Annotated in this window: 440 protein-coding genes, 5 tRNA genes, 3 pseudogenes and 1 riboswitch (2 of these 449 cut by a window edge); of the genes and pseudogenes, 172 read left to right on the top strand and 276 right to left on the bottom strand. The window is 70.8% G+C overall.

Going from position 1 to position 457,959, the window contains the following annotated elements:
• The 5 genes from KALB_RS09865 to KALB_RS09845 form a co-directional block, all read right to left on the bottom strand.
• On the bottom strand, positions 1-1,265 hold the 5' portion of the coding sequence (locus KALB_RS09865; RefSeq protein WP_025355557.1) for an FGGY-family carbohydrate kinase. Its footprint begins 202 nt before the window's first position; the window shows 1,265 of its 1,467 coding nt (coding positions 1-1,265); it begins with the start codon at positions 1,263-1,265; its stop codon lies beyond the left edge, outside the window.
• Positions 1,262-2,263, bottom strand: a complete 1,002-nt coding sequence (locus KALB_RS09860; RefSeq protein WP_025355556.1) for a 2-hydroxyacid dehydrogenase — start codon at positions 2,261-2,263, stop codon at positions 1,262-1,264. The genes KALB_RS09865 and KALB_RS09860 overlap by 4 nt, the downstream gene beginning before the upstream one ends.
• 12 nt (positions 2,264-2,275) lie before the next feature.
• A complete protein-coding gene (locus tag KALB_RS09855; RefSeq protein ID WP_025355555.1) occupies positions 2,276-3,181 on the bottom strand; it encodes a 1-phosphofructokinase family hexose kinase in 906 nt (301 codons plus the stop codon).
• Complete coding sequence (locus KALB_RS09850) at positions 3,178-3,939, bottom strand: DeoR/GlpR family DNA-binding transcription regulator (RefSeq protein WP_025355554.1); 762 nt, start codon at positions 3,937-3,939, stop codon at positions 3,178-3,180. Before KALB_RS09850 ends, KALB_RS09855 begins: the two co-directional genes overlap by 4 nt.
• Before the next feature lie 158 nt (positions 3,940-4,097).
• The gene (locus KALB_RS09845) at positions 4,098-5,105 is read right to left on the bottom strand and encodes a DUF2891 domain-containing protein (RefSeq protein WP_025355553.1); all 1,008 of its coding nucleotides are present in this window, start codon (positions 5,103-5,105) and stop codon (positions 4,098-4,100) included.
• A 55-nt stretch (positions 5,106-5,160) separates the two neighbouring features.
• Here KALB_RS09845 and KALB_RS09840 point away from each other — a divergent pair, with 55 nt between their 5' ends.
• Positions 5,161-6,549 carry a class II 3-deoxy-7-phosphoheptulonate synthase gene (locus tag KALB_RS09840; RefSeq protein WP_025355552.1) on the top strand — a complete coding sequence of 463 codons (1,389 nt, stop codon included), beginning with the start codon at positions 5,161-5,163 and terminating at the stop codon, positions 6,547-6,549.
• On the opposite strand, the gene KALB_RS09835 is transcribed toward KALB_RS09840, so the two are convergent.
• Positions 6,505-6,978 carry a hypothetical protein gene (locus tag KALB_RS09835; protein ID WP_025355551.1) on the bottom strand — a complete coding sequence of 158 codons (474 nt, stop codon included), beginning with the start codon at positions 6,976-6,978 and terminating at the stop codon, positions 6,505-6,507. The two genes, KALB_RS09840 and KALB_RS09835, sit on opposite strands and share 45 nt — an antisense overlap.
• 134 nt (positions 6,979-7,112) lie before the next feature.
• On the opposite strand from KALB_RS09835, the gene KALB_RS09830 reads away from it, so the two are divergent.
• On the top strand, positions 7,113-8,078 hold the full coding sequence (locus tag KALB_RS09830; protein ID WP_201771900.1) for a ribose-phosphate diphosphokinase: 966 nt from the start codon (positions 7,113-7,115) through the stop codon (positions 8,076-8,078).
• Here the strand turns inward: KALB_RS09830 and KALB_RS09825 are convergent.
• The 5 genes from KALB_RS09825 to KALB_RS09805 all read right to left on the bottom strand — a co-directional run bounded on the left by KALB_RS09825 (position 8,069) and on the right by KALB_RS09805 (position 13,335).
• A complete protein-coding gene (locus tag KALB_RS09825; RefSeq protein ID WP_025355549.1) occupies positions 8,069-9,520 on the bottom strand; it encodes a sensor histidine kinase in 1,452 nt (483 codons plus the stop codon). The genes KALB_RS09830 and KALB_RS09825 overlap by 10 nt on opposite strands.
• Complete coding sequence (locus tag KALB_RS09820) at positions 9,517-10,236, bottom strand: response regulator transcription factor (RefSeq protein ID WP_025355548.1); 720 nt, start codon at positions 10,234-10,236, stop codon at positions 9,517-9,519. Before KALB_RS09820 ends, KALB_RS09825 begins: the two co-directional genes overlap by 4 nt.
• A gap of 671 nt (positions 10,237-10,907) precedes the next feature.
• Positions 10,908-11,933, bottom strand: a complete 1,026-nt coding sequence (locus KALB_RS09815; RefSeq protein WP_025355547.1) for a 6-phosphofructokinase — start codon at positions 11,931-11,933, stop codon at positions 10,908-10,910.
• Between the two features lie 102 nt (positions 11,934-12,035).
• Entirely contained in the window at positions 12,036-12,539 is a 504-nt protein-coding gene (locus KALB_RS09810; RefSeq protein ID WP_025355546.1) for a polyadenylate-specific 3'-exoribonuclease AS, read from the bottom strand.
• A gap of 115 nt (positions 12,540-12,654) precedes the next feature.
• A complete protein-coding gene (locus KALB_RS09805) occupies positions 12,655-13,335 on the bottom strand; it encodes a lysophospholipid acyltransferase family protein (RefSeq protein ID WP_025355545.1) in 681 nt (226 codons plus the stop codon).
• Between the two features lie 184 nt (positions 13,336-13,519).
• Between KALB_RS09805 and KALB_RS09800 the strand changes: the two genes are divergently transcribed.
• On the top strand, positions 13,520-14,002 hold the full coding sequence (locus KALB_RS09800) for a hypothetical protein (protein ID WP_025355544.1): 483 nt from the start codon (positions 13,520-13,522) through the stop codon (positions 14,000-14,002).
• Here the strand turns inward: KALB_RS09800 and KALB_RS09795 are convergent.
• The 6 genes from KALB_RS09795 to KALB_RS09770 all read right to left on the bottom strand — a co-directional run bounded on the left by KALB_RS09795 (position 13,953) and on the right by KALB_RS09770 (position 18,293).
• Positions 13,953-14,915, bottom strand: coding sequence for an ROK family glucokinase (locus tag KALB_RS09795; protein WP_025355543.1), 963 nt, complete (start codon positions 14,913-14,915; stop codon positions 13,953-13,955). The two genes, KALB_RS09800 and KALB_RS09795, sit on opposite strands and share 50 nt — an antisense overlap.
• Positions 14,916-14,923: 8 nt before the next feature.
• Positions 14,924-15,301 carry a hypothetical protein gene (locus KALB_RS09790; RefSeq protein ID WP_025355542.1) on the bottom strand — a complete coding sequence of 126 codons (378 nt, stop codon included), beginning with the start codon at positions 15,299-15,301 and terminating at the stop codon, positions 14,924-14,926.
• Positions 15,302-15,305: 4 nt separating this feature from the next.
• Positions 15,306-16,517, bottom strand: a complete 1,212-nt coding sequence (locus tag KALB_RS09785; protein WP_025355541.1) for an ArsA family ATPase — start codon at positions 16,515-16,517, stop codon at positions 15,306-15,308.
• A gap of 14 nt (positions 16,518-16,531) precedes the next feature.
• On the bottom strand, positions 16,532-16,972 hold the full coding sequence (locus KALB_RS09780; RefSeq protein ID WP_025355540.1) for an SRPBCC family protein: 441 nt from the start codon (positions 16,970-16,972) through the stop codon (positions 16,532-16,534).
• A gap of 20 nt (positions 16,973-16,992) precedes the next feature.
• Positions 16,993-17,781, bottom strand: a complete 789-nt coding sequence (locus KALB_RS09775; RefSeq protein ID WP_025355539.1) for a metallophosphoesterase family protein — start codon at positions 17,779-17,781, stop codon at positions 16,993-16,995.
• A gap of 77 nt (positions 17,782-17,858) precedes the next feature.
• A complete protein-coding gene (locus tag KALB_RS09770; RefSeq protein ID WP_042220304.1) occupies positions 17,859-18,293 on the bottom strand; it encodes a hypothetical protein in 435 nt (144 codons plus the stop codon).
• A 57-nt stretch (positions 18,294-18,350) separates the two neighbouring features.
• Here KALB_RS09770 and KALB_RS09765 point away from each other — a divergent pair, with 57 nt between their 5' ends.
• Entirely contained in the window at positions 18,351-20,162 is a 1,812-nt protein-coding gene (locus tag KALB_RS09765; RefSeq protein ID WP_025355537.1) for an AMP-dependent synthetase/ligase, read from the top strand.
• Positions 20,163-20,353: 191 nt separating this feature from the next.
• Positions 20,354-23,044: an AfsR/SARP family transcriptional regulator gene (locus KALB_RS09760; protein WP_025355536.1), complete on the top strand. Its 2,691-nt coding sequence runs from the start codon at positions 20,354-20,356 to the stop codon at positions 23,042-23,044.
• Between the two features lie 65 nt (positions 23,045-23,109).
• On the opposite strand, the gene KALB_RS09755 is transcribed toward KALB_RS09760, so the two are convergent.
• The 6 genes from KALB_RS09755 to KALB_RS09730 form a co-directional block, all read right to left on the bottom strand.
• On the bottom strand, positions 23,110-24,213 hold the full coding sequence (locus KALB_RS09755; protein WP_025355535.1) for a glycosyltransferase family 4 protein: 1,104 nt from the start codon (positions 24,211-24,213) through the stop codon (positions 23,110-23,112).
• Positions 24,214-24,223: 10 nt separating this feature from the next.
• Positions 24,224-25,513 carry a peptidase MA family metallohydrolase gene (locus KALB_RS09750; RefSeq protein ID WP_042220303.1) on the bottom strand — a complete coding sequence of 430 codons (1,290 nt, stop codon included), beginning with the start codon at positions 25,511-25,513 and terminating at the stop codon, positions 24,224-24,226.
• Between the two features lie 51 nt (positions 25,514-25,564).
• The gene (locus KALB_RS09745) at positions 25,565-26,785 is read right to left on the bottom strand and encodes a lipase family protein (RefSeq protein WP_025355533.1); all 1,221 of its coding nucleotides are present in this window, start codon (positions 26,783-26,785) and stop codon (positions 25,565-25,567) included.
• A 110-nt stretch (positions 26,786-26,895) separates the two neighbouring features.
• Positions 26,896-27,945 carry a C40 family peptidase gene (locus tag KALB_RS09740; RefSeq protein ID WP_025355532.1) on the bottom strand — a complete coding sequence of 350 codons (1,050 nt, stop codon included), beginning with the start codon at positions 27,943-27,945 and terminating at the stop codon, positions 26,896-26,898.
• A gap of 81 nt (positions 27,946-28,026) precedes the next feature.
• The gene (locus KALB_RS09735; RefSeq protein WP_025355531.1) at positions 28,027-29,073 is read right to left on the bottom strand and encodes an NlpC/P60 family protein; all 1,047 of its coding nucleotides are present in this window, start codon (positions 29,071-29,073) and stop codon (positions 28,027-28,029) included.
• A gap of 300 nt (positions 29,074-29,373) precedes the next feature.
• Complete coding sequence (locus KALB_RS09730; protein ID WP_025355530.1) at positions 29,374-30,738, bottom strand: NYN domain-containing protein; 1,365 nt, start codon at positions 30,736-30,738, stop codon at positions 29,374-29,376.
• Positions 30,739-31,324: 586 nt separating this feature from the next.
• On the opposite strand from KALB_RS09730, the gene KALB_RS09725 reads away from it, so the two are divergent.
• Positions 31,325-33,043 (top strand): DEDD exonuclease domain-containing protein, encoded by a 1,719-nt coding sequence (locus KALB_RS09725; protein ID WP_025355529.1) that lies wholly within the window; start codon positions 31,325-31,327, stop codon positions 33,041-33,043.
• On the opposite strand, the gene KALB_RS09720 is transcribed toward KALB_RS09725, so the two are convergent.
• Positions 32,972-33,502, bottom strand: coding sequence for a GNAT family N-acetyltransferase (locus KALB_RS09720; protein ID WP_025355528.1), 531 nt, complete (start codon positions 33,500-33,502; stop codon positions 32,972-32,974). The genes KALB_RS09725 and KALB_RS09720 overlap by 72 nt on opposite strands.
• Positions 33,503-33,770: 268 nt before the next feature.
• On the opposite strand from KALB_RS09720, the gene KALB_RS09715 reads away from it, so the two are divergent.
• Positions 33,771-34,055 (top strand): Lrp/AsnC family transcriptional regulator, encoded by a 285-nt coding sequence (locus KALB_RS09715; protein ID WP_025355527.1) that lies wholly within the window; start codon positions 33,771-33,773, stop codon positions 34,053-34,055.
• A 62-nt stretch (positions 34,056-34,117) separates the two neighbouring features.
• On the opposite strand, the gene qcrB is transcribed toward KALB_RS09715, so the two are convergent.
• Genes qcrB through ctaE form a run of 4 tightly spaced genes read right to left on the bottom strand, consistent with a single transcriptional unit; the run spans position 34,118 to position 38,400 of the window.
• Entirely contained in the window at positions 34,118-35,788 is a 1,671-nt protein-coding gene (qcrB, locus tag KALB_RS09710; RefSeq protein ID WP_025355526.1) for a cytochrome bc1 complex cytochrome b subunit, read from the bottom strand.
• Positions 35,785-36,909, bottom strand: coding sequence for a cytochrome bc1 complex Rieske iron-sulfur subunit (qcrA, locus tag KALB_RS09705; protein ID WP_025355525.1), 1,125 nt, complete (start codon positions 36,907-36,909; stop codon positions 35,785-35,787). Before qcrA ends, qcrB begins: the two co-directional genes overlap by 4 nt.
• Positions 36,906-37,745 (bottom strand): cytochrome bc1 complex diheme cytochrome c subunit, encoded by an 840-nt coding sequence (gene qcrC / locus KALB_RS09700; RefSeq protein WP_025355524.1) that lies wholly within the window; start codon positions 37,743-37,745, stop codon positions 36,906-36,908. Before qcrC ends, qcrA begins: the two co-directional genes overlap by 4 nt.
• Before the next feature lie 46 nt (positions 37,746-37,791).
• On the bottom strand, positions 37,792-38,400 hold the full coding sequence (ctaE, locus tag KALB_RS09695; protein ID WP_025355523.1) for an aa3-type cytochrome oxidase subunit III: 609 nt from the start codon (positions 38,398-38,400) through the stop codon (positions 37,792-37,794).
• Positions 38,401-38,520: 120 nt separating this feature from the next.
• Here ctaE and KALB_RS09690 point away from each other — a divergent pair, with 120 nt between their 5' ends.
• The 3 genes from KALB_RS09690 to trpD are packed head-to-tail and all read left to right on the top strand — an operon-like array spanning position 38,521 to position 40,348.
• Positions 38,521-38,871 carry a hypothetical protein gene (locus KALB_RS09690; RefSeq protein ID WP_042220301.1) on the top strand — a complete coding sequence of 117 codons (351 nt, stop codon included), beginning with the start codon at positions 38,521-38,523 and terminating at the stop codon, positions 38,869-38,871.
• A gap of 26 nt (positions 38,872-38,897) precedes the next feature.
• The gene (locus KALB_RS09685) at positions 38,898-39,308 is read left to right on the top strand and encodes a hypothetical protein (protein WP_025355521.1); all 411 of its coding nucleotides are present in this window, start codon (positions 38,898-38,900) and stop codon (positions 39,306-39,308) included.
• Positions 39,305-40,348 (top strand): anthranilate phosphoribosyltransferase, encoded by a 1,044-nt coding sequence (trpD, locus tag KALB_RS09680; protein WP_025355520.1) that lies wholly within the window; start codon positions 39,305-39,307, stop codon positions 40,346-40,348. Before KALB_RS09685 ends, trpD begins: the two co-directional genes overlap by 4 nt.
• A gap of 186 nt (positions 40,349-40,534) precedes the next feature.
• Here trpD and KALB_RS09675 read toward each other — a convergent pair whose 3' ends face one another.
• The 4 genes from KALB_RS09675 to ctaC form a co-directional block, all read right to left on the bottom strand.
• Positions 40,535-41,740, bottom strand: a complete 1,206-nt coding sequence (locus KALB_RS09675) for a DUF1501 domain-containing protein (RefSeq protein ID WP_025355519.1) — start codon at positions 41,738-41,740, stop codon at positions 40,535-40,537.
• Positions 41,737-43,011, bottom strand: coding sequence for a DUF1800 domain-containing protein (locus tag KALB_RS09670; protein ID WP_025355518.1), 1,275 nt, complete (start codon positions 43,009-43,011; stop codon positions 41,737-41,739). Before KALB_RS09670 ends, KALB_RS09675 begins: the two co-directional genes overlap by 4 nt.
• A gap of 141 nt (positions 43,012-43,152) precedes the next feature.
• On the bottom strand, positions 43,153-43,551 hold the full coding sequence (locus KALB_RS09665; protein ID WP_025355517.1) for a cytochrome c oxidase subunit 4: 399 nt from the start codon (positions 43,549-43,551) through the stop codon (positions 43,153-43,155).
• Positions 43,552-43,561: 10 nt separating this feature from the next.
• The gene (gene ctaC, locus KALB_RS09660) at positions 43,562-44,467 is read right to left on the bottom strand and encodes an aa3-type cytochrome oxidase subunit II (protein ID WP_030108456.1); all 906 of its coding nucleotides are present in this window, start codon (positions 44,465-44,467) and stop codon (positions 43,562-43,564) included.
• Positions 44,468-44,795: 328 nt separating this feature from the next.
• Here ctaC and asnB point away from each other — a divergent pair, with 328 nt between their 5' ends.
• Positions 44,796-46,724, top strand: a complete 1,929-nt coding sequence (asnB, locus tag KALB_RS09655; RefSeq protein ID WP_025355515.1) for an asparagine synthase (glutamine-hydrolyzing) — start codon at positions 44,796-44,798, stop codon at positions 46,722-46,724.
• Between the two features lie 48 nt (positions 46,725-46,772).
• On the opposite strand, the gene KALB_RS09650 is transcribed toward asnB, so the two are convergent.
• The gene (locus KALB_RS09650) at positions 46,773-47,789 is read right to left on the bottom strand and encodes a carbohydrate kinase family protein (protein ID WP_182838277.1); all 1,017 of its coding nucleotides are present in this window, start codon (positions 47,787-47,789) and stop codon (positions 46,773-46,775) included.
• A 108-nt stretch (positions 47,790-47,897) separates the two neighbouring features.
• Between KALB_RS09650 and KALB_RS48220 the strand changes: the two genes are divergently transcribed.
• Positions 47,898-48,071 (top strand): hypothetical protein, encoded by a 174-nt coding sequence (locus tag KALB_RS48220; RefSeq protein ID WP_169743528.1) that lies wholly within the window; start codon positions 47,898-47,900, stop codon positions 48,069-48,071.
• A gap of 399 nt (positions 48,072-48,470) precedes the next feature.
• Here KALB_RS48220 and KALB_RS09645 read toward each other — a convergent pair whose 3' ends face one another.
• Both KALB_RS09645 and KALB_RS09640 read right to left on the bottom strand, forming a co-directional pair.
• A complete protein-coding gene (locus KALB_RS09645; RefSeq protein WP_025355513.1) occupies positions 48,471-48,842 on the bottom strand; it encodes a HesB/IscA family protein in 372 nt (123 codons plus the stop codon).
• Positions 48,843-48,936: 94 nt separating this feature from the next.
• Positions 48,937-49,971 carry a glycerate kinase family protein gene (locus tag KALB_RS09640; protein WP_025355512.1) on the bottom strand — a complete coding sequence of 345 codons (1,035 nt, stop codon included), beginning with the start codon at positions 49,969-49,971 and terminating at the stop codon, positions 48,937-48,939.
• Between the two features lie 53 nt (positions 49,972-50,024).
• Here KALB_RS09640 and KALB_RS09635 point away from each other — a divergent pair, with 53 nt between their 5' ends.
• Positions 50,025-50,666 (top strand): DUF3043 domain-containing protein, encoded by a 642-nt coding sequence (locus tag KALB_RS09635; protein ID WP_025355511.1) that lies wholly within the window; start codon positions 50,025-50,027, stop codon positions 50,664-50,666.
• A gap of 47 nt (positions 50,667-50,713) precedes the next feature.
• Complete coding sequence (locus tag KALB_RS09630) at positions 50,714-51,700, top strand: aldo/keto reductase family protein (RefSeq protein ID WP_025355510.1); 987 nt, start codon at positions 50,714-50,716, stop codon at positions 51,698-51,700.
• A gap of 86 nt (positions 51,701-51,786) precedes the next feature.
• On the opposite strand, the gene KALB_RS09625 is transcribed toward KALB_RS09630, so the two are convergent.
• Entirely contained in the window at positions 51,787-51,984 is a 198-nt protein-coding gene (locus tag KALB_RS09625; protein WP_025355509.1) for a hypothetical protein, read from the bottom strand.
• Between the two features lie 25 nt (positions 51,985-52,009).
• On the opposite strand from KALB_RS09625, the gene cobU reads away from it, so the two are divergent.
• Genes cobU through KALB_RS09605 form a run of 4 tightly spaced genes read left to right on the top strand, consistent with a single transcriptional unit; the run spans position 52,010 to position 54,910 of the window.
• Positions 52,010-52,534 carry a bifunctional adenosylcobinamide kinase/adenosylcobinamide-phosphate guanylyltransferase gene (gene cobU, locus KALB_RS09620; protein WP_025355508.1) on the top strand — a complete coding sequence of 175 codons (525 nt, stop codon included), beginning with the start codon at positions 52,010-52,012 and terminating at the stop codon, positions 52,532-52,534.
• 10 nt (positions 52,535-52,544) lie between these two features.
• Entirely contained in the window at positions 52,545-53,621 is a 1,077-nt protein-coding gene (gene cobT / locus KALB_RS09615) for a nicotinate-nucleotide--dimethylbenzimidazole phosphoribosyltransferase (RefSeq protein ID WP_025355507.1), read from the top strand.
• Complete coding sequence (locus KALB_RS09610; protein WP_025355506.1) at positions 53,621-54,352, top strand: adenosylcobinamide-GDP ribazoletransferase; 732 nt, start codon at positions 53,621-53,623, stop codon at positions 54,350-54,352. The genes cobT and KALB_RS09610 overlap by 1 nt, the downstream gene beginning before the upstream one ends.
• A 36-nt stretch (positions 54,353-54,388) precedes the next feature.
• Positions 54,389-54,910, top strand: coding sequence for a GNAT family N-acetyltransferase (locus KALB_RS09605; RefSeq protein WP_025355505.1), 522 nt, complete (start codon positions 54,389-54,391; stop codon positions 54,908-54,910).
• Positions 54,911-54,915: 5 nt separating this feature from the next.
• Here the strand turns inward: KALB_RS09605 and KALB_RS09600 are convergent, their stop codons facing one another.
• The 4 genes from KALB_RS09600 to KALB_RS09585 form a co-directional block, all read right to left on the bottom strand.
• Positions 54,916-56,016 carry a branched-chain amino acid aminotransferase gene (locus tag KALB_RS09600; protein ID WP_025355504.1) on the bottom strand — a complete coding sequence of 367 codons (1,101 nt, stop codon included), beginning with the start codon at positions 56,014-56,016 and terminating at the stop codon, positions 54,916-54,918.
• 75 nt (positions 56,017-56,091) lie between these two features.
• Positions 56,092-56,709: a ribonuclease FAU-1 family protein gene (locus tag KALB_RS09595; RefSeq protein ID WP_030109262.1), complete on the bottom strand. Its 618-nt coding sequence runs from the start codon at positions 56,707-56,709 to the stop codon at positions 56,092-56,094.
• Positions 56,706-57,809 carry a glycine cleavage system aminomethyltransferase GcvT gene (gene gcvT / locus KALB_RS09590; RefSeq protein WP_025355502.1) on the bottom strand — a complete coding sequence of 368 codons (1,104 nt, stop codon included), beginning with the start codon at positions 57,807-57,809 and terminating at the stop codon, positions 56,706-56,708. The genes KALB_RS09595 and gcvT overlap by 4 nt, the downstream gene beginning before the upstream one ends.
• Positions 57,806-59,008, bottom strand: a complete 1,203-nt coding sequence (locus KALB_RS09585) for an APC family permease (protein WP_025355501.1) — start codon at positions 59,006-59,008, stop codon at positions 57,806-57,808. The genes gcvT and KALB_RS09585 overlap by 4 nt, the downstream gene beginning before the upstream one ends.
• 120 nt (positions 59,009-59,128) lie before the next feature.
• Here KALB_RS09585 and KALB_RS09580 point away from each other — a divergent pair, with 120 nt between their 5' ends.
• Complete coding sequence (locus KALB_RS09580) at positions 59,129-60,622, top strand: leucyl aminopeptidase (RefSeq protein ID WP_025355500.1); 1,494 nt, start codon at positions 59,129-59,131, stop codon at positions 60,620-60,622.
• A gap of 55 nt (positions 60,623-60,677) precedes the next feature.
• On the opposite strand, the gene KALB_RS09575 is transcribed toward KALB_RS09580, so the two are convergent.
• Positions 60,678-60,887, bottom strand: a complete 210-nt coding sequence (locus KALB_RS09575) for a DUF5988 family protein (RefSeq protein ID WP_025355499.1) — start codon at positions 60,885-60,887, stop codon at positions 60,678-60,680.
• Positions 60,888-61,042: 155 nt separating this feature from the next.
• On the opposite strand from KALB_RS09575, the gene KALB_RS09570 reads away from it, so the two are divergent.
• Positions 61,043-61,486, top strand: coding sequence for an OsmC family protein (locus KALB_RS09570; protein ID WP_030109045.1), 444 nt, complete (start codon positions 61,043-61,045; stop codon positions 61,484-61,486).
• 23 nt (positions 61,487-61,509) lie between these two features.
• Positions 61,510-61,815, top strand: coding sequence for an ArsR/SmtB family transcription factor (locus KALB_RS09565; protein WP_035969490.1), 306 nt, complete (start codon positions 61,510-61,512; stop codon positions 61,813-61,815).
• Positions 61,816-62,000: 185 nt separating this feature from the next.
• On the opposite strand, the gene KALB_RS09560 is transcribed toward KALB_RS09565, so the two are convergent.
• A complete protein-coding gene (locus tag KALB_RS09560; RefSeq protein WP_025355497.1) occupies positions 62,001-62,336 on the bottom strand; it encodes a hypothetical protein in 336 nt (111 codons plus the stop codon).
• Positions 62,337-62,529: 193 nt separating this feature from the next.
• Here KALB_RS09560 and lpdA point away from each other — a divergent pair, with 193 nt between their 5' ends.
• From lpdA to lipB, 4 genes are all read left to right on the top strand, one after another.
• Positions 62,530-63,900: a dihydrolipoyl dehydrogenase gene (lpdA, locus tag KALB_RS09555; RefSeq protein ID WP_025355496.1), complete on the top strand. Its 1,371-nt coding sequence runs from the start codon at positions 62,530-62,532 to the stop codon at positions 63,898-63,900.
• A gap of 54 nt (positions 63,901-63,954) precedes the next feature.
• The gene (sucB, locus tag KALB_RS09550; protein WP_025355495.1) at positions 63,955-65,703 is read left to right on the top strand and encodes a 2-oxoglutarate dehydrogenase, E2 component, dihydrolipoamide succinyltransferase; all 1,749 of its coding nucleotides are present in this window, start codon (positions 63,955-63,957) and stop codon (positions 65,701-65,703) included.
• A gap of 104 nt (positions 65,704-65,807) precedes the next feature.
• Complete coding sequence (locus KALB_RS09545; RefSeq protein WP_025355494.1) at positions 65,808-66,698, top strand: TIGR01777 family oxidoreductase; 891 nt, start codon at positions 65,808-65,810, stop codon at positions 66,696-66,698.
• An 11-nt stretch (positions 66,699-66,709) separates the two neighbouring features.
• A complete protein-coding gene (gene lipB / locus KALB_RS09540) occupies positions 66,710-67,450 on the top strand; it encodes a lipoyl(octanoyl) transferase LipB (RefSeq protein WP_025355493.1) in 741 nt (246 codons plus the stop codon).
• A gap of 109 nt (positions 67,451-67,559) precedes the next feature.
• Here the strand turns inward: lipB and KALB_RS09535 are convergent, their stop codons facing one another.
• Positions 67,560-68,204 (bottom strand): TetR/AcrR family transcriptional regulator, encoded by a 645-nt coding sequence (locus tag KALB_RS09535; protein ID WP_025355492.1) that lies wholly within the window; start codon positions 68,202-68,204, stop codon positions 67,560-67,562.
• Positions 68,205-68,333: 129 nt separating this feature from the next.
• On the opposite strand from KALB_RS09535, the gene KALB_RS09530 reads away from it, so the two are divergent.
• Together KALB_RS09530 and lipA are read left to right on the top strand one after the other, a co-directional pair.
• On the top strand, positions 68,334-68,834 hold the full coding sequence (locus KALB_RS09530; RefSeq protein WP_025355491.1) for a hypothetical protein: 501 nt from the start codon (positions 68,334-68,336) through the stop codon (positions 68,832-68,834).
• 83 nt (positions 68,835-68,917) lie between these two features.
• Entirely contained in the window at positions 68,918-69,922 is a 1,005-nt protein-coding gene (lipA, locus tag KALB_RS09525) for a lipoyl synthase (RefSeq protein WP_025355490.1), read from the top strand.
• Between the two features lie 4 nt (positions 69,923-69,926).
• Here the strand turns inward: lipA and KALB_RS09520 are convergent, their stop codons facing one another.
• Positions 69,927-71,240, bottom strand: coding sequence for an FAD-dependent monooxygenase (locus KALB_RS09520; protein WP_025355489.1), 1,314 nt, complete (start codon positions 71,238-71,240; stop codon positions 69,927-69,929).
• A complete protein-coding gene (locus KALB_RS47515) occupies positions 71,237-71,599 on the bottom strand; it encodes a hypothetical protein (RefSeq protein WP_158510731.1) in 363 nt (120 codons plus the stop codon). Before KALB_RS47515 ends, KALB_RS09520 begins: the two co-directional genes overlap by 4 nt.
• Positions 71,600-71,617: 18 nt before the next feature.
• Here KALB_RS47515 and KALB_RS09510 point away from each other — a divergent pair, with 18 nt between their 5' ends.
• Positions 71,618-72,127 carry a CGNR zinc finger domain-containing protein gene (locus KALB_RS09510; protein WP_025355487.1) on the top strand — a complete coding sequence of 170 codons (510 nt, stop codon included), beginning with the start codon at positions 71,618-71,620 and terminating at the stop codon, positions 72,125-72,127.
• Here the strand turns inward: KALB_RS09510 and KALB_RS09505 are convergent, their stop codons facing one another.
• The 4 genes from KALB_RS09505 to KALB_RS09490 all read right to left on the bottom strand — a co-directional run bounded on the left by KALB_RS09505 (position 72,128) and on the right by KALB_RS09490 (position 77,670).
• The gene (locus tag KALB_RS09505) at positions 72,128-73,171 is read right to left on the bottom strand and encodes a saccharopine dehydrogenase family protein (RefSeq protein ID WP_025355486.1); all 1,044 of its coding nucleotides are present in this window, start codon (positions 73,169-73,171) and stop codon (positions 72,128-72,130) included.
• An 83-nt stretch (positions 73,172-73,254) separates the two neighbouring features.
• Positions 73,255-74,376, bottom strand: a complete 1,122-nt coding sequence (locus KALB_RS09500) for a hypothetical protein (RefSeq protein WP_025355485.1) — start codon at positions 74,374-74,376, stop codon at positions 73,255-73,257.
• A 74-nt stretch (positions 74,377-74,450) separates the two neighbouring features.
• Positions 74,451-75,260: a M48 family metalloprotease gene (locus tag KALB_RS09495; RefSeq protein ID WP_025355484.1), complete on the bottom strand. Its 810-nt coding sequence runs from the start codon at positions 75,258-75,260 to the stop codon at positions 74,451-74,453.
• An 82-nt stretch (positions 75,261-75,342) separates the two neighbouring features.
• Positions 75,343-77,670 carry a penicillin acylase family protein gene (locus KALB_RS09490; protein WP_025355483.1) on the bottom strand — a complete coding sequence of 776 codons (2,328 nt, stop codon included), beginning with the start codon at positions 77,668-77,670 and terminating at the stop codon, positions 75,343-75,345.
• A gap of 85 nt (positions 77,671-77,755) precedes the next feature.
• On the opposite strand from KALB_RS09490, the gene KALB_RS09485 reads away from it, so the two are divergent.
• Positions 77,756-78,907, top strand: coding sequence for an acetyl-CoA C-acetyltransferase (locus KALB_RS09485; protein ID WP_025355482.1), 1,152 nt, complete (start codon positions 77,756-77,758; stop codon positions 78,905-78,907).
• Between the two features lie 259 nt (positions 78,908-79,166).
• Here the strand turns inward: KALB_RS09485 and KALB_RS09480 are convergent, their stop codons facing one another.
• Positions 79,167-80,018 (bottom strand): DUF4436 family protein, encoded by an 852-nt coding sequence (locus tag KALB_RS09480; protein WP_025355481.1) that lies wholly within the window; start codon positions 80,016-80,018, stop codon positions 79,167-79,169.
• Positions 80,019-80,252: 234 nt separating this feature from the next.
• On the opposite strand from KALB_RS09480, the gene KALB_RS09475 reads away from it, so the two are divergent.
• The gene (locus KALB_RS09475; RefSeq protein ID WP_042220300.1) at positions 80,253-81,512 is read left to right on the top strand and encodes a GGDEF domain-containing protein; all 1,260 of its coding nucleotides are present in this window, start codon (positions 80,253-80,255) and stop codon (positions 81,510-81,512) included.
• A 68-nt stretch (positions 81,513-81,580) separates the two neighbouring features.
• Here KALB_RS09475 and KALB_RS09470 read toward each other — a convergent pair whose 3' ends face one another.
• From KALB_RS09470 to KALB_RS09445, 6 genes are all read right to left on the bottom strand, one after another.
• A complete protein-coding gene (locus KALB_RS09470) occupies positions 81,581-82,945 on the bottom strand; it encodes an FG-GAP repeat domain-containing protein (protein ID WP_148309413.1) in 1,365 nt (454 codons plus the stop codon).
• A 76-nt stretch (positions 82,946-83,021) separates the two neighbouring features.
• Positions 83,022-83,654, bottom strand: coding sequence for a TetR/AcrR family transcriptional regulator (locus KALB_RS09465; RefSeq protein ID WP_025355478.1), 633 nt, complete (start codon positions 83,652-83,654; stop codon positions 83,022-83,024).
• A 70-nt stretch (positions 83,655-83,724) separates the two neighbouring features.
• Positions 83,725-84,303, bottom strand: coding sequence for a TetR/AcrR family transcriptional regulator (locus KALB_RS09460; RefSeq protein WP_030108224.1), 579 nt, complete (start codon positions 84,301-84,303; stop codon positions 83,725-83,727).
• Positions 84,293-85,123, bottom strand: a complete 831-nt coding sequence (locus KALB_RS09455) for an oxidoreductase (RefSeq protein WP_025355476.1) — start codon at positions 85,121-85,123, stop codon at positions 84,293-84,295. The genes KALB_RS09460 and KALB_RS09455 overlap by 11 nt, the downstream gene beginning before the upstream one ends.
• A 54-nt stretch (positions 85,124-85,177) precedes the next feature.
• Entirely contained in the window at positions 85,178-85,726 is a 549-nt protein-coding gene (locus KALB_RS09450; RefSeq protein WP_148309412.1) for an NADPH-dependent FMN reductase, read from the bottom strand.
• A 34-nt stretch (positions 85,727-85,760) separates the two neighbouring features.
• Complete coding sequence (locus KALB_RS09445; protein ID WP_025355474.1) at positions 85,761-86,216, bottom strand: winged helix-turn-helix transcriptional regulator; 456 nt, start codon at positions 86,214-86,216, stop codon at positions 85,761-85,763.
• 77 nt (positions 86,217-86,293) lie between these two features.
• Between KALB_RS09445 and KALB_RS09440 the strand changes: the two genes are divergently transcribed.
• Positions 86,294-86,992, top strand: coding sequence for an SDR family oxidoreductase (locus KALB_RS09440; protein WP_025355473.1), 699 nt, complete (start codon positions 86,294-86,296; stop codon positions 86,990-86,992).
• 446 nt (positions 86,993-87,438) lie between these two features.
• Here KALB_RS09440 and KALB_RS09435 read toward each other — a convergent pair whose 3' ends face one another.
• Genes KALB_RS09435 through KALB_RS09425 form a run of 3 tightly spaced genes read right to left on the bottom strand, consistent with a single transcriptional unit; the run spans position 87,439 to position 91,084 of the window.
• The gene (locus KALB_RS09435; RefSeq protein ID WP_052360444.1) at positions 87,439-88,059 is read right to left on the bottom strand and encodes a TetR/AcrR family transcriptional regulator; all 621 of its coding nucleotides are present in this window, start codon (positions 88,057-88,059) and stop codon (positions 87,439-87,441) included.
• 8 nt (positions 88,060-88,067) lie between these two features.
• Positions 88,068-89,579, bottom strand: coding sequence for a flavin-containing monooxygenase (locus KALB_RS09430; RefSeq protein WP_030108225.1), 1,512 nt, complete (start codon positions 89,577-89,579; stop codon positions 88,068-88,070).
• The gene (locus KALB_RS09425; protein WP_025355470.1) at positions 89,579-91,084 is read right to left on the bottom strand and encodes a flavin-containing monooxygenase; all 1,506 of its coding nucleotides are present in this window, start codon (positions 91,082-91,084) and stop codon (positions 89,579-89,581) included. The genes KALB_RS09430 and KALB_RS09425 overlap by 1 nt, the downstream gene beginning before the upstream one ends.
• A gap of 159 nt (positions 91,085-91,243) precedes the next feature.
• On the opposite strand from KALB_RS09425, the gene KALB_RS09420 reads away from it, so the two are divergent.
• The gene (locus tag KALB_RS09420) at positions 91,244-91,492 is read left to right on the top strand and encodes a DoxX-related protein (protein ID WP_025355469.1); all 249 of its coding nucleotides are present in this window, start codon (positions 91,244-91,246) and stop codon (positions 91,490-91,492) included.
• 217 nt (positions 91,493-91,709) lie between these two features.
• On the opposite strand, the gene KALB_RS09415 is transcribed toward KALB_RS09420, so the two are convergent.
• Positions 91,710-92,417: a CAP domain-containing protein gene (locus KALB_RS09415; protein WP_052360443.1), complete on the bottom strand. Its 708-nt coding sequence runs from the start codon at positions 92,415-92,417 to the stop codon at positions 91,710-91,712.
• 112 nt (positions 92,418-92,529) lie between these two features.
• Here KALB_RS09415 and KALB_RS09410 point away from each other — a divergent pair, with 112 nt between their 5' ends.
• The 5 genes from KALB_RS09410 (at position 92,530) to KALB_RS09390 (ending at position 98,994) form a co-directional block, all read left to right on the top strand.
• Positions 92,530-93,834 carry a sigma-70 family RNA polymerase sigma factor gene (locus tag KALB_RS09410; RefSeq protein WP_025355466.1) on the top strand — a complete coding sequence of 435 codons (1,305 nt, stop codon included), beginning with the start codon at positions 92,530-92,532 and terminating at the stop codon, positions 93,832-93,834.
• A 163-nt stretch (positions 93,835-93,997) separates the two neighbouring features.
• Positions 93,998-95,866: a family 20 glycosylhydrolase gene (locus tag KALB_RS09405; RefSeq protein WP_025355465.1), complete on the top strand. Its 1,869-nt coding sequence runs from the start codon at positions 93,998-94,000 to the stop codon at positions 95,864-95,866.
• Positions 95,867-95,873: 7 nt separating this feature from the next.
• Positions 95,874-96,809, top strand: a complete 936-nt coding sequence (locus KALB_RS09400; RefSeq protein ID WP_025355464.1) for a hypothetical protein — start codon at positions 95,874-95,876, stop codon at positions 96,807-96,809.
• Between the two features lie 124 nt (positions 96,810-96,933).
• Positions 96,934-97,488, top strand: a complete 555-nt coding sequence (locus tag KALB_RS09395) for an HAD family acid phosphatase (RefSeq protein ID WP_025355463.1) — start codon at positions 96,934-96,936, stop codon at positions 97,486-97,488.
• Between the two features lie 228 nt (positions 97,489-97,716).
• On the top strand, positions 97,717-98,994 hold the full coding sequence (locus KALB_RS09390) for a cytochrome P450 (protein WP_025355462.1): 1,278 nt from the start codon (positions 97,717-97,719) through the stop codon (positions 98,992-98,994).
• Between the two features lie 1,166 nt (positions 98,995-100,160).
• Here KALB_RS09390 and KALB_RS43750 read toward each other — a convergent pair.
• Entirely contained in the window at positions 100,161-100,760 is a 600-nt protein-coding gene (locus tag KALB_RS43750; RefSeq protein WP_025355461.1) for a TetR family transcriptional regulator, read from the bottom strand.
• A gap of 95 nt (positions 100,761-100,855) precedes the next feature.
• Here KALB_RS43750 and KALB_RS50165 point away from each other — a divergent pair.
• Positions 100,856-101,523, top strand: a pseudogene (locus KALB_RS50165) (VC0807 family protein).
• Between the two features lie 10 nt (positions 101,524-101,533).
• On the top strand, positions 101,534-103,204 hold the full coding sequence (locus KALB_RS09375) for an amidohydrolase family protein (protein WP_158510730.1): 1,671 nt from the start codon (positions 101,534-101,536) through the stop codon (positions 103,202-103,204).
• Between the two features lie 93 nt (positions 103,205-103,297).
• Here the strand turns inward: KALB_RS09375 and KALB_RS09370 are convergent, their stop codons facing one another.
• The 5 genes from KALB_RS09370 to KALB_RS09350 all read right to left on the bottom strand — a co-directional run bounded on the left by KALB_RS09370 (position 103,298) and on the right by KALB_RS09350 (position 106,252).
• Positions 103,298-103,696, bottom strand: a complete 399-nt coding sequence (locus KALB_RS09370; protein ID WP_025355459.1) for an RNHCP domain-containing protein — start codon at positions 103,694-103,696, stop codon at positions 103,298-103,300.
• Positions 103,697-103,705: 9 nt separating this feature from the next.
• Positions 103,706-104,071 (bottom strand): RNHCP domain-containing protein, encoded by a 366-nt coding sequence (locus KALB_RS09365; RefSeq protein WP_025355458.1) that lies wholly within the window; start codon positions 104,069-104,071, stop codon positions 103,706-103,708.
• A gap of 281 nt (positions 104,072-104,352) precedes the next feature.
• Complete coding sequence (locus tag KALB_RS09360) at positions 104,353-104,676, bottom strand: putative quinol monooxygenase (protein WP_025355457.1); 324 nt, start codon at positions 104,674-104,676, stop codon at positions 104,353-104,355.
• A gap of 15 nt (positions 104,677-104,691) precedes the next feature.
• Positions 104,692-104,913: a hypothetical protein gene (locus KALB_RS09355; RefSeq protein WP_025355456.1), complete on the bottom strand. Its 222-nt coding sequence runs from the start codon at positions 104,911-104,913 to the stop codon at positions 104,692-104,694.
• Between the two features lie 100 nt (positions 104,914-105,013).
• On the bottom strand, positions 105,014-106,252 hold the full coding sequence (locus KALB_RS09350) for an MFS transporter (RefSeq protein ID WP_025355455.1): 1,239 nt from the start codon (positions 106,250-106,252) through the stop codon (positions 105,014-105,016).
• Positions 106,253-106,628: 376 nt separating this feature from the next.
• Between KALB_RS09350 and KALB_RS09345 the strand changes: the two genes are divergently transcribed.
• The 6 genes from KALB_RS09345 (at position 106,629) to KALB_RS09320 (ending at position 113,834) form a co-directional block, all read left to right on the top strand.
• On the top strand, positions 106,629-107,504 hold the full coding sequence (locus KALB_RS09345; RefSeq protein WP_025355454.1) for an alkaline phosphatase family protein: 876 nt from the start codon (positions 106,629-106,631) through the stop codon (positions 107,502-107,504).
• Positions 107,505-107,563: 59 nt separating this feature from the next.
• The gene (locus tag KALB_RS09340) at positions 107,564-108,817 is read left to right on the top strand and encodes an MFS transporter (RefSeq protein ID WP_025355453.1); all 1,254 of its coding nucleotides are present in this window, start codon (positions 107,564-107,566) and stop codon (positions 108,815-108,817) included.
• Entirely contained in the window at positions 108,814-109,803 is a 990-nt protein-coding gene (locus tag KALB_RS09335; protein ID WP_025355452.1) for a TolB-like translocation protein, read from the top strand. The genes KALB_RS09340 and KALB_RS09335 overlap by 4 nt, the downstream gene beginning before the upstream one ends.
• A gap of 80 nt (positions 109,804-109,883) precedes the next feature.
• Positions 109,884-112,058, top strand: a complete 2,175-nt coding sequence (locus KALB_RS09330; RefSeq protein WP_025355451.1) for a tetratricopeptide repeat protein — start codon at positions 109,884-109,886, stop codon at positions 112,056-112,058.
• Positions 112,055-113,047, top strand: coding sequence for a hypothetical protein (locus KALB_RS09325; protein WP_025355450.1), 993 nt, complete (start codon positions 112,055-112,057; stop codon positions 113,045-113,047). Before KALB_RS09330 ends, KALB_RS09325 begins: the two co-directional genes overlap by 4 nt.
• Complete coding sequence (locus tag KALB_RS09320; protein WP_025355449.1) at positions 113,025-113,834, top strand: nucleotidyl cyclase domain-containing protein; 810 nt, start codon at positions 113,025-113,027, stop codon at positions 113,832-113,834. The genes KALB_RS09325 and KALB_RS09320 overlap by 23 nt, the downstream gene beginning before the upstream one ends.
• 24 nt (positions 113,835-113,858) lie before the next feature.
• On the opposite strand, the gene KALB_RS43740 is transcribed toward KALB_RS09320, so the two are convergent.
• The 4 genes from KALB_RS43740 to KALB_RS09295 all read right to left on the bottom strand — a co-directional run bounded on the left by KALB_RS43740 (position 113,859) and on the right by KALB_RS09295 (position 118,175).
• Positions 113,859-114,788: a TIR domain-containing protein gene (locus KALB_RS43740; protein ID WP_268872267.1), complete on the bottom strand. Its 930-nt coding sequence runs from the start codon at positions 114,786-114,788 to the stop codon at positions 113,859-113,861.
• 62 nt (positions 114,789-114,850) lie between these two features.
• Positions 114,851-115,840: a hypothetical protein gene (locus KALB_RS09305; protein ID WP_148309410.1), complete on the bottom strand. Its 990-nt coding sequence runs from the start codon at positions 115,838-115,840 to the stop codon at positions 114,851-114,853.
• 172 nt (positions 115,841-116,012) lie between these two features.
• Positions 116,013-116,780: a Crp/Fnr family transcriptional regulator gene (locus KALB_RS09300; protein WP_158510729.1), complete on the bottom strand. Its 768-nt coding sequence runs from the start codon at positions 116,778-116,780 to the stop codon at positions 116,013-116,015.
• Between the two features lie 153 nt (positions 116,781-116,933).
• Positions 116,934-118,175, bottom strand: a complete 1,242-nt coding sequence (locus KALB_RS09295; protein ID WP_042220299.1) for an alpha/beta hydrolase family protein — start codon at positions 118,173-118,175, stop codon at positions 116,934-116,936.
• Between the two features lie 79 nt (positions 118,176-118,254).
• On the opposite strand from KALB_RS09295, the gene KALB_RS09290 reads away from it, so the two are divergent.
• On the top strand, positions 118,255-118,662 hold the full coding sequence (locus tag KALB_RS09290) for a hypothetical protein (protein ID WP_081789844.1): 408 nt from the start codon (positions 118,255-118,257) through the stop codon (positions 118,660-118,662).
• A gap of 11 nt (positions 118,663-118,673) precedes the next feature.
• Complete coding sequence (locus KALB_RS09285; protein ID WP_025355444.1) at positions 118,674-118,892, top strand: helix-turn-helix transcriptional regulator; 219 nt, start codon at positions 118,674-118,676, stop codon at positions 118,890-118,892.
• Between the two features lie 116 nt (positions 118,893-119,008).
• Here KALB_RS09285 and KALB_RS09280 read toward each other — a convergent pair whose 3' ends face one another.
• Positions 119,009-119,392: a phospholipase A2 gene (locus tag KALB_RS09280; RefSeq protein WP_025355443.1), complete on the bottom strand. Its 384-nt coding sequence runs from the start codon at positions 119,390-119,392 to the stop codon at positions 119,009-119,011.
• Positions 119,393-119,537: 145 nt separating this feature from the next.
• On the opposite strand from KALB_RS09280, the gene KALB_RS09275 reads away from it, so the two are divergent.
• Positions 119,538-122,354, top strand: coding sequence for an AfsR/SARP family transcriptional regulator (locus tag KALB_RS09275; protein WP_025355442.1), 2,817 nt, complete (start codon positions 119,538-119,540; stop codon positions 122,352-122,354).
• 171 nt (positions 122,355-122,525) lie between these two features.
• Here the strand turns inward: KALB_RS09275 and KALB_RS09270 are convergent, their stop codons facing one another.
• Positions 122,526-123,272: an SDR family NAD(P)-dependent oxidoreductase gene (locus KALB_RS09270; RefSeq protein WP_025355441.1), complete on the bottom strand. Its 747-nt coding sequence runs from the start codon at positions 123,270-123,272 to the stop codon at positions 122,526-122,528.
• A gap of 110 nt (positions 123,273-123,382) precedes the next feature.
• Between KALB_RS09270 and KALB_RS09265 the strand changes: the two genes are divergently transcribed.
• Entirely contained in the window at positions 123,383-123,742 is a 360-nt protein-coding gene (locus KALB_RS09265) for a TetR family transcriptional regulator C-terminal domain-containing protein (RefSeq protein WP_201771899.1), read from the top strand.
• A gap of 384 nt (positions 123,743-124,126) precedes the next feature.
• Here KALB_RS09265 and KALB_RS09260 read toward each other — a convergent pair whose 3' ends face one another.
• From KALB_RS09260 to KALB_RS09250, 3 genes are all read right to left on the bottom strand, one after another.
• Entirely contained in the window at positions 124,127-124,603 is a 477-nt protein-coding gene (locus KALB_RS09260; protein WP_025355440.1) for a hypothetical protein, read from the bottom strand.
• 561 nt (positions 124,604-125,164) lie between these two features.
• Positions 125,165-125,878 carry a DUF2306 domain-containing protein gene (locus KALB_RS09255; protein ID WP_042221882.1) on the bottom strand — a complete coding sequence of 238 codons (714 nt, stop codon included), beginning with the start codon at positions 125,876-125,878 and terminating at the stop codon, positions 125,165-125,167.
• Between the two features lie 267 nt (positions 125,879-126,145).
• Positions 126,146-127,177, bottom strand: a complete 1,032-nt coding sequence (locus KALB_RS09250) for a medium chain dehydrogenase/reductase family protein (protein ID WP_025355438.1) — start codon at positions 127,175-127,177, stop codon at positions 126,146-126,148.
• 270 nt (positions 127,178-127,447) lie between these two features.
• Here KALB_RS09250 and KALB_RS09245 point away from each other — a divergent pair, with 270 nt between their 5' ends.
• Positions 127,448-127,711, top strand: a complete 264-nt coding sequence (locus KALB_RS09245) for a hypothetical protein (protein ID WP_025355437.1) — start codon at positions 127,448-127,450, stop codon at positions 127,709-127,711.
• Between the two features lie 11 nt (positions 127,712-127,722).
• On the opposite strand, the gene KALB_RS09240 is transcribed toward KALB_RS09245, so the two are convergent.
• From KALB_RS09240 to KALB_RS09235, 3 genes and pseudogenes are all read right to left on the bottom strand, one after another.
• Complete coding sequence (locus tag KALB_RS09240; protein ID WP_025355436.1) at positions 127,723-128,298, bottom strand: GNAT family N-acetyltransferase; 576 nt, start codon at positions 128,296-128,298, stop codon at positions 127,723-127,725.
• 171 nt (positions 128,299-128,469) lie between these two features.
• Positions 128,470-128,661: pseudogene (locus KALB_RS46410) on the bottom strand (integrase core domain-containing protein); the annotation flags it as partial.
• A 62-nt stretch (positions 128,662-128,723) separates the two neighbouring features.
• The gene (locus tag KALB_RS09235; protein ID WP_201771897.1) at positions 128,724-129,287 is read right to left on the bottom strand and encodes a TetR/AcrR family transcriptional regulator; all 564 of its coding nucleotides are present in this window, start codon (positions 129,285-129,287) and stop codon (positions 128,724-128,726) included.
• A 187-nt stretch (positions 129,288-129,474) separates the two neighbouring features.
• Here KALB_RS09235 and KALB_RS09230 point away from each other — a divergent pair, with 187 nt between their 5' ends.
• Genes KALB_RS09230 through KALB_RS09220 form a run of 3 tightly spaced genes read left to right on the top strand, consistent with a single transcriptional unit; the run spans position 129,475 to position 131,767 of the window.
• The gene (locus tag KALB_RS09230) at positions 129,475-130,506 is read left to right on the top strand and encodes a medium chain dehydrogenase/reductase family protein (protein WP_025355438.1); all 1,032 of its coding nucleotides are present in this window, start codon (positions 129,475-129,477) and stop codon (positions 130,504-130,506) included.
• 3 nt (positions 130,507-130,509) lie between these two features.
• Complete coding sequence (locus tag KALB_RS09225; RefSeq protein WP_030108655.1) at positions 130,510-131,133, top strand: TetR/AcrR family transcriptional regulator; 624 nt, start codon at positions 130,510-130,512, stop codon at positions 131,131-131,133.
• A gap of 43 nt (positions 131,134-131,176) precedes the next feature.
• On the top strand, positions 131,177-131,767 hold the full coding sequence (locus KALB_RS09220; protein WP_035968312.1) for a hypothetical protein: 591 nt from the start codon (positions 131,177-131,179) through the stop codon (positions 131,765-131,767).
• Positions 131,768-131,867: 100 nt separating this feature from the next.
• On the opposite strand, the gene KALB_RS09215 is transcribed toward KALB_RS09220, so the two are convergent.
• The 7 genes from KALB_RS09215 to KALB_RS09185 all read right to left on the bottom strand — a co-directional run bounded on the left by KALB_RS09215 (position 131,868) and on the right by KALB_RS09185 (position 138,078).
• The gene (locus KALB_RS09215; RefSeq protein ID WP_025355433.1) at positions 131,868-132,998 is read right to left on the bottom strand and encodes an alanine racemase; all 1,131 of its coding nucleotides are present in this window, start codon (positions 132,996-132,998) and stop codon (positions 131,868-131,870) included.
• Positions 132,995-133,930 carry an ornithine cyclodeaminase family protein gene (locus KALB_RS09210; RefSeq protein WP_201771896.1) on the bottom strand — a complete coding sequence of 312 codons (936 nt, stop codon included), beginning with the start codon at positions 133,928-133,930 and terminating at the stop codon, positions 132,995-132,997. Before KALB_RS09210 ends, KALB_RS09215 begins: the two co-directional genes overlap by 4 nt.
• The gene (locus KALB_RS09205) at positions 133,927-134,580 is read right to left on the bottom strand and encodes a helix-turn-helix transcriptional regulator (RefSeq protein WP_025355431.1); all 654 of its coding nucleotides are present in this window, start codon (positions 134,578-134,580) and stop codon (positions 133,927-133,929) included. Before KALB_RS09205 ends, KALB_RS09210 begins: the two co-directional genes overlap by 4 nt.
• On the bottom strand, positions 134,577-135,722 hold the full coding sequence (locus KALB_RS09200; protein ID WP_025355430.1) for a threonine synthase: 1,146 nt from the start codon (positions 135,720-135,722) through the stop codon (positions 134,577-134,579). Before KALB_RS09200 ends, KALB_RS09205 begins: the two co-directional genes overlap by 4 nt.
• Before the next feature lie 146 nt (positions 135,723-135,868).
• The gene (locus KALB_RS09195) at positions 135,869-136,897 is read right to left on the bottom strand and encodes an alpha/beta fold hydrolase (RefSeq protein ID WP_025355429.1); all 1,029 of its coding nucleotides are present in this window, start codon (positions 136,895-136,897) and stop codon (positions 135,869-135,871) included.
• A 29-nt stretch (positions 136,898-136,926) separates the two neighbouring features.
• Complete coding sequence (locus KALB_RS09190; protein ID WP_025355428.1) at positions 136,927-137,427, bottom strand: DinB family protein; 501 nt, start codon at positions 137,425-137,427, stop codon at positions 136,927-136,929.
• 24 nt (positions 137,428-137,451) lie between these two features.
• The gene (locus tag KALB_RS09185; RefSeq protein ID WP_025355427.1) at positions 137,452-138,078 is read right to left on the bottom strand and encodes an SAM-dependent methyltransferase; all 627 of its coding nucleotides are present in this window, start codon (positions 138,076-138,078) and stop codon (positions 137,452-137,454) included.
• 88 nt (positions 138,079-138,166) lie between these two features.
• Between KALB_RS09185 and KALB_RS09180 the strand changes: the two genes are divergently transcribed.
• Together KALB_RS09180 and KALB_RS09175 are read left to right on the top strand one after the other, a co-directional pair.
• The gene (locus tag KALB_RS09180; RefSeq protein WP_025355426.1) at positions 138,167-138,775 is read left to right on the top strand and encodes a helix-turn-helix domain-containing protein; all 609 of its coding nucleotides are present in this window, start codon (positions 138,167-138,169) and stop codon (positions 138,773-138,775) included.
• 646 nt (positions 138,776-139,421) lie between these two features.
• A complete protein-coding gene (locus KALB_RS09175; RefSeq protein ID WP_025355425.1) occupies positions 139,422-140,429 on the top strand; it encodes a helix-turn-helix transcriptional regulator in 1,008 nt (335 codons plus the stop codon).
• Between the two features lie 64 nt (positions 140,430-140,493).
• Here the strand turns inward: KALB_RS09175 and KALB_RS09170 are convergent, their stop codons facing one another.
• Positions 140,494-142,002, bottom strand: coding sequence for an FAD-dependent monooxygenase (locus KALB_RS09170; RefSeq protein ID WP_236650210.1), 1,509 nt, complete (start codon positions 142,000-142,002; stop codon positions 140,494-140,496).
• A gap of 165 nt (positions 142,003-142,167) precedes the next feature.
• On the bottom strand, positions 142,168-143,649 hold the full coding sequence (locus KALB_RS09165; RefSeq protein ID WP_025355423.1) for an MDR family MFS transporter: 1,482 nt from the start codon (positions 143,647-143,649) through the stop codon (positions 142,168-142,170).
• 92 nt (positions 143,650-143,741) lie between these two features.
• On the opposite strand from KALB_RS09165, the gene KALB_RS09160 reads away from it, so the two are divergent.
• Positions 143,742-144,302: a TetR/AcrR family transcriptional regulator gene (locus tag KALB_RS09160; protein WP_025355422.1), complete on the top strand. Its 561-nt coding sequence runs from the start codon at positions 143,742-143,744 to the stop codon at positions 144,300-144,302.
• Between the two features lie 114 nt (positions 144,303-144,416).
• Here KALB_RS09160 and KALB_RS09155 read toward each other — a convergent pair whose 3' ends face one another.
• Both KALB_RS09155 and KALB_RS09150 read right to left on the bottom strand, forming a co-directional pair.
• Positions 144,417-145,565, bottom strand: coding sequence for a sensor histidine kinase (locus KALB_RS09155; RefSeq protein ID WP_051912940.1), 1,149 nt, complete (start codon positions 145,563-145,565; stop codon positions 144,417-144,419).
• A 29-nt stretch (positions 145,566-145,594) separates the two neighbouring features.
• Positions 145,595-146,260, bottom strand: a complete 666-nt coding sequence (locus tag KALB_RS09150; protein ID WP_025355421.1) for a response regulator transcription factor — start codon at positions 146,258-146,260, stop codon at positions 145,595-145,597.
• A 187-nt stretch (positions 146,261-146,447) separates the two neighbouring features.
• Here KALB_RS09150 and KALB_RS09145 point away from each other — a divergent pair, with 187 nt between their 5' ends.
• Positions 146,448-146,765 (top strand): hypothetical protein, encoded by a 318-nt coding sequence (locus tag KALB_RS09145; RefSeq protein ID WP_025355420.1) that lies wholly within the window; start codon positions 146,448-146,450, stop codon positions 146,763-146,765.
• Between the two features lie 260 nt (positions 146,766-147,025).
• Here the strand turns inward: KALB_RS09145 and KALB_RS09140 are convergent, their stop codons facing one another.
• Positions 147,026-148,219: an FAD-dependent monooxygenase gene (locus KALB_RS09140; RefSeq protein WP_025355419.1), complete on the bottom strand. Its 1,194-nt coding sequence runs from the start codon at positions 148,217-148,219 to the stop codon at positions 147,026-147,028.
• A 132-nt stretch (positions 148,220-148,351) separates the two neighbouring features.
• Between KALB_RS09140 and KALB_RS09135 the strand changes: the two genes are divergently transcribed.
• The gene (locus tag KALB_RS09135) at positions 148,352-148,840 is read left to right on the top strand and encodes a MarR family winged helix-turn-helix transcriptional regulator (protein ID WP_025355418.1); all 489 of its coding nucleotides are present in this window, start codon (positions 148,352-148,354) and stop codon (positions 148,838-148,840) included.
• Positions 148,841-149,411: 571 nt separating this feature from the next.
• On the opposite strand, the gene KALB_RS09130 is transcribed toward KALB_RS09135, so the two are convergent.
• From KALB_RS09130 to KALB_RS09120, 3 genes are all read right to left on the bottom strand, one after another.
• Positions 149,412-149,483 (bottom strand) — tRNA-Val (locus tag KALB_RS09130).
• A gap of 39 nt (positions 149,484-149,522) precedes the next feature.
• Entirely contained in the window at positions 149,523-149,981 is a 459-nt protein-coding gene (locus KALB_RS09125; RefSeq protein WP_025355417.1) for a peroxiredoxin, read from the bottom strand.
• A gap of 73 nt (positions 149,982-150,054) precedes the next feature.
• Positions 150,055-150,486, bottom strand: coding sequence for a DUF3052 domain-containing protein (locus tag KALB_RS09120; protein WP_025355416.1), 432 nt, complete (start codon positions 150,484-150,486; stop codon positions 150,055-150,057).
• Between the two features lie 288 nt (positions 150,487-150,774).
• Between KALB_RS09120 and aceE the strand changes: the two genes are divergently transcribed.
• Positions 150,775-153,591, top strand: a complete 2,817-nt coding sequence (aceE, locus tag KALB_RS09115; protein ID WP_025355415.1) for a pyruvate dehydrogenase (acetyl-transferring), homodimeric type — start codon at positions 150,775-150,777, stop codon at positions 153,589-153,591.
• A gap of 69 nt (positions 153,592-153,660) precedes the next feature.
• A complete protein-coding gene (locus tag KALB_RS09110) occupies positions 153,661-154,620 on the top strand; it encodes a polysaccharide deacetylase family protein (RefSeq protein ID WP_025355414.1) in 960 nt (319 codons plus the stop codon).
• Here KALB_RS09110 and pnuC read toward each other — a convergent pair.
• The 3 genes from pnuC to KALB_RS09095 form a co-directional block, all read right to left on the bottom strand.
• Positions 154,521-155,156, bottom strand: a complete 636-nt coding sequence (gene pnuC, locus KALB_RS09105; protein ID WP_025355413.1) for a nicotinamide riboside transporter PnuC — start codon at positions 155,154-155,156, stop codon at positions 154,521-154,523. The two genes, KALB_RS09110 and pnuC, sit on opposite strands and share 100 nt — an antisense overlap.
• Before the next feature lie 71 nt (positions 155,157-155,227).
• A complete protein-coding gene (locus KALB_RS09100) occupies positions 155,228-156,007 on the bottom strand; it encodes a mechanosensitive ion channel family protein (RefSeq protein WP_025355412.1) in 780 nt (259 codons plus the stop codon).
• Between the two features lie 305 nt (positions 156,008-156,312).
• Entirely contained in the window at positions 156,313-157,851 is a 1,539-nt protein-coding gene (locus KALB_RS09095) for an alpha/beta fold hydrolase (protein WP_025355411.1), read from the bottom strand.
• Positions 157,852-157,964: 113 nt separating this feature from the next.
• Here KALB_RS09095 and KALB_RS09090 point away from each other — a divergent pair, with 113 nt between their 5' ends.
• From KALB_RS09090 to KALB_RS49105, 7 genes are all read left to right on the top strand, one after another.
• Positions 157,965-159,164, top strand: a complete 1,200-nt coding sequence (locus KALB_RS09090; RefSeq protein ID WP_025355410.1) for a PucR family transcriptional regulator — start codon at positions 157,965-157,967, stop codon at positions 159,162-159,164.
• Positions 159,165-159,239: 75 nt separating this feature from the next.
• Positions 159,240-159,626 (top strand): hypothetical protein, encoded by a 387-nt coding sequence (locus KALB_RS09085; RefSeq protein ID WP_025355409.1) that lies wholly within the window; start codon positions 159,240-159,242, stop codon positions 159,624-159,626.
• A gap of 145 nt (positions 159,627-159,771) precedes the next feature.
• Entirely contained in the window at positions 159,772-160,713 is a 942-nt protein-coding gene (locus tag KALB_RS09080) for an ACP S-malonyltransferase (protein WP_081789260.1), read from the top strand.
• Positions 160,710-161,696: a beta-ketoacyl-ACP synthase III gene (locus tag KALB_RS09075; RefSeq protein WP_025355407.1), complete on the top strand. Its 987-nt coding sequence runs from the start codon at positions 160,710-160,712 to the stop codon at positions 161,694-161,696. The genes KALB_RS09080 and KALB_RS09075 overlap by 4 nt, the downstream gene beginning before the upstream one ends.
• A gap of 56 nt (positions 161,697-161,752) precedes the next feature.
• Entirely contained in the window at positions 161,753-161,992 is a 240-nt protein-coding gene (locus KALB_RS09070) for an acyl carrier protein (protein ID WP_025355406.1), read from the top strand.
• Positions 161,989-163,221, top strand: a complete 1,233-nt coding sequence (locus tag KALB_RS09065; RefSeq protein WP_025355405.1) for a beta-ketoacyl-[acyl-carrier-protein] synthase family protein — start codon at positions 161,989-161,991, stop codon at positions 163,219-163,221. The genes KALB_RS09070 and KALB_RS09065 overlap by 4 nt, the downstream gene beginning before the upstream one ends.
• A 142-nt stretch (positions 163,222-163,363) precedes the next feature.
• The gene (locus tag KALB_RS49105; RefSeq protein ID WP_025355404.1) at positions 163,364-163,696 is read left to right on the top strand and encodes a carboxyl transferase domain-containing protein; all 333 of its coding nucleotides are present in this window, start codon (positions 163,364-163,366) and stop codon (positions 163,694-163,696) included.
• Between the two features lie 462 nt (positions 163,697-164,158).
• Here the strand turns inward: KALB_RS49105 and KALB_RS09055 are convergent, their stop codons facing one another.
• Together KALB_RS09055 and KALB_RS09050 are read right to left on the bottom strand one after the other, a co-directional pair.
• A complete protein-coding gene (locus tag KALB_RS09055; RefSeq protein ID WP_025355403.1) occupies positions 164,159-164,770 on the bottom strand; it encodes a hypothetical protein in 612 nt (203 codons plus the stop codon).
• A 34-nt stretch (positions 164,771-164,804) separates the two neighbouring features.
• Positions 164,805-165,308, bottom strand: a complete 504-nt coding sequence (locus KALB_RS09050; RefSeq protein WP_025355402.1) for a DUF3145 domain-containing protein — start codon at positions 165,306-165,308, stop codon at positions 164,805-164,807.
• Between the two features lie 268 nt (positions 165,309-165,576).
• On the opposite strand from KALB_RS09050, the gene KALB_RS09045 reads away from it, so the two are divergent.
• On the top strand, positions 165,577-166,905 hold the full coding sequence (locus KALB_RS09045) for a hypothetical protein (RefSeq protein WP_025355401.1): 1,329 nt from the start codon (positions 165,577-165,579) through the stop codon (positions 166,903-166,905).
• Here KALB_RS09045 and KALB_RS09040 read toward each other — a convergent pair.
• Positions 166,895-168,073: an alpha/beta fold hydrolase gene (locus KALB_RS09040; RefSeq protein WP_025355400.1), complete on the bottom strand. Its 1,179-nt coding sequence runs from the start codon at positions 168,071-168,073 to the stop codon at positions 166,895-166,897. The genes KALB_RS09045 and KALB_RS09040 overlap by 11 nt on opposite strands.
• A 59-nt stretch (positions 168,074-168,132) precedes the next feature.
• On the opposite strand from KALB_RS09040, the gene KALB_RS09035 reads away from it, so the two are divergent.
• Complete coding sequence (locus KALB_RS09035) at positions 168,133-168,825, top strand: TetR/AcrR family transcriptional regulator (RefSeq protein WP_025355399.1); 693 nt, start codon at positions 168,133-168,135, stop codon at positions 168,823-168,825.
• On the opposite strand, the gene KALB_RS09030 is transcribed toward KALB_RS09035, so the two are convergent.
• From KALB_RS09030 to KALB_RS09000, 7 genes are all read right to left on the bottom strand, one after another.
• Positions 168,822-169,433: an FMN-binding negative transcriptional regulator gene (locus tag KALB_RS09030; protein ID WP_025355398.1), complete on the bottom strand. Its 612-nt coding sequence runs from the start codon at positions 169,431-169,433 to the stop codon at positions 168,822-168,824. The two genes, KALB_RS09035 and KALB_RS09030, sit on opposite strands and share 4 nt — an antisense overlap.
• Positions 169,434-169,437: 4 nt before the next feature.
• Positions 169,438-170,469 (bottom strand): serine/threonine-protein kinase, encoded by a 1,032-nt coding sequence (locus KALB_RS09025; protein ID WP_025355397.1) that lies wholly within the window; start codon positions 170,467-170,469, stop codon positions 169,438-169,440.
• 16 nt (positions 170,470-170,485) lie between these two features.
• Entirely contained in the window at positions 170,486-171,865 is a 1,380-nt protein-coding gene (locus KALB_RS09020; protein ID WP_201771895.1) for a dihydrolipoyl dehydrogenase family protein, read from the bottom strand.
• Positions 171,866-172,099: 234 nt separating this feature from the next.
• A complete protein-coding gene (locus tag KALB_RS09015; RefSeq protein ID WP_030111012.1) occupies positions 172,100-172,855 on the bottom strand; it encodes an SDR family NAD(P)-dependent oxidoreductase in 756 nt (251 codons plus the stop codon).
• Between the two features lie 57 nt (positions 172,856-172,912).
• Complete coding sequence (locus tag KALB_RS09010; RefSeq protein ID WP_025355394.1) at positions 172,913-173,491, bottom strand: TetR/AcrR family transcriptional regulator; 579 nt, start codon at positions 173,489-173,491, stop codon at positions 172,913-172,915.
• A 32-nt stretch (positions 173,492-173,523) separates the two neighbouring features.
• Positions 173,524-174,519: a D-cysteine desulfhydrase family protein gene (locus tag KALB_RS09005; RefSeq protein WP_025355393.1), complete on the bottom strand. Its 996-nt coding sequence runs from the start codon at positions 174,517-174,519 to the stop codon at positions 173,524-173,526.
• 19 nt (positions 174,520-174,538) lie between these two features.
• Positions 174,539-175,180, bottom strand: coding sequence for a TetR/AcrR family transcriptional regulator (locus tag KALB_RS09000; RefSeq protein ID WP_236650208.1), 642 nt, complete (start codon positions 175,178-175,180; stop codon positions 174,539-174,541).
• A gap of 272 nt (positions 175,181-175,452) precedes the next feature.
• On the opposite strand from KALB_RS09000, the gene trpS reads away from it, so the two are divergent.
• Positions 175,453-176,511 carry a tryptophan--tRNA ligase gene (gene trpS / locus KALB_RS08995; protein ID WP_025355391.1) on the top strand — a complete coding sequence of 353 codons (1,059 nt, stop codon included), beginning with the start codon at positions 175,453-175,455 and terminating at the stop codon, positions 176,509-176,511.
• Positions 176,512-176,559: 48 nt separating this feature from the next.
• On the opposite strand, the gene KALB_RS08990 is transcribed toward trpS, so the two are convergent.
• On the bottom strand, positions 176,560-177,549 hold the full coding sequence (locus tag KALB_RS08990) for a sigma-70 family RNA polymerase sigma factor (RefSeq protein WP_025355390.1): 990 nt from the start codon (positions 177,547-177,549) through the stop codon (positions 176,560-176,562).
• Between the two features lie 137 nt (positions 177,550-177,686).
• On the opposite strand from KALB_RS08990, the gene KALB_RS08985 reads away from it, so the two are divergent.
• Complete coding sequence (locus KALB_RS08985; protein WP_025355389.1) at positions 177,687-178,088, top strand: DoxX family protein; 402 nt, start codon at positions 177,687-177,689, stop codon at positions 178,086-178,088.
• Between the two features lie 29 nt (positions 178,089-178,117).
• Complete coding sequence (locus KALB_RS08980) at positions 178,118-178,519, top strand: VOC family protein (protein WP_025355388.1); 402 nt, start codon at positions 178,118-178,120, stop codon at positions 178,517-178,519.
• A gap of 151 nt (positions 178,520-178,670) precedes the next feature.
• Here KALB_RS08980 and KALB_RS08975 read toward each other — a convergent pair whose 3' ends face one another.
• The 8 genes from KALB_RS08975 to KALB_RS08940 are packed head-to-tail and all read right to left on the bottom strand — an operon-like array spanning position 178,671 to position 188,505.
• On the bottom strand, positions 178,671-180,215 hold the full coding sequence (locus KALB_RS08975) for a class I adenylate-forming enzyme family protein (protein WP_025355387.1): 1,545 nt from the start codon (positions 180,213-180,215) through the stop codon (positions 178,671-178,673).
• A complete protein-coding gene (locus KALB_RS08970) occupies positions 180,212-181,612 on the bottom strand; it encodes a CoA transferase (RefSeq protein ID WP_025355386.1) in 1,401 nt (466 codons plus the stop codon). Before KALB_RS08970 ends, KALB_RS08975 begins: the two co-directional genes overlap by 4 nt.
• Entirely contained in the window at positions 181,609-182,385 is a 777-nt protein-coding gene (locus tag KALB_RS08965; RefSeq protein WP_063750763.1) for a class I SAM-dependent methyltransferase, read from the bottom strand. The genes KALB_RS08970 and KALB_RS08965 overlap by 4 nt, the downstream gene beginning before the upstream one ends.
• A gap of 10 nt (positions 182,386-182,395) precedes the next feature.
• Positions 182,396-183,943: a class I adenylate-forming enzyme family protein gene (locus KALB_RS08960; protein ID WP_030111014.1), complete on the bottom strand. Its 1,548-nt coding sequence runs from the start codon at positions 183,941-183,943 to the stop codon at positions 182,396-182,398.
• Positions 183,944-183,954: 11 nt separating this feature from the next.
• Entirely contained in the window at positions 183,955-185,289 is a 1,335-nt protein-coding gene (locus KALB_RS08955) for a protoporphyrinogen/coproporphyrinogen oxidase (protein WP_030111015.1), read from the bottom strand.
• A complete protein-coding gene (locus KALB_RS08950; protein WP_030111016.1) occupies positions 185,286-186,215 on the bottom strand; it encodes a UbiA family prenyltransferase in 930 nt (309 codons plus the stop codon). The genes KALB_RS08955 and KALB_RS08950 overlap by 4 nt, the downstream gene beginning before the upstream one ends.
• 14 nt (positions 186,216-186,229) lie before the next feature.
• Entirely contained in the window at positions 186,230-187,342 is a 1,113-nt protein-coding gene (locus KALB_RS08945; RefSeq protein ID WP_030111017.1) for a DegT/DnrJ/EryC1/StrS family aminotransferase, read from the bottom strand.
• Entirely contained in the window at positions 187,339-188,505 is a 1,167-nt protein-coding gene (locus KALB_RS08940; protein ID WP_030111018.1) for a DegT/DnrJ/EryC1/StrS family aminotransferase, read from the bottom strand. Before KALB_RS08940 ends, KALB_RS08945 begins: the two co-directional genes overlap by 4 nt.
• A gap of 203 nt (positions 188,506-188,708) precedes the next feature.
• Between KALB_RS08940 and KALB_RS08935 the strand changes: the two genes are divergently transcribed.
• Genes KALB_RS08935 through KALB_RS08910 form a run of 6 tightly spaced genes read left to right on the top strand, consistent with a single transcriptional unit; the run spans position 188,709 to position 194,221 of the window.
• Complete coding sequence (locus KALB_RS08935) at positions 188,709-189,719, top strand: Gfo/Idh/MocA family protein (protein WP_236650207.1); 1,011 nt, start codon at positions 188,709-188,711, stop codon at positions 189,717-189,719.
• Positions 189,709-190,545, top strand: a complete 837-nt coding sequence (locus tag KALB_RS08930) for a sugar phosphate isomerase/epimerase family protein (RefSeq protein ID WP_025355380.1) — start codon at positions 189,709-189,711, stop codon at positions 190,543-190,545. Before KALB_RS08935 ends, KALB_RS08930 begins: the two co-directional genes overlap by 11 nt.
• The gene (locus tag KALB_RS08925; RefSeq protein WP_025355379.1) at positions 190,542-191,789 is read left to right on the top strand and encodes a M20/M25/M40 family metallo-hydrolase; all 1,248 of its coding nucleotides are present in this window, start codon (positions 190,542-190,544) and stop codon (positions 191,787-191,789) included. Before KALB_RS08930 ends, KALB_RS08925 begins: the two co-directional genes overlap by 4 nt.
• Positions 191,786-192,853: an Ldh family oxidoreductase gene (locus KALB_RS08920; RefSeq protein WP_025355378.1), complete on the top strand. Its 1,068-nt coding sequence runs from the start codon at positions 191,786-191,788 to the stop codon at positions 192,851-192,853. The genes KALB_RS08925 and KALB_RS08920 overlap by 4 nt, the downstream gene beginning before the upstream one ends.
• A complete protein-coding gene (locus KALB_RS08915) occupies positions 192,850-193,758 on the top strand; it encodes a Gfo/Idh/MocA family protein (RefSeq protein WP_025355377.1) in 909 nt (302 codons plus the stop codon). Before KALB_RS08920 ends, KALB_RS08915 begins: the two co-directional genes overlap by 4 nt.
• Complete coding sequence (locus tag KALB_RS08910) at positions 193,751-194,221, top strand: DUF6917 domain-containing protein (RefSeq protein ID WP_025355376.1); 471 nt, start codon at positions 193,751-193,753, stop codon at positions 194,219-194,221. Before KALB_RS08915 ends, KALB_RS08910 begins: the two co-directional genes overlap by 8 nt.
• On the opposite strand, the gene KALB_RS08905 is transcribed toward KALB_RS08910, so the two are convergent.
• The 6 genes from KALB_RS08905 to KALB_RS08880 all read right to left on the bottom strand — a co-directional run bounded on the left by KALB_RS08905 (position 194,182) and on the right by KALB_RS08880 (position 201,965).
• Entirely contained in the window at positions 194,182-194,715 is a 534-nt protein-coding gene (locus KALB_RS08905; RefSeq protein WP_025355375.1) for an EF-hand domain-containing protein, read from the bottom strand. The genes KALB_RS08910 and KALB_RS08905 overlap by 40 nt on opposite strands.
• Before the next feature lie 40 nt (positions 194,716-194,755).
• The gene (locus KALB_RS08900; protein WP_025355374.1) at positions 194,756-196,006 is read right to left on the bottom strand and encodes a nucleotide sugar dehydrogenase; all 1,251 of its coding nucleotides are present in this window, start codon (positions 196,004-196,006) and stop codon (positions 194,756-194,758) included.
• Between the two features lie 23 nt (positions 196,007-196,029).
• Positions 196,030-196,341 (bottom strand): hypothetical protein, encoded by a 312-nt coding sequence (locus KALB_RS08895; RefSeq protein WP_025355373.1) that lies wholly within the window; start codon positions 196,339-196,341, stop codon positions 196,030-196,032.
• A 235-nt stretch (positions 196,342-196,576) separates the two neighbouring features.
• Positions 196,577-198,163, bottom strand: coding sequence for a S53 family peptidase (locus KALB_RS08890; RefSeq protein WP_025355372.1), 1,587 nt, complete (start codon positions 198,161-198,163; stop codon positions 196,577-196,579).
• Positions 198,164-198,248: 85 nt separating this feature from the next.
• A complete protein-coding gene (locus tag KALB_RS08885; RefSeq protein WP_025355371.1) occupies positions 198,249-201,056 on the bottom strand; it encodes an ATP-binding protein in 2,808 nt (935 codons plus the stop codon).
• A 240-nt stretch (positions 201,057-201,296) separates the two neighbouring features.
• Positions 201,297-201,965: a hypothetical protein gene (locus tag KALB_RS08880; protein ID WP_035977205.1), complete on the bottom strand. Its 669-nt coding sequence runs from the start codon at positions 201,963-201,965 to the stop codon at positions 201,297-201,299.
• Between the two features lie 363 nt (positions 201,966-202,328).
• Here KALB_RS08880 and KALB_RS08875 point away from each other — a divergent pair, with 363 nt between their 5' ends.
• Together KALB_RS08875 and KALB_RS08870 are read left to right on the top strand one after the other, a co-directional pair.
• Positions 202,329-203,000, top strand: coding sequence for a hypothetical protein (locus tag KALB_RS08875; RefSeq protein WP_025355369.1), 672 nt, complete (start codon positions 202,329-202,331; stop codon positions 202,998-203,000).
• Between the two features lie 941 nt (positions 203,001-203,941).
• Positions 203,942-204,427: a MarR family winged helix-turn-helix transcriptional regulator gene (locus tag KALB_RS08870; RefSeq protein WP_025355368.1), complete on the top strand. Its 486-nt coding sequence runs from the start codon at positions 203,942-203,944 to the stop codon at positions 204,425-204,427.
• Here the strand turns inward: KALB_RS08870 and crcB (KALB_RS08865) are convergent.
• The 5 genes from crcB (KALB_RS08865) to KALB_RS08845 all read right to left on the bottom strand — a co-directional run bounded on the left by crcB (KALB_RS08865) (position 204,409) and on the right by KALB_RS08845 (position 208,548).
• Positions 204,409-204,765, bottom strand: coding sequence for a fluoride efflux transporter CrcB (crcB, locus tag KALB_RS08865; RefSeq protein ID WP_025355367.1), 357 nt, complete (start codon positions 204,763-204,765; stop codon positions 204,409-204,411). The two genes, KALB_RS08870 and crcB (KALB_RS08865), sit on opposite strands and share 19 nt — an antisense overlap.
• Positions 204,762-205,214, bottom strand: a complete 453-nt coding sequence (gene crcB / locus KALB_RS08860) for a fluoride efflux transporter CrcB (RefSeq protein WP_030111719.1) — start codon at positions 205,212-205,214, stop codon at positions 204,762-204,764. The genes crcB (KALB_RS08865) and crcB (KALB_RS08860) overlap by 4 nt, the downstream gene beginning before the upstream one ends.
• Before the next feature lie 64 nt (positions 205,215-205,278).
• Positions 205,279-205,776 carry a peptidylprolyl isomerase gene (locus KALB_RS08855; protein ID WP_025355365.1) on the bottom strand — a complete coding sequence of 166 codons (498 nt, stop codon included), beginning with the start codon at positions 205,774-205,776 and terminating at the stop codon, positions 205,279-205,281.
• Between the two features lie 52 nt (positions 205,777-205,828).
• Positions 205,829-207,775 (bottom strand): glycoside hydrolase family 31 protein, encoded by a 1,947-nt coding sequence (locus KALB_RS08850; protein ID WP_025355364.1) that lies wholly within the window; start codon positions 207,773-207,775, stop codon positions 205,829-205,831.
• 365 nt (positions 207,776-208,140) lie between these two features.
• On the bottom strand, positions 208,141-208,548 hold the full coding sequence (locus KALB_RS08845) for a subtilase-type protease inhibitor (protein WP_030111718.1): 408 nt from the start codon (positions 208,546-208,548) through the stop codon (positions 208,141-208,143).
• A 282-nt stretch (positions 208,549-208,830) separates the two neighbouring features.
• On the opposite strand from KALB_RS08845, the gene KALB_RS43735 reads away from it, so the two are divergent.
• On the top strand, positions 208,831-209,346 hold the full coding sequence (locus KALB_RS43735) for an RNA polymerase sigma factor (protein ID WP_025355362.1): 516 nt from the start codon (positions 208,831-208,833) through the stop codon (positions 209,344-209,346).
• A gap of 77 nt (positions 209,347-209,423) precedes the next feature.
• Here the strand turns inward: KALB_RS43735 and KALB_RS08835 are convergent, their stop codons facing one another.
• Positions 209,424-210,140 (bottom strand): hypothetical protein, encoded by a 717-nt coding sequence (locus KALB_RS08835; protein ID WP_025355361.1) that lies wholly within the window; start codon positions 210,138-210,140, stop codon positions 209,424-209,426.
• A 238-nt stretch (positions 210,141-210,378) separates the two neighbouring features.
• Here KALB_RS08835 and KALB_RS08830 point away from each other — a divergent pair, with 238 nt between their 5' ends.
• From KALB_RS08830 to KALB_RS08810, 5 genes are all read left to right on the top strand, one after another.
• A complete protein-coding gene (locus KALB_RS08830; protein WP_025355360.1) occupies positions 210,379-211,638 on the top strand; it encodes a bifunctional glycosyltransferase family 2/GtrA family protein in 1,260 nt (419 codons plus the stop codon).
• Positions 211,635-213,800: an ArnT family glycosyltransferase gene (locus tag KALB_RS08825; RefSeq protein WP_025355359.1), complete on the top strand. Its 2,166-nt coding sequence runs from the start codon at positions 211,635-211,637 to the stop codon at positions 213,798-213,800. The genes KALB_RS08830 and KALB_RS08825 overlap by 4 nt, the downstream gene beginning before the upstream one ends.
• 55 nt (positions 213,801-213,855) lie before the next feature.
• Complete coding sequence (locus KALB_RS08820; RefSeq protein WP_030109774.1) at positions 213,856-214,584, top strand: response regulator transcription factor; 729 nt, start codon at positions 213,856-213,858, stop codon at positions 214,582-214,584.
• Positions 214,584-216,065, top strand: a complete 1,482-nt coding sequence (locus KALB_RS08815) for a sensor histidine kinase (protein ID WP_042220297.1) — start codon at positions 214,584-214,586, stop codon at positions 216,063-216,065. The genes KALB_RS08820 and KALB_RS08815 overlap by 1 nt, the downstream gene beginning before the upstream one ends.
• 408 nt (positions 216,066-216,473) lie before the next feature.
• Positions 216,474-217,448, top strand: a complete 975-nt coding sequence (locus KALB_RS08810) for a LacI family DNA-binding transcriptional regulator (protein ID WP_025355356.1) — start codon at positions 216,474-216,476, stop codon at positions 217,446-217,448.
• Here the strand turns inward: KALB_RS08810 and KALB_RS08805 are convergent.
• The 5 genes from KALB_RS08805 to KALB_RS08785 form a co-directional block, all read right to left on the bottom strand.
• A complete protein-coding gene (locus KALB_RS08805) occupies positions 217,431-219,890 on the bottom strand; it encodes a DUF2961 domain-containing protein (RefSeq protein WP_030108841.1) in 2,460 nt (819 codons plus the stop codon). The two genes, KALB_RS08810 and KALB_RS08805, sit on opposite strands and share 18 nt — an antisense overlap.
• A gap of 457 nt (positions 219,891-220,347) precedes the next feature.
• Entirely contained in the window at positions 220,348-221,172 is an 825-nt protein-coding gene (locus tag KALB_RS08800; RefSeq protein ID WP_025355354.1) for a YceI family protein, read from the bottom strand.
• A gap of 10 nt (positions 221,173-221,182) precedes the next feature.
• Positions 221,183-221,932 carry an MSCRAMM family protein gene (locus KALB_RS08795; RefSeq protein ID WP_025355353.1) on the bottom strand — a complete coding sequence of 250 codons (750 nt, stop codon included), beginning with the start codon at positions 221,930-221,932 and terminating at the stop codon, positions 221,183-221,185.
• On the bottom strand, positions 221,929-222,393 hold the full coding sequence (locus tag KALB_RS08790; protein ID WP_025355352.1) for a MarR family winged helix-turn-helix transcriptional regulator: 465 nt from the start codon (positions 222,391-222,393) through the stop codon (positions 221,929-221,931). The genes KALB_RS08795 and KALB_RS08790 overlap by 4 nt, the downstream gene beginning before the upstream one ends.
• Positions 222,394-222,404: 11 nt before the next feature.
• Complete coding sequence (locus KALB_RS08785) at positions 222,405-224,822, bottom strand: MFS transporter (RefSeq protein ID WP_081789841.1); 2,418 nt, start codon at positions 224,820-224,822, stop codon at positions 222,405-222,407.
• A gap of 165 nt (positions 224,823-224,987) precedes the next feature.
• Here KALB_RS08785 and KALB_RS08780 point away from each other — a divergent pair, with 165 nt between their 5' ends.
• Positions 224,988-226,955, top strand: coding sequence for a DUF6351 family protein (locus KALB_RS08780; RefSeq protein WP_030108946.1), 1,968 nt, complete (start codon positions 224,988-224,990; stop codon positions 226,953-226,955).
• A gap of 67 nt (positions 226,956-227,022) precedes the next feature.
• Positions 227,023-227,598, top strand: coding sequence for an N-acetylmuramoyl-L-alanine amidase (locus tag KALB_RS08775; RefSeq protein WP_025355349.1), 576 nt, complete (start codon positions 227,023-227,025; stop codon positions 227,596-227,598).
• On the opposite strand, the gene KALB_RS08770 is transcribed toward KALB_RS08775, so the two are convergent.
• From KALB_RS08770 to KALB_RS08720, 11 genes are all read right to left on the bottom strand, one after another.
• On the bottom strand, positions 227,599-228,150 hold the full coding sequence (locus tag KALB_RS08770) for a hypothetical protein (RefSeq protein ID WP_030108945.1): 552 nt from the start codon (positions 228,148-228,150) through the stop codon (positions 227,599-227,601).
• Positions 228,147-229,220 (bottom strand): hypothetical protein, encoded by a 1,074-nt coding sequence (locus KALB_RS08765; protein ID WP_052360442.1) that lies wholly within the window; start codon positions 229,218-229,220, stop codon positions 228,147-228,149. Before KALB_RS08765 ends, KALB_RS08770 begins: the two co-directional genes overlap by 4 nt.
• Positions 229,221-229,228: 8 nt before the next feature.
• A complete protein-coding gene (locus KALB_RS43730; RefSeq protein ID WP_025355346.1) occupies positions 229,229-229,642 on the bottom strand; it encodes a hypothetical protein in 414 nt (137 codons plus the stop codon).
• Between the two features lie 8 nt (positions 229,643-229,650).
• The gene (locus KALB_RS08755; RefSeq protein ID WP_030111756.1) at positions 229,651-231,021 is read right to left on the bottom strand and encodes a DUF8832 domain-containing protein; all 1,371 of its coding nucleotides are present in this window, start codon (positions 231,019-231,021) and stop codon (positions 229,651-229,653) included.
• Positions 231,022-231,068: 47 nt separating this feature from the next.
• Complete coding sequence (locus KALB_RS08750; protein ID WP_158510728.1) at positions 231,069-232,121, bottom strand: HNH endonuclease signature motif containing protein; 1,053 nt, start codon at positions 232,119-232,121, stop codon at positions 231,069-231,071.
• 272 nt (positions 232,122-232,393) lie between these two features.
• On the bottom strand, positions 232,394-232,876 hold the full coding sequence (locus KALB_RS08745; RefSeq protein WP_030111759.1) for a hypothetical protein: 483 nt from the start codon (positions 232,874-232,876) through the stop codon (positions 232,394-232,396).
• Between the two features lie 48 nt (positions 232,877-232,924).
• Positions 232,925-235,780 (bottom strand): AfsR/SARP family transcriptional regulator, encoded by a 2,856-nt coding sequence (locus KALB_RS08740; protein ID WP_030111760.1) that lies wholly within the window; start codon positions 235,778-235,780, stop codon positions 232,925-232,927.
• Positions 235,781-235,789: 9 nt separating this feature from the next.
• On the bottom strand, positions 235,790-236,404 hold the full coding sequence (locus tag KALB_RS08735) for a GTP-binding protein (protein WP_042220296.1): 615 nt from the start codon (positions 236,402-236,404) through the stop codon (positions 235,790-235,792).
• Positions 236,388-236,843: a DUF742 domain-containing protein gene (locus tag KALB_RS08730; protein WP_025355342.1), complete on the bottom strand. Its 456-nt coding sequence runs from the start codon at positions 236,841-236,843 to the stop codon at positions 236,388-236,390. The genes KALB_RS08735 and KALB_RS08730 overlap by 17 nt, the downstream gene beginning before the upstream one ends.
• Positions 236,840-237,268, bottom strand: a complete 429-nt coding sequence (locus KALB_RS08725; RefSeq protein ID WP_025355341.1) for a roadblock/LC7 domain-containing protein — start codon at positions 237,266-237,268, stop codon at positions 236,840-236,842. Before KALB_RS08725 ends, KALB_RS08730 begins: the two co-directional genes overlap by 4 nt.
• Entirely contained in the window at positions 237,265-239,703 is a 2,439-nt protein-coding gene (locus KALB_RS08720) for a sensor histidine kinase (RefSeq protein ID WP_025355340.1), read from the bottom strand. Before KALB_RS08720 ends, KALB_RS08725 begins: the two co-directional genes overlap by 4 nt.
• Before the next feature lie 715 nt (positions 239,704-240,418).
• Here KALB_RS08720 and KALB_RS08715 point away from each other — a divergent pair.
• The 3 genes from KALB_RS08715 to KALB_RS08705 are packed head-to-tail and all read left to right on the top strand — an operon-like array spanning position 240,419 to position 245,410.
• The gene (locus KALB_RS08715; RefSeq protein WP_025355339.1) at positions 240,419-242,530 is read left to right on the top strand and encodes a molybdopterin oxidoreductase family protein; all 2,112 of its coding nucleotides are present in this window, start codon (positions 240,419-240,421) and stop codon (positions 242,528-242,530) included.
• Positions 242,527-244,020 carry an FAD-dependent oxidoreductase gene (locus KALB_RS08710; protein ID WP_025355338.1) on the top strand — a complete coding sequence of 498 codons (1,494 nt, stop codon included), beginning with the start codon at positions 242,527-242,529 and terminating at the stop codon, positions 244,018-244,020. The genes KALB_RS08715 and KALB_RS08710 overlap by 4 nt, the downstream gene beginning before the upstream one ends.
• Position 244,021: 1 nt before the next feature.
• Positions 244,022-245,410 carry an MFS transporter gene (locus KALB_RS08705; RefSeq protein WP_025355337.1) on the top strand — a complete coding sequence of 463 codons (1,389 nt, stop codon included), beginning with the start codon at positions 244,022-244,024 and terminating at the stop codon, positions 245,408-245,410.
• Positions 245,411-245,458: 48 nt separating this feature from the next.
• Here the strand turns inward: KALB_RS08705 and KALB_RS08700 are convergent, their stop codons facing one another.
• Complete coding sequence (locus KALB_RS08700; RefSeq protein WP_025355336.1) at positions 245,459-247,258, bottom strand: S8 family serine peptidase; 1,800 nt, start codon at positions 247,256-247,258, stop codon at positions 245,459-245,461.
• Positions 247,259-247,420: 162 nt separating this feature from the next.
• A complete protein-coding gene (locus tag KALB_RS08695) occupies positions 247,421-250,294 on the bottom strand; it encodes an nSTAND1 domain-containing NTPase (protein ID WP_158510727.1) in 2,874 nt (957 codons plus the stop codon).
• Between the two features lie 326 nt (positions 250,295-250,620).
• Between KALB_RS08695 and KALB_RS08690 the strand changes: the two genes are divergently transcribed.
• The 10 genes from KALB_RS08690 to KALB_RS08645 all read left to right on the top strand — a co-directional run bounded on the left by KALB_RS08690 (position 250,621) and on the right by KALB_RS08645 (position 261,316).
• Complete coding sequence (locus tag KALB_RS08690; protein WP_025355335.1) at positions 250,621-251,838, top strand: MFS transporter; 1,218 nt, start codon at positions 250,621-250,623, stop codon at positions 251,836-251,838.
• Between the two features lie 66 nt (positions 251,839-251,904).
• Complete coding sequence (locus tag KALB_RS08685) at positions 251,905-253,158, top strand: ATP-grasp domain-containing protein (protein ID WP_025355334.1); 1,254 nt, start codon at positions 251,905-251,907, stop codon at positions 253,156-253,158.
• A 39-nt stretch (positions 253,159-253,197) separates the two neighbouring features.
• Positions 253,198-254,928, top strand: coding sequence for a GH3 auxin-responsive promoter family protein (locus tag KALB_RS08680; RefSeq protein WP_201771894.1), 1,731 nt, complete (start codon positions 253,198-253,200; stop codon positions 254,926-254,928).
• A gap of 22 nt (positions 254,929-254,950) precedes the next feature.
• Positions 254,951-255,820: an alpha/beta hydrolase gene (locus KALB_RS08675; RefSeq protein ID WP_042220295.1), complete on the top strand. Its 870-nt coding sequence runs from the start codon at positions 254,951-254,953 to the stop codon at positions 255,818-255,820.
• A complete protein-coding gene (locus KALB_RS08670; protein WP_025355331.1) occupies positions 255,817-256,980 on the top strand; it encodes an enolase C-terminal domain-like protein in 1,164 nt (387 codons plus the stop codon). Before KALB_RS08675 ends, KALB_RS08670 begins: the two co-directional genes overlap by 4 nt.
• Positions 256,977-257,723, top strand: coding sequence for an SDR family oxidoreductase (locus tag KALB_RS08665; RefSeq protein WP_025355330.1), 747 nt, complete (start codon positions 256,977-256,979; stop codon positions 257,721-257,723). The genes KALB_RS08670 and KALB_RS08665 overlap by 4 nt, the downstream gene beginning before the upstream one ends.
• A 35-nt stretch (positions 257,724-257,758) precedes the next feature.
• Positions 257,759-258,046: a YciI family protein gene (locus KALB_RS08660; RefSeq protein ID WP_030110880.1), complete on the top strand. Its 288-nt coding sequence runs from the start codon at positions 257,759-257,761 to the stop codon at positions 258,044-258,046.
• Positions 258,047-258,076: 30 nt separating this feature from the next.
• On the top strand, positions 258,077-259,414 hold the full coding sequence (locus KALB_RS08655; RefSeq protein ID WP_236650206.1) for an aminotransferase-like domain-containing protein: 1,338 nt from the start codon (positions 258,077-258,079) through the stop codon (positions 259,412-259,414).
• Between the two features lie 51 nt (positions 259,415-259,465).
• Positions 259,466-260,425, top strand: a complete 960-nt coding sequence (locus KALB_RS08650) for a TauD/TfdA family dioxygenase (protein WP_025355327.1) — start codon at positions 259,466-259,468, stop codon at positions 260,423-260,425.
• A gap of 33 nt (positions 260,426-260,458) precedes the next feature.
• On the top strand, positions 260,459-261,316 hold the full coding sequence (locus KALB_RS08645; RefSeq protein WP_025355326.1) for a fumarylacetoacetate hydrolase family protein: 858 nt from the start codon (positions 260,459-260,461) through the stop codon (positions 261,314-261,316).
• Between the two features lie 374 nt (positions 261,317-261,690).
• Here KALB_RS08645 and KALB_RS08640 read toward each other — a convergent pair whose 3' ends face one another.
• Positions 261,691-262,062, bottom strand: coding sequence for a phosphotransferase (locus KALB_RS08640; protein WP_025355325.1), 372 nt, complete (start codon positions 262,060-262,062; stop codon positions 261,691-261,693).
• A 188-nt stretch (positions 262,063-262,250) separates the two neighbouring features.
• On the opposite strand from KALB_RS08640, the gene KALB_RS08635 reads away from it, so the two are divergent.
• The 3 genes from KALB_RS08635 (at position 262,251) to KALB_RS46400 (ending at position 268,911) form a co-directional block, all read left to right on the top strand.
• A complete protein-coding gene (locus KALB_RS08635) occupies positions 262,251-263,480 on the top strand; it encodes an FAD-dependent monooxygenase (RefSeq protein ID WP_025355324.1) in 1,230 nt (409 codons plus the stop codon).
• A gap of 469 nt (positions 263,481-263,949) precedes the next feature.
• The gene (gene rph / locus KALB_RS08630; protein WP_236650204.1) at positions 263,950-266,595 is read left to right on the top strand and encodes a rifamycin-inactivating phosphotransferase; all 2,646 of its coding nucleotides are present in this window, start codon (positions 263,950-263,952) and stop codon (positions 266,593-266,595) included.
• A 1,095-nt stretch (positions 266,596-267,690) separates the two neighbouring features.
• Positions 267,691-268,911 (top strand): hypothetical protein, encoded by a 1,221-nt coding sequence (locus KALB_RS46400; RefSeq protein WP_148309406.1) that lies wholly within the window; start codon positions 267,691-267,693, stop codon positions 268,909-268,911.
• A 160-nt stretch (positions 268,912-269,071) separates the two neighbouring features.
• Here KALB_RS46400 and KALB_RS08620 read toward each other — a convergent pair whose 3' ends face one another.
• Complete coding sequence (locus tag KALB_RS08620) at positions 269,072-270,199, bottom strand: NsdA family TPR-like regulatory protein (protein ID WP_236650203.1); 1,128 nt, start codon at positions 270,197-270,199, stop codon at positions 269,072-269,074.
• 555 nt (positions 270,200-270,754) lie between these two features.
• Between KALB_RS08620 and KALB_RS08610 the strand changes: the two genes are divergently transcribed.
• Positions 270,755-271,066 (top strand): hypothetical protein, encoded by a 312-nt coding sequence (locus KALB_RS08610; RefSeq protein WP_025355319.1) that lies wholly within the window; start codon positions 270,755-270,757, stop codon positions 271,064-271,066.
• Positions 271,067-271,324: 258 nt separating this feature from the next.
• Positions 271,325-272,170 carry a hypothetical protein gene (locus KALB_RS08605; RefSeq protein ID WP_148309405.1) on the top strand — a complete coding sequence of 282 codons (846 nt, stop codon included), beginning with the start codon at positions 271,325-271,327 and terminating at the stop codon, positions 272,168-272,170.
• A 30-nt stretch (positions 272,171-272,200) separates the two neighbouring features.
• On the opposite strand, the gene KALB_RS08600 is transcribed toward KALB_RS08605, so the two are convergent.
• The 6 genes from KALB_RS08600 to KALB_RS08575 form a co-directional block, all read right to left on the bottom strand.
• Entirely contained in the window at positions 272,201-272,782 is a 582-nt protein-coding gene (locus KALB_RS08600; RefSeq protein WP_025355317.1) for a GNAT family N-acetyltransferase, read from the bottom strand.
• 286 nt (positions 272,783-273,068) lie between these two features.
• Positions 273,069-275,201 (bottom strand): cell division protein FtsK, encoded by a 2,133-nt coding sequence (locus tag KALB_RS08595; RefSeq protein WP_025355316.1) that lies wholly within the window; start codon positions 275,199-275,201, stop codon positions 273,069-273,071.
• The gene (locus tag KALB_RS08590) at positions 275,198-275,995 is read right to left on the bottom strand and encodes a hypothetical protein (protein WP_148309915.1); all 798 of its coding nucleotides are present in this window, start codon (positions 275,993-275,995) and stop codon (positions 275,198-275,200) included. The genes KALB_RS08595 and KALB_RS08590 overlap by 4 nt, the downstream gene beginning before the upstream one ends.
• 71 nt (positions 275,996-276,066) lie before the next feature.
• The gene (locus tag KALB_RS08585) at positions 276,067-276,396 is read right to left on the bottom strand and encodes a hypothetical protein (RefSeq protein ID WP_025355314.1); all 330 of its coding nucleotides are present in this window, start codon (positions 276,394-276,396) and stop codon (positions 276,067-276,069) included.
• Positions 276,393-276,731, bottom strand: a complete 339-nt coding sequence (locus KALB_RS08580) for a WhiB family transcriptional regulator (RefSeq protein ID WP_025355313.1) — start codon at positions 276,729-276,731, stop codon at positions 276,393-276,395. The genes KALB_RS08585 and KALB_RS08580 overlap by 4 nt, the downstream gene beginning before the upstream one ends.
• Positions 276,728-277,009 (bottom strand): helix-turn-helix domain-containing protein, encoded by a 282-nt coding sequence (locus tag KALB_RS08575; RefSeq protein WP_025355312.1) that lies wholly within the window; start codon positions 277,007-277,009, stop codon positions 276,728-276,730. The genes KALB_RS08580 and KALB_RS08575 overlap by 4 nt, the downstream gene beginning before the upstream one ends.
• A 167-nt stretch (positions 277,010-277,176) precedes the next feature.
• Here KALB_RS08575 and KALB_RS08570 point away from each other — a divergent pair, with 167 nt between their 5' ends.
• On the top strand, positions 277,177-277,554 hold the full coding sequence (locus KALB_RS08570) for a hypothetical protein (RefSeq protein WP_025355311.1): 378 nt from the start codon (positions 277,177-277,179) through the stop codon (positions 277,552-277,554).
• Between the two features lie 179 nt (positions 277,555-277,733).
• On the top strand, positions 277,734-278,867 hold the full coding sequence (locus KALB_RS08565) for an NsdA family TPR-like regulatory protein (protein WP_025355310.1): 1,134 nt from the start codon (positions 277,734-277,736) through the stop codon (positions 278,865-278,867).
• On the opposite strand, the gene KALB_RS08560 is transcribed toward KALB_RS08565, so the two are convergent.
• From KALB_RS08560 to KALB_RS08550, 4 genes are all read right to left on the bottom strand, one after another.
• On the bottom strand, positions 278,814-279,401 hold the full coding sequence (locus KALB_RS08560) for an NUDIX domain-containing protein (protein ID WP_025355309.1): 588 nt from the start codon (positions 279,399-279,401) through the stop codon (positions 278,814-278,816). The two genes, KALB_RS08565 and KALB_RS08560, sit on opposite strands and share 54 nt — an antisense overlap.
• A gap of 186 nt (positions 279,402-279,587) precedes the next feature.
• Positions 279,588-280,457 carry a hypothetical protein gene (locus KALB_RS46395; protein ID WP_148309404.1) on the bottom strand — a complete coding sequence of 290 codons (870 nt, stop codon included), beginning with the start codon at positions 280,455-280,457 and terminating at the stop codon, positions 279,588-279,590.
• A gap of 20 nt (positions 280,458-280,477) precedes the next feature.
• On the bottom strand, positions 280,478-281,755 hold the full coding sequence (locus KALB_RS08555) for a tyrosine-type recombinase/integrase (RefSeq protein WP_025355308.1): 1,278 nt from the start codon (positions 281,753-281,755) through the stop codon (positions 280,478-280,480).
• A gap of 90 nt (positions 281,756-281,845) precedes the next feature.
• A tRNA-Ile gene (locus KALB_RS08550) sits at positions 281,846-281,923 on the bottom strand.
• Positions 281,924-282,197: 274 nt separating this feature from the next.
• Here KALB_RS08550 and KALB_RS08545 point away from each other — a divergent pair.
• Together KALB_RS08545 and KALB_RS08540 are read left to right on the top strand one after the other, a co-directional pair.
• Complete coding sequence (locus KALB_RS08545) at positions 282,198-282,968, top strand: IclR family transcriptional regulator (protein WP_025355307.1); 771 nt, start codon at positions 282,198-282,200, stop codon at positions 282,966-282,968.
• A gap of 49 nt (positions 282,969-283,017) precedes the next feature.
• Entirely contained in the window at positions 283,018-284,058 is a 1,041-nt protein-coding gene (locus KALB_RS08540) for a sphingomyelin phosphodiesterase (protein ID WP_025355306.1), read from the top strand.
• 212 nt (positions 284,059-284,270) lie between these two features.
• Here the strand turns inward: KALB_RS08540 and KALB_RS08535 are convergent, their stop codons facing one another.
• Positions 284,271-284,792: a lamin tail domain-containing protein gene (locus KALB_RS08535; RefSeq protein ID WP_148309403.1), complete on the bottom strand. Its 522-nt coding sequence runs from the start codon at positions 284,790-284,792 to the stop codon at positions 284,271-284,273.
• Positions 284,793-285,470: 678 nt separating this feature from the next.
• Positions 285,471-285,543, bottom strand: a tRNA-Asn gene (locus KALB_RS08530).
• Positions 285,544-285,697: 154 nt separating this feature from the next.
• Between KALB_RS08530 and KALB_RS48210 the strand changes: the two genes are divergently transcribed.
• Positions 285,698-285,868 carry a hypothetical protein gene (locus KALB_RS48210; protein WP_169743526.1) on the top strand — a complete coding sequence of 57 codons (171 nt, stop codon included), beginning with the start codon at positions 285,698-285,700 and terminating at the stop codon, positions 285,866-285,868.
• Here KALB_RS48210 and KALB_RS08520 read toward each other — a convergent pair whose 3' ends face one another.
• The 3 genes from KALB_RS08520 to dnaG form a co-directional block, all read right to left on the bottom strand.
• On the bottom strand, positions 285,869-286,636 hold the full coding sequence (locus KALB_RS08520) for a trans-aconitate 2-methyltransferase (protein ID WP_025355304.1): 768 nt from the start codon (positions 286,634-286,636) through the stop codon (positions 285,869-285,871). It abuts the gene before it with no gap.
• A gap of 75 nt (positions 286,637-286,711) precedes the next feature.
• Complete coding sequence (locus KALB_RS08515; RefSeq protein ID WP_025355303.1) at positions 286,712-287,209, bottom strand: hypothetical protein; 498 nt, start codon at positions 287,207-287,209, stop codon at positions 286,712-286,714.
• Positions 287,206-289,101, bottom strand: a complete 1,896-nt coding sequence (dnaG, locus tag KALB_RS08510; protein WP_025355302.1) for a DNA primase — start codon at positions 289,099-289,101, stop codon at positions 287,206-287,208. The genes KALB_RS08515 and dnaG overlap by 4 nt, the downstream gene beginning before the upstream one ends.
• 57 nt (positions 289,102-289,158) lie before the next feature.
• Here dnaG and sigJ point away from each other — a divergent pair, with 57 nt between their 5' ends.
• A complete protein-coding gene (gene sigJ, locus KALB_RS08505; RefSeq protein WP_025355301.1) occupies positions 289,159-290,067 on the top strand; it encodes an RNA polymerase sigma factor SigJ in 909 nt (302 codons plus the stop codon).
• On the opposite strand, the gene KALB_RS08500 is transcribed toward sigJ, so the two are convergent.
• The 8 genes from KALB_RS08500 to KALB_RS08465 all read right to left on the bottom strand — a co-directional run bounded on the left by KALB_RS08500 (position 290,048) and on the right by KALB_RS08465 (position 297,894).
• The gene (locus tag KALB_RS08500; RefSeq protein WP_025355300.1) at positions 290,048-290,620 is read right to left on the bottom strand and encodes a carboxymuconolactone decarboxylase family protein; all 573 of its coding nucleotides are present in this window, start codon (positions 290,618-290,620) and stop codon (positions 290,048-290,050) included. The genes sigJ and KALB_RS08500 overlap by 20 nt on opposite strands.
• Before the next feature lie 36 nt (positions 290,621-290,656).
• A complete protein-coding gene (locus KALB_RS08495) occupies positions 290,657-291,763 on the bottom strand; it encodes a serpin family protein (protein WP_025355299.1) in 1,107 nt (368 codons plus the stop codon).
• 320 nt (positions 291,764-292,083) lie between these two features.
• Positions 292,084-293,343, bottom strand: coding sequence for a deoxyguanosinetriphosphate triphosphohydrolase (locus tag KALB_RS08490; RefSeq protein WP_025355298.1), 1,260 nt, complete (start codon positions 293,341-293,343; stop codon positions 292,084-292,086).
• Positions 293,340-293,984: a YdcF family protein gene (locus tag KALB_RS08485; RefSeq protein ID WP_025355297.1), complete on the bottom strand. Its 645-nt coding sequence runs from the start codon at positions 293,982-293,984 to the stop codon at positions 293,340-293,342. Before KALB_RS08485 ends, KALB_RS08490 begins: the two co-directional genes overlap by 4 nt.
• Before the next feature lie 46 nt (positions 293,985-294,030).
• Positions 294,031-294,636: a response regulator transcription factor gene (locus KALB_RS08480; protein WP_025355296.1), complete on the bottom strand. Its 606-nt coding sequence runs from the start codon at positions 294,634-294,636 to the stop codon at positions 294,031-294,033.
• Complete coding sequence (locus tag KALB_RS08475; RefSeq protein WP_051913300.1) at positions 294,633-295,694, bottom strand: sensor histidine kinase; 1,062 nt, start codon at positions 295,692-295,694, stop codon at positions 294,633-294,635. Before KALB_RS08475 ends, KALB_RS08480 begins: the two co-directional genes overlap by 4 nt.
• Positions 295,691-296,785, bottom strand: coding sequence for a sensor histidine kinase (locus KALB_RS08470; RefSeq protein WP_052360441.1), 1,095 nt, complete (start codon positions 296,783-296,785; stop codon positions 295,691-295,693). Before KALB_RS08470 ends, KALB_RS08475 begins: the two co-directional genes overlap by 4 nt.
• On the bottom strand, positions 296,782-297,894 hold the full coding sequence (locus tag KALB_RS08465) for a sensor histidine kinase (protein ID WP_236650202.1): 1,113 nt from the start codon (positions 297,892-297,894) through the stop codon (positions 296,782-296,784). The genes KALB_RS08470 and KALB_RS08465 overlap by 4 nt, the downstream gene beginning before the upstream one ends.
• A 75-nt stretch (positions 297,895-297,969) precedes the next feature.
• Between KALB_RS08465 and KALB_RS08460 the strand changes: the two genes are divergently transcribed.
• The gene (locus KALB_RS08460) at positions 297,970-298,698 is read left to right on the top strand and encodes a Type 1 glutamine amidotransferase-like domain-containing protein (protein ID WP_025355294.1); all 729 of its coding nucleotides are present in this window, start codon (positions 297,970-297,972) and stop codon (positions 298,696-298,698) included.
• A 145-nt stretch (positions 298,699-298,843) separates the two neighbouring features.
• Positions 298,844-299,818, top strand: coding sequence for a hypothetical protein (locus KALB_RS08455; protein ID WP_025355293.1), 975 nt, complete (start codon positions 298,844-298,846; stop codon positions 299,816-299,818).
• On the opposite strand, the gene KALB_RS08450 is transcribed toward KALB_RS08455, so the two are convergent.
• The 3 genes from KALB_RS08450 to KALB_RS08440 all read right to left on the bottom strand — a co-directional run bounded on the left by KALB_RS08450 (position 299,788) and on the right by KALB_RS08440 (position 302,300).
• Positions 299,788-301,173, bottom strand: coding sequence for a glycine--tRNA ligase (locus KALB_RS08450; protein ID WP_025355292.1), 1,386 nt, complete (start codon positions 301,171-301,173; stop codon positions 299,788-299,790). The genes KALB_RS08455 and KALB_RS08450 overlap by 31 nt on opposite strands.
• 81 nt (positions 301,174-301,254) lie before the next feature.
• The gene (locus KALB_RS08445; protein WP_025355291.1) at positions 301,255-301,893 is read right to left on the bottom strand and encodes a class F sortase; all 639 of its coding nucleotides are present in this window, start codon (positions 301,891-301,893) and stop codon (positions 301,255-301,257) included.
• Between the two features lie 14 nt (positions 301,894-301,907).
• Positions 301,908-302,300: an antibiotic biosynthesis monooxygenase family protein gene (locus KALB_RS08440; protein WP_025355290.1), complete on the bottom strand. Its 393-nt coding sequence runs from the start codon at positions 302,298-302,300 to the stop codon at positions 301,908-301,910.
• Between the two features lie 83 nt (positions 302,301-302,383).
• Between KALB_RS08440 and KALB_RS08435 the strand changes: the two genes are divergently transcribed.
• The 3 genes from KALB_RS08435 (at position 302,384) to KALB_RS08425 (ending at position 303,598) form a co-directional block, all read left to right on the top strand.
• The gene (locus KALB_RS08435; protein ID WP_025355289.1) at positions 302,384-302,662 is read left to right on the top strand and encodes a DUF6703 family protein; all 279 of its coding nucleotides are present in this window, start codon (positions 302,384-302,386) and stop codon (positions 302,660-302,662) included.
• Positions 302,663-302,747: 85 nt separating this feature from the next.
• Positions 302,748-303,179: an ArsR/SmtB family transcription factor gene (locus KALB_RS08430; RefSeq protein ID WP_025355288.1), complete on the top strand. Its 432-nt coding sequence runs from the start codon at positions 302,748-302,750 to the stop codon at positions 303,177-303,179.
• Complete coding sequence (locus KALB_RS08425; RefSeq protein ID WP_025355287.1) at positions 303,176-303,598, top strand: Fur family transcriptional regulator; 423 nt, start codon at positions 303,176-303,178, stop codon at positions 303,596-303,598. Before KALB_RS08430 ends, KALB_RS08425 begins: the two co-directional genes overlap by 4 nt.
• Positions 303,599-303,601: 3 nt before the next feature.
• Here KALB_RS08425 and KALB_RS08420 read toward each other — a convergent pair whose 3' ends face one another.
• The 10 genes from KALB_RS08420 to KALB_RS44800 form a co-directional block, all read right to left on the bottom strand.
• Positions 303,602-304,387, bottom strand: coding sequence for a TIGR03943 family putative permease subunit (locus KALB_RS08420; protein ID WP_025355286.1), 786 nt, complete (start codon positions 304,385-304,387; stop codon positions 303,602-303,604).
• Positions 304,384-305,406: a permease gene (locus KALB_RS08415; protein WP_025355285.1), complete on the bottom strand. Its 1,023-nt coding sequence runs from the start codon at positions 305,404-305,406 to the stop codon at positions 304,384-304,386. Before KALB_RS08415 ends, KALB_RS08420 begins: the two co-directional genes overlap by 4 nt.
• Positions 305,407-305,440: 34 nt before the next feature.
• A complete protein-coding gene (locus tag KALB_RS08410) occupies positions 305,441-305,866 on the bottom strand; it encodes a YbjN domain-containing protein (RefSeq protein ID WP_025355284.1) in 426 nt (141 codons plus the stop codon).
• Positions 305,863-306,681: an isoprenyl transferase gene (locus tag KALB_RS08405; RefSeq protein ID WP_025355283.1), complete on the bottom strand. Its 819-nt coding sequence runs from the start codon at positions 306,679-306,681 to the stop codon at positions 305,863-305,865. Before KALB_RS08405 ends, KALB_RS08410 begins: the two co-directional genes overlap by 4 nt.
• A gap of 50 nt (positions 306,682-306,731) precedes the next feature.
• Positions 306,732-307,310 carry a GNAT family N-acetyltransferase gene (locus tag KALB_RS08400; protein WP_025355282.1) on the bottom strand — a complete coding sequence of 193 codons (579 nt, stop codon included), beginning with the start codon at positions 307,308-307,310 and terminating at the stop codon, positions 306,732-306,734.
• On the bottom strand, positions 307,307-308,104 hold the full coding sequence (gene recO / locus KALB_RS08395) for a DNA repair protein RecO (protein ID WP_025355281.1): 798 nt from the start codon (positions 308,102-308,104) through the stop codon (positions 307,307-307,309). Before recO ends, KALB_RS08400 begins: the two co-directional genes overlap by 4 nt.
• A gap of 10 nt (positions 308,105-308,114) precedes the next feature.
• Positions 308,115-308,498 carry a DUF2752 domain-containing protein gene (locus tag KALB_RS08390; protein ID WP_025355280.1) on the bottom strand — a complete coding sequence of 128 codons (384 nt, stop codon included), beginning with the start codon at positions 308,496-308,498 and terminating at the stop codon, positions 308,115-308,117.
• Entirely contained in the window at positions 308,495-309,244 is a 750-nt protein-coding gene (locus KALB_RS08385; RefSeq protein WP_025355279.1) for an RDD family protein, read from the bottom strand. The genes KALB_RS08390 and KALB_RS08385 overlap by 4 nt, the downstream gene beginning before the upstream one ends.
• A 131-nt stretch (positions 309,245-309,375) precedes the next feature.
• Complete coding sequence (gene era, locus KALB_RS08380; RefSeq protein WP_025355278.1) at positions 309,376-310,278, bottom strand: GTPase Era; 903 nt, start codon at positions 310,276-310,278, stop codon at positions 309,376-309,378.
• Positions 310,279-310,298: 20 nt separating this feature from the next.
• Complete coding sequence (locus KALB_RS44800; RefSeq protein WP_025355277.1) at positions 310,299-310,715, bottom strand: TIGR03667 family PPOX class F420-dependent oxidoreductase; 417 nt, start codon at positions 310,713-310,715, stop codon at positions 310,299-310,301.
• Between KALB_RS44800 and KALB_RS45140 the strand changes: the two are divergent.
• Positions 310,714-311,313, top strand: a pseudogene (locus tag KALB_RS45140) (LysE family translocator); the annotation flags it as partial. The gene KALB_RS44800 and the pseudogene KALB_RS45140 sit on opposite strands and share 2 nt — an antisense overlap.
• On the opposite strand, the gene KALB_RS49090 reads toward KALB_RS45140, so the two are convergent.
• The 8 genes from KALB_RS49090 to KALB_RS08335 form a co-directional block, all read right to left on the bottom strand.
• Entirely contained in the window at positions 311,245-312,054 is an 810-nt protein-coding gene (locus tag KALB_RS49090; protein ID WP_025355276.1) for a rhomboid-like protein, read from the bottom strand. The pseudogene KALB_RS45140 and the gene KALB_RS49090 sit on opposite strands and share 69 nt — an antisense overlap.
• Positions 312,055-312,084: 30 nt before the next feature.
• The gene (locus tag KALB_RS08365; RefSeq protein ID WP_025355275.1) at positions 312,085-314,448 is read right to left on the bottom strand and encodes a helicase-associated domain-containing protein; all 2,364 of its coding nucleotides are present in this window, start codon (positions 314,446-314,448) and stop codon (positions 312,085-312,087) included.
• A gap of 113 nt (positions 314,449-314,561) precedes the next feature.
• Complete coding sequence (locus KALB_RS08360) at positions 314,562-314,897, bottom strand: hypothetical protein (protein WP_025355274.1); 336 nt, start codon at positions 314,895-314,897, stop codon at positions 314,562-314,564.
• A complete protein-coding gene (locus tag KALB_RS08355; protein WP_030111918.1) occupies positions 314,894-316,162 on the bottom strand; it encodes a hemolysin family protein in 1,269 nt (422 codons plus the stop codon). The genes KALB_RS08360 and KALB_RS08355 overlap by 4 nt, the downstream gene beginning before the upstream one ends.
• Before the next feature lie 28 nt (positions 316,163-316,190).
• A complete protein-coding gene (gene ybeY / locus KALB_RS08350; RefSeq protein WP_025355272.1) occupies positions 316,191-316,757 on the bottom strand; it encodes an rRNA maturation RNase YbeY in 567 nt (188 codons plus the stop codon).
• Between the two features lie 5 nt (positions 316,758-316,762).
• Positions 316,763-317,863 carry a PhoH family protein gene (locus tag KALB_RS08345; RefSeq protein WP_025355271.1) on the bottom strand — a complete coding sequence of 367 codons (1,101 nt, stop codon included), beginning with the start codon at positions 317,861-317,863 and terminating at the stop codon, positions 316,763-316,765.
• Between the two features lie 123 nt (positions 317,864-317,986).
• The gene (locus KALB_RS08340) at positions 317,987-318,337 is read right to left on the bottom strand and encodes a histidine triad nucleotide-binding protein (RefSeq protein ID WP_025355270.1); all 351 of its coding nucleotides are present in this window, start codon (positions 318,335-318,337) and stop codon (positions 317,987-317,989) included.
• A 505-nt stretch (positions 318,338-318,842) separates the two neighbouring features.
• Positions 318,843-319,433: a TetR/AcrR family transcriptional regulator gene (locus KALB_RS08335; RefSeq protein WP_025355269.1), complete on the bottom strand. Its 591-nt coding sequence runs from the start codon at positions 319,431-319,433 to the stop codon at positions 318,843-318,845.
• A 70-nt stretch (positions 319,434-319,503) separates the two neighbouring features.
• Here KALB_RS08335 and KALB_RS08330 point away from each other — a divergent pair, with 70 nt between their 5' ends.
• Entirely contained in the window at positions 319,504-320,034 is a 531-nt protein-coding gene (locus tag KALB_RS08330; protein WP_025355268.1) for a hypothetical protein, read from the top strand.
• A gap of 208 nt (positions 320,035-320,242) precedes the next feature.
• Here the strand turns inward: KALB_RS08330 and KALB_RS08325 are convergent, their stop codons facing one another.
• The 4 genes from KALB_RS08325 to hemW all read right to left on the bottom strand — a co-directional run bounded on the left by KALB_RS08325 (position 320,243) and on the right by hemW (position 324,548).
• Entirely contained in the window at positions 320,243-320,977 is a 735-nt protein-coding gene (locus tag KALB_RS08325) for a 16S rRNA (uracil(1498)-N(3))-methyltransferase (RefSeq protein ID WP_025355267.1), read from the bottom strand.
• Positions 320,977-322,143 carry a molecular chaperone DnaJ gene (gene dnaJ / locus KALB_RS08320; protein ID WP_025355266.1) on the bottom strand — a complete coding sequence of 389 codons (1,167 nt, stop codon included), beginning with the start codon at positions 322,141-322,143 and terminating at the stop codon, positions 320,977-320,979. The genes KALB_RS08325 and dnaJ overlap by 1 nt, the downstream gene beginning before the upstream one ends.
• A gap of 86 nt (positions 322,144-322,229) precedes the next feature.
• Positions 322,230-323,252, bottom strand: a complete 1,023-nt coding sequence (hrcA, locus tag KALB_RS08315; protein ID WP_025355265.1) for a heat-inducible transcriptional repressor HrcA — start codon at positions 323,250-323,252, stop codon at positions 322,230-322,232.
• Between the two features lie 78 nt (positions 323,253-323,330).
• Complete coding sequence (gene hemW, locus KALB_RS08310; protein ID WP_025355264.1) at positions 323,331-324,548, bottom strand: radical SAM family heme chaperone HemW; 1,218 nt, start codon at positions 324,546-324,548, stop codon at positions 323,331-323,333.
• Positions 324,549-324,675: 127 nt separating this feature from the next.
• Here hemW and KALB_RS49775 point away from each other — a divergent pair, with 127 nt between their 5' ends.
• From KALB_RS49775 to KALB_RS08255, 13 genes are all read left to right on the top strand, one after another.
• Entirely contained in the window at positions 324,676-324,798 is a 123-nt protein-coding gene (locus KALB_RS49775) for a putative leader peptide (RefSeq protein ID WP_268872240.1), read from the top strand.
• Positions 324,799-324,919: 121 nt separating this feature from the next.
• Positions 324,920-326,602, top strand: coding sequence for a nitrite/sulfite reductase (locus KALB_RS08305; protein WP_025355263.1), 1,683 nt, complete (start codon positions 324,920-324,922; stop codon positions 326,600-326,602).
• A complete protein-coding gene (locus tag KALB_RS48205; protein ID WP_169743525.1) occupies positions 326,599-326,745 on the top strand; it encodes a hypothetical protein in 147 nt (48 codons plus the stop codon). Before KALB_RS08305 ends, KALB_RS48205 begins: the two co-directional genes overlap by 4 nt.
• The gene (locus tag KALB_RS08300; RefSeq protein ID WP_025355262.1) at positions 326,742-327,428 is read left to right on the top strand and encodes a phosphoadenylyl-sulfate reductase; all 687 of its coding nucleotides are present in this window, start codon (positions 326,742-326,744) and stop codon (positions 327,426-327,428) included. Before KALB_RS48205 ends, KALB_RS08300 begins: the two co-directional genes overlap by 4 nt.
• Positions 327,421-328,329, top strand: a complete 909-nt coding sequence (gene cysD, locus KALB_RS08295) for a sulfate adenylyltransferase subunit CysD (protein WP_025355261.1) — start codon at positions 327,421-327,423, stop codon at positions 328,327-328,329. Before KALB_RS08300 ends, cysD begins: the two co-directional genes overlap by 8 nt.
• Positions 328,329-329,648 carry a sulfate adenylyltransferase subunit 1 gene (locus KALB_RS08290; RefSeq protein WP_025355260.1) on the top strand — a complete coding sequence of 440 codons (1,320 nt, stop codon included), beginning with the start codon at positions 328,329-328,331 and terminating at the stop codon, positions 329,646-329,648. The genes cysD and KALB_RS08290 overlap by 1 nt, the downstream gene beginning before the upstream one ends.
• 32 nt (positions 329,649-329,680) lie before the next feature.
• A complete protein-coding gene (locus KALB_RS08285) occupies positions 329,681-330,760 on the top strand; it encodes an ABC transporter substrate-binding protein (protein ID WP_025355259.1) in 1,080 nt (359 codons plus the stop codon).
• A gap of 29 nt (positions 330,761-330,789) precedes the next feature.
• On the top strand, positions 330,790-331,584 hold the full coding sequence (locus KALB_RS08280; protein WP_025355258.1) for an ABC transporter ATP-binding protein: 795 nt from the start codon (positions 330,790-330,792) through the stop codon (positions 331,582-331,584).
• Positions 331,571-332,443, top strand: coding sequence for an ABC transporter permease (locus tag KALB_RS08275; RefSeq protein WP_025355257.1), 873 nt, complete (start codon positions 331,571-331,573; stop codon positions 332,441-332,443). The genes KALB_RS08280 and KALB_RS08275 overlap by 14 nt, the downstream gene beginning before the upstream one ends.
• Positions 332,443-333,192 (top strand): sirohydrochlorin chelatase, encoded by a 750-nt coding sequence (locus KALB_RS08270; RefSeq protein ID WP_025355256.1) that lies wholly within the window; start codon positions 332,443-332,445, stop codon positions 333,190-333,192. The genes KALB_RS08275 and KALB_RS08270 overlap by 1 nt, the downstream gene beginning before the upstream one ends.
• Positions 333,193-333,384: 192 nt before the next feature.
• Positions 333,385-334,464, top strand: coding sequence for a YeiH family protein (locus KALB_RS08265; protein ID WP_025355255.1), 1,080 nt, complete (start codon positions 333,385-333,387; stop codon positions 334,462-334,464).
• 84 nt (positions 334,465-334,548) lie between these two features.
• On the top strand, positions 334,549-334,974 hold the full coding sequence (locus KALB_RS08260) for an Hsp20/alpha crystallin family protein (RefSeq protein WP_025355254.1): 426 nt from the start codon (positions 334,549-334,551) through the stop codon (positions 334,972-334,974).
• 168 nt (positions 334,975-335,142) lie between these two features.
• Positions 335,143-335,772 carry a hypothetical protein gene (locus KALB_RS08255; protein WP_025355253.1) on the top strand — a complete coding sequence of 210 codons (630 nt, stop codon included), beginning with the start codon at positions 335,143-335,145 and terminating at the stop codon, positions 335,770-335,772.
• Between the two features lie 199 nt (positions 335,773-335,971).
• On the opposite strand, the gene KALB_RS08250 is transcribed toward KALB_RS08255, so the two are convergent.
• A complete protein-coding gene (locus tag KALB_RS08250) occupies positions 335,972-336,346 on the bottom strand; it encodes a hypothetical protein (protein ID WP_025355252.1) in 375 nt (124 codons plus the stop codon).
• 49 nt (positions 336,347-336,395) lie between these two features.
• Here KALB_RS08250 and KALB_RS08245 point away from each other — a divergent pair, with 49 nt between their 5' ends.
• Entirely contained in the window at positions 336,396-337,169 is a 774-nt protein-coding gene (locus KALB_RS08245) for an enoyl-CoA hydratase family protein (RefSeq protein WP_025355251.1), read from the top strand.
• Between the two features lie 154 nt (positions 337,170-337,323).
• Here KALB_RS08245 and KALB_RS08240 read toward each other — a convergent pair whose 3' ends face one another.
• Genes KALB_RS08240 through KALB_RS08230 form a run of 3 tightly spaced genes read right to left on the bottom strand, consistent with a single transcriptional unit; the run spans position 337,324 to position 338,322 of the window.
• Positions 337,324-337,605 carry a barstar family protein gene (locus KALB_RS08240; protein WP_025355250.1) on the bottom strand — a complete coding sequence of 94 codons (282 nt, stop codon included), beginning with the start codon at positions 337,603-337,605 and terminating at the stop codon, positions 337,324-337,326.
• Positions 337,602-338,066: a guanyl-specific ribonuclease gene (locus KALB_RS08235; protein ID WP_025355249.1), complete on the bottom strand. Its 465-nt coding sequence runs from the start codon at positions 338,064-338,066 to the stop codon at positions 337,602-337,604. Before KALB_RS08235 ends, KALB_RS08240 begins: the two co-directional genes overlap by 4 nt.
• Positions 338,067-338,076: 10 nt before the next feature.
• Positions 338,077-338,322: a hypothetical protein gene (locus KALB_RS08230; protein ID WP_025355248.1), complete on the bottom strand. Its 246-nt coding sequence runs from the start codon at positions 338,320-338,322 to the stop codon at positions 338,077-338,079.
• Between the two features lie 66 nt (positions 338,323-338,388).
• On the opposite strand from KALB_RS08230, the gene KALB_RS08225 reads away from it, so the two are divergent.
• Together KALB_RS08225 and KALB_RS08220 are read left to right on the top strand one after the other, a co-directional pair.
• The gene (locus KALB_RS08225) at positions 338,389-339,354 is read left to right on the top strand and encodes a quinone oxidoreductase family protein (protein WP_025355247.1); all 966 of its coding nucleotides are present in this window, start codon (positions 338,389-338,391) and stop codon (positions 339,352-339,354) included.
• Between the two features lie 70 nt (positions 339,355-339,424).
• Positions 339,425-340,819 carry an amino acid permease gene (locus KALB_RS08220; RefSeq protein WP_025355246.1) on the top strand — a complete coding sequence of 465 codons (1,395 nt, stop codon included), beginning with the start codon at positions 339,425-339,427 and terminating at the stop codon, positions 340,817-340,819.
• Here the strand turns inward: KALB_RS08220 and KALB_RS08215 are convergent.
• On the bottom strand, positions 340,803-341,864 hold the full coding sequence (locus KALB_RS08215) for an NAD(P)H-dependent flavin oxidoreductase (RefSeq protein ID WP_025355245.1): 1,062 nt from the start codon (positions 341,862-341,864) through the stop codon (positions 340,803-340,805). The genes KALB_RS08220 and KALB_RS08215 overlap by 17 nt on opposite strands.
• Positions 341,865-341,874: 10 nt before the next feature.
• Complete coding sequence (locus tag KALB_RS08210; RefSeq protein WP_025355244.1) at positions 341,875-342,555, bottom strand: M50 family metallopeptidase; 681 nt, start codon at positions 342,553-342,555, stop codon at positions 341,875-341,877.
• A 47-nt stretch (positions 342,556-342,602) separates the two neighbouring features.
• On the opposite strand from KALB_RS08210, the gene KALB_RS08205 reads away from it, so the two are divergent.
• The 3 genes from KALB_RS08205 to KALB_RS08195 all read left to right on the top strand — a co-directional run bounded on the left by KALB_RS08205 (position 342,603) and on the right by KALB_RS08195 (position 344,181).
• Entirely contained in the window at positions 342,603-343,058 is a 456-nt protein-coding gene (locus KALB_RS08205) for an HD domain-containing protein (protein ID WP_042220291.1), read from the top strand.
• A gap of 36 nt (positions 343,059-343,094) precedes the next feature.
• Positions 343,095-343,490 carry a DUF3224 domain-containing protein gene (locus KALB_RS08200; RefSeq protein WP_025355242.1) on the top strand — a complete coding sequence of 132 codons (396 nt, stop codon included), beginning with the start codon at positions 343,095-343,097 and terminating at the stop codon, positions 343,488-343,490.
• Positions 343,491-343,701: 211 nt separating this feature from the next.
• Positions 343,702-344,181 (top strand): hypothetical protein, encoded by a 480-nt coding sequence (locus tag KALB_RS08195; protein ID WP_025355241.1) that lies wholly within the window; start codon positions 343,702-343,704, stop codon positions 344,179-344,181.
• Between the two features lie 3 nt (positions 344,182-344,184).
• Here KALB_RS08195 and KALB_RS08190 read toward each other — a convergent pair whose 3' ends face one another.
• The 7 genes from KALB_RS08190 to lepA all read right to left on the bottom strand — a co-directional run bounded on the left by KALB_RS08190 (position 344,185) and on the right by lepA (position 350,707).
• Positions 344,185-344,391 carry an ABC transporter permease gene (locus KALB_RS08190; protein WP_025355240.1) on the bottom strand — a complete coding sequence of 69 codons (207 nt, stop codon included), beginning with the start codon at positions 344,389-344,391 and terminating at the stop codon, positions 344,185-344,187.
• Positions 344,392-344,409: 18 nt separating this feature from the next.
• Positions 344,410-345,354 (bottom strand): daunorubicin resistance protein DrrA family ABC transporter ATP-binding protein, encoded by a 945-nt coding sequence (locus KALB_RS08185; protein WP_025355239.1) that lies wholly within the window; start codon positions 345,352-345,354, stop codon positions 344,410-344,412.
• Positions 345,351-346,556, bottom strand: coding sequence for a cytochrome P450 (locus tag KALB_RS08180; protein WP_025355238.1), 1,206 nt, complete (start codon positions 346,554-346,556; stop codon positions 345,351-345,353). The genes KALB_RS08185 and KALB_RS08180 overlap by 4 nt, the downstream gene beginning before the upstream one ends.
• A gap of 37 nt (positions 346,557-346,593) precedes the next feature.
• Positions 346,594-347,430, bottom strand: coding sequence for a DUF4097 family beta strand repeat-containing protein (locus tag KALB_RS08175; protein WP_025355237.1), 837 nt, complete (start codon positions 347,428-347,430; stop codon positions 346,594-346,596).
• 52 nt (positions 347,431-347,482) lie between these two features.
• Positions 347,483-347,989, bottom strand: a complete 507-nt coding sequence (locus KALB_RS08170; protein ID WP_025355236.1) for a toxin-antitoxin system HicB family antitoxin — start codon at positions 347,987-347,989, stop codon at positions 347,483-347,485.
• Positions 347,990-348,199: 210 nt separating this feature from the next.
• The gene (locus KALB_RS08165; RefSeq protein ID WP_025355235.1) at positions 348,200-348,760 is read right to left on the bottom strand and encodes a Uma2 family endonuclease; all 561 of its coding nucleotides are present in this window, start codon (positions 348,758-348,760) and stop codon (positions 348,200-348,202) included.
• Between the two features lie 102 nt (positions 348,761-348,862).
• Entirely contained in the window at positions 348,863-350,707 is a 1,845-nt protein-coding gene (lepA, locus tag KALB_RS08160; RefSeq protein ID WP_025355234.1) for a translation elongation factor 4, read from the bottom strand.
• Between the two features lie 89 nt (positions 350,708-350,796).
• Between lepA and KALB_RS08155 the strand changes: the two genes are divergently transcribed.
• Positions 350,797-351,216 (top strand): type II toxin-antitoxin system PemK/MazF family toxin, encoded by a 420-nt coding sequence (locus KALB_RS08155; protein WP_025355233.1) that lies wholly within the window; start codon positions 350,797-350,799, stop codon positions 351,214-351,216.
• 3 nt (positions 351,217-351,219) lie between these two features.
• Here the strand turns inward: KALB_RS08155 and KALB_RS08150 are convergent, their stop codons facing one another.
• On the bottom strand, positions 351,220-352,155 hold the full coding sequence (locus tag KALB_RS08150; protein ID WP_201771971.1) for an NADP-dependent oxidoreductase: 936 nt from the start codon (positions 352,153-352,155) through the stop codon (positions 351,220-351,222).
• A gap of 88 nt (positions 352,156-352,243) precedes the next feature.
• Between KALB_RS08150 and KALB_RS08145 the strand changes: the two genes are divergently transcribed.
• The gene (locus tag KALB_RS08145; RefSeq protein ID WP_030111508.1) at positions 352,244-353,188 is read left to right on the top strand and encodes a GlxA family transcriptional regulator; all 945 of its coding nucleotides are present in this window, start codon (positions 352,244-352,246) and stop codon (positions 353,186-353,188) included.
• 39 nt (positions 353,189-353,227) lie between these two features.
• Here KALB_RS08145 and KALB_RS08140 read toward each other — a convergent pair whose 3' ends face one another.
• The gene (locus tag KALB_RS08140; protein WP_025355230.1) at positions 353,228-353,674 is read right to left on the bottom strand and encodes a winged helix-turn-helix transcriptional regulator; all 447 of its coding nucleotides are present in this window, start codon (positions 353,672-353,674) and stop codon (positions 353,228-353,230) included.
• A gap of 53 nt (positions 353,675-353,727) precedes the next feature.
• Here KALB_RS08140 and KALB_RS08135 point away from each other — a divergent pair, with 53 nt between their 5' ends.
• Positions 353,728-354,930 (top strand): MFS transporter, encoded by a 1,203-nt coding sequence (locus tag KALB_RS08135; protein WP_236650200.1) that lies wholly within the window; start codon positions 353,728-353,730, stop codon positions 354,928-354,930.
• Here KALB_RS08135 and KALB_RS08130 read toward each other — a convergent pair.
• The 7 genes from KALB_RS08130 to KALB_RS08100 all read right to left on the bottom strand — a co-directional run bounded on the left by KALB_RS08130 (position 354,870) and on the right by KALB_RS08100 (position 362,120).
• Complete coding sequence (locus KALB_RS08130) at positions 354,870-355,712, bottom strand: transglutaminase family protein (RefSeq protein ID WP_025355228.1); 843 nt, start codon at positions 355,710-355,712, stop codon at positions 354,870-354,872. The genes KALB_RS08135 and KALB_RS08130 overlap by 61 nt on opposite strands.
• Positions 355,709-356,656: an alpha-E domain-containing protein gene (locus tag KALB_RS08125; protein WP_025355227.1), complete on the bottom strand. Its 948-nt coding sequence runs from the start codon at positions 356,654-356,656 to the stop codon at positions 355,709-355,711. The genes KALB_RS08130 and KALB_RS08125 overlap by 4 nt, the downstream gene beginning before the upstream one ends.
• On the bottom strand, positions 356,656-358,281 hold the full coding sequence (locus KALB_RS08120) for a circularly permuted type 2 ATP-grasp protein (RefSeq protein WP_025355226.1): 1,626 nt from the start codon (positions 358,279-358,281) through the stop codon (positions 356,656-356,658). The genes KALB_RS08125 and KALB_RS08120 overlap by 1 nt, the downstream gene beginning before the upstream one ends.
• 53 nt (positions 358,282-358,334) lie before the next feature.
• On the bottom strand, positions 358,335-358,736 hold the full coding sequence (locus tag KALB_RS08115; RefSeq protein ID WP_025355225.1) for a VOC family protein: 402 nt from the start codon (positions 358,734-358,736) through the stop codon (positions 358,335-358,337).
• Positions 358,737-358,754: 18 nt separating this feature from the next.
• Positions 358,755-359,609, bottom strand: coding sequence for a DMT family transporter (locus KALB_RS08110; protein ID WP_025355224.1), 855 nt, complete (start codon positions 359,607-359,609; stop codon positions 358,755-358,757).
• 184 nt (positions 359,610-359,793) lie between these two features.
• Positions 359,794-361,374 carry a hypothetical protein gene (locus tag KALB_RS08105; RefSeq protein WP_025355223.1) on the bottom strand — a complete coding sequence of 527 codons (1,581 nt, stop codon included), beginning with the start codon at positions 361,372-361,374 and terminating at the stop codon, positions 359,794-359,796.
• The gene (locus KALB_RS08100; protein WP_025355222.1) at positions 361,359-362,120 is read right to left on the bottom strand and encodes an ABC transporter ATP-binding protein; all 762 of its coding nucleotides are present in this window, start codon (positions 362,118-362,120) and stop codon (positions 361,359-361,361) included. Before KALB_RS08100 ends, KALB_RS08105 begins: the two co-directional genes overlap by 16 nt.
• 133 nt (positions 362,121-362,253) lie before the next feature.
• On the opposite strand from KALB_RS08100, the gene KALB_RS08095 reads away from it, so the two are divergent.
• Positions 362,254-363,132 carry an SPFH domain-containing protein gene (locus KALB_RS08095; RefSeq protein WP_025355221.1) on the top strand — a complete coding sequence of 293 codons (879 nt, stop codon included), beginning with the start codon at positions 362,254-362,256 and terminating at the stop codon, positions 363,130-363,132.
• Between the two features lie 192 nt (positions 363,133-363,324).
• Here KALB_RS08095 and KALB_RS08090 read toward each other — a convergent pair whose 3' ends face one another.
• From KALB_RS08090 to KALB_RS08075, 4 genes are read right to left on the bottom strand one after another with little or no spacing between them, the layout of a single operon-like run.
• Positions 363,325-364,920, bottom strand: a complete 1,596-nt coding sequence (locus tag KALB_RS08090; protein ID WP_025355220.1) for a peptide-N4-asparagine amidase — start codon at positions 364,918-364,920, stop codon at positions 363,325-363,327.
• Positions 364,921-364,930: 10 nt separating this feature from the next.
• Positions 364,931-365,998 carry an LLM class F420-dependent oxidoreductase gene (locus KALB_RS08085; protein ID WP_025355219.1) on the bottom strand — a complete coding sequence of 356 codons (1,068 nt, stop codon included), beginning with the start codon at positions 365,996-365,998 and terminating at the stop codon, positions 364,931-364,933.
• On the bottom strand, positions 365,998-366,504 hold the full coding sequence (locus tag KALB_RS08080; protein ID WP_236650199.1) for an SRPBCC family protein: 507 nt from the start codon (positions 366,502-366,504) through the stop codon (positions 365,998-366,000). Before KALB_RS08080 ends, KALB_RS08085 begins: the two co-directional genes overlap by 1 nt.
• Positions 366,505-366,564: 60 nt before the next feature.
• Complete coding sequence (locus KALB_RS08075; protein ID WP_025355217.1) at positions 366,565-367,368, bottom strand: TSUP family transporter; 804 nt, start codon at positions 367,366-367,368, stop codon at positions 366,565-366,567.
• A 405-nt stretch (positions 367,369-367,773) separates the two neighbouring features.
• On the opposite strand from KALB_RS08075, the gene KALB_RS08070 reads away from it, so the two are divergent.
• Together KALB_RS08070 and rpsT are read left to right on the top strand one after the other, a co-directional pair.
• Positions 367,774-370,089, top strand: a complete 2,316-nt coding sequence (locus KALB_RS08070; protein WP_025355216.1) for a glycoside hydrolase family 3 N-terminal domain-containing protein — start codon at positions 367,774-367,776, stop codon at positions 370,087-370,089.
• A gap of 115 nt (positions 370,090-370,204) precedes the next feature.
• Positions 370,205-370,468, top strand: coding sequence for a 30S ribosomal protein S20 (gene rpsT, locus KALB_RS08065; RefSeq protein ID WP_025355215.1), 264 nt, complete (start codon positions 370,205-370,207; stop codon positions 370,466-370,468).
• A 63-nt stretch (positions 370,469-370,531) separates the two neighbouring features.
• Here rpsT and holA read toward each other — a convergent pair whose 3' ends face one another.
• Positions 370,532-371,512 (bottom strand): DNA polymerase III subunit delta, encoded by a 981-nt coding sequence (gene holA, locus KALB_RS08060; RefSeq protein WP_025355214.1) that lies wholly within the window; start codon positions 371,510-371,512, stop codon positions 370,532-370,534.
• A 103-nt stretch (positions 371,513-371,615) separates the two neighbouring features.
• Positions 371,616-371,721, top strand: a riboswitch (SAM riboswitch).
• A gap of 10 nt (positions 371,722-371,731) precedes the next feature.
• Between holA and thrC the strand changes: the two genes are divergently transcribed.
• The 3 genes from thrC to KALB_RS08045 all read left to right on the top strand — a co-directional run bounded on the left by thrC (position 371,732) and on the right by KALB_RS08045 (position 375,171).
• Positions 371,732-373,003 carry a threonine synthase gene (gene thrC / locus KALB_RS08055; RefSeq protein ID WP_025355213.1) on the top strand — a complete coding sequence of 424 codons (1,272 nt, stop codon included), beginning with the start codon at positions 371,732-371,734 and terminating at the stop codon, positions 373,001-373,003.
• 315 nt (positions 373,004-373,318) lie between these two features.
• Positions 373,319-374,506, top strand: coding sequence for a sensor histidine kinase (locus tag KALB_RS08050; RefSeq protein ID WP_030108555.1), 1,188 nt, complete (start codon positions 373,319-373,321; stop codon positions 374,504-374,506).
• Positions 374,503-375,171, top strand: a complete 669-nt coding sequence (locus tag KALB_RS08045; protein WP_025355211.1) for a response regulator — start codon at positions 374,503-374,505, stop codon at positions 375,169-375,171. Before KALB_RS08050 ends, KALB_RS08045 begins: the two co-directional genes overlap by 4 nt.
• A 95-nt stretch (positions 375,172-375,266) precedes the next feature.
• On the opposite strand, the gene KALB_RS08040 is transcribed toward KALB_RS08045, so the two are convergent.
• From KALB_RS08040 to rsfS, 6 genes are all read right to left on the bottom strand, one after another.
• Entirely contained in the window at positions 375,267-377,579 is a 2,313-nt protein-coding gene (locus tag KALB_RS08040; RefSeq protein ID WP_025355210.1) for a ComEC/Rec2 family competence protein, read from the bottom strand.
• Positions 377,576-378,244 (bottom strand): ComEA family DNA-binding protein, encoded by a 669-nt coding sequence (locus tag KALB_RS49085; RefSeq protein ID WP_025355209.1) that lies wholly within the window; start codon positions 378,242-378,244, stop codon positions 377,576-377,578. The genes KALB_RS08040 and KALB_RS49085 overlap by 4 nt, the downstream gene beginning before the upstream one ends.
• A gap of 127 nt (positions 378,245-378,371) precedes the next feature.
• A complete protein-coding gene (locus KALB_RS08030; RefSeq protein WP_042220290.1) occupies positions 378,372-379,241 on the bottom strand; it encodes a DegV family protein in 870 nt (289 codons plus the stop codon).
• An 11-nt stretch (positions 379,242-379,252) separates the two neighbouring features.
• Positions 379,253-379,972 carry a diglucosylglycerate octanoyltransferase gene (gene octT, locus KALB_RS08025; protein ID WP_042220289.1) on the bottom strand — a complete coding sequence of 240 codons (720 nt, stop codon included), beginning with the start codon at positions 379,970-379,972 and terminating at the stop codon, positions 379,253-379,255.
• Positions 379,969-380,580: a histidine phosphatase family protein gene (locus KALB_RS08020; RefSeq protein ID WP_025355208.1), complete on the bottom strand. Its 612-nt coding sequence runs from the start codon at positions 380,578-380,580 to the stop codon at positions 379,969-379,971. The genes octT and KALB_RS08020 overlap by 4 nt, the downstream gene beginning before the upstream one ends.
• On the bottom strand, positions 380,577-380,981 hold the full coding sequence (rsfS, locus tag KALB_RS08015; protein WP_025355207.1) for a ribosome silencing factor: 405 nt from the start codon (positions 380,979-380,981) through the stop codon (positions 380,577-380,579). Before rsfS ends, KALB_RS08020 begins: the two co-directional genes overlap by 4 nt.
• Before the next feature lie 368 nt (positions 380,982-381,349).
• Between rsfS and KALB_RS08010 the strand changes: the two genes are divergently transcribed.
• On the top strand, positions 381,350-381,736 hold the full coding sequence (locus tag KALB_RS08010) for an NUDIX domain-containing protein (RefSeq protein WP_025355206.1): 387 nt from the start codon (positions 381,350-381,352) through the stop codon (positions 381,734-381,736).
• On the opposite strand, the gene nadD is transcribed toward KALB_RS08010, so the two are convergent.
• Positions 381,724-382,305 (bottom strand): nicotinate-nucleotide adenylyltransferase, encoded by a 582-nt coding sequence (gene nadD, locus KALB_RS08005; protein WP_030109396.1) that lies wholly within the window; start codon positions 382,303-382,305, stop codon positions 381,724-381,726. The two genes, KALB_RS08010 and nadD, sit on opposite strands and share 13 nt — an antisense overlap.
• A 103-nt stretch (positions 382,306-382,408) precedes the next feature.
• Between nadD and KALB_RS08000 the strand changes: the two genes are divergently transcribed.
• Both KALB_RS08000 and KALB_RS07995 read left to right on the top strand, forming a co-directional pair.
• Positions 382,409-383,098, top strand: a complete 690-nt coding sequence (locus tag KALB_RS08000) for a nitroreductase family protein (RefSeq protein WP_025355204.1) — start codon at positions 382,409-382,411, stop codon at positions 383,096-383,098.
• Positions 383,099-383,117: 19 nt separating this feature from the next.
• Complete coding sequence (locus KALB_RS07995) at positions 383,118-383,996, top strand: LysR family transcriptional regulator (protein WP_025355203.1); 879 nt, start codon at positions 383,118-383,120, stop codon at positions 383,994-383,996.
• Here the strand turns inward: KALB_RS07995 and KALB_RS07990 are convergent.
• The 6 genes from KALB_RS07990 to KALB_RS07965 form a co-directional block, all read right to left on the bottom strand.
• Positions 383,984-384,703 (bottom strand): SDR family oxidoreductase, encoded by a 720-nt coding sequence (locus tag KALB_RS07990; protein ID WP_025355202.1) that lies wholly within the window; start codon positions 384,701-384,703, stop codon positions 383,984-383,986. The two genes, KALB_RS07995 and KALB_RS07990, sit on opposite strands and share 13 nt — an antisense overlap.
• A gap of 108 nt (positions 384,704-384,811) precedes the next feature.
• Positions 384,812-385,042 (bottom strand): ferredoxin, encoded by a 231-nt coding sequence (locus tag KALB_RS07985; protein ID WP_025355201.1) that lies wholly within the window; start codon positions 385,040-385,042, stop codon positions 384,812-384,814.
• Positions 385,043-385,056: 14 nt separating this feature from the next.
• Positions 385,057-386,244, bottom strand: coding sequence for a cytochrome P450 (locus KALB_RS07980; protein ID WP_030108669.1), 1,188 nt, complete (start codon positions 386,242-386,244; stop codon positions 385,057-385,059).
• A gap of 5 nt (positions 386,245-386,249) precedes the next feature.
• On the bottom strand, positions 386,250-387,455 hold the full coding sequence (locus tag KALB_RS07975; RefSeq protein ID WP_025355199.1) for a cytochrome P450: 1,206 nt from the start codon (positions 387,453-387,455) through the stop codon (positions 386,250-386,252).
• 94 nt (positions 387,456-387,549) lie between these two features.
• Positions 387,550-388,128 (bottom strand): TetR/AcrR family transcriptional regulator, encoded by a 579-nt coding sequence (locus KALB_RS07970; RefSeq protein ID WP_025355198.1) that lies wholly within the window; start codon positions 388,126-388,128, stop codon positions 387,550-387,552.
• Positions 388,129-388,150: 22 nt separating this feature from the next.
• Positions 388,151-389,419: a glutamate-5-semialdehyde dehydrogenase gene (locus KALB_RS07965; RefSeq protein ID WP_025355197.1), complete on the bottom strand. Its 1,269-nt coding sequence runs from the start codon at positions 389,417-389,419 to the stop codon at positions 388,151-388,153.
• Positions 389,420-389,640: 221 nt separating this feature from the next.
• Here KALB_RS07965 and KALB_RS07960 point away from each other — a divergent pair, with 221 nt between their 5' ends.
• Positions 389,641-391,734 carry a RecQ family ATP-dependent DNA helicase gene (locus KALB_RS07960; RefSeq protein ID WP_025355196.1) on the top strand — a complete coding sequence of 698 codons (2,094 nt, stop codon included), beginning with the start codon at positions 389,641-389,643 and terminating at the stop codon, positions 391,732-391,734.
• A 7-nt stretch (positions 391,735-391,741) separates the two neighbouring features.
• Here KALB_RS07960 and KALB_RS07955 read toward each other — a convergent pair whose 3' ends face one another.
• Entirely contained in the window at positions 391,742-392,251 is a 510-nt protein-coding gene (locus tag KALB_RS07955) for a hypothetical protein (RefSeq protein ID WP_025355195.1), read from the bottom strand.
• A gap of 202 nt (positions 392,252-392,453) precedes the next feature.
• Entirely contained in the window at positions 392,454-393,818 is a 1,365-nt protein-coding gene (locus tag KALB_RS07950) for a lipase family protein (RefSeq protein WP_025355194.1), read from the bottom strand.
• Positions 393,819-393,979: 161 nt separating this feature from the next.
• Here KALB_RS07950 and KALB_RS07945 point away from each other — a divergent pair, with 161 nt between their 5' ends.
• Together KALB_RS07945 and KALB_RS07940 are read left to right on the top strand one after the other, a co-directional pair.
• Positions 393,980-394,996, top strand: coding sequence for a DUF2891 domain-containing protein (locus KALB_RS07945; protein ID WP_042220287.1), 1,017 nt, complete (start codon positions 393,980-393,982; stop codon positions 394,994-394,996).
• Positions 394,997-395,183: 187 nt separating this feature from the next.
• The gene (locus KALB_RS07940) at positions 395,184-395,903 is read left to right on the top strand and encodes a G1 family glutamic endopeptidase (protein ID WP_025355192.1); all 720 of its coding nucleotides are present in this window, start codon (positions 395,184-395,186) and stop codon (positions 395,901-395,903) included.
• A gap of 25 nt (positions 395,904-395,928) precedes the next feature.
• On the opposite strand, the gene proB is transcribed toward KALB_RS07940, so the two are convergent.
• The 6 genes from proB to KALB_RS07910 form a co-directional block, all read right to left on the bottom strand.
• The gene (gene proB, locus KALB_RS07935; RefSeq protein ID WP_025355191.1) at positions 395,929-397,044 is read right to left on the bottom strand and encodes a glutamate 5-kinase; all 1,116 of its coding nucleotides are present in this window, start codon (positions 397,042-397,044) and stop codon (positions 395,929-395,931) included.
• Between the two features lie 3 nt (positions 397,045-397,047).
• Positions 397,048-398,508: a GTPase ObgE gene (gene obgE, locus KALB_RS07930; protein WP_025355190.1), complete on the bottom strand. Its 1,461-nt coding sequence runs from the start codon at positions 398,506-398,508 to the stop codon at positions 397,048-397,050.
• Positions 398,509-398,648: 140 nt separating this feature from the next.
• Entirely contained in the window at positions 398,649-398,921 is a 273-nt protein-coding gene (rpmA, locus tag KALB_RS07925) for a 50S ribosomal protein L27 (protein WP_025355189.1), read from the bottom strand.
• A gap of 14 nt (positions 398,922-398,935) precedes the next feature.
• Positions 398,936-399,244, bottom strand: a complete 309-nt coding sequence (rplU, locus tag KALB_RS07920) for a 50S ribosomal protein L21 (protein WP_025355188.1) — start codon at positions 399,242-399,244, stop codon at positions 398,936-398,938.
• A 283-nt stretch (positions 399,245-399,527) separates the two neighbouring features.
• Positions 399,528-402,266 carry a translation initiation factor IF-2 N-terminal domain-containing protein gene (locus tag KALB_RS07915; protein WP_025355187.1) on the bottom strand — a complete coding sequence of 913 codons (2,739 nt, stop codon included), beginning with the start codon at positions 402,264-402,266 and terminating at the stop codon, positions 399,528-399,530.
• Between the two features lie 163 nt (positions 402,267-402,429).
• Positions 402,430-403,302 (bottom strand): TIGR03936 family radical SAM-associated protein, encoded by an 873-nt coding sequence (locus tag KALB_RS07910; protein WP_030109883.1) that lies wholly within the window; start codon positions 403,300-403,302, stop codon positions 402,430-402,432.
• A gap of 180 nt (positions 403,303-403,482) precedes the next feature.
• Here KALB_RS07910 and KALB_RS07905 point away from each other — a divergent pair, with 180 nt between their 5' ends.
• Positions 403,483-404,976, top strand: a complete 1,494-nt coding sequence (locus KALB_RS07905; protein ID WP_025355185.1) for a S8 family peptidase — start codon at positions 403,483-403,485, stop codon at positions 404,974-404,976.
• A gap of 111 nt (positions 404,977-405,087) precedes the next feature.
• On the opposite strand, the gene KALB_RS07900 is transcribed toward KALB_RS07905, so the two are convergent.
• Complete coding sequence (locus KALB_RS07900; RefSeq protein WP_025355184.1) at positions 405,088-407,055, bottom strand: TIGR03960 family B12-binding radical SAM protein; 1,968 nt, start codon at positions 407,053-407,055, stop codon at positions 405,088-405,090.
• 75 nt (positions 407,056-407,130) lie between these two features.
• On the opposite strand from KALB_RS07900, the gene KALB_RS07895 reads away from it, so the two are divergent.
• Positions 407,131-407,400, top strand: a complete 270-nt coding sequence (locus tag KALB_RS07895) for a type II toxin-antitoxin system Phd/YefM family antitoxin (RefSeq protein WP_025355183.1) — start codon at positions 407,131-407,133, stop codon at positions 407,398-407,400.
• Positions 407,360-407,794, top strand: coding sequence for a type II toxin-antitoxin system VapC family toxin (locus KALB_RS07890; protein WP_338033867.1), 435 nt, complete (start codon positions 407,360-407,362; stop codon positions 407,792-407,794). The genes KALB_RS07895 and KALB_RS07890 overlap by 41 nt, the downstream gene beginning before the upstream one ends.
• 531 nt (positions 407,795-408,325) lie before the next feature.
• Here the strand turns inward: KALB_RS07890 and KALB_RS07885 are convergent.
• From KALB_RS07885 to folC, 11 genes are all read right to left on the bottom strand, one after another.
• Positions 408,326-409,153, bottom strand: coding sequence for an ABC transporter permease (locus tag KALB_RS07885; protein ID WP_025355181.1), 828 nt, complete (start codon positions 409,151-409,153; stop codon positions 408,326-408,328).
• Positions 409,154-409,161: 8 nt separating this feature from the next.
• Positions 409,162-409,989: an ABC transporter permease gene (locus tag KALB_RS07880; RefSeq protein WP_025355180.1), complete on the bottom strand. Its 828-nt coding sequence runs from the start codon at positions 409,987-409,989 to the stop codon at positions 409,162-409,164.
• A 91-nt stretch (positions 409,990-410,080) separates the two neighbouring features.
• On the bottom strand, positions 410,081-411,016 hold the full coding sequence (locus KALB_RS07875) for an ABC transporter ATP-binding protein (protein ID WP_025355179.1): 936 nt from the start codon (positions 411,014-411,016) through the stop codon (positions 410,081-410,083).
• Between the two features lie 42 nt (positions 411,017-411,058).
• On the bottom strand, positions 411,059-411,589 hold the full coding sequence (locus KALB_RS07870; protein WP_025355178.1) for a GNAT family N-acetyltransferase: 531 nt from the start codon (positions 411,587-411,589) through the stop codon (positions 411,059-411,061).
• Positions 411,586-411,996, bottom strand: coding sequence for a nucleoside-diphosphate kinase (gene ndk, locus KALB_RS07865; protein WP_025355177.1), 411 nt, complete (start codon positions 411,994-411,996; stop codon positions 411,586-411,588). Before ndk ends, KALB_RS07870 begins: the two co-directional genes overlap by 4 nt.
• A gap of 50 nt (positions 411,997-412,046) precedes the next feature.
• Positions 412,047-414,608, bottom strand: a complete 2,562-nt coding sequence (gene pulA / locus KALB_RS07860; RefSeq protein ID WP_025355176.1) for a pullulanase-type alpha-1,6-glucosidase — start codon at positions 414,606-414,608, stop codon at positions 412,047-412,049.
• Between the two features lie 48 nt (positions 414,609-414,656).
• The gene (locus KALB_RS07855) at positions 414,657-416,168 is read right to left on the bottom strand and encodes an alkaline phosphatase D family protein (RefSeq protein WP_025355175.1); all 1,512 of its coding nucleotides are present in this window, start codon (positions 416,166-416,168) and stop codon (positions 414,657-414,659) included.
• Positions 416,169-416,231: 63 nt separating this feature from the next.
• A complete protein-coding gene (locus KALB_RS07850) occupies positions 416,232-416,654 on the bottom strand; it encodes a type II toxin-antitoxin system VapC family toxin (protein ID WP_148309400.1) in 423 nt (140 codons plus the stop codon).
• The gene (locus KALB_RS07845; RefSeq protein WP_201771892.1) at positions 416,647-416,889 is read right to left on the bottom strand and encodes an AbrB/MazE/SpoVT family DNA-binding domain-containing protein; all 243 of its coding nucleotides are present in this window, start codon (positions 416,887-416,889) and stop codon (positions 416,647-416,649) included. Before KALB_RS07845 ends, KALB_RS07850 begins: the two co-directional genes overlap by 8 nt.
• 26 nt (positions 416,890-416,915) lie before the next feature.
• A complete protein-coding gene (locus KALB_RS07840) occupies positions 416,916-417,284 on the bottom strand; it encodes a DUF4233 domain-containing protein (protein ID WP_025355172.1) in 369 nt (122 codons plus the stop codon).
• Complete coding sequence (gene folC, locus KALB_RS07835) at positions 417,281-418,648, bottom strand: bifunctional tetrahydrofolate synthase/dihydrofolate synthase (protein WP_025355171.1); 1,368 nt, start codon at positions 418,646-418,648, stop codon at positions 417,281-417,283. The genes KALB_RS07840 and folC overlap by 4 nt, the downstream gene beginning before the upstream one ends.
• Before the next feature lie 266 nt (positions 418,649-418,914).
• Between folC and KALB_RS07830 the strand changes: the two genes are divergently transcribed.
• Complete coding sequence (locus KALB_RS07830; RefSeq protein WP_148309399.1) at positions 418,915-419,412, top strand: DUF6294 family protein; 498 nt, start codon at positions 418,915-418,917, stop codon at positions 419,410-419,412.
• Here the strand turns inward: KALB_RS07830 and valS are convergent.
• Both valS and KALB_RS07820 read right to left on the bottom strand, forming a co-directional pair.
• Positions 419,397-421,883: a valine--tRNA ligase gene (valS, locus tag KALB_RS07825; protein ID WP_025355169.1), complete on the bottom strand. Its 2,487-nt coding sequence runs from the start codon at positions 421,881-421,883 to the stop codon at positions 419,397-419,399. The genes KALB_RS07830 and valS overlap by 16 nt on opposite strands.
• A gap of 6 nt (positions 421,884-421,889) precedes the next feature.
• A complete protein-coding gene (locus KALB_RS07820; protein WP_025355168.1) occupies positions 421,890-424,523 on the bottom strand; it encodes a valine--tRNA ligase in 2,634 nt (877 codons plus the stop codon).
• Positions 424,524-424,633: 110 nt separating this feature from the next.
• On the opposite strand from KALB_RS07820, the gene KALB_RS07815 reads away from it, so the two are divergent.
• Together KALB_RS07815 and KALB_RS07810 are read left to right on the top strand one after the other, a co-directional pair.
• The gene (locus KALB_RS07815) at positions 424,634-425,188 is read left to right on the top strand and encodes a hypothetical protein (RefSeq protein WP_025355167.1); all 555 of its coding nucleotides are present in this window, start codon (positions 424,634-424,636) and stop codon (positions 425,186-425,188) included.
• A 33-nt stretch (positions 425,189-425,221) separates the two neighbouring features.
• Positions 425,222-427,522 carry an FdhF/YdeP family oxidoreductase gene (locus KALB_RS07810; protein WP_025355166.1) on the top strand — a complete coding sequence of 767 codons (2,301 nt, stop codon included), beginning with the start codon at positions 425,222-425,224 and terminating at the stop codon, positions 427,520-427,522.
• A 134-nt stretch (positions 427,523-427,656) separates the two neighbouring features.
• Here the strand turns inward: KALB_RS07810 and KALB_RS07805 are convergent, their stop codons facing one another.
• Positions 427,657-428,100: a MarR family winged helix-turn-helix transcriptional regulator gene (locus tag KALB_RS07805; RefSeq protein WP_148309398.1), complete on the bottom strand. Its 444-nt coding sequence runs from the start codon at positions 428,098-428,100 to the stop codon at positions 427,657-427,659.
• A 49-nt stretch (positions 428,101-428,149) separates the two neighbouring features.
• Between KALB_RS07805 and KALB_RS07800 the strand changes: the two genes are divergently transcribed.
• Positions 428,150-429,373, top strand: a complete 1,224-nt coding sequence (locus KALB_RS07800) for an MFS transporter (RefSeq protein ID WP_051913430.1) — start codon at positions 428,150-428,152, stop codon at positions 429,371-429,373.
• Here KALB_RS07800 and KALB_RS50160 read toward each other — a convergent pair.
• Both KALB_RS50160 and KALB_RS07795 read right to left on the bottom strand, forming a co-directional pair.
• Positions 429,345-429,452: an MFS transporter small subunit gene (locus tag KALB_RS50160; RefSeq protein ID WP_420811818.1), complete on the bottom strand. Its 108-nt coding sequence runs from the start codon at positions 429,450-429,452 to the stop codon at positions 429,345-429,347. The two genes, KALB_RS07800 and KALB_RS50160, sit on opposite strands and share 29 nt — an antisense overlap.
• Positions 429,449-430,792, bottom strand: a complete 1,344-nt coding sequence (locus KALB_RS07795; protein WP_025355163.1) for an L-lactate MFS transporter — start codon at positions 430,790-430,792, stop codon at positions 429,449-429,451. Before KALB_RS07795 ends, KALB_RS50160 begins: the two co-directional genes overlap by 4 nt.
• Positions 430,793-430,940: 148 nt before the next feature.
• Here KALB_RS07795 and fdhD point away from each other — a divergent pair, with 148 nt between their 5' ends.
• Together fdhD and KALB_RS07785 are read left to right on the top strand one after the other, a co-directional pair.
• Positions 430,941-431,765, top strand: a complete 825-nt coding sequence (gene fdhD / locus KALB_RS07790; protein ID WP_025355162.1) for a formate dehydrogenase accessory sulfurtransferase FdhD — start codon at positions 430,941-430,943, stop codon at positions 431,763-431,765.
• On the top strand, positions 431,762-432,949 hold the full coding sequence (locus tag KALB_RS07785) for a CaiB/BaiF CoA transferase family protein (RefSeq protein WP_025355161.1): 1,188 nt from the start codon (positions 431,762-431,764) through the stop codon (positions 432,947-432,949). The genes fdhD and KALB_RS07785 overlap by 4 nt, the downstream gene beginning before the upstream one ends.
• A 164-nt stretch (positions 432,950-433,113) precedes the next feature.
• Here the strand turns inward: KALB_RS07785 and clpX are convergent, their stop codons facing one another.
• The 4 genes from clpX to KALB_RS07765 all read right to left on the bottom strand — a co-directional run bounded on the left by clpX (position 433,114) and on the right by KALB_RS07765 (position 437,047).
• Positions 433,114-434,394 carry an ATP-dependent Clp protease ATP-binding subunit ClpX gene (clpX, locus tag KALB_RS07780; RefSeq protein WP_025355160.1) on the bottom strand — a complete coding sequence of 427 codons (1,281 nt, stop codon included), beginning with the start codon at positions 434,392-434,394 and terminating at the stop codon, positions 433,114-433,116.
• Positions 434,395-434,599: 205 nt separating this feature from the next.
• Complete coding sequence (locus KALB_RS07775; RefSeq protein WP_025355159.1) at positions 434,600-435,229, bottom strand: ATP-dependent Clp protease proteolytic subunit; 630 nt, start codon at positions 435,227-435,229, stop codon at positions 434,600-434,602.
• A gap of 128 nt (positions 435,230-435,357) precedes the next feature.
• A complete protein-coding gene (gene tig, locus KALB_RS07770; RefSeq protein ID WP_025355158.1) occupies positions 435,358-436,722 on the bottom strand; it encodes a trigger factor in 1,365 nt (454 codons plus the stop codon).
• Positions 436,723-436,973: 251 nt separating this feature from the next.
• Positions 436,974-437,047 (bottom strand) — tRNA-Pro (locus tag KALB_RS07765).
• Positions 437,048-437,132: 85 nt separating this feature from the next.
• Between KALB_RS07765 and KALB_RS07760 the strand changes: the two genes are divergently transcribed.
• From KALB_RS07760 to KALB_RS07750, 3 genes are all read left to right on the top strand, one after another.
• Positions 437,133-437,206, top strand: a tRNA-Gly gene (locus KALB_RS07760).
• Positions 437,207-437,276: 70 nt separating this feature from the next.
• Positions 437,277-438,038 (top strand): exonuclease domain-containing protein, encoded by a 762-nt coding sequence (locus KALB_RS07755; RefSeq protein WP_025355157.1) that lies wholly within the window; start codon positions 437,277-437,279, stop codon positions 438,036-438,038.
• 90 nt (positions 438,039-438,128) lie between these two features.
• Positions 438,129-438,596, top strand: a complete 468-nt coding sequence (locus KALB_RS07750) for a DUF4262 domain-containing protein (RefSeq protein WP_025355156.1) — start codon at positions 438,129-438,131, stop codon at positions 438,594-438,596.
• Positions 438,597-438,628: 32 nt separating this feature from the next.
• On the opposite strand, the gene KALB_RS07745 is transcribed toward KALB_RS07750, so the two are convergent.
• Both KALB_RS07745 and KALB_RS07740 read right to left on the bottom strand, forming a co-directional pair.
• Complete coding sequence (locus tag KALB_RS07745) at positions 438,629-439,501, bottom strand: IS5 family transposase (RefSeq protein ID WP_025355155.1); 873 nt, start codon at positions 439,499-439,501, stop codon at positions 438,629-438,631.
• Positions 439,502-439,644: 143 nt separating this feature from the next.
• Positions 439,645-439,983 carry a hypothetical protein gene (locus tag KALB_RS07740; RefSeq protein ID WP_025355154.1) on the bottom strand — a complete coding sequence of 113 codons (339 nt, stop codon included), beginning with the start codon at positions 439,981-439,983 and terminating at the stop codon, positions 439,645-439,647.
• A 67-nt stretch (positions 439,984-440,050) separates the two neighbouring features.
• Here KALB_RS07740 and KALB_RS46390 point away from each other — a divergent pair, with 67 nt between their 5' ends.
• A complete protein-coding gene (locus KALB_RS46390; protein WP_025355153.1) occupies positions 440,051-440,452 on the top strand; it encodes a hypothetical protein in 402 nt (133 codons plus the stop codon).
• Here the strand turns inward: KALB_RS46390 and KALB_RS07730 are convergent.
• The 5 genes from KALB_RS07730 to KALB_RS07710 all read right to left on the bottom strand — a co-directional run bounded on the left by KALB_RS07730 (position 440,411) and on the right by KALB_RS07710 (position 445,770).
• Positions 440,411-441,601, bottom strand: a complete 1,191-nt coding sequence (locus KALB_RS07730) for an MFS transporter (RefSeq protein WP_025355152.1) — start codon at positions 441,599-441,601, stop codon at positions 440,411-440,413. The two genes, KALB_RS46390 and KALB_RS07730, sit on opposite strands and share 42 nt — an antisense overlap.
• 58 nt (positions 441,602-441,659) lie before the next feature.
• Positions 441,660-442,472 (bottom strand): ABC transporter ATP-binding protein, encoded by an 813-nt coding sequence (locus tag KALB_RS07725; RefSeq protein ID WP_025355151.1) that lies wholly within the window; start codon positions 442,470-442,472, stop codon positions 441,660-441,662.
• Between the two features lie 28 nt (positions 442,473-442,500).
• Positions 442,501-444,054, bottom strand: a complete 1,554-nt coding sequence (locus KALB_RS07720) for an amidohydrolase (RefSeq protein WP_025355150.1) — start codon at positions 444,052-444,054, stop codon at positions 442,501-442,503.
• Between the two features lie 125 nt (positions 444,055-444,179).
• Positions 444,180-444,389, bottom strand: a complete 210-nt coding sequence (locus KALB_RS07715) for an MbtH family protein (RefSeq protein ID WP_025355149.1) — start codon at positions 444,387-444,389, stop codon at positions 444,180-444,182.
• 34 nt (positions 444,390-444,423) lie between these two features.
• On the bottom strand, positions 444,424-445,770 hold the full coding sequence (locus KALB_RS07710) for a lysine N(6)-hydroxylase/L-ornithine N(5)-oxygenase family protein (RefSeq protein ID WP_025355148.1): 1,347 nt from the start codon (positions 445,768-445,770) through the stop codon (positions 444,424-444,426).
• Positions 445,771-445,907: 137 nt separating this feature from the next.
• On the opposite strand from KALB_RS07710, the gene KALB_RS07705 reads away from it, so the two are divergent.
• The 3 genes from KALB_RS07705 to KALB_RS07695 all read left to right on the top strand — a co-directional run bounded on the left by KALB_RS07705 (position 445,908) and on the right by KALB_RS07695 (position 449,347).
• Positions 445,908-446,855 (top strand): methionyl-tRNA formyltransferase, encoded by a 948-nt coding sequence (locus KALB_RS07705; RefSeq protein ID WP_025355147.1) that lies wholly within the window; start codon positions 445,908-445,910, stop codon positions 446,853-446,855.
• Positions 446,856-446,952: 97 nt separating this feature from the next.
• Positions 446,953-447,855 (top strand): carbohydrate kinase family protein, encoded by a 903-nt coding sequence (locus KALB_RS07700; RefSeq protein WP_025355146.1) that lies wholly within the window; start codon positions 446,953-446,955, stop codon positions 447,853-447,855.
• Positions 447,856-448,120: 265 nt separating this feature from the next.
• On the top strand, positions 448,121-449,347 hold the full coding sequence (locus tag KALB_RS07695) for a choice-of-anchor A family protein (RefSeq protein ID WP_025355145.1): 1,227 nt from the start codon (positions 448,121-448,123) through the stop codon (positions 449,345-449,347).
• 61 nt (positions 449,348-449,408) lie between these two features.
• Here the strand turns inward: KALB_RS07695 and KALB_RS48455 are convergent, their stop codons facing one another.
• A complete protein-coding gene (locus KALB_RS48455) occupies positions 449,409-449,873 on the bottom strand; it encodes a hypothetical protein (protein ID WP_025355144.1) in 465 nt (154 codons plus the stop codon).
• Between the two features lie 222 nt (positions 449,874-450,095).
• On the opposite strand from KALB_RS48455, the gene KALB_RS43720 reads away from it, so the two are divergent.
• Positions 450,096-451,001, top strand: a complete 906-nt coding sequence (locus KALB_RS43720) for a hypothetical protein (protein ID WP_148309396.1) — start codon at positions 450,096-450,098, stop codon at positions 450,999-451,001.
• On the opposite strand, the gene KALB_RS07680 is transcribed toward KALB_RS43720, so the two are convergent.
• On the bottom strand, positions 450,971-452,968 hold the full coding sequence (locus KALB_RS07680) for an NB-ARC domain-containing protein (protein ID WP_025355142.1): 1,998 nt from the start codon (positions 452,966-452,968) through the stop codon (positions 450,971-450,973). The two genes, KALB_RS43720 and KALB_RS07680, sit on opposite strands and share 31 nt — an antisense overlap.
• Before the next feature lie 198 nt (positions 452,969-453,166).
• Between KALB_RS07680 and KALB_RS07675 the strand changes: the two genes are divergently transcribed.
• Positions 453,167-454,453, top strand: a complete 1,287-nt coding sequence (locus tag KALB_RS07675) for an MFS transporter (protein ID WP_030111225.1) — start codon at positions 453,167-453,169, stop codon at positions 454,451-454,453.
• Between the two features lie 9 nt (positions 454,454-454,462).
• Here the strand turns inward: KALB_RS07675 and KALB_RS07670 are convergent, their stop codons facing one another.
• Genes KALB_RS07670 through KALB_RS07660 form a run of 3 tightly spaced genes read right to left on the bottom strand, consistent with a single transcriptional unit; the run spans position 454,463 to position 457,518 of the window.
• On the bottom strand, positions 454,463-454,930 hold the full coding sequence (locus KALB_RS07670; RefSeq protein WP_030111224.1) for a vitamin K epoxide reductase family protein: 468 nt from the start codon (positions 454,928-454,930) through the stop codon (positions 454,463-454,465).
• A gap of 18 nt (positions 454,931-454,948) precedes the next feature.
• Positions 454,949-456,061 carry an amidohydrolase family protein gene (locus KALB_RS07665; RefSeq protein WP_025355139.1) on the bottom strand — a complete coding sequence of 371 codons (1,113 nt, stop codon included), beginning with the start codon at positions 456,059-456,061 and terminating at the stop codon, positions 454,949-454,951.
• 2 nt (positions 456,062-456,063) lie between these two features.
• A complete protein-coding gene (locus tag KALB_RS07660; protein WP_025355138.1) occupies positions 456,064-457,518 on the bottom strand; it encodes a type I glutamate--ammonia ligase in 1,455 nt (484 codons plus the stop codon).
• Between KALB_RS07660 and KALB_RS07655 the strand changes: the two genes are divergently transcribed.
• A protein-coding gene (locus tag KALB_RS07655; protein WP_035976528.1) for an HAD family hydrolase crosses the window boundary here: on the top strand, positions 457,517-457,959 show its 5' portion. The gene runs 241 nt beyond the window's last position; only the first 443 of its 684 coding nucleotides appear in the window; its start codon is at positions 457,517-457,519; its stop codon lies off the right edge, out of view. The two genes, KALB_RS07660 and KALB_RS07655, sit on opposite strands and share 2 nt — an antisense overlap.

Here is a 457,959-nt window from a genome sequence, read left to right as displayed (position 1 = left end):
GTGTCGGTGATCTCCACGTCCACGCCCAGCCCGTCGGCGAACAGCTGCGGCCACACCGAACTGCGCGCGCCGCCGCCGGAAAGCCTTGCCGTGCCGTGCATCGGGAACGCCTCGCGCAGTGCGCCGACGTGCGTGCGGTGGTTGCACACCACGCCCTGGTAGAGCGCGCGCAGCAGGTGCCCACGGGTGTGCCAGCCGCGCAGGCCGAGGAACGAGGCCGAGGCCTCGGGCCCGTGCGGGGAGCCGTACAGGAACGGGTGGAACACCACATCGGACCGCTCGGCGAGCACCTCGCCGATCTCGGCGTCGATCTGCTCGTGCGGGACCGGGCCGATCACCGTGCGCAGCAACCAGTCCAGGTTGGTGGCCGAGGCCGGTGAGGTCGACATGTTCAGCCACCGGCCCGGCAGCAGGAACGCGCGGGCCTGCCAGCGCGGGTCCACGGCCACCGCGTCGGAGATCACCTGGTTGATGCTGAACGTGCCTGCCACCAAGGCGAGCTGGCCCGCCGAGAGCACCCCGTCGCCGACCGCGGCGGCGTCCACGTCGTGCGCCCCGGTGACCACCGGCGTGCCCGCGCGCAGCCCGGTGAACCCGGCGGCCTCGGCCGTCACCTCGCCGACCACCTCGGCACAGCCTCGGATCGGCGGCAGCTTGTCCCGGATTTCGTTGAGCCCGAACAACTCCAGCGCCCGTTCGCTGTACTGCCCGCTGCGCACCTCGCAGAACGAGGCGCTGGCCTCGGTGCGGTCGGTGGCGATCTCCCCGGTCAGCCGCAACCGCAGCCAGTCCTTGCAGAACAGCAGCCAGCGCGCGGATTCCAGCACCTGTGGCTCGTGCGCGGACAGGTGCGCCAGCAACGCGGAGGGCGAAGCCTCGAACGGCACCTGCCCGGTGAGCGCCAGCAGTTCCTCGAAGATCCCCGCGGTGCGCCAGCGCTGGACCTCTTGGTGCGCCCGGGAATCCATGGCAGTGATCCCCGGGCGCACCGGCTCACCGGCCGCGTCCACCGCGTACAGCCCGTCGTTGTGCCCGACCACCGCGACCGCCAGCACCTGCCCGGGGTCGATCTCGCCGAGACAGCCGCGGATCGCCTCCCCGGCAGCACGCCACACCTCGTTGAGGTCCCGTTCCACCCACCTCGGCCGCGGGCTCACCGTCGGGCACCGCGCGGCCCCGACCGCCACGGCCCGTCCGGTCAGGTCGAACAGCACCGCCTTGGTGGAGGTCTGCCCGGCGTCGACTCCGAGCAGGTAGCCGGTCACGGCTGGGCCAGCGCGGCGATCCGCTCGGCCACCAGCCGCGCGGAGGTCCTGTTGGTGGCCAAGGTGTCCCCGGCGTAGTGCGGGGTGAGCGTCACGTTGTCCAGCTTGCGCCACGGCGAGTCCACCGGCAGCGGCTCCTCGTCGTACACGTCCAGCGCCGCGCCCGCGATCCGCCCGGCGGCCAGCACCTGGTACAGGTCCTCGTACCGTACGAGCCTGCTGCGCCCCACGTTGAGGAAGTACGCACTGGGCTTCATCAGCCCGAGCAGCTCCGCCCCGATGAACCGCTCGTTGTCCGGGGTCACCCGCGCCTGCACACTGAGGAAGTCCGCCTGCGCGAAGACTTCCTCCATGCTGGCGGCCTGCGCCCCGTACTCGGCCAGTTCTTCCTCGTACACGAAGGGATCGTGCACCAGCAGTCGCGGCGCGAACCCCGAGAGCTTGCGCGCCAGGTGCCTGCCCACGTGTCCGAAGCCCACCAGCCCCACCGTGGAGCCCGAGATCTCCTGTCCCGGTGCGGGGAACTGCTTGCGCCAGCCGCCCGCCTTGATCGACGCGTCGGCCCTGGCGATGTCCCGCGCCTCGGACAGCATCAGCCCGATCGACAGCTCGGCCACCGCACTCGCGTTGCGCCCCGCGACGCCCATGACCTCGATACCGCGCTCCTTCGCGGCAGCGAGGTCCACGTTCTCCAGACCCGCCCGCGCCACCGCGACGGCCTTCAGGTTCGGCGCCGCGTCCATCACCGCCGTGGGCACCGGCGCGAAGTGCAGCGCCAGCACCTCCGCCTCGGCCGCCGCCGCGACGATCTCCTCGGGCACCGGGACCGCGTCAGGCCCTTCCCACTCCATGCGTTGCTGCGCCTCGTGTTGCGCAGCCTTGTCCCCCGCCCACTGGACTGTCCTCACCGGACCGAAGTTCGGTCCACATGCGACACCCAGGGCGTCCACGTAGTACTCGGCGGGGATGAAGTGGTCCCCGATCACCAAGGTGTGCAAGCCGGTCTCCTCTCAGCGAGCCAGTCGGCGGTCGAACTCAACCGCATGGTGCAACCGCACCGCCGCCCGGTGCTCCTCGGTCACCGGCGGGGCCTGCGTGCCTGGACTGCTCACCGCGGCCGCCGCGTACGCCAGCGCCTCACCGAGATCGCCGTTGGCCAGCAGTCCCGCCAGCAGCGCATCCCCCGCACCAACCGTGTTCCGAACGTGCTCGACGCGGACTTCTCCATGCACAGCACCGGATTCGTCCACCAGCAGGGCCCCGTCGGCGCCGAGGCTGACCAGCACCGCGTTCGCCCCCGCGAAGCGCACCTGGTCGGCGGCCTGCACCACCTCGCCGATCGTGCCGGGCCGCCGCCCGACCAGTTCCGCCAGCTCGTCCAGGTTCGGCTTCACCAGGGCGGGTCGCGCCGGGATCGCCGCCGACAGCGCCACCCCCGAGCTGTCCACGACAACCGACACCTCGGCCGTGCGGACCAGTTCCGCGTAGAACCCCGACGGAACCCCTGGTGGCAGACTCCCGCTCAGCACAAGCACATCGGCACCCCGCGCCGCCCGCAGCGAGGCCTGCGCGAGCTCGTCGCATTCCTCAGTGGACAGTCGCGGCCCCGGCTCGTTCAGCTTCGTCACCGTGCCGTCCGGCTCCACCACGCTGGCGTTGACCCGCAGACTGTCCACAATAGACACTGCTTCGCACGGCACGTCCAGCATGGCGCGGAGCTGTTCGCCCACGGCGCCGCCCACCGGCAGCACTGCCAGTGCCGCGTGTCCGTTGTGCACCAGGGCCCGCGCCACGTTCACGCCCTTGCCGCTGGGTTCCAGCACCGCTTCGCCCACCCGGAGCACCTCACCGCGCACCAGGCGGTCCACGGTCACCGTGCGGTCCAGGCTCGGGTTCGGCGTCAGCGTGACGATCACGCGCGCACCACCCTCGGCCCGTGCGACTCCAGTTCCTCGGCCAGCTCCGGCGCCAGCCCCGTGTCGGTGATCACCACGTCCACGTCACCGAGATCGCCGTACCGGTGCAGCCGCACCACACCGATCTTGGAGTGGTCCACCAGCAGCACCCGGTGCCGGGCCGCCCGCAGCATCAACGCCTTCAGCTCGGCCTCCGCGTGGTCCGGCGTGGTCAGCCCGCGCGTGGCCGACAGCCCGTTCGTGCCCAGGAAGGCCACGTCGGCGTAGACCTCGCGCAGCCGCTGCACCGCCCAGCCGTCCACCTCGCCCAGGGTCGTCGACCGGACCCGCCCGCCCAGGGTCAGCACCGTCAGGTTCGGCCTCGCCGCCAGCAGCTGGGCCACCGGCAGGGCGGGCGTGATCACCGTGAGCTCGCGGTCCCTGGGCAGCAGTTCCGCGAACCTCGCCGGGGTCGAGCCGGACTCGATCAGGATGGCGCCCTGCTCGGGCAACTCCGCCAGCGCCGCCTCCGCGATGCGGGCCTTCTCCTGGGTCATGACCACCTCGCGGGCGGCCAACTGGTCCTCCAGGCCCCACAGCTCCACCGGGATCGCCCCGCCGTGCACCCGGCGCAGCAGGCCGTGCTCCTCCAGGGTCGTCAGGTCCCGGCGGATCGTCTCCGGGGTGACCCCCAGCTCCGCGGACAGCGGGGCCACGTCCACCCGCCCCACGTCCCTGGCCAGCCGCACGATCTGCCGCTGCCGCTCCCTGGCGTACACCGAGGGCACCCGCCTCTGTTGGTTTCGGTGTTGGTTTGCTTCTGTCTACTTCTGCTTGCCCCGCTCGTCAAGGCCCCAAACGCCGTGAAGGTGGCTTTCACTGCGCCCAGCGCAGTGAAAGCCACCTTCACGGCGGCAGGACGGCGACCGCGGGCCGCTCACTCCGCCGAGTAAGCGCCGATCTCCAGGTAGGCCGCGAACGTGCCGAGCCAGTGGTCGGCGCCGTACCCGTTGCCGAAGACGAGGTCCCAGCCGGCGGCACGGTGCGTCTCGGCGGCGGAGGCGGCCAGCGGGGCGAACCGGTGACCGGCGGGCAGGGCTGCGCCGAGTGAGCGCCAGCACCAGGACCGGGTCAGCGCGAGGCCGATCAGGTGCGACTCGTACGGGTCGGTGGGGTCGGCGACGGGCACCGGCTCACGCAGCGCCTGCCAGCGCGGGCCTGCCAGGTCGGGCAGGAACGCCTCCAGCCAGGCGGTGAACTCCGCGCCGCCCAGGACCCGGTTCATCAGGTCGGCCTCGACGAGCGCGGGCGAGAAGAAGTCGAAGGCGTCGGGCTCGTAGGCGCCGTAGTCGCGGTCGGCGGCGAACCAGCGCAGCGCGGCCTCGGCGCAGGCCTCGGCGAGTTCGGTGTCGCCGGTGGCGCGGGCGGCGTCGAGCACGAGGCCGGTGGAGAAGGCGCTGTTGGTGTGCGTTCCGACACGGATGGGCAGCCGCGCGGCGCGGATCCAGTCCAGCCAGCGGCGGCGCAGCACGGCGGTCAGCGGGCGCAGCGCCTCGGCCCAGGGCAGCTCACCGACCCGCAGTTCGGCGTCGAGCACGAACAGCCAGGCCCAGCCGTAGGGCCGCTCCCAGTGCCTGCCCGCATCGCCCGCGAAGAACTCGGCCTCCACCGCGCAGCCCTCGGCGGTGATCAACCGGTCCAGCACCGCCCTGGCCTGCGCGGCGCCCTCGACCTGCGGGTACAGCCGGAGTAACCGGGTGACCAGCCAGGTCTGGTGCACGCAGGAGTGCCAGTCGAAGGAACCGGCGAACACGGGATGGCGCACCCGCTGCGGCACCAGCTCGGCCTCGCTGGAGATCACGTGCGTCCAGTGCACGGGGTAGTCACGCTGGAGGTTGGCCACGGCGAGGGCGAGTAGGCGTTCGGGGTTCACGTCGGCCATCATGACCCATCCCAAGGTTCGGCCGTTCCGTCCAACCTGCGGGCTCTAGACTGAACCGGTGAACTGGACCGTGGACGTGCCGGTGGACACCCTTCCCGAGTTGCCACCGCTGCCGCCGACGCTGCGCAAGCTTCTCGACGACGCACTGGCCAGGCCCGCCGCCCAACAGCCGGAGTGGCCCGACCCCGAGCACACCCGCATGGCGCGCACCGTGCTGGAGAGCGTGCCCCCGATCACCGTGCCCGCGGAGATCGACCTGCTGCGCGACCGGCTGGCCGAGGTCGCCAGGGGCGAGGCGTTCCTGTTGCAGGGCGGGGACTGCGCCGAGACCTTCGCCAGCAACACCGAGCCGCACATCCGCGCGAACGTGCGCACCCTGTTGCAGATGGCTGTCGTGCTGACCTACGGCGCGAGCCTGCCGGTGGTCAAGGTGGCGCGCATCGCCGGGCAGTACGCCAAGCCCCGCTCCAACGCGCTGGACGCACTGGGTCTGCCCGTGTACCGCGGCGACATCGTGAACTCGCTGGTGGCCACGCCCGAGGCGCGGGTGCCCGACCCCTCGCGCATGATCCGCGCCTACGCCAACGCGAGCGCGGCGATGAACCTGCTGCGCGCCTCCACCGCGACCGGCATGGCCGACCTGACCAAGGTGCACGACTGGAACAAGGACTTCGTGCGCACCTCACCGGCCGGTGAGCGCTACGAGGCGCTGGCCGGGGAGATCGACCGCGGCCTGCGCTTCATGGCGGCCTGCGGGGTGGAGCACAACACGCTGCACACCGTGGAGATCTTCGCCAGCCACGAGGCCCTGCTGCTGGACTACGAGCGCGCGATGCTGCGCATGGACACCAGCGGGGACACCCCCAAGCTGTACGACCTGTCCTCGCACTTCCTGTGGGTGGGTGAGCGGACCCGCCAGCTGGACGGGGCGCACATCGCCTTCGCCGAGCTGCTGGCCAACCCGATCGGCCTGAAGATCGGTCCGGGCACCTCGCCGGAGATGGCCGTGGAGTACGTGGAGCGGCTGGACCCGCACAACGTGCCCGGCAGGCTCACGCTGATCAGCCGCATGGGCAACCACAAGGTGCGCGACGTGCTGCCCGGGATCGTGGAGAAGGTCACCGCCTCGGGTCACCAGGTGGTCTGGCAGTGCGACCCGATGCACGGCAACACCCACGAGTCGACCACCGGCTACAAGACCCGCCACTTCGACCGCATCGTGGACGAGGTGCAGGGCTTCTTCGAGGTGCACCGCAAGCTGGGCACGCACCCCGGTGGCGTGCACATCGAGCTGACCGGTGAGGACGTCACCGAGTGCCTTGGCGGCGCGCAGGAGATCTCCGACGCCGACCTGGCAGGTCGTTACGAGACGGCCTGCGACCCGAGGCTGAACACCCAGCAGTCACTGGAGCTGGCCTTCCTCGTCGCCGAGATGCTGCGCGCCTGAGGCGGGCGCGATCCTGGTCAGCGCCAGGTAGGTCGCGCTGGCGCCGACCAGGATCATCAGCACCAGGGTCACCACGCCCAGCAGGGACCGCCAGGTGACCAGCAGCAACGCGCTGGGCAGCAGCGAGGCCAGCACCACACCGCGCACCACCTGGTAGAACCGCAGCCTCGGCTGCCGCACGCGGGGCGCCAGCAGGGCCCAGGTCAGGGTCAGCGCGCTGATCGCGGCCACGCTGACCGGCACCGACCAGTGCGGTTCGAAGGCACAGAAGTCGTCGGGGGCGGAGAACACGACCAGCCCGATCGGTCCCAGCACGGCATTGCTGAGCGTGGTCGCCGCAAGGGACAGCAGGTAGGCCACGGCCAGCCGCCACGCGCGCGGTCCGCGCCGGGCTCCTCCGGCCGGGCGCAGCGCCGACTCGATGGCCATGGTGGTGTTCCCCCTGCGGCGGCGGTGGTGACTTCACCGCCAAGCTCACAGCACGGGGATGAGAACAGCTTCGAGATCAGCTCAGAGTTGACTGGGAGCTTGTTGTACCGTCAACTTCTTTGGCTCTCGGTAGCATGTGGCGAGTGCGGGACATCGTGATCTTCAGCGGCAGTGCCCACCCCGAACTCGCAGCCGAGATCTGCGCCCACCTGGAGGTCCCGTTGCACCCGGTGCGGGTGCGGCGGTTCGCCAACGACTGCCTGGAAGTGCAGTTGCAGGCCAACTGCCGGGAACGGGACGTGTTCCTGATCCAGCCACTGGTCAAGCCCGTGCAGGACAACCTGGTCGAGCTGCTGCTGATGATCGACGCGGCGCGCGGCGCCTCGGCGGCCCGGGTCACCGTGGTCATGCCGCACTACTCCTACGCCCGCTCGGACAAGAAGGACGCCCCGCGGATCTCCATCGGCGGGCGCCTGGTGGCCGACCTGCTGGTCGCCGCGGGGGCGAGCCGGGTGCTGACGATGACCCTGCACTCCCCGCAGGTGCACGGGTTCTTCAGCGTGCCGGTGGACCACCTGCACGCCCTGCGCGAGCTCGCGGCGCACTTCCGCCGCTACGACCTGTCGAACACCACGGTGGTGTCACCGGACCTGGGCAACGCCAAGGAGGCCTCGCACTTCGCCCGCATGCTCGGGGTGCCGGTGGCCGCCGGGGCCAAGCAGCGCTTCGCCGACGACAAGGTCGCGATCAGCTCGGTGATCGGCGAGGTCTCCGGCCGCGACATCATCGTGCTCGACGACGAGATCGCCAGGGGCAGCACCGTGCTGGAACTGCTGGACCGCCTGCGCGACCTGGGCGCCAGGACCGTCCGGGTGGCCTGCACGCACGGCCTGTTCGCCGGGGGCGCGCTCAAGCGCATCAGCGCCCAGCCCGAGGTGGCCGAGATCGTCTGCACCAACACCGTGCCCATCCCGGAGGAGGAACGCGTGCCCGGACTCACGGTCCTGTCGATCGCGCCCGCGCTGGCCGAGGCCGTGCACCGCATCCACGACGGCGAGTCCGTCAGCGCCCTGTTCGACCAGGCCCCGGCTCAGAGCTGACTGGACACCGGCCGCTTGGCCGAACGGGTCGGCGCTGGGCCGTCCGCGCCGCCCGTCGCGGGCAGCCGCACCCGCAGCCAGGCCCCCTCCTGGTGCGGCACCACGCTGGCGTCCCCGCCGTGCGCGGCGGCGATGGCCGCCACGATGCTCAGGCCCAGGCCGGTGCCCTCGCCAGGACCACCGGTGCGCCGCCGCGAGGCGTCCCCGCGGAAGAACCGCTCGAACACGCGTCCGCGCTGCTCCTCGGCGATGCCGGGGCCGCTGTCCACCACGTCGATCAGCTCGTACTCCCCGGCCCGCGAGATGCGCAGCTCGGCCGGGGTGCCCGCGGGCGTGTGCGCCCGCACGTTGGCCAGCAGGTTGGCCACCACCTGGTGCAACCGCGCCCGGTCCCCGCACACGGTGTGCTCCCCCGGCTCGGCCCGCACCCGCACGACCCGGTCCGGGGCGGCGACCCTGGCGTCGGCCACCACGCCCCCGGCCAGCTCCACCAGGTCCACCGGCTGGCGCTCCAGCGGGCGGCCCTGGTCCAGGCGGGCCAGCAGCAGCAGTTCGTCGACCAGCGCCGCCATGCGCTTGGCCTCCTCCTCGACCCGGCGCATCGCGTCGGCGAGCTTGTCCGGGTCGCTCAGCGCCCCGTGCCGCACCAGCTGGGCGTAGCCGGTGATCGAGGTCAGCGGGGTGCGCAGCTCGTGGCTGGCGTCCGCGACGAACTGGCGCAGCCCCTCCTCGGCGGCCTTGCGCTGCGCGAAGGAGTGCTCGATGCGGCCCAGCATCTGGTTGAGCGAGCCGCCCAGCCGGGCCACCTCGGCGGGCGAGCCGGTGACGTCCACGCGGTGCTGCAACGCGCCGTCGGCGATCAGCTCGGCGGTGTCGGTCATCCGGTCCAGCGGGCGCAGCACGAAGCGGCTCACCCGCAGCGCCAGCACCGCGGCCAGCACCAGCGCCAGCGCGGTGACCACCGCCTCGATGGCCATCAGCTGGTACACCGTGGCGTCCGACCACTTCAGCACCTGCGAGACCATCAGGAACCGCCCGTTGGGCAGCTCGGCGAAGGCCGCGCGGAAGTTGTTCTGGTCCCCGGTCAGGGTCACCGGCGCGGAGGTCGCCGCGTAGCCGCGCAACTGGTCCAGGCCGGGCACCGGCACCCCGGTGACGTTGCCCAGCCGCTGGGCGACCACGCCCTTGGCGTCGATCACGATCACGGTGCACAGGTCATCGGTGGGCCCCTTGCCCTGCACCCGGCCGTCCGCGCCCACCTTGGCCCTGGACTGGCCCAGCGCGTCGGAGATCTGCGAGTCGGTGCGCTTGTCCAGGTACGAGCTGAGCGCGACCACGCCCACCACGTCGGCGGTCAGCAGCCCGGCCGCGGTCACCGCCAGCACCCCGACCAGCAGCCGGGAGCGCAGCGAGGTCAGCTTCGGCAGTCGCACCCCGATCATCTCCCCCCGCTGGTCTGCACCGCGGAGGCCCGCAGCAGGTAGCCGACCCCGCGCACGGTGTGGATCAGCGGGTTGTCCTGGTCGTCCAGCTTGCGCCGCAGGTAGTAGATGTAGGTCTCGACGATGCTCGAATCGCCCTGGAAGTCGTAGTTCCAGACCTGGTCGAGGATCTGCGCGCGGGACAGCACCCGGCCCGCGTTGGTCATCAGGTAGCGCAGCAGCTGGAACTCGGTGGCCGACAGCCGGACCAGCTCGCCGTCCTTCCACACCTCGTGGGTGTCCTGGTCCAGCTCCACCGCGCCCACCCGCAGCCGGTTGCTGGCCTGCCGCTCGGTGCGACCGCGCTTGAGCAGCACGTTGACCCGGGCGATCAGCTCGTCCAGGTCGAAGGGCTTGGTGACGTAGTCGTCCCCGCCCAGGGTCAGCCCGTGCACCTTGTCCTCGCTGGCGTCGCGCGCGGTGAGGAACAGCACGGGGGCGTCGATGCCCGCGTCGCGCAGCCGGGTGCACACCCCGAACCCGTCCAGGTCGGGCAGCATCACGTCCAGCACGATCACGTCCGGCCGGTAGGCGACCGCCTGCTCGAGGGCCTCCCGGCCGTTGACCGCGGCGGCCACGTCGAAGCCGACGAACTTCAGCGCCGTGCTGAGCAGGTTGACGATGTTGGGCTCGTCGTCGACCACCAGGACCCTGGTCTGCGCGGAGGAAGTGGACACCCCTCCATTAGAGCAGCCCCGTCGTCCGACGGGGCTGCTCCAGGACAGATCACTTGCCGACCGGCCAGGGCTTGGGGAACGGGCCCAGCGCGCGGAGGCAGCCGCCCACCCTCAGGAGGCGCATCTTTGTCATCGTTTTTTCCTCCTTTCGGGCAGGACGAACATTCGCATCACCGAAATCGTTCGGAACGCGAATCAATGATGGGTAAAAGTCGGGTCGAAGTGAGCAGAAGGGTCCGCTCTTCCAGGTGAGCAACCAGCCACGACAACGCCACCGCCAGCGCTCGGGCAGGACGGGATTCGAACCCGCACAGACCCCCAGCACGCACACGCACCACTTCGACCCGACCGGCATCGCCCGGATCACCTCATCGGTGCGCAGGGCTCCTCTCGGCCGAGCACCAGGAACTTTCCTTCGCTCGCCATGACACAAGAATGCCCGGATCCGAGGATCCGGGCAATCTCTTTTTCAGAACTCGTTGTCAGCCGATGGCTGATTAGCCGCTGCGCCGATCGTTCGGCTTCGCAAGCTCAGCCACTGCGCCCGATCGTTCGGCTTCGCAAGCTCAGCCACTGCGCTCGATCGTTCGGCTTCGCAAGCTCAGCCACTGCGCTCGATCGTTCGGCTTCGCAAGCTCAGCCACTGCGCTCGATCGTTCGGCTTCGCAAGCTCAGCCGAAGAAGACCTCGGCCTCTTCGTACCGGTGCAGCGGCACGGTCTTCAGCTCGGCGGTGGCCTCCGACAGCTTCACCCGGACGATATCGGTGCCGTGCAGGGCCACCATCACGCCGAAGTCGCCCTCGGCCACGGCGTCCACCGCGTGCAGGCCGAAGCGGGTGGCCAGCACCCGGTCGTAGGCGGTGGGGGTGCCGCCGCGCTGCACGTGGCCGAGCACGACCGCGCGGGACTCCTTGCCGGTGCGCTGCGCGATCTCCTCGGCCAGCCAGGTGCCCACGCCGCCGAGCCGGACGTGCCCGAAGGCGTCCTTCTCACCGGAGGTCAGCACCTCGGCCCCGCCCTCGGGCATGGCGCCCTCGGCCACCACGATGATCGGGGCGTACTGGCGCTCGAAGCGGCGCTGGGTCCACTCCACGACCTTGTCCACGCTGAACTGGCGCTCGGGCACCAGGATGACGTTGGCGCCGCCGGCCAGGCCCGAGTGCAGGGCGATCCAGCCCGCGTGGCGGCCCATGACCTCCACGACCAGCGCGCGGTGGTGCGACTCGGCGGTGGTGCGCAGCCGGTCGATCGCCTCGGTGGCGATGTGCACCGCGGTGTCGAAGCCGAAGGTGTAGTCGGTGTTGCCCAGGTCGTTGTCGATCGTCTTGGGCACGCCGACCACCGGCACGCCGTCGTCGGTCAGCCGCTTGGCCACGCCGAGGGTGTCCTCGCCGCCGATGGCCACCAGCGCGTCGACCCCGTGCTCGGCCAGCACCTTCTTGATCTGGCCGACCCCGCCGTCGACCTTGTACGGGTTGGTCCGCGAGGACCCGAGGATCGTGCCGCCCCTGGCCAGGATCTCCTCGACCTCGTCCAGGCCCAGCTGCTTGGTCAGGCCCTCCATCGGACCCTTCCAGCCGTTGCGGAAGCCCACGACCTCCCAGCCGTGCACCTCGATGCCCTTGCGGACCACAGCGCGGATCACCGCGTTCAGGCCGGGACAGTCGCCACCGCCGGTGAGCACACCGATGCGCATCTACTCGCCTCTCTCAACAGTCCAAGGGGGTGTGGTCGGCATCACTGGCGACCTGTTAACACAGGGTTTCACGGACTGTATCGGTGCAGCAAGCATGACCTGCTAACGGTGCGGAAAACCCCTCCTCAGCCGCTCCTGCTCCATCACCTGCCAGCGCGCCAGGTTGTGCTTGGCATCGGCCAGGGCGTCGTGCGCGTCGGTGGGCGCCGAGGGCAGCTTCGGACGGCCCACGTCCTCCCAGCGCTGGCGCAGATCCCTGGTGAACCGGGGCAAGGACCTCGGCAGGGCGGGCATCGCGCCCCACAGCTGGGCCAGCGCCACGTGGTCGTAGGCCGCGTACCAGGCCCACAGCTCCGCGTTCTCCCCGTTGGGCGAGAGGAACTCCAGCAGCTCATCGCGGATGCGCGAGCGGCTGCGCCAGGCCCTGTCCGCGGGCGGCGGCAGCTTCGGCAGCACGTTGTTGCGCACCCACTGGCCCGCCCGACCCGGGTCGAACTCGGTGGACACGGCGTAGAACTCGCGGCCCTCCTCGTCGACAACCCCGATCGAGACCAGTTCGATGGTCAGACCGTCCTCGATGAACTCGCAGTCGTAGAAGAACCGCACGTCGCCAGCCTAGGGGCCACCCGTCAAGGGGCCGGTGCCGGGCCCATCTCGCGTGTCATGACAGTGCCGTTGCTGACGTCTGGTGTCGCGAACGGCACTGTCATGACACGTCGGCTCAGGCCGCCTGGGCCTCCTTGACCTTCGCCGCGTAGACGTCCACGTACTCCTGCCCGGACAGCTCCATCAGGGCGTACATGATCTCGTCGGTGATCGAGCGCTCGATGAACCGGTCCCCGCCAAGCCCCTGGTAGCGGGAGAACTCCAGCGGCTTGCCGATGTGCACCTGGATCGGGTACGGCCGCCACATCTTGGAACCGATGGGATTGGCCTTGTCGGTGCCGACCATGGCCACCGGGATGACCGGCACCCCGGCCTCCAGCACCATGCGGGAGATCCCGGTCTTGCCCTTGTAGAGCCGCCCGTCCGGGGAGCGGGTGCCCTCGGGGTAGATGCCGACGATGTGCCCCGCACGCAGCAGCCGCACGCAGGTGTCCAGCGCGGCCTGTGCCGCGGAGGCCCCGGACCGGTCGATGGGCACCTGGCCGACCCCGGTGAAGAACCAGCGCTTGAGCGTGCCCTTGACCCCGGTGCCAGTGAAGTACTCGCGCTTGGCCGGGAAGGTGATCCGCCGGGGCACCATCAGCGGCAGGAAGAACGAGTCGGCCACCGACAGGTGGTTGCTGGCCAGGATCACCCCGCCCTCGGCGGGTATGTGCTCCAGGCCGCGCACCTTCGGCCGGAAGAACACCCGCAGCAGCGGGCCGAGCAGGACGTACTTCATCACCCAGTAGAGCACCGCTTACGGCTCCTCCCGCCGGTCACCGGATCGATCAGCGTAGAGATCCGGCGTACTGCTGCACAACGACCGCTCATGGACCATCGGAGCGAGAAGTGATCCGCTGAACTCCATGTGGCGCTCGCCTCGTGCGAGTATGGAGTGACCACGCGGCTCGTCGGCCGAGTCAGCGAGTGGAGGCCGGGTGACTGGGCGATCAGGCAACACCGATGGACCGGAGGACGTCGACGCGGCGTTCGCCGAGATCGTGGCCGGACTGGAGCGCGACGGCGTCGGCGCCCGGTGGCCGGAGGACCAGCCCGCCACCGGGCAGGACAGCGCGGCCGCGGCGGCTGAGGCCGCGGAGGACGGCAGGCCGGTGGAACCACCAGCACCGGCCTCGAGCTGGCGTGCCGGTGAGAAGGACTGGGACTGGGCGCTGGGCTCCGACGAGGAGCACTACGTGCCGCCCGACCCGCCACCGTTCCCCAAGCCCCGGGTGACCACCGTGGTGGCCGTGGTCCTGCTGCTGATCGGGGTCGGGCTGATCGCGGTGCCCGGCGTGGTCGGCCTGGAGACCGCGCAGGCCACCCCGCTGGCGCTGATCGCGCTGACCAGCGGGGTGGGCTGGCTGGTGCTCAGGATGCGCCAGGGACCGCCGTCCGACGACCACGGGGCGCAGCTGTAGCCCCGGCCAGGTCGCGGGCGAGCGCGGCGGCGCCGACGATGCCCGCGTCGTCGCCGAGCTGCGCGGTGCGGATGCGGGCCAGCGGCCGGTGCCCGGAACCGGTGACCGCGCTGGCGTAGCGCTGACGTGCCTCGTCCAGGAACAGCGGGGCGGACTCGGACACGCCGCCGCCGATCACCACCACCTCGGGGTCGTACACGTCGGCGACCAGCGCCAACCCCTCACCGAGCCACTTGGCCAGTTCCGCCATGGCCCGCTGGGCCACCGGATCGCCCTCGCGCGCGGCACCGGCCACCCGCCGCCCGGTGACGGCCGGACCGTCGGCGAGCACCGTGGGCGCGTCGGGGTAGCGGCGCATCAGCTCCTCGGCGGTCGCGCTCAACGCGGTCCCGCTGCAGTACCGCTCCCAGCAGCCCTGCTTGCCGCACGGGCAGGCCCGCCCGCCGGGCACGACCCGCAGGTGGCCCAGCTCGGGCGCGACCCCGTAGGCCCCGCGGAACAGCCTGCCCTCGACCAGCAGCGCCCCGCCGATGCCGGTGCCCAGCGCCACCAGCACGGCGACCCGCGCGCCGCGGGCGGCCCCGAACCGGTGCTCGGCCAGTGCCGCCGCGTTGGCGTCGTGCTCCAGCACCACGGGCATGCCCAGGCGCTGGCTCATCACCTCGGCCACGGGGGCGTCCCGCCAGGCCAGGTGCGGGGCGAAGCGCACGGTGCGCTGGTCCTCGCTGACGAACCCGGCCACGGCCAGGCCCACCGCGGACACCTCGTGCCGCTGGGCGAGTTCGGTGACGGCGGCGGCGATGGCCTCCTCCAGCGGGGCGCCGCCGGAGGGGGTGCTGGTTCGCGTGGTGTCGAGCACGGCGCCGCGGGAGTCCACCACACCCGCCCGAACACTGGTGCCGCCGACGTCGATGCCGACGGTCAGCACCGCGGCTCCGCACCGCCGCGCTGGACCACGATGCGCTGCACCCTCGGCGGGGGCTGGTCCTCGGGCTGCGGGGCGGGCTCCGGCTCACTGGCCGCGGGCTGCTGCTGCACGGCCGCCCGCAGCACGGACAGCAGCCCGGCGGCGTGTTCGGCGGCCTTGGCGGCCAACTCGGAGTGCTCACCGCGCAGCACGGCGGCCACCGCGCAGACCGGGCACCAGTCGCAGGTGCCGGGGGCGTGCGCCGCCTGGCCGCCGCCCTCGCCGGTGCTCAGCCGCTGCAACCAGGGCTCGGCCTTGTCCGCCACCGCGTCGAGCAGCAGCCGGAACTCCGCCTTGACCTTCGCGCTGGGGTCCTGTTCGGAACTGGTCACGCCATCACCGCATCCACAGCCGGGGGTCGGGCCGGAACCCCACCACCAGGCCCTCGTCGTCCAGCCGCGCCCCGGTGACCTCGCAGCGGCGCAGCACCGCGGGCAGCGCGACCAGCCGCCGCCTGCCGTCCACCGTGATCGACAGCTCCTCGTCCACCCTGGCCAGGTCCAGATCGCTGTCGGCGGCCAGCGGCAGTGCGACCCGCAGCTCGTAGCTGGCGTCCAGCCCGCGCCCGCCGTCACCGGTGACGGTGAGCAGCCGCGCCTCGGGTGCGGCCTCGGTGGCCAGAGGCTCCCCGTCCGGGTACAGCTCGGCGGCCAGTTCGCGCAGCGCGGGCAGGCCCACCGGCTCGCAGGCCCGGTGCCCCACGGTGCGCACCGGCAGTTCGGCGGCGCGCAGCTCGGCCAGCACGGTCTCCTGCTCGGCCCGGCGGGTGCGCAGCCAGCCCGCGGCGGCCCCCTTGGCCGCTCCCGCGTCGGGCACCAGCCGGTTGGCGATCATGCCGTCCACCCGGATGCCCTGCAGGGCCAGCGCGGTCAGCGTGCGCCGGGTCTCCGCGGCGACCACCCGCTCCGGGGTGAGCACCAGCCGCACGCTGGTCCGCTCGTGGTCCACCAGCAGCTGGCGCACGGCGGCCAGGTGTTCGCTGAGCCGACCGATCGCGTCGGCGGCCGAGTCCCAGCGCTCCACCGTCGCCGACCCGGCCATGCCCGCGAGCAGGCCGCGCACGACCCGGCGGTGGGTGGGGAACAGCCGCTCCAGGTAGCCCGCGACGGCCTCGGGCAGCGCGAGCAGCCGCAGGGTCTCGGCGGTCGGCCCGCAGTCCACCACGACCACGTCCCACAGCCCGGACGCGGCCAGCCGGTGCACCTCGGTCAGGGCGAGCAGTTCCTCGACCCCGGGCAGCACGGTGAGCTCCTCGGCGTCCAGCTCGTCCACCCCGGCCCCGGCCAGCAGGGTGCGCAGGTGGTCGCGGATCTCCTGCCAGGCGCCGTCGACCAGGCCCCTGGTGTCGATCTGCGCCCCGCAGAGCCCGTCGCCGATCTCGGTGGGCGCGCTGCCCAGCTCGTGCCCGATCGCGTCGGCCAGCGAGTGCGCCGGGTCGGTGGACACCACCAGCGCCTTGCGCCCGCCCTCGACCAGGGCGGCGGCGGTCGCGGCGGCCAGGGTGGTCTTGCCGACCCCGCCCTTGCCGGTGAACAGCAGGACCTTCACGTGCTCGTACCCGTTCAGCCCGCGTTCTCGACGCGGCGCTTGAGCTCCTTGAGCGCGGTGTCCATGATCATCTTCTCGGCCTTGCGCTTGAACAGCCCGATCATCGGGATGGCCAGCTGCACGGCCAGCGAGTAGGTCACCTCGGTGGAACCGCCCGAGGGGGTCAGCCGATAGCTGCCGGTCTGCGCCTTCTGCATCTGGCCCTTGACCAGCTTCCAGGTCACCGACCGCCCGTCGGCCGCCCAGGTGTAGGCCAGGGTGTACTCGTCCTTGACCGGGCCCTGGTCGAGCTGGAAGCGCACCTGCTCGGCCCGCCCGTCGCCGTCGGCGGAGAGCACCTCGGTCGACTTCACCCCGTTCGCCCACTCCGGGTACGCGGCGAAGTCCGCGATCACCGCCATGATCCGCGCGGGTTCGGCGTCGATCACGATGGACTGGGTGGACTCGTCGGCCATGTCCGGGAGGCTACCCGTTCTCAGAAGCGCAGGACGTACGGCGTACCCGTGCGCTGGAAATGCCCGACGTTGACGCACTCCGTGCTGCCCAGCCGTACCCTGCGCGACAGCGGCTGGTGCACGTGGCCGAACAGCGACCACCTCGGCCGCGTCCGGCGGATGGTCTCCAGCAGGGCCACCGAACCGATCTCCGGCCGACGCGCCACCACGTCGTAGGTCAGCTCCGGCACCGCGGGCGGCACGTGCGTGCACAGCACGTCCACCTCGCCCAGCGCCGCCAGCGGGTCGACCATGTCCTCGTCGAAGCGCAGGTAGGGCTGCCACACCCCGTTGCGCCGGACCTCGGCGCCCGGTGGCAGCAGCGCGCCGCCCACGAAGCCCACCCGCAGACCGCCCACCTCGGTGGTCTGCCCGTCCAGCACCGTGACCCCTGCCCCGGCGAACTCCGGCCACAGGCTCGGGTCGTCCACGTTGCCCGGGGTGGCGTAGGTCGGCGCGGTCATCGCCGAGAACAGGCGCTTGTACTGCTCGCGCACCGCCTCGCGGACCACCTCGGCCTGCCCGCCGAGCCCGGCCCACAGGGAGCGCACGAAGGCCACCGCCTCGGCGTTGCGCCTGCCCTTGCGGTACTCGGCGAACCGGGCCACGTTCTCCGGTCCGAACACCGCGCCCATGATGCCGCCGGAGTAGTCGTGGTAGTCCACGAAGTCCAGCAGGTCACCCAGCACGAACAGCGCGTCGGCCCCCTCACCGGCCCGCGCCAGCGCCTCGGAGTTGCCGTGGACATCGGAGACGACGTGGACCCGCACGGGGTCCACCTTATGCCGAAGATCTGCTTGCCAGGGTCGAGCATCAGCGTGGCAGATCTGCTTGCCAGGGGCGGGCATCAGCGCGGCGGCAGCCCCGGTTCACGACCCTGTTCCAGCTCGGCCTTGAGGTCCAGCGCCACCGCCTTGGCCGCGTGCTGGCGCTGCCGCAGGGCCCGCAACCGCTGCTTCTGACCGCGGAAGGGCACGGGCGGGTCGGCCCGCAGGAAGTAGTGCAGCAGGGTGCCGTCCAGCATCGGCTCCAGCCACACCTCCTGGGTGCCGACCAGCGCGCCGGCCACGGTCCAGCGCAGGCCCTCGTCCCCCCGATCGGCGTACACCGCCAGGGTCAGGTCCGGCCAGAACCGGGGCCAGTTCGCGGGCTCGGCGAACACGGCGGCGACCGCGGCGGGCGGCACCACCAGGAAGGTCTCGTCGACGAGGTCAAGAGCGGGCACGGGCAGCAGGGTGCCACGACACGACTGCGCAACCACCGGGCGGCCTACCGTTGACATCGTTCGGCACGCTAGGTTTCCTCACCGGTAACATCGTCAGTTCCCGGAGGGTGAACCGTGCGCGAGTTCAGCGTTCCCGCCACCGCCACAGTGGCCGAAGACGAGAACCTCACCGACATGGTGTGGGCGAACGCGGAGCGGTTCAGCAACGCGATCAGCTTCCGACGACGGGTGGACGGCACCTGGGTCGACGTCACCGCCAAGGACTTCGCCGCCCAGGTCACGACCCTCGCCAAGGGCCTGCTCGGGGCCGGTCTTCAGCCTGGGGACCGGGTCGGGCTGATGTCCAAGACCCGGTACGAGTGGTCCCTGCTGGACTACGCGATCTGGGCGGCCGGGCTGGTGTCCGTGCCGATCTACGAGACCTCCTCGGCCGACCAGGTGGAGTGGATCCTCGCCGACTCCTCGGCCAGGGCCGTCGTGGTGGAGACCACCACGCACCGCGCCGCCGTGGACTCGGTGGTCGACCGGCTGCCCGAGCTGCGGCACGTCTGGCAGCTGGAGGGCCCCGGCGGGGACGGCGCCCCGGGCGCGGTGGACGAGCTGGTCGCGCTGGGTGCCGAGGTCACCGAGGAGCAGGTGCGCACCGCCCGCAAGGCCGTGGCCGCGAGCGACACCGCCACGCTGATCTACACCTCGGGCACCACCGGGCGGCCCAAGGGCTGTGAGCTGACCCACCGCAACCTGCTGGCCGAGGTGCGCGCGGCCATGGCGGCCTTCCCGGAGCTGATGCAGCCCGGTCACGCCGTGCTGCTGTTCCTGCCGATGGCGCACGTGTTCGCGCGGGTCATCGGGCTGTGCTCGGTGTACGCCCGGTCCACGCTGGGGCACACCCCCGACGTGCGCAACCTGGTGCCCGACCTGGGCTCGTTCCGGCCGGACTTCGTGCTGGCCGTGCCCAGGGTGTTCGAGAAGGTCTACAACACGGCCAAGCAGAAGGCGCACTCCGAGGGCAAGGGCAAGATCTTCGACGCGGCCGAGGCGACCGCGGTGGCCTACAGCCGCTCGCTGGACACCGGCGGCCCTGGCCTGGGCCTCAAGCTCAAGCACACCCTGTTCGACAAGCTGGTCTACAGCAGGCTGCGCGCCGCGCTGGGCGGGCGCTGCGAGGCGGCCGTGTCCGGTGGCGCCCCGCTGGGCGAGCGGCTGGCGCACTTCTTCCGCGGGGTGGGCGTGCCGGTGCTGGAGGGCTACGGCCTGACCGAGACCACCGCGGCGGCCTTCGTCAACGTGCGCTCGGCGTTCAAGGTGGGCACCGTGGGCCGTCCGGTGGCGGGCACCTCGGCGCGCATCGCCGAGGACGGGGAGATCCTGATCAAGGGCGACGTGGTGTTCCGCGGCTACTGGAACAACCCCGAGGCCACCGCCGAGGCCATCCAGGACGGCTGGTTCCACACCGGGGACATCGGCGAACTGGACGAGGAGGGCTTCCTGCGGATCACCGGCCGCAAGAAGGAGATCATCGTCACGGCGGGCGGCAAGAACGTCTCCCCCGCCGTGCTGGAGGACCGGCTGCGCGCGCACCCGCTGATCAGCCAGTGCATGGTCGTCGGCGACAAGCAGCCGTTCATCGGCGTGCTGGTGACCATCGACCCGGAGTTCTTCCCGTCCTGGCTCAGCGCGCACGGCAGGCCGGAGGCCACCCCGGTCGCCGACATGCTGACCGACCCCGAACTGGTCGCCGAGGTGCAGGCCGCCGTGGACGAGGCGAACAAGGCGGTGTCCAAGGCCGAGTCGATCCGCAAGTTCCGCATCCTGCCGGTGGACTTCACCGAGGCGGGCGGGGAGATGACGCCGAGCCTGAAGCTGCGCCGCACGGTGGTGGCCAAGACCTACGCGGCCGACATCGACGCGATCTACGCGAAGTAGGTGCTGACGGATGGCCCGCGCGAACGCGGGCCATCCGACCCCCAGTGCTGGAAGGGCCACGCTGCCCCGCGCGGCTCACACCACTTCCCGTCCCGGACCTTCCCCTAGACCGGGACTCGCTCCAGCCTGCACGACCCCGCTGACGTATCGCTGTCGCCTCGGCGCCGCCGGGCCGTGGTTAGTCTTGCCGCATGACAGAGCGGCACCCGTGGTTCGGCGTGCTGGGACCGCTGCGGGTGCTGGTCGGCGGGGAGCCGGTCCCCGTGCGGGCGGGCAAGCAGCGCATCCTGCTCGCGGCCCTGTTGCTGCGCGCGAACTCGCCGGTGCCCGCGGACGAGTTGATCGAGCACCTGTGGGGCCAGGACCCGCCGTCCGGGGCCAGGGACACGGTGCGCGCCTACGTGATGCGGCTGCGCCACCTGATCGGCGACCCCGAACTGATCGAGACGACCCCCGGCGGCTACCTGGCCAGGCTGGGCGCCGAGCAGCTGGACCTGTCACAGGCACGGGCACTGCTGGACCAGGGCCGGGTGCACGAGGCGCTGGCCCTGTGGCGCGGGCCCGCGCTGGCCGACGTGCCCTCGGACAGCCTGCACCGGGACGAGGCCCCGCGGCTGGCCGAGCTGCGCCTGCACGCGCTGAGCCAGCGGGTGGCCGTGGACCTCCAACGCGGCAAGCACGCCGAGCTGGTACCCGAACTCGTGGCGCTGACCGCCGAGCACCCGCTGCACGAGGGCCTGTGCGGTCAACTCGTGCTCGCGCTGTACCGGTGTGGGCGCACCGCCGAGGCGATGGAGCAGTACCACCGGTTGCGCGGGCGGCTGGCCGAGGAGCTGGGCACCGATCCCGGTCCGCGGCTGCGCAAGCTGTACCAGCAGGTGTTGGCCACCGATCCCGAGCTGAGCGCACCCGAGGACACGGCAAGACCGGTGCCCAGGCAGCTGCCCGCCTCCCCGCAGCGGTTCACCGGGCGGCAGGCCGAGCTGGACCGGTTGGACCGGGGCGGGCCGGTGGTCATCTCCGCGATCGACGGCACCGGCGGCATCGGCAAGACCTGGCTGGCCCTGCACTGGGCGCACCGCAGGCTGGAGCTGTTCCCGGACGGGCAGCTCTACGTGAACCTGCGCGGGTTCGACCCCGCGGGCAGCCCGCTGACCCCGGAGGTCGCCGTGCGCGGTTTCCTGGAGGCGCTGGGTGTGCCGCCCGCGGGCATCCCGGCCGAGTTGGACGCGCAGGTCGGGCTGTACCGGAGCCTGGTCGCCGACAAACACATGCTGGTGCTGCTGGACAACGCCCGCGACACCGCGCAGGTGACCCCGCTGCTGCCCGGCAGCCCGAGTTGCACCGCGCTGGTGACCAGCCGCCTGCAACTGGCCGGGCTGGTGGTCAACCACGGCGCCACGCTGATGACCCTGGACCTGCTCGGCGACCAGGACGCGCGCCGGGTGCTGGTGAGCAGGCTGGACGAGCGGCGAGTCGCCGCCGAGCCCGAGGCGGTGGCCGAACTGGTGCGCCGCTGCGCCGGTCTGCCGCTGGCCCTGGCCATCGTGGCCGCGCGGGCCGCGATGCAGCCGGACACCCCGCTCGCCGTGCTGGCCGAGCAACTCGGCGAAGTGTCCCGATTGGACGGTTTCGATGCCGGGGAGCTGACCGCCAACCTGCGCGCGGTCTTCGCCTGTTCCCTGCACGCCCTGTCCCCCGAGGCGGCCCAGGCGTTCCGGCTGCTCGGGCTGGTGCCCAGCGCCGACATCGGGCGGCACGCGGTGCGCAGCCTCACCGGGTGCGGCCGGGCGCAGCTGGACGAGTTGTGCCAGGCCCACCTCGTGCAGGAGCACGAGCCCGGCCGGTACCGGATGCACGACCTGGTGCGGCTGTTCGCGGGCGAGCAGGCCGCGGCGCTGGCGGACACCGAGGCCGTGACCCGGCTGGTGGACCACTACCTGCACACCGCGGAGCAGGCCGACCGGTGGCTGCAACCGGCCCGGGAGGAACTGGCCTGGGGCACGCCCGCACCGGGCTGCGTGCCCGAGCCGATCGCCGACTCGGCCCAGGCGCTGGCGTGGTTCGACGCGGAGCTGTCCTGCGTGCTGGCCGCTCAACGGCTGGCCCTGGACCACGGGCTGCACCGGCAGGCCTGGCAGTTGGCCTTCGCGCTGCGGATCTACCAGTGGCGGCGGATGCGGATGCGGGAACGGCGGCTCGGGCTGGAGGTGGCCGTCGCCGCGGCCGAACGCACCGAGGACCAGTACGCCAAGGTGCTCACCCGGCACTTCCTGGGCTTCGCCATGGCCTGGGACGGGGAGTTCGAGCCGGGCGAGGCCATGATCCACGAGGCCGCCGCGCTGGCCGAGCGGCACGGGTTCCGCGGGCAACTGGTGTCCGCGACGCACAGCCTCACCACCTGTGCCGCCTTCCGCAAGGACTTCGCCGAGGCCGTGCGGTACGCCGCCAAGACCATCGAACTGGCCGAGGGCGGGCCCGCGGGCCCGCTCGCCATGGCGCACGGCGCCTACGCGGCCTACTCCCTGCAACTGGGCAGGACCGAGGTCAGCCTGCGCCACAGCCAGATCGCGCTCGAGCTCTACCGGTCCATCCAGCACCGTGACGGTGAGGCCGACGCCCTGGCCGGGGTCGCCCGCGTCCTGCTCGCCACCGGCCAACCCGAGCGTGCCGTCACCATGCTCCGCGAGTCCGTGGAGATCGCGCTGGAGGTCGGCAACACGCACAACGCCGCCACCATCTACGAATCGCTCGGCACCGGCCTGTGCCAGCTCGGCGACTCCGCCGCGGCACACCTCGCGTGGCAGCGCTCCGTGGACATGCACACCGCCCACGGCCGCACCGCGGAGGCCGACCGCGTCCGCGGCCTCATGGGCCCGTGAAGGTGCCATGAAAGTGCCGTTCCTGGCGTTGAACGCCAGGAACGGCACTTTCATGGCACCGGCCGTCACGGGCTCGGTGGCCGCCGACCGTCGACGAGCGCCGCCAACCGGGTCGCGCGGTCGTGCCAGCGCCAGGAACCGGCCATCCACTCCCGGCCGGCCAGCCCCATCCTCGCGGCGGCACCGGGATCGGCCAGCAGCCCGGCGAGCTGACCGGCCAGGTCCGGACCTGCCACGTGGCCGGTGACCCCGTCGAGCACCGCCTCGGGTGCACCGCCGAACCGGCCGGTGACCACGGGCAGCCCACTGGCGGCGGCCTCCAGGTAGACCAGCCCCAGGCCCTCCACGTCCAGCCCCCGGCCGAGCGTGCGGCAGGGCATGGCGAACACGTCACCGGCCGCGTAGTAGGCGGGCAGCTCACCGGCGGGCACGGCCCCGGCGAACACCACCCCGTCACCGGCCAGCGCGGTCAGCCGGGCGCGGTCCGGTCCGTCACCGACGAGCAGCAGCACGGCGCCGGGGACCCGCCTGCGGATCTCGGGCAGCGCGCGCAGCAGTTCGTCCTGGCCCTTGCGGCGGACGAGCCGGGACACGCACAGCAGCACTGGCCGCGCGCCGAGCCCGTGCCTGCGGCGGATGTCCTCGCGGGCGCCCGCGTCGGGGCGGAACAGGTCCGTGTCCACGCCCGCGGGCAGGTGCTCCAGCGCGGCGAGCGGCCCGAACGCGGCGGCCGTCCTGGACCTGGTGTAGCGGCTGACGAAGGTCAGCACGTCGCAGTCGGCGCCGATGCGGCGCAGCGCCTGCCGCGCCCCGGGCAGCATGGACCAGCCCACCTCGTGGCCATGCGTGCTGGCGATCACCCGTGCCGCGAGCAGGTTCGGCGCCAGCAGGGCGAGCGGGGCACTCGCCCCGAACCACACCGCGTCACAGCGGTACGCCCACAGCACCTCGCTGACCCGGCGGCGCACCCGGGCCGTGGGCAGCACGAGCGGGGACGGGTCGCGCACCACGGGGAAGGGCTGGCGGGCGTCGAACGCCTCGCAGCCGGGCCAGCTCGGCGCGTAGACGACGAGGTCCGGGTGCAGCTGTGTGGCCAGCGCGTACAGGTAGGACTGGATACCGCCGACCCGTGGCGGGAAGTCGTTGGTGACCAGCAGGGTCCTGCGCACTCCGGTCAGGCTACAGCTCGGCGCGCAGGTACTCCTGCCAGCCTCGCACCAGGCCCTGGGTGTCCACGCCGAGCACCTCGCGCAGCGCGTCGTCCAGCGGTGCCTTGGGATCCCCGCCCGCCACGCGCTGGTAGAGCCGCACCAGCGCAGGCTGTCCGAAGGTCTCCGCCACGTACTGGTTGACCGTCCACGCCTCCTGGTAGGCCAGGTTGATCCGGCCGCCGCCAGCGGCGAAGTCGGCGTTGGAGGGCAGTTCGGTGGGCGGGGTGCCCGCACGGACCAGCCGCGCCACCTCGGCGGCGGCCTGCGGCATCGGGACGCCGCTGTCCCGGTAGCCCACGTAGTCCGCGAACCCCTCGAGCAGCCACATCGGCGTGCCGTCCACGGTGACCCCGCGCGCGGCGATGTGCGTCATCTCGTGCCGCAGCACCACGCTGAGCGAGGTGGCCGACAGCTTGCCCGCGTTGGCCGGGTTGAGCACCACCCGCTGGCCGACCGCCGAGCGGCTGGCGTGGTCGACCCGGTCCGCGACCGCGACCGCCGCGATCGCGTCCACCGCGAACTCCGGCCCCACCAACGCCTTCAGCTCCGCCGACGAGTCGGGCAGCAGCACCGCGACCCGCTGCGGCCACTGCTTGCCCCACACCTGGCTGACCGCACGGACATCGGCGTCCAGTTCGGCCGCGATGCGCCTGCCCAGGTCGGCGTTCCCGGGGTGCGCCAACACAAATCCGTTGGCGGCGCGCAGCAGCACCAGCGGCCCGAAGTCCCAGGGTCCGCGCCAGGTCTGGTGCGACAGCGTGCTGTCCGAGGCCAGGTACCAGTTCTGGCCGCGCCGCGCGAACAGGTAGGCCATCGGCTTGGCCGTGGTGCCCGGGTCCACTCCCGCCAGCGAGTAGTTCAGGTCGACCTGAGGGGCCCACAGCTCGTCCGCGGAGAAGGCTGTCGGAGCCTGGCTCACCTGGTTCGGGTCCAGCCGGTAGGTCCACGCCGAGAGCGGGACCCCGTCGAGGTTGTCGAACAGGGACCGTTGCGCCGCACGGAACTCCGGGCTCGCCTGCGGGTCCACAGTGGACAGGAACTCGGCTCGGTCGCGGTGCAGGACCGCGTCGGAACGACGGCGCAGCAACTCCGTGACCGCCGCGGTCCGGGTGTCGGTGAGCGCCGGTGCCGCCTGCACCGAGGGCGTGGTCAGGGCGGGCGTCAGCGGCCCGGCGACCGGCTGCCGCAGGAGCAGCACGACAGCGCCGAGCAGTGCCAGGGCCACCGCGGCGACCAGCCACGCCCGAAATCGAGCCATAGAGGCCAGATCCTAGGGCCAAGCGGGTCGCCGCGGTGTGTGCGAACCGCCTCAGAACTGGCCGCAGGTGCTGGTCGCGGCCTGACCGGTGAACCGGTCGTTGAGCCAGGTCGCGGAATCACCGGCGGCCCCGAAGGCGGCCAGCGCGTGCGAGAAGAAGAGCGTGAACGAGGCGAGGTCCTTGAACTGCACGGTGCCGCCGAGCGAGCACCAGTCCTTGGCCAGCTGCTTGCCCTGCGCGTAGGGCAGGATGTCGTCGAGCGGGCTGTGTTCCACCAGCGTGGGCACCGAGGGCTTGACCGTGCCGAGCTTCAGGTCGGCCACCACGGACCTGAACGGTTCCTGGTCCAGGTAGGCCGACACCGGCCTGCCGTCCTTGGTGAGGCTGCTGGACTGCTTGAACGCGAACTTGAAGATCGCGTCCATCGTGCAGGACTTGCTGGCCTGTACGAACAGGTCGGCACCGGTGGAATTGGCCAGGTCGAGCATGTGCGTCTCGGGATAGGCCGTGTTGATGCCGATCAGTGAGAAACCGAGGAATCCGAACGCGTACGAACCGTCCAGGCTTTTTGCCAGCACCGACTTGTCGGCGGGCGGCGCTCCCACGTAGGCGCCCTTGACGTTCAGTTCCGGCGCGTAACTGGCGGCCAGTTCGGCGGCCGCGGCCGAGGCCCCACCGCCCTGCGAATAGCCGGTGATGCCGACGGGGCCGTTGGCGGGCAGTCCGGTGCCGGGCAGTCGCTGGGCCGCGCGCAGCACGTCCAGCACGGCATGGCCCTCGGCGGCGCGGATCACGTAGGTGTGCTCACCGGGTGTGCCCAGGCCCTGGTAGTCGGTCTGCGCGACGGCGATTCCCTTGTCCAGCAACGGGTTGATGAACGAGCCCTGCACGCTGGCGGTGATGTCCGAACTGCCGTCCCCGGCCAGGGTCTTGGACGGGGCGCACTGGTCGCCCATGCCCGCGGTGAACGGGGCGTAGGCCACGATCGGCCGCTGCCCCGGTCCGGTCCACGGCTTGCTTGGCACCAGAACGGTTCCGGTCACCGGGATCGGCTGATTCTTCGCGTCCCGTGACAAATACATGATGCGGGTCGCGGTTGCCCCGTTGTACTTCGAGGGCTGCGACTTGAGCACATCACCGTTCTGCCCGGCGGGCAACGGCGAGGGCGGGGTGTAGAACGCCTCGTCAGCGCTGGCGGGTACTGCCGCGACGGCCAGCAGGACGGCCGTCGCGGATGCCGTGACAAGAGCACGGCGAACCATAACGCGCATGCTTGCTCCCCATTGAGTGGCAATTCCGACCTGACGCGTCGGCACCACACTGGTGGGTAGCGGCAAAACCCGTCAAGACAGCACGGGAAAATGCGTGCGCTGCGACAAAATCAGCCGACGATACGCTTGGCGCCGAAGTAGTTGCTGCTGGCCTGGGCCAGCGGAACCACCTTGACGTTCTGGCCGGTGGTCGGCGCGTGCACCACCATGCCGTCACCGACGACCATGGCCACGTGGTAGATGTTGGACGCCGTGGTGCCGAAGAACACCAGGTCCCCCGGCTGCAACTCACCGCGGGACACCGACTTGCCCACCCCGTACTGGGCAGCGGCCGAGCGCGGCAGGCTCACCCCGGCCATGCGGTAGGCGTACTGCATCAGCCCCGAGCAGTCGAAGCCACCGCCGGGGGTCTCCCCGCCCCACACGTAGGGGACGCCCCGCTGGCCCAGCGCGGCCTGCATGGCCACCCCGGCGGCACCCGAGGGCCCGATGAACGAGCCGAGGTCACCGGCGAAGCCCAGCGCCTCGCGGTCGGCCCCGGTGACCTTGGACAGCGCGGCCTTCGCCTCCGTGGCGGCCTTGTCCGCGTCCTTCTTCTTCTGGTCCAGCTCGGCAAGGAGCTTCTGCGCCGCGTCGGTGGCCGACTTGGCGCGCTGCTGCGCGTCGGCGGCCCGGGACTTGGCGTCGGCGGCCTTGGTCACCGCGGCGTCGTAGGTCTTGAGGATGTCCACGTTGCGCGAGGCCAGCATCTCCAGCGCGGTGGACTGGTCCAGGAAGTCCTGGGCGGAGCGCCCGGAGAGCAGGGCGGACAGCTGGGTGAAGTTCGCGCCCTCGTAGGTCGCGGCGGCCAGCTTGTCCACCTGGCCGCGGAAGCGCTCCTCCTCGGCCTGCGCCGCGGTGAGGTCGCGCTGGGCGGTGGAGATGTCCGCGGTGGCCTTGTCGAACTCGGCCTGGTGCGCGGCGACGGCGTCCTTGGCGGCGAGGTACTGCTGGCCGATCTGCTCGGCCTGCTTGGCGACCTCGTCCAGGTGCTTGCGCGCGTCGGAGACCGGGGCCGGGTCGGCGGTGGAGGGGGTCGCGCCCAGGCCGACACCCGCGGCGGTCACGGCCGTGACCGCCACCGCAGTGCGCATGACGTGCTTGAGTCGGGGGGTAGCCACGGCGGGCAGGCTACTCCCGGCCACAGAACGCACCGGAGCCGACACCCCCGGTGAGGGTGTCGGCCCTGGTGACAGCCTTGATCAGCCGACGATGCGCTTGGCGCCGAAGATGTCGCTGCCGGACTGGCCGATCGGCACGATCTTCACGGTCTCGCCCTCGGTGGGGGCGTGCACGACCTTGCCGGAACCCACGTACATGGAAACGTGGTGGATGTTGGAGGCGGTCGAGCCGTAGAAGACCAGGTCGCCGGGCTGGAGGGAGTCCATGGAGACGGACTTGCCCACGGTGTACTGCGCGGCGGCCGAACGCGGGATGGTGACCCCGGCCTGGGCGTAGGAGTAGAGCATCAGGCCCGAGCAGTCGAAGCCGCTGGGCGTGGTGCCGCCCCACACGTAGGGCACGCCGCGCTGGGCGACCGCGACGTTCATCGCGGTACCGGCCGCACCGGCGGGGCCGACGAACACGCCGTTGTCGCCGTTGCTGTTCAGCCCGTTCCTGGCCGCACCGGACAGCTGGTTGTAGGCGGCCTGGGACTTCGCGACGGCCGCGTCGGCGTCCTTCTTCTTCTGTTCCAGGTCAGCCACGATCTTGGCGGCCGCGTCGGCGGCGTCGCTGGCGCGCTTCTGCGCGTCGGCAGCCTTGTTCTTGGCCTCGGTGGCCTTGTTGACCGCGGCGTCGTAGGTGCCGAGGATGTCGGCGTTGCGCGAGGCGATCATCTGCAACACGGTGGACTGGTCCAGGAAGTCCTGCGCGGACTGGCCGGACAGCAGGGCCGACAGCTGGGTGAACTGCGCGCCGTCGTAGGTCGCGGCTGCGAGCTTGTCCACCTCGCCCCGGAACTGGCCCTCCTGCTTCTGGGCCGCATCGAGGTCCTTGCCGTACTTCTCGATGTCGTGCGTGGCCGTGTCCTTGGCGTCCTGCTTGGCCTTCAGGTCGTCCTTGGCGGCCAGGTACGCCTGCTGGGCCTTCTCGGCCGCGGCACTGGCGTCGTTGAGCTGCTTGAGCGCGTCCTGCTGGTTGGCGGGCGGGTCTGCGACCGCGGAACCGGGGTTCATGCTGACCACGGCGGCCACGGCGGTCATCGCCAGTGCACCGCGCATCGCGTACTTGAGTCGGTCCGACGCCACTGCGGTGGTGTCTCCTCACATCGTTCGCCCGCACCGGTTCCCCCGATGAACCGAGATGGCGGTGACTGCGTGTCACCGGCCACCACGACCGGCTGGTCCCCACGAAGTCTCGGGTAGGTTACGAAAAGTGAGGCCGCTCGTCCACTAGCGGCTGTCAGCAAACAGGACGAACGGTCCACTAACTCGTTCGGAGTAGGGGTCGGATACCTGTGGTGGTGAACACACCCAGGCCGTTCACCTGGTCATGCGAACCGCTCACCGCGAAACCCCGTATGCGCAAGCCAGGGCACAGTTAACTGTTCACACGCGCACGAGGCGGGCCAACAGCACCGCGGAGGGCACCGGGTGTGCACCCCGCCTGCGCACCGAGTCGGCCACCGCGCGGTCGGAGGTGACCACAACCACAGGCCGCCCCTCCGGCTCGGCGGTCACCAGCGCGCGGATCACGTCGTCGGCGAGCACCCCGGGGTCGCTGAACAGCACCCGCACCCCGCGCGGGCTGGCCGAGGGCACCGCCACCACCCCGGCCCCGTCGAAGACCACCGTCACCTCGGCGCCGGTCCTGGCCGCCAGCACGGCCATCTGGTGCACCAGCCGGTCCCGCTGGTCGGCCAGCGGCAGCTCCGGGTAGCCCGTCTTGGTGACGTTGTAGCCATCCACCACCAGGTGCACCGCGGGCAACGCGAGCAGCCGGTCCAGGGCCGCCGGGTCCTCCACCCGCCCCACCGCGCCCTGTGCGGCGGTCGCCCCCCGCACCATGTCGGCCGGACGCGGACCCGTGCCCCCGCCCAGCGCGAGTTCCCTGCGCAGCCCCGTCACCGCCCCGTCCAGGGTTTCCACCAGCAGGGCGAGCCGCACCTCGTCGGCCTGCCGCGCCTCGCGCGCCGACTGCCTGGCCACCTCCGCCTCGGCCGCCGCCCGGCGGGCCTTCGCCCGCTCCAACTCCGCGCGCTCCCGCTCCCGGTCGCGCTCCGCGGCCAGCGCCTTGACCTCGGCCTGTGCCTGCGTGCGCGCCCGATCCGCCTCGGTCGTCGCCGCCTCGGCCCGGTCCTTGGCCTCGCGGAGTTTGACGCCCTGTTCGCGCAAGCGTTTGCGCAGCCGCTCCAGCTCGGTGTCCCGCTCCTGCGCGAGCCGTGCCTCCGCGCCCTGCGTGGCGTCCAGTTCGCCGCGCAGCCGCTCCAGCTCCGACTCCAGCCGTTCCGCCCTGGTCACCGCGTTGTCCCGCTCCAGGCGCAGCTGTGCCTCGCCCGCCCGGCGCGCGACCAGTTCCAGGTAGTGCACCGCCACCGGGTCGCCCAGCAGCACCGCGGCCGTCGCCGCCGCGACCGGATCCGGGGCCGTCAGGTCCAGCACGCTGGGCCGGTGCTCCCGGCACCACTCCAGCACCGCCGTGCGGAACGCCGCGGAGTCGCGCAGACCCGCCAGCAGCGCGCCGCCCCCCAGCCGTGCCCGCTTGGCCGGGGCGAACCTCGCCACCGCCTTGACCTGCTGCGGGACGTCGACCCGCGCGAGCGCGCCCACCGCCTCGGCGCCGATCTCCGCAAGCCGCGAGCGCACGGCGTCGGGCAGCGCGGACCAGTCCACTGTGGACGGCTCCTCCGCACCGTCCACGGCGGACAGCTCAGGCTCCTGACCCGGCTCATCGGGCTCGGCTGACGGCGACACCCCACAAGGCTAGTGGTCACGCCTCGCCCCCACACCCCGCGAGTCCCGTCCTGGCGCACGCGAGTCCCGCTGAGCCGCACACGAGTCCCGCCCAGGGGCGCACGAGTCCCGGTGAGCAGCACGCGAGTCCCGGCCGGGGGTGCACGAGTCCCACCCACCGACGCACGAGGCCACCCGACTCGCCCACCCCGCCCCCGCGTCTTCGCGCCGGTCTCTGGACCGCCGGCCCGAGATGATCACATCTGTCCAGTGATCATCTCGGGACAGGGAAGAGACCGGACCTCAGCGAAGACGCCGCGCCCCGGAGGGGCGCCAAGAACACAGCGGGCCCGCGTCTTCGCGCCGGTCTCTGGACCGCGGGCTCAGGTCGACCGCATCTGTCCAGCGGTCGACCTGAGACAAGGGAAGAGACCGGACCTCAGCGAAGACGCCGCGATCCGGAGGATCGCAGAGAGCGCAGCGGGCCCAGCATCCGACCAGGCCCGCTCGGGGCGCCCGCGTCAGTCCAGCGGGCGCCCCGAGCACCCCCGCCAAGCGACCGCCGCACACCGGAAACTGTCAGACCCACCCACTAGCGTCCCCACCGATGACCACGACTGCCACCGACGACTCCCAGCTCTCGTTCGACGAGCTGGGCACACCGCTGCGCGAGACCACGTTCGTCGTGGTCGACCTGGAGACCACCGGGGGCAGGCACGGCGAGGACGCGATCACCGAGATCGGCGCGGTGAAGGTGCGTGGCGGCGAGGTGCTGGGCGAGTTCGGCACCCTGGTGAACCCGGGGCGGCCCATCCCGCTGGAGATCGTGCGGCTGACCGGGATCACCGAGGCGATGGTCTATCCGGCTCCGCCGGTGGCCGAGGTGCTGCCCGCGTTCCTGGAGTTCGCGGCGGGTGCGGTGCTCGTGGCGCACAACGCGGGCTTCGACACGGGCTTCCTCAAGGCGGCCTGCACCCGGCACGGCTACGCGTGGCCGAAACCGCCGGTGCTGTGCACGGTGAAGCTGGCCAGGCGGGTGCTCACCAGGGACGAGGCGCCCAGCTGCAAGTTGTCCGCGCTGGCGGCGATGTTCAGCGCGTCCACGACCCCGAACCACCGCGCGCTGGACGACGCACGGGCCACTGTGGACGTGCTGCACGCCCTGCTGGAACGGCTCGGGCCGCTGGGTGTGCACTCGCTGGAGGAGCTGTTCGACTACTTACCCGAGGTGACGCCCGCACAGCGCCGCAAGCGCACGCTGGCCGCGGGCCTGCCGAGCGCCTCCGGTGTCTACATGTTCCGGGGACCGTCGGAGGAGGTCCTGTACGTCGGGACCGCGAGCGACCTGCGCAGGCGGGTGCGGCAGTACTTCACCGGCAGCGAGAGCAGGGGCCGCATCCGGGAGATGGTCGCACTGGCGACGCGGGTGGACACAGTGGTCTGTGCGCACTCGCTGGAGGCCGAGGTGCGTGAGTTGCGACTGCTGGCGGCGCACCGTCCCCAGTACAACCGGCGGTCGAAGAACCCGCAGGCGGGCTGGTGGGTGGTGCTCACCGAGGAGGCGTTCCCCCGGTTGTCGGTGGTGCGCCGGGCCAGGGACGGCGCGCTCGGCCCCTTCCGCACCCGCGGTGCCGCCGACTCGGCGGCCGCCGCGATCAGTGACGCCACCGGGCTGCGGACCTGCACCCAGCGGATCCCCGCCAAGGGGGCTCGGGGCACGCCCTGCGCGCTGGCCGAGTTGGGCCGCTGCGGCGCACCGTGCGCGGGCCGACAGGACGTGGCGTCCTACGCCCTGGGCGCACAGGTCGTGCAGGACCTGGCCTCGGGGCAGAGCACCGCCCCGTTCGAACGGCTGGCCGCCCAGCTGGCGGAGTTGGCCGCCACGGAGCGGTTCGAGGAGGCTGCGCTGCGCCGTGACCGGCTCGCCAACCTGGTGCGCGCCGTGGACCGCGGCCAGCGCATGGCGGCGTTGGCGGCGCTGCCGGAGGTCGTCGCCGCCCGTCCGGACGAGCACGGCGGCTGGGAGTTCGCCGTGGTGCGGCACGGCAGGTTGGCCTCAGCCGGAGTGGCCAGGCGGGGTACACCGCCCATGCCGGTGGTGGCGGCACTGGTCGCGGCCGCGGAGACCGTGCTGCCCGGTGAGGGCCCGCTGCGTGGTGCGCCCGCGGAGGAGACCGGGGTGGTGCTGCGCTGGCTAGCCAGGCAGGGCACCCGGCTGGTGCACTGCGACCAGCCCTGGTCGGTGCCTGTGCGGTCAGCGGCTGCCTGGCTGGACTGGGTGGACCGCGCCGTCGCGGGGAGAGGGGGCTACCAGGGCGCCAACTGATCGGCTGAGTTCCACCCCGCCACCGCGCGGGCCGAAACCGAGGCTCTCGTAAAGGCCCCGGCCGTCTTCGGTGGCGTGTAGGTCGAGCGCGGGCACCTCGCGGGCGTCCAGTTCGGCGAGCAACGCCACCATGACCGCACGCGCCATGCCGTGCCGCCGCCACTGCGGGTCTGTGCAGACGTTGCTGATGTGCGCCGACACCCCGGTCGGGTTGCCGGGCCCGGGCACGCCCCGGCGCAGCTGTGCGAGCGCGGCACAGGCCAAGCCCTGACCCTCGGGCACGTCGATCACCAGGCACACGAAGTCCGCGCCGCCCAGTTTGCGGGCGAAGTGGTCCACGCAGGGCTGACGCCACGAGGTGTCGGCCAGGTCCACACCCATCGCGGCGAACATGTGCTCACGCAGCCGCACCAACTCGTCGGCATCATCCGCGACCGCCGGTCGCACCGCCCAACTCATGGGCCCACCGTATGACCCCACCACCCCGCGAGTCCCGCGCACAGGAGCATGAGTCCCGCCCAGCCGCCGCCGAGTCCCGCAGTGGTCTCGGGTGGATCAGCACCCAGGCACGACGGAGAGCGGGATTCGCCCCCTGGAGGGCGGGACTCGGGCGCCCCAGAACGGGACTCGCCACCCAGACGACGGGACTCGCGCGCTGCGGGGCGGGACTCGGGGTGGGTGGGGTGGCGCCTAGGATCGGAGGCCCACCAGCTGAGGAGGTCCCGTCGTGATCACGGCGATCGTGTTGATCAAGGCTACCGCGGAGACGATCCCCGACGCGGCGCAGGCGATCGCCGACGTCGAGGGCGTGCAGGAGGTCTACTCCTGCGCGGGCGACGTCGATCTGATCGCGCTGGTGAAGGTCGCCCAGCACGAGGACCTGGCAGCGCTGGTCCCCGGCGAGATCAGCAAGGTGCCCGGCGTGCTGTCCACCGACACGCACATCGCCTTCCGCTCCTACTCGCGGCGGGACACCGAGGACACCTTCTCGGCGGGCCTGGACGGCGCCTGAGACCGCACAACGAGTGAGGCCCCCAGCCGCAGTGGCTGGGGGCCTCACTCGTAGCAGGAGCGTCAGTCCTTGGGGGCCTGAGCCTTGCCAGCCAGCTGCTTGGGCTGGTCCGCGGACTCCTCGTCGCTGTGCTGCGCGGCACGGGCCTTGGCCAGAGCAGCGGTCTCCTCGGCCGGGTCGGGGCTGAGGAAGCCACCCGCCACCGGCTCGCCCGCGGCACCGAGCTTGTTCATCTTCTTGGGCACGGGAGCGCCCTGGTAGGCCAGCTCCACCGGGTGGCCGTGGTCGTCCACCGGGCCCAGCGGCTGGTGCAGCTCGATGAACTCACCGTGCGGCAGCCGCTTGATGATGCCGGTCTCCACGCCGTGCTCGAGCACCTCGCGGTCACCGCGCTGCAGGCCGATGCAGATCCGGTAGGTCACCCAGTACGCCAGCGGCGGCAGGACCAGCAGGCCGATGCGGCCGATCCAGGTCGTCGCGTTCAACGAGATGTTGAACTTGTCGGCGATGATGTCGTTACCGCCGGCCAGCAGCGTGACCATGAAGAACGTGATGGCCATCATGCCCAGGCTGGTGCGGACGGGCACGTCGCGCGGGCGCTGCAACAGGTTGTGGTGCGCCGTGTCCCCGGTGAGCTTGCGCTCGATCCACGGGTAGGCCGCGGCCAGACCGGTCAGCAGCGGGAGGCCCGCGATGAACGGCCAGAACGGCGCCGGGATCGTGTAGTCCCCGAGCGGGCCCAGGTGCAGGTAGGTCTCCCAGGCGGGCCACAGTCGGACCAGGCCGTCGGTCCAGCCCATGTACCAGTCGGGCTGCGAACCGGAGGAGATCTGCGCCGGGTTGTACGGGCCGAAGTTCCAGATCGGGTTGATCTGGAACAGGCCGCTCATGGCCGCCAGCACGCCGACCACGATGGCGAAGAAGCCGCCACCCTTGGCCGCGAACACCGGCATAATGCGCACGCCGACGACGTTGGTCTCCTTGCGGCGCACGCCGGGGAACTGCGTGTGCTTCTGGTACCAGACCAGCCCCAGGTGCACGGCGATCAGCGCGAGGATGATGGCCGGCAGCAGCAGGATGTGCAGCGTGTACATCCTGGGCACGATGACCGTGCCGGGGAACTCCGAACCGAACAGCAGGTACGCGGCCCAGGTGCCGATCACCGGGATCGACTCGATCAGGCCGAACATGACGCGCAGACCGGTACCGGACAGCAGGTCGTCGGGCAGGCCGTAGCCGAAGAAGCCCTCCATCGCGCCGAGCATGAACAGCACGACGCCGATGACCCAGTTGACCTCGCGCGGGCGGCGGAACGCACCGGTGAAGAAGATCCGGAGCATGTGCGCCACGATCGCCGACATGAACAGCAGCGCCGCCCAGTGGTGGATCTGCCGCACGAACAGACCGCCGCGGACCTCGAAGGACAGGTCCAGCGCGGACTGGAAGGCCCGCGACATGTTCACGCCGCGCAGGTTGGTGAAGGGACCGTTGTAGGTCACTTCCTGCATCGACGGGTCGAAGAACAGCGCCAGGTAGGTGCCGGACAGCAGCAGCACGATGAAGCTGTACAGCGCGATCTCACCGAGCAGGAAGGACCAGTGCGTCGGGAAGACCTTGTTCAGCTGGCGCCGCATGCCCTTGGCGAGGTGGTACCGGTCGTCGGCCCACTTCGCGGCGCCACCGGCGATCCGGGTCGCCGCGTTCACCGGCTTGGTCGGAGAGGTGCCGCTCATGAGTTGCGCTCCCAGAAGGCGGGGCCGATCGGCTCGTTGAAGTCGGCCCTTGCCACGAAGTATCCGCTCTCGTCAACCGTGATCGGAAGCTGCGGCAGTGCGCGGGCCGCCGGGCCGAACACCGGCTTGGCGTACTCGAACACGTCGAACTGCGACTGGTGGCACGGGCAGAGCAGGCGCCCGGTCTGCTGCTCGTACAGCGAGGTCGGGCAGCCGAGGTGGGTGCAGATCTTGGAGTAGGCGTAGTAGTCGCCGTAGTTGTAGTCCTCCTGGCCCGCGCGCTTGGTCACGGCCTGGTCCGGGCGCAGCCGGATGAGCATGACCGGGTTGTCGGCGCGGTGCAGGGCGGCGGAGAGCTTCTCCTCGTCGTGCCGCTCCGACTCGCGGAACGGGAACACGGTCTCGAAGCCGCCCGCGTCCAGGTCCTCGGGGCGGATCAGCACGACGGCCTTCGGGTCACCGGTGTTGCGGCGCAGGTAGACCTTCTCGCCGTTCTGCGGCTTCCACCCGGTGTGCAGCAGCGAGTCCGGGGACTCCTTGTCCGCCCACGGGTTCTTCAGCATGCCGCCCAGGGGCAGCGCGACCAGGCCGAGACCCATCACGCCCGCGCCGAGACCGGCCGAACGCTTGACCAGGTTGCGGCGGGTGATGCCGCTGCGCACACCGGCGTCGGCCAGCTCGGCCAGCACCGTCTCCTGGTCGACCTTGTCGGAGCCGCCGTCGTGGCGGTCCTGCACGGCCAGCTCGTGCGGGATGAACTTCTTGGTGTAGGTCAGCGCGCCGACACCCAGCGCCAGCACGGTCAGGCCCAGGAACAGGCCCACCAGCGGGGTGTAGAGGCTGTAGAGCAGGTGCCCCTCGGCGTTGGGCGACTCGTACTCCCAGGGCCAGAACAGGAACACGCCGAGGAAGGCCAGCCCGAACAGGGCGGCAAGCAGGAACCAGATGGCCACGCCGCGCTCGGCGCGCTTCTCGGCCTTGGTGCCCTTGACCGGCCACGGGTCCTCGTAGTGCACCAGCTCGACCCCGTCGAGCTTGGTGCCCAGCCGGACCAGCTGGTCACGGTCCATCTCCGCGAGCTCTGCCTCGGTGGGCAGCTTGTCCTCCTGCTCGCCACTCATGCCTTGGCTCCGATCCACAGGGTCACGCCGACCAGCGCGGCGATGCCCACGATCCACCCGATCAGGCCCTCGGAGATCGGGCCGAGCCCGCCGAGGGCGTTGCCGCCGGGGTTGTTGTTGCCGTCACTGACGGACTTGATGTACGCGATGATGTCCTTCTTCTCCGCCGGGGTGAGCTGGCGGTCGCCGAACACCGGCATGTTCTCCGGGCCGGTCAGCATCGCGGTGTAGATCTGGTCCTCGGTGACGCCCTCGAGCTCGGGCGCGAACTTGCCCGAGGAGAGCGCGCCGCCGCGGCCGGTGAAGCTGTGGCAGTTCGCGCAGTTGAGGCGGAACAGCTCGCCACCGCGTGCCGGGTCGTCACCGCGCAGCGCCTCACCGGTCTCGGTGGGCTTCTCCTTGCCGCCGCCGTGCGCCTGGATGTACGCGTCGATCGCGTCGATCTCCTCAGGCGTGAACTTGGCGGGCTTGCGGTTGGCCTCGGCGGTCTGCGCGGCCAGCGGCATGCGGCCGGTGGACAGCTGGAAGTAGGAGGCCGCGGAACCGACGCCGACCAGGCTGGGGCCGCGGTCCTTCACGCCCTCCAGGTTCTGGCCGTGACAGGTCACACAGGTGTTGTTGTAGAGCTGCTCGCCCTTCTGGAGGAGGGCGGAGGTGTCGGAGGCCTGCGCGGTCTGCGGCTCCGGCACGAACCCGGCGTACAGGGCCCCGGCGCCCAGCAGGGCGACGCCCAGGGCGAGCACACCGGAGATCCGCCGCTTGAGCTTCGACCGCGAGCGGGCGCGGCGGCCAGCCTTGGTCGTGCCCCCTGGCGAGGCGCTTGGCGTGGTGGTCATTGTTGCGGCAACCCTTGCTAGTCAGTTCGGGGCTGAACGCCCTACGTCAGGGGATCAGGTAGATGACGGCGAACAAGCCGATCCACACGATGTCGACGAAGTGCCAGTAATAGGACACGACAATCGCGGAGGTCGCCTGGGCAGGCGTGAACTTGCTCAGCTTGGTCCTGATGAGCAGGTAGACGAATGCGATCAGACCGCCGATGACGTGCAAGCCGTGGAAACCGGTTGTGAGGAAGAACACCGTGCCGAACGCGGAGCCCGCGATCGTGGTGCCCTCCTCGGCCAGGTTCCGGTACTCGTTGGCCTGGCCGAGCACGAAGATCGCACCCATCACCAGGGTCAGCAGGTACCAGCGGCGCAGGCCGAACACGTCGCCCTTCTCCGCCGCGAAAACACCCCACTGACAGGTGAAGGAGGAGGCCACGAGGATGACCGTGAACGGCAGCGCGTACGCCTTGTCCAGGTGCGTGGGCTCCGGCGGCCACACACCGACGTTCTGGGCCTTCACGGTGAAGAACATCGCGAACAGACCTGCGAAGAACATCAGCTCGCTGGACAGCCACACGATGGTGCCCACGCTGACCATGTTGGGGCGGTTCAGCGAGTGGACTCGCTGACCGATGGGGGGCGCTGCCGTTGTCACGTCTCGCATTATTGCTTGCGGGAGATCGGCCCGCCCGGTCGGGTGGGTCGGTGCGCGGAGATCACGCAGAGATCACGGAGGGCACGGGTGCTCAACCGACTCCGGGCGCTGTGGCGTCGACCCCGGGAAATGCCGCTGGACGTGCGGGATCCCGATCTGGTGGTGGTCGCCGAGGCGTTCGACCTGGCAGAGGCCGATTCAGCGGTGCTGGCCCGTTCGGAGCAGTGGCGCGCCGAGGAGCAGGCCGTGCTCAGGCACCACCTGGTGCTGCCCGCGCGCGAGGTGGACCGGGCGCGGGAGGTACTCGCGCAGGACGGCTGGACGCTGGTGGAGTCCGGGCAGGGCGAGCCGGTGCCGCTGCACGCACTGCGCGCGCAGCGGTTGGACGTGCTCAGCTGCGCCCAGGAGCGGTCCCGGATGGCTGGGCTGGCACAACGGCTGGGCGGGGACTGGCTGGGGTGGGACGCACTGCAGACCTGAAGGTGTGACACAGCTAGCATCCACCTATGAGCGCGCAGACGTGGAAGATCCTGGTGTTCAGCCACCGGCCGGAGGTCCGCGAGGCGATCATCAACGCCGTGGGCCGGCGCCCGGCGCCCGACCTGGGCAGGGTCGACTACCTGGAGGCCGCGACCATCACCGAGGTGCTCTACCACGTCGACGCGGGCGCGGTGGACCTGGCGATCCTCGACGGTGAGGCGCAGCCGACCGGCGGCATGGGCGTGTCCCGGCAGCTGAAGAACGAGATCACCAACTGCCCGCCGGTGGTCGTCGCGGTGCGTCGCAAGGACGACCGCTGGCTGGCCACCTGGTCGCAGGCCGACGCGGTGATCGTGCACCCGCTGGACCCGCTGGCCAGCGCGGAGACCGTGGCCGAGGTGCTGCGCTCCGTGCGGTTGCCCGCCGTCCAGGGATGAGCGCGCCCACCTGGCCCGGGCTGCTGGGCAAGCTGCTCGGCGGTGAGGACCTGGCAGGCGAGGAGTCCAGCTGGGCCATGGACCAGGTGATGTCCGGGCTGGCCACGCCCGCGCAGATCGCCGGGTTCGCGATCGCGCTGCGGGCCAAGGGCGAGACGCCCGAGGAGGTCGGCGGCCTGGCCGCCGCGATGCTGTCGCACGCGCGGCGGGTCGAGGTGGACGGCCAGGCCATCGACATCGTCGGCACCGGCGGGGACCAGGCGGCCACGGTCAACATCTCCACGATGGCCGCGATCGTCACGGCCGCGGCCGGGGTGCCCGTGGTCAAGCACGGGGCGCGGGCCTCCTCCTCCAAGTCGGGTACCGGTGACGTGCTGGAGGCCCTCGGCGTGGCCATCGAGCTGTCCCCGGAGGCCGTCCGGCGCTGCGTCACCGAGCTGGGCATCGGCTTCTGCTTCGCGCCCGCCTACCACCCGGCGCTGCGCTACACCTCCGGTCCGCGCCGCGAGCTGGGTGTGCCGACCGCGTTCAACTTCCTCGGCCCGCTGACCAACCCCGCGCAGCCCAAGTACGGGCTGATCGGCTGCGCCAACCAGCGCATGGCCCCGGCGATGGCCGGGGTGTTCGCCCGGCGCGGGGCCGAGGTGCTGCTGGTGCGCGGTGATGATGGTCTCGATGAGATCACCACCACGACCACCACTGCGGTGTGGATCACCAGCGGTGGCGCCGTGCGCACGGACAGCATCGACCCGTCCCGGCTGGGCGTGTCCCCGGCGACGCCCGAGCAGCTGCGTGGCGGCGACCCCGAGGTCAACGCCGAGGTGGTCCGCGAACTGGTGGCCGGGCGGACCGGTCCGGTGCGCGACGCGGTGCTGCTCAACGCGGCCGGTGCCGTGGCGGTCTACCGGGGTCTGGGCGCGGACCTGCACGCCGACCTGGCCGCGGCGCTGGACGCCGTGGCCGATGCCGTGGACTCCGGCGCCGCGGCGGCCCTGCTGGAGCGCTGGATCACCCTCTCCAGCAAGCTGCACGAGGCCTGAGCCGCCACACGGGGTTTCCCCGCGTGTCGGACGTTGCGGTACCGCGTGTCGGCGCTTCCGGAGCGGTGTGTTCGCGCTTCCGGGACATGCTCTCGGCAGCTGGGAAACTGCCTCCGAGGCGCCGACACGCGGTACGCGAAGCGCCGACACGCGACGTTGGTGGCCACGCGTGTCGGCGGCTCCGGGTCAGGTGGCCAGCACGCCGTCGACACGGCCCTGGTGGCCGGCCAGCACCGCACCGGGGTCGGTGCCCAGCACGTCCTGGAGCAGGGTGGCGTAGACGTCACGGAAGTCGGTCGTGACGCGCAGATCACCGTTGTCCAGGTCGGTCAGGCTGGGCTGGTCCCCGTAGAAGCCGCCGCGCACGGTGTCGCCGACGAGGAAGACCGGGCCCGCCGTGCCGTGATCGGTTCCGTCGCTGGCGTTGGCGTGCACCCTGCGGCCGAACTCCGAGTACACCAGTGTGACGACCTGCTTGCCCCGGTCCGTGCGGCGCATCCTGGCGACGAAGCCCGACAGCGCGGAGTCCAGCTCGCCGAGCAACCGCTGCTGGGTGCCGCGTTCGTCGGCGTGGGTGTCGAAGCCGCCGAGCGACACGGAGTAGGCCCGGGTCGGCACACCGGCTTCGACCAGGCCCGCGACCACGTCCAACTGGGCGGCCAACTGCCCCTTGCCGCCGTCGTGGTCGTGTGCGGACCCACCGAGCTTGGCGGCAGTGGTGTGCAGGTCCGCCACCGAGCGGGCGGCCCGTGCCACCAGCGGGGACTCGCCCTGCTGGGGCTGGCCGAGCGCCTGGTAGGCGGCGCCGAGCGCACCTGTGGGCAGCTTGAGCCCGCTGACCGGCAGGCAGGCACCGGCCGCGCGCTGACCCGCCAGCAACGGGGGCAGCACCGGCTCGACCGACACGGCGCGCAGCGGGTCGTCCCCGGTGGCGTCCAGCCAGCGGCCGAGCCAGCCGGTCTGCGAGGCGGTCTGCGGGGAGGCGGTCTGCCAGATCGCCATGGACCGGAAGTGGCTGTGATCGGGCTTGGGGTAACCAACGCCACGCAGCACGGCCAGCCGCTTGTCGTCCCAGAGCTTCTTGAGGCCCTTCATGCCGGGGTTCAGGCCCAGGTCCTCGCCCAGGTCCAGCACCTCTTCCGGCTTGTACGCCAGGTCCGGCCGCGCGTCCTGGTACGCCTTGTCCGCCGCGGGCACCACGGTGTTCAGGCCGTCGTTGCCGCCGTAGAGCGTGACCACGACCAGCACCCCGGCGTCCGGGGACAGGGGGTTCTGCGCGGCGGCGGTCATCAGCTGCGACCAGTCCACCCGGCTCGCGCCCAGCGCCAGCACCCCGGCCCCGGCCACGCCGGTGGCCAGCAGGAAGCCGCGCCGACCGAGTTTGCGCGTCATGTGCTCACCACGTATTCCGGCGCGCAGGCCGCCACGGCGACCAGGGCAGCGCCCTTGAGCTTGGACAGGGCGGCCGAGGTGCGCTGGCTCCAGGCGTCCACGCCCAGCAGGCGGCGTGCGTCCTCGGCGTTGGCCACGTGCGCCAGGTCGGCGTGCTGGGTGATCAGCTGGGCCAGGTGCAGCCTGGCCAGGTCCGCCGAGGTGGTCAGCCAGGACTGACCGGCGGGCCAGCCGCCGACGCTGGGCGGCTCGAACGGGACCTGGCCCATGCCGCGCAGCTCGGCCAGCAGCTGCGTGCTCGGCAGCTTGCTCGGGACCACGTCGAGCGCCCGCATCAGGCCGACGGCCCACTCCACGGGCTGCTTGACCAGCGCGGTGCCCGGGTCCCTGAACGCCGGTTCGGCGACCAGCGCCCGCAGCAGGCCCGTCACGTCCCGGCCGGGCCCGTACCCGGCGACGAGCCGGTTCAGCGCGTCAGCCGGGACCGGGTCACTGCTGACGAGCCGGAACCACAGCCTGGACGCGATGAACCGGGGCGAATCCGCACGGCCCAGCAGCACGTCCACCAGCGAGTTGGCGTCCAGCGGCCCGGTGGTGCCCAGCACCGTCTTGGCCCCGCCGTCGTGCCGTTTGGCCACGAGGTTGGCCTTGACCGCCGCGCGGTCCACGGTCCAGCCGGTCAGCGCGCGGGCCGCCTCGCGCACGTCGTTCTCGGTGTAGTGCCCGATGCCCAGCGCGAACAGCTCCATGAACTCGCGGGCCAGGTTCTCGTTGGGCGAGCCCGAGCGGTTGTCCTGGCCGTCCAGCCACAGCAGCAGCGCCGGATCGGTCACCATGGACTTCGCCAGCGCGGTGAAGGAGCCGGCGCCGAGCTGCCGCTGCTGCTGGTTCTGCCGCAGCATCAGCCGAGGGCCCCGCACCTTCTGCTCGCCGGTGGCGAAGTGGCCGTGCCAGAACCAGGTGAGCCGTTCCGGCAGCGCGGCCTTGACCGTGACCATGCGGTCCAGCCACCACAGGCCCGCCTTCAGCTCCTGCTGCCGCAGCGCCTGTTGCGCCTGCTTGCGCTCGGCGGGGCTGGCCTGCTTGCCCGGTCTGCCGGGATCCGGTCCCAGGTCGGGCATTGTCACGGGGTCAGGGGTCGCTCCGAGCACGGTCTGCACCGCCGCGGTGAAGCCGCCGGCCGCCAGCTGGTCCAGCTCCGCTGGCCGCGGGCCGAAACCCAGCCGGTCCAGCAGTCGCCGCGTGGCGGCCCGTTCGTCGAGTAAGGGCACCAGCCAATGCTCGCCAACCCCGCCGCCGGACGCAGCGCCGTACGCCCTTCGCTCAGCAACCCTTCAGGAGCCCAAACGCCGTGAAGGTGGCTTTCGCTGCGTTCAACGCAGCGAAAGCCACCTTCACGGCACGAGGAGGGGTCAGTCGTGGTTGGGGCCGGTGTGGTACTCGAACACCAGGCCGCCGACCATGATCAGGATGATGATCACCGAGATGACCAGCATCCAGACCTGGAAGAAGGCCAGGGACAGGCCACCCATGGCGGCGGCCAGTGCCAGGCCGAAGGGCCAGTAGCTGCCCGGGCTGAAGAAGCCCAGCTCACCGGCGCCGTCGCTGATCTCGGCCTCCGGGTCGTCCTCGGGACGCTCGGTGATGCGGCGCGAGATGAACCGGAAGTAGGTGCCCACGATCAGGCACAGGCCGCCGGTCAGGGTCAGGCCGACGATGCCGACCGGCTCCTTGGCCCACAGGCCGTAGAAGATGGCCACCAGGAAGCAGAAACCGGCGACGATCTCGAAGAGGCGCGCTTCGATCTTCATGGACGGTGCCTCAGCTTCCCGTGCGAGCGGTGCGGTCGGTGTTGAACGGGTGCGTGGTGACCGCCACCGGGCTGCACAGCTCACCGCAGTTCATCGCGGACAGCGCCTCGGCGGCCGAGTACGGCTTGCCGGTCTTGGCGTTGATCTGCGTGCGCAGCTTCATGAACTTGTCGAACAGCTCCGGCGAGAGCGCGCGGACCTCGAAGTTCATCGCCGAGTGGTACACACCGCACAGCTCGGCGCAGCGGCCGACGAAGGCCCCCTGCTGGTCGATCGTGTTCTGGAAGGCCCAGTCCTGGTTGTTCTTCTCCGGCGAGGGGAACACGTCGCGCTTGAAGTTGAACTGCGGCACCCAGAACGAGTGGATCACGTCGGTGGAGCGCAGGTTGTACTGCACCCACTTCGTGGTCGGCAGCACGAGCAGCGGGATCTCCGAGCTGGAGCCCACGGTGCGCACCGGCTGACCGTCGGGGGTCTTGTAGCCGGGGTACTCGAACTGCCAGTTCCACTGGAAGGCCACCACGTTGACGTTCACGTCCGGCGTGTGGCTCTTGTCGGTGACCGAGTTCTCGGTCGTGGCGGTGAAGTAGAACAGCACGGCCACGATGACCACCGGGATGACCGTGTAGACGATCTCCAGCGGGTGGTTGTACTGCAACTGCTTGGGCAGTTCCTCGCCGCGCTTGCGGTGGAACACCACCGGCCACAGGATCAGCACCGCGGTGATCAGGCCGATCACCAGGGCGGCGATGACCGCGCCGGTCCACAGGTTGCGCATGTCGTCGGCCTGCGGGGTGACGCCCTGCGGCCAGCCGAACCTCAGAACCTCATCAGTGGAACAGCCGGTAGCCGCCACCGCGACCAGGCCCACCAGCCCGGCTACCTTGGCGATCCGGGCCGCCCGCGTGCCTTCCATCAGGCCCACAGCGCGATGCCTCCTTGGTGATAACCACTCTCGCGGCGCGGGAACGGACGCCGTGACGAGCTGTGACGGCACCCAGCCGTCAGTCATGCGGGAGCCTAACCCAGACCACCCACACCCACCCCTCGGGGGTGATCGCCAGGGGTGGCCCCGTTTGCCCTGGCTGTGGCCCCGCTCACTGTCCCGCCCCACCTGGGACAACCACCGGGCACCGTGAGCCGTCCTGCATGCGACGACCAAGCGAACCCGGTGCGGCGGTCACCGGCATACTGGGCGCCACACCAGGGGTTCGCTAGCTCACACAGGAGAGGTGCGTTTAGGCGTGTGCGGTCTGCTTGGACTGATCTGTCCCACCGAGAACGCCGCCCAGCAGGCGCGTTCTGCGGTCGCCGAGGCACTGCACTGCCAGCGGCACCGTGGCCCGGACGAGGCCGCGACCTGGCAGGGCGGCGAGGTGGTGTTCGGCTTCAACCGGTTGTCGATCATCGACCTGGAGCACTCCCACCAGCCGTTGCTGTGGGGCCCGCCGGGTGAGGAGGGCCGCTACGCGCTGGCCTTCAACGGTGAGATCTACAACTACATCGAGCTGCGCGCCGAGCTGATCGAGAAGTACGGCGCCCAGTTCAACACCGACGGTGACGGCGAGGTCATCGTGGTGGCGTTCCACTACATGGGCGCCGCCGCGGTCAGCCGCCTGCGCGGCATGTTCGCCTTCATGATCTGGGACAGCCAGCGCAAGGTGGTCTTCGGCGCGCGCGACCCGTTCGGCATCAAGCCGCTGTACTACGCGGTCGGCCAGGGCGGCCTGGCCATGTCCAGCGAGAAGAAGAGCGTGCTTGAGCTCGCGCCGACCCTGGGCGTGGAGCCGAAGCTGGACCGCAGGGCGCTACAGCACTACCTGATCCTGCAGTACGTGCCGGAGCCGGAGTCGCTGAACACGCACGTGCGCAGGCTGGAGTCGGGCACCTCGTTCACCTACTCCCCCGGCGGGGAGCTGGTCACCGAGCGCTACTTCGTCCCGCGGTTCCGCCCGCGCGCGATGCACGGCCCCGCCGACGCCACCAAGCTGCACGCCGACATCGCTGACGCCCTGCGCGACTCGGTGGCCAAGCACATGCGCGCCGACGTGACGGTCGGCTCGTTCCTGTCCGGTGGCATCGACTCCACGGCCATCGCGGCGCTGGCCAAGGAGCACAACCCGGACCTGATCGCCTTCACCACCGGCTTCGAGCGGGCCGGCTACTCCGAGGTGGACGTGGCCGCCGAGTCGGCCGCCGCGATCGGTGTGAAGCACGTGGTGCGCACGGTGACGGCGGCGGAGATGATGGAGTCGCTGCCGCTGATCGTCTGGTACCTGGACGACCCGGTGGCCGACCCGGCCCTGGTGCCGCTGTGGTTCATCGCCCGCGAGGCCCGCAAGCACGTCAAGGTGGTGCTCTCCGGTGAGGGCGCCGACGAGCTGTTCGGCGGGTACACGATCTACCGCGAGCCGCTGTCGCTGGCCGCCTTCGAGAAGGTGCCCGGCTCGCTGCGCGGGATCATGGGCAAGGTGTCCACCCGCATCCCCGAGGGGGTGCGCGGCAAGGACCTGCTGCGCCGCGGCGCGCTCACCCTGGAGCAGCGCTACTACGGCAACGCCCGGATCTTCCGCGACGACCAGCTGCGCCAGGTGCTGCGCACCTACAGCCCGGCCGTCACGCACGCCGACGCCACCGCCAAGCCGTACCGCGAGTCGGCGGGCTGGGACCCGGTGAGCCGGATGCAGCACGTGGACCTGTTCACCTGGCTGCGCGGGGACATCCTGGTCAAGGCGGACAAGGTCACCATGGCCAACTCGCTGGAGCTGCGGGTGCCGTTCCTGGACAACGAGGTGTTCCGGGTCGCCTCCCAGGTGCCGCTGGAGCAGAAGCTCACCAGGGAGACCACGAAGTACGGGCTGCGCCAGGCGCTGCGCGAGATCATCCCGGGGCACGTGCTCAACCGGCGCAAGCTGGGCTTCCCGGTGCCGATCCGGCACTGGCTGCGGGAGGACATGCACGGCTGGGCCGTGGACATCGTGCGCCAGTCGCAGACCGACCACCTGATCGACAAGCAGGCCGTGCTGGCGATCATCGAGGAGCACCGCGCCGGTGTGCTCGACCACAGCCGCCGGATCTGGGCCCTGCTGGTGTTCATGATCTGGCACGGCATCTTCACCGAGGGCCGGATCCGCCCGGAGATCCCCGAGCCGCAGTACCCGGTCAAGCTCTGAACACGCGGAAGGGCCCCTCCGATCGCGGAGGGGCCCTTCGCCGTCGGGTCAGGCGGGCAGGATCGCCGCGATCTCGGCGGTGGCCTCGGGGCCGAAGGTCTCACCGAAGCGGCTCAGCGCCGACTCCTTGGTGAAGCTCCACTCCTGGGCGCCCTCGGCCTCCAGCACGTGCACGGCCACCAGCGAACCCAGCTGCGCGGCCCGCTCCAGGCCCAGCCCGGCGTCGATCGCGGCGAGGAACCCGGCGCGGAAGCCGTCACCGACCCCGGTCGGGTCGGTCTTGGCCAGCTCGGGCACGGCGGGCACCTGGAGCGAGGCGACGTCCTTGCCGACGATCTCCACGCCCTTCTCGCCCAGCGTGGTGATGCGCATGCCGACCTTGTCCAGCACCTCGGCCTCGGTCCAGCCGGTCTTGCGCAGCAGCAGTTCCCACTCGTAGTCGTTGCTGAACAGGTACTTGGCGCCCACGATGAACTGCCGGACCTGCTCCCCGTCCATCCAGGCCAGCTGCTGGGACGGGTCCACGGCGAAGGTGTAGCCGCGCTGGCGGCACTCCTCGGCGTGCCGCTGCATGGCCGCCGGGTCGTCCGGGCTGATCAGCACCAGGTCCAGCCCGCCGACCCGCTCCGCGATGGGCGCGAGCTCGATCTGGCTGGCCTCGGCCATCGCGCCCGCGTAGAACGAGGCGATCTGGCACATCTCCTCGTCGGTGGTGCACACGAAGCGGGCGGTGTGCTTGAGCTCGCTGACGTGCACCGCGGAGCAGTCCACCCCGTGGCGCTCCAGCCAGGAGCGGTAGTCGTCGAAGTCCTTGCCCACGGCGCCGACCAGGATCGGGCGGTGGCCCAGCACGCCAAGGCCGAAGGCGATGTTGGCGCCGACCCCGCCACGGCGCATCACGAGGTCGTCGACGAGGAAGCTCAGCGAGACGCGGTCCAGCCGCTCGGCGACCAACTGCTCGGAGAACTTCCCGGGGAAGTGCATCAGGTGGTCGGTGGCGATACTGCCGGTGACAGCGACGGGCACGGGCAACTCCCCGGTTCGGTGGGTCGTGGGGCGGAACATGGTGCAGGGCCGATGGTGCCACCCGGTCGGGTGGTCATCGGCCCAGAAGGCCAGACTACCGATTGGTAACGGATTCCACTGTTGGACGCCTGGATTTACGGTCACGGGATGACCGCCCCCGAAGCCACCTCACTCGACGAGCTCATCAGCGACTGCGCGGACATCCCCAGTTCGCTGCACGCTCGTACCGTGCCGCTGCCCACTCCCCGGGACGCCGCCCCGTGGGAGGTGGACGAGGTCTGCACCGCCCAGGTCAGCGACCTGGACGACTACGGCCTGTAGTCCCCCACACATGCGAAGGGGCGGCACACCGACTGGTGTGCCGCCCCTCGTCGGCTTTCCCCGCCTCGCGCAACCGCGTCTTCGCGCCGGTCCCGCGTCTTCGCGCCGGTCTCTGGACCGCAGGCCCACGATGATCACATCTGTCCAGTGATCATCGTGGGACAAGGGAAGAGACCGGGTCAGAGCGAAGACGCCGCGCCCCGGAGGGGCGCAGAGAGCGAAGCGGGCACAGCCATCAGTACCGAACCCACGCCCGCTCGGGAGAGCCCGCATCAGTCCAGCGGGCGACCCGAGCACCCCGTCGGAGACCGGGACTCGCGTGCGTCAGAGCGGGACTCGCCCGCCCGTGGACGGGACTCACGCTCCCACGAGCGGGACTCGCGTGCCTGTGACCGGAACTCAGTGGAACGAGTCTCCACACGCGCAGGACCCGCCCGCGTTCGGGTTGTCGATCGTGAAGCCCTGCTTCTCGATGGTGTCGACGAAGTCGATCGTCGCGCCCTGCACGTACGGCGCGCTCATCCGGTCCACGGCGACCTCGATGCCGCCGAAGTCGCGCAGCAGGTCCCCGTCGAGCGAGCGCTCGTCGAAGAACAGCTGGTAGCGCAGACCGGCGCAGCCACCGGGCTGGACGGCGATGCGCAGGCGCATGTCGTCGCGGCCCTCCTGGTCCAGCAGCGCCTTGGCCTTGGCCGCGGCCGCGTCGGTGAGCGTGACGCCGTGGGTCTGCTCCTCGGTCTTGGTCGCCTCGGCGGCGGTCTCCTGGCTCATGACTCTCCTCGACGTCCTGCAAAGGGCATGTACACCTGTGGCAACACCGGTGCACGCGTGCGCATTCCCTCCCATGGTCGCACAACCTCGCGGCTCACCGGCGTGGCGTGCTGGACCACTGCCCCGCGACGTGCTCGGCGAGGCCGCGCAGGGTGCCCGCCGGGTCGTCCAGCGCGGCCCGCACGGAGCCGACGTGCTGGGCGACCGCGTAGGCCGCCTCGACGCCCACGGCCCCCATCTCGCGGCGGCCCACACTGACCTGACCTGCGAGGACGAGGCAGGGCACACCGCGCTCGGCGGCACCGGAGGCCACGGCGGTGACGAGCTTGCCCCGCAGTGACTGCCAGTCGAAGCTGCCCTCCCCGGTGACGGCCAGCTCGCAGTCGTCCAGCGCGGCGTCCAGCCCGGTGAGCTCGCGCACGAGCCCGGCGCCGGAGGTCAGCTCGGCGCCCAGCGCCAGCAGGCCCGCGCCGAGCCCACCGGCGGCACCGGCGCCCGGCAGGTTCCGCACGTCCCGGCCCGCGAGCTGGGCCAGTTCCCCGGCCCAGGCCGTCATGCGGGCTTCGAGTCGCCGCACCGCGTCCGGGTCGGCGCCCTTCTGCGGGCCGAACACGTGGGCGGCCCCGTGCGGCCCGAGCAGTGGGTTCTGCACGTCGGAGGCGGCGACCAGGCGCAGGCCGGGCCGTTGACGGCCCAGCGCGGCGATCATGCCCGCGCCCCCGTCGGTGCTGCCCGAGCCGCCCAGCCCGATGACGGCGGTGTGCACGCCCGCGGCCCGCACGGCGGCGAGCAGCTCGCCAACGCCCCGGGTGTCGGCGCGTTCCGGCTCGCGGCCACCGGTGAGGTGCAGGCCGCACGCCTGGGCCGACTCCACGTAACCGGTGCCCTCGTGTTCCAGCCAGGTGGCGGTGACCGGCTCGCCGAGCGGCCCGGTGACGACCAGCTCGTGCCGTTGGCCGCCCAGCGCGGTGTGCAGCACGTCCACGAACCCGGGGCCGCCGTCGGACAGCGGCCGGAGCAGGAGCTGGTCCGCGGGGGCCGCGGACCGCCAGCCCTCGGCCATGGCCTGGGCGGCCTCGCGGGCGGTCAGCGTGCCGCCGAAGCAGTCCGGAGCGAGCAGTACGCGCACGCTCGGGGAACCTACCGGCAGTGGCCGGGGACACCCTGTCCTACCCTGGACAGGTGAGGTTCTTGCGCCGCAACCAAGCCGACAGCACCACCACCGCCGAAGAAGGGGCGGTGGACATCGAGCCGTCGGCAGACGGGGCCAAGGGTCACACGCCGGGCAAGGGCAGGCCGACCCCCAAGCGCCGCGACGCCGAGGGCCGCAGGCGTGGCCCGGTTCCGCCGCCCCCGCGCACGTTCCGCGAGGCCAGGGCGCGCGGCACGCTGACCAAGGAGCAGCGCCGCCAGGAGGCCGCCGACCGCCGTCAGAAGATGATGGCCGGTGACGACCGCTACCTGATGCCCAAGGACCGGGGCCCGGCCAAGGCGCTGGCCCGCGACATCATCGACTCGCGGCGCAACCTGATGGGCCTGTTCCTGTTCATGGCCCTGGTGGTGCTGGCCACCTACCCGATCAACATCATCTGGCCGGAGCTGTACATCCAGTCCTACGTGATGCTGGCCTGCATCGCGTTCCTGCTGGCCATGGTGATCGAGGCGGTCATGCTGGGCCGGATCGTGGCCAGGAAGGTGCGGGAGAAGTACCCGGACGACCTGACCAGGACCACCTCCTTCATCTGGTACACGTTCACCCGCGCCAGCCAGGCCCGCAGGCTGCGGGTGCCCAAGCCGAGGGTGCGTGCCGGCGAGGCGGTCTGAACCACAATTCGTGAGCTGGGCTAACGAACTCGGACTAGGCTTCGGGCATGGAGTTCCGTCGTCTCGGCCGTAGCGGCCTCTCGGTCAGCGAGATCTCGTACGGCAACTGGATCACTCACGGCTCACAGGTCGAGGAAGACCGGGCCAAGGCTTGTGTGCACGCGGCGCTGGACGAGGGCATAACGACCTTCGACACCGCCGACGTGTACGCCAACACGGCGGCCGAGTCGGTGCTCGGCCGCGCCCTGGCCGGTCAGCGCCGGGAGAGCGTGGAGATCTTCACCAAGGTCTTCTGGCCCACCGGCCCGGGCGGTCCCAACGACAAGGGCCTGGGCCGCAAGCACATCATGGAGTCGGCCAACGCCTCGCTGCGCCGGCTGGGCACCGACTACGTGGACCTCTACCAGGCGCACCGCTTCGACCGGACCGTGCCGCTGGAGGAGACCTTCCTGGCCTTCTCCGACCTGGTCCGCCAGGGCAAGGTGCTCTACGTGGGCGTCTCGGAGTGGAACGCCGAGCAGATCGCCAGGGGCGCGGCCATCGCGCGTGAGCTGAACGTGCCGCTGATCTCCAACCAGCCCCAGTACTCGATGCTGTGGCGGGTCATCGAGTCCCAGGTGGTGCCCACCAGCGAGCGCGAGGGCATCAGCCAGATCGTCTGGTCCCCGATCGCCCAGGGCGTGCTGACCGGCAAGTACCTGCCCGGCCAGCCCGCGCCGGAGGGCTCGCGGGCCACCGACGAGAACGGCCGCAACTTCGTGTCCCGGTTCCTGCGCGACGACCTGCTGGAGAAGGTCCAGCAGCTCAAGCCGCTGGCCCAGGAGGCGGGGCTGAGCATGGCCCAGCTCGCGGTGGCCTGGGTGCTGCAGAACCCGAACGTGGCCTCGGCGATCATCGGCGCGACCCGCCCCGAGCAGGTCAGCGAGAACGTCAAGGCGGCCGGGGTGAAGCTGGAGCCCGAGCTGCTGGAGCGCATCGACAAGGTGCTCGAGGGCGTGGTGCAGGACGACCCGAGGCTGACCGTCAGCCCGTAGTCGCGAAGTCGGGAGGGCCGGTCCGCGCGGACCGGCCCTCCTCGTCATGCCGGGTCAGGCCAGTTCCTCCTTGCCGGACAACGCGGTCACGGCGCGTGCAGGCTCATCGGGCCGTAGATCACGTCCGCGCCCTCGAGCAGCGTGACCTGGTCGACGCCCGCGTCGGCCAGGTCCGAGAACTCGGCGCTGAGCCAGTCCTCGGCCTCCTGCCTGTCCTCGAACACCTCGTCGGGACCGGGCACCTCGTTGCCGTCGAGATCGCTGTACCGCCACCGGAACGCCATACCGGCAAAGGTAGCCTGACCACCTGTGCGATCAGTGCGGACACTCGTGCTCGGTGGCGCGCGGTCCGGCAAGTCCGCGCACGCCGAGGGACTCGTCTCGGCGGACGAGCAGGTCACCTACGTGGCCACCGGCAGGCGTGATCCCGGCGACGCCGCCTGGCAGGCCCGCATCGCGGCGCACGTCAGCCGCAGGCCCGCGCACTGGCGCACGGTGGAGGCAGGCGACCTGCCTCCCGTGCTGGCCGCGGCCACGGGAACGCTGCTGGTGGACGACATCGCGACCTGGCTGACCGGGGCCCTGGACGACACCGGGGCCTGGGACGGGGACCTGTCCGGGGCGCGGGCTCGCTGCGAGGAACTGGTCGCCGCCGTGCGGACCTGCCCGTCCAAGATCGTTCTGGTGTCCGCCGAGGTCGGGTTGGGCGTGGTGCCCGCGACCCCCTCTGGCAGGCTCTTCCGCGACGAGCTGGGCTCGCTCAACGCGAGGCTGGCCGAGGTGTGCGACGAGGTGCTGCTGCTCGTCGCCGGTGTCCCGCTGCGGCTTCGCTGAGAGGATTGCCTTGACCGAGATCGAGTTCCCCGCCGTCATGCCGCCGGACGCCGCTGCCCGGCGGGAAGCCGTGGCACGGCACGAGAAGCTCACCAAGCCAGCCGGTTCACTTGGCAGGCTGGAGGAGCTGGGCGTGTGGGTCGCGGCCTGCCAGAGCAGCTGCCCGCCCAAGCCGTTCGCGCGGCCCAGAGTCGTGGTGTTCGCGGGCGACCACGGCATCGCCAGGCACGGGGTCTCGGCCTACCCCAGCGAGGTCACCGGCCAGATGGTGGCCAACTTCCTCACCGGGGGCGCGGCGGTCAACGTGCTGGCCGGGGTCGCGGGCGCCACCGTGCGCGTGGTGGACCTGGCGGTGGACGCCGACACCCCGGAACGGGTCAGCGCGCACAAGGTGCGGCGTTCCAGCGGGTCCATCGACCGCGAGGACGCGCTCACCGAGGAACAGGTGCACGCCGCGCTGGTCGCGGGCAGGGCCATCGCCGACGAGGAGGTCGACGGCGGGGCCGACCTGCTGATCGCGGGCGACATGGGCATCGGCAACACCACCCCCGCCTCGGTGCTGATCGCCGCGCTGACCGGTGAGGAGCCGGTGGCCGTGGTGGGCAGGGGCACCGGCATCGACGACACCGCGTGGATGCGCAAGGCCGCCGCGATCCGCGACGCGCTGCGCAGGGCCCGCACCGTGATCAGTGACCCGGTCGCCCTGCTGCGCACCGCCGGTGGCGCCGACCTGGCCGCGATGGCCGGGTTCCTGGCGCAGGCCGCGATCCGCCGCACGCCGGTGCTGCTGGACGGGCTGGTCGTCGGCGCCGCCGCGCTGGTCGCCGAGGACCTCGCGCCCGGCGCCCGCGAGTGGTGGGTCGCCGGGCACCGCTCCGCCGAGCCCGCGCACGGCTTCGTGCTCAGCCACCTCGGGCTCACCCCGGTCGTCGAGTTCGGCATGCGCCTGGGCGAGGGCTCCGGCGCACTGGTCGCACTGCCCGTGCTGACCATGGCCACCAAGGTGCTCAGCGAGATGGCCACCTTCGAAGACGCCGGGGTGTCCACCGCCGAGGCCGAACTCACCTCCGGCCCCGTCGAGGAGTGATGCGCGGCCTGCGGCTGGCCCTGTCCTGGCTGACCGTGCTGCCGGTGCCCGCCCCCGAGGTGGACGGGCGCAGCGGGGCCCGGGCCATCAGCTGGGCGCCGGTGGTCGGACTGCTGCTCGGCGGGCTCGCTTCCGGGCTGTTGCTCGGGCTCGGCCTGCTCGGCGCCCCGCCACTGCTGGCCGGGCTGCTCGTGGTCGCCGCGCTGGCCCTGCTCACCCGGGGCATGCACCTGGACGGGCTGGCCGACACCGCCGACGGCCTCGGTTGCTACGGGCCGCCCGAACGCGCGCTGGCCGTCATGAAGGACGGTGGTGCGGGGCCCTTCGCCGTGGTCACGCTCATCCTCGTGCTCGGTGTGCAGGCCACCGGCATGTCCGCCGACCGCTGGGGCGCCCTGCTGCTCGCCGTCACCACCGGGCGGATCGCCTTCACCTGGTGCTGCCGCCGCGGGGTGCCCGCCGCCCGGCCGACCGGCCTCGGCGCGCTCGTCGCCGACACCCAGCCGCTGGCCGTACCCGTGTCCTGGACCCTGGCGGCTCTCGGTGGCGCCTGGTTAGCCGTACCCGGACACCCCTGGCTCGGCCCCGTCGCCGTGCTGCTCGCGACCGGCGTGCCGGTGCTGCTCGTCCACCACGTCCGGCGCCGCTTCGGCGGGGTCACCGGCGACGTGCTCGGCGCCGCCTGCGAACTCGGCACGACGGTGGTGCTGGTGGTGTGCTCGCTGGGTTAGCGCTACTTGTCAGACCCCCGGCCTAGCGTCGGGTGCATGACAGAGATCCGGCTGAGGCCGTGGGCAGCGCAGGACCTGCCGCTGCTGCGCGCGCAGAACACCGCGGAGATGACGGCTCACCTGGGCGGGCCGGAGGCGGAGAGCGCGCTGCTGGACCGACATCGCAGGTACCTGGACACGACCGAGCCGGGCCAGATGTACGTGGTGCTGCTCGACGAGGTGGCGGCGGGCGGGATCGGCTACTGGGAGAGGCAGTGGCGGGGCGAGCTGGTCTACGAGACCGGCTGGCATGTGCTGCCGGGGTTCCAGGGACGCGGCATCGCCTCGCGGGCGGCCGCGCAGGTGGCCCGGTTGGCGGCGGCCGAGGGCGTGCACCGGGAACTGCACGCGTTCCCGCCGGTGACCAACGGAGCCTCGATCGCCGTGTGCCGGAAGGCGGGGTTCAGCCTGCGCGGGGAGTGCGACTTCGAATACCCGAAGGGCACCTGGATCCGTTGCGAGGACTGGTGGTTGCCGCTGACGCGTGCCCCTCAGGGACCTGCGGGGCACGCGTCATGACGGCATCAGCCCAGCGGGACCATCCAGCCGTGCTTGTCGGCGACGACCCCGCGCTGCAGGCCGGTGAGGGTCTCCCGCAGCTTCATGGTCACCTCGCCCGCCTGGCCGCCGCCGATGGCGAACTCGCCCCCGGCGTGCTTGGCGCTGCCCACGGGGGTGATCACGGCGGCCGTGCCGCAGGCGAACACCTCGGTCAGCTCACCGGTCTCGGCCTTCTTCTCCCACTCCTCGGTGGAGATCTTGCGCTCCTCCACGGCGTAGCCGAGGTCGCTGGCCAGCCGCAACAGGGAGTCGCGGGTGATGCCGGGCAGCAGGGCGCCGGACAGCTCGGGCGTGACCACCTTGGCGCCCGCGCCGGAGCCGAGCACGAAGAACAGGTTCATCCCGCCCATCTCCTCGACCCAGTGCCGCTCCACGGCGTCCAGCCAGACGACCTGGTCACAGCCCTGCGCGGCGGCCTGGGCCTGGGCCTGCAGCGAGGCGGCGTAGTTGCCAGCGCACTTGGCGGCGCCGGTGCCACCGGGCGCGGCGCGCACGTACTCGGTGCACAGCCACACGCTCACCGGCTTGAGGCCACCGGAGAAGTAGGACCCGGCGGGCGAGGCGATCAGCGTGTACAGGTACTCCTTCGCGGGCCGCACCCCCAGCCCCTTCTCGGTGGAGATCATGAACGGCCGCAGGTAGAGCGACTCCTCCTGCTGGGTGGGCACCCACCGGCCGTCCACGGCCAGCAGTTCCCGCAGCGAGCCGAGGAACAGCTCGTCGGGCAGTTCGGGCATCGCGAGCCTGCGCGCGGAGGCGCGGAAGCGCTCAGCGTTGGCCTCGGGGCGGAACGAGGCGATGGAGCCGTCGGCGTGGCGGTAAGCCTTGAGCCCCTCGAAGATCGCCTGTCCGTAGTGCAGCACCATGGCCGCCGGATCGAGCTCCAGCGTCTGGTAAGGCCGCACGGTGGCGTCGTGCCAACCCTGCTCCGTGTTCCAGCTGACCGTCACCATGTGGTCGGTGAAGTGCTGTCCGAAGCCCGGCTTGGCCAGTACCTCGGCCACCCGCTCCGGGGTCGCCGGGTTGGGGTGCGGGGTACGGGTGAACAAGCTGCCTGGCGTCATGCGCTCAGGCTAACCCCTCACCGGCCAGCAGAAAATCGTCATCCCGAGGATCGGACGTCCAACCATCTCATCGAGCTACCACCCGGTGGCGGGCAGCGTCGGCGCAGGCCAGGACGGGTCGGGCCGGAAGTCGCACCAGGTGCCGTCGAAGGGGAACCGGGCCGCCTCGGCCAGCGCGATCAGCCGCTCCCCCTCCGCGCGCAGCTGCGCGAGGTGCTCGGCGGTCATCCGCCCGGCGTCCACCGAGGCGTCGGCCTCGTCCTCGTCCTTCCACTCCCACCGGCGGTCCGGCTCGACCCACACGTCCAGCGCGCCGTCCACCCGGTCCACAGTGGACTCACCGCGGCCCAGCGGGATCTCCAGGTTCACGTACCAGCCGAGGAACTCGCCCGCCGAGTCGAAGAACCACCAGGTGCTGGACCACTCGTTGTCGTCGACCACCCGCAGGGTGGAGGTGCGCCGCCAGGTGTCCGGGAAGCGCTTGCGGGGCGTGGTGAACCGGACCTCCAGCGGCAGGTCCCTGGGGTCGGTGCCGTCCTCCAGCCGGGTGCCGACGATCGGCGTGTCCCTGGGCAGCCAGCCGACCAGCCGCTGACCGTCGTCGGAGAGCACGCGCAGCGGGTGGACCTGGCCCAGCGAGCCGTCGAGCCGGCAGAACCGCAGCAGCGCGGTGTCCCCCTCGGTCCAGATCACCGGACGTGCGATTCGACGAAGGGCGGCTTCACGACCTCGCAGCGCAGCGAACGGCCGCGCACGTCGAGCACCAGCTCGGTCCCCGGGGGCACCGCGCCGTCCAGCAGGGCCAGCGCGATCCCGGTCCGCAGCGTGGGCGAGAACGTGCCGGAGGTGGTCTCGCCGATCCTGCCGCCGCCCGTGTCCAGCACCGCCATGCCCGCCCTGGGCACACCCCGGTCCAGTGCGCGCAGCCCGTGCAGGCGCCGCGCGGGCCCGTTCTCCTTCTCCGCGCGCAACGCCTCGTGCCCCCAGAACCCCGGCTTCTTCCAGCCCACGGCCCAGCCCGCACCGGCCTGCACCGGGCTGATCTCCAGCGAGAGGTCCTGGCCGTGCAGGGGGTAGCCCATCTCGGTGCGCAGCGTGTCCCGCGCGCCGAGCCCGCACGGCTTGCCGCCCAGCGGTTCGGCGGCGGCCAGCAGGGCGTGCCACAGCGCGGTCGTGTCGGCCCAGCGCGGCAACAGCTCGTAGCCGTGCTCCCCGGTGTAGCCGGTGCGGCACACGCGGACCGGGGTACCGGCGAAGCTCGCGTCGGCGAAGGCCATGTACTCCAGCTCGGTGGGCAGGCCGAGCGCGGCGAGGACCTCAGCCGAACGCGGGCCCTGCACGGCCAGCACCCCGTGCTCGCGGTGCTGGTCGGTGACGGTGATCCCGGCGGGTGCCTGGGCGGCGAGCAGCTCGCAGACCCGCGCGGTGTTGGCCGCGTTGGGCACCAGGAACACCTCCTCGGCGCCCACCAGGTAGGCGATCAGGTCGTCCACCACGCCGCCGGACTCGGTGCAGCACAAGGTGTACTGCGCCTTGCCGGGTGCGATGCGGCCCAGGTCGTTGGTCAGCGCGGAGTTGACGAACTCGGCGGCGCCCGGCCCGGCGACCAGGGCCTTGCCCAGGTGCGACACGTCGAAGACGCCGACGGACTCGCGCACCGTTGTGTGCTCGGCGACGACACCGCCCTCGGCGTACTGGATGGGCATCTGCCAGCCGCCGAACGGGGCGAACGTGGCCTTCAGCTCGGTGTGGGCGGCGTGCAGCGGGCTCAGCAGCAACGAGGTGTCCGTCACGCCACGCGACGGTACAGGCCCAGGGCGCCCGCACCGAGGAGAACCGCCAGCACGGTGACGCCGAGATAGGTGGGCGCCATGGTCATGCCCAGCAGCACCGACAGGCCGAGCCCGAAACAGGCGCTGCGCATCGGCCAGGTGCGGTCCTCCTTGAGCAGGATCCGGGCCGCGGCGTTGGTGAAGGCGTAGTAGGCGAGCATCGCGCAGGCGGCGAACCCGATCGCGTCGGGCGTGCCGACCAGCAGGACCAGCACGGCGACGAGGGCGCCGCAGACCCAGCCGGAGACCCGGGCCGAACGCAGCGGGCCGGGCAGGTCCCCGTCGGCGGCCACGGCCGACACGGTGCGGCGCAGGCTGGACAGGACGAGCAGCAGGGAGGTCACGGCAGCCACGGCGGCACCGGCCACCACCAGCGGCCCGAGCCAGGCCCCGTCGGCGGCGACCACGGCCTCGCGCAGTGGCACGCGGGACAGCGCGAGCCTGGTCGGCCCGAGCTGGCGCAGCAGGGCACCGCCGACGGTCAGGTAGCAGGCCAGCACGACCAGCAGCAGCACCGGGATCGCCACGTGCAACCTGCGCGCGGAGTGGCTTGGCTCGTCCAGGTCGGGCGCGGTGATCCGCTCGAAACCCAGGTAGGCGAACAGCATCGTGCCCGCGGCGGGCAACAGCCCCCGGGGGTCGTCGGCGTCAGGCGCGTTCACGACCTCGGGCGCGGGCACGGCGAAGCAGGTCGCCACGACCAGCGCCAGCACGACCAACACGACCAGGACCGCGATCCAGCTCAGCCGCGTGCTCAGCTTGACCCCGGTGACCTCCAGCGCGACGGCCACCGCCAGCACCCCGAGCGCGCCCAGCAGCGGCCGGTCCGGGGTCACGTAGGCGCCGAAGGTGCCCGCGACGGCAGCCGCGGCGGCGGCCCGGCCGGCGATCGAGGCGCTGCCCGCCATCCGTCCCGGCCAGCGTCCGAGCTGGCGCGCGGCGTACCGGTAACCGGCGCCCGACCCGGGGTAGGCGCGGGACTGGTCGGCGGTGGAGAAGGCGCTGCACAGGGCGAGCAGCCCGGCCACGACCACACCGACGAGCAGGTAGCCGCCCGCGGCGGCGGAGGCGGGGGCGAGCCCGGCGAACAGACCGGCCCCGAGCGTGCCGCACAGCCCGGTGACCACAATGCCGGGAACCGACAGGTCCGTTCGGACCATTCGCGTCACCCTCACCACATTGTCAGACACGGACTGTGCGGCACAGCCACCTGTCGCGTGACACCTGAGCAGAAGTAGTTAGCATCGGTCACCGTTCTCAATAACCGTCGAGGAGCTACCGTGACCGCGCCGAAGCTAGCACTGACAGAGAGTGACCTCGTTGGCCTGGCGGCCGACGCAGTGGTCATCGGCACCCTCCAGGGAACCGGTGGGGTCACCCTGGCTCCGGGAGCCGAGGCCGTCGCGGCGGCGTTCGACGGCGGCCTGCCCAAGCTGCTGGAGCTGCTGGGTGCCACCGGCAAGGCCGAGGAGGTCGTCCGGGTGCCCGCGGGCGACAAGCTGGCCACCGATCTGCTGATCGCGGTGGGCCTGGGCAAGCCGGAGGCAGAGGGCGAGGTCACCGCCGAGCAGGTGCGCCGCGCCGCGGGCGCCTCGGGCCGGGCCGTCGCCGGGCTGAAGAAGGTGGCCTCCGCGCTGTCCGCGCTGGACCTGGGTGCCGCCGTGGAGGGCACGGTGCTGGGCGCCTACACCTTCACCCAGTACAAGTCCGACGCGGGCAAGGCCCCGGTCGGCAAGGTGGAGTTCCTCGCCGCGGGCGGGGCCACCAAGGAGCACAAGGCCGCGCTCAAGGCGCACACCGCCATCGCCGAGGCCGTGGCCACCGCGCGCGACTTCGTCAACACCCCGCCGAACGACCTGTTCCCGGGCAGCTTCGCGGACCGGGCCGCCGAGCTGGGCAAGGCCGCGGGCCTGGAGGTCGAGGTCCTGGACGAGAAGGCCCTGCGCAAGGAGGGCTACGGCGGCGTGCTCGGCGTGGGCGGCGGCTCGGAGCGCCAGCCGCGCCTGGTCCGGCTGCGCTACGTGGGCCCGAAGGCGCGCAGGAAGGTCGCGCTGGTCGGCAAGGGCATCACCTTCGACACCGGCGGCATCTCGATCAAGCCGGCCGCGGGCATGGAGGAGATGAGCTCGGACATGGGCGGCGCGGCGGCGGTCATCGCCACCGTGGTGCTCGCGGCCAAGCTGAAGTACCCGCTGGAGGTCGTGGCCACCGTGCCGATGGCCGAGAACATGCCCTCCGGTGCGGCCTACCGCCCCGGTGACGTGCTGACCATGTTCGGCGGCAAGACGGTGGAGGTGCTCAACACCGACGCCGAGGGCAGGCTGATCCTGGCCGACGCGATCGTGCGGGCCTGCCAGGACGACCCGGACTACCTGATCGAGACCTCCACGCTGACCGGCGCCCAGGTCGTGGCGCTGGGCAAGCGGACCTCGGGCGTCATGGGCTCCGAGGAGTTCCGCGACCGGGTCGCCGAGCTCGGCAGCGCGGTGGGCGAGAACTCCTGGGCGATGCCGCTGCCCGAGGAGCTGCGGGCGGACCTGGACTCGCGGCTGGCGGACCTGGCCAACATCACCGGCCACCGCTTCGGCGGCATGCTCGCCGCCGGGGTGTTCCTGCGCGAGTTCGTGGCCGAGGGCGTGCAGTGGGCGCACATCGACGTCGCGGGCCCGGCGTTCAACTCCGGTGGGGCGCACGGCTACACCAGCAAGGGCGGGACCGGGGTCCCGGTGCGCACGATGGCCGCCGTGCTGGCCGACATCGCCGCGAACGACTGAGCTGACGACAGGACACCCCGTGGGACGCGGTCCGCCGCGTCCCACGGGGGAAGTCCTACTCGGCGATCCTGGTGCGGCCCGTCCAGCCGTAGAGCGGCACCGACCCCTCGCCCAGCTGCCGGTTCACACCGGTGTACCGGAAGTGTTCGTAGCCGTTTCCGCGGTGGAATTTCAACACGTGATCCAGGTTGTCGACGTGCTGCACCGCGTCGATTTCCTGAGAATCGACCGGCCCACCTGAGAGCAGTACCCTGATCGTTTCCACTGTGCTGACTCCTCGCGCTCAGGAAACGGTGTTCTCGCTGTGATCCGTTTCACTTGCACGATCGAGATTAAAGACGGGTGAACGGGGCCACAACCCCTAGAGGACCCCTGAAGCACCCCCTGCCCAGACTTGTATACAGCTGGCATACTGGCTGCATGCGATCACACGGATACCAGGTCGAAGTGGTCTGGACGGGCAACACCGGCAGCGGGACGGCCTCGCCACGCGGCTACGAACGGGCGCACGAGGTGCGCGTTCCCGGCAAGCCGGTGCTGCTCGGATCCTCGGACCCGGCCTTCCGGGGCGATCCCGGCAGGCACAACCCGGAGGACCTGCTGGTGGCCTCGCTGTCCCAGTGCCACATGCTGTGGTTCCTCGGGCTGGCCGCGGCCGAGGGCGTGGTCGTCACGGCCTACACCGACCGGGCGGTGGGCACGATGGTCGAGCAGGCCGACGGCAGCGGCCGGTTCACCGAGGTCGTGCTGCACCCCGAGGTGGTCTCGGACGCGAATGCGGAACAACTCGCACGGCTGCACGAAACCGCGCACAACAAGTGCTTCATCGCCAACTCGGTGAATTTCCCGGTCCGCCTCGGATAACCGGTATCCTCGGCCCCGTGCGGATGTTGCCGGAACCCGAGGTCGACGAGATCGAGCTGCCCGCGGTCCTGTTCGCGCTCAGCGACCCGTTCCGCCTGGCGATCGTGTCCGCGCTGCGCGACGGCGGGGAGCGGCCCTCGGGCGAACTGGCCGGGGACACGCCCAAGTCCACGCACAGCCACCACCTGCGCACCTTGCGCGAGGCCGGGGTCACCCGAACCCGCCAGGTCGGTACCCGGTGCATGATCTCGCTGCGCGCCGACGCACTCCACGCGCGCTTCCCCGGACTGCTCGACGCCGTGCTGACGGCCACCCCCGTCACCGCCTGACCCCAAACACACCGCGTGTCGGCGCTTCCCGGCCCGCGTGTCGGCGCTTCCGGGCGGCGTGTCCGCGCTTGACGGCATGTTTCCCAGATCACGGGATTTCGCACCGGAAATGCGAACACACCGCGTCGGAACGTCCGACACGCGATACCGGAAGCGCCGACACGCGGCGCCACACCGTGAGCCGGTCAGTCCTCGGTGCGGCGGCGCTCGGCCTTGAGCCGCGCGGTGTACTCGCGCATGCGCTTGGGGTAGCCGATCCGTGACACCTCGTAGACCGGGATGCCGAGCTTGCGGCCCAGACGGAACGCGCCCTCCACCCCGTCGATGCGGCGGCGGGTCCACTCCCCGTCGTGAGCGACCAACACCACAGTGGTCTCGGTCACCGTGGTCTTGGGCTCCACATACCCCTCGACCCCGCGCCGGGTCCCGGCCCAGGCCTCCAGGTGGGCGGTGTCCTGGGAACTCGACGTCCTGGTCGTGCCGGCACGCCCCGTCCTGCGGAAACGATCGAACAAGCCCACAGCGGCCTCCTCCAGCGCTCCTCCAGGGTAGATCCTGCCAGCAGCGACCTCGTCTGGGTGTGAAACCGGGCAGTTCCCTCCCCCGGTCGGGGCAAGCGCGGCCACGTGGTGACAAGATGGGTAAGAGATCGCGCGCGCACACGCGCGACACATGCAGACCCGAATTGCCACTGTTGCCAGTCGAGGAGAACCCGTGACCGACACCTCCGCCGACCTTGTGATCCTGGGCGGCGGCTCGGGCGGATACGCCTGTGCCTTCCGCGCCGCTGAGCTCGGCCTGTCCGTGATCCTGGTCGAGAAGGACAAGCTCGGGGGCACCTGCCTCCACCGCGGGTGCATCCCGACCAAGGCCCTGTTGCACGCCGCCGAGATCGCCGACGTCGCCCGCGAGGGTGACAAGTTCGGCGTGAAGAGCGCGCTGGAGGGCATCGACATCGCCGGCGTGAACTCCTACAAGGACACCATCGTCGCCGGGCTCTACAAGGGCGTGCAGGGTCTGTTCAAGGCCCACAAGGTCACCGTCGTGGAGGGCGCGGGCACCGTCGTCGGCCCGAACACCGTCGAGGTGAACGGCCAGCGCTACACCGGCAAGAACCTGGTGCTGGCCACCGGTTCCTACGCCAAGAGCCTGCCCGGCCTGGAGATCGGCGGCCGGATCATCACCAGCGACCAGGCGCTGAACCTGGACTACGTGCCGGAGAAGGTCGTCGTGCTGGGCGGCGGCGTGATCGGCGTGGAGTTCGCCAGCGTGTGGGCCTCCTTCGGCGCCGAGGTGACCATCGTCGAGGCCCTGCCCCGCCTGGTGCCCGCCGAGGACGAGTGGGCCTCCAAGCAGCTGGAGCGTGCCTTCCGCAAGCGCGGCATCAAGTTCAAGACCGGCGTGCGCTTCACCGGCGCGACGCAGACCGAGACCGGCGTGACCGTCAGCGTGGAGACCGGCGAGCAGTTCGAGGCCGACCTGCTGCTGGTGGCCGTCGGCCGCGGCCCGAACACCGCGGGCCACGGCTACGAGAACATCGGCCTTGCCATGGACCGCGGCTTCGTGCTGACCGACGAGCGGCTGCGCACCAACGTGCCCGGCGTGTACGCCGTCGGCGACATCGTGCCCGGCCTCCAGCTGGCGCACCGCGGTTTCCAGCAGGGCATCTTCGTGGCCGAGGACATCGCGGGCCGCAACCCGAGGGTCATCGACGAGGCGGGCATCCCGCGCGTCACGTACTGCAACCCCGAGGTCGCCTCGGTCGGCCTGACCGAGGCCGCCGCCAAGGAGAAGTACGGCTCGGCCGAGACCTACGTGCTCAGCCTGGCCGCCAACGGCAAGTCGCAGATCCTGAAGACCTCCGGCGGGGTGAAGCTGGTCAAGTCCCCGGAGGGCTCCGTGGTCGGCGTGACCCTGGTCGGCGAGCGGGTCGGCGAGCTGATCGGCGAGGCCCAGTTGATCTACAACTGGGAGGCCACCGCCGAGGACGTCGCGCCGCTGATCCACGCACACCCCACCCAGAACGAAGCCCTCGGCGAGGCGTTCCTCGCCCTGGCCGGCAAGCCGCTGCACGTGCACGGCTGACACGTCGGCACAAGTCAGCCACGCGAGCAACGAGCACGAGGAGTCAGAAAACCCATGGCCTTCTCCGTCCAGATGCCGGCACTCGGCGAGAGTGTCACGGAGGGCACCGTCACCCGCTGGCTCAAGCAGGAGGGTGAGCAGGTCGAGGTCGACGAGCCCTTGCTGGAGGTCTCCACCGACAAGGTGGACACCGAGATCCCGTCCCCCGCGGCGGGCGTCCTGCAGAAGATCGTCGTCCAGGAGGACGAGACCGTCGAGGTCGGCGCCGAGCTGGCGCTGATCGGCGACGGTGCCGCCCCCGCCGCACCGGCCCCGGCCCCCGCACCGGCACCGCAGGCCGCCGCCCCGGCCCCGGCCCCGGTTCAGGCCCCGGCGCCCGCCGCCGCGCCCGCTCCGGCTCCGGCCCCGGCCGCGCCCTCCGGTCCCGCCGAGGGCACCGAGATCACCATGCCCGCGCTCGGTGAGAGCGTCACCGAGGGCACCGTCACCCGCTGGCTCAAGCAGGTCGGCGACAAGGTGGAGGTGGACGAGCCGCTGCTGGAGGTCTCCACCGACAAGGTGGACACCGAGATCCCCAGCCCCGCGGCGGGCGTTCTGCTGGAGATCACCGCGGGCGAGGATGAGACCGTCGAGGTCGGCGGCAAGCTGGCCGTGATCGGCTCCGGCGCCCCCGCCCAGGCCGCTGCTCCCGCACCTGCCCCGGCACCGGCTCCGGCCGCCGCCCCGGCACCTGCCCCCGCTCCGGCACCGGCCCCGCAGGCCGCTGCCCCGGCTCCCGCCCCGGCACCGGCTCCCGCCCCGCAGGCGGCTGCCCCGGCTCCGGCCGCCGAGGAGGAGTCGGCCAACGGCGCGCCGTACGTCACTCCGCTGGTGCGCAAGCTGGCCTCGGAGAACAAGATCGACCTGAACTCGGTGAAGGGCACCGGGGTCGGTGGCCGCATCCGCAAGCAGGACGTCATCGCCGCCGTGGAGGCCGCCAAGGCCCCCGCTCCGGCACCGGTCGCCGCTGCCGCCCCGGCTCCGGCCGCGGCCAGCTCGGCCCCGTCGGCCCCCGTGGCCCCGTCCGCCGAGGCCGCGGCGCTGCGCGGCACCACGCAGAAGATGACGCGCATCCGGCAGACCATCGCCAAGCGCATGGTGGAGTCGCTGCACGTCTCCGCGCAGCTCACCACCGTGGTCGAGGTGGACATCACCCGCATCGCGCGGCTGCGCGACCGGGCGAAGCGGGCCTTCGAGGCGCGGGAGGGCGTGAAGCTGTCCTTCCTGCCGTTCTTCGCCAAGGCGGCCGTCGAGGCGCTCAAGCAGCACCCGCAGCTCAACGCCTCCATCAGCGACGAGACGATGGAGGTCACCTACCACGGTGCCGAGCACCTGAGCATCGCGGTGGACTCGCCGCGCGGCCTGATGGTGCCGGTGATCCACAACGCCGGTGACCTGAACATCGCCGGGCTGGCCCGCAAGATCGCCGACCTGGCCGAGCGCACCCGCGGCAACAAGATCAAGCCCGACGAGCTGTCCGGCGGCACGTTCACGCTGACCAACACCGGCAGCCGGGGCGCGCTGTTCGACACGCCGATCCTGAACCAGCCGCAGGTCGGCATGCTCGGCACGGGTGCGGTCGTCAAGCGCCCGGTCGTGGTGGCCGACGAGGCGGGCGGCGACACCATCGCCATCCGCTCCATGGTGTTCCTGGCCCTGTCCTACGACCACCGCCTGGTGGACGGCGCGGACGCGGCCCGCTTCCTCACCACGGTCAAGCACCGCCTCGAGGAAGGCGCTTTCGAGGCCGACCTGGGCCTGTAAGCACATGCCATGAAAGTGCCGTATGAGACATCTGATGTCTCATACGGCACTTTCGCGTCACACCCTGTTGTGCGGGGCCCGGGGTGGTGCACCACGATCAGTACATGCGAGTGGTGATCGCGGGCTCCTCGGGCCTGATCGGTACGGCCCTGGTGCTGGCGCTGCGACAGGCCGGGCACGAGGTGGTCCGCCTGGTGCGCAGGCGGCCGAACGCCCCCGACGAGCGGTTCTGGGACCCGCCGGCCGGTGAGCTGGCCGAGGGCGCGCTGGACGGTGCGGACGCGGTGGTGAACCTGTGCGGCACGGGCATCGCCGACAAGCGGTGGAGCCAGGCCCGCAAGCAGGCCCTGCTCGACTCGCGTACCGAGCCGACCGAGGTGCTGGCCGCCGCCGTGCTGGAACACGGGGTTCCGGTGCTGGTCAGCGGTTCGGCCGTGGGCTACTACGGGGACTGCGGCGCGCGGGTCGTCGACGAGTCCTCCCCTTCGGGCAAGGGTTTCCTGGCCGAGCTGTGCCGCGAGTGGGAGGCCGCCGCCTCGCCCGCCGCGCAGAACCGCCTGGTGCTGCTGCGCACCGGGCTGGTGCTGTCCGAGTCCGGTGGGCTGCTGGGCAAGCTGCGCCCACTTTTCTCCTTGCTGCTGGGCGGCAAGCTCGGTGACGGCAGGCAGTACATGCCGTGGATCTCCCTGGACGACCACGTCGCCGCGATCCGCTTCGCCCTGGAGCACGAGCAGATCAGCGGGCCGCTCAACCTGACCGGGCCCACGCCGGTGAGCAACGCCGAGTTCACCCGCGAACTGGGCGCGGCGCTGGGCAGGCCCGCGCCGTGGGCCGTGCCCGGTTTCGCCATGCGCGCGGTGCTCGGTGAGCTGGCCGACGAGGCGCTGCTGTCCGGCCAGCGCGCGGTGCCCGCGGCCCTGCTGGCCCAGGGCTTCACCTTCCAGCACGAGACGCTGGCCACGGCCCTGGCGGAGGTTGTCGGAGCTCAGGCGTAGTGTCGACAGACGTGAGCCGAGCAGACACCTCCTGCCGCGCCTGGGCCGAACCGGTGCAGGTGCGCGACCTGGGCACCATCGACTACCTCGAGGCCTGGGAACTGCAGCGGGAACTGGCGCACGCGCGTGCCGAGGGCACCGGCCCGGACACGCTGCTGCTGCTGGAGCACCCGTCCACCTACACCGCCGGCAAGCGCACCGAGCCCGAGGACCGCCCGCAGGACGGCACCCCGGTGATCGACGTGGACCGCGGCGGCAAGATCACCTGGCACGGGCCCGGCCAGCTGGTGGGCTATCCCATCGTGCAGCTGTCCGACCCGGTGGACGTGGTCGACTACGTGCGGCGCATCGAGCAGGCGCTGATCCACGTGTGCGACCAGCTGGGACTGGCCACCGGCCGGGTGGACGGTCGCAGCGGGGTGTGGCTGGCCGCCACCGAGTCCCGGCCGGAGCGCAAGATCGCCGCGATCGGCATCCGCGTGCAGCGCGGGGTCACCATGCACGGCCTGGAGATCAACTGCAACGCCGACCTGGCCGCCTTCGACAAGATCGTGCCCTGCGGCATCCGCGACGCCGGGGTCACCTCGCTGTCGCTGGAGCTGGGCCGCGAGGTGACTGTGGCTGAGGTACAGCCGCTCGTGCGGGAGGCGGTGCTCGCCGCACTGGAGGGCAGCCTCCAGGTCAGCGAGCGCTTCATCCCGCGCGAGGGCGGCCCGCAGGCCGCCGGGGTCACCTTCGCCCTCCAGGGCTGATCAGACCGCCTGCGGCACCAGTTCCGACGTGGTCCAACCAGCACCGCGTGTCGGCGTCTCGTGGCGTGCGTGTCGGCGGGCGCCGACACGCCGCACCGGTGCGGGCGGGTCAGCGGTGGCGCCGCCGGGACCGGCCGGTGGACTCCTCGGCTGCCACGGCGGCCTCGGGTTTGCGCAGGCCCTCGATCACCCGGATGGTGGACCGGATCACGTCCTCACTGGTGCGGCGCGGGTCGGCCGCGCTGGCGATCATCGAGGCCCCCGCGGACAGCGCCCCGTAGAGCAGGCGGGCGGTGACCTCCAGCGGCAGCTCGTCGATCTCCCCGGTCTCGATCAGCGCCTGCACCGTGGAGCGGATCATGCCGAAGCTGAAGTGCTCCTCGGCCTCCCGCCAGCGGGCCCAGCCCATCACCACGGGGGCCTCGTGCACCACGATGCGCTGGAACGAGGGGTCCAGGCAGACCCGCACGTAGCCGCGTAGCCCGGCCATGGCCACCTCCCACGGGTGACCGGGACCGCTCACGATCTCGCCGAGCCGGCTCATCGCCTTGGTCTCCACGGCGTCGAAGGCGGCCTCGAACAGGGCCTGCTTACCGCTGAAGTGGTGGTAGAGGGCGCCCTTGGTCACCCGCGCCCGCTTGGCGACCTCGTCCAGGGACGTGCCCGCGTAGCCGCGCTTGGTGAACAGTTCCACGGCGCTGTCCACCAGGGCGTCCCTGGTGGATTCGGAGTACTCGAGTCGTCTGGACCGCACTGTCGCCACGCTCACAACTGTAACGACATACCGCCGGTACGTACCCATGGTATGTTGTGCGTGTTGGACCGTACCGAGGGTATGCCGAAGACTGAAGGTATGACCCCGGTCACGAGGGAGGAGGTAGCCATGAGCTGGAACGACTTCTACCGCCGGCGTGACGTGATCGACGCGACGCTGCGGCAGGCCCGTCGCAATCCTGACGGCGCCGTGGCCTTCGAGGAGATCCCGCACGCCGCCGAGGTGTTCACCGGCACCGAGGAACTGCTGGCGGCACTGCACTACAAGTGGACGCAGCTGCTGACCGGCCACATCGGCCTGGCCCTGTCGGCCGCCGAGCAGAGCCCGAACGCGGACCGGGTCGAGGCCGTCGCCTCGGCGTGGCGCCGCGCGGCGAACGAGAACCAGGCCCTGCGCCGGGTGCTCGAGGCCAACGCGGGGCCCGCACTGGACGCCGCGAACGCCCGTGAGCAGCGCATGCTCGCCCTGTCGGCCGGGCTGGCCGAACTGACCGAGCCCGCCGAGGAGATCGAGCGCATCGGCGCGGCGTTCCTGGCCCTGGTGCACAGCACCCCGGCCGCCCCGAGCAGGACCACCGGCAAGCGCGGACTGGCCCGGCTGCTGGGCTGAATCCCCGGACTGAGCTGGGACGCACGCTCCAACGAGGGGGCGTGTGACCCCGCACACCCGACCGGCCAGCGTAAGGTAATCGTGTGACTGTGGTGCCCGAGGGTCGGAAGCTGCTGCGGCTGGAGATCCGCAACAGTCAGACACCGATCGAGAAGAAGCCCTCCTGGATCAAGACCCGCGCCAAGATGGGCCCCGAGTTCCGGGAGCTCAAGGGCCTGGTCAAGCGCGAGGGCCTGCACACGGTGTGCGAAGAGGCCGGTTGTCCCAACATCTACGAGTGCTGGGAAGACCGCGAGGCCACCTTCCTCATCGGCGGCGACCAGTGCACCCGGCGCTGCGACTTCTGCCAGATCGACACCGGCAAGCCCGCGGAGTTCGACCGCGAGGAGCCCCGTCGGGTGGCCGAGTCGGTGCAGGCGATGGGCCTGCGCTACTCCACCGTCACCGGGGTGGCCCGCGACGACCTGCCCGACGGCGGCGCCTGGCTGTACGCCGAGACCGTGCGCCAGATCCACACGCTCAACCCGGGCACCGGCGTGGAGCTGCTGATCCCCGACTTCAACGCGGAGCCGGGCCAGCTCGCCGAGGTGTTCTCTTCGCGCCCCGAGGTGCTCGCGCACAACCTGGAGACGGTGCCGCGCATCTTCAAGCGCATCCGGCCCGCGTTCCGCTACGAGCGCTCGCTGAAGGTCATCACGATGGCCCGCGAGGCCGGGCTGGTCACCAAGTCCAACCTGATCCTGGGCATGGGCGAGACCCCCGAAGAGGTCACCGAGGCGCTACGCGACCTGCACGAGGCGGGCTGCGAGATCATCACGATCACCCAGTACCTGCGGCCCAGCCCGCGCCACCACCCGGTGGAGCGCTGGGTCAAGCCCGAGGAGTTCGTCGCGCACTCCAAGGACGCCGAGGAGATCGGCTTCTCCGGGGTGATGGCCGGTCCGCTGGTGCGCTCCTCGTACCGCGCTGGTCGGCTCTACGCCCAGGCCGTGCAGCGGCGTGGCGAGCAGCTGCCGGAGAACCTACGGCACCTGTTGCAGGCCGGTTCGGCGGCCCAGGAGGCCAGCTCCCTGCTCGCCCCGCGCTGACCCACTACGAGGACAGGAGCTGCGCCACCACCTGGCGCAGCTCCTTCGTCGTTGTCGGACCCGTTGAGCACCAGGCGATGTAGCCGTCCGGCCGGACCAGCACCGTCTTGTCCCCGTAGGGGATCTCGGTGAATCCCGGCCCAATCTTGTCCACTGTGGACACACCGCCGCCGAGCCACACGTGCGGCGCCCGGTGTCCGACCTGGACGGTCGGCACGTAGCCTTCGGTCGGGAGCCGAGGCTGCTCGCCGTACACCGCCCCCAGCAGCAACTCATCGTCAATGCGGTAGCCGCCACGGGCCCTGCTGTTCGCCAGCGAGATGTCGATCACCTGACGGGCGATCGGACGCCGCTCCGCTTCGTAGCCCTCCAGCAACGCGGGCTCCGCCCAGCCGGAGGTGACCGCGGCCAGCCGCCACGCCAGGTTCGCCACGTCCCCGATCCCGGTGTTCATGCCATGGCCGCCGGTCGGCGGGATCGTGTGCGCCGCGTCCCCCGCCAGCAGCACTCGCCCGCGCCGGTAGGCCGCCGCGAGCTGTGCGTCCATGCGCCAGGTCATCGTGTCGCGGATCGTCACCGGCAGGTCCGGGATGCCCGCCGCCCCGCGCACCAGTTCCACGAGGTCACCCGGCTCGGGACCCAACGGGTACTGGTAGATCCAGTGCCGGTCGTTGTCCACCGCGAGGAAGCCGCCCACCGCCGGTGGCGTCAGGAAGTACGAGGCGCTGGCCCGGTCGGCCACCACCTCGCCCAGCGGCGCCTCGAAGCGGACGCTCAGGTAGCGCCCCAACCCGGTCGGCCCCACCATCTCGATGCCCGCCGCCGCCCGCACCCCGCTGGCCGCTCCGTCACAGCCCACCAGCCAGTCCGCTTCGAGGCGCCGCCCATCGGTGAGCACTGCTCGCAAGCCAGTGCGGTGCTCACTGAACTCCGCGAGCCGTGCGCCGAACCAGCCCTCCGCATGGCGGCGCAGGATCGGTTCCAGTGCGTCCTGCGCGCAGACCAGCCCTGGCGACGGGGTGTTCCGCTGCTCCGTCGGTGTTGTGCCCGTTCGCGTGTAGTCCGGGTCCACCAGGCTCCGCCCCCGGTAGAAGTGCACGCTTGAGGCTGGTAGGCCCGCCGCACGGATCTCCGCTTCCAGGCCGCAGCGGCGGAACGTCTCCATCGAACTCGCCGCCACACCGCGCGCCTTCGGGTGCGCTGAGGGCTGCTCACGCGCTTCCAGCAGCACGTGGTCCACACCGTGCCACTTGAGCAGGATCGACAGGGTCAACCCCACCGGCCCGCCACCCACGATCAGGACCGCAGTCCGTTTCACTTCACCACCCCCGTAACGCCAAACTTCCAGTTTGACGTTACCACGCGCGGTGAGCGCGCCACGACCGCCGCGAAGGTGGCTTTCACTGCGCTGAACGCAGCGAATGGTCCTTTCGCGGCGTGTTTCGGCGGCGCCAGGAGGGTGGCCTTTATGACGTTGGGCGTCTCGAACGGCACCTTCGTGACACGGGCGCGGGGCGAGCGGGCAGCCCGCTTGCGGTGCGGCACCGCCGCGAAGGTGGCCTTCGTGGCGCGCGGCGCGTGTCTCCACGCCGTAACGAATGTGCCCTTTGAGACGTTCAACGTCCCGAACGGCACCTTCCTGGCGTCCGCGCGCGCCGTAACGGCAAACAACAACATGGGCGTTACGATCACGGGGTGAACCCCCGGGGCCTGTACTTCCTGGTCGAGTTGGCGAACTCCCCCGCCGCCTCGACGGACGAGCTGAGGGCGCTGTTGCGCAAGCACGGCGACACAGGGCCCGAGCTGACGGAGTTCGGCGCGGACAGGTTGCGCCAAGCGGCGAGCGAACTGGTGGCCCTGCTGTCGTTGCGGGACGAGGACGAGATCGCGGCGGGCATCAACGCACTGCTGGACAGGTACGGCACGCGCCCACACCTGGTGCGCATGCCGGGGCGTCCGTGGTCGATGCACGCCAAGGAACCCTCGACCACGGACCGGGCGGAGTGGTTACTGTCCACGGCAGCTCTGGCCCTGGGCCTGTGGATGAGCGATCGCGGCTACCCGGCGTGGGGGTCCTGCGCTGCACCGGACTGCGGTCGGTTCTTCGTGGACACCGGACGTCGTGCCCGCCAGGTGTACTGCTCGACGCGCTGCGGGACGCGGGTCAGGGTCGCCGCCCACCGGGAAAAGCGCCAGGACGGCTGATCAGCCGGTGACCAGTTCACCGACCCGCACGCCGTCGAGCTCGCGGACGAAGTCGGCGCCGAAGGCCGTGGAGGGCGTGTGCGCGCCGGGGGCCACCTCGCCGGCGAGCAGGTGGCCGACGGCGCGCAGCACGGCGTCGGCGGTGAGCGAATAACCGTTGGGCCCGCTCAGTGTGAGCGAGGCCCGCTTGCCTTCGGCGTCGCGGACCTCTCCCCACACCTCGCTGCGGCTGGACTGCCTGGCCTGCTGGCTGGGACCGGGCAGCAGGCTGATGACCCGCTTGGCAACGGCCTGGCTGACGGGCAGTCGCAGCAACGGGGCGAGCAGGCCCTGTGCGGTCCCCGCGGCGGAGGGCAACGCCGTGTAGGTGACGATGTTGGGGATCCCGGTGGAGCGGTAGGCGGTGCTGACGTCGCCCCACGGGATGGACGCGACCGAGCGCGGCCTGCTCGGGAACTCGGCGACCAGTCGTCGGCTGCCGACCGGGTCGGGCCGCAACTGGCCGTCGACGCGGACCCGGCCGCCGGAGGCCATGCCCTCCACGGAACTCTTGAGCGTGCCGGGGCTGATGCCGCCGCCGACCAGGAACGCGAGGTCCAGGTGGGTCGCGGTGGGCAGCGCCTTGGCCAGCAGCGCGGCGATGCCGTCGGTGGGCACCACGTCGAACCCGGCACCGGGCAGCAGCACCACGCCCGCCTGCTCGGCCTCCCCGGCGCGGGCGAAGACCTGCTCGAACACGTCGATCTCGCCGGTGATGTCCACGTAGTGCGTGCCGGTGGCCAGGCAGGCGTCGACAACGGGCCGCGCGGTGGCCGAGAACGGGCCCGCGCAGTGCACGACCAAGTCCACATCGGACAGTGCCGCGCGCAGACCGGCCGGGTCGGTCAGGTCCGCGATCCGCTGCGGCAGACCGAGTTCGGCCGCCAGCGGGGCGATCTTCCGCGCCGAACGCCCGGCCAGCAGCGGTTGTTCACCGCGCTGCACGGCCAGGCGCGCGACCAGTTCTCCGGTGTAACCGTTCGCGCCATACACCATCCACGCCATACCGCGAGTATGGCACCGGCCTCTGTGTCATGAAAGTGCCGTTTGAGACACCAGATGTCTCAAACGGCACTTTCATGACATCTCTAGGGGGCGGTGGCGCGGAGGATGGCGAGGCCGGGGGTGCCGAGGGTGCGGACCTTGGTGTTGGTGATCACGGCCCAGGCGGTGTTACCGCTGGGCGTGGCGGCGACGGCGATGGCCACGGTCTGCCCGCCGGCGAGCGCGGTGGGCAGGGCGTAGTTGGTCCAGGCGTGGCCGTTCCACCGGTCGAGCGAGCCGAAGGTGGGGCGGGGGCTGCCCGACGGCGGGTAGGTGCGGCCCGCGGCCCACAGGTTGCCGCTGGGGTCCCCGCTGATCGAGTCCACGCTGCGGCGCTTGCTCGGGTCGGTGGGGATGGCGGGCAGCGTGGTCCAGGCACCGCCGCTGCGCTGGGCGATCTCGCGCGCGGCGACGGTCCACACGCGGCTGCCGCTGACGGACAGGCTCTCCGCGTCGAACAGCCCGGCGGGCGAGCGGTCGGTCCAGCCGTGGCCGTCCCAGTGCTGGACGGCGGCGACCAGGTCCGTGCCGGTGCCGATGGTCTTCCAGCCGCTGGCCCACACGTCGTTCGGGGCGGTGGCGGAGATCGCGGTGAAGTAGAGCCGACTCGTGCCGCCCGCGGGCACGGGCACGGTGGCCCAGGCGTGGCCGTCGTAGTGCAGCACGAGCGGGGTGGGGTCGTCGAAGGTGCGACCGCCGACGGCCCACACGTCCTTGGGGCCGGAGGCGGACACCGAGTTGAGGAAGCCGTCGGCGAAGCCGGGCACGCTCACCTCGGTGACGCCGTGGCTGGACCCGTGCACGATCACGGGCTGTACCACGGAGTTGCGGCTGCCCACGGCCCACACCTCGTCGGCGGCGACCGCGCTGACCGAGGCCAGGTAGCCATCCGTGCTCGGCGCGGGCACGAGGCTCCAGGCGTGGCCGTCCCAGCGTTCGACCAGGGCGCCGGTGGGTGTGGCGCCGACGACCCAGGCGTGGTTCTCACCGAAGGTGGTGACAGCACTGAGCGTGCTGCCCTCGGGCAGTGCCGGTGAGGGCACGACGCGGAAGCTCGGGCCGGGACCGGCACCGGCCGTCGGGCCGGTCACCCCCAGCGCGGTTGCGGCTCCCACCACGGCGACAACGAGCAGGCGGCCGATCCGGCCGGACGCGGCAGATCCCATTGGGACACCATGACAAATCGGGACAGGTCCGGACAGGAGCGCAAGGGCAGCCGGGAAGTGCGTTCGAGCAGAGCTCAGTCGCGGGGGCCGAACCAGCCGCAGGTCCGCTCGGGGTCGAGAACGGCGTTGCGGCGCAAGGACAACGGCGGGTGGCTGACCTGAGCCCACAAGCGCAGCAACGGGTTCGCGGTGCGCAGCCGACCGAAGGTCTCAATGGCGGCTACGGCCGACCGCTGTCCGGCGCAACGGCTGCCGATCCGATCGCAGTCCAGTTCCCGCGACCAGGTGTAGGTGGTGGCAAGCCCCAGCACGGCGAGTACACCGACCGCCCAGCCCGCGGGCGGCAGCACCCACACGGTCAGCGCGAGCGTGGTGACCAGGTAGACGGCCACCACGGTCTGCCGCAGGCTGTCGTGCCTGGCGACGTGGCCGAGTTCGTGCGCCACCACGAAAGTAGTGGCAAGTGGGACCTGTTCCAGCAGCCCGTCGTTGAGCAGGACCACGGCGTGCCTGCCCGCGCGGTAGGAGCGGCCGACGGCCCGGGTGCCGACCCGCACCCGGACGTCGGGGATGCCCGCCAGCGCGACCCCGGCCGCCAGTTGCGGTGCCAGCAGCGCGGGCCGCAAAGCCCTGCTGCGGCACACCTGGCGCAGCCGGGCGAGCCGGATGATCACCGCGAGCGCGAGCAGGGCCATCGGCACGTCCACCGCGAAACCCAGTACCCGCAGGGCTTGCGCCCCGGATAGCCAGGCCAGCAGCGCCGCCGCGGCCAGGTAGGTCAGGCTGACGGCGAGCAGCCAGCGGACGAGCTGCCCGTCCTTGGGCAGCGCGGCGCCGACCACCTGTTCGTCAGCCGGTACCGGCTGTTCCTCCACCGTCGCCACTCCGGCAGCGTACTTCCGTTCGGACTAAAACAGCCTCCGCGACCAAGACGTTATGAAGTCGATTCGCGACACAGGGTGACGCTCACCCTCGGGTTCGCAAAATCGTCGTGCTCAGGTGCGGATCCGCAACGATCTGGGCTTGACTGAACTTTTCCTGCACCCAAAGTCCCCTGCCGAACAGGTCGGTTTGGTCCCCGTGGTGCGGGGAGTCAGGATTGGCCGACTGGGAGTAGGTCAGCAGGGTCCTGGCCACCGGACCGCTCTGGCGCAGCTCCACCGACATCACGAAGCTGGAGCCGAAGCTGATCGCTGGGAAGCGCCCGTCCGCACCGAGCAGTTGCGCACCCCCGAGGCCGCTGGTGATGTCGTAGCAGCCCTCGCCGTTGCCACAGCCGGGAACTGCCTTGTCGTCCCCTGCGGCAGCCGTGTACTGGGCCGCCGACAACGGGGCGTCCAGCGGCACGTGCAGTGCCCGCATCCGTTGCACCGCATCGGCCAACGCGGTGCGCATGGCGGGGCTCGCGGTGTTCAGTGTGTTGGGCGTGGTGGCCGGGTGAGCCGGGTCGAAGGGCACGGTCCACAGGTCGGTGGCGCGGGTGGCGGGCAGCCAGAACTGGCGCCACAGCACGGCTCCCCTGCTGTCCAGGTTGCCGCGCAGGTCCCAGTTGGCCAGCGCGGTGCACGCCTCGCGCACGTCGACCTGCTCACCGTTGCTCGCGGTCAGCGTGGACTGGCCGCGGCACAGGGACACCACCGAGTCGCGGGCCAACTCCCCGCTGAGGTTGCGGTTGCCCATCAGCGCCTGCCAGGTGGTCGGCCCGCTGAAACCGGGGGCGCCGAGCCCGTCGGTCCCGTTGAGCCGGCGCGCGATGGTGTCCAGGCCCAGCCGGGTGCGCGGGCTGCGCTGGGTGCCGGACAGGCCGTAGATCTTGGGCAGGCCGGTGATCGGCGCGGCCGGGTTGGTCAGCCAGAAGCTGTCGTTGCTGTTGGTGACGTAGTCCGCGCGCTGCAACGAGGGGTTGGCACGCGGCCCGAAGATGCCGGAGGTGACGGCATCCGGGTCGCTGCCCCACTGACAGTCCGAAGTGGACCCGTCCAGCACGGTCAGCGCCGGGTAGACCTGTTTGCCGTACGGGCTGTTCACGCAGCGGGCGGCCTGGGCGTCGGTCACGTGCGGCACCACCGAGGCGTCGGCGTAGTAGGCGGTGCCGGTGCTGTCGCTGGCCATCGTGTTGACGAACGGGATGCCCTGGTAGCGGTCCTGCGCGGCGCGCAGCTGGGCCACGGAGTCGGACTGGGCCATGGCCAGCCACTCGTTGCTCGACCGTCCATTGTCGACACTGGCCCCGCGCACGGCGTAGGCCGTGTCGGCGGTCCAGTTGCCGCCGAGCACCGGGCCGTAGCGGGAGTCGTGCACGGTGCGTGCGGCCGTGCCGCCGCCGGGTAGCGGCACCCGCACGGTGCGGGCGGCCATGCGCTCCGCCTTGCCGTCCACCAGGTAGCTGGTCGGGTCGCCGGGCACGAGGTGCAGTTCGTACAGGGTGAAGCGCTGCGCGGTGGACACGGTGTGCGTCCACGCCAGGTGCTCGGTGTGTCCGATCGCGACGAACGGCAGGCCGTAGAGGCTGGCCCCGCTCACGTTGAGCACGCCGGGGATCGTCAGCTGCACCTGGTAGAACCGGTTGGCGCCCAGCCAGGGGAAGTGCGGGTTGGCCAGCAGCACCCCGTAGCCGCCCTGGCTGCCCTCGCGGCCGACGGCGATGCCGTTGCTGCCCAGGTCGGGGTTGACGGCGCTGTGCGGGACCGTGCCCGGGGCAGCCGGGGCCGAGTTGGCGATCTGCCGCTGGAAGCGGTCCAGCCCGCCGAACTGGTTGAGGTAGTACAGGAGCAGGTCCAGGTCATCGGTGGTGATCGGCCGCACCCAGGGCTTGGCGCGGCAGGTCGGGTCGGGCAGGTTGGCCACGCCGGTCCGCGCCAGGTACTCGTTGACCCCGGCCACGTAGCCGCTGATCATCTGGCGGACCTGCCGGGTGGGCCCGAGCGGGGCGGGCTGGGCCATCGCGCGCCGCGGCTGCCCGGTGTCGTTGACCGAGCGGTGGAACACGTCGCTGTCCAGGTTGCTCAGCGGCCCGCTGAGCTGGTCCCCCGCGTCGGCGTCCGGGCCCAGGTAACGGGAGCGCTCGCCGGTGACGGTCAGCACGGTGTCGGCCAGGGTGCACAGGTTGTCCTGTGCGAAGGCGTAGCCGTAGCCGTGGCCCAGGTCGGTGAAACCGCTCGCGGTGATGTGCGGGATGCCGTACTCGGTGCGCTGGATCAGCACCCCGCGCGAGCCGTCCTCGGTGGCCGCCGCGGTGCCCGCGGTCAGCGTGACGGCGGTCAGCGCGGCGAGCAGGGCACGGACGAACCTCATGCTTCCCCCAAGTGTTCGCACGATCGCCGAGCGTAGCACCGCACGCCCTTTCGTAACCAAGCAAGTGCTTGGTAGCCTGGCTGGCATGGCGGAGGCATACCTGGTGGACGCGGTGCGCACCCCCGTCGGCAGGCGGGGCGGCGGCCTGGCCGGGGTGCACCCGGCCGACCTGGGCGCGCACGTGCTGCGGGAACTGGTCCGGCGCACCGGGATCGACCCCGCGGCCGTGGACGACGTGGTGTTCGGCTGCGTGGACGCGGTCGGCGCGCAGGCGGGCAACCTCGGCCGCACGGCCTGGCTCGCGGCCGGACTGCCCGAGCAGGTCCCGGGCGTCACGGTGGACCGCCAGTGCGGCTCCTCCCAGCAGGCGGTGCACTTCGCCGCACAGGCGGTGCTGTCCGGCACGGCGGACCTGGTCGTGGCCGGTGGGGCGCAGAACATGTCGGCGATCCCGATCAGCTCGGCGATGACCCTGGGCAGCGGTCTTGGCTTCCCGGAACCGTTCCGGGGCAGCGCCGGGTGGACGGCCCGCTACGGCACGCAGGAGATCTCGCAGTTCCGCGGCGCGGAGCTGATCGCGCAGCGCTGGGGCCTGAGCCGCGAGGTGATGGAGCAGTACGCCGTGCGCTCGCACGAGCGGGCCCTCGCGGCGCGCCGTGACGGCATGTTCGACCGGGAAATCGTTGCGCTCAACGGGGTCGCGCGCGACGAGGGACCTCGCGAGCCGGACTGGGACAAGATCCGGTCGCTGCCACCGCTGCGGCCCGGCGGGCGGTTGACCGCCGCGATGGCCAGTCAGATCAGCGACGGGGCCGCGGCCCTGCTGGTCGCTTCGGAGCGGGCACTGAGTACGCACAACCTCGTGCCACGAGCCCGTTTGCACCACATCTCGGCGCGCGGGGCCGACCCCGTGCTGATGCTCACGGGGCCGATCCCGGCCACGGAGTACGCGCTGGCCAGGGCGGGCATGTCCATCGGGGACATCGACCTGGTGGAGATCAACGAGGCGTTCGCCCCCGTCGTGCTGGCCTGGCTGGCCGAGACCGGGGCCGACCCGGACAGGGTCAACCCGGTCGGCGGGGCGATCGCACTGGGCCACCCGCTGGGGGCCACCGGTGCGCGGCTGATGACCACGCTGCTCAACCAGCTCGAACGCACCGGTGGCCGCTACGGGTTGCAGACCATGTGCGAGGGCGGCGGCACGGCGAACGTGACGATCGTGGAGCGCATGTCATGAAAGTGCCGTATGCGACATCTGATGTCGCATACGGCACGCGACACTGACGGGGCCTTCGGCGACCTGGACGAGCCGCAGGAACAGCTCTACGCCGCCGAGGGGCCGCCGGACCTGACCGATCCCAAGTCCTGCACCGATCTGTGCCCGAGGGGGTCCCCGGCGCCTCGATCACCGAGCGGGTGGAGTACCGGGTGCCGCAACTGCCCGGCTGGGCCACCGGCAGGCCCAGTGGCCCAGTCCCGTCAGCTGGGCATGCTGCTCAGGACGCCCTGGCCCGGACTCCCTTGAGCGTCACCATGACCAGGGACAGGGTGATGATCGCCTCGGCCCAGAAGAAGGCGCAGTAGTCGATCAGCGAGCCGATCGGCGGCAGGCCGGGCGCTGCGTTGCGGAAACCCACCAGCGCGAACAGGGTGGCCGCCATCCAGCCCAGCGCGGGCCAGACCAGCCCGAGCTTGCGCCGCATGATGTGCACCGCCCCGCCGAGCACCGACAGGCCCAGCGCCCACATCACGATGCCCTGGAACCAGGCCAGGAAGAACGTGCTGCGCGAGCGCTTGACCTCCAGGTCCGCGGTCACCTCGCCGTCACCGGTCTGCTGCGCGGTGGGCCTGGTGATGAACCCGGGGTCGTGGTCGCTGACGGTCAACAGCACCGGCGCGGGCACCCCGGCCGTCTCCGCGCCGAAGTAGAGCTGGGTGGTGTACCGGTCGAAGGGGAAGAAGGACACGACCCCGTTCAGCGGTACGCGCAGTTCCCGCGCGGTGATCCGCTCGTGCGCCTTGAAGGTCAGCGGAGCCGTGGTCAGCGAGGAGGTCTCCACCACCAGGTCCTTGGCGGGTGCGGTCTCGTTCCCGTTGTCGGCGTAGGAGCCCCGGGGCATGACGAGCACCTGGAGCACCATCTCGCGCGGGGCCGCGTCCACCCGCTGCACGGTCGTCAGGACGTTGACGGCGTTGCCCGGGTGCGACTCGTCACCGATCGTGTAGTCCACGTTGCGGCTGGAGAACTCGCTGAAGAAACCGAGTGCGCCCAGACCCACCGCGAGCACCACCCCGATGGGCACAACGAAGTAGGGCCACCTGCGCCGTTTGACCTCTTGCTCGGACACGGCGCTCAAGCTAGGGCAGTCGGGCGTCCCGCGCCAACGCCGCGGCGGACCACGGCGTCGGCGGGTTCGGGAGCGGGTCTCACCAGATCTTGTCGCGCATGGCGGCCACCTCCCCGCTGGCGGCTTGGGTGTCGGCTTCAGCACATGGTCGGCAACCTGGTTGGCGGCTGACACCTGTTCAACGCGCAATTACCGTCCGATCCGGCACCGCGTGGATCACTCGGGGGGCTGAAGATGCGCGCTTGGGCACTGTGGAAGCTGCCTCGCACAGCGGTGGCCTACGTGCTGCTCATCGAGCTGATCGCGCTCGCGTTGATCGCCGTTACCGCAGGTCAGCCGGTACGCGAGGAGCAGTGGATCAGCGCTGGCGCCGTGCTGGCCGCGGCCGTGGCGCACCTGCACCTGAGTCACTCCACCGAGCGGATCCGCCGCGACCACAGCCACCTGCCGCACGTGGACCTGTGCTCGATCTGGACGCTGGCCGGGGCGCTGCTGCTGCCCGCGCTGCCCGAGGTCCTGCTCGTGCTCGCCATCTACGCGCACCGCTGGTGGCTGGTGGGCCGCTGGGACGCGAGCAGGCCGCCGCACCGCACCCTGTTCACCGCTGCGATGATGATCGTCACCGCACTGGCCGTGGTGGCGGTCAGCTCCGCGACCGGGCTGTCGTCGCACCTGGCCGCCGGCCGCCTCGCGGGCTGGGGCCCGATGGCCGCACTGCTCGCCGCGATGGCCGTGCAGTGGCTGGTGAACACCGCGCTGGTCGCGGGCATCATCCTGATCACCGCGAAGCTGCGCCGCAGGCGGGACGCCGTGGGCAGCGGCCCCGACAACCTGCTCGAACTGGCCCAGTTGGTGCTCGGCGGGTTCACCGCGCTGGCCACCGCCTGGTGGCCGGGCTTCGCGCTGCTGATGGCCGTGCCGATGGTCGCACTGCACCGGACCGTGCTGCTGCACCAGCTGCAACTGGCCGCCCGCACCGATGACAAGACGGGCCTGCTCAACGCAACGACCTGGCACCAGCAGGCCCAGGTCGAACTGGTGCGGGCCCGGCAGGAGAACCGCCCGCTGGGCCTGCTCATGATCGACCTGGACCACTTCTCCCAGGTCAACAACGTGCACGGGCACCTCGCCGGGGACGCCGTGCTGCGGGCCGTGGCCAGGCTGCTCGGCGGGGCGGTGCGGCGCGGGGACTCGGTCGGCCGGTTCGGCGGTGAGGAGTTCGCCGTGCTGCTGCCCGGTATCGACCAGGCCGGGGCGCTGGCCGTGGCCGAACGCATCCGCGCCCAGGTCCGCGCGCTGGTGGTCGACTCGATCAGCGGGTTCACCGTGTCGGTCGGCGTGGCCGTCCACCCGGCCGTGGACGAGGACTCCGTGGACGGCCTGATCGCCGCCGCCGACACCGCCCTGTACGCCGCCAAGGACGCCGGCCGCGACCTGGTCCGCCTCGCGGGCGGCCACCGGGGCCTCCGCTGGCTGCCCACCAACCGGAACTGACCCGCGCGCGGTGTCATGAAGGTGCCGTTCACGGCGTTGAACGCCGTGAACGGCACCTTCATGACATGTCAGCGGGCCGAGTTGGCGGGGGTCGTCGGCACGAGCGCACCCGGTGTGGCGGCCCAGGTGGCGAAGTCGCCGATGTAGGTGTTGGTCACGGAGTAGGAGCCGTTGCCGTTGGAGAAGGCCACGGGCAGGGTGTTCCAGCCCGGGGTGCCGGTCAGCGCGATGTCGGAGCGCCGGTCCCCGTTGAAGTCGCCGACAATGACGCGCGCGCCGGTGGCCGCCCAGGCAGCGAAGTCGCCGACGTAGTTGTTCGTGACGGAGAACGAACCGTTGCCGTTGGAGAACGCAGTCGGCAACGTGTTCCACCCCGCAGTACCGGTCAACGCGACATCAGTACGGCCGTCACCGTTGAAATCACCCGTCACAACACGAGCACCGGTTGCCGCCCACGCGGCGAAGTCACCGATGTAGGAATTGCTCACCGTGTAGGAGCCGTTGCCATTGGAGGTGGCAATCGGCAGGGTGTTCCAACCGGACGTGCCGGTCAGCGCGACATCGGTCTTGCCGTCCCCGTTGAAGTCACCGGTCAGCACGCGCGCGCCGGTCGCCGCCCACGCGGCGAAATCGCCAACGTAGTTGTTCGTGACGGAGAACGAACCGTTGCCGTTGGAGAACGCAGTCGGCAACGTGTTCCACCCCGCAGTACCGGTCAACGCGATATCCGTGCGGCCGTCACCGTTGAAATCGCCGGTGACCACGTGGGCACCGGTTGCCGACCAGGCGGCGAAATCACCGATGTAGGTGTTGGTCACGGAGAACGAGCCGTTGCCGTTGGACAGCGCCACGGGCAGGGTGTTCCAGCCGGAGCCGCCGGTCAGCGCGATGTCGGTGCGGCCGTCACCGTTGAAGTCACCGGTCACGGCCTTGACGCCCGGTGTGGCGGCCCAGGTGGCGAAGTCGCCGATGAAGGCGTTGGACACGGTGTAGTCGCCGTTGCCGTTGGAGGTGGCGATCGGCAGGGTGTTCCACCCGGCGACACCGGTCAGCGCGACATCGGTCTTGCCGTCACCGTTGAAGTCACCGGTCAGCACCGTCACGCCAGGACTTGCCGCCCAGGTGGCGAAATCACCGACACGGGAATTGGTAACGTTGAACGAACCGTTGCCGTTGGAAAAGGCGGTCGGCAACGTGTTCCACCCCGGAACACCGGTCAGCGCGACATCCGTTCGGCCGTTGCCGTCGTAATCCGTTCCGACCAGAGCGGGCACGGCCGCCTGCTTGGCCGGTACGGCACCTGCCATTCCTGTTGAACCTACAACAATGGGAATCGCCGCGGCGAGCAGTACAGCGGCAACACGTCTGAGTGCAGTCATGGGTCCATCCCCTTGATGGTCTGGTGACCTGCGAACGCCCTTGACGAGGGCCACCACCAATCCTGCCCAGGCGGGACAGTCCGGAACAATCAACCAAATCCCCGATCGCGCCTGCGGCGAACGGTCTCGGTCATCGCCAGGAACGCAGCCCAGCGGTCAGTTCGTCCATACAGCGCACCACGAGCCGTGATGGCGAGCCCGCGCCGATGTCCGGGGCGTCGGTGGCGGCCCACGCCTGCATGGTCACCCGCACAGCGGTCACGGCGGCGGCAGCGGTCAGCCGCAGCGTGACCGGGTCCACGTCCTCGCCGACCCGCAGCGCCAGCGCCTCGACCAGCTGTTCCTCCGCGTCGTGGTTGACCTTGAGCCACACCGCGCGCAACGCGTGGTCGGCCTGCACGGCGCGGAGCAGGCCCCTGGTGCAGCGCATCACCTCGGCGGACTCGTCCCCGGTCGGGGTCAGGCCCCGTACCGCCGCCTGTTGCAGGGCGAGCCGCAGCGACTGCTCCGGCGGGACCTCGGCCAGGTACGACACCCAGCGGCACGCCGTGTCCGCGAGCAGCGGCAGTACGGCGTCCTGTTTTGTGGGGAAGTAGCGGTAGTAGGTGCGCAGCGAGATGCCCGCGGCACGCGCGATGCTCTCCGCCGTGGTGCCGTCGGCCCCGCGCTCGGCGAACAGAGCCGCGGCCACCTGAGTGATCTCTGTCTGGGTCGTGGCACGGCGACGCTCGGTCAGCGACGGGCGGTGGTGGAACTCGGCCACGGACGGACACTCCTCGGCGGATCGGCGAATCACTCGATCATGTCACGCCGTGTCACGGTGTCGTGGAATGTCACCTGCCCAATCCGGCCAGCGCGGCCTCGGCGATGGCCCCGGCCTGCTCGGGGCCGATCGGGGCGACCCCGCTGACCAGCCGGTAGATCACCGGACCGAACAACAGGTCGATGGCCACCTCCACGTCCACCTCGGCGCGCACCTCACCCCGCGCCAGCGCGCGCCGCCACAGCACGCGGATCGCCTCGCGCCGTCCCGCGAGGAACCGCTCGCGCAGCAACCGCCCGGCCTGCGGGTCGGCGGTGGCACCGGCCAGCAACTGGGCGAACACGGCCCCGGCCGGGCTGGCGTGGAACGCGCACACCAACCGGAGCTGCTCGGTGAGGTCACCGCGCGCGGACCCCGTGTCCGGCAACGGAACCGTACGGGCCATGTGCTCGGCGAACGCGTCGATCGCCACGCAGGTGCGGTTCGGCCAGTGCTTGTAGATCGTCGCCTTGCTCACCCCGGACCTGGCGTTGATCGCGTCCACCGTGGCGGCGGTGAGCCCGCCCGCCATGAGCAGCTCACCGGCCGCCTTGAGCACCGCCGCGCGCACCCGTGCACTACGCGAGCCGGGCTTGGGTTCAGCCGTCATGGCCGGTGGACAGCGCGAGCTCGCGCCACTGGTCGAGCTCGCGCGCCACGTGGTCCAGCTTGGCCTGCACGCGCTGCACGCTGTCGGCGCCCAGTTGCAGGCGCAGCGGCGGGTCGTCCACGGTGCCCACGGTGATGATCGCGGCGGCGGCCTTGACCGGGTCGCCGGGCTGGCCGTGGTTGTTGCCCGCCACGCCCGAGGCGACCCTGCCCGCGGTGCCCGCGTAGTCCTCGATCGAGTTCGCGGCCCGGTGCAGGGAGCTTCCGTCGAGGAAGTCGGTACGGAACGCGCCCGGCTCCACGATGATCACGCGCACACCCAGTGGGGCCAGTTCCTCGGCCATGGCCTCGCTGAGCCCCTCCACGGCGAACTTCGTCGCCCCGTAGACGCCCCAGCCCGCGCGCTGGGTGAAGCCGCCGACCGAGCTGATGTTGATCACCCGCCCGGAGCGCTGCGCGCGCAGCACCGGCAGCACGGCGCGGGTCACCGCGAGCAGCCCGTGCACGTTGGTGTCGAAGACCGCGCGCACCTCCGCGTCGGTGGCCTCCTCGACAGCGCCGAGCAGGCCCCGGCCCGCGTTGTTGACCAGCACGTCGATACCGCAGAAGCGGGTCATCGCGGCGTCCACGGCAGCGGCGGCCGAGCGCTCGTCGGTGACGTCCAGCGGCACCGCGAGCAGTCGGTCACCGCCGCCCAGCGCCCGGTCGACCGCACGCGGGTCGCGCGCGGTGGCCACGACGTTGTCGCCGCGGTCCAACGCCTGCCGGGCAATCTCCAGACCGAACCCACGCGAGGCGCCGGTGATGAACCAGGTAGTCATGCCCCACCCTCGAACTGAACTGAACGTTCAGTTTTAGTTCGGCGTGGACGGGCGTCAAGCCTGGTACGGACGGGCCGCCCGCGCCGCGCTCAGCGCCTCGGCCCACCAGAGCAACTGGTCCAGCACCGTCTTGGCCGCGGTGGCGCAGCCCTCGGCGTGCCGCGGGTCGCCCTGCTCGTCGAACTGCTCCCAGACGTTGTGGAAGCTGACCGTGTCGCGCACGGTGGCGGCGTGCATCTCGGCGAACACCTGGCGCAGGTGTTCCACGGCGCGCAGGCCGCCGGAGATGCCCCCGTAGCTGACGAACCCGATCGGCTTGGCACGCCACTGCGTGTAGTGCCCGTCGATCGCGGCCTTGAGCGGGGCCGGGTAGCTGTGGTTGTACTCCGGGGTCAGCACGACGAACGCGTCGGCGGCCTCCAGCCGCGCGCCGATGTCCGGATCGTCCGGGGCGTGCTCGGCCAGGTCGACCAGGTCCAGCTCGAACCCGGCGTGCTCGCGTACCCGCTCGGCGAACCACCCGGCGACGACCGGAGCCCTGCGGCCAGGCCGGGTGCTGCCGATGATCACTGCGAGCTTGAGTTGCTTGTCCTGTGCTGTCATGGAAAACAGCATCGGACTTCAAGTAATGTAGAGGTCAAGTCGCCGGCTGGACCCAGGTGCTCCGCACCGAGTCCAGGCCGACCTCGCGCCCCCGGTCGTCCACGAAGGCCACGTGCAGCGGGCGGCCGGTTTCCCTTGCGTGGCGCTCGACCTTCGGCACGCCGGACATCGGCAGGTGCTTGTCCCCCCACTGCCACAGCGCGGCGAGTGTGATGTGCAGCTCGCGCCCCGCCTCGGTGAGGTGGTAGTCGAAGCGCTGACGGCTGCCCGGCTCCTGGTAGGGCTCGCGGGTCAGCACCCCGTACTCGACGAGCGTGGCGAGCCGGTCGGTGAGCACGTCGGGCGCCACGCCCAGCGCGTCACGGAAGCCCGCGAACCTGGTCGTGCCGCTGATCGCCTCGCGCAGGATCAGCAGGGTCCAGCGCTCACCGAGCACGCCGAGGCTGCGCGCGACGGGGCAACTGGAGTCCAACAACTTCGCAGATGCCATGACGCCATCCTACCCCTCAGTTGCCAATTCCAACCCAGATGGATAAGTTGGAACTACCAACCCAGAGGGAGCGCGTCATGGACCTCACCGGAAGCACCGCACTCGTCACCGGCGCCAACCGCGGCCTCGGCAGGCACTTCGCCGCGCAGCTGCTCGGCAGGGGCGCCACCGTCTACGCGGCGGCCCGCAACCCCGCCTCGATCGACCTGCCCGGGGCCATCCCGGTGGCGCTGGACGTCACCAACCCCGAATCCGTTGCGGCAGCGGCGAAATCCGTCTCCGGCCTGTCGCTGCTCGTGAACAACGCGGGCTCGTCCACCGGCTCCTCGCTGCTGCACGGCTCACTGGACGACATCCGCCTGGAGATGGAGACGCACTACTTCGGCACCCTGGCCGTGACGCGGGCGTTCGCCCCGCAACTGGCCGAGCAGGGCGGCGGGGCCGTACTGAACGTGCTGTCGGTGCTGTCCTGGTTCACCTCGCCCGCCACCGCGGCCTACTCGGCGGCGAAGTCGGCCGCGTGGTCGCTGACCAATGCGCTGCGCCTGGAACTGGCCGAGCAGGGCACGCGGGTCAGCGCGCTGCACGTGGGCTACATGGACACCGACATGGCGCGGCACGTGGACGGCGCCAAGACCGACCCGGCGGCCGTGGCCAAGCTGGCCTTGGACGGTGTGGCGGCCGGTGAGCTGGAGATCCTCGCCGACGAGGTGAGCCGCACCGTGCGGGCCGGGCTGGCCGGTGGGGCGAAGGCGCTGTACCCGCAGTTCGCGTAGCGACGGGGTTCACGTGGCGACGGGGTTCGCGGGCCGGTGAGCGGGATTCACGCGCTGGTGAGCGGGACTCGCCGACCACAGAGCGGGACTCGCGGGCCGGTGGGCGGGACTCGCGGGTCAGCGACCGGGACTCGGCGGTCAGTGGGCGGGACTCGCGGGCGCCAGGGCGGGACTCGCCGGTCAGTGACCGGGACTCGCGGGTACCAGGGCGGGACTCGCGCGTGGCAGAGCGGGACTCGCGGGAGCCGGGGTCCTGCCCGCGCTGAGCCGGAGGGTCGAACACGCCGCACCGGAACGTCCAACACGCGCGGCCGGATGCCCCAACACACCACACCCAAACGTCCAACACGCGGGGCCGGAACGTCCAACACACCACCCCGGAAACGCCGACACGCCATACCCGAACGGCCGACACGCGGGGCTGGAAGGTCCGACACGCCCTGGGGTCAGTGGGCGATTCCGTCGAACATGACGCGGGTGCCGGCGCGGATCCAGCGGTCCCGCTCGGCGACCGGGTCGGCGGCGGTGAGCAGGGACAGCCCGCAGGAGATGATCACGCCGACCAGGGCGTGCGCGGTGACCTCCACGTCCAGGTCGGCGGGCAGGAAGCCCTTGTGCACGCCGTTGCGCAGGTACAGCGCCGTGCCCTCGGCGATGGCCCGGTGCGTGCCCAGGGTGAGTTCGGTCAGCTCCGGGTCGGCGGCCAGCCCCTCCACGAACAGCAGGCGCACCAGTTCCGGGGACTCCGCGAACAGGGTGAACAGCCGGTGGCAGATCCGCTCGGTCTGCGCCCGGTACTCGGCCAGCGAGTCGGTGTCCCCCGGCTCGTCGAAGTCGATCACCGACAGCAGCCGCTGGGCCGCGTCGGCCAGCACGTGCACCAGGATGTCCCGCTTGTTCTCGAAGTAGCGGTAGAACGTGCCGTGCCCGATGCCCAGCTCACCGGCGATGTCGGCGATGCCGGTGGCGTGGTAGCCGCGCTGGGTGAACACCTTGAAGGCAGCGTGCACGATGTCGGCGCGCCGCTGCTCGGCCCGCTCGGCCGCACGATCCGCTGCTGTGCTCACCCCGCTCATCATTCCAGGCGGAATTCGTAGTGTTCCAGCGGGAACCGGCGGCTCGCCCACCGCGCCTGCACCACAGTGGACGGCCGGATGTAGGGCACGTCGCCCTGCGAGTTCAGGTAGTAGCTGCGCACGCCCCGGTTGAGCACGCGGAAGTAGTGCGCGATGTTGCGGCCGTGCCTGCGCACCCGGTTGTGGTACGCGTCGTGCGCGCGCTGGCCGATCTCCACCGCGGTGGCCCCGCGCCGCCTGGCCTCGGTGATCACCCGCACGGCGTGCCGCGCGGTGATCTCCACCAGCGCGTGCCAGCCGGTGCCCGTCCACGAGTACGGCCCGACCAGCGTCCACCGGTTGGGCAGCCGCGGCACGCTCACGCTCTCGTAGGCCTGCAACCCGTTCTCCGCGTAGAACTCGCCGAGGTCGAAGCCGCGGCGACCCACTACCGTACCGGGCCGGTAGCTCTCCGGGTCGGAGAACAGCTCGTAGCCGGTGGCCAGCACGATCACGTCGTACTCGCGCTCGACCCCGTCCCGCGTGCGGATCCCACGCTCGGTGAACCGGTCGATCGCCGTCGTGACGAGCCTGGTGTTGTCCCGGTTGAACGCGCGCAGGAACGTGTTCGACAGCGTGGGCCGCTTGCCCAGCGGGCCGTAACTGGGCAGCAGCGCCTCGCGTGCCGCCGGGTCGCGCACGACTTTGCCCAGGTACCAACGATATGCGGCACGGGCCGAGCGGTCCATCAACCGCATCGCGGGCACGGCGACCGGCAGCGGGGCGTAGACGGCAGGCCACAGCAGCAGTTCCACGAAGCCGAGCATCAGCCCGTGCAGCAAGGGCATGACCCCGGGCAGGCGCAGCACGGACTGCGCCGCGGGCGGGATGGTGAAGTCCGGCTTGGGCAGGCACCACACGGGGGTGCGCTGGTATACGTCGAGCGCGGCGACCTCCGGCGCGATGGCCGGGGTGATCTGCACGGAGCTCGCGCCGGTCCCGATGACGGCGACGCGCTTGCCGTGCAGGTCGTGTTCGTGGTCCCAGGAGGCGGGCCGCTGCACCTTGCCGCCGAACTCGTCCAGCCCGGGGATGCCCGGGTCCTGTTTGGGCGTCAGGAAGGCGCCGACCGCGCTGATCACGAACCGCGACGTCAACACCGAGCCGTCGCCCAGATGCAGGCGCCACAGGCGGTTCGGCTCGTCCCACTCCTCGCGCAGCACGGTGGTGTTGGTGCGCAAGTGCTTGTGCAGCCCGTAGCGCTGGGCCACCGAACGGTGGTACGCCAGCACCTCCGCTCCCCTGGCGAAGACCCGGCTCCAGGAAGGGTTGCGCGCGAAGGAGTACTGGTAGGCCAGGGACGGGATGTCCACGCCGATACCGGGATAGGTGTTGTCCCGCCAGCTGCCGCCGAGGTCCTCGGCCCGCTCCAGCAGGGCGAAGTCGGCGATGCCCGCGGTCTTGAGCGCCACGCCCGCCGCGATGCCGCCCGGACCGGCCCCGATGACCACGACCTCGTGCCGCGGCCTCATCACTGGCCCACCGTGCGGTAGGTGTAGTCGTCCAAGGAGAACCTCCTGCTGGCCCGCCACGCCTGCCAGGCCGTTGTCGGCCGCAGCAGGGAGAAGTCCCCGTGGTGGTCGATGTAGTAGGTGTTGGCCCCGGTGCAGTTGTTGGTCATGATCAGTGAGCCGGTGGCCCTGCGGTGCACGAAGCGGAAGAACCGGTCGTTGGCCCGCTGGCTGACCTCCACGGCGGTGGCCCCGCGCCGCCGCGCCTCGGTGATCACGCGGATCGCGTGGTGCGACTGGGTCTCCACCATGACGTGCCAGGAGCTGCCGGTCCAGGAGAACGGCCCGAAGATGAAGAAGCTGTTGGGCAGCTTGGGGATGCTCACGCCCTCGTAGGCCTGCACCTTGTTGCCCGCGTAGAACTGTGCCAGGTCGAAGCCGTCCCGGCCGCGCACCGGCACTTTTCGATAGTTCTCAGGATCGTTGGACAAGCGGAATCCCGTGGCCAGGATCAGGGTGTCCACCTCGTGCAGACGCCCGTCTCGTGAGCGCACGCCCGTGGCGGTGATCCGCTCGATGCCCTCGGTGACCAGGTCCACGTTCGGGCGGGTGTAGGTGCGGTAGTACGTATTGGACACGCTGGGCCGCTTGCAGCCGAAGCCGTAGTCGGGGGTCAGCTTGGCGCGCAGCACCGGGTCGGCGACCTGTGTGCGCAGGTAGGCGCGGATACCCGTCTCGGCGATCTTGGCCACGACACTGCCCGGCTTGCCCAGCACCACCGTGCCGACCAGCAGGGCCTCGACCACGGCCGAGGTCACCGCGCGGACCGCCCGCTGCACGGCGGGCACCCTGGCGAACAGGGTTTGCAGCACGGGCGGGATCTTCAGGTCCGGTTTGGCGAAGACCCAGATCGCGCGCCGCTGGAACACGGTGAGCCTGCTCGCGACCCGCGCCACCTTCGGCACCAGCTGCACGGCGGTCGACCCGGTGCCGATCACCGCCACCCGCTCGCCGCTCAGATCGTGCCCGTGGTCCCAGCGCGCGGCCTGCACGACCTTGCCGGTGAACTCCGCCAGCCCGGGGAGGTCCGGCCGCTTGGGGTCCACGAACGCGCCCAGCGCGGTCAGCACGAACCGGGCCGTCAGCACCGAGCCGTCGCCAAGGTGCAGCCGCCACAGGTGGTTGACCTCGTCCCACTCGCGAGCGGTCATCTCGGTGTTCAGCCGCAGGTGCTGGCGCAGCTGGTAGCGGTCGGCCAGGTGATCGATGTACGCCTTGACCTCGGCGCCCTTCGGGAATACCCGGCTCCAGCGCGGGTTGGGCGCGAAGGAGAACTGGTAGGTGAAGGACGGCAGGTCCACCGCCACGTCGGGATAGGTGTTGTCCCGCCAGGTGCCGCCGATGTCGGCGGCCCGCTCCAGGATCACGAAGTCGGTCAGGCCCGCGGCGCGCAGCGCGATGGCCGCGCCCAGCCCACCGAAACCGGCGCCGACGACGACCACCTCGTACTCGGGGGTCTGGCCCACGACAGCCCTCCCACCTGCGGATCAAAGCGGAATGACTTGTCATTCCGCTTTGAGTTCCTACCACCGCGGCGCACCGGAACCAAGCCTCGACTTCGCCACCTACCAGTGGTATGTGTTACCGGAAGTACGGGTTACTGATGCGTAACGGGAGGACCAGTCATGGCCAAGCTCACCCGCGCCTTCGGCGTGCTGCTCGCGGGCACCGGGGTCGCCCACTTCGCGGCGCCCAAGCTCTTCGAGCCGGTCTCCGCGATCGCCTTCCCCGAGGACACGCGGCAGTGGGTGTACCGCAACGGCGCCACCGAACTGGCCCTGGGCGCGGCGATCACCGTCCAGCGCACCCGCAAGCTCGGACTGATCGGCCTGGGCGCCTACGTGCTCTGGCTCGCCTCCCGCGCCGCCCGCTGACCCGCGAGTCCCGCCCACCAGCACGCGAGTCCCGCTCCAGGGCGCGCGAGTCCCGCTCTGAGGCGGACGAATCCCGCCCAGCCGCGGGCGGGAACCCCGGCGGCGGCCCGCGCCCCGCGTCTTCGCGCCGGTCCAGAGACCGGATCAGGAGCGCAGCGGACGCGGGGCGACAGGGAGGGCCCCGTTCCGTCGAAGCCGCCGCCGGGGAGGTGCGGGATCAGGCGTAGCCGAAGTCCTGCGTCCAGTAGAAGCCGTAGCTGCCGCCCTTGTACTCGCCGACGCCGAGCGCCTTGAACGAGCAGTTCAGGATGTTGGCGCGGTGGCCTGGGCTGTTCATCCACGAGGTCATCACCGACTCCGGGCCGTTCTGCCCCGCGGCGATGTTCTCCCCGCTCGGATCGGCGTAGCCGACCGCCTTGATCCGCTGCCACGGGTCGACCCCCTCCGGGGTGTCGTGGCTGAAGTAGTTACGCACGGCCATGTCCTGGCTGTGCTTGCGCGCCGCGAGCGCCAGCCGGTCATCCCAGTGCAGGTCACCGCACCCGTTCGCGCGGCGCTCCTTGTTGACCAGGGCCAGCACCTCGTTCTCCGGCCCCGAGTTCGCGGGCTTGACGGCGCTGCTGGTGACCACCGGCGGCGCGGCCTTCACCGTGGACGTGCTGCTGCGGGTGGTCGTCGTCGGCGTGGTGGTGGTGGTGGTGGTCGTCGTCGGCGAGGCGGAGGTCGTGGTCGTCGTGCTGCCGCCGACGGTGGTGGTCAGCGTCAACGGGGTCGCCACGGCAACGACTTCCTCCGGTAACCGAGCGGCGGTCGGTCTGGTCTGCACGGCGAGCGCGGCGACCAGTACGCCGACCACGACCGCGGCGGCCAGCGCCAGGCAGACGAGGAGGATCGGGCGCTTGCGGCCGTTGTCTGGGACGGACACGGTGGCTATGTTCCTTCCGGGCTCGGGACTGCTGCCCTGTGGACGGGGACAGGTGCCCGCGGATTACGCCCAGACCCAGATGTGACGCAGACCACTATCGGGAGGGAAGTCGTTGCCGGTCACCGACAGCGAGTTGGTGGAGCAGGCCCGCGCCGGGTCGCGGGAGGCGTTCACCACGCTGTACCAGCGGTACCGGCTGCCGGTGACGCGTTACGCGCGACGCATCGTCAACGACACCGCACTGGCCGAGGACGTGGTGCAGGACGCGTTCGTCTCCGCGCTGCGCAAGCTGCCGAACCTGCGCGACCCGGCGAGGTTCCGGCCCTGGCTGTTCAGCATCGTGCACCGGACCGCGGTGGACGAGGTCCGCGCGGAGGGACCCACTCTGCTGCCGGAACTGCCCGAGGTACCGGCGCGTACGGCCGAGGACAGCGTGGCGGCGGAACTGGTGTGGGACGCGGCGGCCAGCCTGGAACCGCGCCAACTGGCGATCTTGGAGCTGACGGTCCGCGAGGAGGTCAGCAACGCGGAGCTGGGGCAGGCGCTGGGGGTCAGCACGGCGCACGCCGCCGTGCTGGCGCACCGGGCGCGGACCGCGCTGGGACACGCGGTGCGCATCCTGCTGCTGACCAGGAGCAGGCCGAGCTGCACCAGGTTGGCGGCCCTGGTGCCGGACCGCCCGCGCAAGCTGACGATCGGCCAGCGGGCGAGCGTGGACCGGCACCTGCGGCGGTGCCCGGTGTGCAGCGGCTTGGCGCGCAAGGTGTCGGTGCCCATGGCGGTGCTGGCGGCCCTGTGGCTCGCGCAGCAGCGGACGGCCGGGATCAAGCCGTTGGCGGTCCGCCTGGCCGTGGTCGGCGCCGCGGTGGCGGCGGGGCTGGTGGGCTGGTCGCTGCTGCCCACCCCGGCGCCCGCGCCCAGCGCCGCCCCGCTGCCGACCGTGACGGCGAGCAGCACGACTTCCCTTGTGCCAACGACAACTCCGGTCCCGACGACCACCACCACGACTGCTCCGCCGACCACCACGACGACCACCAAGCTGCCGCCCCCGCCGAGCGAGGACCAGCGCTTCGTCGTGCTGGTCAACCAGCAGCGCGCGAGCCGGGGCTGCGCGCCGCTGCGCGAGGACCAGCGGCTGAACCGGGCCACCAGCAGGCACAGCAAGGACATGGCCGCCAACGGCTACATCGACTTCACCGGCCCGACCGGGGACGACCTCGCCGCCGACGTGCGCGAGGCGGGCTACCCGAGCCCCTCGGCCATGGCCGTGGCCGCCTCCACCGAGACCGCCGAGCAGACCCTGGACAAGCTGGCCGACCGCTCCGCCTTCGACTGCGGCTACCGGTCGATCGGGGTCAGCCGGGCGGTCGGCGGGCCGTGCCACTACTACTGGTCGATGGTGCTCGGACGGCAGTGACCTGCCGGGATGTCATGAAAGTGCCGTTCGGGACACCAGGTGTCCCGAACGGCACTTTCATGACAAGGCGCCGCCCGCCACCCTTGCGCGAAGCTGCACAAAGCGGGACCCTTGCGAGCAACTACCGACAGCGGAGCCCTGCCGCCGAGTGTCTGGAGTAGCCATGGCGTCCACCCCTGCACGCCTGTCAGCAGCGATCCTGCTCGCGCTGACACTGATCACCCCGAGTGCGCACGCCGGTGCCGCGCCCGCCGCCAACACCAAGCCGTCCACGATCCCCGCGCTGCGGCAGTGGACCGGCGGCACCGGCAGCTTCACCTTCGGCCCCGGCAGCCGGGTCGTGCTCGGCTCCACCGTGTTGAGCAGCACCGCAAACACCTTCGCCGCCGACCTGAAGTCCTTGTACGGCAGGGACTTCACCCCTGTTGTCGGCACACCCCGCCCCGGGGACGTGTACCTGGCCCTTGGCGGCGCCGACCCCCAGGAGGGCTACACGCTGTCGATCACCGACCGGATCACGATCACGGCGCCCACCGACACCGGGCTGTTCAACGGCACCAGGACCGTGCTGCAACTGCTGCACCAGGGCACCAGCGTGCCGCAGGGCAGCGCGCGGGACTGGCCCAGCTACCCGCAGCGCGGGCTGATGGTCGACGACGGGCGCAAGTTCTTCACCCTGGACTGGCTGATCGACCAGGTGCGTGAACTGGCGTACCTGAAGATGAACTACCTGCACCTGCACCTGTCGGACAACGAGGGCTTCCGGGTGGAGAGCACCAGCCACCCCGAGGTGGTCTCCACCGAGCACCTGTCCAAGGCCGAGGTCCGCACCCTGCTCGCGGTGGCGGCGGCCTACCACGTGACGGTGGTGCCGGAGATCGACATGCCCGGGCACCTGCGGGCGGTCCTCAACGCGCACCCCGACCTGCGGCTCACCGGGGCCGACGGCAGCGTCAGCACCGACTTCATCGACCTGTCCAAGGACGGTTCGTACGCGCTGCTGAAGGACCTGATCACCGAGTACGCGGAGCTGTTCCCCGGACCGTACTTCCACATCGGCGCCGACGAGTACGTGGGCAACTACGGCAACTACCCGCAGGTCCTGGCCTACGCCAAGCAGCACTACGGGGCCAACGCCGTGGCCAAGGACACCTACCTGGGCTTCGTCAACTGGGCCGACGACCTGGTCCGCGCCTCGGGCAAGACCACCCGCGCCTGGAACGACGGGCTGTACGGCGGCTCCGCGGTCACCGTGCACCCGGACGTGCTGGTGGAGTTCTGGTACAACTACGGCCTTTCCCCGCAACAGCTCGTCGACGGGGGCCACCAGATCATGAACTCCAGCTACACCCCGACCTACTACGTGCTTGGCCGGGGCAAGGCGAGTCCGGCGACCACCTACGAGCAGTGGACGCCGAACCTGTTCCAGGGCAACCAAAGCCTGACCGACCCGAGCCACAACCTCGGCGAGAAGGTGCACGTGTGGTGCGACTTCCCCGACGCGGAGACCGAAGCGCACGTGGCCTCGGGCATCCGCGACCTGCTCCGCGTTGTGGCGCAACAGACCTGGGGCTCCGCCAAGCCCGCGGACGGCTACTCCGCGTTCCAGGACGTGATCGGCCTGATCGGGCGCAACCCCGCCTGGCCCGTGGGCAACCTGGCCGCCAACCGGCCGATCACCGTGTCGAGCACGGAGACCCCGGACTTCCCCGGCTACAACGCGGTGGACGGGGACTACGCCACACGGTGGTCCAGCGCCTACGGCGACGGCGAGTGGATCACCGTGGACCTGGGCTCGGTGCACGCGGTGAGCCGGGTCAAGCTGAGCTGGGAGACCGCGTACGGCAAGGCGTACCAGGTCCAGACCTCCGTGGACGGCACGAACTGGAACACGATCTACAGCACCAACGCGGGGCGTGGCGGCACCGAGGACCTGACCGGGCTGACCGGCTCCGGGCGGTACGTGCGCATGCAGGGCGTGACCCGGGCCACCGGCTGGGGCTACTCCCTGTACGAGTTCGAGGTCTACTGAGGCCGCCATGCGCTTCGCGAGCCCGCTCCCCGCGCTGGCACCGCAGCCAGCCAGGACGCCGACGATCACCGAGCGACTGCGCGCCGCACTGGGCTCCGGCCCGTTCCACCACGCCCTCGCCCTGGCCATCGCGGCCAGGGGCCTGACACTGGAACAGCTCCGCAACCGACTGTCCACTCGGGACGTCCAGCTGAGCGCGGCCACCCTGAGCTACTGGAAGAACGGCCGCAGCGTGCCGAGGCGCGAGGAGTCGCTGCGCGGGATCTCCGTGCTGGAACAGGAACTCGACCTGCCCAAGGACGCGCTGACCAGTCTGCTGGACCGGCGCGGTCCGCGCGTGGGGCTGCCGCCACAGCCCCCGGGCCGCATCGAGTCCCTGCTGGACTGGCAACGGCTGCCCGTGGGCAGCGGTCTGCGGGTGCTGAGCCTGCACGAGACCCTGCACCTCGGTGCGGACGGCCTGCCCGAGCGGCTGACCCTGCACGAGGTGGTGCAGGCCACCCGGGACGGGGTGGTGCGCACCCACGCCGGGCTGCGCGCGGGCCAGAGCGAGCTGGCGCCGCGGATCACCGCCACGGTGAACTGCTCGGTCGGCCGGGTGCAGACCCGGCACGACGACGCCCTGGCGGTGGTGGAGCTGGTGCTGGACTCCGAGCTGGCCAGGGGCGAGACGGCGGTGCTCGGCCACGAGTTCACCTTCTCAGCGCCGCGCAGGGAGAACTACCACCAGCGGCACTTCCGGCAGCCGGTGCACAGCTACCTGCTGGAGGTCCACTTCGCCGCGCGGGCCGTGCCCGTGCAGTGCTGGTCCTACCAGCGCGACCTGATCTCCCGGCGGCAGCACCGGGTGCGCCCCGTGCGGCCGGACAGCCGTCCCGCCGTGCACGTGGCGCACACGAACCTGGCGCCGGGCACGGTCGGCCTGCGCTGGCAGTGGAGCTGAGCTGTTACGAAGTGGCACTGAAGGCGGGCCGACCACCGGCGGGTGCGCCGGTGGTCGGCCCGAGCCAGGATGGGGGCTCCTCTTCCCTGCACACCGAGGAGTACCCCAAGTGAAGGCATTGCTCATGCGGAGCACAGCACTCGGCACCTGCGCCGCCGCCCTGCTGGTTGGCGTGGCCGCGACCGCCTCGGCCGCACCCCAGCGCCTGCCCAGCTACCAGCAGTGGCAGTCGGACGTGACCGCCGCGATCAAGCCCGCCACGCCCTGGTTGGAGCAGCGCGTGGGCCAGGGCGGCTCGAAGCTGGCGATCGTGCTGGACATCGACAACACCTCGCTGGAGAGCGAGTACCACGAGGGCGCGCCGAACAAGCCGGTGCGCGCCGTGGCCACCTGGGCGGCCCAGCACGGGGTGGCTGTGCTGTTCGCCACCGGCCGCAAGGAGTCCGGCCGGAGCACGACCGAGCGCCAGCTCACCGCCGCCGGGTACCAGATCGACGGCCTGTGCATGAAGAACTCGCACGACAGCAGCAACTCGGCCACCAAGCAGCGCTGCCGCAAGGAGTACACCTCGGCCGGGTACACGATCACCGCCAACATCGGCAACCGGTCCACCGACTTCGAGGGCGCCAACTACGAGAAGGGCTTCAAGCTGCCCGACTACGACGGCCAGCTCAGCTGAGCCGGGACGCCGGACCGGTGGGCGCCGGTGGCGCGGACCGGTCCGGCGTTGCCGAGCCCGCCGGCACGCTGGGGGGCGGGTGCCGACTCCACCCAGGTCGTCCCGGGCAGCCCCCTGGTTCCCGAGAACACCCTGATCACCCGATCGTGGGGCACGGTTGCGGGTGATCCACGTCGCGTTCGCACGACGGTCACGAACCCTCCCGAGGCGGTGCGGTACCGTAAATTCATGACGAATCTCCGCTCGCGCATCACCGGGTGGCTGGTGCGTAGGCATTTCGCCAGGACCAAGAAAAAGGGGTTCTCCCTGTCGGGAATCCCCTTTCTTCCCGAATCCGTGCTGATGCCGCTGAAGCGGGTCGGCGTCGATCCCGTCGCCGAGCTCGGCCGCGTCCGCGAGACCGAGCCGGTGAGCAAGCTCCCGGTGCCCTTCGGCATGAACGCGTGGTTGATCACCGGGTACGACGAGTCCAAACACGTGCTGAGCAAGGTGGACCTGTTCAGCAACGACTTCTCCAACCTGGCGGGCAGTTTCGGCATCACCGCCGAGGAGAACCCCGGTGGCCTGGGTTTCACCGACCCGCCGGAGCACACCAAGCTACGCAAGCTGCTCACCCCCGAGTTCACGATGCGCCGCCTTTCCCGGCTCACGCCCAGAATCGAGGCCATCGTCGAGGGCCAGCTGGACGAGATCGCCCGCTCCGGGGCGCCCGTGGACCTGGTGCAGCACTTCGCGCTGCCGATTCCCTCGCTGACGATCTGCGAGCTGCTGGGCGTGCCCTACGAGGACCGCGCGGACTTCCAGCGGCTGAGCACCGCGCGCTTCGACCTGTTCGGCGGGGCCAACGCCTCGCTGGGCGCCATCTCCGAGTCACTGGTGTACCTGCGCGGCATCGTGCAGAAGCAGCGCAGCGACCCGGGTGAGGGCATGATCGGCATGCTGATCAAGGAGCACGGGGACGAGGTCGACGACGACGAGCTCGCCTCGATGGCCGACGGCCTGCTCACCGGCGGGCTGGAGACCACCGCCAGCATGCTCGCGCTGGGCGCGCTGGTGCTGTTGCAGGACCGCGAGCACTTCCAGCTGGTGCACGACCAGGACGAGGCGATCAACCCGTTCGTCGAGGACCTGCTGCGGCACCTGACCGTGGTGCAGGTGGCCTTCCCGCGCTTCGCCAAGGTCGACATGGAGCTGGGCGGCAAGCAGATCAGCGCGGGCGACGTCATCATCGTCTCGCTGAGCGGGGCCAACCGCGACAAGGCCCTCGGCACCGACATGGACACCTTCGACCCCACCCGGCCCGCCAATGCCTCGCACCTGGCGTTCGGGCACGGCATCCACCGCTGCATCGGCGCTGAGCTGGCCAAGATGGAGCTGCGCGCCGCCTACCCCGCTCTCGTGCGCCGCTTCCCGAAGATGCGGCTCGCGGTGCCCCCGCAGGACCTGGCCTTCCGCCAGCTGTCGATCGTCTACGGCATGGACAAGCTGCCGGTCTTCGCCGAGTAGTCACCACTCGCGGGGGGGCGGTGGTCACGCGCTGCGTGCGACGGCCCACTCCGCCGACCCCGGGCCGGGGACTGTCCCCGGGCCGGGGTCGGCAAGTCTCGGCGTGGGGCGGGCGAGTCCCGGCCTGAGGCGGGCGAGTCCCGGCCTGAGGCGGGCGAGTCCCGGCCAGGTGGGCACGAGTCCCGCTCTGGGGCGTGCGAGTCCCGCTCTGGCGCAGACGAGTCCCGCCCGGCCGCGCGCGAGTCCCCCGCCAAGTGGGCGCGAGCCCCGGCCTGGGGCGGGCGAGTCCCGCCCAGGTGGGCGAGCCCCGGCCCAGGGTCGGCGAGTCTCGGCCAGGTGCGTGCGAGTCCCGCTCTGGCGCAGACGAGTCCCGCTCCGGCACGGGCGAGTCCCCCGCCAAGTGGGCGCGACTCCCGGCCTGAGGTCGGCGAGCCCCAGTGTGAGGTCGGCGAGCCCCGCGCTGGCACGGGCGAGCACCAGCCCGGGGTCGGCGAGCCCCGGCCAGCCGTGCACGAACCACGCCCCCACCAGCGCGCGTCCCGCCCAGGTGGGCGAGCCCCGGTCTGCGGTCGGCGAGCCCCGGTCTGCGGCCGGCGAGCCCCGGCCAGGTGGGCGCGAGTCCCGCGCTGGGGTCGGCGAGTCCCGGTCAGCCGCGGGCGAACCCCGTTCTGAGGTGCGCGAGTCCCGGTCTGCGGCCGGCGAGCCCCGGCCAGGTGGGCGCGAGTCCCGCGCTGGGGTCGGCGAGTCCCGGGTCAGCCGCGGGCGAACCCCGTTCTGAGGTGCGCGAGTCCCGGTCTGCGGTCGGCGAGCCCCGGTCTGGGGCGGGCGAGTCCCGCTCTGGCGCAGACGAGTCCCGGTCTGCCGTAGGCGAACCCCGCTCTGAGGTGGGCGTTCAGCCCGCCTCGGCCGCTGGCGAACCTCGCCGCACACCAGGCGGCGTCCCACCTGTCCACGGCAGGGACGTCTCAAAGGTGCCCTTGGCGAGGTTGTGGACCTGCCACGACCGCCGCGAAGGTGGCTTTCACTGCACTGAACGCAGCGAATGGTCCTTTCGCAGCGCGTCTCGGCGGCGTCCCGCCCGCGTCCACGGCAGGCGCGTCCCAAAGGTGCCCTTCACGACGCTCAACGCCCCAAAGGGCACCTTCATGACGCAGCGGTGTTCGCCATCACAACGGCCGGAGCAGGGCGAAGCCGCTGTCGATCACCTCGTCGAAGTCCAGCTCGGGGTTGATGCTGGCCAGCCGCATGGCAGTCTCCAGCACGCTCATGGTCACGTCGGCCAGCATGGGGGCGAGCATCTCCAGGTCCACCCGCCCGGCAAGGCGTGCGCGCAGCAGCAGCTCCAGTTCGCGCAGCCACTGGATGCGGATCTCGTAGGCCTGCCCCAGCAAGGTCCGTGAGCCGATCATGACGCGGGTGTAGGCGAGTACCCGTTGCCGCTCCAGCACGTCCATGCCCGCGATGTGCGCGTGCACGGCGTCGCGCAGCACGACGAGCACCGGTTCGTCGGTGCGGGCGGCGAGCGTGGCCATGAAGGCGGCACGGCGCTGCGCGTCCTCGTTGGCGAGCACGTCCTCCTTGGCGCTGAAGTAGCGGAAGAAGCTCGCTCGCGAGACCTGGGCCAGGGCGGCGATGTCCTCGACGGTGGTGGCGTCGAAGCCCTTCTGCTCGAACAGCTCGAAGGCCGCCCGCTCCAAGGCCTGCTTGGCCAGCAGCTTCTTGCGCTCGCGCAGCCCGAGCTGCGGGCTCGTGCTCTCTGCGGTCACAGCACCAGTCTAGCAAGTACTGAGACTTGCGTCTCTAATAAGACTCGACGACAAACTGATACTTGAGTCTCAATCGAGACTGCGATCTCCTCCAGATGGGTCGAGAGGAGACCGAGATGACCGCACAACGACGCACCGGACTGCCCTGGCAGGTGCAGCTGACCATCGACGTCGCGCTGAGCCCGGTGGTGTTCTTCGCACTGCAAGGAAACTTCGGGCTGAGCACCGGCCAGGCTCTGCTGATCTCCACCCTGGTCGGCGCCGCCTGGACCGGATTCGTGCTGATCACCACCCGCAAGGTCAACGCCGTGGCCCTGTGCGTGATCGCGGGCATGGTGGTCGGCGCGGCGCTGACCGGGGTCACCGGTGACCCGAGGTTCGGCGTGGCCAAGGACTCGCCTACACCGGGCTGTTCGGCCTGGCCATGCTGGCGAGCCTGCTGCTGCCGCGCCCACTGATGTTCCACCTGGTCCGGCCGTTCGCCACGCACGACAACGACCCGGAACAGGTCGCCGAGTGGAACACCTCCTGGTCGGCGCCGCTGTTCCGCCGCTGCATGCGGGTGATGACCACCACCTGGGGCCTGGGCCTGCTGGTCGAGGCGGCCACCCGCGTGGTGCTGGTGGGCGCCGTCTCCCTGGACACCGCCGCGGCGCTGTCCCCCGCGCTGACCGGCGTGTTGCTGGTCGCCCTCATGACCTGGACCACCAGTTACGGCCGCCGCGCGGGCGAAGCCCGCCGTGCCGCCGCCGAATCCGTGTGAGGACACCGTGTTGTTGTTCACCAGTGTCGACGTGTTCGACAGCACAGACCTGCTACCCGGCCGCCACGTGCTGGTCCGCGACGGAGTGGTCGCCAAGGTCAGCACAGCGCCCATCCCTTACCGGGCAACGGTCATCGATGGCACGGGCCAGACGCTGCTGCCGGGCCTGATCGACTCACACGTACACCTGTGGGCGGCCACCGCCACGACGGAGAGCGCCGTGTTCGGCGTGACCACCACGCTGGACATGTTCAGCCCACCCGAACTGGCCAGGCAGTGGACCACCGGCGTGCCCGGGGTCGGGCCGGTCGCCGACACCCGGACGGCAGTGTTCCCCGCCACAGCACCGCACGGCCACGGCACGGAGTTCGGTATCGGCACGCCCGTGCTGACCGAACCCGAGCAGGCACGGGGTTTCGTCGAGGACCAGCTGGCGCACGGCGCGAGCTACATCAAGATCATCTGCGACGCCGTGCACGGCGCGGAGAGCAGCCTGCGGCCCGAGGTCGTAGCCGCCCTGGTCAGTGCGGCACACGAGCGCGGCGTGCTGGCAGTGGCACACGCCACGGTGGCCGCCGACGCCGCGATCGCCCGGGTCGCCGGCGCCGACGTGCTGATGCACGTGCCGGTGGACGAGGCGAGTGCGGTGCTGACCGACGGCGTGCTGGTCACCACGTTGGCGACCCTGCACAGCGGGTTCTTCGCCGGGAAGCGCCCCGAGGTGCTGGACGACCCGGACCTGCGGCCGCTGCTCTGCCCGGACGCGCGGGAGAACCTCGCGCAGGGCTGGCGGCTGCCCGACACCTGGCGCTATGAGACGGCGCAGGCAAACGTTCGCGCCGCCCGCGACCAGGGAGTGCGGATCCTGGCCGGGACGGACGCGGGCATGCCGGGCACGGCACACGGTGCCAGCCTGCACCACGAACTGGCGCTGCTCGTGGAGTCGGGGCTCACTCCGACCGAGGCCCTGCGGTCGGCCACCTCCGCACCGGCCGAGGTGTTCGGGCTGGCCGACCGAGGCCGAATCGCCCCGGGACTGCGCGCGGATCTGCTGCTGGTGCACGGGAACCCGACTGCGGACGTCAGGCACACCAGGCGGATCCGCGGAGTGTGGGTGGCAGGCGAGCCGGTACGCCACGACGTGTGGCGCGCGCGGCTGGAGCGGATCGAGTCGCGGCTGTCGACCCGACCGGCACACCCCAGCGGTCCCTTGCCCACCGACCGCTGGAAGCCGTTGACGGACGGCAGTTCCAGGGCAGTGCTGACAATGCGACCCGAAAGCCTGTGCGTGGACACGGAGGTCCAGCCCTCCGCAGGGTGGCAGGTCTGCTTCGCGGGCACCAGCTACACCATCAGCGACGCGGAGGATGGCACGAATCTCAGTGACAGCAAGGAGATCACGCTGACCGTACGTGCGGATCAGCCCTGCGTGCTGGCGGCCTCGCTCGATGCGGGCTACCCGCTCAAGCCGCCGGTGGTCGTGCCGGTCCCAGTGGGCACCGAGTTCCAGCGGCACACCCTGTCGCTGAGCGCGTTCGGACCGGTGGACCTGCGCACCTGGCGGGACATGGCAGTGGCGTTGCAGGAGCAGCGCAACTGCGCGGGCGGGTCACTGGCCAGTGAACTGGCCGTGCGGGCTGCGATCCAGGGCGGATCGCCGCTGACCCAGGTGCGGCGCTAGGTGACCCCGTTGCTGGTGGCACTGGACACGGTTCTGTCCCATGTGGACAGCTTCGTGGTCACGCCCGCGCAGGCGTGACCACGAAGCCACCGTTCACAGCGCGAGCAGTGCCCGCACCGGCATTCGACTGTCCGACAACGGTCTGAGCGCCAGCTGCACCAGCACCAGCGCGTTGTCGTCACCGGCGACCCGGTTGGCGCTGAGTTCCCCGCAGGACAGGCAGTGGTGGATCAGCACCCACTCCCCGTCCCCGCGCACGGACAGGCTCAGCGCCGTCATCCGGCCGCGGCACCCCGATGCCCGGTCGCCGGGCACGCGGTGGTCCACGTGCAGGCTGGTCAGGCAGCTCGGGCAGTGGTTGCGGTGCGCCGTGCCCGGTGCCGCCAGCGGCACGTCGAGCCGACAGCCGACGCAGCGGAACGCGTCGCCCGCTCCGCGCAGGACCTCCTTGTGCCGCTGCGGTTTCTGTCGTTGCGGCTTGCGTCGTGGCACAGGTCCCCCTTACAGGTCGCCGAAGGCTTCGAGCGGGAACGGGGGCTGGGCCAGCGGGCGGACCGCCATGCGCATCAGGATCAGTTGGTTGTCGTCACCGCAGATCGCGTTGGAGGTCAGCTCGTCGCAGCGCGTGCAGCGGTGGATGATCATCCAGTCCCCGTTGCGCAGCACCGCGATGGAGATCGGGATCATCCGCGACTGGCAGTCGGACAGACCACCGGCCACGTGGTCGTGCACGTGCTGGGAGTGCAGGCAACTCGGGCAGTGGTTGCGACGGCCGCCGTCGGGGCCGAACTTGGTCACGGTCAGGCCGCAGCGCACACAGGTGAACGTCTCGGTCTGCCGGTGGGAACTGGTGTTGGTGGTGGACACCCGGATTCTCCTCGCCACGAGGTCGGACACGATGGCTGGAGTTCGAGCGGTCCTCTTCAGGTCCGTGGTGCGAGCGCGCAGGGACCAGCGCACCGGCGGTACTACGCGGTGCGACGAGGAGCGCTCGACTTGACCCGGGTCATAAACCACTGCTCTCTCGGGCTGTTCAGGCCCAGTGTGCGGCTGAGGTGGACCCGCGCACGCTAACAACGCCGTTGCCGGGTGCGCGAACGAATTACTGGGGGCGGCCCGCACCGCGCGAACCGCCCCCGCGACTGGGCTCAGGCGGGCTTGAGCTCGCCCATCGGGCCCCAGCCGTCCACCGGGGCCTGCACGTTGATGATCTCCGGCGTGCTCGCGAGCGCCTGGGGCATCGTGGCCATGGCCTGCTTGAAGTGCTCGGAGTTCACGTGCTCCACCCCGGCCTCCTCCGAGGCGAAGCCCTCGACCAGCACGTACTGGTTGGGCACCTCCACGCTCTTGGACCACTCGAAGAACAGGTTGCCCGGCTCCTCACGGGTGGCGCGGGTGAAGTCGGCGACCAGGTCCAGCCAGCCCTCGCTGTGCTCGGGGCGGACGGTGAACTTGACGACGATGAAGATCATGACGAGGCATCTCCTTCAGGCACGGGCCAGTGCGAGCACACCGATCACCAGCAGCGTAGAACTGAGCCAGAGCGCGGGCACGAGTCGCACGCGCCACCACTCCACCCGGCGCCGGACGCACTCCGGCACCTCCTCGGGCGGGGTGTTGCGCAAGGCGGAACGCAGTGCGAGCAGCGACACGGTACAGACGGCGCCGAGCACCGTGGTCGCGAGGCCGAACAGCAGGACTCCGGTCACCGCACGGCTCTCTCGGTGGTGGGCACACGCACGCACGCCAGAGCCCCGTTGCGCAATGCGGAACGGGGCTCACCAAGCGGAACGATCGTGCCCACATCGATCATGCTCGCACAGGGCTCACCTCGATCGCAGGGCCCCTGGCAGCGACCCGCTGCGCCCAGCGCACCGCGGGCCCCATCGCGGTGGAGGCCAGCACGAACAGGCCGCCCAGCAGCAGCCAGCCCGGCACGCCCCAGGTGAGGACCACCGTGGTCAGCAGCAGCGGTCCGAGCATCCTGGCGATCGCCACGCCGGAGCCGAAGAAGCCCTGGTACTGCCCCTGCTTGTCGGCCGGGGCCAGGGTGAAGCTGATCTGCCAGCTGGCGGAGGCCTGCACCATCTCGCCGACCACCTGAAGGCCGCCGCCGACCAGCAGCGCCGCGGCAGCGGTCCACGGCGAGGTGCCCACCGAGGACAGGGCGAACACCAGGCAGGCCAGGAACATCACCGCACCGGCACGGCGCAGCAGTCGTGAGGCGCTGCCCAGCCCGCGGACCCGGCGGGCCACCCGGACCTGGAACAGCACCACACTGAGCGTGTTGAGCACGAGCAGGCTGGAGACCATCCAGGTCGGCGCCTGGGTGCGCTGCACGATCCACAGTGGAATGATCAGGCTGAGCAGCGGCATGTTCAGCAGCAGCACCGTGTTCAGCAAGGTGATCACGGCGTAGGGGCGGTCCCGCAGCACAGCGATGGCCGGTTCACCGGCGACCTTGGGCGCGGGCGGCACCACCGGCAACCGGCGGATCACCAGCGCTGCCAGTGCGAAGCTCGTCGCATCGATGGCAAACGCCGCCAGGAACGCCTCCCTGGTGCCCAAGTGCAGGGCAAGACCGCCGATCGCCGCGCCGACGGCCAGACCCGCGTTGGTCGTGGACTGCATGTGCGCGCGGATCTCCGTACGCGCCTCGCCGGCCACCAGCCCGGCGAGCAGCGCCTGCCTCGCCGCGGCGAGCCCGCACTGGCAGCTCGCGTACACGCAGGCCATCGGCAGGAACATCTCGAAGGACCGGACGAAGAGGAAGGACCCGACCGCCAGCGAGGTCGCCACGGCCAACAGCACCGCCACGCCTCGCGGCCCGAGGCGGTCGGCGAGGTGTCCGAGCGCGACGCCCGCAACCGAGCCGACCGCCCAGGCCAGGGTCAGCCCGAGCCCGACCTGCTCCGGGGACAGGCCGACGACCAGCGTGAAGTACAGCGCCGAGCACACGTAGTACGCGCCGTCACCGACCGAGTTGGTCAGCTGCGCCAGCGCCAGAACTCTGGACGGCCCCTGGGGCGGAAGGATCCTGCTGTGCATGGAGCCGACACTAGGCAGCAGATTGGCCCAGCATCAGATCCAATTATTTATCAATTGATCAGACCAATGTGCGCGCGAACCAGCTCGCGGTACATGGGAGCCACCACGCCGCCAGCGAGCCCTCCACGCCCACCGGGCCGATCTCCGGCCGGGCGGCGCCCCCACAGCGGTCATACCTTGAAGTTCCAGATTGGTACTTTCCCGAAGTACTGCCTGATCACAGGTCCGCAAGCCTCAAACGGGACGCCTGACTGGGCCAGTCGGGCGATCTCCTGCTGTTCATGTGTGCAGCACTGACCGTCCGCCGGGAGGACACGGCGCGTCCCCAACCGCTCCCCATCATGAACCGCCCTTGTCCCCCACCACAGGAGGATTGATGCTGCGCAAGAGACTCGTGGCCGCCGCCGCGGCAGCACTGCTGGCCGCCGCGGGCGCGGTCGGCGCGGTCGTGGCACAGGACGGCCCGGCCGACCCGGCGGTGCAGACCGCGGCCAGCTCGGTGCCGACCTTCGACCACATCGTGCTGGTGATGTTCGAGAACAAGAAGTACTCCTCCATCAACGGCAGCTCCAGTGCCCCCTACTTCAACTCGCTGGCCGGTCAGGGCGCGAAGTTCAGCAACTCCTTCGCGATCACCCACCCCAGCCAGCCCAACTACGTCGCACTGTTCTCCGGCGCGACGCAGGGGGTCACCGACGACACCTGCCCGGCCAACCTCGGCTCGGTGAGCAACCTCGGCCAGCAGCTGATCGGCGCGGGTCGCACCTTCACGGGCTACTCCGAGTCCATGCCTTCCGACGGCTACACCGGCTGCTCCAGCGGTGACTACCGGCGCAAGCACAACAGCTGGGTGGACTTCAGCAACGTGCCCGCGGCGAGCAACCTGCGGTACACCGCCTTCCCCAGTGACTACACCCAACTGCCCACAGTGGCCTTCGTGACCCCGAACATGTGCAACGACATGCACGACTGCTCGATCGGCACCGGGGACACCTGGCTGCACAACAACCTCGACGGCTACGCGCAGTGGGCCAAGACCCACAACAGCCTGCTGATCGTCACCTTCGACGAGGACAGCGGCACCTCGGTCAACCAGATCTTCACCACGTTCGTCGGCGCACACGTGCAGACGGGCACCTACAGCGAATCCATCAACCACTACACCGTGCTGCGCACCATCGAGGCGTCCTACGGCCTCCCGGGCATCAACAACGCGGCGAGCAAGTCCCCGATCCTCGACGTCTGGCAGTGACCTGACCCCGTGGGCACGCCGCACCCGGCGTGCCCACGGGCCGCAGAGAGGCGGCGCACATGTACCTGTCCACCATCGGGCGCCGCGACAGCGGACCGGTGTCCCGGCGCAAGCTCGCGGCGGTCGGCGCGAACGTGCTCGCACTGGGCTCGGTCAGCCTGGTCACCGACATCTCCTCCGAAATGGTCACCGCGGTCCTGCCGATCTACCTGGTGCTCGGGCTGCACCTGAGCCCCGCCGTGTACGGCCTGGTCGACGGCCTCTACACCGGGGCGACCGCCCTGCTGCGACTGGTCGGCGGCTACCTCGCCGACCGGGTGCGCAGGCGCAAGACCGTGGCCGGGATCGGCTACGCGCTGTCGGCGGTGGCCAAGCTCGGCCTGCTCGCGGCGGGCTCCTCGACGGCGGCGATCGGCGCCGTGATCACCTTGGACCGCACGGGAAAGGGGCTGCGCACGGCGCCACGCGACGCACTGATCACCTTGTCCGCACCCGAATCCGTGCTCGGCAGGGCCTTCGGCGTGCACCGCGCGATGGACAGCGCAGGTGCGTTCGCCGGTCCGCTGGTCGCGCTCGGCGTACTCGGGCTGGTCGGGTCGGCCGCGGGCACCGAGGGCTTCAACGCCGTGTTCTTCACCAGCTTCTGCATCGCCTGCGTCGGGTTGCTGCTGCTCGTGCTGTTCGTCCGCGACCGGCAGACCCCTGCCCCTGCCACCGGTTCGGTCTCGCTACGGGCCGCCTTCGGCCTGCTGCGCGGATCCGGCGTGCGCCGGTTGTTGCTGGCCGCCTGCGTGCTCGGCGCCGCGACCATCGGCGACGGCTTCGTCTACTTGTTGTTGCAGCGCAAGGAGGACATCGCCAGCGGGTGGTTCCCGCTGCTGGCCGTCGGCACCAACCTCATGTACCTGCTGCTGGCCGCGCCACTGGGTGTACTGGCGGACCGGGTCGGTCGGCTGCCGGTGGTGCTCGGCGGCTACGGTGCGCTGACCGTCGTGTACCTGCTGCTCGCCGGTCCGGTGTCGGGCTGGCCGCTGCTCGTGCTCTCGCTCGCGCTCTACGGTGGGTTCTACGCCGCCACCGACGGGGTGCTCATGGCGCTGGCGGGTCCCGTGCTGCCCGAGTCCTTGCGCACCACGGGGATCGCGCTCATCCAGACCGGACAGGCGCTGTCCTACTTCGCCTCGTCCGTCCTGTTCGGACTTGCCTGGCAGTTCTGGGGCGCGGGCACGGCAACGGTGTTCGCCGCGGGCGGGACGGTGCTCGCCGTGCTGATCACCTTGGTACTGCTGAACTCCAGGAAGGCCACCTCGTGAACAACCGCACCCGCGTCCTGATCGCCGTCGCCGGGGTCCTCGCACTGGTCACGGCCGGAGTCGTCTACGTCGGACTGGCCGCCGCGCGCAACCGGGACGCCGTCGCCGCCGGTACCGGTGCCGTCACGCTCACCCCAGGGCCGCGCATCCTGTTCCGCAGCACGGCACAGTCCGACCGCGGTCACATCGCGAGCGTGTCCGCGACCGACCCCGGTGGCCCGCGCGCAGTGGCCCCCGTGTCCTGCGTCCGCGTGTACGCCGCCGGCGGCACCGGGCTGTGCCTGCGCCAGGACAGCGGCCTCACCACGTACCAACTCGTCGCCCTCGACGCGCAACTCGCAGATCAGCGCGAGATCCCGTTGGTCGGCCTGCCCAACCGCGCCCGCGTGTCCGCCAGCGGCCGCATGCTCGCCTGGACCGTGTTCGTGACCGGGGACTCCTACAACGGCGGGATGTTCTCCACCCGAGCGGGCTTCCTGGACACCCGCACCGGGGAGATCACCGGCACGCTGGAGGACTACGCCGTCACCCTCGACGGCAAGCCGTACCAGGCCGCCGACCTGAACTTCTGGGGCGTCACCTTCACCCGTGACGACAACCTGTTCTACGCCACCATGTCCACCGCCGGGCGCCGCTACCTCGTCCAGGGCGACGCCGCCGCCCACACCGTGCGCGCCCTGCGCGAGAACGTGGAGTGCCCGTCCCTGTCCCCCGACGGCACCCGGCTGGCCTTCAAGTCCGCTGTGGACGGTGATCCCGCGCGCGGTTGGCGGCTGTCCGTGCTCGACCTCGCCACCAACGCCGTCACCCCGCTCGCCGAGGCCCGCAGCATCGACGACCAGGCCGCCTGGCTCGACGCCCACACGGTCGGCTACGGCCTGCCCCGCGGCACCGGTAACTCCGACGTCTGGTCCGTGCCCTCCGACGGCACCGGCCAGCCCCGCCTGTTGATCCCCGACGCCGAGTCCCCGGCGGCGCTGGGGTAACCAGCTCCGCCGATCAGCGCTGTCGGAGGAGCGCCCTGGATCGCTACCGTGAACGATCACCGGACACGAGGGGCGGGGTCATGGCGACCAGACAGGCGCGCAGGCGGAGGAGCAGGGCGGAACCCACGGAGGCCGTCCACAACGAACTCGGCGCGCATGCCACCGGCCCCGTGATTCAGGCGGGGACCATCAACGGCGACATCCGCCTGCACGCGACGCCCCCCGCACCGCGCCCACGGCAGCTCCCGCCAGCACCGACCTGGTTCACCGGCAGGGGCAAGGAACTCCTGGAGCTGAACACCGCGTGGTGCGCGGTCCGGGAGTTCCCGATCATCACGATCGTCGGCACAGGTGGTATCGGCAAGACAAGCCTCGCCCTGCGCTGGGCGCACAGCAACGTGGACCTGTTCCCCGACGGCCAGCTGTACGTGGACCTGCGAGGACAGGGCGCGGTTGAGCAGCCCGCGGCCGCCGTGCGCGTACTGCTCGACGCGCTCGGTGCCGACCACAGGTCGATGCCGACGGACTTCGACGCTCTGGTCGGCCGCTACCGGAGCCTGGTGGCGGATCGGCGGATGCTGATCGTGTTCGACAACGCCCGGGACACCGCCCAGGTCGCGGCCCTGCTGCCAGGCACCCGAACCTGCGCGGTCCTGGTCACCAGTCGTGATCGAATGGAGGGCCTGCACTCCTCGTTCGGCGCGGTTCGGGTGGCCTTGGAGGAACTGTCCACGCGGGAGGCACACGAACTGCTCGTTCAAAGGCTTGGCGACGGCCGAGTGGAAGCCGACCGCGAGGCCCTGCGTGAGCTGCTCGACTACTGCGCCGGGCTCCCCCTCGCACTCGCCGTGGTGGCTGGCCGACTGGCAACGCACACCGACTTCCCGCTCACGGTGGTGGCCGCTGAACTCAAGGAGGCCACGACCCGGTTGAGCGCATTGGACACCGGCGACCCCTCGACCACGCTCACGAGCCTGCTTTCCCTGTCATACAAGGCACTCAGCCCGGACACCGCTGAGCTGTTCGGGTTCATCGGCCTCATCCCGACCCCGGACGTGGGACTCGGCGCGGCTCGTGCCCTGACCGGACTGGACACCACCGCCGTGCGGGCACTGATGCGGGAACTGGAGCGCGCGTCACTGGTCGGCGAGCACCTGCCCGGTCGCTGGCGAATGCACGACCTCATCCACCTCTACGCCGCGCAACAGGCGCGAGCCCACCAGTCACCGGAGCTCCAGCACGCTGCGCTGCGGCGGTTGGCCGACTACTACCTGCATTCCGCCTACACGGGCGATCGCATGCTGGACGGCAACCGGGTACCCATCGCGCTCGACGAACCCGCCACCGGAAGCCGCCCGGAGGCCTTTGACGACAGGGATTCGGCGTTGGCGTGGTTCATCGCCGAGCACCGCTGCACCGTAGGGGTCCAGCAGGTCGCCGCCGAGCGTGGTTGGCACAGCACCGTGTGGCAGCTCACCTGGTCGTTGCACACCTACCGCTGGCGTCGCGGGCACTTCCACGACCAAGTAGCCGGGTGGAGCGCTGCGGTGTCAGCGGCACAGTCCATCGGCGACACCGCCGCAGTGGCGACCGCCCACCGGCTGCTCGGTGCCGCGTGTACCAGGATCGGGGACTTGGAACGCTCCTTCGAGCACCTCAACCACGCCCTCGAACTACTCGATCAGGCCGGGGATCCCGTCGAACGGGCGCACGCGCACCGAGCCCTCGCACGGGCGCGGGAACGCGGCGGCGAGCACCAGCAGGCCCTGGCCCAGGCGTTGCAGGCCCGCACGTTGTACCGGGAGGCCGACTCGCCAGGCAACGAGGCGGACGCGCTTGACCTGATGTGCCTGTACGAAACGAAACTGGGGCGCTACGAGGAGGCCCGCGAACACTGTGCGGCCGCACTCGCTCTCTACCGGCAACGCCACGACCGCGAGGGGGAAGCAACCACTTTGGACAGTCTGGGCTACCTCGCTCAGCGCACCGGCCGGTACCGCGACGCCCTGGCTCACTATGAGCAGGCGATTCTCCTGTTCGACGGAACAAACCCCTACCACCAGGCCAACACACTCGAACGGCTGGGCGAGGTACACGCCGAACTCGCCGATCCCGTCGAGGCGCGGTTGGCTTGGCGCAGGGCGTTGGAGCTGCTCGACTCCGGGGTTCGCGAGGCCGACGCGGCGCGTGTCCGGGACAGACTTGACGCGCTCCCACAGGGCGTGGACACCGAAACCCCTCGAGGATCGCAATGACCGCCACCATTGGCCCGGCCAACTTCCCCACACCGCTGCTCGCTCTGCGCTCGGCTGACCAGTCAGAGGTGAAAAGGGTTCGCGGGTTCGCCAGCATGCAGGCTGAGGCCGCGGAAGCGATGCGCGAACGGCTGTCGGCACGCTGGCACACCGCAGGGACCTCGGAGCGCACAGAGCTGCTCCGGGCCGTGCACGCCGACCTGATCCAGTGGCGCTACGAGCTCGCGTTACGAGCACCGGGGCGCATCGGCCGCGGCATCCCGCTGGACGCCGAGCGGTTCCGCGCGACCATCGCCGGCCACGGCCTGAACTACGATCGGATCGGCTACATCGGACGGCTCCGCGCCGGGGCCACGTGGGACGCGGCAACCCGCACGTTCCGCGGCGGACGGGACACGCCAGCACACCGGACCATGCTCGCGTACGGCGATGCGGCGATCGACAGGTTCCGCCGCCTAGGGGTGCGCGGCGACGTCCTGGACAACCCCGTGGCGCTGCCCGACGGGGCGTGCGTGCGGGGAAACCGCCTGGTGCGGGGAGAAGCCGCGCAGCGCCTCGCGCGGGACCTGCTCACCCGGATAGCTCAACGTGGTGCGGACACCAGCCAGATCGAGACCGGCGGTGAACCGGTCTACCTCGTGTCCGCCGAGAACGAGGCGCGCGCGGTCATGTTCAGCGCGGCGATCTCGCTGCTGGCCGGCGCGGCACGGGACGATGTCGCCGCCTGGCAGAACGCGCGGTACCTGCTCTACCAGGCGCCGGTCACCAAGAAGGGCAGTGATGCGGTGACCAGGACCTTCCTCGTGGCAGTGGGCGCGGTCCTGCTGGGCACACCACCCACGTTGGAGCATGACACCGATCTGCGGTGCCTGGTCCTCGGCCAGGACCGGGCTGTCGCCATGCCCAGCGACCCCGTGGTGCACGCGAGAATGACGTGGGCAACTCCGAAGAGGAGCGAGGAAACGCATGTCCGACCATCAGTCCACTGAGGACGAACCGGCTGAACTACCGCCCTACCGTGCGGTGCTCGTCGTCGACACCAAGGAGTTCGGCAGCAACTCCGACCCTGGGCAGCAGCGGCTCGCCGAGATCATCCCCGATGTGCTCGCGCGTGCCTTCGAGCGGGCCGGGCTCGGCAACGTCTGGTCGCAGGCACTGTTCCCGCACAACACGGGGGACGGCTTCGGCATCGGATTCCCCACTCGACACCTGCCCGCCGTGGTCAGCAAGGTCCTCGACACCCTCCAGGACATCCTCGCGGAGCGGCACCGCCAACTGCGCGGGCACGGCCTGCGACTGCGCATGCGCGCCAGCCTCAACGTCGGACCGGTCCGCGAGCCGGACCCGGACGGCATGACCGCGGTCGTCGGCAACACGGTGATCACCACGCACCGACTGCTGGACGCCGCCCCGGTGCGCGCACTGCTCACCAGGTCCGACCCCGACCAGACCTTCCTCTCGGTGGCGCTGTCCCAGCGGGTGTTCGAGGACGTGGTCGCCAGCGGCTACTCCACGCTCCCGCTGTCCCGGGTGGTGCCGACCCCGGTCCAGGTCAAGGAGTTCACCGGCACCGTCTACCTCTACGTGCCCAACCCCAGTGGCGAACTGTTGGACCGGGGGCTGGGCGACCACCAGCAGGACGCGGTCACCGCCGAGCAGGTCGGGCCGCCGCGGCGACGCGGCGGGGTCACCAACATCATGACCGGGACGCACGGCGGAACGGCGATCCAGGTCGGTCACCTCCACGGCGGCCTGCACACCGGGGACGACCGCTGAGCCGTCCCCCGCCAGGCATCGGTGTCACGGGTGCAGAACTGGCTTCCCCCAAGCCAGTTCCGGCAGGTAGTTGGACTGCCCGCCCATCAGGCGGGCCCCCGCGAGCATCGGGTGCACGGTCGTGCCAGGACGGTAGACGAGCAACCGGAGGTTGAGGACGTCAGAGACATCGATGGTCAGGTTCTGCGGCTGCCCCTGCCGGACGGTGACCTCCTTGCGCACCTGTCCGTCCGTGATGACCTGGAACACCCCGGTCTGTCCCGGGTCAGCGGCGTTGTCCAGGACGCCTGCGGTCACTTCGAGCTTGCGGTAGTTCATGCCCAGGTTGAAGCTGATGGAACCCTGCGGTTCGTGCGCGAAGTCGCGGCACTGGTAGACGATGCTGTCGCTGTAGTGACGGCCGTTGATGTCAGCAGCGCCCAACTTGATGTCAGCGGATCTCTGGGTCACCCCCAGACTGGTCAACAGCACCGAGTTCGTCGCCTTGGGAAGCTTCACACCCCGCTCGCGGTCGGCGAGCTTCTCCCGGACCGCGTCGACGATGTGCGTGAGATCGCGCTCGGCCGAACGGTGGTGGAGGCGGACGTACTGTCGACTGGCCAAGGAGCTGATCGTAGGCGGCAAATCCTTCGCGAGGGGCATGGTGACCTCACCGACGAGGATCGGGATGATCGATTTGTTGCCCGCCGTGGCGATCTCGATCTCGGTGCGAACCCAGTCCGCCGGAGCGAATATCCGCTGCTCGCCATCCCTGGAAACGGTCAGCCAGTTGGGCCCGATCACGACCAGGACCACCGCACTCTCGTTCACCGCCTTCAGCAGTTCCGGGTCGAACAACGTGGCTGGTGAGATCGAACGGCTCGAGCGGAAGACAGCGTCCTCGCCGAAGTGCCGACACAGCTTCTGGTCGATCAGCACGGCGCTGTCCTGGGCGTCGCCAACCCTGAAGTTGATGAAGATGTCTATGATGGCTTCTTCTCCTCACAGTCAACGCGGTTCGGCAGCGGGAGCACCCGTCAGCTTCCGGATGCGACCGCGTACGGCGATCCCCAGACGGCGTTGCCCTTCCGGCAGACCGTCTTGTCCACCGTGGTCAGGGAGGACCGCAGCGTCAGGGCGAAGGTGTTGGCCGGCAGGTCAGCGGCCAGCGGCTTCGCCTCGCCGGGATTGACCAGCGCTGTGGCGACGGGGTGAATGGTGTCGTTGTTGACGAAGATCTCGAACTTGACGGCCAATCCCGGGTCGGAGGTGGAATCGGTGCCCACCGCCTTGACCTCGATGCGGCTGAAGTTCTTCAGGCGAAACTGCTGCGTCCCGCTGTAGTAGTCGCTGTTGCACGTGGTCAGCGTGCTCCACAGCGAACTCTGGTACTGGGTCAACTGCACGTCGTGGTCGCCGTACTGGAAAGTCCACTTGTCGTTGGGGCGGGGCAGATCGGAGAGCAGAACGGGTGCCCCCTTGGCCAGGGTCCCGCCATCACCGGGAACTCCGGGAGTCGCCGCGGTGGTGGACGGGGCGCTGGAGGAGGTAGTCGACGTGGCCGTGGTGGTGGTGACCGGGGCCGCGGTCGAGGTGGCCGCGTTCACCTTTGTCGTTTCCGGCAACGCCGCTGGCGTAGAGCTGGTGGAGCGCCCCAGCACGAAGGCCACCGGCAGTGCGACAACAACAGCGGCAATGCCTAGCCACCGCTTCCTGGTGTCACCGGACTTCAGCTCGCTCACCGTGCGACCTCCGAGTGTCAAGCTCAACTGCTGTGCGAAGGCCGGATCGTCCCGGATCTCTCGGGCGAGGTTCAGCCGGAGTACGTCGACCTCGACCTGGTCGGCAGGGTTTTCCTTGAAACGCTCGAACACCTCGGCCAGGTAGGGGATCGACAGCTTGGCCTCGAGCTGACTGAGCAGATCCTCCAACTGCGCGTCATACGCCTTGGCGCCAATCTCGGCCTTGCGAGTCAGGTACTGGGAAAGCGCCCAGACCACAGAAGATGCCAGCTCGTCTTCAACCATCGCACGCTCCACGTGTCCGTGATGCCCAGTGGCGAATGCGGCCGCCGGTGAACCGGTGCCTGGCGTTCGGCCGTACGCCAGGTGAGCGGGCCGCTGCGGTGCCCTCCGCCACGTGCACCAGTGCAACACCGCCCAAGGCCGCAACCACGTGCCATCTGCGTCACGTGCGGCACTACCGCCCCGACTCGTTACCTCGCACTTCCCCGCGGAGTGCTCCGAGGTCACGGATCGTCACCACGCCGCGACGTGTCAGGACGACACCCTCAGTTCTCAACCTCTGTAGCGCCCTCACGACAGATTCCCTTGACACCGCAAGCAGCTTGCCCAGCTCTTCCTGTGAACCGATGTTCACCGACACGGCTCGCGCGCCGCTGGACGAGGACTTCTCCGCCACCCGCAGCAGGTGCAGCACTACCTTGGTGAAGGCGTCGTCGGTCTGCTCCGCCAGGCTGCGATCGGCCTCGCGCAGGCGCTCGGACACCACCCCGCACAGCACTCGCAGGATCCGCGGATGACGTTGGAACACGCGCTCCCAGGCGGTGGGCTCCAGCAGCAGCGCTTGGACGTTGGTGTCCGCGAGCACCGTGGCGGACCGCGCCTTCCGGTCGAGCAACGCCTGCTCACCGACGATGTCCCCCGCAGACCTCATCGCGATGACCCGGACACCGTCAGAACCGATCACCCGCACCCGTCCCTGGTGCAGGACCGCGGCCCACCTGTCACTGGCAGCGAAATTGATCAACACTGTGCCCTTCACGAACCGCCGCACCGTACCCTCGGCCGTGAGTGCCACCCGTTCCTGCTCAGTGAGGCTGCGCCAGAAGCTGCCGACTCGGTGCTCACTCGTCACCGAAGCCGCCGAGTGTGTGCCTGCCACGCTCATCCCGTTCGCCGACGGACAAGGCCACGAAGCACATCGCCCGCACACGTGCGGACGCAACACCCGTATCGAAGGCCGACACGGTTCGCGCCCTCCGCGAACACACTCTCCAGCAACACATCCGCCCGTCGACCACACCGTTCAATTCAGAGCATGCTGCGGCTGCTCGCCGTCACGGATGTGGTCAGCGCAGGCGACACCACGGCCGGTGCCTCATCGGAGAAACCGGATCTGCGGGTAGCGGGGTGAGGGGCGCTGGAGCAGGTGGTTGTCGAGGTGGCGTAGATGAAGGTCGAAGAATGCTCGTACGTAGTCGCGTTGCGCGTGGATGGCGCGGTGCGGGTCGAGGGTGCCGATTGCTTGCGTCACCTGGCTAGGCGTCAACCCCAGGATGGGCGCGGCCTGGGGTAGCAGCGTTTCCAGGTCGGTGAACGAGATGTGGGTGCAACCGATGAGGGCCAGTTCGCGTTTCCAGCCGTACTGGCTGGCCCAGAACTGATCCCAGCTGGGATCCTCCGAGCCTGGGCCGGGGTCGCTGCCGAAGAGAAGGAAGGGGCGCTCGGTGCCCGCGGTGACAGGTGGCAGGAGGCTGCCGTCCAGGTTGACGCCGGCCCGCAGGCGTCGGTCGGCGCGGATGGCCGCGGCGGCTGTGGCGCCACCGAGGGAGTGGCCGAGTATGCCGACGCGGGACAGGTCGAACGCGCCGGCGAGGGTGGGTGGCAGGGTTTGCCGTCCGACGTCGGTGTTGTGTCCGGAGTTGAGCGCGGTGAGCTGGTCCAGCACGAACCGGGTGTCCGCGGTGCGCACCGCGAGGGCCTTGGCGATCAGGGCGTTGTCGATGTCGCCGGTAATGGCGAAGGTTTCCACCCGGCCGCCGGGAAACTCGACCTGGTCGGCGTCGTAGGTGTGGTCGATGGCCACGACCAGGTAGCCGTGGCTGGCCAGTTCCTCGATCAGAGCGGTGCCGAGGCTGCGGTCGCTGCGCAGGCCCGGCGAGTACAGGAGGACCGGCCTCCCGCACCGGCCGCGGTCCACCGGTGCGGCCAGGTGGGCGTGCGTGACCGGCAGCAGCAGTGTCCCGGACGGGATGCCCTGCCCCTGCTCGAAGAAGGCGGCGGCGCCAGGTGACATCCACGGCGCGGCCGGGTGGCCATCGGCGGCGAGTGCCGGGTACCAGAGCTGGATCATGAGTTCCCGAGCCGGGCGGGAATCCTGCCAGGGATCGACGCGTGCCTGGTCGACCAGGTGAAACGAGGCCGTGCCCAGGGGATGCGGACCGGTTGGTGCGGGCAGGGTAAGCCGCACCGGAGTCGGCGTGGGGTTGGCGGCGACCAGCGGGTCCGCGGCGGGTCGCGCCTGGGCGGATGGCGCGATGGCCACCGAGACGGAAGCGATGGCTGACGCCGCGGCGGTACCGAGCAGCGCTCGGCGGCTCAGGAGTCGTCTCTCGTTCACCGTCGCCAAAATGTAAGCCTCCCCTTACATGAAGTCAAGGTTGCTTGACACTATGGAAGGGGAGGCTTACATTCATCGCATGGCAGACGAGGTACGGAAAGATCAAGTGACGCGTGCGGCCCGCCGCGCTGTGCTCATCGACGGCATACCCGTGACCACGTTGGGCGTGATCGCCCTGGCCCTGGGCAGCAACCCCGATCAGAGCACCGCCCAGAAGGCCTGGTGGATCGCGATCGCCACCGCCTTCACCCTCGCGGTGGTCTGGGTGCTGCTGCGGGCATTCCTGCGCGCGGACGAATACCTGCGCAAGATTCAGTTGGAGAGCATGGCCATCGCGTTCGCCGCGGTCCTCGTGGGGCTGCAAGTGGCTACCCTGCTCGATGCCGCGGGCATCATCCAGCTCCATCAGCTCGCACAACTGCTCCTCCTCGGTGGTGTGGCAATCTGGCTGCTGATTGCGGACCTGCGCACCCGCTTCCACCACTGAAGGGGACATCTGTGAAGAACCGGCTACGCGAACTGCGCGCAGCTCGCCGGTGGAGCCAGGCCGACCTGGCCGACCGGTGCCAGGTCTCCCGGCAGGCCATCAACGCCATCGAAACCGAGCGGTACGACCCCAGCCTGCCTCTGGCGTTCACCATCGCCGACGTCTTCGGCCTGACCATCGAGGAAATCTTCCGTCCCGACCGGACGGAAACCACGGGCGACCCGGCCTGACAGTGAGTCTTTTCAGCCGGTACAGCGGTTCGATTCGATGTCGTGCAGGATTGCAGCAGCACAGCTTGGCCAGGATCTTCCAGGTCTTGGGAGTGGCGATCGCTCGTTCGCATTCCTCATGACGGGTCGCCAGATCCCTCGTAGTGCGAGCGCCCGAATGTCCGCACCGCGTTGTAGTAGCCCCCGGCGACCCCTTCGCAGCTGTAACGCAACGGGTTGATGGCACTGTAGGTGTTGTCGCATGCCTGAGTCAGGTCGTACAGGAGCACCTGGTCGCAGGTCAGCCGGGAAAACGGGCTCCCCGCGCTGTAGCAGTTGTCGTGCGCGTCGCAGGCCGGACGGAAGTTGGCCTCCCCGTAGTTGTCTGGCGCATTCGTGCAGCCATCACCAGCGATCGCCATCCGGGCGCTCGGCACTTCCTGAGCCTGAGCCGATCCGGCGCCGACCACGAGCAGCCCGAAAGCGATGACCCCTGCCGCGGCAGCCGTCTTCCTGAGCATTATTCCCCCTTTTTCAAGAAATTGCCGGTGTCGAACTGGACACAGAATGGCTTTCACCCGTGACGTCTGTGTCTCGGGCGGGTCTCTCGACTGTCCCGCACCGCTGTGGCACGGTTACCGAACGGAGTGGCCGGTAAGGGGGCGCATGAGCAGGGTGTGGGACTTCCGCCTTCTCGGGGGGCTCGAAGTGGTGCGAGACGGCGAAGTGGTTCCGGTCCCCGCGCCCAAGCAGCGCGTGGTGCTCGGCTCCCTGCTGCTGACACCGGGCCGTGTTGTCCCAGCGGGCGAACTGGTGGACCGGTTGTGGGGTGAGGCACCGCCGGACGGCGCGCGGGCGACCCTGCGCAACTACGTCATGCGGTTGCGGCGTGCGCTCGGTGACACCGGTGCCGACCTGATCGTCACCCGCCCGGAGGGCTACCTGGCGGCCGTCGACGAGAACCAGGTGGACCTGCACCAATTCCAGCGATCGATGCGCCGTGCCAGGGAGTTCGCCGACTCGGGGGACCTCGATCAAGCCGGGGCGTTGATCGAGACGAGTCTAGGGCTGTGGCGCGGCGACCCGTTGCTGGACTTGCCCTCGGACAAGCTGCACGCCGAGGTCGTCCCCGTGCTCGTGGAGCGGCGTCTGGCGGCCCTGGAACTGCGCTTCGACCTGGATCTGCGGCGCGGACTGCACCAGGAACTGGTCGGTGAACTCGGTGAGTTGGTCATCGCGCACCCACTGCGCGAGCGCTTCTGGGCACAGCGGATGCTCGCTCTCTACCGCTCGGGGCGGCAGGCTGAGGCGCTGGAGGAATATCGCGCACTCAGCCAAGTGCTGGCCGAGGAGTTGGGTATCGACCCGAGTGAACCGGTGCGGCAACTGCATCAGCAGATCCTCGCCGGAGACCCCAAGCTCACCCTGCCTGACAAGTACTCGGCAACTCCTCAGCACGGCGCTCCCCCGGTTCCCCGCCAGTTGCCCGCCGCACCAACATGGTTCGCCGGACGTGAGGAGGAACTGACCCAGCTCACCGCCGCGATGGACGACGAGACCGGGATGGCGGTCATCGCACTGGTGGGTGCCGGGGGCATCGGCAAGACCTGCCTGGCCCTGCACTGGGCACATCGCAACCTCCACCGGTTCCCGGACGGGCAGCTGTTCGTGGACCTGCGCGGGTTCAGCCCCGACGGCCAGCCGATGTGCTCGGCGACGGCCGTACGCGGGTTCCTCGACGCACTCGGTGTCGCGGCGGCGCGGGTGCCGACCGATCCACATGCCGGGGAGGCGCTGCTGCGCAGCCTGCTGGCCACCAGGCGCATGCTGCTCGTGCTGGACAACGCGGCCGACACAGCGCAGTTGGTTCCGCTGCTTCCAGGAGGCAGTTCCTGCACCGTGCTGGTCACCAGCCGGGACCAGCTGATCGGGTTGGCCGCTGGGCACAACGCACGCCGCCTGCCAGTGGAGGTGCTCACTGGCTCCGAGGGCCGCACGCTGCTGGCCTCCCGGCTGGGCCGCGAACGGGTGAGCGCCGAGCCAGCTGCCGTGGCACAACTCCTTCTCCACTGCGCGGGCCTGCCCTTGGCGTTGACCATCGTGGCGGGCCGCGCACAGGAACACGCTGACTGCCCGCTGGCGACGGTGGCGGAGGAGCTGCGCGATGCGACCAACCGGCTCGGAGTGCTGGACGAGGGCGACCCTGCGGCGAGTGTGCGCGCGGTGTTGTCCTGGTCGGTCGCCGACCTGACCACTGACCAGCTAACGGTGCTCAGCCTGCTGGCACTGGCGCCGGGTGCTGACATCAGCCTGTCAGCCGCGGCAGCACTCACCGGTCTGCCGCCCGCTCAGGCCAGGAGGTGCCTGCGTACTCTGGAGCGGGTTTCCTTGCTACGGCAGCAAGTCTACGGCCGCTACCGGATGCACGACCTCATCCGCCTCTACGCCGCCGAGCAGCCACTGCAACCCCAGCAGCGGGATGAAGCGCTGTTGCGACTGGTCGAGCACTACACGCACACTGCCTTCGCCGCGGACCGCGTCCTCAACCCACACCGCGATCCGATCACGGCTGTCGCCCCGGCGGACAGCAACGACCTGGTGGACCGGCACACCGCGATGACCTGGTTCGAGCAGGAACATCAGCACCTGCTTGCCGCCCAGCAACTGGCCGCGCGGCAGGGGTGGCACGAACTGGTCTGGCAGCTCGCGTGGGCAACCGACACTTTCCACCAGCAGCGCGGGCTTCGGCACGAGGAGCTGGCCACGTGGCTGGCCGGAGCCACCTCTGCCCAGCACCTGGGGGATACCGCGGCGGAGTCCACGGCGTGCCGATTCCTGGGCAGTGCGCACGCCAGGCTCGGCAGCCACGCCGAAGCAGTCACGCACTTGGGACGGGCGTTGGCGCTGGCAGTACAAGCCGGGGATCCGCGACTACAGGCACACGCGCACCACTCACTTGCCATCGCCGAGGAGATCTGCGGGGACGACCACCTCGCGCGCGAGCACGCGGTCCGCGCCCTGGAGATGTTCCAGCAGCACGGTCCTGCGGTGTACCAGGCGCGTTCCCTGAGCGAGGTGGGCTGGTTGTCCGCCCGTCTTGGCGAGTACGACCGGGCCAGGTCGGCGTGCGAGGACGCCCTGGAACTGTTCCAGCGGCACAACCACCGCGCTGGTCAGGCCGACACCCAGGACAGCCTGGGCTTCATCGCGCACAGCACCGGCCGCTACGACGACGCCGTGCACCACTACGAACAGGCACTCGGCCTGTGCCGCGCGCTCGGGTTCACCTATGGCGAGGCCCAAACCCTCGAACGGCTCGGGCACACCCACACCGCGCTCGGGAACCACGAGCGGGCCCGCACCGCGTGGCGGCAGGCCGTGGAGCTCTACCAGGCACAGCAACGCAGTAGGCAGGTCGACATCGTCCAGCGGGAACTCGACCAGCTCGAGGCCGTCACCGCAGTGCCGGAACCTCGCGGGTAGGACCCGAGGCAGTCCCGAGCTGTCCGATTCGCCGTCGATGGGCGAGGAGAACGCGGAACTCAAGCGCGCCAACGGTGAGCTCAAAGCCGTCAGTCTTCGGAGTGGTCCACGTTCACTGCGGGGCCGAGGCGGCGTGCGGCCCTTCTCGCCACACGCCGCGGCATGCCCTGATCAGAACTGGTTCTCGCCGCCGTCGATGTCCAGATTCGCGCCGAGGATGAAGCTGCTGTCGGCGGAGGCGAGGAAGGCCACCGCGGCGGCGACCTCCTCCGGGCGCCCCATCCGGCCGATCGGCACTCCCGCGGCGAGTTCCGCCTTGACAGTGGCCGCATGCTCCTCGCCGACGACCCGGTCGATTCCCGGGGTGTCGATCGCGCCCGGCGAGACCGTGTTGACCCGGATGCCCCGGCTCCTCAGCTCGTTGGCCCAGGTTCGCGCCAGCGACCGGATCGCGGCCTTCGACGCCGAGTACAGGCCGTAGTTCTCCCAGCCGTCCTCGGCGCGGATGGAGGCGTTCAGGATCACCGACGCGCTCTCGTTGAACAGGGGCAACGCCTTCTGCACGGTGAGCCATGTCCCCCGGACATTGATGCCGAAGGTCTGGTCGTACTGCTCCTCGGTGGCCTGCTCCAGCGGCGCGAACCAGGCTCCGCCCGCGTTGGCGAACAGCACGTCCAGGCCCCGGCCGTGGGCGCGGACCGCGTCGTACAGCCGGTCCAGGTCGGCCGACTCCGCGATGTCACCCGGTACCGCGGTGGCCGCCGGCCCGATGGACGCGGCGGCCGCGTCCAACTCGGCCTTGCGGCGGCCGGTCAGGAAGACGTGCGCGCCCTCGGCCGCCAGACGTGCCGCGGTGGCCTGTCCGATCCCGGTGGCGGCGCCGGTGACGACGGCGGTCTTGCCCTCGAGCGTTCCCATGGTCCGCACTCCCTCAACTTCAGTATCGATCAGTACTGAAGTCGACCGTAGCACTTCCAGACTGATCGGTACCGAAAGAGGTACCGTCTGCCGAAGGCCCCGCCGCCCACGTGGCGCGGGCACTGGAGGAGCCGACCGCCCGGCAGGTGGCCACGGCGTTTCTCTCCGGCTCGGTCCGCGCGACCACCCGCCCCGACTGCCCCGCCGGATGTCTGGGCGTGCAAGGGTCGCTGGCCGCCGGCGACCTCGGGCGGCCAGCCCGCGACACCTTGGCCGCCTGGCGCGACGAAGCCTGCTCGCGTCTGCGCGACCGTTTCCGGCGGGCCGTCGACGAGGGCGATCTGCCCTCGGGTGCCGACACCGGACTGCTCGCCCGCTACCTCATGACCGTCTCGAACGGCATCGCCGTCCAAGCCGCCGGTGGCGCCGGTCGCGACGAACTCCAGCAAGTGGCCGACGCGGCTCTGTAGAACTGGCCACCTGCCTGAAACAACGACGCACTTGCGGTCGGCCGACTACCTTCGGCTCGCTTCACCCAGGCCCGTCATGCGGCGGCCTCGGAACCGGTCGGCGGTCCTTCGCCGCGATCACCGCGGTACCACCGTGCGCCCCGACCAGACGGGTGCTAGCCGCGACCGGCGTCCCGGGCGCTGACCGCCATGATGACCATCGCCCGGTGGACACGGACCGAATCATGGCTGCATCGTCCTGCGTCAAACGCCGTGCCCTTACCGGCTCAGCCAAACTGGCCACCCCACTCCCGACCGCGAACATCACCGCCGTCGAGAGTGATCCGCCATCCCGCGACCCGCCCGGCGTGTCACCAAACAACACCTTGGAACTGTCGGCTCGGGCTACTTGCGGCTCCACTTACCCGAACCGCCCGCCTGGAGCGCACCGACGCCCGCAGCCGCACCGTTGAACTGGCCAACGGGGGTGCCACTCTGGTTGAACCAGTTGATTTGCAGGATGCCTCCGCCAGAAGCGACGCCTTGCACATGCACGGAGGTGACGTTCTGGAAAAACGCATTCCAGGAATCGTAGGCCGTGTACATCAAGCCTATCGCGTCGCCGAAGTAGGCCGGTCCGCCCCAGATGGTGGTGTCGTACACCCAGGGCTGACCGTCCGGCTCGCACCTCACCTTGCCCCAGATCGCGATCTTGACCGACGCGGTTGCACCGATCGCCGGAGGCACACGGTCACTACCGATCTGGTCCAGGAAATTCTGCAGCTCACTGACCTCGAATTGGAGCCCCAGGTTGACTATCGTGGCCGCCCGCACGAGGGGATGCGTCGGACGCAGTTCGTCCTTGGTCAGCGCTTTGGTCATGGCGGACTCCTCTTTACGGGCTCGGAGAAAATTAAACTTGCAGCCTCAATGGTCTATCCGTTCCTGTCCTAGTGTGAAGTCACCGCACGGGTGACAGTGGGATACCGCCGATCGTTGTAACGGCGGTGGTCTTCGCGATGAAGACTTTGGTGGGGCGCTCCATCCCCGGTGCAGAAGATCTTCGCCGTGATCTGCTTGCTGAACAGATCGAAGTCCGCGCGGGCCCCAAGGCCAGGGTGGCGACCTACCCTGCGCTAGTTGTACTGACTCGTGACGTTGTTGAGGCTCATGTGGCTCATGTGGTTAGCGCGGTGACTGGTGGGTGGCCAGCCAGTGCCGAGTGAGGTTATTGCGTGTTGTAGTGGCCCCCACCCTGGCAACGCCGCGAGCCGTTGGTCTTCGATGTCCAGGCCCGGGCGTAGGCAAACCGATTTGCAGGTCCGGTTGAACCGTTCGGCCTTGCCGTTGGTCCACGGGCAGCCCGGTCACCAGGTCCAGGCTTGCCAGCACGGGCATGTGGTGGTGGGTCAGGACGCGGCCGACGGTGGTCGCGGCCTGCGCTCAATGGTCTTGCCCCACCGGCTGCGGTGACTCAGCAACCGTGGCGTCGGAGCGTCGCTTTCCTCGGGCCAGCGGTGCCAGCATGCGCTGGATGATGAAGTACTCCGCGACGAGCACGTTGCCCAGGAGGGAGGCCCACGCGCTCGAGGTATAGACATCCCTGTACTCCAGCGACGGGATGACATTCATCAGCTGCACACCGAGCAACAGGTAGAGCCGCAGAGTCACCGCGGCGAAGGTTAGCGTGTAGTTGCGAATCATCCAGATCCGGTGCAGCTGCACTTCACGGCGCCGGATCGTTCGGTAAGCCTGAGCGGCCGAATACAACCAGGCCACCACCAGCATGTAGAACGCGACCTGCAAGGGAAAACCGCTCGGTGTGACCGCGGCGGAGTACGAGGCCGCCAGCGCGGCGGCCACGACCGATACCAGGTACACCCGTCCCAGCACCCGATGCAACCGGGGGAAACGCGCCCGCAACCGCGGCACGAACTGCCACGGCCCGATGATCAGCGCCAGTCCGGCGGGCGCCGCATGAATCACCAGGCTCACGTAGTACCCCGGTATGCTCCTGTCAATTGGCACGGTCGAGCTCCCGGTCAGATACGGCGTTACGAAGTAGGCCGCGATACCGATCGCCAGCACGGCCAGAAGACCCCACAAGAACCACCACCAGCGACGGCGAGTGGCCCGCGACATGACTACAGTGGACATGCGAATACTCCAATACCTAAACAAGAACTGCGAAATCGCCAATAGGTCGACAACGGAATGAACACCAGCAACCGAAGCGGCCGCCTTCGACCTCTCCAACACTCAGGGAAAGCGCAAACAACTAACCAGCTCTCGATGACCAGAACCCTGTCTATGTGGAGACCAGGGCGAGCCATGTTCCGAGCCAGTAGTGCACGAGGTTGCTGCGGCCAGGATCTGCCTGCGGGTCTGGCCACCCTCCCTTGGGAGGTTTCCCGGTCAGCGTGTCTAGGGGGTGATGATGATTTTGCCGGTGGTGGTGTGTGATTCGGCGAGTGCTAGTGCCGCGCTGGTGTCGGCTAGGGGGAATTGTGCGGCGATCTGTGGGGTGAGTACGCCCTGGTCCAGTAGGGCCAGGACGTGGGTGAGGTCCTCGCGGAGCCGGTTCCGGAAGTTGGTGAGGTGGCGTTTGCCTGCCCAGAAGTTGTAGAAGTGTGCGGTCTTGCCGTTGGGGAGGGCGTTCCACAGGGCTAGTCGTGCGAAGGATTTCAGGATCGGGAGTTGTGAGTTGCCGTCGTGGTTTTTGGTGGCGGCGGTGCCGTAGGAGACCAGGACCCCGCCCCGGTGTAGTAGCCGCCAGGATTGCGTCAGCCCAGCGCCGCCGACGTGGTCGAACACGGCGTGGACGCCGTGGGGTGCGAGGTGGTGGATCCGCTGGTACATGTCCGGCTGGTGGTAGTCGACCGGGGTCGCGCCCAACTCCCGTACCCGGTCGTGATGCCGCGCCGAGGCCGTGCCGATCACCCTGATCCCGGCGTGTCGGGCCAGTTGCACCAGTGTTGATCCGACTCCGCCGTTGGCGCCGAGGACCACGATGGTCGCGCCGGTGGGGACGCGGGCGGTGCGGTGCAGCATTTGCCAGGCGGTGATTCCGTTGACCACCAGGGTTTCCGCGGCGGCCGCGGTCACTCCGTCCGGCACGGCGATCAGGTCCGCGGCCTCCAGCAGCAGGGCGCTGGCCCAGGCGCCGGTTTTGGTGACTGCGGCGAATCGGTGTCCGATCAGTGTGGTGTCCACGTCGGGGCCGACGGCGGTGACGGTGCCGACGATGTCGTAGCCGGGGACGAAGGGGAAGGGTGGCTGGTCGTAGTACTTGCCGCGGCGCATCTGTTGTTCGGCGAAGGACACGCCGGTCGCGTCCATTCTGAGGATGACCTGGCCTGCGGTGGGGGTCGGGAGGTCGCGGGTGCGGGTCTGGAGGCCGGTGGGGTCGACCTTGCCGGGCAGGACGATCTCGGTGGCGCGGGTGGTGGTGTTCATGGGTTCTCCCTGGGCCTGACCACGTGTGCTTACGGCCGTAAGGTTATTGACGTAAGCCTAGGTCGCGCAAGGGGTAACGCCGATAAGTTTTCGGATGTAAGCTCACGGCATGGCAGACACGCCAACCGCACCCACGGTGAGCGGCGATCTGGGTGACAGTGGCTCCTGCGCTGGGGTCGGCGGCCGCGAGTTCCTGGTCGGCGTGGCGCAGGCGGACTTGGCGGAGGTAGCCCATCAGGGTGGCGCCCGAAGGCGTACTGCAAGGCGCGGATGCTGACGTGGGTGGCGGCGGCGATGTCGGCGAGGCTGATGTCGCGGTGGGCGTGGTCCTCGATGAAGGCCATGGCGCGGCGCAGGGCGTCGTGGCGGTCTTCGATGGTGGGGCCGGTGGCGAACCCGTGGAGCTGGCGGATGTCACTGGCCTGGACGGCGGTGATCCAGGTGTCCATGGGCGGAGGTCAGTCCGGGGGCCTGTTCGGCGAACCTCGTGTGGCCGCATTCCTGGTTGCCGCGACAGAATCGGCGGCCCCGTAAGCAGATCGGCCTCAGCGCCGCATGCACCAGGTGGTCGGCCCGCCGTCGGGGATGGTCACCTCGGCGGTCACCTCGAAGCCGAGCTTGCGGTAAAACCGCACGTTGCGCTCTTCCGAGGTTTCCAGGAACGCGGGCACCCCGGCCTCCTCGGCCGCGCGCAGGCCGGGCTGGACGATCGCGCCACCGATGCCCTTGCCCTGCGCCTCCGGCCGGACGCCGAGGCTGCCGAGGAACCACACCGGCTCGGTCGGCCTGTGCGGTGCCAACGCGGCCGCGGCCCGCTCGGCGTACTCGGCCCGGTCGCCGGCCAACTCGCGCATCCGGGGCGCGATCGCGCCGAACGCCGCGGCAACGTCGGTGTCTGGATGCGTCCACACCGCCACCGCATCACCGTCGTCGCCGACCCACACCCGGCCGTGCCGCAGCCCGACGTGCTCGACGAACAGTCGCTCGAGCTCGCTCACTCGCTCGGCATGCCGGTCGCGCGCCACGGTGTGCCGCAGCCACGCGTAGTCGGCGAACGCCGCACTCAGTGTCTCGACCGCGCGCGGTACGTCCTCCAACGTAGCCAGACGAAGATCAACCACGAACCCGAGAATACCCGCACGCCGCGCTTGGCTCTCAACTCCTGGCCGCAATCAGCGCACACCACCGTCGCAGCCTGAGGACGGGCCCACAGCCACACCGTGTCGCGGATCTGCTCGACTCGCTCGATTGTGCGGCTGCTGGCGATCGTTTACGCGGAACCCTCGGTTTGCCTTCCACTCACTGATCACGAACCAGGTCTGGGTCAACGACCAGAAGACGTTGATGTTCAAGCACTCGTCGCGGAGCCGACCGTTGAACGACTCGACGTAGTCGTTGCGCCAGGGCTGGCCCGATGGAATGAACACCAACCCGACACGCTCCCCGGCCCAGTCCCGCATCGTGGTGCAGGCCAGCTCGGGACCGGGTTTTGTGTCAGGGCCAGTGCTGTGTGTTTGTTGGTGCGTCTGGGGTTCTGGTGCTCGGTTTATGTGGTGGTGAGGTGTGCCAGGGTGGTGATGATGCGGTCGGCGATGTCGGGGGGCCATGGGTAGGTGACCGTGACTGCGCGTTGGTGGGCCAGTCCGTGTAGGCCCAGCCAGAGTGCGACGGCGTCGGCGCGGAGGTCGGTGCTGGTGGCTTGGCCGGTGGCGATGCAGTCGCTGAGTGTCTGGGTGAGCAGGTGCATGCAGGCGTCGCCGAGGGTGGCGACGTCGTTGGCGGTTATGGATGTGTCGTGGAGTGCGGGCATCCACAGGCCGCCGAACATGGTGCGGTATCGCTCGGGGTGGTCTTGTGCGTAGCGCAGGTAGGCGTGGCAGCAGGCGAACAGTTGCTGTCGGGGGTCGTTGCCGGCGGCGTTCACGGCGGTGCGGAGTTGGGCTTCGAACTCGGCGAAGGCTTGCTGGACCACGGCCAGCATGATGGTCGGTTGGTCGGGGAAGTGGCGGTAGATCGAGGGTGCGGCGATCCCGACGCGGCGGGCGACCGAGCGCAGGGTGATGGCGCTTTCGTCGCCGGTCTCGTCGAGCAACGCGACCGCGGCGGTCACGATCTCCTCGCGGAGGCGGGCTCCTTCCCCGCGGCGGTTGCGGGAGCGGGCTGGGGGTGCGGTTGGCGTGTCTGCCATGCCGTGAGCTTACATCCGAAAACTTATCGGCGTTACCCCTTGCGCGACCTAGGCTTACGTCAATAACCTTACGGCCGTAAGCACACGTGGTCAGGCCCAGGGAGAACCCATGAACACCACCACCCGCGCCACCGAGATCGTCCTGCCCGGCAAGGTCGACCCCACCGGCCTCCAGACCCGCACCCGCGACCTCCCGACCCCCACCGCAGGCCAGGTCATCCTCAGAATGGACGCGACCGGCGTGTCCTTCGCCGAACAACAGATGCGCCGCGGCAAGTACTACGACCAGCCACCCTTCCCCTTCGTCCCCGGCTACGACATCGTCGGCACCGTCACCGCCGTCGGCCCCGACGTGGACACCACACTGATCGGACACCGATTCGCCGCAGTCACCAAAACCGGCGCCTGGGCCAGCGCCCTGCTGCTGGAGGCCGCGGACCTGATCGCCGTGCCGGACGGAGTGACCGCGGCCGCCGCGGAAACCCTGGTGGTCAACGGAATCACCGCCTGGCAAATGCTGCACCGCACCGCCCGCGTCCCCACCGGCGCGACCATCGTGGTCCTCGGCGCCAACGGCGGAGTCGGATCAACACTGGTGCAACTGGCCCGACACGCCGGGATCAGGGTGATCGGCACGGCCTCGGCGCGGCATCACGACCGGGTACGGGAGTTGGGCGCGACCCCGGTCGACTACCACCAGCCGGACATGTACCAGCGGATCCACCACCTCGCACCCCACGGCGTCCACGCCGTGTTCGACCACGTCGGCGGCGCTGGGCTGACGCAATCCTGGCGGCTACTACACCGGGGCGGGGTCCTGGTCTCCTACGGCACCGCCGCCACCAAAAACCACGACGGCAACTCACAACTCCCGATCCTGAAATCCTTCGCACGACTAGCCCTGTGGAACGCCCTCCCCAACGGCAAGACCGCACACTTCTACAACTTCTGGGCAGGCAAACGCCACCTCACCAACTTCCGGAACCGGCTCCGCGAGGACCTCACCCACGTCCTGGCCCTACTGGACCAGGGCGTACTCACCCCACAGATCGCCGCACAATTCCCCCTAGCCGACACCAGCGCGGCACTAGCACTCGCCGAATCACACACCACCACCGGCAAAATCATCATCACCCCCTAAGCCATGACCACACCACACCGGCCACGAAACCCCCGAGGACACGGCAAACGACTCCGCACAGAAATCCTCACCGCAGCAACCGAACTGCTCGACACCGGCGGCGACGAGCGGACCGTGACGTTACGTGCCGTGGCCTGCCGGGTCGGCATCGCGCCGCCCTCGATCTATCCGCACTTCCTCGACCAGTCGGCCATCATGCTCGCCGTCGTGCGGCAGAGTTTCGCCGAGCTGACCCATCGGCTGCGAGCCGCCGCGGCGGCCGTCGTGGATCCCCGGCAGCGGCTGCACGCCCTCTGCCGGGCCTACCTGGAGTACGCCCAGAAGTATCCCCAGCGCTACCGCGTCATGTTCGGCGATCTCTGGCACCCGGTCGTCGACGGCGGTGTCACCCCCGACGAGGTGACCACCATGGGTGCGGAAGCGATGCGCCTGCTCGTCGACAGCCTGGCCGCCTGTGTCGCATCGGGGCACAGCGCAAGCAGGGACCCGGCCGTCGACGCGATCGCCTTGTGGCTGGGGCTGCACGGGCTTGCCCATCAGCGAGCCGTCGCCAGTTGGTACCCCTGGCCCGCCGACATCGCCCAGCGAGTGGCCATCCCGTTGGCCCGTCTCGTCAACGCTCGATAACACGCGTTGGCCGTAAATTGATCCATGCCCGGAGGCATCCACCATGACCACGATCGCGCTCCCCGGCGCCACCACCACCCGCACCGGCGAGGTCGACAACCGCGGCGCCTACACCAGCTTCGCACTCGCCTACGTCCTCGGACACGGCGCCACCGTCATCTCCCAGGGCACCGATCCGCTGCTCGTCCTACCTGACTGGCTGCCGATGACGCTGCTGGGTGCCGGCCTCGCCGCCGGCACGGTTTTCGCCATCCTCGCCGCCGCCCGCGCCCAACGCGGCGCCGACAAACCCACCATACTCTCCGGCAATCTCCTCGGCCTGTCCTGGCTCAGCGGCATCGCCGCCCTCTTCCTCGCCATCACCGGCCTCACCGCCATGGTGAACATGCCCGCCCTGCAGACCATCCTCTGGCCCACCGGTTCCGGCCTCGTCTTCGGCCTGCTCTACCTCGGCGAAGGCGCCGCGCGCCGCAACCTGTTGCACTACAGCCTCGGCACGTGGCTCGTCCTGGTCTCCGCCTTCGCGCTGTTTCTCGGCACCCCGGGCCTGTTCTGGATGCTGGCCATCGCAGGCGGTGGCGGCTACGCGGTCGCGGCTGTCCTCGAACACCGCCGCCTTGCCCCCACGCGCTGACACGAACCCACACTACGATCCCGCCAGCGTGTCGAACCCCGCCCGAGGCCATCACCAAGGGCTCGGGCCAGTCATGGGCCCTCTAACGGACTCTTGTTAGTTACCAACCGTTGTGGCGTGGCCAAACCGCGTCGACGACCGGGGTGGCGGAACCGGTGGTCGTGCCGCTGATGACGTGGTATCGGTCGTGCTGGGCGGCGGTGGCGCAGGCGTGGTTGGGCAGGATGCGCAGGCGGGTCCCGATGGGGAGGTGGGGCAGGGGTCTGTCGGCGCGGCTGGTCAGGATGCCGTGCTCCTGGCTCGCTCCGGTCATGAACAGATCGGGGATGAGGCGGCCAGCGAGGTTCGCGACGAGTCCGTAACCCTGGTCGACTGCTTGTGCCGCGGTGCCCCGGTCCCGGGAGGTGGCCATCCAGCCGCCGTCGGTGATGATCCAGTTCTTGTCCGGCTGGTGACCGATGACGGTGACGACCACGGAGAGGGCAAGGTCCTCGGTGGTGCAGACGCCGATACCGGCCATGACGAGATCGAAGAAGACGTAGTTGCCAGCACGGACCTCGGTGACGCCGGTCAGGTCGGTGGCGGCGTGGGCGGTGGGGGTTGATCCGACGCTGATGATCGGGCACGGCAAACCGGCGGCGCGGAGGGCGTCGGCCGCGGCGAGGACGGTGTCCCGTTCGTTCCGGGCGGCCTGCCGCAACGCGTCGGGCGTGTAGGCGAAGTAGGACTCGCCGGCGTGGGCGAGAACCCCGGCCAGGCCGTCGCCAAGGGCCTGGCCGATCCGCACGAGGGCGGGGTCAGTGGGCGCGATGCCGCCGCGATGCCCGTCGCAGTCGATCTCGATCAGCGCCGGGATCCGGATGCCTTCCTCGTGTGCGAAGCGTGTCAGGGCCTCGGCTTGGGCGAGGCTGTCGAGCAGCACGGTGGGGGTCACGCCGCGGCGCAGCAGTGCGGCGACGCGTGACAGCTTGTGCGCGTCGATGCCCACCGCGTAGAGGATGTCGTGATAGCCGGCGTCGGCGAAGTGCTCGGCCTCGGCGAGGGTCGACACCGTGATCGGCCCGCCCGCGTGCACGCGCCCGGCGACGTCGACGGACTTGCACGTCTTGACATGCAGGCGCAGCGGCACGCCGAGCGCGTCCAGGCGGTCGCGGAGCCGGGCGATGTTGCGGTCCAGCCGGGCGGCGTCGACGACGGCGAACGGGGTGTCTGGAGTGTCCAAAGTGGTCACTCGTGGCCCTCTTGACGGTGGGTGCGACGGCGCAGCAGCGCGGTGGCGAGGGCGAGGTCCTGCAACGCGAACCCGGAGCTGTCGAACACCGTGATGGCCTCCGCCGAACCCCGGCCTCCGGCATCGCCGGCGAGCACGGCCCCCAGCGCGACGGGCGCGGCCGACGGGGCGTGTTGGAACTCGCCGATGGTGCGTGACTGGTCCGGCAGGTCGCAGAACAGCGATGCGCGGTCGTACAGCGCGACGGGCAGTTCCTGCTTGCCCGGGCCGTCGGCGCCCATGGCGGAGATGTGGGTACCTGGTGCGACCCAGTCGGCGTCGAACAGGGGTTGCCGGGCGGTCGTGGCGGTGACGACCACGTCCGCCGCGGCGACCGCGGTCCGGGCCTCGGCTGGTTCGGCCGGCAGACCGGTCCGGGCGGTCACCTCCGTCGCGAACGCCCGCGCGGTGTCGGGGCTTCGGCCGACCACGAGGACCCGCTCGATCGGCCGCACCCTGGTGACGGCGCCCACCTCGTAGCGGGCCTGGTGTCCGGTTCCGATCACGGTCAGGGTGCGTGAGTCGGGGCGGGCCAGCGTGTCGACGGCGAGCGCGTCGGCGGCGGCCGTGCGGTAGGCGTTGGCGGTCGCGGCCTCGACCACGGCGGCAAGCCTGCCGGTGGCCGGGTCGAGCAGCACGATGGTGGAACTGTGGCGCGGCACCTCGGTGTTGCCCGGCCAGTAGCTGCCGATCTTGACGCCGACCAGGTCGTCGGCCGAGCCGGATTTGAGAGTGAACCGGTTGTCCGGCACGGCAGCGTGCCCGATCACGACCGGGAACGTCGATCCCGTCGCGGTCGCCAGGAACGCCTCCCGCGCGGCTGCCAACGCCAGGTCCTCGTCGACCAGAGCCGCCGACTCGGATTCGCTGATGAAAGTGATGCTGTCGGTCACGACTCTTCCTTCTTCAGGTTGGCGAGGTCGTTGTACAAGGCGGTCCGGGAGATGCCCAGCCGCTTGGCCACGCGCGCGGGTGCGCCGCGCAGCGCGAACACCCCGGCCTCGTGCAGGGAGCGGACAAGTTCCAGCCGGGTGTCGCGGCCCAGCGTCGCCACCGGCACCGCGTGGGTGCGTTCGGCCCGTTCGACCAGGGAATCGACCACCTGGTCGAGATCGCCGGAGAAGTTCGTCGTCGCGCTGGGGCTCGCATCAGGCGATGTCGACAGCCCAATCAGATCCGACAGCACACTCGCGGCCCGGGTGACGGCCGAGATGTCGATGTTGACGCACAACGCGCCGATCAGAGTCCCGTCGACGTCGCGCAGCGGCAGCGTCGTGCACTTGAGCACCCGCCCGTCGTGCGTACGGGTGAGGTAGCCGACCTCGTTGCGGGCCTCGGCGCCCGCGGCGAGGACACGAAGACCGATCTCACTCATCGCGTCCCCGACCTCCCGGCCGGTGACCGAACCGGCGACCGCGACCACGGACCGCCGCTGGTCCCGGTAGTCGTGCAGCACGACCTCGCAGCTGCGCCCGAAGGTCGCCGCGATGCCCTCGACCACGGGGGGCAACGCGGCGAACACCGCGTCCGCGGTACTGCTCACGACGGCCGCCCGGTCGTGTCGAGCAGGTCGCGCACCGCGGCGGCGGCCTTGAGACCCGATCCGCTGAGCACGACCACCGTCGTCTCCTCCGGCGCGATCCGTCCCTCGGCGACCAGGCGGGTGACCGCGGCAGCGGCGGTCGCACTGGTGGGCTCCACGAACAGCCCCTGTCCACACAGCTCACCCAGAGCGGTCACGATGTCCTGCTCGGGGATCGCGACGCTCCCGCCGCCGCTGTCCCGCAATGCCGTGAGCATCTGTCGCAGCCGCAAGGGGTTGGGGATCGCGGTCCCCTCGGCGATGGTCGGCCGCACCACGCGGTCGACCGGCCCGTCCGCCCCGGCTGCGAAACTGGCGTCCACCGGGGAGCAGTTGAGCGGCTGTGCCGCGAACAGCCTGGGCAGGCGCGTGATCTGCCCCGCGGCAAGCAGCTCCCGGAAGCCGAGGTGGCACCCCAACAGGCTGCTGCCCGCCCCGACCGGCACTACGAGGTTGTCCGGCGCCCGGTACCCCAGGTCCTCCCACAACTCGTAGGCCAGCGTCTTGACCCCCTCCAGGAACAACGCCTGCCAGTTGTGGCCGGCGTAGAAGATCCGATCGGACTGCCGGATCGCCTCGGCCTGCGACTCCTCGCGGGGACCCGCCACCAGTTGGACCTCCGCGCCGTAGGCGGCGACCTGCGCGATCTTCGCCGGCGATGTGGCCGCCGGGGCGAGGATCCGCACCGCCACCCCGCCGGCCGCGCCGTACCCGGCGACCGAGGAGCCGCCGTTGCCGGAGCTGTCCTCCAACACCGAGGTGATGCCGTGCTGACGCAGGTAGGACAGCATCACACTCGTCCCGCGGTCCTTGAAGCTGCCGGTGGGGCTGAACCACTCCAGCTTGAACAGCGGTCGCGCGCCGCCCCACGACCTCTCCACCAGGGGAGTGCAGCCCTCGCCCAGCGAAATCGGGCGCGCGATCTCCACCGGCAGGCACGCGCGATAACGCCACAGCGAGCGCTCTGCCCGCTCCACGTCCTCGCGTGAGATCCCGGCCTGTGGCGTCACCATCAACGGCCGCCCCGCGTCGGAACGCCACCGGGGTGCGTCAAGCGGGTACACGCTGCCGTCGACGGGATCGACGTACCTCGCACGGCTCATCCGACCTCCAGTGCTGAACAAAGTGTCAAACAGTGGACAAAGTGTCCCACACCGGCCCGTCGACCGTAGCTCGTGCACCATGTGGTGGCCACCACACCGTTGGCAGAGCGGCTGCGAGACAAGGGTTCCGTGCGGAGGTGGCACAGTCATCCGTTGAGGAAACGCACCAGCTCCGCGGTAACGAACGAGGGGTTCTCCTCCACGAGCCAGTGGCCTGCGTGCGGTACGTCCACCGCCCGCACGATGTTGGTCATGCGCGGGGCCACTGTGGCTCGAATCGCGTCGAGCTGCCCTTGAGCGGTCATGAGCAGGGTCGGAACACGTATCGGTGCCGCCGCCACGGTGTCGCGGACGTCCTTGTCGAGAGCGCGGTAGAGCTCGAACCCACCCGACAGGACCTCGGGCCGGCTGTAGGTCCGTGCGTACTCGTTGATCTCGCTGTCGGTGAACGGAGACCGATCCGAGGTGCCGCCGAAAGCCGTGCCCTCGAACGAAACCTGGGGATAGAACAGTGCCAGGTACTCGCGGACGTTGTCGCCCACGACCGCCTCGGGCACCCGTCGCTGGGAGTGGAAGGCGATGTGCCAGCTCAGTGTGCGGTACATGGATGCGTCGATCGCGGGCCCGGGTAGCGGCAGGTCGAAGTAGCCGAGGCGGGCGGTGTCGCCGGGGAACTGGCTGGCGTACTGAAACGCCACCGCAGCGCCGAAATCGTGCCCGACAACGGCGGCGTCCCGGACCTTGAGCCTGCCAGCGATCAGCGTGTGCACATACCGTGCCAGGGTGGCTTTGTCGTAGCCGGTCGGTGCACTGGTGCTGTCACCCAGTCCCGGAAGGTCGACCGCATAGACGGTGTGGTGTTCGGCGAGGGCCGGCATGATCGGCCACCAGCCGTACCAGGTCTGCGGCCAGCCGTGGATCAGCACCACCGGTGTGCCGCTGCCGCCGGCCACGTAGTGCATGCGGACACCGTCGACCTCGGCGAACTCATGCCGGAAGGTGCCCTGGAACGCCGGGTCGCCCTGGGTGGCCACGGCGTAGGGGACAACGTCACCGGCGGTCGGCCCGGAGCAGGCCGCGGTGCCGATCGTGAGCAGCAGAGTGAGCGTGAGGGTCGCAGCCGTCCGCGCGGATCGGTTGAAGCGGCGCGTCGACGGCCGGGTTCCGGTGATCATGTGTTCCTGTCCTGGAGAGAGTGGTGGAGTCAGCGCCCGGTCGCGCCGTCGATCAGTTCGCGGAGGATGTCGGCGTGGCCCGCGTGCCGGCCGGTCTCCTCGATCATGTGGGTGAGTGCCCAGCGGAGGCTGGGAGCGGAGCGTCCCGGCCGCGGTCGAGGGACCGGTGCGGCGAGGTCGGTGCACCCGTCGAGTACGTCGTTCGCGCGCTCGACCGCCTCCCGGTAGCGGGTGAGGACCTCGGCCACGCTGTCGGCCGGTGCGGCCTGGAACGTCGCCTGCCAGTCGGTGACCTCGTCCCCGAGGAAGATCGAGCGCTCGACGAAGGTCAGGTGGTTGAGCAGACCGAGCAGGTTCGTGCCGGATGGCACCGCGGCTGTTCGCACTTGTGGTTCGGGGGCACCGTCGACCTTCGCGGCGATCGAGGCGCGAAGGTAGTCGAGGAATCCACGCAGGACCTCGGTCTCACTACTCCCGGTCCGGGGCGGCGGGGTGTCAGGACGGCGGTTACGGCGCACGGTGGCGGGCACGGCGGTCTCCTTCCAGTGTCCGGGTCAGGCGGTGCGGCGGATGAGCAGAACGTGGTCGGTGACCTCGGCGGTCTGCCCGCCTGGTCCGGTCGCGATCCTGCGGGGTGTGTCGGCCCGTTCGACCGTCCACCTCGCCGCGTCCAGGTCGATGTCCGCGGCGACCTCCAGCGGGTGCGGGTACCGGACGTCGGGATCCTGGTTCCACGACCACGGCGCGGTCGAGCCGTGGTCGACGACCAGCAGCCGCCCGCCCGGGCGCAACGCGTGCGCGGCCGAGCGCAGGACCGCTGCCCTGTCCAGGTCGAAGGGGGTGTGCAGGTAGTGGGCGCAGATCAGGTCGAACTCGCCCTGCGGGAAAGTCCCGCCCAGGTCGTGCCGCACGGCGGTGACGCGGTCGCCCAGGCCGTGTGCGCTGGCCAGGGCGGCGAGCCGCTCGACCGCCACCGCCGAGATGTCGGCGGCGGTGACCTGCCATCCCCGGTCGGCGAGCCACAGCGCGTCGCCGCCCCCGCCGCATCCCAGGTCCAACGCATCGCCAGGCGGCAGGCCGGTGACGGTCTCGGTGAGCCGGGCATTCGGCTGCGGGTCGGGGGCCGCCGGTCGCGCCGCGTACATGTCGTCCCAGAACGTGTTCGCCTCGGTGGCGTTCATCAAGGGCTCCTTCCGTCGGTGGGCGCCCAGTCTCACCAGGCGCGCACCGATCTGGCACGCGATCTTGCGGTTTTGGCAAGATGAGCCCGTGGACCGCGAAACGGATGATGTACTCGACGGGGTGGGGCCGCGACTTCGCGCGCTGCGTCGTCACCGCGGCATCACCCTCGCCGACCTCGCGATGACAACCGGCGTGTCGGAGAGCACCCTGTCCCGGTTGGAAAGCGGGCAGCGCAGGGTAACCCTGGAGTTGCTACTGCCGCTGGCCCGCACCTACGACGTTCCGCTGGACGACCTCGTCGGCGCCCCGCGCACCGGCGACCCCCGCATCCACCTCACGCCGATCCACCGGTTCGGGATGACCTTCGTGCCCCTGTCCCGGCGGCCGGGCGGGGTACAGGCGTTCAAAATGATCATCCCCGCCCAGCCGGAACCGCTCGAACCGACCCCGCAGACCCATGACGGCTTCGAATGGCTGTACGTGCTCAACGGACACCTGCGACTGATCCTCGGCGAGCGCGACCTGACACTGCCACCCGGCGAGGCAGCCGAATTCGACACGTCCTTGCCGCACTGGCTGAGTAGCGCCGACGGCCGCGTTGTCGAGCTGCTCATCCTGTTCGACCCACAGGGGATGCGCACACACATTCACTCCGACCCCCACCGGCCGTCGCACGGCGGAAGTCAGCGGCGGTGATGCCCGCGGCCTCAGCAGCGCAGGCCGCCTGCGCGGAGATGGTGCTTTGACCACAAGGGGTCGCCGTTCCCGTCGCTGGGGCGTCGTGTCCTAACTGGACGATGGCCATCATGTGCGGCACCAGGACGCGCCCAGCAGATCGGTGCCGTTCCAGGAGGAGAAGTGTCCCCTGGGCGGCGAACCGTTCGATGTCGTCGAGCGGCCTGGCCGGGGCTACCGCCGTTCCGCTAGTCAACTGGCAGCCGATGTGCGGGTGGTCTCGCTGACGCAGTGCGGACGTGGCGGAAAGTGGCCTGGTGGCACATGCACTGATGACTTCGGGCCCTGATTCCGGTCTGGTGGACTGTGAACCCTGTGCCGCAACAACGTTGCGCGCAGGTACACCGCACCACCCCCGCCGGAGTGGAGGGAGGGAGACCATGCCAGTACGCAGCACGCGGTCGGCGAACTGTCCATGGACACCAATCCCTTCCCTGACTTGTGGTTCGGCTCCCTCCGGGACGGCCGGTGGAGCGGCACGACCCGCGGGGAGGAACAGCTCGGCCGAGCAGTTCGGCCACGACCGGGCGCACTTCCTGTCCATGGCCCCGGGACGTACGGACGGCCCCCGACCACGCACTGTCTGCCGTACCAAGGAGTGTTGACGATGACCGCAGCCGGCACGCCGCCCCAGCACGTCACGTTCCAGACCACCGACCACGATCAAGCGGGTGAGTACCTGACCGGCGTCTACGGCACCTCCGTCCGGCTGGGCGGACGCAGGCACGGCTACTTCTACCGCCACACCCGTGTGGACACCGACACGTTCGCCATGAAGACCTGTGCGCAGACCGACGGCGTCGCGATCACCGTGGAGTCCCTACCGGTGCTGATGATCGGCCGCTCCCGTACCACGACTCTGGACTACCGTTCCGAAAGAACTGAACACAGGTTCGGTCCCGGCGAGGTGTTCATCACCTCCAAAGCCGAGGGCTGCGCCCCCTTCCGGGCGCGGTGGGGCAGCGGCGCCCTCCAGGTCGCCACCCTCCCCTTCACGCAGCTGGGCCAGGTGGCCGCGACCGCCGAGTCCCGCAGCCCCGCGCCGATCCGGTTCACCGACCTGCGCCCGGTGGATCCGGCCGCCGCGCACCGCGTGACCGCGACCATCGACTACCTCGCGGGCGTCCTGCGCGACCGGCCCGAATCCATGAGCGAACCGCTCGTGCTCAGCGCGGCCGGGCAGCTGCTGGCCGCGACGGTGCTGGCCGCCTTCCCGAACACCGCACTCACCGAACCCACCATCGAGGACCGGCGCGATGCGCACCCGCGCACCCTCCGGCGGGCCATGGCGTTCATCGAGGACTACGCCCACTGCGACATCAGCGTCGCTGACATCGCCGCTGCCGTCCACGTCAGTATTCGCGCGTTGCAGTACGCCTTCCGGCGCCACCACGCCACCACGCCGCTGGGCTACCTCCGCCAAGTCCGTCTGCACCAGGCACACCAGGAACTGCTGGCGGCCGATCCCACGACCGAGGTCACGGTCACCCAGATCGCCGCGCGCTGGGGCTTCTTCCACTCCGGCCGTTTCGCCGGCTACTACCGCGACACCTACGGCCGCCCGCCGTACCAGACCCTGCACCGCCAGAGCTCCTGCTCTCCCGGGCAGGCGTGACAGGGCCCAGTACCGATCCTGCAAGGACTGGCGGCCAGGGACATGAACCGAGCCATGCTCGACATCAGTTGGAGCGACTCGTGCCGTCCCCCAGCCAGCGCGTCAGGGCGGCTTCCAGGCCGGCGGGGTCACTGGCGCCGTCGGCCGACGCCCACGCCACGAAGCCGTCGGGTCGCACCAGCAAGCCGCTCACCCCGGCGCCGTCCGCACTACCCCGGACCAGGTCCAGCCGCCCGGCGTACGGCTTGGCCAGGGCTGCCAGCTGGTCGTCCCCGGCGAGATCGACGAGCAGGGCCCGGCCCTCATGGGCGTGGTCGGCGAGCCGGGTGCCGTCGTCCAGCCGGAGGGCGGGCATCGTCGCACCGACCAGCGGATGCCCCTCCCCCAGGTCGTAGCGCTGCCACAGACCTGAGATCCGCTTCACGTAGTGGGTCGCCCCGTCGCGGGTGCTGAGGAAGTCGGTGGTCACCCTCCTGAGGGCACGGCTGTAGGCGTCGCCGCGCATCGCGGCCACCTGCGCGCGCGTCCAGTCGAGCACCCAGGCGCCGATCGGGTGCCGCTCGCTGGTGTAGGTGTCGAGCAGGCCCTCAGGCGCCCACCCCTGCACGGTGGCGGCGAGCTTCCAGCCCAGGTTGACGGCATCGCCGAGCCCCAGGTTGAGGCCCTGGCCACTGAACGGCGAATGCACGTGGGCGGCGTCCCCGCAGAGGAGCACGCGACCGCGCCGATAGGTCGTCGCCTGCCGCGCGTGGTCCGTGAAGCGCGTGCCGCTGACAACCTCGGTCACGCGGACGTCGAGGCCGCTGGCGCGCCGCAGACTGGCCTCCATCTCGGCCGCGGTCATGGGTGCCTCCCGGTCCTCCGGGGGGCCATCGAGTTCGACGGTGCGCACCCAACCCGGCTTCGGCCCGTAGACGTAGACCCCGGTGGGGGTGTGCTGCCAGCCGCGCCCCAGGAGTTCCGCCCCCTCCACTGTGCCCACCGCCTGGCGGACGGTGATCTGCGGGTCCGTGCCGGGGAACTCGAAGCCCGCCTGACGCCGGACCAGGCTGCGGCCTCCGTCGCAGCCGACGAGCCACGCCACGCGCACGTCGCCGCCTTCCAGGTGCACGGAGACGCCGGCATCATCCGCGTCGAATCCACGCACCTCGACCCCGCGCCGGACCTCGACGCCCAGCTCCGCCGCGCGCTCACCGAGGATCCGCTCCACCTCGACCTGCGGGACTTGCACGTACCAGTTGGGACCGCGGCCGCGCAGGCTGGGGTCCTGCTCGTCGACGGGGCCCGCTGGGACCTGAATCCCGCCGAAGTGCCCGACGAAAGGCGCCCGCTTCCGCTCCCCCTGGAACGGCAGCTTCCCCTGCACCGCCTCCACCGCGGGGAGCAGTCCGCGCCGGTCCAAGGCCTCGGCGGAGGCGGTGTTGATCCCCTCCGCCTTGGACGCGGTGTCGAACTCCGTCCGCCGTTCGACGACCACCACCCGGACCCCCGCCAACCGCAGTTCCGTGGCGAGCATCAAGCCGACCGGCCCGGCGCCTGCCACGAGCACGTCATAGTCCATCGTTGTCGACATCTGGTTTTCCTCTCTCATGGACATTTGGTTCTCTTCTTCCTGCTGGAGCTCTCCTCCGCAAGTCGGGCCCCTCGGTGATGCGGCCGCCATCACCCGTCGGCCTGAAAAGTCGGAGGGCGTCGAACCGTCTCCCCGCCAACCTCGCTCCCCCGCGTCCTTGCGGAACTAGCCCTGGATGGCAGCTTCGGCTTCTGCTGTCTCGGCGGGGGCTGGCGGCTTGGGGCGGCCGGGCAGGAGCAGACACAGCGGTACGGCGACAGCGGTGAAGGCGACCGACCACCAGAAGGCGTCGCCAAAGCCGTCGGCCACGGCGCCCGGGGTGCGGGCGCCCTCGGTGGTGTGCTGGAGGATGACTGCGAGCACGGCGGTGCCCACCGAGCCGCCGATCTGCTGGGCGACACGGGAGATGATGCTGGCGTCGGGGATCTGCTTGTGTCCCAGGCCGAAGTAGGCGGCGCCGGTGAGCGGGATGACGGCGGCGCCCATGCCGATGCCGCGCACGAACAGTGCGGCCATGAGCAGCACCTTGCTGGTGTCGGCGGTGGCGAGGGCGAACGGCACGGTGGCCGCGGTGGCGAGAACGAATCCGGCGAAGGCGACCCAGCGGGGGCCGATGCGGTCGGTGTAGTCGCCAGCCCGGGTGCGCGCGATGAGCGCGCCGACGCCCTGCGGGATGAGGAGCAGTCCGGCGCCGAGCGTGTCCTCGCCCCGGACCTGCTGCCAGTACAGCGGCAACAGCAACATCGCCCCGTACAGGGTGATGCCAGCCAGGAAGCCCAGGGTGGCGGAGGAGGCCAGCGCGCGGTGGCGGAACAGCCGCAGGTTGACCAGGGCGCCGTTGGCGCGCGGCAGTGCCCAGGCGGTGAAACCGCCGACCAGGGCGAGCCCGCCGATCAGCGGTACGAGTACCTCGGCGCTGGTGAAGCCCGTGCTGCCCTCGACCCGGGACAGTCCGTAGATGATGGCGGCGACCCCCGGGGAGAGCAGGAGCAGGCCGACGATGTCCAGGCGGGCGCGGGGACGGTCGGGTGCGGGACGGTCGTCGGGCAGGTTGCGCCAGGCGAGCCAGCCGCCGAGGACACAGAAGGGGATGTTGACGAAGAAGATCCAGCGCCAGTCGGCCAGGCTCAGGATGATGCCGCCCAGGACCGGGCCGAGGATCGGGCCGAGCGCGGTGGGCAGGGTGACGGTGGCCATGACCTTGCCGATGTTGCGGCCCTTGGCGGCCTGAATGACCAGCGTGACCACGAGCGGCATCATGATGCCGCCGCCGATGCCCTGGACGAGGCGGAAGGCGATGAGGCTGGCCGCGTCCCACGCCAGCGCGCACAGGACCGAGCCGAGCAGGAACATCCCCAGCGCGGCGATCCACAGGCGTTTGCCGCCCATACGGGACTGGGCCCATCCGGCGAGGGGGATGGTGACGAACATCGCCAGCAGGTAGGCGGTGCTCACCCACTGGATCGTGGCCAGCGGGGCGTCGAGTTCCCGTGACAGGTCGTTGAGGGCGACGCTGACCATCGTTGTGTCGAAGACGACGGCGAGCGCGCCCACGATGATGGTGAACGCCATGCGCCACACGGCGGGGTCCACGCGGTCGAGGTCCGGCGCCGCGGGCGCGGTCGAGGCCCCGTGAGGAGTGCTCACGAGCAACCTCCTTAAGATAGAGCGTCGTATCTTACGACCGTCACAGTAGGGTACCGAGGTAAGATAGGCAAATCTATCCAAGAGAGGTGCGGATGCCTGAGCGACGCCGCGGAGCGGCACTGGAGAAGGCGCTCCTCGATGCGGCCTGGGAAGAACTCACGGCCAACGGCTACGCCAGATTCACCATGGATGCCGTCGTCCAGCGCGCCGGCACCAGCCCCCCCGTGCTCTACCGCCGCTGGTCTGACCGCGACGAACTCGTACGGGCGGCCATCGCCCACGTCCTGGAACAGTCCCGAGTCGAGGTCCCCGACACCGGGAGCCTGCGCGAGGACGTCCTCACCCTCATGCGGGAGATCAACACCACCCGCGCCCGGCTCGTCACCGTCATGAGCGCGCACCTGGCCAGCTACTACCAGGAGACCGGCACCAGCCCCAGCGACCTCCTCGGCGCAAGACACGAGAAAACCGCCGACGTGCTCTTCGACCGCGCCGTCGCCCGCGGCGAGATCACACCGGAACACCTCAGCGAACGCATCAAGTCCCTCCCCTTCGACCTGCTGCGCCACGAAATCCTCGTGACCTTCGCCCCCGTACCCGACCGCGTCCTCGAAGAGATCGTCGACACGATCTTCCTCCCCCTCCTGCGCTGACCGCGGCACCTCTCACAGAAGAAGATCCGGAACGTCGGGACGCTTCGGTGGCTACGTCGCGCCAAGTCTGCGCAGATCCGGTCAGCGAGATCGCGAAGCCGTAGCGGACAGCTCTCACTCATGCAGCGCGCGCTCGCCGTTGTCGTCCATAGTGGACGCCGAGTGTCCACGGCCGGGAAGGACGACGGTCACGGTGAGCCCGCCGCCGGGATTGGGTGCAGCGGTGGCGCTGCCTCGATGGCTGTGCGCGACAGCTCGGACGAGAGTGAGACCAAGGCCATGTCCCTTGGCGCGGGTACGGGTGCGCTGGCGGTAGAACGGCTCGAACAGCCGGCCGGCGTCCTCGGCGGTGACGACCTCACCGGTGTTGGCGACGGTGATCACCACGGAGTCACCGCACACCGCGATGGTCAGCCGAGCGGCGCCGCCGGTGTGGTTGTGCCGGATTGCGTTGTGCAGCAGGTTGATCAGCAGATGGTGGAGCAGGTCCTCGTCGCCGTCCACGCGAACCGGACGCAGCTCGCCGCGCACACTGATCCGGCACGCGGCCGCCTCCTCGTGCACCTCCTCCAGCGCGCGCTCGGCGACCGACGTGAGGTCGACCGGCGCTGTCTCGTTCACGCCGTGCTCAGCCTGGGACAGGGCGAGCAAGGCTTCCACCGTCGCGATGCTGCGTTCGTTGGTGGCCAGCAGCTTGGGTGCCAGGGTGGCGAGGTCGTGGTCGTGCGGGTGGGCCGCGGCGACCTGCAACATGGTGCGCATGGTCGTCAGCGGGGTGCGCAACTCGTGTGAAGCGTTGGCGGCGAAACGTTGCTGGGCTTGGAAACTCGCGTGCAGCCGGTCGAGCATCGTGTCGATCGTGTCGGCGAGTTCGGTGAACTCGTCCCTGGCGCCATCGAGACGGATGCGTTCGTCCAGGGTGTGCCCCGCGACCGTGCCCGCGGTCCGGGTGATGCGGTGGACCGGGGCGAGCATGCGCCCGGCGATGAGCCAGCCGAGTACGAGCGCGACCAGTGCCAGTCCGATCAGCGCCACTCCGGACACTCGCAGTAGCGCTACCAGGACGTCGTCCTTGCTGATGATGGCATCGGGAGGAGTCGATACGGCCGGAACCGTCACCAGGTGCTCCTCCTCGGAGAGGCGCTGCGCCGGGGCGTAGTCCGGGACGTACCGCATCAGGAAGTACACGGTGCCCAGCAACGCGATGCCGCAGGCCAGCACCAGGCCGCCGTAGAGCAGGGTGAGCCGCAGCCGAATGGACAACCGGCTCCGTCGTGGCGTGGCGTGGACGCTCACGGGGTGGCGGCGAGGTAGTAGCCGATCCCGGTGGCGGTGTGCAGGATCGGCGGATCACCGAGTTTGCGCCGTAGCGTGGACACGGTGATGCGGACCGCGTTGGTGAACGGATCGGCGTGGGCGTCCCAAGCCTTCTCCAGCAACTGTTCGGCGCTCAACACCGCCCCGTCCGCGCGCAGGAGCAGTTCCAGGACGGCGAACTCCTTGCGGGTCAGGCGCAGGGTGCGGTCGCCCCGGCGGGCGTCGCGACGCGCGGGGTCCAGCCAGAGGTCGGCGTAGGTCAGCACCGGCGGGTGCGCCGTGGTGGCGCGCCGCCGCAAGGCGTGCAGTCGGGCCACGAGTTCGGGAAAGTCGAACGGCTTGACCAGATAGTCGTCGGCGCCGATGCGTAGTCCGTCGACCTTGTCGGCCAACCTGCCGGCCGCGGTCAGCATGAGAATCCGGCAATCCGGCCGCCTGGCCGCCGTCTGGCGGCACACCTCGTCACCGTGGACACCGGGAAGATCGCGGTCCAGCACCAGCACGTCGTATTCGTTGACCGCCACGCTTTCCAGCGCGGTGGCTCCGTCGTGGGCGAGGTCGACAGCCATGCCTTCCCGGCGAAGACCGGACTGCAATGCCTCGGCGAGGAATACCTCGTCCTCCACGACCAGCACGCGCATGTTGCCCCTCCCCTACCCGTCACTGCCGTGCGCTCACCCGATATTGGCGCGAACCGCATCGTCCACTCGCGAACATATGGCCACCATATGGAAATCACCAGACGCTGGCGATAACACCGGTTCGGCTGGATGGAACGCGTCGCGGTCCGCCGGGGCGCGATCCACCTCCAACCGAAGGGAATCTCCCATGTCCTTGTTCCTGCAACGCAGCGCCTTGGTCGTCGCGGGCCTGGCCGTCTTGCTTGGCACCGGCGGCTCCGCGTTCGCCAGCACCGCGGACGCGCCTGCCGGCGGCGAACCGGCGACGCCGATCTGCCAGCCGGCCAAGCCGCTGGAACCGGGCACGCCCTCCGTTCCGGCGAACCCGATCCAGGAGCAGCCGACCAAGCCAGTGCCGGTCGGCGCCCCCAGCGTGCCAGCGAACCCGATCCAGTGCCAGCCCGCCCAGCCGCTGAAGCCGGGTACCCCCTCCGTCCCGGCTAAGCCAGTCGGCCGGGGCAAGTAGTCCCGCACGCTTGACGAGCACCAGCGGGGACCGTCGGGCGTGCCAACGGTCCCCGCGCTACGTTGAGGTCGCCTCGCGAAGCGGATCGCCTGTCATGTCCACGTCTGCGTCGGTGGTTCACTGTCGCCGCAAGGACTTCACCGTATCGTTGTCGACTTTCGCGCTGCGGTCGACCACGCGTTCGACGTTCTGAGGTCCCGCGATCTCCAGAAGCACTCCTCGCGGCAGCTGAGTGCGTGTGCCCCCCTTTGTCCCGAGCCTCACCGAGCCGGGGCATCGGGGGTGGCGAAGGTGGGGAGTTGGAGTGCGGAGTGGGCCGGGCGGCCGGTGTCAGCGGGCAGCGAGGTGGAGTTGCGGAGGGCGGCGTTGCGTTCGGCCAGGGCTTCGGCCGTGCTGGGGAAGAGGCTGGCGTTGCCCTCGGTGACCAGGGCCTGGTTCAACTCGACGAACGGTCGGGTGGCCTGTTCGTAGGCGGTGAACGCCGTGGTGTGGTCGGGGCTGGTGGCCAGTTCGCCGGCGAGCATGTAGGCGCCGACCAGGGCGATGCTGGTGCCCTGGCCGGTGAGAAACGACGGGGCGTAGGCGGCGTCGCCGACGAGGGCGACGCGGCCGGATGACCAGCGGGGCAGGTGGATCTGGCTCACGACGTCGAAGAAGAGGTCGTCGGCGGCGCGCATGGCGGTGACCATGCGGGGGATCTCCCAGCCGTCCTCGGCGAAGACCTCGGCGACCAGGTCGCGTTGGGCGGCCGGGTCGCGGAAGGCATCGAACGGGGGTTCGGGGCGGGCGAAGTTGAGGAAGCCGTGGAGGTTCTCACTCTCGCCCACGGCGTAGAGGACGGCAGCGCGGCCCGGGGTGTTCCGGATGACGCCCTCGTGGGACAGGCCGAAGTCGTTGCGCATGGTGAAGCCGGCGAAGCAGTAGCCGAGGTAGCGGTGGAACTGTTCCTCGGGGCCGAAGACGAGGGCTCGGACGCCGGAGTGCAGGCCGTCGGCACCGATAACGAGGTCGAACGTGCGGTGGGTGCCGCCGCGGAAGGTCACGTCGACGCCGTCGGCGTGCTCGTCGAGGGCGGTGATGGTGTCGTTGAAGAGGAATTCGACGTCCTCGCGGACGGTGGCGTAGAGGGCCTGTGCGAGGTCGCCGCGGCGCACCTCCAGGTCGCGGCCCTCGACGCCGCCAGCGAGGGCGTCCGGGCGGATCGAGGTGATCGGGCTGCCGTCGGGGTGGAGGAAGGTGATCTGGCGGGTGTCGACGTGGGCGGCCCGCAGGTCCGGCAGCAGGCCCATCCGCTCGACCACGTCCAGTGCCGTGCCGCGGATGTCGATGGGGTAACCGCCGCCGCGCAGGGTGTTCGCCTTCTCCACCACCGTGACGTCGAAGCCGTAGCGGCGCAGCCAGTAGGCCAGCGCGGGGCCGGCGATGCTGGCGCCGGAGATCAGGACCGTGCTCATGTCCACCCCTCAGGATCGGTAGCCACCAGATCAGATAGCTAACTTAGGTATGCTTCTTCAGGCCGCAACGGTCGCTACCGTTACGGGCATCAGTACCAACTGTATACCTAAGTTAGGTAAGTAAGAGGTGTGATGAGCGACAAGGACGACGGCCGGCTCGACCCGTCGGCGGTGCTGCCACGCCTGATGCAGCTCGGCGCCGTGCTCAACCGCAGCCAGTTGATGGAGCGGGCCATGGACCGGGTCGGTATCCCGCTGGACCGGCCGGCGGTGACAGTGCTCGTCACGCTGCGAATGGCCGGCCAACCCCTGCGCGTCGGGGAGATCGCCACCCGGATGCAGGTCGTCGGGCCGCACGTCACGCGGCACCTGCACGAACTTGAGCGGCGCGGACTGGTGCGCCGGGCCACCGACCCGCACGACCAGCGCGCCCGCCTGATCGAACTGACGCCGGAGGGCGGCGCGGCGGCCAGCCGCTACCTGGAGACGGTGCTGGGCTGGTTCACCGACGCGGTGGCCGACTGGTCCGACGAGGACCGCCAGACCTTCGGCCGCCTGCTCACCCGGCTCGTCGACGACCTGACCGCCCGCCTCGCCGACCTCGACGACCACACGACATGACCGCCAGGCGCCGGAGTAGCGCGCTCATCGGCTACTTGTTGAATGGCCGCACGACCGATGCCCGGCCAGGCTTGGTCGAGGAGCCGCAACACGGTGGCGCTGGTCCGCGGGTTGCGGCGTTCGTTGCTCTCGTTGAGGAATCGAAGGCGGACGGCTTCGGCCTGATCCCACGCCTTCGGTCCAGCCGGGACACCCCGTCTGACCTGGTGGGCCTCATCGAGGCACATGCGCACCACGCCCCGCCGGGCGCAGCCCGACACCAGGGGCACGGGGGTCGCCCCCCAGAAGAAACGACGGCCAACAAGGTTCGCACGCCCCGCCGGGCGCAGCCCGACACCAGGGGCCCAGGGGTCACCCCCAGAACAAACGACGGCCAACAAGGTTCGCACGCCCCGCCGGGCGCAGCCCGACACCAGGGGCACGGGGGTCACCCCCAGAACAAACGACGGCCAACAAGGTTCGCACGCCCCGCCGGGCGCAGCCCGACACCGGGGGTCTGGGGGTCGCCCCCCAGAACAAACGACGGCCGACAAGGTTCGCGCGTTCCGCGAACACACCTCGGCCGAGGCCGTGGACGCAGCAGGGTTCGAACCTGCGACCCTCCGCTTGTAAGGCGGATGCTCTCCCGCTGAGCTATGCGTCCGCTGTGCCGGACCGGCCTCGCGGTCCGGCACAGATGGTCTCACAGCGCCTTGAGCGCGCGCTTCCACTGGTCCTGGTCGCGGGCCTCGCCGGGGGCGTTGCACTCGGCGAACTTGATCAGGCCCTGCTTGTCGATCAGGAAGGTGCCGCGGTTGGCCATGCCCGCGGCCTCGTTGAACACGCCGTAGGCCTGGGCGACGGCACCGTGCGGCCAGAAGTCGGACAGCAGCGGGAAGGTGTAGCCCTGCTGCTCAGCCCAGGACTTGAGGCTGAACGGGGTGTCCACCGACACGCCGATGACCTGCACGTCGTCGTTCTGGAACTCGGCGAGTTCGTCCCGGACCTGGCAGAGCTCGCCCTGGCAGATCCCGCTGAAGGCGAACGGGTAGAACACCAGCAGGACGTTCTTCTGCCCACGGAACGAGGACAGGCTCACGTCCTGCCGGTTGGCGTCCTTGAGCGTGAAGCCAGGGGCCTCGGAACCGACTTCGAGCGCCATGCTGCGCACCCTCCCGGTGGATTTCAGCTGCGTTGGGGTTACCCGTCCAGCCTAGGCCACCGGAAGGAAGCACTCAGCGCTTGGCCTTGGCCGACTTCGGCGACACGAGCTTGATCCCGGCCCAGTCCTCACCAACGCTGGTGTTGAGGGTCTGCGCCAGCCCCGCGGTGGGCACGGCCTCCGCGATGTCACTGGGTTCGACGTACCCAGGCCGCCCCGTCTTCGGGGTCAGCACCCAGATCACACCGTCCTCGGCCAACGGGCCGGTGACGTCCATCAGGGTGTCGACCAGGTCTCCGTCGCTCTCCCGCCACCACAGCAGAACGACGTCGACGACGTCGTCGGCCTCCTCGTCGAGCAGGTCGCTGCCGATCCGCTCCTCGATCGCGGCGCGGACGTCGTCATCGACGTCCTCGTCCCAACCGATCTCCTGGACCACCATCTCCGGCTCGATCCCGAGCCTGTCGGCGACGCCGACCTTGCCAGCGTCTCCCGCGGCCACCACGGCTTCCACTCCTCCAAGCTATGCCAGCAGCGGCGGTTGTCCCCAGCCTCGCCGGGCAACCCGCCGCTGTCTGTGCCTTTACCGGTCGCCGGTTAGCGAACACTGCCTGACCACCCTCGCGCAACCACCCACACCGAGACACCCCCCAACTGCTACCCCGCCGCAACACCCGTCTGGGGCATGAGGCAGGCTCTGCATACCTCCTATACGCGCGCGCGAGGGCACAAAAATCGGCTACTGGCCAGTAGCGCAGATCGGGTCACGCCTCAAGTCGCCGGATGGGGGAGGATGGACCCGGACTCAGACAGAACCAGGCGAGGAGAACCCTTGGCCCCGCAGAGCAACGGCACTGGCAGCGCGGGCACCCCCGAGCGGGTGCACGTCATTCGCGATGGCCTGGCGGCCCACCTGCCCGACATCGACCCGCAGGAAACCAGCGAGTGGCTGGAGTCCTTCGACGCCGTGTTGCAGGGCGCCGGCCAGCAGCGCGCCCGCTACCTGATGCTGCGGCTGCTCGAGCGCGCACGGGAGAGCAGGGTCGGCGTGCCCTCGCTGACCAGCACCGACTACGTCAACACCATCCCCACCGAGCAGGAGCCCTGGTTCCCCGGTGACGAGGAGACCGAGCGCCGCTACCGGGCGTGGATCCGGTGGAACGCGGCGATGACGGTGCACCGGGCGCAGCGCCCCGGCGTGGGTGTCGGTGGTCACATCTCGACCTACGCCTCCTCGGCCACGCTCTACGAGGTGGGCTTCAACTGGTTCTTCCGAGGCAAGGACCACCCCGGCGGCGGTGACCAGGTCTACTTCCAGGGCCACGCCTCCCCCGGCATGTACGCCCGCGCCTTCCTGGAGGGCAGGCTCACCGCGGAGCAGCTCGACGGCTTCCGCCAGGAGTACTCGCACGCGGGCCCGGGCGGCGGGCTGCCCTCCTACCCGCACCCGCGGCTGATGCAGGACTTCTGGGAGTTCCCGACCGTCTCGATGGGCCTTGGCCCGATGAACGCGATCTACCAGGCGCGGTTCAACCGCTACCTGCACGACCGCGGCATCAAGGACACCTCCCAGCAGCACGTGTGGGCCTTCCTCGGCGACGGCGAGATGGACGAGGCCGAGTCGCGGGGCCTGGTCCACGTGGCGGCCAACGAGGGCCTGGACAACCTCACCTACGTGATCAACTGCAACCTGCAGCGGCTGGACGGGCCGGTGCGCGGCAACGGCAAGATCATCCAGGAGCTGGAGGCGTTCTTCCGCGGCGCGGGCTGGAACGTGATCAAGGTGATCTGGGGCCGCGAGTGGGACACCCTGCTGCACGGTGACCGCGACGGCGCGCTGATCAACCTGATGAACACCACGCCGGACGGCGACTACCAGACCTACAAGGCCAACGACGGCGCCTACGTGCGCGAGCACTTCTTCGGTCGCGACCCGCGCACCAAGGAGCTCGTGGCCAACATGACCGACCCGCAGATCTGGAACCTCAAGCGCGGCGGCCACGACTACCGCAAGGTCTACGCGGCGTACAAGGCGGCCACCGAGCACAACGGCCAGCCCACGGTCATCCTGGCCAAGACCATCAAGGGCTACGGCCTCGGCCCGCACTTCGCCGGGCGCAACGCCACGCACCAGATGAAGAAGATGACCCTGTCCGACCTGAAGCTGTTCCGGGACGAGCTGCGCATCCCGATCAGCGACGCGGACCTCGAGCGCGACCCGTACCTGCCGCCGTACTACCACCCCGGCCAGGACTCCGCGGAGGTCCAGTACATGGCCGAGCGGCGCAGGCAGCTGGGCGGGTTCGTGCCGGAGCGGCGCGGCAAGTCCAAGGCGCTGGTGCTGCCGGGCGACAAGGTCTACGAGACCATCAGCAAGGGCTCTGGCAAGCAGGAGGTGGCCACCACCATGGCCATCGTCCGGCTGATCAAGGACCTGATCAAGGACGAGGGCATCGGCGGCCGGATCGTGCCGATCATCCCCGACGAGGCGCGGACCTTCGGCATGGACGCCATGTTCCCCTCGCAGAAGATCTACAACCCGCACGGGCAGCTGTACACCTCCGTGGACGCCAAGCTGATGCTGGCGTACAAGGAGAGCGAGCAGGGGCAGATCCTGCACGAGGGCATCAACGAGGCGGGCTCAACGGCCTCGTTCACCGCCGTGGGCACCTCCTACGCCACGCACGGCGAGCCGATGATCCCGATCTACATCTTCTACTCGATGTTCGGCTTCCAGCGCACCGGTGACGGCCTGTGGGCGGCGGCCGACCAGATGGCCCGCGGCTTCGTGCTGGGCGCCACGGCGGGCCGCACCACGCTGACCGGTGAGGGCCTGCAGCACGCCGACGGGCACTCGCTGCTGCTGGCGGCGACCAACCCCGCGGTGGTGTCCTACGACCCGGCCTGGTCCTTCGAGATCGCGCACATCGTCAAGGACGGCCTGCGCCGCATGTACGGCGAGGGCGCGGAGAACGTCTTCTACTACCTGACGATCTACAACGAGCCCTACCAGCAGCCCGCCCAGCCCGAGGGCCTGGACGTGGAGGGCCTGCTGCGCGGCCTGTACCGGTACTCGACGGCGCCCGTGGGCAACGGGCCGAGGGCGCAGATCCTGGTGTCCGGGGTCACCATGCCGGACGCGCTGCGCGCCCAGCAGCTGCTCGCCGAGGACTGGGGCGTGCAGGCCGACGTGTGGTCGGCGACCTCCTGGTCGGAGCTGCGCCGGGACGCCGTGGAGGTGGACCGGTTCAACATGCTGCACCCCGAGGCGGAGCCGCGTGTGCCCTACGTCACGCAGGTGCTGTCCGAGGCGGCGGGCCCGGTCGTGGCGGCCTCGGACTGGATGCGCGCCGTGCCGGACCTGATCCGGCCCTGGGTGCCCACCGACATGATCACCCTGGGCACCGACGGGTTCGGCTTCTCCGACACGCGTCCGGCCGCACGCAGGCACTTCCTGGTGGACGCCCAGTCCATCGCGGTGGGCGTGCTGACCGCGCTGGCCCGCCGCGGTGAGGTCGAGCACTCGGTGGTCGTGGAGGCCAGCCGCAAGTACAAGATCGACGACGTGCAGGCCGCGGGCCCGCAGACCTCGGACTCCGGGGTCGCCTGAGCCTGACCCGAGCTGACAACGGCGTCACCCGCCTGGTGCGGGTGGCGCCGTTTCTGCTAGCCAGGTGTGGTGACACAGCCTTGGGAGTGGGACGAGCCGACCTGGCGCGGGCACGTGCAGCGGGTGCGGGCGGGACGCAGCCTCAAGCCGGAGAGCTGGCCGGGCGGGGCGCGGGTGGCCGTGGCCCTGTCCTTCGACGCCGACCACGAGACGATCCCGCTGCGCGATGCCGACCTGAGCCCGTGCCGGCTGTCCCAGGGCGAGTACGGCAGCCGGACCGCGGTGCCGCGCGTGCTGCGGCTGCTGGCCGAGCACGGCATCCCGGCGACCTTCTTCGTGCCCGCGGTGTCCGGCCTGCTGCACCCCGAGGACCTGCGGCTCTTCGTGGACGCCGGGCACGAGGTGGCGCTGCACGGCTGGATCCACGAGCGCAACACCGACCTGCCGCCCGGGGTGGAGCGGGAGCTGGCCCTGCGCAGCGCGGACACCCTGGAGCGGCTCACCGGCCGCCGCCCGGTGGGGCTGCGTACCCCGTCCTGGGACTTCAGCGCGGACACGCTGTCGATCGTGCGCGAACTGGGCCTGGCCTACGACTCCTCGCTGATGGCCGACGACGAGCCGTACGAGCTGCTCGCCGACGGGCAGCCGACCGGGGTGGTGGAGATCCCGGTGGAGTGGATCCGCGACGACGCGCCGTTCTTCCCGCGCGACCCGACCAGGCCGAACCTGGCGCCGCGGGACGTGCTGCGGCTGTGGTGCGACGAGTTCGACGGGGCGCACGCCGAGGGCGGCCTGTTCCAGCTCACGATGCACCCGCACGTGATCGGCCACCGCGGGCGGCTGGTGGCGCTGCGCGAGCTGATCGGGCACGTGCTGGGCCACCAGGACGTGTGGTGGGCCAGCCACCCACGCCGAGGTGGCCGCCTGGGTCAGCCGCTGACCTGGGCCGGTTCGCGGGCGCTGATGCTGCGCGCGGTCCTGGCCCAGTCCAGCCAGCCCTTGACCACCAGCCCGGCGAACACGATGTAGACCGCGGCGCTGAAGTACAGGCCCGAGGCCAGTTGCAGCGGCACGCCCACGGCGTCCACGAGCAGCCAGATCAGCCAGAACTCGACCAGACGCAGGCCCTGGGCGGCGTAGGCCACGGCGGTGCCGATGAAGATCGCCGCGTCGGGCCAGGGCGCCCAGGAGGCGTTGAACTGCTGCAACAGCAGGGCCATGCCGACCGTGCCGATGACCAGGGCGGCGAGGATGCCCAGCAGCTCGGGCCGGGTGGAGCGGCGCACCTCGATGCCGAACACCGGGTCCCGCCGCCGGGTCCAGGCCCACCAGCCGTAGCAGGAGATCCCGAACACGATGACCTGCCGGATCGCCAGGCCGCCCAGGTGCGCCGAGGAGTAGACGGAGAACAGCAGCACCGCCGCGAGCAGCTGCACGGGCCAGGTCCACAGCGTTCGCCGTTGGGCCAAGAAGACCACGGCGACCGCGCCGATCTGGCCGATCAGCTCGGCGAAGGAGATCCGCTCCCCGAGCAGTAGCAAGCCGTTTTCCAACAACCAGTTCACGCCCTACCCCTTCCCACCCAGGGTTTCAACATAGGCCCTGGGTGGTCCTATTCCTCGGGGTTTGTGGCGGATCAGCCAGTCGTCGGCGGCTGGGTGAAGCCCTCGGGCGGGGTCGGCGTCTCCGAGGGGGCGGGCTGGTTGCGCTCCCACGGGGCGCCGGCTGGCTGGCCGCCCGCCGAGCCCGGCTCACCACCGGTCGTCTCGGCCTGCGCGCGGGTCAGCCAGTGCTCCCAGCGCGACTGCATCGGTCCGATGAGCCCACCGCCGACGCCGACCACGATCACGCCGCCCACGGTGGCCAGCACCGCGATCAGCACCGGCTCGGTGACGGTGGTGGCGATACCCAACTGGTTCAGCGCGGCGATCACGCCCAGCGCCAGCAGGAACGCGTAGCTGATCGTGCCAAGCAGCGGGCCGAACTGCCGACCGGCGAGCGCGCCGGTGACCAGGTCGCGCACAACGCGTGCGATGGCCGAGGCGATCAGCACCAGCACGATCGCCACGACAACCCGGGGCAGGTAGGCGATGACCTCGTTGAGCAGTTCGCTGACCGCGTTGCCGGGGCCGAACGCGCCGAAGGCGAACTGCAGCGCGATGAGCAGGATGAAGTAGAAGACCAGCTTGACGATCAGGCCGCCCGCGTCCACCGGTGACTTGGGGCCACCGATGCCCGCCTTGGCGACCAGTTTCGCGAAACCTGTCTTGGCCAGCAGCAGCTGCACCGCCTTGGACAGGGCGGTGGCGATCAGCCAGCCGATCAGCAGCACCAGCAGGAAACCCAGCAGCTTGGGCACGAAGGTGGTGATCAGTGCCCAGGCCGCGCCGAGCCCCTGGCTCAGTTGCGAGTCCACGAGATCCTCCTCACCGCATCGGTGACCGGATGGTTTCGCAGGCGGGGACGTGCAGCAACTCGACCGCACGAAAGGGGGAATGCGATGGCGGAGTGCGCTTCGATGATCCACAGTGGACATACCGGTGGGGACCGGGGAGATGAGACCGCCCGGCCCCGCGCTCCGTCTCAGGTGCGCGGGGCCGGGCGTTTTCGCGTCCAGAGCGGGATTCAGCCGCCCCAGAGCGGGACTCGCGCTCCGGTGAGCGGGACTCGCGGGGTTGGCGGCGTGTCCCGGTCAGCCGCACGCGAGTCCCGCTCAGCGGGTCAGATCGGGGGCAGTGCGCTCAGGTAGGTCCGCACCGAGTCGGTGAGTGAGGCGGCACGGGCGGGTGCGACCGCGGCCGGTGGCACGGCGGGATCGGCGGCGGTGCCCGGCCTCGGGTCGCCCGCGCAGACCGAGCGGCTGTCCGGCAGCACGCCGTCCACGAAGTAGCGGTTGATCCGCTCGTTGACGCAGGGGTTGCTGCCGTACTCCCCGTGCCGCCCCTCGTCGGTCACGGTGATCAGGTTGTCCCGCAACAGGTTGGCCATGGCGGGACCCCCTGCGTACTGGGTCTGCGCATCGGCCTCGGCCTGCACCACCACGCCGACGGGGTAGCCGGTGCGGGCCAGTCGCACGGGGTGGTCGGCCGGGGTGAAGGACCGGAACGTGCAGCCGGTGGGCGCGGCACGGGACACGCCGTAACCGTAGGGGAACCGGTCCCGGTAGGTGCGCATGTCCTGGTAGTAGGTCTCGGGGTCGGTGGGCCAGTCGGCCTCGCAGGTGACCGTGTCGAACACCCCGGAGCGCAGTTCGTGGATGCCCGCCTCGGCCAGCGCGCGGCCCGCCCGCGTGGCGTCGAGCACCCCGGGGTCGGGGGCCTGCCCCCGGCTGATCCGGCCGACCAGCACCGCCAGGTCCGACCACAGTGGACGGTAGCGGGCGCCCTGACCGAGCGCCCCGTCCAGCATCGAGCGGGTGAACTCCCCGACCGGGGACTTGGCCAGCCGTCCGGCCAACCGCTCCACAGTGGACAGTACGGCCCCGCTCGATGTGCCAAGGCCGTAGGCGTTGTCGCGGTGGCCGACCCAGTCCGCCCAGGCGTCCACGTCGGCGCGGTACGCGGCGGCCTGTTCGAGGAACTGCTTGCGCCACAACCACTCCGGGTGCACGGAGGAGTCCAGCACGGAGAGGTTGAGCCGCTGCGGGAACAGCGTGCCGTACACCGCGCCGAGGTAGGTGCCGTACGAGTAGCCCAGGTAGTTGATCTTCTCCTCGCCCAGGGCCGCGCGCAGCAGGTCCATGTCCCGCGCGGTGTTGGCGGTGGTGACGAACGGCCGGATGCCGCCGCCCGCGCGCTGGCAGGCGTCCTCGTCGGCGCGGGCCTGCGCGGTCCAGGAGGCGAACTCGGCGTCGGCGGGCCGGGAGTCGGTGTCGGCCAGGGTCGGCGAGCGCAGGCAGTTCAGCGCGGTGGAGGCGCCGACCCCGCGCGGGTCGAAGCCGACCAGGTCGTAGTACTGGCCCAGCGGGGTGTGGTCGGCGACGTAGCGCGGCATGGACAGCCCGCTGCCGCCGGGACCGCCCGGGTTGATCAGCAGGACTCCCCTGCGGTGCTGGGGGTCGGCGGCACGGCGCCTGCTGACCGCCACGGCGATCTTCTCCCCGTCCGGGTGGAGGTGGTCCAGTGGCACGGCCAGGGATCCGCACTCCAGTGTGGACAACGAGCCGGTGCACGGGCTCCACACCAGGCGGGGTGTCGCCGCACCGGAGACGGGCGGCACGAGCAGGCAGGCGGCCAGCGCACTCACCGCGACGGCCAGCATTCTTCGCACGAGGTCCTCCCAGCGGTTCGGGGCTTGCTCCGAACATAGGGGCGAGTTCGGTCCACGAGCTGGACTTTCAGCCGACCGTGTGGCGGCGTGCAATTCTTGGCGGCATGAACGGAGTTGGCGGCCTCGAGTGGGAGTCGCTGTCGGCGAAGACCCTGCGTGAGCTGGAACACGCCTCGGGCGCACTCGCCTCGGGCACGATCGAGGCGATGGAGCAGCGGCTGCCCTGGTTCCGGCGGCTGCCCGCCGACCAGCGGGCCAGCGTGCTGCTGGTGACACAGAGCGGGGTCGCCGGGTTCGTGTCCTGGCTGCGGGACACCAAGCAGGCGATCCGGCTGACCGCCGACGCGTTCCGCTCGGCCCCCAAGGACATGTCCCGCTGGGTGAGCCTGCGGCAGACCGTGGAACTGGTCCGGGTGGCGCTGGAGGTGTTCGAGGGGCGGCTGCCCGAGATCGCCGCCGACGAGCACGAGAGCGCGATGCTCACCGCGGCCGTGCTGCGCTACGGGCGGGAGATCGCCTTCGCCGCGGCCACCTCCTACGCGGCGGCGGCGGAGGCCCGCGGTGCCTGGGACGCGCGCCTGGAGGCACTGGTCGTGGACGGCATCGTGCGCGGGGACACCGAGGAGGCGCTGGTCTCGCGGGCGGCGGCACTGGGCTGGGAGCCCGCGGCCGAGGCGACGGTGCTGGTGGGCAACCCGGCCTCGGACGAGCCGACCCGGGTGGTGTTCGACGTGCGCAGCCGGGCGGCGCGGGTGTCCCGGCCGGTGCTGCTCAGCGTGCAGGGCTCGCGGCTGGTGGTGGTGCTCGGCGGACCGGCCGACGAGGCGGGCGGGCGCGAGGTGCTGCCGAAGATGGCCGAGGCGTTCGGCCCGGGCCCGGTGGTGGTCGGGCCGACGGTGTCCAGCGTGGCCGAGGCGCACCGCAGCGCCTCCGACGCGCTGTCCGGGCTGCGCGCGGTGGTGGGCTGGCCGACCGCGCCCCGGCCGGTGCGCTCGCTGGACCTGCTGCCGGAGCGGGCGCTGGCCGGGGACCCGGAGGCGGAGTACCAGCTGATCGACCGGGTGGCCCGCCCGCTGGAGGACGCGACCGGCGGCCTGATGGAGACGGTGGACGCCTACCTGGAGGTGGGTGGGGTGCTGGAGGCGTGCGCGCGCAAGCTGTTCGTGCACCCGAACACGGTGCGCTACCGGCTGCGCAGGGTCGCGGAGCTGACCGGGCGCAACGCCAACGACCCCCGGGACGCCCTGGTGCTGCGGGTGGCGCTGACCGTGGGCAGGCTGGCCAGGGCACGGGGCTTGTGGTGACCTGACGGAAGTCAGGGCCAGGACCCGACCTCAGCCCGACTTGCGAGGGACCCGATCAGTGATTGGGTCCTAGCCATGCACAAGGCACTCACCGTCACCGCTGCCCTCGCCGCGGTCGCCGCCGTCTCGGCCTGTTCCAACCCCACCGGCAAGGCCTGGGCCATCACCTACGAGGTGACGGCCGAGGGCACCGGCACGCTGTCGAACATCAGCTACGCGGAGACGGTCAACCGCTACCAGAACTCGACGACCAAGCACGAACTCGCCGGGCCGCTCGGGCTGCCGTGGAAACTGGACGTGGTCATCGGTGCCGGTGAGCAGGCCGAGGTCACCGCCAAGCCCTCGGCGGGCACCGGGGTGCTCAGCTGCCGGATCCTGCTCGACGGCACCAAGGAACTCGCCAAGGCCACCGCCCCGGCCGCGGGCCAGCCCGTCACCTGCACCAAGAAGACCGACAGCTGAGGTGTGGTGATCGCCTCACTCGGTCGTGTGTACCCCTGTCGACAACCCAACTGACCAGCTCGCGGTCATCCCGGCTTAACTTTTGTAGACACCCCACAAAGCTCGCGCCGTTACTTCGTGGCTGGCGGCATCGTTGCCCCGGGCCATGACCGTGTTCAGTGAGCGGGTGATCGCACTCCTAGCCCCCGGTCAGGGGTCCCAGGCTCCCGGAATGCTCACCCCCTGGCTGGAACTCGACGGTGTCGAGCAGCTGGTGCGGGGCTGGTCGCAGGCCACCGGCCTGGACCTGCTGCGGCTGGGCACCACGGCGGAGGCCGAGGAGATCAAGGACACCGCGATCACGCAGCCGCTGATCGTGGCGATGTCCCTGCTGGCGCACCGCGAGCTGGTCAAGCGCGTGGAGCTGCCCGAGGGCACCCCGGTCGCGGGCCACTCCGTCGGCGAGCTGGCCGCCGCCGCCATCGCGGGCGTGCTCTCCGCCGACGACGCCGTGGCACTGGCCGCCGTGCGCGGGGCCGCGATGGCCAGGGCCTGCGCCCTGGAGTCCACCGGCATGGCCGCGGTGATGGGTGGCAACGCCGAGGAACTGCTGGCCAGGCTGGACGACTACGGCCTGACCCCGGCCAACCGCAACGGCGCGGGCCAGACCGTGGCGGCGGGGTCGGTCGAGGCGCTGCGCAAGCTGTCCGAGGACCGGCCCGCGGGCACCAAGGTGGTCATGCTCAAGGTCGCGGGCGCCTTCCACACGCACTACATGGAGCCCGCCCGCGTGGAGCTGGCCGAGCGCGCCGCACAGGTCAGCACCGCCGACCCGGTGCTGCCGCTGCTGTCCAACGCGGACGGTGCCGTGGTCACCAGCGGGGCCGAGATGCTGCGGCGGCTGGTCGCCCAGGTGACCCTGCCGGTGCGCTGGGACCTGTGCATGGACTCCCTCGCCGAACTCGGCGTGACCACCACCGTCGAGCTGCCGCCCGCCGGTGCGCTGACCGGGCTGGTCAAGCGCCAGCTCAAGGACGTGGTGACCCAGCCGCTGGCCTGCAAGACCCCGGCCGACCTGGACCGCGTCCTCGAGGCGGTGCGGGCATGAGCGGGCGTCCGAACCTGTTGCGCACCAGCGGTCCCGCCGGTTCGAAGCTGCTCGGCTTCGGCAGCGCCCAGGGCAACCGCGTGGTCACCAACGAGGACATCGCCGCCTCCGGGGTGGACACCTCCGACGAGTGGATCCGCCAGCGCGTCGGCATCGTCGAGCGCAGGCTGGCCGACCCGGACCAGTCCCTGGTGGACATGGCCGTGGAGGCCGGGTCCAAGGCGCTGGCCGACGCGGGCCTGGTGCCCTCCGACGTGGACACCGTGCTGGTCGCGACCTGCACCATGCCGGGCAACATCCCCAACGCCGCGGCGCAGACCGCGGACCGGATCGGGGTGAAGGCCCCGGCGGCCTTCGACCTGAACGCGGCCTGCGCGGGCTTCCCGTACTCGCTGACCGTGGCCACCGACATGATCCGCGGCGGCAGCGCCAAGCGGGTGCTGGTGATCGGCGCGGAGCGGTTCACCGACTGGGTGGACTGGCAGGACCGGGGCAACTGCATCATCTTCGCCGACGGCGCGGGCGCCGCGGTGGTCGGTCCCAGCGAGGAGCCGCTGATCGGGCCGGCCGTGCTGGGCAGCGCGGGCGACCTGGTGGACATGATCGGGCTCACCGAGCGCGGCCACATCTTCCAGGAGGGCCAGTCGGTGTTCCGCTGGGCCACCACGCAGATCGCGCCGATCGCCGAGCGCGCCGTGGAGGCCTCCGGGCTGAAGCTGTCCGACATCGACGTGCTGGTGCCGCACCAGGCGAACCTGCGCATCGTGGAGCTGATCGCGAAGAAGCTGCGTGCGCGCGGCGCCCGCGACGAGATGGTGGTCGCGGACGACATCCAGTACTCCGGCAACACCTCCTCCGCGTCGATCCCCATGGCGATCGACCACATGCGGGCGGCGGGCCGGATCTCCAGTGGCGACGTGATGCTGCTGGTCGGGTTCGGCGCGGGCCTGTCCTACGCCGGCCAGGTGGCGATCTGCCCCTGATCGAGGTTTCCGCCAGGGCACTGGCCCTGGCGGGTGGTACGACGAAAGGAAAGACAGTGGAGAACGAGGAGATCCGCACCGGGTTGGCGGAGATCGTCGAAGAGGTCGCCGGTGTCGCGGCTGACGACGTCACCGTCGAGAAGTCCTTCGTGGACGACCTGGACATCGACTCGCTGTCCATGGTGGAGATCGCGGTTCAGGCCGAGGACAAGTTCGGCGTGAAGATCCCGGACGACGAGCTGGCCAACCTCAAGACCGTCGGCGACGCGGTGACCTACATCGCCGCCAACGCATGACCGAGATCGACGTCGTCGTCACCGGGCTCGGCGCGACCACCCCGCTCGGCGGGGATGTCGCGTCGACCTGGGACGGCCTGCTCACCGGCCGCAGCGGCGTCAGCGCGCTGGACGCCGACTGGGTGCACAAGTACGAGATGCCGGTGCAGATCGCCGCGCAGCTCGCGGTGGAGCCCACCGAGATCCTGCCCAGGGTCGAGGCGCGCAGGCTGGACCGCAGCGAGCAGGTGGCCGTGGTCGCCGCGAAGCAGGCCTACGCCGACGCGGGGCTGTCCGAGGACGCCGTCGACCCGTTCCGGCTCGCGGTGATCGTCGGCACCGGCATCGGTGGCGCCATGACCCTGCTCAACCAGGACGACCTCCTGGAGACGCACGGGCTGCGCAAGGTCTCGCCGCTGACCGTGCCGATGCTGATGCCCAACGGTCCCGCCGCGCACGTGGGTCTGCTGTTCAAGGCCCGCGCCGGGGTGCACGCCCCGGTCTCGGCCTGTGCCTCGGGTTCCGAGGCGCTGGCCTGGGCCTGGCGGATGATCAAGACCGGTGAGGCCGACGTGGTCATCGCCGGTGGCGCCGAGGCGTGCATCACCGGCATCACCATGGCCGGGTTCGCGCAGGCGCGCACCATGAGCACCCGCAACGACGACCCGGCACGGGCCTCCCGCCCGTTCGACGGCCAGCGGGACGGCTTCGTGCTCGGTGAGGGCGCGGGCATCATGGTGCTGGAGCGGGGCGAGTTCGCCCGGGCTCGCGGCGCGCGGATCTACGCCACGCTCGCCGGGGCGGGCACCAGCGCCGACTCGTACCACATCACCGGGCCGGACCCGGAGGGCACCGGCCAGGCGCGGGCCATCACCGCCGCGCTGCGCACCGGGGGCATCGACAAGGCCGACGTCGGCCACGTCAACTGCCACGCCACCTCCACCCCGGTCGGCGACGTGATCGAGTCGCTCGCGGTGCACAAGTCGGTCGGCGACCACCCGTTGCTGACCGCGCCGAAGGGCTCACTCGGGCACCTGCTGGGGGCCTCCGGTGCCGTTGAGGCGATCGCGACCGTGCTCTCGGTGCGAGACGGTGTGATCCCTCCGACGGCGAACCTGGAGAACCCGGACCCGGCGATGTTGCACGAGGTTGTCGCGGGCAAGCCGCGCGAGGTCTCCCTGACCGCGGCTGTCAACGACTCGTTCGGTTTCGGCGGGCACAACGTCGCACTCGCCTTCACGCCCGCCTGATCCAGCCGTGGATCGGGCAGGTGTGCTGGTCGGGTAGTACGACGCACGCCGCAGACCTCCCGAGTCCAAGGGCAGCCCACGTGAGCCCGATCCCCGTGACCCGGAGGTCCGGCTGGCGCGGTCGCTGGACGCCGACTCGCCGGTGCCGCTGCGGCCCTTCGGCTCCTCTGGCGTGCTGGCCGTGCGGGGGCGCGTCGACGGCGCGCAGGTGGTCGCGCACTGCACCTGCGGCACCAGGATGGGCGGTGCGATGGGGTCGGAGGGCTGCCGCCACCTCGTCGAGGCCTTCGACCTCGCGGTGCGCGAGCGCTGCCCGGTGATCGGGCTGTGGCACTGCGGCGGTGCCCGGCTCGTCGAGGGGGTCGAGGCCCTCGACGGTGTCGGGCAGACGTCCGCGGCGGTGGTGCGCGCCTCCGGCCGGGTCCCGCATTTCTCGGGCCCGCGGCCGGTGGTGCCGCCCACGGGCAAGCGCTGACCGATGTGGTGATCGTGTCCGCGGACGGCAGCCGGGGGTCGTCACCGGAGCGGGCGTGGGGCTGGTGGGGGCCTCGTCGTCCACCTACATCCATCCCCCGCCGCTCCCTGGGGGGCGACCCCGATACCAGTCTACCGCCCGCACCCCCTAGTTGATCTTGACGAGGGTCCAGGTGTGGACAACCCGGCGGGTGTGCACAGGTCGGCGCCCCGCAGCGGCTCGGCGGCGCGGATCGGCAGGTCAGGCCGTGTCAAGGGGCAGTTCGTGGGCACGACATGTCAGGAAGGTGCCGTTGAGGACGTTGGACGTCCCAAAGGGCACCTTCCTGACGGGTCCACCCTGGGCCGGGCAGCGCCGCCGATGTCAGGAAGGTGCCGTTCAGGACGCTGAACGCCGCGAACGGCACCTTCCTGACATCGGGAGGCGGGCCGGGCGTGCACCACTACCGCCAATGCCCCCGGCTCACTGGCAGATGCGGACCTGGGGGAAGAGGTTGGCGGTGCCCGCGTCGATGACCAGGTTGCCCTGCTCCCACACCATGGACCAGACGATCCACCACTGGTTGCAGTCCGAGGGGGCCTTGGTGGGCGCCTTCTTCACGGCCTGGTGGCTGGTGAAGTTGACCATCGCGATGACCGAGTCGCTGCCGTCGTGCGCGGGGTTGATGCGCTCGACCACCATGGCGGTGTCCTGCGTGGTGTCGTAGTCGAACTTCCAGGCGGCCTCGGGTTTGCTCTGGCCGAGCCGGTAGCTGACGGTCTTCAACCAGTTCTGGTAGTCGCGGTCGTTGATCGAGTCGAAGAAGCGCTGGGCCGTGCGCCGCACCTGGTCGTGCACCGGACTGCTCTGCGCGTCGCGGGTCATGACCACGGTCCGGCTCTTCGGGTCGACTGCGGGCGCCCCGGTATCGCTGGGCTCAGCCGTGTTGGTGGTGGAGTGCCCGCCGGGCGCCGTGGCGCCGACGGCGTAGAACTGCCGCGCGGCGAAGCCGCCGACCACCGAGCAGACGAGTATCAGCCCGACCACCGGGATCAGCCAGTGGCCGGTCCTGCGGGGGTGCTGTGGTGCCGACACGCCGACGAGCCTGCCATGGACAGGTGAAAAACGCTCACCCGACCCGGTGCAACCAGGTCACCGGGGCACCGTCCCCGGCCCTGCGGAACGGCTCCAGCGCATCGTCCCAGGGCTTGCCAAGCAGGCTGTCCACCCCGTGCGCGAAGGACTCCCCACCGCGGCTGCCCGAGGCGAGCGCGCGCAGCTGGTCCTCGGTGACCACGATGTCCCCGTTGGCGCTGGTGCGGGAGTGCCACAGGCCGATGCCCGGCGCGAAGCAGAACCGCTCCCCGTCGGTGCCGGGACTGGGGTCCTCGGTCACCTCGAAGCGCAGCATCGGCCACGCCTTGAGCGCACCGGCCAGGGAGCTGCCCGTACCGGCCTCGCCCGTCCAGGCGCATTCGGCACGCAACTGCCCCGGCAGTGCGGGCTGTGCCGCCCACCGCAGATCCGCCCGGACCCCGAGGGTGCCAGAAATGGCCCACTCGACGTGCGGACAGACCGCGGACGGCGACGAGTGGACGTACACAACGCCACTGGTGCTGCCCCGGTTGTTCACTGCTGACCTCCGCACTCGACGAGGGACGTCTTCCCCTACGCCCTGTCTCGCGTGACGATCACCAGCGGATCAACCTGATGCGCCATTCTGCCCCGGGCGGAGCTCCGTTCGCCACCGGAACTACAGGCTCGTTACCCAGAGATCACCCTCGCGTGGGGTTCCGACACAGGTGACGCCGATCACAGCACCACCTTCACCCTGTCGTGTCCACACGTTCTGGTGAGACACCGCTACGGTGAGCCCCTGAGTCAAGTTCCGGAGGTGAGCCGTGCGCCTGGTGCGGCTGGGCGAGGCCACGTCGAAGGTGGCCGCCGACCTGAAGGCCGCGCTCGCGGCGTGGGGCAGCGGGGACACCATCCTGGGCGGTGTCGCGCTGCTGGGTTACCAGCCGCCGGGGCACCCCAGGCCGGTGGACGCGGTGCTGGTGCTGCCGGGGGCGGTGCTCGTGGTGGTGGGTGTGGACCTGCCCGACCCCGCGCTCAAGCTGGACGCCCCGCTGTCCGGGCAGTGGCGCATCGACGGCTGGCCACTGGTCAGCCCGACCGGCACGGTCAACCCGGCCTCCGAGGCGGTGACGGCCACGGCCGCGATCACCGCGCACCTGCGGCCGGTGCTGGGCGAGTCGGCGCGGCTGGGGGTGATCGTCGCGGTGGGGCCCTACGTCTCCGAGGTGACCCAGCCCGAGGAGGACCTCGCCGGGGGCGCACGGGTGCTGCACCCGAAGCCGTCGACCCTGCTGACCTGCGCGCAGGAACTGGCGACCGGGCCGAGCATGAGCGCCGCGCGGGCGGCTGCCGTGCTGGCCGCGCTGCACCCGGACGCGCCCACCGGGGACCTGGCCGCCGAGGGCTTCGCGGAGCAGGAGCAGGAACAGGAGGCGGTCGAGGCCGCGGCGGCGCCCAAGCAGCGCCAGGACAAGTCCCGCCAGGACAGGCAGCGGCCGGAGAAGTCCCGTGGTGAGACGGCTCGTCCGGAACCGCAGCTGCCGCCCGTTCCCGCGCCCGCCAAGGCCGAACAGAAGACGGGCACGGGCAAGCCGCGCAAGTGGTTGCCGATTGGTGCGGCCGCCGCCGTGGTGGTGCTGATCGGCGCGGGCATAGTGGCGGCGCTGGTGACTGGCAGCTCCTCCCGCGCTGTGCAGCCGCAGACGGCCACTGTGGACGGCACCAACTACACCCGCGCCGACTCCACCCAGGACGGCACGGGCTGCGGCCAGCACTCCTACGGGGACCTCCAGGTGTGGCTGGGCGCCCACCCGTGCGCGGACCTGCGGCGGTGGAGCTACAGCGCGGAGGTCAACGGGCGCAGCGCGGCCCTGGCCGTGGCCGAGGTGGGCTTCGCGGACGCCAAGGTGGCCGAGCAGTTCCGCGCGGCGGCGGCGAAACCGGGCGGCGGCGGGATCGCCGACCTGGTGCGGGAGGGCCGGGGCTGGCCGGGCGGACCGTCCTCCTTCGAGCGGGCGGCGTTCAGCAGCGCGCAGACCGGCACCAAGGTGCGGCTGGTGGAGGCGGTGTGGGCCAGCGGGGCCAGTTCCCCGGAGGACGCCGAGCTGACCGCGCTCACCAAGCGCACCCTGAGCCTGCCGCTCACCGACTGAGGCAGGTGCTCGGCGCGGGCGAGCCGCCCGCGAACCGGTCCCTGATCCACCGCACGAGGTCGGCGGAGGCCTGGTCCAGCACGGACTCGTGGTCGCCGGGGTACTGGTGGTACGCCACCGGCGTGCCCTGACCGCACTGCTCGGCGACCACCGGCGCGATGGTGGACGCGGCGACGTCCTGGTCGGTGGCACCCGAGGCGACGAACAGCGGCCCGGCGAGCGGGGCGGTGGAGTACCGGTTGCCCACCAGGAACTGGCTGACGGCCGGGTTGTGCGACCAGTCGGCGCGCAGCAACTGCCTGGGCGTGCCCGTGCCGGACAGCACCCTGCCCACGCTCCAACAGCCCGCGTGCAGGTACTGGTCGTAGTCGCGCATGCCCGCCTCGCTGAGCATGTCCATGGGCTGGAATCCCGGGTGCTGCAAGGCGATCGAGCTGGCCACGTAGGCCAGGTACTGACCCTGCCCCTGGTTGTCCTGGACGGTCTGCTGAAGGCGGTCGTACGGGGTGACGGGGGCGAGCGCCACCGAACCGAGGAACTGGCCGACCGGCTCGGCGACCTGTTGCCGCGCCACGCCCCAGGCCGTCTGGCCGCCCTGGGAGTGGCCGACCACGACCCAGCGATCCCCCAGTCCCGCAACGGCTTTGCGGGCCGCGGCCACGGAGTACCGCACGTCGTTGGCGTTGGCGGTCAGGGTGAGGTACTCGTGCCCGCTGCCAGCGCCCAGCCCCGAGTAGTCCGTGGCGACCACGGCGAAGCCCTGCCTGAGCCAGTTGGCGACGAACTCCCCGTAGTACAGGTCCTTCATCAGGCTGGGCGCGCACTGCTGTGCCACGCCGCTCGTGCCGTGCGCCCAGGCGATGACCGGCCAGCCGCCGCTGGGTGGTGCACCGGCCGGGGTCAGCACCGCGGCGGAGGCCGCGACCGGTTTGCCCTGCGCGGAACGCGAGTCGTAGACCAGGCGCGTGCCCACGGCGCCCTCGGGCAGTGCCCAGCCGGTGAACCGCTCGGCGCGCAGCGGGGTGCCGGGGGCGGCCGAGTCCGGTGCGGTGTCGTAGAACGCCGCACGCGGCAGGGCGTTGGCGGCTTCGGCGGCCTTCGCCTGCGCGAGGGCGTCCGGTGTGGAGCACGCCGTCAGCAGGAGCACCAGCAGGGCGAGTCGTTTCATGGCGTCCATGAAAGGCAGTGCCCGCACTTGGGTCAACGGTGTTGACATAAGCTCGGCGAGTGACCAGCAGCCGTGTCGGGTCCGCCCGCCGTCGCCGCCGTCCGACCCGTGGCGGACAGGTGCTGTCCGAGGACCTGATCGTGGACACCTCCCTGCGGCTGATCGAACTGCACGGGGCCGAGGGCCTGTCGATGCGCAGGCTCGGCGCGGCGCTCGGGGCCGACGCCACCGCCGTGTACCGGTACTTCGCGAACAAGCACCAGCTGCTGCTGGCCCTCGCCGACGAGCTGATCGGCCGGACCTTCGCCGGGTTCGAGCCGACCGGCCAGTGGCAGCGGGACCTGCGGACCCTCGCGGGGTTGATCCACGGCGTGAACCTGGCGCACCCGCGGGCGGCGGCCGTGGTCACCGCACGGGTGACGGGCCGCCCGCACGAACTGGCCGCCGTGGAGACGATCATCGGCATCCTGCGCGGCGCGGGCTTCACCCCGGCGCGGGCCGTGCGCCACTACCACTGCTTCATCAGCCTGGTACTGGCGTTCTCGGCGCTGGACTCGGCGATGTGCAGCGGGGACAAGGCCGAACTCGCCGCGGAGACGGCCACCTGGCGCGAGGTCTACCGGGAGCTGCCCGCCGGGCAGTACCCGAACATCGCGGAGGGGGCGGACCTCCTCGTGGCGCAGATGCGGCACAGCCCGTTCGAGGCGACCGTGGAGCTGTTCCTGTCCGCGCTGGCGGCGCGGTTGGACTAGCCGCGCCGGGTCAGGTGCCCGCGAGCCTCGGCGTCGAGGAAGCCGTTCCGCTCGCGCAGCCGCTCGGAGATCCGCGCGCGGTCGGCCTCGGACCTGTTGCCGCCGTACTTGAACTTGGCGCGCACCGCGGTGACGGTCAGCTCGATGCCGCGGATCCCCTTGAGCAGGCGCTCATCCGGGGTCACCGGGTGCCGGCCGCTGCCGGGTTCGAAGTGCGCGAGCTGGGCGTTGAGCAGTTCGGCCTTGACCGCGGGATCGTCCAGCACGCGCACGTCGCACTCCAGGTGCACGGCGGCGTAGTACGAGGTGGGCACGCCCTGGGCCGGATCGGTGTCCTCGGCGGCGTTCCAGGCGGCGGGCACGTAGGTGTAGTCCCCGGTCACGGCGAGCAGCGCGCGGGGGTGTTCGTCCAGGGCGTGCCACACGGGGTTGGGCCGCGCGAGGTGCAGCAGCACGGTGCGCTCCCCGTCGTAGCGGAAGTGCGTGGGCACGACCACCGGCAGGTCGCGCCCCGCGCCGGGGGCGATCAGCTGGCCGAAGTCGTGTGTGGACAACCAGTCCCGCCACTCGGTGTCGTGCTGGGCGGCGTCCCAGGGGTGGATCAGCACGGGCTCACCGGGTCCTGGTGTCGGCCGCCTGTTCCAGCGGGGACACCACCGGGATCGGGGTGTAGGCCTGCGGGGTGGCGGTGGTGGTGTTCTGCTGGGGTTCCACGGAGTGCTGCTCCTCGCTGCCGTGCGGCTGGGCCAGCAGCAGGGCGGCGAGCGCCAGGGCTCCGATGGCGGCCACGGCTATCGTGCGGCGTCTTCGCAGCTGCGGCACGGAAAGCACGCCGGTGCGGGTGGTCAACCGCTGCGCCACATCGCTCAGTCGCGTGGCGCAGGACCGTGCGCTGGGCCGGTCCTCGGGCTCGGCCCTGGTCATGGCGACCAGTGCGGCCGCGAGCGGGGCGGGCAGGTCGGCGGGGATGCGGGGCGGGCGGGTGAGCCGGGCCAGGGCGGCCTCCACGCGCGGGCCCTCGTACTCCAACTCGCCGGTCAGGCACTCCAGCAGCACCAGGCCCAGCGCGTAGACGTCGGCGGCGGGGCCGACCGGCTCGCCGCGCACCTGCTCGGGCGCCAGGTACGCGGCGGTGCCGACGATCTGCCCGGTGGGCGAGACGGCGGTGGCGTCCACGGCCCTGGCGAAGCCGAAGTCGGCCAGGTGCGGGGCCCCGTCGGAGTCCAGCAGGATGTTGGAGGGCTTGACGTCGCGGTGCACCACGCCCCTGGCGTGCACGTAGGTCAGCGCCTGGGCCAGGGTGGCGCCCAGCTCGGCCACCTCGGCGGGGCCCAGCGGCTGGTCGCAGAGCCGGTCGAGCAGGGTGGCCCCGTCGACCAGCTCCATGACCAGGTAGGCGCGGTCCCCGTCGGTGCCCGCGTCGAACAGCTTGACCAGGCCGGGGTGGCGCAGGGTGCCCAGGACCCTGGCCTCCTGGGCGAACCGGCGCCGGCCCACCTCGTCCAGGGTCGGCCGGAACAGCTTGACGGCCACCAACCGGTTCAGCCGGACGTCGACGGCCCGGTACACCCGCGCGACGCCGCCCTCACCGAGCAGCGCGCCAAGCCGGTACCTGCCCGCGAGCAGGTCCTGTTCCTGCCTCATGTCCCCGTCCCCACCACTACAGCCCGTACGCCTCCAGCAGGCGCAGCCACACCTCGCTGATCGTCGGGTATGACGGAACAGCGTGCCAGAGCCGATCGACTGGGACCGCGCCGACCACCGCGACGGTCGCCGAGTGCAGCAGTTCGGCCACGTCCTGGCCCACGAAGGTGACGCCGACCAGCACACGGCGGTCCTCGTCGACCACCATGCGCGCCTTGCCCCGGTAGCCGTCGGCGTGCAGTGAGGACCCGGCGACCGCGATGTCAAGGTCCACAACCCTGGTCCGCAGCCCGTCCTTCGCCGCCTGTTCGGCGGTGCGGCCGACGAAGGCCACCTCGGGGTCGGTGAAGACCACCTGCGGCACGGCGGCGTGGTCGGCGGTGGACACGAGCGGGCTCCACGGCGAGGTGTCGACCGCACCGCCCCTGGCGCGCGCGGCGATGACGTCACCCACGGCCCTGGCCTGGTACTTGCCCTGGTGGGTCAGCGGCGCGCGGCCGTTGACGTCACCCGCGGCGTAGAGCCACTGACCGTCCACACCCTCGACCAGCCCGGTGTCGTCGCAGGTGAGCGGGCTGCCGGGGTTGAGGCCGACCAGGTCCACCCCGATGTCGGCGGTGGCCGGGCGGCGGCCGGTGGCCACGAGCAGTTCCTGGGCGGACACGGTGGAGCCGTCGGAGAGCGCGAGCCGGACCTGGCCGTCCACCTGGGACACCGCCTGGCCGGAGACCCCGGTGAGCACGCGCACCCCGTCCTCGGCCAGGCCCTGCGCCACCAGCTCGCCCACGAAGGGCTCCTGGCGAGGCAGCGGCCGGTCCTGGGAGACCACCAGCGTCACCTCGGCGCCCAGCCTGGCCCAGGCCTGGGCCATCTCCACGCCGACCACGCCGCCGCCGAGCACCGCCAGGCTGGTGGGCACCGACTTGGCCGAGGTCGCCTCGCGGGAGGACCAGGTCCGCACGGTGTCGATGCCCTCGATCGGCGGGGTGAAGGGCACGCTGCCGGTGCTCACCACCACGGCGTGCCGCGCGGTGAGCAGCCGGTCGCCGACCGACACCTGGCGCTCGCCCGCGATGCGCCCGTGGCCGCGGACCACCGTGATGCCCGCGCCCTCCGCCCAGGAGACCTGGCCGGAGTCGTCCCAGTGGGAGGTGAACGAGTCGCGCCTGGCCAGCACCGCGGCCGGGTCGAGCCGGTCGCCGACGGGCACCCCTGGCAGCCGCCGCGCGGCCGCCAGGGCGTGGCCGGGTCGCAGCAGCGCCTTGCTGGGCATGCACGCCCAGTACGAGCACTCACCGCCCACCAGTTCGTGCTCCACCAGCGCCGCGGTCAGGCCCCCGCGCACCGCGCGCGCCGCCACGTTCTCGCCGACCGGCCCGCCGCCGATCACCACCACATCGAAGGATTCGCTCGGCGCAGCGCTTCGCGCCGGCCCTGTGCCCAATGGTTCGCTCGCAAGCTCGCTCACCGCCCAAGCCCACACCAGCCGCCCACCCGGAGCAAGCCGAGGCGTACCGGAAGCGCCGACACACCGCACGGGAACGTCCGACACGCGCCGCCCCACCCCGCGTGTCGGCGCTTCCGGTACCGCGTGTTCGACGTTCCGGTACCGCGTGTTTGCGCTTCCCGCTCAGAGCGAGGAGGCGCCGTCGAGCACCACGTCCTGGCCGGTGACGTAGCTGGCCTGGTCGGAGGCCAGCCAGAGCACGGCCTCGGCGATCTCCTCGGCGGAACCGATCCGCCCGACCGGCACGGTCTCGGCCACCCGCTGGTCCCGCTGCTGCGCGGTCTCGCCCGGCTGCTGCGACATCGGGCCGCCCACCGCACCGGGCGACACGGCGTTGATCCGCACCTTGTCGGCGGCGTGCTCCAGGGCGGCCCCCTTGGTCAGCGCCAGCACGGCGGCCTTCGCGGCCCCGTACACGGTGGTGCCCGGCACGGACTTGTACGCGCCCAGCACCGAGGACATGTTCACGATCGCGCCGCCGCCCTGCCGCACCATCTGCGGGATCTGGTGCTTGAGCGCCAGCCAGGTGCCCTTGACGTTGGTGGCCAGCACCTCGTCCACCGTGGCGGAGTCCAGCTCGACCAGCGGGCCGGCGCCCAGCACGCCCGCGTTGTTGAACGCCACGTCCAGCCGCCCGTGGTGGGCCAGCACGGTGTCGATCACGCGGCGCACGTCCTCCTCCACGGCCACGTCTGCCGTGACGACCAGCGCCTTGCCGCCCGCGGCCTCGATGGCCGAGGCCGTCTCGGCGAGCGTGTCGGCGGAACGGCCGGTCAGCACGACCGAGGCCCCCTCGGCGGCGAAGGCCAGGGCGGCGGCCCGGCCCAGCCCGCTGCCCGCACCGCTGACCAGCACGACCTTGTCGGTGAAGCGAGACATCAAGCACTCCCCATAATCGAACGATCATTCCAGTATTACGGCAGAACTCAGGAGCCCTCAGCCCAGCACGGACAGGGCCTGGTCGACGGCATCGGTCAGGCGTTGCCGGTCGGGGGTCTTGGCGATCACCCGGATGCCCTGCAACAGCGTGAGCAGGAACCGGGCCAGCGCCCGCGGATCGGCACCCTCCGCCAGCTCACCCTGGGCCCGCGCCCTGGTCAGCGCCATCGCGAGCGCGGTCTCCAGCTGGTCGAGGCTCGCCTCCACCAGTCTCGCCAGCTCGCGGTCCCCCGGCAGGCACTCCACCGCGGTGTTGGTCACCAGGCAACCCTTGCGGTCCGGGTCGGCCAGCGACTGCTCGGCGAAGGTCCGCACCAGTCGGCGCACCGCGGGCAGCGCGGGCCCCGACCGTCCGAGCAGGTCGAGCACCTGCCCGCCGGCGTCCTCGCCGTAACGGGCCAGCGCCGCGGTGTAGAGCTCGTGCTTGCTGCCGAAGGTGGCGTAGATGCTGGCCCGGCCGATGCCCAGGTGGTCGACGAGGTCCTGCATGGACGTGGCCTCGTAGCCCTTGCGCCAGAACAGGTCCACCGCGGCGCGCAGTGCGGCGTCGGGGTCGAACTCCTTGGTCCTGGCCATAGGTACGACGGTAGTCGAACTAGAACGATCGGTCAAGATTGCAGGGCGGCCAGCGCTTCCGGGGCGTAGCCGAACAGCCCGGGCAGGCCCCCGGTGTGCAGGAACAGCACGGTCTGCCCCGCGTCGATCGAGCCCTCGGCCACGGCCATCAGCAGCTCGGCGGCGGCCTTGCCGGTGTAGACGGGGTCCAGGGTGATGCCCTCGGTGCGGCCGAACGCGGCCAGCGCCTGCCAGACCTGATCGGTCGGCACGCCGTAGCCGGGACCGACCGCGCGGTCGAGGACCCGCACCCGGTCCAGCGGCGGCACGGGCACGCCGAGCACCTCGCAGGTCTGGTCCACCAGCAGCCGCAGCTGGGTCCACGCCTGCGCACTGGCCCGCGACACGCTGACCAGGTCGATCTCGACCTCCCAGCCCAGCATGGCGATGCCCACGACCAGCCCGGCAGCGGTGCCCGCACTGCCCAGCGGCACGACCAGCCGGGTCGGCCAGCCGCCGCGCTCCGCGCACTGCTCCACGAGTTCCGCGGCGGCGGCCACGTAACCCAGTGCACCGACCCCGTCGGACCCACCGACGGGGATCAGCCTCGTGCGCCCGGAGTCGGCGAGCAGCTCGGCTCGACGCTGCTCGGCCTGTTCGGCGGTGTCCAGCACGTGCACCCGCGCCCCGTAGAGCCGGTCCAGCAGCAGGTTGCCCGAGCCCTCGTAGTGCTCCCCGGACCTGGGCACCTCCCTGACCAGCACCAGCTCACAGCGCAGGCCCAGCGCAGCGCAGGCAGCGGCGGTCTGCCTGCCGTGATTGGTCTGCAGCGCACCCGAGGTGATCACCGTGTCGACGCCGTCGGCCAGCGCACGCCCGAGCAGGAACTCCAGCTTGCGCAGCTTGTTGCCACCGACGCCAAGACCGTTCACGTCGTCCCGCTTGACCAGCACCGTCGGCCCACCGAGCCGGGCCGACAGGCGCGGACAGTCCTGGAGCGGCGTAGGCCACTGTCCTAATCGGACACGAGGGAACCTCGACAGGTCCACGCCACACTCCGCCTTCCGACTACTCCTGGTCGAGCACCTTGGCCAACACAGTAACCACGACCTCCTGCGCGCCCGCGATCAGCTGCTTGCGCTGGCGTGCCGGACCGCGCTCGGCCAGGCGCAACAGCGCTCCGCCGGACTCCACGGCCATCTGGAAGGCCAGCTTGTAGGCCGCGCTGCGCCGGATCCGGTACCTGGTGGCGAACAACGCGCCCAGTTGGTCGGCGAGCACCCGGTGGTGGTCCTCCTCCGGGTCGACCAGGTGGTTGTCCAGCATGTCCACGAAGCCCACCCGGCCCAGCGAGGGGTCGCGGCGCCGGATGCGGTCGTACACCGCCAGAACACCGACAACGGTCTCCCGCCAGTCCTCCGGGGTGCCGTTGTCGAAGTACTGTTCCACTTCGGCGAGCAAGCGCTCGGTCCCGCGCAGGGCGAGCGCGCGCACGACGGAGCGCTTGTCCGGGAAGTACTGGTAGAACGAGCCGATCGGGATCCCGGCGGACTCCGCGATGCGCGCGGTGGTCACCGAGTCGTAGTCCCGGTCGGTCAGCAGCGCCTCGCACGCGTCGAGGATCGCTGTGACGGTGGCGGCGCCACGGGCCTGCACCGGCTGGCGGCGCATGAGCAGGCCCAGCCGACTTGAGTTCTGTTCATCCTGCACGGTTGGCATGTCCCTTCCGAGGGTCGCTCAGTAGGCAAAGATGCCTCAAGAACTGCCTGACGGAGCCATATTCACAGCGGACTGCCAGGTTCGAACGTTACTGGGAACACGCACCGCAAACCTTTGATCACCCCGCGCGAAACGCGCGGTCCGGTATTGGTCCACACGGGCGAACCCTGATCGCCGGTTCACCCCGGTGTCGCAGGACACGGGCACGCCCCGGTTCCGGTCCCCGTTGCCCGCGCGCACGGCCCGCCTGATTGACTTACCCCATGACCGAACGCCGCAGGATGCTCACCGGTGACCGACCGACCGGGAAGCTCCACCTGGGCCACTACGTCGGCAGCATCAGCAACCGGATCCGGCTGCAACGCGAGTACGACAGCTTCTTCATCATCGCCGACCTGCACATGCTCACGACCAAGAACACGGTCGAGGACATCGGCAAGGTCGCCGAGAACGCCAGGCACCTGGTGCTGGACTCGCTGTCGGCGGGCATCGACCCGGAGCACGCCACGTACTACCTGCAGTCCGCCGTGCCCGAGGTGTGCGAGCTGAACACGCTGTTCCAGAACCTGGTGACGGTGCCGAGGCTGGAGCGGATCCCGAGCCTGAAGGACATGGCCCGCGACGCGCACAAGGAGGAGATGCCCTACGGCCTGCTGGGATACCCCATCCTGCAGGCCGCGGACATCATGTGCGTGCGCTCCCACGTGTGCCCGGTGGGCAAGGACAACGCCCCGCACGTGGAGATCACCCGCGAGATCGCGCGCCGGTTCAACCACCTGTACGGCGAGGTCTTCCCGGTGGTGGAGCTGATCAACGCCGAGGTGCCGACCCTGGTGGGCACCGACGGGCAGGCGAAGATGAGCAAGAGCATCGGCAACGTGATCTACCTGTCCGACACCCCGGCCGAGGTGCGCAAGCGCGTGATGGGCATGTACACCGACCCCAACCGCGTGCGCGCCGACGTGCCGGGCACCGTGGAGGGCAACCCCGTGTTCGCCTACCACGACGCCTTCAACGACAACAAGGCGCAGGTCGAGGACCTCAAGACCCGCTACCGCGAGGGCAAGGTCGGCGACGTGGAGGTCAAGGAGAAGCTGGCCGAGGCGATCAACCGGTTCCTGGACCCGATGCGCGAGCGGCGGGCCAAGTACGAGGAGCAGAGCGGGCTGGTCGACCAGTTGATCGTGGAGGGCACCGAGCGGACCCGCCGCGAGGTGCAGGCCACGGTGTTCGCCGCGCGCAAGGCCATGGGCCTGACCGGGGCGTTCAACTCGATCCGCCGCAAGGCCGAGCGCGCGGCGAAGAAGGCCGCCACGCAGTGAGTGCCAGGAAAGTGCCGTTCGCGCCACCAGATGTCGCGAACGGCACTTTCATGACATCGGCAGTTCCAGGGGCAGGCCAAAGGTCTCGAACAGGCTCAGGTCGAAGAAGCTGGCCACGTGGCTCACGCCCTCGGCGGTCACGGTCAGCACCGGCAGGTTGAACGCGCGGTGCACGCCGTCCTCCCCGCGCATGTAGAGCCCGAACGCGGGCTGGCCGTTGGCGCTGGTGGGGATCAGCCGCATGTCCCCGGGTCCCTTGGCCGGGCACTGGGTGTCCACCAGCCGCGCGATGTTCTCCGGCCCCTGGTACCAAGACAGGAACGGCGGCATCTCCCAGACCGCGTCCTTGGTGAACAGGTCGATCATCGCCGCGATGTCCTTGCGCTCGAACGCGGCCACGTAGCGCTCCAGCAGTGCGGTGGTCTCCGCGGAGGTCGGCTCGGTGACCTCGTCCTGGCTGGGTGAGACCTGCTCCAACTGGGCGCGGGCACGCTGCAGGCTGCTGTTGACCGCCGCCGTGCTGGTGTCGAGCAGTTCGGCGACCTCGGCCGCCTTCCAGGCGAGCACGTCGCGCAGGATCAGCACCGCGCGCTGGCGGGGCGGCAGGTGCTGCAACGCCGCGATCAGCGCCAGCCGCACGCTCTCCCGCGAGGTGACGATCGAGGCCGGGTCGGTGGCGTCCAGCCCCACCGCGCTGTCGGGCACCGGCTCCAGCCACGGCACCTCGTTGCTCTCCACCAGCGGCTCGCCCGCCTGCGAACCGGGGTTGCCCAGCCCGGTGGGCATCGGCCGGCGGTTGCGGGTGTCCAGCGCGGTCAGGCAGACGTTGGTGGCGATCCGGTACAGCCAGGTGCGCATCGAGGAACGGCCCTCGAACTGGTGGTAGGAGCGCCAGGCCCGCAGGAAGGTCTCCTGCACCAGGTCCTCGGCGTCGTGCACCGAGCCGAGCATGCGGTAGCAGTGCGCGAGCAGCTCGCGGCGGTACGGGGCGATGACGCCCTCGAAGTCCTGGTCGGTGGGTGTGTCAGTGACGGTCACGACTGCCGGTCTCCTCCCCTTGACCCCAGTCCGCGCACAGTCTCCCCCACGAGGTGCCGCGGGACAACCGATGAGTTCCGGCGAGTCGGCGGGTCAGTACCGGTGACACCACGAGACCGCACGACAGGAGATCCACAATGGCCAGCACCGCGCTCCCCACCACCACCGGCCGCACCTGGCACCGCACCCTGCTGGTGCTACAGGTGGTCATGGCCCTGTTCTTCCTCGTCGCCGCCGCGGGGCCCAAGCTGCTCGGCCAGGAGTACGCCGTGCAGATGTTCGACCAGATGGGCTTCGGCCAGTGGCTGCGCTACCTGACCGGCGCGCTGGAACTGGCCGGGGCGATCGGCCTGCTCATCCCCCGGCTGGCCGGGCTGGCCGCGCTCGGCCTGGTCGGCGTGATGGTCGGGGCCACGCTGACCCAGGTCCTCGTGCTGGGCGCACCGGCCATGGCGTTCACCCCGGTGCTGTTCGGGCTGCTGCTGGCCCTGGTCGCCTGGGGCCGCTGGTCGGGAGTGCGCGCCCTGTTCACCCGCTGAGTCCCTTCCACGACAGGAGAAGCCCCGTCATGCGCATGATCTTCGTGAACCTGCCGGTGCGGGACCTCGCCGCGAGCAAGGAGTTCTTCACCGGGCTGGGGTTCGGCTTCAACGAGGACTACTGCGACGACAGCGCGGCGTGCATGGTCGTCGAGGACAACGTGTTCGTCATGCTGCTGGCCGAGCAGCGGTTCAGCGAGTTCGCCCCCGGGGAGGTCGCCGACCCGGACAGCACCGAGGTGCTGCTCTGCCTGTCCTGCGCCAGCAGGCAGGAGGTCGACGACCTCGCCGAGCGGGCGGCCGCCTCCGGTGGGCGGGTCACCAGGACCCTGGAGCAGGGCCCGATGTACGGCCGCAGCTTCACCGACCTGGACGGGCACTGCTGGGAACTGATGTCCATGACGCCACCAGGGCCCCTTGACACGGTCTGACCTGGGCGGGAGCCGCTGGCGGCGCACGGTTGTCCACAGCCGCCGAGTTGTCCACACGTGGATCTCCAGCAAGATCAACTAGGGGGCGGGGCGGGTAGACTGGAGCTGGGGTCGCCCCCCGAGGAGTGGTGGGGGGCGTACGGAGTGGGTGTCAGCGTGGGACCAGTGTGGACTCCGTGGCGAGGCGGGTCAGGGTGCGGCGGCACACCTTGCTGGTCGGGGCGAGCGGGAACTCCGGCAGCACCAGCAGCAGTTCGGGCAGCTTGCGGGGTTCCAGGCCGCGGGCGCGCAGGAAGTCGGTGAGCTGACCGAGGTCGGGCGGCTGCTGCCCCGGCCTGATCGTCACGCAGGCGCACATGCGCTCACCGAGGTCCTCGTCGGGCACCGGCACGCAGACGACCTCGCCAATCATGGGATGGGCGGCGATCTCCCGCTCCACCTCGGCGGGGCTGATGCCGTAACCACCGCGCACCACCACGGTGCGCAGCCTGCCGAGCACGTGCAGCCTGCCCCCCGAGTCGAAGCGGCCGCGGTCCCCGGTGCGCACCCAACCGCCGGGCAGCCGGTACGCGGAGTCCAGTTCGGGCGCGCCGAGGTAGCACAGCGGGGTCATCGGGCCGCGCGCGCAGATCTCCCCGTCGATGATCCGGATCTCGGTGACGGTGTGGTCCGGCACGCCGACCCCCTGCTCCGGGTGGGCGGTGTGGCAGTTGACCCCGTCGGAGGACCCGTAGATGTTGATCAGGTCCACGCCGAACCCGCGGCGCACGCGGTGCACGGTGTCGGCCAGCAGCATGTCGGAGCTGGAGACGACGGCGCGCAGCGAGGCCAGGTTCGCGTGCACGGGCTGGTCCACCATGCGCCGGAGCATGGTCGGCACGGCGAACACGTGGGTCGGGCGGTGCGCGGAGATCAGGCCCAGCGCGTGCTCTGGGTGGAACCGGCGGGTCAGGACCAGCGTTCCGCCGAGGCAACACAGGGTGATCGCGACGCCGAACGAGCCGTAGGAGGAGGCCAGCGACACGAGCAACAGGTCGCGGACGACCGGCTCCCCCCGGTGCACGGCGCGGATGTAGTTGGCGCGGCCACCGGCGAAGGCGTTGTGCGAGTAGGCGACGATCTTCGGCGCGGCCTCGGAGCCGGAGGACACCAGGAACCGGGCCGGGGCCTCCGGATCGACCTGCGGTGCCCGCCAGCCGGGATCCGGTTCGGGCAGCACCGCGGGCAGCACGAACACGGCGCGCAGGTGCGGCAGCCGCCCGCTGATCATCGGGACCTCGGACTCGGCGTCGACCAGCGCGACACTGGCCCTGGACCGGCCGAGCAGGCTCAGGGCGTCGGCGGTGCCCCGGCCGGGCGGCACCGGCAGCGCGGCGGCGCCGATCGCGGCGACGGCCAGTTCGGCGACCACAGCGTGCCGGCTGTTGTGCATGTGGGTGGCGATGATGTCGTGCGGGCCGAAGCCGTTGCGGGTCAACAGGGTTGCCAGCCTGAGCACCTCGTGGTGCAGCTCGGCGTACCCGAGGTCGCCCTGGTCGTCGATCACGGCGACTCGGCTGGGCCAGCGGGTGGCCTGTTCTCGGAACAGCGAGTACAGGTCGCGGTCCGGGCAGTGGCCCTGCTCCACCCACTGCCGCCGCAGGGCGACGGGCACGAGGTCGCGGAGGGTCACACCGTTGGTGGAGGTCCAGGTCATGTAGAGAACTCCCAGGGAGAACAGGGGAAGACGCAGCCTTCACGCACGAGCGCTGCGGCGAATCGGGGGTCGGCGGCCAACTCGGTCAGGTCGGTGCAGATCGGCACCTCTGGTGAGGACGTGCCGAGCGGGCCGGAGCTCAGCCGCACGGCCGCGGACAGCAGCGAGGAGTCGACCCGGCTCCCCTCGCCGGTGAGTGCCTTGTGCAGCAAGGCGTCCAGCACGCCGTGCGCGCAGACCAGGCCGCCGAAGATGTCGACGACCGTCATCAGCGAGGGTGTTCGGGCGGCGAGTCCGCTGTGGGCCTGCACGAGGTAGTCGGTGCCCAGCGGTGGGTCGGCGCCGAACTCCTGACCCCAGCCGGAGGCCCAGGCGTACACGATGCCGGGGCTGACCCGTGCCAGGTCCCCGGCGTCCAGTGCACGCTGCTCCGCCTTGCCCGGGGCCCAGTTGTGCAGGAACACGTCAGCGCCCGCGGCCAGTTCCAGGACCTCGGACCGGCCCTGGGCGGTGTTGAGGTCGATACGCAGCACCTGCTTGCCCCGGTTGACCGCCAGGAACCGCGCCGAGCAGTCACCGGAGATCGGCGGCGCACCGCGCAGCAGGTCGCCGCCGGGTGGCTCGATGCGGATCACCTTGGCGCCCAACAGGGTGAGCAGGTGACCGGCGAGTGGCCCCTGGAGTCGGCGGGTCACCTCCAGCACGGTGATCCCAGCGAGCGGGGCGGTTGCGCTGGCGGCCGGAAGTGTTGCCGTCCCAGGCAACGGGGTCAACCGGTAGGCGGGAATGCCTGTGGGCGAACGACTCAGGACGCGGACGATGCTCATCCCGGTGTGGGCGGCGACCTCCCGCAGGCACGCGAAGGGGAGTTCACCGACCAGGTCGACCAGCTTGCCGGGCAACGGACAGGTCGCGGTGGCGAACCGATGCAGGAACGACTGCCAGCCATCGCGCACCGCGATCGGTTCCGCACACAGCACCGACCAGAAACACTGCCAGACAAAGGGGTCCAGGGACTCGATCTCGAAGCGAACACCGTCGGAGGACACGAAGGGCGGTCCACCCGGCAGCAGCGGCTCGGGCCGGTCGTCCCCGGCGGTGGCGGCGGCCAGGTACTGGGAGATCACCAGCAGGGCGGCCTGAGCGACCGAAGTGGACACGGAGTCGAGCGGATTCCCCCTGATACGGGCGATCTTCGCGGCGAGCACACCCTGGTCGAGCAGTTCCTCGGCGACCAGCGTGGCGTAGTCCAGGGCCAGCCGGGTGGGCTGCCCGTACCGGCGGCCGTGCACGTGCATGATGCCGCAAGCGGCCTGCACGTCCGCCTCCCCGTGCAGCGGCAGGTCCACCGGCCCGGCCCAGGTCAGTCTTGTGTGGACGGTGTCGAGGACCTTCACAGCGGGCGCCTGCCGTGCACGGAGTACATCACGGTGGAACTGGCGCGGAACCGCTCGTCGGCCAGCAGCGCACGGACCTCGGCGAGGTCCTGCTCGGTCATGCCGGCGGCGATCAGCTTGTCCCGCAGGTGGTGCGTGTGGTTGATCTGCAACCGCACACCCGGCGAACCGGCACGCCACGGGTAGACCACCGGCAGCGGGTCGACCGCCACAAATCCCGCGGCGGCCATGGCCCCGGCGACCTTGCGGCCCCACGTGCCGTCGGCGCCCGCCTCGGCCAGCAGCACCTCCTTCGCCGCCTGGAACGCCTCGTACAGCTCGGCGGCACGCCGGTCGGGCGAGAGCAGCACCGGGCAGTAGCCGATGTCCGGCTCGTCCAGTTGCAGCCATCCACCGGGCCTGAGCGCACGAAGCAGCTTGCGCAGCACGGCATCCCGCTCGGGCAGGTGCATCAGCACGAGCCGGGCGTGGATCAGGTCGAACTCACCGTCCGGCAACGGGTCGTGCACGACCTCGTGGGTGTGGACGTAGGGACGGATCGGCCTGATGTCGGTGGCCAGCACGGAGCCGGTCGGCCCGACCCGGCGGACGAGCCAGTCCGCCACGCTGCCACCGCCCGCACCGATCTCCCAGCAGCGCCAACCAAGTGAGACTCCAGTCTCAGCAAGCCGGGAGCAGGTGAGCGCGTCGTAGCACTCGGTGAGGTAGCGGTGCTGGTCGACGGCGTGCACGTAGTCGTTGTCGAACACGTAGCCGGTTCTTGTTGACGTCACGGCGATCCCCTCAGGTCCAACGGCCGGAGCCGTGCGTTTCGGCGCGTCCGAGCAGCCTGGTCAGCAACTCGAGCCTGCGCACCTTGCCGGTGCCGGTGCGCGGGACCTCGGGCCAGGTCACTGTGTGCGGCTCGGCCAGCGCGGGCAGGTCGGCCACGGCCAGGCACCAGCGGTCCCGGTCGATCCGGCCGTCCTCGGTCACCAGCACCGGCAGCGGAAGTCGGCCGGTGGCGCCGAGCACCACGCACTCGACCACCTCGGGCAACCGGTCCTCGATCACGTCCTCCAGTTCCAGGCAACTCAGCCCGGGGATCGTGTCGACCTCCCTGTCCAGCAGCAGCAGGGCGCCGGTCCTGGTCAGCACGCCGAGGTCGCCGGTGTTCCACCAGGGGCCAATCGCCTTGGCCCGCCAGCGATCCTGCTCGCCGACGTAGCCGGTGCAGCGGGCCGCGGTCCTGGTCAGCACCAGCCCGGGTGTGCCACGGGGCAGCGGCCGGAAGGTCACCGGGTCGACCACGCGCAGCCTGGGGCCGCCCGGCAGCGGCCTGCCCAGGTGCCGGGTTGTCGGGTGCCGCGAGCGCGCGGCCAGCGCACGGCGGGTCAGGAACCGAAAGGTGATCGGCCCGGTCTCGGTCTGCCCCCAGCCCTGCATCCACAGTGGACGGTCACGCTGCGAGGCGGCCAGCAGGGTGCGCACGGCGGGCGGGTGCATCGCGTCGTAGGTGCTGACGTACAGGCGGACCGCGCGGAACGGGTTGTCGCGGCTGGCGGCGAGGCGCTGCCAGCGCACGTACGCCGAGGGCAGGGCCTCCACCGTGGTGGGCGGGTGCTCGGACAGCACGCGTGCCGCGATGGCGGGGTCGTGTTCGCTGAGGATGGCGATCTTCCTTGGCGCGGCGGAGAAGACGGCCGCGGTCCAGCAGAAGGTGCGGCCGTGCGCGTAGGAGCTGGCGTTGGCCACCGTGTCGTCCCTGCGCGTGCCCACGACGGGCCAGCGGATCGACTCGGGCCGCGCCAGGGTGTCGATGATCGTGCGGGTGGTGTGCACGACGAGCTTCGGGGCGCCGGTGGTGCCCGAGGTGTGGTTGACGACCAACGGCTCGTCGGCACCACGGCGCCGGACCGGTGGGCTCGGGGTGCCGCGCAGGTCGTCCAGCGCGGTCGCACCGGGCCAGGGCTCGCCGAGCGCGAGCACGCGGCGGGCCGATCCCGCGGGCAGCGGGCGGTCGGTCAGCACGACCGCGGGCTCCAAGCGCTTGAGCAGCGACTCCAGGGCGCCCTCGGGCAGGTGACCGGAGATCAGCGCGGGCAGGGCGCCGATGCGTATGGCAGCGCAGGCGATCAGGTCGTAGTCCCAGTGGTTGCGCTTGACCACGGCGACGCGGTCGCCCGGCCCCGCGCCGAGCGCGGCCAGGCAGCCCGCGAGCTCGGCGGTGAGCTCGGCCAACCGTGTGACGGTCAGCGCCGTGCCCGCCTCCGGCGCGATGTCCAGCGGACGGTCCAGGTGCAGCACGGTGTGGCTGCCCCGATCCGCGCACTGGTCGAACAGGGTGCCCATGTCATGTGGCCTCACACCCGCTGCCTCCCCGGTTGTGTTGTCCTGTCGAGGATCCGGCTCGCCGCCAACTCCCCCGCGCACACCGCGCCCTCACTGCTGGGGCGCAGCTTCACCCAGTCGCCCGCGTAGTCCACGACGCCGCCGAGCCGCGACTCGAACCCGGCGCGCAGGCCCAGCGCCCGCGGTGTCGCCTCGGGTAGCCCGTACCGGATCCGGCTGACCATCGCGCGGGTCGTGGCCTCGCGCAGCCCCGGCACGTAGTGCTCCCCCGCCTCGGCCAGCCGCGTGACGATCTCCTGTTCCGGCGCGTCCAGCAGCTCCGGCACGACCGCCGGGTTGGCGATCAGCGTGACTAGCCCGCAGCCGTGCGGCACGCGGGACGGGTGCTTGACGTGGTCGAACATCACGGTGCAGACGGTGGGGTCCTCGACCGGGGGCACCAGCAGGGCGTAGATCCGCCCGCCGCCACGCGGTGCGAGCCGACGGTCCAGCAGGTAGTGGGCCTTGACCACCGAGGTGAACGAACACGCTTGCAGGAAGGGGAGTTCGTGCTCGGGCGGATTGGCGTGCAGGGCCAGCGCCACCGGGGCGGGCACCGCGAGCAACACCGATCGGGCCCGGATCTCGTTGTGCTCGAACAGGATCCGCGCCGAGTCACGGTCGGCCACGACCTGCCGCACGGGGCTGGACGTGCTGAGGTCCACCTGGTCGGCGAGTGCCCGTGCGGGCGTGTCCATGCCCTCGACGTAGGTGCGCCACCGCGTGGCGGGCCCGACCGCCGCGAGCAGGCTCAGGAACGGGGCGACGGCGCTGCGGTGCGGGTCCCAGCCGAAGAACGCCGCCACCACCGGGTGGAACAGGTACTCGCCGAGGTCGCGGTGGTACCGGCGGGCCAGGTCGGCGACGGTGGCCGAGCCGAACGGGGTCGCCTCGGGCCGGTGCGGGTCAAGGCGGTGGCGCGCGGCCAGCGCCATGATCCGGAACAGGTCCCAGCGCGCGGCCAACGGCAGACCGGCACCGGTGAGCAGGCCGCGCGGCCGGGCCACGTCGGGGTGCGCCCTGTCGTGGCGCCACATGCCGATCCCGCCCTCGATCCTGGGCGCCCGCGAACGGTCGATGCCCAACTCCGCGAGCAGCCGCCAGGTCGTGTCGTAGCCGCGCTCTGGAACCTGTTCTGCCCCGGTGTCCACGAGGTAGCCCGCCGACCTGATCGTGGCCATCCGTCCGCCGATCCGGTCGGTCGCCTCGAACACGCGCACCGAGCGGCCCGCCGCGCGCAGCCGGTGCGCGGCCGTCAGCCCGGCGATGCCCGCGCCGACCACGGCCACGTCGATCTCGGCGGTCACCGGATCACCACCAGGTCGAGGACCACCAGCAACAGCACGGTGAGCCGGTGCACGTGCACTCCGAGTTTGCGCGCGCGCAGGATGTCCCCGTGCACGAAACCGGTGCGCCACTGCCGCATGCGCAGGACGATCATCGGCAGCATGGCCAGCGGGAACCACCACGGACCGCCCACGAAGGGCGCGAGCAGGATCAGCGCGGTCTCGGCGGCGGACACGGCGCCCACGAACAGGGCGTTGCCCCGGCGGGAGGTCAGCACCGCGACGGTCGGGCGGCCCACCTGCCGGTCGCCCTCGATGTCGTTGGTGTTGGAGTAGACCCCGAACAGCAGCGGCCCCAGCCCGAAGACCAGTGCCTGCACGAGCGCGAAGCCCTCGAACCGCCCGGAGGTCAGCCCGTACGGGACGAGCACGACCGACCAGCCCAGTGCGGCGAGGAAGAACTCCTGGAAGCCACGGTAACTCAGCTTGACGCCCCAGGAGTACTGCACGGCGAACACGAAGGTCACCGCGGCCAACAGGACAGTCCACAGTGGAGTGTGTGGTGCGATGACCGTGGCCGCGATCCACAGCACAGCACCGAGCACGCCGGTGATCCAGGCGAAGCGCAGCACCTGCTGTTCGGTCAACGTGCCCGCCACCAGGGGTTTGCGGGCCAGCCGGCGGCGGCGGTCGTCCGGGGCGTAGTTGGCGATGTCGCTGCCGTCCCGGTACCCGGTCAGGTCGTCCAGGGCAACCATCGTGACCATGACCAGCACCTCGCCGAGCAGGAAGACCAGCAGCACCACCAGGATCTGCGGGTCCAGCCGCAGCGCGGGCGCGAGCAGCGCCCAGACCAGCAGCGGGCTCAGGTAGTAGTCGAAGATGTCCAGCTTGGCCAGCCGGAGGTACGCGGTGCGGTCGCGGGACAGGTGGGACACGGGCTGCATGGCTGTCTCCTCCATCAGGCGAACCGGCAGACGGTGTCGGCGATGTGCTCGACCTGCGCGTCGGTCAGGTGCGGGTAGATCGGGATGGACAGGGCCCGGCGGCACGCGCTCCGCGCGGCGGGCCAGCGCCGCCCGGCGGGCGCGAACTCGGCGAACGCGGGCTGCTCCGGCAGCGGCCGCGGGTAGTAGACGTGCGAGTCCACCCCGTGCCGTGCCAGGTGGCCCTTCAACTCCTCACGCCGGTCAGCCAGCAGCGAGTACACGTAGTAGCAACGGCCCTCGCGTCCGGGCGGCGGCGCGAGCACCCCGCGGTCGGCCAGCGGGGCGAAGCGCTCGGTGTAGTACTCGCCGATCCGCGCGCGGCGCTCGACCCGCTCCGCCAGCCCGGCGAACCGGTGCACCTGGAAGGCGGCCATGATCTCGTCGAACCGGCTGTTGTAGCCGATCACGTGGTGCACGAAGCGCTGGCCGGGGCGCTGCCCGTGGTTGCGCAGCGAACGCACGGCCGCACCGAGTTCGCGGTCCCCGGTGACGACCATGCCGCCCTCGCCGGGCATGCCGAACACCTTGACCTGCACGAAGGAGTAGACCCCGGCGTCACCCCAGGTGCCCGCCGCCCGCCCGGCGAGGACCCCGCCCTGCCCCACGGCGGAGTCCTCCAGCAGCCGCACGCCGGCGGAGTCGGCGATCTGCCGCATCGCGGGCATGTCGGCCATCACCGAGAACATGTGCGCGGGCATGATCACCTTGGTGCGCGGGCCGATCAGCTTGTCCACCTCGGCCGGGTCGGCGACCAGGGTCCACGGGTCCACGTCGGCGAAGACCGGGGTGGCGCCGAGCAGGGCGGGTGCCGCGGCCAGCGGGGCACAGCCGAAGGCGGGCACGAGGACCTCGTCGCCGGGGCCGACCCCCATCGCGCGCAGCACGAGCATGAGCGCCGTCGTGCCGCTGCCGCAGGCGATGGCCTCGGCGGTGCCGACCGAGTCGCGCAGCAGGGCCTCCAACCGCGCGGTGTGCTCGCCGAGGATGAACTTCTGCTCCGGGGCGAGGGCGATCCGCCGCACCAGGTCCAGCAGCAGCTCGCGGTCGGACTCGAACAGGTCCGGTGGGAAGAACGGCAGTGTCACGCGGCCCGCCCCAGGTAGAACCGGCGCATCGCGGCGCACACCCGGTCCACGTCCTCCAGGGACAGGTCCGGGTAGAGCGGCAGGGCCACGCTCGTCCGGCAGGCGGCCTCGGCGTTGGGGAACTCACCCGGCCGGTGGCCCAGTTCGGCGAAGCAGGGTTGCAGGTGCAGTGGGGTCGGGTAGTACACCTCAGTGCCCACCCCGCAGGCCGTCAGGTGCTCGACGAGCTGATCGCGGCGGTCGACCTCGACCACGTAGACGTAGAACACGCCCCGCACCTGCTCCGGGCGGCGCAGCACGCGGGGCAGCCGCCGGATCCCCGGCAGGCCCGCCAGCCGCTCGGTGTAGGCGGCGGCCAACTCGGCGCGGCGCTGGATGTCACGGTCCAATGTGGACAGCTTGGCCAGCAGCACGGCGGCCTGGATGTCGTCCATCTTGCTGTTGAACCCGGGCATGCCGGTGGCGGAGTTGATGCCGGGGAAGTTGTCGATCGTGCGCCCGAACCGCCCGTGGTGGCGCAGCGCGGACACGACCTCGGCCAGCTCCGGGTCGTTGGTGAGCACGGCGCCCGCGTCGCCGAGCGCGCCCAGGGTCTTGGTGGGGAAGAACGACAGCACGCCGCCCGCACCGAGCAGCCCGGCGTGCGTTGCGCCGTAGCTCATGCCGATGGCCTCGGCGCTGTCCTCCAGCACGGTCAGCTCGCGGCGGGCGGCGATCGCCAGCAACGCGGTCATGTCGGCGGGCTGGCAGAACAGGTGCACCGGCATCAGGTAGCGCGTGCGGTCGGTCAGCACGGACTCGACCGAACCGGGATCGAGGCAGTAGCCCTCCGGCTCGATGTCGGCGAACACCGGCCGTCCCCCGGCGAGCACCACCGAGGAGGCCGTGGCGACGAAGGAGAACGCCGGCACCACCACCTCCTGCCCCGCGTCGAGCCCCGCGGCGAGCAGCAGCAGGACCAGCGCGTCCGTTCCGCTGTTCACCCCGATGACGTATTCGGCCCCGGTGTAATCAGCGAGCGCACATTCGAGTTCGGCAACCTTGCGGCCATGTGAGTATTTGCCACTGTTCATGACATCGACGATGTGACGCCGCGTTGTCGGCCACTGTTCCGCGAATCCGGATGCTTGCGTAAAGAAGGACACCCCAGCCCCCGAGGACATGCACACCTCCCGATCTACCAGCGAATTCGAGAGTAGGACAGTCCCGTTCAATTCCCGAGCACACCTCGCGTGTTCACTCTTCCTGGTCAACCATCGGATGCCAGGATTGACAGGGCACAGGCCAGGAGGACACCGTTAATGGCGGTCAATTCCGAGCGCTACTCCATTTCAGTGACGGGGCCGAGAAATTGCAGACACTCGTTGTGGGGCTCGGCAGGGCCGGGGCGGGGTTGCACCTGCCGGTTCTGGCGAAGGCCAGGACGGCAGCCACACACCTGTTCGCCGACCGCCCCGTGGTGGCGTGCGACCCCAGGCGCACGCTGGCCGACCGGCCGGACCTGACCGTGACCTCCACACTGGAGCAGGCCGAGCGGCAGGTGGACCCGGCCGACACGGTGGTGCACGTGTGCACCCCGCCCACCGTGCGCACTGAGCTCATCGGGCAGCTGGCCGGGTACGGCTTCCGCCGGATCATCGTGGAGAAGCCCCTGGCCACCGACACCGACGACCTGGCGCGCATCGTGCGGCTGCGGCGCAGGCACAACCTGCACATCGAGGTGGTGGAGCCCTGGCTGACCAGCGCGCTGACCAAGCGGCTGCACGGCCTGCTGCGCGAGGGCACGCTGGGCGAACCGCGCTCGCTGACCATCGTGCAGAACAAGCCCCGGTTCCGGCGGTCCCTGCTGACCAGCGGGCATCCCACGGCCTTCGACGTGGAGCTGCCGCACGGGGTGGCGCTCGCGCTGCGGCTGGCGGGCAGCGCCCGGGTCACGCACGCACTCGGCAGCGACATGGCCGTGGGTGATCTGCTCATCCCGCGAATGGGTGGGGCGCAGGTGGGATTGCGGCACAACAGTGGGGTGCGCACAAGGATCGAGTCCGATCTGACCTCGCCGGTGCGCGAGCGGCGGGTCACCCTGGAATTCGAGCGGGGCACCGCCACCGGCCACTACGCGGTCGGCGAGGACGACGAATACGCCCAGCTCACGGTGACCGTCAACGGGCACGCCGAACACCGCGTGCTGCGCGACGATTCCCTGACCACCTGGATGTTGCAGGCCTACCGCAATTTCCGCGTGGGCACCGAGCACGCGGGGCAGTCCTTCTCCTTCGCCGCCGACGTGGTGCGCACCCTGTCGGTGGCCAAGAACATCTGCGCGGAGCCCGTGGTGCCCGACGCCCGGGGCGAGCGGCTGACCCGGCATGCCGGTTGAGCGGCGAGCCGTGCTGGCGGGCATCGCGGACGAGGCGGGGCACGGGCTGCGCACCCAGATCTCGGCGATCCGCGCGCTGGGCTGGGGCGGCATCGAACTGCGCTGCGTGGACCGGTTCCCGGTCGCGGAGCTGGACGAGCACCGATTCGCCCGCGTGGTCGAGGAGCTGGCCGCGGCCGAGCTGCACGTGGTGTGCCTGGCCTCGCGGATCGGCAGCTGGGCGCGGCCGATCAGCGGGCCGTTCGACCTGGACCTGACCGAGCTGGACGTGCTGGCGCGGCGGTGTGCGGCGCTCGGCACGCGTTACGTGCGGGTCATGTCCTACCCCAACGACGGCCTGGACGAGGCGCAGTGGCGCGCGCGGTGCGTGGATCGCCTGCGGGTGCTGGCCACGCGCGCCGAGGACTCGGGAGTGACGCTGCTGCACGAGAACTGCTCCGGGTGGGCGGGCACCAGCGCCAAGCGCATGCTGGAGCTGCTCGACGCGGTCGACAGCCCGGCGCTGCGGCTGCTGTTCGACACCGGCAACGGCATCCCGCACGGCTACGACGGGCTGGCGGTGCTCAAGGAGATCGTCGAGCACGTCGCGCACGTGCACGTCAAGGACGCGGTGGGCAGCCCGGCCGAGCACAGCTACACCCTGCCCGGTGCGGGCCAGGCCCGGGTGACCGACTGCGTGAGGTTGTTGCGGGACAACGGGTACACGGGGGCGTGGTCGCTGGAGCCGCATCTGGGCCTGCGACCGCACGAGCCGGGCGAGCTGGCGGCGGACGCCCCGCAGCGGTTCCTCGCCGCCGGGCGGGCGATGACCGAGCTGCTGCGATGAACCGCGCCGACCGGGACCTGTTGCTGGGGCTGCTCGAACTGCCCACGGCGGGTCCGCTGGAGACCGACGGGCCGGTACGGCTGTGGCAGGCGATGCACAGCTACGCGTTGGCGGCCAACGGGATCGGCTTCGAGACCGTCCGGCTGACCACGGCCACCACGACGGCGGCACTGCGACCCGACGTGCCGCTGCCGGTACGGGAGGCCGTGGCGCGGGGACCGGAATTCCTCGCCGCACAGCCAAGTCTGGTGCTCCGCCTGGGTCCTGCCAAACCCGCCGTGATGTTCAACGTGCACCTGGACACCGTGGCCGGGGCCGAACCTGTGCGCTACACGGACGGGCGGTTCCACGGCCGCGGCGCGATCGACGCCAAGGGGCCGGCCGTCGCGCTGCTGGCCGGGGTCCGCCATGCCCTGCTGGCCGAGCCCGCGCTCGGCCGCGACGTGGGTGTGCTGGTGCAGGCGGTGTCCGGCGAGGAGGGTGGGGCGCTGGGCACGATCGGCACCCGCCCGCTGGTCGAGGACGGGTTCTTCGGTCGGCTCAACGTGTTCTGCGAGCCGACCGGGCTGCGCTGGCTGAGCCGGTGCACGGCGGCGATGACCGCCAGCGTGCGGGTGGCGGGTCAGGACGCGATCGACGACCAGCCGCACGTAGGGCACAACGCGACCGTGCTGCTGGGATTCCTCGCGCAGCACCTGGGCGCGGCGCTGACCGGCCAGGTCCCGGACGGGCAGGTCTGCGTCGCGGGGCTGCACACCGGGCGGCTGCACAACCGGGTGTACGGCACGGGCGAGTTGCTGCTCAACCTGTCCTACGGCTCGGCGGGCTCGGCACAGCGGCTGACCACGCTGCTGGAATCGGGGCTGCGCGAGGGTTTGGCCGAGTTCCGCGCGCGGTTCGCAGACAGCCCGGTGTACCGCCGCACCGCTGTGGAGGCCGAGTCCGTGACCCGGCTGAACTGGCTCAAGCGGGGCCTGCCCGCGCTGGACTGCCGGGACTCGTGGGGCGAGGCGCTGCTGGACCAGGTCGTGCCGCGTTGGCCCGAGCACGAACCCGGCTTCACCTGTGACGCCATCTGGCTGGCCGGGGTGCCCGGCACCTGCACGGTGGTGCTCGGCCCCGGGTCGCTGGCCGCCAACAACGCGCACGCCGAGGGCGAGTTCGCCGACGAGCGGGAACTGGACCGGTTCGCCGAGGTCGTGTGCGAGATCCTGATCAGGTTCGCACGGAACGGAGTGGCATGAACGACACGGTGCTCGTGCCGCACAGGACGCTTCTGTCCACTGTGGCCGGTGTCTTCGCCGAGCGCGGGCTCGCCCCGCGGCGGGCCGAGATCGCCGCCGAGGCCCTGTGCCACGGCGATCTCACCGGGGTCAGCTCGCACGGGCTGGTCAACCTGACCCGGCTCTACCTGCCGCTGTTCGCCGAGGGCAGGACGGATCCGCTGGCGGAGTTGGAGATCCTCAACGACCTGGGCGCCTGCCTGCACGTGGACGCGCACGAGGCGCTCGGGCTGTGGGCCGCCGCGGAGGCGGTGAAGATCGCCACCGAACGCGCCAGCAGGTTCGGCCTCGGCCTGGTGTCGCTGCGCCGCGCCACGCACATCGGCTGCGCGGGCTACCACGCGTTGCGGGCGGCGCGGCAGGGCATGATCGGGTTGATCGCGTCCAACTGTGGCGGCCAGCGCATCGCTCCCCCGCCCGGCGGGCTCGCCGCGATGCTGGGCACCAACCCGCTCAGCCTCGCCTGCCCCGCCGGTGCGGGCCCGCCCTTCGTGCTGGACATGAGCACCACGGTCGTGCCCACCGGCCGGATCCGTGCGGCGGCACGGGCCGGTGATCCGATACCCGCGGGCTGGCTGGCCGGCAGGGATGGCGAACCGGTCACCGACCCCGCGGCGCTCGACCGGGGGGAGGCACACCTGCGCTGGCTCGGCGGCAGCCCGGAAACCGGTTCGTACAAGGGGTTCGGGCTCGGACTGCTGGTGGAGGTGCTCGCCGCGCTGCTGCCCGGCGCGGCGCTCGGGCCGGTGTCGGACAGCGGCGGCCGGGACGAGGACATCGGTGTGCTCGCGCTGGTGATCGCACCCGAGGTGCTGCGGCCGGGCGGCTCGTTCGCCGCCGACTCGGCCAGGCTGTTCCGCGCGCTGCTGGACTGCCCGCCGGTCGACCCCGCGCAGCCGGTGCGCTACCCGGGCTGGCCGGAGGCGGAGCGGGCCGCGCGCAACCGGGTGCGGGGAATCCCCTTGCCCAGGGCCCTGTTCGAGGAACTCAGCGCGCTCGCGCCGGAACTGCGGGAGGTCGGGTGATCCGCCTGGGGGTCGTCGGGCTCGGGGTGATCTCACGGTTCTACCTGGCCGCGATCGCCGCACTGCCCGACTGCGAGCTGGCCGCGGTGTGCGATCCGCACGGGGAGGCGCTGGACCCGTTCCGGGACAAGGCCCGCTGCCACGCCGACCACCGCGAGATGCTCGCCGGGGGTGGGCTGGACGCCGTGGTGGTGACCGTGCCCAACGACGTGCACCTGGACGTGTGCCGGGACGTGCTGCACGCGGGACTGCCGGTCTGCGTGGAGAAGCCGCTGGCCACCACGCTGGAGGACGGGGCCGAGCTGGCCGCCGTCGCACGAGACCGGAGTCTCACCTTGTTCACGGCCTTCCACCGCCGCTACAACAGCAACGTGCTGGCACTGCGGGAGGAACTGGCCGGTGCGGGTCCGGTCGAGTCGCTGACCGTGCGGTACCTGGAGCGGATCGAGGAGCACGTCGGCCGCGACCGCTGGTACCTGGATGCCGCGCGCTGCGGCGGCGGGTGCGTGGCGGACAACGGCCCGAACGCGCTGGACCTCGTGCGCTGGCTGCTCGGCCCGCTGCGGCTGACCGGGGTGCGGATCACCCGCGATGCCACGGGGATCGACCGCCAGGCCGTGCTGGAGCTGCACGGGTCGTGCCCGGCGCGGGTGGAGCTGGACTGGTCCTATCCGGGCGAGTGCAAGGACATCACGGCGTGCCTGGCCGACGGGACCGAGCTGCGCGCCGACATGCTCGGCGGCTACCCGGGGTTCAAGGGCTCGCTGTGGCACGAGTACGAGGGCGTGCTGCGGGACTTCCTCGGTGCGGTGCCGCTGGGCGCGAGGTGGGATGACGCGGGGCTCAGCGCGTTGGCGCTGGTGGACCAGGTCTACCGAGTGGAAGGGAGCCAGTCGGGTGCTTGAGGACGGGCCGAAACGGGCTGTGCGTACGACCGTGGTGAAGGTGCTGGTGCACCAGCGGCGGGACCGGGGCATGAGCCTGGAGCCGCACGCCAGCCGCTGCGTGCGGCAGGGCGAGGTGCACGAGTTGGTGACCACCGACCACGCGGAGACCGCGCCGGGCTCGCGCATCGACCGGGTGGGTTTCCTGGGCTTCGTTGAGGTGGGCAACGCGGGTGTGCTCGACCGCGGGGACCAGGTGTGGGTCGACGGGGTGTTCGTGGGCACCGTGCTCGGCTTCGACGCCTGCCACTTCCCCAACCACTACAACGTCCTGATCCACACCGTGGCACCGGTCACCGGACCGGACCTGGGGCTGCTGCCGGAGGACGTGGTGGTGTTCGCCCCCGCCACGGTCCCGGCGGGGGCGAACGGCACATCGGCGGGTCAGCCCAGCAGCGGCACGTCCAGCGTGCCGAAGTGGTAGTCGCGCACGGCCTGCACGAGCTCGTCCACGCTCAGCTGCCCGTCACCGTTGGTGTCGATGGCGCGGAACGACTCGACGGCCGACGACCGGTCCACACCCACGGCTTCCAGCCACTTGTGGAACTCCTCGGGGTTGATCTGACCGTCACCGTCCACATCGCACAGACCCACGATCGCCGAGATGGTCGGCCGCACCACGCGGCTGAACCCGGCGTCGCCCTCGGCGAACAGCTGCGCCTGGACCACCTCCTGGAACTGGTCCACCGACATGCTGCCGGCGGCGCCCACCCCGGCCTTGTCCGCCAGGTAGTCGTACATGCCCGCGAAGGCGTCCTTGAGCGCGCGGGCCTGCGGGGTGCTCGGGTCCTCGCCGAAGGCGCTGACGATGCGGTCGGCCTCCGACAGGTAGTCCGCGCGGTCGACCTGGCCGTCACCGTTGGTGTCCCACTTCTCGAAACGCTTGCGCAGCCGCTCGTTCTTCACAGCGGTGGTCATCGGGTTTGTCCTCCTGTTGTGTGTGACGGTGGATCGGTCCTCAGAGCCGCGACACCGCGTGCTCGCCAGGGACCCGGCCAGTGGTGTCCAGCAACAGGCGCGCCGCCCTGGCCAGGTGTGCGGGCCGGTACGCGCTGTGCGGGGTGAGCAGGATCGCGAGGTCGGCCGCGTGCAGGGCCGTGTCGAGCTCGTCGACCGGGTGGGCCACCGCGTCCAGCGCGGGCACCGCGCCGACGAACGGGTCGTGGTAGTGCACCAGCGCACCGCGCCCGGCCAGCTCGGTGGCGATGGGCACCGCGCGGGTCTCCCGCGTGTCGGGCACCTCGGGTTTGTAGGTCACGCCGAGCAGCAGGATCCTTGCCCCGTCGAGTTTCCTGCCGAGCAGTCGCTCCGCTCGACTGACCACATAGGACGGCATGGCCGCGTCGACCCGGCGCGCCGCCCGCACCACACCCAGTGGGAAGCCCGCTCGTTCCGCCCGGTCCAGCAGGTACATCGGGTCCACCGGGATGCAGTGCCCGCCGACCCCGGGCCCCGGTACGAAGGGCGCGAAGCCGAAGGGCTTGGTGGCCGCGCAGTGCAGCACGTCCCAGACGTCCAGGCCGATCTGGTCGCAGAACACCGCGATCTCGTTGACCAGCGCGATGTTCACGTAGCGGTAGGTGTTCTCCAGCAGCTTGGCCATCTCCGCCTCGCGGGTTCCCCTGGCCAGCACCACCGAGTCCACGAAGCGGCTGTAGAACGTGGCGCACTGCTTGGCGCAGCGCGGGGTGTGCCCGCTGACGACCTTCGGCGTGCTGCGCACCCCGTACGCCCGGTTGCCGGGGTCGATCCGCTCCGGGGAGTAGGCCAGCAGGAAGTCCTCGCCCGCGACCAGCCCCGTGCTCTCCAGCACCGGCCGCAGCACCTCGTCGGTGGTCCCCGGGTAACTGGTCGACTCCAGCACCACCAGCGTGCCGGGCCGCAGGTTGGCCGCCACGGTGGCCGCCGCGGCCCGCACCGCGCCGAGGTCGGGCCCGCCGCCGGGGTCGAGCCCGGTGGGCACGCAGATGACGACCGTGTCGGCGCCACGTAGCACCGAGGGATCGGCGGTGGCGGTGAACCCGTTGGCGCGCATGGAGTTGAGCTGTGCCTCGGACACGTCGGGCACGTGTGAACGCCCCTGCTGAAGGCCCTCGACCACCGAGGGGTCGATGTCGAAGCCAGTCACCGACAGGCCCGCGGCACAGGCCGCGGCCGCCAGCGGGAGCCCCACGTACCCGACACCGACCACCACGGCGTCGACCGGCATGAGCGTCCTTTCCTCGCGGGGCTTCACTCTTCGGTCTGGAAGCTGCCCGAGCCGGGTACCACGTGCGAGCCGAAACCCGGGTTGACATCCAGCGAGGGCGACAGGCAGAACGGGTCGGCGTAGATCTCCACCGGGGTGTCGGTCTGGTTGACCAGCACGTGCGCCGCCAGCGGTAACTTCTTGCAGCCCTTGGGGTTCTCCCACACAGTCAGCGGCACGTACTCCAGCTCGAAGACCAGGACCCTGCCGGTCGCGGCCTTGGCCGAGGCCGTGGCGGGCGCCAGCAGGGCCGCGCCCACGAGCAAGGCGGCAACGATGGCGGTGACGCGGTTCATCGGATTCCTCCCGCACGATTTGCGACTGTCCGCAACGTAACAGTCACTCAGCGCACCGAGGCCGTACCGCCTCGATGTCACTCGTGCAGGTCGTCCCGGTGCGGGGCCATTCATCCGAACGGCGGCGGGACGGGTGTCAGGCCGTCAATCCCGGTGACCCACAAGGCTGACGTGCCATGAAAGTGCCGTTCACTGCGTCCAGCGCAGTGAACGGCACTTTCATGGCACGTCAGGGCTACCTGGTGATGCCCGCGGTTGCGATCTTGTTGGCGTCCGGGGTACCGATGCCGGTCACGAGGTCGAAGCCGGACTTGGCGCTGTAGCCACCGTTGCTGCCGCTGGAGATGTCGTGGTAGTTCGAGGCGGCGATCGAGTACAGCTTGGGATTGGCCCAGCCCAGCCCGGACTTACCCTTGGCCTTGGCGTCCTGGTTGTAGACCGCGGCCACCCCCGCCCAGATCGGCGCGGCCCCGGAGGTGCCGTACACCGAGGTCCAGCTGCCCTGGCTGTAGACGGAGATGCCGGTCGGACCGCCCTGTGCGGAGACATCGGGCACCTGGCGCTTGTTCGTGGTGCCGATCTTCACCCCGCTCTGGAAGCTGGGCAGGGCGAACACCGAGGAGTAGCCGCCGCCGGAACCGTTCCAGCCGGTCTCCTTGCTCCAGGCGTTGCCGGAGGTGACGGTCAGGTTGGTGCCGCCGACCCCGGTCACGTACGGGTCGCTGGCCGGGTAGTCCACGGTCTTGCTGCCGTCGCCGTTGTCGTCGGAGCCGCTGTCCCCGGAGGCGGCGAAGAAGCTCTGCCCCTGGGCGGCACCCTGCTTGAGGATGTTGTCCACGGCCTGGATGCCGGAGGTGGTGCGGCCCTTCTCCGACAGACCCCAACTGATCGAGGTCACCGGGATCCCGCTGGCCACGATCGCGTTGGCCAGGTCCACCTCGCCCTGGTCGGAGTTGGGCGCCTCGAACACCTGGATGGCGGCCTTGGGCGCGATCGCCTGCACCGCCTCGATGTCCAGCTCCACCTCGACCTGGCCGTTGCCGATCGGGCCCGAGCCCCCGCTGACCTGCTTGACCACCGGGGTGGGCGAGCCGGTCTTGTAGTAGTTGTCGTAGGCGGTGATGTTGGACTGCTGGTAGCCGTCGAACTCCCACAGCGCCACGGTCTGCCCGCTGCCGTCGTAGCCCGCGGTGGCCAGCGGGGCCACGTCGTAACCGCCCTTGAGCTGGGTGGGCGTGTAGCCGCCGCCAGGACCGTTGTGCGGGGCCACCTTCGCGTGGTGCGCGCGCACCGAGCGGGTGCTCAGCCCGGCCACGTCCAGCACGCTGCCCGCGATCGCGCTGGGCAGGTGCGGCGCGGCGGTGTTGGCGTAGAAGCCGCGGCCGGTCCTGCCGTCGCGGTAGTCGGCCAGGGTGGTGCCGAAGGCGCGGGAGACCGCCTCGGCCGGTCCGCTGGCGTCGACCACGAGGTGGTTGTCACTGACCGAGTCCACCGAAAGTCCTTGTCCACGAAGGTAGTCGGTGACCTTCGCGACCTCGGTGGAACTCGGCCCGTACCGGTCGGTGAACTGCTCAGGTGTCAGGAAATGACCGTATCGTGGCGAATTCGGGTCGCTGACCTGGGCGATGACCTGGTCCAGCTCGGCGCCGTTGCGCAGGTTCAGACTGACCGCGACCGAGATCTTCTGCTGTGCGGCAACGGTTCCGGTCCGCACGACCTCGGGGCCGAACGGGCTGGCGGGTGCGGCGAGCGCGACCGGCGCGGCCACCGCGGCCACGGCTACGGGTGCGATCAGCGCACCGAGGATCCTCAGTGATTTCACGAAGTTCTCCGCAGGGTGTGGGGATCGGGACAACACCCAAGCTATTGGCCCGATCCCCGCACCGTTAGCGGGGAAACCCTTGTGCTCACCCGGCCTGACTGCGCAGGGCCACCCGTTCGGGCTCACCGATCGCGGGCTCGGGCAGCACCTCCATGGCGCGCACCAGTTCCGTGCGCGAGCGGACCCCGAACTTGCGGTAGATCCGGGACAGCGTGGCCTCCACGGTCTTCACACTGATGAACAGCGCGGCGGCCACCTCGCGGTTGGTGGAGCCCGCGCGCACGAGCTCGGCGACCCGTTGCTCGGCAAGGGTGAGCTCGGCCGGGGCCTGCTCGGCGCGCACCTGAACCCCGGTCCGGTCCAGTTCGTCCCGGACGCGCTCCGCCCAGGGCACGGCCTCGATCGCCGCGCAGACCTCGTACGCCTCGATCAGCGCCGAACGCGCGGCGGCCCGCCTGCGGCAGCGGCGCTCGACCCCGGCCAGGGCGATCAGGGTGCGCGCCCGGTCCAGCGGGACGGGCAGTGCGCGTTGCCGGTCGGCGATGGCACGCAGTGCGGCGGCACCCTCGTGCTGCTCCCCCAGCGCGACGGCGAGCAGCGCGCGGGCGCGGTCCAGGTTGGCCAGCACGCTCGCCCTGCCGAACTCGCGGGCCCGCTCACGGGCGGAGTCGATCAGCGCGGCGGCCCGCTCGGTGTCCCCTGTGGACACCAGGGCCTCGGCCAGGTCGGCGTGCCAGCGCACCACCGCCGGGTCCCGGATGTCCATGGCAGCGCCCAGGTCCGCGACCTGGCTCAGCGCGCGCACGGCGCCGGGGGCGTCACCCGTGCTGAGCAGGATCTGGCCCAACACGGCCAGGTTGCGCATCAGGAACAGCTTGTCCCCGTCGGCCTCGGACTCGCGGGCCCCGCGCCGCGCCAGCGCCGTCGCCGACTCCACGCTGCCGCCGGTGGCCTCCGCCAGCGCCGCGGCGAACAGCGCGGGCGCGCAGCTGACCCCCGCCTCGGAGAACAGCTGGATCGCCCGCCGGGCGGTCTCCAGTCCGCCGCGGCACTGCCCGGCCCTGGCCTGCGCCTCGGCCAGGGTCACCATGACGGCCACCGCGTCCTCCACGGCGGCGCTCTCCTCCACCTTGCGCAGCAACGGGATCAGCCGCTGCGTGGCCTGGGTGTACCGGTCGGCGTAGAGCTCCACGATCGCCTGGAGGCGGGCGGGTTCCCACAGGCGGGCCGCCGGGTTGGCCTCGGCCAGTTCCAGCGCGCGGGCCAGCGTGGGCCGCGCCTCGGGGTCACCGGTGAAGGTCAGCAGGTGGGCGAGGCGGGTCAGGGCACGCACGGCCGTCACCGGGTCGCCCGCGGCATCGGCCAGCCGCGCGGAGATACGGGACTGCTCCACCGCCTCCGCCGTGCGGCCGATCAACAGCGCGCGGCCGGCCGCCCACATGCGCATCGGCGCCTCCAGCGCGGGATCGCCCGCGGCGTCGGCGACCCCGTCCTCGATGAGCGGGCTGAGCACGTCCAGCGCCTGGCCCGCGTTGCGCAGCAGCACCAGCCTCGCCCGCACCCGCAGTCGCGGGGAGCGCGCGTCGGCCAGCACCGACTCGGCCGCCGTGCGCGCCTCCACGCGCAGGCCCGCGTCGCAGGCGTGCTCGGCGGCGGCGAGTCGGCGCTCGGCCCGCACTTCCTGGTCGTCCCAAGGGGTTCGGTCGGCGGCCATGCTGGCCAGTTCGGCCGCGGTGACCGGGGCGCCACGGCGTCGCGCGGAGGCGGCCGCCGACATCAGCGTGCTGGCAACGGGTTCGTCCTCGTGCGGCTTGGCCAGCGCCAGGTGGCGGGCCTGCTCCACCGGCTCGCCCACCACCTCGGCCAGCCGGGCGTGCGCCTCGACCCGTTGGTGTGCGGGCACTTCCGCGTAGATCGCGGCCCGGATCAGCGGGTGGCGGAACCGCACGATGCCGTCGTCCCCGGTGCGCGCGAGCCCGCACCGGTCGGCGGCGGCGAGATCGCGGGCCGCGTCCGGGTGGCCCGCCGCGCGCAGCAGGGTCAGGCTGGGGCGGGTCGCCACGCTGGCCAGCAACAGGGTGGCCTGGGCCTGCGGGGACAGCTCGCCGAGCCGGTCCAGCAGCAGGGCACGCAGCCTGCGCGGCACCGGCAGCGGGCTGCCCGGGCTCTCCGGGGCGCCCGCGCGCAGCACGGCACGGCCCAGTTCCAGTGCGTAGAAGGGGTTGCCGTCGGCGACCTCGTGCACGCGCGCGACGAGGCTGTGCGGCAGCAGGCGGCCCGTGTCGCGCAGCAGCAGCCGGGCCACGTCGCGCGGGCTGAGCGGGGGCACGGCCAGTTCGGTGACCTCGGGCGGGCACAGGTGCCGGTTCGCGGGCTGCTCGCGCTCGGGCACCCGCTCGGCGGCGAGCACCCGCACCGAGGTGCCCGCGGTGCGGCGGGCCACGAAGGCGAGCACCTCGGCGCTGGGCGGGTCGACCCACTGCACGTCGTCGATCACCAGTACGACGGGGTTGGCGGCGGAAAGTCGTTGCAGCACTTGCAACACCGCCATCCGCACGCCGAGGCGGCTCTGGTCGGAGCTGGGGTGTTCCCCACGCAGCAGGGCGGCGTCCAGCGCGGTGCGCAGCGGGGCGGGCAGTGCGGCCAGCGCCGCGTCGCCGACCTCGGCGAGCAGGTCGATCAGGCAGACGAAGGGCAGCTGGGAGTCCGACTCGTCGGGGGCACAGCGCAGCACGGCGCAGCCGCCCTCGGCCAGTTCGGCGGCGAGGGTGGACAGCAGGGTGGACTTGCCGATGCCCGCGGGACCGCCGAACAGCACGCTGCCGCCCGCCAGCAGCTGCGCTCTGGCGCTGCGGAGCAGGTCGCCGCGACCGACCGGGCCGAGTTCGTTCACGTGGTACCTCGACTGCAGGGGCGAGAAGGCACTCAGGTCTATTTTCGGCGTACCCACACGGTCCGGATAACCGGTATTCGTGTGAGCCGCTACGCGATACGGCCTACGACTTTCGTCGGTACCGCACCAATTCGGACAACGATGTCCGCACCGGAAACCGCAGGGTGGCGGCGGTGATCGCTCAGCAGGCGCAACAGGGACAGGCACCCGGAACTGTGCACAACCGTGGTGTTCGCACTGTCATGGATCAACCACACCGTGTGGTTCCGGCTTTGTCAACGGCCTCCCACCTGACGGATGTGGACCATTGCCCAATGGCCTCGGCGGGCGGGTGACATAGGGCACACACAGCCGCACGAGCACCAGTCCCGGGGCGATCAGCGGCACCACGGCGGACAGGGCGGCGGCGGTGACCCCTGCGTGCAGCACGTCGCGGGGCATCAGCACGATGTGCCGCAGCACGAACGCGCGGCGGCCGGGCAGCGAGACCAGCAGCAGCACCAGCACGAAGGCGCCCAGGGCCAGCACGGCGCGGTTGACCGCCGAGCCGTAGCCGATGCCCTCGGCGGCGGTCATCACCGCCAGCCAGCCCAGCAGCGCGGGCAACTGGTTGCGCTCGGTCGTGGAGGACCAGAGCAGTCCGCCCGCGATGGCCAGCGCGCCGAGCGGGCCGTGCCTGCGCTCGTCGCGCAGCCACTGCGTGATCGCGTCCAGCCAGCGGGAGGGCACGTCCGCCCAGCCGAGGCCCAGTCTCAGCACGTCCAGCGGGGAGCGGCCGTCCTGCTGCACCTGGCCGACGATCCAGAACAGGGTCCACAACGAGAGCAGTGCCGCGGCGAACAGCTGCCACCTCGGCCTGCGCACCGCCACCTGCCAGAGACGGACCAGTTCCCGCCGCCTGCCCTGCATCGCCAACTCCCCAGTCCGCGTACCGCCCCCTCGATGGTGAAGCGCGCCGGGCGGGTCGGCAAGAACGCATATGGTCGAGGGCGTGTCGAGGTTGTTGTACACGCACGGTGATGGTGGTCACCGTGGCCTGCACCGGGTGAGGGATGCGGGAACACCACGCGCACCGCTACCGTTGTAGGCAGTGGTTGGCTGGTACGTGTCCCCCGGGCCGCATCTAATCAACCGGTGCGAAATACCGTACGGCTGGAGTCGCATCGTGTCCTTCGCCGAGAGGCGACCTACCAGTCGGCCACAAGAGGGCGGGTTCCTCCGGGAGCCCGCCCTCTGCTGTCGGCAGGCGCTTTCCAGGTGCACGATGTCCGCGTGAACGACGAGGCACTGCCCGCGTGGCGCCAGCGGACCGCGACCGAGCACCGCTGGCCGGTGGCGCTGGCCATCCTGCTCGCGCTGGGGCTGCAACTGCCGTTGCCCGACAAGCTGAACTTCCTGCCGTCCTGGCTGCTGCCCGGTCTGACCACGCTGCTGGTGGTGCTGGTGGTGGCCGTCAACCCCGGCCGGGTCGGCCGCTACGAGCGGCTGGAGCGCTCCATCGGGCTGGTGGTCGCCGCGCTGGTCAGCTTCGGCAACGCCGTCAACGGGGTGCAGCTGGTGCGGCACATCCTCGACGGCTCGCTCGGCGACCAGGCCGGGCCGCTGCTCAGCAACGGGGCCTCGGTGTACGTCACCAACATCATCGTGTTCTCGCTCTGGTACTGGGAGTTCGACCGCGGCGGGCCAGCCGTGCGCGCCAGCGGGGTGCGCGAGTACCCAGACTTCCTGTTCCCGCAGATGAGCAGCCCCGAACTCGCCCCGCGCGACTGGGAGCCGCGCTACCTGGACTACCTGTACCTGTCGTTCACCAACGCCACCGCGTTCAGCCCCACCGACGTGATGCCGCTGCGGACCTGGGCCAAGCTCGCCATGCTCGCCCAGTCGGTGATCTCCCTGCTGATCGTCGTCCTCGTCGTCGCCCGCGCCGTCAACGTCCTGCACTGAGCCCGCGGCACCCGCTCGCCCCACCTCCTGTGTCATGAAGGTGCCGTTCGGGACGTTCACCGCCGCAAAGGGCACCTTGGTGACGGGACGGGGCCGCCCACCGCTGGCTCCCCGACCCAACGCCCGTGCCATGAAGGTGCCGTTCAGGACACTCACCGCCGCGAAAGGCACCTTCGTGGCGGGACGGGGCCGCCCACTACTGGCTCCCCGACCCAACGCCCGTGTCATGAAGGTGCCGTTCGGGACATCCACCGCCACAAAGGGCACCTTCAGGACATGGCGGCGCGGGCCTGAGCAGGCTCGCCGGGCCCGGACCCGGACCCGTGCTCGAGACGCGCCGCGAAAGGACCATTCGCTGCGTTCAACGCAGTGAAAGCCACCTTCGCGGCGGCTGCGGCACGCTCACCGCCGCGAAAGCCACCTTCACGCCATGCCCCGGGCGGGACTCGCGCGCAGGAGAGCGGGACTCGCAGATACCGAAGTCTCGTCCCCCACCACGCAATCGGGGTCCTGGGCGGCGCCCCGGCGTGGGGGCCGTGCCCCCACAGCGACAGCCGTGCTTGCGGGCGACCGCGCTCCGGGAGCAAAACTCCCGGAAAGCACGGAGCCCCCGTCCGAGGACGGGGGCTCCGGTTTCCCGTCACCAGGGGGGAGGGGTGACGGGAGGTCTTTGTTCATCGCTAAGCCTAATGCATCTGGCGGGAACAGCAAGCCCCGGGGCCCGAATCTTCACTTTTGGCCCTGCCTGACAGCTCAAGCCTTCCTCAAGCTTGCACGGTAGTGCGTGAAACCTGGCGGTTTCCGCCAAACGGGTGTAGAAGAGACCCCTCACGGCTGCATCGATTCACCACAGGGAGCGCTGTGACCGTGCGCACAAACCCGTGGCGCGATCGCCAAGTTCGTGGGCAATCCCCAACGTGGGATCGCCTTACAATGGGGCCATGAGCGGAGCGCACCGACCGGACCAGTTCGTGCTCCCGGAGCGCATGTTGGACATGCCGAGCTTCCTGTTCGTGATGCTCGCGAAGGAGTGGCGGCGCCTGGGCAACGCCCTGTTCAACGACTCGCTGCGCGGTCCGCACATGGTGATCCTGGCCTCGCTGGTGGACTTCGGCGCCTCCTCGCAGAAGGAGATCAGCGAGCGGCTGGGCATCGACGCCAGCGACCTGGTCGCCCTGCTGGACGACCTGGAGAAGGCGGGGCTGGCCAACCGCAAGCGCGACGAGCGCGACCGCAGGCGGTACGCGGTGATGGCGACCCAGGCCGGGGAGCGGGTGCTACGCCAGCGCATGACCGGGGTGCGCCAGCTCAACGAGGAACTGCTCGAACCGCTGACCGATGCCGAGCGGGCGGAGCTGCACCGCTTGCTGCTCAAGGTGTTCGCGCACCACCAGCCGCGGCGGGTGCCTCAGGCCGCCAGGGAGTAGCCCAGCAGCGCGACGCCCAGCCCGGCGCCCGCGCTGATCAGCACGTTGAGCAGCGCGTAGAAGTACGACCTGGACTCCAGCAGGCGGACGGTCTCGTAGCTGAAGGTGCTGAACGTGGTGAAGGCCCCGCACAGGCCGGTGCCCAGCAGGGCGAGCAGCCCGCCGGGCAGGGCCGAGCCGAGGCCGACCAGCACACCGAGCACGAAGGAGCCGATCACGTTGATCAGGACCGTGCCCCAGGGGAAGGCCGTGTCGTGCCGGGACTGGACCGCGCGGTCGAGCAGGTAGCGCAGCGGGGCGCCGACCGCTGCCCCGAGCACGACGAGCAGTTCGGTCACGAGGACCTCCGAGCGCAGACCAGCCGGGTCACGGCCATGGAAAAGGCCGTGGCGGCGAACCCGCAGAGCAGGGATCCGAACAGGTAGGCGACGCCGACCAGCACCGTGCCGGGTCGCAGCAACCCGTGCACCTCCACGGCGAAGGTGGAGAAGGTGGTGAGCCCGCCGAGCACGCCGACCCCGAGCAACGGCCGCAGCAGCCGGTGCGGGGTGAGGACCTCGGTGATGACCACCATCAGCACACCGATCAGCGCACAGCCCACCACGTTGACGGTGAAGGTGGCCCAGGGCACGCGGCCGGGCTCGGCGGGCAGCAGCTGCGCGAGGCCGTAACGGGCCAGCGAACCCAGCGCGCCGCCCACCGCGATCGCGGCGAGCACCGGCCAGCCGATCTCATTGCGCTGCGCGGGTACGTGCAGGTCCACGTCAGGATCGACCGATCGGCTCACGGGCGGCACAGTAGCAACAGGTGGCGGCAGGCCAGCCGCCTGCCGCCACCTGTCAGTGCGGAGCTCAGACCACCTTGGCCGCGGTGATCACGATGTCCTCGGTCGGCACGTCCTGGTGGCCGGCCTTGCTGCCGGTGCGCACCCCGGCGAACTTGTCGACCACGTCCTGGCCCTCGACGACCTTGCCGAACACCGTGTAGCCGAAGCCCTGCGCGGTGGGCGCGGTGAAGTCCAGGAACGCGTTGTCGCTGAAGTTGATGAAGAACTGCGAGGTGGCCGAGTGCGGGTCCGGGGTGCGGGCCATGGCCACCGTGTAGCGCAGGTTCTTCAGGCCGTTGCTGGCCTCGTTCTCCACCGGCTTGCGGGTCGCCTTCTGCTTCATGTCCGGGGTGAAGCCGCCACCCTGGGCCATGAAACCGGAGATGATCCGGTGGAAGATCGTGCCGTCGTAGTGACCCTCGTTGACGTAGGTCACGAAGTTCTCGACGGACTTCGGGGCCTTCTCCGCGTCGAGTTCGAGCACGATCGAGCCGAGAGTGGTGTCCAGCTGGACCTGGGTCATGATTCTCCTTGGCAGATACTGCAACTGGACACACCGTATAACGCGGCCGTGATCAGAGCAGCGCGGCCAGTAGGGAGTCGGTGTCCCCGGTGCCCATCCGGACGAACAGCGGTAGCGTGCCCGGCCCCGCGTGGTAGTCGTGCAGGTCCCCTCGCACGACCCGGTGGTTGGCCACGTCGAACCAGGCCCCGTGGCCCAGGTGCACGTCCCGGCTGGTCCCCTCGGTCAGCACCGGCGCGACCAGCAACCCGTCCCCGAGCAGCCACTCGTCGGTGATCGTGTAGGCCGCCTGGTCCTGCGGGTCCTCGAAGAACAGCGGCTTCATGATCGGCTCACCGGTGGCCAGCGCCCGGTCCCGCTGGCGCAGGATGTACGGGGTCAGCCTCTCGTGCAGCCGCACCGCGTCCCGGTAGTACTGGACGGTCTGCGCGTCGAAGCCCACCGGCGAGGTGGAGGCGTACATCAGCGGGGTGGCCGCCGCGGCCTGCGCCCAGCGGATCAGCACCTGCCTGTCCGGGTGCTGCCCGTCCGAGCCGCCGATCATGTCGCTGGTCACGAACGGGTAGCCCACCGTGGACAGCGCCAGCAGTTGGCGCACCGCGACGCCCAGTGCCGCGAAGTTCGCCTCCTTGTCGATCTCGCGCACGACGAACCCGTTGCGCTGCGCCCCCGTCCAGTGCGAGCGGATGCCCACGCCCTGCAGGTCGTAGCCGTCGGCCATCTGGGCCCCCAGCCGCTGGTAGTCGGCCATGCTCAGGTCCGGCCGGTACGGCGCGCAGCTCTCGTCGAAAAAGCGCGTGTCGAACTTGAAGCCGTCCACCCCGTAATCGGTCATCAGCTGGTGCAACTGGCCCTGGTACCAGGCGTTGGCCTCCGGGTTGGCCAGGTCCACGATGCCCGCCGCGCCGTTCCACCACTGCACGGTGCACGGCTTGGCCGGGTCCGCCTTGGACTTGAGCAGCCAGCCCCGGCTCGCGGCCAGCGCGTAGTTGGCCGAGTCCGGATTCGCCCACAGGCTCACCCACAGCCCGAACCTGGCGCCCAGCCGGTGCACCTGGTCGACCATGCCGTGCGGGTCGGGGAACTTGGCGTTGAAGGTGAAGTCCCCGTAGTGCGCCGACCAGCCGTCGTCCAGGCTGAAGGTGTGCGCCGGGATGCCCGCGTCGTGGATGCCGCGCGCCCAGTCCAGGAAGCCCTGCTGCGTGACAGCGGTGTAGAACTGCGCCCAGGAGTTCCAGACCGGCTCCCGGTACTGGTAGTCCGGGGCGTCGCTCTTCTCCGGTTTGCCCGCGATGCCCACGTAGTCCTGGAAGACCTCGCGCGCGGTGTCGCGCACGAGGATCGTGGCCGACAGCTCGCCCCCGGCCAGCTCGGTCAGGTCGAACACCCCGGGGTGGCGGTTGCCAAGCGACACGTCCTTGACCCCGTTGCCGAGCAGGTACAGGCCCGATCCCCTGGAGGTGAACCAGAACGGCTCGGTCATGTAGTACTCGGCGGGCCCGAAGGCGGGGTCCAGCGGCTGGCCGGTCTCCAGCGGCCAGGGCTGGAACGCGATCGGGTCCTGGGCGCCCCTGGTCGTCTCACCCTGGCCGTACCAGTGGCCGCCCGAGGCGAGGTCGTAGTGCACGCCGAGCCGTCCCGCCGAGGGCGGACGCACCTGGGCCGCCAGCGACAAGCGGTGCTCGCCGGGGCCGATCGTGAGCTGGACCGTGCGGGCCGGGTCGGTGGTTCCCAGTGACAGCACCAGGTTCCCGGCCGAGTAGTGGGATGAGCGGACGTTGGTGACCGTGCCGCCGTCGAAGTCGATGGCGGGCGAGGCGGTACGCAGCACGACCTGTCCCCCGTGCCGCACGGTGAGCCGGAACGGGGCGCGGTCGATGTCGAGCCGGTAGCCGGAACGGTCCACCGACAGCCCGGACGCCGCCGCGACCGGTGCCAGGCCGAGACAGCTGGCGACTGCGGTCGCCAGCGCGACCGCGAGCGAAATGGTTCGACCCATGGTTGACACCATGCGGCGGCCCACTGGGACCGTCAAGCAATCTTGTTGTGTGGCAAGAAAAATCGGCCACCGGCACCGGACACGCCGATTGCCTGGTCATTCGCCGTCCGGCCGTCAGGGTGCCGTCACCGGTTGGCCGAACACCACTCCACCACTGGTCGACAAACCCCAGCCCACTGGTCTGGACCGCCCTCCGAGTTCCCCTCACCTGGCACGAAAGGGGCAATTCCGCTGCCCGTTCTTCCCGGGAAACACGAAGGCGGGCTGATGCGGTCCCTGCCACCGCACCAGCCCGCCCGGTCAGGTAACCGGTGCGGTCCCTGCCACCGCGCCGGCACCTGGTCTGTGGGGACCCGGTCCCGTCCTCAGAACTCGAAGACGGACTTGGTCCTGGAGTGCAGAGCGCACTCGTTGCCGCAAGTCTGACTGAAGCTGACGAGCACTCCTCGCCAGTATCCGCTCTCGGAGACGGTCACCGGCTTGTAGATCATCGAACACAGCCGGTAGTCCACCGGAAGTGCCCGGAAGTCTCCCCCCACGGCCGACAGCTGCGAACAGGAGTCGACTGCGAACGGGTGGTCTCCGCCGATGGGATCGCACCGTAGCACGCTGGCGTTACGCACCGGTGAGATCTCCGTGCCATCACTGATCGTCAGCACCAGCATCGACTGCGGTGCGCCGAGCGGGACGGCGGGGGCGGCTGCTGCGACTGCGGGTACGGCCGTGGTGACGGCCGCCGCCACAAGACAGACGAGGAGCGGGGTGCGCCTCATCTCGCATCCTCCTGGAGAGTTGCCGTTCGGAACCGCGGATCTCGCGTTCCACAGGGTCTACGTCTGGGCCCCACGTGAACTCACCACTTCTCACTCGTTTGGCCGAGCAAGCACCCACAGCGACCAGCGGTAACGTGATGTATCTAACGGTCATCAGCCGGTGACAGCAAACGTTGTAACACCGTAGACACAGACTGGACCGAGTGTGGTCTGCCTCGGCCGGACGTTTTCCGGCCCCATGTCGATGAGACGACAACTTCTTCCTCAGTCGAGAGGACTGCAATGCAGCCACAGCGCCCGGACCGGGTTCCCGAGGTCCCGGTCCGCTTCTGGGAGGAGTGCGCGAAGTTCCGCCCCCAACTGGTCGGGATCGCCTCCCGCCACTCCGGGGGACCGAGTCAGGCCGAGGACATCGTGCACGACGCACTGGTGCGCGCGGCCGGGTTCTCGGAACTGGACCTCGACCGCCTGCACCCCTTCCTGGTCACGGTGGTGAAGCGGCTGTGCGCGGACGAGGCCCGCCGCAACTCCACCGCGAACCGGGCCTACGCGAACCCGAAGCTGCATCCCGAACCCGCCGTCGATCCCGCCGAACGAACCTGCGACCGCGCCGAGGCGGACTGGGTCGCGTCCAAGCTGCCCAGGTTGACCGAGTACGAGCGGTCCCTGGTCTCGCTGGTGGCCAAGGGCTACCCGCACAACGACATCGCCAGGATCCTGGGCACCACGCCGAGGGCCACCCAGACCGCCATCTGCCGGGTCCGCGGCAAGATCAAGTCCTGGCGCCGGGGCGAGTAGCCCGCCAAGCACCGAAGAGAAACGGGCCGCACCAGTGCTGGTGCGGCCCGTCCTGTCGTGCGGGGTGGTGCGGGTGATCAGTACCCGCCGGTGCCACCGCCGCCGTTCCCACCGCCCCCGGCGGGCGGGGTGGCGGCCGGGGTGGTCGGCGGCACGGTCGGCGCGGGCGGCGGGGTGGACGGCACGCAGGTCAGGTTCTTCTTGCCGTCCGGGGAGATGACCCACCAGGTCCCGCCAACGCCCTGGCCGGTCCACTTGCCCGGCTGCGGGTCGTTGGAGAACTTGTAGAGCGGCCAGCCCGCGATGGTCACCTGCATGGAGCCGTCCGGGCGGGCGACGGTGCCCACCAGTGCCGGGTCGACGCCCGCGATCTGCGGGGTGCCCTGGGTCAGCACGGGCGGCCAGATCTGGGCGCACTTGTCCACGCAGTTGGACTTGGGCGGGTTCGCGGTGTCCTTGTCGAAGCGGTACAGGACGAACCCGTCCTTGTCGGTGACGACCGAGCCCATCTTCGGGATGGTCGTCGCGGACAGCACCGCGGGCCCCGCGCCACCGGCGGGCGCCGGTGCGGCGGTGCTGGGCTCGGCGCTGGCCGAGGTCGGGGCGGGGGCGCTGGACGACGCGGAACCGGGGTCACCGAGCTGGACGGTGACCGGGGACTGCGCCGCCGCCGGCGTGACCGCGCCGGAGTTGTTCTGGCTGGCACCGAGTTCCTGGATGCCCAGCCAGGTCAGCGCGGTCACGGCGGTCAGGCCGCTGGCGATACCGATCGCGATTCGACGGCCTCGTGTCACTGGTTGCCTCCCTTGTTGCGACTGAGGTGCTACCTAGCGATACGAGCGATTCCGGGGGTGGGTTCAAAACGAGTTCGGGGCCGCTGCCCGCGCCCGGCTGTGACCGGCGCGACACGCCTGGTCAAGACTCCCAGTTTGCTTTGAGGTTGTGTCCAGGCTGCTCGCACACAGCCCGGCCATACCTGGAGGTGGCCCGGAAGGCGGGCCGGTCAACCTCACTGGGGTCAGGTGGTCGGACATGGCTGGTGCGACCGTGGCACGGGGACGCGAACAGGTCCCCGATCCGCGATGGGCGGTCGGCAGGACCGCGACAGTGGACATCGTCGTCCCCGTCTACAACGAGGAGCGTTCGCTGCCGGGGTGCATCCGGGTGCTGCACGCCTATCTCACGGAGCACTTCCCGTTCGAGTGGACGATCACGGTGGTGGACAACGCCAGCACCGACTCCACCATGGCGGTGGCGACGGAGCTGGCCGAGCACACCGACGGGGTCCGGGTGCTGCACCTGGACCGCAAGGGCCGGGGCCTGGCCCTGCGCACCGGCTGGGGCTGGAGCGACGCCGACGTGGTGGTCTACATGGACGTGGACCTGTCCACCGGGCTGGACGCCCTGCTGCCGCTGGTGGCCCCGCTGGTCAACGGCCACTCGGACGTGGCGATCGGCTCCCGGCTGGCGGCTGGTTCGCGGACCGTGCGCGGGCCCAAGCGGGAGTTCATCTCCCGCTGCTACAACGCGATGATCCGGTTCACCCACGGGGCCCGGTTCTCCGACGCGCAGTGCGGGTTCAAGGCCGTGCGCACCGACGTGATCCGGCCGCTGCTGCCGCACATCGCCGACGACTCCTGGTTCTTCGACACCGAACTGCTGCTGCTGGCCGAGCACAACGGCCTGCGCGTGCACGAGGTGCCGGTGGACTGGGTGGAGGACGTGGACACCCGGGTCAAAGTGGTCAAAACGGCCTCCGAGGACATCCGCGGGCTGATCCGGGTGGCCAGGGCCAAGGCGACCGGCGCGGCCACCGTGCCCGGACTGCCGCGCAGGCCCGACCCGCGCCCCGCGCACCCGGACGCCGTGGTGGGCACGCCCAACAGCGGGCTGCTGTGGCAGCTGATCTCCTTCGGCCTGATCGGGCTGGCCTCCACCGCGGCCAACCTGCTGCTGTACGCGCTGATGCGCACCTGGTGGCCCGTGCTGGTGGCCAACTTCGTCGCGCTGACCGTCACCACCCTGCTCAACACCGAGGCGAACCGCCGGTTCACCTTCACCCGCGCCCGGGGCTCCACCGGCCGGGTGCACCTGCAGGGACTCATCGTCTTCGCCCTGTACTACGCGTTCACCTCGGGCGCGTTGCTGGCGTTGGCCTCGTTCGACCCCAAGGCGTCCAAGGCGCTGGAACTGATCGTGCTGCTGACCGCCTCACTGGTCGGCACCGCGGCCCGGTTCGTGCTGCTGCGGACCTGGGTCTTCAAGAGCACCACCACGGAGGAACGCGCATGACCACGGCCGCTGAGGCGACCGCACCGGCCCAGGCACCGGACGTACCGGACACCGAGACGCCCCGGCGCCGGTGGCAGCCCTGGGCGCTCGCACTGATCGTGCTGGGCTCGGCGGCCCTGTACGCCTGGAACATCACCGGCACGGGCTGGGGCAACACCTTCTACACCGCCGCCGTCAAGTCGATGTCGGAGAGCCTGACCAACTTCGTGTTCGGCTCCTTCGACCCGGCGGGCGTGGTCACCGTGGACAAGCCGCCGATGGCCCTGTGGCCGCAGGTGGTCTCGGTGTGGGTCTTCGGCTGGCACAGCTGGGCCGTGCTGCTGCCCCAGGTGGTGGAGGGCGCCGCCGCGGTGTTCCTGCTGCACCGCACCGTGCGCTACTGGGCGGGCGAGAACGTGGCCCTGGTGGCCGCGCTGGTGCTGGCCATCACCCCGATCACCGTGGCGATCAACCGGGACAACAACCCGGACACCATGCTGACCCTGCTGTGCGTGGCGGCGGCCTACGCCTTCACCCGCTCCGTGCAGCCGGGCGCCAGTTCCCGCAGCGCCACCAAGTGGCTGTTGCAGGCGGCGTTCTGGGTGGGCTGCGGCTTCCTGACCAAGAGCCTGGCCGCGTGGATGATCGTGCCCGCGCTGGCGGTGGGCTACCTGTTCGGCCGCGAGGCCTCCTGGGGCAGGCGGATCGGCGACCTGTTCGCGGCGGCGGGCGTGCTGCTGGTCAGCTCGTTCTGGTGGGTGGCGCTGACCGTGCTCTGGCCCGATCCCAAGCCGTACGTGGGCGGCAGCACCGACGGCAGCGAGCTGACCCTGATCTTCGGCTACAACGGGCTCGGCCGGGTGTTCGGCGAGAACATCGGGCGGGGCGGGGCCGGTGGCGGCAACGCGATGGCCCGCGCGCCGGAGGCGATCGGCCAGGGCGGCCCCGGTGGTCCGGGTGGCGGCGGGTTCGCCGCCGACAACGGCATCGGCCGCATGTTCGGCGAGCAGGTCGGCGGTCAGATCAGCTGGCTGCTGCCGCTGTGCCTGCTGGTGCTGGTCGTGGTCGCCGTGACCGGGGTGCTCACCCGGCGCCGCAAGCTGCCCGCCGACCACCTGGCCCGCGCGGGCTGGCTCATGTGGGGCACCTGGCTGGTCGTGCTGTGCGCGGTGTTCAGCGTGCAGGAGGGCATCTTCCACCCGTACTACACCACCCAGCTGGCGCCCGCGATCGGTGCGCTGGCCGGGGCCGGGCTGGCCCTGCTGTGGCGGCGCTACCGGGACACCGACACGGGGTGGAGCTGGGTGCTCCTGCCACTGGCCGTCGCGCTCACCGCGGCCTGGGCCTGGGTGCTGGTCTCCCGCGACCTGGACTGGAACGGCTGGCTGCGCTACGCCGTGGCCGGGGTCGCTGTGCTGGCCGTGGTCGGGCTGGTGATCGCCCGGCTGACCAGGCAGCAGCGTGCCGACGGTGCGCGCACGGCCGCCGTGCTGGGCCTGGTCGCGGTGCTGCTGGCGCCCGGGGTGTGGTCGGCGGCCACGGCCGGTGCCAGCACGGGCGGCGGCGGGGCGATGGCCAGCGCGGGACCGCCCGGCGGCGGGTTCGGCGGGTTCGGCGGGGGGCGTGGACGGGGCGGCCAGCGCGGTGAACCGCAGGGCCTGCAACTGCCCAACGGCCAGGAGATCGGCCCGGAGCAGTTGCAGGAACTGGCAAGCCGGTTCGGCGGCGGGGGCGAGCAGGTGGCGCTGACCGCCGAGGAGCAGAAGATCCTCAACTACGTCACCACGAACTCCGGGGAAGCCAAGATCGTGATGGCGGTGGAGGGCGGCTCGATGGGCTCCTCGCGCTACATCATCAACAGCAACGCCACGATCATCGGCATGGGCGGCTTCATGGGCAGCGACCCCGCGCCCAGTGTGCGGCAGCTCACCGACTGGAAGGCACAGGGTGCCATCGCCTTCGTGCTCACCTCGGCCAAGGGCGAGTCCGGGCGCGGCGGCCGTGGTGGGTTCGGCGGCGGCCAGGTGGGCCAGGAGCGCACCGAGTGGGTGCAGAACAACTGCAAGGAGGTGGCACCGAGCACCTACGGGGGCAGTGCCGCTTCGTCCACTCAGGACCGACAGGGCGGCCCGGGCAATCCCTTCGGCGGTGGGCAGACCCTGTACGACTGCCGCAACAGGTGACTGGTTCTCAGCTTTCTCCCAGTCACTTCACAGGTTGACAGCGCATGCTGGTGGGGTGGACACGCAGCACCCCGCCCCACCAGCAACCGTGCTGGTGGTCGACGACGAGCCGAACATCCTGGAGCTGTTGTCGGCCGCCCTGCGGCTGAGCGGCTTCCAGGTGCACGCGGCCGACTGCGGGGTGGCCGCGCTGAGCACGGCGGCCCAGGTCCGCCCGGACATCGTGGTGCTGGACGTGATGCTGCCCGACTACGACGGGTTCAGCCTGGCGCGGATGCTGCGCACCAGCCACGAGCGGCTGCCGGTGCTGTTCCTGACCGCCCGCGATTCGGTGGAGGACCGCATCGCCGGGCTGACCGCTGGCGGGGACGACTACGTCACCAAGCCGTTCAGCCTGGAGGAGGTCGTGCTGCGGCTGCGCGCGATCCTGCGCCGCACCCACCAGTACGAGCAGCCCGACCAGGACACCAGCAGGCTGCGCTACAGCGACCTGGAGCTGGACGAGGACGCGCACGAGGTGCGCAGGGCCGGGCGCGAGGTGCGGCTGTCGCCCACCGAGTTCAACCTGCTGCGCTACCTGCTGGTCAACGCCGAGAAGGTGGTCAGCAAGACGCAGATCCTGGACCGGGTCTGGAACTACGACTTCGGTGGGGACTCGCGCATCGTCGAGTCCTACATCAGCTACCTGCGGCGCAAGGTGGACGCCACCGACCCGCCGCTGATCCACACCATCCGGGGCGTGGGCTACACGCTGCGGGTGCCGCGCGCGGACGGCGGCGGCTGATGGTGCGCCGGCCGTGGACCCTGCGCACCCGGCTGCTGCTGGCACTGCTGGGCTTCACCGCGGTCGGGCTGGTGCTGTTCGGCGCGCTGAGCGTGGTGCTGCTGGACCGCACGCTGATCAGCCGGGTGGACGACCAGCTACGGGACACCGCCAGGAAGGTCACCGTCGCCGACCGGCCACCGCCGCGCCCCGGCACGCTCCCGGCCACCGATCCCCGGCTGCCCACCGACTTCCGGCTGTACTTCTTCGACGCCTATGGCGACTACCAGGCCGGGCTCGGGCAGATCCGCGGTGAGGCCGCGATGCCGAAGCTGCCCAAGATGGACCTGGCCTCGGTGCGCGCCGAGCCGGCCGGGCCGAGCACCGTGCGGGACATGTCCGCGGACGGCCCGAACTGGCGGCTGCTCGTGGTCGCCCAGCAGCCCAACCAGTTCCAGCGCGAGGGGGGCACGGCGGCCATCGCGGTGTCCCTGTCGGCCACCGAGCTGACCGTGGGCAACCTGGCCCTGATCGAGATCATCTGCGGCTCGGTGCTGCTCGCCCTGCTCGGTTTCACCGCGACCGTGGTGGTGCGGCTGGGGCTGCGCCCGCTGACCAAGATCGAGCAGACCGCGCAGGCCATCGCCGACGGCGAGCTGGACCGGCGGGTGGCCGACACCGACCGGCGCACCGAGACCGGGCGGCTGGGCGCGGCGCTGAACGTGATGCTGACCAGGATCTCCGCGGCCCTGCGCGAGGGCGAACAGTCCGAGCGGCGGCTGCGGCGGTTCGTCGCCGACGCCTCGCACGAACTGCGCACCCCGCTGACCTCCATCCGCGGCTTCGCCGAGCTGTACCGCAGGGGTGGCGCCACGCAGCCCGCCGACGTGGACCGGCTGATGTCGCGCATCGAGAGCGAGTCGGTGCGGATGGGCCTGCTCGTGGAGGACCTGCTGCTGCTGGCCCGGCTGGACCAGGAGCGGTCCCTGGACCTGACCGAGGTGGACCTGCTGGTGGTCGCCAACGACGTGGTGCACGACGCCAAGGCCGCGAGCCCGGACCGGCGGATCGTGCTGGAGGCGCCGAACGGGCCGGTGCGGGTGGTCGGCGACGAGCACCGGCTGCGCCAGGTCGTGCTGAACCTGGTGGCCAACGCCGTCACACACACCCCCGCCGAGGCGCCGATCCGCGTGTCGGTGCGGCAGGAGCGGGCCCGCCCGCGCGAGGACGCGCTGGCCGTCGCCGGTGGCGCGCTGCCAAGGACCTCCCGGTTCGCCGTGCTCGAGGTGGTCGACGAGGGCCCCGGCATCCCCGCCGACCAGGCCGCGCTGGTGTTCGACCGGTTCTACCGCGCCGACCAGGCCCGCTCGCGCACCAACGGGGGCTCGGGCCTGGGGCTGGCGATCACCGCCGCGATCCTGGAGGCCCACTCCGGCCGCATCGAGCTGACCAGCACCCCCGGCGGCGGCACCAGCTTCCGCGTCCTCCTCGCCCCCGCCTGAAGCTCGGGGCCGCGAGTCCCCGCGAGTCCCGCCCGGGGGTAGGCGAGTCCCGGCCTGGGGTGGGCGAGTCCCGCTCGGACAGCGGCGAGTCCCGGCCAGGCGCGCGCGAATCCCACCCGGACACCGGCGAGTCCCGGTCTAGGGTGGGCAAGTCCCTGCCGGACACCGCCACGAAGGTGCCCTTTGCGACGACCAACGCCTCGAACGGCACCTTCATGACACCGGCGAGTCCCGCTCGGACACTGCGCCGCGAAGGTGGCTTTCACCGCACTGGACGCAGCGAAAGGACCCTTCACTGCGAACTCCCCCACCCAACCACACCACCAAGGTGCCCTTCGCGACGACCAACGCCCCGAACGGCACTTTCAGGACACCCGCGCCGCCCCAGAAATCGATTACCATCGGTTGGTGGCGACCATCAGTGATGTGGCGGCACTGGCCGGGGTGTCCACGGCAACGGTGTCCCGCGTGCTCAACGGCAAGTCTACTGTGGACACCGAGCTGGTCAGCCGGGTCCGCGAGGCGGCCCGCGCGCTGGACTACCGGCCGAACACGGTGGCGCGCAACCTGCGCAGGCGGGACAGCTCGGTGCTCTCGCTGGTGATCTCCGACGTGGAGAACCCGTTCTTCACCGCGGTCGCGCGCGGGGTCGAGGACACGGCACGGGCAGCGGGCTACTCGGTGCTGCTGGGCAACTCCGACGAGGACCCGGACAAGGAGCGCGCCTACCTGGAGCTGGCGGGCCAGGCGCAGACGGCCGGGGTGGTGCTGTCCCCGACCGGCCCGGGCACGGCGCTGCCCGAGGGCACGCCGCCCGTCGTGGCGGTGGACCGGCCACTGCCGGGTGGGCGGCACGACGCGGTGCTGGTGGACACGAGGTCGGCGGCGAGGCTGGCGACTCAGCACCTGCTCGACCAGGGCTACCAACGGGTGGCCTGCCTGACCGGTCCGCCGGGGGTGCACACCGCCGAGGACCGGCTGGCCGGGTACCGCGAGGCGCTGGCGGGCCGACCCGAACTGGTGCGCCGCAGCGAGTTCAAGGCGGCGGGCGCCCGACAGGCCAGCGAGCTGCTCTTCGGCGAGCGGGACCGACCGGACGCGGTACTGGTCGCGAACAGCGCGATGGCCATCGGCCTGCTGGAAACCCTTGCCCAGCAAGGACTTCGCATCGGCGAGGATGTCGGCGTGGTGTCCTTCGACGACGTGCCGTGGGCGAGTTTGGTGCACCCGGCGCTGACGGTCGTACGCCAGCCCGCGCACGAGATCGGCCGCAGGGCTGCGGGTCTGCTGCTGGACCGGATCGGCTCCGTGCGGGGCGAGGCGCACACCGTTGTGCTGGCAGCGGAACTGGTCGTGCGGGGCAGCTCAACCCGTGAGGTGTGAACGGATCCGGTAGCTGGCCGCCGACCAGGCAGGCGCGCCGCCGACCGGCACGATCCGCACGGTGACGGCACTCTTGCCGGAGGTCAGCGCGGCGGGCAGTTCGAAGTTGTCGTCCAGCCAACGCGAGTGCTGGTTGGCCAGGGCCTGCGACCAGGTCCCCGCGAGCTGACCGTCCACATAGACCTGTGCACGCTGTCCGCCAAGGTTCTGGTCACTGACCCGCTCCAGGCGCACGCCCGAGTTGGTCGGCGAAACCTTGGCGCGGAAGGAGATCACGCCGGTGGAAGCCGTCACCCCGTGGCTGACCTGCGTCCCCGACTGCCTGCCCTCGTACGTGGACTGCAACGTCGTGCGCGTCTCGCCAGCCGCCTGGTAGCCGTGTGCGGCACGGCTCGTGTCCTCGGCGAGGTCGACCGCGTCGCTCGCGGCCAGGCCCGAGTCGGACCGGCCGTACCAGTAGGCCGTGGAGCCGTAGTCGGCCGGGGTCTGGTTGACCGGCCCGTGCTCGATGTCGAAGGTCAGGCCGCTGCTGAAGGACAGCGCGTCGTCGATCATCAACCGGTACGCCCCGGTGCAGTCGTGGGCGCAGCCGTCCTCGCCCACCTCGTATGCGGGTGCGCCCGCCAGCGGCATCGAGTAAGTGCCGTTGAGGAAGTACCAGCCGGACTCGTAGAAGTCCTCGGTGCCGGTGCCGCTCATCGTGGGCGAGACAGCACCATCCACATAGGACCGTTCGTCGCCTTCGAGGTACTCGCGGCTGATCGGGTCCACGGTCTGGCCGCGCATCGTGTGCGTCACGCCGTAGAACACGCCCTGCCCCGTGGTGTCGACGAGGTTCCAGTCCTTGCCCTGCAGGACAGGGCCGCTGTGCGAGGTCGTGGAGAAGTAGGCGAGGTTGCCGCCTGCGCCAAGACCCTTCGCCACGGCCGGATCGGCGGCCGAGGTGACCTCCACGGTCGCCCCGGTGATCGGCGCACCGGCGGCGTTGACCAGCTGCACGGTCGCGCTCCGGGCGTAGGGCATGGGCCACCAGGCGGTGTACCAGCCGCCGTCCCCCGCGTCGATCGAGGACATCAGCGTGCGGGTGTCGTACTCGCCCAGGCCGGAGCCGAAGAACTCGCCGACCGGAGAGTCCACTGTGGAGCGTCCGTCGAAGGACAGCCGCAGTCGGGCCCCGGCCAGCAGCGCGTCGGAGGCGGCGACCTGTGCGGCGCTCACCGGGTAGCGGGAGATGTTCGACCCGGACCAGCTCTGCCCCGTGATGGCGTAGCCGTGAGCCATTTCCTCGCCGGGGTGGGCCGGGCCGAGGTCGAGCACGTCGGTGCGGACCAGGTCATCGCCGACCCGGCTGTGCACGTCGTAGCGGAACTCGGTGAAGTCCACATCGGCGGCGATGGACTGGTTGCTGATGTGCAGCAACGACTTGCCCTTGGTCAGCGCGGCGGGGATGTCGATGCTCTGGTCCGCCCAGGTGCCGCCAGGCGCCGGGGCAGTGCCCTGCCAGGTGCCTGCCGGTTTGCCGTCCACGAGCAGGTTCGCCTGCTGGTTCCCGGTCTTCGGATCGAGCCGCCGGGTCAGCCGCACGCCCTGGTTGGCCGGGTCCACCCGCACGGTGAAGGAGCTGGCGCCCTGCTTGAAGGCACGCCCGTCGTCGTCGACTCGCGGGGCGCGGGCCACCTGCGGCAGCTTGACCCGCAGCTGGGTGATCTGGCCGGATCCGGTCAGCTGGGCGAAGTCCCGCACCGCACCAGCGGGCACGTCAGCGGTCTTCGTGACGGTCCTCGCCCCGGGCGCGACGGGTTTCGGGTCGGCGACGCCGAAGCGGCGCAGGCGGTCGACCACGTCCTGCGCCTTGTCGGCGGGGTCGAAGGTGCGCACGCCCTCGGCATCGGCGAACTCGCGGTAGGTCACGTGGTAGAAGTTCGGGTTGTTCTGCACCGTGACCCGCATGGACTCGCGGTAGGGCATCGGCACCTTGACGACCACCCCGCCCTGGGTGTCCTGCGCGTTGGCGACCAGCGGCCACACGAAGGGCGCGCCGAGAGCGCCGTTGGTGAGATCGGTCAGCTTCGCGGACAGCACGGTGCGTCCGTCCAATTCGACCTTGATCCAGCCGGTGGCCGAGACGTCGCCGAAGTCCTGGGTGAACCACATCGAGGCGATCTCGCCGGGGCCGCTGCGCTCGGCGATGACGCAGCCCTCGGTGCTCTTGCGCAGGCAGGAGTAGGTGCCCTCGAAGCCGTCCTCGTTGGCCCCGGCCCGGTCGAAGCTGGAGAACTGCCTGGCCTGACTGCCCGGCCGCAGCTGGGCGAGCGCGTCGACCTGGCGGTACAGGTCCCAGCCGATCGGTCCCTTGGCGGCCGGTTTCGGCGCCGCGGCAACGGGTGTGACCGGCACCAACAGTGCCGCCGCCACCAGGGTTCCCAACGCGGTCCAGCGCATCGACACCAGCTCCCCCAGATCCAGGTAATCGATTACCGCCAACGTAGGGCGCCCGTGTCGGGGTGTCAACGCGGGCGCCCGAGTTCTGGTGATGTCATGGCATGGCCCGGCAGGGCGGGACTCGGGTGCGTCTGGGCGGGACTCGCAGGCAGGTAGGCGGGACTCGCGGTCAGGTGGACGGGACTCGGGCACGCCACGGCGGGACTCACGTGCACCAAGGCGGGACTCGCCAGCAGGTGAACGGGACTCGCCCACGCCAGAACGGGACTCGCCAGCAGGTAGGCGGGACTCGCCCACGCCAGAACGGGACTCGCCAGCAGGTAGGCGGGACTCGCCCACGCCAGAACGGGACTCGCCAGCAGGTAGGCGGGACTCGCGCGCGCCAAGGCGGGACTCGCCAGCAGGTAGGCGGGACTCGCGTGCACCAGGGCGGGACTCGCCGGGGGCTGGGCGGGACTCAGCCGGCGGTGGGCAGTGTGTCGCCTTGCACGGCTTGGATGTCGATCTCCACCCGCAGGGTCGTGCCGATGGCGTTGATGCCCGCCTGGAGCACCTGGTTGTAGGTGATGGAGAAGTCGTCGCGGTGCAGTTCGGTCACGGCGTGGAACGCGGCGCGCACCCCGCCCCAGGCGTCCGGGCCGGTGCCCAGGTAGGTCAGGTCCAGTTGCACCGGCCTGGTGACCCCGTTGAGGGTCAACTCCCCGTCCAGCGCCCAGCGTTCCTCGCTGACCTGGGCCAGACCCGTGCTGCGGTAGGAGATCGTGTCGTTGCTGGACACGTCCAGGAAGTCCTTGGACCGCAGGTGGTCGTCGCGCATCTTGTTGCCGGTGTCGATGCTCGCGGCCTGGATCACCGCGCTCACCGAGGAGCGCTCCACCGGCTGGGCCACCTGGATCTGCCCGGCGAACTCGTCGAACCGGCCGCGCACGCTGGACATGCCCAGGTGCCGGGCGGCGAAGCTGACCGAGGAGTGCATCGGGTCGATGGTCCACACCCCCGGCGGCGGCAGCTGCACCCCGCCGACCCGGCTGAGCGTGATCGTGCCCAGCGGGGCCGTGCCGCCCGCGGTCACCAGCGCGGTGCGGGCCACCGGCGCGTAGCCCGCGGCGGTCAGGATCGCGGTGTAGGTCCCGGCGGGCAGCGGGTCGGTGGCCACCGACCCGTCCTGGTCGGCGCCAGAGCGGGCGACCTGGTTGCCGCTCAGGTCGGTGACCGTGAGCACCGCGTGCTGCACCGCCCAGCCGTCGCTGGTCCGCACCAGCGCGTGCACACCTTGGCTCATCACGAACTCCTCAGTAGTTCAGCTCTACGTCGTGCCGGTTGTGGTTGCCCGCGCCCACCCGCAGCGCGCTCGCCGCGGGCGGGTACCCGCTGGCGATCACCGTGTAGTCCCCCTCGGGCACGTCCTCGAACACGTAGTCCCCGTCGGCGCCGGTCGTGGTCGCCGCGAGTACCGCACCCTCGGCGTCCACCAGGGTGATCCGGGCCTGCGCCACCGGCTCCCCGTGCACGCCCGCCCGCACCACACCGCGGATCCGCCCGCCACCGGCCAGTTCCACGTCCTGGCTGACCCGGCCGGTCTCCGGCACGCGCACGGCCAGCGCCACCGGCCGGAACGAGGCCGCGCTGACCGCGAGCGTGTACGCCCCGGCGAGCAGCTCCTCGAACACGTAGCCGCCGTCCGGGCCGGTGATGCGTGAGCCGACCACCTCGCCACGCGTGTCGGCCAGGGTCACGGCCGCGCCGGAGATCGGTCGCCCGCCGGAGATCCGCACCACACCGGCGAGTCCGCTGGTGCCGGTCAGCACGACGTCCACTTCGGACACGTCCTCACCGACGAGCACGGTGTTGGCCAGCGGCTGGTGGGCCTGGGCGGTGACGATCAGCACGTGGCTGCCCGGCGCGGGCACGTCCAGGTGGTACGTACCGTCCACTTCGGACACCGCACGGCCGACCTGCCTGCCCGACACGTCGATCAGGGTCAGCGCGGCCGCACCGATCAGTGCGCCGTCCGCGCCCCGGACGCGTCCACGGATGATCATGGCTGTGCCTCCTCACGCAGCTGGCTGGGTTTGCCCTGGGCGAAATCCTCGAGCACGGCCAGCGCGTGCACGAGGGATGCCACCTGCTCGGGTGAAAGATCGCGGATGCGCTCGGCGAGGTAGCCGGTGCGCTGGTCGCGCACGCGCGCCAGCAGCGACTCCCCCGCCTCGCTCAGCTCCACGTTGCTCACCCGCTGGTCGGCCGGGTCCGGGCTGCGGGTGAGCAGCCCGTGCACGGCAAGCCAGTCCACCAGCCGGGACATGGTGGGGGCCGCGATGCCCACCCGCTCGGCCAGGTCCCCGATGCGCGACCTGCCGTGCTCGCCCAGCGTGGCCAGGGTGACCAGCCTGGTCGGGGTCAGTTCGTCGGGACCGGCCAGTACCCGCAGCCGGTGCGAGATCCCGTTGACCGCCAGCAGCAGCCTGCCCGCGAGCTGGTCGGTGCACGCCTCGTTGCGCATCGCGGCACCCGCTAGCCGAAGACCACGTCGGCGGTGATCTCCTCGCCCGCCCTGGCCGTGACCCGCACGGCCACCGGCTCCTGCACGCTGGTGACCACCGTGTAGTCCCCGCTGGGCAGCCCGCCGAGCCGGTAGCTGCCGTCCGGGCCGGTCACCGCGGTGGCCACCACCTTGCCGTTGCCGTCCAGCGCCGTGACGGTCGCCCCGGCCAGTGCCGCCGCCGACCCGGTGACCACGCCGTGCACCACCGCCACCGGCGGCAGCTCGACGTCCACAGTGGACCGACCGGCCGCGGGCAGTGCCACCGGCTCGTGGTCGGCCGCGCTGGCGGTGATCACCAGCTGGCCCTCGGGCAGTTCCTCGAAGCGGAACACCCCACTGGGCCCGGTCACGGCCTGGCCGAGGATGCGTCCCTCGGTGTCGCTGACCAGCACCGTGGCCAGGTCCAGCCCGCGACCGTCCACACCGGACCGGATGAGCCCGGTGATCACGGCGGTGCCGACCAGCTCGAAGTCCTGCACCGCGGGCACGCTCTCGCGCAGGGTCACCGCGCTGGCCTCCGGCCGGAAGCCCGGGGCGGTGACGATCACGGTGTAGCCACCGGGCCGCAGCCCGACCAGCTCGTAGCCGCCGTCCCCGCCGACCAGGACCCGGTCGACCTGGCTGCCGTCCGGGCCGGTCACCGTGACCACGCCGCCGGGGATGCCCGAACCGCCACGGGTCCGCACCACCCCGCCCAGCGCGATCTCGCCCGAGGGCTCGACCAGTTCGGTCGGGCCGCCACCGGCCTCGGCGGCCACGGCGGCCAGTTCCGAGCCCAGCGACTCCACCGGGGCGGTGCTGCGCTTGCCCACGACCCAGGAGGCGATGGCGGCGACCACGCAGGCCACCACGGCGAACCAGAACACGATCTGCAACCCGCTCTGGAAGGGCTGGGAGATCAGGCTGGGGAAGAAGCTGCGCCCGGTGAGGAACTCGGCCTTGTCGGCGGGCAGCGTGTGCAGCACCGGGCCGAGCAGTTCCTGGATCGGGTTGTAGCCGAGGAAGGCGGCGAACAGCACGCCGACCGCGGGCAGCGAGGCCACCTGGTGGGCGGCCTGCGCGGGCACCCCGTTGGCGATCAGGCCCTGGTCCATCACCGAGGGCAGGGTGCTGGAGAGCCCGGCGATGATCAGGCTGAAGAAGATGCCGATGGACAGCACCATGGCCGCGTTCTGGAAGGTAGCGGTCATGCCCGCACCGACACCGCGGGCGTTGCCGGGCAGGCTGTTCATCACGTCGGCGCGGTTGGGCGAGGAGAACAGGCCCATGCCAAGGCCGTTGACGAGCAGCACGATCGCGAAGACCCAGTAGTCGAAGTCCACCGGGAGCATGATCAGGAACACGAAGCTCAGCGCGGTCAGCAGCATGCCGCCGGTGGTGAAGGCGCGGGCGCCCCACTTGTCGGACAGCACTCCGGACAGCGGGGCCGAGGCCAGGAAGCCCACGGTCAGCGGCAGCATGTAGATGCCCGCCCACAGCGGGGTGGACTCGAAGCTGTAGCCGTGCTGCGGCAGCCAGATGCCCTGCAACCAGATGATCAGCACGAACTGGAGCCCGCCGCGGCCCAGCGAGGCGAGCAGGTTGGCCAGGTTGCCCGCGGAGAACGCCCGGATCTTGAACAGGTGCAGGTCGAACAGCGGGTTGGCGACCTTGACCTCGATGACGGCGAAGGCCGCCAGCACCAGCACGCCACCGATCAGCGTGCCGTAGACCCAGGGGTTGCCCCAGCCCATGCTGGAGTCGCCGTAGGGCTGGATGCCGTAGGTGATGGCCACCAGCACGGCGATCAGGCCGACCGCGAAGGTCAGGTTGCCCCACCAGTCCATCTTGGCCTTGTTGCGCACGCCGGTGTCGTGCAGCTTGAGGTAGGCCCAGATCGTGCCGAACACGCCGAAGGGCGCGGACACGATGAACACCAGGTGCCAGTCGACCGGGGCGAGCACGCCGCCCAGGATCAGGCCAAGGAAGGACCCGGCGATCGCGGCCACGGCGTTGATGCCCAGCGCGGTGCCGCGCTGGTTGACCGGGAACGCGTCGGTGAGGATCGCGCTGGAGTTGGCCATCAGCATGGCGCCGCCGACGCCCTGCACGACCCGCCAGCCGATCAGCCACAGCGCGGCCGGTGGGCCGTCGAACCAGGTGATCGAGAGCAGTACGGAGGACAGCGCGAAGATCGCGAAGCCCATGTTGTACATGCGGACGCGGCCGTACATGTCGCCCAGTCGCCCGAAGCTGACCACCAGCACGGCCGTGACGACGAGGAAGCCCATCATCATCCACAGCAGGTAGCTGGTGTTGTCCGGGGCGAGCGGGTTGATGCCGATGCCCTTGAAGATGTCGGGCAGTGCGATGAGCACGATCGACGAGTTGATCGTGGCCATCAGCATGCCCAGGGTGGTGTTGGACAGCGCGATCCACTTGTAGCGCGGGCCGAGCTCGGCCACGGGACCCCTCCTCACCGGCGCGCGGAATTTGCTTGACCTACGCTAATCGATTTCGTTGCTTCCTACAACTATCAGTTTGGACGGGATCGGAGTTGCTAACTTCAGCGCGTGATCCGTCGGGGACTGACCGTGGCCGCCACCCTCGTTTTCCTGGGCAGCACGGTCGCCGCCGCCACCGACGGCACCGATGAGAGCGCCCTCACACAGCCGGGTCCGCCGGTGGAGGTGCTGTCCTCGCGGCCCGAGTTCGTCACCGGCGGGGACGCGTTGGTGCGGGTACGCGTGCCCGAGGGTGCCCGCCCCGAGCAGGTGCGCGTGGCCGTCAACGGCCTCGACCAGACCCGCGCCTTCCACACCGAGCCCGACGGTCGCGCGCTGACCGGACTGGTCACCGGCCTGCACCTGGGCGAGAACAACCTCGTCGGCGCGCTGCCCGGCACCAGGCCGGTGCACCTCACGCTGTACGACCGCAGCACCGACGGCCCCCTGTTCGCCGGACCGAAGGAGCAGCCCTTCGCCTGCGAGACAACGGGTTTCCGCACTGCGGGCGGTCAACTGCTGGGCCGGGCCACCGGGCCGTCCTGCACCGTGCCCACCCGGGTCGAACACCTCACGCGCAAGCGGGTGCCGCACCGGATCCGGGTGGAGACCGGGGTGCTGGACCGCGGCATCTACGAGATCGCGATGCCCGAGGGCGCCTGGAACCACCGGCTGGTCTACACCTTCGGCGGCGGCTGCCCCGGCGGCTGGTACACCCAGGGCCGGGCCACCGCGGGCGTGCTGGACGAGGTGATGCTGCGCCGGGGCTACGCCATCGCCTCCTCCACGCTCAACGTGTTCGGCACCAACTGCGACGACCTGCTCGCCAGCGAGGTCATGGCCATGGTCAAGGAGCGGTTCGTCGAGGAGTTCGGCCCCCCGCTGTTCACCATCGGCTGGGGCTGCTCCGGCGGCTCGTACCAGGCGCACCAGATCGCCGACAACTACCCGGGCCTGCTCGACGGCATCGCCGTGGCGTGCAGCTTCCCCGACCTGGTCTCCGGCAGCACCCAGGTGCTCACCGACGCGGCGCTGCTGGACCACTACTTCGCAAAGTCCACACTGGACAGTGCGCAGCGCAGGGCCGTGTCCGGCTTCGGCGTGACCGCCACGAGCCCGCTGCTGGCCAACCAGGCACGCCGGATCGACCCGCGCGCCTTCTGCCCGGCCACCCTGCACACGGCGGCCCGCTGCGACATCTACGACCACGCCGTCAACGTGTACGGGCGGGATCCGCGCACCGGGGCCGCCCGCAGGCCGCTGGACAACACCGGGGTGCAGTACGGCCTGGCCGCGCTGAACTCCAGGAAGATCAGCTTCGCGCAGTTCCTGGACCTCAACGCGCGCATCGGCGGGTTCGACGCCGAGGGCGGGTTCAGCCCGGCCCGCTCGGTGGCCGACCGGGACTCGGTGAGCCTGGCCTACCGCACCGGCCGGGTGCTCAGCGGCGGTGGCGGGCTCGGCTCGATCCCGGTCGTGGACTACCGCTCGTACACCGACGACCTGCCCGGCGGGGACATGCACCTGAGCCTGCACACCGCGGCCACCCGCGCGCGGCTGGTCGCCGCCAACGGGGACGCCGACAACCAGGTGCTGCTGGCGGAGAACGGCTCGCACGGCGGTTTCCTGACCGCCAACCCGGTCGTCGCCGACCTGCTGGCACAGCTGGACGCCTGGCTCACCGCCATCGCCAGGGACCCCACCGGCCCGGCTCACCAGCGCGTGGTGCGCAACCGGCCGACCGGGTTGGCCGACGCCTGCTGGACCCCGGACGCTGCCCACCAGAAGGTGCTGGACCCGGGACGCTGCGCGGCCCTGTACCCGGTGTGGCCCGGCCCGCGCCGAGTCGCGGGCGGTCCCGTCGCGGGGGACGTGCTCAAGTGCGCGCTGCACCCGGTGACGGCCGCCGACTACCGCGTGCCGGTGGACCTTGCCGCGCTGGCCGGGGTCTTCCCGGACGGGGTGTGCGACTGGTCCCGGCCCGGGGTGGGCCAGCAGCCGCTGTCCGGCACCTGGCTGTCCTTCGGCGGGCAGTAGTTCACCAACTAGGCGTAGTCACGCGTAAATCGTTGACGAAGGCGCTTCGCGGGGCTACACCAGGATGATGAGCACCCCTGCACGCATCACCCGGCGTTCGGCACTGCTCGCCGGTATCGGTCTGGCCACCGTGGCCGCCGTCCCGTCCTGGGCGGCCACCGTCGACTACCCCGCGGCGCACTGGATCCCTGCCAGCGCCAAGAACTACACCGCCGCCAACCGCCCCAGCGGCTACCCGGTCAACCTGGTGGTCATCCACGTGACCCAGGAGACCTACCCCGACACGGTCCGCCTGTTCCAGGACCCCAAGCACGCCGCGGCGGCGCACTACGTGGTGCGCTCCGCCGACGGCTACCTCGCGCAGATGGTGCGCGAGCACGACATCGCCTGGCACGCGGGTAACTGGGACTACAACACCCGCAGCATCGGCATCGAACACGAGGGCTGGGTGGACAGGCCCGAGTACTTCACCGACGCGCTCTACAAGTCCTCCGCGGCACTGACCCGGTCGATCTGCGACCGGTACCGGATCCCCAAGGACCGCAAGCACATCATCGGTCACGTCGAGGTGCCCGGCAGCACGCACACCGATCCGGGCCCGTACTGGGACTGGACCAGGTACATGCGCCTGGTGACCGGCTGATCACCAGTCCCAGGTGCCCTGTAGGCGGCCGGGCCGTGCCCGCCGCCACACCAGGAACACGGCCCCGGCGACGGCCAGCAGCGGCAGCCCGCCGATCACCCAGCTCACCGCGATCGGCGGGCCGGGTGCGGTGAGCACCGTGAGGTTCAGCTTGCCCTCGCCGGGGCCCTTCGGGCCGTCCAGGTGGAAGGTGAAGGTCCAGTTGCCCTCGCCCTTGAGCGAGAACACGTCCAGGCCCCAGGAGTCCAGCTTGCGCGGGTGCCGTGACAGCGGCTTGCCGCGCACGGCCGCACCGCCGTCCTGGTTGATCACCAGGGTGCCGGTCTTGTCCGCGATGCCGCCGTCCGGGTCGAAGGTGAAGTCCAGGGAGCGCAGGGACCGCAGCGGCCAGTCGCCGAACCCGACCGCCACCTGGTACGGCCCCACCTGGACCTGTTCGGTGTGCACGATGACCACCGGGGCGTAGGTCGGCTCCTCGGCCGCCAGCGCGGGCGTGGCGGACAGCCCGACCAGGCCCAGAACCAGTGCCAGCGCGGCAAGAGCCCGCATCATGCCGTGATCTCCTCGGTACTCGACTGGTCGATCAGCGTGGCCGCCATCCAGCCCAGCCAGGCCGCGACCGCACCCACCACCGCACCCGCGAGGCCGGTGGTCAGACCGGAGCCCGGCGGGGAGGTCATCGCCAGCAGGACGCCGCCCAGCGCGCCGGCCAGCGGCACGGCCCACCGCGGCGAGCCGCCGAACCTCCTGGCCAGCAACAGGGTTGCCTCCACCAGCACCGCGGACCCGATGAGCAGCAAGGGCATCAGCGCGGCCAACCTGCCCTGACTGCCCGCGTGGTCCCGGAGGGGCAGGCCGACCTCGGCCGCGTACCAGCGGGCGGCCCAGACACTGAACGGGTCCGAGGCCAGCTTGATCACGACCAGCACCGCGGCCGGGGCCAGCGCCCCGCCCACCGGCCAGCGCAGCAGGCGCAGGCCCAGCAGCAGGGCGAACACGCCCAGCCCCGCGATGGTCAAGGCCATACCGCCCACCGGCCCGACCGAGCGCGGGGTCACCGCCGCGAACAGGCAGGACCAGGCGAAGCCCACGCCCACCGTCAGCGTGATGCCGATCTTGCCGAGCAGGTGGGAGCGCGCGGCGGCGAAGGCCACCAGCGTGCCCATCATGCTGATCTGGTCGCACAGGATCAGCCCCACGTGCGGGGGCGAGTCGATCACCGCGTCGAAGCCGTAGACCGTGTGCCACCACAGGTCCCACAGCCCGTACAGCAGGAAGGCCGCCGACCCGCAGCCCGCGATGAGGTAGCCCACCGGGGCCGCGAAGGTCCCGCGCAGCACCGCGACCGACCGGCCGCCCACCTGCCCGGTGTCCTGTGCACCCGCCCGCGTGGCCGCGGTCCGGCGCAGCACCACCACGAGGCTGGTCAGCCCGGAGATGGCCGGTGCGGTGTAGATGAACAGGTGCGGCAGGGTGAAGAAGGTGTCCGGGCCCACGTCGGCGTGCCACTGCACGTCCCAGACCAGCCCGACCAGGGACACCAGGTTGCTCACCAGCAGCAGCACCGCGGGCGGCAGCCAGCTGCGTAACGCCGTGCCAGGTGGCTGTGTGGTCAACGCCATCGGGTCTCCTAGTTGTTCACGGACAGGGGGAAGGTGATCTGGTCTCGGTGGCCCGCCGTGGTCACCGACACGGTGAGCTCCCACTGGCCCGGCATGAGGAACAACGACCCGTCCGCGTGGAAGTGACCCGCCCCGACGGGCGGCACCGCCAGGGGTTCCACCGCGTGCGAGTGCGCGGGCATCGCGGGCTCCACCGCCACCTGGTCCGGGTCGCCCGCCCCGGTGTGCGGGGTGATCCGCACGTCCACCGCGCGCTGCCCGGTGCGGGCCGCGTCCAGCACGACCCGCACCCCGTAGTGCGCCGAATCTCCTTGCAGGGTCACGGTGTTCTCGCTCGGTCGCCAGGTCAGCACCAGCACGGCACCGCCGACTGCCAGCACCGCCGCGACGGCGATCACCAGGATCCTGGCCCGCTGCCCCACCGCTCCCCCTATGCCGCAGGCACGTCCACCACGTAGGGCACTGTGCGCACCTGGTAGTCGCGTTCCACCTGCAACCATAGCCAGTAGCGGCCCGGCTCGGGGAAGGTCAACACGAACCGTGCGGCCGGTCCGGCGCCGCGCACCGTCTCGTCCGGTTGCGCCAGGGTCGCCGTCAGCACGGCCGTCGCCATCGAGTCACGTTCGTGGACGTGTTCGAACAGCGCCCCGTCCTCGCTGGTCAGCAGCAGGTGGCCGGTCATGCCCAGCCAGGGTTGCAGGTCGTGCACCGGGCCGTGCTCGTCGCTGATCTGAAACGTCAGCGTGGCCGGGGCCCCGGCGCGGATCGGGGTGCTGCTCAGGGAGAACCTGAGTCCATCCGCAGCACGCTCGCCAAGCCCGATCGGAGTATCCACTGTGGATGCGGCGCCGCCGACCGTGAAGTGCCGGCGCAGCAACTGCTCCCCGCTGCCCGTCCTCGCGAGCTCCGCGTACGCGGTGAAGCCGCCGCCGACGGGCAGGGTGGTCCGCACCTCGTACTGGCCCGGCCCGGTCCGCGCCGGGTGCAGGTGCGTCAGGTAGCGGTGGTCGTCCCCGATCAGCGCCAGGTGGATCAGTGCCCCGTGGTCCACCTGGAGGTCGTCCATCGGGCGGCCCGTCGCCCCGTCGAACAGCGCCAGCCGCAACCGGAACGGCTCACCCGCCGTCGGGTGCGCCGGTTCGGTGCTCAGCGCGAGGTTGCCGTACGCCGGGGCCATCTGCATCTGCATTTGTTGCTGCTGTTGCTGTTGCATGCCCGGTGGTGGCTGGATGCTCGGCGAGAGCAGCGCCGCCGTCACGCCCACTGCCAGTGCGACCGCCGTGGTGGCCCCCGTGACCGCCGCCCACCTGGGGCGCTTCAGCGCCAGCAGGAACGAGGCCAGCAGCAGGATGCCCGCTGCGCCAAAGCCCGTGTAGGCCGCCCACTCCCAGGGCTGCACCACGATGGGCGGCACCAGGAACGGGATCGCCGCGAACTCCCCGCCCACCTGTGCCCGCAACTCCCACGGCCCCGGCCGGTCCACCGCCAGCTGCGCGGTCCGGCTGCCCGGCTGGCCGGTGAGGTGCAGCTTGCCGCTCGTCGGCGTGCCCCCGCCGTCCACCGCGTGCGCCGTCAGGTCCAGGTCCGCCTCCGGCTGGCCCACGTGGGTCAGCACGTCCACCTGCAACGGCCCCGGCATGCCCTCCACCGGGTGGATCGTGAACGTCAACTCGTGCCCGCCCACGGACTGGACGAGCCGCACGCTCGTGCCCGCCACGCCGTCCGCGTGCGCCACGCCCGTGAGGCCCAACGCCAGCGAGATCGCCAGCAGGATCATCGTGCCCAGTCGTGCCGCCCCCATGCTCAGGACAGTACGCGGGAGCGGCCGGTCGGTGGATCACTGCCCGCTCAGGGCGGATCCGGCTCCGCGATGGCCTTCGCCCGCGTCTCGTACTCGAACCCCAGCGGCGTGATCCACCGCCGCACCCCGTCCGCGCCACGCGTGAACCGGTACCTCCCGATCGTCTTCAGGCAATGGTGCACATCGCAGAACGGCCCCAGATTCCGCTCCTCCGTTTCACCACCCGAGGCAAAACCCCGCGCGTGATCGATCTGACATTCCTTGACCGGCCGCAGGCACCCCGGCGCCTGACAGACCCGGTCCCGCACCATCACGAATTCCCGCAACACCCTCGGTGGCCGGCACCTTTTTCGGCCGACACCGATCGGCATTCCCACCTCATCGGTGAGGACTTTTCGCCAATCGCCCTGCGCGGCGATTTCGCGGGCGGTGTTGGCCTCAACAGGCCCGACCCCGGCGACGTATCCGGGTTCCGAGGTCAGCCCCAGCAAGGTCGTGGCGGACACCGTGACATCGGTCCGCACCGTCACCGGCCGCCCCGACCCCAGCAGCCGATCAACGAACACGTCGGCCTGCTTCTCACCCCAGGACCGATCGTCGTCCAGGCTCTCCGCGTCGACGTTGATCTGATCGAACACCTGCCGCGCCCGCACCGCGTCCAGGTGGGCGGTCAGTTCCGCCATGCCGTCGGGCATCGACCGGTATCGGACCTCGGACCGCTTCACCGCCCTGACATGCCGAATCTCAGCACCGAGCGGGTCAACCAGGCACACCAGCCGCGCGACCTCGACCTTCAACTCCTTCGAGTTCGACTCCGCAGCCCCAGCCAACTGGGCATCCACCCGGCGGGCCTGCTCCGAGTCCAGGTTCTCGGTCAACTTCCGCACGACCTCGAACCGGTCCAGGTCCAGCAACCCGTCCCGCATCAACGCAGCGAGTTGTGGCAGTCGGCCCATCGCCGCCGCCTGCTCCTGAAGCTTCTTCGCCCGCCCGAGCGGAATGCGCAGCAACAACGCGATCTCGTGCGGATCATCCAGTTCGGCGGCGCAGCAGAGCAGATCGAACTCGACGGACGCGAGACGTTTCCACGCCTCCAGCATCCGCTCCGCGATCTCCCTCTGCCCCATACCGCCATTCTACGCCGAATCGAGCGCACGAATGAGTGAATCCCCAGGGGCGGTTTTTCCTGGGTGGCGATGGGCTTACGCTCGTCGGCGAGATCGGGGCGGCACTCCACGCCCCGACTACCCCGATCACAGCCCACCGCCAGGGCCCCAGGACAAACCACCCCGAAACCCCGTGGCACCCCATGAACAACCACGAGCCCGCCGGTGCGCTCCCCAGCGGTACACCGACGGGCCCGTGAGCCAGGTCAGACGTAGGTGACGTCCCAGTGATTGCCCTCATCGCAGTACAGGTTGCCCGCGGAGGACTTCCACTGCGGGTAGCCGTCGCCGCGCAGTCCGATGTAGCTGAAGCTGTTCTTCACGTAGCTGTCGATACAACTGTTGTGCGCGATGTCCACCTTGTACCCGTTGTAGTGGCTGTAGGTACCGGAGGCGTGGCCGACCTCGGTGCCGCCGGTGATGTTGATGGCGCAGCCGCTGGCCCGCTTCAGGGTGACGACCCCGCTGACGGTGCTGGAGTTGATCTGGTCGAAGGACGTGCAGTGCGGGTTGCTGCGGGTGGTGCACCCGCCGCTGGAGGACCAGGTCACCCCGGCCGCACTGAGCTGCGAGGCGGCCTGGGACTGGGACAGCTTGGTGACCGCCGGGGCGGCCTGAGCGGTGACCGCCGTCGCGGACAGGGCGAGCGCGGCGGCGGCCAGCGAGGTGATGGCGAGTCTGCGGAACATGGCTGTGCACCTCTCGTTGTGCAGGGGTGCGCAGTCAAACCCGCGGCCTTAAACGACGGCTAAACGCCCGAGCGCGTCCAGGGCCTGCGCGTGCCACACCGGGAAGCCCAGCCCGTCGAACAACCTCGCGGACTCACGCAGCGCCGCGACACCGGCCGCGGCGTCACCCAGTTCGTGCCGCACCGGCCCCAAGCCCAACAGGGCGTACGCCCTGCCACGCCGGTCGTCCAGGTCCACGAAGGTCGCCAAGCTGCCCGTCAGCAGGGTCAGCGCGCGGTACTCGTCCCCACGCTGGCGGCTCAGCTCTCCCAGCGACCGCACGGTGTACGCCGTCGCGTGCCGGTGCCCCAGTTCCTCGAACAGGCCCAGCGACCTGGTCAGGCACACCTCCGCGGTGGCCAGGTTCCCGCACGACCGCTCCAACTCACCCATGCTGCGCAGCACGTGCGCCGTCCAGTGGTCGTCGTTGCCGCGCGAACTCACCCGCAACGCCGTCTCCAGCAGCTCACCCGCGCGATCGGTCTCCCCCGTGCGCCGCAACAGGTCGGCCAGCTGCTTGGCCGCCTGCGCCCGGCGCCGCTCATCCCCCAGCGCCACAGCCAGGTCCAGTGCCGCGTTGAAGCAATCCTTGGCCTCAGCCAGATCCCCGCGATCAGCGTGCAGGGATCCCAACTGCCGCAGCAGGTCCACCTGTCCACAACGATCGTCCACAGCTCGCAGCATGACCAGTCCGCGTCGCAGGCTGACGTGTGCGCGCTCGATCTCGCCACGTTCCACGTCGATGTCCGCCCGGGATGCCAGCGCGCGGCCAAGCCCCACGTGGTCGTCCAACTCGGCGAAGATCCGGCAGGCCATGTCGTAGTAGACGTGCGCGCGCCGGGCCCTGCCATGGCCTTCCCAGTGCAGGTCGCCCAGCCTGCGCAGGCTCACGGCCTGCGCGCGGCGATCACCGGTGACCCGCGCGGCGACCAGCCCGATGATGTCGATCCGCCGGGAGTCGTTGCGCGGCGGGCAGACCTGCGCCAACACCGAGGCGGCATGCCACCTCCGGTACCGGTGCGCCACCTCGACCAGGCAGGGCAGTGCCGTGGACTCCGTGCCCTGCAAGGAGTCCGCGCGGTCGCAGTAGGCGCCGAGCAGGCGATCGACCAGCTCCGCCCGCGCAGACGAACTGTCCTCCGCGAGGAGCCGGTCGTGGCCGAACACGCGGATCAGTTCGTGCGGGCGGTACCTCAACTGTCCCAGACGGTCCCGGCCGACCACCTGGAGCAGGCTCGCGTCCACCAAGCCGTCCAACAGCTCCGCGGTCGTACCCGCGTCCAGGTCCAGCATCGCCGCGACCGCCCACACGGGCAGATCAGCGGAGTCCAGCAACCCCAACGCCTTGAGCACACGGCGCTGCGCGGGACCGCAGTCCAGGTAGCCGACCTCCAGGGTCGCCCGGACGTCCAGGTCACCGGTGCGCAGCTCACCGAGCCTGCGGCGCTCGTCGGTGATCCGCGCCAGCAGGTCGGAGATCAACTCGTGCGGCCGGGCGGCCAGCTTGGCGCCCGCGATCCGCACCGCCAGCGGCAGGAATCCGCACAGGCGCACCAACTCCGCGGCCCGCACGGCCTCCGCCGCGACCCGTTCCGGACCGGCCACGGCGCCGAGCAGACCGAGCGCGGCCTGCTCGGACAGCGCGTCCACCTCGAACGGGCGGGCACCCTCCAGGCCGGTGAGCCTGCCCCGCGCCGTGACGATCACCCCGCAGTCCCGGCCGCTGGGCAGCAGGGCCCGCACCTGGGCCTCGGTGACGGCGTCGTCCAGCACGACGAGCACCCTGCGGTCCAGGGTGAGCCCGCGGAACAACTGCTGGCGCTCCGGCAGCCCACCGGGAACCTCCTTGACCCCCAAGGAGATCAGGAACCGGCCCAGCACGTCCACCTGCTCGGACCCACGTAGCCGCGCGAACAGCTGGCCGTCGGGGAACCGCTCGCGCCACCGGTGCGCCGCGGCGACGGCCAGTGTCGTCTTGCCCACCCCGCCCGGTCCACACAGGACGATCGGCGCACTGCCCAACTCCGGTGAGATCCGCGCCAGCAACCCCTCGCGCCCGGTGAAGTCGGCGACCTGTGGTGGGATCTGCCCGCTGGCGGCCGAGGTCCGCACCACGGCCTTCGGCAGCTCCCAGGTGGACGGATCACCGTGCACGCGGCGCAGTTGCGGCCCGGGGTCGGCGCCGAGGTGGTCGCGGACCTCGGCGAGCACCTCGTCCGCCTCGGCGGCCCGCCCGGCGCGGTGCAGCGCCACGATGAGCGAGCCCGCGAGGGGTTCCTGCCCGGGGTCCTCGGCGAGCAGCGCACGCAGCTCGGGGATCAGCAGCTGGTGCCGTCCCAGCGCGAGATCAACCCGGACCCGACTGTCCAGTGTGGATAGACGGAGCGCGGACAGCCACTGGGCGTGCGCCGCGAGCACCGGCCCGCACTCCACGTCGGCCAGTGCCTCGCCACGCCACAGCCGCAGCGCCTGCGAGAACACCTCACGTGCGGCCTCGGGCCGTTCCTCCAGCAGCAGCTGCTGACCCCGTTGCGCGCCAAGGACGAACTCGTCCTGGTCGAACTCGCCCCCGGCCACCGACAGCAGGTAGCCCGCGCGGCCGGTGCGGATCAGCTGGGCGGGCGAGTCGACCCCGACGCCGGGGCACAACGCCTTGCGCAGCTTGGACACGGCCACCTGCACGATGACCCGCCCGGTGCGCGGGGCGCCCTGCGGCCACAGCTCGTCGACCAGGGTGAGCACCGGGACCCAGCGGTTGGCGTTGGCCAGCAGCGCGGTCAGGACGGTGCGTGGCTGAGGCGTACTGGGTGTGACCGGCCGTCCGGCACGGGAGACCTCAAGTGGCCCGAGGATCCCGTACCGCACGGCGTCCGCCTAGCTTCGCGCGCCGACCTGCGGCGGGGCTGTCAGGCGTTGCAGCAGCACCTGCTCGATCACCGCGACCAGCACTTCCTTGACCGACTCGCGGTCGCGGGCATCGCAGTCGACCAGCGGGATCGACTCGTCGATGTCCAGCGCCTCGCGCACCTCCTCGAGCTCGAAGCGCTGCCCGTCGGAGAAGTGGTTGACCGCCACGATGAACGGGGTGTCCCGCTGCTCGAAGTACTCCAGCACCGGGTAGCAGTCCTCGATGCGGCTGGTGTCCACCATGATCACCGCACCGAGCGCGCCCTCGACCAGGTCGTCCCACATGAACACGAACCGGTCCTGCCCCGGGGTGCCGAACAGGTACAGGATCAGCGTCTGGTCCAGGGTGATGCGGCCGAAGTCCAGTGCCACCGTGGTGGTCGTCTTCTCCGCGCGCTTGCCAGGGTCGTCGACCCCGACCGCGACCTCGGTCATCGCGGCCTCGGTGACCAGCGGTTCGATCTCGGAGATCGCGCCGATGAAGGTGGTCTTGCCGACGCCGAAACCGCCGCTGATGACGATCTTGACCGACGAGGCCACCGGCTTGGGCGGTGCGGCCTGCTGTTCAGAGCGCCCGTACAAGGTCCCTGATCCTCTCGATGACGGAGACCGGAAGCTGGTCGGCGGACGATTCGCGCACGGCCACGTGGCCCGCGGAGACCAGGTCACCGACCAGGACCCTGACCACACCCAGCGGCACGCCCAGCGCGGCGCCGATCTCGGCGAGTGAGTGGGGTCGCTGGCACAGCTGCACCACCGTGCGCTGCTCGAACCGCAACGGGGCGGACAGCGACGCGGGGGTCGCCACCACGAGGGTCTCGATGCGCAGGTCGTCGGCCAGCGGGGTGGTGCGCCCCCCGGTCATGATGAACGGGCGCACCAGGACCTCGTCGGCGCGCGTCTCCGCGCTGCTGGCCGGCTCGGCGGGCAGGCCCGCCGGCTCGGTGCCGAACCACGAGTTGGCCTGGCTGACCGGGATCATCCTGGGGTCCGGGAGTCGGGGCGCGGTGTGGTCCCTCATCGGCGCAGGGACTCTCTGAGCTCGGAGATCAGCGCGGGTGTGAGCAGCGCGCCCGCCCGGTCGGCCAGCACGGCGATCTCGTAGCCCACCAGGCCGATGTCGCACCGCGAGTCGGCGATCACGCCCACGCAGCTGCCGTCGTCGATGGCCGAGACGAGCAGGAAGCCCCGCTTCATCTCGATCATGATCAGCTTGAGCCCGTCGAACTCGTAGTTACGCGCGGCGCTCTTGGCCAGGCTGGACAGTCCGGACACCAGTGCGGCCAGCCGGTCGGCGGAGGTCCGGTCCAGACCCTCCGACATCGCGATGAGCAGGCCGTCCGAGGAGACGGCGACGGCGTCGCGCACCCCGTCCGTGCCGCGCACGAAGTTGGCCAGCAGCCAGTTGAAGGTGTGCGGGTCGGCGTGCTGGAGATCGGCGGTCACCGCTGGTCCTCCTGTGGTGCAGTGCTGTTGACGAAGGCTGGCTTGTCGGCCTTGCTCGGCAGGGGACCCCGCTCGCCGCGCTGGTGGCCCGAGCGGAAGCTGGACAGCATGCTGCGGACCTCCTCCGGCGAACGCTCCACTATGGACGGTGCGGGCGCCGAGGGCGGGCGGCTCGGCGCCGAGGGCCGTGCCTCCTCGGTACGCCGCGTGCGCTTGACCAGCCCGTTGCGGGTGCGCTCGCCTGCCGCCGAGGACCGCTGGACCGGCACCTTCTCCTCCGCGGGCGCGGGCTCGGGCGCGGCGGCGGGCGCGGGTTTGGCCGGTTCGGGTTTAGGCCGCGCGGGCTCGGACACCGTGCGCTCCTGCGTGATGCGCTGCATCCGGCTGCGCACGCCGGGCTGTGAGGACTCGATGGCGGGCACGTCGTCTCGCGGCCACTGGATCTCCTCCTCGTGTTGCGCGACAACGGGCTTCGGCGGCGCCGCGGGCACCGGCGGCTCGATCTGCGCGTGCTGTGCTGGTGCGGACAGTTCGGGCCTGGGCGGCTGCGGGCGGCGCTTGTCCTTCTCGTCCACCAGCATCTCGGCGGGCAGCAGCAGCCTGGCCACGATGCCGCTGACCGGGGACACGGTCAGCTCCACCTCGATGCCCAGGCGCTGCGCCAGGCGGCCGACCACGTAGTGGCCGAGGAAGCGGGTCGGCGCGACGATGAAGTCCTCTTCCCCGCGCAGGCGGGCGTTGGCCTTGGCCAACTGCTCCTTGGACATGCCAACGCCGTGGTCCACCACGGCGAGCATGTAGCGCGCACCCAGCCTGCGGCCGTAGATCTCCACCTCGAGGTCGGGCGGGGAGAAGGCGAGCCCGTTCTCGATCAGCTCGGCCAGCATGTGCGCCAGCTCGCTGACCACCGAGCCCGCGATCCACGCCTCGTCCACCCTGCGCAGCGCGACCCGGCGGTAGTCCTCCACCTCGGACAGACCGGCGCGGATCACGTCGCTGAGCGAGAGCGGCTCGGCCCAGCGGCGCGGGCTGGCCTCGCCGACGAGCACCAGCAGGCTCTCCGCGTTGCGGCGCATGCGGGTGGCCAGGTGGTCCAGCTCGAACAGGTTGGACAGGGCCGAGGGGTCCAGCTCCTCCTGCTCGAACTCGCTGATGAAGCCCAGCTGCCTGCGCACCAGGTTCTGGTTGCGGCGGCCGAGGTTGGCCAGGGACTCGGAGGTGTTCCTGCGCAACAGGGCCTGCTCGGAGGCCAGCTCGAAGGCAGTGCTCTGCACGCGGTTGAGCGCGTCGGCCACGGAGGCGATCTCCAGACCGGCCTTGTCCGGGGTGCGCACCGGCTCCGGCGGGGCCGGGTCCACGTCCCCGGGGGCGTGCCAGGCGGCCACCGCGGCGGGCAGCCTGCGCACGGCCACGTCGTTGGCCTCGTTGGACAGCGCGGCCAGCGGGCGCACGATCGAGCGCATGGCGCCGATCACCAGCAGGAACTCGGCGGCCACGGCCAAAAGGGCGAGGACCAGGAAGCCGCCCAGCGCCCAGGCGGCCTCGCCCTGCAGGGCCACGGCCCGCTGCTGCACGTCGGCGCCGACGGCCTGCTGGACCTTGCGCTCCTCGTCGATCACCGAGGTCATCTGCGCCCACCAGGCGACCGGGTCCACCTGCGGCTCGATCGGCCCCTTGGTGGAGGAGATCGCGATGGTCTCCGCGGCGGCGGCCTTGCTCGCGTTGTCGGTGCGCAGCGCGGCGTCCAGCAGGGCCCGCTGCTCCTGGGTGGCCTCGCGCTGGAAGGCGGTGATGCCCGCGACCTTGTTCGCCCGGATCTCGGTGAAGTGCACGTACTCGCCCGCGCCGAACCTGTCGGCGGCGAACACACCGTTGAGGAATCCTCGCTCCTGGCCGGTGGCCTCCTTGGCGTCACCGAGGGCGTACAGCGCCTGCAAACCGTGCCGCATCAGCGGGTCCTGGGCCTGGTCCAGCCCCAGCCGCAGCTGGTTCAGCCCGGTGATCACGTCGGTGTAGAACTGGAAGGTCGCGGTGCGGTCGGCCCGGTGGGCGTCCACGCCGTCGCGCACCCCGTTGAGGCCGGAGAGCTTGGTCATGGCGTTGCGCACCGAGTCCGCACCGGGCGCCCCACCGTTGGCCACGGCGTTGGTGAGGGCGAGCACCGCGTGGTCGGTGTTGGTGCGCTGGGTGGCCACGAGCTGGGTGAACCGGGTCTCACCGCCGAGCAGGCCGTTGGTCAGACCGCGTTCCCGCTGGGTCTCGTGTACCAGGTCCTGCACGGTCAGCGCCAGGGAGACCGAGCGCACCGTGTCGCCGGAGTCCAGGTAGGACCGCACCTCGCCGACGATGGTCAGGCCGAGCAGGGTCAGCACGAGCAGCAGGGAGACGAGCAGGATCCGGGCCAGTCGGCCGCGGATCGTACGGGGACTGGTCATCCGCCCCAGCAGTCCAGGCGGAGTGCGGTCGGGGTACCGAGGGTCGATGTCCCCGTCACCGCCGGGCAACGACGATCGGTGACGTGCGCTCACCACTTGCTCCTCCGCTTGCTCACCGCGCGCGACCCGACCCCGAGGGTCCGCGGTTAATACGGCGTTCACGCGACATTGCGAATACGCCGGTACATCCCCAGTGTGAAACCCCGGCCCTTTAGCTCCGGAACCGTTTCAGGCACGAGCAAGATTTCACAACCGAACCACCGTGTCAATAGGACGAACGGGCTAGCGGATCCCGATCACCGTCACGATGCGTGACCTCGCAACCATCATGATCCCATCCAGCCCCAGTCGCAGGCAAAACGGCAGCTCAGCAGACCGGGCGCAAGCGCGGCGCAACATTCATAAACACTTCACCGAGTGGGACACGGTGACGAAGAGGCACGGCCAGACGCCTTAGAAAACCTTTTCATTACCCTAGGGCAAGTACGGATTGCACGCCTCCGGGACAACTGCTAGCTTGCCCAACGTGTTCCATCCCCCGGGGACCGCACAGCGAGCGGAATCACACTGGGAGCGGCATGGAACGGACTTATTACACGCTTTTTACGGTTCGGCGCGCGTCGGTTTCCTAGGCTGTGTAACGCAAATAGCGGCTGGAAACGATCCCCGTAACGCACCGCTCCGCGGTGCCACTGGGGAAAGTCGGAGGTGGATCATGCCGGTACCGGCTGCCCTGACTCGCACGAGCACCGACACGCACTGTCCCTACTGCGCACTACAGTGCGGCATGGAAGTCCGCACCGCCGAAGCGGGCGTTTCCGTGGCCCCCCGGGAATTTCCGACCAACCGTGGCGGGATGTGCCAGAAGGGCTGGACCTCGGCAACTCTGCTCACCTCGGCAGGAAGAGTGACCACCCCGCTGCTGCGCGAGCACCGGGACGCCCCGCTGCGCCCGGTGAGCTGGGACACCGCGCTGGACCACGTCGCTAGCAGGCTCGCCGAACTGCGCGAACAGCACGGGGCGGACTCGGTCGGCGTGTTCGGCGGCGGCGGCCTCACCAATGAGAAGGCCTACCAACTCGGCAAATTCGCCCGAGTGGCCCTCGGCACTTCGCAGGTGGACTACAACGGGCGCTTCTGCATGTCCTCGGCAGCGGCCGCGGGCATCAAGGCGTTCGGCATGGACCGCGGCATGCCCTTCCCCGTCAGCGACGTGGCGCAGGCCGACGCCGTGCTGCTGATCGGCGCGAACGTGGCCGAGACCATGCCGCCGTTCATGCGGCACGTACTGCCCGCCGCGCGGTCCGGCGGCCTGATCGTGATCGACCCCCGGCGCACGCCCACCGCCGAGCAGGCCTCACTGCACCTTCAGCCCGCGCCCGGCACCGACCTGGCGCTGGCGCTGGGCATGCTGCACGCGGTGGTCGCCGACGGCCACCTGGACCACCGCTACCTCGCCGACCGGACAAGCGGCTTCGACCAGGTGTGGCGCATCGCCGCCGCCTGGTGGCCAGAACGCGTCGAGCGGGTCACCGGGGTCGCCGCGGCGGACCAGCGCGCGGCCGTTCGGCTGCTGGCCCGAGCGCGCAACGCCTACGTGCTCACCGCGCGGGGCACCGAGCAGCACGCCAGCGGGGTCGCCACCGTGTCGGCCTGGATCAACCTGTGCCTGGCGCTGGGCCTGCCCGGTCGGCCCGGTTCGGGCTACGGCTGCCTGACCGGCCAGGGCAACGGGCAGGGCGGCCGGGAGCACGGCCAGAAGGCCGACCAGCTGCCGGGCTACCGCAAGATCGACGACCCGGCGGCCCGCGCCCACGTGGCCGGGGTCTGGGGCGTGGACCCCGACTCGCTGCCGGGCCCCGGCCGCTCCGCGTACGAACTGCTCGACGCGCTGGGCACCGGGACCGGCCCCCGCGCGCTGCTCGTCTTCGGCAGCAACCTGGTCGTCTCCGCCCCGCGCGCCGGGCACGTCGCCGCCCGGTTGGACGCGCTGGAACTGTTGGTGGTGGCCGACTTCGTGCTCTCCGAGACCGCCGCCGCCGCCGACGTGGTCTTCCCGGTCACCCAGTGGGCCGAGGAGGACGGCACGATGACCAGCCTGGAGGGCCGGGTCCTGCTGCGCCAGCGCGCGCTGAGCGCACCGCATGGCGTGCGCTCGGACCTGGAGCTGTTGCAGGGCTTGGCAATCCGGCTCGGCCAACCCGCGCAGCGGTTCCAGACCGAGGCCGAGGAGGTCTTCGAGGAACTGCGCCGCGCCTCGGCTGGCGGCATCGCCGACTACTCCGGGATCAGCTACGACCGGTTGCGCGCTGGCGAGGCGCTGCACTGGCCGGTGCCCGGGGTGGACCACCCCGGCACGCCGCGGGCCTTCCTGGACCGCTTCGCGCACCCCGACGGCCTCGCCCGCTTCCAGCCGGTGGACCACACCGGTCCGGCCGAGCCGCCGGACGCCGAGTTCCCGCTCTACGCCACCACCGGGCGCGTGTTGCAGCACTACCAGTCCGGGGCGCAGACCCGGCGCGTGCCGGAACTGCTCGCAGCGCAGCCCGAGGCGTTCGTCGAGGTGCACCCGGACACCGCACGCCGGGCCGGTGTCCACGATGGACAGTGGGCGGCCGTGACCTCCCGGCGGGGCCAGGTCCTCGCCCGGGTGCGCTGCCTGCCCTCGATGCGCCTGGACACCGTGTTCCTGCCGTTCCACTTCCCCGGCTCGGAGCGGGCCAACCTGATCACCAACCCCGCGCTGGACCCCACCAGCCGGATGCCGGAGTTCAAGGTGTGCGCCGTCCGGCTCGCGCCTGCGGATGCGGAGGCATTGCCAGCATGACTCCTCGGCGGGTCGCGATCATCGGGTACGGCATGGCCGGGGCCCGCCTGGCCGACCAGATCCGGCGGCACGACCCCACCGGCAGGCAGGTCTCGGTGACCATGGTCGGTGCCGAGCCGCACCCCGGCTACAACCGGATCCTGCTGTCCAATGTGGTCGCCGGGTCCATGGGCATCGAGGACGTGCTGCTGCACCAACGGGATTGGGCCGAGCGCAACGCGGTGGACCTGCGGCTGGGCGTGTCGGCGATCGGCCTGGACACCGGCAGCCGCCAGGTGCGGCTCACCGGCGGGTCCACTGTGGACTACGACGACCTGGTGCTGGCCACCGGCAGCACGCCGTGGATCCCTCCCGTGCAGGGCCTGCTCGACGACCGGGGCTCGCTGGCCGAGGGCGTGGTGGCGTTCCGGGACCTCAACGACTGTCGGCAGATCCTCGACTCGGCGCCGGTGGGCACGCCCGTGGCCGTGATCGGCGGTGGCCTGCTCGGCCTGGAGGCCGCGCGCGGGCTGACCGGCCGGGGCAACCCGGTGACGGTGGTGCACCAGGTCGGCCACCTGATGGAGCGCCAGCTCGACCCGCAGGCCGGCGCCGTGCTCGCCCGCGTGCTGCGGGACACCGGCATCGAGTTCCGCCTGGGCCGCACCGCCGCGAAGTACTCGGTGGGCAAGGGACTTGAGCTGGACGACGGGTCCACTGTGGAGGCTGGACTGGTGGTCGTCTCGGCGGGCACCCGCCCAGCCAGCGAACTGGCCTCGGCCGCCGGGCTGGACGTGGAACGCGGCGTGCTGATCGACGACGAGCTGCGCACCAGCGACCCGCACGTGCGGGCCATCGGCGACTGCGCACGCCACCCCGGCACCGTGAGCGGGCTCGTGCAGCCCGCGTGGGAGCAGGCCGCGGTGCTCGCCGACCTGCTCACCGGGGCCGAACCGAGCTCCCGCTACCTGGGCACGCAGGTCGTGACCAGGCTGAAGACCCGTGGCATCGACCTGGCCACCATGGGCGAGGTGCACGTGGACACCGACTGCACCGACGCCGAGGTCGTGCGCCTGGAGGACCCGGCACGCGGTCGCTACGCCAAGATCGTGCTGCGGGACGACCTGGTCACCGGGGCGATCGTGCTCGGCTCGCCGGACGCCGCCGCCACGATCACCCAACTGCACGACCGCGGGATTCCCGCACCCACCGACCGGATGGCTCTGCTGCTGGGGCGTGCCTTGCCCAGCGGCGTCGAGTCCGCCGGCGTCGAGGCAGACCCCGCCGCGCTCCCCGCCTCGACGCTGATCTGCCGCTGCAACACCGTGGACAAGGGACGCCTGGTCACCGCATGGCGGTCCGGGGCACGCAGCGTCGAAGACCTGGTCACCGCGACCCGCGCGAGCACCGGCTGCGGCGGCTGCAAGGCCGCCGTCGGTTCCCTGTGCGAGTGGCTCACCGACCAGACCCCCACCCCCGCAGAGAACCCGAGAAGTTGGGCAGCAACCTGACATGACCACGCAGAGTCGAGTCGACGAAGTCACGACCCCCGACCAGGCGCGCAGCGGCCGGAGCTGGATCCAGAAGTGGGATCCCGAGGACGAGGGTTTCTGGGCGGCGACCGGCAGGCGCATCGCCACCCGCAACCTGATCTTCTCCATCTTCTCCGAGCACATCGGCTTCTCGCTCTGGTCGATCTGGAGCGTGGTGGTGCTCTCGCTGCCCTCCGCGGGCTTCACCTTCTCCGTGGACCAGCTGTTCTGGCTGACCGCGCTGCCCAACCTGGTCGGCGCCACGATGCGGCTGCCCTACACCTTCGCGGTGCCCCGCTTCGGCGGTCGCAACTGGACGATCATCAGTTCGGTGCTGCTGCTGGTGCCCTGCGCCCTGCTGACCGTGGCCGTGACCTCCCACGCCAGCTTCGGGTTCTTCCTGCTGGCCGCGGCCACCGCCGGTCTGGGCGGCGGCAACTTCGCCTCCTCGATGACCAACATCTCCTTCTTCTACCCGGACAAGCGCAAGGGCTTCGCGCTGGGCCTCAACGCGGCGGGCGGCAACCTCGGCGCCGCCGTGGTGCAGCTGATCATCCCCGTGGTGATCTCCCTGGGCACCGGCAAGAACCTGGCCTACGCGGGCCTGTTCTACATGCCCTTCGCGGTGGCCGCCGCGATCTGCGCCGCCTTCTTCATGAACAACCTGTCCGAGGCCAGGTCGGACTTCCCGGCACAGGCCGCCGCGGTCAAGCGCAGCCAGACCTGGATCATGTCCTTCCTCTACATCGGCACCTTCGGCTCGTTCATCGGCTTCTCCGCCGCGCTGCCGCTGCTGATCAAGACCCAGTTCCCCACCGTGCAGGGCACCTACTTCGCCTGGCTGGGCGCGCTGGTCGGCTCGCTGGCCCGGCCGATCGGCGGCTGGCTGTCCGACCGGATCGGCGGCAGCCGCGTCACGCTGTGGAACTTCGTGGTGATGGGCCTGGCCGCCGTCGTGGTGGTCACCGGTGAGCGCACCGGCAACTTCCCCCTGTTCTTCGGCGCGTTCCTGGTGCTGTTCGTGACCACCGGGGTGGGCAACGGCTCCACGTACCGCATGATCCCGGCGATCTTCGCCGCGCAGGCCAGGCGGGAGACCGCCGAGGGCGTGGACCTCACCGAGGCGGTGCGCCGCGCCAAGCGCGAGTCGGCCGCCGCGATCGGCATCGCCTCGGCCATCGGCGCTTTCGGCGGCTTCTTCGTCACCCGGATCATCGCCAGCTCGGTGGCCGCCACCAAGGTCGCCGACAACGCCTTCTACGGGTTCATCGCCTTCTACGCCGTGTGCTTCGCCGTGACCTGGTGGTGCTACCTGCGCCGCAGCTTCGCCGTCAACAAGCTGCCCAGCCTGGCCACCGCCAAGGTCTGAGCCGCAGTCGGGGGCCGTGCACCCGGTGTGGTGCACGGCCCCCGCCGCTCAGCTGACCGTCAGCGTGTAGTCCGCGCTGCCGGTCTTGCCCGCGCTGTCCGTGGCCGTCACGGTGATCTTGTACGTGCCCGCGGCGAACGGCGCCAGCACCTGCATGGTCGAGCTGCCGCCGCTGCTCACCGACTGCGGGTTGAACCAGGGCTTGAACTGCACCCCGCTCGCGTCCAGGGTCAGGCTGCCCGTGCCGCCGCTGGCCGTCACCGTGACCGACACGAAGTTGCCCGCCCGCGCACTGCCGCTGCCCGGCGAGAGCGCCACCTTCACCTCACCGGCCGGAGGTGCCGGATCGGCCACGGTGAGCGTGAGGACCGCCGTCTTCTGCGTGCCGCCCGCCGCGGTCGCCGTGATCGTCAGCCGGTAGTCCCCCTTGGCCGTGCCGGTTCCCGTCCGCACCGCCAGCTTCGCGTTCTGCCCGGTGTTGATGCTGGCCGGGTCGAAGCTCGTCTTCGCGCCCTCCGGAGCCCCCGCCACGGTCAGGTCCACCTTCTCGGCGCCCTGGTTGCCCGCCGTGCTGCTGACCGTGGCCGTGGCCGTCTCCCCCGGCGCGACCTTGGCCGTCGCGGGGTCCACGCTGATCGCGAACTTGCCGTCCGGCGGCTGCGGTCCGCCGATGAACCCGGTGTACAGCAACTTGTTCGGCGAGCCCGAACCCGGATTGCCCACCACCCCGCTGGTCGCGTTGTCCACCAGGGCGTCACGGACCTGCTGCGGGGTCGCGTTCGGGTTGGCCGTCAGGTACAGGACCACAGCGCCCGCCACGTGCGGGGTCGCCATCGAGGTACCGCTCATGTTCGAGGTGCTGCCGTCCTGCAACCCCAGGGAGGTCACGTTGTCCCCGGGCGCGAACAGGTCCAGGCAACTGCCGTAGTTGGAGTAACTCGCCCGCCCGTCGCCGCTCCCGGTGGCGCCCACCGTGATCGCCTCCGGCACCCGCCCCGGGCTGACCTGGCAGCCGTCCTTGTTGTCGTTGCCCGCGGCCACCGCGTAGTTGAAGCCGGCCGCCACCGACTTCTTCAGCGCCTCGTCGCCGACACCGACCTGGTCCATGCCCAGGCTCATGTTCACCACGCCCGGCTTCACGCCGTTCTTGGTCACCCAGTCCATGGCGTCCACCGCCGCCGAGTCGGGACCGGTGTTGCCGCAGTTCACCCCGAGTGCGCGCAGCATGACCACCTTGGTCTTCTTCGCCACCCCGTAGGTCTTGCTCGCGATCGTGCCCGACACGTGGTTGCCGTGCCCGAAGCAGTCCTCGCCGTTGTGCCCGTCGTTGATGAAGTCCGCGCCCACGCTGGCCCGGCCCCCGAACTCCGGGTTGTCCTTCTTGATGCCCGAGTCGATCACGTACGCCGTCGCGCCCTCACCGCCGTTGGCGTAGCTGTACTTCTTGTCCAGCGGCAGGTTCTGCTGGTCGATCCGGTCCAGGCCCCAGGTCGGGTTGTTCTGGGTGTCCAGCGCCGTGGCCGTGCCGTCCTCGTAGACCGTGCGCACCGCGGGGTCCGCCGCCAGCCTGCGCGCCTGTTGGGCCGTCAGGTGCCTGGCCGAGAAGCCGTGGATCGTCGCCGAGTACGTCGACCGCACCTCGCCGCCGTAGCGCTGCGCCAGCGCGCCCGCCGCCGCGAACGGCTGGGCATGGGCCTGGTCCTTCAGCACCACGATGTACTGATCGCCGAAGTGCTGTTTCGCGGGCACCACGGCGCCCTCCGGCTGCGCCGCGGCGGCCGTCGCCGCCCCGGTCACCGCCAAGCCGGCCGCCAGCACCACGGCCGACAGCCTGTGCCTCCAGGTCATCGTCAATCCTTCCGGCAGGGAATCACTTGGGTCCAGCCTGGAGTCGGACAATCCCGGCACACAACACGTACAGGTACGCAACTAATTGACAATTGCCCTCTACTTAACTAGAGGTCCAAAACTGTTTTTCCTTCCAGGGAAAGGATTTCGGCCCGCGATCTGTCACCGGCACGGCGGCTGATAGGGCAGTCCGGGGAAGTACTGGTTCCACTGGGTGGCGGACACCGTGGGGTGCGCGATCGCGCACACCGTGCCCTCCAACCGGGTGCTGTCGCTCTCCCACAGCCGCACGGTGTGGTCGTCGCTGGCGGAGGCCAGGGTCTGCCCGTCGGGGGCGAAGGCAACCGCCTCGACCGTGCCGGTGTGGCCCATCAGTACGGAGCTCGGTCTGGGGTGCCCGGGGTCACTGAGGTCCCACAGCCGCACGGTGTGGTCATTGCTGGCAGAGGCCAGGGTGTGGCCCACCGGGCTGAAGGCCACGGCGTCGACGACGTCGGTGTGGCCGGTGATCGTGGACAGCAGCGACGGGTGGCGCAGGTCGCTGACGTCCCACAACTTCACCGTGTGGTCGTCACTGCCGGTGGCCACGCTGCGGCCGTCCGGGCTGAACTCGACGGTGGCCACGAAGTCCCCGTGCCCGACCAGCGAGGACAGCTCCACCGGACGTCTCGGGGTGCTGACGTCCCACAACTTGACGGTGTGGTCGTCACTGCTGGTCGCCAGGGTCCGGCCGTCCGGGCTGAAACGCACCGACTTGACGTTGAGCGCGTGCCCGGTCAGCGTGGCCAACTCGGTGGCGTGCGCCGGATCGCTGACGTCCCACAACCTGGCGGTGTGGTCGTAGCTGCCGGTGGCCAGCGTGCGGCCGTCCGGGCTGAACATCATCGAGAAGACCAGGTCGCCGTGCCCGGTCAGGGTGCGGAGCAGGACGGGGTGGCGCGGGTCGCCAACCTCCCACAGCCGGACGCTGTGGTCCCGGCAGCCGGTGGCCAGCAACCGGCCGTCCCTGCTGAACGCCACCGAGGCGATCACGTCGGTCTGCCCGGCGAGGGTGGACAGCACGGTGGCTCGCTGGCGATCGCTGACCGACCACAGCTTGACCGTGTGGTCCAGGCTGCCAGTGGCCAGGACACGGCCGTCCGCGCGCCACGTCACCGAACTGACACCCTGGGCATGCCCGACCACCTGCACCGACAGGGTGCTCACCAGCGCGTCGCGGGTCTTCGCGGAGGGGGCCAGCCGGTAGGCGCCCAGGCTCAGCTGCGCGGCCAGCCCCCGCTCGCCCGCGGGCAGCGCGACGGCCTCCTGGGCGACCTTCTCGGCCAGGGCGGAGTTGCGCTGCTCGGCGATGGCCTGCTCGGCCCGCACGGTGAGCACGCTGGTCGTGGTGGTCAGGCACAGCATCGCGACCAACGCCCCGATCAGCAGGTACAGCCGCCGGGCCTGGCGGCGGACGGCCGTGCGCTCGGCGTCCCACGCCGCGACGCTGTTCTCCAGGAAGGCCCGCTCCCGCGAGGTGAGCACGGTCTCGGGGCTGGCCACCAGGTGACGCACCAGGGCCAACCGGTTGCCGCGGTAGAGCACGTCCGGGTCCCGGTCCAGCGACTCCCACACGGCGCTGGACTCGGTGAGCTGGCGGTGCAGGCGCAGCGCAGCCCGGTCCTCCGCCAACCGCTGCCGCAGCAACGGCCAGCAGTGGATCAGCGCCTCGTGCGAGACCTCCAGCACGTCCCGGTCCGCGGTCACCAGCCGGGCCCGCACGAGCGTCTCCAGCACCGCACTGGTCTCGGGGTGGTCCAGGTCCAGCTCGGCGGCACCCAGCCTGCGCTTGCCGTCCCTCGACTCGCCCTGCCCCAACTCCACCAGCCGCAGCAGCAGGTGCAGCGCACGCTCCCGCTGGTCCGGGGACAGCTCGGCGTAGACGGCGTCAGCGGTGCGGGTGACCACACCGGCGATGCCGCCCGCGGCCGTGTACCCGGCGAGGGTCACCACGTTGCCGCGGCGCCCGCCCCAGGTCTGCGCCATCGCCTGCGAGACCAGGGGCAGCACACCGGGTCGATCGGCGGCGTCGGCGACCACCCTGGACACCAGCGCGGTCTCCACCCGGCAGCCCACCTGCCCCGCCGGCTTGCTGACGGCCAGCCGCATCTCCTCGGCGGTCATCGGCCCCACCCGCACCTGGTGCTCGCGCAGCACCTCGGACAGCACCGGGTCCTCGGCGGCACACCGCTCGGCGAAGTCCCCGCGCAGACCGAGCACCACCCGGACCCTGCTGTTGGCCGCCCGCACCGCCTCGGACAGCAGCCGCAGGAACCGCGTGCGCTCGTCCGCGTCCTGGCAGCGGCTGAACAGCTCCTCGAACTGGTCGACCACCAGCAGCAACTCCTGCCCGGCCCGGCGGTCGGCCGCCAACTGCAGTGCGGTCAGGTGCAACGCCGTCAGGTGCAACGCCCTGGGGTCGGCCCGCAACTCGGTGAGCACCTCCCTGGGCGAGCGGTGCACCAGCGCCGCCAACTGGGTCGCGCACTCCTCCAGCGGATGCGAGCCCGGCGCCAGCACCACGACCAGGTCGCTGGGCACCCCGTCCAGCCGAGCGGCGCGCGCCCGGTGCACCAGACCTGCCCGCAGCAGTGAGGTCTTACCGGATCCAGACGGCCCGACAACGGCGACGAGCCGATTTTCTGAGACCTTCTCGCACAGGGAGTCGACAATTCCCTCTCGCCCGAAGAACAGGTCCGCGTCCTCCACCCGGAATGCGGCCGGACCGACATAGGGCGGTGTGGCGTCCGACTCCTGTTCGAGGCTGCGCTGCGCCCGGATCTCCTCGGATACCTGGTGCCAGCGCTGCTCCCAACGGGTGGGATCCCCGCCACACGCCTGAACGTAGGCCACGGTCACCGCCAGGCTCGGCAGTTTCCGCCCTCCGGCGGCGTCGGAGAGCGCCCCCGTGGAGTAGTGGGCCCGCCTGCTGAGCTCCCGATACGCCGGGTTGCCCGCGGACTTCCGGAGTTCGCGCAGGTCAGACGCGAACCTCACGATCGGGTTGTCCACTGTGCCCAGTGGTCGTTCCTTACCTGCCATCCTGCTTCCCCCCAGTGAGCAGTGCGGTCGGTTGTTCACAGTATGTCGTTCAGCGATCGCGCACGGGTACTGAACGACCCCGATGGACTAGACCTGAGGCAGGGCAGCGGTCCACGACACCGCCGCCTCCCGAACCTGCAGACGGCCGCCGCGAGAACTCGCGACGACGCCAACCGAGAAGTGGATCAACGGTTCATGATGTTTCCACGTGCGACCCGGGACTGCGCCCCGCCGAGGATTTCCGACACGTTCTCCGACCTTTTCTCAGGAGCGGTGCAGACGTGCTGAAGCTGCCCAAGGCGTTCTGGCTGCTCTTCCTCGGACAAACGCTCAACCGCATTGGCCTGCTGGTTCCCGCATTCCTCGTGCTGTACCTGGAGGAGGGCAGGCTCGCGGACCCGTCGAGCACTCCCGTCGTGCTCGGACTGTTCGGCGCGGGCGTGGTCTCGGCCGGTCTGGTCGGCGGCGTGATCGCCGACATCATCGGCGCCCGGCGCACCATCATGGGTGCGCAGGTGGCCTGTGTGCTGGTCTCGGTGGCGATGATCTTCTCCACCAACATCTACCTGATCGGGCTGTTCGCGCTGATCGGCGGATTCCTCTCCGCTGTGCACCGCCCGGCGGGCGCGGGACTCGTGGCCGCGCTGGTGCCCCAGGAGAACTTCTCCCGCGCCTACAGCATGTTGCACGTGGGCTTCAACGTCGGCGCCTCACTGGGCCCGGTGCTCTCCGGCTTCCTGCTCGCGGCGTACCCGCCGGCGCTGTTCATCGCCTGGTCGGTCTCCAGCCTGCTGTACCTGCTGCTGATGCGCGCGGTGCCCAAGGACATCGCCGTGCCGCTGCGCGGCGGGGACCAGCCCTGGACGGTGGGCCGGGCCCTGCGCGGGGTGGTGGAGCCCTTCCGCAACCCGGTGCTGTTCGCCTACCTGCTGCTGTCCTTCCTGCTCGCCTGCATCTACCTGCAGGCCGGGTCGGCGCTGCCGCTGCACATGGCCTCGGTGGGGCTCAACCCCGAGCAGATCGGCCTGGTGCTCGCGGTCAACGCCGTGCTGATGGTGGGCCTGTTGCCCTTCGTGCCCAAGCTGACCGCCCGCATGGGTGAGAGCGCGCCGATGGCGCTGGGCAGCCTGCTGGTCGGCCTCGGCTTCGGCCTCAACGCCCTGGCCACCGGCATGAGTTGGTTCGCGGTGGCCGTGGTGATCTGGACCGTCGGCGAGGTGGTCTACGTGCCGATGGCCGCGACCTTCCTGGCCCGCCGGGCCCCGGCCAGGCTCACCAGCACCTACCAGGGCTCGTTCTTCTTCGCCTGGAACCTCGGGCTGATCGCGGGCGGCCCGCTGGGCATCGTCTCCGCGCGGGAGTTCAGCTACAGCGCGCTGTGGCTGGGCACGATGGTGCTCGGCCTGCTCGTCGCGATCGGCTTCGCGCTGCTGCCCAAGCTGCCCGGTTACTCGGTGCTGCCCGCCCAGGTGCCCGCTGAGGACACCGCTGCCGCCTGAGGGTTCGTCCTGCCTCGGCAGCACGCAGAACACACACCTGCCCAACGCTGATCAGAAAGCAGTGCGATGAAACGGATCGCCATCATTGGCAGCCGCACGGCCATGGCCAGGCACGCCAAGGAGTTCGGCCTCGAGATCGTGCTCGTGCACAGTCCGGAGGCACCGCCGACCAGAGTCGCCCAGTACCTCGACCAGGCCATCTGCTGCCCGGTGACCGACCCGGAAGCGGTGTACGAGGTGCTGCGCCCGTTGCACGAGGAGCGCCCGTTCAGCCGGGTCCTGGCCCCCGGTGAGGACGGGGTGCTGGCCGCGGCCGTGGCCAGCGAGCGCTTCGGCCTGGAGGGCAACAGCGTCCAGACCGTGCTAACCATCAAGAACAAGGTGCTCACCAGGAAGGTGCTCGACGAGCTGGGCACCCCGGTGCGCAGCCGCGAGGTGGCCAGCGAGGCGGAACTGGTCGAGTTCCTCACCGAGATCGGCGACCAGGTCATCCTCAAGCCGATCGACAGCACCGGCAGCCTGGCCACGCACATCGTGCGCGACCGGCAGCAGGCCGCGACCTCCTGGGCGCTGTTCGCCCAGGAGGGGCACCACCGAGGGCTGGTCGAGGAGTACCTGGTCGGGCCCGAGGTGACGATGGAGTCGTTCACCGTCGCGGGGCAGCACTTCCCGGTCGGGGTGGACGAGTACATCAAGAACGACACCGGCCTGGTGCCGCTGGCCTCGGTGGTGCCCGGCCGGATCTCCGCCGAGGACCGGGAGGCCATGCGCCAGCAGATGGTCGCGCTGCTCGACGCGGTGGGCCTGCGGGAGGGACCGGCGCACACCGAGTTCATCCTGACCGCCAACGGGCCGCGCATCCTGGAGACGCACAGCCGCATCGGCGGCGGCGGCATCGACGAGCTGGTGCGCAGGGCGCACGGCGTGGACCTGTCCAGGGTGCAGGTGACGGTGCCGCTGGGACTGGAGGAGTTCACCCCGCCCGACCTGGACGCGGGCCGGGGCGCGGTGATGATCTTCTTCGCGCCCAAGCCAGGCAGGGTGACCGCCGTGTCCGGCCTGGAGGAACTGGGCGTGACCTACAGCCACACCCCGGTGGAACCGGCCTGGACCGGGCTCAAGGGCCTGGAGCACATCCGGCAGGCCGAGGTCGGGGTCAACCTGTGCCTCCAGGTCGGCGACATCGCGCCGGAGGTGAACACCAACTGGGACCGGCTGATGGGCTGCGTGGTGGCCACCGGGGAGAGCGCACAGGACGCGCTGGACCGCGCGGAGCAGGTGATGGCGGCGATCAAGATCGAGACCGAGCCGGTCGGCTGACCGGCACGACGCGGACAACCATGTGGGGGATGGAACGACGTGGACGCCGAGACATCAGTGCTGTCACAACAACTGGAGCAGACCGACCGGGGGCGGGCCGAGCGGCAGCAAGCCAACTCCTCGGTGGTGTCGGACTCCTTCCTGAGCAGGGCTCGCACCGCGCTGGAGCGCCAGCGGGCGGTCTGCCGCGAACCGGGTGACCTGCCCGAGCGCGTGTTCAAGGACATCCTGGGCCAGGCCGAGGGCACCTACTTCGGCAAGAAGCACGACCTGGCCAGGGTCCGCGGCCTCAGCGACTGGAAGAAGGCGGTGCCGATCCGCTGCTACCCGGCGCTGCGGCCCTACATCGACAAACTGCTCGACGGCGACTCCAACGTGCTGACCAGGAGTGAGCCGTACGCGCTGCTGAAGACCTCCGGGTCCAGCGGCAAGCCGAAGCTGATCCCCACCACTCGGCACTGGCGCAACGCCTACCGAGGGCGTGCCCTGTACGCGCAGTGGGGTCTGTACTTCGAGCACATCGGCTTCGACCGGGCGCGGGACACCGCCGTGCTGGACCTGTCCTGGGAGCGGTCCACCTCCTCGCAGAGCGAGGGCGGCTACCCCAGCTACAGCATCTCCCAGCGCCCCGCGGCGGTCAGCAGCACCGACTGGGTTCCCAGCTGGTACGAGGAGAGCTGGTTCCAGGGCGTCGAAGGCGAGGACTACAAGAGCGGCCTGTACCGCAAGCTGCGGCTGCTGGCCGGGTCCGACGTGCGGATCATCGTGGCGCTCAACCCGTCCAAGATCGTCGGACTGGCCGAGCAGCTGGCCGAGCGCGGCGAGGACCTGATCTCCGACATCCGCAACGGCACGCTGGCCGGGCGGGCGACGCACGTGGACCGCGACCGGGACCTGGCCGCGCGGCTGGACCGTTCGCGGCAGGCCAACGGGGGCACGCTGCGGCTCAGGGACCTGTGGCCGAACCTGTCGCTGGTGGTCTCCTGGAACTCCGCCTCGGCAGCGCTGTACCGGCCCTGGCTGGAGGAGGTGACCCCAGGCATCCCCAAGTTGCCGTTCAGCGCCACCGGCACCGAGGGCATCGTCACGATCCCCGTGGACGAGCACATCTCGGCCGGGCCGCTGGCCATCGACCTCGGCCTGTACGAGTTCGCCCCGGTCGGGCAGCGTGAGGAGGGCACCGACCTGGAACCGGACGCGGAGACCCTGGACTACCGCGACGTCGAGGTGGGCGGCACCTACAACATCGTGATGAGCCAGGCGAACGGGCTGTACCGCTACGACCTCGGCGACCGGTACACGGTGGTCGACCGGGTCGGCGGCGTGCCCCGGCTGGAGTTCGCCGGGCGCACCGGGTTCGGCAGCTCGTTCACCGGGGAGAAGCTCACCGAGGAGGACGTGTACAACGCCGTGCGGCTCAGCCTCGGCGAGCACTGGCGCGGCCGCCCGCTGTTCAGCCTGGTCCCGGTCTGGGCCACCCCGCCCGGCTACACCCTGGCGATCGAGTGGCCGCAGGACTGCCCGCTGTCGGCGCCGGAGTTCGCCGCCGCCGTGGAGCGGCAGTTGCAGCAGCTGAACATCGAGTACGCCGAGAAGCGGCGCACCGACCGGCTCACGCCCATCACCGTGCTGCCGCTGCGGCCCGGGGCCTTCGGCGTGGTCGAGGAGCGGCGCAGGCTGGAGGGCGCCTCGCCCGCCCAGCTCAAGCACCACTGGATCCAGCGCAACGGCGATCTGCTGCGGTACCTCGGAACCGACACACAGCGTTAACAGATTCCCTTGGGGGGTAAGGATGTTAGCGACACAGGACGTGCACTCGGTGGCGGAACTGGCCGCCGGGGACGGCACTCCGCTGGCACTGCACAGCTGGACGGCGGCCGATCCCGCGGACGTGCGCGGGGTGCTCTTTTACGTGCACGGGATCCAGAGCCACGCTGGCTGGTTGTTCGAGACCGGTCCGGAACTGGCACGGCGCGGGGTGGCCACCTACGCCCTGGACCGGCGCGGGTCCGGGCTCAGCGGTGGCGGCCGGGGCGACCTGCCCACCGCCGAGGTGGTCGTGCAGGACTACCTGCGCGGTCTGGCCGCGGCGCGGGAACTGGCCCAGGGCCTGCCGCTGACGGTGCTGGGGCAGAGCTTCGGCGCCAGCGTGGTGGCCGCGCTCGCCGCGGGCACCGACCCCGGTGCGGACGCGATCGTGTACTGCACCCCGGCGCTGGGCCAGCAGCGTGCGCGGCACAAGCCGGACGACCTGGTACGGCTGCGGCAGTCGCTCGGCGGGCAGCGCTCACCGATCGCGCTGGAGGACGAGGACTACACCAGCGAGTCGCGCTACCTGGAGTTCATGGCCAACGACCGCCTGATGCTGCGGCAGGTCACCGAGCGCACCAGGGCGGCGATGGTGGGGCTGGAGGACCTCTACACCGGGCGGCGGGCGCCGGGCGGGGCCCAGGTCCACTTCGTGCGCACCGAACTCGACCCGATCATCGACCTGACGGTGGCGGAGAAGGTGCTGATCGACCTGCACGAGACCTTCACCGCGACCACCTTCCCGATCCGGCAGCACTACGTGGAGTTCTCCTCGGTGCGGCGGGACTACTGGGACTGGCTGGCCGAGGTCGTGCTCAGGACCGACCGGGCCCGACGGGTCCGCACCCCGTGATCGAGCAGATCCTGGTCCGCACGGCCGAGATCCCGATGGCACGGCCGTTCGTGCACGCGGCGAAGTCGCGGCACCACACCGCTTCGGTGCTGGTGACCGTGACCGCCCGTGGGCAGCGCGGCTGGGGCGAGGGCGCACCGAGGCCCTACGTCACCGGGGAGACAGTCGCCTCGGCGGAGCAGGCGCTGCGCCGGATCAGCCCGGACTGGCTGAACCGGCTCATCGACCTCAACGAGTTCGAGGCGGCCGTGCGCCAACTCGCCTCGCTGGACCTGAGCCGGTTGGTCGGTGGCGGGCAACCGGCACGGGCTGCCGCCACGGCGCTGGAGATCGCGCTGTTCGACCTGATCTGCCGGCTGCACGGCCGATCGGGACTGGACGGGCTGCGCAGCACCCCGCTCGGGGCACGGCTGCTGGCCCCGACCGGCTCCCCGGCTCCGGTCAGCTGCGTGCTGGACCTGGCCAAGGACCCGGCCGAGACCATCTCGGCGCTCGGTGAGCGGGCGATCAGCTCGATCAGGCACGTGAAGCTGAAGGCCACCAAGCTGCTGGACACCTGCGTGCGGCACGTGTCCGCCGTGCGGGAGCGCTTCTCGGCGGACACCACCATCTCGGTGGACGCCAACGGGGACTGGGACCGTGCCACGGCGGTGCTGGCCGCGCGGAGGCTGGCACCGCTGCGGGTCGGCTGGCTGGAGGAGCCGGTGCGCCCCAGGGACTGGGCCGCGCTGCGGGAGGTTCGCGAGGCGGGCGGTGTTCCCGTGATGCTTGACGAGTCCTGTGTGGACACAGCGGACCTGGAGATCGCCCACGCGCTGTCGGCCGTGGACTCGGTCAACGCACGGATCAGCAAGTGCGGCGGCCTGTTCCCGACCCTGCGGCTCGTGCAGCGGGCCCGCGAACTGGGGCTGGGCGTGCAACTGGGGGTCCAGGTGGGTGAGGTCGGCCCGCTCTGGGCCGCGGGCCGGCTGCTGGCCACCGCGCTCGAGGGCCTGGCCACCGCCGAGGCCGGCAGGCAGGACGACTGGTTCCCGGTGCCGCTGACCGAACCGCCCTATGCCGTGGACCGCGAGCGGTACCTCGCCGGACCGGTCGGCGGCGTGGGGATCGGTGTGCTGCCCGGACGAGACCTGAACCAACACTGGGAGGAACTGACGTGACGAACGGAACTGCGCTGCTCATCGGTGCGGCCGGCGGAATCCTGCGCGAGGTCGCCGCTGGGCTGGCCGAGCAGGGGCACGGGCTGGTGCTGCTGGACCGGGACGAGCAGGCGGTCAGCGCGCTGGCCGGGGAGCTGTCCGCGAAGACGAAGGTGGAGGTCGTGGTCGGGGACATCACCGACTACGCCGCCGCGAGCGAGCAGTTGGCCGAGGTGGTCGCGAAGCACGCGCCGTCCGTCCTGGTCAACGGGGTCGGCGGGGACACCAGGGTGATCGGCTACGCCGACCTGACCACCAAGCACTTCGACACCGCGATCACCGAGAACCTGGTCAGCACCTTCATCGCCATCAGGGCCTGCGCGCCCGCGATGACCGAGGCGGGCTACGGGCGGATCGTGAACTTCGCCTCCGCTGGCGGCCGCACCTACAGCCACTTCAACAACGCCGCCTACGTGGCCGCCAAGGCCGCCGTCATCGGCATGACCAAGCAGATCGCCTACGAGCTGGCACCGCACGGGGTGGTGGCCAACGTGGTCGCCCACGGGCCGATCGCCACCGCCCGCGTCGCGGGCGCCTGGGAGCGGCGCGACCCCGCGCAGCGCGAGACCGTGCTGTCCAAGCTGCCGATGCGGCGCATGGGCAGTGTGCGGGAGGCGGTCGGCAGCGTGCTCTACCTGTGCTCGGACAGCGCCGGGTACACCACCGGCTCGGTGATCGACATCAACGGCGGCCTCTACATGTGACCTTCGGGCACGCCAACAGACAGGAGGGTTCTCCCGTGTTCGTGGTGGAGTTGCAGTACAACGTGGACCGCGCGGGCCGCGAGCCTTCGCACCGGGCGCACGCCGAGTACCTGGCCTCGCTGACCGAGCGCGGCGTGCTGCGCGGAGCCGGTCCGCTGGTCGACGCCAACGGCGGCCTGCTCGTGTACGACGTGCCCGACCGGGCCGCGTTGCAGGAGGTGCTCGACAACGAGCCCTACGTCCAGGCGGGACTCGTCGCGCAGACCCTGGTCCGCGAGTGGAACCCGGGCAAGGGCAGCTGGTTCACCACGGCCGTCAGCTGACGGCCTCCTCTGGGGGGTAGGAGAAAAACGATGAGTATGTCCATTGTGGACAGCGAGGTGCGCGGCCGGGTCGAGTTCGACCTCGCCGAGCTGCACGGCGCCGTGGTCGACCCCGGCATGGACTCGATGCGGCTGCTGAGCGAGACCGCCATGGCGTTCCCGGACGCCCTGTCGTTCTCCTCGGGCGCACCGCACGACGGCAATCACGACCTGTCCCGGCTGTCGGTCCACCTGGAGCGCTACCTGCGGCACCTGCGCGAGACCGGCGTGCCCGAGCGCCGGATCAGGCGGCTGCTGTTCCAGTACGGGCCGGTCAACGGCTTCATCCAGGACGAGATCGCCCGCATGCTGGTGCGGGACGAGGACATCCACGTGCCCGCCGAGGCGATCATGGTGACGCACGGCGCACAGGAGGCGATGCTGATCGCGCTGCGCGGGCTGTGCACCTCGCCGGGGGACGTGCTGCTGTCGGTGTCCCCGACCTACGTGGGCATCGTGGGTGCGGCCAAGACGCTGGACATCCCGGTCAAGGCCGTGCACGAGGGCCCGCACGGGCTGGAGCCCAAGGCGGTGCGGGCGGCGGCCCGCGAGGTCCGGGCCGAGGGCGGGCGCCCGGTGGCCTGCTACCTGGTGCCGGACTTCGCCAACCCGACCGGGACCAGGCTCAGCGAGCAGGCACGGCGCGAGCTGCTCCAGGTCGCCGCCGAGGAGGGCCTGCTGCTGCTCGAGGACAACCCCTACGGGCTGTTCGCGGCCGAGGGCGACCAGCTCCCGACGCTGAAGTCCTTGGACGACAAGGGTTGTGTGCTCTACCTCGGCTCCTTCGCCAAGTCGGCCTTCCCCGGTGCCAGGATCGGCTACCTGGTGGCCGACCAGCCGGTGACCGAGGCCGACGGGCGGGTCCGCCCGCTGGCCGCCGTGCTGTCGAAGGTCAAGAGCATGATCAGCGTGGGCTCCTCCTCCATCGCCCAGGCCGTGGTCGGCGGCATCCTCGTCGAGCACGACTACGACCTGCGCTCGGCCACCCGCGAACTGGCCAGGACCTACCTGGAGCGGTTGGCGGCGACGACCAGCAGCCTGACCGAGCACTTCCCCGCACAGCGCTACGCCGAGCACGGCGTGCGCTGGAACACCCCGCGCGGCGGCTTCTTCCTCGTACTGGAGGTCGGGTTCACCGCCGACCTGGCCGCGATGGAGCGCTGCGCGCGTGACTACGGGGTGAGCTGGGCCCCGATGAGCATGTTCCACGTGGACGGTGGCGGGGACCGCGCGATGCGCCTTGGCTTCAGCAATCTGTCCACAGAGGACATCCGCGAGGGCATCTCCCGGCTCGCCCGCTTCATCACCGAGACCCCGCGCACCGCGTAGGCGGTCTTCCTCCTTTCCTTTCAACTCAGTCGACAAACAGGGGTGGACAAGATGGACGCACAGAGCGTCTTCACTCTCAACGACACCGAGCGGCACGAGCTGAGCGCGCTCGCCGACCTGCTCGCTGGCACCGAGCCCGGCAAGATCGACGAGGAGAGCTGGATGAGCGCGGGCCGCGACCGGTCCGCGAGCATCCCCGCGCGGCTGGCCGCCAGGGTCCGGCAGTTCCGCCACGACAGCGGTGTGGACGGCGCGCTGCTGATCCGCAACCTGCCCGTGGCCGAGGGCCTGCCGCCGACCCCGGCGGTGCTCGGCTCGGTCGAGCGCGAGGCCACCAACCCGGCCTCGGTGATCACGCTGGTCTCCCTGCAACTCGGTGAGATCATCGCCTTCCGCAACGAGAAGTCCGGGGCGCTCGTGCAGAACGTGGTGCCGGTCCCCGGCCAGGAGGCGGCGCAGAACAACGCGGGCTCCAAGCGGCTGGGCATGCACGTGGAGAACACCTTCCACCCCAACCGCCCGGACTACGTCGCGCTGTTCTGCCTACGCGCCGACCACGACCGCGAGGCGGAGCTGCAGATCACCTCGGTGCGCAGGGCCGTCGAGCTGGTGTCCGATGTGGACCGCAAGGTGTTGCAGCAGCCCAGGTTCGTCACCGCGCCGCCCTCCTCGTTCCCCTCGCTGGGCGGCGAGCCCGAGCCGCACGCCCTGCTGGTCGGCGACGTGGACGACCCCGACGTGCGCGCGGACTTCATCAGCACCGTGCCGCTCGACGAGGAGGCCGCCGCGGCCAAGGACCGGCTGGAGCAGGCCTTCGCCGAGGTGGTCGAGTCGCTCAAACTGGAGCCCGGCGACCTGGCCATCGTGGACAACCGCCTCGCGCTGCACGGGCGCAGCTTCTTCAAGCCGCGCTACGACGGCCAGGACCGCTGGCTGCACCGCACCTTCATCCAGCTCGACGGCCGCCGGTCGCGGGCCGTCCGTCAGGGCAACGGCAGTGTGCTCGACTGACCGGTCGGGGGCGCGCCCGGTGAGGAGGGCACCATGAGGACCGCCACCCTCGCCGGGCGCGCCGCCCTGGTGTGCGACGGGGTCGCGCTCGACATCGCCACCGCCAGCCGAGGCCGGTTCCCCGCCGAGCCCTGGCTGCTGTTCGACCGGTGGGAGGAGGTGCTCGCCTGGTCACGGGAGGCCGACCTCACCCAGGCCGCACCGATCGACCCCGCCCAGTTGCAGGCGCCCTCCCCACGGCCAAGGCAGGTCTTCGCCGTGGCCAGCAACTACCGCGACCGGCCCGCTGTGGTGCCCGGTGGACCCGACCTGCCCGTCGTGTTCACCAAGTACCCGTCCAGCATCGTCGGGCCGAACGTCTCGCTGCCGCTGCCCACCGACACCGTCGACTGGGAGGTGGAGCTCGTCCTGGTCATCGGACGGCAGGTGCACGCCTTGCCCGAGGAACTCGCCTGGGACGCCGTCGCCGGGGTCACCGTCGGGCAGGACTACTCGGAGCGCACCCTGCAACTCGGCGGTGCCGCCAAGCAGTTCAGCCTCGGCAAGTCGCTGCCCAACTTCGGGCCGACCGGTCCGGTGCTGGTGACCCCCGACGAACTCGCCGACCGCGATGACCTGCACCTGTTGTGCACCATCAACGGCGAGGTCGTGCAGGAGGCCCGCACCAGCCAGATGATCTTCTCGGTCCCCGAGCTGATCGCCCGGCTGTCGGCGGTGTGCACCCTGCTGCCCGGTGACCTGATCTTCACCGGGACCCCCGGCGGCCTCGGCATGACCCGGCAGCCGCCGAGGTACCTGTCCGTGGGCGACGAGGTGGTCAGCCAGATCGAGGGCATCGGCCAGATGCGCAACCTCTGCACCACCCCGGTCGGGGTGGCCCAGCCGGTCTGAGCCCCGGCGGTCCCGTGGTGAGCACAGGTGAGGGAGCACGACGTGGTGCTCCCTCACCTGGCTTGCCGCGGCTACCGCGACGCGGCCACCGTTCTCGGCACTGGGCGTCCGGCAACGGGACCTCAACCGCGAGGTCGACCCGCCCCGGTCGCTCCGACAACGCCTTCTCCAGGACCTCCACCCGGTTGGTGCTGAGCACGAAGGTCACGTCGGCCTCGGAGTCCAGGCCGTCGATCGGGTTTCCCGTCGGGGTTCGGGACCCGTCCTCGACGATCTCCGCTGGGCGCACCACGTCCTCAGCTCGCAGTCTGGGCCGTGACAGGAACGTCGAGGCCAGGCGTCCTCGCACAATCTCTGACACGCAGTCCGCGCGGTCAGTTCACGACCAAGGCGCGTTCGAGCGCAGCTTGGCCTGCCGGTTCCCAAGTCGGCTTGCCCCCGGGGAGACCAAGCCTGCCGTTGCGTCCGATGCTGATCAGGTGCAGGGCGCGCAGGACGGCCCAGCCGCGAGCCCGCGCGATGGTGGCCTCGTCCGCGTCCTCGTAGGTGCCGGAGAACCGGCTCGCCGTGCCCGCGGGCAGCAGGATCCAGGCGGCTGACAGGTCGGTCGCGGGATCGCCTGCGCACAGCTCGCCGAAGTCGATCACTCCGGAGAGCGTCCCCTCCCGCACGATCACGTTCGCGGGATGCAGATCGCCGTGCAGCCAAGTCGGCGATCGGCGCGTAGTCCGCCGGCTCGCCCTCAACCCAGCGCGTGATCGTCCAGATGGACAGGCTCACTACTGTGGACTGCGATGATCCACCAGCGCTGAACCCGATGACTGCGCAACGATGAGTTCCTGGCCGCGCCCGAGTCTCACTGTCTGGATGGAGGCGGACCGAGGACGGAGCCGACTCCACATCATCGACACGAATCAGACAAACAGGGGACACTGTGAGCGGTATCAGGGTGTTGGTGGCAGGGGCGAGCATCGCGGGGCCCGCGCTGGCCCACTGGCTGCGCCGGCGGGGGGCCGAAGTCACCGTGGTGGAGCGGGCCCCTGAACTGCGTCCCGGCGGACAGGCCGTGGACGCGCGCGGGGTGACCAGAGAGGTCATCCGGCGCATGGGACTGGACGCGGCCGTGCGCGCGGCCCGCACCGAGACCGCTGGCGCGTGCACCGTGGACGTGGACGGGAACGTGCTGGAGACCCACCGCGCGGACGACGACGGCGGCGACGGGTACATCGCGGAGATCGAGATCCTGCGCGGGGACCTGTCCCGAGTGCTCCACGAGGACACCCGGGACGGTGTCGAGTACGTCTTCGGCGACCGGATCGCCGAGCTCACCCAAGACGCGCACGGGGTCGACGTGGCCTTCGCGGGCGGCGACCGGCGGCGCTTCGACCTGGTGGTCGGGGCGGACGGGCCGCACTCGGCACTGCGAGCGATGGTCTTCGGGCCGCACGAGCGGTTCGTCCGCCGTCTCGGGCACATGATGGCCTTCTACACCGTGCCCAACGAGTTCGGGCTGGACCGCTGGCTGATCGACTACCAGGAATCCGAGTCCGGGCGCTCCGCCGGCCTGCGGCCCATCCAGGACGCCACCCGGGCGATGGCCATGTTCTCCTTCCCCGCAGCCGACCTCGACGTCGACTACCGCGACGTCGCGGCCCAGAAGCGCCTGCTGCGCGAGCAGATGGCTGGCCTGGGCTGGTTGACCCCGCGCATCCTCGCGCACCTGGACGACACCCCGGACTTCTACCTTGACCAGGTCGCCCAGGTGGTGATGGACCGCTGGTCGAGCGGACGGGTCGGGCTGCTCGGAGACGCGGCGTTCAGCTCCTCGCCGCTGTCCGGGCAGGGCACCGGGTTGGCCCTGGTCGGCGCCTACCTGCTGGCCGGAGAGCTGGCCTCCGCCGGGTGGGACCCGGAGGCCGGGTTCGCCGGCTACGAGCGGCGGATGCGCTCGTTCGTCGAGGCCAACCAGGAGATCGGCCGGTTGCACGCGCGCAGCCGTGACGTCCCCGGGCCGGACGCCGAGCCAAGTCCGGAGCTTGACGCCGAGTGGCTCACCGAGCTGGTCGAGCGCGCGATCAACGGCGTCGAGCTGCCCGACTACGCGGGGGTGCCGGACTCCGGGGCCCCGGCCGGACCGTCGATCACCTCGTCGGCCATGTCGTAGGCCACCACCCACGGTAATTGTCCGTCCATACCGGACGCAGACGGCAGGAAGGGTGCCGACTCCCTGCCCCCTTCAACATATAGCGCACTGGGGGTCTTGCGGCAAGACCCGGGTTGTGTTGCAGAATCTCCGACCGAAGCCAGAACCTACGGAAATCAGGAATTCGCGGCATACGTGTGCCCGCGGGGCGTGCCACCGGACCGCGCGGCACAACTGGCCGAAAAGCAACCTCAGTGAATGGAATCCTCATGATCGACGTGATCGTTGCGGGCCGATCGGCTCGATGCTGACCAGTGAGTTGCGGCTGCACGGCATGCAGGCGCTCGCGCCGGAAAAGGAGCGGAGCCGCCCGCGTATGTCCACAGCCTTGGGTGTCGACATCAACCCAGCATTACACGCAGTGTCAAACATTCCGAGGGCTGACAACCTTCGCGCTCGCCTGGGCCGTTGACGGCCACAATGGACGTACATGGGAGAAGTAGTGGTTGGTACTGACAGCAGTGTGGCGATGTCCTTCTCGCTCGGTCGCTACGTGCTGGGTTTCCAGGAGATCGATCAGAGCCAGGTCACGGTCGTTGGGGGCAAGGGCGCGCACCTGGGGGAGCTTTCGCGGATCGAAGGCATCCACGTGCCGGCTGGCTACTGTGTGACGACGGAGGCTTTTCGGCGGGTCATGGCAGACGCGCCGGCGCTCGATGATCGGCTCGATCAGCTGTCGTGTCTGGCGCCGGACGACCGTGACGCGATCAGTGCGCTCAGCGCGGAGATCCGTGGTGTCGTCGCAGGGACTCCCATCCCTGACGATGTGGCGGCGGTGATCACGAGCCCACTCGCCGACCTGGGCGAGAAAGCCGCCTACGCCGTCCGGTCCAGTGCGACGGCCGAAGATCTGCCGTCTGCCTCCTTCGCCGGCCAACAGGACACGTACTTGAACGTCGTTGGATCTGCGGCGATCCTCGAGCACATCAGGTTGTGTTGGGCTTCGCTTTTCACCGAGCGAGCCGTGACTTACCGCCTGCGGAACGGTTTCGACCATCGCAAGGTCCACATGGCTGTGGTCGTGCAGCAGATGGTCCTGCCGGAGGCGTCCGGCATCCTGTTCACGGCCGACCCGGTCACGTCGAACCGGAAGATCACCAGTGTGGAGGCCAGCTTCGGCCTTGGCGAGGCTCTGGTGTCCGGTCTGGTGAACGCGGACATCTACAAGGTGCGAGACAGCGACATCATCGACAAGACGATCGCTACCAAGCAGTTGGCCATCCTCGCTTCACCAGAGGGCGGGACGCGGCAGCAGGAGATCGAACCGGAGTTGCGGCAGCGGCCAGCACTCACCGACGAGCAGGTGGTGCTGCTCGAGCAGCTGGGTCGGCGGATCGAGGCACATTTTGGCCGTCCTCAGGACATCGAGTGGTGTCTGGTCGACGGCGGCTTCCAGATCGTCCAAAGTCGACCGATCACCACGCTGTTCCCCATCCCGGCGACCGAGGACCGGGACAACCACGTCTACGTTTCCGTCGGTCATCAACAGATGATGACCGACCCGATGAAGCCATTGGGCTTGTCCGTCTGGCAGTTGACCACGCCAAAGCCGATGGCCGAGGCAGGTGGGAGGCTGTTCGTCGACGTCACCCAAGGCCTGGCAGCACCGGCCAGTCGCGAGGGACTCCTTGAGGTCCTGGGCAGGTCCGATCCGTTGCTCAGGGACGCACTGGAGACCGTCATCGACCGCGGCGACTTCATCCCGGCGCCGTCGCAGGAGAGCACCAACCGGCCGTCCGCTGGTGGCGCGCCAACTCCGATCGAAGCCGATCCGGCCATCGTCGACGAGCTGGTCGCGCGCACCGAGGCGTCGCTGGCCGCCGTCAAACGCGATATTCGGATGCATCACGGAGCCGACCTGTTCGACTTCATCCTGGAGGACCTTCAGGAACTGAAGCGGCTCTTGTTCGACCCGCGGAGCCATCAGACGTTCACGGCGGCGATGGACGCGGCGTGGTGGCTCAACAAGCAGATGCACACGTGGTTGGGCGAAGAGAACGCGGCCGACACACTCACACAGTCCGCCCCCAACAACGTCACTTCGGAGATGGGGCTCGCGCTCCTGGACGTCGCGGATGTGATCCGCCCGCATCCGGAGGTCGTGGCTTTCCTGCGGGACGTCGAGGACGACGGTTTCCTGGACGAACTACCCAAACTGGCGGGCGGGCGCGAGACGCGGGACGCGATCCGGGACTACCTCGACAAGTACGGCATGCGCTGCGTCGGCGAGATCGACATCACGAGGCCGCGGTGGAGCGAACGCCCCACCACCCTCGTGCCCGTGATCCTCGGCAACATCGAGAACTTCGAGCCCGGCGCCAGCCGACGACGCTTCGAACAAGGGCAACAGGAAGCGTGGAACAAGGAGCAGGAGCTGCTGGAGCGCTTGCGGGCCCTGCCGGACGGAGAGCGGAAAGCCAAGGAAACCAAATCGATGATCGACCGCCTGCGGACCTTCATCGGCTACCGCGAGTACCCCAAGTACGGCAAGGTCAGCCGCTACTTCGTCTACAAGCAGGCGCTGCTTGACGAGGCCGAGCGCCTCGTGCGGGACGGCGTACTCCGTGACCGGGATGACGTTTTCTTCCTCAGGTTCCAGGAGTTCCACGAGGTCGTACGCACCGGACAGGTCGATGACCAGCTCATCGACCAACGCAAGGAGGAGTTCAGCGCGTATCAGGCGCTCACACCGCCCAGGGTGCTCACCTCGGATGGTGAGGCCGTCGCCGGGGCCTACCGACGCGAGGACGTGCCGGCCGACGCACTGGTCGGCCTACCGGTTTCCACCGGGACCGTCGAGGGGCGTGCCCGCGTCATCCTGGACATGACCGAGGCCGATCTCGAAGCGGACGACATCCTGGTCACCGCCTACACCGATCCCAGCTGGTCGCCCGTGTTCGTCACGATCAAAGGCCTTGTGACCGAGGTGGGCGGCCTGATGACCCATGGCGCGGTAGTCGCCCGGGAGTACGGCTTGCCGGCCGTCGTGGGGGTGGAGCATGCCACCCGGCTGATCCAGGATGGGCAGCGGATCCGCGTGAATGGAACGAACGGGTACGTCGAGATCCTGCCCTAGCTGTTGCCGGTCATGAGGCTGGTGACGCCGGTGGGGAGGCGATGGCAGTTGACGTGCGCTCTCACCAACATGCTCGGGAGTCACACCACGAGCCGACCGTCCCAGTCGGCAGGTGCGACCGGACCGTCAGCGCGCCTGCTGCCAAGCCTCTGATCAGCCAGACCGAATGGGGCTGGACGAGGCCGGATTGACCGCGCGGCAGATCGCCGACCAGCTCGGCCACGCCAAAAGGTGCCGGTTTCGTGTGGCCCTGATCTTGAGGCGCCTGGTCAGCAGCCTGCTGACCAGGCGTTTCTGTAGGGCGGGTCGGGCTCGAACCGACGACCTGACAGATTATGAGTGTAAAAGTTCACCCTGACGGTGTAGCGGTGCAGGCATTTCGCCTGTGATTGAGGACGAAACTGCCGCCTCAGAGGCCCCATTGGCGCGAGTTCATGGACACGTCCATGGACAAGTTCGTCCACAACGGACAGCCTCTGACCAGGCTACACGAGCTGCCTCGTCAGAGTGCGCACCTAACCAACGGCGGATGCTAGACGACCTTGGCCAGCACTATGCTTGCAGCGACCCGCACAGACTGGCACTCATCCCGCCTGGTCCAGATCAACCACTTGATACTGCGAACAATCTTCAGAGAGCGTTTGATTTTTCTAATCATACACTTCACCACCTTCCTGATACTCTTCACTTGCCTCTTCAGGTTTCTGAATCCGAAAAAGTGAAAGAACAGCGAGAGTTCAAGAAGTGCCGCAAAAAGCGAAGGACTGGTTACGCAGCCGCCAAAACCGGAGTCGAACCAAGCGCTGGACCCAGGCCACACGGGATGAGCACACTGTGGAGTTGTGCAATCAGTGTAGCCGCGAGCGTGAGACTACGCGTAGCAGTCTCCTGGTACTACAGCCGCGCTCTCAAAGCGTCGATCACAAAACTGCTGTTCAGAGGGGTTACGCCCTTAGCATGACTCTGAACATCGTGGTCATACCACAGGCGACAGACATCACCTTCGACACACTGCGGCCATAGCACTAGGACCAAACAGGTGAACGAGTCAGAAACGTCAACAGAGCCGCCAGGCGCCACGCTACATTCCCTGCCATGAAGTACTCGCATGCCCGAAGGCGGAAACCGCCGAGTCTCGCATTGCGTACCGCCCTTACTAACCTGGCCAGCCAGCGGAAACTCATCGACGGCATGCTGGTAGAGCGTGGCATGCCGGTGGACTGGCGGTCAGATAGGTATCGAGGGGTACACCGAGCTGCAGCTCGCCACATCCTGGTCCGCAGGAAACAGGAGACCGTTTTCGAGGCACTCAGCTTGCTACTGTTCCTTGCGGCAAACGGACTTGCGGCCGCCTGGATCAACCAGCCTGGGTCGATAATTGGCCACTTTCTACTCGGCTGCCTCGGCACGTTTGTTGCATTTAGCGTGCCACTGGCCCTGCTGGTAGAAGTTAAAGTAGCGCGACATGTCGTTAATGTGATATTTTCCGCCTGGATATGCCTCTTTTTAGGGGCTGCCGGATTGATCATCTACGGAAAGGTGGCCCAAATATCGTCGATTTGCACAGTTACCCAGAACGTGTTAGATTCGGGCTGGGTTGGCTATGCGGGACTGCATGGCGTAATTGCCGTCGGGTTCATGATGGCAGTGATTTATGTCGCCGTTCCAGCCGGAAAGCTGATCCTTCGATTTCGACCACATAAACAACCTATCTCTAACGCAATCCTCATACTATTTGACATCATCGAAGTGGCGCGGACTGAGCGTAGCTTCCTAAGTCAAAGAAACAAGGGTTGGCTGGCACAAGAGCTGCTCCACTTGGCAGATCTTCTTAGGAATGGCCTGTGGCGGGCCGAAGGTCCAGTCGACCTGTACGCCCGATCGACGTTGCGGCAACGGTGCGGCCAGGCCGCAGATGCCGTTGAGATGTTGGTCGTATGGCTGTATTTGCCCGCCAAGACGACGCAGGCAGACCTACTCGATGTACTCTGCGCGTTGCTTGTTGCCTTGGTCTCGGGAAGGCTCGACGAGCTGCCGGTGGAGCCGGCAAGGGCACACGCCGTCCGACGAAGCAAGCTGAAGCTGGTGATTGTGTCCCTACGCACGATTGTCGTCGGGGCGATCCCACTGGTCGCCGTATACCTCCTGCAACGTTTCGGGGTCGCACTACCGGGCGGGCTCAGCGATGGCGTGTACATCGCGTCTGCACTGTGGCTGATAGTTGCAGTTATTGCCGCTTTTGGAGATATCAGGCCTGAGCAGTCAGATCTATACAAGACATTGCTTTCGGGGCTATTGCAGAGCCGCAGTAAGTGAAGCGGCTTGCTTCCATCGCTGCTCGGACGCCAAAACCGGGCATGGTCATGCGACGCCCACGCTCTAGCGATCCGACATTCAGCGACTTCTGCTCCGCGTGGGTACCTCCCTCGGCGGCGTTACGATATTTCTGTCCACAACGGATAGCCCCTGACCAGCGCTAAACGAGCTGCCGCGCCAGGGTGCGCAGTCGGCGGTCCTGACGGGCTGAGCCGATGCCTGCGGCGAGCTGCCCAGCAACAGCCGCGTGCTGGCGAGCGGCGTCCTGCTCCCCCATCGCCAGGAGCGCAGTTGCGAGGTCGACTCGCAGAGCTGCCTCAGCACGGGCGAAGGAGGGATCGAGCCGTTCGAGTGCACCCGAGAGCATCGAGACCGCCTCGGCGTCGCCGAAGCGAGCGAGGGCGTGCCCGCGCCAACGCGCGAGGTGCGTCGGGTCGAGAGCCACGTACGGACCGCCGTCACCGGTCGTATCGGCTGGAAGCAATGCCGCCGCCTCATCGAACGCGCGCAAGCTCGCACTTCGTTGCTTGGCAACGGCCAGCGCCTCACCATGTGCGGCTGCAATCCAAGCTCGCAACAACCTGGAAGCTGACCGGTCAGCACGAGAGCGCGCATCGGCAAGGATCTCGACAGCCTCACTCGACTTGCCGATTTCGAGGAGGACGAACGCCTGCTCTGCCGCTGAATGCGCCTCGAACGGAACGGCACCGGATTCGACTGCTGCTGCCTTCGCGTGCTCGTAGTGCTGCCATGACTTGGTAGCACTGCCGATGTCCAACGCTTGCCACCCGGCCAAGGTGTGCAGTTCGGACAGCAGTCCAGCGAGCTTGCTCCGGACACCGGGCAACAGGCTGTGCGCCAGCAGGCGCGCCACCTGCTCGGCCTTCGACTTCACCTCATCGTGCGCGACGATCGCACCCAACTGACGATCAAGGCGGCGAACGGCATCGAGCTGCTCATTCAGCAGTGCGATTACGTCCGCGTCGACCCGCTCGGATGCACCGAGCATCCGGCGAAGCTCCTCGGCGGACTCGTCAGCGACTCCGATCCCGTGAGGGGCAGAGAGCAGCTCGCCAATCGACGTGCTGAAGATTCGTTCGAGCAGTCGTGCAGTCGCAGGGCGCACCGAACCGAGCGGGCTGCCGTCCGGCCGTCGCCCGGCAGTGAGCCGTTGCAGATGGCGGACGCTGAGTGTGCCGGGCTCGTGGTGCTCGCGCGCGAAGGTCTCGGCGAACTCAACGAACTCCTCGAACGTCTGCCGCCGTTCCCTGATCCGCTGCTCAAGCACCGTGCGCGGGGACTGAGTCGCCCCGTTCCCAAGTCCCATCTCCACCGTCCCGAAATGTCGTGCTCGCGTCGTGCTCACGTCGTGTACCGAGCCGAGAGCCAACGCGAAGCTGATATCAGTCTCGCACGGCCACCCCAACGTGGTCAGCAGGCTGTCCGGTGGGTTCCTCCTGTTGTTCCGCCTCCCGCCGGACCACTGCCGCTGCTGGGTCAGTTCCCCGACGCTGGCCCAGCAGCGGCCCGACTACCGGAGGGCACTGGTGGCTGAAGACAATGCCGCGACGGCCGTCAGGATCCGGGCATCGTGGGTGACGAGCCTCAGCGAGGATGCCGACCACGCTGTCACCGACGAAGCGATGGTCAGGGGCATGAGGACCGGCGAGTACGTCGGACTCTGCGGCACACAGTTCATGCCTGCCGCGATGGTCGAGCCGTCCCGACCGCCGTGCGGTGGTTGTATCGCGCTCCTTCACCCACAAGCAGATTCCGGGCAGCGCTTGGCACATCGGCACCGCAAGGCAAGTTGGTTGAGCCGCCTACTTCGGCGGTCTGCGTCGTGATCGACCTCAGCGTCATCGCCGCTCAGCTTCCGGAACTGCGTCCGTTGATCGAACAACAGGACCCGGCTTGGGCGTTCTACGGGTCGACCGATCTCGCCATGCCCATCACGGTCACGTGCGCGCGCTTCTACTTCGCCAACGGAGCTTGGTACGCCGACGCGCTCCATGTTGGGCTACGTGAAGTCGGTGCGTGCCGCACTCGGTGGCGCGGTCCCGGCTCCCTGGTGGAGCCCATGTGGACCTTCACGGGCGAACTCGCCGAGGCGGTCAACCGCGTGATGGAGCAGCCCAACTCCGAGGACCCCTGAACCGCCAAGCCGCGCGCTCCACAGGAAGGCCGAAGCGTGGAGTCGGGGTGTTCCGTCCATTCATTCACGCGATCGACGTGCGCACGCCCTCGATCGAGTTCCGGGGGCTGACGTTGTGGTTCGGCTGGTGCGGCGCGGCGGTCATCGAGGTGACCGGGCCGGTCCCACGAGGAAGGCAACCCTGTCCGATGTGTTGGAACTGATCATGGAGTCCGCGCAGTGCCAAACCACACAAGCCTGACTCGCCGATTGGCCGCGATGCGGCGCTTCTACACAGGAGAGCCGCAGAGCGCGGTCATGCGTCCCATCATTCAGGCACGCGAAACGATGGATACCGACGACCGCCGTTGGCTCCTGGATGTCCTCCACGGCCACGAGAGCACACCACGGCCACGTGTTCGGGACATGCTGCTGCCGGATGCCTGTGATGCCTCCCAGCGGCGTCTGGAGGCCGAGGTTCTCGCCGCTGTGGCTGACCTCAGCGCGGTGTCGGTGTTCCGGATGGTGCGCCCGGAACCAGACGCGTTGTGGCTTCACGTGAACACGGACGTACTGCCCGCTCTGCTCGCCCGTGTGCTGCCACGTGTCACCGCTGACGGAGTGGCGGGTATCGCTGGTGTGCGGATGCGGCAGCACCGCAGGCACATCGAGTTGCACGAGCCTCTCGGGTCCGCCCGTGTCCTGCTGGCGGGCGTCAGCCAAGGGCAGCAGACCGCCGCACTGTCCTACCCCAGGAGCCTTCCAGGAGAACCCTTGTGGGATAGGAAGGGCACAACCTCGGCTGAGGCCGCCGTGTGTACGCCAACGCACGCGTGGCCGGTGGCGCTGGCCAGTGGTGTGCTGCGGCGGGTCTGGCTGTTCACCGAACTGCCCCGAGTCGTGTGGACGGCTGGCACGTGTTCCGTGGAGTGGTTGGGCGGCTGGCCCATCCCTCAGATGGTGAAGGCGCTGCGGCATCCGGTGTTCGGGCTGGCGGGTGTGACCGTGGCCGAGTGCTACTCGGCTGACCGCAGGGTCATCGTCTTCGTACCGGCAATCGTCCCATTCGGCGGCACAAGTCAGGTGCGCGGTAGCCAGGACCACCGAGCGGCAGTGCGCTCGTAGCTGTCGGTGGGACCAACCAGCGCCGAGGGGTCACCAGAGCTTGTCGATCTCTCCCGGATACAGCTCGATGCGTACGTCGTGGAACGACGTCTCTGCCTGCTTGCTTCCGGTCGAGAAGAAGGCCCCCATGGTGACCTTGTCGAAGCCTGGCTGGTCGCTGGGGAACGGATTGCGCGGAGTCCCTCCGACAAGCACCGTTCCAGGCAGCAAGTGCCAGCCTGCGCTCTCATAGAACGCCTGAAGCGGACGGTCACAGGTGAACAGACCCAGGTCCAAGCTCCGAGTCGACATCAACTCACGCGCGGCCGACACCAGGTACCGGCCATGCCCGCGACCACGTGCCTCCTGACGCGTCACCACGGTGCTCAGCCCGCCCACGGCATAGCTCCGGCCAACGTGGACGATCTCCTTGCAGAGGACATCCAGGGCTGCCAGTACAGTTCCGTCGTTCACCAGGAGCACCGACTGTGGCCGCAGCGCAGGATCATGGGTCAGCCCGTCCTCAGAGCCATCCGAGGCGTTGTCCGGTGGCCATGCCTGACGCTGAAGCTCCAACACTTGGGTCCGCAACTCCAACGGAGTGGCTTCTTCGGGAAACACCATGACCTGCATGTAGCGATTCTGTCCACCCACCGCAAAGGCGCAAGTGGTTTTGAACCCCACTCGGCAGACGATCCTGACCACATCAGGTGAGGCGGGACGGACTCTGTGACGGCTGACCAGGAGGTGACTCGGTCAAGGGAGTTCGGCGACATAGGTGACGGGTGGGACGGGGCCACCGTGGTCCCGTCCCACCCGTCACAGTCACGGTTTACGCAGGTGGCAGGGCGTATCGGCCCGTCACGGCGGCGGTGACGGGCGACAGACGCTGTGACGCCTGCCGTGACAGGCAAGGCAGTCAGGTCCGGCCATCACCGTCTGTCTGTCCGCCCTCGACCTGTGCCACGGCCGCGCGGATGTCGGCCGTGAAGTAGCCGCGCACCTGACGCAGGCTGCCGTCCGTGGTCGGTATCCGCTCCCGCTTGGACCGGCAGCCGAGGTCAGCCATCTGCTTGCCGAACACGGTCGGCTCGATGCCGAGCGCCTCGACCAGCTCAGCCGTGGGCACGAACGCGCGGCCGTCGTGCTCGGCGAGGTCATCGCCAAGGTAGTCCACAACGGACGCGAGCGGCTCGGGCAGCTCCACCAGCTCGGCATCAGCGACGGCGGTCGTGCTGCCGCCGATGGCCTTGGCCACAGCAGCGCGGTCAAGCATGGGCACCGAGTCGGCCCCGATCGCGTGGCCGGTCAACGTACCCGCTTCCTCCCGCAGCACCCGGCCTCGTTCGCAGATGACCTTCCAGTCGGTGTTGGGCATGTAGTAGGTACGTACCGTCATCGCGAGCACATCGGCCCCGGCCTCGGTGTCTCCGTCCGGTCGGAGGATGCCAACTCCCTTGTGTGAGGCGAACAGCTTGGAGGAGTCGTAGCCTCGGGTGTTCATCTGCTCGCCGAGGATGATGTTGGAGTCTCGCCAGTCCATCACCCGCAGCGCGAACCGTGACCCCAGTACCGCGCGCAGCGCGGTCGGCAGGCTGGTCGCGTCTGGGCGTTGGGTGGCCAGGATGACCACGATTCCGGCGGCTGGTCCCTTCTTCGCCAGCCACGTGAGCAGCTCACCGAGGTACTTGCCCAGCGGCACCTTCTGCCCCTCGACGTCGATCGGGATGCGGGACTCCAACGGGATGTGAGCCTCGTCCACGATCACGGCCGTGATCGGCATGTTCAACGCCGTATCGCGGGAGATGGCAGGAGTGATCTTGGACTCGGGGCAGGTCTCGTCATCGAGTTCCCGCATCCGCCCGTACCGGCCTTGGGTCTCCGACACCAGTTCCTCAAGCCACGTCTTGAACGCGAACAGGTGCGCATCGTCGTCACCGGAGAAGAACCGGTGTGCGCACGGCTGGCAGGCGTCCCAGTCCTTGCCTCCCTTGAAGTCCGCCACGTACAACCGGGTGTAGGGGTCCAAGATCAAGCCCGCGGCTGCCAAGCGTTCGGCGAAGGTCTTGCCCTGCCGCGGAATGGCCCCAATCAGCAGCGAGGTCCACACCAGAGGCAGAGACACCTTGCGAGCACGGGCGTCGTGTCCAAACGGGACCGGACGCCACGCGTCCCAGTACCGCACACCCAGCAGCGGTGTCCGCAATGGCGGACCCGCGTACGGGTCCTCATCAGCCACCCACAGGGCCACACGGCCCGCGTGACCGCCATTGCCCCGGACCCGCTCGGCGATGAGCTGCACCTCGTCCACCGCCAGCGCCGAGGCGAGCGCCTCCCTGTTCTTCACCACGTCATTGGCCTTGCGGGTCGCGGGCAGATCAACCGTGATCGCCCACCCCTCTCCCTGGCGGTGTGCTCGTTCCACCAACCGCAGCGTCTCGTCCTTGCCGATCAGCTTGGCGTCCCGGAACGCGTCCACCAGCACCTGTGGGTCCATCGTCCAGGTCAGCGAGCGCGGACCGGACAGCACCGGCTTGCGTCCGGGGCTGCCGTCCTTGCGACGGCCCAGAACCGCCAGCGCCACCGCAGCGGCACCACCGACGCTCCACCACACCACCTGCCCGCACAGTACGTACGCCACCCACACCAGCACGGCCGTCGTGACGGTGCCTGCTGCGGTGACCTTCCACCGGAACAGGGTCAGTGCGCGGATCTCGGTGAACTTGTCGGCGAGCTTCTCGGACTGCTCGGCCGCGTCGCGGTAGTCGTGAACGGTGACCCACTTGCGCCACCATCGGATGGCGACCAGCAGGCCGCGCGCCACAGCTCCGACGAACCGGAACGGTGAACGCAGCACCCGAACCGCGAAGTCCTTCAGGACCTGCGTGAACGCCTGCCGGTTCTTCAGCGCCACCGGTACCCGTGGTGAACACTGCCACCACGACCCGACCGCCTCACGGACGGCCCGCTTACTCGAATGAGGGGCGTCGTCAACCAGCTCGCCGTCGAACACCGGCGGAGCCTTCTCGATCTCCGAACGTGAGGAAGTCATTGCCGCACCTCACTTTCCCGCGTGCCATCGTTCGCAGCAGAGGCAGCAGTACGCTCCACTTCGGACCGCAGTGTTGCCGCCAACCGGGGCGACAGGCCCCGCGCGCAGTCAGTCACCGACCGGACCCACGCAGGTGTGACCTTCGTGCCGGGCGACCACGCGGCGCGCGCCTCGGCGAGGTAGTCACCGAACAGCTTCCGACGTCCCTTGTTCCTGGCCTGCTGCTGGCGTGGCCGGTGAACGCTCGGAGGAGGATTCACCGCCGAGGCGGTGGTGAACGCTGCGGTGACCGCCTCGGTCAGCTTGTCCCGCAGATCCGTGACCGCCTCGGCGGCCACAAACACCACCAGCGGCGGCACCGAGTGCAGCACGACCCCCGACAACGAACCGGCCGCGTACGAGGCCCAGGTGTTCATCACGTACGTGGCGCCGAGGGTGAGCCACTTCGCCCACCGCACCCACGGGCCGGTCTGCACCTGGTAGCGGGAGGTAATCTGCTCGGCCCGCAGGATCGCCAGCAGCACCAGCGACACAGTGGGGTCCAGCAGCCACGCTGCCAGCCACGGCAGCGACCCCACCGTGGTGCCCGCTGCGGCGAAGGCTTGCACGTTGGTCATCGTGAAGCCGAGTCCCAGCGTGATGCCCGCCCAGCACAACCGATCCACCTGTGTGCGTACCTGCTCGACCCGCAAGGCGACCACGTCCGGGTGTGTCTGGTACGCCCGCCGCTTCGCTGCCTCGGCGGCATCCTCGGCGAGCTGCTCGACACGGCTGGGCCGAAGCCAGCGGGTAATGGGGCCGGGTGGCCGCCCGCAGGCGGCCACCGCTCCCCTCACCTTCCGTTGGGAATCAACAGGATTGGTCATCACCGGTCACCCCTGTGCCGAGTCGAGCTGTCCAGCGTGTTCACGGTCAGGGCCTTGGTGAGCACGTAGGCGGCGAACAGGTCTGGCAGCGCGAGCACCACCAGGAGCAGCGTCGTGTTGTCCGGGTGAGTGATCACGATCCACTGCACGCCGAGGATCACCGCTCCGCCGAGCAGCACCCGACCGGCCAGCGACACCAACCGCGCCCCGGTGCGTGCTGCCTCGGCTGCGGCCTTCGCTCGGCGGCGTCCGGCGCGCCACACCACGAACAATCCGAGCAGCACGCCCATCCCGGCGAGGAGAGGAAGCATCGGCACGTCCACGCTCATGACGACCGCCCTCCCCCGCGCCGAGCGCACCACGCGGCGTAAGCGGCTCGCCTGTCCTCTTCGGACAGCGCACCCCAGACTCCAACCGTCTCGTCACCGGCAGTGCGGAACTCCAGTTCCAAGCACTGACGACGCACCGGGCAGCCCTCGCAGATCCGGGCTGCGGCCTCCCGGTCGGTGAGGTCGTCACCGGTCCACTCGGGCTCCTCATCGGTGGCGACCAGCCACATGCAGGCCCCGTCAGCGGTCACGATCTCCAACAGCACGTTGTCGGGTGCCTCGGCGAACCGGTCGAGATCGGCCGCGATCACCTCGAAGTAGTCATCGGGGTTCACCACGACGCACCCCCGGTCAGCCGAGCAACCTCACGAGCAGTGCGACGCTCGGTCGCAATCCGTGCCACGTCAACGCATCCACCCGACTCGGCGGCTTCGGTGATCAGCTGGTCGAGCGCGATCGCAGGCACGACGTAGCGGGTACGAACGCGGACGGCAGGGAACGCGTCTTCCCTGATCGCCCGGTAGAGCGTGGCGGGATCAACGCGCAGGATTCGCGCTGCTTCCCGCACCGTGTAGAACGCCGGTCGACCGGCGCCAGGCATGGCTGTACTCATTAAATATTTCCCCAACCGGAGAGAAAGAATAATATCAGCTCGATAGAGCCAATTACGGCTCTAGAGCAGGCAGAATGCGGCCAATCGCGCGGGCACAAGCTCGGCGTCGCCCCGTGAAATGCACAGTCCGGCTAATCTCGGCGCTGAGGCGGAGCGCGGAGGAATACGTGTCGGAGGACTGGGCGGCGGTCGCGAAGGCCATCAACGAGCGCGTTCAAGAGCTCGGGCTGCTGCAACGTGCGGTCGCGGAACGCGCGGACGTCTCGCAGGCGATCGTCCGCGAGTTGCAGTACAACACCGTTGAGCGGCGCCGCAGCGCGCGAACGCTCGAAGCGCTCTCCGTCGCCCTGGAGTGGCACCCCCAGCACCTCACCGCGGTGCTCCGCGGCCGTCGACCGCCAGCACCTGGTGAGGAAGCCGAGGAGGAGCTGTCGGCTCGTCTGGCCGCGATCGAGGACCGGCTGACCGAGATCACGCAGCGGCTCGATGAGATCAGCAGCCACCTGGCTGCGGCTACCGGCGATGGCGACCGACGCCGCCAGTAGCGGCGATGCCGCTCGTGGTGTCCGGCCCTTCGGTCCGGTCACCCGGGAGGCGCTGTTCCTGTTCATGCTTACAGAGAACGGCAGTTCAGCGCCGTTCTACAGTTGGCACCGGTTAACCAGACCCCCATTAACCCCAATTAACTTCGCAGGTCAGGGCGGTTATTCGGTCGGGGGCGATGATGGTGAAGACCAAGCTTCGCGAGGTACGAGACCAGCTCGGCTACTCCGCCGCCGAGGTGATCAGGATGCTTCTACGGCGGGCTTCCATGCTCGGCATTGGCGTGATGTCTGCGACGAGCCTGAAGACGAAGCTCTCCGTCTGGGAGAACGGCCACGAGTCGGTCAGTGAGCCGTATCAGCGGCTGTTCAGGGACATCTACGGCCGGATCAACGAAGAGCTGGGGTTTCCACCTGAGCAGCAGGACTCCGAGGCGTTCGAACTGCGCTCACGGCTCGCGGTAGCCCGGACCGTGGATGCTGGCACGGTCGAGCTGTTCCGGCGACAGGTCAACGACGCACGGCACGCTGACCAACGGTTCGGCGGCATCACGCTGCTCGACCAACTTCGCAGCAGCGCCAAGCAAGTCGAGGACGTGCTGACCTACGGCGCTGGTCGTGGCTGGCGGCAACAGCTTGCTGCGGTACTCACGGAAGCGTCCACCCTCGCAGGCTGGCTAGCGCTCGACCGGAACGCGGTTGGGCAGGCTTGGACGCACTACGAACGCGCGAAGGCCGCAGCACGCGAGGCAGACTCCACAGCACTGCTCGCGCACGCGACCGCCGAGCAGGCTTTCGTCCTGGTCGACATCGGCGATACCTCGCAAGCTGTCGAGCAGTTCGCCGAGGCGCGCAGACTTGCCGAGCGCACTACCCCGCCGCTTCTCCGGGCATGGTTGGCCGCAGCACACGGCGAAGGCCTCGCCGCTGCCAACCAACGCGACGAGGCGCTACGAGCCTTCGACGCCGCTGACGCGCTGCTGCCGTCCAACCCTGTAGACCCAGAGTTGCCATTCGTGTTCCTCGCTGGTGTGCACCTCGACCGGTGGCGCGGTCACGCTGCTGCCCAACTCGGTGAACCGGAGGCCGTTGCTCGACTGGCCGCCGCTCTACCCCGGCTGCCACCCACCTTTGTTCGCGCGAAGACCAGGATGCTGGTCGACCTCGCGTTCGCCTACGCCGCTGCTGGCGACCGAGACGCCGCGCTGGAGCACTCTCGACAGGCGCGGCGGCTCGGCTCGCAGATCAAGTCCGACCGGCAACTACGCCGTCTCGGTAGCCTCATCCTGCCCGGCAGCGCCTCCGGCGTTGCGTGAGGCGAGGTAGTACAGCAGCGCCACGAGCGTGCCCGCGCCGAGTAGCTCCTTGCGCTGCGCCAACTCCTGAACCCGACTCAGCGGCACCCACTCCACACGGCCCTGCTCCTCGGTGTCGGTCGGCTCCCCGATGTGCTCGGCATTGCGCCACAGGTAGATGTCCATCGGCGCCGTCGTCTGCCCCGGCAACGGCTCGAAGCTGATCAGGTGCTCAGGCTCGCCGACCGGCTGCCACCCGCTCTCCTCAGCCGCCTCACGCGCCGCCGTGGCCGCCGCTTCCTCTCCCTCATCCACCAGCCCGCCGAGCAGCTCGTAACCCCACTGGTCGGTGGCGAACCGGTACCGCCAGAGCATCAGCGCCCGGTCCTGGTCATCCACGATCAGGGCTATGGCGATCCTGCCCAGGTGAACGACGTGGTACTCCCATCGCTCACCGTTCGGCGCCTCAACATCCGCTAGCCCTAGCTTCACCCACCGGTTGTCGTAGATCAGCCGCTCACCGTAGGTCTTCCACGCTCCGCGCTCCTCCGTCACGTTGACAGACTACGGAAACTCAAGGGTGCCAAGGCGATCACCGTCAAGTTTTTGAACCGAAACAGCAAGGTTTCCTGCCTAGCAGTCGCCCAACCAGGAGCTTCCCCTTCGCTAGAGCAGAAACCGCACACTTTTCGCCTGCATAGCCACCCGCAAACACACACGATTGACAGTCACCAAAGAGACCTAAACAACCTCTTGATCAATTTTCAGCAGGTCTTCAGGTTGAAAACAAAGAGCACTCGCGATACTTTTCACAATATTTAGCACATATTCATTATGCCAGCCCCTTGCATGGTTGACGTGAACCACATCAAACCTATACTTCCCCGAAACAGTCTCAGATTTCAGGCTACGCTCAACTATCACATGATCAATTCTATTTACAACAGCATCATCCACTCCCCCTGCGACCGCATACAAAGCAGAAGATACGAAAATTGCAGGAAAAATTAGAGTGACACGCCGAAGAGGTGGTCGATCGCCCCCTTTATCCCACTCAGACAATCTTTCATTCCAGTGATTGACAGCTTTTGCCAGCGGGTAGGTGATGTCATTAAATATGTCGTTACTGTTTGCCTCCCATCCTCCAGACTTTTTATTCAGCTTCAGCAGCTGAACGCCACGACGATGCGGCGCGAACCTCCAGTCATGGTACCTCGCAAAGAAATCTTTATCCCTAGCAAGGGCGTAGAAATCATCGGCCCCTAGGGCAATCTTCGCCGACAACGTCATGTGGATTCCAGTAAGGCCAAACCGATCTGGGCGCCCTTCCCACGGCCTCTCTAGGACAACCCACGGCCACTGGTAGTTCTTACACTCTCCCAGGATAATCCACTCAAGGTCGACGGAACGGTCGTCCACGAAGGCGTGGACATATCCTTGCTTAAAGATATCCACTTCCCTACTAATTCCGCTGTCCTGATCCTTGAAGGCCCAACCAGTTACAGTACCAGCCCCTAGAAGGTCAGCAATCTTCTGCTCAAACATAAATCCAGTGGTACTAACAGCCCGAATGATCTGTTCGTGAGTTGGTTCCGGCGCGCCGTCCGTCATCGGCATATTGTCTCATACACTCAATTCCCTTGACGACGCTGATCCCTCTTCGGCATCCGGGAACCAAGAATCTCAGCGGCCTTGCGGTCGGAGGCGGCCACCCACGCGGCGTAGACGCGCAGGGTGGTAGCGCCTCCGCCGCCGTGGCCGAGGCGACCGGCGACGGTGCGGAGGTCGATTCCGGCGGTCAGGAGCTCGGTGGCGGAGTAGTGACGCAGGGCGTGAATGTGGGTGTCGATGCCGAGGCGCTCGGCCATGTCCTTGTAGCGGCTGGACACGGCGTGCGGGGAGTAGGGCTGCGTTGGGTCGACGTTGCGGACGCCAGAGAACACGTACATGTCCTCGGTGAACTCGGCGCCGTTCTGAGTGAGCCGCTGAGCGCAGCGCTCCTTGTGCTCACGGAGCAGTACAACGGTCTCGGTGTCGAGGGCGATGCGGCGCATCTGGTGGGTCTTGGTGTCCTTCACGCGGCCGACGCCGTTACGGAGGACGTAGCTGCTGCGAACCTCGATAATGCCTTCGTCAAGGTCGATCCGAGACCAGGTGAGCGCGCAGACCTCGCCGCGCCGGATACCCGTCGTCATGACGAGCCAGACAAGCGTTCCCCAGTCGTGGTCGGCCTCGTAGGCAGCGTCGAACAGGCGGGCAGCTTCAGCGGGTGACGGCGGGGTGGGCTGTGGCTGCGGCTGCTTGGGGCGCTTGGCGATGCGGGCGGGGTTGGTGTCGATCCACTCCCAGCGCACGGCAGCGCTGAGTGCGCCGCTCATGATCGAGTGGAGCTGCCGGACGGTCGAGGCGGCCAGAGGCTTGCACGTGTGCGGCTTGCACTTCTCGTCCTTGCAGTCGTGCTCGCCCTCAGCACGGTGCTCAACGAACGGCTTGCCGTCACAGCGGGCTCGGCAGCGGCGAAGTTCGGCGTAGAGGGCTTCGAGCATCCGCGTGGAGACCTTGCGTACGGGCTCGGCGCCGAGCACGGGCCGGATGTTGCGCTTGATGTAGCCCCGGTACATCTCGCGCGTGCCCTCGTCCAGCTCAGCAGTGCGCAGCCACTCGTCCAGCACGTAACCGAACGAGACCGAGGAAGTAGCAGAGCGCTGCTGGTCAACCTGGCTCAGCAGCCGCGTCATGACCTTGTCGGCAGCGCGCTGCGCAGCCTTGTCGGCGCCCTTGACCGTCTCGGTCAGGTACACGTCCTTGCCGGTCACGGGGTCGACGCCGGAGAACACCCGGACCTGGAGCGAGTTGCCCCGCTGACGGACGCTGCCACGCCTGCGACGCTGGTCTGCTGACTCGGCCATACGGCCCAGCGTAAGCACCAGTTCAAGGACAGAAACATGGACAAAGATCCGCTCTGCGGATCTTGAACGGCCCGTCTACGCTGGTAGATGTGGTAGGGCGGGTCGGGCTCGAACCGACGACCTGACAGATTATGAGTCTGCTGCTCTGACCAGCTGAGCTACCGCCCCGTGGCGACGGCGTGCCGTCGCGTGGTGGGCAGACTACCGGCGGCGCCGAGGCGGCCGGGAGGCGGACCCCTACCCCCGCCGTCTTGCCGATCGGTGAAATCTTGACGGTTGACCGGTTTCCCCCGTACTTCAAAGATCAAACCGACTCGTCAGCGATACTTGACACGAGTGAGGACCACGGTCAGCTGACACACCCCCACCGGCTGACCTCTCCCAGCGGGCGTGGCGCCGCCAGGTGCCACGCCCGCTCCAGCTGTGAGGACCCGGAGGCCAGGTGCAGTCGGAGAGACCGCCGAGCGGGCTGATCGGCTCCGTGCAGCGAGCACTGCGGGTCCTGGAAGTGGTGGCGGAGGCGGGCGACGGGGTCACGGCGAAGGCGGTGGCCCGCCGCACGGGGTTCAAGCTGTCGACGACGTACCACCTGCTGAACACGCTGGTGCACGAGGGCTACCTGGTGCGACTGGGCAACGCGCGCGGGTTCGGGTTGGGCTACCAGTTGCCGAGGCTGAGCAACCGGCTGATCTCGGAGTTGTCGATCACGCCGGGGATCTCGCAGACGCTGCGCGAGCTGCACGCACGTGCGCGGGCGGCGATGTACTACGCGGTGATCCGCGACGACGAGCTGGTGGTCGCGGAGGTGGCGGACTCCGAGCAGCACCGCCGGGCGCAGCCCCTGGACCTGGGGTTCCACGAGTCGGCGCACGCGACCTCGTTCGGCAAGGTGCTGCTGGCGGCGATGTCCCCGGCGGCGCGTCGGCGGTACCTGTCGGGCGCGGGCCTGCCGAGGCTGACCGAGCGCACGATCACACGGCTGCCGGACCTGGACGACGAGCTGGCCGACATCAGGCAGACCGGCATCGCCAAGGAGGTGGAGGAGTTCCAGCCGGGGCTGGCCTGCCTCTCGGTGCCGGTGCGCAACGCGGGCGGCCGGGTGGTGGGCGCGCTGGCCCTGTCCACGCCGACGAGCGACTTCGACGCGCGGCGCCGACTGCTGGAGTCGATCATCAAACGCGGCGGCGAGGAGTTGTCCCGCATTCTGCCGTGAGCGGCGTGGCGTTCACCCGCGGGCAAGGCACCCCGGCTAGACAACATGAATGAAATTCATCATGGCGTTGGCGCTGGCCGCGGCGACCGTGTCACCGACCACCGCCCCGACGACCGTCTCGGTGCTGGCCTGGAACGTCAACCTGGCCACGAAGATCACCACGGGCGCGGTGGACAACCAGGCCGACCGCAGGCAGCCCGTCGTGCGCGAGATCATCGCCGAGAACGACGCCGACGTGGTGGTGATCAGCGAGGCGTTCCACGAGACGCTGGTGCCCAAGCTGCTCGACGAGCTGGCGGCCAAGTACCCGTACCACAGCGACAACGTGGGCCGGACCTGCTCGGCTGGCGGCTACCGGGACGGCAGCGGCTGGGACGCCACGGACGGCAACTGCTCGAGCTCGCCGGTGGTCGTGCGCGGCGGGGTGCAGGTGCTGAGCAAGTACCCGATCGACCGGGCCTACCAGCTGGTGTACCGCAACAGCCACGCGAACACCTGGGACTACCTGTCCAACAAGGGCGCGGCGCTGGTGCGCATCACCAAGGACGGCCAGCACTTCTGGGTGGCGGGCACGCACCTGCAGGCCGACCAGACCAGCGGCAGTTGGCCGAAGACCGGCGCACCGGTCGCCGAGACCCAGCAGGTGCGCTACGCACAACTGGGCGAACTCCGGAGCTGGGTGGACCAGAAGGTCGGTGCGGACGGTCCGGTGCTGTTCGACGGCGACCTGAACATCGAGTACTTCGCGGGACAGGTCGGCAGGCAACCCGGGGACAGCGAGGTGGACCGGGCCACGGCCGCGGTGCACGGGGTGCTGCGCACGGCCCCGGCCGACAGTGCGTACCGGACCTTCGACTGCTCGGTGAACGCCTGGTGCCGCCACAACGCGAGCTACCAGCAGTACCCGGTGGACTACCGCGACGACCTGGACTACCTCGGTTACCTCGAAGGTGTGAACCGGCCGGTGCCGAGCCGTTTCGACCAGGTGCGGGTGGTGCTCAACCCACAGCAGGGCTGGCAGCCCGGTCAACTGGACACCCGGGCCCCCTCGGACCACTACCCGGTGCGCACCACGGCGACCATCGGCTAGGACGAACTCAGGCCCCGTCCACAGGGGATGGGGCCTGAGCTGGAAGAATGCTCCACCAGTTGGCGGCTGTCACTGGTGGTTGTTTGCCACCGAATCCATGGTGTCGATCTTCACTGATTCAGTGCGGACTGGTGGTAGCGATAGTTTGCCGGCGACTTTTCAGGGAAGAGCGAGGAACGCGGACGAGCGGCCGAGAGGTGAGACCTCCCCAGCTACTCACTCCCGGAGCGCGGAGCACAGTAGAAGGAGCTGTCGGGAATACCTCGGACGTAGACTCCCGAGTGGCAGAATCCCGGGGGAATGTTCGCCTTGTCGATCACTTCACCAGTCGCCGACTGCAGGGCCAGGACGAACGGAGGGTCCAACGGGTGGGTGAAATACTGGTTAGGAGGCACCAGGCCGCTGTAGCCGATGCTGGCGAGCAGGTAGGACTTCTTGGGGTCGAGCACAGTGCCCGCCGGGATCGTGGCCAGGTCAATGAGGAACGTTGAGCCGGCCGCGTACTGCACCTTGAGGTTGCCAATGTCCTGCTGGGCGTCGCTGATGTTCGTGATCCTGATGGACTGGTCGAGCAACCCGGCGGGCCCGTGGGTGCGGACCTGATCGATCACGACGGTGGCAGACGTGGGCGGTACGGCAGCGCGCGGCTGCATCGCATTCGCCACGGCGCCACCTGCGAGCAACGAGAGAATCGTGACAGCCGCCATCAACGTGGCAGCAAGGGAACGTTTCATGAGTCTTCTCCTAGTCGACATGGAGAACGCGATAGTGACACTCCAGACATGTGCACGATTCGTGACAAACCATAGTCCGCGAACCGGTTAGGCTTGATGTCGGCGGGACTTGCTGAACCTGACCCATTTTCTCCAGTCAAGAAAACGACCCGACCGCGTCTCCAACGCAGTCTCCAATGAGACGTCCAACCTGCCCTGGCAGTAAGGGCATGGTCTCAGAGTCGAGCGTGTCAGGTGTCCGTCACAAGGGGCTATTCACGCGGCCTCGCCTGGCGCAATATCAGGATGTTCCCACGGTTCCAAAACCGGCGACGAGCATCGTTGGCGCTCATCCTGTTGATCTGCCTGTCCGGCGAGGACACGGCGCTGGGCTTGTGCGAAGTACACGGCGTTCTGGCGGGCACACTGCCGCTGGTCGTCCATGCCCCACCGCGCGCGCCCCCTGCCCCGGCCGGAGCGGCGCCCGGCGGGGGCCGCCTTGATGGACAAGACGGGGCTGTCCGAGCGGACCAGCCCGGCCCCACGCCGAGGTGCCCATGACCCAGGACAGGTACGTGGGCCGGAAGATCGCCCGAACGGGTGCCGCCGCGCTCCTGGAGCAGTTCGGGCAGGGGATGGGGAGCCCTGGAACAGGTCAGGCCCCGTACACTCCGTACGGGGCCTGACCTGGGGTTACTGCTCCTCCAGTTGGACTCGAACCAACAACCCTGCGATTAACAGTCGCATGCTCTGCCAATTGAGCTATGGAGGAATGTTCTGTTGTTGCCGGCCGGTGGTGTTCCGCTCGACTGAGGAGAACTTTACCCCATGCCGCGAAGGGGGTTTCACGGACCCCCCTGAAGCGGGTAGGGGTAGGGCAGGATGGGTCCCGGCCGGACACCCGGCCAGCGATGCGGAGGGTGAGCATGAGGGGTTTTCTGCTCGGCGTGGCCGTGGGGTACGTACTGGGAACTCGTGCAGGTCGGGAGCGGTACGAGCAGTTGGCCCGGGCCTACCGCAGGGCGGTTGACCACCCGCTGGTGCAGGGCATGGCGGGCATCGTCCGCGCGAAGCTGGGGGCCCGCAACGGCGCGTGATCAAGATCGCACGCGGGCCACGACGAACACCCGGCGGAACGGGAACCACGTGGTGCCGTCGGGCCGCGGCGGGTACGCCTCACGCAGGCTGACGGCCAGCTCGGCGCGGAAGCGCTGCCAGGAGGGCTCGTCCAGGGCCGCGCGGATCGGCCGCAGCGCGGTGCCGCTGACCCACTCCAGCACCGGGTCAGGCCCGGACAACCGCTGCAGGTAGGTCGTCTCCCAGGCGTCCACCTCGCAGCCCGCGTCAAGCAGCAGGTCGGCGTACGCCTCGGGCTCGAGCACGGTGAGCACCTCGCGCAGCGGCACCTGCGCGAGCGCCGCACGCCACTGCGGCGCCGCGAGCAGCTCACGGATGCGCACGTGCGAGGGCGCGGCGAAGTTGCCGGGCACCTGCATGGCGATCCACGCGCCCGCGGGCAGTTCCTCGGCCCAGCGGCGCAGCAGCGCGGTGTGCCCGGTGACCCACTGCAACACGGCGTTGCACACCACGAGGTCGGTGTCCGGCTTGGGGTGCCAATCGGCCACATCGGCGACTTCGGCCGCAATGCCCCGCTCCCGCGCCGCCGCGACCATCTCCGCCGAGGAGTCCGAGGCCTCCAGCACGGCCCCGGGCCAGCGCTGGGCCAGCGTCTCGGTGAGGTTGCCCGGCCCGCAGCCGAGGTCGACCACCCGCCGGGGCGAGATGGCGCCCACCCGGGACATCAGCTCGTGGAACGGCCGCGACCGGTGGTCGGTGAAGGACAGGTACTTGGCGGGGTCCCACATGTCAGCCTCCATAAAAACCGTACGTACGTCTTTTATAGCGGACAGACCGCTGCCGCACCAGGGTCCTGCCCGGGATCAGCTCAGCGGCAGCTTGGCCGACACGCGGGCCGCCAGCTCGGCGACGGCCTGGGCGTCGGTACCGGGGTCGGCGCGGACCTGCAGCACCACCCCGTCCCGGCCGGGCACCCTGCGCTGCACGAACCACGCCGCACCACCGGGCAGCTCGTGCCGGTGCCGGGCGGTGATCGACCCGGTCACCTTGCGGTGCACGGCCTCGGGCAGCCGGCCCGGCCGCTCCAGCGGGTACCGGCGGGGCGACTGGTCGGTGAGCAGCACGGCCTGACCGGCCTGACCGGTCTGCTCGGCGACGACCACGGTGAGCACGCCGTTGCCCCAGGTGGCCTTGCTGATCAGGTGCCAGCCGACCCGGCCCAGCCCGGGCAGCCACAGCCCGGCCGTGGTGGCGACCAGCTCGCCGCCGACCGCGAGCACGTGCTCTTCGGCGTCGAGCTCACCGGTGAAGCCCTCGGGCAGCTCCGCGGCACCGGTCAACCGCCGCCACAGGCCCCTCACCCGACGGCCTGTTCGCGCAGCGCCTTGCGGTACTGCTCCAGGGCGACCAGGTCACCGAACAGGGCGTGGTACTCCTCCGCGTCGGAGATCGGGGACAGCCGCTGCAACCGGGACTTCAGCTCGGTCACCTGCGTGGCGACCAGCCCTTCCTGCAACACGGCGATGATGCTCTCCACGTACCGGAAGTCGACCTCGGACTTGACCTGCAACGGCTCCACCGACAGCTCGGTGAGCAGGCTGCGCACGCTCTGGTGGCTGATGTGCCCGCTGACCGTGTCGACCAGCGCGGGGCCGGACACCCCGCAGGAGGCACCGCCCGCGGCCACGATCGCCTCGTGCAGCGCGCGGTAGGCCGGGTGCGTGAACACGTCAGCGGGCAGCGAGTCGTAGTACGGCCCGGCCAGCGCGGGCACCTGTAGCGCGATCTTGAGCGCCTCGCGCTGGGTCACCAACGCGGGATCCTTGGGCGAGGGCCGCTGTGGCCCGCTGACCTCCACGGCCAGCGCGCCCTGGTTCGGGTCCACCGCGGCCCTGCGCGGCTTGCGCTCCGCGGGCTGCGCGCCGCGCGCCATCTCCCGCACCCTGGTCACCACCGAGGCCTCGTACGGCCCACCGACCAGACCGGCCAGCATGGTGGCGTACCGGTCACGGCGCGAGGTGTCCTTGAGCTGGGCGACGAAGGGCACCGTGCGCTCCAGCGCGGCGACCTGCCCGTCCACCGAGTCGAGGTCGTACTCCCTGAGCAGGCTGCGGATGGCGAACTCCACCAGGGACTGGCGGCGGGCCACCAGGTCCTTCACCGCGGCGTCCCCCTTGGCCTGCCGCAGCTCGCAGGGGTCCATGCCCTCCGGGGCGACCGCCACGTAGGTCTGGCCGACGAACTGCTGCTCGTCCTCGAACGCCTTGAGCGCCGCCTTCTGCCCCGCCGCGTCCCCGTCGAAGGTGAAGATCACCTCGCCGCGGTAGAACTTGTCGTCCATCAGCAGCCTGCGCAGCACGGCCATGTGGTCGCCGCCGAAGGCGGTGCCGCAGGAGGCCACGGCGGTGGGCACCCCGGACAGGTGCATGGCCATCACGTCGGTGTAGCCCTCGACCACGACCACCTGGTGGCGCTTGGCGATCTCCCGCTTGGCCAGGTCCAGCCCGAACAGCACCTGGGACTTCTTGAAGATCGGGGTCTCGGCGGTGTTGACGTACTTGGCCTCGATCGCGTCGTCCTCGAACAGCCTGCGCGCGCCGAAACCGACCACGTCCCCGCCCAGTTCCTTGAGCGGCCACAGCAGCCGCCGGTGGAACCGGTCGATCGGACCGCGCCTGCCCTCCTTGGACAGTCCCGCCTTGTAGAGCTCGGCGAGCTCGAAGCCGCGACCAAGCAGGTGCTTGGTCAGCAGGTCCCAGCCCGCCGGCGCGAAACCGCAGCCGAAGGTGGCCGCGGCGGACTCGTCGAAACCGCGCTGCGCCAGGAACTCCCGCGCGGGCATGGCCTCCGGGGTGCGCAGCTGCTCGGCGTAGAACTCGGCGGCGGCGCGGTGCGCGTCGAGCATCCGGCTGCGGGTGCCCCGGTCGCGCTGGACACTGGCCCCGCCGCCCTCGTAGGTCAGCTGGATGCCGACCCGCTCGGCCAGCCGCTCCACCGACTCGATGAAGCTGAGGTGGTCGATCTTCATCACGAAGGCGATGACGTCCCCGCCCTCGCCGCAGCCGAAGCAGTGGAAGGTGCCGTGTGAGGGCCGGACGTTGAAGGAGGGGGTCTTCTCGTCGTGGAACGGGCACAGCCCCTTGAGCGCACCACCACCGGCACCGCGCAGCGCGACGTAGTCGCCGACGACCTCGTCGATCCGGTTGCGGTCGCGGACCTCTGCGATGTCGCTGTCCCGGATGCGTCCTGCCACGCCACGAGTGTAGGCGCCCGGGTGTCGGCGCCCAGGCGATGGTGCAGGATCAGTGCCATGTCCCTGGCCGAGGAGGAGTTGGCCCAGCGCTTCACCGAGCACCGGGCCCACCTGGTGGGTGTGGCCTACCGACTGACCGGGCGGCTGGGCGAGGCCGAGGACGCGGTGCAGGAGGCGTGGCTGCGGCTGGCGGGCCGCGCCGAGTCCGAGCGGGCGGCGATCCTCGACCTGCGCGCGTGGCTGACCACCGTGGTGGGCCGGATCTGCCTGGACCAGCTCCGCTCGGCGAGGGCACGGCGGGAGCGCTACGTGGGTCCGTGGCTGCCCGAGCCACTGGTCACCCCGATCGAGGGCGGGGACCCGCTGGACGTGATCGTGCGCGAGGACGGGGTGCGCATGGCGGCCATGGTGGTGCTGCACGAGCTGACGCCCGAGCAGCGCGTGGCCTTCGTGCTGCACGACGCGTTCGGCGTGCCGTTCCCGGAGATCGCCGCCACGCTGGGCTGCTCGCCCGCGGCGGCACGCCAGCACGCCTCGCGCGCCCGCAAGGCCGTCGGCGACGCGGACGCGCCCAGCCGCGTGGACCTGGCCGAGCAGCAGGCCGTCCTGGAGCAGTTCATGCTCGCGCTGGCCGCGGGCGACACCGAGGCGGTGCTGCGGGTGCTGCACCCGGATGTCGTGGTGGTCGGCGACGGCGGAGGCCTGGCCCGCACCGCGCGCCGGGTCGTCAGCGGAGCGGAGAAGGTGGCCCGCTTCGCGCTCGGACTGCTGTCCAGCTACGGCGCCGAGGCGCTGTCCGCGTATCGGGTCGTGCTGGTCAACGGGGACCTGGGCATGCTCACAGCGGGGGTGGACGCGCGGCGCCGGCTCGACCGCCGCGTGTCCTGTTTCGCCCTGCGCGAGGGGAAGATCGTCGGGATCTACGACGTGGCCAACCCGGACAAGCTCAGCCGCGTTCCGTTCTGACCGGGACCCGGCAGGCCTCGCCGGAGGTGAAGCCCTGGTCCACGATGCCCAGCGCGCTGTTCATCCTGGCGCGCATGTTCTCCAGTGCGATCAGGTAGGTCAGCTCCAGCACACCCGCGTGCCCGAGTTCGGCGGCCAGCACCGCGACCTGCTCGTCGGTCACGGCCACCGGCGAGGCGGTCATCGCGTCGGCGTAGGCCAGCGCCCTGCGCTCCAGTTCGGTGTAGCGGGGTGAGGTGGCGTAGGCGTCGATCTCACGGAGCCGATCCACGTCCAGACCGCTCAACCGCTGGAGCATCGTGCCGAAGTCCACGCACCAGGAGCAGCCCAGGTGCGCCGCCACCCGGTACACGACCAGCTGGCGCAGGCTCTCCGGCAGCACCTTGGCACCGCGCTGCACGGCCAGTTCGTGCCGTGCGGCGGCCATCATCAGCCTGGGGTGGTTGGCCGCCACGGCGACCGGCTCCGGCACAGCCCCGTACCGCCCTCGGGCGATGCGGAACAGCACCTTGGTCAGCAGGGACGTGCGCGTTGCCGCCGGAATTCTCGTCATACCCCTGGGACGAGACAGCCCGTGCTGGTGTGACAGCTACTGCGGGTGCACCACCCTGGCCACGAAGTACGGCACCCCGGTCTCCCGGTGGCGGATCACGAGCAGGAACGGCCGGTCCACGTCCACGACCACCGGGTCGCTTGGCGCCGACATGGACATCATGCGCATGGTCACGGCGGTGGCCGCGGCGCCCTCCAGCCCCTTCTCGTCGATCTTGAGCACCGACTCGTGCAGCACGTCGTCCACGTACAACCGAGGGTCCGGGCACAGTCGTGTCAGACCGGCCTCGCCGCGCCGGAACATGCCCTGCACGCCCATCTCGACCAGGGGCCGCTTGAGGCTGGCCCGGGTGCTGGCGCTGAGTTTGGGCAGCGACAACTGGATCCGCACCGAGCTGGGCGCGGCCACCAGTGCGCTCAGCGCAGCGGCGTCCAACGCGGGTTCGGCCTCGATGAGCGGGGCGTCGGGCAGCAGCACAACCGCCTCGACCCCGCCCGCCGCGGGCAGGGTCACGACCTGCCAGCCCCGCTCGTGGGCGTAGCCGAGTCGTTGGGTCAACCGCATGGTCGGCGTGTAGTAGGTGCCGGTCGGCGCGCGGAACGGCCTGTCCTCGGTCTCCTGCTCGGCGAACTCGTGCTGCCACGCCGCCTTCAGGTACAGCGCGTTGACCAGTGCGGCCACCGTGTCGGGCAGGATGGCCTGCGGGGGGATCAGCTCCGGAATCAGGCCCCTGGTCGTCTCGGCCACATCGGTGTTGATCAGCTTGCGGGCGTCCTCGGGCGCGTCGGTGAACGGCGCACCCCGGACCGCCCCGCCCGGCCAGCGCGCCAGCTCCCCGGCGAACTCCCGGCGGATCGGCAGGTCCTCCACGGCCCACAGCGTGTTGGACGCCACCAGCACCGGCTGCTCACCGCGGTGCCATTCGTCCAGCTCCGAGGCGGCCGTCAGCAACGCCGCGTGCGCACCGAGATCGCCATCGGCCGCACCGAGCAGCGCGGTCACCAACTCGGTGCGTGTCGCTCCCTCGGCACCGGTCGCGGTCAGCCCCAACGCACTGGCCACCGAGTACGGCGACCAACACAGATCGTTGTCGGGGTCGGGATCGACAGCGCGGTGCAACGCGAGGGTGAACGCCAGGTCCACGGCACCTCCACGGCTCGGGGTGACCGCGAGTCTGCCACCAGCGGCGGGCTAGCGCCGTGGGTCGCGCAATTTGACACTCGTAGGTTGCACCGGATGGGGTTTGCTTGCCACGTTCGGGTGTGGGCCACGCGACTGTGGTCCCCCCGGCACCGGGGTACGCGGCTCGCGCACCCCCGCCGTGCCACCGCCCTCCGAACCGCCCCGGCGTCCGCCGCCCACCGGCACCCTGCGGCGCAGCAGGCGCCGCAGCCCTGTTCTGATCGCTCGCATCACACCCATGAGGCCACGGTCCCACCGACAGGTCACGGTGGGCTGGACGTTCACCGCAGGCAGAACCGGTCGTACCAGGCGACGGCCTGCGCGTCGGTCAGCGAGGCCACCTGGTCCACGACCACGCGCAGCCGCTCCGCGTCCCCGGAAGCGGCCAACCAGGCGGGCCGGAACGCCGGGTCCAGCGCCTCGGGCGCCCGCTCGACCAGAGCCGCGGACAGCTCGGTGAGCTGCTCGCGCTGCACGGTCTGTAACGCGAGCCGGTGCGGGTCGCTCATCACGTAGCGCAGGGCCACCGCCTTGAGCAGCGCCACCTCGGCCGCCACCAGCGCGGGCACCTCCAGGTCGGCGGCATAGCGGCAGAGCTGCCCGTCCCCGTGCACCAGCCGGGTCTCGGTGATCGCCGCCGCCGCGAACCGGCCGACCAGTTCGCTGGTCAGCACCTTGAGCGCGACCTGGGCCCCGAGCGAACCGTCGTACTCGGCCTCGGCCAGCGCGGCCACTGCGGGCAGCCGCAGCAGCTCCACGGCGGCGTCCTCCAGCGCGGCCACCGGTTCCTCGGAGAAGTGCTTGGCGGCCAGCTCCGCGACGGCGGCCCGCTCCAGCGGACTGGCCAGTTCGCTGAGCGAGATGCGACCGGACAGCACCCCGTCCTCCACGTCGTGCACCGAGTAGGCCACGTCGTCGGCCCAGTCCATGACCTGGGCCTCCAGGCAGCGCCGCCGGTCCGGGGCGTCCAGGCGGATCCAGTCGAAGACCTCGCGGTCGTCCTCGTACACCCCGAACTTCACCCTGCCGGGCAGCCTCGGCCAGGGGTACTTCGTGGCCGCGTCCAGGGTCGCCCTGGTCAGGTTCAGCCCGCTCGCCCTGCCGTCCCCGGCGAGCACCTTGGGCTCCAGCCTGGTCAGGATGCGCAGGGTCTGCGCGTTGCCCTCGAACCCACCGCACCCGGCCGCGACCTGGTTCAGCGCGCGTTCCCCGTTGTGCCCGAACGGCGGGTGGCCGATGTCGTGCGCCAGCCCCGCGGTGTCCACCACATCCGGGTCGCAGCCCAGCTCCGCGCCGATGCCCCGGCCGATCTGCGCGACCTCCAGCGAGTGGGTGAGCCGGGTGCGCGGCACATCGCCCTCGCCGGGACCGACCACCTGGGTCTTGCCCGCCAGCCTGCGCAGCGCCGCGGAGTGCAGCACCCTGGCCCGGTCGCGGGAGAAGGCGGTGCGCTGCTCGGCGAGCGATCCCGGCAGCGCCGCCCGCTTGGGGTCCTCCAGCAGCAGCCGCTCGGTGTCGTGTCCGCCGTAGGTCGCGCTCAACTGATGCTCGCCCCGAGTTCGTCGGCCGGTGACTTGGACAGCCGGTAGAACAGCAGCGCGCCGGTCTCCCGGACGATCTGCTGGAACTGGGTCTGCCTGGTCTGCACCATGGGGCCGGAGTGAGTGGGCGAGACGCCCGCGCTGATCCCGGTGTCGTGCGCCATCGTCTGCGAGCGCAGCGAGTGCCAGGGATCGCTCACCACCACAGCCGACTCCCAGCCGCGTTCGCGGTACACCGGGGCGACCGCGCGCAGGCTCGCCAGCGTGTCGCTGCCCTGCCCCACCGCGACGATCTTGTCGGCGGGCACACCGTTGGCGGTCAGCCACATCTGTCCGGCCTGCGCCTCGGTGTAGTTGTCCCCGGCCTGCCGACCGCCCACGGTCAGCAGGTTCTTGGCCACCCCGTCGTCGTAGAGGGTCTTGGCGTGCTCCAACCGGGCCCGGAAGGCGTCCGAAGGCCGCCCGTCGTACTGGGCAGTACCGAGCACGATGGCCACATCCACCTGGGTGCGGTCGTCGATCCGCGCCACCTGCCAGACCCGGAAGGCCGTGCCACCGATCACCAGGGCCACGACCAAGACCGCTCCCAGCACGCCACGCAACAGGAATCGACGCACTGTCACACCACTCACGAAGGCCATGGTTTCACAGCGCCCGATCTGGCTGGGGTGAACTCCGGGCGAGCACTCACAGCCACCCCCTGTCCTCGGCGATGCGCGCCGCCTCCGCCCTGGTCCGCGCGCCGGTCTTGCCGATGGCCGAGGACAGGTGGTTGCGCACCGTGCCCTCGGACAGGTGCAGGGCCTTGGCCACGTCGGAGACCGTGCCCCCGTCGCTGGCCGTCAGCAGCACCTCGCGCTCGCGGTCGGTCAGCGGGCTGGCGCCGCTGGCCAGCGACTCGGCGGCCAGCGCGGGATCCACCACCCGCAGCCCGGCGTGCACCCTGCGCACCGCCTCCACCAACTGCTCGGGCGGCGCGTCCTTGACCACGAACCCGGCCGCGCCCGCGGACATGGCCCTGGCCAGGTAACCGGGCCGCCCGAAGGTCGTGCACACCACCACCCGGCAGGCGGGCAGGGCCTTGCGCAGCTCCGCGGCGGCGGTCAGCCCGTCCTTGCCCGGCATCTGCACGTCCAGCAGCGCCACGTCCGGGCTGGTGCGCTGCGCGGCGGCGACCACCTCGTCCCCGGAACCGACCTCGGCCACCACCTCGATGTCGGCCTCGATGCTGAGCATGGCGGCCAGCGCGCCGCGCACCAGCGCCTGGTCGTCGGCCAACAGGACCCGGATCACGAAGCCACCGCCACTCTGAGCAGGAATCCGCCGCCGGCGACCGGGCCGACGGCGATCTGGCCGCCGATGCCCGCGATGCGCTCGGCGACCTGGGAGTTCACCTCGGGCACGGTAGCCGTGCCGTCATCGCACACCTCAAGCCAGGACTGGCCCAGCCGCACCTCGCACCGCGTCGCCCCGTGCTCGCGGCTCAGCAATGAGGTCACCCCGTCGCGCAGCACGTGTGCGAACGCCTCGCGGTAGGCGGGCGCCACCGCGTCCACGCTGGCGGGCAGGGTCACGGCGATGCCCGCGGCCTCCAGCGCGGCCCTGGCGCCGACCAACTCGGCGGCCAGCGAGGCGGTGCGATAGCCGGACACCGCGGCGCGCACCTCGGTCACGGCCTGCCTGGCCAGGTCCTCCACCGCACGGACCTGTTCGATGGCGGCGGCCCGATCGGTCCCGCCGCGCACCTCGGCGGCGGCGAGTCCGGCCCGCTCGGTGATCGCGGCCAGCACCTGCCCGAGCCGTTCCTGCAACTCGGCGGCCAGCCTCGCGCGCTCCTCGCCGGTGGCCAGCAGGGCGATCTCGTCCTGGGCGGCCGCGAGCTGGTAGTTCGCCCGGATCAGCCGCCCCATGAGCCAGGTGGCCACGGCGACCGCGAGCAGCACGATCCAGTCGGTGGCCAGCGAGTCGAGCCCCCGGCCGGCGCTGAGTAACACACCGGCGCCGGTCAGCACGCAGAGCAGCACGGCCAGCTCGACGGCACTGGGCAGGGCCAGCGCGGCCACGGACACGGCGTAGACGTACAGCCAGGTGCTGTCCGGCCCGAGCAGGAGGACCACCACGGTGGCCAGCACGAGCAGGCCAGCCAGCATGAGCAGTCGCCGGGTCAGGCTCCAGCCCCACATCAAGGCGAGGGCCACCACGCAGCCCGTCCCGTAGCCGAGGAACGCGATCGCCAACACGGCGGCCAGCCACGGGTTGTCCTGCCGCGCCATGCCGATGACCACGCTGGGCACGGCGAACAGCAGGAACATGAAGATGGGTACCCACCTCCACTTCCGGTCGCCGGTCACACCGCCACCTCCCCCGCACTGACCCGCAGCCGGAAGCCGCGCGCGGGCAGCGGACCCGCCTCCAGGTGCGCGCCCACCCCGTCCAGGCGGGTGGACAGCCCCGTCAGCCCGTGCCCGCCTCCGGAACCACGCGACCCCGCCGCCGTCGCCACCGCGGCCCCGTCGTCGCGGACCTCCAGCCAGGAGGGCCCCAGCCGCACCTCGCACCGGGTCGCTCCCCCGCTGTGCCGCAGCACGTTGGTCACCGCCTCACGCAGCGCGTAGGCGAAGGCCTCCTGGTAGACCGGGGCCACGTCGTCCACGGCCAGCGGGAAGTCGGCGACCAGCCCTGCCGAGCGCAGCGCGGACTTGGCGCTGACCAGCTCGGCGGCCAGCGAGGCGTTGCGCTCACCGGTGACCGTCGCGGTGATGTCGGCCAGTGCCTGCCCGGACAGGTGCACGATCTCCACCAGCTCGGCCAGCGCGCGGTCGCCTGCCGTGGTGGTCTCCAGCACGCGCCGGGCCAGTCCTGCCTTGACGGTGATCGTGGTCAGGCTGTGCCCCAGCACGTCGTGCAGGTCGCGGGCCACCCGGCTGCGCTCCTCGGCGACGGCCAGCGCGGCGATCCGGTCCCTGGCCAGTCTCAGCTCCCGGTGGGTGCGCACCATGTGGGCCAGGGACAGGCACATCGCGGTGACCGAGATCAGCACGACCACGAGCCCCTTGTTGTCCTCCTGCCAGGTGAGCAGAGCCAGCCCGGCGACCAGTCCGCCGTTGACCAGGAGGACCAGCCGTACCGGCAGCACGGCAGCGCTCATCACCGCGGCCCAGACCAGGGTGTACGGGGTGGTGATCAGGGCCAGCACACAGCCGAGCGCGACAACCGGCAGTACACAGCCCAGCTGCCAGGTCAGGGTGCGCGGCCACACCAGCGGCGGCACCGCCACGCACAGCGCGGTGTAGACCAGCTGACCGCAGAGCACCAGCGCCGTGGCCCACCAGGGCCGGCCCGGGTCGATGCCGCCGACCAGCAGCGGGATCTGCACCAGGCTCAGGCCGACCATCGGGGCCACCCAGGTCCAGCGGCGGTTGAGCAGCTCGCCGGGACTCATGTGACCGCCTCCTGAGGAACGCTCACACGCAGCAGGAAACCACCGCCGGACAACGGCCCCGCGTCCAGCTGGCCACCGATCGCGGCCATGCGCTCGGCCAGCCCCGCCAGCCCGGTGCCACCACCGCGCGAGCGGGACTCGGCCGCTGTCGGCGCCGAAACGGTGCCGTTGTCGCGCACCTCCAGCCAGGACTCGCCGAGCAGGACCTGGCAGCTGGTGGCGCCGCTGTGCCGCAACACGTTGGTGACCCCCTCTCTGAGCGCGTAGGCGAAGGGCTCCTGGTAGGCGGGGGTCACGTTGTCCACCGCCCTGGGCAGATCGGCGTTGATCCCCGCGGAGGCCAGGGCCACCCGCGCACCCGCCACCTCCGCGGTCAGCGTGGCGCTGCGGTGCCCCGACAGGGTCGCACGCACCTCTGACAACGCCTGCCTGGACAGCTGCTCGGCGTCGCTGACCTCGGCCAGCAGCCGGTCCACCGCGCCCGGGTTGGTCTCCAGCAGCCTGCGCACCAGGCCGAGCTTGACGGTGACCGTGGTCAGGCTGTGCCCCAGCACGTCGTGGATGTCCCTGGCGACCCTGGCCCGTTCCTCCGCGGCGGCCAGCCTGGCCACCTCGTCGTTCGCCTCGCGCAGGGCGGCGTTGCGCTGGGCGAACCGGCTCAACCCCACGGTGAGCGCGATCATCAGCACGAGCATGCCGTAGCTGGGGCCGCCCTCGGGGCGCAGCGCGCTCACCACGAACGCGACCAGGGTCACCAGCCCGGACAGCGAGGTGCCCACCCAGTTGGGGAACAGCACCGCTGCGACAGCGACGAGATAGACCAGCAGATCCGACTGCCCGGGCCCCAACACGGCCACCATCGCAGCGCCCAGCACGGACATGACCGCCAGCAGGACGGCCCGCAGCGTGGGTGACGACAGGAACGAGGAGGCGACGCCCACCGGGTAGCACAGGGCGTACAGCAGCAACACCGTGAACCCCGACCAGGCGCCCAACTGGGCCAGCGCCTGGAGTGGCTCGATCAGCCACACCAGGAACACACACGAGAAGACGGCGGTGAACAGCGCCTTGCCGCCGTTCCGCCGTCGCTCTCGACACCTTCTCCGCACGAGCACAACGGTAGGACAGGGGTCCGACAAGCACCCATGACAACTGGCCCAGACCTGGGCTGACAGGATCTCCGCATGGCAGCTGAGCAGCCCACCATCCTGGCCACCTCCGGCGGGTGGCGCCACGGCGAGCGGACCGACATCGAGTTCGGCAAATTGATCCACCACGCGCTGGAGCTGTCCGATCCGGGCAGTCGGCCGCGGCTGTGCTACGTCGGCACCGCGGGCGGGGACCAGCGCTGGTTCAACGCGAACGTCTCCGACGCGGGTCGGGTGGCCGGGGTCGAGGTGTCCCACCTCAACCTGTTCCCGATGCCGCCGAGCACCGACCTGGTGGACTTCGTGCTCGGGCACGACGTCGTGTGGGTCAACGGCGGGTCGGTGGCCAACCTGCTGGCGATCTGGCGGGTGCACGACCTGGGCCCGGTGCTGCGCGAGGCGTGGCAGGCGGGTGTCGTGCTCAGCGGTGTGTCGGCGGGCTCGATCTGCTGGTACGTGGGCGGGCCGACCGACTCCTTCGGGCCCGAGCTGAGGGTGGTCACCGACGGGCTGGGCATGCTGCCCTACGGCAACGGCGTGCACTACGACTCGGAGGCCGCGCGCAGGCCGGTCACCCACGAGGCCGTGGCCGCGGGCACCCTGCCGACCACACACTGCACCGACGACGGCGCTGGCCTCGTCTACCACGGGACCGAGTTGGTGGAGGCCGTCTCCGAGCGCTCGCGGGGCGGGGCGTACGTGGTGGAGCGGGACGCGGCCACCGGTGAGGTCGTGGAACACGTCCTGCCGGTCCGGCGGCTGTGAGGCCAATCCCCCAGGCTACGACACGACCCTGACAGACCGCCCTGTTGTCGATCTCTGAACGAGCAGTTGTCCACAGGGCGGTCAGCTGTCCACAGATCCGTGGCCGCACCTTCCCGGGCGGATCCGGGCGGGCGAGTGTCGAGGCATGTCCGACAGCAGCGCGACGATCGACCTCAACCTCCTCGGCGGCATGTTCGCCAACCGGGTGGCCCGCGCCAGCGACCTGATCGGTCTGGGCCTGTGCGCACGCTCGATCTACCGCCGGTGCGCGCCCGGCGGCCCCTGGCAGCGGTTGCTCCCCGGTGTGCTCCTGCTGGCCAACGCACCGCCCACCCGAGCCCAGATGGTGCGGGCGGCGCTGTGCTACGCCGAGGAGGACGCGGTACTCACCGGCTCGCACGCGTTGTTGTTGCACGGCATGCGCTCTGTGCCCGCGCCGGGCTCGGTGCACGTGCTGGTGCCACACAGGAGGCAGCTGCGCGGCACCCCGCAGGTCTACGTGGAACGCACCACGAACGTGCCCAAACCCATGCTGCGCCAGGGGTTCCTGGTTGCCCCGCTGGAACGCGCGCTGGTGGATGCGCTGCGGCACAGCAGCCACGCCGAACCCGTGCGCGCGACGATCGCGGAAGCGGTGTGGCGCAAGGGGGTTCCGGTGGCCGCGATCCAGGCCGAGCTGGCCACGGGCAACCAGCGCGGCACCGCGCTGACCCGCCGGGTCCTGGAGGAGGTCGCCGAGGGCATCCGCACCTCCGCCGAGGGCCTGGCGGGACAGCTGATCCGGGTGGCCCAGATCCCGCAGCCCCAGTGGAACGTGAACCTGGAGAACGACGAGGTGTTCCTCGGACCGGTCAGCGGCTGGTGGGCCGAGGTGGGCATGGCCTTGGACATCGACCAGGAGGCGGACACCCCGCGCAGAGCCCCGGCCAGGGCGTTCGCACGGCACGCTGCGCTACTCGCGGCCGGGGTGATCCTCGTGCAGGTCTCGACGGGCCAGCTCAAGCACGCCCCCAGGGAGGTCATCGCCGAACTGGCCTACGCACACCACCTGGCCGGTCAGCGGGACCGACCGGCCATCACGGCCAACGCTCAGCAGCCGAGGAGGTGCGGTGCCAGGTAGGACTCCAGCTGGTCCATGGCCACGCGGTGCTGGGCCATGCTGTCCCGCTCCCGGACCGTCACCGCGTGATCGGTCAGGGTGTCGAAGTCGACCGTCACGCAGAACGGCGTACCGATCTCGTCCTGGCGCCGGTAGCGGCGACCGATCGCCCCCGCGTCGTCGAAGTCGGTGTTCCAGTTGCGGCGCAGGGCGGCGGCCAGGTCACGGGCCTTCGGCGACAGCTCGGCGTTGCGCGACAGGGGCAGCACGGCCACCTTGACCGGGGCCAGCCTGCGGTCCAGCCGCAGCACGACGCGCTTGTCGATACCGCCCTTGGCGTTGGGCGCCTCGTCCTCGGTGTACGCGTCGAGCAGGAAGGCCATCATCGGCCTGCCGACACCGGCAGCGGGCTCGATGACGAACGGCCGGAACCGGGAGTTGGTGGCCTGGTCGAAGTAGGACAGGTCCACGCCGGAGTGGTTGGTGTGCGTGGTCAGGTCGAAGTCGGTCCGGTTGGCGATGCCCTCCAGTTCACCCCACTCCTGGCCGGCGAAGAAGAACCGGTACTCGATGTCGACCGTGCGCTTGGAGTAGTGCGAGAGCTTCTCCACGGGGTGCTCGTAGAGCCGCAGGTTGTCCCGGGACACACCGAGGTCGGTGTACCAGCGCAGGCGCTCGTCGATCCAGTACTGGTGCCACTCCTCGTCGGTGCCCGGCTCGACGAAGAACTCCATCTCCATCTGCTCGAACTCGCGGGTCCGGAAGATGAAGTTGCCGGGGGTGATCTCGTTGCGGAAGGACTTGCCGATCTGGCCGATGCCGAAGGGCGGCTTCTTGCGGGAGGTGGTGAGCACGTTGAGGAAGTTGACGAAGATGCCCTGCGCGGTCTCCGGGCGCAGGTAGTGGAGCCCCTCAGCGGACTCCACCGGACCGAGGTGGGTCTTGAGCAGCCCGTTGAACATCTTCGGCTCGGTGTAGGCGCCGCGGGTGCCGCAGTTGGGGCAGGGCACCTCGGACAGGTCGCCCTCGGCGAGGGTCTTGCCCGTGCGCTCGGCGTACTCCTCGGACAGGTGGTCGGCGCGGAACCTGCGGTGGCAGGAGTTGCACTCCACCAACGGGTCCACGAACGCCTCGATGTGCCCGGAGGCCGCCCACACCTCGCGGGGCAGGATCACCGAGGAGTCCAGGCCGACGACGTCGTCGCGGCCCTGCACCATCGCCTTCCACCAGGCCCGCTTGACGTTGTTCTTCAGCTCCACGCCCAGCGGCCCGTAGTCCCAGGCCGACCGGGTCCCGCCGTAGATCTCGCCACACGGGTAGACGAAGCCACGGCGCTTGCAGAGGCTGACGACGGCGTCGATGCGGTCCGCGGACAACGAGTGCTCCATCCGAACAAGGGATTCCGAAGGGAAGGCAAGAGTAGTCCGAGATCAGCACCGCACGAAGGGGGGATCAGATCACCACGGACGAGTGACGAGCTCAGCGATGGCGAACCTGTTGTCCTGGTAGCCGTCGGCACCGCCGAGGAACTCACCACCACAGGTGGCCAGCACCAGTCGATGGGCGCCGGCCTGGCCGTAGAGCTGCTCGGCCCTGGCGGGCAGGTCCCGCTTGCGCACGGTGACCAACTCGGTGATCCGGTAGGTCCAGGTGCGGCCTTGGGTGTCGACCACGCCGACCTGGTCGCCGGGGTGGTCCCGCCACAGCTCGGCGAACGGCCCGGTGCTGCCCTGCCAGTTCACGTGCCCGGCCAGCAGGGTCGCGCCCCGCTGGGCGCCGAGCGCGGCGCCCCACCAGGTGGCCCGGTCCAGGCGGTCCGGGATGGGCAGCGTCCCGTCCGCGGTCAGGTCCGAGCGGATCAGCTGGGCGGTGCCGCCCGCGGGCAACCGCACGGTGCCCACGGGCACGCCGGTGGGCACCGGGATCTCCGGGACCGCGCTGGGCGTGGCGACCTGGGTCGCCTCGCCCGCCCAGCGCGCCAGCGGCATCGCGGTCGGCACCGGGGAGAGGTCCTCGATCAGGAGGAAGGTGGTGGTGACGAGCAGTGCGGCGAGCAGGACGACGGCACTGCCGAGGTACAGCGAACGCCTGCTCATGGACCGATGATGACTCAGCCGAGGCCGCCGCGCGGGGTGGCGGGCCCTGCGGCTTCACCCAGTCGGACGGTGCCCGCGTCGCTGGCGAGCAGGCTGACGTGCTGCTCGGCGTGGCCGTCGGCGGCCGACAGCGCCAGCTCGTAGGCGGCGGGTTCGTCGGGCAGGGCCTCGGACAGCAGCGGGATGACGTGCTCGCGCACCGGGAAGGGGGACAGCGAGCGCCGGTAGGCGACAACCGAGTCGAACTCGACGACCAGCACCCAGCGGCCGTCGAGGTCGGTGGAGCGGGCCAGCCGTCCGCCCCGGCACCCCGGCTGGGCGGTCAGCAGTTCCAGCGCCGTGCGGACCCGCGCGGTGAAGGTCTCGGTGTCGGACTCGGCGACGGCGAACCGGCAGACCAGGAGCACGGCGTGGGTCCCTTCGGCGGGAATGGGAGGATGCAGCCCCGCAAGTACACCAGCCCCGTGCTGGACCGGGTCGAGGAGGCGTCGTGGCACGTCGGGGTCGTTCCCTCAAGGCACCGCTGCTGCCCGGTAGCGGCCCGCTGTCCAAGGTGCCGCCGGCCGCGGTGTTCCTGCTGGTGCTGGCGCTGTTCATCGCGGGCGTCGTGGTGCGCGGGCCGATCGGCGCTGCCCTGCTTGGCGTGTTGGCGCTGCTCGTGCTGGGCCTGCTGGGCGCCACCTGGCGAGTGCTCTCGGCGGCGGACCGGGTGCTGCGGGTGGTCGTGTTGCTGGTGCTGATCGGCGTCGCCGTCTCCGTGCTTCGATAACCATTATCAGCAGGGGCCGTCTGCGGTGGCCTCGGAGCGCCTACCATGGGTGCACACCGCACCTGAAGCAGGCTTGGAGAGGACGATGCCCACCGTGAGTCCGGACGCCGCGCCCACCGACACGCAGCGGACCGGTCCCGCGCCCGCGCTCGCGGAGGAGCACGAGCACCTGCCGCGTGCGGTCGACACACGACCGGCACCGCCGCGCTCCCCCATCACGCTGACCGCGGCGGGTGACCTGCTGCGAGCGCTGGCCGCTCCGGTGCGCATCGCGATCGTGCTGCAACTGCGCGAGGGCGAGCGCTGCGTACACGAACTCGTGGACGCGCTCGCGGTGGCGCAGCCGCTGATCAGCCAGCACCTGCGGGTACTCAAGGCCGCCGGGGTGGTCTACGGGGAGCGGCACGGGCGCGAGGTCATGTACCGCCTGGTGGACGAGCACCTGGCCCACATCGTGGTGGACGCGGTGACCCACGTGGAAGAGGGCGGCCGGTTCGAGCACAGGGAGGACGCGTGACGACCGACCAGCGCCCTTCGGCCACCGTGCCGGGGCTGCGCGCCACCAAGCAGCGCGCGGCCGTGTCCAAACTGCTCGACGAGATCAACGACTTCCGCTCGGCCCAGGAGCTGCACGAGCAGCTGCGGCGCAGGGGCGAGGGCATCGGGCTGACCACCGTCTACCGGACCCTGCAGTCGCTGGCCGACGCGGGCGAGGTGGACATGCTGCGCACCGACAGCGGCGAGGCGATCTACCGGCGCTGCTCCAGCCACCACCACCATCACCTGGTGTGCCGCCGCTGCGGACGCACCGTGGAGGTGGAAGGGCCCGCCGTGGAGAAGTGGGCGGACCGGGTCGCGGCCGAGAACGGCTTCTCCGAGGTCAGCCACACCGTGGAGATCTTCGGCACCTGCGCTTCCTGCACCACGGCGGGCTGAGCCTCAGGTCTCGTACGGGTCGCTGGGGGTGTCCACCCGCTTGAGCCCGGTGACGGTGAACGCGGGCACGTAGTTGCTGGCCTGGTCGGCCGAGCCCGGCTTGACCTGGCCGGTCACGGTGATCCACTGGTCGTTGGCGAGGGCACCGAGGTCCGCACCGAGCAGCTTGGCCTTGACCGGCATCGCGTCGGCCGCACAACAGTTGATCACCAGGCGGGCCACGTAGACCTCGCTGCCCTCGCGCACCACGAAGCCGGTCAGCTGGAGCGTGCGGCCATCCAGCGAGTTGGTGGCGTCCCAGGCAGCCCTGGTGGCCACGTCGGCCAGGCGCATGGGCAACACGTCGCCCGCGGGCAGCGGCGGGAACGAGGTCTTCACCACCTGGTCCTGGCGCTGCTGGCTGGCCACGGTCAGGTCCCCGGACCGGTTGACCGAGTCCGCGCCCAGCGCTGGCGGCGCGATCAGGAAGATCGCCAGCACGGGCAGCAGCAGCATCCAGGCGCTGCGGGCACCACCGTGCTGGTGCCCGTGCGCCTCGCAGGCACCGACGGGTTCGGCCGCACCGTGTTCGTGCCCGGCGGACTCGGCCTCGGCGGCGGCGAGCTGCCGTGCGCGGCGGATGTCCTGCACGATCGACACGGCGGCGAGCGCGAGCATGACCGCGCCGGAGACGATCAGCAGTGGCTTCAGGTCGGGGCGCACGTAACGCACGAAGGTGCCGTTCAGCGAGATCTTCAGCAGCGCCCCGCCGAGCAGCACGAGCAGGATGTTCTGGGTTTCCCGCCTCATCGGGCGCCTCCGAGCACGAGCAGTCCGGACAGCAGGGCGCAGACGATCGCCACGACGAAGGCCAGCGGCGCGAACCGGGCGGCGAAGGCCCGGCCGAAGGTGCCCGCCTGCAGGGCGATCAGCTTGACGTCCACGGCGGGGCCGACCACCAGGAACACCAGCCGGGGCAGCAGCGGCAGCCAGGACAGCGAGGCGGCGACGAAGGCGTCGGCCTCACTGCAGATGGCCAGGATCACCGCGAGCAGGGCCATCACCACGATGCCCAGGACCAGCTGCCCGGACAGGGTCTCCAGCCACTGCCTGGGGACGAGCACCTGGAGCACGGCGGTGGTCAGCCCACCGATGACCAGGAAGCCGCCGGACTCGACGAGGTCGTGCCGGGTGGTCTCGGCGAACACGGCCCAGCGGGAGCCGCCGGTGGCCTGGGGCAGCTTGCGCAGTGCCCGCTCGGCGATCCACTCGGCGCGGCCGAAGCGGGCCCACAGCCAGCCGGTGACCACGGCGGTCAGCAGGGAGCCGAGGAAGCGGGCCAGCACCATCTCGGGGGCGCCGGGGAAGGCCACGGCGGTGGCGACGAGCACCACGGGGTTGACGGCGGGCGCGGCGAGCAGGAAGGCCAGCGCCACGGCGGGCGCGACCTCCTGCTGCATCAGGCGCCGCGCCACCGGAACCGAGGCACACTCACAACCGGGCAGCGCGACCCCGGCCAGCCCGGCGACGGGCACGGCCAGCGCGGCTCTGCGTGGCAGCACCCTGCGCAGCAGGCTGGCGGGCACGAACGCGGCGATCATCCCGCTGATCAGGGTGCCCAGCACGAGGAAGGGCATGGCCTGCACGGTGACCGCCACGAAGATCGTGGCCCCGGTCTGCAGCGCGGGCACGTCCAGCACGCCGACCAGCCACTGCTGCCCGACCAGGGCGAGCACGAGCAGGGCGCAGAGCACCTCCAGGGAGGTGATGCGCCAGCGGCTGGGAGGTCGCTCGTGGACGGTGGCTGCCTGTTCGGCGGTGCTCGTCACGAGGCCATGCTGCCAGGTTTCGGCGAACGGCGTCTCAGCCCTGTTCCACGCTTGACAAGAGATCGGCGCGCAGTTGTGAGGCGGTGGACACGACCAGCATCAGGATCGTGGACAGCGGTGCCGGGTCCATGCCCTGTGCGGGGAAGGCGTAGCGCAGGGTCACGTCCATGCCCCGGTCGGTGTGCACCACGCCGAGCGTGCCGAACAGCCCCTGCCCAGCCCGTTCGGCGGCGGACACGGCCAGCGCGGGGTCGTCGGGCAGGTCCCAGGCGACCACACAGGTCAGGCTGAGCATGGTCAGCCCCTCGGACAGCTGCATGGCCTGCACCGCGCAGGGCACCTCGCCGTGCGCGAAGCTCAGCGCGCCGTCGTCGTCCACGTGCACCTCGTGGAAGATCTCCAGCGCCTCGCGGGCGGCGGTGAGCAGCTCCGCGGTGATCTTGGCCTCGTCGTCGGTCATGCGGTCACCTCGTTCGACTTGTCCTGCGCCCCGCCGAAGCGGCGGTCGCGCATCGCGTACGCCTCGCAGGCCCGCCACAGGTCCCTGCGGTCGAAGTCGGGCCACAGGATGTCCTGGAAGACCATCTCGGCGTAGGCGGACTGCCAGAGCAGGTAGTTGGAGATGCGCTGCTCCCCGGAGGGCCGGATGAACAGGTCCACGTCGGGCATCTCGGGCTGGTACAGGAACTTGGCGACGGTGCGCTCGTCGATCTTGTCGGGATTGAGCTTGCCCTCGGCGACCTGGCGGGCGATCTCCCTGGCGGCGTCACCGATCTCGGCGCGCCCGCCGTAGTTCACGCACATGGTGAGGTTGAGCACCGTGTTGTCCTTGGTGCGCTCCTCGGCGACCTGCAACTCGTTGACCACGCTGCGCCACAGCCTGGGCTTGCGGCCGGCCCAGCGCACGCGGACCCCGAGCGAGTCCAGCTCGTCGACCCTGCGGTGGATGACGTCCCGGTTGAAGCCCATCAGGAAGCGCACCTCCTCGGGGCTGCGCTTCCAGTTCTCCGTGGAGAAGGCGTACAGGGAGATCCACTTCACGCCGAGCTCGATGGCACCGCGGGCCACGTCGAGCACCACGGCCTCGCCGCGCTTGTGGCCCTCGATGCGGGGCAGCCCCCGTTGGTTGGCCCACCGGCCGTTGCCGTCCATCACGATCGCGACGTGGCGGGGCACGAACTCCAGCGGGATGTCGGGGGGCGTGGCCCCCGAGGGGTGCGGGTCCGGGGGCCGGACGGGCTTGCGCTCGGTGGCACGCCGCTGCCTGCGCAGCATCTGGCGGACTCCTCATCGGGGTGGGGACTGGGTCACCCCATCCTGCCCGACTACTCCCAGCGCAGTCCCATCACCACCGACTCGCGGGGTGTGGCCAGCACCTGGAAGCCCAGACTGCGGTAGAACGCCACGGCGTTGGTGTTGGCCTGCGAGGTCTGCAGGTGCACCCCCGGCGAGCCCTGCGCGCGCATCCGCTCGAACAGCGCGGCGAGCAGCTTGGCGCCCCAGCCCTGGCGGCGGGCCCTGGCGAGCAGGTTGATGTGCAGGTGGGACGGGTACTGGTCGAGTTGCTCGATCAGGAACCGGTCCGGCCGGTGCAGGGCGGTGACGAGCTGGTCGTGGCGGGTGGTCTCGGTGGCGGGCAGCGGGTAGCGCTCCGCGAAGCGCGGGGTCCACTGCTCACGCCAGCGCCGGTAGAACTCCCGGGTGTCGACAGCGCCCTCGGTGTACCCGGCGACGCCCTGCTCGTCGGCGATGACGAACACCAGGTCGGGGGCCAGCGTGGTGTACGGACCGGCGAACACGTGGCCGATCAGGTCCACCTCGTCCAGGTCGCGCTGGGTCGCGGTGGCCACGCAGATGTCGTGCACGGCCTGGGTGTCGGCCTCGGTGAACTCGCGCAGGATCATGACTGGCGCTCCGCGAGCACCTCGCGCACCTGCGCGGCCAACCGGTCCACGGCACCGGCCGAGGTCCTGCGCTCCACGAGCGGCAGGGAGCGGAGCTGGCGTTCCAGGTGCCACTGCAGGAGCGCGGCGACCAGACCGCTGGCCTCGCGCCGACTCGCCTGCTGCGTGCGGTCCACCTCCGCCCAGTCACCGTGGGTCAGCGCGTCGAGCAGGACCAGGGTCTCCCGGCTCGGGCTGGAGCAGCCCGCGGGACGGCAGCGCGGGCACACCGAGCCACCGGCCTGCACGCTGAACGACTGGTGCGGGCCGGGTTCGCCGCAGCGGGCGCACTCGGTGACGGCCGGAGCCCACCCGGCGAAACCCATGGCGCGCAACAGGAAGGCGTCGAGCACGAGGCTGGCGTCGCGCTGCCGGTCGGCCAGGGCCCGCAGTGCGCCGACCACCAGCAGGTACAGGCGCAGCACCGGCTCGCCCTCCTCGGCGGTCAACCGGTCGGCGGTCTCCAGCACGGCGCAGGCGGCGGTGTAGCGGGGGTAGTCCTCGACCAGGCCCACCCCGAAGGCGTCCAGGGTGTCCACCTGGGTAATCACGTCCAGCGTGCGCCCGGTGTAGAGCTGCACGTCCACGTGCCCGAAGGGCTCCAGCCGGGCGCCGAACCGGGAGGAGGTGCGGCGCACGCCCTTGGCAACGCCGCGGATCTTGCCGTGTCGCTGGGACAGCAGGGTGATGATCCGGTCGGCCTCACCGAGCTTCTGTACCCGCAGCACGACGCAGGCATCACGGTAGAGGCTCACAGTGCCATGTTTACACGCTCAGCGAATGGAATTGCGGCAGGTCCCGCAGTACCCACCAGGCCACGGCCAGCACGGCGAGCCCGGCCAGCACCCAGCGCAGGGTGGTCCACGGCGCGACGGTGCGCCCCAGCTCGCGGCGGCCCAGCAGCACCAGGCCGATCACCACGGCGGGCAGCAGCACGAGCACGGCGAAGGCGTTGTAGCCCAGGGCCGCGGGCAGGTCCAGCCGCAGCAGTGCGCCCAGGGCCCTGCTGCCGCCGCAGAACGGGCAGTCCAGGCCGGTGAGCGCGTGGTACCAGCACGGGATGGACAGCGCGCCGGTGCCCAGCGCCACCCCGGCCGCGACCGCACCGAGTGCGGCGACCGGGGTGGCGCGGAGCGCGGTGGTGCTCACTTGGTGGCGATGACCAGGGTCTTGGCGACCTTGTCGTGCCAGCCCTGGCGGCGTCCCACGTTGTCGAAGAACGGCGACAGGTAGCACAGCAGCACGAACAGGCCACCCAGGCAGGGCACGATGCCGGGCGCGAACATGACGCCGAAGCGGCCGAAGGCGGGGCCCCAGCCGGGGATCTGGCCGTCGTACTCGCGGATGACCTTCACGCCGGCGATCTGCTTGCCGAGGGTCTGGCCGCGGGTGGCGATCAGCGAGACCTCGTAGAGGACCTCGACCACCAGGATGATCAGCGGGAACAGGAACAGGGTGCCCATGCTGAGCCCGGCGGCCGCGGTGGCGCCGGTGTAGGCCCCGGTCTCCGGGTCGTACTGCACGGAGCTGACGGTGCTGGAGAACAGCCCGAAGCCCAGCAGGAACATCAGGATGGTCAGCGGGATGCCGACGATCAGGGCGTCCAGCAGGCGGGCCAGGAAACGCTGGCCCATCGAGGCCAGGCGCACCGTGCCCACGTTGGGCAGCTGGATGTAGTCCAGGCCGCCACCGGCCGAGGGCGGCGGGCTGTTGTAGCCGCCCTGCTGGCCGTACGGCTGACCGTAGGGCTGTTGCGGCGCACCGTAACCGGGCTGCTGGCCGAAGCCGGGCGGCGGGGTCTGCGGCTGCTGGCCGTAGGGCTGCTGACCGTACGGCGGTTGCTGGCCGTAGGGGTTCTGGCCCTGCGGGTCGAAGCCGGATGGCGGTGTGGTCACGGGTACTCCTGGATCTGGTGGCCAGTACGGCGCGAGGAACTATAGGGCTCCGCGCCACGAGATCTGGGGAAATACGCCAACTCGCCGCCCGATCGGTACGGATTCGCCTCGCCTTGGGGCGTAACGGCAGCTCAGAAGCCCAGCCTGCGCAGCTGCTTCGGGTCACGCTGCCAGTCCTTGGCGATCTTGATGTGCAGATCGAGGTAGATCTTCGAGCCCAGCAGCCGCTCGATCTGCCTGCGGGCGGTGATGCCCACCTGCTTGAGCCGCTCCCCGCGGTGGCCGAGGATGATCGCCTTCTGGCTGGTCCGCTCCACGAACAGGTTGGCGTGCACGTCGATCAGGTCGTCGCGGCCCTCGCGGGGCAGCATCTCCTCGACGACCACGGCGATGGAGTGCGGCAGCTCGTCGCGCACACCCTCCAGCGCGGCCTCGCGGATCAGCTCGGCGACCAGGGTGGCCTCCGGCTCGTCGGTCAGCTCCCCGTCCGGGTAGAGCCGGGGCCCCTCGGGCAGCTTGCCCACCAGCAGGTCGGCGAGCACCTCCAGCTGGTAGCCGTCCTTGGCCGAGACGGGCACCAGCTCGGCGAACTCCATCACCTTCTGCAGGGCCAGCAGCTGCTCGGCCACCTGCTGCTGGGACACCAGGTCGGTCTTGGTCACGATGCCGATCACCGGGGTCTTGCGGGCGATCTTGGCCAGCTCGTTGGCGATGAACCGGTCCCCGGGGCCCACCTTCTGGTCGGCGGGCACGCACAGGCCGACCACGTCGACCTCGGCCCAGGTCTCCTTGACCAGGTCGTTGAGCCGCTGGCCGAGCAGGGTCCGCGGGCGGTGCAGACCGGGGGTGTCCACGATGACCAGCTGGGCCTCGGGGCGGTGCACGATGCCGCGGATGGTGTGCCGGGTGGTCTGCGGCTTGCTGGAGGTGATCGCCACCTTCGTGCCGACCAGCGCGTTGGTCAGCGTGGACTTGCCCGCGTTGGGCCTGCCCACGAAGCACGCGAACCCGGAGCGGTGGCTGTCACTGGTCATCGGTCCATTGTCGCTGGTACTCAGCCGGCGGGCGCCTCGGGTCCCAGCCACACCCTGCGCGGGGTCAGCCGCAGCCGCACGGTGTAGAGCTGGTCGGCCTGTTCCACGGTCTGCCCGAGGGCGGCCAGCCCCTCCCGGTACTTGGCCAGGTACTCGGTGTGCGCTGCCACGCTCACCCCGCGCTCGACCTGGGCACGGCAGTGCAGCACCACGATTTCGTGGCCCTCGGGGTCGGCGTTGAAGTGGGCGGAGACCAGCGGCTGCCGCTCGATGTTGGCGATCTTGCGCGCGTTCGGCTCGCTGTAGACGACCAGGTCCGCCCCCTGGGGCACGAACCAGACCGGGGTCGGCGCGGGCGCCCCGCTCGCGGTGATCGTGGTCAGCCAGAGGAACCGTTCCTCGGCGAGTCGGCGTGCGGCTTGCTCAGGCAGGTCCATGCCCCCGATCCTGTCGGAAACACAGCCGTCACACCGGAGGATTAGCCTGCCCGCCGTGCTGGGGGACGTGCTGGTGCTGGGTGTGCTGCTGGGTGTCGGGGCCGCGCTCTCGGTGGGACCGATCTTCGTGACGATCCTGCACGAGGCGGCGACCAGGGGGTTCGGCGCGAGCATGCGAGTCGTGCTCGGCTCGGCGGTGGCCGATCTCGTGCTGCTGCTGCCCGCGCTGGCGCTGAGCCAGGTCATCGCGGCGATCGCCGGGGCGAGCCGGTGGGTGGGCCTGGTCGGCGCGGTGTTCCTGCTCGGGCTCGCGGGGCTGGCCGGGCGCGACGCCCGCCGCCTGTGGGGCGGTCAGCTGCCGGAGCCCACCTCGGGCTGGGCTTTCTGGAAGGGCGTGCTCGCCAACCTGGTCAACCCGCTGACCTGGACGTTCTGGCTGGTCACCGGCACGCCGGCGATGCTGGGCGCGCAGCGGGCCGGTGGCGTTGCCGGGCTGGTGCTGTTCACCGTGACCTGGTTCGTGGTGGCCTCAGGCCTGGAGGGGCTCGTCGCGCTGGGCGTGGCCCGCTCGGGGCGGCGGATCGGGCCACGCGGTCAGGGCGTGCTCTCCGGCCTGTCGGCGCTGGTCTTCCTCGGGCTGGCCGGGGTCCTGCTGGCCACGACCGTGCTCGCGGCCTAGCGTGAGCAGGGCCGAGCCGATCAGCCCGCGCCTGCGCAGGAACGGCCACCAGCCCAGCAGCCCCACGTGCAGCGCCACCAGGTGGCCCACGGTGGTGATCACCGCGTCCTCGTCGGAGTCGGCGCCCAGCACCATCAGCGGGATGAGCGCCAGCAGGCCCAGCCAGGTGAGGACCCGCACCCGGGTCGGCAGCACCAGCAGCAGGGCGCCCGCGGTGGCGAAGAAGCCATAGCTGACGCCCACGTCGATCCAGTGGCCGTCGCTGTGCGGCAGCAGCCGCATCTTGATCGCCACCATCACGGGCAGCTCGGTGACCAGCGTGCCCAGCACGTGCCCGCTGGCGAACACGGCAAAGGTCCACCACGAGCCGATCCGCCGCTCCAGCGGGGCCACGGCCACCGCGAACACCACCACGTAGCCGATCCAGTTCGGTTCGGCCAGCCACAGCGCGCTGGCGAACAGCACGCGGATCGGGTGCCGGTGCAGGTTGAAGGCGTCCGTGCTGGACCAGTTCAGCAGGTGCTGGCCGATGCTGTGCGGCACCGCGAGGATCAGCACGGTGCTCACCAGCAGCAGCACGAGGTACCAGAAGGTGAACGGAGTGCTCCTCGGGCGCGGCAGTACCCCGTACAACCACTTGGCGAAGCCGCGCACCGTCACCGGGCCAGTGTGGCAAATGCTTCCTGGCAACTAGCTGACGATCACCCGGACGAGCTCGGCAAGGGCGAGTTGGGTGCGCTCCCCCCTCTCCACGTCCTGGGCGTGCAGCAGCCCGTCGGCCACCTCCAGCGGCCGGACGAGCCTGCGCCGCCACCGCGGTTCCCCGGTGCCGTGCGTCCACCAGGGGCGGCGGAAGGTCTCGCGTGCGAACTCCACCTGCACGGTGGTGCCCGCCAGCACGGCCTGGGCCAGCGCACGCGAGTCGGCCTCGGACAGCTGCTCGGCCGACTCGCGGATCGCGGCCAGCAACCGGTCCAGCTCGGCGCCCTCCCCAGGGGCGGCGAGCAGTTCCTCGGCCAGGGCCACCAACTCCGCGGGTGAGCGCGGCTCGACCCCGGGCACGAGCTCCTCCTGGGGCACCGGCGCGGCCCTGGCCGCACGCAGCGGCTCGGGGCGTTCCACCGCGATCGCGCCGGTCTCGTCGGTGGCCACCGGGGCGTACCCGTTGGCCCGCAACAACTCCAGCGTTCTCGCCGCGTCGGTGGAACAGGCCAGCACGGTCGGCGCGAGCAGCCTGCCGTCCAACTCGCGCAACTCGCTGTGCGCGGCCAGTTCGGCCAGCACAGCGGGATCACGCGCGCTCACGCAACAGCCCACAGTGGACACGAGCAGTTCACCGTGCCGCCGCGCCACATCGGTGACCAGGTACTCCAGCGGCTGGGGCAGGTCACCGGCGGACACCGCGCGCAGGCGGTCCAGCAGGGACTCGGCGGTCTGCCCGCCGTCCAGCGCGCGGCGCACGCTGGCCCAGGAGAACCGCCACACCGAGGCGGTGTCCCGGCTTTCCAGTTCGGCGGCCCCGTCGAGCAGGGCGGTCAGTTCTCCCGAAGGCAGGCCGACGACCACTGCGGTCAGGTCGGCGCCGAGCCGGGCCGTGCCCGCCTCACCAGGCAACCAGCCCGCAGGCGGATCGCTGCCCTCGACCAGGCAGCGGGCCAGGGTCGAGGTGCAGTCGCGGGCGAGCACACCGAGCAGTTCGGCCTCGCGGGCCACCTGCCGGACCCGGTGCAGCAGCACGCTTTCCGCACCGTGCACGAGGCGGTGCGCCACCGGCCGCCGCCAGCCCAGGTAGCTCGCGACCTCGTCCAGGTCCACGAAGGCGCGCCAGCCCAGATCGGACAGGCTGCTGACCAGGTCAGTGCGCAGCGCGGTCTCGGCGTTGTCCTCGTGCAGGAAGGCGGGGCCCTCCTCGGCACTGGGCGTGGCGGGCATCGTCCACCAGGAGTTCAGCAGGGTGCCGAGCCGGAAGTCCGCGGGCAGTCCCCGCCAGGTGTCGGAGCCCGCGGTGGGCACCAGTTGATCGCCCTCGCGGGTGAGCAGGCCGGTCCTGGCGGCGAGCGCGGCCCAGAGCCGGATCGCGGACTCCGCGCAGTCCAGCGCCTTGGCCACCCTGCGCAGCTCGCGCACGCCGAGCCCACCACTGCGCCGCCAGGTCAGCGGGCGGCTGCCGGACAGCTCGACGAGCCGGGTGACGGCGTGCAGCGCGGCCGAGGCGGCGACCGAGGCAGCACCGTCCACAACGGACTGACTGATCGGGATCACCGTGGGCTCGGGCGGCCGGGGGCGCACCGGCACGCTGAACCCGGGGCCGCGCAAGGCGATGCCGACCTCGCGCGGCATCTGCACCCGGTAGCCGGGCGCTGGCAGCAGCAGGCCGCGTTCCATCAGCCAGCGCTGGTCGGGCTCACCCCAGACCGCGGTCATCGCCTCCCCGATCTGCGGGGAGGGGAAGTCCGGCGCGGAGTGCACGAGGAACTCCAGCAGCTCCTCGACCTCGGCGGGGGCCTGCCGCGCAACGGCTCTGATCCGTTCCGCGTCGCCCAGGTGCTCGGCGACCAGCGCCACGGCGTCGGCCTTGTCCAGCGCGGGCCCGAGCCGTAACCGGTCGGCCAGCCCGATCACCTGCGGCCCGGTCAGCCCGGCGAGCAGCCGCGCGGCGGGCACCCCCAGACCGAGCACCGGGCTGTCCCCGGCGCGGAACGGCTCGGCCAGCTCCCAGTGCGAGCCCTCCGACAGCAGGATCCCGTACTGCCGCAAGGTGTCCAGGGCGCGCGCCAACTCGGCGGCTGGCAGGTCACCGAACACCGGCGCGATCTCGGTGAGCTGCCCCTGGTCACCGAGCAGCCGCAGGCCGGTGAGCACGCCGAGACAGGTGGCGTCCAGGTCCGCCAGCGCGAGCTGAACCGACCTGGGGTGGCACAGGCGCACCGCGAGCTGGTCGAGGGACCGGGGCGGATCTCGTTCGGGCAACACGTCCGCGCGCAGCCCGAGCAGCAGCGCCAGCTCGGGAACCTCAAGCTGGCGCAGCCAGGTCAGCAGTGCGAAACTAGTCATCGCCGCACCTCGCTGACGCTCGGCGCAGCGCTGCGCGCTGTCCCTGCGCCCAATGGTTCGCTCGCAAGCTCGCTCACAGCACCACGCTACGACGGAGCACCGACAAGTCGCGCTCAGCGCAGGGTCTGCACAACCTCGCCAGCGGTGTTGGCCAGCAGCACCGGGGCCTGCGCCGCCAGGTCGCGCACGGCCGACAGCGAGTCGGCGTCCACCACTGGGGACTCGCTGACCACGGCGGCGGCCTCCAGGCCGGGGGCACCGCTGGCGGCGGCCGCGGCCACGGCGGCCTGCAACGCGGTCAGCCGCAGCGAGGGCAGGGAGACCGTGCACGCGGAGTAGGTGCGCCCGTCGGTGTCCCGGACGGCGGCGCCCTCGGCGGCCCCGATCCTGGCCCGCGCCGACCTGGCCAGCGTCACGATCTTGGCGTCCTCGGGGTGCAACTCGGTCATGCCTCGCCCTTCTTGTCCCGGTCGGGAGCCCGCCAGACCAGCACGGTGCTGATCCGCATCCGGCCCCTGGGGTCCTTGCCGCCCTCGGCGCGCAGCCGCAGCCCGGCGATCTCCGCCTCCGAGCCGGGCAGCGGCACCCGGCCCAGCCGCTGGGCGAGCAGCCCGCCGACGGTCTCCACGTCGGAGTCGTCCAGCTCCACGGTGAACAGCTCGGCCAGGTCCTCGACCGGCAGCCGCGCGCTGACCCGGACGGTGCCCTCGTCCAGCTGCTCCACCGGGGGCCGCTCGTCCTGGTCGTACTCGTCGGTGATCTCCCCGACGATCTCCTCGATGATGTCCTCGATGCTGAGCAGGCCCGCCGTACCGCCGTACTCGTCCACCGCGATCGCCAGGTGGTTGTGCGTGACCTGCATCTGCTTGAGCAGTTCGTCCAGCCGCTTGGAGTCGGGCACGAAGCTGGCCGGGCGCATCAGCTCGGCGACCGCCCCGCCCGTGCCGTGCTCCACGGTGGCCCTGGCCAGGTCCTTGATGTTGACCACGCCGAGCACCTCGTCCACGCTCTCACCGATCACCGGGATGCGGCTGAACCCGGTGCGCAGGCACAGCGCAAGCGCTTGCCGCACGGTCTTGGTCTGCTCGATCCAGATGATCTCGGTGCGCGGCACCATGACCTCGCGGGCGACGGTGTCGCCCAGCTCGAAGACCGAGTGGATCATCTCCCGCTCGCCCTCGTCCACCACCCCGCGCTCACCGGCCAGGTCCACCAGCTCGCGCAGCTCGACCTCGGTGGAGAACGGGCCCTCGCGGAAGCCCCGGCCCGGGGTGATCGCGTTGCCGACCAGGATCAGCAGCCTGCTCAGCGGGCCCAGCACGGTGCCCAGTGCACGCACCGGCCCGGCCGCGAGCAGCATCACCCCGTACGGGTGTTGGCGGCCGACGGTGCGCGGACCGACCCCGACCAGCACGTAGGACACCACCACCATGCTCAGCCCGGCCACCAGCAGGGCCAGCCAGTCCTGCTCGATCTCCAGCAGGCAGAACGCCGTGATCAGCACGGTGGCCGACAGCTCGCAGCCCAGCCGCAGCAACAGCAGCAGGTTGATGTGCCGGGGCCGGTCGGCGATCAGCAGCCGCAGCTGGCGGGCACCGGTGCGGCGCTGGCGGACCAGCTCCTCCACCCGCGCGGTGGACACCGTGCTCAGCGCGGCGTCCGCGCAGCCGAAGAGCCCGGCGGCCAGCACGAGCGGGACCGCGATGACGAACATCGTGGTGGCGGTGGTCACGGGTCCCGGCCTATTCGGAGGGCTGCTCGGGCGCGGCCTTGGGCTCCTCCTCGGACAGGCCGACGGCCCCGAGCACCCGGTCGTCCAGGCTGCGCTGCACGGCGGCACGACCGGCGTCGTCCCGCGCTGCGCGGTAGTCGGTGAGGATGCGGTTCTGCAGCGTGAACATCTCACGCTCCTCCGCGGGCTCGGCGTGGTCGTAGCCGAGCAGGTGCAGCACCCCGTGCACGGTCAGCAGGTGCAGCTCGTCGAGCAGGCTGTGCCCGGCCTTGCGGGCCTGGTCCTTGGCGAAGGCGGGGCACAGCACGATGTCGCCCAGCAGGGCGGGCCCGACCCCGGCCGCGTCGGGGCGGCGCGCGGAGTCCAGCTCGTCCATCGGGAAGGACATGACGTCGGTCGGTCCGGGCAGGTCCATCCAGCGCTCGTGCAGGTCGGCCATCACGTCCAGCTCGACCAGCAGCACCGACAGCTCGGCCAGCGGGCTCACGCCCATCCGGTCCAGGGCGAACCGGGCCACGGCCACGATGGTCGACTCCTCGACCGTGACCCCCGACTCGTTGGCGATCTCAATGCTCACGGGGCCTATCGTCCCCGTCGCCTCGAATCGGCCTGCACCCCGGGGTGCTCGTCCTGCACGGCCTGCCAGCGGTCGTAGGCGTCCACGATGTCCCCGACCAGCCGGTGGCGCACCACGTCGTGGCTGGTCAGCTGGGAGAAGTGCACGTCGTCCACCCCGGACAGGATCTCCTGCACGACCTTGAGCCCGCTGCGCTGGCCCCCGGGCAGGTCCACCTGGGTGATGTCCCCGGTGACCACGACCTTGGAGCCGAAGCCGAGCCGGGTCAGGAACATCTTCATCTGCTCGGGCGTGGTGTTCTGCGCCTCGTCCAGGATGATGAACGCCTCGTTGAGGGTGCGCCCGCGCATGTAGGCCAGCGGGGCAACCTCGATCGTGCCCGCCTGCATCAGCCGCGGGATCGACTCCGGCTCCACCATGTCGTGCAGCGCGTCGTAGAGCGGGCGCAGGTACGGGTCGATCTTGTCGAACAGGGTGCCCGGCAGGAAGCCCAGCCGCTCCCCCGCCTCCACTGCGGGCCTGGTCAGGATGATCCGGCTGACCTGCTTGGCCTGCAGGGCCTGCACGGCCTTGGCCATGGCCAGGTAGGTCTTGCCGGTACCGGCCGGGCCGATGCCGAACACGATGGTGTTGGCGTCGATCGCGTCCACGTAGCGCTTCTGGTTGAGCGTCTTGGGCCGGATCGTGCGCCCGCGCCGGGACAGGATGTCCAGGCTGAGCACCTCGGCCGGGGACTCCACCGTGCCCGCGGACAGCATGGCCACGGTGCGCCGCACCTCGTTCGGGCCGACCTGCTGCCCGCCCTTGGCCAGGGTCACCAGCTCGGTGAACACCCGCTCCGCGAAGGCCACGTCGGCGGGGGCCCCGGACAGGGTCACCTCGTTGCCCCGCACGTGCACGTCGGCGGCGAGCAGGTCCTCGGCCTGGCGCAGGTTCTCGTCCCGCGAGCCCAGCAGGGCCAGCACCGCGAAATCGGGCACGGTGAACCGTGACTGCGCCTGGTCGGCCACCGCGGGGGCCGCGGTCGTGCCGTTCTTGCCTGTGGTGGCGGTCTCCGACCTCGGTTCCCCGGATCGGGCAGCTCCGCCCTGTGCGCTACCGGCCACGTGGCCTCGGGCCTGCTTCCTGCGCGGTCGCGCTGGTCGTGGAGTGGTGGTGGATCGGACAGCTCCGATGCTAGTCCCGTGCACCGACAACGCGCACCGGAGTTGGTCCTGACGGGGTGTCGCTCAGACCCGGCCGAACAGTCCGAGCTGCTCGCCGCCGAGTACGTGCAGGTGCGCGTGGAACACCGTGCGCCCGGCGTCCGGGCCGGTGTTGAACACCAGCCGGTAGCCGCTCTCCGTGATGCCCTCGGACTTGGCCACCTCACCCGCCGCGGTGACCAGGTCGTCGAGCAGGCCGGGCGCGTCGGTGGCCAGGGCGAGCGCGTCCTCGTGGTGCTCGCGGGGCACCACCAGCACGTGCGTGCTGGCCTGCGGCCCGATGTCGCGGAACGCCAGGGTCCGCTCCCCCTCGTGCACCACGGTCGCCGGGATCTCCCCCGCCACGATCTTGCAGAACAGGCAGTCCGCGCTCATGGGAGCAGGTTAGTGGGCGCGCGGGCGGTGTCAGGAAGGTGCCCTTGGGGACGGTGTGGGCCTGCCACCACCGCCGCGAAGGTGGCTTTCACTGCGCTCAACGCAGCGAATGGTCCTTTCACAGCGCACCTCGGCGATGCCACGAAGGTGCCCTTCGCGACGGTGAACGACTCAAAGGGCACCTTCGCGACACGGCGGCACGGGCCCAGAGCAGCCTCGCCGAGCCACGTGCCCTGTCACGAAGGTGCCCTTCGCGACACTGAACGTCCCGAACGGCACCTTCATGACACGGGCGGCGGGCCGGCGAGCCACCAGCGGGCGGCCTCGCACTGTCACGAAGGCGCCCTTGGGGACGCTGAACGCCCCAAACGGCACCTTCACGACACGGGCAGCGGGCCGGGGAACCACCAGCGGGCAGCCCCGCACCGCCAGGAAGGTGCCATTCACGACACTCAACGTCCTGAACGGCACCTTCATGGCACAGGAGGTGGGCGAGCCACCAGGGTCACGCATCGAGCAGGTCGTCGAGGTGTTGGTCGAGGGCGGCGAGCTGGCTGGCGGGGTCGGCCCGTTCGGGGTCGAACAGGGCGGCCATGACCAGGCCGTCGGTCAGGGCGAGCAGCCGCAGCGACTCTAGTTCGACGTCGCGGGTCGCGGCGAGGGCACCGGTGTCGGCGGCGTGCCGCAGCAGCGAGGTGAACAGCTCGGACATCGCGCCCCGGGCAGCGCGCTCGGCCTGGCGCAGGGCGGGGTCGACGTGCGCGCGGCTGACCATGGCGAGCCAGACCTCGGCCTCCACCCGCAGCGGCTCGGTCAGCGGCAGCAGCTCGCAGCAGATCCGCCGCAGCAGCGGGCGCGGCTCCCGCTCGCCCACCTCGGCCACGCGGGCACGGACCCGCTCGGTGAGTAGCTCCATGGCGAACAGCAGCAGCGCGTCCTGGGTCGGGAAGTAGTGGCGCAGCGAGCCGGTGGACCAGCCCGACTCGGCGGCGACGGCGCGTACCGAGGCGCGGTGCGGCCCCTCGTTGCTGATCACCCGCCAGACGGCTTCGGCCAGCTCACGGCGGCGGGCCTCGTGGTCGACGATTTTCGGCACCCCAGATTTCTAGCACAAGTGTGTTATAAACACAGTCGTACTAATACGGTTGTGTTGACTAGGGGGACGCATGCTGCTCACGCTGGTGATCGCGGCCGAGGTCGGCTTCGCGGTGTTCCTGATCGCCGGGCTGCTCGTCCGGTACCTGCTGAAACGCCCCAAGCTGGGTGGGGTGCTGCTGGCGCTGTCCCCGGCGGGCTACGTGGTGGTGCTGGGGGTCGGTGCGGTGGACCTGGCCCGGGGCGGCACGGCCGAGTTGGCGCACACGATCGGCGCGATCCTGCTCGGCATCGCACTGGTCTCGGGCAGGCACCACCTGCACTCGCTGGACGCTTGGGTGCAGCGCAAGCTCGCCAAACAGCCCAAGCCACCGCTGGTACCCGCGGAGCACGCCGCACGGCAGCGCCGCGGCTGGGGCCGCCGGTTCGTGGAGTGGGTGGTGACGATCGCCCTGCTCGGCGGGGGCTACCTGCTCACCGGCATGGACGCGGCGCGCGGGGCCGCGCTGCTGAACGGCATGGCGTTCTGGACCGTGGTGCTGGTGATCGACTTCCTGATCTCGTTCAGCTACACGATCTGGCCGAAGGCGGCCCGGGCATGAAAAGAGCCGTGCCGCAGCGGAGCCTGGGGGTCACTTCGCTGCGGCACGGCTGCCACCGGACCGAGGGGGGAGGTGTCCGGCGGGCACAACCAGTGCCTGAGCACTGAGTTCCTGCCTCCCACCCGCAGTTGCACCAGCGTAGCCCGCGTTTGCCGGAGCGCGCTACGGTCCCAAGCTCCTGGATCGTGTCGGTTTCCTGTGAATGAACTCAGCGCCAACGCTCGGTCAGCGCGCCGATTGCGCCCAGCGCAACCGCGGCCGCCGTGGAGGCCCTCAGCACCGAGGGGCCGAGCCGCACGGCGGTCGCTCCGGCCTCGGTCAGCACGCCGAGTTCCTGCTCGCTGATGCCGCCCTCGGGGCCGACCACCAGCAGCAGGTCACCCTGCGTGGGCAGCCCGCCGAGCCGTTCACTCGCCGACTCGTGCAGCACCAGGGCGCGGGCACAGGTACGCACCAGCCCGGCGAGCTGGTTCGTGCTCACCGGCGCGGAGACCTCGGGCACCCAGGCACGGCGGGACTGCTTGGCGGCCTCCCGCACCGTGCTGCGCCACTTGGCCAGGGCCTTCTCCCCGCGCGGCCCGTCCTCCCACTTCGCCACGCAGCGCGAGGCCCGCCAGGGCACGATCGCGTCCACCCCGGCCTCGGTCGCCAGCTCCACGGCCAACTCGCCGCGATCCCCCTTGACCAGGGCCTGGGCCAGCACAACGCGGGGCGCGGGCTCGGGCACCCGGACCCGCTCCAGCGCGGTGAGCCGCAGCGTGTCCCGCTCCACCGAGTCGATGGCGCAGCGCAGCCTGCCGCCCCGGCCGTCACCGAGCACCAGTTCCTCACCGACGCGCAGCCTGCGCACGGCGGCGGCGTGGTGGCCCTCCGGCCCGTCCAGCACCGCCGTGTCCCCGGCGGGCAGCTGGTCGACCAGGAAGACCGGGGTGGTCGTGGCCACTAGCGCCGGCCGGTGCGCAGGCGGGAGAACAGGCCGCCGTGCCCCCGCCCGTTGGTGGTGGCCAGCTCCGGCTCCTCCTCGCCGCGCAGCGCGGCCAGCTCACGCAGCAGCTCCGCCTGCTTGGAGTCGATCTTGGTCGGTACCTCGACCTGGAGGTGCACGTGGATGTCACCCCGGCCGTCCACCCGGCCGGAGGAGCGCAGCTTGGGCATGCCCCGCCCGGTGAGCACCAGCTCGGTGTTCGGCTGGGTGCCCGGCTCCACCCGCAGCTCCTCGGTGCCATCCAGGGTCTTCAGCTGGAGCACCGCGCCCAGCGCGGCGGTGGTCATCGGGATGCGCAGCGTGCCGTGCAGGTTGGCGCCCTCCCGCTCGAAGGTGTCGTGCGGCAGCTCGTCCACCTCCACGTACAGGTCACCGGCCGGGCCGCCACCGGGGCCGACCTCGCCCTGGCTGGCCAGCCGCACCCGCATGCCGTCGGCCACCCCGGGCGGGATCTGCACGGTGATGGTCCGGCGCGAGCGGACCCGCCCGTCCCCGCCGCACTGCGCGCACGGGCTGGGGATGACCTCGCCGAAGCCGCGGCAGACCGGGCAGGGGCGGGCCGTGACCACCTGGCCGAGGAAGGAGCGCTGCACCGACTGGATCTCACCGCGGCCGTTGCAGGTGTCACAGGTCTGCGTGGCGGTGCCCGGGGAGCAGCCGCCGCCCTGGCACTGGTCGCACAGGATCGCGGTGTCCACGGTGAACTCGCGGCTCACCCCGGTCAGGCATTCCTCCAGGGTCAGCTCCATGCGCAGCAGCGCGTCCGAACCGGGCTGCTGCCTGCTGCGCGGTCCGCGCCCGCCGCCACCACCGGTCGCCGCGCCGAAGAAGGCGTCCATGATGTCGCCCAGGCCGAAACCGGCGCCGCCGAACGGGTCGCGCATGCCACCGGCACCGCCGCCCCCACCGCCGAGCGGGTCCCCGCCCATGTCGACGAGCTTGCGCTTCTGCGGGTCGGACAGCACCTCGTAGACCGCGGTGACCTCGCTGAACCGCTTCTGCGCCGCCTCGTCCGGGTTGACGTCGGGGTGCAGTTCCCTCGCGAGCTTGCGGTAGGCGCGCTTGATCTCCTCGGGTGTCGCGTCCGGCTTGACCCCGAGCGTGCCGTAGTAGTCCCTGGCCACCGTTTCCAGTCCTCCTGCCGCGACCCGGCGGGACGCGTCCCCCCGGCCGGTCTCGGCCTGCTTCTTCCTCGCTGCCGCGACGCCAGCTAGCGCCCGGTCAAGATGTTGCCCACGTAGGTGGCCACCGCGCGCACGGCCGCCATCGTGCCCGCGTAGTCCATCCTCGTCGGACCGACAACGCCCATGCCCCCAAGCAGGGTTCCCCCACCGCCGTAGCCGATGGACACCACCGAGGTGCTGCGCAGGTCCTCCGCCTCGTTCTCCCCGCCGATGTGCACCGTCACCGTGCTCGGGTCGTGTGCCGCGGCCAGCAGCTTCAGCACCACGACCTGCTCCTCCAGCGCCTCCAGCACGCGGCGCAGCGAGCCGGGGAAGTCGCCGACGTTGCGGGTCAGGTTCGCGGTGCCGCCCAGCACCAGCCGCTCCTCGGGGTGCTCCACCAGCGACTCGACCAGGGTCGTGGCCACCCGCAGCATCACGTCGCGCAGCTCGCTGGGGGCCTGCTCGGGCAGCTCGGCCACCTTGGAGGCGGCCACGGTCATGCGCTGCCCGGCCAGCGTGGCGTTGAGCATGGTGCGGATGCGCCCGGTGGCGTCCTCGGTGATCACGTCGCCCAGGTCGACCATCAGCTGGTCCACCCGGCCGGTGTCGGTGATCAGCACCAGCATCAGCCTGGCCGGGGTGATCTGCACCACTTCCAGGTGGCGCACGGTGGACCGGGTCAGCGTCGGGTACTGGATGACGGCGACCTGCCTGGTCAGCTGGGCCAGCAGGCGCACGCTGCGGCGCAGCACGTCGTCCAGGTCGATCGCGCCCTCCAGGAAGCTCTGGATGGCCCTGCGCTCGGCTGGGGACATCGGCTTGAGCTCGCTGAGCCGGTCCACGAACAGCCGGTAGCCCTTGTCCGTGGGCACCCGCCCCGCGCTGGTGTGCGGCTGGGTGATGTACCCGTCCTCCTCCAGCGCGGCCATGTCGTTGCGCACCGTGGCGCTGGACACACCGAGGTTGTGCCGCTCCACGATGGCCTTGGAACCGACCGGCTCGTGGTTGGACACGTAGTCGGCGACGATCGCGCGCAGCACTTCGAAGCGGCGCTCATCGGCGTTCACGCGCGTCACCTCCGGTCCGACGGGTCGATGCTCACGACAAGTTTACGGAGCCACCCCGACAACTTGATATGGCCTGGCTCATGGGAGCAGGCGCCGCACCACCCCGTCGGCCAGCAGGCGCCCCCGATCGGTCAGCACGCAACGCCCGCCGACCAGGGCCTCGGGCGCCAGCAGCCCCTCCTCGGCGCAGCGCCGCGCCTGTTCGCGGCCCGCCTCGTCCAGCACCCGCACCGACATGCCCTCGGCCAGGCGCAGCTCCAGCAGCACGCGCTCCACCCTGCGGTCCTCGGCGCTGAGGGTCTCCCGGCCCGCCGCGGGCGAGTCGCCCCTGGCCAGCGCCGCCGAGTAGCGCGCGGGATGCTTGACGTTCCACCAGCGCACACCCCCGACGTGGCTGTGCGCGCCCGGACCGGCACCCCACCAGTCCCCGCCCTGCCAGTAGCCCAGGTTGTGCCGGCAGCGCGCGGCCTCGGAGCTGGCCCAGTTGGACACCTCGTACCAGTGCAGGCCCGCGCCGCTGAGCGTGCCGTCGACCATCTCGTAGTAGGCGGCCAGCTGGTCGTCGTCGGGTGCGGGCAGCTCGCCGCGGTCGACCTTGCGGGCCAGGGCCGTACCGTCCTCCACGATCAGCGCGTAGGCGCTCACGTGGTCCACGCCCGCCTCCAGCACGGCCGCCAGCGAGGCGCGCAGGTCCTCGGGCCGCTCCCCCGGCGTCCCGTAGATCAGGTCCAGGTTGACGTGCTCGAAGCCCGCGTTCCGCGCCTCGTGCGCCGCCGCCACGGGACGGCCCGCGGTGTGCTTGCGGTCCAGCACCGCCAGCACGTGCTGGGCCGCCGACTGCATGCCCAGCGAGACACGCGTGTACCCGGCGTCCAGGATGCCCGCGAAGAACTGCTCGGAGGTGGACTCGGGGTTGGACTCGGTGGTGACCTCGGCGCCGGGGGCGAGCCCGAAGGACTGGCGCACCGCGGCCAGCACCGAGCCGAGGCCCTCGGCGCCCAGCAGGGAGGGCGTGCCGCCGCCGACGAACACCGTGTCGGCCGCGGGCGGGCTGCCCAGCACGTGGGCGGCCAGGTCGAGTTCGCGGCGCAGCCCCTCCAGCCAGCTCGCCGGGGAGGCGCTGGAGCCGAGCTCACCGGGGGTGTAGGTGTTGAAGTCGCAGTAGCCGCAGCGGACCGCGCAGAACGGCACGTGCACGTACACGCCGAAGGGGCGACTGCCCAGCTCGTCGAGCGCGCTGGCGGGCAGCGAGCCGTCGGCGGGAGCGGGGTCGGCTACGGGGAGAGCGGAGGGCACGTCCACCAGTGTCGCGCAGAACCCCGCGTGTGGGGTCGGTCACGCCCAGTCATGGTCATATGTCGGAAACCGCCGTATATCACCTCACCAGGGGCTCCGCGAACAGCGTCTCACCATCCGGTTGGCGGTGGACCACCCCGTGGACGCGTGGCACGCTGGGCTCATGACAGCTCTGGAACTGCGCCTGGTGGTCCGCCGCCACGTGGACTTCCAGCGCGTCTCCAGCGCGATCTGCGGCCTCACCCGATAGGCCCGTCGCCGTATTTCTTGATCCTCACCGGCGCGGGGTTCGCCGGCTGAGGTCTCCCACCACGCAGTACCGGGATCCTGCCCGCGCACCCCCGAGCCCACGAGACTCGGAGGACACCAGGATGGTCCCGCCAACAGCAGCCCCCAAACGCGGACACGCGCGCCGCGGCGAAGGCCAGTGGGCGTTGGGCTACCGCGAGCCGCTCAACCCGAACGAGCGCAGCAAGAAGGACGACAACCCGCTGAACGTGCGGGCGCGCATCGAGTCCATCTACGCGCACGGCGGCTTCGACTCCATCGATCCCGCAGACCTGCGCGGGCGGTTCCGCTGGTACGGGCTCTACACGCAGCGCAAGCCGGGCATCGACGGCGGGCGCACGGCGGTGCTGGAGCCCGAGGAGCTCGACGACCGCTACTTCATGCTCCGGGTGCGCATCGACGGCGGCGCGCTGAGCACCGAGCAGTTGCGGGTCCTCGGCGAGATCTCGCAGACCTACGCGCGGGACACGGCGGACATCACCGACCGGCAGAACATCCAGTACCACTGGATCCGGATCGAGGACGTGCCGACCATCTGGCAGAAGCTGGAGGCGGTGGGCCTGAGCACCACCGAGGCGTGCGGGGACTGCCCGCGCGTGGTGCTGGGCTCCCCGGTGGCCGGGATCTCCGAGGAGGAGGTCATCGACGGCTCCCCGGCGATCGAGGAGATCACCCGGCGCTACATCGGCGACCCGGCGTACGCCAACCTGCCGCGCAAGTTCAAGACGGCGATCTCCGGGTTGCAGGACGTGGCGCACGAGATCCACGACGTGGCCTTCGTCGGCGTCGTGCACCCCGAGCACGGCCCCGGCTTCGACCTGTGGGTGGGCGGCGGCCTGTCCACCAATCCCATGCTGGGCAAGAGGTTGGGCGCCTGGGTGCCGCTCGATGAGGTGCCCGACGTGTGGGAGGGCGTGGTCAGCGTCTTCCGCGACTACGGCTACCGGCGGCTGCGGCACCGCGCCCGGATCAAGTTCCTGGTCGCCGACTGGGGCGTGGCGAAGTTCCGCGAGGTGCTGGAGAACGAGTACCTCAAGCGCCCGCTGCTGGACGGCCCCGCGCCCGAGGCGCCCGCCGTACCCTACGACCACGTTGGCGTGCACAAGCAGCGCGACGGCAGGTACTACGTGGGCGCCGCGCCGATCGCGGGGCGGGTCTCCGGCTCGGTCCTGGTGGAGGTCGCCAAGGCCGCAGAGCGGGCCGGTTCCGCGCGGGTCCGGTTGACCCCGCAGCAGAAGCTGGTCGTGCTCGACGTGGCCGAGTCCGATGTGGACGCACTGTCGGCCGACCTGGCCAAGGTGGGCCTGCACAGCAGCCCGTCCCCGTGGCGGCGGGCCACCATGGCCTGCACCGGCATCGAGTTCTGCAAGCTGGCGATCGTGGAGACGAAGGCGCGCGCGGCAAACCTGGTCGCCACGCTGGAGGAGCGGCTCGCCGAGGTCAACAAGCAGCTGGACGTGCCGGTGACGGTGCACATCAACGGTTGCCCGAACTCCTGCGCGCGCATCCAGACCGCCGACATCGGCCTGAAGGGGCAGATCGTCACCGACGCGGACGGGGTGCAGGGCGAGGGCTTCCAGGTACACCTGGGCGGCGGGCTCGGGCTGGACTCGGGCTTCGGCCGCAAGCTGCGCGGGCACAAGGTGACCGCCGCGGAGCTGAACGACTACGTGGAGCGCGTGGTGCGCCGGTACGTGGAGCAGCGCACCGAGGGTGAGCGGTTCGCCCAGTGGGCGGCTCGTGCCGAGGAGGCGGATCTGCGATGAGCGAACGAGCTGTTCCCTTCTACTGCCCGTACTGCGGGGACGAGGACCTGCGTCCCGAGGAGGAGCCGCACGGCGCCTGGCGCTGCGCGGCGTGCTGCCGGGTGTTCGCGGTGAAGTTCGTCGGACTGGTGGTGAAGCAGTGAGCGCGGACCTGAAGTCCTTGGCGGAGAAGGCCTCCGCCGAGCTGGCCGATGCCTCGGCCGCCGAGGCGCTGGCCTGGACGGCGCGGACCTTCGGCGAGTCCTGGATCGTGGCGTCCAACATGCAGGACGCGGTGCTGATCGACCTGGCCACGCAGGCGAAGCCGGACGTGGACGTGCTGTTCCTGGAGACGGGCTACCACTTCCCGGAGACGATCGGCACCCGGGACGCGGTGGAGGTGGTGTACCCGAAGGTGCGCATCGTCAACGCCGCGGCCGAGCAGTCGGTCGCCGAGCAGGAGGCGGAGTTCGGACTGCTCAACAAGACCGCGCCGGACCGCTGCTGCTTCCTGCGCAAGGTGGTGCCGCTGCGCAACACCCTCGCGCGCTACGACGCGTGGGTGACGGGCGTGCGCCGGGTGGACGCGCCGACCCGGGCGGACACGCCGATCGTGCAGTGGGACGAGCGCAACGGGCTGGTCAAGGTCAACCCGATCGCGCCGTGGAGCGACGAGCAGTTCAACGCCTACATCGCCGACCACGGGATCCTGGAGAACCCCTTGGTGTCGGAGGGATACCTGTCCATCGGGTGCGCGCCGTGCACCGCGAAGCCGTTGCCGGGCCAGGACCCGCGCAGCGGTCGCTGGGCGGGCCAGTCCAAGACGGAGTGTGGTCTGCATGGTTGAGTCCGCGGTGGTCTCGTCCAATTTGGACGCTCTGGAGTCGGAGGCCGTCCACATCTTCCGGGAGGTGGCGGGCGAGTTCGACCGGCCGGTGATCCTGTTCTCCGGCGGCAAGGACTCCACCCTGCTGCTGCACCTGGCGATCAAGGCGTTCTGGCCCGCACCGGTGCCCTTCGCGCTGCTGCACGTGGACACCGGCCACAACTTCCCGGAGGTCATCGAGTTCCGGGACCGGGTGGTGGCCGAGCACGGGCTGCGGCTGGAGGTCGCGGCGGTGCAGGACTGGATCGACGACGGTCGGCTCACCGAGCGTCCGGACGGCACGCGCAACCCGCTACAGACCATGCCGCTGCTGGACTCCATCACCGCGCACCGCTTCGACGCGGTGTTCGGCGGCGGGCGCCGCGACGAGGAGCGGGCCCGTGCCAAGGAGCGCATCTTCAGCCTGCGCAACGCCTTCGGCCAGTGGGAGCCCCGCCGCCAGCGGCCCGAGCTGTGGAACCTCTACAACGGACGGCACCGGCCCGGTGAGCACGTGCGGGTGTTCCCGCTGTCGAACTGGACCGAACTGGACGTCTGGCACTACATCGCCCGCGAGGACATCGCACTGCCCTCGATCTACTACGCCCACGAGCGGGACGTGTACCTGCGCGACGGGATGTGGCTGACCGAGGGGCCCTGGGGCGGTCCGCGCTCCGGGGAGACTGTGCGGCGCAAGACGATCCGCTACCGCACGGTCGGCGACGGGTCCTGCACCGGGGCCGTGGAGTCCGCGGCCGTCACGATCGACGAGGTGATCGCCGAGGTCGCCGCCTCCCGGCTCACCGAGCGCGGGGCGACCCGTGCCGACGACCGGTTGTCCGAGGCCGCGATGGAAGACCGCAAGCGAGAGGGCTACTTCTGATGAGTCAGCTGCTGAGGCTTGCGACAGCGGGCAGCGTGGACGACGGCAAGTCCACACTGGTCGGTCGTCTGCTCTACGACACCAAGTCGGTGCTGGCCGACACCCTGGAGGCGGTGCACCGGGCCTCGGCGGACCGGGGCATGAGCACCCCGGACCTGTCGCTGCTGGTGGACGGGCTGCGCTCGGAGCGCGAGCAGGGCATCACCATCGACGTGGCCTACCGCTACTTCGCCACGCCCAAGCGGTCCTTCGTGCTGGCCGACACCCCGGGACACGTGCAGTACACCCGCAACACCGTGACCGGCGCGTCCACCGCGCAGCTGGGCGTGCTGCTGGTGGACGCCCGCAACGGGGTGGTGGAGCAGACCCGCCGGCACGCCGCGGTGCTGGCGCTGCTCGGGGTGCCCCGGGTGGTGCTGGCCGTCAACAAGATCGACCTCGTGGACTACGACGAGCCGACCTTCACCCGCATCTCCAAGGAGTTCAGCGCACACGCCACCTCGCTGGGCTACAGCGAGGACGCCGTGCTGAGCATCCCGGTATCGGCGCTGGTCGGCGACAACGTGGTGGACCGCTCGGCGCGGACCCCGTGGTACGAGGGGCCAACCCTGTTGCGGCACCTGGAGGAAGTGCCGGTGCACGCGGACGCCGAGGACTCGCCGTTCCGCTTCCCGGTGCAGTACGTGATCCGCCCGCGCACCGCGGAGCACCCCGACTACCGGGGCTACGCCGGGCAGATCGCGGCGGGCGGGGTGTCGGTCGGCGACGAGGTCGTGGTGCTGCCCTCGGGAATCCGTTCCACCGTGACGGGGATCGACACGCCGCACGGCCCGCGTAGCTCAGCAGGCTCCGGCGAGTCGGTGACCCTGTTGCTGGCCAACGAGGTGGACATCTCGCGCGGGGACCTGATCGCCACGGCCACGGCGCCGCCGCGGGTCGTGGACGAGTTCGAGGCGACGCTGTGCTGGTTGGGGGACAAGCCACTTCGCCCCGGAGCCCGGGTACTGGTCAAGCACGGAACACGGACCGTGCAGGCACTGGTCACGGAGCTGAACTCCCGCTTCGACGAGCAGAAACTGTCCAGTGTGGACGCTCCGGATTCATTGTCACTAAACGATATCGGTCGTGTTGTGCTACGTAGCGCGGAGCCGCTGCCGATCGATGATTACACCGACAGCCGCCGCACGGGCGCATTCCTGGTGATCGACCCGGCGGACGGCTCGACACTGGCCGGTGGCCTGGTCGGTGCGCCGCTGCCCGTCCTCGATGCCACTGATGCCACCGGGGAGCAGGAAGACCTCGTCTCCCCCGGCCCCTGATCTCCTTCCCCCAGCACAGAAAGCAGCCCACCATGCATTCCGCGAAGCGCAGATCGATCGCTCTGGTCGCCGCCGTCTCCGCTCTGGTCCTGGCCGCCGCGTGTTCACGGGCCGCTTCCGACCCGCAGCCGACACAGGTCGCCGACCAGGGGCCGGCCGCGGAGCTGCACCTGGGCTACTTCCCCAACGTCACGCACGCGGCGGCGCTGATCGGTCAGGCCAAGGACTTCTTCAGCAAGGAACTGGGCTCCACCAAGCTGGTGAGCCAGCAGTACAACGCGGGACCGGACGAGGTCAGCGCGCTGCTGGGCAAGTCGCTGGACGCGGCGTTCATCGGCTCCGGCCCGGCGATCAACGCCTTCGCCAAGTCCGACGGGCAGGCGGTGCGGCTGGTCGCGGGCGCCACCTCGGGCGGGGCGCAGCTGGTGGTCCGCGCGGGCATCAATGGGCCGGCCGACCTCAAGGGCAAGACGGTCAACACCCCGCAGCTGGCCAACACCCAGGACATCGCGCTGAAGAAGTGGTTGTCGCAGAACAAACTCACCGAGGGCGCCGGCGCGGACCAGGTGAAGATCAACAACACCGACAACGCGCAGACCCTGGACCTGTTCAAGCAGGGCAAGATCGACGGGGCCTGGCTGCCCGCGCCCTGGTCCTCCAGGCTGGTGCTGGACGCGGGCGCCAAGGTGCTGCTGGACGAGCGCAGCCTGTGGCCGGAGGGCAAGTTCCCGACCACCGTGCTGGTGGTGCGCACGGAGTTCCTGCAACAGCACCCGAAGACCGTGGAAGCGCTGCTGCGCGGTGAGCTGGCGGCCACCGAGTGGGCGCTGGCCAACAAGGGCGACGCCGAAAAGGTGGTCAACGACCAGCTCAAGGCCCTGACCGGCAAGGCGCTGAGCCAGGCCGTGCTGGACGACTCGTGGAACCAGATCGCACTGACCGTGGACCCGCTGGCGGGGCAGTTCCCGAAGCTGGCAGCCGACCAGGTGACCGCGGGAGTGGTCAAGACCGCGCCCGCCGTCAAGGGGTTCGCGGACCTCACCCTGCTGAACAAGGTGTTGCAGTCGGCCAACAAGCCCGCGGTCGACGCCGCGGGCCTGGACAAGAAGTAACCAGCGAGCAGACGAAGGCAGGCAGGGACATGACCGCCATGCTGCACCCGTCCTCCGTGACCTCCCACAACACCGCAGTCCGGCTCGCCGGGGTGCACAAGCGCTTCGGCGGCTCGCGCGACACCGTGGTCGCGCTGGAGGGGGTCGACCTGCGGGTCGCCCCCGGCGAGTTCGTCTGCCTGCTGGGCGCTTCCGGCTGCGGCAAGACAACTCTGCTCAACCTCGTCGCGGGGCTGGACAAGCCGAGCGCGGGCGACATCACACTGACCACCTCGCGGCCCGCGGTGATGTTCCAGGAGGCCGCGCTGATGCCGTGGCTGACCGCGTCGCGCAACGTGGAACTGGCGCTGAGACTGGCCGGGATGCGGCGGTCGGAGCGCAGGGAGCGCACCGCCGAGCTGCTGGACCTGGTGCGGCTGGGCGGTCTTGGCGACCGTCGGCCGCACGAGCTGTCCGGCGGCATGCGCCAGCGGGTGGCGCTGGCCCGCGCGCTGGCGTCCACCACGGCGGGTTCCGAGAACGGCACGCCCGCGCTGCTGTTGATGGACGAGCCGTTCTCCGCACTGGACGCGATCACCCGTGACGTGCTGCAGGGCGAGCTGCTGCGGGTCTGGCGCAGCACCAACACGGCGGTGCTGTTCGTGACCCACGACGTGCGCGAGGCGGTCCGGCTGGGACAGCGCGTGGTGCTGCTGTCCTCGCGACCGGGCCGGGTCGTGCGCGAGTGGGCCGTGGACGGCCTGTCCGGCGCCGAGGAGGCCGAGATCATCGAGGAGATCAACAGCGGGCTGCGGGAGGTGATCAGCAGCCATGCCGCAGCCTGACGTGGCCGAACTGGCCAGCGTCGAGGCGGGTCTGGACGCGCTGGACGCGCCGACCCGCCAGACCCGGCCCGGCCTGCGCCGGGCGCTGGCCGCCGTGGTGCCACCGATCTTCACACTGGTACTGCTGATCGTGGTGTGGCAGGCGCTGTGGGCCGCCGCGTTCTGGCCGGAGTACCAGCTGCCCGCGCCGAGCGCGGTGTGGCAGGTGATCTGGGACAGCGTGCGCACCGGTGAGGCGGGCGAGGTCCTGTGGAACTCGGTGCACCGCGCGGTACTGGGCTTCCTGGCCGGTGTGCTGCTGGGTACCCCGCTGGGCCTGGTGGTGGCCAAGATCCGGTACGTGCGGGCGGCGATCGGCCCGCTGCTGTCGGGCCTGCAGAGCCTGCCCTCGGTGGCCTGGGTGCCCGCGGCGGTGCTGTGGTTCGGGGTCACCCCGTCCACGATCTACTTCGTGGTGCTGATGGGCTCGGTGCCCTCCATCGCCAACGGACTGGTGGCGGGCATCGACCAGATCCCGCCGATCCTGCCCAGGGTGGGCACCGTGCTCGGCGCGGGCAGGCTGGCCTCGGCGCGGCACATCCTGCTGCCCGCGGCCCTGCCCGGTTACCTGGCCGGGCTCAAGCAGGGCTGGGCGTTCTCCTGGCGCTCGCTGATGGCCGCCGAGATCATCGCGATCTCCCCGCAGCTGGGCAAGGGCCTGGGCGCCTTCCTGGAACAGGGCAGGGCCTTCGCGGACATGTCCACGGTGATCGCCGCGATCTTCCTGATCCTGGTGGTGGGCGTGGGCATCGAACTGCTGGTGTTCCGCCCGCTGGAGCGCTCGGTGCTGCGGGCGCGCGGGCTGAACGGAGCGCTGTGATGATCCCCCTGGTGGCGGTCGGACACGGCAGCCGGGACCCGAGGTCGGCGGCCACGGTCTCCGAACTGCTCGGCGTGGTGCGGGCGCTGGACCCCGGACTGGACGTGCGGGCGGCCTTCCTGGACCTGTCCGCCCCGCGCCTGGTGGACGTGCTGGGCGCGGTGTCCGGGGACGGCCACCGCGAGGCCGTGGTCGTGCCGCTGCTGCTGGGCAGCGCCTTCCACGCCCGCGTGGACGTGCCCAACGCGATCAGCGAGGCGGTGTCACGCTACCCGAGGCTCTCGGTGCGCATCGCCGAGGTGCTGGGCCCGGACCCGCGCCTGGAGTCGGCGGCCCTGCGCAGGCTGGCCGCCGCCGGGGTGCGGCTGGACGACCCTTCGGTCGGTGTGGTGCTGGCCGGTGCGGGCTCCTCGCACGCCCCGGCCAACGCGCTGGTGTCGGCCGTGGCCCGGCGCTGGGCCGGTGGCGCGCGCTGGGCCGGTGCCGTGGAGGCCTTCGCCGCCGCGGCCGACCCCACGGTGCCCGCGGCCATCAGCGCGCTGCGGGCCGCCGGGGCGCGGCGCATCGCGGTGGCCTCCTGGTTCCTCGCCCCCGGCCTGCTGCCCGACCGGGTCGCCGAGCAGGCCCGCGCCGCGGCGGGCGATGTTGTTGTGGCCCAGCCACTCGGCGCCGACATCGACGTGGCCGAGCTGGTCCTGCACCGCTACCAGGCGGCGCTGTCCTGTCGCGTGGCCGCCAGGTCCGCGTAGCTGGGAAATCCCGTTCCCCCCAGCGGTGTGGCCACCCACGGCCACACCGCTTTTTTGTGTCCCCTGCAGGAGGAATCGGCATGAGCAAGAAGTTCAGCCTGGGCGCCGACTGGGCGTCGGTCATCATCGCGGGGGTGGCCGTGCTGCTGGCCGCGACCCACCTGCTGCCGACGATCGGCTGGTGAGCAGGACATGACCACGACGAGCGCGAAGGCCGCACCCGGCGCCCTGCTGCGGTACGTGCCGGGCCTGCTGCTGCTGGCGGGCATCGGGCTGCTGGGCAAGTGGGCGCAACTGGAGTTGCAGGCCGTCGGTAAGGCCACGCACACCGCGCTGCCGGACATCGAGTACGTGCTGTGGGCGATCGTGATCGGCGCGGTGATCAGCAACACCGTGGGGCTGCACCCGGTGTTCCGCGCGGGCGTGGGCACCTACGAGCTGTGGCTGAAGATCGGCATCGTGCTGCTCGGCGCCCGCTACGTATTGGGCGACCTGGCCAAGCTGGGCGGGGTGAGCATCGTGCTGGTGTTCATCGACGTGGCCGTGGCCACCGGCATCGTGCTGCTGCTGGGCAGGGTGTTCAAGCTGGGCGCCAAGTTGAGCTCCCTGCTGGCGATCGGCACCGCGATCTGCGGGGTGTCGGCGATCATCGCGGGCAAGGGGGCCATCGAGGCCGAGGAGGAGGACTCGGGTTACGCCATCGCGGCGATCCTGGCGCTGGGCGCGGTGGCGCTGTTCAGCTTCCCGCTGATCGGGCACGCGCTGAACCTGTCCGAGCAGGAGTTCGGCCTGTGGGCGGGTCTCGCGGTGGACAACACGGCGGAGACCACGGCCACCGGGGCCCTGTACTCCGCGCACGCCCAGGACGTGGCGGTGCTGGTGAAGAGCACCCGCAACGCGCTGATCGGCTTCGTGGTGCTGGCCTACGCCCTGTACTTCTCCGCGCGCGGGCAGGCGGCGAAGGTGGCCTCCGGCTTCCTGCCGAGGGCCGGGTTCGTGTGGCGGAAGTTCCCCAAGTTCGTACTGGGCTTCCTGGCCGTGTCCGCCCTAGCCACGGTCGGTGTGCTGGGCAAGGCGGAGGTGGCGAGCCTGGGCAACCTGTCGAAGTGGGCGTTCCTGCTGACCTTCGCCGGGGTGGGGCTGAACTTCAACCTGGCGCGGATGCGGCGCAGCGGCTGGCGGCCCTTCGTGGTGGGCGCGCTGGCCCTGCTGGTGGTCGCGGGCACGGCCCTGGTGGAGGTGCTGGTCGCTTCGCGGGCGGTTGGACTGTGACGCACGCTTCATGCCAGGTTCGGGAACAGCAAAGTTGAGTCGTGCGTTGTAAGGTTTGACTGACCCACCCCGAGGAGGTTCCCGATGTTGCTGCGCACCGACCCGTTCCGCGAACTCGACCGGCTGACCCAGCAGGTGTTCGGGGTCAACGGCACCCCGAGCCGCCCGGCCACCGCGCCGATCGACGCGTACCGGCAGGGCGAGGAGTTCGTGGTGGAGTTGGACCTGCCCGGCGTGGCCCCCGAGTCGATCGACCTGGACGTGGAGCGCAACGTGCTCACCGTGCGCGCCGAGCGCAAGGCGACCGAGGGCGTCCAGTTGCAGATCGCCGAGCGGCCGCGCGGGGTGTTCTCCCGCCAGCTGTTCCTCGGCGAGGCCCTGGACACCAGCCGGATCTCCGCCGAGTACGACGCGGGCGTGCTGACCATCCGCGTGCCGGTGGCCGAGCGGGCCAAGCCCCGCAAGATCACCGTCTCCACCCAGGGCGACCGCCAGGCCATCAACGCCTGAGCAGCGCGAACCGAAGGGGCCGGCCGGGTGCCATCACCCGACCGGCCCCTTCGCGCGCGAAGTGAACTGTTAATCCTTGTCGGAGGGTTACCACACGGTAACCCTGTGATCGTGAGCACGTTTCACGTTCACGGTTAGCTCTCCCCTGCGACCACAGCGAGGTGGCCCATGAGCAACCCGACCTCCCGACTGCTGACCGGCGCGGCACTGGCACTGGTGCCCCTGATCGGGCTCGCCGTCCCCGCCGCCGCGGCGACCCAACCGGTCAACTACGCCTGCCAGGGCAAGGCAGCCGGGCAGACCGCGAACCTGACCCTGACCCAGAACGTGGACTCCGCCGCGCCCGCGACGGTGGCCGCGGGCGGTGCGCTGACCATCGAGTTGGCCCCCACCACCAACACCGTGCCGGGCTCGGCGGGCGGGTACACCGTCAACTCGGTGAAGAACCTGTCCCTCATCGTGCCGATCCCGGCCAACTCCACGTACGTCTCGGCCAGCCTGTCCGGCGGCTCCGGGCTGGGCAGCACGCCGCCCACGGTCAGCGTGGTGGGCAAGAACGTGGTCGCCTCCGTGCCCGGCCCGATCAAGGGCGGGGCCAGCTTCCAGCTGCCCAAGCTGACCCTGAACCTGACCGCGGGCTCCACCGGCACCATCGACAGCACCCTGGCCGGTACCAGCTACACCGATCCCGGCCTGACCTTCACCGCGACCATCTCGGTGATCGGCTTCCCGGTGGACGCCCCGACCACCTGCTACCCCAGCCCCTCGCCCAAGCTGACCAGCACCACGATCGGCTAGTGGCGCGTCGCGCGTCGTTGACCTGGTATCCGGTCCGGGCCGAGGCCGCGGTGTCGTGAAAGTGCCGTTTGGGACATCCAGTGTCCTGAACGGCACTTTCATGGCACGGCCCGCGTCGGCGGGCGCGGCTGGGTGGTCGCCGGCGAGCCACGGTCAAGGTTGCGAGCGAGCCACTAGCTCGCCGCGGTGGTGGGCCCGCTCAGCGCTGGTCGGCGGGCGGGTCCACCACCCTGGGCAGCCGCCGGGTCGGCACCTCGTCGGTCTCCGCGTGGCGCACCGGCCAGCTGACCCGCACCGGCCGTCCGCCCCGGGCCAGCAACTCGGCCACCGGCACGGCATCGGCCACCTCAGGACGGTGCTTGCCCTCCTCGGGGTCAGCCGCGGGCTCTGGATCGGTACCGGCGAGGTGATCCGGCTCACCGGCCACGGCGGCCTGTCGCGCGGCCCGTGCCTCGCGCTGGTAGCTCATCAGCAGCCAGGTCACCGCACCCGCCAGCCCCGCACCCAGCGGTAGGAACCCAAGCAGCGTCAGTAAGTCCATCACCCCGCCGTCCCCGCCCCTGCCCTCGATCATGCCTCGCGCGGTCGCGGCGGGGTAACCGCCAACCGGCTACCGTGCAGCCATGGTCGACGAACTGGTCCACTACGAGGTGCAGCGCGGCATCGCGACGATCACCCTCGACTCCCCGCACAACCGCAACGCCCTGTCCGCCCAGTTGCGCCGCGAACTGCGCGACCACCTGGGCAGCGCGCTCGCCGAGGAGGCGGTCCGCGTGGTCGTGCTCAGCCACACCGGTCCGGTGTTCTGCGCGGGCATGGACCTCAAGGAGGCCGGGGGCGCCAGCGCCGACCAGCAGGGGGTCAACGAGTTCCCGGCCATCCTGGAACAGCTGTGGACCAGCCCCAAGCCGGTGGTCGCCCGGCTGGCGGGCCCGGCGCGGGCGGGCGGGGTCGGCATCGTGGCCGCCTGCGACATCGCCATCGCCGTGCGGGAGGCCAGCTTCGCGTTCAGCGAGGTGCGCATCGGGGTCGTGCCCGCGGTGATCTCGGTGACCGTGCTGCCCCGCCTGCTGCCGAGGGCCGCGCACGAGCTGTTCCTGACCGGGGAGACCTTCGACGCCGAGCGCGCCGTGCGCATCGGGCTGCTCAACTCCGCCGTGGCCGCCGAGGACCTGGACGCGGAGGTCGCGCGCTACGCCGGCATGCTCGCGCTGGGCGCACCGAACGCCTTGGCGGCGACCAAGTCCATGCTGCGCGAGCCGCGCACCGGGGACATGGGCCAGGACTTCGCCGACATGCTGGAGCTGTCTGCGCGCCACTTCGGCGGCGAGGAGGGCCAGGAGGGCATCGCGGCGTTCGTGCAGAAGCGCAAGCCCAACTGGGTCCCCACCGACTGACCCGGTCCCAACCCTCGCGTGTCGGCGCTTCCCGTGCGGTGTGTCGGCCCAACACGGCGTACGGGAAGCGCGAACACGGCGTACCGGAAACGCCGACACGCGGTACCGGGAGCGCCGACACGCGGGGTGTGGTCCGGCCCGGTTGGGCGTGGGCTCAGCGCAGTTCGTAACCGAACCGGTCGCTGGCGGCCGCGGCCTCGGCCAGCACCGAGCGGATGCCCTGGTAGGCGCGGGGATCGTGCTCACGCAGCGCCTCTGAGTCGGTCCACACCAGCACGTGCAGGCCCTCGGGCAGCCAGGACAGGTCGGTCAGGCAGTCGTGCAGCGCGTCCAGGTTGCGCCCGAAGTAGTCCGGGAACTCCAGTGCGGCGGCGATGGCGTCCAGCGCGGACAGCTTGTCCCGCAACTCCCCGCCGCGCAGCTCGTGCCGGGTCATTTCGCGGTGTCCACGACGACGAAGGACTCGTAGTGGTCCTCGGTGTAGAACACTTCCTTCTGGCTGCCGGTGACCAGCCGTCGGGTGGCGCGGTTCTTCGCACCCGGGGTCTCCACGGTGTACTCGTGGTAGTAGCCGACCTTGTTCTGCGGCAGGCGCTTCTCGTTGTTGCGGAAAACCACGCCGTCGTTGTCCGGGTGCGGGAACGGCCCGCCCTTCTGGATCAGCTTCCAGGTGGCGCCCGCCTCGGCGGGCAGCGCGGACAGCGCCTTGACCGGCAGCCCGGAACTCGCGCCGGGCACCGAGCCGGAGCCCTGGTTGGAGGCGGCGGAACTGGTGCTGGTCGCGCTGGACGCGGGCTTGCCGCTCGGCGCGCTGGACAGGTCCTTGACCAGCCAGCCTGCCGCGACGAGCACGATCAGGCCGATCAGGGCGATGGTGATGCGTCGGCGCTGGGTCACGCCGTGCAGCCTACGAAGCGCTGTCCTGGTGCGCTTGCCCGGCCTCGTCGGCGTCGCGGCCCCACAGGGTGGGCTCGGCCCGGTAGCGCGGGGCCAGCAGCGCGGACAGCCGGTCAACCACCCGGTCGATGAGCCAGGCCACGCCCAGGCAGATCGGCAGCAGCACCAGCATGACCAGCGCGAACTGCACGGGGAACCACAGCTGGGCAACCCACAGCTCGACCGCGTCCCAGGTGTCGGCGAGCCAGTCCAGCATCCCTTCACTGTACGTGAGTGACTCGCGTCACCGGCAGGATCGGCTCGGGATCGGTAGTTTCGGCCCATGTTCGCCGTGTACGCCTCAGCCCCGAACCCGAACGACCCCCTGGCCTCGCTGGTGGTCGGCGAGCGCGACACCCCCGAGCCCCCGCCCGGCTGGGTGAGCGTCTCGGTGCGCGCGGCCAGCCTGAACATGCACGACCTGTGGACCCTGCGCGGGGTGGGCATCAAGCCCGAACGCTTCCCGATGATCCTGGGCTGCGACGGGGCCGGGGTGCTGGCGGACGGCACCGAGGTGGTGCTGCACTCGGTGATCGGCGACCCGGAGTTCAGCGGGGACGAGACCCTGGACCCCAAGCGCAGCCTGCTCACCGAGGTGCACCAGGGCAGCTTCGCGGACACCATCGTGGTGCCCAGGCGCAACGTGCTGCCCAAGCCCGCGTCGATGACCTTCGCCGAGGCGGCCTGCATGGGCACGGCCTGGCTGACGGCCTACCGCATGCTGTTCGTGAAGTCCGGGCTGCGCCCCGGCCAGACCATGCTGGTGCAGGGCGCCTCCGGCGGGGTGTCCACCGCGCTGATCCAGCTGGGCGTGACGGCCGGGTTCCGGGTGTGGGTCACCGGGCGCAGCGAGGAGAAGCGGGCCGTGGCCACCTCGCTGGGGGCGCACGCCACCTTCGAGTCCGGTGCCCGGCTGCCCGAGCGGGTGGACGCCGTGTTCGAGACCGTGGGCAAGGCCACCTGGTCGCACACGATGCGCTCGCTCAAGCCGGGCGGCACGGTGGTGATCTCCGGGGCCACCAGCGGGGACGCCTCGCCCGCCGAGTTGCAGCGGCTGTTCTTCCTCCAGCTCAACGTGGTCGGCGCCACCATGGGCACCCGCGATGAGCTGGTCGACCTGCTGCGGCTGTGCGAGCTGACCGGGATCCGCCCGCACATCGGCGCCGAGCTGCCCTTCGAGCAGGCCGGGCAGGGGCTGCGCGCGATGTTGGACGGAGAGGTGCATGGCAAGATCGTCTTGAGCCGCTGACCCCGGGAACGGTTACGGTGCTGCGTGATCGGCGCGCATCGCCGCGCGCCGTTACCACCGGGGAGAGCAGATGAGTTCCACAGGGGTCTTCCGGCGCAAGCCGATCGACCAGATCACCAACGACAGCGAGAGCGGGCTGCAACGCTCGCTGGGCCTGTGGCAGCTGACCGCCATCGGGGTGGGCGGCATCATCGGCGCGGGCATCTTCGCGCTGGCCGGTGCGGTGGCGAACAAGACCGCGGGCCCCGCCGTGCTGATCTCGTTCCTGATCGCGGGCATCGCCAGCGCGGCGGCGGCCTTCTCCTACGCGGAGTTCGCCGGGCTGATCCCCAAGGCGGGCTCGGCCTACACCTACGGCTACGCGGTGCTGGGCGAGGTGGTCGGCTGGTTCATCGGCTGGGACCTGCTGCTGGAGTACACCGCCATCGTGGCCGTGGTGGCCATCGGCATCTCCGGCTACTTCGGCTTCCTGTTGGGACAGTTGGGGATCCACCTGCCCGCCTGGATGCTGGGCGCCCCGGGAACCGGGGACGGGCACGTGTTCGACCTGTTCGCCGCCCTGCTGTGCCTGCTGATCGCGTTCCTGCTGACCCTGGGCATCCGGGCCGCGGCCCGGTTCGAGACCGTCGTGGTCGGCATCAAGGTCGTGGTGGTGCTGATCGTGGTCGCGGTCGGCTTCTTCTACGTCAAGTCCGGGAACTACACGCCGTTCTTCCCCTTCGGCGTTGGCGGTGCGGTCACCGGTGCGGCCACCGTGTTCTTCGCGGTGTTCGGCTACGACGCCATGTCCACCGCCGCCGAGGAGTCCAAGGACGCCCAGCGGCACATGCCCAAGGCGATCATCTACTCGCTGGCCATCTCCATGGTGCTCTACGTGCTGGCCTGCCTGGTGCTGACCGGGATGCAGCACTACACCGAGATCGACCCGAAGGCCGGGTTCTCCGCCGCCTTCGCCTCGGTGGGCCTGTCCGGGCTGGCCTCGCTGATCGCCGTCGGCGCCATCATCGGCATCCTGACGGTGATGTTCACCTTCATGCTCGGCGTGACCCGCGTCTGGTACTCGATGAGCCGCGACGGCCTGCTGCCCCGGTGGTTCGCCAAGACCCACCCGGTGCGCAAGGTGCCCACCCGGATCACCTGGATCACCGGCGTGGTCTCCGCGCTGATCGCCGGGTTCCTGCCCATCGGTGCCGCCGCCGAGCTGACCAACATCGGCATCCTGCTGGCCTTCGTGGTGGTGTGCGTCGCGGTGGTCGTGCTGCGCTACCGCAAGCCCGACCTGCCACGCACCTTCCGCACCCCGGGCATGCCGGTGGTGCCGATCATCGGCGTGGTCTTCTCCATCTGGCTGATCACGTTCCTGGAGCCGGAGACCTGGCTGCGCTTCGCGGTGTGGTTCGTGATCGGACTGATCGTGTACTTCGCCTACGGCAAGCGGCACTCGCTGCTCAACCGGCAGGACTGAACCGGTCCGCGGCCCGGGACAGCGCGTCCCGGGCCTGCCCGGCCAGCCTGGCCACCAGCTCGGCCGCGGGCACCTGCACCGCCAGCGGGTAGGTCTGCCCCGCCCACAGGTGCACCGCCTCCGGGTCGCCCGCCTTGGCCGAGGCGACCCGCAGCGGCCTGGTCAGGTGGTGCACCTGCGGGTACGCCGCCGGGGCGTGCGGGCCGTTCTCGGTGAGGAACCGGTTCACCAGGCCCCGCGCGGGCCGCCCGGTGAACGCACGCGTGACCGCTGTGCGGCGAGTCCCCGCCAGCACCGCCGCCCGGTGCGTCGCCGAGGTACCCGACTCGGGGCAGAGCAGGAAGGCCGTGCCCAGTTGCGCCGCCACGGCGCCCGCAGAGATCGCCGCGGCCACGTCGGCCCCGTGCACCAGACCGCCCGCCGCGATCAGCGGCAGGTCAGTCGTCGCCGCGACCCGCCGCAGCAGGGCCAGCAGCCCGAACTCCTCGCCGCCACCGGGGCTCACCCCGTCGTCGGCCAGCGTGCCCCGGTGCCCGCCCGCCTCAAAACCCTGCACGCACAACACATCCGCCCCCGCGGCCACGGCCTGGCGGGCCTCCGCCGGAGTGGTCACCGTGGCCACCACCTGGGCCCCCGCGGCGTGCAGCCGGTGCACGGCCTCGGCATCGGGCAGCCCGAACGTGAACGACACCACGGGGATCCGCTGCGCGATCACCAGCTCCAGTTTCGCCGGGTACTCGTCGTCCTCCCAGCGCGGCTGACCGGCGGCCACCCCGTAGCGGTCGGCCTGCTCCTGCACCCGGTGCTGGTAGGCCGCCAACTCGGGCGCCACGTCGGGCCCCGGCACGAACAGGTTCACGCCGAAGCGCCCGCCGGTGAGTTCGGCGGTGCGCGCGATCTGGTCGGCCAGCGCCTGGGTGCTCAGGTAGCCGCCCGGTACGAAGCCGAAACCGCCCGCCCGCACGACCTCGGCGACCAGTTCGGGGGTGGACACGCCACCGGCCATCGGCGCGACGATCACTGGAATCGCTAGCTCGCAGATCACCTAGCCGACCCTAGCGCGGCAGCAACAGCGTGGCACCCACGACGAGGGAGGCGATCGTCACCGCGCCGAACAGCAGCACCCACAGGGTGCCCGCGATCCCGGTGAGCCGGGCCAACTGGTCGGCGTCGGAGTCGGGGGCACGTCCCCTGCGCCGCTTGCGTTGCAGCTCGAACACCGGCCGCACCCCGCCCAGCAGCAGGAACCAGGCCGCCACGTAGCCGAAGGCGGCCTGCACCTGGACGCTGGTGTACCAGGACACCGCGAAGACCAGCGCCCCGGTGACCACCACCGAGACCACGCCGAACACGTTGCGGATCATCACCAGCATCGCGGCCAGCAGCACGATGATGGCCCACAGCAGCACGGTGGTCTGCCCGGCGGCGATCAGGGCGGCGGCGCCCAGGCCCAGCAGCGAGGGCGTGACGTAGCCCGCGGCCGCGGTGAGCACCATGCCCGGTCCGCGCGGCTTGCCCCGGGTGAGGGTGAGCCCCGAGGTGTCCGAGTGCAGCTGGATCCCGGTGAGCCTGCGCCCGGTCAGCAGGGCGACCAGCGCGTGGCCGCCCTCGTGCGCGATGGTCACGGCGTTGCGGGTGATCCGCCACACCGACCAGGGCAGCACCGCGATCAGCGCGATCACCGCCGTGACGCCCGCGATGGCGAGCTGCGTGTTGAGCTGTTCTGGCAGGTTCATCGCGTCCTCTTCTAGTGCACCCGAGGTGGTGGACGCGTGAGGGGCCCATGGCGTTGTATCGGGCGATGACCTTCACCGTGCAGGACGCTGTCCGGATCGCGACGCAGGCGCACGACGGCCAGCTGGACAAGGCGGGCAAGCCCTACATCGGTCACCCGGTGCGGGTGATGAACCGGGTCAGCGGGGACTACGAGCGTATGGCCGCGGTGCTGCACGACGTGATCGAGGACACCCCGGTGACCGCCGAGGACCTGCTCGCGCAGGGCTGCCCGCCCCGGGTGGTGACGGCGGTGGTGGCGCTGAGCAAGGAGCCGGGCGAGCCGCAGGCCGACTACATCGCCCGGGTGGCCGCCGACCCGATCGCCGTGGTGGTCAAGCGGGCCGACATCGCCGACAACTTCTCCCCGCCGCGCTTCGACGTGCTGGACGAGGCCACCCAGCACCGGCTGCGCGGCAAGTACGGCGAGGCGCTGCGGCTGCTCGACGTACTCGCGCGATCCTGACGTGAACTGACAGGTACGGCCAGCAGGATGACCGGCATGACAACCGTGACCGGGACGTTCGACATCACCCGCTGGGACGAGGACACCTACGAGGAGGCCGAGGGCGGCAAGCTGGGCCGCGTGGTGGTGGGCAAGACCTTCCACGGCGGCGTCGAGGGCACCAGCACCGCGAACCTGCTCACCGCCGTGTCCCCCGTGCCCACCTCGGCCGCGTACGTGGCGATCGAGCGGGTGACTGCCACACTCGGTGACCGCTCCGGCACCTTCGTGCTGCGGCACACCGCGATCGGCTCGGCCGAGGGCGGGGAGATGGACATCGCCGTGGTGCCGGACACGGCCACCGGGCAGCTGACCGGGCTGCGCGGACAGCTCGCGATCACGCGACACGACGACGGCAGCCACACCTACTCGTTCGAGTACAGCCTCACCTGATCCGGTGATACCGGGCGACCCGGACACGGTGACGATCACCACAGCGGCGCCACTCAGCAGGTAACCATCCCGCCAAACGGGCGCCAGCGTTGCCCCGGACGTCGCAGCGGGGACCGCCGCCAACGTCACCTCCGCACCGGGACACTTCCCCGTTTGCGCTGGTCCACGGCACGATCGGGAGGCCGCCACCCCGGCACGAGGAGATGACGTGATGATCAGGATCGCCATCACCGGGCACCGAGGGCTCCCCGATCCCACCAGGACGCTCGTTGACGCCGCACTGCGCTCGGAGATCAACCGACTCGGCGAGCGGGGACTCGTTGGAGTGAGCTGCCTGGCCGACGGTGCGGACGCGCTGTTCGCCCAGGCCGTGCTCGACTCCGGCGGTGACCTGGTCGCGGTGCTGCCCGCTCGGGGCTACCGGGAGCGGCTGCCCGCCGACTACCACCCCACCTTCGACGCCCTGCTGGAGCGGGCCGCCGAGGTGATCACCCTGGACTACGACAAGCCCGGATCGGCCGCCTACATGGCCGCCAGCGTGCGCATGGTCCAGGGCGCCGACCACCTCGTTGCGGTGTGGGACGGGCAGCCCGCGGCCGGACAGGGCGGCACCGCGGACGTGGTCACCCACGCCCGCGGCCAAGGCCTGCCGGTCACCGTGATCTGGCCCGAGGGCAGCAGCCGGGGCTGAGCCCTACCGCGCCGGGTCGCGGTTGTGGAGCCGCTTCGCCCAGAGGTAGCCGAGCACCGTGAGCCCGGCGCACCAGGCGAGCGCGACCACGAGGCTGTCGCCCACCGGCGTGCCCATCAGCAGCGCCCGCAGCGCCTCGATCACCGGAGTGAAGGGCTGGTGCTCGGCGAACACCCGCACCCAGCCCGGCATCGAGTCCAGGGTCATCATCAGGATCCCGGGCGGTGGTCATGAGCTCGTGGCCTTCTCGCGCGGATGGTCGGTGAGGGCCAGGAACACGTCGTCCAGGTCAGGGGTGTGCACCGACAGCGTGTCCACCTCGACCGCTGCCTGCTCCAGCCGGGCCAGCAGTGCCCGCAGCGAGCCGACCCCGCCGTCCCCCGGCACGTGCAGGGTGAGCGCCTCCTCGTCGCGCGCGGACCCGCCGAGCAGCCGCGCCGCCGAGTCCAGCCCGCCCAGGTCGGCGAACCGCAACCGGATGTGGCCGCCGGGCACCAGCCGCTTCAGCTCGGCCGCGGTGCCCTCGGCCACGAGCCTGCCGTGGTCGAGCACCGCGATCCGGTCGGCGAGCTGGTCGGCCTCCTCCAGGTACTGCGTGGTGAGGAAGATCGTGACCCCGCCCGCGACCAGCTCGCGGATGATCTGCCACATCGTGCGGCGGCTGCGCGGGTCCAGCCCGGTGGTCGGCTCGTCCAGGAAGATCACCTTCGGGTCGCCGACCAGGGTCATCGCCAGGTCCAGCCGGCGCCGCATGCCACCGGAGTAGGTCGCCACCGGCCTGCGGGCCGCCTCCACCAGGTCGAAGGTCCCCAGCAGCTCTGCGGTGCGCCGCCTGCCCTCGGCGCGGCCCAGGTGGTGCAGGTCCGCCATCAGCACCAGGTTCTCCTCCCCGGTGAGCAGGCCGTCCACCGCCGAGTACTGGCCGGTGACGCCGATCGCCGCCCGCACCGCGTCGGGCTCGGCGGCCAGGTCGTGGCCCGCGACGCGGACCTGCCCTGCGTCGGCGCCGATCAGCGTGGACAGGATCTGCACCGTGGTGGTCTTGCCCGCCCCGTTCGGGCCGAGCAGGGAGAAGATCGTGCCCTGCTGCACGGTCAGGTCGATCCCGTCGAGAACGACCTTGTCGCCGAAGGACTTGCGCAGCCCCGTCACGGCGATCGCGGGCTGCTTCACGACCGCGCTCCCCCGGTCAACAGGGGCAGGGACCGCACACCGGTCAGATTCGGCGAGGGCATGAAGGTCACCGGAGCCTCGGGATCGGTGCGCAGGCCGGGGAAGCGGTCCAGCAGCAGGTTCAGCGCGACCCGGCCCTCCAGGCGGGCCAACGGGGCGCCGAGGCAGAAGTGGATGCCGCGGCCGAAACCCAGGTGCGGGTTGGGATCGCGGGTCACGTCGAACACCTCGGGGCGGTCGAACTGGCGGGCGTCGCGGTTGGCGGCCCCGACCCACACCATCAGCATCTGGTTGGCGGGCAGGCGAACCCCGCCCAGCTCCACCTCCTCGGTGTTGCGGCGCGCGACCGCCGAGAACGGGCTGAGGAAGCGCAGCGACTCCTCGATCGCACCGGGCACCTTCGAGCGGTCCGCCCGCACCTGCGCCGCCTGCTCCGGGTGGGCGTCCAGGCACAGGATCGTGTTGCCCAGCAACATGGTTGTGGTGATGTGCCCGGCCAACAGCAGGATGCTGGCGAAGTTGACGACCTGGTTGTCGTTGAGCCGGTCGCCGTCCACCTCGGCCTGCACGAGCTGGGTCAGCAGGTCCTCACGCGGCTTGGTCCTGCGCTCGGCGGCGTGCGCGCGCAGGTAGTCCAGCATGGGCTGGAGCTGTTCCTGCTGCTTCTGGAACTCCCGCGCCTGCTCCCCGCTCTCGTCCTTGAGCGAGAACTGGTTGGCGTTGGCGAACAGTGCGTCCACCCAGTGCCGGAACAGCTCCCGGTCACCGCTGGGCACGCCGAGCAGGTCGGCGATGACGATCACGGGCAGCGGGTAGGCGAGATCGGCCACCAGCTCCCAGCTCTGCTTGTCCGCCACGGCATCGAGCAGTTCGCCGGTGAGGGCGTGGATCCTCGGCTCCAGGTCGGCCACGATCTTCGGCGTGAAGGCGTGACTGACCAGGTTGCGCAGCTTGCGGTGGTCGGGCGGGTCCATCTGCAGCAGGTTGCCCTCGCTCATCGAGGGGTCGGCGATCTCGGGGAAGAACATCGTCAGGTCCGAGGAGTAGGTGCGCGGGTCGCTGAAGATCCGCGTCGCCTCCTGGTGGCCGTAGACGTTCCACAGGCCGAGTTCCTCGACGAACTCGACCGGTTGCGCGGGTTGCTGTCCGCGCACCCAGAACTGCTGCGGGTGGATGCCCCACTGGTCGGCGAGCGTGGTCATGTCTTGTCCCCCTTCGTTGGTACTGCGAACAAGTCGGTCAGGAACGGCGGATCAGGATGTCGCCGTAGGAGGTGCGGGCCCGCACCTCGACGGTCTGCTCGGCCGAGCCGGGACCGTCCGCGGTGTCCAGGTCGTTGTGCACGGCGCCGAACTGCGAGCTCAGGTCCAGCCAGGCGGCGCTGCCCTCGCGGACGCCGACCTCCAGTTCCCCGCAGGCGGTGACCAGCGCGATCGAACCGCGCACGACCTCGCCCAGCCGGACGTTGCCGTTGGCGGTCTTGGCGTTCACCGCGCCGAGCGCCCGGCCCACCGTGATGTCCCCGTTGGCCGCGCTGGCCCGCAGGTCGCCGGTGACCTCGCCCAGCCAGCTGTCCCCGTTCGCGTTCTTGATCACCGCGCTGCCGTCGACCGCGCGGACCCGCAGCACCCCGGTCCCGGTGGAGACCTGGGCGTCGCCCTCGACCCGCTCCACGGCGACCTCCCCACCCGAGGTGGTCAGGTGCAGCGGGCCGGTGCTGTCGAGCTGGACGCGGCCGGTGCCGCTGCTGAACGTGCACTCGCCGAGCCGGCCCGTGGAGCGGAAGTCGCCCACCCCCGTCGTGGCGTGCACCTGCGAGCCGCTGGGCAGCTCGACCGTCACGTCGACCGAGCCCGGCTTGCCGAACAGGCCGCTCTTGGGCGCCTTCACCAGAAGCGTGCCGCCCACGTGCTCCACGCGGGTCTGCCTGGCGGCCTTGATGTCGCTCTCGCGGGACGGGTCGGTCGGCCGCACCTCGACGACGGTGTCGGTGCGGTCGCTCGCGGTGATCCGCAGGTAGCCGACCCCGAGTGTGATCGTGACGGGAATGGGGCTGGGCGTGGCGAAAGTGGGCATGGCTGTCCCCCAGGACGTGTGGGTGCGGGTGTGGTGGGTGCCGGACGGGCCGCTAGCGGGCCCAGCCGGTGTAGCGCTGGCCGCCTCGGCCGCTGCGCCGCTCGGTGCGGGCGCCGCGGTCCTCGGGCTCCAGGGTCGCCGCGACGGCTCGCACCAGCCACGCGTTGACCGAGAGCCCCTGCTCCCCAGCCGCCTCCTCCACGCGCTGCTTCAGGTGCTCGGGCAGCCGGAAGTTGATCCGTGAGGTGGCGCCTTCCTCTGCGCTCGACGGGCTCGGCGCCGCCACCGGCGCCGCGTCCGCGTAGGACTGGTCACTCGGCGGCGCCGTCACCACGAAACTCGGGTCCAGCCCCCGCAGGCGCACCTCCACCGAGCCCGGCGCCAGGTCCATCGTGATCTCGTCAGCGGCCGCCGAGAGCGCGGTGAGCAGGGTGAGCCGGGCCGCCGACTCCAGTGGTGCGGTAAGGCGCTCCGCGAGTGCGCGGGCGTCCTCCCCGCCGGCGTCGGCGGCGACCGCGAGCTCTCTGCGGAGGTTGTCGACGTACGGCGTGAGGTCCATGGCACCATGATGGCACTGCAATGGCGCCACGGCAAGCCCTCATGGCGTCACATGGTGCCACAATGGTGACACTTCGCCCGGTCCTGCGATCCCACCACGACAAGGCCAATCAGAAGGAGCTGCGCAAACACGTCGGGATGACGCAGGGGGAGCTGGGCGCGAGCCAGGCACCTGCGGCGCCAGGTGGCGCCACAGTGGCGCCACCCGTGGCTAGCGCAGCTTGCCCAGCAGTTCGACAGGCACGATCCGCACCGGGTACGGCCGCGCGGCCTCGAAGACGTCCGTGCCCTTGACCTCGGCCACCTGCTGGTACTGGCCGTCCGCGTCGAGCTCGTAGGCGGTCAGCACAGGGTCTGCCGGGTCGACGACCCAGTAGCTGGGCACACCCATGCGCTGGTAGACGGCCTTCTTGGTGTTGAGGTCGTTCAGCGCGGTGCTGGGTGAGAGCACCTCCACCACCAGCAGCGGCGCCACGGGCAGGTTCTTGTCGGTCAGGTCCTCGTCCCGAGCCACGAGCAGATCGGGCTGCACCTCGGTGCTCGCCGACGGCTGCACCGCGAATGGGGCCGAAAGCACGTGCAGGTCGTCCGGGCACACGGTATCGAGATAACTGCCCAACTTCATAACGATCTTCTGGTGACGGGTCCCCGGTGCCGGGCTCACGAGGAGCACCCCGTCGATGAGTTCGTAGCGGCGGCCGTCATCGGGCATCGCCGCCAGGTCGTGCACCGTGTACGGACGTGCGGGCGGGTGCGTGGCCATGGCTGTCATGGTCCCTCCTTCTGCTCATGGCAGCTAGTCCAGCACCTACCCCTGACAATCCGAGGGCCGCTGCGGAGTGCTCCACAGCGGCCCACCGGATCGGGTGACGACCTACTTCTTCTTGTCCTTCGAACCCGAATCCTCAGTCGACAACGCCGCCACAAAGGCTTCCTGAGGGACCTCTACGCGGCCAACCATCTTCATGCGCTTCTTGCCCTCCTTCTGCTTCTCCAGCAGCTTGCGCTTGCGGGTGATGTCACCGCCGTAGCACTTGGCGAGCACGTCCTTGCGGATGGCGCGGATGGTCTCGCGGGCGATGATGCGCGAGCCGATGGCGGCCTGGATGGGCACCTCGTACTGCTGGCGCGGGATGAGCTCGCGCAGCTTGGTGGCCATCTTGGTGCCGTAGCCGTAGGCGGCGTCGCGGTGCACGATGGCGCTGAACGCGTCCACGGCCTCGCCCTGCAACAGGATGTCCACCTTCACCAGGTCGGCGGACTGCTCACCGGCCTCCTCGTAGTCCAGGGAGGCGTAGCCGCGGGTGCGGGACTTCAGCGAGTCGAAGAAGTCGAAGATGATCTCGGCGAGCGGCATGGTGTAGCGCAGCTCCACCCGGTCTTCGGACAGGTAGTCCATGCCGGCGAGCTGACCGCGCTTGCTCTGGCACAGCTCCATGATCGCGCCGATGAAGTCGCTGGGCGCGATGACGGTGCACTTGGTGATCGGCTCGTACACCTCGGCGATCTTGCCGTTGGCCCAGTCCGAGGGATTGGTGACGACGTGCTCCTTGCCGTCGTCCATGATCACCCGGTACACCACGTTGGGCGCCGTGGAGATCAGGTCCAGGCCGAACTCGCGCTCCAGGCGGTCGCGGGTGATCTCCAGGTGCAGCAGGCCGAGGAAGCCGCAGCGGAAGCCGAAACCCAGCGCCGCGGAGGTCTCCGGCTCGAAGGTCAGCGCGGCGTCGTTGAGCTGGAGCTTCTCCAGGGCCTCGCGCAGGTCCGGGTAGTCCGAGCCGTCCATCGGGTACAGCCCGGAGTAGACCATCGGCTTGGGGTCGCGGTAGCCGGCCAGCGGCTCGGCGGCGCCCTTGCGCTCGGAGGTCACGGTGTCGCCGACCTTGGACTGGCGCACGTCCTTCACGCCGGTGATCAGGTAGCCCACCTCACCGACACCCAGCCCCGCGGAGGGCTTGGGCTCCGGGGAGATGATGCCCACCTCCAGCAGCTCGTGCGTGGCGCCGGTGGACATCATCTTGATCCGCTGCCGGGGAGTGATCTTGCCGTCCACCACGCGGATGTAGGTGACCACGCCCCGGTAGGTGTCGTACACCGAGTCGAAGATCATCGCGCGCGGCGGGGCCTCGGCCTCGCCCACGGGCGGCGGCACCTTGCGGACCACCTCGTCGAGCAGCTCGCGCACGCCCAGCCCGGTCTTGGCCGACACGCGCAGCACGTCGGTGGGCTCGCAGCCGATGATCTTCGCCAGCTCGGCGGAGTACTTCTCCGGGTCGGCGGCGGGCAGGTCGATCTTGTTCAGTACCGGGATGATGGTGAGGTCGTTCTCCAGGGCCAGGTACAGGTTGGCCAGGGTCTGCGCCTCGATGCCCTGCGCGGCGTCGACCAGCAGGATCGCGCCCTCGCACGCCTCCAGCGCCCGGGAGACCTCGTAGGTGAAGTCCACGTGCCCGGGCGTGTCGATCATGTGCAGGACGTGGTCCTGGCCCTCGAGCTGCCAGGGCAGCCGCACGTTCTGGGCCTTGATGGTGATGCCGCGCTCGCGCTCGATGTCCATCCGGTCCAGGTACTGGGCCCGCATGGCGCGTTCCTCGACCACGCCGGTCAACTGCAACATGCGATCGGCCAGGGTGGACTTGCCGTGGTCGATGTGGGCGATGATGCAGAAGTTCCGGATCAGCTCCGGTGTGGTGAACGTGGTGTCGGCAAACGTGCTCACGTGGGTGTATTCCTCGCGCTGCGGACAGGGGACTGACGTCAATGGTCCCATGGCCGCCGGTGTGCTCCGCACCGAATAGGGTCCTGGCCGTGTCCGAACACGGCCCAACGCCCCGACCAGCGCGCGGCGCGGTCACCCAGGTGCACCACGTGGAGCGCTCCGCGAAGCTGGACTATGCCCCTGACCTGGACGGATTCGCCGATCCCGGCGAGGTGGTCTGGGCCTGGGTGCCCTTCGAGGAGGACCCGCAGATCGGCAAGGACCGGCCGCTGCTGGTGGTCGGCAGGCTCGGCGGGGCGCTGCTGGGGCTGATGCTGTCCAGCAAGCAGCACGAGGGCTGGCTGGACCTGGGCGCGGGCGCCTGGGACAGCGAGGGGCGGCCCTCGCACCTGCGCCTGGACCGGGTGTACGAGCTGGACGAGCACGACATCCGGCGTGAGGGCTCGGTGCTGGCCCCTGACCGGTTCGGCCTCGTCGTGGACGCCTTGCGGGCCAGGGGCTGGCGCTAGGGATCAGCGCACGGTGAGCACCAGCTTGCCGACGGTGCGACCGGTCTCGCCGAGTGCGTGCGCCTTGGCGGCCTCGGCCAGCGGGAAGGTGCCCGCGATCGTGGGCCGCAACTGCCCCTTGGCGATGAGGTCGGCGAGGGCGGTCATGCCCGCGTGGTCGGCCTCGACCAGCAGCGTCTCGGCCCGCACCCCGAGCCGGTCCGCCTCGGCGGCGAAGGCCTGCTGGCCACGGGCCTTGATGGTGACCAGGACCCCGCCCGGGCGCAGGGTGCGCAGTGAGCGGGTGGAGTACTCACCCCCGATGGCGTCCAGCACCACGTCCACCTCGCGCACGACCTCGGCGAAGTCCACCTCGCGGTAGTCGACCAGCTCGTCGGCGCCGAGGCCGCGCAGGAAGGCGTGGTTGCCCGCGCTGGCCGTACCGATCACGTGCGCGCCCAGGGCCTTGGCGATCTGCACGGCGAAGTGCCCGACGCCACCGGCCGCCGCGTGGACCAGCACGCGCTGTCCCGCCTTGAGCTGTGCCGTGTCGACGAGCGCCTGCCAGGCGGTCAGCGCGGCGAGCGGGACGGCCGCCGCCCCCACGTGGTCCAGGGCGGCGGGCTTGGGCGCGAAGGCCCGCGCCGGGCCCGTGACGTACTCGGCGAACGAGCCCGCGCCGTACGGGTAGGGCAGCATGCCGAACACCTCGTCACCGGGCTTGAACAGGGTGACGCCGATGCCGACCCGCTCCACCACGCCGGACACGTCCCAGCCCAGCACGAACGGCGGTTCGCCCAGGAACATGCCGGGGGTGGACCGGTGCAACCAGTCGGTCGGGTTCAGGCCCGCGGCGTGCACGCGGACCAGCACCTGGCTCGGCCCCGGCTCGGGGCGGGGCAGCTCCACCTCGGTCAGCACCTCGGGGCCGCCGAGGACGTCCTGGCTGATCGCACGCATCGTGGTCGGTTCGCTCATGGTGCCCAGCCTGCCGCCGGGCCGCGGGCCGGGAAATGGCACGATCGCCAACATTCGATAGGATCGTGCCATGCACCGGATCGTCGTGCTGGCACTCGCCGGGGTCTACCCGTTCGAGCTCGGCATCCCCAAGCGGGTCTTCGGCGTGCTGCCCGACCGGTACGAGGTGCTGACCTGCACGGTCGACGGGGCGCCCGTGCGCAGCAACGCCGACTTCACGATCACCGCCGAACACGGGCCGGAGGCGCTGGAGACGGCCGACACCGTGGTGATCCCGCCGTTCGACGTGTCCCTGGTGACCGGCCAACTGCCCGAGCCGATGGCCCAGGCGCTCGCGCGGATCAGGCCGGGCGCCCGCGTGGTGTCGATCTGCACCGGCGCCTTCGTGCTCGCCGCGGCCGGGCTGCTCGACGGCCGCCCGGCGACCACGCACTGGCAGCTCACCGACCTGTTCCGGCGCCTGTTCCCGGCGGTGCTGCTGGACCAGGACGTGCTGTTCGTCGACGACGGAGACGTGCTGACCTCGGCCGGGGCCGCCTCCGGGGTGGACGTGTGCCTGCACCTCGTGCGCAGCGACCACGGCAGCCACGTGGCCAACCAGGTCGCGCGGGCGTGCGTGGTGCCGCCGTGGCGTGACGGCGGCCAGGCCCAGTACATCGAACAACCCGTACCCCAACCGTCCACCGCCAGCACCTCGGCGACCAGGCAGTGGGCCCTGGCACACCTGCACCTGCCGCTGACCCAGTCCGAGCTGGCCGATCACGCGCGGATGAGCCTGCGCACCTTCGCGCGGCGGTTCCGCGACGAGGTCGGCGTCAGCCCGGGCCGGTGGCTGATCCAGCAGCGCGTGGCGCGGGCGCGCGAGTTGCTCGAATCCAGCGACCTGCCGGTGGACCAGATCGCGGGCCAGGTCGGCTTCGCCACCGGCACCTCGCTGCGCCAGCATCTGCGCGAGAGCATCGGCGTGTCCCCGCTGGCCTACCGGCGTACCTTCCGCGCCGCCGGCATGTCATGAAAGTGCCGTTCGCTGCACTGGACGCCGCGAACGGCACTTTCATGACACCTTGCGCACCACGGTGTCCTCGGCCCCCAGCGGCACGCCCTCGGCGGAACGGATCTCCAGCGGGCTGAGCGGGCGTCCGTGCTCGCGGTCGACCAGTTCGGAACGCGGCTCGCCGGGGGCGAAGAAGTGCGCCTCACCCCACTGCCGCAGGGCGACCACCACGGGGAACAGGTCGCGACCCTTCGGGGTGAGCACGTACTCGTGGTAGGCGCTGCCATCCGAGGCGGGCACCACCTCGAGCACACCGCCCGCGACCAGCGACCGCAGCCGTGTGGTCAGGATGTTCTTGGCCACGCCCAGTCCGCGCTGGAACTCGCCGAAGCGCCTGCTGCCGTCGAAGGCGTCGCGCACGATCAGCAGCGACCACCAGTCCCCGATCGCGTCCACCGACCGGGCCACCGGGCAGTCGCTGGCGTCCAGCCGGGTTCGCCGCACCATGAGCCCTCCTTACTGGTTGCAAGATGCTACCAGCCTCCGCTAGCGTCAACATGGTGGCAAGATGCAACCGGATTGTCCCGCTGTTCGCGCTGGCCTGCGCCTGCGCCGTGGCCACCGTCTACTTCGCACACCCGCTGCTGGTGACGATGGGCCAGGACCTGGGGATCGCCCCCGCCGTGCTGGGCGCCGTGGTCACCACGACCCAGATCGGCTACGGACTCGGCCTGTTCCTGCTCGTGCCGCTCGGCGACCTGGTCAACCGCCGCCGCCTGGTCACCGCCCAGTTCGCGCTACTGGCGGCGGCCCTGCTCACCGTCGGCACGGCGAGCACCCTGACCGTGCTGCTCACGGGCATGGCCGCCGTGGGCCTGCTCGCCGTCGTCACCCAGTCGCTGGTGGCCTTCGCCGCGTCGCTGGCCGAACCGGCGCGGCGTGGCCGGGTCCTGGGCACGGTCACCAGCGGGGTGGTGAGCGGCATCCTGGTGGCACGCACCGTGTCGGGGGTCGTGTCCGATCTCGCCGGGTGGCGCGCGGTCTACCTCGCCGCCGCCGGGGTCTGCGCCCTGCTCGCCGTGACCCTGCACCTCGCACTGCCAGACACCGCGCCGAACCCCTTGCGGTACGGGCAGTTGCTGCGGTCGACCGTGCGCATGTTCGCGTGCGAGCCGGTGCTGCGGGCACGTTCGGCGCTGGCCGTGCTGGTGTTCGCGGCGTTCAGCGTGCTGTGGAGCAGCGTCACGCTGCCACTGAGCGCCATGTCCTTGTCGCACACGGCAATCGGCGCGTTCGGGCTCGCCGGGTTGGCGGGCGCCTTGGCCGCCTCGCCCGCGGGCCGCCTGCACGACCGGGGCCTGGGCCAGTGGACGACCGGCACCGCACTGGGTCTGCTGGTGCTCTCCTGGGTGCCGCTCGCGCTGACCCAGCGGTCACTGTGGGCGCTGGCGGTCGGCGCGGTGCTGCTCGACCTGGCCGTGCAGGCGGTGCACGTCACCAACCAGAGCATGATCTACGCGGTGCGGCAGGACGCGGGCAGCCGCGTGATCGGCGGCTACATGGTGTTCCACTCGATCGGCAGCGGCACGGGGGCCATCGCCGCGACGGCCGCCTACTCGGTGGGCGGCTGGCCAGGTGTGTGCGCACTCGGCGCCGCGATCAGCCTGCTGGCACTGGTGGTGTGGGCGGTTCACGCCAGGGTTCACGCCAACCGGGTCAGCTCCACCGACACGGTCAGCCCCGCGCCCGCGCCTCCGGTGTAGATGCCCTTGAACGGCACGACGTCGGCGTAGTCGCGGCCGACGGCGACCCAGATGTGCCGGTTGCCGACGGGGATGGCGTTGGTGGGGTCGTAGGCCCACCAGCCGCCGGTCCACGCCTCGATCCAGGCGTGGCTCTCCCCGCGCACGGTCTCCTTGAGCGCCCCCTCGGGCCGGGTGTGCAGGTAACCGGACACGTACCGGGCGGGAATGCCGATGGCGCGCAACAACGCCAAGGTCATGTGCGCGTAGTCCTGGCACACGCCTTCCTTGGCCTGCCAGGCATCCGAGGCGGAACTGTGCACGCTGGTGGTGCCCTGCTTGTAGGTCATCTGCTCGTGCACGAACCGCGAAGCGGCGAGCACGGCCTCAGCAGGGGTCAGGCCGCGGCGCAACTGCCTTGCCTGGGCGGCGAGTTCGCGGTCGTTGGGCACGTAGCCGGTCCAGCCCAGGTACTCGGTGAACCGGTCGGCGACCTCCTCGGAGCGCAGGTCCGCCCAGCTCGCCTCGCGCACCGGCTCCACCTCGCCGCTGGTCTCCACCACGGAGGAGCCGACGACGCTCAGTTCGGTGTGCGGGGCGTGCAGGTCGAAGGAGGTGACGACCGTCCCCCAGTAGTCGGTGTAGCGGTACGACCTGGTGGCGGGCGCGGTCTCGACCCGGCTCACCACGACGTTCTGCCTGCGATCACCGCGCGGGGTGAGCCGGACCTCGTTGTAGGACTGGGTGACCGGCGCCGCGTACTCGTACCGGGTGGTGTGCGAGACCCTGATGCGCCAGCTCACGCGCCGACCTCCGCGTTGGTCCACGCCACCCACGGTGCGGAGTGGAAGTACTGGTGGGACACGGCCTCACCCACGTCACGAACGGTGTCCTGCAAGGACTTCAGCCGGGTGGGCAGGTCGTCGAGCAGCTCGGAGGTGCGCAGGAACTCCAGCTCGCTGCGGGCCTTGCCCAGCAGGCGGGTCGCTTCCGCCGTGGCGCCGACCCGGACGCTGGAGTGGTGGTCCAGGTGTTCCAGGCAGGACTCGGCCTGTACCAGGGCATGGAACACCGAGCGCGGGAAGAGCCTGTCCAGCAAGAGGAACTGCACGACCCGGCTCGCGTCCAGTGCACCGCGGTAGGTGCGCAGGTACGTGTCGTGGGCGCCCGCGGAGCGCAGCACGGTGACCCAGCCTGGCGAGGACGCCTTGTCCCCGGAACGGGACAGCAGCAGTCGCACGATCATGTCGACCCGTTCCACGGAACGGCCCAGCACGAGGAAGCGCCAGCCGTCGTCGCGGCTCATCGTGGAGTCGGCCAGCCCGGCGAACATGGCGGCCCGCTCCTCCACGAAGGAGAAGAACGCGTGCGGGCCGACCCGGCGCGAGTAGCGCTGCCGCTCGGGCACCGCGTTCCACATCGCGTTCAGGCACTCCCACATCTCGGTGGACACCACCTCGCGGGCACCCCGGGTGTTCTCCCGCGCGCTGGTCACCGAGGCCACGATCGACCCGGCGTTGCTCGCCGAGTACGCCACCAGCTCGGTCAGCGACCACACGTCCAGCACCGCGCCCTTGGGCGGTTCGATGCCCAGCACGGACAGCAGCTGGCGGCTGGCCGCGTCGGGGTCGACGGTGGCGTCCTCCAGCAGTTGGTGCACCGACACGTCCAGGATGCGCGCGGTGTCGTCGGCGCGCTCCACGTAGCGTCCGATCCAGTACAGCGATTCCGCGTTCCGGGCCAGCATCACGCCCCCCGCTGCTGTTGTTGCTGCTGTTGTTGTGCGGCGGTCAGCTCCGGTCCCTGCTCGGTGGCGGTCCCGGTCATCACCCTCGTCCCGACCAGGCCGGGACCGGACAGCTCGCTGTCCACTGTGGACGACCGCGAGGCGAGCACCCAGGTGTCCTTGGACCCGCCGCCCTGCGAGGAGTTGACCACCAGGCTGCCCTCCGGCAGCGCCACGCGGGTCAGCCCGCCGGGCAGCACGAACACGAAGTTGCCGTCGTTGACCGCGAACGGCCGCAGGTCCACGTGCCGGGGCGAGAGCCGGTCGCCGACCTTGGTGGGCACGGTCGACAACTGCACCACCGGCTGCGCGATCCAGCCTCGCGGGTGGGCGCGGACCTTGCGGCGCAACGCGGCCAGCTCCTTGGCGCTGGCGTCCGGCCCGAAGACGATGCCGTAACCCCCTGACCCCTCAACGGGTTTGACCACCAGCTCAGCCAGGTGGTCCAGCACGTGGGCGCGCTCGTCGGGCAGCCAGCACCGGTAGGTGTCCACATTGGGCAGCAGCGGCTTCTCGCCGAGGTAGTACTGCACGATCTCGGGCAGGTAGGTGTAGACGAGCTTGTCGTCCCCGACCCCGTTGCCCACGGCGTTGGCGATCACCACGTTGCCCGCGCGGGCCGCGTTGAGCAGACCGGCCACGCCCAGCACCGAGTCCGGCCGGAAGTCCACCGGGTCCAGGTAGTCGTCGTCGATGCGCCGGTAGATCACGTCCACCTGGCGCTCGCCCTCGGTGGTGCGCAGGTAGATCGTGTGGTCGCGGCAGAACAGGTCACGGCCCTCGACCAGTTCCACGCCCATCTGGCGGGCCAGCAGCGAGTGCTCGAAGTACGCGGAGTTGTGCACGCCGGGGGTCAGCACCACGACGGTCGGGTCGGCCACGTTGGAGGCCGCGGAGTTGCGCAGCGCCCGCAACAGGTGCACCGCGTAGTCGCCGACGGCGCGAACCCGGTGCTGGGCGAACAGGTCCGGAAAGACCCGCGCCATGGTGCGCCGGTTCTCCATCACGTAGGACACGCCCGAGGGGCAGCGCAGGTTGTCCTCCAGCACGCGGAACACCCCGGCCTCGTCGCGGACCAGGTCGATGCCCGCCACGTGGATGCGCACCCCGTTGGGCGGCAGGATGCCCGCCGCCTCACGGTGGAAGTGCGCGCAGGAGGTGATCAGCCTGCGCGGCAGCACCCCGTCGCGGATGATCTCGGCGTCCCCGTAGACGTCGGCGAGGAAGGCCTCCAGCGCGCGGACCCGTTGCACGATGCCACGTTCCAGCTTGGCCCACTCCGAGGCCGCGATGACCCGCGGCACGAGGTCGAGGGGGAACGGGCGTTCCTGTCCGGACAGCGAGAAAGTGATGCCCTGATCGACAAAAGCCCTACCGAGTGCGTCCGCGCGAGCGGCCAGGTCGGACGCGGCGGAGGGCGCCAGTGCCTCGTGCAGCGTGCGGTAGGGCGAGCGAACACTGGCGTCCTCGGCGAACATCTCGTCGTAGGCACCGGCGTGCGGACGCCTCGGATCGAGATAGCCCTTGAACAGCGCGCCCGGCACTCGTCCGTTGCTCGAACTGCCGGTGCGCGCCGTGCGGGTCATAGTCGACATCCTGACCCAGGTGAACCGGGGAAAGCACTACTCCAAACCACTGGTTACACGGAAGAAACCTCAGATGGTGGCCGAACGTCCACTCGCAACGGATGGTCGGCGGGGATCTCGACCAGCACGATGCGCACCCCGTCCGGGTCGGCGATCCAGCCCTCCACGGTGCCCCAGGGCTCGCGTTGCGGCTCGCGCAACGCGGTCACGCCCCGCTCGGCCAGTTCGGCGAAGGCGGCACGGACCTCGCGCACCTGCAGGTAGATCATCGTGTGCGAGCTGGGCGGCTCGCCCTCCCCGTGCCCGGAGACCTCCAGCAGTCCCTGGCCGAGAAAGAACACCGTGCCGCCCGGGAACTCCCGGAACACGGCCAGCCCCAGCACGTCCCGGTAGAAGGCGGTGGCGCGCCGCGGGTCGCGGGGCCGGATCAGGATCCTGCTGCTCAGTACCTCCATGCCTGACACTGTGCCACCTCAGCCGACGCACAGCCCCACGATGCCCGCCAGCACGATCACCGAACCGACCAGCCTGCGCACCGGGTTGGGCTCACCGAGCACCCGCCAGGCCACCAGCGCGCCGAGCACGATGCTCAGCTCGCGTGCGGGCGCGACCACGCTGACCGGGGTGGTCCGCATGACCAGCAGCACGAGCAGGTACCCGATGGGCGAGAGCAGGGCGACGACCAGCACCTCGCGACGGTGCGTCCGCCACAGCTCACCGACGAATCCTCGGTGAGCAAACGCTTGCGGCGCAAGCATCATCGACTGGACCACCGATCCGGCGGTGAAGTAGAGCAGCACGGGCATGCCGATGACGTTCACCGAGTGCGCGTCCCACAGGGTGTACCCGGCGATCGCGGCACCGGTCAGCAGGCCGTAACCGAGGCTGGCGGGGCTGGGCCGGGCGCCACGCCCCATGCTGATCACGAAGACGCCGAGCACCACCGCGCCCGCACCGAGCAGCCCCAGCGGGCCGGGGTGCTCGTGGAACACCAGCACCGCGGCGACCACCGACAGCAGTGGCCCCGTACCGCGCGCGAGCGGGTACACCACGGACATGTCGCCGACCGCGTAGCCGCGTTGCAACAGCACGCCGTACGCCACGTGCAGCACAGCGGTGCCGATCGCGGCGGGCAGCCAGGACCACTGCGGGTGCACGTCCACGAGGAGCAGGTAGCCGATCGCGAGCGGAACGCAGAACACCGCGGAGAGCGTGTAGTAGAGCCAGACGAAGGCCGAACCGCCGGAACCGACCTTCTTGGCGGCGTAGTTCCAGGCGGCGTGCAGCACGGAGGCGAGCAGGAGCAGGGCAGCGGCGGTGGGGTGCACCGGAGAACCTCTCTGGTCCCACGCGGGCGCGCGGGAACCCGGTTACTCCAGGCTTTTCCCCCGTCATATGACCGACCGGCACCGGGCCGACCGTGGTGCCGCTCGGACCAGTCCTCCCGCGCCCTTGTTGTGGTCGTCGAGGCGGGCGGGGAACGGAACCCTAGGCACTGACCACTCGACCGTATCAGGCAGGAGCCCGCACGGCACCAAGCAATTCGGGACCGCGCTCGGCCAGTCGCTGGTAGGCGATCCGGCCGCCCCACCAGGCCGCGAGGAGGCCGCAGGCAAGGCCCACCGGGACCGCGAGCCAGTTCAGCACCGGCAGCGCGTCGAACTGCCCGATCAGCAACAGCGCCACGGCCGGGATCGCGCAGACGAACTGCAACAGGGTGGTACCCAACTGGAGCAGTGCTCGCGAGCAGCCGGGGCGACCGCCCGCGGCGAAGGGGTTGCCGCCGCGCTGCGCGGGCATCGGGTACGGGGCCAGCACCGACAGCACCAACATCACGCCCGCGCTGGCGCCCAGCATCGCGGGCACGATGGCGAGCACCCACGGGTAGGCGGTGGTGTCCCCGGTGACCCCGGGCAGCACCAGGGCCGCCAGCAGCGCGACCGGGGCGACGATGAGCAGCCAGGCGACCTGCCTGCCGCGCACGTCCGCGCGGGCGGCCCCGGGCATGACCAGGGTGTGCCAGACCGCGGAACCGTCGAACCCGTAGAGGTTGGTGGCCTGGAGCGAGGCGAAGAAGACGATCCACAACGCGGCGAAGGGCAGCATGAAGATGCCGCTGCGACCGGCCGAGGAGAACACCGGGATGAAGATGCCGATCACGATCGAGGTCAGCAGCATGGCCCGCCGCCGCGCGTCCCGCCACCACACACGCAACTCCTTGCCCACCACCGCACCCACGGGGCTCACCGGCAGCAGCACGCGGCGCACCCGCTCGGTGCCGGTCTTCGCGGCGCGGCCACGACCGGCCGCCTGCGGCACGGTGAGCCTGCGCGTCAGCAGCCGCGCCCACGCCAGCACCAGCAGGCCGTCCAGCACGGCCAACGCCAGGAGCAGTCCGATCGCGACGGCCCAGTCCGCGCGCACCGCCGCACCGACCGCGTCGGCACCCCACCCGGTGGGCAGGTCCAACAGCACGCTGGTGAACACCGGCGAGGACTGGCCGACGATCAACGGGGCCAGCGCCTCGATCGCGAAGCGGGCGGGCACGTAGGCCAGGCCGACGAAGGCCGCGAGCAGCACGCCGAGGTCCTTGCCGCGCCGCGAACCCAGCACCGCGCCCAGCGCCGCGATGACCACCCTGGACAGCAGCACGGCCAGCGCCAGTTGCAGCAGCACGGCCAGCACCGCGACCACGACCGCGCCCGCACCGTAGGACAGCGCGGCGACCACGAGGCCCGCGAAGGCGATCAGCGTGGCCACCGGCGGCACGCCCACCAGCGAGGCCGCCAGCATGCCGAAGGCCAGCCGGGTGGGCGGCACCGGCAGCAGGGCGAAGTTCTCCGGCCGCAGGGTCTCGTCCCCGCCGCCGGTCAGCACCGGACCGAACAGCCAGCCCAGGGTCCAGGCGGCGGCCAGTGCCGCGGCGATGGTCGTGCCGACCTCGGGGCCGCCGGGGTGGCTGATCACGAACCCGGCGCTGACCACCGCGGCGACCAGCCCGACCAGTCCACCAATGGCGTAGGAGACCCCGCGGCGCCCGCCCAGCGAGTGCGAGAGCACCCGCAGCTTCATCCGGATCAGGACGCCAACCACGACAGGCCCTCTCCCCCGCCGGTGCGCCCGCCGACCAGGTGCACGAACGCCTCCTCCAGGGTCCGGTCCCCGCGCACCTGCTCCACCGGCCCGCTGGCCACCACCCGGCCCCTGGTGATCACCGCGACGTGGTCGCACAGCTTCTCCACCAGCTCCATCACGTGGCTGGACAGCACCACGGCCCCGCCCGCGTGCACGAAGCGCTGCAGGATGGTGCGGATCGTGGCCCCGGACACCGGGTCGACCGCCTCGAAGGGCTCGTCCAGCACGAGCAGCTTCGGCGCGTGCAGCAGCGCGGTGGCCAGCCCGATCTTCTTGCGCATGCCCGCCGAGTAGTCGATCACCAGCGTGCGCTCGGCCTCGGTCAGCTCCAGCACGCGCAGCAGTTCGTCGGCCCGCTCCGCCACGGTGTCCGGCGCCAGCCCGCGCAGCAGCCCGGTGTAGGTGAGCAGCTCCCGCCCGGTCAGCCGCTCCGGCAGCGCCAGCCCGTCCGGCAGCACCCCGACCAGTTCCTTGGCCCGCACCGGGTCGGCCCACACGTCCGCGCCGAAGATCCGCACGCTGCCCGCGTCGGGGCGCAGCAGCCCCACGCACATCGACAGCGAGGTGGTCTTGCCCGCCCCGTTCGGCCCGACCAGGCCGAAGAACGAGCCGCGCGGCACCGTCAGCCCCACGTCGTCGACCGCGACGGTGCTGCCGAACACCTTGCGCAGCCCCGAGATCCACAGCGCCGGGCTGTCCTCCACCGGTACCCCCTCCTGAGTGAACGACGATCACCCCATGATGCACCCCGGCGCGTGACCCCGCGTCGTGGACGCGCCGCCGCCAGTGTGATATCACATTGATAGTCGCCCACCGAGGGGCGCGTAGGAGGGGAACATGACTGGCGAGCGGATTCGCATCGAGGAGTCCCGGGCACGGCAGCTGCCCGGCGGGCCGATGCTCACACTGGGTCTGGTGCTGGTCGTCGCCGCGATCGCGGCGGCCGTCGCGCTGCCCGCGCACGTCGGCCCGGTCGTGCTGGTGGTCCTGGCCGTACTGGCACTGCTGACGCTGCGCGGGCTGCTGGTGCTCGCGCCCGGCGAGGCCAGGGTGTTGCAGTTGTTCGGCAGCTACGCGGGCACCGTGCGGGAACAGGGCATGCACTGGGTCAACCCGTTCACCACGCGGACCCGGGTGTCGCTGCGGATCCGCAACCACGAGACCGCGGTGACCAAGGTCAACGACGCCGAGGGCAACCCGATCGAGATCGCCGCCGTGGTGGTCTGGCAGGTGGAGGACTCCGCGCGGGCCATGTTCTCCGTGGACGACTTCATCCGGTTCGTCGGCATGCAGACCGAGACCGCCGTGCGGCACATCGCCACCAGCTACCCGTACGACAACCACAACGACACCGAGGGCCTGTCGCTGCGGGAGAACGCCGAGGAGATCACCGGCAGGCTGTCCGCGGAGATCGCCGAGCGGGTCAGCGCCGCGGGCGTCACCGTGATCGAGTCCCGGCTCACCCACCTGGCCTACGCCGCCGAGATCGCCGGGGCCATGCTGCAACGCCAGCAGGCCGGGGCCGTGGTGGCCGCCCGCCAGCGCATCGTCGAGGGCGCGGTGGGCATGGTGGAGCTGGCGCTGGCCAGGCTCGCCGAGCGCGACGTGGTGGAGCTGGACGAGGAGCGCAAGGCGGCCATGGTGAGCAACCTGCTCGTCGTGCTCTGCGGGGACCGCGCCACCCAGCCCGTGGTCAACGCGGGCTCGCTGTACTGAGCCGCCACGAAGGTGTCCTTGACAGGGCTCGACCTGGTCGAGGACACCTTCGCGGCAGGACCCAGCGGCCAGCTGTGCACAGGCCGCGGGTTGTCCACACGTGGATCTTGAGCAGGATCAACGGGGTGGGGCGGGGGGTAGACTGGAATCGGGGTCGCCCCCCAGGGAGTGGCGGGGGATGGACTGGGTGGGTCAGACCACGTACCCGTGCTCGGTGTTGATCCGCTTCGAGTACCAGCGGCCCACGTCGTCCAGGCCGGTCCACTGCTCGTGCGAACGGCCGTCGGCGTAGGTGAGCACCCCGTTGGTGCGGCCGAATCCGCCGCTGGTGTCGATCGTGTCCTCGCTCAGCGCGGGCCTGCCGCCACCGACCGTCCACAGTCGACGTCCCATGTGGACGGAAGCGTCGATGCGGTAGTTGTTGTCGTCCACGATCTTCTGGGTGACATCGGCGCGCAGCGAGAAGTCGAACCCGTCCACCTTGCCCATTGAGCCGTAACTGCCCACCACGTGCTGGTCGGTGTTCTGCTTGCTCGCGGAGTCGGCGAGCTTCGTGGTGTTGTCGAAGGTCCACTGGCCAGAGGCCCGCACCGGCACGAGGCCACGCGAGGTGTGCAGCAGCGCACTGGTGTGCCAGGAACGCGCGACGTGCGTGGCGATGCTGGTGTCGAGCCCGGTGCCGGTGGTGCCGACCCGCACCTCGGCCTCGGGCAGCTCGGTGCTGGGGGCCGTGCCGGTGACGCGCCGCACGCCGGGGTCGGTGGTGGCGAACAGGTTGCCGCCGAGGGTCCAGCTGTCCACGATCCCGTGCGGCGGAACAAGTTCCACGGTGTGCGGGCGACCGTCGGTGAGCGTGCCGAGGAACGGGCTCAGGTCGATCGTGTAAGGCAGCGTGACGATCGCGTCGATGGCGGAGATGGGCCGCCACAGCATGGGCGCGACCCCGCCGGTGTAGATCACGGAGTAGGGCGCGACCACACCCGCGGGCCGCCCGTCGACCCTGACCCCGACCTCGCGGTAGGTGCCGCCGCCGCACAGCCCGGCCTGCGGGTACGCCTTGGCCAGTTCGGTGGGCACGTTGGACCACCAGAACTCCTCGCAGCCGCCGCCCCGCGCGTACACCTGGGCGGTCAGCTTCGCGGTGTTGGCGGGCACGGTGACCTGCGCGGTGTAGTTCTTTCCGTCCGGCAGCGCCTGCCAGCCGGGCTGCCCGGCGTCGGCGGCCAGCGGCAGCACGGTGTCGGCCTGCTCGGGCGCGGGGTGCGCGCGGTCGGCCTGGTAGTAGGTGACCGTCACCTCGACGTCGTAGGGCCCGGTGTAGGTCTGGTTGACCACGTTGCCCAGGTCCATCACGAAGGGCTGCGCCCGGTGCAGCAGCGGGCTGAACTCGGTGATGTCCCGGTCGAAGTGCCAGGTGATGCCGGACGGGTCGGGCTCGGGCGTGGAGGTCCGCAGCACCTCGGCCCCGCCGATCCACAGCCCGGCCAGCCGGTCGTACTGGCGGCCCTTGCTGCTGGCGGTCCAGCTCAGCACGACCTTCGTCCAGGGACCGGCGCACTGCGCGGGCGGGGCGAGCGTGCCGACGTAGGGCTGTCCGTAGGAGTTGGCGAAGGTGTGCTTCATGGCCGTCACGGTGCAGGACGGGGTCGGCGGGCGGCTGACCGGAGGCAGCGCCTGGACCGGGTCCTGGTAGTCGGTGACGACCCGGTCGGCCGGGGCGGCCGCGGCCTGCGGGGCGGTGGTCACGACCGCGGCGGCGGCGACAAGAGCAGCGAGGATTCTGCGCACCCAGCGGACGCTAGCCGCTGGACCCGCCCGCGCTGGACCCTCCGGTCGGCGGGTCTTGCAGCAGTTCGATCGCCCTGGCCAGGGTCGACAGCCGCTGGTCGAGCGTGTCCCCGGCCGGGTACAGCCGCACGGTGTCCACCCCGGCGGCCCGCCACACCGCCAGCCGCTCGCGCACCATCTGCTCGGTGCCGATCAGCGTGGTCGCCAGCACCATCTCGTCGGGCACCAGCGCGGTGGCCTCCTCCCTGCGACCCGCCACCCACAGTCGCTGCACCTGCTCGGCCACCTCGGCGAAGCCCTGCCGCGCGTAGGCGCTGTTGTAGAAGTTGGTCGTGGCCGAACCCATGCCGCCGAGGCTGAACGCGAGCTTCTGCTTGCGCGGCAACAGCATCTGCTCCACGTTGTCGCCGAACGCCACCTCGGCGCCCTGGCTGATGTCCAGGTCGGCCAGGGTCCGCCCGGCCCGCGCGGCCCCGGCCGACAACGCGTCCAGGTAGGTGTCGGCGGCCTCCGGCACGAAGCTGGTCCCCAGCCAGCCGTCGGCGATCTCCCCGGTCAGCTCCAGCATCTTCGGCGACAGCGCGGCCAGGTAGACCGGGATGCGCGGGTTGGCGGGCTGCGCCAGCCGCATCGGCTTGCCCTCACCACCGGGCAGCGGCAGCTGGAAGTGCTTGCCCTGGAAGGCCGCCTTCTCGCCGGCGGCCAGCGCGCGCACGATCCGCACCGTCTCGCGCATCCGGCCCAGCGGGTGCGCGAACGGCACCCCGTGCAGCCCCTCGATGACCTGCGGCCCCGACGCGCCGAGCCCCAGCAGGAACCGGTCCCCGGACATGCGCGCCAGGGTCAGCGCGCTCATCGCGACCATCGCCGGGGTCCTGGTGCCCAGTTGCAGCACGGCCGAGCCGAGCAGGATGCGCTCGGTGCGGGCCGCGAGATAGCCCAGCGGGCCCACCGCGTCGCAGCCCCACGCCTCGGCCACCCAGCAGACCTCGACCCCCAGCCGCTCGGCCTCCAGCACGTAGTCGACCAGTTCCGGCCACGGCCCGGCCTCCGCCGAGAGCTGCACCGAGACGCGCATCAGCCGCGTTCCTCGGCCAGTGCCTTGATGCCCTCGATGGTGCTGGCCATGTTCCTGTTCAGCTCGGCCAGCCGTCGCCGGATGATCCGGTCCTCCTTCTCCGGCATGGACCTGATCGCGGGCGTCAGCCCGGACGGCCCAGGCCCCAGCCGCACGCTCTGCCGCAGCACCGTGCCGCCCTCCCCCGCGCTGAGCTCGAACCGCCACTGCGCGGACGGGTTGGCCGGGTCGCCGACCACCCAGGCGAACAGCCGCTCGCGCTGGAAGTCCACGATGGTCGACACCGTCTCCCAGCGGCCGATGGCCTCGTGCTCGTTGCGCCCGGTGAACCGGCAGCCCGCGGCGGGCTCGGCGGCACCGTCCAGCCAGTCCCCGCCCTGAAACTCCGTGCTGAACCGGGCGGGCAGGTTGATGTCGCAGACCAGCGGCCACACCGCGGCGGGCTCGGCCGCCACCAGGATCTCGGCCTCGGTGCTCGGTCCCTGCTCGTACTTCAGCTCCGTCACGCCGCTGAGCGTATCGGTTGCACTATGAGACTGACTAGTCCCAGCGGGGACGCCGATCCCTCAGCTCAGCGCGATCTTCCAGCCGAGGGTGATCAGCAGGGTCACGACCACCGTCAGGAAGACCCGGCGGATGAACGCCGAGCCCCGGCTCACCGCGATGCGCGCACCCAGCAGGCTGCCCGTGACGTTGCAGACGGCCATCACCAGGCCGAGGCCCCACAAGACCTTGCCGCTCAGAGCGAACAGGAGCAGCGCCCCGATGTTCGTCGCACTGTTCACGACCTTGGCCGTGGCCGAGGCGCGCAGGAACGCGTAGCCCACCAGCCCCACCAGCGCGAAGACCAGGAACGAGCCCGTTCCCGGCCCCGCGAGCCCGTCCCAGAAACCGATCAGGCCGCCCACCGCGCACATGATCGCCGTGCGCCGCCGCACGCTGTGCCGCCACAGGTCCCGCACGCCGAAGTCCGGCTTGCGCCAGGTGTAGATCCCCACGCCCACCAGTGCGACCCACACGATGATGTTGAGCACCGTCGCCGGCAGCACGGAGGCGAATGCCGCTCCCGCAAGGGATCCGAGCAGAGCCATGACCGCCATCGGCACGGCCGAGCGCCACTCGATCTCGGTGCGGCGCGCGTACGCGGGCACCGCCGAGGCCGTACCGAAGAAGGAGGCCACCTTGCTGGTCGCCAGGGAGTAGATCGGCAGGCCACCCGGGGCCACCAGCAGCAGCGCGGGCAACTGGATCAGCCCGCCGCCGCCCACCACGGCGTCCACCGCCCCCGCCAGGAACGCCGCCGCGCACAGCAGCAGCAACGCCCCCACCGAGACCTGCCCGAACCCCGCCCACTCCACCCCTGTCCCCACGCCCCGACCCTAAGCGCCTCACACCCCTCTTCCCCCTGTGTCTCCCGCCACCCCCGTTCCCATCCATGAACCCGCCCACCCCGTGCCCGCGTCTTCGCGCCAGTCCCCGGTAAGCGCCCCGCTCCCCCTGCGCCTCCTGCCCCCGTTCCCATCCACGAACCCGCCCCACCCTTCGCCCCCAGGCCCGCGTCTTCGCGCCGGTCTCTGGACCGCGGGCCCACGATGATCACATCTGTCCAGTGATCATCGTGGGACAAGGGAAGAGACCGGACCTCAGCGAAGACGCCGCGATCCGGAGGATCGCCAAGAGCGCAGCGGGCACAGCGGGCACATCCCATGAGAGCGCTCTCAAATTCCGCCGTTCGGCCCTGTTGGTGAGCCACCTCACAAGGCTTAGGTGTCCACATGACACGGTTCCGACCCCGGCTGCGGGCCGCACTGGCCATGACGGCGGTGGCAGCTCTCTCGCTGACCCTGGCCCAGGCGAGCGGCCAGGCCGACCCGAGCGGGCCCGCGGGCTCCGACGACCGCGGCAAGCCGCTCTACCTCAACGCCTCGGTGCCGACCAACCTCCGGGTCCGCGACCTGCTCGGCCGCATGACCCTGGAGGAGAAGGTCGGCCAGATGGTGCAGATCCGCGTGGGCAAGCTGCGCGGGGACTGCGACTACGCCAACGGCCCGCTGAACAACGACTGCATGAAGGCCGTGCTGACCGACGCGCACGTCGGGTCCATCCTGTCCGGCGGTGGGGACTACCCGGTGCAGAACACCCCGCAGGCCTGGGCGGAGATGACCAACGGCATCCAGCGCTACGCCCTGGAGCACAACCGGCTCAGGATCCCGGTGATCTACGGGGCCGACGGGGTGCACGGGCACAACAACCTGGTCACCGCGACGATGTTCCCGCAGCAGATCGGGATCGGCGCGACCTGGGACACGGCGCTGGCCAAGAAGCTGGGCGAGTCCACCTCGAAGGCGATGCGGGCCACCGGCGTGTTCTGGGACTTCGCCCCGGTCTCCGACATCGCCAGGGACACCCGCTGGGGCCGCTACTACGAGACGCTCAGCGAGGACCCGCAGTTGGCGGGCACCCTGGCCGGGTCGATCGTGCAGGGCATGCAGTCCTACGACGGCAAGGGCGACACGGCCCGGCTCGCCGCCACGGTCAAGCACTTCGCCGGGTACTCGATGCCGCTCAACGGGCACGACCGCTCGCCATCGCAGATCCCCCTGCGTGAGTTGCAGGACGTGTTCCTGCCCGCGTACCAGGGCCAGATCGACGCCGGGGTGCTCACCGCGATGGCCGATTCCGGTGCCATCAACGGGGTCCCGGTGCACGCCTCGAAGTTCATGCTGACCACCGAACTGCGCCAGCGCATGGGCTTCACCGGGGTGACCGTCAGCGACTGGCAGGACATGCAGTACCTGGTGGACCGCTACCACGTGGCCGCCGACTACCCGACGGCCATCGCCATGAGCGTGAACGCGGGCGTGGACATGTCCATGGAGCCTTCCAACGCCGCCGTGTTCACCAAGGCACTGGTCGATGACGTCCACAAGGGACTGGTCAGCGGGCAGCGCATCGACGAGGCCGTGTCGCGCGTCCTCAAGCTGAAGTTCGACCTCGGCCTGTTCGAGAAGCCCTATGTGGACGCGAACAAGGCCGACGCCGCGGTGAACGGCGCGGACCGGGACCTGGCCAGGCAGGCCGCCACCGAGTCGGCCGTGCTGCTGCGCAACGACAACAAGACGCTGCCGCTGTCCACCGGGGTGCACAAGCTGGTGCTGGCCGGGGACGCCGCGGACAACCCCTCCGAGCAGTTCGGCGGCTGGACGGTGAACTGGCAGGGCATCGACCCGAAGGGTCCCGTGCCGCCGATCACCACCCTGTTGCAGGGCGTCAAGGAGGCCGTGCCCTCGGCGACCGTCACCGCGGCGGCCGACCAGGCGGGCATGGTGGCGCAGGCGGCCGACGCCGACGCGGTGATCGTCGCCCTGGGCGAGAAGGCAGGCGCGGAGGGCAACAACGACAACGAGAACCCGGTGCTGACCGCCGCGCAGCAGTCCCTGGTGGACGCCGCGCGGGCGACCGGCAAGCCGGTGGTCGTGGTGCTGATGACCGGCCGCCCGCTGGTGCTCGGCTCCGTGGCGGACGCGCCGACCCTGTTGCAGGGCTGGCTGCCCGGCACCGAGGGCGGGCACGCGCTGGCCGACATCCTGTTCGGCAGGGCGAACCCCTCCGGCAAGCTGCCGGTGTCCTGGCCCAAGACGGTCGGCGACCAGCCCATGTCCTACGACCAGTTGCCGGGCGCCAACGGCGGGGACAGCTCCAAGTACGACCCGCAGTTCCCCTTCGGCGCGGGCCTGTCCTACACCACCTTCACCACCTCGGCGCCGACGGTGACCAAGCAGATCCGCGCGGACGGCAAGATCACCGTGCAGGTCACCGTGGCCAACACCGGTGGCACCGCCGGGTCCGCCGTGGTGCCGGTGTACGTGCACCAGCCGGTGAGCCCGGTGCTGGTGCCCGACCAGCGGCTGGCCGGGTTCGCCAGGGTGGACCTGAAGCCCGGCGAGCAGCGCACCGTCAGCGTGACCTTCCCGGCCAGCCAGCTCGCGCTGACCACCGGGGACGTCAACGGGGACGGCAAGCGCGAGGTGGCCAGGGGCGGCTACGAGGTCGTGGTGGGCGGTCAACGGGCACCGTTCACCATCGGTTAGACTCGTCCGTCGTGTCGTGCGGCTTTCCGTCGTGGAGGAAATCTCACGCGGTCACCCCGCGTGAACGCCAACAGAGCGCGACACCCCGGACAGCAGTGAACTGAGAGGTACGCGCATGGCCAACATCAAGTCGCAGCAGAAGCGGATCAAGACCAACGAGGCCGCCCGCCTGCGCAACAAGGCCGTCAAGTCCAGCGTCAAGACCGCGATCCGCAAGGTTCGCGAGGCCATCGCGGCCGGTGACAAGGACAAGGCCGTCGAGCTGGTCCGTGCCGCCTCGCGCAGCCTGGACAAGGCGGCCAGCAAGGGCGTCATCCACGCCAACCAGGCCGCCAACAAGAAGTCGGCCCTGACCAAGCAGGTCAACGGCCTGGCCTGAGCCAGCAGCGCGAAGGGCCCCGCACCTGGTGTGCGGGGCCCTTCGTCGTTCTCGCCGTTCTCGTTACGGCAGCTCGTGCGCCCGCACGATGCGCAGCACGGCCCGCTCCAGCGCGTACTCCGGATCGGCGGCCATGCCCTTGACCTCGGCGTTGAGCCCGGCCACCACCTGCATGGCCTCGGCCAGCCCGGCCGGGGTCCAGCCCCTGGCCTGCCCCTGCGCCCGCTTGACCTTCCACGGCGGCATGCCCAGGTCACCGGCCATGCGGAACGGGTCGCCCCGCCCCGCCGAGGCCACCTTCGCCACCGTGCGCACGCCCTCGGCCAGCGCGTCGGCCACCAGCACGTGGGCCACCCCCAGCTGCATCGCCCAGCGCAGGGCCTCCAGCGCGCCGGGCAGGTCGCCGACCACGGTCTTGTCGGCCACCGCGAAGCCGGTCACCTCGGCCTTGCCCTGGTGGTAGCGCCGCACCTCGGCCTCGGTGATCCTGCCGTCGGTGTCGGCCACCAGCTGCGCGGCGGCGGCGGCCAGTTCACGCAGGTCCGAGCCCACCGCCTCGACCAGCGCCGCCAGCGCGGCCGGTTCGATCTTGCCGCCGGCCCGGCGCACCTCCTCGCGCACGAACGCGTCCCGGTCACCGGGCTTGGTGATCTTGGCGCACTCCACTACGGCGGCACCGGCCTTGCGCAGGGCGGCGGGCAGCTCCTTGGCCACCTTGCTGCGGCCACCGCCGGTGTGCTGCACCACGAGCACGATGCCGTCCGCGGGCTGCTTGGCGTAGGCGACCACCGCCTCGGCGATCTCCTTGCCCGCCTCCTGCGCGGCCTCCAGCACCACCACCCTGCCCTCGGCGAACAGCGAGGGGCTGAGCAGTTCGGCCAGCTCGGGCGGGGTGAGTTCGGTCACCCGCACCCGGCTCAGATCGGCCTGCGGATCGGCGGCGCGCGCGGTGTCCAGCGCGGCGCGCACGGCCCGCTCGACCAGCAACTCCTCCTCGCCCAGCACGAGTTGCAGCGGATCGGGCGTGACGGCGGGGGCACTCACGCGCCCATCCTGCCACGGTCCTCCCGCATCCTGGACTCGACTGGTCACCGGCCGATCCGGTGCCGTACCGTGACCTGCGAACTGCGGAAGTACAACTGAACACCGCTCATCCAGAGGGGCAGAGGGAACGGCCCGACGAAGCCCCGGCAACCGGCGTCACTCGTGACGTACCGGTGCCAATTCCGACCCACCCGTGGGAAAGATGAGGAGATTTCTCCCATGACGACGACTGTCGACGCCCGCTCCGCCTCGGGCACGTCCACCCTGGACCTCGGCCCCGCCCGCGCGCTGTCCTGCCGGGAGTGCGGCCACCAGATCCCGCTCGCCGCCGAATTCGCCTGTTCGGAGTGTTTCGGCCCGCTCGAGGTCGCCTACGACTTCGGGCGGATCCGCCGCGAGGACATCGAGGCCGGGCCCAAGTCGATCTGGCGCTACCGCGGCCTGCTGCCGGTGCCCACCGACGTGCAGAGCCACCCCAACACCGAGCCGGGCCTGACCAGGCTGGTGCGCGCCGAGCGGCTCGGTGCCGCGCTGGGCCTGCGCAACCTGTGGGTCAAGGACGACACCGGCAACCCCACGCACTCGTTCAAGGACCGCGTGGTCGCCGTCGCGCTGGCCGCGGCCCGCAAGCTGGGCTTCACCGTGCTGGCCTGCCCCTCCACCGGCAACCTGGCCAACGCCGTCGCCGCCGCGGCGGCCCGCGCGGGCTGGGAGTCGGTCGTGCTGATCCCCTCCTCGCTGGAGCGGGCGAAGATCCTCACGACCGCCGTGTACGACGGGGCGCTGATCGCCGTCGAGGGCAACTACGACGACGTGAACCGGCTGGCCACCCAGCTGGCCGCCGAGCACGAGGACTGGGCGTTCGTCAACGTCAACGTGCGGCCGTACTACGCCGAGGGCTCCAAGACCCTGGCCTACGAGGTCGCCGAGCAGCTGGGCTGGCGACTGCCCGGCCAGATCGTGGTGCCGGTGGCCTCCGGCTCGCAGTTGACCAAGGTGGACAAGGGTTTCCGCGAACTGGGCGAGCTGGGTCTGGTGGAGGCCAGCCCCTACAAGGTGTTCGGCGCGCAGGCGACCGGCTGCTCCCCGGTGTCCTCGGCGTACAAGGCGGGCACCGACGTGGTGACCCCGGTCCGCCCCGACACCATCGCGCGCTCGCTGGCGATCGGTGCGCCCGCCGACGGCCCCTACGTGCTGGACACCGTGCGCCGCACCGGTGGCGCCGTGGAGGACGTCACCGACGAAGAGGTGGTCGCGGGCATCCGGCTGCTGGCCAGGACCGAGGGCATCTTCGCCGAGACCGCGGGCGGGGTCACCGTGGCCACCGCCAAGAAGCTGGCCGAGAGCGGCAAGCTGGACCCCGACGCGGAGACCGTGCTGCTGATCACCGGCGACGGTCTGAAGACCCTGGACGCCGTGGCCGACCAGGTGGGGCCGCGCGCCACCGTGCCGCCCTCGGCCGAGGCCGTGATCGAGGCGCTCGGCCGCTGAGCCGGGTGCCCGCCGTGGACCGGGACGAGGCGTGCCACGGTCCACGGCGGGTCATCCACGCGTCCGGCTGGGGAGCGGGACGCCTGGAAGCGTCGAGGACCGTCCCCCCTCAGACACGACCCTCGGCTTGTCGGGAACAGTCCCCCCTGGTTCGGTTCCCGGCCACCACAGAAACTAGTGAGTCGGGGCCCGCCGGTCGTCCGACCCGGGATTGACCTTCCACCAGGCGTGTACCGCGGCTGCGGTATGCCGAAGTGCGGCGCGGACTGGATGCGGGACCGCTCCCCCTGGCGCTACCGTTCGCTGGTGAGGCCGATGCTGCTCCTGGCGCGATGGGTGCACGCGATCAACCCGGTCGTGCAGGACGTAGTTCTCGCCCTTGTCCTGCTCGCGATCACCATCGGCTACGCCTACAACAGCCACAACCCCGGCTTCGTTGGCTTCGACCCGCTCGCGATCGTGCTGACGTCGCTGACCATCCTTCCCGTCGCCGTGCGCAGGCTGGCCCCGGTGAGCAGCATGGCCGTGGTCGGGCTGGCCATGCTCGCCTGCTCCTTCAGCGGCTACATCGACGCGCTCGTCGACGTCGGCCTGCTGCTCACGATGTACACCGTGGCCGCCCAGTGCGCGCCCCGGCGGGCCAAGATCTGCGCGGCTTCCTCCTTCCTCGTGCTGATCCTGGTCGCCTCACAGGTGACCAGCTTCCACGTGCTCGCCGACGTGCTGATCGCCGCCGTGCTCACCACCGCCGCCTACGCGTTCGGCTGGGGCAGGCGCAAGCTCACCGAGCGCAACGAGCAGCTGGCCCTGCTCACCGAGCAACTGCGCCACGAGCACGAGGACCGCGCTGCGCGCGCCGTCACCGAGGAGCGGGTGCGCATCGCCCGCGAACTGCACGACGTGGTGGCACACCACATGTCGGTGGTCAGCGTGCAGGCCGGGCTGGCCCGCTACGTGTTCGAGTCCGACCCGGTCACCGCACGCGCCGCCCTGGGCACCATCGCCGACACCAGCAGTGAGGCGCTCACCGAGATGCGGCGACTGCTCAACGTGCTGAGGGTCGGCGCGGACGAGGGCGGTGACTACGCACCCGCGCCGGGGCTGGGCAGGCTCACCGAACTCGCCGAGCGGGTCCGCGCCGCAGGCGTGCCCGTGGAGGTGCGCACCTTCGGTGCAGCGCGCCCGCTGCCACCCGGCCTGGACCAGTGCGCCTACCGCGTGGTGCAGGAGTCGCTGACCAACGTGCTCAAGCACGCGCGGCCCGCCAGGGCCTCGGTGGACCTGGACTACGGTCGCACCGAGTTCACCCTGCGGGTGCGGGACGACGGAGCAGTGCGGGCCCCCGACGCGGCCGGGGAACAGCGCGGACAGGGCATCGCCGGGATGCTGGAACGCGCCAAGCTCTACGGTGGCAAGCTGAGCGCGGGCGCCGCGCCCGGCGGCGGCTTCGTGGTGACGTTGACCCTGCCGCTGGCCATGACCTGTGAGGGGGAGGCCGGATGATCGGCGTGCTGGTCGTGGACGACCAGGACCTGGTGCGCGCCGGGTTCGCCGCCCTGATCCGGGCCGCGCCCGGGCTGGACGTGGTCGGCGAGGCCACCGACGGGGCCGACGCCGTGCGCAAGGCCGCGGCCACCCGGCCCGAGGTGGTGCTGATGGACATCCGCATGCCGCACATGAACGGGGTGGAGGCCACCGAGCGCATCCTCGCCGCCGCCGGGGACAACCCACCCAGGGTGCTCATCCTCACCACCTTCGACCTCGACGAGTACGTCTACTCCGCGCTGCGGGCGGGCGCCGCGGGCTTCCTGCTCAAGGACACCCAGCCGGAGCGGCTGCTCGCGGCGATCACCACCATCGCCGCCGGGGACATGCTGTTCGCGCCCAGCGTCACCCGCAGGCTGATCGAGGCCTACGCCAAGCGCCCGCTCGCCTCGGGACCGCCTCCCGAACTGGAGTCGCTCACCGGCCGCGAGGTGGAGGTGCTACGACTGGTCGGCCGCAGCATGTCCAACTCCGAGATCGCCGACCACCTGGTGATCAGCGAGGCCACCGTCAAGACGCACCTCAACCGCGCCATGGCCAAGCTGAGCCTGTCCAGCCGCGCCCAGGTCGTGGCCCTGGCCTACGAGACCGGCCTCGTGGTGCCCCGCGTGGCACGGCACTAGTTCGTCGGACCGCACTCGCTGCGGGATCGGGCAACCGAGCTCATCCAGTGAGCGGGACTCGCGCGCCCCAGAGCGGGACTCGCCGGGGTGAGGGGTCAGTGGGGTGGGGCGCGGGGTTCGCCGCGGCGGGCCAGGTGGGGGTGGTCGCTGCCGGGCAGGACGGCCAGGTCGCCGTCCTGGTCGGTACGCAGCACGGTGGTGCCGCCGCGGGTGAGCGCGTCGAGCACGAGCGGGCTGGGGTGGCCGAAGGTGTTGCCCGCTCCGACGCTGACCACGGCAACTGAGGGGTGCACACGTTCCAGGAACCGGGGCAGGGAGTAGCGCGAACCGTGGTGCGGCACCTTGAGCACCTCGGCGCTCAGGTCCTGGCCGGAGGCGAGCAGGGCGGCCTGGCCGGAGAGCTCGACGTCGCCGCTGAGCAGCACCCGCCCGGCCGGGGTGCTGGCCCGCACGACGACCGAGGCGTCGTTGATCGGCGTGCCCGCCGGGTCGCGACCCAGTGTGCTGGGCACCTCGCGTGGCGCGAGCACCTCCATGGTCAGTCCGGGCCACTCCCAGCGCTGGCCCAGCGCGAGGTCCACGATCGGCACCCCGGCCGACGCGGCGTCCCGGTTCACCTGCTGCCACGCCCAGCCGGGTTCGTGCAGCGGGCCGACCCCCACGGCGCCGACCTGGTAGTCGGCCAGCACCGAGGCGAGGCCGCCGATGTGGTCGGCGTGCAGGTGGCTGATCAACACCAGTGGCAGGCGGTGCACGCCGAGCCTGCGCAGGCAGCCGATCACGGCGCTGAGGTCCGGCCCGGTGTCGACCAGCACCGCCCGCGACGGGTCGCCGGTGGCCACGACCAGGGCATCGCCCTGCCCCACGTCGCAGGCCACCGCGGACCAGCCCGTGGGCGGCCAGCCCGCGCCGGTCAACCTGGTGGGCAGCAGCACGACTCCGGCGCCGACCAGCACCGCGGCGGCCAGTGCCCGCGCACGGGGTGAGCGGACCACCAGCACCGCCGCACCGATGGCGGCGACCAGTACGAGGCCGCCGACCCAGCCACCGGGCCAGCGCAGGGTGGCCAGCGGCGTGGCCGCGGCGTGCCGTCCGACCAGGACGAGCCAGCTCGCCTCGGGACCGGCGGCGTGCACGAGCAACTCCGCGGCGCCGTGGTGCACCGGCATCGCCAGGGTGGCCAGCACACTGAGCACCGTGGCCGGTGCCACCACGGGTTCGGCGACCAGGTTGGCGAGGACCGCCACCAGGCTGACCTCCCCGCTGAGCCCGGCGATGACCGGGGCGGTGACCAGGTGCGCGGCCAGCGGCGCGACCAGCACCTCGGCCAGACCGGGCGGCACCCCCTTGGCCCGCAGGCGGTCCGCCCACCTCGGTGCGATCAGCACCAGCCCGCCGGTGGCCAGCGCGGACAGGGCGAAACCCGCGTTGAGGGCCAGCCCGGGGTCCAGCGGCACCAGCACGACCACCGTCCAGGCCAGTGCGGGCAGCGCGGACCGGGGCCGCCCCAGCACCAGGCCGAGCAGCCCGATGCCGCCCATCACGGCGGCCCGCAGCACGCTGGGTTGCGGCCCGGCGAGCACCACGAACCCGGCCATGGCCAGTCCGGCGCCGAGCCCGCACACCACGGGGCCGAGCCCGAGCAGCCGCAGGCCGAACAGCACGGCCCCGGCCACGATCGCGAGGTTGGCCCCGCTGACGGCGAGCAGGTGGGTCATGCCGGAGGTGGCGAACTCCTCAGCGACCCGTGGGGACAGTCCACTGGTGTCGCCGACGACCAGTCCCGGCAGGAGCCCGGCGGGTTCGGCGGGCAGCACGGTGGCGGCCTGGCGCAGACCGGCGCGCAGCCACCCCGCTGCCTGCTGCCAGATCGGGGCGGGGGTCGGGTCCGCGGGGTCGCCGCGGGCCTGCACCACGGCGACGGTGAGTTCGTGCGGCTTGGCCGGGGCGAGCCGCCCCGAGACCGTGACGAGCTGGCCGGGCAGCAGCTCGCCCCAGTGCCGCACCGGGGCGAGCACGAGCAGGTCCGCTCCGGCACCGCGCACCGGGAGGGCAACCCGGTCGGCGCCGCCCTGTCGGCCGCCGAAACCCGCTGTGCGCAAGGGATGTGGGCGGTCGGCGACCTCCACGCGCAGAGTGCGGACCGCGCCGTGCTCGGCCTCGGCCCGCAGCGGGTGCGACTCGCTGTCGCGCAGGACCAGGGTGATCCAGCAGGCGGCGAGCGCGCCGACCAGTACGAGCAGCACGGCGGCCGGGCGCCAGCGCAGGGACCGGATCGCCGCGAGGACGCCACCGGCCACGGCACAGCCGCCGATCAGCGCGGCACAGGGCCAGCCGAACAGGAGTCCGGCAGCGGCCATGGCCCACACCGCCAGGGCGGCCGGGATCACGGGGGTCTGGCGGATCATGCGTGCACCAGGTCCTTCAGACCGGCGAACTTCGCGTCGCCGATGCCACTGATCTCCCGCAACTGCTCGATCCGCTGGAAGCGGCCGTGCTTGGACCGCCACTGGACGATGCGCTGGGCGGTGGCGGGTCCCACGCCGGGCAACTGCACCAGCTGCGCCTCGGTCGCGGTGTTGATGTCGATCTTGGTGGGGGCCTGCGCAGCGGGATCGGCCGCGGGCAGACCGACCGGGAGTTGTTCTCCGTCACCGAGTTTGCGGGCGAGGTTGAGCGTGCCCAGGTCCGCATCGGGCAGTGGGCCACCGGCCGCGCGCAGGGCGTCGGCCACCCGCGCGCCCTCGGGCAGGGTGACCAGGCCGGGGCGGGCCACCTTGCCGACCACGCTGACCACCATGCTGGCGGAGGGTGCCGCGGCGGCGGGCACCGCGGGCGCCGGAGGTCGTTCCGGGGCGGGTCTGGGCCACCACAGGACGGCGGCCGTGAGCAGGGCGGCGAGCACCGCGATCGCGATCAGCGCGTGCGTGCGCCGCCCTGCCCGTGCTCCACCGGGCAGCCACCGCTCGATCAGGCCACCGCTCGGTGGCGGCGGCAGCTGCACACCTGCCAGCTCGGCCAGGCGTTGCCGTACCTGGTCGGTCTCATCGGGGGAACGCAGTCGGGAGAGCACGGGACCGACGCTAGGACCGCGGACCGCCCGGGCACCCCGCCCGAAGATCGGGATGTGGACAACTCGGCGGCTGTGGACAACTGGCCGCCAGGAGGGCCGGTCCGAACGGGACTGTCGGACCCCGGTGTCAGACTGGCAGGTCGGCCACTGGCAGCCCGCCGGGCAGCACCACCACACCCAGTACCCCGGGCCCGGTGTGCGCCCCGATCACGGGGCCGACCTCGGAGATCAGGCAGCCGGGTGAGGTGGGCAGCCGGGACTCCAGCTTGGCGGCCAGCTCGGCGGCGCGCTCCGGGGCGGCCAGGTGGTGCACGGCCAGGCCGACCGGGCCGCGCCCCGCCGCGTCGGCGGCCAGCTCGACCAGCCGGGCGATGGCGCGGCTGGTGGTGCGGACCTTCTCCAGCGGCACGATCCGGCCGTCCGCCACGTGCAGCAGCGGCTTGACCGACAGGGCCGTGCCGACCAGCGCGGCGGCGGTGCCGATCCGCCCGCCGCGCCGCAGGTGCTCCAGGGTCTCCACGCAGAAGTAGGTGCGGGCGCGGGCGGCGACCCGGGTCGCGGCGGCCTCCACCTCGGCGGGCGAGGCGCCCTGTGCCGCGGCGTCCGCGGCGGCCAGCACGGCGAAGCCCAGGCCCATGGCGGTGGACCGCGAGTCCACGATGCGCACCTTGTCCGGGCCGACCTCCTCGGCGGCCTGCCAGGCGGCCTGCCAGGTGCCGGACAGCTCGCCGGACAGGTGCACGGCGACCACCGAGTCGGCGCCCTCGTCCAGTGCCCTGCGGTACTCGGCGGCCAGCTCGGCGGGGTTGGCGCGGGAGGTGGTCACCGCGCGGCGGTCGCCCAGGGCGGTGGCCAGCTCGACCGGGCCGAAGTCCACCCCGTCCAACCGGCCCGCGCCGTCCACCAGCACGTGCAGCGGGATCACCCGCACCGAGCACCGCTTGGCGAAGCCCTCGGGCAGGTAGGCGGTGGAGTCGGTGACGACGGCGACGGACACGAGCGACCAGCCTACGTGGCCGAGGGCTGGGCCGTGCGGACCAACTCGGCCAGGGCGTGCCCGACCGCCCGGTGGCCCGCGAAGCCCCAGTGCATGCCGTCGGGGTTGCCGTGCCCGCCGAGCACGTGCTCGCCGACCAGCGCGGGCACGTCCAGCAGGGGGATGCCGTCGCGGGCCGACCAGGCGCGGATCGCGGCGACCCCGGCGGAGCGCCCGGGGTGGGCACGGCCGTACGCGGCGGCGCGGTGCACGGAGGGCTCGAAGCCGTAGACGGGCAGGCCGGGGCGCAGGGCGCGGACCGAGCGCACGCAGTCGTGCAGGTAGCTCAGGGTCAACCGGGGCGGCAGGGCCACCGGCCAGCCGCCCATGACGCGGGACAGCACGGGCTGGGCGGCGAGGTAGGCCGCACGGGCCCTGCGGCGCAGGCCGTCCGGGCGCAGGTAGCGCAGGCCCTGCCGCAGGTAGGTCGGCAGCGGCGAGGGCAGGGTGTCCATGGAGCCCACGGCCAGCACCAGGGCGTCGGCGTGCGCCAGTTCCGCCCAGAACCGCGGGTCACCGGTGATCGCCCACCAGGCGTCGCGGGCGGTCCAGCCGAAACCCGCGACCAGGTCCGCCGCACCCCCCAGCTCGGCCGCGGCCAGGTTGGGCCACAGCCGGGGGTCGTCGGCGGGCAGCGGACCCTGCGGGCCGTGGAAGGCCAGCGAGTCGGCCACCACCAGCAGACGCGTCACGCCGCCCCGGTGTTGTAGGACAGCAGGCGCCAGCGACCGTCCCCGCCGGGACGTCGGCCCAGCACCGCCCAGTGGCAGTTGTCGTGCCCGCCCAGCAGCGGCCACACCGACAGCGGCATACCCAGCAGTTGGCCGGTCAGCGCGGTGATCAGGCCGCCGTGCGCGCACAGCAGCACGGTGCCCGACAGCTCCGTGTCCAGCTCCGCGACGACCTCGGCGGCCCTGGCGGCGACCTCCACCCGGGTCTCCCCACCGGGCGGGGCCCAGGTCGGGTCGTACTGCCAGGTGTGGATGCCGCCGGGGAAGCGCTGCTCCACCTCGGCGGAGGTCAGCCCCTGCCACTGGCCGATGTCGGTCTCCCGCAGCCGCTTGTCGATGCGCAGCGGGGTGCCGGTCGCCTCGACGAAGACCCGCGCGGTGTCGGCGGCGCGGCGCAGGTCGGAGCTGACGACCAGGCCGGGCTCCAGGGTGGCCAGCGCGGGCACGGCCGCGGCCGCCTGGGCGAGGCCCTGCTCGGTCAGCGGCGAGTCCAGGTGGCCCTGCCACTTGCCGGAGGCGTTGTGCTCGGTCTGGCCGTGCCGCCACAGCACGACACGGCTCAGGCTCATGAATCCGCCTCGGTGGGCTCCGCCTCGGTCTGCTGCCCGGCTGCCGGGTCGTGGAACTCGATGCGCGGGCAGTCCTTCCACAGCCGCTCCAGGCCGTAGAACGAGCGCTCCTCGGTGTGCTGCACGTGCACGACCACGTCCACGAAGTCCAGCAGCACCCAGCGGCCCTCGCGGGCGCCCTCGCGGCGCACCGGCTTGGTGCCCGACTCGCGCATCTTCTCCTCGACGCTGTCCACGATCGCGCCGACCTGGCGCTCGTTGGGCGCGGAGGCGAGCACGAAGCAGTCGGTGATCACCAACTGGTCGGACACGTCGAGAATCATGACGTCGTGCGCCTTCTTGTCGGCCGCAGCGGCCGCAGCCACCAGCGCCAGCCGTCGTGCCTCGTCGGTGGCTGCCACTTCTCTCCCTCGATCAACTGCTCACGTACCGGCAACGAGGGTACCGCCCTGGTGGAGGGCACTCCGCACGCAGCGAAAAAGCAGTTGCCCCGAGGGGCACCGAAACGATCAGATAGTGGTACCCGGCCGCGAAGGGCGGCCCAACCGAAGGGAGGTGCGTGAATGCTCGGCAAGTCACAGGGAGCGCTCGCGCTTCGTCCCGTCGGGCGTACGCGATAGCGCCCCGAGACTGACGAGTGAGCCCCCTCGACCCAGGGCCCGGGTCGAGGGGGTTTTTACGTGCCGAAACACGCCGCGAAAGGACCATTCGCCGCGTTCAGTGCGGTGAAAGCCACCTTCCGGTTTTGCGGGGCGGGCAGGATGGGGCGATGACGGACAAGCACCTGGTGTACTGCTGGATCGAGCGGGACGGGCAGGTGCTGTTCCTGCGCCGCGGCCCGGGCGTGTTCCTGGGCGGCAAGTGGGAGTTGCCGGGCGGCACGGTGGAGCCCGGTGAGGCGCACGAGGCGGCGGCGGTGCGCGAGGTGGCCGAGGAGACCGGTCTCACGGTGCGCCTGCTCGGGGAGCGGTCGCGGACGAGCTGGCCGGACGTGGACGGGCGCGAGCTGACCATCCACGCGCGCATCTACACCGCCGAGGAGCAGGGCAGGGGCGAGGTCGTGCTCAACCCCGCGGAGCACCAGGAGTTCACCTGGATCGCCCCGGAGCGGGTGGCCGGGCTGGACGCGGCCGAGCACTTCCGTCAGCAGCGGTAGAGCCCGCGCTTGGAGATGTACTGCACGACCCCGTCGGGCACCAGGTACCAGACCGGCTCACCGGCGCAGACCCGGTCGCGGCAGGCCGTGGAGGAGATGGCCATGGCGGGCACCTCGATCAGGCTGACCGCCCCTTCGGGCAGGTGGTGGCCGTCCAGCTGGTAGCCGGGACGGGTGACGCCGATGAAGTGCGCGCGGTCGAACAGTTCGTCCACGCGCTTCCAGGACACGATCTGCTCCAGCGCGTCCGCCCCGGTGATGAAGAACAGCTTGTCCTCCGGGTAGCGGTCGGCCAGGTCGCGCAGGGTGTCCGCGGTGTAGGTGGGGCCGTCCCGGTCGATGTCCACCCTGGACACCGAGAACCGCGGGTTCGAGGCGGTGGCGATCACCGTCATCAGGTAGCGGTCCTCGGCGGCGGCCACCTCGCGCTGGCTCTTCTGCCACGGCTGACCGGTGGGCACGAAGATCACTTCGTCCAGGTCGAACTTGGACTGCACCTCGCTGGCGGCGACCAGGTGTCCGTGGTGGATCGGGTCGAAGGTGCCGCCCATGACCCCGAGCCTGCGCATGACTGGTGAGCCTACGTAACCCCGTCCGACCTGGCGCTGTGACGCACCGCAAGTGTGAGTTGCCTCTACCGGTGGCCCCGATGTTCCGTAATACTCGAACTTCATGACGACCTGGACCCCGATGCACGGCAGGGACTACGCCGGCGTGCCCTACCGGCCCGCGCGCATGCCCGTCGAACAGTCGCTGGCCACCGCCGCGCGGCTGCGGGAGCAGATGTGGCAGCGCCGCACCGTGCGGGCCTTCTCCACCGACCCGGTGCCCGAGCAACTGGTGCTCGACGCCATCTCGGTGGCCTCCACCGCGCCCTCCGGCGCCCACCAACAGCCGTGGACCTTCGTGCTGGTGTCCGATCCGCAGGTGCGCGCGCACATCCGCGAGGCGGCCGAGGCCGAGGAGCACGAGGCCTACGCGGGACGGCTGGGCGAACAGTGGCTGTCCGCGCTGCGCCCGCTGGGCACCGACGAGCACAAGCCGCACCTGACCGACGCACCGCACCTGGTCGTGGTGTTCGAGCAGCGCTACTTCCTCGGCCCGGACGGCAGCAGCCACAAGCACTACTACGTCAACGAGTCGGTGGGCATCGCGGTGGGCATGCTGCTGACCGCCCTGCACCTGTCGGGGCTGGCCGCGCTGACCCACACGCCCAGCCCGATGCGCTTCCTGTCCGAGGTGCTGAACCGCCCGCACAACGAGAAGGCGTTCGCGGTGATCCCGATCGGCTACCCCGCGCCGGACGCCGAGGTGCCCGACCTGGTGCGCAAGTCCCTGGACCAGGTGCTGGTCCGGGTCTGAGCCCGGTACCGTCCAGCCGGTGAGTCTGCGGCGGATGGAGTACCTGCTCGCGGTGGTCGAGGACCGCTCGTTCACCAGGGCCGCCGAACGGCTCCTGGTCAGCCAGCCCGCGCTGTCCCAGCAGATCCGCGCGCTGGAGCGCGAGGTCGGCGGGGAACTGCTGGAACGGCTGACCAGGGACGTCCGGCTGACCCCGATGGGACGGGCGTACCTGCCGCACGCCCAGGCCGCGGTGAGCAGCGCGCGGCGTGCCCGCAGCGCGGCACGGGCCGTCGGCGGGCTGGACGAGGGCGAGTTGCAGATCGCCACGGTGCACTCGGTGGCGCTGGGCGTGCTGCCCGCGGCGCTGCACGTGTGGCGGCGGGACCACCCCGGGGTCGAGCTGGTGCTGCGCGAGTTCAGTGACGGCGAGGAGCTGGCCGCCCAGATGGCGCTGGGCGTCGCGGACGTGGCGATCGGCCCCCGACCGTCCACATGGGACGGTCCGGTGCGCTCGCTGGGGCACGAGGAGTTCGTGGCCGTGCTGCCCAGCGGGCTGCTGCCCGGCGGCGGCCCGCTGCGACTGTCCGAACTGGACGGTCACGACTGGGTGCTGTTCGACCGCAGCAACGGCCTGAGCACGGCCGTGGACGAGGCCTTCGCCGCGGCGGGCGTGCGGCCCGGGGTGGCGATCCGCACCCAGTCCACGGCGACCGCGCTGCGGCTGGCCGCCAGCGGCATGGGCCCGGTGCTGGTGCCCGGCAACGTGGTGCCCACCGGGTTGGCGGCCGACGTGCGGCGCCTGGACCCGCCCTGGCTGCGCGAACTCGTGGCGTACAGCCGGGTGCGGCCCACCGGGCCCGTCGCCGAGTTCGCCGAGGTGCTGGCCGAGCACGGCACGCTGGTTCAGACGAGCTGACCGCCGCCGTCCACGTGCAGGGTGGTGCCGGTGAGGAACCGGTTGCCCATGGCGAACAGCACGGCCTCGACCAGGTCCTCCGGCCTGCCGAACCGGCCGGTGGGGTTGCCGCGGGCCACCCCGTCCAGGAACTCGCGCTTGCCCTCGCCCATGCCGTCCCACAGCCCGGAGTCCACGATGCCCGGGGACACCGAGTTGACCCGCAGCGGGGCCAGTTCCAGGGCCAGCGCCTTGACCAGGAAGGACTGCGCGCCGTTGGTGGTGGCCATGACGGCGCGTCCCGGTGCGGGCCGCCAGGCGACCACCCCGGAGAACAGGGTCATCGAGCCGCCCTCGGCGAAGCGGCCCGCGAGGTGCTTGGCCAGCAGCAGCGGGCCGGTGACCTTGGCCGCGAACGCGCGCTGCACCTCGGCGAGCGCCAGCTCGGTGACCGGGCCGTTGGCGGCGGCCCCCGCCGTGGACACCAGGTGGTCGATCGTGCCCACGGAGGCGGCGAGTTCGGCCACGGTGGACTCCTCGGCCAGGTCCACCCGCCGCACGCGGACCGGGCCGGGCAACTCGCCCGCAGTCCACTCCAGCTTGCGCGGATCGGTACCGGCGAGCACGACCTCGGCGCCCGCCTTGGACACCGCGCAGGCCAGCTTGCGGCCGATGCCCGAGCCACCGCCGATGACGACAACCCGGCTGCCGGACAGTTCCACGCTCATGACGTACCTCCTGGTCGGGGTTGGGGAGCGACTCCGCAACCCTCGGCCAGGCAGGTGTCATAGGTCCAAGTCATTGTTTCTCTTGGACCGATAAGCGAGCCCTATGGCTCAGTCCACCGGGGCGATCACCTCGTCGGTGGCCGCGTTGCGCACGAGGATCGCCTCCATCGGGCAGGACTCCGCCGCCGCGATCACCGCCTCGTCCGGGTCCACCTCCTCGGCGATCGGCTCGGCGTAACCGCCCTCCAGCTTGAAGTGCTCCGGGGCCGTGCCCGCGCACACCCCCGAGCCGATGCAGTCGTGGCTGACACCGACCCGCCACCGAACATCCGTCGTCACAGTGCTTTCCTCCCTCACCACTGGACCGGGAGCTGGGACAAGCCCCGCACCAGCATCCCGGACTTCCACGGCAACCGCTCCTCCGGGACGGCGAACGCCAGTCCCGGCAGGCGGCGCACCAAGGTACCGAGCGCCACCTGCAACTCCATCCTCGCCAACGGCGCGCCGAGGCAGTGGTGCACCCCGTGCCCGAAACCGATGTGCGAGCCGGCGGTCCGGTGGAAGTCCACCTCGTCCGGACGGTCGAACACGCTCTCGTCCAGGTTGGCCGAGCCGATCGAGGCGAGCACCGGCTCCCCCGCCCTGACCAGCACGCCCGCGATCTCCACGTCCTCGGTGGCGTAGCGGGCGAACTGCGCCGCGGCACCCAGCGGGATGAACCGCATCAGCTCCTCGACGGCCTTGGGCACCAGCGTGGGGTCGGCGCGCAACTCGGCCCAGCGCTGCGGGTGGGTCAGCAGGGTGTAGACGAAGTTCGGGATGTGGCTGGCCGTGGTCTCGTGCCCGGCGACCAGCACCCCGGCGGCCAGCTGCACCAGCTCGGCCTCGGTGAGCTGGTCCTGCTCGTCCCGGGCCAGCACCATGGCGCCGATCAGGTCGTCGGTGGGCGTGACACGGCGCTGCTGCACCAACCCGGCCATGTAGCCGTACAGGTTGTCCGCGTACTGCCGCACCTGCTCGGCGCTGAGGTGTGTGCTGGACAGGAAGGCGTCCGACCAGATCCGGAAGTCCTCGCGGTCCTCGTAGGGCACGCCGAGCAGTTCGCAGATCACCGTGATCGGCAGCGGCAGGGCGAAGTCCTCCACCAGGTCGGCGGGCGCGCCCTTGGCGAGCATGTCGTCCACGAGCCCGTCGGCGATCTCCTGCGCCCGCTCGCGCAGCAGCTCCACGCGGCGCACCGTGAACGCCTTGGCCACCAGCTTGCGCAACCTGCTGTGGTCGGGCGGGTCCATGCTCAGGATGCCGCCGTCGCTGGCCTCCGCCAGCCGGGTGCGCGGCTCGTCGCGCTCCCGCGACATGGCACGGCTGAACCGGGGATCACCCAGCACGAGCTTGGCGTCCTCGTAGCGGGTCACCAGCCAGCACGGCTCCCCGAAGGGCATCCGCACCCGCACGATCGGCTCGTCGCGGCGCAGTTCGCCGTACCGCTCGTGCAGGGTCAGCCGGTCCGGGGCGCCGAACGGGTACTCCGTGGTGGTCACCGGCGTCACCAGGCCACGGGCATGGACCGCAGGCCGCGGACGAGCCTGCCGTGCTTGAACGGGACCTGCTCGGCCGGTACCGCGAAGCGCAGGTCGGGCATGCGCTTGAGCAGCGAGCCCACGGCCACCTGGAGCTCGACCCTGGCCAGCTGCGCGCCGAGGCAGTGGTGCGCCCCGTGCCCGAAGGCGATGTGCGGGTTGTGCTCCCGGTGGAAGTCCAGCTCCTCGGGCTTGTCCCAGACCGACTTGTCCCGGTTGGCGGCGGCGTTCTGGGTCAGCACGGCCTCGCCCGCGCGCACCAGCGTGCCGCTGAGCTCCACGTCCTCCAGGGCGATGCGCGGGAACCCGGCGTTGCTGCCCAGCGGGGTGAAGCGCATCAGCTCCTCGATCGCCGGGTTGAGCAGCTCCGGGTCGGCACGCAGCTCCGCCCAGCGCTCCCGGTCGCTCAGCAGGGTGTAGACGAAGTTGCCGATCTGGTTGGCGGTCGTCTCGTGCCCGGCCACCAGCAGAGTCACCCCGAACTGCACGAGTTCGGCCTCGCTGAGCCGCTCCTCCTCGTCGCGGGCCAGCACGAGCACGCCGAGCAGGTCGTCGGTGGGCTTCTCGCGGCGCTGCTCGACCAGACCGGCCAGGTACGCCTTGAGCTCGTCACGGGCCTCGGCGATCTGGTCCACGGTGTGCGCGGTCAGCGAGAGCACCGCGTCCGACCAGGCGCGGAAGCGGTCCCGGTCCTCGTAGGGCACGCCGAGCAGCTCGCAGATCATGGTGATCGGCAGCGGCAGGGCGAGGCCCTCCACCAGGTCGGCGGGCGGCCCCTGCTCGATCATGCGGTCCAGCAGTTCGTCCACCACCTCCTGGGCACGCGGGCGCAGGCCCTCCATGCGGCGGGCGGTGAAGGCCTTGGCCACCAGCTTGCGCAGCCGGGTGTGGTCGGGCGGGTCCATGGACAGCAGGTTCGGGTCGCTCTGGATCAGCGGGGCGGTGCGCGGCACGTCCCGGTTGAAGGTGGCCGCCCGGCTGAAGCGCGGGTCGGCCAGCACCGTCTTGACGTCCTCGTAGCTGGTGGCCAGCCACGCGTCCCCGCCGTAGGGCATGGACACCCTGGCCAGCTCGCCGTTGTCGCGCAGCCGCCCGTACTCGGGGTCCAGGGCCAGCTTCTCGGCCTCACTGAAGGGATAGGGACAGGCGGCGGGACGGTCCACTGCGGTCATGACGGCTCCCCATGGCCTCGACGATGTAAGCACGCGCTTACATAACGATCGTAGGCAGCCCACCACGGACGGTCAACGCGGATTTCGGGATCGTTCAGGAAGCGGGGTCGGTGTCCAGGCGTTCCAGCAGCGTGGCCGCCGCGCTGAGCACGTGCTTGGCCACCCGCTGCGGATCGGCGTCCACCAGCGGCTTCTTGCCCACCACCGAGCGCAGCATGCCCAGCCCGAGCACCCAGGCCAGCACGAGGTCGGCACGCAGGTCGGCGTCCTCGGCGTCGGTCAGCGAGATCAGCGCGCGGATGTAGTCCTCGCCCAGCTGCTTGCGGATCGCGTCGGCGGCGCTGTCGTGCCCGCTGGAGCGCAGCGCGGCGTACCAGGAACTCTGGCTGCTCGGGTCGCGCTTCTCGTCCAGCATCCTGGCCAGGGTTCTGGCCAGCACCTTCTCCGCCGGCGACTCGGCGACCAGCTCCCGGGTCTGGATCGCCAACACGGCGTGGAACAGTTCTTCCTTGGAGCCGAAGTAGCGGAACAGCAGCGACTGGTTGACCCCGGCGAGGTCGGCGATGTCGCGCACGGTGGCGCGGTCGAAACCCCGCTCGGTGAACAGTTCACCGGCGGCGCGCAGCAGCGCGGCCTTGGTCGCGTTCGCGTCACGCCGCCGCGCTTCGGTCACCGTGGCAACCTACCCGGCAGGACTAGGACGCGGGGCGAATGTGCCCTTCGCCCCAGACCACCCATTTGGATGATGTCAGCTCGGGCAGGCCCATCGGTCCCCTGGCGTGCAGCTTCTGCGTGGAGATGCCGATCTCCGCGCCCATGCCGAACTCCGCGCCGTCGGTGAACGCGGTCGAGGCGTTGACCGCCACCACCGCGGCGTCCACCCTGGCCACGAACTGGCGCGTGGCCCGCACATCCGTGCTGACCACGGCCTCGGTGTGCCCGCTGCCGTGCTCGGCGATGTGCGCCACCGCCTCGTCCAGCGAGTCGACCACGCGCAGGGCGATGTCCAGCGACAGGTACTCGGTGTCCCAGTCCTCGGCCACGGCGGGCACCACGCCCTCGGCCAGGCGCACGGCCCGCTCGTCGCCGTGCACGGTGACGCCCCGCTCGCGCAGGGCCGCCACGACCTCCGGCACGAACTTGTCGGCCACCTCGGCGTGCACGAGCAGGGTCTCCGCCGCGTTGCACACGCTGGGCCTGCGGGTCTTGGAGTTCAGCACGATCTCGCGCGCCACGTCGAACTCCGCGGCCCGGTCCACGTACACGTGGCAGTTGCCGACCCCGGTCTCGATCGTCGGCACGGTGGCGTTGCGCACCACGGCGTCGATCAGCCCCGCACCACCGCGCGGGATCACCAGGTCCACCAGCCCGCGCGCGGTGATCAGGTGCTGCACCGAGGCACGGTCCGCGCAGGGCAGCAGCTGCACTGCGTCAGCCGGGAAGTCGTTGGCCACCAAGGCATCCCGCAGCACGGTGACCAAGGCGGAGTTGGACTGCTCCGCGGAGGAGGAGCCGCGCAGCAGCACCGCGTTGCCCGCTTTGAGCGTGAGCCCCGCGGCGTCCACGGTGACGTTGGGCCGCGCCTCGTACACGATGCCGACCACGCCCATGGGCACGCGCACCTGGCGCAGTTCCAACCCGTTGGGCAGCACGGAACCCCGCTGGACCTCACCGACCGGGTCCGGCAGACCCGCCACGGTGCGCAGGCCCTCGGCGATGCCGTCGAGCCGGGACCCGGTGAGCGCCAGGCGGTCCAGCAGCGCGTCCGTGAGGCCAGCGGCCCTGCCCGCGGCCAGGTCCCGCTCGTTGGCCGCCAGCACCTCCGGCGCACGGTCCAGCAGTGCGTCGGCCATGGCGCGCAGCACGGCGTCCTTGCGCTGGCGGTTCTCCGTCGCCAGCGCGGTCGCCGCCACCTTCGCCCGTCGAGCCGCCTGGTGGACCTCGTCGCGCAGTGAGTCGCTCACCTGTTGGATTGTAGAACAATCTGTGAGTCGGGCGACAGTGGCCGCGTGGGCGCGCCGGTGCCTGGAGGCCGGGCAGGACCCAGCCCATCGGCCGGTCACCAGCACATGTCGCGCGTGGGACGGCATCCTGCCCGGCCGAAGGCACCGGTTACGAGCGCCCGAGCCCCGGCGCGGAACGCGCCGGAAAAAGCACTGTCAGACCCGTGGGGTATGCATGGGGTGTGGACGAACTCGCACTGCGCGACCTCGCCGAGGAACGGCTCCGGGCACTGGCCGGTCCGGAGGCGAGACTGCGCGAGGACCAGTGGACCGCCATCAGCGCGCTGGTCTCGCAGCGCCGCCGCGCGCTGGTGGTGCAGCGCACCGGGTGGGGCAAGTCCGCGGTCTACTTCGTGGCCACCGCGCTGCTGCGCGCGCTGGGCGAGGGGCCCACGGTGATCGTCTCCCCGTTGCTGGCGCTGATGCGCAACCAGGTCGCGGCCGCGGCGCGGGCCGGGGTGCACGCGGCGACCATCAACTCCGCCAACACCACCGAGTGGGACCAGGTCCAGCAGTCGGTCGCCGATGGCGAGGTGGACGTGCTGCTGGTGAGCCCGGAACGGTTGAACAACCCGGACTTCCGGGACGCGGTGCTGCCCTCGCTGACGGCGAGCGCGGGCCTGCTCGTGGTGGACGAGGCGCACTGCATCTCCGACTGGGGCCACGACTTCCGCCCCGACTACCGGCGGCTGCGCACCCTGCTGGCCGGGCTGCCGGACGGGGTGCCGGTGCTGGCCACCACGGCCACCGCCAACGACCGGGTGGTGCACGACGTCACCGACCAGTTGGGCATCGGCGCGGGCAACGAGTCCACCCTGGTGCTGCGCGGGCCACTGGACCGGGAGAGCCTGCACCTGGCCGTGGCCCGGCTGCCCAGCACCGAGGCACGGCTGGGCTGGCTCGCCGAGCGGCTGCCGGAGCTGCCCGGTTCCGGGATCATCTACACGCTGACCGTGTCCTCCGCCGAGGACGTGGCCGCGTTCCTGCGCGAGCGCGGGTTCGCCGTGGCCTCCTACTCGGGCAAGACCGATCCGGCCGAGCGCGAGCAGGCCGAGTCGGACCTGCTGGCCAACCGGGTCAAGGCGCTGGTGGCCACCTCGGCGCTGGGCATGGGTTTCGACAAGCCGGACCTGGGTTTTGTCGTGCACCTGGGCGCCCCGCAGTCGCCGATCGCCTACTACCAGCAGATCGGCCGCGCCGGTCGCGGGGTGCGCCGGGCCGAGGTGGTACTGCTGCCCGGCCGCGAGGACCGCGAGATCTGGAACTACTTCGCCTCACTGGCGTTCCCCCCGGAACCCGTTGTGCGCCAAGTGCTCGACGCGCTGGCCAACGCGGGCCGCACGCTGTCCACCGCGGCGCTGGAGCCGATGGTGGAGCTGTCCAGGAGCCGCCTCGAGGTGGTGCTCAAGGTGCTCGACGTGGACGGGGCGGTGCGTCGCGTGCGCGGGGGCTGGGAGTCCACCGGGCAGCCGTGGCAGTACGACGCGCAGCGCTACGGGCGCATCGCGCAGGCGCGGTCCGCCGAGCAGCAGGCGATGCTCGACTACCTGGACACGACGGGCTGTCGCATGGAGTTCCTGTTGCGGCAGTTGGACGATCCCGCCGCGGCCCCCTGTGGGCGCTGCGACAACTGCACCGGCCGCGGTTGGTCCACCGAGGTGTCCGAGTCGGCCGCCTCCTCGGCCCGCGACCGGCTGCGGCGGCCCGGGGTGGAGCTGCCCGCCCGGCGGCAGTGGCCCAGCGGCATGTCCGCGCTGGGCGTACCGCTCAGCGGCAAGATCGGCCCCGCCCAGGTCGCCGCCGAGGGCCGCGTGCTGGGTCGGCTCACCGACATCGGCTGGGGCACCCGGCTGCGTGAACTGCTCGCCGACTCCGCGCCCGACCAGCCGGTGCCGGACGAGGTGTTCGCCGCCTGCGTGCAGGTGCTGGCCGCCTGGCGCTGGGCGGAGCGGCCGACCGGGGTGGTCGCCATCGGCTCACGGCGCCGCCCGCAACTGGTGTCCAGCCTGGCCCGGCGGCTCGCCGAGATCGGTCGGCTGACCTACCTCGGTGCCGTGGTCTCCGGCGGCGAGGGCAGTCTGCGCTCCAACAGCGCCCAGCGGCTCGCCGGGCTCTGGCAGGGGCTGAGCCTGCCCGCCGGGCTGACGCCCGACGGGCCCGTGCTGCTCGTCGACGACCTGGTGGACAGCGGGTGGACCATGACCCTGGCCACGAAGCTGGTGCGTGAGGCAGGAGCCCCCGCCGTCCTGCCCTTCGCCCTGGCGGCGACCAACTGAGGTTCGCTCAGCCCGCCGCGCAGTCGTACGCCTCCACCGACCGCACGCTGAGGCTGGTGACCTTGCCGTCAGCGATGCCGAAGTCGAACCGGTTGCGGGCGTTCTGCGGGGTGACCGTGCTGAAGAAGGCGTGGTTGTTGCGGGTGCCGAAGCTCCCGGCCGGGTAGAGGCCCTGGAGGTCCGCCGCCGAGGTGCCGACCCGCACCCCTTCCTTGGTGTGCGTGCCCTTTGGCGCCGGAACCTGGTACACGCCATAGGTCTTGGAGATGGTGACCCAGTCCGCGGCCCCGTAGACCCAGCGGTAGGAGCCACAGTCCTCGGTGTTGACCCCGTTGGTGAGCTTCCCCGTGGCCAGCGCGCTCTCCTGGCTCATGCCCACGTAGATCGGGCCGTAGCCGTCCGACCTGAACAGCGAGTCGGTCGCGGCCGTCGCCGTGCCCTGGACCGCGCAGACCATCGAGGTGGCGAGCAGGCCACCAACGAGAAGCGTGCGGGTCCCCCTGGACAGTGCGTTCACTGACTTTCCCCCTAGCGATGGTATCGGCCCCCTGGCCGATGTTCTGCTTGCACCCCGGGAGACGCCCACCCCCTCATGAGGGTTGCGCACCGCTTCAGCCCGGTGAGCCGAGCAGTCCGAACACCTCGACCGCCGCCCCTGCTCAGCGAAGCGCGGTGGCGGAGGTGGGGAGTGGCACGGGTCCACTCCCCACCTGGGGGGCTCACACCATGTCGGCGGGACCGACCGGACGGCCCGCGAGGGCGAGCAAGTCCTTGGCCAGCACGGTGCCCAGCACCCGCAAGGCCTCCGGCGAGAGCAGCGAGGACACCACGGTCGAGGTCGTGCACCCGGCAGCGACGGGCTTGTCCGCGAACCGGTCCTTGAGCCAGATCAGCGCGTCGGGCGCACCGGTGGCGACCAGGGCGACGTGTTCGCTGAGGATGTCGCGCTGGTAGGTGACCCGGGCACCGTCAGCGCAGTACCTCGGCACCACGGTGTCGGAGTTGGCCTTGATCGGCACCAGCTCGTCGTTGACCGAGTGGTAGACGAACAGCGGGGCCTTGGGCGTCTGCTTGCCCATCAGCACATCGCTGAGCACCTGCTTGGGCACCGGCTGGCTGAGCGGGTCTTTGATGGTGAAGTACTTGAACAGGTCGGTGAAGGCGAAACCCTGGGCGTTGGCGGAGTTGCACTGCGAGGCCGCCTTGGCGAAGGCGGTCCTGCCCTCCGGGGTCAGGTAGGTGTTCAGGAAGTCGTCGAGTTCCGGGTACGCCTGGCGCAGCCCGGCGATGCCGCTCATCGCGATCCCGGCGAAGAACGAGCCGTTGGCGGCGTCGAGCACGCTGCGTGGGTCCACCGGCAGGCCGCCTTCGGCCACGCCGACCACGTTCAGCTCGGGCGCGTAGCTCGCCTGCAACTCCGAGGCCCAGCCGCTGGCCAGCGCGCCGCCGGAGTAGCCCCAGGCGCCGACCTTGGTGTTGACCCCGTTCAGCCCGGCGGGGCCGAAGTTCTCCGTGGCGCGGATGCCGTCCAGCACCGCCTGCCCGGCCTGCCTGCCCGCGACGTAGGCGCTCCTGGGGCCCTCGTAGTCGGGCACGGTGACCGCCCAGCCCTGTTGCAGGGCGGCGTCGATGAGCAGGATCTCCGCCTGCGCAACGATGTTCTCGTTACCGGCACCCCGGCGCAACTGGTAGGACATGGCGCACTGCGGGGCCGCGCTGTCCTCGGCGACCTGGTACGACACCAGCGGCCGGGTGGCCGAGGGCTGCGCGCCATAGGGCAGCAGCACGGTGGTCACGGTGGCCTGCGGCGCGCCCTTGGTGTCGGTGGTGCGGTAGAGCACCTGCCAGGACTGGACCTTCTGCGGCAGCAGCCCGAAGGCGGTGGCCTCGACCTGCCGGGAACGCAGCACGGTGCCCGGCGCGGTCGCCTCGTAACCACTGGGCGGCTGGTAGAACGGATCGCTCTGCGGCGGGGGCGGTGCGGTGGCAGCCGCCGCAGGCGTGCCGACGGCGGCGGTGGCGCCGGCGAGGACCAGCGTCGCAGCCGCCAGGGCCACCCGCCCGGTCCACCTCGGTGTGCTCATCGCCGCACCTCGCTGACGCTCGTCGCGTGCGTTCGCACAGGCACCGCGCTGAATGACTCGCTCGCAAGCTCGCTCATCGACGCTCCAATGTGAAAAGAGTTCTGACCACACTGCCCAACGAGCGGCCCGGTGTGGCGTTACGCACATGACACGATCGAGGCATGGAACACCTGGGGCGAGCACGCCGACTGGACCTGTTGACCGCACACGCAGCCGAGTTCGCCGAGGCGGGCTTGGCCAACGTGGTGCGCGAGTTCCCCTACGACATGCGCAACGTGGTGAACCATGTCGGCGACTACCCGCAGCGCCCACGCGATGTGCACCCGGCCTTCTACGGCTGCTTCGACTGGCACTCCTGCGTGGAGATGCACTGGATGCTGGTGCGCCTGCTGCGACTGGTCCCCGAGCAGGTGCCCGTCGACCGCGTCCGCGCGGTGCTCGACGCGCACCTGACACCGGAGAACCTGGCCGCCGAGACAGCGCGCTGCCGCGAGCGTGGCGTGCCCACGCGTTCCTACGGCAGCGGCTGGGCACTGACCCTGGCCGCCGAGTTGGCCACCTGGGACGACCCGGACAGCAGGCGCTGGGCCGAGGCAGTGCGCCCGCTCGCGGAGGTCTGCGTGGAGTCCACCCTGCGCCGACTGCCCAAGTCGACCTATCCGATCCGGCAGGGCGCGCACGCCAACAGCGCGTTCGGCCTGTCCCGGGCGCTGGGCTGGGCGCGGCTGGCCAGCCCGGAACTGCTCGAGGCCGTCACCTCGACGGCCATGCGCTGGTTCGCCGCCGACACCGATTACCCGGCCAGGTGGGAACCGGACGGAGCGGACTTCCTGTCCCCCGCGCTGTGTGAGGCCGAACTGATGACGGAGTTGTTGCCACCGGATCAATTCCCGCACTGGTTCGACGCATTCCTGCCGAAAACGGAATTCACGCCCGCAGTGGTCTCCGACGACACCGACGGGCAAATCGCCCATCTGCACGGGCTGAACCTGAGCAGGGCCTGGGCCATGCTGCGCATCGCCACCGCCCTGCCCGACGGGGACCACCGAGTGGAATCCCTGCTGGCCAGCGCGGTTGCGCACGCCGAACCGGAGCTGTCCAACAGCACCGGCAGCGACTACATGGTCGAGCACTGGCTGGCCGCCTACGCCGTGCTCTACCTGGGTGAGGGCGAATAGGAAATCGACAGGAACACCCGTCGAAAGTAGCTACCGGACACCCGTTTGTTGAGATCAGGATCGTGTCCGGAGGACCTGATCAGTTCTCCGGACACGATTTTTCCCTGCCCGTCCCTCCACCACCCCTGCAGGTGTGGCGCCGAGCCGATCAGCGATGGCGCGCGCCGGTGAAAGGATCGGAAATCACATGTCCAGCACCAGTGTGACCCGAGTGCTCGCCGCGGCCACCCTCGCCGCGGCCAGCCTGGTCGCGGGCACCGCGGCGGCCGCGACCCCGGTCGGGTTCGGCCCGCAGATGCGCTTCGGCCACGGCAGCGGCACCAGCTTCTCCGGCGGCAACTGGGGCGGCTACGTCAGCTTCGGCAGCTTCACCACGGCCACCGCAAGCTGGACCGAGCCGGCCGTGACCTGCAACTCCTCCAACGACCTGTTCGCGCCCTGGGTGGGCATCGACGGGGACGGCTCCTCCAGCGTGGAGCAGACCGGCGTGGCCACCGACTGCTCCAGCGGGCACGCGGTCTACCAGGGCTGGTACGAGATGTACCCGGCCGCCCCGGTGTACTACAGCAACCCGGTCAGCGCGGGCGACCACTTCACCGCCACGGTGACCCGCTCGGGCACCAGCTACAAGCTGGACCTGACCGACACCACCAAGGGCTGGACCAAGACGATCACCAAGTCCGCGAACGCCAAGCACTCCTCGGCCGAGGCGATCATCGAGTCGCCCACCGACTCCTACCCGACCATCAGCGGGGGCAAGGTCTCCTTCACCGGGGTCAAGTTCGACGGCAAGAGCCTGGCCAGCACCAGCCCGCAGGGCCTGGACGCCGACGACCGCGGCAGCTACACCTGGAGCCCCGGCTCGATCGGCTCCGACGGGCAGAGCTTCAGCCTGACCCGGCACTGACCGGTTCGCCGCTGCCGCAACGGGTTCAGCGCCGGTGCGGCAGCGGCACCAGGTCGTCCGCATGCACCACCTCGCGCCGCTGCTCGGGCGCGAGGTGCTTGCTGGACCGGCCGATCATGCCGGGCAGTTCGGCCGCGTCGAAGGCCACCACCCCGCGGGCCACCACCCGACCGGCCAGGTCGGTCAGGTCGACCACGTCGCCCGCGTCGAAGTTCCCGTCCACCCCGGTGATGCCCGCGGCCAGCAGGGACCGGCGGCGGTCCACCACGGCGGCCACCGCCCCGTCGTCCAGGCTCAGCCTGCCCGCGGCGTCGGCGGCGTGCGCCAGCCAGAACCGGCGGGCCGACAGCCGCGCCCCGGTCGCCGCGAAGGCCGTGCCGACCTCGGCGGAGCCCAGGGCCGAACCCGCGTGCTCGGCCGAGGCCAGCAGCACCGGGATGCCCGCGGAGGCCGCGAGCCGGGCAGCCGCCAGCTTGGAGGCCATGCCGCCGGTGCCCAGCCCGGAAGCCCCGGTCGTACCGGCACTCACACCGTCCACATCGGACTCACTGAGCACCTCGGCGATGCGCCGCGCCCCGCCCTTGCGCGGATCCCCGTCGTAGAGCGAGTCCACATCGGACAGCAGCACCAGCGCGTCGGCGGCGACCAGGTGCGCCACCAGCGCGGCGAGCCGGTCGTTGTCGCCGAAGCGGATCTCGTCGGTGGCCACGGTGTCGTTCTCGTTGACCACCGGCACCACGCCCAGCGCGAGCAGGCGGGAGAAGGTCCGCTGCGCGTTGCGGTAGTGCGAGCGCCGCACGACGTCGTCGGCGGTCAGCAGCACCTGGCCGACCGTGAGCCGATGCTGGGCGAAGGACGCCGCGTAGGCGTGGATCAGCGTCAGCTGTCCGACGCTGGCCGCGGCCTGCTGGGTGGCCAGGTCGCGGGGACGCCGGGGCAGCCCCAGCGGGGCGAGACCGGCGGCGATCGCCCCGGAGGACACCAGCACCACCTGACTGTTCCCCGCCCGCGCGGCCAGGGCGTCCACCAGCGCGGACAACCGCGCCTGGTCCAGCCCGCCCTGGGCGGTGGTCAGCGAGGAGGAGCCGACCTTGACCACGATCCGGCGGGCGCCCGCGACCTCGCGCCGAGCCTGAGACACGGGCTACTCCTCGAAGTCCTCGTCCTCGAACGGGTCGCCCGCACCGGGTGCCCGACGGGCCTTCTTCGCCGCCTTGCGCTCGGCAGCGCCGATCCGGTTGTTCTGCTCCAGCCGCACGTCCGAGCCGCGCCCGGTCATCAGCACGGCGATGCCCGCGGGCGTGGACGGCTCCCAGTCGAAGGACACGTCCCCGATGGTCACCGGGCACCCCGGCACGGCACCGGCCTTGGCCAGCGCCTCCTCCACCCCCAACCGGGCGAGGCGGTCGGCCAGGTAGCCCACGGCCTCGTCGTTGGAGAACTGGGTCTGCCGCACCCAGCGCTCGGGCCGCTCGCCGCGCACGATGAACCCGCCCGGCTGCTCCGGGTCGGCGATCACGGTGAAGCCGCTGTCGTCCACGGCGGTGGGCCGCAGCACGATCCGGGTCGGCTCCAGGATCGGCTGGGCGGCCCGGTGCTCGGCCACCGCGGCGCCCAGCGCGAAGGTCAGCTCACGCAGCCCCTCCCGGCTGGCCGTGGACACCTCGAACACGGGCAGCCCGCGCTCGGTGAACTCCGCGCGCACCATCTCGGCCAGTTCCTTGGCCTCGGGCACGTCCACCTTGTTCAGCACCACCAGGCGCGGCCGGTCGGCCAGCTCCCCGCCCAGCGAGGGCGTGTACTTGGCGAGCTCGGCCTCCAGAGCGTCGTAGTCCGACACCGGGTCCCGGTCGGTCTCGTAGGTGGCGCAGTCGATCACGTGGACCAGCACGGCGCAGCGCTCGATGTGGCGCAGGAAGTCCAGGCCAAGGCCCTTGCCGTCGCTGGCCCCGGGGATCAGCCCGGGCACGTCGGCCACGGTGAACACGTTCTCGCCCGCGGTGACCACACCCAGGTTGGGCACCAGGGTGGTGAAGGGGTAGTCGGCGATCTTGGGCCGGGCCGCGGACAGCACCGCGATCAGCGAGGACTTGCCCGCCGAGGGGAAGCCGACCAGGCCGACGTCGGCCACCGACTTCAGCTCCAGCACCAGTTCCCTGGTCTCGCCCTCCTCGCCGAGCAGGGCGAAGCCGGGCGCCTTGCGGGCCTTGGAGGCCAGCGCCGCGTTGCCCAGGCCGCCGTGCCCGCCCCGGGCCGCGACCAGGCGCGTGCCGGGACCGACCAGGTCGGCCAGCACCTCGCCCTCGGTGTTGAGCACCACGGTGCCGTCCGGCACGCGCAGCTCCAGGTCCTCGCCCTGGGCCCCGTCCCGGTTGGCGCCCTGGCCCTGGCGGCCGTTGGTGGCGCGGGCGTTGGGGCGGAAGTGGAAGTCCAGCAGGGTGTGCACGCTGGGGTCGACCACCAGCACCACGTCACCGCCGCGACCACCGTTGCCGCCGTCCGGCCCGCCAAGGGGCTTGAACTTCTCGCGGTGCACCGAGGCGCAGCCGTTGCCGCCGCCGCCAGCGGCAACGTTGATGGTCACGCGATCGACGAAGCGAGACACGGGGTTGGTCCTTCATTCGCATGCGGGGGTCCGGGGGCTTGCCCTCCGGCGTGGGGCGTGGGGGCGCGGCCCCCACAAGACACAAACGAGCGACGTGGTCCGCACATTCCGCGGACACACGTCGCTCGGTCGCTCGTTTCTCAGGCGGAGGCTGCGAGAGCCTCGACCGGGACGATGTTGACGGTCTTGCGGCCGCGCTTGATGCCGAACTGGACGGCACCCGGCTGCAGAGCGAACAGCGTGTCGTCCTTGCCGCGGCCGACGTTCACGCCCGGGTGGAACTTGGTGCCGCGCTGGCGGATCAGGATCTCGCCGGCCTTGACGACCTGACCACCGAAGCGCTTGACCCCGAGGTACTGCGGGTTGGAGTCACGGCCGTTGCGGGAGCTGGATGCACCCTTTTTGTGTGCCATGGCTGGTCAGGTCCTCACTTGTTGATGCCGGTGACCTCAACGCGGGTCAGCTTCTGGCGGTGACCCTGGCGCTTGTGGTAGCCGGTCTTGTTCTTGAACTTGTGGATGCGGATCTTGGGGCCCTTGGTGTGCTCGACGACCTTGGCGGTCACCGAGACCTTGCCCAGGGTCTCAGCGTCGGCGATCACATCGCCGCCGTCGACGACGAGCAGCGCAGCGAAGCTGACCTCGGCGCCCGGCTCGCCATCGAGCTTCTCGACCTGGACGACGTCGCCGACGGCCACCTTGTACTGCTTGCCGCCGGTCTTGACGATCGCGTACATCGGGGCGGAAGTCTCCTGCTACTCGACGTTGACGGGGTGCGCCGCTCTGGACATGGACAGTCCGCACAGGAATTCGCTGCCTGAGCAAAATTCCCCGCGGGAGGTGTCACCGGCCGGGCTGGCGCACAACGGGACCCACCGGATGGGGGCCACTCAAGAGATTACGGGCCGGGTGGACGGGAGGTCAAACCGGGGTGTCCACAAGGCCCCCGCGGTGAGCACCGTCACCGGCTCGCACGTCCAGCCCACCGGCGAACCGGTGGGCTGGACCTGGGCGGACTGCTCAGTCCTGGCTGGCCGCGCTGACCGGCGGGCCCGCGGGCCGCGAGGCAGCGCGCCGCGAGCGGCGACGGGCGGTCGCGGGCTTGGCCGCGGCCTCCGGGGCCCGCTCGGGCTCGGCCACGGCCACGTGGTGCCCGTTGGCCTGCTCCAGGGTGGGCTGCTCGGGCACCTCGTAGGGCACCGACACCTCGGCCTTGCCGACCTCCAGCGCCGCCACCGGCGTGCTGGTCACCGGCTCCGGGCTGGTCACCGGCTCCGGCCGCACGGCGGGCTGCTCGGCCGGGGCCTGCTCCTGCTGAGCCTGTTCCGGCTGGGCCTGCTCCGGCTTGGCGTCCTCGTGCTTGACGTCCTCGTGGTGCTTGGCGTCCTCGTGCTTGTCGGCGTGCCGGTTGCGGTTGCGCTTGCGCCCGCCGCCGGACTGGCCACCGCCGTTGGCGTGCCCGTTGCCGTTGTTGTTGCCGTTGCCGTTGTTGCCGCCACCGCCGTGCGAGTGCACCGGCTCGGCGGTCACCACGACGCCCCGGCCCCGGCAGTGCTCACAGGTGCTGCTGAACGCCTCCAGCAGGCCGGTGCCGACCCGCTTGCGGGTCATCTGCACCAGGCCCAGCGAGGTCACCTCGGCCACCTGGTGACGGGTCCGGTCCCTGCCAAGGCACTCGGTGAGCCTGCGCAGCACCAGGTCCCGGTTGGACTCCAGCACCATGTCGATGAAGTCGATCACGATGATGCCGCCGATGTCGCGCAGCCGGAGCTGGCGCACGATCTCCTCGGCCGACTCCAGGTTGTTGCGGGTGACCGTCTCCTCGAGGTTGCCACCCGACCCGGTGAACTTGCCGGTGTTGACGTCGATGACGGTCATCGCCTCGGTGCGGTCGATCACCAGGTAACCGCCCGAGGGCAGCCACACCTTGCGGTCCAGCGCCTTGGTGATCTGCTCGTCGATGCGCTGCTCGGTGAACACGTCGTTGGTGCCCACGTGCTTGCGCAGCCGCTCGGCCAGGTCGGGCGCCACGTGCCGGACGTAGGCGTCGATGGTGTCCCAGGCGTCCTCGCCCTGCACGATCAGCGCGGAGAAGTCCTCGGTGAACAGGTCCCGCACGACCTTGACCAGCAGGTCCGGCTCCTCGTAGAGCAGCTGGGGCGCCTGGGCCTTGGGCGTGTCGGCCTTCTGCTTGATGACCTCCCACTGGGCCTGCAGGCGCTGCACGTCCCGGCCCAGCTCCTCCTCGGCGATGCCCTCCGAGGCGGTGCGGATGATCACACCGGCGTCCTCGGGCACGACCCGCTTGAGGATGTCCTTGAGGCGCTTGCGCTCGTTGTCCGGCAGCTTGCGGCTGATGCCGGTGGCCCCGCCACCGGGCACGTAGACCAGGAAGCGGCCGGGCAGGCTGATCTGGGTGGTCAGCCGGGCGCCCTTGTGCCCGACCGGGTCCTTGGTGACCTGCACCAGCACACTGTCCCCGGTGGACAGCGCCTGCTCGATCTTGCGGGCCTTGCCCTCCAGACCGGCGGCATCCCAGTCCACCTCACCGGCGTAGAGCACGGCGTTGCGGCCGCGCCCGATGTCGACGAAGGCGGCCTCCATGCTGGGCAGCACGTTCTGCACGCGGCCCAGGTAGACGTTTCCCACCAGCGAGCCGGTGCCCGCGGAGGTCACGAAGTGCTCCACGAGCACCCCGTCCTCCAGCACGGCGATCTGCGTGCGGTCCCCGCGCTCGCGCACGACCATCTTGCGCTCGACGGCCTCGCGGCGGGCCAGGAACTCGGCCTCGGACAGGATCGGCACGCGGCGGCGGCCCGCCTCGCGGCCGTCCCTGCGGCGCTGGCGCTTGGCCTCCAGCCGGGTGGAGCCGCGGACGCTGCGCACCTCGCTCTGCGCGGCGGCCGAGTCGGCCCGGTCCTTGTCCTGCTCCTCGCGGGCGGGCGAGTTGCGCACGTGCACGACGGTGTTCGGCGGGTCGTCCGAGGTGCTCGCGGCCTCGCTGTCCTCCCCGCCCTTGCGGCGGCGACGGCGACGACGGCGACGGCTGCCCCCGTCCGCCTCGGCCTCCTCCTCGGCGGACGCGTCCTGCTCGGGCGCCTCGGCCTGCTCGGCGGGGGCCTCCGGCTCGCCCTGCTCCTCGTCGTGGTCCGAGTCGCTCTCGGCGCCGCCCTTGCCCCGGCCACGGCCACGGCGACCCCGGCGACGACGACGGCGGGTGCCGTTCTCGTCCTCGCCGTCCAGGTCCTCGTGGTCCTCCTCCTGCTCGGCCTGCTCCGGCTCGGCGGGCTGCTCGGCCACGACGACCGGCTCCGGCTTGCGCCTGCTCTTGGCGGGCGCGGCCTCGGCGGGCGGCAGGAAGACCACCGAGGGCGGCGCGAACACCGGGGCCAGCGCCACGGCGGTCTCGTCCTCGGCGTCCACCGGGGTGTCCTCGGGGGCCTCGGGCTCCTCCTCGACCGCCTCCTCGGCGGCGGGCGCCTCCTGCTCGACCGGGCTCAGCGTGTACGCGACGCGCACGGCGATGTCCCTGGCCACGCTGGACTGCGGGCTGCGCACGGCCTCACCGAGGTCGGTGAGCACCGCGAGCACGTCCTTGCTGGCCGCACCGAGCAGCTTGGCCAGTGCGTGCACCCGGAGCTTCTCCGGGAGCTCGGCACCGAGCAGGGGGTGGTGGTCCTGTGCGGTGGTGTCGACACTGGGGATGGCTGTGGTCTTCACCCCGCCGGTCGTACCGGCGGGGCGTCGCTTGTTCGGCATGTAGCTCCTCCGCCCCCGGGCGCGTCCGGTGATCGGACGCGGCCGCGCAGGGGCCTTTCGTTCTGTCTCCGCCGCCGGTGGCGACGGGAATCCTTGCCAGGTGCCCTCGGCGTCCTCCGGGGGGTAGCCGGAGCGGCTGAGGAACAGGTCGGTCGACTGCGCGCTAGCCCGGCTCCCCGGCCAGGCCACCCTCCCGTGCCCCGCTGCTCCGCGCCTCGCGGTCCAGCGTGAACGGGTCGATGAGCCGGCCCTCGTCGTCGAGCCGCCCCTGCTCCATCCGGGTCGCCTTCGCGGGTACCGGCGGGTCCAGAGCGGCGACCACGCGAAGCGCGCTCAACACGTCGTCGGGTCGGACAGCAGGGGTCAGCTGCCGCACGACCATCATGAGTATCCCACACTGACCTGACGCCGCTGCGGATTCGTCCTTACGGTGTTCAGACGGGCCGGTTGAATCACCCGATGTGCCCACCTGCGTTGACAGAGTCCCACCAGTGAGTGACGTCACACCCGGTGGTGCGTCGAGCACCTCCGCGGTCACCACGCCCGGACGCACGTCCATGATCCGCTTGCCGTCCTTGGTCAGCCGCTCCACCTCGACCGACTCAGCGGCCAGCAGGGCCGCGACGGCCGGTCGCAGGGTCTGCGCGGACACGCCGGGCAGCTCCACCAGCCAGCGGCTCGCGTCGATGCGCTCGGACAGCGACCCCGACTCGGCCTGCACCGCCTCCACCACGTCCAGGCCCGGCGGCAGCGCCTGGTCCAGCGCCACGCGCAGTGCCTGTGGGTCCACCCTGCTGACGACCTGCACCTCGACGTACTCGGCCTCACTGGCCACCCCGGTCGGCGCCGCGCCCACCCAGGAGATCTTCGGGTGCGGGCTGAAGCCCTGCGAGTAGGCCATGGGCACGCCCGCCCTGCGCAGCGCCCGTTCGAATGCCCGCGCCACGTCCCGGTGCGAGGTGAAGCGCAGCCTGCCGCGCTTGGTGTAGCGCAGCCTGAGCTTCTGCACGGCGCCGCTGGACGGATTCGGCGCCATCGGGTCTTGCCTGCTCAGCGTTACTCCCCTCGGATGGTCGGACAGGTCCGGTAGGACGGTACCGGGCGGGACGGCGCGGCCGTGAGCTTGTCTCCGGCGCGTGGCGTGGCTACGGTCCGCCTGATCGGTGATGTGGGTGTCCCCCGAAACACCCACCACAGGGATGATGGAGGTCGCCCCGTGCCTCTGCTCCGCCGTGTCACTGTGGCGGCGCTGGGTGCCGCGCTGCTGGCCGCCGCTGGCCTGGCGGGCCCGGCGACAGCCGGTGCGGCCGAAGAGCAGGCCCCACCCGGCTGCGTCCAGCCCGGCCCCACCCTGCGCTACCTGGTGCTGTTCGACCGGGGCACCGCCGAGTCCGACGCCGGGGCGCAGATCACCGCGGCCTGCGGCACGGCCGCCGTCTACTACCCCGAGATCGCCGTGGCCGTGGCCACCTCCCCCGACCCGGGCTTCGCCGAGCGGTTCGGCACCGACCGGGCCTACAGCGCGCAGGCCGAGGCGCTCAACGGCGCCCCCGCCGCGCGCAAGAAGGTGGACGAGACGCTGGCCACGAGCCGCTCACCGCGGACCGAGCCGGTGGACAGCGTGGACCGCGGCCACGAGCAGTGGGACATGGACCAGATCAAGGCCCCCCAGGCGCACGCCGTGACCGGCGGGGACCGGCGCGTGGTGGTCGGCGTGCTGGACTCCGGCATCGACCCGAGCCACCCCGACCTGGTCAAGGCGCTGGACCCGGGGCTGTCCGCGGGCTGCACCACCGGCAAGGCCGACCCCGGCCAGGCGGCGTGGGCGCCGACCACCTCCGCACACGGCACGCACGTCGCGGGCATCATCGCCGCCGCCGAGGACGGGCACGGCATCACCGGGGTCGCACCGGGCGTGCGGCTGGCCTCGGTGAAGGTGGTCGACGACGACGGGTTCATCTACCCCGAGTACGCGGTGTGCGGGTTCATGTGGGCCGCGACGCACGGCATGACCGTGACCAACAACAGCTACTTCGTGGACCCCTGGGAGTTCAACTGCGCGGGCCAGCGCGGCCAGCACGTGGTGACCGAGGCCCTGCGCAGGGCGGTCGGGTTCGCCACCGCCAAGGGCGTGCTCACCGTGGCCGCCGCGACCAACCAGGGCACCGACCTGACCCGGCCGGGCACCGACTCGCGCAGCCCCGACAACGGCGCGGCGCGCAGCCGGCGCCTCGGTGAGGACTGCGCCGTGCTGCCGGCGCAGCTGCGCGGGGTGATCGCCGTGTCCTCGGTGGGCGCCAACAAGGTCAAGGCCAGCTACAGCTCGTACGGGCTCGGCGCGATCGACCTCACCGCCCCCGGCGGGGACGGCAGGCAGCGTGGCTCCGGCGAGACCCAGCCCTGCGTGCTGTCCACCGTGCCCGGCGGCTACGGCTACTACTGCGGCACCTCGATGGCCGCGCCGCACGTGTCCGGTGTCGCGGCGTTACTCGCCTCCACGCACCCCGGCGCCTCGCCCGCCACGCTGACCGCGCTGCTCGGCGAGCAGGCCACCCCGGTGCAGTGCCCCAACGACTACGACCTCAACGACACCGGGGTGCAGGACGCCTACTGCTCCGGATATGGCTCGTACAACGGGTTCTACGGGCACGGGCTGGTCAACGCCCTGGCCGCGGTCAGCGATGCGGCGCAGGCGCCGTCCAACCCCTGAGCCTCAACTGGTCGGCGCCAGGAGCACATGCCATGCCGTGAAGGTGGCTTTCACTGCGCCCAACGCAGTGAAAGCCACCTTCACGGCGGTGTGGGCCGCCCCGGTGGCGTGTCAGCTGGTCGGCGCCAGCGCCGGGTTGCTCACCGGGGACCGGTTGCCCACCGGGGTGATCGGCAACAGCGTGCGACCGGTCGGGCCGACCTGGATGTCGGTGCCCATGGCCGGGCACACCCCGCAGTCGAAGCACGGGGTCCACCGGCAGTCGTCCTGCTCCTGCTCGTCCAGCGCGTCCTGCCAGTCCGCCCAGAGCCATTCCTTGTCCAGCCCCGAATCCAGGTGGTCCCAGGGCAGGACCTCGGTCTCCTCGCGCTCCCGCGTGGTGAACCAGTCCAGGTCCACACCGAACTCGGGCAGCTCGCTCGCGCAGGCGTCCACCCAGCGCTGGTAGGAGAAGTGCTCGCTCCAGCCGTCCAGCCGGCCGCCCTCGCGCCACACCCGCTCGATGACCCGGCCGACCCTGCGGTCGCCGCGGGAGAGCAGTCCCTCGATCAGCGAGGGCTGGCCGTCGTGGTAGCGCATGCCGATGTTGCGGCCCAGCGAACGATCGGTGTTGACCTCCGCGCGCAGCTTGCGCAGCCGGTCGTCCACTGTGTCCGGATGGCACTGGGCCGCCCACTGGAACGGGGTGTGCGGCTTGGGCACGAAGCCGCCGATGGAGATCGTGCAGCGAATGTCCTTGCGGCCACTGGCTTCCCGGCCCGCGCGGATGACCTCCTTGGCCATCCTGGCGATCTGCAGCACGTCCTCGTCGGTCTCCGTGGGCAGCCCGCACATGAAGTACAGCTTCACCTGCCGCCAGCCGTTGGCGTAGGCCGTGGTGACGGTGCGGATCAGGTCCTCCTCCGACACCATCTTGTTGATGACGCGGCGGATCCGCTCGCTGCCGCCCTCCGGGGCGAAGGTCAGCCCGGAGCGGCGGCCGTTGCGCGCCAGCTCGTTGGCCAGGTCCACATTGAACGCGTCAACCCTGGTGCTGGGCAAGGAAAGCCCGGTGTTGGTGCCCTGGTACCGGTCGGCCAGCCCCTTGGTCACCTCGGCGATCTCCGAGTGGTCCGCACTGGACAGCGACAGCAGGCCGACCTCCTCGAAACCGGTGGCCGCCAAGCCGTTCTGCACCATCGCGCCGATGCCCTCGATGGAGCGCTCGCGCACCGGGCGGGTGATCATCCCCGCCTGGCAGAACCGGCAACCCCGCGTGCAGCCGCGGAAGATCTCCACGCTCATCCGCTCGTGCACGCTCTCCGCGAGCGGCACCAGCGGCTGCTTCGGGTAGGGCCAGGCGTCCAGGTCCATCGTGGTCCGCTTGAAGACCCGGTACGGCACCCGGTCGCGATTGGGCACCACGCGCTGGATGCGGCCGTCGGGCAGGTACTCCACGTCGTAGAAGCGCGGCACGTAGACCCCGCCGGTCTCGGCCAGCCGGGTCAGCACCTCCTCGCGCCCGCCCGGGCAGCCCTGCGCCTTCCACTCCCGCACGATGTCGGTGATCTCCAGCACCGCTTCCTCGCCGTCACCGAGGACCGCGGCGTCCAGGAAGTCGGCGATCGGCTCCGGGTTGAACGCCGCGTGCCCGCCCGCCAGGACGATCGGGTGCTCCTCGGTGCGGTCGGCCGCGTGCAGCGGGATGCCCGCCAGGTCCAGCGCCGTGAGCAGGTTCGTGTAGCCCAGTTCGGTGGCGAAGCTGACCCCGAGCAGGTCGAAGGCGCCGACCGGGCGGTGGCCGTCCACGGTGAACTGCGGCACGTCGTGCTCGCGCATGAGCGCCTCGAGGTCCGGCCACACCGAGTAGGTGCGCTCGGCCAGCACGTCCGGCAGCTCGTTGAGCACCTCGTACAGGATCATGACGCCCTGGTTGGGCAGCCCCACCTCGTAGGCGTCGGGGTACATCAGGCACCAGCGGACCGCGGCGGAGTCCCAGTCCTTGAGGGTGGCGTTCAGCTCGCCCCCGACGTACTGCACGGGCTTGGACACCCGGGGCAGCAGGGGCTCCAGTGCGGGGAAGACGGACTCAACGCTCACGCGGACAGCGTAACGACCCCGAGCGACCCCGCCGTCCAGGTAGCACTTCGTAGCACCTCGGGGTAGACTGACCTCGTGGCTCGGGCGATTACACAGCGCGAACTGCGCAACGACAGCGCGGCGATCCTGCGCGCCGTGGAGGGTGGCGAGAGCTTCGTGCTCACCCGCAACGGCACGCCCATCGCCGAGGTCCGCCCCATCCGGCGACGCTCGTTCGTGCCCAGGGCCGAGCTCAAGCGGGTGTTCTCCACCGTGCCGAGGATCGACTTCGCCCAGTTCCGCGCCGACCTGGACGAGGGGGTGGATCCGACTGTCCGCGACCCCTTCGAAGACCGAGGGCAGTGACTACGACCTGGGGCTGCTCGACACCTCCGTTGTGATCGACCTGTCCACGATCCCCGAGCAGGACCTGCCGCTGGAGTGCGCGATCAGCGCGGTCACCCTGGCCGAACTGGCCGTCGGCGTGCACACCGCCAAGAACGTGCTGCAACGGACCGTGCGGCAGCACCTCTTGCAGGCCACCGAGGCGTCCTTCGACGTGCTGCCCTTCGACGCCCAGGCCGCACGCACCTACGCCCACGTCGACACCTTCGTGCGCGCCGCGGGCCGCAAGCCCCGTGGGCGCATGGCCGACCTGCTGATCGCCGCCACCGCGATCGCCAACGACCTGCCGCTGCTGACCCGCAACCCCAAGGACTTCCTCGGCCTGGAGTCGATCGTCCGAGTCGTCCAGATCTAACCCCTCCTCCCCGCGAGTCCCGCTCTCCCGCAGCCGAGTCCCGCCCTGCGGCGTGCTCGACGGCAGCGCACGCGCTGCCCCAGCGGGATGTGCCCGCTGAGGCAGCGGGACTCGGACACGCCAGAACGGGACTCACGGACCGGTAGGCGGGACTCACGCTCCCTAGAACGGGAATCAGGGGCCAGAGGGCGGGACTCGGGCACGCCAGAGCCGGACTGGCGGGCCGGTAGACGAGATTCGCCAAGTGGTGGGCGGGGCTCGCGCTCTCCAAAGCGGGACTCACGGGCCGGTGGACGGGACTCGCGCTCCGCAGAGCGGGACTGGCGGTCCGGTAGGCGGGCCCCGCGCTCCCCACAGCGGGACTCGGACACGCCAGAGCGGGACTCGCGGGCTGGAGAGCGGGACTCGCGCTCCCCAACGCGGGACTCACGGACCAGAGGACGGGACTCGCGCTCCCCAACGCGGGACTCACGGATCGGTGGGCGGGACTCGGGCACGTCAGGGCGGGACTCGCCGTGTGGGGTGGGTGGGTCAGGTCAGGAGGAGGCGGCCGAGGCGGCGGGTGGCGATGACCGCTCCGACGAGGGCCATCGCGGCGAAGTAGGCCACGTGCACGAGGGTGGGCCAGCCGACGGCGCCGGTGGTCAGCTCGCGCTCCAGCTCGATCGCCTGGTACAGGGGCAGCACCTGCACGGCGGTGGCGATCGGGGCGGGGTAGACCGACAGCGGGTAGAAGGTCGTGGAGAACAGGAACATCGGCATCAGCACGATCATCACCAGGTCGAAGTCCTGCCAGGAGCGCAGCACGGTGGTGACGGCCATGCCCACGGCGGCGAAGGCGAAGGCCACCAGCACGGCGGCGGGCAGGGCGAGCAGCCCCCAGGGTGAGGTGATCAGCCCCATCGCGGCCATCACGGCCAGGAAGCCGGTGGCGTAGAGCGCGCCGCGCAGCAGGGCCCAGCCGATCTCGCCGACGGCCACGTCCACCGGGCCGAGCGGGGTGGCCAGCATGGCGTCGTAGACCTTGGCGTACTTGAGCTTGAAGAAGATGTTGAACGTGGCGTCGTGCACCGCGCCGTTCATCGCCGAGGACGCCAGCAGGCCCGGGGCCACGTAGGCCAGGTAGCTGATCGGCTGACCGTCGGCGCCGACCACGCTGCCCACGACCGAGCCGAAACCGACCCCGAGCGCGAACAGGTAGAACAGCGGCTCGCACAGACCGGACAGCACCAGTGTCCACATGCGACGGTTGACCAGCAGCGAGCGCTCCACCACCACGTGCGCGCGGCGCGCGTACATGCCCGGCGGCAGCACCCTGGTCACCAGTCCGCGCGAGGCGAGGACCTCCTGCACCGTCACGTCCCCCCTCACACCCTCAGCCGAACGCGGAACCGCCAGTGCGCCACGAGCAGACCGGCGACCAGCATCGCCAGCAGGTAGGCCACGTGCCCGCCGGCGGCGAGCCAGTCCAGGTTGCCGAAGGCCGCGCCCCTGGCCAGCGCGTTGCCGTGCGCCATCGGGGTCAGCCAGGCCACCGGCCGCGCCCACTCCGGTAACCGGTCGATCGGGTAGTAGGTGCCCGCGAACAGGGTCATCGGCAGCACCACGAACCGGAACACCGCGGAGAAGGCCGTGCCCTCGTTGGTCACGCTGGCGGCCAGGGCCACGATCCAGGCGCCGAAGGCCATGGCGGCCAACAGGGCGGCGGGCAGGGCGAGCAGCACACCGGGACCGGTCAGCGCGCCAAGGCAGGCCACGACGGCGAGGAAGGCCACGCCAGCCGCGAGCAGGCGCAGCGCGATCCACACGAGCTGGCCCGCGAACACCTGGGAGACCGTGATCGGGGTGGAGATCACCGCCCAGTAGGTCTTCGCCCACTTGAACGCGGACAGCACCGGGTAGGTGGACTCCCCCGCCGCGGTCTGCACCAGCGCGGCCACCAGCACCGCGGGGGCCAGGTAGACCACGTAGGGCTGGCCGAGCGTGGCCGGTCCGGGCCTGACCTGGGTGCCCAGCCCGAAGCCCATCGCGACCAGCAGCAGCACCGGCATCAGGAAGCTGGACAGGGCGGAGGCCCGCCAGTTGCGGCGGTACCAGGCCCAGTGGCCCTCCACCACGAGCTGGATGGCGCGCAATGCACCGACCGCCCGGCCGGTGGACCCGGCGCGGGGCGGGGCGAGCAGGTCGATGCTCACTGGAGTACCCCCTTAGTGCGGTATCCGAGCGTGTCCATGCTGGTTGCGGGGCGACGCGGGAGCGAGGCGGCGAGGGTTGCTGGACACCGCACTAGTCCACCAGGCTCCGGCCGGTCAGGCGCAGGAACACGTCCTCAAGGGTGCTGCGGCGGACCAGGCTGGTCACCGGCCGCACACCGCGCTGGTGGGCCGCGGCCAGCGCGGCCTCCCCGTCACCGGTGTAGAGCAGCAGGCGGTCCGGCAGCACCTCAACGCGGTCGGCCAGGCCGCGGACCTGCTCCACGTGGCCCTGCTGCTCACCGGGCGGGAAGCGCAGTTCGAGCACCTCTCGGGTGCTGTGCGCCGCGATCAGCTCGGCCGGTGAGCCCTCGGCGGCGATGCGCCCGCCGTCCATCACCACCAGCCGGTCGCAGAGCTGCTCAGCCTCGTCCATGTAGTGCGTGGTGATGATGAGCGTGACTCCGGACTGTTTGAGCCGGAACAGGCGGTCCCACAGCAGGTGTCTGGCCTGCGGGTCCAGGCCCGTGGTCGGCTCGTCCAGCAACAGCAGTTCCGGGTCGTTGACCAGGGAACGGGCGATGGTCAGCCGCCGCTTCATGCCGCCCGACAGCGGCTCCACCTGGTCCTCGGCCCGGTCGGTGAGCTGGGCGAACTCCAGCAGTTCCACGGCCTTGGCGCGGACCTGCGCGCGGGACAGCCCGAAGTAGCGGCCGTAGACGTGCAGGTTCTGCCGCACGGTCAGCTCGTTGTCGAGCGTGTCCTCCTGCGGCACCACACCGAGCCGGGCGCGGATGTGCGGGCCGCGCGTGTTCGGGTCCATGCCCAGCACGCGCAGCTCACCGCCGGTGCGCGGGGACACGCAGGCCACCATGCGCATGGTGGAGGACTTGCCCGCGCCGTTGGGGCCGAGGAAGCCGAACGCCTCGCCCCTGCGCACGCTCAGGTCGATGCCGCGCACCGCTTCGAACTCGCCGAAGCGCTTGCTCAAGCCCTCGGCGTGCACGAGAACGTTCCCGGAGTCAGCCACGCCTGCGACGCTAGCGGGTACCCCTGACAAATAGCTTGCGAGTTATCCGACCTCGCGTGTGAACCAGATCTGGTCGCGCACGTCGCCGGGGGCCATGCGGACGGCACCGGGCCAGCGCCCGCGCTCGGTCCAGCCCTGCTTCTCGTAGAACCGCTCCACGCCGTGCCCGGTGCGGGTGATCAGCACGAGCTGCTCGATGCCCAGTGCCCTGGCGTGCAGCTCCACGGCGGTCAGCAGCTGGCCGCCCCAGCCCCTGCCCTGGAGTTCGGGCTCGACCATCAGCCACTCCAGCTCGGCGGTGTGCCTGCGCACCGGGCGGGTGCCCGGGGTCAGCACCGCGAACCCGGCCAGCGCGTGGTCGGCGCCCAGGGTCAGCAGGTGGCTGCGGCGGGCCCGCACGTCCTCGACGACCCGCGTGGCCACGGTGCGGATCTCCTCGACCGGGTCGGCCGGGGCGAACCCGCCAGCACCGCCGGCCAGGGTGACCCGGTGCCACAGCCCGGTCATCGCGTCGACCAGCTCCGGGTGGGGCTGGTCGACGCGATGTGGACCGGTGACGAAGGGTTCCGTCACAGGTTCGGGAACCAGATCTTGATCTCGCGCTCGGCGGACTCGGGCGAGTCGGAGCCGTGCACCAGGTTGTACTGCACCTCCAGGCCGAAGTCGCCGCGCAGGGTGCCCGGGGTGGCCTTCTCCACCGGGTCGGTGCCACCGGCGAGCTGCCGGAACGCCGAGATGGCGCGGGTGCCCTCGACCACCAGCGCGACCAGCGGGCCGGAGGTGATGAAGTCCAGCAGGTCGTTGAAGAACGGCTTGCCGTCGTGCTCGGCGTAGTGCTGCTCGGCGACGCCGCGCTCGACGGTGCGCAGCTCCAGCGCGGCCAGCTTGAGGCCCTTGCGCTCGATGCGGGAGATGACCTCGCCGACCAGGCCGCGGCTGACGCCGTCCGGCTTGACCAGGACCAGGGTGCGCTCACTCACGGTGGTCCGAACTCCTTCAAGTAAGGGGAAAGTGCAGCAAGGGTAACCGGTCACCTGGCGAGCACGACCACCGAGCGGGCGGGCACCCGCACCCGGTCGGCCCCGAACACCAACCCGGAGCCGTCCTGGTCCTCGTGCGGCCGCCACCGCGCATCGCCGGGAACGGCCACCGACTGCGGCTGGGGGCGCGGGTTGAGCACGACCAGCAGCCCGCTGTGCCCGGGGTCCACGCGCGGCCCCGCGGTGTCGTCCAGGTACTCGACGAGCACGCCGGGTGCCGCCCTCGGGTCGGGGAAGGACACCTTGGCCTGCACCAGCGCGGGGTCGTCCAGGGTGAACAGCGCGGAGGACTGCCGGATCCGCAGCAGGCGCAGGGTGGCCGCCAGCGCGGCGCGCATGTCCGAAGTGGACGGTTTCAGTGCCCGATCGGCCAGCAGCGGCGCGGAGTGGGCCCACTTGTCCTTCGCCAGCGGCAGACCCGCGCCGAACGTGGAGGTGGCCAGGGTCGGGTCGTACCGGTTGAACCAGTCACCGGAGTCGTAGCTGTTGGGGTCGAAGGACTTCGAGCGCAGGAACTCGGTGCCCGCGAGCACGAACGGCTGGCCCTGGCCCAGCAGCACCGGGGCGAGCGCGAGCTGCTGCATGCGCACCCGGTCGGCCATGGAAGTGGCGCGGGGCAGCTTGTAGGTCAACGCGTCGTACAGGGTCTCGTTGTCGTGCGCGTCCACGTAGTTGACGGCCTCCTGAGGGATCGCCGCATAGCCCGCGGGCACCCCGTTGTAGCCGATCTCGTGCCCGGACACGGTGGCGCCGCGGGTGGACCGGAAGCGGTAGGCACCGAGGTTGCCCGCCATGCCGAGCCGGACCAGGTCCCCGTAGTCGGCCAGCCGCGCGCCCCGCCCCTCGTTGACCGGGTCCCCGTTGAGGTCACCGGCCAGCCCCGAGCCGAGCCCCTGCACCCTCGGGTCGGCGTCGGTCGGGCGGCCACCACGCACGGCGTCGCGGATCCGGTCGTTGAACGTGCCGATGCCCGTACCGGCCAGGTTCGCCTGGGTGGCCTGGACGAACCGCGCTCCCCCCGCCACCTCGCCGGAGTCCCAGCCCTCCCCGTAGATCCGGATCGCCCGGCCGTCCACCCCGTCGCGCTGCGGGGTGAGCGCGTCCAGCGCCGCCCGCACGGCCAGGATGTTCGCCTTGGGGTGGTGCCCCATCATGTCGAACCGGAAGCCGTCCACCTTGTACAGCCGGACCCAGCTGACCACCGAGTCCACCACCAGCTTGCCCATCATCGCGTTCTCCGGCGCGGTGTTGGCGCAGCAGGTGGAGTCGGCCACCGACCCGTTGGGCAGCAGCCGCTGGTAGTAGCCGGGCACGATGCGGTCCAGCACGGAGTGCGGCGCGTCCCCGGAGGCGGGCGTGTGGTTGTAGACCACGTCCACCACGACCTTGTCCCCGTTGGCGTGCAGGGCCTGCACCATCTGCCGGTACTGCTCGGACCGGCCCCAGCCGGAGCGGGCACCGGCCGTGGCGTAGGACCCCTCCGGCACGGTGTAGTGCCACGGGTCGTAGCCCCAGTTGTACGCGTCGCTGGCGACGACCCACCCGACGCATTCCTGCTGCGCGGGCGAATTCGACGGCAGCTCGGGCAGGCGGCAGCGCGGAACCTGCTGGTTGGCCGGGTCCTCGGGCACGCTGGACAGGTCGAAGGTCGGTTGCAGGTGCACGGTGTCCATACCCGCCTGCGCCAGCTCGCGCAGGTGCCGCATGCCCGCCGAGTCACGGTGCGTGAACGCCAGGTACGTGCCCTGGTCGGCCTGCGGCACGGTCGGGTCGCTGACCGAGAAGTCCCGCAGGTGTAGCTCGGTGATGGCGTGCCGGGTCGGATTGTCGCCGAGCCCGTGGGCGATCTCCTCGCGCCAGCCCTCGGGCATGGTCCTGGGCTGGTCCAGGTCGGCGATCTGCGAGTACGTCGAGTCCATCGACAGCGCAACCGAGTACGGGTCGGTGACGGTGGTCGTGCGGCGCCAGTCGGTGACCTCGTACAGGTAGTAGCGGTCCCGCCAGGAGTCCGGGCCGGTGATCGACCACGAGCCGGAGGCGTTGTCGCGGCGCATCTCGCGGGGCCGGTCCTCACCGATCAGCTTGAGCCGCACCGAGTTCGCGGTCGGCGCCCACACCCGCAGCGTCACCCCGTGCGGCCCGAACACCGGCCCGTACGCCAGCTTCGTGGCCGCCGCCGCGTACCGGTCGTCGAGCACCCCGGCGGTCTGCACGCCCGCACCGGCCACCACCACGCCGCCCGCGAGCTGCTGGACGGCCAACTGCCCGCGCAGCGCCTGGTCCACCGAGCCGGTGGGCACGCGGAAGGTCGGCTCCCCTCTGAGGTTGGGGAACTTGTGCGCCAGCTCGGGTGGCAGCCCCGCCGGGTCGGGGGTCAGCGGCAGGTCGCCTGCCGAGGTGCGCAGGCGGTATGAGCCAACGGCCGCGGTCGGTGCGTGCCACACCAACCGGTCCTGGGAGACCCACACCGCCTGCGCCGGGGTGGTCGGCGCCGGGGACGGTACGGCGACGACCATGCTCAGCAGCAGGACCGCTGCGATGAGTGCCCTCATTCAGGCAAGCAACCACACCGAACGTGATCGTTCAACAGCACGGGGGTGTCACGGCCGCAGGGTGGTGGCCCACAGCGAGCGGCCCGCCGCCGTGCGCAGGGTGACGGTCAGCGCCCCGGAGTGGCCGTCCACCTCGACCTCGCCGAAGTGCTGGAAGTCGTCCAGCGGGGAGCTGTTGGCGGCGGGCGGGGCGTGCACGAACACCGCCTCGGGCCCGAAGGTCGGGTCCAGCACGTTGGGGCCGAAGCCGCCCGCGTGCAGCGGGCCGGACACGAACTCCCAGAACGGGTCGAAGTCGCCGACGGCGGCCCGCTCCGGGGAGTAGTGGTGCGCGGCGGTGTAGTGCACGTCGGCGGTCAGCCACACCACGTTGCGCACGTGGCGCCGGGCGAGCTGGCGGAACACCCAGGCCAGTTCGGCCTCACGCCCGGTCGGCGCGCCCGGCTTGCCGTTGGCCACGGCCTCCACGCCGCGGGCGTCGGCCACGACCAGGCCGATGGGCATGTCGGCGGCCACGATCTTCCAGGTGGCCCGGCTCGCGCTCAGCGCGTTGACCAGCCAGCGGGCCTGCCTGTCGCCGAGGATGCGCTCGTACGGGGCGGTGTCGGCGTCGTTGGGGTCCCGGTAGCTGCGCATGTCCAGCACGAACAGCTCCACGTGCGGGCCGTACCGGAAGTTGCGGTAGACCCGGCCGTCCACGGCGCGCTGCCGGTCCAGCGGGTGCCACTCGTGGAAGGCCTGGAAGGCCCGCGCGGACAGCACGTCCAGCCGGGTCTCGGTGTACTCCGGGTGCCCGGTCAGCACCTGGCCGGGGTTCCAGTTGTTCATCGTCTCGTGGTCGTCCCACTGCACGATCCACGGCACCTCGGCGGTGAACCGGCGCAGGTTGTCGTCCATCCGGTTGTAGGAGTGCTGGCCGCGGAACTGCTGGAGGGTCTGCGCCACCTTGGACTTCTCCTCGGTGACCAGGTTGCGCCAGCGACGGCCGTCGGGCAGCACCACCGTCTCCTGCAACGGCCCGTCGGAGTAGACGGTGTCCCCGCTGTGCACGAAGAAGTCGGGGCGGCGGTCGGCCATCGCGGAGAACACCCGCATGCCGCCGACGTCGGGGTTGATGCCCCAGCCCTGCCCCGCCACGTCCCCGGACCACAGGAAGCGCACGTCGCGGCGGTCCAGCGGGGCGGTGCGGAAACTGCCGGTCACCGGCTCGCTGCGCAGGCGGCCGTCCAGGTCCTCCGCCGTGACCCGGTAGTGCAGCTCGCGGCCCGCGGGCAGGCCGGTCAGCCGCAGGCGGCCCGTGCCGTCGCTGTCCGGGGTCAGCACCGGGCCGCGGACCAGGCGGGAGTGCCGGAAGGACGGGTCGCCCGCGACCTCGACGAGCATGCGCGAGGGCGTGTCCGCCCTGGTCCACACCAGCGCGCCGTCCGAGGTGACATCCCCGGACTGCACGCCGTGGGTGAGCCGGGGGCGGCCGCTGGGCACGAACCCGGCCGCGGTGCTGAACAGACCCGCCGTGGCGGCACCGATGCGGAGCAGCGAACGTCTGCTGAGGGAGGCCATGGGAGGGTTGTAGCCCCCGTCAACGGCCAACCGGGGAACGTGGGCTTGCCTGGCGGTGAATGCTCAGGCCTCGGGCGTGATCAGCTGCACCGTGGGGAAGTACGTGCGGTAACGCGGGGCGTCCCTGGTCAGCAACGGCAACCCCATCACGGCGGCGTGCGCGCCGATGAAGAAGTCGGGTAGCGGGGAGGTCTTGGTCCCGCCCCGGTTCCGGTAGTCACGGAAGCACTTACCCGCGAGGAACGCAGCTGTCCAGGGCAGGGAAGCACGGAGGAACAGGGTTGGTTCCAGCGCTTCCTCCACGTCCTCCATCCGCGTGAACCGCACCGAGACCTCGGCGTAGACAACATGGTTGATCAGCAGTGGTCCACGGTCAGCAGCCTCTTCGATCTGTTGGAAAGACCAGGCGCACCACTGCGGGTCCTTGGTCAGCAGGTCCAAGATGACGTTGGAGGCGACCAGGGTTCCAGACTGGCGTTCACTCACCACGAGTCAGGGCCATGATCTCTTCAGTAGTCATCGGCACATCGCCCTTGCCGAGCAGTGACTCCGCGATGCGACGCCCACGGCTGGGCTGCTTCGCGCTCTTGACGAGCCTGATCTCACCGTTCTCCGAGACGAACTCGACCTCGTCACCGGGGTGGAGGCCGTACTGCTCGCGGATCTCGATGGGCACGGTGACCTCGCCCTTGCTGGTCAGCTTCACGCGGTAGGAGTGCATCAGGTAATACTCCTACCGCACTCCGCTCAGTCCTGCTGCTGGCTGGGCAGCCTGCCCTCGGCCAGCCGCTGGGTGACGTCCTTGCGCAGCCACAGCAGGTAGGCCCACACCAGGGAGAACAGCACACCGGTGATGCCAAGCGGGATGCTCAGGAAGAACCCGAGCAGGGTGAGCACCTGAAGGCCCAGCGCGAAGGGCAGGCCCCAGCTGAAGCGGAAGCAGCCGCTGGAGAGCACCATCAGCACGGCGAGCACCCCGACGGCGGCCAGCGGCCAGCCGTGCGTGCCCTCGGCCCGGGACACGACGAACAGCGAGAGACCGACCACGATGGCCTCCAGGACCATCGTGCCGGCCATGACCCCGCGCAGGCCCTTGAATGGATCCGGGGCGGTCATGCGGGCTCCTTGCCGAACAGCGCGCGAGCGGCTCCTGCGGTGACCACCGAGCCGGTCACCACGACACCGCCGCCGGACACCGGCTCGTCCGGATCCTCGGTCTCCTCGGCCAGCTGCACGGCTGTCTCCACGGCGTCGTCCAGCCGGGGCTCGACCACGATCCGGTCCTCGCCGAAGATCTCCCGCGCCACGGCGCCCAGCGCGTCGGCGTCCATCGCGCGCGGGGAGCCGTTGCTGGTGAGCACCACCTCGGTGAGCACCGGCTCCAGCGCGGTCAGGATGCCCTCGGCGTCCTTGTCGGCCATCACGCCGACCACGCCGACCAGCCTGCGGAAGGCGAACTGCCCGGCCAGCGCCTCGGCCAGCGCCCGCGCGCCGTGCGGGTTGTGCGCGGCGTCCACGAACACGCTGGGCGCGCTGCGCACCCGCTCCAGGCGGCCGGGGGTGGTCACCGTGGCGAACGCCTCGCGGACCGCGTCGATGTCGAGCTGACGCTCACCGCCAGCACCGAAGAACGCCTCCACCGCGGCCAGCGCGAGCGCGGCGTTGGCGGCCTGGTGCGCCCCGTGCAGCGGCAGGAAGATCTCGTCGTAGGCCCCGCCGAGGCCCTGCAACTTGAGCAGCTGCCCGCCGACGGCCACCTCGCTGTCCAGCACCCCGAACTCCAGGCCCTGCCTGGCGACCGAGGCGCCCACCTCGGCGCACCGCGCGATCAGCACCTCGGCCACCTCGGGCCGCTGCTCGGCCAGGATCGCCACGCCGCCCGCCTTGATGATGCCCGCCTTCTCGGCGGCGATGCCGGTCAGCTCGGTGCCCAGGAACTCGGTGTGGTCCAGGTCGATCGGGCAGACCACCGCGATGCGCGCGTCGATCACGTTGGTGGCGTCCCAGGTCCCGCCCAGGCCCACCTCCACCACCGCCACGTCCACCGGGGCGTCGGCGAAGGCCGCGTAGGCCATGCCGGTGAGCACCTCGAACTTGCTCATCGGCACCTCGGACCTGGCGTCCACCATGGCCACGTACGGCTGTACGTCGCGGTAGACCTCCACGTACCGCCGCGGGTCGATCGGCGCCCCGTCCAGGCTGATCCGCTCGGTGGCCAGTTGCAGGTGCGGGCTGGTGTACCGGCCGGTGCGCAGGCCGATCCTGGTCAGCAGCGCGTCGATCATGCGGCTGGTCGAGGTCTTGCCGTTCGTGCCGGTGATGTGGATGGCCGGGTAGGCCCGCTGCGGGTCGCCCAGCAGGTCGGTCAGCGCGGCGATCCGCTCGGTGGAGGGCTCCAGCTTGGTCTCCGGCCAGCGGGTGTCCAGCTCGGCCTCGACCTCGCGCAGCTCCTGGAGCGCCCCGGGATCGGTTTGGGGCACAGCTCACTCCCCCACACAGTTGCAGACGGTCACGACCGACGAGTCTACGTGGGGTGCCGGCGGGCGTCCGAGGGGCGGGCCACCGGCCACGGTCAGCCGTTGTCGAATTCACGCCAATCTCGGTAATAGCTGCCGACGAGATGCCGCCGCTACACTCCCCCCGCGCGCACAGGAATCAGGTGAATCAATTCCGCATGCATTCACATTGACACAATCAGGGAATCAATTAGCGAACACCACACAACCAAGGGAAGAAGGGATCTGCCATGATCCCCCATCGCATGCGCAGGCTGCTGGGCGCGACCACCGCGGCACTGCTCGGCGCCGCACTGCTGGTGGCGCCCGGCACGGCGTCGGCCAGCGCCGCGACCACGGTCTCCGGCCACAAGGAGATCGCCGCCGTCCAGGGCGAGGTGATCCGGTCCGGCCCGAACTGGCAGAAGACCTACGTCTGGCCAACAGACCAGCACGCGGGCGACTGCACCCTGTACGGGGGCGCGAGCCTGGTGCTCTCCTCGGACGGAAAGGCGCAGTGGCACGCCTTCGTGTCGACCAGCCACACGTTCAGCGGGGACATCTGGCACGCCACGTTCCAACTGAAGGACCGCAACGGTTTCCCGCTCGGCGAACTGCGGTCGGACAGCCCCACCATGTACGTCTGGTTCTGGCGCTACCGCTGGGAGGACAGCTGGGGTAACAGGGTGATGTTCAGCCCAGCCATCCTCTCCCTCGTCCACAGCGTGGCGATCTACTCCAGTTGCTGACCGACCGGTGACACGGTGACCCCGAACTCGGTGGCCTCCTCGTAGCGCAATTCGCGCACCCTTCCCGCGGCAGCGAGGTCCTCGGCGAAACCACGCACCAGTTCCAGGGTCACCGCGTCGCCGCGCACCAGCACCCAGTCCAGCTCGGCGCGCATGGACAGCTTGGCCGCCGACTTGGCCTTGCGCACGGCCGAGATGCTGGCCGAGGCCAGATCGACGGCGCGCTGCTCACCGCCGGACGAGCCGGTGGGCCACGGGGCCAGGTGCACCGAGCCCTCCTGCCACCAGGACCAGACCTCCTCGGTGACGAACGGCAGGTACGGGGCGAACAGCCGCAGCAGGGTGGACAGTCCGGTGCGCAGCGCCAGCCGCGCGGACCCGGCGGCCGACTCGCCGCGTTCCCCGTAGGCGCGGTCCTTGACCAGTTCGAGGTAGTCGTCGCAGAAGAACCAGAAGAACCGCTCGACGCACTCCAGTGCGGCGGTGTGCTCGAACTCGGCGAGCGAGGCCGTCGCCGCGTCCACCACCGACCCGAGCGCGGCGATCACCGCCAGGTCCAGCGGTTCGGTGACGGCGTCGCCCTCGGCGGGCTCGGGCAGTGACAGCACGAACCGGCTCGCGTTGAGCACCTTCGTGGCCAACCGTCGGCCGATCTTCATCTGGCCCACGTCGAAGGCGGTGTCCACGCCGGGCCGCCCGCACGCCGCCCAGTAGCGGACCGCGTCGGTGCCGTACTGGTCGAGCAGGTCCTCCGGGGTGAGCGTGTTGCCCTTGGACTTGGACATCTTCTTGCGGTCCGGGTCCAGGATCCAGCCGGAGATCACCGTGTGCGCCCAGGGCAGGGTCGCCAGCTCCTGCTGGCCGCGCAGCACCGAGTAGAACAGCCAGGTGCGGATGATCTCGTGGCTCTGCGGGCGCAGGTCCATCGGGAAGGTCAGCGCGAACAGCTCGGGGTCGTCCAGCCAGCCGGAGATGATCAGCGGGGACAGCGAGGAGGTGGCCCAGGTGTCCATGATGTCCGGGTCACCGGTGAAACCGCCCGGCTGGTCGCGCTGCTCCTCGGTGTACCCGGCGGGCACCTGGCTCGCGGGGTCCAGGGGCAGCTCGTGCTCGGCGGGCAGGATCGGCTGCTCGTAACGGATCTCGCCCGCGGGGTCCAGCGGGTACCAGACCGGGAAGGGCACGCCGAAGAACCGCTGGCGGCTGACCAGCCAGTCGGAGTTCAGCCCGCGCACCCAGTCCTCGTAGCGCACGCGCATCCGCGCCGGGTGCCAGGTCAGCTCGGTTCCCTTGTGCAGCAAGGCATCGCGGTGCTCCATGCTGCGCACGAACCACTGCCTGCTGCTGACGATCTCCAGCGGTTTGGCGCCCTTCTCGTAGAAGTTCGCCGGGCGCCGCACCTTGCGCGGTTCGCCGATCAGGTCCCCGGACTCGCGCAGCATGTCCACGACGCGCTGCCGCGCCGTGAAGGTCGTGGCCCCGGCCAGCTCCGCGTACCGCCGCGGGTCCACGCCCTCGGGCGGCTCGGGCAGCAGCCGCCCGTCCCGGCCGATCACCGTGCGGGTCGGCAGCCTGAGCTCACGCCACCAGCGCACGTCGGTCAGGTCGCCGAAGGTGCAGCACATCGCGATGCCCGCGCCCAGTTCGGGTTCGGCCGCCTCGTGCGCCAGTACCGGGATCTCCACGCCGAACAGCGGGGAGGTCACCGTGGTGCCGAACAGGTCCCGGTAGCGCTCGTCCTCGGGGTGCGCGATCAGCGCCACGCAGGCGGGCAGCAGTTCGGGACGGGTCGTCTCGATCTGCACCGGCCCGAAGGAGATCCGGTGCCAGGCCCCGTCCAGCTCGCGGCTCTCCAGCTCCGCCTGCGCCACCGCGGTCTGGAAGGTCACGTCCCACAGTGAGGGTGCCTCGGACTGGTAGGCCTGCCCGGCCGCCAGCAGCCGGAGGAAACCGCGCTGCGCCGCCGCGCGGGCCTTGTCCCCGATCGTGCTGTAGGTCAGCGACCAGTCCACGGACAGGCCCATACGCCGCCACAGCGCCTCGAACGCCTGCTCGTCCTGGGCGGTCACCTGCTGGCACAGCTCGATGAAGTTGCGCCGCGAGATCGCACCCGTGCGGCTGCCCGGCACGAACTCCGGGTCGTAGGGCAGCTTCGGGTCGCAGCGCACGTCGTGCAGGTACTGCACCCGCCGCTCGGTGGGCAGCCCGTTGTCGTCCCAGCCCATCGGGTAGTACACGTGCTTGCCACGCATGCGCTGGAAGCGCGCCACGACGTCGGTGTGCGTGTAGCTGAACACGTGGCCCACGTGCAGCGAACCGCTCACCGTGGGCGGCGGGGTGTCGATGGAGAACACCTCGTCCCGGCGGGTGGGCCGGCGGAAGCGGTACGTCTGGTCCGCCTGCCACCGGGCCGCCCACTTGGCGTCGAGGCCGTCTACCGACGGGCGTTCCGGAATGCCGTTACCCGTCATGTCGACTCATCCCTCCGGTAGTGCGTCGAGTCGCGCGGTGATCCGCGCGATGTCCGCGACAGCGGCCTCCCTGCGTACCTTGATCTTGTCAACGACCTGCGCGGGCGCCTTGTCCACGAAAGCAGGATTGTTCAGCTTGCCGTCGCACTGGGCGAGTTCTTTTTCCGCTGCCGACAGGTCCTTGGCCAACCTGCGCCGCTCGGCGACCACGTCGATGGTGCCGGAGGTGTCCAGCTCCACCAGGACCAGGCCGCCGGCCAGCGCGACCTCCAGGGAGGCGCTCGCGGTGAACGAGTCCTCGGGCTCGGTCAGCCGGGCCAGCGAGCGCACCGCACCCAGGTGGCCAGCGATGTCGGCACCGTCCACACCGGACAGTCGGGCGGCGACGCGCTGCCCCGGCTTGAGGCCCTGGTCCGAGCGGAACCGGCGGACCTCGGTCACCAGCTTCTGCACCGACTCGATGCGCCGCGCGGCCACGGTGTCGGTTGGCACGCCGGTGCTGGTCGGCCACTGCGCGAGCACCACGGTCTCGCCGCCGGTCAGCGCGGTCCACAGCTGCTCGGTGACGAAGGGGATCACCGGGTGCAGCAGGCGCAGCACGGTGTCCAGCACGTGGCCGAGCACGGTGCGGGTGGCCTCGGCCCGCTCCCCGCCCTCGGCGATCTGGACCTTGGCCAGCTCCAGGTACCAGTCGCAGTACTCGTCCCAGGTGAAGTGGTAGAGCGCCTCGCAGAGCTTGGCGAACTCGAAGCGCTCGAACAGTTCGTCCACTTCGGACACGAGCTGCTCGGCGCGGTCAAGGATCCACCGGTCGGCGTCGGTGAGCTGCTCGCGGGCGGGCACCGGCCGGGCCGTGGTCGCACCGTTGAGCAGCGCGAACCTGCTGGCGTTCCACAGCTTCGTGCAGAAGTTGCGGGAACCGGCGGCCCACTCCTCGGCCAGGGCCATGTCCGAGCCGGGGTTGGCGCCGCGGGCCAGGGTGAAGCGGGCCGCGTCGGCCCCGTAGGCGTCCAGCCAGGCCAGCGGGTCGATCACGTTGCCGCGCGACTTGGACATCTTCTTGCCGCTGGCGTCGCGGATCAGGCCGTGCAGGTAGACGTGCTCGAAGGGCGGCACGCCGTCCATGGCGTACAGGCCCATCATCATCATCCGGGCGACCCAGAAGAAGAGGATGTCGTAGCCGGTGGACAGCACCGAGGTCGGGTAGAACTTGGCCAGGTCGGCGGTCCGGTCCGGCCAGCCCAGGGTGGAGAAGGGCCACAGGCCGGAGGAGAACCAGGTGTCCAGCACGTCCTCGTCCTGGTGCCAGCCCTCGCCCGTGGGCGGCTGCTCGTCCGGGCCAACGCAGACGACCTCGCCGTCCGGGCCGTACCAGATCGGGATGCGGTGGCCCCACCACAGCTGGCGCGAGATGCACCAGTCGTGCAAGTTGTCGACCCAGTCGAAGTAGCGCTTGGCCAGCTCCGGCGGGTGGATCGTGGTGCGGCCATCGCGCACCGCGTCGCCCGCGGCCTGGGCCAGCGGAGCGACCTTGACGAACCACTGCAGGGACAGCCGCGGCTCGACCACGGTGTCGCAGCGCGAGCAGTGGCCCACCGAGTGCAGGTAGGGCCGCTTCTCCGCGACGATCCGGCCCAGCTCGCGCAGGGCGGCGACCACGGCGGGCCGCGCCTCGAACCGGTCCAGGCCCTGGAACGGGCCGTTGGCGGTGATCACGCCGCGCTCGTCCATGACGGTCAGCGAGGGCAGCGAGTGCCGCTGGCCGATCTCGAAGTCGTTGGGGTCGTGCGCGGGGGTGACCTTGACGGCGCCGGTGCCGAAGCTGGGGTCCACGTGCTCGTCGGCGACCACCGGGATGCGCCTGCCGGTCAGCGGCAGCTCCACCTCGGTGCCGACCAGGTGCCGGTAGCGCTCGTCCTCGGGGTGCACCGCGATGGCGGTGTCCCCGAGCATCGTCTCGGCGCGGGTGGTGGCCACCACGATCGAGGCCTCACCGTCCCCGTACCGGATGGAGACCAGCTCGCCCTCGTCCTCGGAGTGCTCCACCTCGATGTCGGACAGGGCGGTCAGGCAGCGCGGGCACCAGTTGGTGATGCGCTCGGCGCGGTAGGCCAGCCCGTCGTCGAACAGCTTCTTGAAGATCGTCTGCACGGCCCGGGACAGGCCGGGGTCCATGGTGAACCGCTCGCGGCCCCAGTCGATGCCGTCGCCAAGGCGGCGCATCTGGTCGAGGATCTTGCCGCCGTACTCGGCCTTCCACTCCCAGACCCGCTCGACGAAGCGCTCCCGGCCCAGGTCGTGCCGGGACAGCCCCTCACCGGCCAGCTGGCGCTCCACCACGTTCTGCGTGGCGATGCCCGCGTGGTCCATGCCGGGCAGCCACAGCGCCTCGTAGCCCTGCATGCGGCGGCGCCGGGTCAGCGCGTCCATCACCGTGTGGTTGAGGGCGTGGCCCATGTGCAGGCTGCCGGTCACGTTCGGCGGGGGCAGCACGATGCAGAACGGGGGCTTGTCGCTGCTCGCGTCGGCGGTGAAGTAGCCGTTGTCTACCCACCGCTGGTACATGCCCTGCTCTACCTCCGCCGGGGTCCACGCGGCGGGGAGATCGGTCGTGTACTGCTGCGGGAGGGTCTCGGTCACGGCAGAAGTCTACGAACTCGCGCGAACGCCTTGACACGTGCCACCGATTGCCCACTTTCGAGTGACATCGTCTTGCTACCGTCGCGGACGGCAGTGCGAGGGGGAACGCCGTGGACGAGCTGGACGACCATCCCGATCTGAACGACCCGAAGTGGCTGCGCGAGGCCGAGCGCAGGGCCAACGCCGAGATCCGCCGCTACCGGCGCAAGCAGCGCGGCAGGCCCAAGCTGGGCACCATCGTGCTGGTGGTGGCGGCCCTGGCCTTCGCGGCGGCCTGCTACGGCCTCTACCAGCTCGGGGGTCGGGCGGTGAGCAACCCGGTGCTGCCCGAGGCCACCAGGGACGCGCTGCCGACCCAGGGCGTCGACCTGACCCAACCCTTCGCGGGCAGCCCGGCCGGGACCTGGGCCGAGCACGGCCGCTCCAGCTACGACCTGGTCTCGGGCGTCCACGAGGAGGTGGACTACAGCCTGGTCGAGGGCAGGCGGGTGCCGGGCGAGTCCAAGCAGTACTTCCTGTGGATGGCCTGCGACGCGGCCAAACGCGGTGAGCTGGCGCCGTACTTCGCCAACCCGGTCGAGTCCAGGGGCGCGCCGCTGGACAACCCGGACTCCGCGTTCGCGCCCAGCGCGAAGATGGACGCGCACGGTACCTGCCCGGGCTGACCGGCGACTTGCCCCTGGCGCCACAATGGGTGGATGACCCGCAGGGCACCTGAGCAGGACGTCGACGAGACACAGCTCCAGGTCGACAAGCCGAAGGACTACGCGGCCGGCATCCCGGGCGTACTCGTCTCCTTGCAGCACGGCGTACAGCAGATGGGTGCGGCACGGACCGTGCGCACGCTCAGGCTGCTCAACCAGCGCGAGGGCTTCGACTGCCCGGGCTGCGCGTGGCCGGAGCCGCAGGGCCACCGCAAGCCCGCGGAGTTCTGCGAGAACGGGGCCAAGGCGGTGGCCGAGGAGGCCACCAAGCGGCGGGTCGGGCCGGAGTTCTTCGCCGCGCACCCGATCGCGGAGCTGGCGCAGGCCACCGACTACTGGCTCGGCCAGCAGGGGCGGCTGACCCACCCGATGGTGGTACGCGAGGGCGGCACGCACTACGAGCCGATCGGCTGGGACGAGGCGTTCTCGCTGGTGGCCGAGCACCTGCGCGGGCTGTCCGGCCCGGACGAGGCGGTGTTCTACACCTCGGGCCGCACCAGCAACGAGGCCGCGTTCAGCTACCAGCTGCTGGCCCGTTCCTTCGGCACCAACAACATGCCGGACTGCTCGAACATGTGCCACGAGTCCTCCGGCTCGGCGCTGATCCAGACCATCGGCGTCGGCAAGGGCTCGGTGAGCCTGGCCGACCTGACCAACGCCGACCTGGTGCTGGTGGTGGGCCAGAACCCGGGCACCAACCACCCGCGCATGCTGTCCGCGCTGGAGGAGGCCAAGGGCAACGGGGCCACCGTGGTGGCCGTCAACCCGTTGCCCGAGGCCGGGTTGATGCGGTTCAAGAACCCGCAGAACGTGCGCGGCCTGGTCGGCAGGGGCACGCCGCTGGCGGACATGTTCTGCCAGATCCGGCTGGGTGGCGACCTCGCGCTGTTCCGCGCCCTGGGCCACCTGGTGCTGGCCGCCGAGGACGCCGCGCCCGGCACCGTGCTGGACACGGAGTTCATCGCGCAGCACACGCACGGCTTCGAGCAGTGGGCCGCCGAGGTCCGTGACCTGGACTGGGACGAGGTGGACCGCGCCACTGGCCTGCCTCGGGCGCAGATCGAGGAACTGGCTGGGCTGTTGGTGAGGTCCGAGCGGACCATCATCTGCTGGGCCATGGGCCTGACCCAGCACAAGAAGTCGGTGCCGACCATCCGCGAGCTGGTGAACCTGTTGCTGCTGCGGGGAATGATCGGCAAGCCGGGTGCGGGCGTGTGCCCCGTGCGCGGGCACTCCAACGTGCAGGGCGATCGCACGATGGGCATCTACGAGAAGCCCAAGGCGCCGTTCCTGGACGCGCTCGACGCCGAGTTCGGCATCACCTCCCCGCGCGAGCACGGGTTCGACACCGTGCAGGCCGTGCGCGCCATGCGGGACGGCGCGGCCAAGGTCTTCTTCGCCGTGGGCGGCAACTTCGTGTCCGCGACCCCCGACACCGAGGTCACCGAACGGGCCCTGCGCAACTGCGAGCTCACCGTGCAGGTGTCGACCAAGCTGAACCGTTCGCACGCGGTGCACGGCAGGACCGCGCTGATCCTGCCCACGCTCGGCCGCACCGAGCGGGACGAGCAGGCGGGTGGTACGCAGTTCGTCACCGTCGAGGACTCCATGTCGGTGGTGCACTCCTCGCGTGGCAGGCTGGCGCCGGCCAGCGAGCACCTGCTGTCCGAGGTGGCCATCGTGTCCCGGCTCGGCCGTGCGCTGTTCGGGGAGGACCACGTCGTGCCGTGGGCGGAGTTCGAGCGCGACTACGACTCGGTGCGCGAACGCATCGCCCGCGTCGTGCCCGGATGTGCCGACTACAACAGGAAAGTCCGCCAGCCGGACGGCTTCGTGCTGCCACATCCGCCGCGTGACTCGCGGCAGTTCCCCACCAGCACGGGCAAGGCCAACTTCACGGTGAACCCGGTCGAGCTGATCGAGGTGCCCGCCGGGCGGCTGATCCTGCAGACCCTGCGCAGCCACGACCAGTACAACACCACCATCTACGGCCTGGACGACCGCTACCGCGGCGTGCACAACGGGCGTCGCGTGGTGTTCGTCAACCCCGAGGACCTGACCGAACTCGGGTTCGCCGACGGGCAACTGGTGGACATGGTCAGCGAGTGGGGTGTGGGCCCCGAACTGGCCGAACGGCGCGTGAAGAGCTTCCGGATCATCGCCTACCCCACCGCCCGGGGCTGCGCCGCCGCCTACTTCCCGGAGGCGAACGCGTTGGTACCGCTGGATTCCGTGGCGGAAACGAGCAACACTCCCACCTCGAAGGCGATCATCATCAGGCTGGAGGGCAGCTGAGGGAGGGGCGCTCTACCCATGAACATCCCCCGCCACTCCCAGGGGGGCGACCCCGGAACCAGTCTACCGCCCCACCCCGACAGTTGATCTTCACCAAGATCCACATGTGGACAACTCGCGAGTGAACGGGCCGTTCAACCCGACTCCTCGATGTGCGCCTCCACGCGCAGCAGCAGTTCCAGGAAGGTGCGGCGCTCCTGCGCGCTGAGCACCTGCCAGGTCGTGTCGGAGTGCTCGCGGGCGATCCGCTTGATCTCCGCGAGCCGCTCCTGACCCGCCTCGGTGATCGCGAGCAGGCTCGCGCGCCGGTCGGTCGGGTCGGGCTCGCGCGCGAGCAGGCCGTCGCGCTCCAGCGCGTCCACGGCCGCGGTCACCGCCCGCCCCGTCAGCCCCAGCGACTCGCGCACCGCCCCCATCCTGGGCCGCCAGCCCAGCGACTCGGTCACCAGCAGCAGCCGCACCTGGGCCACCGGCCAGCCGTAGCGCCGGTAGGGCGCCCCGGCGTGGCGCCGCATCCGGTGGGTGACCCGCATCAGCGCGTCGGCGACCTCGGACCCGCTGGGATTCTCCGTTGACACGCACCCCAGGTTACGCGCAACGTATATAGGCGCAATTGATACTAACTACTTGTATACAACTTGGGGGACCTCGGTGTTCAGCCGGACCTACCTGCTCCACCTCGTCGCCACCACGATTTCGATGCTCGGCACCGCGGGTGCGAACGTCGCCGCGGTGTTCACCGTGCTCTACGCGGGCGGCGACACCACCGACGTGGCCTCGGTGGCGCTCGCCTCGCTGCTGCCCGCGCTGGCGTTCTTCCTGATCGGCGGCGTGATCGCCGACCGCTGGCCACGCAACCTGGTACTGGTCGGCAGCAACTCGCTGTCGGCGCTGTCCCAAGGTGTGCTCGCGGTGCTCGTGCTCACCGGCTCGGTGCGGATGTGGCACCTGGTGTTCGCAGCCGCGATCACCGGCCTGACCACCGCGTTCGCGATGCCCGCATCGCAGGGCCTGCTGATGCGCGGGGTGGACCGCGAGCACGCCAGCCGGGCGTTCGCCCTGTTCCGGCTGGGCATCAACCTGGCGCAGATCGGCGGGGCCGCGCTCGGCGGGGTGCTGGTCGCCGGCATCGGGCCGGGCTGGGTGCTGGCCGCCGACGCGGCGACCTTCGCCGTGGCGGCACTGCTCCGGCTCGCCATGCGGGTGGAGGGCAGGCTGCGGGTCAGCGGCGGGCTCGGCAGGGAGTTGGCCGAGGGCTGGACGGAGTTCCGCGCGCACCGCTGGCTGGCGGCACTGGTCGTGCAGTTCGCGGCGATCAGCACCCTCTCGGTCGGCGCCTTCGAGAACGTGCTGGGGCCGGTGCAGGCCAACGAGTCGCTCGGCGGGGCCGCCGCGTGGGGCGCGGTACTGGCCGCCGACGCGGTGGGCATGGTGCTCGGCGGGCTGGTCATGCTGCGCTGGCAACCACGCCGTCCACTGGTCGGCGCCGCGTGCGCGGGCCTGCTCACGGTCCTGCCGATGCTGTCCATGGCAGCGGGCATGCCGGTGGTCGTGGTGTGCGCCGCCGCCCTGACAGGTGGCCTCGGCGTGGAGGTGTTCGGCGTCAACCTGATGACGGCCATGTCCAGCCAAGTGGACCGCGAGCGGATCTCCCGGGTCTCGGCCTACCAGTCACTGGCCGGGTTCGGCCTCACCCCGCTCGGGGTGGCCGCCACCGGCCAGCTCGCCGGGCTGGTCGGCACCAGGGCAACACTGTGGACCGGTTCGGTGCTGCTGGCCGCGCTCGGACTGGCCGTGCTGGCGCTGCCCTCGGTGCGCGAGCTCAGGCCCGGAACAGCTGTGCGACCTTGACCACCAGTTCGTACACGCCCCAGAGGAACGGCAGGCCCACCCACAGCCAGGCCAGCACCATCAACGCGTTCCGGTTCACTGGGCCCGCACCTCCTCGGCCCGCGCCACCGCGGGCTCGTGCCACCGCTGGGCGACCGGGCGGATCAGCTCGTTGGCCACGAACCCGGCCACCAGCAGCCCGATCATGATCAAGAACGAGGTGGAGTACAGCGCCGGGCCCGAACGGCCGCCCGCGGCCTGGGCGTCGGCGATGCCGTCCACGATCAGCGGGCCGAGCACCCCGGCCACCGACCAGGCGGTGAGCAGCCTGCCGTGGATGGCGCCCACCTGGTAGGTGCCGAACAGGTCCCGCAGGTAGGCGGGCACGGTGGCGAAACCGCCGCCGTAGAAGGACAGGATCGCGATGGTGGCCAGCACGAACACCGGGCGGCTGGTGTTGCCGACCAGCACCAGCACCAGGTACAGCAGGGCGCCGACGCCGAGGTAGAGCCGGTAGATGTTCTTGCGCCCCACCAGGTCCGACAGGGAGGACCAGACGAACCGGCCGAGCATGTTGGTCAGCGAGAGCAGCGCGACGAAGCCCGCGGCGGTGGCCGGGCCGGGGTGGAAGAAGTCGGTGATCATCGGCGCGGCCTTCTCCAGCACGCCGATGCCCGCGGTCACGTTGAAGCAGAGCACCACCCACAGCAGCCAGAACTGCGGGGTGCGGATGGCGTTGTGCGCGGACACGTCCGCCGCGGTGACCAGGCCGCGCTTGGCCGCGCGCCCGGGGTCCCAGCCCGCGGGCTTCCAGTTCTCCGGCGGCACCCGGACCAGCAGCACGCCCAGCGCCATGAACAGGGCGTACACCACTCCGTGCAAGGCGAAGGTCGCCGCGATGCCACCCGTGCCGGAGCCGAACCCGGCCAGCATCGCGGTGGACCAGGGTGAGGCGATGAGCGCGCCGCCGCCGAAGCCCATGATCGCCACGCCGGTGGCCATGCCCGGCCGGTCCGGGAACCACTTGATCAGCGTGGACACCGGGGAGATGTAGCCGATGCCCAGCCCGACCCCGCCGAGCAGCCCGTAGCCCACGACCACCAGCCAGAACTGGCCGAGCAGGACACCGAGCGCGGCAACCAGGAAACCCCCGCCGAAGCACACCGAGGACAGGGCCATGGCCCAGCGCGGGCCCCTGCGCTCGACCACCGTGCCACCGAAGGCAGCGGACAGCCCGAGCATGACGATGGCAACCTGGAAGGGCAGACCACTCTCCACCCCGGTCAGCCCCAGCGCCTTCTCCAAGGGGGTCTTGAACACGCTCCACGCGTACGCCTGGCCGATGGACAGGTGCACGGCCAACGCGGCGGGCGGCACGAGCCACCTGCTCCACCCCGGCGGCGCCACCACTCGTGACCGATCGAGGACCCCGAGCCCCATAACCAACGACCTCCCACCTCGTTGACAATGGAACCTATTGGGCCGTGCGAGGCTGGCGCACGATCGTGCGTTGAACGAACGCCAAACGGTGCCCTCGTAGCGCCGAACGGACAGTAATCGGACACTTACGAAACGCGGAGGTTCCGTAATGGGGCGAGTGACCGTGCGCATGCCCGTTGTCAAGCTCTCCCACCAGGGCGAACGTCTTCGGCCGGATGCACTAGCCGCCGAGGAACCACTCGAACTGCGGATTGACGGGCGACCACTAGCTGTAACCATGCGCACCCCGGGACACGATGTGGAGCTCTCCCACGGGTTCCTGCTCACCGAAGGCGTGATCGGTGGGCGTGCGGACATCTCCCTGGCCCGCTACTGCGAGGGCGCCGGTCCGGACGGCCGCAACACCTACAACGTGCTCGACATCGCGCTGGCCCCCGGGGTCGCCCCGCCCGAGGTCGGGGTGGAGCGCAACTTCTACACCACCTCCTCCTGCGGGGTCTGCGGCAAGGCCGCGCTGGACGCGGTCAAGCTGCGCAGCCGCTACTCCCCTGCCGGGGACCCGTGCACGGTCGAACAGCATGTGCTCACCCAACTGCCCGACGCGCTGCGCGCCGCCCAGAAGGTGTTCGACGCGACCGGCGGGCTGCACGGGGCCGGGCTGTTCACCAGTTCGGGTGAGCTGCTCGTGGTGCGCGAGGACGTCGGCAGGCACAACGCGGTGGACAAGGTGATCGGCTGGGCCGTGCAGCAGGGCCTCGTGCCGCTGCGGGGCTGTGTGCTCATGGTGTCCGGCCGGGCCTCCTTCGAGCTGGTGCAGAAGGCCGCGATGGCCGGTGTCCCGGTGCTGGCGGCGGTCTCCGCCCCGTCCTCGCTGGCCGCCGAACTGGCCCAGGAGCAGGGCATGACGCTGATCGGCTTCCTGCGCGGGGAGTCGATGAACGTCTACGCGGGCATCGAGCGGATCGTTCGGTGAAGCCGCTGGACGGGGTGCTGGTGCTCGCGCTGGAGCAGGCCGTGGCGGTGCCCTACGCCTCCCGGCTGCTCGCCGACCTGGGCGCTCGGGTGATCAAGGTGGAACGGCCGGGCCGCGGCGACTTCGCCCGCGACTACGACAGCGCCTGCGGGGAGGTCTCCTCGTACTTCGCCTGGGTCAACGTGGGCAAGGAGTCGGTCTGCCTCGACCTCAAGACGGCCGCGGGGCGGCGTGCCGTCGACGAGCTGGTGCGCCGGGCCGACGTGGTGCTGTGCAACCTGTCCCCCGCCGCCGCCCGCAGGCTGGGGCTGGACGCCGACACCCTGCGGGCCGCCCGGCCCGAGCTCGTGGTCGGCGAGCTGTCCGGCTACGGAGAGGACGGCCCGTACCGGGAGCGCAAGGCGTTCGACGCCCTGGTGCAGTCCGAGGCGGGCCTGATCGACCTGACCGGTGAGGGCGAGGTCAGCGCCAGGGCGGGCATCTCGGTGGCCGACATCGCCGGCGGGGTGCAGCTGCACGCCGCCGTGCTGGCCGCGCTGCTGGCCCGCCAGCGCACCGGCGAGGGCGCCACCCTGCGACTGTCCCTGCTCGACGCGCTGGCCGAATGGATGCACCAGCCGCTGCTCTACGCCGCGGGCACCGGGCAGGTACCCGCCCGCAACGGCGCCCACCACCCGACCATCGCCCCGTACGGCCCATTCCGCTGCGGGGACGGCGGCACCGTGCACCTGGCCGTGCAGAACGACCCGCAGTGGCAGCGGCTGTGTGCCGAGGTGCTCGGTATGCCCGAACTGGCCGCCGACCCGCGGTTCGGCACCGTGGCCGACCGGGTGCGCCGCCGCGAGGACCTGCATCAGCACCTGCAGAGCCACTTCGACACGCTGACCGCCGACGCGCTGCTCGTCGCACTGGACGAGGCCGACGTGCCCGCGGCCCGCACCCGGCGTGTCCTGGACCTGCTCAGCCACCCGCAGACCGTGGACCGGGACCGCCTGCGCGAGGTGCCGGTGCCCGGCGGAGTCGCCCCCATGCTGCGCCCGCCCGTGGACGCCTGGCAGTGGTCCGCGGCCCCGGTGCCCGCGCTCGGTGAGCACACCGCCCCCGTGCTGCGCTGGCTCGGTTTCAGCGAGGCGGAGATCGCCGAGGCCGGGTTGTCCACAGGCGGCGACCTGTCCACATCCTGATCTTGGTCAAGATCAACTGTCGGGGGTGGGCGGTAGACTGGTGACGGGGTCGCCCCCCTGGGAGTGGCGGGGGATGCACTAGTCGTAACGACTTGCACACCCCGCACACAGCGGAAGCGGCGAGCCGATCGCCCGCCGCTTCCCGCTGAACTCCTGCTGCCCGGTCAGGCCGACTTGTCGCGGCGCTCCCTGCGGCTGGGCTGCCGGGCCACGATCGTCGGGTTCACGTTCTCCCGCACGGTCTGCTCGGTGATGACCACCTTGGCCACGTCGGTGCGGCTGGGGATGTCGTACATCACCGGCAGCAGCACCTCCTCCATGATGGCGCGCAGGCCACGAGCACCGGTGCCGCGCAGGATCGCCTGGTCGGCGACCGCCTCCAGCGCGGTCTTGGTGAACTCCAGCTCCACGCCGTCCATCTCGAACAGCTTCTGGTACTGCTTGACCATCGCGTTGCGCGGCTCGGTCAGGATCTTGACCAGGGAGGGCTTGTCGAGGTTGGTGACGCTGGCCACCATCGGCAGCCGCCCGATGAACTCGGGGATGAGCCCGAACTTGATCAGGTCCTCGGGCATGGTCTCCGCGAACACCTCGGCCGACTCCATCTCGGCCTTGGAGCGGATCTCGGCGCCGAAGCCGAGGCTGCGCTTGCCGACCCGGTCCTGGATGATCCGCTCCAGCCCCGCGAAGGCCCCGGCCACGATGAACAGCACGTTCGTCGTGTCGATCTGGATGAACTCCTGGTGCGGGTGCTTGCGGCCGCCCTGCGGGGGCACGCTGGCGGTGGTGCCCTCCAGGATCTTCAGCAGCGCCTGCTGCACGCCCTCACCGGAGACGTCCCTGGTGATCGACGGGTTCTCGCTCTTGCGGGCGATCTTGTCGACCTCGTCGATGTAGATGATGCCCGTCTCGGCCCGCTTGACGTCGTAGTCGGCGGCCTGGATCAGCTTGAGCAGGATGTTCTCGACATCCTCGCCCACGTAACCCGCCTCGGTCAGCGCCGTGGCGTCGGCGATGGCGAAGGGCACGTTGAGCAGCTTGGCCAGGGTCTGCGCCAGGTAGGTCTTGCCGCAGCCGGTGGGCCCGAGCATCAGGATGTTCGACTTGACCAGCTCGACACCGTCGTCGCGGCCGTCCCGGTTGCGGTCACCGGCCTGGATCCGCTTGTAGTGGTTGTAGACGGCCACCGACAGGGTGCGCTTGGCATCGTCCTGGCCGATGACGTACTGGTCGAGGAAGTCGTGGATCTCGGCGGGCTTGGGCAGCTCGTCGAGCTTGACGTCACCGGCCTCGGCGAGTTCTTCCTCGATGATCTCGTTGCAGAGGTCGATGCACTCGTCGCAGATGTACACGCCGGGGCCGGCGATGAGCTTTTTCACCTGCTTCTGGCTCTTCCCGCAGAAGGAGCACTTGAGCAGGTCTCCGCCGTCACCGATACGCGCCATGACCGCTGACCTCTGTCCCCTCCGGTACGCCGTCGGATCCGACGCACCTGGCTGTCACGATGGCCCGCTCCACAGGTGTGAGGCGAGCACGTTCCCCTCGACGGTACCCGCCCGCGCTGGCGAGCGGGAGGACCAGCGTGCCCCGACCGTGTCGAACCAGACGTCAACAGGCCTGGGTCGGCGTGTCGGCCGGGGCCGCGGCACCCTAGCTCTGCGCGGACAGCTTCCGGTAGGGAAGCACGTCGTCGATGATCCCGTAGGCCTTGGCCTGCTCGGCCGTCAGGATCTTGTCGCGGTCGATGTCCTCGCGGACCTGCTCGGCCGACCGGTTCGTGTGCCTGGCCAGCGTGGTCTCCAGGGCGGTGCGGACCCGCTGGATCTCGTTGGCCTGGATCTCCAGGTCGGACACCTGGCCGTAGAGGCCCTCGGTGGCCGGCTGGTGGATCAGGATCCGGGCGTTGGGCAGCGCGTAGCGCTTGCCGGGGGTGCCCGCGGCCAGCAGCACGGCTGCGGCCGAGGCGGCCTGCCCCAGACAGAACGTCTGGATGTCCGGACGCACGTACTGCATCGTGTCGTAGATGGCCATCAGCGAGGTGAACGAGCCACCGGGCGAGTTGATGTACATGGTGATGTCGCGGTCGGGGTCGACCGACTCCAGGTACATGATCTGCGCCATCACGTCGTTGGCCGACGCGTCGTCGATCTGCACCCCGAGGAAGATGATGCGCTCCTCGAAGAGCTTGTTGTACGGGTTGGACTCCTTGACCCCGTAGCTGGTGCGCTCGACGAACGACGGCAGCACGTAGCGGGACTGGAGTGGCTGGAACTGGCTCACTGAAAACTCCTGGCGTCGCTTGTCGCTTGATCGAGCTGGCCGGCCCTCGGGGCCGCCTGACGTGCCCTCGACTTTAACGAACGCGGGCGGCGTCGATGCTCCGACACCGCCCGCGTTCGCTCAGGGCGTCACGCCTGCTCGGCGGCCTCGTCCTGGCCCTGCGCCGCCTCGTCGGCGGCGCCGAACAGCTCGGTGAGGTCCACCGTGCCGCCCGCGCCGTCGGTGACCGTGGCCTGGCGCACGACCGTGGCCAGCGCCTTGCCGCGGCGCACCTCGGCGAAGATCGCGCCGAGCTGGCCGGCCTGCTGGGCGCGCTGCACGTACTCGTCCGGGCTGACCCCGAAGCGCTGGGCCTGGTAGACGATGCGCTCGGACAGCTCCGCGTCGTTGACCTGGACCTGGTTCACGTCGGCGATGGCATCCAGCACGAGCTGGGTCTTGACGGCCTGCTCGGCTGCGGTGCGCACCTCGGCCTCGAACTCGTCCTTGGTCTGCCCCTGCTCGGTCAGCCAGGCGTCGAACTTCGCCTCGTCGTGGTCGAAGGCGTGCACGGCGTCGTGCTTGCGGGTGTCCACCTCGGCGGTGACCACGGCCTCCGGCAGCGGCACCTCGGTGGCCTCCAGCAGGGCCTCCAGCACCTTGTCGCGGGCCTGCACGCCCTGCTGCATGCGGTGCACCCGACCCAGCCGCTCGCGCAGGTCGGCCTTGAGCTCCTCGAGGGTGTCGAACTCGCTCGCCAGCTGGGCGAACTCGTCGTCGGCCTCGGGCAGCTGACGCTCCTTGACGGTGCTGACCACGGCGCTGACCTCGGCCTCGCGGCCCTCGAACTCGCCCGCGACCAGCTTGGTGGTGAAGGTCTTGGTCTCACCGGCGGTGGCGCCGATCAGGGCGTCGTCGATGCCCTCCACGAGCTGGCCGGAGCCGATCTCGTAGGACAGGCCGGCGGTGCGGGCCTCCTCGACCTCGGCGCCGTCCACGGTGGCCGACAGGTCCACGACCACGAAGTCGCCGGACTGGGCGGGGCGGTCCACCCCGGTCAGCGTGCCGAACCGGGCGCGCAGCTCGTCGAGCTGGGTGTCCACGTCGGAGTCGCTGGTCTCCACCTCGTCCACCGTGACGGACAGGCCGTCGAAGGCGGGCAGGGTGATCTCCGGGCGGATGTCGACCTCGGCGGTGAAGGCCAGGTGCTCGCCGTCCTCGATCTTGGTGACCTCGATGTCCGGACGGCCCAGCGCGCGCACCTCGCCCGCGTTGACGGCCTCCATGTACTTGGCCGGGATCGCCTCGTTGACGACCTCGTCCAGGACCGGGGCGCGGCCGATGCGGGACTCCAGCACGCGGGCGGGTGCCTTGCCGGGGCGGAAGCCGGGGATGCGGACCTGCTGCGCCAGCTTGCGGTAGGCGCGGTCGAAGTTGGGCTTCAGCTCGTCGAACGGCACCTCGACGTTGATCCGGACCCTGGTCGGGCTCAGCTGCTCGACGGTGCTCTTCAACGTGGTCTCCTCGTACGAACAAATGGCGTGTCTGAACGGCCCGGAGCACCAGGACGCACGCCGGGATTTCTGGACAAGTCTAGGCCGAGCCCGCGCAGTCGGGATCCGGGGTCCCGCACCTGGCCCGCGTCACCCGCCACCGGGGGTCCAGGGGGCTCGCCCCCTGGCGGGGGCGTGGGGGCCCGGCCCCCACAGCAATGACGGACGAGGCCGCTCGCGTTCTCCGCGAGCACACCTGTCCCACTCGACCGTCGGGGTGGCGGGATTTGAACCCACGGCCCCTCGCTCCCAAAGCGAGTGCGCTACCAAACTGCGCCACACCCCGCCGCACCACCTCGTGGGGTGGTGCGCGTGGAGAGAGTAGCGCGACCCGGTAAGCTCCCGCATGCACCCGGTGCTTCCGGGGGCGTGCGGGTGTAGCTCAATGGCAGAGCCCCAGCCTTCCAAGCTGGTCATGCGGGTTCGATTCCCGTCACCCGCTCCACCTCTTGCCCGCCGCGCGTGACGCAGGACACCGTGACCTCCGGTCCGGACCTGGTCGCTACCGTGCCCGTATGACCTCCTGGGCCGATGGACCGCTGCTGGCTTTCGATCTGGAGACGACCGGGACGGACCCGGCGACCGACCGTGTGGTGACCGCCACGGTGATCTCCATCGAACCGGGCCGCCAACCCCGGGTGCTGAGCTGGCTGGCGTCCCCGGGGGTGCCGATCCCGCCGGAGGCCACCGAGGTGCACCGGATCACCGACGAGTACGCCCGCGAGCACGGCAGGGACGCCGCGACGGTGATCTCCGAGGTGACGGCGGCCCTGGCCGCGAAGTGGTCGGCGGACACTCCGCTGTGCGCGTTCAACGCCTCCTTCGACCTGTCGATGCTGCACGCCGAACTGCGCCGCCACCACCAGCGCGATCTCGTACTGGCGGGCCCCGTGGTCGACCCGCACTGCATCGACCGCCAGCTCGACCGGTACCGCAAGGGCAAGCGCACACTGGCCGCGCTGTGCGAGCACCACCGGGTGCGGCTGGACGACGCGCACAGCTCGGCCGGTGACGCGCTGGCCACCGCCCGGCTCGCCTGGCGGCTGGCCCGGACCTATCCCGACCAGGTCGGCGGCGTGGCGCTGGCGGAGTTGCACGCCTTGCAGGTCGGCTGGCACCGCGACCAGCAGCAGGACTTCGCCAACTACCTGGACCGCCTCGCCCGCCAGGCGGAGGACCCCGCAGAGGCCGAGAAGCTGCGGCTGCGCGCGGAGGGCGTGCGCGCCGAGGCACAGGGCTGGCCGCTGCGCACTGGCGAGACAACCTCCTTTCAGTAGAAGGGAAAGGTCCTCCGTCCACATGAGATCAACTTGCTTGTCGGGGGTCCGGGGCACAGTGGGTGTGACCACCGACATCGAGGAGTGCTCATGTGTTGGCAGTGCGACCACCCCGACCTCACCTTCGAGGACTACCTGAACCGGATCAGGCAGATCATCCACACCCGGGGATGGGCGGTGCAGTACGTGGAGCAGCACGAGGCGAGCCCGCCGTGGGCCTACACCGTCGGCCTCACCGAGCACGGCAGGCCGGAACTGGTGCTCACCGGTGGGACTGCCGAGTTCTCGGCGGCTCTGCTGAACGTGGTGGGCGGGCACCTGCTGCACGCCGAGCCACCCGATCCCGGCGAACAGTTGCGGTTCGACGACGGCACACTGGTGGAGGTCGTGGCGGTCACTGAACCGGCGGCACACCTCAACGTCGCGGCGGCTATGTACGGGGACGACATCCAGGCGCTGCAACTGGTCCACGCGGACGGACGGGGACAGTGGCCGTGGGATGCCGACTATCGCGGCGGTCGAGGTGGCCAACCGGTGCTGGGCGAGCGTCACCGGTGAGCGGCCAGGAGTTGTCAGTGCCCGTTTCTGATCTACAGGGTCTGTGTCAATCGGCGGCTGGTGATGCGGATCATGGCCCAGCGGACCATCGCTTCGTGGTGGTGTGGAAGTCGTTCGTAGTCACGGACACAGCGGCGGTGACCGGTGATCCACGCCAGGCTCCGCTCCACCACCCAGCGGCGGGGCAGCACCGTGAAGTGGGGCAGGTCGGGGCGTTTGACGATCTCCACCACCACGCCGAGCGCTTGTCGCGCCCAGTCCAGCAAGGTGCCGGTGTAGCCGCCGTCGGCCCATACCAACCGGATCCGGTCGCCGACCGTGGCACCCAGTCGCAGCAGCAGTGCGCGGGCGGCGACCCGGTCCTGGATCGAGGCCGGGGTCACCAGCACCGCCAGCACGAACCCGACGGTGTCCACCACGATATGGCGCTTGCGGCCGTTGACCTTCTTGCCCGCGTCCCACCCGCGAGTGGCCCGTCCCACGGTCTCGGCCGCGCGGACCGACTGCGAGTCGATCACCGCCGCTGACGGCGCCGCCACCCGGCCCTCCGCCAGCCGGGCACGGTCCCGCAGCCCGTCCAGGATCCGCTGCGTCGCACCGGATTTCTCCCACAGGGCGAACCGTTTGTAGACCGTCGGCCAGGGCGGGAAGTCCGCCGGCAGCGCACGCCACTTGATGCCGTTGTCCACCAGGTACAAGATCGCGTCCACGATCACCCGGCGGCAGTGCCGCTCTCGACGGCCACCCCGGCCACCCAGCCAGGCCGGATCCGGCAGCAGTGGGTCCAACACCGCCCACTGCGCGTCGGTGACATCCGAGGGATACCGGTTGGCACGCCGTGTGGGCTGGTGGGTTGCGGCCAGCCGGCAGCACGAGGCACCCGCGGTGGCATCGCCCGCGGGCATCGGGCACGATAGCAATGGAACTCCTGGCGGAACGGCGCTTCGACAACGTCCGATCTACCAGGAGTTCCCCTGTCTCGTCACCCACCTTCACACCCGGCCCTCAGTTCGAAAACGGGCACTCAGACCCCCTCGCTACGGTCGGTTCATGAGTTGTGAACCGACGGTGTGGGAGAACTGGGCTCCGAGTACAGGAACGGGGAGCCCGGGCGTTCGGGCACCCAGCCGCGGGCCAGGGCGGCCCGGATGGCTACAGCGACCTGGCTGGGCAGCACCGAGGGGGCGGGGAGGCTGAGCCAGTTGTCGGGGCGCGGGTGCCCGGTGTCGACCACGAGCGTGCAGCGCGGTGCGGCGGGCAGGTCGACGGCGTAGGACATGGTGCCCCAGCCGTTGCCCTGACAGTAGGTGGGCCGCTTGCGGATCCGCCACCGGTAGGTGACGCCGTCCACCACGACGCGTCGCGATCCTTTGCCAGTCAGCGCCACGCCCGGACAGTAGTACGCGCATCGCTTGCCGGGTAACGAGTTTTCCGGTGCGGCCGATGGGTGCGTTATGACGGGCGAGGTGGAGCTGGTCGCGCTGGGGGAACGGTTCGCCTGTGACATGCACAGGGGGCTGTTGGAACTGGCACGGCTGGGGTACGACGCGACGCTGTTCCGGCAGATGCTGGACAAGCACGGTGCGGTCGAGGCCGCGCGCAGGTTGGTGCTGGCGAAGGACCCGTCCTACGGGCTGTGCAAGCTCAAGACGCTGGGGCGGCTGGACATGAGCGTGGAGATGTGGGTCCTGCTGCCCTGGTACGGGCCGCTGTTCGGGCCGGAGGTCCGCGAGCAGGCCGAGCGCAAGCTACGGCTGCTGGAGGTGGACCTCGAGCCCGAACTGCACAACCTGATCCACCGGGAGGACCCGACCTCAGGCGGTGACAACGGTGTCGCGGCGGCTGCGGACCAGTGAGACCGAGCCCGCGGCGAATGCGGCGACGAACGCGAACACGTAGAAGCCCCACGGGTAGGCGATGCCCGCCGAGAGCAACCAACCCCCGACCAGCGGGCCGGTGATCGCGCCGAGCCGCCCGACGCCCGCGGCCCACCCGAGGGCGGTGGCGCGACTGTTCTGCGGGTAGACCCGCGCGACGTAGGCGTAGACGAGCACCTGGGCGCTGAACACGAAGGCGCCGGAAAGGAACACGGCCATGTACAACCCGTACACCGGCAACCGCACGCTGAGCAGGGCCAGGAACAGCACGGCGGCGGCGAACCAGGCGATGGTGGGGCGGCGCAGCCCGGCCCGGTCGGCGACCCGCCCGGCGACCAGCAGGCCGACCACTCCGCCGAAGTTGAGCGTGAGCAGCAGAGCCAGACCCGTGTCCATCGCGTACCCGGCCTGCCGCATGATCTCCGGCAACCAGGTGTTGAGGCCGTAGACCAGCACCAGGCCCATGAAGGAGGTGACCCAGAAGGCCAGGGTGGCCAGCAGCACGCGGCCGCGGAACAGCGAGGCGACCGCCTCCGCGGAACGCACGGGCTGGCCGGTGGAACGCGACTCGGGCAGGTGGCGCAGCATCAGCGGCACCAGCACCAGGGCGGGCAGCGCGCCGATCACGAACATGGCGTGCCAGCTCAGCTGCGGCAGCACCACCAGGCCGAGCAGGGCGGTGAGCATCGCGCCGACGTGGTATCCGGTCATGATCGTCGTGGTGGCGCTGCTGCTGCGACCGCGGTCCGCGTAGTGCTCGCTGACCAGCGTGATGGCGGTGGGCAGGCAGCCGCCCAGACCGAGCCCGGCCAGCAGCCGCAGTGCGCCGAACACCAACGCGGAGGGGGCCACCGCGCACAGCGCCGTGCACACCGAGAAGATCGCCACCGCGATGATCAGCGCCCGCCGCCTGCCGATGACGTCGGTGACGGTGCCGATGGCCAGCGCCCCCAGGGTCATGCCGACCAGTCCGGCGCTGGACACCAGACCGGCGGTCGCCGGGGTCAGCCCCCACACGTGCCCGGCCAGCAGCGCGGGCAGCACGGTGCCGAGCACCACGAGGTCGAAGCCGTCCAACAGCACGGCGGTCCAGCACAGCGGCAACACCCAGGAGCGGTCTGGTCTCACAGTGGCCTCCGTTCGCATAGCGCACAGCAATGCACTATGCGAACGAGTGTAATCGCGGTCACGGCATGAGGACAGCCCTCTCCGCGCGTTGCCGTCGGGCGGGCACCACCATCGGCGTGTCCGACTCCGGGTCGGTCACGATCCGGCAGCGCAGCCCGAACACCTCCTGGACCAGTTCGGCGCTCATCACCTCGGCGGGCGGACCCTGCGCGGCGACCACCCCACCGGGCCGCAGCACGACCAGGTGCGAGGCGTACCGGCACGCCTGGTTGAGGTCGTGCAGCACGGCGATCACGGTGTGCCCGTTGTCCTCGTGCAGGTCCGCGCAGAGGTCGAGCACCTCGATCTGGTGCGCGATGTCCAGGAAGGTGGTGGGCTCGTCCAACAGCAGGATCGAGGTCTGCTGGGCGAGCACCATGGCCAGCCACACGCGCTGGCGCTGGCCCCCGGACAGCTCGTCGACCACCCGGTCGGCCAACTCGTGCACCCCGGTGCGGCGCATCACGGCGTTGACCACGGCCTCGTCCTGCTCGGACCACTGGCGCAGCAGCCGCTGGTGCGGGAACCTGCCTCGCGAGACCAGGTCGGCGACGGTGATGCCGCCGGGCACCGTGGAGGACTGGGGCAGCAGGCCGAGCATGCGCGCCACCTCCTTGGAGCGGTACGAGGAGATGGCCTTGCCGTCCAGGTGCACCACGCCCTGCAACGGCTTGAGCATCCGTGCCAGCGTCTTGAGCAGAGTGGACTTGCCGCACGCGTTCGGCCCAATGATCACGGTGAAGGACCCGTCCGGGATGTGCACGCTCAACTCGGTGGCCACCACCCGGCTGTCGTAGGCCAGGGTGAGGTTCTCCGCCTGCAAGCGGGTCATCGTGTTGTCTCCCAAGCGACTTGCGTTGCTACTGGTTCTCCTGGCCCGCCACGTACGTGCGCAGGACTTCGATGTCACCGATACGCGAGGCCTCGACCACCCTCGGGTCCTCGGCCAGCACCGCGAAATCGGCGTGCTTGCCCGGCGCGATGCTGCCCAGCGACCGCTCCCAGTTGCAGGCGTGCGCGGCGTTGACCGTATAGGCCCGCAACGCCTCCAGCACGCCGATGCCCTCGGAAGGACCGACCTTCAGCCCCCGCTCGGTGCGCCGCTCCACCATGAACTGGATCGCGCGCAGCGGGGCACCGATCGTCACCGGCCGGTCCGAACTGCCTACCAGCGGCACACCGTGGTCGAGGAAGCCCCTGCCCCGGTACAGCCAGGGCGCCCGCGACTCGCCCATGATCGCCGCGTAGTCGTCACCGAGGTACCACAGGAAGTTCGGCTGCACCACGGCCGCCGCACCCACCGAGGCGAACCGGGCCAGTTGGTCGTCGCGGACCAGCCCCGCGTGCTCGATCCTGTGGCGCGCAAGCGGTCGCGGGCAGATGCGCTGGGCCTGCTCCAGCGAGTCGAGCGCGAGGTCCACGGCCCGGTCGCCGATCGCGTGGATGGCCAGTTGCCACCCGGCGCGGTGCCCGTCGAGCACGACCTGCCTGAGTAACTCGGGCTCGTCATAGAACTGTCCACTGTGGTCCAGACCGACGTACGGCTCGGTGAGGGCGGCGGTCCTGGCCATCATGCCGCCGTCGGTGAAGATCTTCAGCGCGCCGATGGACAGCCGGTCACCGCCGAACCCGGTGCGCAGCCCCAGGTCCAGCGCGCGCGGGATGTCGTCGGTGACGTGCGCCGCGACCGGGTGCAACGCGTTGCCCGCAACCATCAGCTGTACGCGCACGGGCAACCGGTCGGCGGCCAGCGCCGCCTGGTAGGCAGCCAACTCGACCGGGCTGTGCGTGATCAGCCCGCCGCCGATGCCCGCTTCGGCGCAGGCGGTGACGCCCTCGGAGCGACAGGTCCGGGCCGCGTGCTCGATCGCGTCGACCAGTTCGCTGATCGAGTACGGCTGGCGCAGCTCGCGGACCGCGGCCATACCGCTCTCCGCCAGCAGCCCGTCCTCATGACTGGTCCCCTGCGGCAACTGGGCGAGCACCGCGCTGTTGACCACGCAGGCGTGCCCCGAGTTGTGGCTGACGATCACCCTGCGCCCACCGCTGACCGAGTCGAGTTCGGCGGCGGTCAGATGGCGGCCGTAGGGGCGCTGGTCGTAGCCGGCGATGTCCACCCAGTCGGTGCCCGGCGCGTCCCGGATCACCGCCAGCGCCTCGGCCAGGCTCTCGCACTCCGCGATGCTGACCGTGCACGCCTTGAGCCCGGCCCAGGCCAGGTGCACGTGCGCGTCGATGAACCCGGGCAGCACCGTGGCCCCGCGCAGGTCGACCACCTCGCGCGCGGGCAGGGCGGCGATCTCCTCGTCCAGGCCGAGCACCCGGCCCTGCCAGACACCGATCTCCCGCGCACTCGGCCGATCGGTGTCGAGCGTGAGGACGTTGGCGTTGACCAACCGCAAGTCGAGCTTCACAACCCAGTCTCCGTCCCGTCCGGCACGTTCAGCCCCAGGTTGGTCAGCCTAGCCTTACCTACCCTCGTTTGCCTTGCCCCACAAGGGTTCCGGCGGCACCGAGGGCTGGGCCACTCGGCCGCGCCTCACTCGCCCATCTGCTCGCGCAGGCTGCGCGGCCGCAGATCGGTCCAGTGCGACTCCACGTAGGCCAGGCAGGCCTCCCGCGTGTCCTCACCGAACACCTGCCGCCAGCCCGCGGGAACGTCCACAAAGGACGGCCACAGCGAGTGCTGGTCCTCCTCGTTGACCAGCACCAGGTAGCGGCCGTCAGGATCCTCGAACGGATTGGTCATGACCCGATCCTGTCTCTGTGTGCGGCAAGCGGGCTCAGCGCACACCCAGCACGCTGGCCACGCGGTCCTGCCTCGGCACGGTGGCGATCTGCCGCGTGGCGACCACCGATCCGAGGATCTGCCCCGCGCGCACCGCCGTGTTGGACAGCAGCGAGGAGGTGATGCCGTGGCTGTGCTCGGTGCCGCCCTGCAGGAAAACCCCGGCGCGCAACTGCGGCGCACCCAGCACGCGGTAGTCGCGGCCGACCTTGGGACGGCGCTGCTCGTCGAACTGGCACAGCGCGGCCGTGGGGCCGAGCAGGGAGAGCGGATCGGCGGGGCGGTAGCCGGTCGCGTACACGACCACGTCCGCCTCGAGCACCGTGGAACCGTTGCCCACCAAGGACTCCACGGTGACTCTCACGTGTTCGCCGGTGTCCACCAACTCGGCGACCCGGGAGATGTTGAACATCCGCAGGCGCTGCACGCCGAGCACCTTCTCCCGGTACACCCTGCGGTACAGCTCCTCGATCAGGTCGGTGTCGACCACCGAGTAGTTGGTGTTCGCGTGGTAGTCGACGAGCCTGCGCTTGACCTCGTCGGGCGCATCGTAGAAGTCGTCCACGGCGGCCGGGTCGAAGATCCGGTTGGCGAACGGGCTGTCGTCGGCCGGGCTGTAGCCGTAACGGCCGAACACCGAGCAGACCTGGCTACGCGGGAAGCGCTCGTGCAGCAGGGCGGTGACCTCGGCCGCGCTCTGCCCGGCCCCCACCACTACGAAGCGGGTCGGGTCGGTCTCCCCGAACGCGGCGAGCCGGTGCAGCATCTCGCTGTTGTGCCACACGCGTTCACCGCTGGTGACGCCCGCGGGAAGGCTGGGCCGCAACCCCGTTGCCAGCACCAGGTTGCGCGCGCGGTAGGTGGCCTGCTCACCGCCGTCGAGGCTCGCCGTCACGTCGAAGTACTCGACCGCTCCCGCCCGGGTGACGGGGCTGACCGCCACGACCTCGCTGCCGTAGGACACCAGGTCGTCCACCATCGCGGCGGACCACTCGAAGTACTGGTGGAACTCAACCCGCAGCGGGAACAGGTTCTTGTGGTTGATGAAGTCCACGAGCCTGCCGTTGCCGTGCAGGAAGTTCAGAAAGCTGAAGGAACTGGTCGGGTTGCGCATGGTGACCAGGTCCTTGAGGAAGGACACCTGCATGGTGGCGTCCTCCAGCAGCATGCCCCGGTGCCAGCCGAACCTCGGTTGACGCTCCAGGAACTGCGCGGTCACCGGTTGCGTGGCCGCCGCGTTGTGCTCGGTCAGCGCGATTGCCAGCGCCAGGTTGGACGGACCGAAACCGACCCCGACGAGGTCGTAGACGGGAACCTCGCCATCGGGCGCTAGCTGTGACATCCCTGTCCCCTCGGTGATCCCCACAACGGTGAAGGCTACCCTAAGTTAGGCAAGCCAGGCCTAACACCATAGAACCGGTGTGACCTTCACCGCCAGAGGGCTGGCGGGGTCCCCACCCCACAACCGAAGGAGTCTTGATGCGGGTCGTCCTGTTCGGCTACCAGACCTGGGGGCACCGAACCCTCCAGGCGCTGCTGGACTCCGACCACGAGGTCGTGCTGGTGGTCACCCATCCGCGCAGCGAGCACGCCTACGAGAAGATCTGGTCAGACTCCGTGGCCGATCTCGCCGCCGAGCACGGGGTACCCGCGCTGATCCGGGACCGGCTGGGCGACGAGGAGCTGATGAGCCGGCTCAAGGAGGTCGAGCCGGACCTCATCGTGGCGAACAACTGGCGCACCTGGATCCCGCCGGAGATCTTCACCCTGCCCCGGCACGGCACGCTCAACGTGCACGACTCGCTGCTGCCCGCCTACGCGGGCTTCTCGCCGCTGATCTGGGCACTGATCAACGGCGAGCCCGAGGTGGGCGTCACGGCGCACATGATGGACGAGGTGCTCGACGCGGGCGACATCGTGTTGCAGCGCTCGGTCCCGGTCGGCCCCACCGACACCACCACGGACCTGTTCCACAAGACCGTGGACCTGATCGGCCCGATCACCGTGGACGCGCTGGACCTGATCGCGCAGGGCCGCACCGACTGGACCCCGCAGGACCGCAGCAAGGCCAGCTTCTTCCACAAGCGGTCCATTGAGGACTCGCGCATCGACTGGACCTGGACCGCCGAGGAGATCGAGCGGCTGGTCCGCGCCCAGTCCGACCCCTACCCCAACGCCTTCACCTACCACCGGGGCAAGCCGCTGCGGATCACCAAGGCCTCGGTCTCGCTCGCCTACTACGGGGGTACCCCGGGCCGGATCTTCATCCGCGAGGGCGACGGGGTGGTCATCGTCGCCGGGGTCGAAGCGCGCCGGGGCCGCAGCCGCGGACTGGTCATCGAGCGGGTCCGCACCGAGGACGGCACGGAGCTGCCCGCCACGGAGTACTTCCGCACCATGGGCGGCTACCTGACCGCCCGGCCCTGAACGCGGATTTCACTCAGCGCAGCACGAGAGTCTACATCGTGTAACCAAACGGTCGCGAAGATGGAGCTGCACCTGGCCTAGGGCTATAAGTGGCCAGGTGCAGCCCTCGCAGCAGGACACCCGCGTACTGGTCGCGGGGAGCGTGAGCCCCGACCACCAACTGGCCGCCGAATCGACGAGTCGATCGGTGGCCGGCGGCGGGCACGCGGGGCGCAGCGCGGCGACCCTGGCCAGGCTGGGCACGCGGCCGAGCCTGTTCTCCGCGGTGGGCGACGACCAGGAGGACCTCGAACTGGTCACCGAACTCGACCAGTTGGGCATCGACACCTCAACCCTGCTGACAGTGCCCGGTGCACGCGCCAACCAGGTGGTCATCCCGACCTTCTCCGGGCGCAGCTTCGTGCTGACCTCGCGAGACCCCGCTGAGCGCATGGGCATCGAGGAGTGCCGCCGACTGCCACCGCTGCGCCAGTTCGCCGCGGCCCTGGTGTGCGACCCCAGCGCGACCGTGATCCTCTGGACGCTCGCCGCTGCCCGGGCTGCGCGGGTGCCCACCGTGTGGAAGCCGACCGGCTTGTTCGCGAACTCGCCCTGGTTCCGCTCCGCGGCGGCCTCCGCCGACGTGTTGCAGCTCAACGCGAACCAGTACAGCGCGGCGTTCGGCCCGGATGCCGATCCTGGCCCCGTCAGGCAGTTGCTCGGCGTGGCCTGCCTGGTCATCACCGCGGGCCACAGCGGCGCGGTGGTGGTCACCGAAGAGGGCGTCGGCGAGTTCGAGGGCTACGAGGAGGAACTGCTCGATCCCGGTGCGGCGGCCGACGGGTTCGCCGCCGCGTTCACCGCCGTGATCGCCGTCTCGGCCGGTGTGGATCTCGCAACCAGGGCGGGATGCCTGGCGGGCACGATTCTCGCCGCCGAGGAACCTCTTCCTGACCTGGGAGAACTGCTGGACCGCGTGTTGCCGGACAGCAAAAACGTGAGGCGCGCCACACGCGACTGACCTCGCCGAAGCGCCACCCAAACGGACAGAACGGACGGGCGGCCGATCACAGTTCTGTGACGGCGTCCTCAAAACTGTCACCCCAATTAGGGGTAGATCAACACGGGTCCTCACCCCCCAACAGACTACATAGAGTAGACCCCACTCACCCGTTCGGCCGTAGGTCACGTCCTCCTATAGTTCGCCGCGCCCTGGGGATCCGCGGCTGGGTTCACCGTCGTCTCCGCTTCCGCAGGCCCCATCCCTGACCATGATTCGAGGACTCATGACCAGTTTGAGGTTCGCCGCGGCGGCGGCGACCGCGCTGCTGATCGCGGTCGCGGGCAGTGCCCCGGCCTCCGCGACGGCAGGCGGCGAGCAGTGCGATTCGGCCGGTCTGGGCATCTCCGCCCAGTTCTCGGCGTTCGTCCAGCACGACGCGACCCTGCTGGGCACCGCGGCAGGCCGCGTGGCCGTGGGCGGCAACGCCGTGCTGGGCACCCCGATGGGCTTCCCTGGCCTGAGCGTGGGCGGCGGCGCGGCGGTGGACGCCGGCCGCGGCGACCTGCTGGTCGGCGGCAAGCTCGACGCGCACGGCGTGGTGCTGGAGAAGGGCGGCGCGTTCGTCGGCGGTCTGATCGGCCTGGCCACCGGCATCGCCGCCAAGGTGAGCGGGGCGGCCGTGGCCACCGCGGGCATCGGCGGCAAGCTCGACGTGGACGGTTCCTTCGCCGCGCTGACCGCCAAGGCCGACGCCTGGGCCAAGGTCAAGGTCAACGGCGCGGTCAAGCTGGACGGCGAAACCCTGGAACTGTCCGGCAGCGACAGCAAGCAAGTCGTCGTGGGGGTCACCGCCGCGCAGCTCGCGGTGGCCAAGGAGATCAGGATCAAGGCGCCGGTCGGTGCCACGGTGCTGGTCAACGTCGCCGGTGAGGCGTACGACGCGGTGGCCGCTGGACTGCGTTCGGTGCAGGTCTGGGACGGCCACGGCTGGGTCGGCGCGGGCGCCAAGGTCGGCGTGGTGTGGAACTTCGCCGCCGCCAAGAAGATCACCCTCGGCGGCGGCCTGTGGGTGGGCACCGTGCTGGCCCCGCGTGCCGAGGTCGGTTTCGGCCTGGGCATCGGGCTCGGCGTCTCCGGCGGCCTGATCGCCTCCTCGGTGCACACCGTCGTGGCCGTGGACCTGGGCGTGCTGGTCGGGTTCCCGGCCTGCCTGCCCGGTGGCGGCGGCACCGGTGGCGGTGGCGGCACCACCCCCGGCGGCTCCGGTGACGGCGGCAGCGGCAGCACCCCCGGCACCCCGGCCACCAACTCCTCGAGCGCGCCGAGCACCTCGGTGTCGGCCACGCCCAGCAGTTCGGCGGCACCCGTACCGCAGGCCCAGGCCACCGAGCCGCTGGCCTACACCGGCGCCAACGTCGTGTGGATCGCGGTCGCCGCGGCAGTGCTGCTCGGTCTCGGTGCGGGAGCGCTCATCCTGAGCAGGCGCAAGCGGGCCAAGCAGAACAGCTGAGCCTGACAACGTGGTGACCGGCGCCAGCCCTCCCAGCGCCGGTCACCACGTCCAGCACCGGCTATTGTGAGCTGGTGGGGTACCAGTCGACGGTCGGGCACTCCCACACCGTCCTGATGATCGTCAACACGGTGGCCTCGGCGAACCGGCTCCTGGACATCGTCGGCCTGTTCGACTCAGATCCCCGCGTGCAACTGGTGTTCAGCACCCCACCGAACTCGACCGTCACCGACGGGGTCGCCGAGGTGTTCGCGACTCTCGGTGTGCGCACCCTGGACTGGGGCTCGGTGCTGCGGACCCGGTTCGACCTGGCGATCACCGCCAACCACAGCGGCAGCCTGCACCAGGTGCGGGCCCCGGTCGTGGTGATCTCCCACGGAGTCGGGTACACGAAGAAGTCGCCCAGAGCCCAGAGCCCAGAGCCCAGAGCCCAGAGCCCAGAGCCCAGAGCCCAGCTTATGGCCTCTCCCGCGAGTGGCTGCTCCACGAGGGCGCGCTCGTCGCCGACACCCTCGTGCTCTCGCATGAGGAACAGCTGCACCGCCTCGCCGCAGCCGTTCCCGAGGCGACAGGATCCGCTGTTGTCGCCGGGGATCCCTGCTACGACAGGATCCTCGCCAGCACGACGCGCCGCAGAATCTTCCGCGAGGCACTCGGCTGCACGGATGACACCCGCCTGATCGTCACCACTTCGACCTGGCGCCAGGGATCAGCGTTCGGCGCGTGGCCCACGATGCTCCGGCAACTCATGGCCGAACTCTCCCCTGTGCACCACCGAGTCGCTGCCATCCTGCACCCGCACGTGTGGCACCAGCACAGTCCCTGGCAGGTCCGGACCTGGCTGGCCGACTGCCTGCGTGCGGGACTCGTGCTCATCCCTCCGCTGGAGGGGTGGCGGGCCGCGTTGATCGCCGCGGACGTCGTCGTGGGCGACCACGGTGCCGTCACCTGCTACGCGGCAGCCATGGGCAAACCCGTTGTGCTGGCAGCGTTCGACGAGGACGAGGTCGTCGCGGGCACCTCCGTGGCGCTGCTCGGCGAACTCGCGCCCAGGCTTGATCCGCACCAACCGCTGCTGCCACAGCTCGACGTGACCTCCGGCTATGAGCCAGTCCGCGAGCTGGTCACCTCCTTCCCCTTCCGCGCGGCGGAACTGCACCGTGAGCTGTTCTACCGCAAATTAGGACTGTCCGAACCGGACAGTCACCTCGTGCAGCCACTACTGCCCAGTGACGGGCTGTCCCCGGGTAGCGGCCCCCAGGCGCTCCTGGTGAGCGGCACCACAGAGCGCCTTCGCCTGCGTGCAGCCGACGTGCGCCCCTCCATGACTGGCGACTGCTTCCTCGCCGCGCACACCGATCACCCCGTGCGGTCCTTGCGCACCAACGCGGACGTTCTGTTCGGCACCGTCTCGGACGAGGAGCTGGCTGGCGTGCTCGACCGAACCCCGTCCAGCCTGATCGCGGTGTCCGAGACGACCGGTGTCGCACTCGTGCGCGGACACTCCCCCGTGCGCATCCTCGGGAGTGATCGGGTTGTCGGGGCGTGTGCGCTGCACGCCTGGCTGTCGGCTCACCCAAACGAACTGCCCGTAACGCTGGATGTGGACGTGGACGGACGTGCCTACCGCTTCGCGCTGCCCAGCCTGCGGTAGATCCCCTCCGCCTTGCCCAAGCTCTCCGGATCTCCCAGTGCCTGCAGGACCTCCGCCTGCTTGCGCAAGGATCCGTCTGCCGCGAACAACCGCTCGGCTTCAGTCAACTCACTGCGGGCCCGGTCCTGCTCACCCAGGGCAAGCAGTGCCCTCGCCAACTCGAGCCGTGTCTTGGCCTGATTGTCCCCTTCCGTTGTGCCGTCGAAGAATTCACGTGTGCGTTCAAGTACTTCCTTGGCATTCAAGGGATTGTGCGCAGCCAACCACGCACGTCCCCGCTGGAGGTCGAGCAGCGCGGCGACCCTCGGCCGCAACTCTGCCTCCACCTCGACCTGCTCGGACTGATCGAACAGGTCCAGCGCTGTCTGCGGGTCACCACCGCGCAGCGCGACCTTCCCCTGCCACTCCAAGGCACTCTGCTCACCTTGTGAGTGTCCACTGCTCCGTGCTGTCTCAAGGGAGAGCTGGAAGTGCCGCCCCGCCTCACCGAGCTCCCCGACGCCAAGGTACGCCGATCCGAGCTGAGAACTCAACCGCATGGCCGCCATCGGGTCATCGCAGCGCTGCGCCGCGTCCAGACCCACCTGGTGCGTGCCGATCCAGTCGTCGTAGTGGCCGTGCAGGTGGTAGAGGCCCCACAACGCCTCGCACAACTGCCACGCGAGGTCGAAGTGCCGCGCCTCCATCACGACGGGGACGAGCGAGGTGAGGTTCACTCGTTCGGTCTCCAGCCATCGCAGCGCGGCCTCCCGGTCGGCGTGGTCCGCGACCGGAACCCTCTGGTACAAGGGATTCACGCGTGGCCTGGTCGACAGCACCTTGTCGAAGGCGATGGTGCACTGCAGGTACCAGTTGCCCAGCCGCCCGATCACGACCGGGTCCGGTGGCCCCGAGACGCCGCGTGCGTGGTCCTGCGCCAAGTCGTGGAACCGGAATCGGTCACCGGGCAACTCTGTCAGCAATCCCGCTGTGGCCAAGGTGTCCAGCACATCGCCCGTGTCCTCAGCGTCCAGCGCGAGCACGCGCTCCGCCGCGGCAAGGGCGAATTCAGGCCCTGGGTGCCAGGCGAGGAGCCGGTAGGCCCGTGCGGCCTGCTCGGGCAAGCGCTGGAAGGCGAAGTCGAGGTGGTCCACCAACTGCAACTGCACCTCCCCGTCCAGTGCACGGAAACCGTGCTCCGCGACGCGGCCCAGGATCCGCGTGCGCTGGCGCGCGGTCTTGCCGACCAGCGACGCGGCCATCAACCGGATCGCGCCTGGGTAGCCGTAGCAGCTGCGCAACAGCGTCTGCTCGGACTCGGTGTCCAACTCGATCAGTTGCTCGGACAGGACCGCGGTGAGCAGTTCCTGCGCGTGGCCGGTGGCCAGCGGCGCCACCCGGATCAGCTGGAACCCCATGCCGTGCAGGCCCTGCGCGAGCCACCGGCTGGTGGCCACGACGGCGCACCCGGTCTCGCTCGGCACGAACGGCCGGACCTGACCGGGGCTGTGCACGTCGTCCAGGACGAACAGGACCTTCCTGCCCTGGCACACCGATCGCAGGTCGGCGGCGCGCTCCTCGGCTGTCGGCCGCAACTCCCCGGCCGGCACGCCCAGCGCGACGAGGGCGCTGCCCAGCGCCTCACCGCTCTCCACGAGCTCGTCCCGGCCGCACGACAGCCGCAGGTACACGATGCCGTCAGGGAAGAGGTGCTCGTTGCGCTTGGCCCACGCGCACGCGGTGCCGGTGGTGCCCACCCCACCCGGTCCGTAGAGGCAGACCAGCAACGGTCGATCCGCTTCGCGCGCACGGGAGAACACTGCGTCGAGCTGCTCGTGCACGTGGTACTGGTTGACGAACGGGTACGGCGGCGCCGGTGCCTCGTGTGGCAACCGGGACGGCCGCTCCCCCAAGTTGGCCACCAGTTGGTGGATGTCGCGGGCCTGGATCACCGGCCCGTGCACGGTGCCTGACAGGTCGTTGCCCACCCGGGCGAGGTTACCGGCACCGGCGCGACTCGGCCGCCGCTTCGCTCCTTCGGCGGGCGTGTCACGAATGCCGCCTTCGTGACATCTCGCCGGTGATCAGCCCCGCAGCACGCTGAGCTGGGTGAACGACCGTTGGACCGGGAACTCCTCAGTGGGATCGCATTGACTCGGGCCGAGGGCACGTCTCATTCTGCGGCCATGGAACGCACAGGGCGGGGCAGTGGGGTCAGCAGAGTGGTGGCTGCCGGGATCATCGGCACCACTGCGGAGTTCTACGACTTCTTCCTCTACGGCGCGGCGGCCGCCACCGTGTTCGGCCCGACGTTCTTCCCGCACTCCGACGGTTTACTCGGGGTGCTGGCCGCGCTGGTCACCTACGCGGTCGGTTTCCTCGCTCGTCCCGTGGGCGGGCTGGTGTTCGGCCACTTCGGCGACCGGGTGGGACGCAAGCGCTTGCTGGTGTTCAGCCTGCTGGGCATGGGCGGAGCGTCAACCCTGATCGGGCTGCTGCCCGGCTACGACCAGATCGGGGTGGCCGCTCCCATCCTGCTCACCCTGCTGCGACTGGTGCAGGGCTTCGCGCTGGGTGGGGAGTTCGGCGGAGCTGTGCTGCTCGTCTCCGAACACGGCGACAATCGCGGCCGGGGTCTGCGGGCGGCGTGGCCGCAGACCGGCGGGCCGCTGGGCAACCTGCTGGCCACTGGCGCGCTGGCAGCCACGGCGGGTTCGTGGAGCGGCGGCGAGGGGTGGCGGCTGCCGTTCCTCGCCTCCGCCCTGTTGGTGGTCATCGGCCTCTGGGTACGGCTGAGGGTGGCCGAGTCCCCGTTGTTCGCCGAGCGGCCGCGCACCGAACGAGCGCCGCTCACCCTGGCGCTGCGCAGGTACCCGCGTGAGTTGTTCTCCGTGTTCGCCGCCCGCGTTGGGGAGAACGCCACGTTCTACGTGTTCACCATCTTCCTGCTCGTGTACGCGACGAACATCGGCTTGCCCCGGTCCACCGCCACGCTGGCGGTGACCGTCGGTTCCGTGGTGCAGGTGCTCGCGATGGTGGCGGGTGGGGCGCTGTCCGACCGCTGGGGACGACGCCCGGTCGCGGTACTGGCGGCAGTCGCGGCAGCAGGCTGGGCGCTGGCGTTCTTCCCGTTGGTCACGAGTGGGCAGGTGGTGCTGGCGGTGGCTGGCGGCCTGCTCTGCCACGGAGTGCTCACCGGTGCCCAGTCAGCCTTCTACGCCGAACTGTTCGACACCAGCATCCGGTACTCCGGGGTGTCGCTGGGTTACCAGGCCGCCACCGTGCTGGCAGGTGCGGCCGCACCGCTGGTCGGTACGGCGATGCTGCAGGCCACCGGCTCAGCCCTGCCGGTGACCGCGCTGCTGGTGGGCTGTCTGGGACTGACCGTGGTCGGCATGCTGGTGGCCCCGGAGACCAGGGGCCGTGACCTGTCCGCGACCGTCGCCGACCGATTACCGACCGAGCACGCCTGAGCCCGCGGATCAGGCCGGGCGGGTGCGCAGTTCCGCGGTGAGGATCAGCGCGAACAGGGCGAGCGTGATCACGTGCACGCCGGTGCACCACTCGCAGATCTTGCCGATGATCGCCAGCTCGACGGTGACCAGGTAGACCACGAACAGCAGGCCGACGACCACTCCGCCCAGGCGCATCCAGCGCAGGGCGGGCAGCTCCGCGCGCCAGGCCCAGGGAGAGGTCAGCACGACCATGGGCACGAAGAACACCAAGCCCAGGACGGCGACCGGGATGCCGAAGATCACCGCCTCGGGGCTGTTCGTCACAGCCGCGCAGTCGATCATGGCGTTGACCGAGCAGATCAGGGTGGCGTCGTCGGTGTAGTGGCTGATCGTCATGTAGATCGCCACTGCGAGCCCGGCCAGGGACAACACCAGGGTGCCGTAGGTGAGCCACTTGGGTTGGGACGAGGTCACCGTCTCAGTACCAGCTGCCATTACCGCAGGATACGGGGATCAGACCACGACGTTCAGCCCATAGACCCGACTCACGTTCACAGCGGCGAATCCGGTCACGACCCGCTCCGCATCGGCCGTGGTCATCGTGCCCTCGGCGACCCAGGAGTCGATGAGCCGACCGACCCCGCGTCGCCACAGCAGTGCACCGAGGTGGTGCAGTTCGGGCAGTCCATAGCCGTCGGAGGAGAAGCAGACCGAGTCGAAAGGAGCCAGTTCGAGCAATTCGGCCAACACAACTCCACAGCGATCACCCACATAGGGGACGGCCAGGCCGACATCCACCAGCACGTGCGGGAACACGTGCGCCAGGTATGCCGCGTTGCGGTGGAAGGGCCAGCAATGCAGCAGCGCAATGGTCACCCCGCTGGACCGCGTGGCGGCCAGGAAGTCGCTGAGCAGCGCTGGATCGGCTCGGTGCAGGCGCAGGTCCTCGTCACCGAAACCGGTGTGCAGTTGCAGCGGCAGACCGTACTCGGCGCCGAGCCTGGCCCCCAGGTGCACCAGCCAGCTCAACAGGACTCGGCTGTCCAGCCGGGAGCCGCCCCAGCGCAGCCAGGCCCCGGCAGCGGCTCGCACCTCCTCCTCCGCAGGCGGCTCGGCGGGCAGTTCGAGACCGGTCCGGTAGGCGACGATGCTCTTGAGGCCGACCACCCCGGTGGCGATCCGCTCGCGCAAGGCCTCCTCCACCGCCACGGCGAACTCGGTGGCCGACACGCCTGCGGCGGCCACCTGCTCGGCCACGGTCTCCAACCGCAGCACCTCGTGGGCGCTGCCCCCAGCCAGCTCTGCGAAGGCCGTCGGTTCGGTCAAGACACCGATACCGGTGTCGAGCAGCCAGGTGCCCACCCCCGCACTGCCCAGCAGGTGGGCGCTGACCCTGCGCCAGCCCCACTCCTCGCGGCGGGCCAGGTACTGCTCGGCGGTGGCGTGCGGCGGCAGGTCCAGCTGGGGCGCGCACCAACGGCGCACCGCGAGCCCCAACATGGAGTTGAACGGGTTGCGGGGCACCGAGCCCTCGGTGAGCAGGGTCTCGAAACCGAGCCGGTCCAGGTCCTGCTGGACAACACCGTGGCAGTGCTGGTCGACCAGCCTCAGATCGTCGGTGATCACGACTACCACCGCCAACGGGTGAGTTCGGCCAAGTTCTCCGGTGAGGTGTCGGCGAACCGTTCCGACTCAGCCCTGCGCACGGTCAGCACGGTGTCGTGCAGCACCTCGCCCATGGCCTTGGCCAGCACCGCCGAACCAGCCAGGGCTTCGGCGGCCTCAAGTCCCGAGGAGGGCAGGCGGCGCACGCCGGGGTTCTCGCGCAGTGCCGGATCACCGGTGATCGGTTCGGGGAGGCGGAGCCCGTCGTCGACCCCGGCGAGCCCAGCCGCGATCACCGAACCGACCAGCAGGTATGGGTTGGCGGTGGCGTCGAAGCACTTGACCTCGGCGTTGGCTGCCCACTGCCCGGTGCCGACGACCCCGGTCACCAGGCGCACAGCGGCCTCGCGGGTCTCGTGGCCCCAGGCTTGCCACACACCCGCCCACCGTGAGGGCTCGGCACGCAGGAAACTCGCGGGGCTGCCCGCACCGATGGCCACCAGGGCGGGCAGCTCACGCAGGACACCGGCGAGGAACGCCTCGCCAGCGGGGTGCAACCCGTGCGGGCCTGCGCCACCGGTGAACAGCGAGCGGGCAGCGCCCTCTTCCTCGGTGGAGGACACGGACAGGTGCAGATGCGCGCCGGAGCCGACCGCGCCGGGCACCACACAGGGCGCGAAGCTGGCCCGCCAGCCGCTGAGCGCACTGACCCGACGCACGCTGTGCCGCACGAGCACCACCTCGTCGGCGGCGGCGACCGGATCGGTGGCGGCCAGGGAGAGCTCGAGCTGGCCGGCTGCGTACTCGGGGTGGAACTGGAGAACGTGCAGGCCCTGCGCTCCGAGCACGGCGAGCAGCTCACGGGCGTACTCGGCGACCTGCTCCAACCTGGCCAGACCGTAGGCAGGTCCCTCGAAGGCGGGCACGAACTCCCCGTCGGTGCCTGCCATGCCCAGGGCCCACTCGGTCTCGAAGCCCATGCGCAGGGCCAGGCCCCGGTCGGCGGCGGCACGGACCTGAGCTGCGGCGAAGGCGCGTTGGCAGGCGGCGAACCGGTTGCCGTCCTGGGTGAACTTGTCCACCGGGGCCCACGCCCACCCGGCCTGCCCGGCCATCGGGACCAGGCGGTCAAGATCGGGTACCAGGCGCAGGTCCCCGTCAGGTCCCCCCAGGTAGGTGCCGATCACCATCACGTCGTCGAAGCAGTAGGTCTCGAAGCAGGGGGAGGCACCGACCCCGTGCGCGGCGGCCGCGGCGAGTCGTGGCAGCGGCACCGCCTTGACCCGCGCGATGCCCGCGTTGTCCATAAAGGACAGCGCGACCACCTCCACGTCCTGGGCGCGCAACCGCTCGACGAGCGGTTCGGCCTCGGGTACCTGCGCGGGGATCGTGTCGCGGGTGCTCACCCCTCGTTGGTACCCCTCCCCCTTGCCGAGCACCAGTCCCCGGAGGATGGCGCCGTGCCAGGATCGGCTCATGCGCCTCGTGCTGTGGGACATAGACATGACGCTGGTGGTCCTGCCCGGAGTCGGCCTGGACTGGTACGGACGGGCGATGGCCAACACCGTCGGGGCCGAACTGCTGCACAGGCCGGCGCTCGGCGGGCGCACTGACCTGGCCATCGCCACCGAACTGCTCACCGCGCACGGCGTCGAGGCGAGCGAAGAGGTGGTCGGCGCCCTGTTCGCCGAGGTCACGGTCATCGCCGGGGCAGAGGCCCACACGGTGGCGGAGCGCGGCCACGTGCTGCCCGGCGCGAGGGAGGCGCTGGCGGCGCTGGCCGGGACTCCGCGCGTGGTGCAGACCCTGGTCACGGGCAACCTGGCCGCGCTCGCCGGGCACAAGCTCACGCCCTTCGGCCTGGACACGCATCTGGACCTGGGTATCGGCGGCTACGGCGAACTATCGGCGCACCGACC

Source organism: Kutzneria viridogrisea DSM 43870 (assembly GCF_000525635.1).
GTDB lineage: Bacteria > Actinomycetota > Actinomycetes > Mycobacteriales > Pseudonocardiaceae > Kutzneria > Kutzneria viridogrisea.
The sequence above is the reverse complement of the archived record's forward strand: the minus strand, read 5'-3'. Positions and strand labels throughout refer to the sequence as shown.

Bases quoted from the DNA above. Each gene is read 5' to 3' on its own strand.
- KALB_RS09845 (WP_025355553.1), bottom strand. From the start codon at position 5,105: ATGATGGCCGACGTGAACCCCGAACGCCTACTCGCCCTCGCCGTGGCC.
- KALB_RS09835 (WP_025355551.1), bottom strand. From the start codon at position 6,978: ATGGCCATCGAGTCGGCGCTGCGCCCGGCCGGAGGAGCCCGGCGCGGA.
- KALB_RS09830 (WP_201771900.1), top strand. From the start codon at position 7,113: ATGTGGCGAGTGCGGGACATCGTGATCTTCAGCGGCAGTGCCCACCCC.
- KALB_RS09825 (WP_025355549.1), bottom strand. From the start codon at position 9,520: ATGATCGGGGTGCGACTGCCGAAGCTGACCTCGCTGCGCTCCCGGCTG.
- KALB_RS09815 (WP_025355547.1), bottom strand. From the start codon at position 11,933: ATGCGCATCGGTGTGCTCACCGGCGGTGGCGACTGTCCCGGCCTGAAC.
- KALB_RS09780 (WP_025355540.1), bottom strand. From the start codon at position 16,972: ATGGCCGACGAGTCCACCCAGTCCATCGTGATCGACGCCGAACCCGCG.
- KALB_RS09770 (WP_042220304.1), bottom strand. From the start codon at position 18,293: ATGTCAACGGTAGGCCGCCCGGTGGTTGCGCAGTCGTGTCGTGGCACC.
- KALB_RS09760 (WP_025355536.1), top strand. From the start codon at position 20,354: ATGACAGAGCGGCACCCGTGGTTCGGCGTGCTGGGACCGCTGCGGGTG.
- KALB_RS09750 (WP_042220303.1), bottom strand. From the start codon at position 25,513: ATGGCTCGATTTCGGGCGTGGCTGGTCGCCGCGGTGGCCCTGGCACTG.
- KALB_RS09745 (WP_025355533.1), bottom strand. From the start codon at position 26,785: ATGCGCGTTATGGTTCGCCGTGCTCTTGTCACGGCATCCGCGACGGCC.
- KALB_RS09725 (WP_025355529.1), top strand. From the start codon at position 31,325: ATGACCACGACTGCCACCGACGACTCCCAGCTCTCGTTCGACGAGCTG.
- KALB_RS09720 (WP_025355528.1), bottom strand. From the start codon at position 33,502: ATGAGTTGGGCGGTGCGACCGGCGGTCGCGGATGATGCCGACGAGTTG.
- qcrB (WP_025355526.1), bottom strand. From the start codon at position 35,788: ATGAGCGGCACCTCTCCGACCAAGCCGGTGAACGCGGCGACCCGGATC.
- qcrA (WP_025355525.1), bottom strand. From the start codon at position 36,909: ATGAGTGGCGAGCAGGAGGACAAGCTGCCCACCGAGGCAGAGCTCGCG.
- qcrC (WP_025355524.1), bottom strand. From the start codon at position 37,745: ATGACCACCACGCCAAGCGCCTCGCCAGGGGGCACGACCAAGGCTGGC.
- ctaE (WP_025355523.1), bottom strand. From the start codon at position 38,400: ATGCGAGACGTGACAACGGCAGCGCCCCCCATCGGTCAGCGAGTCCAC.
- KALB_RS09690 (WP_042220301.1), top strand. From the start codon at position 38,521: ATGCCGCTGGACGTGCGGGATCCCGATCTGGTGGTGGTCGCCGAGGCG.
- KALB_RS09685 (WP_025355521.1), top strand. From the start codon at position 38,898: ATGAGCGCGCAGACGTGGAAGATCCTGGTGTTCAGCCACCGGCCGGAG.
- trpD (WP_025355520.1), top strand. From the start codon at position 39,305: ATGAGCGCGCCCACCTGGCCCGGGCTGCTGGGCAAGCTGCTCGGCGGT.
- KALB_RS09675 (WP_025355519.1), bottom strand. From the start codon at position 41,740: ATGACGCGCAAACTCGGTCGGCGCGGCTTCCTGCTGGCCACCGGCGTG.
- KALB_RS09665 (WP_025355517.1), bottom strand. From the start codon at position 43,551: ATGAAGATCGAAGCGCGCCTCTTCGAGATCGTCGCCGGTTTCTGCTTC.
- ctaC (WP_030108456.1), bottom strand. From the start codon at position 44,467: ATGGAAGGCACGCGGGCGGCCCGGATCGCCAAGGTAGCCGGGCTGGTG.
- KALB_RS09650 (WP_182838277.1), bottom strand. From the start codon at position 47,789: ATGTTCCGCCCCACGACCCACCGAACCGGGGAGTTGCCCGTGCCCGTC.
- KALB_RS48220 (WP_169743528.1), top strand. From the start codon at position 47,898: ATGACCGCCCCCGAAGCCACCTCACTCGACGAGCTCATCAGCGACTGC.
- KALB_RS09645 (WP_025355513.1), bottom strand. From the start codon at position 48,842: ATGAGCCAGGAGACCGCCGCCGAGGCGACCAAGACCGAGGAGCAGACC.
- KALB_RS09630 (WP_025355510.1), top strand. From the start codon at position 50,714: ATGGAGTTCCGTCGTCTCGGCCGTAGCGGCCTCTCGGTCAGCGAGATC.
- KALB_RS09625 (WP_025355509.1), bottom strand. From the start codon at position 51,984: ATGGCGTTCCGGTGGCGGTACAGCGATCTCGACGGCAACGAGGTGCCC.
- KALB_RS09610 (WP_025355506.1), top strand. From the start codon at position 53,621: ATGCGCGGCCTGCGGCTGGCCCTGTCCTGGCTGACCGTGCTGCCGGTG.
- KALB_RS09605 (WP_025355505.1), top strand. From the start codon at position 54,389: ATGACAGAGATCCGGCTGAGGCCGTGGGCAGCGCAGGACCTGCCGCTG.
- KALB_RS09600 (WP_025355504.1), bottom strand. From the start codon at position 56,016: ATGACGCCAGGCAGCTTGTTCACCCGTACCCCGCACCCCAACCCGGCG.
- KALB_RS09585 (WP_025355501.1), bottom strand. From the start codon at position 59,008: ATGGTCCGAACGGACCTGTCGGTTCCCGGCATTGTGGTCACCGGGCTG.
- KALB_RS09570 (WP_030109045.1), top strand. From the start codon at position 61,043: ATGCGATCACACGGATACCAGGTCGAAGTGGTCTGGACGGGCAACACC.
- KALB_RS09565 (WP_035969490.1), top strand. From the start codon at position 61,510: ATGTTGCCGGAACCCGAGGTCGACGAGATCGAGCTGCCCGCGGTCCTG.
- sucB (WP_025355495.1), top strand. From the start codon at position 63,955: ATGGCCTTCTCCGTCCAGATGCCGGCACTCGGCGAGAGTGTCACGGAG.
- KALB_RS09545 (WP_025355494.1), top strand. From the start codon at position 65,808: ATGCGAGTGGTGATCGCGGGCTCCTCGGGCCTGATCGGTACGGCCCTG.
- KALB_RS09530 (WP_025355491.1), top strand. From the start codon at position 68,334: ATGAGCTGGAACGACTTCTACCGCCGGCGTGACGTGATCGACGCGACG.
- KALB_RS47515 (WP_158510731.1), bottom strand. From the start codon at position 71,599: ATGTTGTTGTTTGCCGTTACGGCGCGCGCGGACGCCAGGAAGGTGCCG.
- KALB_RS09505 (WP_025355486.1), bottom strand. From the start codon at position 73,171: ATGGCGTGGATGGTGTATGGCGCGAACGGTTACACCGGAGAACTGGTC.
- KALB_RS09500 (WP_025355485.1), bottom strand. From the start codon at position 74,376: ATGGGATCTGCCGCGTCCGGCCGGATCGGCCGCCTGCTCGTTGTCGCC.
- KALB_RS09490 (WP_025355483.1), bottom strand. From the start codon at position 77,670: ATGAGGTTCGTCCGTGCCCTGCTCGCCGCGCTGACCGCCGTCACGCTG.
- KALB_RS09485 (WP_025355482.1), top strand. From the start codon at position 77,756: ATGGCGGAGGCATACCTGGTGGACGCGGTGCGCACCCCCGTCGGCAGG.
- KALB_RS09475 (WP_042220300.1), top strand. From the start codon at position 80,253: ATGCGCGCTTGGGCACTGTGGAAGCTGCCTCGCACAGCGGTGGCCTAC.
- KALB_RS09460 (WP_030108224.1), bottom strand. From the start codon at position 84,303: ATGACGGCTGAACCCAAGCCCGGCTCGCGTAGTGCACGGGTGCGCGCG.
- KALB_RS09455 (WP_025355476.1), bottom strand. From the start codon at position 85,123: ATGACTACCTGGTTCATCACCGGCGCCTCGCGTGGGTTCGGTCTGGAG.
- KALB_RS09450 (WP_148309412.1), bottom strand. From the start codon at position 85,726: ATGACAGCACAGGACAAGCAACTCAAGCTCGCAGTGATCATCGGCAGC.
- KALB_RS09445 (WP_025355474.1), bottom strand. From the start codon at position 86,216: ATGGCATCTGCGAAGTTGTTGGACTCCAGTTGCCCCGTCGCGCGCAGC.
- KALB_RS09440 (WP_025355473.1), top strand. From the start codon at position 86,294: ATGGACCTCACCGGAAGCACCGCACTCGTCACCGGCGCCAACCGCGGC.
- KALB_RS09430 (WP_030108225.1), bottom strand. From the start codon at position 89,579: ATGAGGCCGCGGCACGAGGTCGTGGTCATCGGGGCCGGTCCGGGCGGC.
- KALB_RS09420 (WP_025355469.1), top strand. From the start codon at position 91,244: ATGGCCAAGCTCACCCGCGCCTTCGGCGTGCTGCTCGCGGGCACCGGG.
- KALB_RS09405 (WP_025355465.1), top strand. From the start codon at position 93,998: ATGGCGTCCACCCCTGCACGCCTGTCAGCAGCGATCCTGCTCGCGCTG.
- KALB_RS09400 (WP_025355464.1), top strand. From the start codon at position 95,874: ATGCGCTTCGCGAGCCCGCTCCCCGCGCTGGCACCGCAGCCAGCCAGG.
- KALB_RS09395 (WP_025355463.1), top strand. From the start codon at position 96,934: ATGCGGAGCACAGCACTCGGCACCTGCGCCGCCGCCCTGCTGGTTGGC.
- KALB_RS09390 (WP_025355462.1), top strand. From the start codon at position 97,717: ATGACGAATCTCCGCTCGCGCATCACCGGGTGGCTGGTGCGTAGGCAT.
- KALB_RS09360 (WP_025355457.1), bottom strand. From the start codon at position 104,676: ATGATCTTCATCGTCGTCAAGTTCACCGTCCGCCCCGAGCACAGCGAG.
- KALB_RS09350 (WP_025355455.1), bottom strand. From the start codon at position 106,252: ATGCACAGCAGGATCCTTCCGCCCCAGGGGCCGTCCAGAGTTCTGGCG.
- KALB_RS09345 (WP_025355454.1), top strand. From the start codon at position 106,629: ATGCTGCGCAAGAGACTCGTGGCCGCCGCCGCGGCAGCACTGCTGGCC.
- KALB_RS09340 (WP_025355453.1), top strand. From the start codon at position 107,564: ATGTACCTGTCCACCATCGGGCGCCGCGACAGCGGACCGGTGTCCCGG.
- KALB_RS09330 (WP_025355451.1), top strand. From the start codon at position 109,884: ATGGCGACCAGACAGGCGCGCAGGCGGAGGAGCAGGGCGGAACCCACG.
- KALB_RS09325 (WP_025355450.1), top strand. From the start codon at position 112,055: ATGACCGCCACCATTGGCCCGGCCAACTTCCCCACACCGCTGCTCGCT.
- KALB_RS09320 (WP_025355449.1), top strand. From the start codon at position 113,025: ATGTCCGACCATCAGTCCACTGAGGACGAACCGGCTGAACTACCGCCC.
- KALB_RS09305 (WP_148309410.1), bottom strand. From the start codon at position 115,840: ATGGTTGAAGACGAGCTGGCATCTTCTGTGGTCTGGGCGCTTTCCCAG.
- KALB_RS09290 (WP_081789844.1), top strand. From the start codon at position 118,255: ATGGCAGACGAGGTACGGAAAGATCAAGTGACGCGTGCGGCCCGCCGC.
- KALB_RS09280 (WP_025355443.1), bottom strand. From the start codon at position 119,392: ATGCTCAGGAAGACGGCTGCCGCGGCAGGGGTCATCGCTTTCGGGCTG.
- KALB_RS09275 (WP_025355442.1), top strand. From the start codon at position 119,538: ATGAGCAGGGTGTGGGACTTCCGCCTTCTCGGGGGGCTCGAAGTGGTG.
- KALB_RS09270 (WP_025355441.1), bottom strand. From the start codon at position 123,272: ATGGGAACGCTCGAGGGCAAGACCGCCGTCGTCACCGGCGCCGCCACC.
- KALB_RS09260 (WP_025355440.1), bottom strand. From the start codon at position 124,603: ATGACCAAAGCGCTGACCAAGGACGAACTGCGTCCGACGCATCCCCTC.
- KALB_RS09255 (WP_042221882.1), bottom strand. From the start codon at position 125,878: ATGTCCACTGTAGTCATGTCGCGGGCCACTCGCCGTCGCTGGTGGTGG.
- KALB_RS09250 (WP_025355438.1), bottom strand. From the start codon at position 127,177: ATGAACACCACCACCCGCGCCACCGAGATCGTCCTGCCCGGCAAGGTC.
- KALB_RS09245 (WP_025355437.1), top strand. From the start codon at position 127,448: ATGCTGACGTGGGTGGCGGCGGCGATGTCGGCGAGGCTGATGTCGCGG.
- KALB_RS09230 (WP_025355438.1), top strand. From the start codon at position 129,475: ATGAACACCACCACCCGCGCCACCGAGATCGTCCTGCCCGGCAAGGTC.
- KALB_RS09225 (WP_030108655.1), top strand. From the start codon at position 130,510: ATGACCACACCACACCGGCCACGAAACCCCCGAGGACACGGCAAACGA.
- KALB_RS09220 (WP_035968312.1), top strand. From the start codon at position 131,177: ATGACCACGATCGCGCTCCCCGGCGCCACCACCACCCGCACCGGCGAG.
- KALB_RS09200 (WP_025355430.1), bottom strand. From the start codon at position 135,722: ATGAGCCGTGCGAGGTACGTCGATCCCGTCGACGGCAGCGTGTACCCG.
- KALB_RS09195 (WP_025355429.1), bottom strand. From the start codon at position 136,897: ATGATCACCGGAACCCGGCCGTCGACGCGCCGCTTCAACCGATCCGCG.
- KALB_RS09185 (WP_025355427.1), bottom strand. From the start codon at position 138,078: ATGAACGCCACCGAGGCGAACACGTTCTGGGACGACATGTACGCGGCG.
- KALB_RS09175 (WP_025355425.1), top strand. From the start codon at position 139,422: ATGACCGCAGCCGGCACGCCGCCCCAGCACGTCACGTTCCAGACCACC.
- KALB_RS09170 (WP_236650210.1), bottom strand. From the start codon at position 142,002: ATGTCGACAACGATGGACTATGACGTGCTCGTGGCAGGCGCCGGGCCG.
- KALB_RS09160 (WP_025355422.1), top strand. From the start codon at position 143,742: ATGCCTGAGCGACGCCGCGGAGCGGCACTGGAGAAGGCGCTCCTCGAT.
- KALB_RS09150 (WP_025355421.1), bottom strand. From the start codon at position 146,260: ATGCGCGTGCTGGTCGTGGAGGACGAGGTATTCCTCGCCGAGGCATTG.
- KALB_RS09145 (WP_025355420.1), top strand. From the start codon at position 146,448: ATGTCCTTGTTCCTGCAACGCAGCGCCTTGGTCGTCGCGGGCCTGGCC.
- KALB_RS09140 (WP_025355419.1), bottom strand. From the start codon at position 148,219: ATGAGCACGGTCCTGATCTCCGGCGCCAGCATCGCCGGCCCCGCGCTG.
- KALB_RS09135 (WP_025355418.1), top strand. From the start codon at position 148,352: ATGAGCGACAAGGACGACGGCCGGCTCGACCCGTCGGCGGTGCTGCCA.
- KALB_RS09125 (WP_025355417.1), bottom strand. From the start codon at position 149,981: ATGGCGCTCGAAGTCGGTTCCGAGGCCCCTGGCTTCACGCTCAAGGAC.
- aceE (WP_025355415.1), top strand. From the start codon at position 150,775: ATGGACCCGGACTCAGACAGAACCAGGCGAGGAGAACCCTTGGCCCCG.
- KALB_RS09095 (WP_025355411.1), bottom strand. From the start codon at position 157,851: ATGCTGGCCGTCGCGGTGAGTGCGCTGGCCGCCTGCCTGCTCGTGCCG.
- KALB_RS09090 (WP_025355410.1), top strand. From the start codon at position 157,965: ATGAACGGAGTTGGCGGCCTCGAGTGGGAGTCGCTGTCGGCGAAGACC.
- KALB_RS09085 (WP_025355409.1), top strand. From the start codon at position 159,240: ATGCACAAGGCACTCACCGTCACCGCTGCCCTCGCCGCGGTCGCCGCC.
- KALB_RS09080 (WP_081789260.1), top strand. From the start codon at position 159,772: ATGACCGTGTTCAGTGAGCGGGTGATCGCACTCCTAGCCCCCGGTCAG.
- KALB_RS09075 (WP_025355407.1), top strand. From the start codon at position 160,710: ATGAGCGGGCGTCCGAACCTGTTGCGCACCAGCGGTCCCGCCGGTTCG.
- KALB_RS09065 (WP_025355405.1), top strand. From the start codon at position 161,989: ATGACCGAGATCGACGTCGTCGTCACCGGGCTCGGCGCGACCACCCCG.
- KALB_RS09040 (WP_025355400.1), bottom strand. From the start codon at position 168,073: ATGAAACGACTCGCCCTGCTGGTGCTCCTGCTGACGGCGTGCTCCACA.
- KALB_RS09025 (WP_025355397.1), bottom strand. From the start codon at position 170,469: ATGAGGCAGGAACAGGACCTGCTCGCGGGCAGGTACCGGCTTGGCGCG.
- KALB_RS09015 (WP_030111012.1), bottom strand. From the start codon at position 172,855: ATGTCTCGCTTCACCGACAAGGTCGTGCTGGTCAGCGGTGCGGGCAGC.
- KALB_RS09010 (WP_025355394.1), bottom strand. From the start codon at position 173,491: ATGGCCAGGACCAAGGAGTTCGACCCCGACGCCGCACTGCGCGCCGCG.
- trpS (WP_025355391.1), top strand. From the start codon at position 175,453: ATGACCGAACGCCGCAGGATGCTCACCGGTGACCGACCGACCGGGAAG.
- KALB_RS08985 (WP_025355389.1), top strand. From the start codon at position 177,687: ATGGCCAGCACCGCGCTCCCCACCACCACCGGCCGCACCTGGCACCGC.
- KALB_RS08980 (WP_025355388.1), top strand. From the start codon at position 178,118: ATGCGCATGATCTTCGTGAACCTGCCGGTGCGGGACCTCGCCGCGAGC.
- KALB_RS08975 (WP_025355387.1), bottom strand. From the start codon at position 180,215: ATGACCTGGACCTCCACCAACGGTGTGACCCTCCGCGACCTCGTGCCC.
- KALB_RS08960 (WP_030111014.1), bottom strand. From the start codon at position 183,943: ATGGGCACCCTGTTCGACCAGTGCGCGGATCGGGGCAGCCACACCGTG.
- KALB_RS08950 (WP_030111016.1), bottom strand. From the start codon at position 186,215: ATGCAGCCCGTGTCCCACCTGTCCCGCGACCGCACCGCGTACCTCCGG.
- KALB_RS08940 (WP_030111018.1), bottom strand. From the start codon at position 188,505: ATGTCCTCGGGGGCTGGGGTGTCCTTCTTTACGCAAGCATCCGGATTC.
- KALB_RS08930 (WP_025355380.1), top strand. From the start codon at position 189,709: ATGCCGGTTGAGCGGCGAGCCGTGCTGGCGGGCATCGCGGACGAGGCG.
- KALB_RS08925 (WP_025355379.1), top strand. From the start codon at position 190,542: ATGAACCGCGCCGACCGGGACCTGTTGCTGGGGCTGCTCGAACTGCCC.
- KALB_RS08920 (WP_025355378.1), top strand. From the start codon at position 191,786: ATGAACGACACGGTGCTCGTGCCGCACAGGACGCTTCTGTCCACTGTG.
- KALB_RS08905 (WP_025355375.1), bottom strand. From the start codon at position 194,715: ATGACCACCGCTGTGAAGAACGAGCGGCTGCGCAAGCGTTTCGAGAAG.
- KALB_RS08900 (WP_025355374.1), bottom strand. From the start codon at position 196,006: ATGCCGGTCGACGCCGTGGTGGTCGGTGTCGGGTACGTGGGGCTCCCG.
- KALB_RS08895 (WP_025355373.1), bottom strand. From the start codon at position 196,341: ATGAACCGCGTCACCGCCATCGTTGCCGCCTTGCTCGTGGGCGCGGCC.
- KALB_RS08880 (WP_035977205.1), bottom strand. From the start codon at position 201,965: ATGCAGGGCAGGCGGCGGGAACTGGTCCGTCTCTGGCAGGTGGCGGTG.
- KALB_RS08870 (WP_025355368.1), top strand. From the start codon at position 203,942: ATGAGCGGAGCGCACCGACCGGACCAGTTCGTGCTCCCGGAGCGCATG.
- KALB_RS08855 (WP_025355365.1), bottom strand. From the start codon at position 205,776: ATGACCCAGGTCCAGCTGGACACCACTCTCGGCTCGATCGTGCTCGAA.
- KALB_RS08850 (WP_025355364.1), bottom strand. From the start codon at position 207,775: ATGGGTCGAACCATTTCGCTCGCGGTCGCGCTGGCGACCGCAGTCGCC.
- KALB_RS08845 (WP_030111718.1), bottom strand. From the start codon at position 208,548: ATGAGGCGCACCCCGCTCCTCGTCTGTCTTGTGGCGGCGGCCGTCACC.
- KALB_RS43735 (WP_025355362.1), top strand. From the start codon at position 208,831: ATGCAGCCACAGCGCCCGGACCGGGTTCCCGAGGTCCCGGTCCGCTTC.
- KALB_RS08830 (WP_025355360.1), top strand. From the start codon at position 210,379: ATGGCTGGTGCGACCGTGGCACGGGGACGCGAACAGGTCCCCGATCCG.
- KALB_RS08825 (WP_025355359.1), top strand. From the start codon at position 211,635: ATGACCACGGCCGCTGAGGCGACCGCACCGGCCCAGGCACCGGACGTA.
- KALB_RS08815 (WP_042220297.1), top strand. From the start codon at position 214,584: ATGGTGCGCCGGCCGTGGACCCTGCGCACCCGGCTGCTGCTGGCACTG.
- KALB_RS08805 (WP_030108841.1), bottom strand. From the start codon at position 219,890: ATGCGCTGGACCGCGTTGGGAACCCTGGTGGCGGCGGCACTGTTGGTG.
- KALB_RS08800 (WP_025355354.1), bottom strand. From the start codon at position 221,172: ATGAGCCAAGGTGTGCACGCGCTGGTGCGGACCAGCGACGGCTGGGCG.
- KALB_RS08795 (WP_025355353.1), bottom strand. From the start codon at position 221,932: ATGATCATCCGTGGACGCGTCCGGGGCGCGGACGGCGCACTGATCGGT.
- KALB_RS08790 (WP_025355352.1), bottom strand. From the start codon at position 222,393: ATGCGCAACGAGGCGTGCACCGACCAGCTCGCGGGCAGGCTGCTGCTG.
- KALB_RS08785 (WP_081789841.1), bottom strand. From the start codon at position 224,822: ATGCTGATGGCCACGATCAACTCGTCGATCGTGCTCATCGCACTGCCC.
- KALB_RS08775 (WP_025355349.1), top strand. From the start codon at position 227,023: ATGAGCACCCCTGCACGCATCACCCGGCGTTCGGCACTGCTCGCCGGT.
- KALB_RS08770 (WP_030108945.1), bottom strand. From the start codon at position 228,150: ATGATGCGGGCTCTTGCCGCGCTGGCACTGGTTCTGGGCCTGGTCGGG.
- KALB_RS08765 (WP_052360442.1), bottom strand. From the start codon at position 229,220: ATGGCGTTGACCACACAGCCACCTGGCACGGCGTTACGCAGCTGGCTG.
- KALB_RS08755 (WP_030111756.1), bottom strand. From the start codon at position 231,021: ATGGGGGCGGCACGACTGGGCACGATGATCCTGCTGGCGATCTCGCTG.
- KALB_RS08750 (WP_158510728.1), bottom strand. From the start codon at position 232,121: ATGCTGGAGGCGTGGAAACGTCTCGCGTCCGTCGAGTTCGATCTGCTC.
- KALB_RS08745 (WP_030111759.1), bottom strand. From the start codon at position 232,876: ATGTTCCGCAGACTCGCCATCACCTCGCTGGCCGCCGCCGCGCTCGCC.
- KALB_RS08730 (WP_025355342.1), bottom strand. From the start codon at position 236,843: ATGAGGGACCACACCGCGCCCCGACTCCCGGACCCCAGGATGATCCCG.
- KALB_RS08720 (WP_025355340.1), bottom strand. From the start codon at position 239,703: ATGACCAGTCCCCGTACGATCCGCGGCCGACTGGCCCGGATCCTGCTC.
- KALB_RS08715 (WP_025355339.1), top strand. From the start codon at position 240,419: ATGCCGGTACCGGCTGCCCTGACTCGCACGAGCACCGACACGCACTGT.
- KALB_RS08710 (WP_025355338.1), top strand. From the start codon at position 242,527: ATGACTCCTCGGCGGGTCGCGATCATCGGGTACGGCATGGCCGGGGCC.
- KALB_RS08705 (WP_025355337.1), top strand. From the start codon at position 244,022: ATGACCACGCAGAGTCGAGTCGACGAAGTCACGACCCCCGACCAGGCG.
- KALB_RS08700 (WP_025355336.1), bottom strand. From the start codon at position 247,258: ATGACCTGGAGGCACAGGCTGTCGGCCGTGGTGCTGGCGGCCGGCTTG.
- KALB_RS08685 (WP_025355334.1), top strand. From the start codon at position 251,905: ATGAAACGGATCGCCATCATTGGCAGCCGCACGGCCATGGCCAGGCAC.
- KALB_RS08675 (WP_042220295.1), top strand. From the start codon at position 254,951: ATGTTAGCGACACAGGACGTGCACTCGGTGGCGGAACTGGCCGCCGGG.
- KALB_RS08655 (WP_236650206.1), top strand. From the start codon at position 258,077: ATGAGTATGTCCATTGTGGACAGCGAGGTGCGCGGCCGGGTCGAGTTC.
- KALB_RS08650 (WP_025355327.1), top strand. From the start codon at position 259,466: ATGGACGCACAGAGCGTCTTCACTCTCAACGACACCGAGCGGCACGAG.
- KALB_RS08645 (WP_025355326.1), top strand. From the start codon at position 260,459: ATGAGGACCGCCACCCTCGCCGGGCGCGCCGCCCTGGTGTGCGACGGG.
- rph (WP_236650204.1), top strand. From the start codon at position 263,950: ATGGGAGAAGTAGTGGTTGGTACTGACAGCAGTGTGGCGATGTCCTTC.
- KALB_RS46400 (WP_148309406.1), top strand. From the start codon at position 267,691: ATGAAGTACTCGCATGCCCGAAGGCGGAAACCGCCGAGTCTCGCATTG.
- KALB_RS08605 (WP_148309405.1), top strand. From the start codon at position 271,325: ATGCGGCGCTTCTACACAGGAGAGCCGCAGAGCGCGGTCATGCGTCCC.
- KALB_RS08600 (WP_025355317.1), bottom strand. From the start codon at position 272,782: ATGCAGGTCATGGTGTTTCCCGAAGAAGCCACTCCGTTGGAGTTGCGG.
- KALB_RS08595 (WP_025355316.1), bottom strand. From the start codon at position 275,201: ATGACTTCCTCACGTTCGGAGATCGAGAAGGCTCCGCCGGTGTTCGAC.
- KALB_RS08585 (WP_025355314.1), bottom strand. From the start codon at position 276,396: ATGAGCGTGGACGTGCCGATGCTTCCTCTCCTCGCCGGGATGGGCGTG.
- KALB_RS08575 (WP_025355312.1), bottom strand. From the start codon at position 277,009: ATGAGTACAGCCATGCCTGGCGCCGGTCGACCGGCGTTCTACACGGTG.
- KALB_RS08565 (WP_025355310.1), top strand. From the start codon at position 277,734: ATGGTGAAGACCAAGCTTCGCGAGGTACGAGACCAGCTCGGCTACTCC.
- KALB_RS46395 (WP_148309404.1), bottom strand. From the start codon at position 280,457: ATGACGGACGGCGCGCCGGAACCAACTCACGAACAGATCATTCGGGCT.
- KALB_RS08555 (WP_025355308.1), bottom strand. From the start codon at position 281,755: ATGGCCGAGTCAGCAGACCAGCGTCGCAGGCGTGGCAGCGTCCGTCAG.
- KALB_RS08540 (WP_025355306.1), top strand. From the start codon at position 283,018: ATGAAATTCATCATGGCGTTGGCGCTGGCCGCGGCGACCGTGTCACCG.
- KALB_RS08535 (WP_148309403.1), bottom strand. From the start codon at position 284,792: ATGAAACGTTCCCTTGCTGCCACGTTGATGGCGGCTGTCACGATTCTC.
- KALB_RS48210 (WP_169743526.1), top strand. From the start codon at position 285,698: ATGAGGGGTTTTCTGCTCGGCGTGGCCGTGGGGTACGTACTGGGAACT.
- KALB_RS08520 (WP_025355304.1), bottom strand. From the start codon at position 286,636: ATGTGGGACCCCGCCAAGTACCTGTCCTTCACCGACCACCGGTCGCGG.
- sigJ (WP_025355301.1), top strand. From the start codon at position 289,159: ATGTCCCTGGCCGAGGAGGAGTTGGCCCAGCGCTTCACCGAGCACCGG.
- KALB_RS08500 (WP_025355300.1), bottom strand. From the start codon at position 290,620: ATGACGAGAATTCCGGCGGCAACGCGCACGTCCCTGCTGACCAAGGTG.
- KALB_RS08485 (WP_025355297.1), bottom strand. From the start codon at position 293,984: ATGGCCTTCGTGAGTGGTGTGACAGTGCGTCGATTCCTGTTGCGTGGC.
- KALB_RS08470 (WP_052360441.1), bottom strand. From the start codon at position 296,785: ATGAGTCCCGGCGAGCTGCTCAACCGCCGCTGGACCTGGGTGGCCCCG.
- KALB_RS08460 (WP_025355294.1), top strand. From the start codon at position 297,970: ATGGCAGCTGAGCAGCCCACCATCCTGGCCACCTCCGGCGGGTGGCGC.
- KALB_RS08455 (WP_025355293.1), top strand. From the start codon at position 298,844: ATGTCCGACAGCAGCGCGACGATCGACCTCAACCTCCTCGGCGGCATG.
- KALB_RS08445 (WP_025355291.1), bottom strand. From the start codon at position 301,893: ATGAGCAGGCGTTCGCTGTACCTCGGCAGTGCCGTCGTCCTGCTCGCC.
- KALB_RS08430 (WP_025355288.1), top strand. From the start codon at position 302,748: ATGCCCACCGTGAGTCCGGACGCCGCGCCCACCGACACGCAGCGGACC.
- KALB_RS08420 (WP_025355286.1), bottom strand. From the start codon at position 304,387: ATGAGGCGGGAAACCCAGAACATCCTGCTCGTGCTGCTCGGCGGGGCG.
- KALB_RS08410 (WP_025355284.1), bottom strand. From the start codon at position 305,866: ATGACCGACGACGAGGCCAAGATCACCGCGGAGCTGCTCACCGCCGCC.
- KALB_RS08405 (WP_025355283.1), bottom strand. From the start codon at position 306,681: ATGCTGCGCAGGCAGCGGCGTGCCACCGAGCGCAAGCCCGTCCGGCCC.
- KALB_RS08400 (WP_025355282.1), bottom strand. From the start codon at position 307,310: ATGATCCTGCGCGAGTTCACCGAGGCCGACACCCAGGCCGTGCACGAC.
- era (WP_025355278.1), bottom strand. From the start codon at position 310,278: ATGACCAGTGACAGCCACCGCTCCGGGTTCGCGTGCTTCGTGGGCAGG.
- KALB_RS44800 (WP_025355277.1), bottom strand. From the start codon at position 310,715: ATGGACCTGCCTGAGCAAGCCGCACGCCGACTCGCCGAGGAACGGTTC.
- KALB_RS08365 (WP_025355275.1), bottom strand. From the start codon at position 314,448: ATGACTAGTTTCGCACTGCTGACCTGGCTGCGCCAGCTTGAGGTTCCC.
- KALB_RS08360 (WP_025355274.1), bottom strand. From the start codon at position 314,897: ATGACCGAGTTGCACCCCGAGGACGCCAAGATCGTGACGCTGGCCAGG.
- KALB_RS08355 (WP_030111918.1), bottom strand. From the start codon at position 316,162: ATGTTCGTCATCGCGGTCCCGCTCGTGCTGGCCGCCGGGCTCTTCGGC.
- KALB_RS08340 (WP_025355270.1), bottom strand. From the start codon at position 318,337: ATGAGCGCGGACTGCCTGTTCTGCAAGATCGTGGCGGGGGAGATCCCG.
- KALB_RS08330 (WP_025355268.1), top strand. From the start codon at position 319,504: ATGCTGCTCACGCTGGTGATCGCGGCCGAGGTCGGCTTCGCGGTGTTC.
- KALB_RS08305 (WP_025355263.1), top strand. From the start codon at position 324,920: ATGGTCCCGCCAACAGCAGCCCCCAAACGCGGACACGCGCGCCGCGGC.
- KALB_RS48205 (WP_169743525.1), top strand. From the start codon at position 326,599: ATGAGCGAACGAGCTGTTCCCTTCTACTGCCCGTACTGCGGGGACGAG.
- cysD (WP_025355261.1), top strand. From the start codon at position 327,421: ATGGTTGAGTCCGCGGTGGTCTCGTCCAATTTGGACGCTCTGGAGTCG.
- KALB_RS08290 (WP_025355260.1), top strand. From the start codon at position 328,329: ATGAGTCAGCTGCTGAGGCTTGCGACAGCGGGCAGCGTGGACGACGGC.
- KALB_RS08285 (WP_025355259.1), top strand. From the start codon at position 329,681: ATGCATTCCGCGAAGCGCAGATCGATCGCTCTGGTCGCCGCCGTCTCC.
- KALB_RS08280 (WP_025355258.1), top strand. From the start codon at position 330,790: ATGACCGCCATGCTGCACCCGTCCTCCGTGACCTCCCACAACACCGCA.
- KALB_RS08275 (WP_025355257.1), top strand. From the start codon at position 331,571: ATGCCGCAGCCTGACGTGGCCGAACTGGCCAGCGTCGAGGCGGGTCTG.
- KALB_RS08270 (WP_025355256.1), top strand. From the start codon at position 332,443: ATGATCCCCCTGGTGGCGGTCGGACACGGCAGCCGGGACCCGAGGTCG.
- KALB_RS08265 (WP_025355255.1), top strand. From the start codon at position 333,385: ATGACCACGACGAGCGCGAAGGCCGCACCCGGCGCCCTGCTGCGGTAC.
- KALB_RS08260 (WP_025355254.1), top strand. From the start codon at position 334,549: ATGTTGCTGCGCACCGACCCGTTCCGCGAACTCGACCGGCTGACCCAG.
- KALB_RS08255 (WP_025355253.1), top strand. From the start codon at position 335,143: ATGAGCAACCCGACCTCCCGACTGCTGACCGGCGCGGCACTGGCACTG.
- KALB_RS08250 (WP_025355252.1), bottom strand. From the start codon at position 336,346: ATGATCGAGGGCAGGGGCGGGGACGGCGGGGTGATGGACTTACTGACG.
- KALB_RS08245 (WP_025355251.1), top strand. From the start codon at position 336,396: ATGGTCGACGAACTGGTCCACTACGAGGTGCAGCGCGGCATCGCGACG.
- KALB_RS08240 (WP_025355250.1), bottom strand. From the start codon at position 337,605: ATGACCCGGCACGAGCTGCGCGGCGGGGAGTTGCGGGACAAGCTGTCC.
- KALB_RS08230 (WP_025355248.1), bottom strand. From the start codon at position 338,322: ATGCTGGACTGGCTCGCCGACACCTGGGACGCGGTCGAGCTGTGGGTT.
- KALB_RS08225 (WP_025355247.1), top strand. From the start codon at position 338,389: ATGTTCGCCGTGTACGCCTCAGCCCCGAACCCGAACGACCCCCTGGCC.
- KALB_RS08220 (WP_025355246.1), top strand. From the start codon at position 339,425: ATGAGTTCCACAGGGGTCTTCCGGCGCAAGCCGATCGACCAGATCACC.
- KALB_RS08210 (WP_025355244.1), bottom strand. From the start codon at position 342,555: ATGAACCTGCCAGAACAGCTCAACACGCAGCTCGCCATCGCGGGCGTC.
- KALB_RS08205 (WP_042220291.1), top strand. From the start codon at position 342,603: ATGGCGTTGTATCGGGCGATGACCTTCACCGTGCAGGACGCTGTCCGG.
- KALB_RS08200 (WP_025355242.1), top strand. From the start codon at position 343,095: ATGACAACCGTGACCGGGACGTTCGACATCACCCGCTGGGACGAGGAC.
- KALB_RS08195 (WP_025355241.1), top strand. From the start codon at position 343,702: ATGATCAGGATCGCCATCACCGGGCACCGAGGGCTCCCCGATCCCACC.
- KALB_RS08190 (WP_025355240.1), bottom strand. From the start codon at position 344,391: ATGATGACCCTGGACTCGATGCCGGGCTGGGTGCGGGTGTTCGCCGAG.
- KALB_RS08180 (WP_025355238.1), bottom strand. From the start codon at position 346,556: ATGACCACGCTCGCCGACCAGTGGGGCATCCACCCGCAGCAGTTCTGG.
- KALB_RS08175 (WP_025355237.1), bottom strand. From the start codon at position 347,430: ATGCCCACTTTCGCCACGCCCAGCCCCATTCCCGTCACGATCACACTC.
- KALB_RS08170 (WP_025355236.1), bottom strand. From the start codon at position 347,989: ATGGACCTCACGCCGTACGTCGACAACCTCCGCAGAGAGCTCGCGGTC.
- KALB_RS08165 (WP_025355235.1), bottom strand. From the start codon at position 348,760: ATGACAGCCATGGCCACGCACCCGCCCGCACGTCCGTACACGGTGCAC.
- KALB_RS08150 (WP_201771971.1), bottom strand. From the start codon at position 352,155: ATGCGTGCGATCAGCCAGGACGTCCTCGGCGGCCCCGAGGTGCTGACC.
- KALB_RS08145 (WP_030111508.1), top strand. From the start codon at position 352,244: ATGCACCGGATCGTCGTGCTGGCACTCGCCGGGGTCTACCCGTTCGAG.
- KALB_RS08140 (WP_025355230.1), bottom strand. From the start codon at position 353,674: ATGGTGCGGCGAACCCGGCTGGACGCCAGCGACTGCCCGGTGGCCCGG.
- KALB_RS08125 (WP_025355227.1), bottom strand. From the start codon at position 356,656: ATGCTGGCCCGGAACGCGGAATCGCTGTACTGGATCGGACGCTACGTG.
- KALB_RS08120 (WP_025355226.1), bottom strand. From the start codon at position 358,281: ATGACCCGCACGGCGCGCACCGGCAGTTCGAGCAACGGACGAGTGCCG.
- KALB_RS08115 (WP_025355225.1), bottom strand. From the start codon at position 358,736: ATGGAGGTACTGAGCAGCAGGATCCTGATCCGGCCCCGCGACCCGCGG.
- KALB_RS08095 (WP_025355221.1), top strand. From the start codon at position 362,254: ATGACTGGCGAGCGGATTCGCATCGAGGAGTCCCGGGCACGGCAGCTG.
- KALB_RS08085 (WP_025355219.1), bottom strand. From the start codon at position 365,998: ATGCGCGTCTCGGTGCAGCTCTCGGCGGAGGCCGGGCCGTGGCCGGAA.
- KALB_RS08070 (WP_025355216.1), top strand. From the start codon at position 367,774: ATGACACGGTTCCGACCCCGGCTGCGGGCCGCACTGGCCATGACGGCG.
- rpsT (WP_025355215.1), top strand. From the start codon at position 370,205: ATGGCCAACATCAAGTCGCAGCAGAAGCGGATCAAGACCAACGAGGCC.
- thrC (WP_025355213.1), top strand. From the start codon at position 371,732: ATGACGACGACTGTCGACGCCCGCTCCGCCTCGGGCACGTCCACCCTG.
- KALB_RS08050 (WP_030108555.1), top strand. From the start codon at position 373,319: ATGCTGCTCCTGGCGCGATGGGTGCACGCGATCAACCCGGTCGTGCAG.
- KALB_RS08045 (WP_025355211.1), top strand. From the start codon at position 374,503: ATGATCGGCGTGCTGGTCGTGGACGACCAGGACCTGGTGCGCGCCGGG.
- KALB_RS08040 (WP_025355210.1), bottom strand. From the start codon at position 377,579: ATGATCCGCCAGACCCCCGTGATCCCGGCCGCCCTGGCGGTGTGGGCC.
- KALB_RS08020 (WP_025355208.1), bottom strand. From the start codon at position 380,580: ATGAGCCTGAGCCGTGTCGTGCTGTGGCGGCACGGCCAGACCGAGCAC.
- KALB_RS08010 (WP_025355206.1), top strand. From the start codon at position 381,350: ATGACGGACAAGCACCTGGTGTACTGCTGGATCGAGCGGGACGGGCAG.
- nadD (WP_030109396.1), bottom strand. From the start codon at position 382,305: ATGCGCAGGCTCGGGGTCATGGGCGGCACCTTCGACCCGATCCACCAC.
- KALB_RS08000 (WP_025355204.1), top strand. From the start codon at position 382,409: ATGACGACCTGGACCCCGATGCACGGCAGGGACTACGCCGGCGTGCCC.
- KALB_RS07990 (WP_025355202.1), bottom strand. From the start codon at position 384,703: ATGAGCGTGGAACTGTCCGGCAGCCGGGTTGTCGTCATCGGCGGTGGC.
- KALB_RS07975 (WP_025355199.1), bottom strand. From the start codon at position 387,455: ATGACCGCAGTGGACCGTCCCGCCGCCTGTCCCTATCCCTTCAGTGAG.
- KALB_RS07950 (WP_025355194.1), bottom strand. From the start codon at position 393,818: ATGAGCACACCGAGGTGGACCGGGCGGGTGGCCCTGGCGGCTGCGACG.
- KALB_RS07945 (WP_042220287.1), top strand. From the start codon at position 393,980: ATGGAACACCTGGGGCGAGCACGCCGACTGGACCTGTTGACCGCACAC.
- KALB_RS07940 (WP_025355192.1), top strand. From the start codon at position 395,184: ATGTCCAGCACCAGTGTGACCCGAGTGCTCGCCGCGGCCACCCTCGCC.
- rpmA (WP_025355189.1), bottom strand. From the start codon at position 398,921: ATGGCACACAAAAAGGGTGCATCCAGCTCCCGCAACGGCCGTGACTCC.
- rplU (WP_025355188.1), bottom strand. From the start codon at position 399,244: ATGTACGCGATCGTCAAGACCGGCGGCAAGCAGTACAAGGTGGCCGTC.
- KALB_RS07915 (WP_025355187.1), bottom strand. From the start codon at position 402,266: ATGCCGAACAAGCGACGCCCCGCCGGTACGACCGGCGGGGTGAAGACC.
- KALB_RS07910 (WP_030109883.1), bottom strand. From the start codon at position 403,302: ATGGCGCCGAATCCGTCCAGCGGCGCCGTGCAGAAGCTCAGGCTGCGC.
- pulA (WP_025355176.1), bottom strand. From the start codon at position 414,608: ATGAGGGCACTCATCGCAGCGGTCCTGCTGCTGAGCATGGTCGTCGCC.
- KALB_RS07855 (WP_025355175.1), bottom strand. From the start codon at position 416,168: ATGGCCTCCCTCAGCAGACGTTCGCTGCTCCGCATCGGTGCCGCCACG.
- KALB_RS07845 (WP_201771892.1), bottom strand. From the start codon at position 416,889: ATGCACTCCTACCGCGTGAAGCTGACCAGCAAGGGCGAGGTCACCGTG.
- KALB_RS07840 (WP_025355172.1), bottom strand. From the start codon at position 417,284: ATGACCGCCCCGGATCCATTCAAGGGCCTGCGCGGGGTCATGGCCGGC.
- KALB_RS07830 (WP_148309399.1), top strand. From the start codon at position 418,915: ATGATCCCCCATCGCATGCGCAGGCTGCTGGGCGCGACCACCGCGGCA.
- valS (WP_025355169.1), bottom strand. From the start codon at position 421,883: ATGACGGGTAACGGCATTCCGGAACGCCCGTCGGTAGACGGCCTCGAC.
- KALB_RS07810 (WP_025355166.1), top strand. From the start codon at position 425,222: ATGACCCGCAGGGCACCTGAGCAGGACGTCGACGAGACACAGCTCCAG.
- KALB_RS07795 (WP_025355163.1), bottom strand. From the start codon at position 430,792: ATGGGGCTCGGGGTCCTCGATCGGTCACGAGTGGTGGCGCCGCCGGGG.
- fdhD (WP_025355162.1), top strand. From the start codon at position 430,941: ATGGGGCGAGTGACCGTGCGCATGCCCGTTGTCAAGCTCTCCCACCAG.
- clpX (WP_025355160.1), bottom strand. From the start codon at position 434,394: ATGGCGCGTATCGGTGACGGCGGAGACCTGCTCAAGTGCTCCTTCTGC.
- KALB_RS07755 (WP_025355157.1), top strand. From the start codon at position 437,277: ATGACCTCCTGGGCCGATGGACCGCTGCTGGCTTTCGATCTGGAGACG.
- KALB_RS07750 (WP_025355156.1), top strand. From the start codon at position 438,129: ATGTGTTGGCAGTGCGACCACCCCGACCTCACCTTCGAGGACTACCTG.
- KALB_RS07745 (WP_025355155.1), bottom strand. From the start codon at position 439,501: ATGCCCGCGGGCGATGCCACCGCGGGTGCCTCGTGCTGCCGGCTGGCC.
- KALB_RS46390 (WP_025355153.1), top strand. From the start codon at position 440,051: ATGACGGGCGAGGTGGAGCTGGTCGCGCTGGGGGAACGGTTCGCCTGT.
- KALB_RS07725 (WP_025355151.1), bottom strand. From the start codon at position 442,472: ATGACCCGCTTGCAGGCGGAGAACCTCACCCTGGCCTACGACAGCCGG.
- KALB_RS07715 (WP_025355149.1), bottom strand. From the start codon at position 444,389: ATGACCAATCCGTTCGAGGATCCTGACGGCCGCTACCTGGTGCTGGTC.
- KALB_RS07710 (WP_025355148.1), bottom strand. From the start codon at position 445,770: ATGTCACAGCTAGCGCCCGATGGCGAGGTTCCCGTCTACGACCTCGTC.
- KALB_RS07705 (WP_025355147.1), top strand. From the start codon at position 445,908: ATGCGGGTCGTCCTGTTCGGCTACCAGACCTGGGGGCACCGAACCCTC.
- KALB_RS07695 (WP_025355145.1), top strand. From the start codon at position 448,121: ATGACCAGTTTGAGGTTCGCCGCGGCGGCGGCGACCGCGCTGCTGATC.
- KALB_RS48455 (WP_025355144.1), bottom strand. From the start codon at position 449,873: ATGCGAGAGCACGAGGGTGTCGGCGACGAGCGCGCCCTCGTGGAGCAG.
- KALB_RS43720 (WP_148309396.1), top strand. From the start codon at position 450,096: ATGGCCGAACTCTCCCCTGTGCACCACCGAGTCGCTGCCATCCTGCAC.
- KALB_RS07675 (WP_030111225.1), top strand. From the start codon at position 453,167: ATGGAACGCACAGGGCGGGGCAGTGGGGTCAGCAGAGTGGTGGCTGCC.
- KALB_RS07670 (WP_030111224.1), bottom strand. From the start codon at position 454,930: ATGGCAGCTGGTACTGAGACGGTGACCTCGTCCCAACCCAAGTGGCTC.
- KALB_RS07660 (WP_025355138.1), bottom strand. From the start codon at position 457,518: ATGAGCCGATCCTGGCACGGCGCCATCCTCCGGGGACTGGTGCTCGGC.